This is a genomic window from Bradyrhizobium sp. U87765 SZCCT0048, assembly GCF_018131225.1.
Taxonomy (GTDB): Bacteria; Pseudomonadota; Alphaproteobacteria; order Rhizobiales; family Xanthobacteraceae; genus Bradyrhizobium_A.
In genome coordinates this window covers 2167899-2629271 of the sequence record NZ_JAFCMM010000001.1, presented here as the reverse complement: position 1 = coordinate 2629271, position 461373 = coordinate 2167899, and the positions used below count along the sequence as shown (strand labels likewise).

The 461373-nt window shown below is 66.2% G+C and carries 402 protein-coding genes, 1 other RNA gene, 2 pseudogenes and 1 riboswitch (1 of these 406 cut by a window edge); of the genes and pseudogenes, 235 read left to right on the top strand and 170 right to left on the bottom strand.

The genetic code is table 11. The annotated features are described in order from the left end of the window. The 3 genes in view from JQ639_RS11585 to JQ639_RS11575 are tightly spaced (at most 39 nt apart) and all read right to left on the bottom strand, a layout consistent with a single transcriptional unit that may run on beyond the window. Positions 1-218: the start of a SidA/IucD/PvdA family monooxygenase gene (locus tag JQ639_RS11585; protein ID WP_211966238.1), read on the bottom strand. It extends 1195 nt beyond the left edge of the window; only the first 218 of its 1413 coding nucleotides appear in the window; its start codon is at positions 216-218; the stop codon falls past the left edge of the window. 29 nt (positions 219-247) lie between these two features. Beyond that, on the bottom strand, positions 248-3481 hold the full coding sequence (locus tag JQ639_RS11580) for a non-ribosomal peptide synthetase (RefSeq protein ID WP_211966237.1): 3234 nt from the start codon (positions 3479-3481) through the stop codon (positions 248-250). A 39-nt stretch (positions 3482-3520) separates the two neighbouring features. Beyond that, positions 3521-5164, bottom strand: coding sequence for a methionine--tRNA ligase (locus JQ639_RS11575; RefSeq protein ID WP_211966236.1), 1644 nt, complete (start codon positions 5162-5164; stop codon positions 3521-3523). Between the two features lie 769 nt (positions 5165-5933). Here JQ639_RS11575 and ppc point away from each other — a divergent pair. From ppc to JQ639_RS11520, 11 genes and pseudogenes are all read left to right on the top strand, one after another. Further along, positions 5934-8669, top strand: a pseudogene (gene ppc, locus JQ639_RS11570) (phosphoenolpyruvate carboxylase); the annotation flags it as partial. Between the two features lie 122 nt (positions 8670-8791). Continuing rightward, positions 8792-9676 (top strand): dihydrodipicolinate synthase family protein, encoded by an 885-nt coding sequence (locus JQ639_RS11565; RefSeq protein ID WP_211966234.1) that lies wholly within the window; start codon positions 8792-8794, stop codon positions 9674-9676. Between the two features lie 122 nt (positions 9677-9798). Further along, complete coding sequence (locus JQ639_RS11560; protein ID WP_211966233.1) at positions 9799-10485, top strand: glutathione S-transferase family protein; 687 nt, start codon at positions 9799-9801, stop codon at positions 10483-10485. A 147-nt stretch (positions 10486-10632) separates the two neighbouring features. Beyond that, positions 10633-11898, top strand: coding sequence for a hypothetical protein (locus JQ639_RS11555; protein ID WP_371745057.1), 1266 nt, complete (start codon positions 10633-10635; stop codon positions 11896-11898). Positions 11899-12001: 103 nt separating this feature from the next. Then, entirely contained in the window at positions 12002-12490 is a 489-nt protein-coding gene (locus JQ639_RS11550; protein WP_211966583.1) for a glutathione peroxidase, read from the top strand. Between the two features lie 33 nt (positions 12491-12523). Next, positions 12524-13300, top strand: a complete 777-nt coding sequence (locus JQ639_RS11545) for an SDR family oxidoreductase (protein WP_249123057.1) — start codon at positions 12524-12526, stop codon at positions 13298-13300. A gap of 284 nt (positions 13301-13584) precedes the next feature. After that, positions 13585-14592, top strand: coding sequence for an alpha/beta fold hydrolase (locus JQ639_RS11540; RefSeq protein WP_211966232.1), 1008 nt, complete (start codon positions 13585-13587; stop codon positions 14590-14592). Then, complete coding sequence (locus tag JQ639_RS11535) at positions 14525-15301, top strand: esterase/lipase family protein (protein WP_211966231.1); 777 nt, start codon at positions 14525-14527, stop codon at positions 15299-15301. The genes JQ639_RS11540 and JQ639_RS11535 overlap by 68 nt, the downstream gene beginning before the upstream one ends. Before the next feature lie 153 nt (positions 15302-15454). Then, positions 15455-17005: a wax ester/triacylglycerol synthase family O-acyltransferase gene (locus JQ639_RS11530; protein WP_211966230.1), complete on the top strand. Its 1551-nt coding sequence runs from the start codon at positions 15455-15457 to the stop codon at positions 17003-17005. A gap of 110 nt (positions 17006-17115) precedes the next feature. After that, positions 17116-18105 (top strand): alpha/beta fold hydrolase, encoded by a 990-nt coding sequence (locus JQ639_RS11525; RefSeq protein ID WP_211966581.1) that lies wholly within the window; start codon positions 17116-17118, stop codon positions 18103-18105. Positions 18106-18232: 127 nt separating this feature from the next. Then, positions 18233-21472: a bifunctional cytochrome P450/NADPH--P450 reductase gene (locus tag JQ639_RS11520; RefSeq protein WP_211966229.1), complete on the top strand. Its 3240-nt coding sequence runs from the start codon at positions 18233-18235 to the stop codon at positions 21470-21472. 13 nt (positions 21473-21485) lie between these two features. On the opposite strand, the gene JQ639_RS11515 is transcribed toward JQ639_RS11520, so the two are convergent. Further along, positions 21486-22403, bottom strand: a complete 918-nt coding sequence (locus tag JQ639_RS11515; RefSeq protein WP_349644602.1) for an alpha/beta fold hydrolase — start codon at positions 22401-22403, stop codon at positions 21486-21488. 174 nt (positions 22404-22577) lie between these two features. Here JQ639_RS11515 and JQ639_RS11510 point away from each other — a divergent pair, with 174 nt between their 5' ends. The 8 genes from JQ639_RS11510 (at position 22578) to JQ639_RS11475 (ending at position 28763) form a co-directional block, all read left to right on the top strand. After that, on the top strand, positions 22578-22967 hold the full coding sequence (locus JQ639_RS11510; protein WP_371745069.1) for a hypothetical protein: 390 nt from the start codon (positions 22578-22580) through the stop codon (positions 22965-22967). Further along, the gene (locus tag JQ639_RS11505; protein ID WP_211966226.1) at positions 22964-24046 is read left to right on the top strand and encodes a PHA/PHB synthase family protein; all 1083 of its coding nucleotides are present in this window, start codon (positions 22964-22966) and stop codon (positions 24044-24046) included. The genes JQ639_RS11510 and JQ639_RS11505 overlap by 4 nt, the downstream gene beginning before the upstream one ends. Beyond that, entirely contained in the window at positions 24043-24642 is a 600-nt protein-coding gene (locus JQ639_RS11500; protein ID WP_211966225.1) for a GNAT family N-acetyltransferase, read from the top strand. Before JQ639_RS11505 ends, JQ639_RS11500 begins: the two co-directional genes overlap by 4 nt. 152 nt (positions 24643-24794) lie before the next feature. Next, positions 24795-25277: a phasin family protein gene (locus tag JQ639_RS11495; protein WP_211966224.1), complete on the top strand. Its 483-nt coding sequence runs from the start codon at positions 24795-24797 to the stop codon at positions 25275-25277. 104 nt (positions 25278-25381) lie between these two features. Next, positions 25382-26671, top strand: a complete 1290-nt coding sequence (locus JQ639_RS11490; RefSeq protein WP_211966223.1) for a DUF445 domain-containing protein — start codon at positions 25382-25384, stop codon at positions 26669-26671. A gap of 104 nt (positions 26672-26775) precedes the next feature. Then, positions 26776-27342, top strand: coding sequence for a LemA family protein (locus tag JQ639_RS11485; RefSeq protein ID WP_371745068.1), 567 nt, complete (start codon positions 26776-26778; stop codon positions 27340-27342). 30 nt (positions 27343-27372) lie between these two features. Continuing rightward, positions 27373-28152 (top strand): TPM domain-containing protein, encoded by a 780-nt coding sequence (locus JQ639_RS11480; RefSeq protein ID WP_211966580.1) that lies wholly within the window; start codon positions 27373-27375, stop codon positions 28150-28152. Continuing rightward, positions 28152-28763 (top strand): TPM domain-containing protein, encoded by a 612-nt coding sequence (locus tag JQ639_RS11475; RefSeq protein WP_211966221.1) that lies wholly within the window; start codon positions 28152-28154, stop codon positions 28761-28763. Before JQ639_RS11480 ends, JQ639_RS11475 begins: the two co-directional genes overlap by 1 nt. A gap of 21 nt (positions 28764-28784) precedes the next feature. Here JQ639_RS11475 and JQ639_RS11470 read toward each other — a convergent pair whose 3' ends face one another. From JQ639_RS11470 to JQ639_RS11445, 6 genes are read right to left on the bottom strand one after another with little or no spacing between them, the layout of a single operon-like run. Then, positions 28785-29957 carry a M20 aminoacylase family protein gene (locus tag JQ639_RS11470; RefSeq protein ID WP_211966220.1) on the bottom strand — a complete coding sequence of 391 codons (1173 nt, stop codon included), beginning with the start codon at positions 29955-29957 and terminating at the stop codon, positions 28785-28787. A gap of 10 nt (positions 29958-29967) precedes the next feature. Next, complete coding sequence (locus JQ639_RS11465; RefSeq protein WP_211966219.1) at positions 29968-30981, bottom strand: ABC transporter ATP-binding protein; 1014 nt, start codon at positions 30979-30981, stop codon at positions 29968-29970. Continuing rightward, positions 30978-31967, bottom strand: coding sequence for an ABC transporter ATP-binding protein (locus JQ639_RS11460; protein WP_211966218.1), 990 nt, complete (start codon positions 31965-31967; stop codon positions 30978-30980). The genes JQ639_RS11465 and JQ639_RS11460 overlap by 4 nt, the downstream gene beginning before the upstream one ends. 11 nt (positions 31968-31978) lie before the next feature. Then, positions 31979-32941 (bottom strand): ABC transporter permease, encoded by a 963-nt coding sequence (locus tag JQ639_RS11455; RefSeq protein WP_211966217.1) that lies wholly within the window; start codon positions 32939-32941, stop codon positions 31979-31981. A gap of 9 nt (positions 32942-32950) precedes the next feature. Then, positions 32951-33931 carry an ABC transporter permease gene (locus JQ639_RS11450; protein WP_211966216.1) on the bottom strand — a complete coding sequence of 327 codons (981 nt, stop codon included), beginning with the start codon at positions 33929-33931 and terminating at the stop codon, positions 32951-32953. Between the two features lie 54 nt (positions 33932-33985). Continuing rightward, positions 33986-35587, bottom strand: a complete 1602-nt coding sequence (locus tag JQ639_RS11445; RefSeq protein WP_211966215.1) for an ABC transporter substrate-binding protein — start codon at positions 35585-35587, stop codon at positions 33986-33988. A gap of 257 nt (positions 35588-35844) precedes the next feature. Here JQ639_RS11445 and JQ639_RS11440 point away from each other — a divergent pair, with 257 nt between their 5' ends. Next, positions 35845-37119: a D-2-hydroxyacid dehydrogenase family protein gene (locus tag JQ639_RS11440; RefSeq protein WP_349644604.1), complete on the top strand. Its 1275-nt coding sequence runs from the start codon at positions 35845-35847 to the stop codon at positions 37117-37119. A gap of 148 nt (positions 37120-37267) precedes the next feature. Continuing rightward, a complete protein-coding gene (locus tag JQ639_RS11435) occupies positions 37268-38044 on the top strand; it encodes a lipase family alpha/beta hydrolase (RefSeq protein ID WP_211966214.1) in 777 nt (258 codons plus the stop codon). Between the two features lie 9 nt (positions 38045-38053). Here JQ639_RS11435 and JQ639_RS11430 read toward each other — a convergent pair whose 3' ends face one another. Then, entirely contained in the window at positions 38054-38974 is a 921-nt protein-coding gene (locus JQ639_RS11430) for a LysR family transcriptional regulator (RefSeq protein WP_211966213.1), read from the bottom strand. A 121-nt stretch (positions 38975-39095) separates the two neighbouring features. On the opposite strand from JQ639_RS11430, the gene wrbA reads away from it, so the two are divergent. Beyond that, positions 39096-39707 (top strand): NAD(P)H:quinone oxidoreductase, encoded by a 612-nt coding sequence (wrbA, locus tag JQ639_RS11425; RefSeq protein ID WP_211966212.1) that lies wholly within the window; start codon positions 39096-39098, stop codon positions 39705-39707. 28 nt (positions 39708-39735) lie between these two features. Beyond that, positions 39736-40155 (top strand): DoxX family protein, encoded by a 420-nt coding sequence (locus tag JQ639_RS11420; protein ID WP_211966211.1) that lies wholly within the window; start codon positions 39736-39738, stop codon positions 40153-40155. A 114-nt stretch (positions 40156-40269) separates the two neighbouring features. Here the strand turns inward: JQ639_RS11420 and ppa are convergent, their stop codons facing one another. Further along, complete coding sequence (gene ppa, locus JQ639_RS11415) at positions 40270-40797, bottom strand: inorganic diphosphatase (RefSeq protein ID WP_211966210.1); 528 nt, start codon at positions 40795-40797, stop codon at positions 40270-40272. A 62-nt stretch (positions 40798-40859) separates the two neighbouring features. Further along, positions 40860-41159: a putative quinol monooxygenase gene (locus tag JQ639_RS11410; protein WP_211966209.1), complete on the bottom strand. Its 300-nt coding sequence runs from the start codon at positions 41157-41159 to the stop codon at positions 40860-40862. A 159-nt stretch (positions 41160-41318) separates the two neighbouring features. Between JQ639_RS11410 and JQ639_RS11405 the strand changes: the two genes are divergently transcribed. Next, positions 41319-41549, top strand: coding sequence for a DUF6489 family protein (locus JQ639_RS11405; protein ID WP_211966208.1), 231 nt, complete (start codon positions 41319-41321; stop codon positions 41547-41549). 12 nt (positions 41550-41561) lie between these two features. Here JQ639_RS11405 and JQ639_RS11400 read toward each other — a convergent pair whose 3' ends face one another. The 3 genes from JQ639_RS11400 to JQ639_RS11390 form a co-directional block, all read right to left on the bottom strand. Next, positions 41562-45122, bottom strand: coding sequence for a molybdopterin cofactor-binding domain-containing protein (locus JQ639_RS11400; RefSeq protein WP_211966207.1), 3561 nt, complete (start codon positions 45120-45122; stop codon positions 41562-41564). A 5-nt stretch (positions 45123-45127) separates the two neighbouring features. Then, positions 45128-45601 (bottom strand): (2Fe-2S)-binding protein, encoded by a 474-nt coding sequence (locus JQ639_RS11395; RefSeq protein WP_211966206.1) that lies wholly within the window; start codon positions 45599-45601, stop codon positions 45128-45130. 235 nt (positions 45602-45836) lie between these two features. Beyond that, positions 45837-46604, bottom strand: a complete 768-nt coding sequence (locus tag JQ639_RS11390) for an SDR family oxidoreductase (RefSeq protein ID WP_211966578.1) — start codon at positions 46602-46604, stop codon at positions 45837-45839. Between the two features lie 200 nt (positions 46605-46804). On the opposite strand from JQ639_RS11390, the gene JQ639_RS11385 reads away from it, so the two are divergent. The 11 genes from JQ639_RS11385 (at position 46805) to JQ639_RS11335 (ending at position 58893) form a co-directional block, all read left to right on the top strand. Next, positions 46805-47836 (top strand): L-idonate 5-dehydrogenase, encoded by a 1032-nt coding sequence (locus JQ639_RS11385; protein ID WP_211966205.1) that lies wholly within the window; start codon positions 46805-46807, stop codon positions 47834-47836. A gap of 274 nt (positions 47837-48110) precedes the next feature. Beyond that, the gene (locus tag JQ639_RS11380) at positions 48111-49598 is read left to right on the top strand and encodes a 6-hydroxynicotinate reductase (protein ID WP_211966204.1); all 1488 of its coding nucleotides are present in this window, start codon (positions 48111-48113) and stop codon (positions 49596-49598) included. Continuing rightward, the gene (locus JQ639_RS11375; RefSeq protein ID WP_211966577.1) at positions 49598-50527 is read left to right on the top strand and encodes a UPF0280 family protein; all 930 of its coding nucleotides are present in this window, start codon (positions 49598-49600) and stop codon (positions 50525-50527) included. Before JQ639_RS11380 ends, JQ639_RS11375 begins: the two co-directional genes overlap by 1 nt. Next, positions 50520-51104: an amino acid synthesis family protein gene (locus JQ639_RS11370; protein WP_211966203.1), complete on the top strand. Its 585-nt coding sequence runs from the start codon at positions 50520-50522 to the stop codon at positions 51102-51104. Before JQ639_RS11375 ends, JQ639_RS11370 begins: the two co-directional genes overlap by 8 nt. Then, the gene (locus tag JQ639_RS11365) at positions 51101-51685 is read left to right on the top strand and encodes an amino acid synthesis family protein (protein WP_211966202.1); all 585 of its coding nucleotides are present in this window, start codon (positions 51101-51103) and stop codon (positions 51683-51685) included. Before JQ639_RS11370 ends, JQ639_RS11365 begins: the two co-directional genes overlap by 4 nt. Before the next feature lie 97 nt (positions 51686-51782). Continuing rightward, positions 51783-53015, top strand: coding sequence for an ABC transporter substrate-binding protein (locus JQ639_RS11360; protein ID WP_211966201.1), 1233 nt, complete (start codon positions 51783-51785; stop codon positions 53013-53015). A 93-nt stretch (positions 53016-53108) separates the two neighbouring features. Continuing rightward, entirely contained in the window at positions 53109-55004 is a 1896-nt protein-coding gene (locus JQ639_RS11355) for an ABC transporter permease (protein WP_211966200.1), read from the top strand. Further along, the gene (locus JQ639_RS11350; protein WP_211966199.1) at positions 55001-55780 is read left to right on the top strand and encodes an ABC transporter ATP-binding protein; all 780 of its coding nucleotides are present in this window, start codon (positions 55001-55003) and stop codon (positions 55778-55780) included. The genes JQ639_RS11355 and JQ639_RS11350 overlap by 4 nt, the downstream gene beginning before the upstream one ends. Beyond that, the gene (locus tag JQ639_RS11345; protein ID WP_211966198.1) at positions 55777-56499 is read left to right on the top strand and encodes an ABC transporter ATP-binding protein; all 723 of its coding nucleotides are present in this window, start codon (positions 55777-55779) and stop codon (positions 56497-56499) included. The genes JQ639_RS11350 and JQ639_RS11345 overlap by 4 nt, the downstream gene beginning before the upstream one ends. 91 nt (positions 56500-56590) lie before the next feature. After that, complete coding sequence (locus tag JQ639_RS11340; RefSeq protein ID WP_211966197.1) at positions 56591-57040, top strand: MarR family winged helix-turn-helix transcriptional regulator; 450 nt, start codon at positions 56591-56593, stop codon at positions 57038-57040. A gap of 170 nt (positions 57041-57210) precedes the next feature. Beyond that, complete coding sequence (locus JQ639_RS11335; RefSeq protein ID WP_211966196.1) at positions 57211-58893, top strand: peptidase domain-containing ABC transporter; 1683 nt, start codon at positions 57211-57213, stop codon at positions 58891-58893. Between the two features lie 69 nt (positions 58894-58962). Here the strand turns inward: JQ639_RS11335 and JQ639_RS11330 are convergent, their stop codons facing one another. Further along, the gene (locus tag JQ639_RS11330) at positions 58963-60159 is read right to left on the bottom strand and encodes an amidohydrolase family protein (RefSeq protein ID WP_211966195.1); all 1197 of its coding nucleotides are present in this window, start codon (positions 60157-60159) and stop codon (positions 58963-58965) included. A 311-nt stretch (positions 60160-60470) separates the two neighbouring features. Between JQ639_RS11330 and JQ639_RS11325 the strand changes: the two genes are divergently transcribed. Continuing rightward, positions 60471-61244 (top strand): ferredoxin--NADP reductase, encoded by a 774-nt coding sequence (locus tag JQ639_RS11325; protein WP_211966194.1) that lies wholly within the window; start codon positions 60471-60473, stop codon positions 61242-61244. A 64-nt stretch (positions 61245-61308) separates the two neighbouring features. Here JQ639_RS11325 and JQ639_RS11320 read toward each other — a convergent pair whose 3' ends face one another. Then, positions 61309-62931, bottom strand: a complete 1623-nt coding sequence (locus tag JQ639_RS11320) for a saccharopine dehydrogenase family protein (RefSeq protein WP_211966193.1) — start codon at positions 62929-62931, stop codon at positions 61309-61311. Further along, positions 62928-64565 (bottom strand): DCC1-like thiol-disulfide oxidoreductase family protein, encoded by a 1638-nt coding sequence (locus JQ639_RS35655; protein WP_349644605.1) that lies wholly within the window; start codon positions 64563-64565, stop codon positions 62928-62930. The genes JQ639_RS11320 and JQ639_RS35655 overlap by 4 nt, the downstream gene beginning before the upstream one ends. A 156-nt stretch (positions 64566-64721) precedes the next feature. On the opposite strand from JQ639_RS35655, the gene JQ639_RS11310 reads away from it, so the two are divergent. The 3 genes from JQ639_RS11310 (at position 64722) to JQ639_RS11300 (ending at position 66297) form a co-directional block, all read left to right on the top strand. Continuing rightward, positions 64722-65117 carry a hypothetical protein gene (locus tag JQ639_RS11310; protein ID WP_502748159.1) on the top strand — a complete coding sequence of 132 codons (396 nt, stop codon included), beginning with the start codon at positions 64722-64724 and terminating at the stop codon, positions 65115-65117. A gap of 158 nt (positions 65118-65275) precedes the next feature. Continuing rightward, a complete protein-coding gene (locus JQ639_RS11305) occupies positions 65276-65584 on the top strand; it encodes a hypothetical protein (RefSeq protein ID WP_211966191.1) in 309 nt (102 codons plus the stop codon). A 416-nt stretch (positions 65585-66000) separates the two neighbouring features. Continuing rightward, on the top strand, positions 66001-66297 hold the full coding sequence (locus JQ639_RS11300) for a hypothetical protein (protein WP_211966190.1): 297 nt from the start codon (positions 66001-66003) through the stop codon (positions 66295-66297). Between the two features lie 86 nt (positions 66298-66383). Here JQ639_RS11300 and JQ639_RS11295 read toward each other — a convergent pair whose 3' ends face one another. The 4 genes from JQ639_RS11295 to ettA all read right to left on the bottom strand — a co-directional run bounded on the left by JQ639_RS11295 (position 66384) and on the right by ettA (position 71216). Further along, positions 66384-67658 carry a lytic murein transglycosylase gene (locus JQ639_RS11295; protein WP_211966576.1) on the bottom strand — a complete coding sequence of 425 codons (1275 nt, stop codon included), beginning with the start codon at positions 67656-67658 and terminating at the stop codon, positions 66384-66386. Between the two features lie 10 nt (positions 67659-67668). Then, positions 67669-68262, bottom strand: coding sequence for a TIGR00645 family protein (locus JQ639_RS11290; protein ID WP_211966189.1), 594 nt, complete (start codon positions 68260-68262; stop codon positions 67669-67671). Positions 68263-68504: 242 nt separating this feature from the next. Beyond that, the gene (locus tag JQ639_RS11285) at positions 68505-69443 is read right to left on the bottom strand and encodes a DUF4424 family protein (RefSeq protein ID WP_211966188.1); all 939 of its coding nucleotides are present in this window, start codon (positions 69441-69443) and stop codon (positions 68505-68507) included. Between the two features lie 120 nt (positions 69444-69563). Then, complete coding sequence (ettA, locus tag JQ639_RS11280; protein ID WP_211966187.1) at positions 69564-71216, bottom strand: energy-dependent translational throttle protein EttA; 1653 nt, start codon at positions 71214-71216, stop codon at positions 69564-69566. Between the two features lie 203 nt (positions 71217-71419). Here ettA and JQ639_RS11275 point away from each other — a divergent pair, with 203 nt between their 5' ends. Beyond that, a complete protein-coding gene (locus JQ639_RS11275) occupies positions 71420-71629 on the top strand; it encodes a hypothetical protein (protein ID WP_211966186.1) in 210 nt (69 codons plus the stop codon). A gap of 72 nt (positions 71630-71701) precedes the next feature. Then, a complete protein-coding gene (locus JQ639_RS11270; protein WP_211966185.1) occupies positions 71702-72658 on the top strand; it encodes a D-2-hydroxyacid dehydrogenase family protein in 957 nt (318 codons plus the stop codon). An 83-nt stretch (positions 72659-72741) separates the two neighbouring features. Here the strand turns inward: JQ639_RS11270 and JQ639_RS11265 are convergent, their stop codons facing one another. After that, complete coding sequence (locus JQ639_RS11265) at positions 72742-73893, bottom strand: L,D-transpeptidase (protein WP_211966184.1); 1152 nt, start codon at positions 73891-73893, stop codon at positions 72742-72744. Positions 73894-74262: 369 nt separating this feature from the next. Between JQ639_RS11265 and JQ639_RS11260 the strand changes: the two genes are divergently transcribed. Continuing rightward, the gene (locus JQ639_RS11260) at positions 74263-75042 is read left to right on the top strand and encodes a hypothetical protein (protein WP_211966183.1); all 780 of its coding nucleotides are present in this window, start codon (positions 74263-74265) and stop codon (positions 75040-75042) included. Positions 75043-75058: 16 nt separating this feature from the next. Here the strand turns inward: JQ639_RS11260 and sseA are convergent, their stop codons facing one another. Genes sseA through JQ639_RS11245 form a run of 3 tightly spaced genes read right to left on the bottom strand, consistent with a single transcriptional unit; the run spans position 75059 to position 77600 of the window. Continuing rightward, on the bottom strand, positions 75059-75916 hold the full coding sequence (gene sseA / locus JQ639_RS11255; protein WP_211966182.1) for a 3-mercaptopyruvate sulfurtransferase: 858 nt from the start codon (positions 75914-75916) through the stop codon (positions 75059-75061). A gap of 57 nt (positions 75917-75973) precedes the next feature. Further along, positions 75974-76387 (bottom strand): rhodanese-like domain-containing protein, encoded by a 414-nt coding sequence (locus JQ639_RS11250; protein ID WP_211966181.1) that lies wholly within the window; start codon positions 76385-76387, stop codon positions 75974-75976. 37 nt (positions 76388-76424) lie between these two features. Next, positions 76425-77600 (bottom strand): vWA domain-containing protein, encoded by a 1176-nt coding sequence (locus tag JQ639_RS11245; RefSeq protein WP_211966180.1) that lies wholly within the window; start codon positions 77598-77600, stop codon positions 76425-76427. A 202-nt stretch (positions 77601-77802) separates the two neighbouring features. On the opposite strand from JQ639_RS11245, the gene JQ639_RS11240 reads away from it, so the two are divergent. Both JQ639_RS11240 and JQ639_RS11235 read left to right on the top strand, forming a co-directional pair. Further along, a complete protein-coding gene (locus JQ639_RS11240; RefSeq protein ID WP_211966179.1) occupies positions 77803-78048 on the top strand; it encodes a GlsB/YeaQ/YmgE family stress response membrane protein in 246 nt (81 codons plus the stop codon). A gap of 75 nt (positions 78049-78123) precedes the next feature. Next, a complete protein-coding gene (locus JQ639_RS11235) occupies positions 78124-78966 on the top strand; it encodes an AAA family ATPase (RefSeq protein WP_211966178.1) in 843 nt (280 codons plus the stop codon). A 15-nt stretch (positions 78967-78981) separates the two neighbouring features. Here JQ639_RS11235 and JQ639_RS11230 read toward each other — a convergent pair whose 3' ends face one another. Further along, positions 78982-79152, bottom strand: coding sequence for a hypothetical protein (locus tag JQ639_RS11230; protein ID WP_211966177.1), 171 nt, complete (start codon positions 79150-79152; stop codon positions 78982-78984). Between the two features lie 271 nt (positions 79153-79423). Here JQ639_RS11230 and JQ639_RS11225 point away from each other — a divergent pair, with 271 nt between their 5' ends. From JQ639_RS11225 to JQ639_RS11215, 3 genes are read left to right on the top strand one after another with little or no spacing between them, the layout of a single operon-like run. After that, positions 79424-80467, top strand: coding sequence for an aromatic ring-hydroxylating dioxygenase subunit alpha (locus tag JQ639_RS11225; protein WP_211966176.1), 1044 nt, complete (start codon positions 79424-79426; stop codon positions 80465-80467). 4 nt (positions 80468-80471) lie between these two features. Continuing rightward, positions 80472-81236 carry a GntR family transcriptional regulator gene (locus JQ639_RS11220; RefSeq protein ID WP_211966175.1) on the top strand — a complete coding sequence of 255 codons (765 nt, stop codon included), beginning with the start codon at positions 80472-80474 and terminating at the stop codon, positions 81234-81236. A gap of 12 nt (positions 81237-81248) precedes the next feature. Further along, positions 81249-82226: a PDR/VanB family oxidoreductase gene (locus JQ639_RS11215; protein WP_211966174.1), complete on the top strand. Its 978-nt coding sequence runs from the start codon at positions 81249-81251 to the stop codon at positions 82224-82226. 222 nt (positions 82227-82448) lie between these two features. On the opposite strand, the gene JQ639_RS11210 is transcribed toward JQ639_RS11215, so the two are convergent. Both JQ639_RS11210 and JQ639_RS11205 read right to left on the bottom strand, forming a co-directional pair. After that, positions 82449-83042 (bottom strand): GNAT family N-acetyltransferase, encoded by a 594-nt coding sequence (locus JQ639_RS11210; RefSeq protein WP_211966173.1) that lies wholly within the window; start codon positions 83040-83042, stop codon positions 82449-82451. 11 nt (positions 83043-83053) lie between these two features. After that, positions 83054-83983: an SMP-30/gluconolactonase/LRE family protein gene (locus tag JQ639_RS11205; protein ID WP_211966172.1), complete on the bottom strand. Its 930-nt coding sequence runs from the start codon at positions 83981-83983 to the stop codon at positions 83054-83056. 277 nt (positions 83984-84260) lie between these two features. On the opposite strand from JQ639_RS11205, the gene JQ639_RS11200 reads away from it, so the two are divergent. Next, the gene (locus JQ639_RS11200) at positions 84261-85430 is read left to right on the top strand and encodes an amino acid aminotransferase (protein WP_211966171.1); all 1170 of its coding nucleotides are present in this window, start codon (positions 84261-84263) and stop codon (positions 85428-85430) included. A 9-nt stretch (positions 85431-85439) separates the two neighbouring features. Here the strand turns inward: JQ639_RS11200 and JQ639_RS11195 are convergent, their stop codons facing one another. Both JQ639_RS11195 and JQ639_RS11190 read right to left on the bottom strand, forming a co-directional pair. Next, positions 85440-85745 (bottom strand): GIY-YIG nuclease family protein, encoded by a 306-nt coding sequence (locus tag JQ639_RS11195; RefSeq protein ID WP_211966170.1) that lies wholly within the window; start codon positions 85743-85745, stop codon positions 85440-85442. 156 nt (positions 85746-85901) lie between these two features. Then, positions 85902-86213, bottom strand: coding sequence for a hypothetical protein (locus JQ639_RS11190; RefSeq protein ID WP_349644606.1), 312 nt, complete (start codon positions 86211-86213; stop codon positions 85902-85904). A gap of 315 nt (positions 86214-86528) precedes the next feature. Between JQ639_RS11190 and JQ639_RS11185 the strand changes: the two genes are divergently transcribed. The 3 genes from JQ639_RS11185 to bfr all read left to right on the top strand — a co-directional run bounded on the left by JQ639_RS11185 (position 86529) and on the right by bfr (position 88067). Next, on the top strand, positions 86529-86939 hold the full coding sequence (locus tag JQ639_RS11185; protein WP_211966168.1) for a nuclear transport factor 2 family protein: 411 nt from the start codon (positions 86529-86531) through the stop codon (positions 86937-86939). A gap of 172 nt (positions 86940-87111) precedes the next feature. Then, positions 87112-87435, top strand: a complete 324-nt coding sequence (locus tag JQ639_RS11180) for a (2Fe-2S)-binding protein (RefSeq protein ID WP_211966167.1) — start codon at positions 87112-87114, stop codon at positions 87433-87435. Between the two features lie 149 nt (positions 87436-87584). Continuing rightward, entirely contained in the window at positions 87585-88067 is a 483-nt protein-coding gene (gene bfr, locus JQ639_RS11175) for a bacterioferritin (protein WP_211966166.1), read from the top strand. 68 nt (positions 88068-88135) lie between these two features. Here the strand turns inward: bfr and JQ639_RS11170 are convergent, their stop codons facing one another. The 3 genes from JQ639_RS11170 to JQ639_RS11160 all read right to left on the bottom strand — a co-directional run bounded on the left by JQ639_RS11170 (position 88136) and on the right by JQ639_RS11160 (position 91471). Continuing rightward, positions 88136-88498 carry a hypothetical protein gene (locus JQ639_RS11170; protein ID WP_211966165.1) on the bottom strand — a complete coding sequence of 121 codons (363 nt, stop codon included), beginning with the start codon at positions 88496-88498 and terminating at the stop codon, positions 88136-88138. Positions 88499-88777: 279 nt separating this feature from the next. Then, complete coding sequence (locus JQ639_RS11165) at positions 88778-90877, bottom strand: S9 family peptidase (protein ID WP_211966164.1); 2100 nt, start codon at positions 90875-90877, stop codon at positions 88778-88780. A 105-nt stretch (positions 90878-90982) separates the two neighbouring features. After that, a complete protein-coding gene (locus tag JQ639_RS11160) occupies positions 90983-91471 on the bottom strand; it encodes a CinA family protein (protein ID WP_211966163.1) in 489 nt (162 codons plus the stop codon). 129 nt (positions 91472-91600) lie between these two features. On the opposite strand from JQ639_RS11160, the gene JQ639_RS11155 reads away from it, so the two are divergent. After that, positions 91601-91990 carry a VOC family protein gene (locus JQ639_RS11155; protein WP_211966162.1) on the top strand — a complete coding sequence of 130 codons (390 nt, stop codon included), beginning with the start codon at positions 91601-91603 and terminating at the stop codon, positions 91988-91990. 110 nt (positions 91991-92100) lie between these two features. Here JQ639_RS11155 and JQ639_RS35810 read toward each other — a convergent pair whose 3' ends face one another. The 3 genes from JQ639_RS35810 to JQ639_RS11140 all read right to left on the bottom strand — a co-directional run bounded on the left by JQ639_RS35810 (position 92101) and on the right by JQ639_RS11140 (position 94216). Next, on the bottom strand, positions 92101-92694 hold the full coding sequence (locus JQ639_RS35810; RefSeq protein ID WP_211966161.1) for a collagen-like domain-containing protein: 594 nt from the start codon (positions 92692-92694) through the stop codon (positions 92101-92103). 121 nt (positions 92695-92815) lie between these two features. Next, the gene (locus JQ639_RS11145) at positions 92816-93502 is read right to left on the bottom strand and encodes a YoaK family protein (RefSeq protein WP_211966160.1); all 687 of its coding nucleotides are present in this window, start codon (positions 93500-93502) and stop codon (positions 92816-92818) included. Positions 93503-93610: 108 nt separating this feature from the next. Then, on the bottom strand, positions 93611-94216 hold the full coding sequence (locus JQ639_RS11140) for an MSMEG_1061 family FMN-dependent PPOX-type flavoprotein (RefSeq protein ID WP_211966159.1): 606 nt from the start codon (positions 94214-94216) through the stop codon (positions 93611-93613). Positions 94217-94375: 159 nt separating this feature from the next. On the opposite strand from JQ639_RS11140, the gene JQ639_RS11135 reads away from it, so the two are divergent. Beyond that, entirely contained in the window at positions 94376-94642 is a 267-nt protein-coding gene (locus tag JQ639_RS11135; protein WP_211966158.1) for a DUF2277 domain-containing protein, read from the top strand. A gap of 81 nt (positions 94643-94723) precedes the next feature. Here JQ639_RS11135 and thiC read toward each other — a convergent pair whose 3' ends face one another. The 6 genes from thiC to JQ639_RS35255 all read right to left on the bottom strand — a co-directional run bounded on the left by thiC (position 94724) and on the right by JQ639_RS35255 (position 99928). After that, positions 94724-96622, bottom strand: a complete 1899-nt coding sequence (gene thiC / locus JQ639_RS11130) for a phosphomethylpyrimidine synthase ThiC (RefSeq protein WP_211966157.1) — start codon at positions 96620-96622, stop codon at positions 94724-94726. Between the two features lie 29 nt (positions 96623-96651). Further along, on the bottom strand, positions 96652-97260 hold the full coding sequence (locus tag JQ639_RS11125) for a thiamine phosphate synthase (protein ID WP_211966156.1): 609 nt from the start codon (positions 97258-97260) through the stop codon (positions 96652-96654). Then, positions 97247-98029: a thiazole synthase gene (locus tag JQ639_RS11120; RefSeq protein ID WP_211966155.1), complete on the bottom strand. Its 783-nt coding sequence runs from the start codon at positions 98027-98029 to the stop codon at positions 97247-97249. Before JQ639_RS11120 ends, JQ639_RS11125 begins: the two co-directional genes overlap by 14 nt. A gap of 4 nt (positions 98030-98033) precedes the next feature. Further along, the gene (gene thiS / locus JQ639_RS11115; RefSeq protein WP_211966154.1) at positions 98034-98231 is read right to left on the bottom strand and encodes a sulfur carrier protein ThiS; all 198 of its coding nucleotides are present in this window, start codon (positions 98229-98231) and stop codon (positions 98034-98036) included. Beyond that, a complete protein-coding gene (gene thiO, locus JQ639_RS11110; protein ID WP_211966153.1) occupies positions 98222-99256 on the bottom strand; it encodes a glycine oxidase ThiO in 1035 nt (344 codons plus the stop codon). Before thiO ends, thiS begins: the two co-directional genes overlap by 10 nt. Next, positions 99245-99354, bottom strand: a riboswitch (TPP riboswitch). Its footprint overlaps the gene before it by 12 nt. A 148-nt stretch (positions 99355-99502) precedes the next feature. Then, on the bottom strand, positions 99503-99928 hold the full coding sequence (locus JQ639_RS35255) for a lytic transglycosylase domain-containing protein (protein WP_371745051.1): 426 nt from the start codon (positions 99926-99928) through the stop codon (positions 99503-99505). Positions 99929-100303: 375 nt separating this feature from the next. Here JQ639_RS35255 and JQ639_RS11100 point away from each other — a divergent pair, with 375 nt between their 5' ends. Then, the gene (locus tag JQ639_RS11100) at positions 100304-101758 is read left to right on the top strand and encodes a hypothetical protein (protein WP_211966152.1); all 1455 of its coding nucleotides are present in this window, start codon (positions 100304-100306) and stop codon (positions 101756-101758) included. Positions 101759-101915: 157 nt separating this feature from the next. Next, entirely contained in the window at positions 101916-103391 is a 1476-nt protein-coding gene (locus JQ639_RS11095) for a hypothetical protein (RefSeq protein WP_211966151.1), read from the top strand. A 12-nt stretch (positions 103392-103403) separates the two neighbouring features. Here JQ639_RS11095 and JQ639_RS11090 read toward each other — a convergent pair. The 7 genes and pseudogenes from JQ639_RS11090 to JQ639_RS11060 form a co-directional block, all read right to left on the bottom strand. Beyond that, positions 103404-104987: pseudogene (locus tag JQ639_RS11090) on the bottom strand (PAS domain-containing sensor histidine kinase); the annotation flags it as partial. Between the two features lie 308 nt (positions 104988-105295). After that, positions 105296-106510 carry an ABC transporter substrate-binding protein gene (locus JQ639_RS11085; protein ID WP_211966149.1) on the bottom strand — a complete coding sequence of 405 codons (1215 nt, stop codon included), beginning with the start codon at positions 106508-106510 and terminating at the stop codon, positions 105296-105298. Between the two features lie 177 nt (positions 106511-106687). Then, complete coding sequence (locus tag JQ639_RS11080; RefSeq protein WP_211966574.1) at positions 106688-107950, bottom strand: ATP-binding protein; 1263 nt, start codon at positions 107948-107950, stop codon at positions 106688-106690. A gap of 59 nt (positions 107951-108009) precedes the next feature. Further along, positions 108010-108732, bottom strand: coding sequence for a response regulator (locus tag JQ639_RS11075; RefSeq protein WP_211966148.1), 723 nt, complete (start codon positions 108730-108732; stop codon positions 108010-108012). A 261-nt stretch (positions 108733-108993) separates the two neighbouring features. Continuing rightward, positions 108994-110535 carry a DUF4403 family protein gene (locus JQ639_RS11070; RefSeq protein WP_211966147.1) on the bottom strand — a complete coding sequence of 514 codons (1542 nt, stop codon included), beginning with the start codon at positions 110533-110535 and terminating at the stop codon, positions 108994-108996. A 163-nt stretch (positions 110536-110698) separates the two neighbouring features. Then, positions 110699-111370: a L,D-transpeptidase gene (locus JQ639_RS11065; protein WP_211966573.1), complete on the bottom strand. Its 672-nt coding sequence runs from the start codon at positions 111368-111370 to the stop codon at positions 110699-110701. 228 nt (positions 111371-111598) lie between these two features. Next, entirely contained in the window at positions 111599-111754 is a 156-nt protein-coding gene (locus JQ639_RS11060; RefSeq protein WP_211966146.1) for a hypothetical protein, read from the bottom strand. Positions 111755-111893: 139 nt separating this feature from the next. On the opposite strand from JQ639_RS11060, the gene JQ639_RS11055 reads away from it, so the two are divergent. Further along, entirely contained in the window at positions 111894-113108 is a 1215-nt protein-coding gene (locus JQ639_RS11055) for an extensin family protein (RefSeq protein WP_211966145.1), read from the top strand. Between the two features lie 4 nt (positions 113109-113112). Here JQ639_RS11055 and JQ639_RS11050 read toward each other — a convergent pair whose 3' ends face one another. Further along, complete coding sequence (locus JQ639_RS11050) at positions 113113-113757, bottom strand: TetR/AcrR family transcriptional regulator (RefSeq protein WP_211966144.1); 645 nt, start codon at positions 113755-113757, stop codon at positions 113113-113115. Between the two features lie 266 nt (positions 113758-114023). On the opposite strand from JQ639_RS11050, the gene JQ639_RS11045 reads away from it, so the two are divergent. From JQ639_RS11045 to JQ639_RS11035, 3 genes are all read left to right on the top strand, one after another. Further along, positions 114024-115262 carry an HlyD family secretion protein gene (locus tag JQ639_RS11045; protein WP_211966143.1) on the top strand — a complete coding sequence of 413 codons (1239 nt, stop codon included), beginning with the start codon at positions 114024-114026 and terminating at the stop codon, positions 115260-115262. 89 nt (positions 115263-115351) lie between these two features. Beyond that, positions 115352-116908, top strand: coding sequence for a DHA2 family efflux MFS transporter permease subunit (locus JQ639_RS11040; protein ID WP_249123054.1), 1557 nt, complete (start codon positions 115352-115354; stop codon positions 116906-116908). A 704-nt stretch (positions 116909-117612) separates the two neighbouring features. Continuing rightward, positions 117613-119451: an ABC transporter ATP-binding protein gene (locus JQ639_RS11035; protein WP_211966141.1), complete on the top strand. Its 1839-nt coding sequence runs from the start codon at positions 117613-117615 to the stop codon at positions 119449-119451. Positions 119452-119522: 71 nt separating this feature from the next. On the opposite strand, the gene JQ639_RS11030 is transcribed toward JQ639_RS11035, so the two are convergent. Then, positions 119523-120296 (bottom strand): SDR family oxidoreductase, encoded by a 774-nt coding sequence (locus JQ639_RS11030; RefSeq protein WP_211966140.1) that lies wholly within the window; start codon positions 120294-120296, stop codon positions 119523-119525. Positions 120297-120427: 131 nt separating this feature from the next. Between JQ639_RS11030 and JQ639_RS11025 the strand changes: the two genes are divergently transcribed. From JQ639_RS11025 to JQ639_RS11015, 3 genes are all read left to right on the top strand, one after another. After that, positions 120428-121327 (top strand): LysR family transcriptional regulator, encoded by a 900-nt coding sequence (locus tag JQ639_RS11025; RefSeq protein WP_211966139.1) that lies wholly within the window; start codon positions 120428-120430, stop codon positions 121325-121327. Between the two features lie 109 nt (positions 121328-121436). Further along, positions 121437-122573 (top strand): thiolase family protein, encoded by a 1137-nt coding sequence (locus JQ639_RS11020; RefSeq protein WP_211966138.1) that lies wholly within the window; start codon positions 121437-121439, stop codon positions 122571-122573. Continuing rightward, positions 122570-122944 (top strand): Zn-ribbon domain-containing OB-fold protein, encoded by a 375-nt coding sequence (locus JQ639_RS11015; protein WP_211966137.1) that lies wholly within the window; start codon positions 122570-122572, stop codon positions 122942-122944. The genes JQ639_RS11020 and JQ639_RS11015 overlap by 4 nt, the downstream gene beginning before the upstream one ends. 35 nt (positions 122945-122979) lie before the next feature. Here JQ639_RS11015 and rnpB read toward each other — a convergent pair. Both rnpB and JQ639_RS11005 read right to left on the bottom strand, forming a co-directional pair. Beyond that, positions 122980-123398, bottom strand: an RNA gene (gene rnpB, locus JQ639_RS11010) — RNase P RNA component class A. 3 nt (positions 123399-123401) lie between these two features. Beyond that, positions 123402-124310 (bottom strand): N-acetylmuramoyl-L-alanine amidase, encoded by a 909-nt coding sequence (locus JQ639_RS11005; protein ID WP_211966136.1) that lies wholly within the window; start codon positions 124308-124310, stop codon positions 123402-123404. Between the two features lie 584 nt (positions 124311-124894). Here JQ639_RS11005 and rsmH point away from each other — a divergent pair. The 14 genes from rsmH (at position 124895) to JQ639_RS10935 (ending at position 143378) form a co-directional block, all read left to right on the top strand. Then, the gene (gene rsmH / locus JQ639_RS11000; protein ID WP_211966572.1) at positions 124895-125911 is read left to right on the top strand and encodes a 16S rRNA (cytosine(1402)-N(4))-methyltransferase RsmH; all 1017 of its coding nucleotides are present in this window, start codon (positions 124895-124897) and stop codon (positions 125909-125911) included. A gap of 3 nt (positions 125912-125914) precedes the next feature. Beyond that, positions 125915-126307: a cell division protein FtsL gene (ftsL, locus tag JQ639_RS10995; protein WP_211966135.1), complete on the top strand. Its 393-nt coding sequence runs from the start codon at positions 125915-125917 to the stop codon at positions 126305-126307. Beyond that, on the top strand, positions 126304-128049 hold the full coding sequence (locus tag JQ639_RS10990; protein ID WP_211966134.1) for a peptidoglycan D,D-transpeptidase FtsI family protein: 1746 nt from the start codon (positions 126304-126306) through the stop codon (positions 128047-128049). Before ftsL ends, JQ639_RS10990 begins: the two co-directional genes overlap by 4 nt. A 118-nt stretch (positions 128050-128167) precedes the next feature. Further along, positions 128168-129628 carry a UDP-N-acetylmuramoyl-L-alanyl-D-glutamate--2,6-diaminopimelate ligase gene (locus JQ639_RS10985; RefSeq protein ID WP_211966571.1) on the top strand — a complete coding sequence of 487 codons (1461 nt, stop codon included), beginning with the start codon at positions 128168-128170 and terminating at the stop codon, positions 129626-129628. Continuing rightward, positions 129625-131064: a UDP-N-acetylmuramoylalanyl-D-glutamyl-2,6-diaminopimelate--D-alanyl-D-alanine ligase gene (locus JQ639_RS10980; RefSeq protein WP_211966133.1), complete on the top strand. Its 1440-nt coding sequence runs from the start codon at positions 129625-129627 to the stop codon at positions 131062-131064. Before JQ639_RS10985 ends, JQ639_RS10980 begins: the two co-directional genes overlap by 4 nt. Before the next feature lie 279 nt (positions 131065-131343). Beyond that, complete coding sequence (gene mraY / locus JQ639_RS10975) at positions 131344-132429, top strand: phospho-N-acetylmuramoyl-pentapeptide-transferase (RefSeq protein ID WP_211966132.1); 1086 nt, start codon at positions 131344-131346, stop codon at positions 132427-132429. A 7-nt stretch (positions 132430-132436) separates the two neighbouring features. Then, positions 132437-133837: a UDP-N-acetylmuramoyl-L-alanine--D-glutamate ligase gene (murD, locus tag JQ639_RS10970; protein ID WP_211966131.1), complete on the top strand. Its 1401-nt coding sequence runs from the start codon at positions 132437-132439 to the stop codon at positions 133835-133837. A 159-nt stretch (positions 133838-133996) separates the two neighbouring features. Then, positions 133997-135148 (top strand): putative lipid II flippase FtsW, encoded by a 1152-nt coding sequence (gene ftsW / locus JQ639_RS10965; protein ID WP_211966130.1) that lies wholly within the window; start codon positions 133997-133999, stop codon positions 135146-135148. Between the two features lie 16 nt (positions 135149-135164). Continuing rightward, positions 135165-136295, top strand: coding sequence for an undecaprenyldiphospho-muramoylpentapeptide beta-N-acetylglucosaminyltransferase (gene murG, locus JQ639_RS10960; protein ID WP_211966129.1), 1131 nt, complete (start codon positions 135165-135167; stop codon positions 136293-136295). A 121-nt stretch (positions 136296-136416) separates the two neighbouring features. Then, complete coding sequence (locus tag JQ639_RS10955) at positions 136417-137265, top strand: hypothetical protein (protein ID WP_211966128.1); 849 nt, start codon at positions 136417-136419, stop codon at positions 137263-137265. A 187-nt stretch (positions 137266-137452) separates the two neighbouring features. After that, entirely contained in the window at positions 137453-138742 is a 1290-nt protein-coding gene (locus JQ639_RS10950; RefSeq protein WP_211966127.1) for a hemolysin family protein, read from the top strand. Positions 138743-138839: 97 nt separating this feature from the next. Further along, positions 138840-139760 (top strand): helix-turn-helix transcriptional regulator, encoded by a 921-nt coding sequence (locus tag JQ639_RS10945; RefSeq protein ID WP_211966126.1) that lies wholly within the window; start codon positions 138840-138842, stop codon positions 139758-139760. A 325-nt stretch (positions 139761-140085) separates the two neighbouring features. Beyond that, a complete protein-coding gene (locus tag JQ639_RS10940) occupies positions 140086-142218 on the top strand; it encodes a TonB-dependent siderophore receptor (RefSeq protein WP_249123052.1) in 2133 nt (710 codons plus the stop codon). 11 nt (positions 142219-142229) lie between these two features. Continuing rightward, the gene (locus JQ639_RS10935; protein ID WP_211966125.1) at positions 142230-143378 is read left to right on the top strand and encodes a PepSY-associated TM helix domain-containing protein; all 1149 of its coding nucleotides are present in this window, start codon (positions 142230-142232) and stop codon (positions 143376-143378) included. A gap of 2 nt (positions 143379-143380) precedes the next feature. Here JQ639_RS10935 and JQ639_RS10930 read toward each other — a convergent pair whose 3' ends face one another. Then, the gene (locus tag JQ639_RS10930; RefSeq protein ID WP_211966124.1) at positions 143381-144007 is read right to left on the bottom strand and encodes a TetR/AcrR family transcriptional regulator; all 627 of its coding nucleotides are present in this window, start codon (positions 144005-144007) and stop codon (positions 143381-143383) included. 113 nt (positions 144008-144120) lie between these two features. On the opposite strand from JQ639_RS10930, the gene JQ639_RS10925 reads away from it, so the two are divergent. From JQ639_RS10925 to JQ639_RS10910, 4 genes are all read left to right on the top strand, one after another. Further along, the gene (locus JQ639_RS10925) at positions 144121-144837 is read left to right on the top strand and encodes a PspA/IM30 family protein (RefSeq protein ID WP_211966123.1); all 717 of its coding nucleotides are present in this window, start codon (positions 144121-144123) and stop codon (positions 144835-144837) included. A gap of 34 nt (positions 144838-144871) precedes the next feature. Then, positions 144872-145147, top strand: coding sequence for a YiaA/YiaB family inner membrane protein (locus tag JQ639_RS10920; protein WP_211966122.1), 276 nt, complete (start codon positions 144872-144874; stop codon positions 145145-145147). A 252-nt stretch (positions 145148-145399) separates the two neighbouring features. Beyond that, on the top strand, positions 145400-146386 hold the full coding sequence (locus tag JQ639_RS10915) for a hypothetical protein (RefSeq protein ID WP_211966569.1): 987 nt from the start codon (positions 145400-145402) through the stop codon (positions 146384-146386). Continuing rightward, complete coding sequence (locus tag JQ639_RS10910) at positions 146386-147579, top strand: hypothetical protein (protein ID WP_211966568.1); 1194 nt, start codon at positions 146386-146388, stop codon at positions 147577-147579. Before JQ639_RS10915 ends, JQ639_RS10910 begins: the two co-directional genes overlap by 1 nt. Before the next feature lie 11 nt (positions 147580-147590). Here the strand turns inward: JQ639_RS10910 and JQ639_RS10905 are convergent, their stop codons facing one another. After that, positions 147591-148496 (bottom strand): LysR family transcriptional regulator, encoded by a 906-nt coding sequence (locus JQ639_RS10905; protein WP_211966121.1) that lies wholly within the window; start codon positions 148494-148496, stop codon positions 147591-147593. Between the two features lie 115 nt (positions 148497-148611). Between JQ639_RS10905 and JQ639_RS10900 the strand changes: the two genes are divergently transcribed. Next, entirely contained in the window at positions 148612-149796 is a 1185-nt protein-coding gene (locus JQ639_RS10900; protein ID WP_211966120.1) for an MFS transporter, read from the top strand. Between the two features lie 185 nt (positions 149797-149981). Here the strand turns inward: JQ639_RS10900 and JQ639_RS10895 are convergent, their stop codons facing one another. Both JQ639_RS10895 and JQ639_RS10890 read right to left on the bottom strand, forming a co-directional pair. Continuing rightward, positions 149982-150545 (bottom strand): hypothetical protein, encoded by a 564-nt coding sequence (locus JQ639_RS10895; RefSeq protein WP_211966119.1) that lies wholly within the window; start codon positions 150543-150545, stop codon positions 149982-149984. 472 nt (positions 150546-151017) lie between these two features. Further along, the gene (locus JQ639_RS10890; RefSeq protein WP_211966118.1) at positions 151018-151833 is read right to left on the bottom strand and encodes an AraC family transcriptional regulator; all 816 of its coding nucleotides are present in this window, start codon (positions 151831-151833) and stop codon (positions 151018-151020) included. Between the two features lie 100 nt (positions 151834-151933). On the opposite strand from JQ639_RS10890, the gene JQ639_RS10885 reads away from it, so the two are divergent. The 12 genes from JQ639_RS10885 (at position 151934) to ligA (ending at position 168125) form a co-directional block, all read left to right on the top strand. After that, entirely contained in the window at positions 151934-153187 is a 1254-nt protein-coding gene (locus tag JQ639_RS10885; protein WP_211966117.1) for an FAD-dependent oxidoreductase, read from the top strand. Between the two features lie 2 nt (positions 153188-153189). After that, positions 153190-153594, top strand: a complete 405-nt coding sequence (locus tag JQ639_RS10880) for a hypothetical protein (protein ID WP_211966116.1) — start codon at positions 153190-153192, stop codon at positions 153592-153594. Positions 153595-153746: 152 nt separating this feature from the next. Next, complete coding sequence (murC, locus tag JQ639_RS10875; RefSeq protein WP_211966115.1) at positions 153747-155159, top strand: UDP-N-acetylmuramate--L-alanine ligase; 1413 nt, start codon at positions 153747-153749, stop codon at positions 155157-155159. Continuing rightward, on the top strand, positions 155159-156100 hold the full coding sequence (gene murB, locus JQ639_RS10870; RefSeq protein ID WP_211966114.1) for a UDP-N-acetylmuramate dehydrogenase: 942 nt from the start codon (positions 155159-155161) through the stop codon (positions 156098-156100). Before murC ends, murB begins: the two co-directional genes overlap by 1 nt. Beyond that, positions 156100-157080 carry a D-alanine--D-alanine ligase family protein gene (locus tag JQ639_RS10865; protein WP_211966567.1) on the top strand — a complete coding sequence of 327 codons (981 nt, stop codon included), beginning with the start codon at positions 156100-156102 and terminating at the stop codon, positions 157078-157080. The genes murB and JQ639_RS10865 overlap by 1 nt, the downstream gene beginning before the upstream one ends. Positions 157081-157413: 333 nt before the next feature. Beyond that, positions 157414-158403: a cell division protein FtsQ/DivIB gene (locus JQ639_RS10860; protein WP_211966113.1), complete on the top strand. Its 990-nt coding sequence runs from the start codon at positions 157414-157416 to the stop codon at positions 158401-158403. Beyond that, positions 158400-159728, top strand: coding sequence for a cell division protein FtsA (gene ftsA, locus JQ639_RS10855; RefSeq protein ID WP_211966112.1), 1329 nt, complete (start codon positions 158400-158402; stop codon positions 159726-159728). The genes JQ639_RS10860 and ftsA overlap by 4 nt, the downstream gene beginning before the upstream one ends. A 102-nt stretch (positions 159729-159830) precedes the next feature. Next, complete coding sequence (ftsZ, locus tag JQ639_RS10850; RefSeq protein WP_211966111.1) at positions 159831-161591, top strand: cell division protein FtsZ; 1761 nt, start codon at positions 159831-159833, stop codon at positions 161589-161591. A gap of 338 nt (positions 161592-161929) precedes the next feature. After that, a complete protein-coding gene (lpxC, locus tag JQ639_RS10845; protein ID WP_211966110.1) occupies positions 161930-162889 on the top strand; it encodes a UDP-3-O-acyl-N-acetylglucosamine deacetylase in 960 nt (319 codons plus the stop codon). Positions 162890-163240: 351 nt separating this feature from the next. Beyond that, entirely contained in the window at positions 163241-164107 is an 867-nt protein-coding gene (locus JQ639_RS10840; RefSeq protein ID WP_249123125.1) for an outer membrane protein assembly factor BamD, read from the top strand. A 12-nt stretch (positions 164108-164119) separates the two neighbouring features. Further along, positions 164120-165790, top strand: coding sequence for a DNA repair protein RecN (gene recN, locus JQ639_RS10835; protein WP_211966108.1), 1671 nt, complete (start codon positions 164120-164122; stop codon positions 165788-165790). Between the two features lie 166 nt (positions 165791-165956). Next, complete coding sequence (gene ligA, locus JQ639_RS10830; RefSeq protein ID WP_211966566.1) at positions 165957-168125, top strand: NAD-dependent DNA ligase LigA; 2169 nt, start codon at positions 165957-165959, stop codon at positions 168123-168125. 40 nt (positions 168126-168165) lie between these two features. On the opposite strand, the gene JQ639_RS10825 is transcribed toward ligA, so the two are convergent. Both JQ639_RS10825 and JQ639_RS10820 read right to left on the bottom strand, forming a co-directional pair. After that, positions 168166-169440 carry a multidrug effflux MFS transporter gene (locus tag JQ639_RS10825; RefSeq protein ID WP_211966107.1) on the bottom strand — a complete coding sequence of 425 codons (1275 nt, stop codon included), beginning with the start codon at positions 169438-169440 and terminating at the stop codon, positions 168166-168168. Positions 169441-169513: 73 nt separating this feature from the next. Continuing rightward, complete coding sequence (locus JQ639_RS10820) at positions 169514-171343, bottom strand: aminopeptidase P family protein (RefSeq protein WP_211966106.1); 1830 nt, start codon at positions 171341-171343, stop codon at positions 169514-169516. 220 nt (positions 171344-171563) lie between these two features. Between JQ639_RS10820 and JQ639_RS10815 the strand changes: the two genes are divergently transcribed. After that, positions 171564-171755 (top strand): hypothetical protein, encoded by a 192-nt coding sequence (locus tag JQ639_RS10815; protein WP_211966105.1) that lies wholly within the window; start codon positions 171564-171566, stop codon positions 171753-171755. Positions 171756-171829: 74 nt separating this feature from the next. On the opposite strand, the gene JQ639_RS10810 is transcribed toward JQ639_RS10815, so the two are convergent. Further along, complete coding sequence (locus tag JQ639_RS10810; RefSeq protein WP_211966104.1) at positions 171830-172732, bottom strand: 50S ribosomal protein L11 methyltransferase; 903 nt, start codon at positions 172730-172732, stop codon at positions 171830-171832. A gap of 544 nt (positions 172733-173276) precedes the next feature. Between JQ639_RS10810 and JQ639_RS10805 the strand changes: the two genes are divergently transcribed. The 4 genes from JQ639_RS10805 to JQ639_RS10790 all read left to right on the top strand — a co-directional run bounded on the left by JQ639_RS10805 (position 173277) and on the right by JQ639_RS10790 (position 187962). Next, the gene (locus JQ639_RS10805; protein ID WP_349644641.1) at positions 173277-173885 is read left to right on the top strand and encodes an STN domain-containing protein; all 609 of its coding nucleotides are present in this window, start codon (positions 173277-173279) and stop codon (positions 173883-173885) included. Next, positions 173882-174403, top strand: a complete 522-nt coding sequence (locus JQ639_RS10800) for an RNA polymerase sigma factor (protein ID WP_211966102.1) — start codon at positions 173882-173884, stop codon at positions 174401-174403. The genes JQ639_RS10805 and JQ639_RS10800 overlap by 4 nt, the downstream gene beginning before the upstream one ends. A 96-nt stretch (positions 174404-174499) precedes the next feature. After that, a complete protein-coding gene (locus JQ639_RS10795; protein ID WP_211966101.1) occupies positions 174500-175465 on the top strand; it encodes a FecR family protein in 966 nt (321 codons plus the stop codon). A gap of 230 nt (positions 175466-175695) precedes the next feature. After that, on the top strand, positions 175696-187962 hold the full coding sequence (locus JQ639_RS10790; RefSeq protein ID WP_211966100.1) for a filamentous hemagglutinin family protein: 12267 nt from the start codon (positions 175696-175698) through the stop codon (positions 187960-187962). 29 nt (positions 187963-187991) lie between these two features. On the opposite strand, the gene JQ639_RS10785 is transcribed toward JQ639_RS10790, so the two are convergent. Then, positions 187992-188765, bottom strand: coding sequence for a DeoR/GlpR family DNA-binding transcription regulator (locus JQ639_RS10785; RefSeq protein ID WP_211966099.1), 774 nt, complete (start codon positions 188763-188765; stop codon positions 187992-187994). Positions 188766-189041: 276 nt separating this feature from the next. Between JQ639_RS10785 and JQ639_RS10780 the strand changes: the two genes are divergently transcribed. The 6 genes from JQ639_RS10780 to JQ639_RS10755 all read left to right on the top strand — a co-directional run bounded on the left by JQ639_RS10780 (position 189042) and on the right by JQ639_RS10755 (position 194467). Next, a complete protein-coding gene (locus JQ639_RS10780; protein WP_211966098.1) occupies positions 189042-190049 on the top strand; it encodes an ABC transporter ATP-binding protein in 1008 nt (335 codons plus the stop codon). A 27-nt stretch (positions 190050-190076) separates the two neighbouring features. Further along, on the top strand, positions 190077-191354 hold the full coding sequence (locus JQ639_RS10775; RefSeq protein ID WP_249123051.1) for an ABC transporter substrate-binding protein: 1278 nt from the start codon (positions 190077-190079) through the stop codon (positions 191352-191354). A 47-nt stretch (positions 191355-191401) separates the two neighbouring features. After that, the gene (locus JQ639_RS10770; protein WP_211966097.1) at positions 191402-192322 is read left to right on the top strand and encodes a carbohydrate ABC transporter permease; all 921 of its coding nucleotides are present in this window, start codon (positions 191402-191404) and stop codon (positions 192320-192322) included. Then, entirely contained in the window at positions 192319-193128 is an 810-nt protein-coding gene (locus tag JQ639_RS10765) for a carbohydrate ABC transporter permease (protein ID WP_211966096.1), read from the top strand. Before JQ639_RS10770 ends, JQ639_RS10765 begins: the two co-directional genes overlap by 4 nt. After that, complete coding sequence (locus JQ639_RS10760; RefSeq protein WP_211966095.1) at positions 193128-193964, top strand: endonuclease/exonuclease/phosphatase family protein; 837 nt, start codon at positions 193128-193130, stop codon at positions 193962-193964. Before JQ639_RS10765 ends, JQ639_RS10760 begins: the two co-directional genes overlap by 1 nt. 215 nt (positions 193965-194179) lie before the next feature. Continuing rightward, positions 194180-194467 carry a hypothetical protein gene (locus JQ639_RS10755; RefSeq protein ID WP_211966094.1) on the top strand — a complete coding sequence of 96 codons (288 nt, stop codon included), beginning with the start codon at positions 194180-194182 and terminating at the stop codon, positions 194465-194467. A gap of 10 nt (positions 194468-194477) precedes the next feature. Here JQ639_RS10755 and JQ639_RS10750 read toward each other — a convergent pair whose 3' ends face one another. Further along, positions 194478-196148 carry a phytoene desaturase family protein gene (locus tag JQ639_RS10750; RefSeq protein ID WP_211966564.1) on the bottom strand — a complete coding sequence of 557 codons (1671 nt, stop codon included), beginning with the start codon at positions 196146-196148 and terminating at the stop codon, positions 194478-194480. 237 nt (positions 196149-196385) lie between these two features. On the opposite strand from JQ639_RS10750, the gene JQ639_RS10745 reads away from it, so the two are divergent. The 3 genes from JQ639_RS10745 to JQ639_RS10735 all read left to right on the top strand — a co-directional run bounded on the left by JQ639_RS10745 (position 196386) and on the right by JQ639_RS10735 (position 199562). Beyond that, complete coding sequence (locus JQ639_RS10745; protein ID WP_211966093.1) at positions 196386-196601, top strand: hypothetical protein; 216 nt, start codon at positions 196386-196388, stop codon at positions 196599-196601. A gap of 249 nt (positions 196602-196850) precedes the next feature. Continuing rightward, a complete protein-coding gene (locus JQ639_RS10740) occupies positions 196851-199094 on the top strand; it encodes a spermidine synthase (protein WP_249123123.1) in 2244 nt (747 codons plus the stop codon). A 174-nt stretch (positions 199095-199268) separates the two neighbouring features. Further along, positions 199269-199562, top strand: coding sequence for an antibiotic biosynthesis monooxygenase (locus JQ639_RS10735; RefSeq protein WP_211966091.1), 294 nt, complete (start codon positions 199269-199271; stop codon positions 199560-199562). Between the two features lie 25 nt (positions 199563-199587). Here JQ639_RS10735 and JQ639_RS10730 read toward each other — a convergent pair whose 3' ends face one another. Further along, entirely contained in the window at positions 199588-200256 is a 669-nt protein-coding gene (locus JQ639_RS10730) for a GntR family transcriptional regulator (protein WP_349644609.1), read from the bottom strand. A 242-nt stretch (positions 200257-200498) separates the two neighbouring features. On the opposite strand from JQ639_RS10730, the gene JQ639_RS10725 reads away from it, so the two are divergent. The 3 genes from JQ639_RS10725 to JQ639_RS10715 all read left to right on the top strand — a co-directional run bounded on the left by JQ639_RS10725 (position 200499) and on the right by JQ639_RS10715 (position 203890). Next, positions 200499-201821, top strand: a complete 1323-nt coding sequence (locus tag JQ639_RS10725) for an MFS transporter (RefSeq protein WP_211966089.1) — start codon at positions 200499-200501, stop codon at positions 201819-201821. A gap of 78 nt (positions 201822-201899) precedes the next feature. After that, positions 201900-202580, top strand: a complete 681-nt coding sequence (locus tag JQ639_RS10720; RefSeq protein ID WP_211966088.1) for a DUF2848 domain-containing protein — start codon at positions 201900-201902, stop codon at positions 202578-202580. Positions 202581-202594: 14 nt separating this feature from the next. Next, positions 202595-203890: an amidase gene (locus JQ639_RS10715; protein ID WP_211966087.1), complete on the top strand. Its 1296-nt coding sequence runs from the start codon at positions 202595-202597 to the stop codon at positions 203888-203890. A gap of 104 nt (positions 203891-203994) precedes the next feature. Here JQ639_RS10715 and JQ639_RS10710 read toward each other — a convergent pair whose 3' ends face one another. The 8 genes from JQ639_RS10710 to JQ639_RS10675 form a co-directional block, all read right to left on the bottom strand. Continuing rightward, on the bottom strand, positions 203995-205401 hold the full coding sequence (locus JQ639_RS10710) for an aldehyde dehydrogenase family protein (protein WP_211966086.1): 1407 nt from the start codon (positions 205399-205401) through the stop codon (positions 203995-203997). A gap of 201 nt (positions 205402-205602) precedes the next feature. After that, on the bottom strand, positions 205603-206583 hold the full coding sequence (locus tag JQ639_RS10705; RefSeq protein ID WP_211966085.1) for an ABC transporter ATP-binding protein: 981 nt from the start codon (positions 206581-206583) through the stop codon (positions 205603-205605). Next, complete coding sequence (locus JQ639_RS10700; protein WP_211966084.1) at positions 206580-207992, bottom strand: amidase; 1413 nt, start codon at positions 207990-207992, stop codon at positions 206580-206582. The genes JQ639_RS10705 and JQ639_RS10700 overlap by 4 nt, the downstream gene beginning before the upstream one ends. After that, entirely contained in the window at positions 207989-208198 is a 210-nt protein-coding gene (locus JQ639_RS10695; RefSeq protein ID WP_211966083.1) for a hypothetical protein, read from the bottom strand. The genes JQ639_RS10700 and JQ639_RS10695 overlap by 4 nt, the downstream gene beginning before the upstream one ends. Before the next feature lie 22 nt (positions 208199-208220). Continuing rightward, positions 208221-209291 (bottom strand): ABC transporter ATP-binding protein, encoded by a 1071-nt coding sequence (locus JQ639_RS10690; RefSeq protein WP_211966082.1) that lies wholly within the window; start codon positions 209289-209291, stop codon positions 208221-208223. A 3-nt stretch (positions 209292-209294) separates the two neighbouring features. Continuing rightward, the gene (locus tag JQ639_RS10685; protein WP_211966081.1) at positions 209295-210182 is read right to left on the bottom strand and encodes an ABC transporter permease; all 888 of its coding nucleotides are present in this window, start codon (positions 210180-210182) and stop codon (positions 209295-209297) included. An 8-nt stretch (positions 210183-210190) separates the two neighbouring features. Next, a complete protein-coding gene (locus JQ639_RS10680) occupies positions 210191-211144 on the bottom strand; it encodes an ABC transporter permease (RefSeq protein ID WP_211966080.1) in 954 nt (317 codons plus the stop codon). A gap of 192 nt (positions 211145-211336) precedes the next feature. After that, a complete protein-coding gene (locus JQ639_RS10675; RefSeq protein ID WP_249123049.1) occupies positions 211337-212965 on the bottom strand; it encodes an ABC transporter substrate-binding protein in 1629 nt (542 codons plus the stop codon). Positions 212966-213218: 253 nt separating this feature from the next. On the opposite strand from JQ639_RS10675, the gene clpS reads away from it, so the two are divergent. Beyond that, a complete protein-coding gene (gene clpS, locus JQ639_RS10670; RefSeq protein WP_211966078.1) occupies positions 213219-213524 on the top strand; it encodes an ATP-dependent Clp protease adapter ClpS in 306 nt (101 codons plus the stop codon). A 58-nt stretch (positions 213525-213582) separates the two neighbouring features. Continuing rightward, positions 213583-214329 carry a GntR family transcriptional regulator gene (locus JQ639_RS10665; RefSeq protein WP_371745066.1) on the top strand — a complete coding sequence of 249 codons (747 nt, stop codon included), beginning with the start codon at positions 213583-213585 and terminating at the stop codon, positions 214327-214329. A gap of 13 nt (positions 214330-214342) precedes the next feature. Here JQ639_RS10665 and JQ639_RS10660 read toward each other — a convergent pair whose 3' ends face one another. Beyond that, positions 214343-214759 (bottom strand): nuclear transport factor 2-like protein, encoded by a 417-nt coding sequence (locus tag JQ639_RS10660; protein WP_211966563.1) that lies wholly within the window; start codon positions 214757-214759, stop codon positions 214343-214345. Between the two features lie 226 nt (positions 214760-214985). Between JQ639_RS10660 and JQ639_RS10655 the strand changes: the two genes are divergently transcribed. The 5 genes from JQ639_RS10655 (at position 214986) to JQ639_RS10635 (ending at position 221972) form a co-directional block, all read left to right on the top strand. Further along, positions 214986-216173: an ABC transporter substrate-binding protein gene (locus JQ639_RS10655; protein WP_211966076.1), complete on the top strand. Its 1188-nt coding sequence runs from the start codon at positions 214986-214988 to the stop codon at positions 216171-216173. Between the two features lie 180 nt (positions 216174-216353). Further along, positions 216354-217226, top strand: coding sequence for a branched-chain amino acid ABC transporter permease (locus JQ639_RS10650; protein WP_371745048.1), 873 nt, complete (start codon positions 216354-216356; stop codon positions 217224-217226). A gap of 2 nt (positions 217227-217228) precedes the next feature. Beyond that, complete coding sequence (locus tag JQ639_RS10645) at positions 217229-219736, top strand: branched-chain amino acid ABC transporter ATP-binding protein/permease (RefSeq protein WP_211966075.1); 2508 nt, start codon at positions 217229-217231, stop codon at positions 219734-219736. A 22-nt stretch (positions 219737-219758) separates the two neighbouring features. Then, on the top strand, positions 219759-221009 hold the full coding sequence (locus tag JQ639_RS10640; protein WP_211966074.1) for an amidohydrolase family protein: 1251 nt from the start codon (positions 219759-219761) through the stop codon (positions 221007-221009). Between the two features lie 111 nt (positions 221010-221120). Continuing rightward, a complete protein-coding gene (locus JQ639_RS10635) occupies positions 221121-221972 on the top strand; it encodes an SDR family NAD(P)-dependent oxidoreductase (protein ID WP_211966073.1) in 852 nt (283 codons plus the stop codon). Positions 221973-222037: 65 nt separating this feature from the next. Here JQ639_RS10635 and JQ639_RS10630 read toward each other — a convergent pair whose 3' ends face one another. Further along, positions 222038-222670, bottom strand: coding sequence for an alpha/beta hydrolase (locus JQ639_RS10630; protein WP_211966072.1), 633 nt, complete (start codon positions 222668-222670; stop codon positions 222038-222040). Then, positions 222670-223608, bottom strand: a complete 939-nt coding sequence (locus JQ639_RS10625) for a ring-cleaving dioxygenase (protein ID WP_211966071.1) — start codon at positions 223606-223608, stop codon at positions 222670-222672. The genes JQ639_RS10630 and JQ639_RS10625 overlap by 1 nt, the downstream gene beginning before the upstream one ends. A gap of 131 nt (positions 223609-223739) precedes the next feature. Here JQ639_RS10625 and JQ639_RS10620 point away from each other — a divergent pair, with 131 nt between their 5' ends. Continuing rightward, positions 223740-224630, top strand: coding sequence for a LysR family transcriptional regulator (locus JQ639_RS10620; protein WP_211966070.1), 891 nt, complete (start codon positions 223740-223742; stop codon positions 224628-224630). Between the two features lie 77 nt (positions 224631-224707). Continuing rightward, positions 224708-226513 (top strand): glycoside hydrolase family 15 protein, encoded by a 1806-nt coding sequence (locus tag JQ639_RS10615; RefSeq protein ID WP_211966069.1) that lies wholly within the window; start codon positions 224708-224710, stop codon positions 226511-226513. Positions 226514-226567: 54 nt separating this feature from the next. Here the strand turns inward: JQ639_RS10615 and JQ639_RS10610 are convergent, their stop codons facing one another. The 7 genes from JQ639_RS10610 to JQ639_RS10580 all read right to left on the bottom strand — a co-directional run bounded on the left by JQ639_RS10610 (position 226568) and on the right by JQ639_RS10580 (position 234778). Beyond that, positions 226568-227383: a Cof-type HAD-IIB family hydrolase gene (locus JQ639_RS10610; protein ID WP_211966068.1), complete on the bottom strand. Its 816-nt coding sequence runs from the start codon at positions 227381-227383 to the stop codon at positions 226568-226570. Then, entirely contained in the window at positions 227380-227922 is a 543-nt protein-coding gene (locus JQ639_RS10605; RefSeq protein WP_249123048.1) for a gluconokinase, read from the bottom strand. The genes JQ639_RS10610 and JQ639_RS10605 overlap by 4 nt, the downstream gene beginning before the upstream one ends. 10 nt (positions 227923-227932) lie before the next feature. Beyond that, positions 227933-228682 (bottom strand): 6-phosphogluconolactonase, encoded by a 750-nt coding sequence (pgl, locus tag JQ639_RS10600; protein ID WP_211966067.1) that lies wholly within the window; start codon positions 228680-228682, stop codon positions 227933-227935. Then, positions 228679-230196: a glucose-6-phosphate dehydrogenase gene (gene zwf / locus JQ639_RS10595; RefSeq protein ID WP_211966066.1), complete on the bottom strand. Its 1518-nt coding sequence runs from the start codon at positions 230194-230196 to the stop codon at positions 228679-228681. The genes pgl and zwf overlap by 4 nt, the downstream gene beginning before the upstream one ends. 37 nt (positions 230197-230233) lie before the next feature. Beyond that, a complete protein-coding gene (gene gnd, locus JQ639_RS10590) occupies positions 230234-231220 on the bottom strand; it encodes a phosphogluconate dehydrogenase (NAD(+)-dependent, decarboxylating) (RefSeq protein WP_211966065.1) in 987 nt (328 codons plus the stop codon). A 15-nt stretch (positions 231221-231235) separates the two neighbouring features. Continuing rightward, complete coding sequence (locus tag JQ639_RS10585; protein WP_211966064.1) at positions 231236-234079, bottom strand: bifunctional transaldolase/phosoglucose isomerase; 2844 nt, start codon at positions 234077-234079, stop codon at positions 231236-231238. 213 nt (positions 234080-234292) lie between these two features. Beyond that, positions 234293-234778, bottom strand: coding sequence for a MarR family winged helix-turn-helix transcriptional regulator (locus JQ639_RS10580; protein ID WP_211966063.1), 486 nt, complete (start codon positions 234776-234778; stop codon positions 234293-234295). Positions 234779-235074: 296 nt separating this feature from the next. Between JQ639_RS10580 and JQ639_RS10575 the strand changes: the two genes are divergently transcribed. The 13 genes from JQ639_RS10575 to JQ639_RS10515 all read left to right on the top strand — a co-directional run bounded on the left by JQ639_RS10575 (position 235075) and on the right by JQ639_RS10515 (position 249674). After that, positions 235075-236688, top strand: coding sequence for an FAD-dependent oxidoreductase (locus JQ639_RS10575; protein WP_211966062.1), 1614 nt, complete (start codon positions 235075-235077; stop codon positions 236686-236688). A 10-nt stretch (positions 236689-236698) separates the two neighbouring features. Further along, entirely contained in the window at positions 236699-236914 is a 216-nt protein-coding gene (locus tag JQ639_RS10570) for a DUF2783 domain-containing protein (RefSeq protein ID WP_211966061.1), read from the top strand. 50 nt (positions 236915-236964) lie between these two features. After that, positions 236965-237918, top strand: coding sequence for an MBL fold metallo-hydrolase (locus JQ639_RS10565; protein WP_211966060.1), 954 nt, complete (start codon positions 236965-236967; stop codon positions 237916-237918). A gap of 2 nt (positions 237919-237920) precedes the next feature. Continuing rightward, positions 237921-239267, top strand: coding sequence for a homogentisate 1,2-dioxygenase (hmgA, locus tag JQ639_RS10560; protein WP_211966059.1), 1347 nt, complete (start codon positions 237921-237923; stop codon positions 239265-239267). 64 nt (positions 239268-239331) lie between these two features. After that, positions 239332-239973 (top strand): maleylacetoacetate isomerase, encoded by a 642-nt coding sequence (gene maiA, locus JQ639_RS10555; RefSeq protein WP_211966058.1) that lies wholly within the window; start codon positions 239332-239334, stop codon positions 239971-239973. A gap of 27 nt (positions 239974-240000) precedes the next feature. Continuing rightward, positions 240001-241272, top strand: coding sequence for a fumarylacetoacetase (fahA, locus tag JQ639_RS10550; RefSeq protein WP_211966057.1), 1272 nt, complete (start codon positions 240001-240003; stop codon positions 241270-241272). A 246-nt stretch (positions 241273-241518) separates the two neighbouring features. Then, positions 241519-242787, top strand: a complete 1269-nt coding sequence (locus tag JQ639_RS10545; protein WP_211966056.1) for an MHYT domain-containing protein — start codon at positions 241519-241521, stop codon at positions 242785-242787. 151 nt (positions 242788-242938) lie between these two features. Further along, positions 242939-243802 carry an FAD binding domain-containing protein gene (locus JQ639_RS10540; protein ID WP_211966055.1) on the top strand — a complete coding sequence of 288 codons (864 nt, stop codon included), beginning with the start codon at positions 242939-242941 and terminating at the stop codon, positions 243800-243802. A gap of 11 nt (positions 243803-243813) precedes the next feature. After that, a complete protein-coding gene (locus JQ639_RS10535) occupies positions 243814-244314 on the top strand; it encodes a (2Fe-2S)-binding protein (protein ID WP_211966054.1) in 501 nt (166 codons plus the stop codon). After that, positions 244311-246737, top strand: a complete 2427-nt coding sequence (locus tag JQ639_RS10530) for an aerobic carbon-monoxide dehydrogenase large subunit (RefSeq protein ID WP_211966053.1) — start codon at positions 244311-244313, stop codon at positions 246735-246737. The genes JQ639_RS10535 and JQ639_RS10530 overlap by 4 nt, the downstream gene beginning before the upstream one ends. Further along, positions 246734-247606 carry an AAA family ATPase gene (locus JQ639_RS10525; protein WP_211966052.1) on the top strand — a complete coding sequence of 291 codons (873 nt, stop codon included), beginning with the start codon at positions 246734-246736 and terminating at the stop codon, positions 247604-247606. The genes JQ639_RS10530 and JQ639_RS10525 overlap by 4 nt, the downstream gene beginning before the upstream one ends. Beyond that, the gene (locus tag JQ639_RS10520; protein ID WP_211966051.1) at positions 247603-248811 is read left to right on the top strand and encodes a vWA domain-containing protein; all 1209 of its coding nucleotides are present in this window, start codon (positions 247603-247605) and stop codon (positions 248809-248811) included. The genes JQ639_RS10525 and JQ639_RS10520 overlap by 4 nt, the downstream gene beginning before the upstream one ends. Before the next feature lie 11 nt (positions 248812-248822). Further along, a complete protein-coding gene (locus JQ639_RS10515; protein WP_211966050.1) occupies positions 248823-249674 on the top strand; it encodes an XdhC family protein in 852 nt (283 codons plus the stop codon). Here the strand turns inward: JQ639_RS10515 and JQ639_RS10510 are convergent. Next, a complete protein-coding gene (locus JQ639_RS10510; RefSeq protein WP_349644610.1) occupies positions 249642-251027 on the bottom strand; it encodes an alkaline phosphatase family protein in 1386 nt (461 codons plus the stop codon). The two genes, JQ639_RS10515 and JQ639_RS10510, sit on opposite strands and share 33 nt — an antisense overlap. Before the next feature lie 275 nt (positions 251028-251302). Between JQ639_RS10510 and JQ639_RS10505 the strand changes: the two genes are divergently transcribed. From JQ639_RS10505 to JQ639_RS10470, 8 genes are all read left to right on the top strand, one after another. Continuing rightward, positions 251303-252610, top strand: a complete 1308-nt coding sequence (locus JQ639_RS10505; protein ID WP_249158030.1) for a 3-dehydroquinate synthase — start codon at positions 251303-251305, stop codon at positions 252608-252610. Positions 252611-252616: 6 nt separating this feature from the next. Next, positions 252617-253819: a metabolite traffic protein EboE gene (eboE, locus tag JQ639_RS10500; protein WP_211966048.1), complete on the top strand. Its 1203-nt coding sequence runs from the start codon at positions 252617-252619 to the stop codon at positions 253817-253819. Continuing rightward, positions 253816-254694 carry a UbiA family prenyltransferase gene (locus JQ639_RS10495; protein ID WP_211966047.1) on the top strand — a complete coding sequence of 293 codons (879 nt, stop codon included), beginning with the start codon at positions 253816-253818 and terminating at the stop codon, positions 254692-254694. Before eboE ends, JQ639_RS10495 begins: the two co-directional genes overlap by 4 nt. A gap of 9 nt (positions 254695-254703) precedes the next feature. Further along, on the top strand, positions 254704-255609 hold the full coding sequence (locus JQ639_RS10490; protein ID WP_211966046.1) for an EboA domain-containing protein: 906 nt from the start codon (positions 254704-254706) through the stop codon (positions 255607-255609). Continuing rightward, on the top strand, positions 255606-256004 hold the full coding sequence (locus tag JQ639_RS10485) for a DUF6220 domain-containing protein (protein ID WP_211966045.1): 399 nt from the start codon (positions 255606-255608) through the stop codon (positions 256002-256004). Before JQ639_RS10490 ends, JQ639_RS10485 begins: the two co-directional genes overlap by 4 nt. Positions 256005-256169: 165 nt before the next feature. Further along, positions 256170-257588: a PQQ-dependent sugar dehydrogenase gene (locus JQ639_RS10480; protein WP_211966044.1), complete on the top strand. Its 1419-nt coding sequence runs from the start codon at positions 256170-256172 to the stop codon at positions 257586-257588. Between the two features lie 80 nt (positions 257589-257668). Then, positions 257669-258151 (top strand): c-type cytochrome, encoded by a 483-nt coding sequence (locus JQ639_RS10475; RefSeq protein ID WP_211966043.1) that lies wholly within the window; start codon positions 257669-257671, stop codon positions 258149-258151. Then, on the top strand, positions 258148-259281 hold the full coding sequence (locus JQ639_RS10470) for a TatD family hydrolase (RefSeq protein ID WP_249123047.1): 1134 nt from the start codon (positions 258148-258150) through the stop codon (positions 259279-259281). Before JQ639_RS10475 ends, JQ639_RS10470 begins: the two co-directional genes overlap by 4 nt. Before the next feature lie 71 nt (positions 259282-259352). On the opposite strand, the gene JQ639_RS10465 is transcribed toward JQ639_RS10470, so the two are convergent. Together JQ639_RS10465 and JQ639_RS10460 are read right to left on the bottom strand one after the other, a co-directional pair. Further along, the gene (locus tag JQ639_RS10465; RefSeq protein ID WP_211966042.1) at positions 259353-259949 is read right to left on the bottom strand and encodes a c-type cytochrome; all 597 of its coding nucleotides are present in this window, start codon (positions 259947-259949) and stop codon (positions 259353-259355) included. Between the two features lie 75 nt (positions 259950-260024). Further along, complete coding sequence (locus JQ639_RS10460; RefSeq protein ID WP_249123119.1) at positions 260025-261230, bottom strand: PQQ-dependent sugar dehydrogenase; 1206 nt, start codon at positions 261228-261230, stop codon at positions 260025-260027. Between the two features lie 424 nt (positions 261231-261654). Between JQ639_RS10460 and JQ639_RS10455 the strand changes: the two genes are divergently transcribed. After that, a complete protein-coding gene (locus JQ639_RS10455) occupies positions 261655-262353 on the top strand; it encodes a pirin family protein (RefSeq protein ID WP_211966040.1) in 699 nt (232 codons plus the stop codon). A gap of 40 nt (positions 262354-262393) precedes the next feature. Here JQ639_RS10455 and JQ639_RS10450 read toward each other — a convergent pair whose 3' ends face one another. Next, positions 262394-263311 (bottom strand): LysR family transcriptional regulator, encoded by a 918-nt coding sequence (locus tag JQ639_RS10450; RefSeq protein ID WP_211966039.1) that lies wholly within the window; start codon positions 263309-263311, stop codon positions 262394-262396. Between the two features lie 255 nt (positions 263312-263566). Here JQ639_RS10450 and JQ639_RS10445 point away from each other — a divergent pair, with 255 nt between their 5' ends. The 3 genes from JQ639_RS10445 to JQ639_RS10435 all read left to right on the top strand — a co-directional run bounded on the left by JQ639_RS10445 (position 263567) and on the right by JQ639_RS10435 (position 268933). Beyond that, positions 263567-264406, top strand: a complete 840-nt coding sequence (locus JQ639_RS10445) for an alpha/beta hydrolase (protein ID WP_211966038.1) — start codon at positions 263567-263569, stop codon at positions 264404-264406. A gap of 18 nt (positions 264407-264424) precedes the next feature. Next, entirely contained in the window at positions 264425-265648 is a 1224-nt protein-coding gene (locus JQ639_RS10440) for an efflux RND transporter periplasmic adaptor subunit (protein WP_211966037.1), read from the top strand. 72 nt (positions 265649-265720) lie between these two features. Beyond that, positions 265721-268933 carry an efflux RND transporter permease subunit gene (locus tag JQ639_RS10435; protein ID WP_211966036.1) on the top strand — a complete coding sequence of 1071 codons (3213 nt, stop codon included), beginning with the start codon at positions 265721-265723 and terminating at the stop codon, positions 268931-268933. 248 nt (positions 268934-269181) lie between these two features. On the opposite strand, the gene gudD is transcribed toward JQ639_RS10435, so the two are convergent. From gudD to JQ639_RS10410, 5 genes are all read right to left on the bottom strand, one after another. Continuing rightward, positions 269182-270531 carry a glucarate dehydratase gene (gene gudD, locus JQ639_RS10430; protein ID WP_211966035.1) on the bottom strand — a complete coding sequence of 450 codons (1350 nt, stop codon included), beginning with the start codon at positions 270529-270531 and terminating at the stop codon, positions 269182-269184. 14 nt (positions 270532-270545) lie between these two features. Then, positions 270546-271463, bottom strand: coding sequence for a 5-dehydro-4-deoxyglucarate dehydratase (kdgD, locus tag JQ639_RS10425; RefSeq protein ID WP_211966034.1), 918 nt, complete (start codon positions 271461-271463; stop codon positions 270546-270548). A gap of 34 nt (positions 271464-271497) precedes the next feature. After that, on the bottom strand, positions 271498-272787 hold the full coding sequence (locus tag JQ639_RS10420; RefSeq protein ID WP_211966033.1) for a TRAP transporter large permease: 1290 nt from the start codon (positions 272785-272787) through the stop codon (positions 271498-271500). Between the two features lie 16 nt (positions 272788-272803). Continuing rightward, a complete protein-coding gene (locus JQ639_RS10415; RefSeq protein ID WP_211966032.1) occupies positions 272804-273319 on the bottom strand; it encodes a TRAP transporter small permease in 516 nt (171 codons plus the stop codon). 84 nt (positions 273320-273403) lie between these two features. After that, positions 273404-274405, bottom strand: a complete 1002-nt coding sequence (locus JQ639_RS10410) for a TRAP transporter substrate-binding protein (protein ID WP_211966031.1) — start codon at positions 274403-274405, stop codon at positions 273404-273406. A 135-nt stretch (positions 274406-274540) separates the two neighbouring features. Between JQ639_RS10410 and JQ639_RS10405 the strand changes: the two genes are divergently transcribed. The 5 genes from JQ639_RS10405 (at position 274541) to glsA (ending at position 280145) form a co-directional block, all read left to right on the top strand. Further along, positions 274541-275329 (top strand): FadR/GntR family transcriptional regulator, encoded by a 789-nt coding sequence (locus tag JQ639_RS10405; RefSeq protein ID WP_211966030.1) that lies wholly within the window; start codon positions 274541-274543, stop codon positions 275327-275329. Between the two features lie 45 nt (positions 275330-275374). Then, entirely contained in the window at positions 275375-276184 is an 810-nt protein-coding gene (locus JQ639_RS10400; protein WP_211966029.1) for an NAD-dependent epimerase/dehydratase family protein, read from the top strand. A gap of 20 nt (positions 276185-276204) precedes the next feature. Continuing rightward, positions 276205-277305 (top strand): mandelate racemase/muconate lactonizing enzyme family protein, encoded by a 1101-nt coding sequence (locus JQ639_RS10395; RefSeq protein WP_211966028.1) that lies wholly within the window; start codon positions 276205-276207, stop codon positions 277303-277305. 31 nt (positions 277306-277336) lie between these two features. Then, positions 277337-278176 carry an amidohydrolase family protein gene (locus JQ639_RS10390; protein WP_211966027.1) on the top strand — a complete coding sequence of 280 codons (840 nt, stop codon included), beginning with the start codon at positions 277337-277339 and terminating at the stop codon, positions 278174-278176. 124 nt (positions 278177-278300) lie between these two features. Beyond that, on the top strand, positions 278301-280145 hold the full coding sequence (gene glsA / locus JQ639_RS10385) for a glutaminase A (RefSeq protein WP_211966026.1): 1845 nt from the start codon (positions 278301-278303) through the stop codon (positions 280143-280145). Positions 280146-280222: 77 nt separating this feature from the next. Here the strand turns inward: glsA and JQ639_RS10380 are convergent, their stop codons facing one another. Then, positions 280223-280438, bottom strand: a complete 216-nt coding sequence (locus tag JQ639_RS10380; protein ID WP_211966025.1) for a CsbD family protein — start codon at positions 280436-280438, stop codon at positions 280223-280225. A 154-nt stretch (positions 280439-280592) separates the two neighbouring features. On the opposite strand from JQ639_RS10380, the gene JQ639_RS10375 reads away from it, so the two are divergent. Beyond that, entirely contained in the window at positions 280593-281126 is a 534-nt protein-coding gene (locus tag JQ639_RS10375) for a cupin domain-containing protein (RefSeq protein ID WP_211966558.1), read from the top strand. A gap of 141 nt (positions 281127-281267) precedes the next feature. Here JQ639_RS10375 and puuE read toward each other — a convergent pair whose 3' ends face one another. The 5 genes from puuE to JQ639_RS10350 form a co-directional block, all read right to left on the bottom strand. Further along, positions 281268-282218, bottom strand: a complete 951-nt coding sequence (gene puuE, locus JQ639_RS10370; protein ID WP_211966024.1) for an allantoinase PuuE — start codon at positions 282216-282218, stop codon at positions 281268-281270. Positions 282219-282223: 5 nt separating this feature from the next. Next, positions 282224-283021, bottom strand: coding sequence for a hypothetical protein (locus tag JQ639_RS10365; RefSeq protein WP_211966023.1), 798 nt, complete (start codon positions 283019-283021; stop codon positions 282224-282226). Then, complete coding sequence (locus tag JQ639_RS10360; RefSeq protein WP_249123046.1) at positions 283018-284190, bottom strand: amidohydrolase; 1173 nt, start codon at positions 284188-284190, stop codon at positions 283018-283020. Before JQ639_RS10360 ends, JQ639_RS10365 begins: the two co-directional genes overlap by 4 nt. A gap of 87 nt (positions 284191-284277) precedes the next feature. After that, complete coding sequence (locus JQ639_RS10355) at positions 284278-285291, bottom strand: asparaginase (protein ID WP_211966021.1); 1014 nt, start codon at positions 285289-285291, stop codon at positions 284278-284280. A 39-nt stretch (positions 285292-285330) separates the two neighbouring features. Beyond that, positions 285331-286434 (bottom strand): CapA family protein, encoded by a 1104-nt coding sequence (locus JQ639_RS10350; protein WP_211966020.1) that lies wholly within the window; start codon positions 286432-286434, stop codon positions 285331-285333. A 209-nt stretch (positions 286435-286643) separates the two neighbouring features. Between JQ639_RS10350 and JQ639_RS10345 the strand changes: the two genes are divergently transcribed. Together JQ639_RS10345 and JQ639_RS10340 are read left to right on the top strand one after the other, a co-directional pair. Then, a complete protein-coding gene (locus JQ639_RS10345; protein WP_211966019.1) occupies positions 286644-287966 on the top strand; it encodes an MFS transporter in 1323 nt (440 codons plus the stop codon). Between the two features lie 98 nt (positions 287967-288064). Then, positions 288065-288757, top strand: a complete 693-nt coding sequence (locus JQ639_RS10340) for a GntR family transcriptional regulator (RefSeq protein ID WP_211966018.1) — start codon at positions 288065-288067, stop codon at positions 288755-288757. 102 nt (positions 288758-288859) lie between these two features. Here the strand turns inward: JQ639_RS10340 and JQ639_RS10335 are convergent, their stop codons facing one another. From JQ639_RS10335 to hpaH, 6 genes are read right to left on the bottom strand one after another with little or no spacing between them, the layout of a single operon-like run. Further along, a complete protein-coding gene (locus tag JQ639_RS10335; RefSeq protein ID WP_211966017.1) occupies positions 288860-290497 on the bottom strand; it encodes a thiamine pyrophosphate-dependent enzyme in 1638 nt (545 codons plus the stop codon). 31 nt (positions 290498-290528) lie between these two features. After that, positions 290529-291401 carry a fumarylacetoacetate hydrolase family protein gene (locus JQ639_RS10330; protein WP_211966016.1) on the bottom strand — a complete coding sequence of 291 codons (873 nt, stop codon included), beginning with the start codon at positions 291399-291401 and terminating at the stop codon, positions 290529-290531. 15 nt (positions 291402-291416) lie between these two features. Beyond that, a complete protein-coding gene (gene hpaD / locus JQ639_RS10325) occupies positions 291417-292400 on the bottom strand; it encodes a 3,4-dihydroxyphenylacetate 2,3-dioxygenase (protein ID WP_211966015.1) in 984 nt (327 codons plus the stop codon). A 34-nt stretch (positions 292401-292434) separates the two neighbouring features. Continuing rightward, entirely contained in the window at positions 292435-293967 is a 1533-nt protein-coding gene (hpaE, locus tag JQ639_RS10320) for a 5-carboxymethyl-2-hydroxymuconate semialdehyde dehydrogenase (RefSeq protein WP_211966014.1), read from the bottom strand. Further along, entirely contained in the window at positions 293960-294358 is a 399-nt protein-coding gene (locus tag JQ639_RS10315) for a 5-carboxymethyl-2-hydroxymuconate Delta-isomerase (protein ID WP_211966013.1), read from the bottom strand. The genes hpaE and JQ639_RS10315 overlap by 8 nt, the downstream gene beginning before the upstream one ends. Before the next feature lie 22 nt (positions 294359-294380). After that, positions 294381-295187, bottom strand: a complete 807-nt coding sequence (gene hpaH / locus JQ639_RS10310; protein ID WP_211966012.1) for a 2-oxo-hept-4-ene-1,7-dioate hydratase — start codon at positions 295185-295187, stop codon at positions 294381-294383. A 292-nt stretch (positions 295188-295479) separates the two neighbouring features. Between hpaH and hpaR the strand changes: the two genes are divergently transcribed. From hpaR to JQ639_RS10250, 12 genes are all read left to right on the top strand, one after another. Beyond that, entirely contained in the window at positions 295480-295944 is a 465-nt protein-coding gene (hpaR, locus tag JQ639_RS10305) for a homoprotocatechuate degradation operon regulator HpaR (RefSeq protein ID WP_249123118.1), read from the top strand. A 143-nt stretch (positions 295945-296087) separates the two neighbouring features. Next, a complete protein-coding gene (locus JQ639_RS10300) occupies positions 296088-297158 on the top strand; it encodes a tryptophan 2,3-dioxygenase family protein (protein WP_211966010.1) in 1071 nt (356 codons plus the stop codon). Next, positions 297155-298351, top strand: a complete 1197-nt coding sequence (locus JQ639_RS10295; protein ID WP_249123045.1) for an aminotransferase class V-fold PLP-dependent enzyme — start codon at positions 297155-297157, stop codon at positions 298349-298351. The genes JQ639_RS10300 and JQ639_RS10295 overlap by 4 nt, the downstream gene beginning before the upstream one ends. Positions 298352-298491: 140 nt before the next feature. Then, complete coding sequence (locus tag JQ639_RS10290) at positions 298492-299823, top strand: MFS transporter (RefSeq protein ID WP_211966009.1); 1332 nt, start codon at positions 298492-298494, stop codon at positions 299821-299823. 190 nt (positions 299824-300013) lie between these two features. Beyond that, the gene (locus JQ639_RS10285; protein ID WP_249123044.1) at positions 300014-301087 is read left to right on the top strand and encodes an efflux RND transporter periplasmic adaptor subunit; all 1074 of its coding nucleotides are present in this window, start codon (positions 300014-300016) and stop codon (positions 301085-301087) included. 14 nt (positions 301088-301101) lie between these two features. Continuing rightward, the gene (locus tag JQ639_RS10280) at positions 301102-304257 is read left to right on the top strand and encodes an efflux RND transporter permease subunit (RefSeq protein ID WP_211966007.1); all 3156 of its coding nucleotides are present in this window, start codon (positions 301102-301104) and stop codon (positions 304255-304257) included. Between the two features lie 91 nt (positions 304258-304348). Beyond that, positions 304349-304954, top strand: a complete 606-nt coding sequence (locus JQ639_RS10275; protein WP_211966006.1) for a TetR/AcrR family transcriptional regulator — start codon at positions 304349-304351, stop codon at positions 304952-304954. 95 nt (positions 304955-305049) lie between these two features. Next, positions 305050-305673, top strand: a complete 624-nt coding sequence (locus JQ639_RS10270) for a flavin reductase family protein (protein WP_211966005.1) — start codon at positions 305050-305052, stop codon at positions 305671-305673. Positions 305674-305860: 187 nt separating this feature from the next. Further along, entirely contained in the window at positions 305861-308128 is a 2268-nt protein-coding gene (locus JQ639_RS10265) for an acyl-CoA dehydrogenase (protein WP_211966004.1), read from the top strand. Continuing rightward, a complete protein-coding gene (locus JQ639_RS10260; RefSeq protein ID WP_211966003.1) occupies positions 308128-309411 on the top strand; it encodes an acetyl-CoA C-acetyltransferase in 1284 nt (427 codons plus the stop codon). Before JQ639_RS10265 ends, JQ639_RS10260 begins: the two co-directional genes overlap by 1 nt. Before the next feature lie 8 nt (positions 309412-309419). Next, complete coding sequence (locus JQ639_RS10255; protein WP_211966556.1) at positions 309420-311537, top strand: 3-hydroxyacyl-CoA dehydrogenase NAD-binding domain-containing protein; 2118 nt, start codon at positions 309420-309422, stop codon at positions 311535-311537. Continuing rightward, positions 311534-311977: an acyl-CoA thioesterase gene (locus tag JQ639_RS10250; protein WP_211966002.1), complete on the top strand. Its 444-nt coding sequence runs from the start codon at positions 311534-311536 to the stop codon at positions 311975-311977. Before JQ639_RS10255 ends, JQ639_RS10250 begins: the two co-directional genes overlap by 4 nt. Here the strand turns inward: JQ639_RS10250 and JQ639_RS10245 are convergent. Next, the gene (locus JQ639_RS10245) at positions 311958-312410 is read right to left on the bottom strand and encodes an RrF2 family transcriptional regulator (RefSeq protein WP_211966001.1); all 453 of its coding nucleotides are present in this window, start codon (positions 312408-312410) and stop codon (positions 311958-311960) included. The genes JQ639_RS10250 and JQ639_RS10245 overlap by 20 nt on opposite strands. 336 nt (positions 312411-312746) lie before the next feature. Between JQ639_RS10245 and JQ639_RS10240 the strand changes: the two genes are divergently transcribed. From JQ639_RS10240 to JQ639_RS10170, 15 genes are all read left to right on the top strand, one after another. Further along, complete coding sequence (locus JQ639_RS10240) at positions 312747-313703, top strand: sulfonate ABC transporter substrate-binding protein (RefSeq protein WP_211966000.1); 957 nt, start codon at positions 312747-312749, stop codon at positions 313701-313703. Positions 313704-313735: 32 nt separating this feature from the next. Then, positions 313736-314683: a sulfonate ABC transporter substrate-binding protein gene (locus JQ639_RS10235; protein ID WP_211965999.1), complete on the top strand. Its 948-nt coding sequence runs from the start codon at positions 313736-313738 to the stop codon at positions 314681-314683. Further along, entirely contained in the window at positions 314680-315852 is a 1173-nt protein-coding gene (gene ssuD, locus JQ639_RS10230; RefSeq protein ID WP_211965998.1) for an FMNH2-dependent alkanesulfonate monooxygenase, read from the top strand. The genes JQ639_RS10235 and ssuD overlap by 4 nt, the downstream gene beginning before the upstream one ends. Continuing rightward, complete coding sequence (gene ssuC, locus JQ639_RS10225; protein WP_211965997.1) at positions 315849-316655, top strand: aliphatic sulfonate ABC transporter permease SsuC; 807 nt, start codon at positions 315849-315851, stop codon at positions 316653-316655. Before ssuD ends, ssuC begins: the two co-directional genes overlap by 4 nt. A gap of 8 nt (positions 316656-316663) precedes the next feature. Next, entirely contained in the window at positions 316664-317509 is an 846-nt protein-coding gene (locus tag JQ639_RS10220; protein WP_211965996.1) for an ATP-binding cassette domain-containing protein, read from the top strand. An 11-nt stretch (positions 317510-317520) separates the two neighbouring features. Continuing rightward, positions 317521-318102, top strand: a complete 582-nt coding sequence (locus tag JQ639_RS10215) for a flavin reductase family protein (RefSeq protein ID WP_211965995.1) — start codon at positions 317521-317523, stop codon at positions 318100-318102. A gap of 241 nt (positions 318103-318343) precedes the next feature. Further along, positions 318344-318541, top strand: a complete 198-nt coding sequence (locus JQ639_RS10210) for a hypothetical protein (protein ID WP_211965994.1) — start codon at positions 318344-318346, stop codon at positions 318539-318541. A 121-nt stretch (positions 318542-318662) separates the two neighbouring features. Beyond that, positions 318663-319490, top strand: a complete 828-nt coding sequence (locus JQ639_RS10205) for a DeoR/GlpR family DNA-binding transcription regulator (RefSeq protein ID WP_211965993.1) — start codon at positions 318663-318665, stop codon at positions 319488-319490. Between the two features lie 115 nt (positions 319491-319605). After that, positions 319606-321147 carry a glycerol-3-phosphate dehydrogenase gene (gene glpD / locus JQ639_RS10200; RefSeq protein WP_211965992.1) on the top strand — a complete coding sequence of 514 codons (1542 nt, stop codon included), beginning with the start codon at positions 319606-319608 and terminating at the stop codon, positions 321145-321147. Next, positions 321144-322223 carry an ABC transporter ATP-binding protein gene (locus tag JQ639_RS10195; protein ID WP_211965991.1) on the top strand — a complete coding sequence of 360 codons (1080 nt, stop codon included), beginning with the start codon at positions 321144-321146 and terminating at the stop codon, positions 322221-322223. The genes glpD and JQ639_RS10195 overlap by 4 nt, the downstream gene beginning before the upstream one ends. A gap of 10 nt (positions 322224-322233) precedes the next feature. After that, entirely contained in the window at positions 322234-323319 is a 1086-nt protein-coding gene (locus JQ639_RS10190) for an ABC transporter ATP-binding protein (RefSeq protein WP_211965990.1), read from the top strand. Further along, positions 323319-324221: a carbohydrate ABC transporter permease gene (locus tag JQ639_RS10185; protein WP_211965989.1), complete on the top strand. Its 903-nt coding sequence runs from the start codon at positions 323319-323321 to the stop codon at positions 324219-324221. The genes JQ639_RS10190 and JQ639_RS10185 overlap by 1 nt, the downstream gene beginning before the upstream one ends. Next, the gene (locus JQ639_RS10180) at positions 324221-325027 is read left to right on the top strand and encodes a carbohydrate ABC transporter permease (RefSeq protein WP_211965988.1); all 807 of its coding nucleotides are present in this window, start codon (positions 324221-324223) and stop codon (positions 325025-325027) included. Before JQ639_RS10185 ends, JQ639_RS10180 begins: the two co-directional genes overlap by 1 nt. A gap of 10 nt (positions 325028-325037) precedes the next feature. Further along, the gene (locus JQ639_RS10175; RefSeq protein ID WP_211965987.1) at positions 325038-325364 is read left to right on the top strand and encodes a DUF2160 domain-containing protein; all 327 of its coding nucleotides are present in this window, start codon (positions 325038-325040) and stop codon (positions 325362-325364) included. 209 nt (positions 325365-325573) lie between these two features. Beyond that, positions 325574-327316 carry an ABC transporter substrate-binding protein gene (locus JQ639_RS10170; RefSeq protein WP_211966555.1) on the top strand — a complete coding sequence of 581 codons (1743 nt, stop codon included), beginning with the start codon at positions 325574-325576 and terminating at the stop codon, positions 327314-327316. Between the two features lie 204 nt (positions 327317-327520). On the opposite strand, the gene JQ639_RS10165 is transcribed toward JQ639_RS10170, so the two are convergent. From JQ639_RS10165 to JQ639_RS10135, 7 genes are all read right to left on the bottom strand, one after another. Further along, entirely contained in the window at positions 327521-328609 is a 1089-nt protein-coding gene (locus JQ639_RS10165; protein ID WP_211965986.1) for an alkene reductase, read from the bottom strand. Between the two features lie 207 nt (positions 328610-328816). Then, entirely contained in the window at positions 328817-329650 is an 834-nt protein-coding gene (locus JQ639_RS10160; RefSeq protein WP_211965985.1) for an alpha/beta fold hydrolase, read from the bottom strand. Next, entirely contained in the window at positions 329647-330708 is a 1062-nt protein-coding gene (locus JQ639_RS10155; protein ID WP_211965984.1) for a branched-chain amino acid ABC transporter permease, read from the bottom strand. The genes JQ639_RS10160 and JQ639_RS10155 overlap by 4 nt, the downstream gene beginning before the upstream one ends. Continuing rightward, the gene (locus tag JQ639_RS10150) at positions 330705-331715 is read right to left on the bottom strand and encodes a branched-chain amino acid ABC transporter permease (protein ID WP_211965983.1); all 1011 of its coding nucleotides are present in this window, start codon (positions 331713-331715) and stop codon (positions 330705-330707) included. The genes JQ639_RS10155 and JQ639_RS10150 overlap by 4 nt, the downstream gene beginning before the upstream one ends. Beyond that, a complete protein-coding gene (locus JQ639_RS10145; RefSeq protein ID WP_211965982.1) occupies positions 331715-332437 on the bottom strand; it encodes an ABC transporter ATP-binding protein in 723 nt (240 codons plus the stop codon). Before JQ639_RS10145 ends, JQ639_RS10150 begins: the two co-directional genes overlap by 1 nt. Further along, complete coding sequence (locus tag JQ639_RS10140) at positions 332434-333201, bottom strand: ABC transporter ATP-binding protein (RefSeq protein ID WP_211966554.1); 768 nt, start codon at positions 333199-333201, stop codon at positions 332434-332436. Before JQ639_RS10140 ends, JQ639_RS10145 begins: the two co-directional genes overlap by 4 nt. A 309-nt stretch (positions 333202-333510) precedes the next feature. Next, positions 333511-334698: a substrate-binding domain-containing protein gene (locus JQ639_RS10135; protein ID WP_249123043.1), complete on the bottom strand. Its 1188-nt coding sequence runs from the start codon at positions 334696-334698 to the stop codon at positions 333511-333513. A 178-nt stretch (positions 334699-334876) separates the two neighbouring features. Here JQ639_RS10135 and JQ639_RS10130 point away from each other — a divergent pair, with 178 nt between their 5' ends. Next, the gene (locus tag JQ639_RS10130) at positions 334877-335506 is read left to right on the top strand and encodes a TetR/AcrR family transcriptional regulator (RefSeq protein ID WP_211965981.1); all 630 of its coding nucleotides are present in this window, start codon (positions 334877-334879) and stop codon (positions 335504-335506) included. A 208-nt stretch (positions 335507-335714) separates the two neighbouring features. Here the strand turns inward: JQ639_RS10130 and JQ639_RS10125 are convergent, their stop codons facing one another. Together JQ639_RS10125 and JQ639_RS10120 are read right to left on the bottom strand one after the other, a co-directional pair. After that, positions 335715-336941: a lytic murein transglycosylase gene (locus JQ639_RS10125; protein WP_211965980.1), complete on the bottom strand. Its 1227-nt coding sequence runs from the start codon at positions 336939-336941 to the stop codon at positions 335715-335717. A gap of 56 nt (positions 336942-336997) precedes the next feature. After that, the gene (locus tag JQ639_RS10120; RefSeq protein WP_211965979.1) at positions 336998-337495 is read right to left on the bottom strand and encodes a DUF2059 domain-containing protein; all 498 of its coding nucleotides are present in this window, start codon (positions 337493-337495) and stop codon (positions 336998-337000) included. Positions 337496-337741: 246 nt separating this feature from the next. On the opposite strand from JQ639_RS10120, the gene JQ639_RS10115 reads away from it, so the two are divergent. Continuing rightward, positions 337742-338557, top strand: a complete 816-nt coding sequence (locus JQ639_RS10115) for a MetQ/NlpA family ABC transporter substrate-binding protein (protein ID WP_211965978.1) — start codon at positions 337742-337744, stop codon at positions 338555-338557. Positions 338558-338572: 15 nt separating this feature from the next. Here the strand turns inward: JQ639_RS10115 and JQ639_RS10110 are convergent, their stop codons facing one another. Continuing rightward, complete coding sequence (locus JQ639_RS10110; RefSeq protein WP_211965977.1) at positions 338573-339349, bottom strand: helix-turn-helix domain-containing protein; 777 nt, start codon at positions 339347-339349, stop codon at positions 338573-338575. 188 nt (positions 339350-339537) lie between these two features. Between JQ639_RS10110 and JQ639_RS10105 the strand changes: the two genes are divergently transcribed. Both JQ639_RS10105 and JQ639_RS10100 read left to right on the top strand, forming a co-directional pair. Further along, positions 339538-341796, top strand: a complete 2259-nt coding sequence (locus JQ639_RS10105) for a marine proteobacterial sortase target protein (RefSeq protein WP_256442983.1) — start codon at positions 339538-339540, stop codon at positions 341794-341796. Positions 341797-342076: 280 nt separating this feature from the next. After that, positions 342077-342682, top strand: a complete 606-nt coding sequence (locus tag JQ639_RS10100; protein WP_249123042.1) for a class GN sortase — start codon at positions 342077-342079, stop codon at positions 342680-342682. Between the two features lie 35 nt (positions 342683-342717). Here JQ639_RS10100 and JQ639_RS10095 read toward each other — a convergent pair whose 3' ends face one another. From JQ639_RS10095 to JQ639_RS10085, 3 genes are all read right to left on the bottom strand, one after another. Then, the gene (locus JQ639_RS10095; RefSeq protein ID WP_211965976.1) at positions 342718-344073 is read right to left on the bottom strand and encodes an LLM class flavin-dependent oxidoreductase; all 1356 of its coding nucleotides are present in this window, start codon (positions 344071-344073) and stop codon (positions 342718-342720) included. Positions 344074-344081: 8 nt separating this feature from the next. Beyond that, the gene (locus tag JQ639_RS10090) at positions 344082-344873 is read right to left on the bottom strand and encodes a MetQ/NlpA family ABC transporter substrate-binding protein (protein ID WP_211965975.1); all 792 of its coding nucleotides are present in this window, start codon (positions 344871-344873) and stop codon (positions 344082-344084) included. Between the two features lie 296 nt (positions 344874-345169). After that, positions 345170-346189, bottom strand: a complete 1020-nt coding sequence (locus JQ639_RS10085; RefSeq protein WP_211965974.1) for a substrate-binding domain-containing protein — start codon at positions 346187-346189, stop codon at positions 345170-345172. Positions 346190-346407: 218 nt separating this feature from the next. Between JQ639_RS10085 and JQ639_RS10080 the strand changes: the two genes are divergently transcribed. The 3 genes from JQ639_RS10080 to JQ639_RS10070 are packed head-to-tail and all read left to right on the top strand — an operon-like array spanning position 346408 to position 349888. Next, entirely contained in the window at positions 346408-347757 is a 1350-nt protein-coding gene (locus tag JQ639_RS10080) for a uracil-xanthine permease family protein (protein WP_249123041.1), read from the top strand. A 29-nt stretch (positions 347758-347786) separates the two neighbouring features. After that, positions 347787-349181: an amidohydrolase family protein gene (locus JQ639_RS10075; protein WP_211965972.1), complete on the top strand. Its 1395-nt coding sequence runs from the start codon at positions 347787-347789 to the stop codon at positions 349179-349181. Next, positions 349178-349888, top strand: coding sequence for a sulfite exporter TauE/SafE family protein (locus tag JQ639_RS10070; protein WP_211965971.1), 711 nt, complete (start codon positions 349178-349180; stop codon positions 349886-349888). The genes JQ639_RS10075 and JQ639_RS10070 overlap by 4 nt, the downstream gene beginning before the upstream one ends. Before the next feature lie 106 nt (positions 349889-349994). On the opposite strand, the gene JQ639_RS10065 is transcribed toward JQ639_RS10070, so the two are convergent. After that, positions 349995-351359 (bottom strand): alpha/beta hydrolase family protein, encoded by a 1365-nt coding sequence (locus tag JQ639_RS10065; RefSeq protein WP_211965970.1) that lies wholly within the window; start codon positions 351357-351359, stop codon positions 349995-349997. Between the two features lie 132 nt (positions 351360-351491). Here JQ639_RS10065 and JQ639_RS10060 point away from each other — a divergent pair, with 132 nt between their 5' ends. Further along, positions 351492-352703, top strand: a complete 1212-nt coding sequence (locus JQ639_RS10060) for an ABC transporter substrate-binding protein (protein WP_211965969.1) — start codon at positions 351492-351494, stop codon at positions 352701-352703. A 156-nt stretch (positions 352704-352859) separates the two neighbouring features. Here JQ639_RS10060 and JQ639_RS10055 read toward each other — a convergent pair whose 3' ends face one another. From JQ639_RS10055 to JQ639_RS10025, 7 genes are all read right to left on the bottom strand, one after another. Then, positions 352860-353861 (bottom strand): Bug family tripartite tricarboxylate transporter substrate binding protein, encoded by a 1002-nt coding sequence (locus tag JQ639_RS10055; protein WP_211966550.1) that lies wholly within the window; start codon positions 353859-353861, stop codon positions 352860-352862. 210 nt (positions 353862-354071) lie between these two features. Continuing rightward, positions 354072-355550 carry an amino acid permease gene (locus JQ639_RS10050; protein WP_211965968.1) on the bottom strand — a complete coding sequence of 493 codons (1479 nt, stop codon included), beginning with the start codon at positions 355548-355550 and terminating at the stop codon, positions 354072-354074. Positions 355551-355707: 157 nt separating this feature from the next. Next, positions 355708-356565, bottom strand: coding sequence for a 3-hydroxybutyryl-CoA dehydrogenase (locus tag JQ639_RS10045; protein WP_211965967.1), 858 nt, complete (start codon positions 356563-356565; stop codon positions 355708-355710). 184 nt (positions 356566-356749) lie between these two features. Further along, positions 356750-360163, bottom strand: coding sequence for an autotransporter domain-containing protein (locus JQ639_RS10040; RefSeq protein ID WP_211965966.1), 3414 nt, complete (start codon positions 360161-360163; stop codon positions 356750-356752). Between the two features lie 198 nt (positions 360164-360361). Further along, entirely contained in the window at positions 360362-361054 is a 693-nt protein-coding gene (locus tag JQ639_RS10035; protein WP_211965965.1) for a hypothetical protein, read from the bottom strand. 179 nt (positions 361055-361233) lie between these two features. Then, positions 361234-362124 (bottom strand): ion channel, encoded by an 891-nt coding sequence (locus tag JQ639_RS10030; RefSeq protein WP_211965964.1) that lies wholly within the window; start codon positions 362122-362124, stop codon positions 361234-361236. A 102-nt stretch (positions 362125-362226) separates the two neighbouring features. Next, positions 362227-363672, bottom strand: coding sequence for a helix-turn-helix domain-containing protein (locus JQ639_RS10025; protein ID WP_211965963.1), 1446 nt, complete (start codon positions 363670-363672; stop codon positions 362227-362229). Positions 363673-363865: 193 nt separating this feature from the next. Between JQ639_RS10025 and JQ639_RS10020 the strand changes: the two genes are divergently transcribed. Further along, a complete protein-coding gene (locus tag JQ639_RS10020) occupies positions 363866-364072 on the top strand; it encodes a DUF4170 domain-containing protein (RefSeq protein WP_211965962.1) in 207 nt (68 codons plus the stop codon). Between the two features lie 277 nt (positions 364073-364349). Next, positions 364350-364952 (top strand): hypothetical protein, encoded by a 603-nt coding sequence (locus JQ639_RS10015; RefSeq protein WP_211966549.1) that lies wholly within the window; start codon positions 364350-364352, stop codon positions 364950-364952. Between the two features lie 89 nt (positions 364953-365041). Here JQ639_RS10015 and JQ639_RS10010 read toward each other — a convergent pair whose 3' ends face one another. Then, positions 365042-365929, bottom strand: coding sequence for a metallophosphoesterase family protein (locus JQ639_RS10010; RefSeq protein ID WP_211965961.1), 888 nt, complete (start codon positions 365927-365929; stop codon positions 365042-365044). 133 nt (positions 365930-366062) lie between these two features. Between JQ639_RS10010 and JQ639_RS10005 the strand changes: the two genes are divergently transcribed. Both JQ639_RS10005 and JQ639_RS10000 read left to right on the top strand, forming a co-directional pair. After that, positions 366063-366548 carry an NUDIX domain-containing protein gene (locus tag JQ639_RS10005; RefSeq protein WP_211965960.1) on the top strand — a complete coding sequence of 162 codons (486 nt, stop codon included), beginning with the start codon at positions 366063-366065 and terminating at the stop codon, positions 366546-366548. 68 nt (positions 366549-366616) lie between these two features. Beyond that, positions 366617-367138 (top strand): GNAT family N-acetyltransferase, encoded by a 522-nt coding sequence (locus JQ639_RS10000; protein WP_211965959.1) that lies wholly within the window; start codon positions 366617-366619, stop codon positions 367136-367138. Between the two features lie 126 nt (positions 367139-367264). On the opposite strand, the gene JQ639_RS09995 is transcribed toward JQ639_RS10000, so the two are convergent. The 4 genes from JQ639_RS09995 to JQ639_RS09980 all read right to left on the bottom strand — a co-directional run bounded on the left by JQ639_RS09995 (position 367265) and on the right by JQ639_RS09980 (position 373163). After that, on the bottom strand, positions 367265-369658 hold the full coding sequence (locus JQ639_RS09995) for a TonB-dependent receptor (protein WP_211965958.1): 2394 nt from the start codon (positions 369656-369658) through the stop codon (positions 367265-367267). 130 nt (positions 369659-369788) lie between these two features. After that, positions 369789-370166 carry a DUF2946 family protein gene (locus JQ639_RS09990; protein ID WP_211974967.1) on the bottom strand — a complete coding sequence of 126 codons (378 nt, stop codon included), beginning with the start codon at positions 370164-370166 and terminating at the stop codon, positions 369789-369791. A 160-nt stretch (positions 370167-370326) separates the two neighbouring features. Next, on the bottom strand, positions 370327-372663 hold the full coding sequence (locus tag JQ639_RS09985; RefSeq protein WP_249123040.1) for a TonB-dependent receptor: 2337 nt from the start codon (positions 372661-372663) through the stop codon (positions 370327-370329). Between the two features lie 128 nt (positions 372664-372791). After that, positions 372792-373163: a DUF2946 family protein gene (locus JQ639_RS09980; protein WP_211965956.1), complete on the bottom strand. Its 372-nt coding sequence runs from the start codon at positions 373161-373163 to the stop codon at positions 372792-372794. A gap of 311 nt (positions 373164-373474) precedes the next feature. Here JQ639_RS09980 and JQ639_RS09975 point away from each other — a divergent pair, with 311 nt between their 5' ends. Beyond that, positions 373475-374569, top strand: a complete 1095-nt coding sequence (locus JQ639_RS09975; RefSeq protein ID WP_211965955.1) for a branched-chain amino acid aminotransferase — start codon at positions 373475-373477, stop codon at positions 374567-374569. 124 nt (positions 374570-374693) lie between these two features. On the opposite strand, the gene JQ639_RS09970 is transcribed toward JQ639_RS09975, so the two are convergent. The 4 genes from JQ639_RS09970 to JQ639_RS09955 all read right to left on the bottom strand — a co-directional run bounded on the left by JQ639_RS09970 (position 374694) and on the right by JQ639_RS09955 (position 381774). Then, positions 374694-376757: a hypothetical protein gene (locus tag JQ639_RS09970; RefSeq protein WP_211965954.1), complete on the bottom strand. Its 2064-nt coding sequence runs from the start codon at positions 376755-376757 to the stop codon at positions 374694-374696. Positions 376758-376955: 198 nt separating this feature from the next. Further along, complete coding sequence (locus JQ639_RS09965) at positions 376956-379838, bottom strand: DUF4159 domain-containing protein (RefSeq protein WP_211966547.1); 2883 nt, start codon at positions 379836-379838, stop codon at positions 376956-376958. Beyond that, complete coding sequence (locus JQ639_RS09960) at positions 379838-380776, bottom strand: DUF58 domain-containing protein (RefSeq protein WP_211965953.1); 939 nt, start codon at positions 380774-380776, stop codon at positions 379838-379840. Before JQ639_RS09960 ends, JQ639_RS09965 begins: the two co-directional genes overlap by 1 nt. Beyond that, the gene (locus tag JQ639_RS09955; RefSeq protein ID WP_211965952.1) at positions 380776-381774 is read right to left on the bottom strand and encodes an AAA family ATPase; all 999 of its coding nucleotides are present in this window, start codon (positions 381772-381774) and stop codon (positions 380776-380778) included. Before JQ639_RS09955 ends, JQ639_RS09960 begins: the two co-directional genes overlap by 1 nt. A gap of 377 nt (positions 381775-382151) precedes the next feature. On the opposite strand from JQ639_RS09955, the gene JQ639_RS09950 reads away from it, so the two are divergent. The 4 genes from JQ639_RS09950 to JQ639_RS09935 all read left to right on the top strand — a co-directional run bounded on the left by JQ639_RS09950 (position 382152) and on the right by JQ639_RS09935 (position 385030). Then, positions 382152-382760: a DUF1285 domain-containing protein gene (locus tag JQ639_RS09950; protein ID WP_211965951.1), complete on the top strand. Its 609-nt coding sequence runs from the start codon at positions 382152-382154 to the stop codon at positions 382758-382760. After that, entirely contained in the window at positions 382757-383431 is a 675-nt protein-coding gene (locus JQ639_RS09945) for a CoA pyrophosphatase (RefSeq protein ID WP_211965950.1), read from the top strand. Before JQ639_RS09950 ends, JQ639_RS09945 begins: the two co-directional genes overlap by 4 nt. Before the next feature lie 85 nt (positions 383432-383516). After that, positions 383517-383780, top strand: coding sequence for a DUF6111 family protein (locus tag JQ639_RS09940; RefSeq protein ID WP_211965949.1), 264 nt, complete (start codon positions 383517-383519; stop codon positions 383778-383780). Next, positions 383777-385030: a CCA tRNA nucleotidyltransferase gene (locus tag JQ639_RS09935; RefSeq protein ID WP_211965948.1), complete on the top strand. Its 1254-nt coding sequence runs from the start codon at positions 383777-383779 to the stop codon at positions 385028-385030. The genes JQ639_RS09940 and JQ639_RS09935 overlap by 4 nt, the downstream gene beginning before the upstream one ends. Positions 385031-385098: 68 nt before the next feature. Here JQ639_RS09935 and hemF read toward each other — a convergent pair whose 3' ends face one another. The 4 genes from hemF to JQ639_RS09915 are packed head-to-tail and all read right to left on the bottom strand — an operon-like array spanning position 385099 to position 387484. Continuing rightward, positions 385099-385986 carry an oxygen-dependent coproporphyrinogen oxidase gene (gene hemF / locus JQ639_RS09930; RefSeq protein WP_211965947.1) on the bottom strand — a complete coding sequence of 296 codons (888 nt, stop codon included), beginning with the start codon at positions 385984-385986 and terminating at the stop codon, positions 385099-385101. A 23-nt stretch (positions 385987-386009) separates the two neighbouring features. After that, the gene (locus JQ639_RS09925) at positions 386010-386378 is read right to left on the bottom strand and encodes a 6-pyruvoyl trahydropterin synthase family protein (protein ID WP_211965946.1); all 369 of its coding nucleotides are present in this window, start codon (positions 386376-386378) and stop codon (positions 386010-386012) included. A 15-nt stretch (positions 386379-386393) separates the two neighbouring features. Continuing rightward, positions 386394-387026 carry a 7-carboxy-7-deazaguanine synthase gene (gene queE, locus JQ639_RS09920; RefSeq protein WP_211965945.1) on the bottom strand — a complete coding sequence of 211 codons (633 nt, stop codon included), beginning with the start codon at positions 387024-387026 and terminating at the stop codon, positions 386394-386396. Continuing rightward, entirely contained in the window at positions 387023-387484 is a 462-nt protein-coding gene (locus JQ639_RS09915) for a tRNA (cytidine(34)-2'-O)-methyltransferase (RefSeq protein WP_211965944.1), read from the bottom strand. Before JQ639_RS09915 ends, queE begins: the two co-directional genes overlap by 4 nt. A gap of 274 nt (positions 387485-387758) precedes the next feature. On the opposite strand from JQ639_RS09915, the gene petA reads away from it, so the two are divergent. The 7 genes from petA to JQ639_RS09880 all read left to right on the top strand — a co-directional run bounded on the left by petA (position 387759) and on the right by JQ639_RS09880 (position 395672). Further along, on the top strand, positions 387759-388286 hold the full coding sequence (gene petA / locus JQ639_RS09910; protein ID WP_211965943.1) for a ubiquinol-cytochrome c reductase iron-sulfur subunit: 528 nt from the start codon (positions 387759-387761) through the stop codon (positions 388284-388286). 47 nt (positions 388287-388333) lie between these two features. Then, positions 388334-390403 (top strand): cytochrome c1, encoded by a 2070-nt coding sequence (locus tag JQ639_RS09905; protein WP_211965942.1) that lies wholly within the window; start codon positions 388334-388336, stop codon positions 390401-390403. 209 nt (positions 390404-390612) lie between these two features. Beyond that, positions 390613-391287: a dienelactone hydrolase family protein gene (locus JQ639_RS09900; protein ID WP_211965941.1), complete on the top strand. Its 675-nt coding sequence runs from the start codon at positions 390613-390615 to the stop codon at positions 391285-391287. A 24-nt stretch (positions 391288-391311) separates the two neighbouring features. Then, positions 391312-391788: a GNAT family N-acetyltransferase gene (locus tag JQ639_RS09895; protein ID WP_211965940.1), complete on the top strand. Its 477-nt coding sequence runs from the start codon at positions 391312-391314 to the stop codon at positions 391786-391788. Positions 391789-392070: 282 nt separating this feature from the next. Next, a complete protein-coding gene (locus tag JQ639_RS09890; RefSeq protein ID WP_211965939.1) occupies positions 392071-394230 on the top strand; it encodes an anthranilate synthase component I in 2160 nt (719 codons plus the stop codon). Positions 394231-394279: 49 nt separating this feature from the next. Next, entirely contained in the window at positions 394280-394810 is a 531-nt protein-coding gene (locus tag JQ639_RS09885; protein ID WP_211965938.1) for an adenine phosphoribosyltransferase, read from the top strand. 187 nt (positions 394811-394997) lie between these two features. Further along, positions 394998-395672: a Crp/Fnr family transcriptional regulator gene (locus JQ639_RS09880; RefSeq protein WP_211966546.1), complete on the top strand. Its 675-nt coding sequence runs from the start codon at positions 394998-395000 to the stop codon at positions 395670-395672. Between the two features lie 33 nt (positions 395673-395705). Here the strand turns inward: JQ639_RS09880 and JQ639_RS09875 are convergent, their stop codons facing one another. The 6 genes from JQ639_RS09875 to JQ639_RS09850 form a co-directional block, all read right to left on the bottom strand. After that, positions 395706-396161 (bottom strand): GFA family protein, encoded by a 456-nt coding sequence (locus tag JQ639_RS09875; RefSeq protein WP_211965937.1) that lies wholly within the window; start codon positions 396159-396161, stop codon positions 395706-395708. A 29-nt stretch (positions 396162-396190) separates the two neighbouring features. Further along, a complete protein-coding gene (locus JQ639_RS09870; protein WP_211965936.1) occupies positions 396191-396859 on the bottom strand; it encodes a P-loop NTPase family protein in 669 nt (222 codons plus the stop codon). 158 nt (positions 396860-397017) lie between these two features. Beyond that, complete coding sequence (locus JQ639_RS09865) at positions 397018-397755, bottom strand: P-loop NTPase family protein (protein WP_211965935.1); 738 nt, start codon at positions 397753-397755, stop codon at positions 397018-397020. A gap of 158 nt (positions 397756-397913) precedes the next feature. Then, positions 397914-399107, bottom strand: coding sequence for a M48 family metallopeptidase (locus tag JQ639_RS09860; protein ID WP_211965934.1), 1194 nt, complete (start codon positions 399105-399107; stop codon positions 397914-397916). 25 nt (positions 399108-399132) lie between these two features. Then, the gene (locus JQ639_RS09855; protein WP_211965933.1) at positions 399133-399693 is read right to left on the bottom strand and encodes a LemA family protein; all 561 of its coding nucleotides are present in this window, start codon (positions 399691-399693) and stop codon (positions 399133-399135) included. A gap of 154 nt (positions 399694-399847) precedes the next feature. Further along, positions 399848-400228, bottom strand: coding sequence for a COG4315 family predicted lipoprotein (locus JQ639_RS09850; RefSeq protein WP_211965932.1), 381 nt, complete (start codon positions 400226-400228; stop codon positions 399848-399850). Between the two features lie 180 nt (positions 400229-400408). Here JQ639_RS09850 and JQ639_RS09845 point away from each other — a divergent pair, with 180 nt between their 5' ends. Continuing rightward, positions 400409-401815, top strand: coding sequence for an adenylate/guanylate cyclase domain-containing protein (locus tag JQ639_RS09845; RefSeq protein WP_211965931.1), 1407 nt, complete (start codon positions 400409-400411; stop codon positions 401813-401815). A gap of 41 nt (positions 401816-401856) precedes the next feature. On the opposite strand, the gene JQ639_RS09840 is transcribed toward JQ639_RS09845, so the two are convergent. The 5 genes from JQ639_RS09840 to JQ639_RS09820 all read right to left on the bottom strand — a co-directional run bounded on the left by JQ639_RS09840 (position 401857) and on the right by JQ639_RS09820 (position 408360). Beyond that, positions 401857-402153, bottom strand: a complete 297-nt coding sequence (locus JQ639_RS09840) for a hypothetical protein (RefSeq protein WP_211965930.1) — start codon at positions 402151-402153, stop codon at positions 401857-401859. A 138-nt stretch (positions 402154-402291) separates the two neighbouring features. Then, complete coding sequence (locus tag JQ639_RS09835) at positions 402292-403263, bottom strand: small ribosomal subunit Rsm22 family protein (RefSeq protein WP_211965929.1); 972 nt, start codon at positions 403261-403263, stop codon at positions 402292-402294. Between the two features lie 23 nt (positions 403264-403286). Next, positions 403287-406751 (bottom strand): chromosome segregation protein SMC, encoded by a 3465-nt coding sequence (gene smc / locus JQ639_RS09830; protein ID WP_211965928.1) that lies wholly within the window; start codon positions 406749-406751, stop codon positions 403287-403289. 356 nt (positions 406752-407107) lie between these two features. Then, positions 407108-407770: a DsbA family protein gene (locus tag JQ639_RS09825; protein WP_211965927.1), complete on the bottom strand. Its 663-nt coding sequence runs from the start codon at positions 407768-407770 to the stop codon at positions 407108-407110. A 110-nt stretch (positions 407771-407880) separates the two neighbouring features. After that, complete coding sequence (locus tag JQ639_RS09820) at positions 407881-408360, bottom strand: DUF721 domain-containing protein (protein WP_211965926.1); 480 nt, start codon at positions 408358-408360, stop codon at positions 407881-407883. 27 nt (positions 408361-408387) lie between these two features. Here JQ639_RS09820 and mutY point away from each other — a divergent pair, with 27 nt between their 5' ends. From mutY to JQ639_RS09805, 3 genes are all read left to right on the top strand, one after another. Next, positions 408388-409500: an A/G-specific adenine glycosylase gene (gene mutY / locus JQ639_RS09815; protein WP_211965925.1), complete on the top strand. Its 1113-nt coding sequence runs from the start codon at positions 408388-408390 to the stop codon at positions 409498-409500. Between the two features lie 52 nt (positions 409501-409552). Beyond that, entirely contained in the window at positions 409553-409906 is a 354-nt protein-coding gene (locus tag JQ639_RS09810) for a hypothetical protein (RefSeq protein ID WP_211965924.1), read from the top strand. A 177-nt stretch (positions 409907-410083) separates the two neighbouring features. Further along, positions 410084-411733 (top strand): ankyrin repeat domain-containing protein, encoded by a 1650-nt coding sequence (locus tag JQ639_RS09805; protein ID WP_211965923.1) that lies wholly within the window; start codon positions 410084-410086, stop codon positions 411731-411733. 12 nt (positions 411734-411745) lie between these two features. Here JQ639_RS09805 and JQ639_RS09800 read toward each other — a convergent pair whose 3' ends face one another. Beyond that, positions 411746-412417 carry a helix-turn-helix transcriptional regulator gene (locus tag JQ639_RS09800; protein ID WP_211965922.1) on the bottom strand — a complete coding sequence of 224 codons (672 nt, stop codon included), beginning with the start codon at positions 412415-412417 and terminating at the stop codon, positions 411746-411748. Positions 412418-412514: 97 nt separating this feature from the next. Between JQ639_RS09800 and JQ639_RS09795 the strand changes: the two genes are divergently transcribed. Next, positions 412515-412946 carry a PaaI family thioesterase gene (locus JQ639_RS09795; protein WP_211965921.1) on the top strand — a complete coding sequence of 144 codons (432 nt, stop codon included), beginning with the start codon at positions 412515-412517 and terminating at the stop codon, positions 412944-412946. 32 nt (positions 412947-412978) lie between these two features. Here the strand turns inward: JQ639_RS09795 and JQ639_RS09790 are convergent, their stop codons facing one another. Further along, positions 412979-414250, bottom strand: a complete 1272-nt coding sequence (locus tag JQ639_RS09790; RefSeq protein ID WP_211965920.1) for a flavin-dependent oxidoreductase — start codon at positions 414248-414250, stop codon at positions 412979-412981. Between the two features lie 187 nt (positions 414251-414437). Between JQ639_RS09790 and JQ639_RS09785 the strand changes: the two genes are divergently transcribed. Further along, on the top strand, positions 414438-414833 hold the full coding sequence (locus JQ639_RS09785) for a carboxymuconolactone decarboxylase family protein (protein WP_211965919.1): 396 nt from the start codon (positions 414438-414440) through the stop codon (positions 414831-414833). 3 nt (positions 414834-414836) lie between these two features. Here the strand turns inward: JQ639_RS09785 and JQ639_RS09780 are convergent, their stop codons facing one another. Continuing rightward, complete coding sequence (locus JQ639_RS09780; protein WP_211965918.1) at positions 414837-415775, bottom strand: LysR family transcriptional regulator; 939 nt, start codon at positions 415773-415775, stop codon at positions 414837-414839. 137 nt (positions 415776-415912) lie between these two features. Between JQ639_RS09780 and JQ639_RS09775 the strand changes: the two genes are divergently transcribed. From JQ639_RS09775 to JQ639_RS09765, 3 genes are all read left to right on the top strand, one after another. Continuing rightward, entirely contained in the window at positions 415913-416341 is a 429-nt protein-coding gene (locus JQ639_RS09775; protein WP_211965917.1) for a nuclear transport factor 2 family protein, read from the top strand. Positions 416342-416579: 238 nt separating this feature from the next. Further along, positions 416580-417752: an acyl-CoA desaturase gene (locus tag JQ639_RS09770; protein ID WP_211966545.1), complete on the top strand. Its 1173-nt coding sequence runs from the start codon at positions 416580-416582 to the stop codon at positions 417750-417752. Between the two features lie 207 nt (positions 417753-417959). Continuing rightward, entirely contained in the window at positions 417960-419162 is a 1203-nt protein-coding gene (locus JQ639_RS09765; RefSeq protein ID WP_211965916.1) for an MFS transporter, read from the top strand. Between the two features lie 108 nt (positions 419163-419270). Here the strand turns inward: JQ639_RS09765 and JQ639_RS09760 are convergent, their stop codons facing one another. Then, on the bottom strand, positions 419271-420407 hold the full coding sequence (locus tag JQ639_RS09760) for a site-specific DNA-methyltransferase (protein ID WP_211965915.1): 1137 nt from the start codon (positions 420405-420407) through the stop codon (positions 419271-419273). A 376-nt stretch (positions 420408-420783) separates the two neighbouring features. On the opposite strand from JQ639_RS09760, the gene ypfJ reads away from it, so the two are divergent. After that, positions 420784-421716, top strand: a complete 933-nt coding sequence (gene ypfJ, locus JQ639_RS09755; RefSeq protein ID WP_211965914.1) for a KPN_02809 family neutral zinc metallopeptidase — start codon at positions 420784-420786, stop codon at positions 421714-421716. 12 nt (positions 421717-421728) lie between these two features. Continuing rightward, positions 421729-422280, top strand: a complete 552-nt coding sequence (gene moaB, locus JQ639_RS09750) for a molybdenum cofactor biosynthesis protein B (protein ID WP_211965913.1) — start codon at positions 421729-421731, stop codon at positions 422278-422280. Positions 422281-422407: 127 nt separating this feature from the next. Here moaB and JQ639_RS09745 read toward each other — a convergent pair whose 3' ends face one another. The 4 genes from JQ639_RS09745 to JQ639_RS09730 all read right to left on the bottom strand — a co-directional run bounded on the left by JQ639_RS09745 (position 422408) and on the right by JQ639_RS09730 (position 424503). Further along, entirely contained in the window at positions 422408-422578 is a 171-nt protein-coding gene (locus tag JQ639_RS09745; RefSeq protein WP_211965912.1) for a hypothetical protein, read from the bottom strand. Beyond that, the gene (locus tag JQ639_RS09740; protein ID WP_211965911.1) at positions 422575-423549 is read right to left on the bottom strand and encodes a bifunctional helix-turn-helix transcriptional regulator/GNAT family N-acetyltransferase; all 975 of its coding nucleotides are present in this window, start codon (positions 423547-423549) and stop codon (positions 422575-422577) included. The genes JQ639_RS09745 and JQ639_RS09740 overlap by 4 nt, the downstream gene beginning before the upstream one ends. A gap of 77 nt (positions 423550-423626) precedes the next feature. Then, positions 423627-424202, bottom strand: a complete 576-nt coding sequence (locus tag JQ639_RS09735; RefSeq protein WP_211965910.1) for a glycosyltransferase family protein — start codon at positions 424200-424202, stop codon at positions 423627-423629. Between the two features lie 94 nt (positions 424203-424296). Continuing rightward, positions 424297-424503 (bottom strand): hypothetical protein, encoded by a 207-nt coding sequence (locus JQ639_RS09730; protein ID WP_211965909.1) that lies wholly within the window; start codon positions 424501-424503, stop codon positions 424297-424299. 116 nt (positions 424504-424619) lie between these two features. On the opposite strand from JQ639_RS09730, the gene JQ639_RS09725 reads away from it, so the two are divergent. Further along, complete coding sequence (locus JQ639_RS09725) at positions 424620-425801, top strand: PA0069 family radical SAM protein (RefSeq protein WP_211965908.1); 1182 nt, start codon at positions 424620-424622, stop codon at positions 425799-425801. 27 nt (positions 425802-425828) lie between these two features. Further along, positions 425829-426287 carry a VOC family protein gene (locus JQ639_RS09720; RefSeq protein WP_211965907.1) on the top strand — a complete coding sequence of 153 codons (459 nt, stop codon included), beginning with the start codon at positions 425829-425831 and terminating at the stop codon, positions 426285-426287. A 24-nt stretch (positions 426288-426311) separates the two neighbouring features. Here JQ639_RS09720 and JQ639_RS09715 read toward each other — a convergent pair whose 3' ends face one another. Beyond that, positions 426312-426650 carry a DMT family transporter gene (locus tag JQ639_RS09715; protein WP_211965906.1) on the bottom strand — a complete coding sequence of 113 codons (339 nt, stop codon included), beginning with the start codon at positions 426648-426650 and terminating at the stop codon, positions 426312-426314. Between the two features lie 168 nt (positions 426651-426818). Between JQ639_RS09715 and rnhB the strand changes: the two genes are divergently transcribed. Together rnhB and JQ639_RS09705 are read left to right on the top strand one after the other, a co-directional pair. Then, on the top strand, positions 426819-427628 hold the full coding sequence (rnhB, locus tag JQ639_RS09710; protein WP_211965905.1) for a ribonuclease HII: 810 nt from the start codon (positions 426819-426821) through the stop codon (positions 427626-427628). A gap of 78 nt (positions 427629-427706) precedes the next feature. Beyond that, on the top strand, positions 427707-429215 hold the full coding sequence (locus tag JQ639_RS09705; protein ID WP_211965904.1) for a glycosyltransferase family 39 protein: 1509 nt from the start codon (positions 427707-427709) through the stop codon (positions 429213-429215). Between the two features lie 4 nt (positions 429216-429219). On the opposite strand, the gene JQ639_RS09700 is transcribed toward JQ639_RS09705, so the two are convergent. The 3 genes from JQ639_RS09700 to JQ639_RS09690 all read right to left on the bottom strand — a co-directional run bounded on the left by JQ639_RS09700 (position 429220) and on the right by JQ639_RS09690 (position 432240). Further along, positions 429220-430431: an MFS transporter gene (locus JQ639_RS09700; RefSeq protein WP_211965903.1), complete on the bottom strand. Its 1212-nt coding sequence runs from the start codon at positions 430429-430431 to the stop codon at positions 429220-429222. Between the two features lie 148 nt (positions 430432-430579). Continuing rightward, complete coding sequence (locus tag JQ639_RS09695) at positions 430580-431455, bottom strand: isocitrate lyase/PEP mutase family protein (RefSeq protein WP_211965902.1); 876 nt, start codon at positions 431453-431455, stop codon at positions 430580-430582. A gap of 26 nt (positions 431456-431481) precedes the next feature. Then, positions 431482-432240: an SDR family NAD(P)-dependent oxidoreductase gene (locus tag JQ639_RS09690; RefSeq protein WP_211965901.1), complete on the bottom strand. Its 759-nt coding sequence runs from the start codon at positions 432238-432240 to the stop codon at positions 431482-431484. A gap of 163 nt (positions 432241-432403) precedes the next feature. On the opposite strand from JQ639_RS09690, the gene JQ639_RS09685 reads away from it, so the two are divergent. Next, positions 432404-433714: an MFS transporter gene (locus tag JQ639_RS09685; RefSeq protein WP_211965900.1), complete on the top strand. Its 1311-nt coding sequence runs from the start codon at positions 432404-432406 to the stop codon at positions 433712-433714. Between the two features lie 55 nt (positions 433715-433769). Then, positions 433770-434501 carry a GntR family transcriptional regulator gene (locus tag JQ639_RS09680; protein WP_211965899.1) on the top strand — a complete coding sequence of 244 codons (732 nt, stop codon included), beginning with the start codon at positions 433770-433772 and terminating at the stop codon, positions 434499-434501. Positions 434502-434696: 195 nt separating this feature from the next. Here the strand turns inward: JQ639_RS09680 and JQ639_RS09675 are convergent, their stop codons facing one another. Next, the gene (locus tag JQ639_RS09675) at positions 434697-435521 is read right to left on the bottom strand and encodes a uracil-DNA glycosylase (RefSeq protein ID WP_211965898.1); all 825 of its coding nucleotides are present in this window, start codon (positions 435519-435521) and stop codon (positions 434697-434699) included. 220 nt (positions 435522-435741) lie between these two features. Here JQ639_RS09675 and JQ639_RS09670 point away from each other — a divergent pair, with 220 nt between their 5' ends. The 3 genes from JQ639_RS09670 to JQ639_RS09660 all read left to right on the top strand — a co-directional run bounded on the left by JQ639_RS09670 (position 435742) and on the right by JQ639_RS09660 (position 440590). Continuing rightward, the gene (locus tag JQ639_RS09670; protein WP_211965897.1) at positions 435742-437403 is read left to right on the top strand and encodes an electron transfer flavoprotein-ubiquinone oxidoreductase; all 1662 of its coding nucleotides are present in this window, start codon (positions 435742-435744) and stop codon (positions 437401-437403) included. A 329-nt stretch (positions 437404-437732) separates the two neighbouring features. Beyond that, complete coding sequence (locus JQ639_RS09665) at positions 437733-439550, top strand: tetratricopeptide repeat protein (protein ID WP_211965896.1); 1818 nt, start codon at positions 437733-437735, stop codon at positions 439548-439550. Positions 439551-439711: 161 nt separating this feature from the next. Beyond that, on the top strand, positions 439712-440590 hold the full coding sequence (locus JQ639_RS09660; protein WP_211965895.1) for a 4-(cytidine 5'-diphospho)-2-C-methyl-D-erythritol kinase: 879 nt from the start codon (positions 439712-439714) through the stop codon (positions 440588-440590). Between the two features lie 21 nt (positions 440591-440611). Here JQ639_RS09660 and JQ639_RS09655 read toward each other — a convergent pair whose 3' ends face one another. Both JQ639_RS09655 and JQ639_RS09650 read right to left on the bottom strand, forming a co-directional pair. Beyond that, positions 440612-441778 carry an AAA family ATPase gene (locus JQ639_RS09655; RefSeq protein ID WP_211965894.1) on the bottom strand — a complete coding sequence of 389 codons (1167 nt, stop codon included), beginning with the start codon at positions 441776-441778 and terminating at the stop codon, positions 440612-440614. A gap of 74 nt (positions 441779-441852) precedes the next feature. Further along, the gene (locus tag JQ639_RS09650) at positions 441853-442863 is read right to left on the bottom strand and encodes a polyprenyl synthetase family protein (protein ID WP_211965893.1); all 1011 of its coding nucleotides are present in this window, start codon (positions 442861-442863) and stop codon (positions 441853-441855) included. Between the two features lie 115 nt (positions 442864-442978). Between JQ639_RS09650 and JQ639_RS09645 the strand changes: the two genes are divergently transcribed. The 8 genes from JQ639_RS09645 (at position 442979) to JQ639_RS09610 (ending at position 451416) form a co-directional block, all read left to right on the top strand. Further along, positions 442979-443206 (top strand): putative signal transducing protein, encoded by a 228-nt coding sequence (locus JQ639_RS09645; protein WP_211965892.1) that lies wholly within the window; start codon positions 442979-442981, stop codon positions 443204-443206. Further along, positions 443199-443963, top strand: coding sequence for a tRNA1(Val) (adenine(37)-N6)-methyltransferase (locus tag JQ639_RS09640; protein WP_211965891.1), 765 nt, complete (start codon positions 443199-443201; stop codon positions 443961-443963). Before JQ639_RS09645 ends, JQ639_RS09640 begins: the two co-directional genes overlap by 8 nt. Positions 443964-444331: 368 nt before the next feature. Further along, positions 444332-445252: a S49 family peptidase gene (locus JQ639_RS09635; protein WP_211965890.1), complete on the top strand. Its 921-nt coding sequence runs from the start codon at positions 444332-444334 to the stop codon at positions 445250-445252. A gap of 96 nt (positions 445253-445348) precedes the next feature. After that, positions 445349-445540 (top strand): hypothetical protein, encoded by a 192-nt coding sequence (locus tag JQ639_RS09630; RefSeq protein WP_211965889.1) that lies wholly within the window; start codon positions 445349-445351, stop codon positions 445538-445540. 768 nt (positions 445541-446308) lie between these two features. After that, positions 446309-447238, top strand: a complete 930-nt coding sequence (locus JQ639_RS09625) for a glycine--tRNA ligase subunit alpha (protein ID WP_211965888.1) — start codon at positions 446309-446311, stop codon at positions 447236-447238. 3 nt (positions 447239-447241) lie between these two features. Beyond that, complete coding sequence (gene glyS / locus JQ639_RS09620; RefSeq protein ID WP_211965887.1) at positions 447242-449359, top strand: glycine--tRNA ligase subunit beta; 2118 nt, start codon at positions 447242-447244, stop codon at positions 449357-449359. Positions 449360-449547: 188 nt separating this feature from the next. Then, complete coding sequence (locus JQ639_RS09615) at positions 449548-450138, top strand: class I SAM-dependent methyltransferase (protein WP_211965886.1); 591 nt, start codon at positions 449548-449550, stop codon at positions 450136-450138. A gap of 180 nt (positions 450139-450318) precedes the next feature. Then, positions 450319-451416, top strand: coding sequence for a hypothetical protein (locus JQ639_RS09610; RefSeq protein WP_211965885.1), 1098 nt, complete (start codon positions 450319-450321; stop codon positions 451414-451416). Between the two features lie 205 nt (positions 451417-451621). Here JQ639_RS09610 and JQ639_RS09605 read toward each other — a convergent pair whose 3' ends face one another. Beyond that, positions 451622-451981, bottom strand: a complete 360-nt coding sequence (locus JQ639_RS09605) for a DUF1236 domain-containing protein (RefSeq protein WP_211965884.1) — start codon at positions 451979-451981, stop codon at positions 451622-451624. A gap of 370 nt (positions 451982-452351) precedes the next feature. Here JQ639_RS09605 and JQ639_RS09600 point away from each other — a divergent pair, with 370 nt between their 5' ends. Next, entirely contained in the window at positions 452352-452507 is a 156-nt protein-coding gene (locus JQ639_RS09600) for a DUF3096 domain-containing protein (protein WP_211965883.1), read from the top strand. On the opposite strand, the gene JQ639_RS35645 is transcribed toward JQ639_RS09600, so the two are convergent. Next, positions 452498-452926: a hypothetical protein gene (locus JQ639_RS35645; RefSeq protein ID WP_349644613.1), complete on the bottom strand. Its 429-nt coding sequence runs from the start codon at positions 452924-452926 to the stop codon at positions 452498-452500. The genes JQ639_RS09600 and JQ639_RS35645 overlap by 10 nt on opposite strands. Here JQ639_RS35645 and ppdK point away from each other — a divergent pair. The 3 genes from ppdK to JQ639_RS09585 all read left to right on the top strand — a co-directional run bounded on the left by ppdK (position 452877) and on the right by JQ639_RS09585 (position 457344). Further along, on the top strand, positions 452877-455606 hold the full coding sequence (gene ppdK, locus JQ639_RS09595) for a pyruvate, phosphate dikinase (RefSeq protein WP_349644614.1): 2730 nt from the start codon (positions 452877-452879) through the stop codon (positions 455604-455606). The genes JQ639_RS35645 and ppdK overlap by 50 nt on opposite strands. An 18-nt stretch (positions 455607-455624) precedes the next feature. Continuing rightward, positions 455625-455843 carry a hypothetical protein gene (locus tag JQ639_RS09590; RefSeq protein ID WP_211965881.1) on the top strand — a complete coding sequence of 73 codons (219 nt, stop codon included), beginning with the start codon at positions 455625-455627 and terminating at the stop codon, positions 455841-455843. 91 nt (positions 455844-455934) lie between these two features. Beyond that, entirely contained in the window at positions 455935-457344 is a 1410-nt protein-coding gene (locus JQ639_RS09585) for a cell wall hydrolase (RefSeq protein WP_211965880.1), read from the top strand. Positions 457345-457395: 51 nt separating this feature from the next. On the opposite strand, the gene nadC is transcribed toward JQ639_RS09585, so the two are convergent. From nadC to nadA, 3 genes are all read right to left on the bottom strand, one after another. Then, positions 457396-458274, bottom strand: a complete 879-nt coding sequence (nadC, locus tag JQ639_RS09580) for a carboxylating nicotinate-nucleotide diphosphorylase (RefSeq protein ID WP_211965879.1) — start codon at positions 458272-458274, stop codon at positions 457396-457398. 31 nt (positions 458275-458305) lie between these two features. Continuing rightward, complete coding sequence (locus JQ639_RS09575) at positions 458306-459901, bottom strand: L-aspartate oxidase (protein ID WP_211965878.1); 1596 nt, start codon at positions 459899-459901, stop codon at positions 458306-458308. Positions 459902-459984: 83 nt separating this feature from the next. Beyond that, positions 459985-461088: a quinolinate synthase NadA gene (gene nadA, locus JQ639_RS09570; RefSeq protein WP_211965877.1), complete on the bottom strand. Its 1104-nt coding sequence runs from the start codon at positions 461086-461088 to the stop codon at positions 459985-459987. Positions 461089-461373: the final 285 nt, after the last annotated feature.

Sequence of the window (461373 nt, the reverse complement as noted above, 5' to 3'; positions counted from 1 at the left end):
CAGGCTGGACCGGCGTTGCGTTCCAGGAAGCGAACATGCGGCGCGTGATCGACGCCGCCCGCTTCCTGCCAGTCGGCGAGCGCCGCGGCGAGCGAAATGCCTGCGGGGCCGAAGCCCGCGCATAGCAGGTCGAGGACGTCGCCGCCCCTGCCGTTCGCCGCGCCATTGTTGCCGTTGTGCGACCAATGGCCGTTCTTCGCTCCGCTGATGTCGTCCATGACCGCCCTTTCTGTTCGCAGGCGCCTGACTAGCGCGTGATGGTTCGCGGCCGCGCGACGATCTCGTCGTCGAGCTCCTTGTCTACGGCCTGCCGTGCGGCCTGGATCGCGGCCGCCAGTTCGTCGAGCACCGGGGTCCGGAAGACCTGCCGGATCGAGAGCACCACGCCGATCTCGGCGCGGATGCGCGCAATCAGGCGTGTCACCAGCAGCGAATGGCCGCCAAGCTCGAAGAAGTTGTCGCGGGCGCCGGCCTGCTGGATGCCGAGCAGGTCCTTCCAGATTTCGGCGAGCCGGGCCTCGTCGGGCGTGCGCGGCGCAACGAAGCCGGAGCGCGACGAGGTCGCCGATGGTGCAGGAAGGGCCGCGACATTGACCTTGTTGCTGTCCTTGAGCGGCAGCCGCTCCATCCGCACGAAGGCACTTGGAATCATGTGATCGGGCAGGCGGGGCCCCAGATAATCGACGAGTACCGGTGCGAGGTCGACAATGCCGTCGGCAACGACATAGCTGACGATGCGTCGATCGCCGGGCCGGTCCTCGCGGACGATGGTGACGGCGTCGCTGACCGCGGGGTGCTGCTTGATGGTATGGGAGATCTCACCAAGCTCGATGCGGAAGCCGCGCAGTTTGATCTGCATATCGCGCCGGCCCTGGAACTCGACGTTGCCGTCGGGAAGAAAGCGGCCGATATCGCCGGTCTTGTACATTCGTGCGCCGATGTCGTCGGCGAACGGGTCCTGGACGAACTTCTCCGCCGTCAGCTCCGGGGCCTTGAGATAGCCGCGCCCCACGGCGTCGCCGCCGATGCAGATTTCCCCGGGAGCCCCGATCGGCATCGGATTGAGGTTGCTGTCGAGGATATAGACTTTCGCGCCCGGCATGGCGCGGCCGATCGGAATGACCGGCGGCTGCGGGCCGCGCTGGCAGTGGTAGTAGGTGTTGTGGATGGTGGCCTCCGTCGGCCCGTAGGCGTTGTCGAGGCGGGCGTCCATCTTGTCGAAGAAGCGTGTCACCAGCTCGGCTGACAGCGGTTCGCCGCCGCAGATCACCCAGCGCACCGATTTGTTGAGATCTTCCGCGTTAGGTTCGTCGAGTACCAGCTGCAGCATGGGTGGCAGCAGGCAGACATAGGTAACCCCGGCCTTGACCATTGTGTCGATCAGGTACGCCGCGTCGCTGTGGCTGTCCGGCTTGATCATCGCCACCCGGCCGCCGCTGACCAGTGGCATGAAGAATTCCCAGACCGACACATCGAATGTGTAGGAGTGGGTCTGGAAGAAGCAGTCGGCCGGGCCGAATTCGTACTGGAGCGCCATGCCCCAGAGGTGGTGGATGACCGAGCGATGCTCGATCATCACGCCCTTTGGTCGCCCGGTCGAGCCGGACGTGTAGAGCACATAGGCGAGGGAGCGCGATCCCTGTGTCACGCCGGGATTGCTTTCCTCGGCAGGAGTGTCGAGGTCGGCTGCGGTATCGATCACCAGCGGGGTTGCGCCGGCCGCTGTCAGGGCGTCCACCGAGGATGCGTGGGTGAGCACGACCAGCGGATCAGCGTCACGAACGATATATGACAGGCGCTCCGCGGGAATCCTGGGGTCGATCGCCAGATAGGCGCCGCCGGCCTTGAGCACGGCCAGGATGCCGACAATCATGTCCAGCGATTGTTCGACCATCAGGCCGACGATACGCTCCGGCTTGCAGCCGAGCGCGATCAGGCGATGCGCCAGACGGTTGGCGCGGCGGTTGAGTTCGCCATAGGTGAGGTGGCCGTCGCCGAACAGGATGGCGGCTGCATCCGGCGTCTTCGCGACCTGCTCCTCGATCGCCTGGTGGATCAGCTTGTCCCTGGGATAGTCGAGTTCCCAGCTGTTCCAGTCCTGGACAATGGTCTGGTAGTCACGCTCGTCGAGCAGCTTGAGGTCCCGCAGCCGCGTTGATGGCCGGGCCGTCGCGTCGTCGAGCAGCACGCGATAGTGATGGATCAGGCGATCGATGGTCGCGTCGTCGAACAGGTCGCTGCGATACTCGATGCCGCCGCCGATGGTTCCACCGGCCTCCCACATCGACAGCGACAGATCGAATTTGGCGATCGCCGGCGACGTGACAATGCCGCCGTCCTCGGTGGCCGCACCGCCGACGTTCAGCTCGGCGAACTGATCAGTCACGAAGTTCTGGAATGCGACCATCACCTGGAAAACGGCATTGTGGCTGAGGCTGCGCGGCAGGTTGAGCTGCTCGACCACGAGCTCGAACGGAACATCCTGGTTGGAATAGGCGTCGAGGGTGGTGTCGCGAATACGCTCGACGATGTCCTCGAAGCTGGCCTCCGACTGCAGCTTGTCGCGCAGCACGAGGTTGTTGAGGAAGCACCCGACCATGTTCTCGAGTTCGATCCGGGTACGGTTCGCGACCACGGTAGCGATGACGATGTCATCCTGCCCGGTCATGCGGTACAGCAGCGTCTTGAACGCGGCGACGAGCACCATGAACACGGTCGCATGTTTGTGCCTGGCCAGCGCCGTCACCTCGGTGGTGACGCGGGCCGGAATCGAGAACAGCTTGACCTTGCCGGCGGTGTCCGGGCTGCCGGTGCGCGGCCGATCGAGCGGCAGTTCGATGACCGGAGGCGCATCCTTGAGCTGCTTCAGCCAGTAGGAAATCTGGTTCTTGATCTTCGGGCTGTTGCTGCGCGACCGCTGCCAATCGGAGTAATCGGCATACTGGATCGGCAGCGGCGGCAGGCTCGACTCGCCGCCGGCGAGGCCATCAGTGTAGAGACGGTCGAGATCGTTGGCGAGAACGGTGGTCGACCAGCCGTCGCTGATGATGTGGTGCATCACGATCATGACCGACAGACGGTCTGGGGAGGTCCGAATGGCCTTGCAGCGGATCAGGGGTCCCTGCTGCAGGTCGAACGGAACATGCAGCTCATCGTCTGTCAGCCGCTGCACGGCAGCTGCGCTGTCAGCCTCTTCGAGATCCGAAAAGTCGATCAGAGGGATGTCGATTTCGGTCGGTGGCGCATGAATGACTTGAAACACGACACCGTCACGCTCGATGAAGGTGGTGCGCAGCACCTCATGGCGTTCGAGCAGCCTGAGCATCGCCTGACGCAGGGCGTCGACGTTGGCTGGCTCCGGCAGGCTGTGATTGAACAGGATGTTGTAGGCGCCGCTGCCGGGAGCCAGCTGATGGACGAACCAGATTCGTTCCTGGGGATAGGACGCGCGAACTTCGTTGACGGCTGCTGTGTCTGACATTGCACCGGTCCGCTGAATGACGTGTCAAAAAGGGCGATCTCAGGCCGCGAGCACCTTGTCTTGCGGCAGAGACGACGAGAAATAACCGAGCGTCGAAAGCCGAAGTGATCCGCCGGGCGTCAGCAAGCGCGGCAGGCTTTCCCACTCTGCATGGTCAATCGGAGCGTCATGGCCGAGATCGGCCCAGAGGCGTGCAGAGAAATGTGGCATCACGGGCCGCGCGGCCAGCGCCAGCGCGCGCGCTGCAGCCAGCTCGAGGGCGATATTGGTGCGATGCTCGTGCTGCCGATGCGGGTTGCCGGCGTGATGTGCATGCGCGGCGGCGAACGCAGTCGCCTCGCGCACCAGCTCGCCGAGTTGGCGAACGGCGCGATGGGGCGAGAAGCCATCGAGTTCGTAGGACGCACGGGTCTCGGCCACCAGGGTCGTCAAGCGCTGGTAGAAGCGGGACTGATCCGGCTGCCAGGTCTCGGCATGCGGGACGGGATGGCTCGCGGCCTTCTCGGCGAGGGCTTTCAGCCAGTTGTCCCAGGTGCCAGCCAACTCGCCGCGCAGGGTTTGCAGGAACTCGGCGACGGTAAAGTTGGTCTGTTCGCTCTCGGGCCGCGTCAGGCACAGATGAAAGCGCACGGCGTCGCTGGAATGCTCGTCGAGAAACTCCGATGCCCACAAGGCGTGCTTGCGGCTGGTCGAGAACTTGCGGCCATCGAGCCGGTAGAACTCGTTGACGATGAAGCCTTTCGGCGGACGGATGGCCGGATCGAAGGCGTGGAACAGCGCCGGAAACAGCACGATGTGGAAATAGGCGGAATCAAAACCGAAGCACTGGATGACATCGGCCTGCTGTGTCCAGAACTCGCGCCAGTCGGGTCCGCCCTCCTCATGGAGCATGTCGCAAACCGCGAGATAGTGCGGCCCGAGTTCGAACCAGGCGGAGATGCACTGGGTCTCGAAACCCTCGATCGGCGCAGCAATCCCCCATGCCGCGGGCTGGGTGACGGCCACGTCCGGAAGATCACGCGCGAGCAGTGCATCGCATAGCGCCCGCGCATGGGGATTCATCACCGCCGACTGTGCGTAGTGGCGCAGATAGTCCCGGTAATCGTTGAGCGGGAAGAACAGGCGCGTCGATGGTCGGCTGCCCCTGGGCGGATCGCCGCACGCCGCGCAGCGCGGATTGACCAGGTCCGATCCCTTGTTCGGATGTCCGCAGGCCTCGCAGATGCCGCCATCGGAGCCTGCGCCGCAGTGTGCGCAGGTGCCTTTGATATGCGCCTCGAACAGCATGCGGTCGCAGGTTTCGCAGTAGGGCACATCGCTGGTCCGCGCGAACAGGGCGCCTTTTGCATGCAGCGTGGCAACGAAGTTCCGCAGGAACCGGATATAGCGCGGCGAACGTGACGGCTGGCCGAAAAGGTCCATCGCGACGCCGGCCTTGTCGAGACTGTTCTTGATGACGCGGCCGTACTCATCGGCCACGTCCTGCGGCGTGCGTCCGGTCTGTGTCGCCTTGAGTGCGACATAGCTTTGGTGATCGTCGGCGGCGGAGACATAATGAACGTCTCGCCGCTGCATCCGGAGATATCGTGTGTAGATGTCGCCGGCGGTATAAGGACCTGACAGATGGCCGAGATGCAAATCGCCGTTGGACGTCGGCGGGCCTGCGGTGACGAGTGTACGCACGTGCACCCCCACTCAAAAAATTGATAAAATATGCAAACTTGAAAATATGGACTGAGCGTATCCCACTCACGGTAGCATGACAAGATTACATGTCCGTGAAGTTGTAGGCCTGATCGTCGCGGCCCCGCTCTCGTTGCACTTTGATCTTCGCTGCTGCGCATCGATGCCAAAAAAATGAGCGTCACGAACGCCGTGACGCATTCCGTTCGGCAGCCAGCGACAAGCGGGATCGCGCGAGATGTTGCGCGAGGCAACGCGTGATGTCACGAAGCGTTTGTTGTTGCGGATGCGACCAATCAGAGGCGTGCCGGCAAACCATTGCGGCGCGCTCGTGCACCATCTCATCAGAATTGACGATGCGGAGGTGAAGCGTCGCGAGCAGCTGAGTTGCGCTGTCAGCGTTGCGCGCAGGTGCGGCTGTGAGGTGGCCACGTGTGGTCGCGCGAAGCGGTCCACGTCATGTCGCTCCGGCGTGACCACACCGTTCGAAATTGGAATGCAGGTTTTGCCCGTCGCGGGCGACCTTCGCAACGCCGCTTCGGCGAAGCTGCGTTGCGCGGCGCATATATAGAGTGTCGCGGTCGATGGGGTGGCTGGCGACGGCAGCGGCCATCATTGCCCTGCGGGTCTCTTGCATCCGCCCCCCGTGTTGTAGGACACTCGATTTGTGCGCTGCGGAATCGCTGGCGAGGGAGTAGCTATGTCGTTGAACGTGAAGACGTCGGGCGAGACGCGTGCGTCGGGTGAGGACATTTCCGTCGCAGGGTTCGAGGACGCGCAGCTTCGCAACGATATCCGGCAACTCGGCCGTATCTTGGGCGACACCGTGCGCGACCAGGAAGGCGAAGCGGTGTTCGACCTCGTCGAGCGTATCCGTCAGACTTCAGTGCGCTTTCATCGCGACGAGGACCAGGATGCCCGTCGCGAGCTCGATGACATTCTCAACGGTATGTCGACCAGCGACACCGTGCGCATCATTCGCGCCTTCAGCTATTTTTCCCACCTCGCCAATATCGCCGAGGATCAAAATCACATCCGCCAGCAACGCTCGCGGGTGCTGGCCGGGCAGCCGCCGGAGCCGGCGACCATCGAGGCGGCGGTCGCGCGCGCCCGCAAGGCCGGCAAGAGTGTCGACGAACTCCGTCGTTTCTTCGATGCGGCCCTGGTGAGCCCGGTGCTGACCGCCCATCCGACCGAGGTCCGGCGCAAGAGCACCATCGATCGCGAGATGGAGATCGCCGGGCTGCTCGACCGCAGCGAGCGCACCAAGCTCACCGGCGACGAGCGCAAGGAGGTCGATGAGCAGTTGCGCCGGGCTGTGCTGACGTTGTGGCAGACCAATCTCTTGCGGCGCACCAAGCTCACGGTGCTCGACGAGGTCGCCAACGGGCTGTCGTTCTACGACTATACGTTCCTGCGCGAGCTGCCGCGCCTGCATGGCGCGTTGCAGGACCGCCTGCAGCCGGACGACGGAACCGCCGTCGGCGAGGCCGCCGAGCTCGCCTCGTTCCTGCGTATCGGTAGCTGGATCGGTGGCGACCGGGACGGCAACCCCTTCGTCACCGCGGACGTGCTGCGCGACACCCTGCGGCTACAGAGCAGCCGCATCCTGCACTTCTATCTGGATGAGCTGCATGAACTCGGTGGGGAACTGTCGCTGGCGGCGCAACTCATTGACGTCTCGCCCGATCTCGCGGCGCTGGCGCAGCAATCGCCGGATCCGTCGCCGCATCGCCGCGGCGAGCCCTACCGGCTTGCGATTTCCGGCATCTATGCGCGGCTTGCCGCGACGGCCACCGCGTTCGGCGGGCCCGGCACCGAGCGGCGCCCCGTCGGCAAGGCCGAAGCCTATCCGGACGCGGCTGCGTTCCGCGCCGATCTCGATGTCATTCATCGCTCGCTGATTGCCAACAATTCGGCGGTAATCGCTCGCGGGCGGCTGCGGTTGCTGCGCCGGGCGGTGGATTGTTTCGGCTTCTATCTTGCGACCCTCGATATCCGGCAGAACTCGGCCGTGCACGAACGCACCATTGGCGAGTTGATCGGTGCCGCCAGCGGGCTGCTCTATGCCGATCTCGACGAGGAGGCCCGCATCGCCCTTCTCGCCGGGGAACTGGTCACGGTGCGGCCCCTGGTGTCGCCGTTCGTCGACTATGGTGCAGAGGCGCAAAGCGAACTGGCGGTGCTGCGCGGCGTCGCGGAGGCACACAAGCTGCTCGGCGAAAAGACGGTCAGCCAGTGCATCGTCTCGATGACGGAAGGTGTTTCGGACCTGCTGGAGATCGCGGTGCTGCTCAAGGAGGTCGGCATCATCGATCCCGCGGGCACCAGCCGGATCAATGTCGTGCCGCTGTTCGAGACCATCAAGGACCTGCGTGCCTGCGCCGGCATCATGGACCGGTTGCTGTCGCTGCCGGCCTATCGCCGGCTTGTCGACAGCCGCGGCGGGATTCAGGAAGTGATGCTAGGCTACTCCGACAGCAACAAGGATGGCGGCTTCGTTACCTCGGGCTGGGAGCTCTACAAGGCCGAGATCAGCCTGATCGAAGTGTTCCGCCGCCATGGTGTGCGGCTGCGCCTGTTCCACGGCCGTGGCGGATCGGTCGGCCGCGGCGGTGGGCCGAGCTATGAGGCCATCATTGCCCAGCCCGGCGGCGCGGTGAACGGCCAGATCCGCATCACCGAGCAGGGCGAGATCATCTCCAGCAAGTATTCCAATGCCGAGGTCGGCCGCCGCAATCTCGAGATTCTGGTCGCGGGCACGCTGGAGGCGAGCCTGATCCAGCCACAGCAGGCGGCGCCACGCGAGGAGTACCTGGTCGCGATGGAAGAGTTGTCGGCGCTGGCGTTCGACGCTTACCGCGATCTCGTCTACGAGACCGAGGGTTTCCAGGACTATTTCTGGGAATCGACCGTGATCTCGGAAATCGCCACCCTCAACATCGGCAGCCGGCCGGCCTCGCGCAAGCAGACCCGCCGGATCGAGGACCTGCGCGCCATTCCCTGGGTGTTCAGCTGGGCGCAGTGCCGCCTGATGCTGCCGGGCTGGTTCGGCTTCGGTACCGCCGTCGAGACCTGGCTCGCCCGCCATCCCGACAAGGGCATCGCGCTGTTGCAGGAGCTCTATCGCGAGTGGCCGTTCTTCCGCACGCTGCTGTCCAACATGGACATGGTGCTGTCGAAGAGCAGCATCGCGGTCGCCTCGCGCTATGCCGAACTGGTGACCGACAAGACGCTGCGCGACACCATTTTCCAGCGCATTCGTAGCGAATGGCAGACGTCGATCAGGCGGCTGCTGCAGATCATGGGGCAGGACCGCCTGCTGCAGAGCAACCCGCTGCTCGAGCGTTCGATCCGCAACCGTTTCCCCTACCTCGATCCGCTCAACCACACCCAGGTCGAGCTGCTCAAGGCGCATCGTGCCCACAGCACCGACGAGCAGGTGCTGCGCGGCGTGCAGATCACCATCAACGGGATTTCGGCGGGGCTGCGCAACAGCGGATAAGGGCATCCGTGCACGCCTGCCGGTGTCTTCGTCCAAAGTGCGACGCGCCGCGCCCTTGACGGAATGGCGGGACCGCCCGTTTGATGGGTATCCCGGCATTATCGAGATGGCATTGCGCGACCATGACCTCCACGGCGGACTTCCACGGCGTCTTCCCCTATCTCGTCTCACCCATCGATAGCGGCGGAGAGATCCGTGTCGGCGTGCTGGCGCGCCTGTGCGACGATCTCGTCAAGGCCGGCGTGCATGGCCTGACGCCGCTCGGCTCCACCGGCGAGTTCGCCTATCTGAATGCGACGCAGCGCACGGCAGTGGTGCGCACGACGATCGAGGCCGTGCATGGCCGCGTCCCCGTGATTGCGGGCGTTGCCTCGACATCGACCGCCGATGCGGTGGCGCAGGCGAGGGCTTACCAGACGCTGGGAGCCGACGGCATCCTGGCGATCATGGAAGCCTATTTCCCGATCGGCGAAGCGCAGGTCGAGAGCTATTTTCGCGCCATCGCCGACGCCGTCGACATTCCCGTCGTGATCTACACCAATCCCCAGTTCCAGCGCTCCGACCTGTCGCTCGACGTCATCGAGCGTCTGTCGCGTCATCCGCGCATCGGTTACATCAAGGATGCCTCGACCAACACCGGGCGGCTGCTCTCGATCATGAATCGCTGCGGCGACGATATCCGTGTGTTTGCGGCCTCCGCCCATATTCCGGCGGCGGTGATGCTGATCGGTGGCGTCGGCTGGATGGCGGGGCCGGCCTGCATCGTGCCGCAGCAGAGCGTGGCGTTGTATGATCTCTGCAGGGCTGGCCGCTGGGATCAGGCGCTCGTCCTGCAGCGCAAGCTTTGGCGCATCAACGAGGCTTTCGCGCGCTTCAATCTCGCGGCGTGCATCAAGGCGGGCTTGTCGGTTCAAGGATATGAAATCGGCGATCCGGTGCCGCCGCAGGCGCCGCTGAACGATGCCGAACGAATGATCGTGAAGCATCTGCTCGATCAACTCGCCTGACGTCACGTTGACAAAGAGCAGTCCGACACGACCATGGTCTTCCGCTGCCAGCGCGGCTGGGATAACAACGCGTCGATATGCCGTGACGGCAACGTATCGTTCAACCCCGTGGGAGGCCTGTCGTGCTCAAGTTCTATTTCAATGGTTCCCCCAATCCGACCAAGGTGGCGCTGTTTCTCGAGGAGACCGGCCTGTCCTATGAAGCGATTCCGGTCGACACCCGCAAGGGCGAGCAGTTCAGGCCGGAGTACCTCGCGATCAATCCCAACGGCAAGGTGCCGGCGATCGTCGACGGCGGCGTGACAGTGTTCGACAGCAATGCCATCCTGCTCTATCTCGCGGAGAAGACCGGCCAGTTCCTGCCGGCGAACACGCCGGCGGCGCGTGCGGAACTGCTGTCGTGGCTGATGTTCGCGGCGACCGGCGTCGGCCCCTATTCCGGACAGGCGGTGCACTTCCGGCACTTCGCGCCGGAGCAGCAGTCCTATGCGCTCAACCGCTATCTGTTCGAGGCCCAGCGTCACTTTGCAATTCTCAACGATCGCCTGGCGGAACGCCGCTATATGCTCGGCGACAGCTACACCATTGTCGACATGGACGTGTGGGGCTGGGCGCGGATGATCCCGTTCGTGGCCGGCGACGAGGCATGGGCGAAGCTGCCGCACCTCAAGCGCCTGGTCGACGAGATCGGCGCGCGTCCGGCGGCGGCGCGAGCGGTGGCGCTCAAGGATACGCATGCGTTCAAGACGGTGATGGACGACGAGGCCCGCAGCCACATGTTCCGCCATCTGGCGCAGGCTGCCGGCTGAGGTCTCGTCGGCCGTGACCGCCGGTCCGCACTGCAATGCAGATGAACGGAGCGTCACTTGTACGGTCGGTGTCACCGTGGGGTGGCGCGCCGTTTTGCCTCGCGAAACCCTGCAGGGAACAGCCGGCAAATCAGTTATGCTGGCGGCATGTCGAATCAAACGCCTTCCCGACGCAGCGATACTGCGTGTGACACTGCGTCGATCCATCGGCGGCGCGCGCTGATCCTGTGTGGCGGCGCCGCGCTTGCCGCCGTGTTGCGGCCGGTTCCGCTGCGCGCGCTGCCGCTTGCAGCGGCTTCCGATCACGGAGAGATCGCGCTCGCCCAGTTCTTCACCTCGCCGGCGGTCGCCGAATACAAGCGACGTCTCGCCGAGTACAGGGAGGCCCGCGCGGCCTTCGACGCCGACGCGTCGGCCTACTGGAGCGCGGTGTCCGAGAAGCGCAAGACCCGCAACGCCAAGCGACGCGACGGGGTCGAGGTCACCGGTGATGACTATGTGCTGGAGCAGCCGCCGGTCTACAGCGGGCCCAAGCGGCCGGTGAATCCGGAGCCGGAACCCGAGCCCGAACCGGGCAAGGAGACCCGGCCGCCAAAATATATTCCGGTGGTCGCCGATTTCGTGCGTGCGGCGGGCCAGCATTTCCAGTTCAGTCCGCAGCGGCCTGCGGCCGAGGTCGACTTCAAGCGCGCCTACGTTCGCGCGGCGACGGCCGAAGGGCTGACGCGCGACCAGATTGTCCGCGTCTATGCGTTCGAGACCGGTGGCAACGGCCGCTATGACATGCAGTCGGGCTTCATCTCGGGCAAGCCCGGCGGTCGCGCCATCTCTACGGCGATCGGCTACAACCAGTTGCTCACCACCAACACGGTGGAGCTGCTGGCGGAGCGCGGCGATCATTTCATCAAGGTGCTGAGCGAGCGTGCCCGCACCCTGACCGGACCACCACGCAAGGCGATGGATCACAAGATCGGCGTGCTCAAGCGCATGGTGGCTTTCAGCCAGACCGTGCCGGACAACTGGAGCGACCACGAAAGGCTCGCCAACACCGAGCAGGGCTGGGGCACCCATGCCATGGTGCTCGACATTGATGTCGGGCCCTTGTTGCAAACCCACAAGCTGCTGACGTCGGTGATCTTCGCGCGCAAGAAGGGCGTGGCGCGCCCGCTTGCGGCCGCAGAGCTCGAGATGATGAACCTGACGGGCGACGGTACCGGTCTCGATATGGTGACGATGCCGCAGAGCCTGCGCGAGGTGGTGCCGACTTCGAATTTCTTCCAGCGCGGCGGCTATGAGCGCAATCCCGTGGCGGTGCGCCACAACACGGTCGCGAAGCTGTTCACGGTGATGAATGCCCGCATGGATAGCGCCCAGGGCGCGCCGGGCTCGCGGGAATTCCAGACGTTGTTCTGAGCAGCTAGCCCCGGCGATGATTCTGACGAGCGTTTAAAACACCCGCCAGTGTTGACGCGCCGACCGCTTGCTTTACATGGAAGGTGTGGCGACGGAGCACCCCATGGCCAATGTGTATGACTTTTCAGCGCGCTTGCTCACCGGCGAAGAGACGCCGCTGCAGCGTTTCGCGGGTCAGGTCCTGCTGATCGTCAATACGGCCAGCCAGTGTGGTTTCACACCACAATACGAAGGTCTGGAAGCGCTGCACCAGGCCTACGCGCCACGCGGGTTCTCCGTGCTGGGTTTCCCGTGCAACCAGTTCGGGCGCCAGGAGCCCGGATCGGCGGAAGAGATCGCGAGCTTCTGCACGACCAGCTATCATGTGACCTTTCCGCTGTTCGCCAAGATCGACGTCAACGGCGCCAGCGCGCATCCGCTCTATGACCATCTCAAGGCTGCGCGGCCGGGATTGCTGGGCTCGCAGGCGATCAAGTGGAATTTCACCAAGTTCGTGGTCGACCGGCATGGAGCGGTCGTGGCTCGCCATGCGCCGACGGTGCCGCCCCGGTCGTTGACCACTCAGATCGAAGAGCTGCTGGCGGACAAATAACACGGCCGCGACAGACGGCGGGGGAGAGACGACATGAAGGTGGAAGAATTGTTCTCGGTTCGCGGCAAGGTCGCGCTGGTCACGGGCGGCAGCCGCGGCATTGGCGAGATGATCGCGCGTGCGTATGTCGAGAATGGCGCGCGGGTGCATATCAGCGCGCGCAAGGCCGACGCCTGCGATGCGCTGGCGAAGGAGTTATCGCAGTTCGGCGAATGCATTTCCATTCCGGCTGATATCTCGACCATGGAAGGCATCGCGCATCTCGCGGCCGAATTGGGCAAGCGGGAAACGCGCCTCGACATTCTCGTCAACAATGCCGGCGCCTCCTGGGGCGCGAGCTTCGCCGAATTCCCGGAAAGCGGCTGGGACAAGGTGATGGACCTCAACGTCAAGTCGGTGTTCTTCCTCACCCAGCGGCTGCTGCCGCTGCTGGAGGCGGCGGGTTCGCCGGACTTCAATTCCCGGGTCATCAACATCGGCTCCATCGAAGGCATTCGCACCACGCATCTCGAAGCCTATTCCTATGCGGCTTCCAAGGCGGGCGTGAATCATCTGACACGGTTGATGGCCAAATTCCTGGCGTCGAAACACATCGCGGTGAACGGCATTGCGCCGGGCTACTTCCCCTCCAAGATGACGGCAGGCATTTCCGATGAGGACAATCGTGAGACGCTGGCCGGCACGCCGCTGAAGCGGATGGGACAGCCCGACGACATGGCCGGCATCGCGCTCTACCTCGCCTCGCGCGCGAGCGCATTCGTCTGCGGTGCGGTGATCCCGGTCGACGGCGGTCTCGCCACCACCGCGTGACAGATTTGTGACATTCGATCCGGCGGTGCCGCTCAGGCGCCGTTTATCCCGCGGGTTCCGTCCCGCGGATGATGACATGCGCGTGATCTCGACGCAGGTGGCGGTCTTTATGTACGCGACACTGGCTTCTGCAGACGAACTCTGGCACATTCGGCCTTTATGACAAGTTTTTGACAGCCGCGGTCGCGGCTGTGGACGGACCAGGGCGCACCGGCAAGACGGACCCCGGAGAGGTGGTCCCTTGCGGGTGCTGGCACCCGAAGGTCTGAAGAAGGATCGGAATTGTGACAGACGTCGTGGAGTTTGCGTCCGTCGAAGGCCTTGAGCTGGCCTATGACGAGCGGGGTCCGGTCTCCGGGCCAGCGGTGCTGCTGATCATGGGCCTCGGCACGCAGATGATCGCGTGGCCGGAGAACTTCTGCAATCAGCTCGCGGATGCGGGATATCGCGTCATCCGCTTCGACAACCGCGACATCGGGCTGTCGACCAAGCTGGTCGAAGCGCCGCGGGTTCGTCTCGCCAGCATGCTGTTCAAGACCGTACTCGGCCGCAAGATCGATGCGCCCTATACGCTCGACGACATGGCGGCGGATGCGGTCGGCCTCCTGGATGCGCTCGACATCGAGGACGCCCACATCGTCGGCGCCTCGATGGGCGGCATGATCGCCCAGATCGTCGCAGCCCGTTATCCCGAACGCACGCGCAGCCTGGTCTCGATCATGTCGTCGAGCGGGGATCGCAAGTTGCCGCGGCCCAAGCCGCGCGTGAACGCAGTGATGTTCGGGCGCAGGCCGAACGCGGAGAACCGCGAGCAACTGGTTCGCTACGGCATGAAGCTGTTCCGCACCATCGGCAGCCCGGCCTATCCGACGCCGCCCGAGGTGCTGCGCCAGAAGGTCGAGGCTGCGGTCGATCGCTCGTACTATCCGCTTGGCGCGGTACGCCAGCTTGCGGCCATCATGGCGAGCGGCAGCCGCGTCGATCTGCTGGAGACGATCACGGCGCCGACGCTGGTACTACATGGCGCCGACGATCCGCTGGTGCCGGTCGAGGGCGGCATCGATACCGCCGCGCATGTCCGTGGCGCCCGACTGAAGATCATCCCGGGCATGGGTCATGACTTTCCCGCCGAAGTGACGCCGATGCTGGCCGACGACATCGTCCGGCACTGTCGCGCCGCCGATCGGAGCGTCAAGACCCGGTTCGACGACAGGGAGGCCGCCGATGAGTTCGCCCTCCGAAGCCCGCGCGGGCGTCATCCGACCGCCGTCGCCGCTCAAGCTGGCGCTTGAGGGGCGAGGGCTTTTTGATCTCGCCGGGCTCGCCGCCGCGGCACCGTTCCTGAGCCTCGCGCCGCGGGGCACGCCCCAGCCGGTGCTGGTGTTGCCGGGCCTTGGCGCCAACGACCGGTCGACGTTCGCATTGCGCGGCTTTCTCGCTTCGCTTGGTCACGATGTTCATGGCTGGGGGCGCGGACGCAATGTGCGGCTGCCACAGCTCGAAATTCCGGCCATCGTGCGGCAGGTCGACCGGCTGTTCGCGGTCGCCGGCCAGCCGGTCAGCCTGATTGGCTGGAGCCTTGGCGGCATCCTGGCACGCGAGGTTGCCCGTGAAATTCCCGCGCGCGTGCGGCTCGTGGTGACGCTCGGCAGTCCCTTTGCCGCGCCTGGAGCGAGCAATGTGCGGACGATCTGGAAATTGTTGACCGGCCAGCCGGCGACCGCGGTCGGCGCGACGCGGGTAGCCGAACTGGCACGCCCGCTGCCGGTCCCCGCCACGGCGATCTATACGCGTTCCGACGGTGTTGTCGCCTGGCAAGCCTGCCTTGAGCAGGAGAGCCCGCGCAGCGAGAACATCGAGGTGCGAACCACCCATATCGGCCTCGGTTTTCATGCTCCGGCCTTGTGGGCGACCGCGGACCGTCTGGCGCAGCCCGTCGGCACCTGGGCTCCGTTCAGGCCGGGCGGCCTGATCGCGCCGTTCTTTCCCCGCCACCGCTGACGTCACCGGCTGGCCTTGCTTTTGCGCTGCGGCGGCGCGCGGGCCCGTGACCCGCAGTCCGCCGGGCATTGGCGTGTTTACATCCGCTGCCGTGGTGCCAGAATGGCGGCAAGCAGAACGCCAGCAGGCGTCGGGTGTGGCAGGAGGAAAACCATGGGCGGCATCGGCAGGAAACTGTCGTCTCTCGACGCGTCGTTTCTGTATCTCGAGACCCCGGAGATGCCGATGCATGTCGGCAGCATGGCGATCTTCCGCCTGCCCGACGGCTACCAGGGCAACTTCTTCGAGGATTTCAAGGCGATGATCGCCGAGCGGCTGCATATCGCGCCGATCCTCAAATCGCGCCTTGCCAAGACGCCCCTCGACATCGACCATCCGAGCTGGGTCGAGGACGACCAGTTCGATATCGACCGCCACATCTTCCGCGCCAGCCTGCCGGCGCCGCACGACCGCGCCACGCTCGAGCGCATTGTCGGCTGGATGCATGCCAAGCTGCTCAACCGCGCACGGCCGCTATGGGAGTTCTATGTCTTCGAGGGCATGGCCAATAACGAGGTCGGGCTGTATTCCAAGATGCACCATGCGGCGATCGACGGTGGCGCCGGCGCGGCGCTGACATCGATCATCTATGATGTCACGCCGGTGCCGCGCAAAATCGATCCGGCACCCGAGCCGGCGAAGGCCGAGCGCGAGGCGCGCGATATCGCCGCCGATTTCCTCGATTCCTACCAGCAGGTCTGGGCGCAGCGTTTCGACATGTCCGCCGGGCTCAAGTCGGTCGAATTGCCGCGCACCGGCAAGAGCGATCTCGGCTCGATCCTGTTCGACAACGCCATGATGCAGATCGAGAACGCGGTGCGGTTCGCCGGCAGCATTCCCAGCGTGCTCAAGAGCGTGTCGCAGATGGCCGCGAAGGCGGCCGACCCGAAGTCGCGCGAGAGCCTGTCGAGCATGGTGTCGCCGTCGACGATCCTCAACAAATCGATCTCATCGGAGCGCAGCTATGCGGCCGTGTCGGTGTCGTTGCCTCAGGCCAAGGCCGTGGCGAAGGCGGCAGGTGGCAAGCTCAACGATGTGGTGATGGCGCTGTCGAGCGGCGTGCTGCGTCGCTATCTCGATGCGCGCGGCGCGCTGCCGTCGCGGTCGCTGACAGCGGCCGTGCCGATCTCGCTGCGCGAGGAAGGGAATGCGGACGCCAACAACCAGGTGTTCGGCATGGTCTGTTCGATCGCGACCCACATCGCCGATCCGCGCGAGCGACTGCAGACTATCATCGCCGAATCGACCAAATCCAAGGAGATGTCGCATCCGATGCGGGCGCTGGTGCCGCAGATGTCGAACCTGTCGATGCTCGGCGCCCCGATCATGGTGCAGGTGCTGGCGCTGCTCTACAGCCGCTCCAACCTGCCCGATGTCCTGCCACCGACCGCCAATGTCACCATTTCCAACGTGCCCGGGCCGCGGCAGACGTTGTACGCGGTCGGCGCCGAGCTGCTCAACATCTTTCCGGTCTCGATCTCCACCCACGGACTTGCGCTCAACATCACCGTGCAGAGCTATCGCGACCAGCTGGACTTCGGCTTTATCGCCGGCGCCAATATCATCCCCCACGTCCAGGAGATCGCCGACATGCTGCCGCGCGAGCTCGAACTTCTGGCGCAAGCCTATGCCCAGCCGGCCGCGGCGTCCGGCGCTGCCGGCTAGATCGGCGTGATGGCCGTTCCGGATCCCGATTCCGCGCGCCGCTCGCGTTCGCCGGCGGCCTGTTGTCCCTTTGATGTCCTTCATCGCTGACAGGTTGTTTCATGCCCGCATTGCTGCAGATGCCGCCCCTCCAGTACGCCGACACCAATGGCATCCGCATGGGCTACTACGATGCCGGACCGAAGGACGATCCCGTGCCCGTGGTGCTGTGCCATGGCTGGCCGGAAATCGCGTTCTCGTGGCGGCATCAGATCAAGGCGCTGAGCGAGGCAGGCATTCGTGTCATCGCGCCGGACCAGCGCGGCTATGGCGCGACCGAGCGGCCCGAGCCGGTCGAGGCCTATGACATCGCCCATCTCACGGCCGACCTCGTCGGCTTGCTGGACCATCTGAAGATCGACAAGGCGATCTTTGTCGGGCACGACTGGGGCGGCTTCGTCGTGTGGCAGATGCCGCTGCGCCATCGCGAACGTGTTGCCGGTGTGGTCGGCATCAATACGCCGCATACGCAACGGGCGCCGGCCGACCCGATCGAGCTGCTGCGCCGGCGCTTTGGCGAGCAGATGTATATCATCCAGTTCCAGGATCCCGGGCGGGCGCCGGACGCGATCTTCGGCGGCCGGGTGCGCCAGACCTTCGAGGCGTTCATGCGCAAGCCGCTGCCCCATCCGCCGGTGACGGAGGCGCCGACCGCCGGGGTCGGCGCCTCGCCGAAGACCAATCTCGCGTTTCCGCAGATGGTGGCGGCCTATGACGCCGCCAAGGATCCGCGGACGCCGATCCTGTCGCCGGAGGAGATGCAGGTGTTCGTCGACACCTTCACGCGCACGGGCTTCACCGGCGGGATCAACTGGTACCGCAACATGAGCCGCAACTGGCAGGCCGCTGCGGAGCTCGACCACACGGTGCGGGTGCCGGCGCTGATGATCATGGCCGAGCATGACGCGGTGCTGCCGCCGTCGGCCTGCGACGGCATGGAGGCCATTGTGCCCGATCTCGAAAAGTATCTGGTGCGCGACAGCGGCCACTGGACCCAGCAGGAGCAGCCCGATGAGGTCAGCGGCAGGCTGATCGAATGGCGGCGGCGCCGCTTCGGTTGAGGCGATGGCACGGATTGGCGCCCGACATGTGGCGGACTGCGACGGTGGCGCAATTGCCGCCGCCGGAGTGGTTGATCTATAGGTTGATTCCGGGAATGGCCCGAACGGGCAGGGGGAGCTCGAGCCGATGGCGTCCAACAACAGACTGGATCCGATTCCGCATCCGCCGAAGAAGCCGGTGGTCGGCAACATGCTGTCGATCGATGCGACGGCTCCGGTCCAGCATCTCGTCCGGCTGACCCGGGAGCTCGGCCCGATCTTCTGGCTCGACATGATGGGCGTGCCGATGGTGATCGTGTCGGGTGCGGCGCTGGTCGACGAGCTCAGCGACGAGAAGCGCTTCGATAAGGCAGTGCGCGGCGCGCTGCGTCGCATCCGCGCTATCGCCGGCGATGGCCTGTTCACCGCCGACACCACCGAGCCGAACTGGGGCAAGGCGCACAACATCCTGATGACGCCGTTCGGCAACCGTGCGATGCAGTCCTATCATCCGATGATGGTCGATATCGCCGACCAGTTGGTGAAGAAGTGGGAGCGGCTCAACGTCGACGAAGAGATCGACGTCGTCCACGACATGACCGCGCTGACGCTCGACACCATCGGCCTGTGCGGCTTCGACTACCGCTTCAATTCGTTCTACCGCCGGGACTATCACCCCTATGTGGCGGCGCTCGTGCGTTCGCTGGAGACGGTGATGGCGACCCGCGGCCTGCCGCTGGAGGGCCTGCTGAAACGCGGCCGCGCCCAGCAGATGGCCGAAGACATCGCCTTCATGAATGGCATGGTCGACGACATCGTGCGCGAGCGGCGGCGCAGCGCCGAGGCCGCGGCCGGCAAGAAGGACATGCTGGCGGCGATGGTCAGCGGTGTCGACCGCGCCAGCGGCGAGCACCTCGACGACGTCAACATTCGCTACCAGATCAACACCTTCCTGATCGCCGGACACGAAACCACCAGCGGCATGCTGTCTTGCGCGATCTACGCGATGCTCAAGCATCCGGAGGTGCTGCGGAAGGCCTACGAGGAGGTCGACCGTGTCCTCGGGCCGGATACCTCCGTCAAGCCGACCTACCAGCAGGTCACCCAGCTCACCTACATCACCCAGATCCTGAAGGAGGCGCTGCGGCTGTGGCCGCCGGCGCCGGCATTCGGGCTGTCGCCGCTGCAGGACGAGGTTATCGGCGGGCAGTACAAGCTCAGGAAAGGCACCTTCGTCACCGTGCTGGTGCTGGCGCTGCACCGCGACCCGTCGGTGTGGGGGCCGAACCCCGATGCGTTCGATCCCGAGAACTTCAGCCGTGAGGCGGAGGCGAAACGCCCGGTCAACGCCTGGAAGCCGTTCGGCAACGGCCAGCGCGCCTGCATCGGCCGCGGCTTCGCCATGCACGAGGCCGCGCTGGCGCTCGGCATGATCCTGCAGCGCTTCAAGCTGGTCGACCACACCGGCTATCAGATGGAGCTCAAGGAAACGCTGACCATCAAGCCGGATGGCTTCAAGATCAAGGTGTTGCCGCGCACCGACGCGGATCGCGCGCCAGCGGGGGCGCGGGCCAGCAGCGCAGCGGCTGCGCCGATCGTCGCGGCTCCCGTGGCCGGCGCCCGGCCGCGCCCCGGCCACAACACGCCGCTGACAATTCTCTTCGGCTCGAACCTCGGCACCGCGGAAGATATCGCCCATCGCATCGCCGATCTCGCGGAGGTCAACGGCTTTGCCACGACGCTGGCGCCGCTCGACGATTCCGTCGGCAAGCTGCCGGAGGACGGCGGCACCATCATTGTCTGCGCCTCCTACAACGGCGCGCCACCGGATAACGCCACCGAATTCGTCAAGTGGATCGGCGGCGACCATGCGCCGGATGCCTTCGCCAGGGTGCGCTATGCCGTGTTCGGCTGCGGCAACAGCGACTGGCTCGCCACCTATCAGTCGATTCCGCGGCTGATCGACGAGCGTCTTGCGGCTCATGGCGCCAACCGCGCCTGTCCGCGCGGCGAGGGCGACGCCCGCGACGATCTCGACGGCCAGTTCGAGACCTGGTTCACGCAACTGCGGGCGCTGGCGGCCAAGGAGTTCGGCGTCGAATCCGCGTTCGGGCGTGAGGCTGGCGATGCGCCGCTCTATCGCGTCGAGCCGGTCGCCGCCTCCATTCCCAACACCATCGCAAGCCTCGGCGGCGCAGTGCCGATGAAGGTCCTGGTCAACGACGAGCTGCAGACTCATGGCGAGGCGGATGGCCGTTCCACCCGGCACATCGAGATCGAACTGCCGGCGGGCATGAGCTATCGCGTCGGCGACCATCTCAGTGTGGTGCCGCGTAACGATCCGGCGCTGGTCGACCGCGTCGCCCGGCGGTTCGGTTTCCTGCCGGCGGACCAGATTCGTCTCGACGTCGCCGAAGGGCGCCGCGCGCAGCTGCCGGTCGGCCAGGCGGTGTCGGTCGGGCGGCTGCTCACCGAGTTTGTCGAGCTGCAGCAGGTGGCGACGCGCAAGCAGATCCAGGCGATGGCCGAGCACACCCGCTGCCCGATGACGAAGCCGAAGCTGCAGGCGCTCAGTGGCGATGACGCCGCGTCCAACGAACTGTACCGCGCCGAGGTGCTCGCGCGCCGCAAGTCGGTGTTCGATCTGCTCGAGGAGCATCCGGCCTGCGAGCTGCCGTTTAGCGCCTATCTGGAGATGCTGTCGCTGTTGTCGCCGCGCTACTACTCGATCTCGTCGTCGCCCCAGGTGGCCGGCGCGTCGCGCTGCAGCGTGACCACGGCGGTGGTGGCGGCGCCGTCGCTGTCGGGACGCGGCACCTTCAAGGGCACCTGCTCCAACTATCTCGCGGGTCGCCGAGTCGGTGACGTCATCCAGGCCACGGTGAAGGAAACCAAGGCCGGCTTCCGCCTGCCGGACGATGCGGCGGTGCCGATCATCATGATCGGTCCGGGCACCGGCCTCGCGCCATTCCGCGGCTTCCTGCAGGAGCGCGCGGCGCGCAAGGCGCAGGGGCAGGAGCTCGGCCCGGCGATGCTGTTTTTCGGCTGCCGCCACCCGGATCAGGACTTTCTGTACGGGAAGGAGCTGCAGCAGTTTGCCACCGACGGCGTCGCCGAGCTGCATGTGGCGTTCTCGCGTGGCGAGGGGCCGAAGACCTATGTGCAGCATCTCATCGCCCAGCAGCAGGACAAGGTCTGGAACCTGATCGAGCGCGGCGCGATCGTCTATGTCTGCGGCGACGGCGGCAAGATGGAGCCGGACGTCAAGGCTACGCTGGTTGGCATCCACCGCGCCAAGAATGGCGCCACGGAAGAGCAGGCGACGCGCTGGATCGAGCAGCTCGGCGTGCACAACCGCTATGTGCTCGATGTCTGGGCGGGCAACTGACGTCGTCGTGCGATCACGCCCTGGCGGGCGCGGCCCGGGCGTGATCGACGATCGCGTCGATGATCTGAGGCCATAGCGGAATCGGCAAGGCGTGGCCCATGGCCGGGATCATCACCAGCTTGGCGCCGGGGACCGTGTTCGCGACATCCTGGCCGGCCTGCGGCGGCACCAGCGGATCGATCGCGCCGTGGATCACCAGGGTCGGCACGGTGATGCCCTTGAGGCGCGGCTTGCGGCTGCCGGAGGCGATGATCGCATGCAGCTGCCGCGCGACGCCGGGCGGGTTGAGGCCGCGCGCAAACGTGCGCTCGGCGCGCTGGCGATCCTTGGCCTCGTCCTCGGGAAAATTCGGGCCGCGCAGCACCTTCCAGTTGCGGGCGAAGGCGGCGATGTACTCGTCGCGTGTCTTCGGCGGCGGCGCCATCAGTACCGCCATGGCTTCGGGCGTCGGTGGCGGCAGCGACGGATCGCCGGAGGTCGCCATGATCGATGTCAGCGAGCGCACCCGGTTCGGATGGTTCATCGCCAGTTCCTGGGCGATCGCGCCGCCCATCGAGGCGCCGACGATGTGTGCTGCGCCGATGCCGAAGGCATCCATCAGGCCGACGGTGTCCTGCGCCATGTCGCGCAGCAGGTAGGGCGCCGGAAGCGGCCGGCCTGCGAGCTGCGCCTGGATCACGGCCTGGATACCGACTGGCGGGTGTGCCGTCATTCTGGTCGAGCGGCCGATGTCGCGGTTGTCGAAGCGGATGACGCGGAAGCCGCGATCGGCGAGCTGCTGGCAGAACTCGTCGTCCCAGTGGGTCATCTGCGCGGCGAGGCCCATAATCAGGATCAGCGGCTCGGCGTCGGCGGCGCCGAAACTCTCGCAGCACAGCTCGATGCCGTTGGCCTTGACGAACTGCTCGTGGGTCGCGGTGCTGTCGGTCACGATGCTCTCCGGATGCTGGACGCCCTGTCGCAGCATTAACCAATCCCGCTGCGGCGCGCCAGAGTGTGGCCGCGAACGTGCCGCTTGACCGCGACCGCGCTGTTGCGGGAGACTGACTGCAACAAGATCACGGACGAGGCCTTGCGCCATCGCATCCGGGCGTGGAGGGGAGGCCTGATGTCCAACAGCAATGACCCGGCCGAGATCTGGCGGACCTATCTCGCCGAGCTGGAGAAGGGGTTCAATGCCTTCGCCAACCAGGCGATGGGCTCGCGCGAATTCAGCCGCGCGATGAACCAGGCCGGCGGCGCGACGTTCGGCGCGCAAAAGACCGTCGGCGATCTCATGGAGCGCTATCTCGCCAGCATGAACCTGCCGAGCCGGGCGCAACTCGTCAACATGGGCGAGCGGCTGCAGGCGATCGAGGGGCAGCTCGCGGAGATCAAGTCCCTGCTGCAGCGGGTTCACAGCGACAGTGCCACGCCTGCCTCCGGGCTGGCGGCAACGCCGCGGCCCCCGCGCACACGGCAGCCGCCGTCGGCTTCGGGAGGAGGTTCCGCATGAGTGGCGCCGCGCAAACCGCTTATCCGGACGTCGCCGATCGCATCCAGCAGGAGATCCAGCGCGCGATCCAGCGCAGCATCAAGGGCGTCGAATACTTCAGCTCATCGGCGCCGGTGCTCGGCACCACGCCGAAGGACGTGCTGGCATCGCGCGGTACCATGAATCTCTATCACTACCGGCCGCTCGCGGACGAGATCTATCGTGTGCCGCTGCTGATCGTGATGGCGACCACCAATCGCGGCTACATCCTCGACATGGTCCCGGGCCAGAGTCTGGTCGAGTTCCTGCTCAAGCGCGGCTTCGACGTCTACATGCTGGACTGGAGTGCGCCGCGCCCGGACGAGAAGAACCTGCGGATGGAGGACTACGTCCTCGATTTCATCCCGGACTGCGTGCGTCGGGTGCAGGAGGATTCCGGGGTCGAGGACGTCAATATCGTCGGCTACTGTTTTGGCGGCGTGCTGTCGCTGCTGTATGCCTCGATCTTCGAGAAGGGGCCGCTGAGGAATCTCGTCTGCTTCACGACGCCGATCGATTTCCGGCAGATGACGCTGTTCCAGAATTTTTCGGACAAGCGCTATTTCGATGTCGACCAGCTCGTCGATGGCGTCGGCAACGTGCCGCCGGAGATGATCCTGTCGTCGTTCGAAATGCTGCGGCCGGCGTCCCGCGCGATCAGTCAGGTGCAACTGTGGGAGAACATCTGGAACGACGAGTACGTCAAGTCGTACCGCATGTTCGACCGCTGGGCGACCGATACCCTGCCGCTGGCCGGCGAATACTTCCGCCAGATCACGAAGGACCTGATGTGGGGCAACAAGCTCTACGAGGGCACGATGACCGTCGGTGGCCACCCTGCCGATTTCGCCCGCATCAAGGTGCCGATCCTGCATGCCGTCGCCGAACACGATCACATCGTGCCTTATGACGCCGCGCGTCACCTGATCGAACGGATCGGCTCGTCGGACAAGGAGGAGATCATCCTCAAGGGCGGTCATGTCAGCCTCGTCGCTGGCGCCAATGCGATCAAGCGCCTGTGGCCCAAACTCGATTCCTGGTTGAGCGAGCGATCCGTATGAACAGCACCGAGACGCGATCCTATCCCCGCCATGTCCGCACCGATGGCGGTTCGATCGAATTCCGCCTGATGGGGCCGGCCGACGAAGCGGCCGTCCTGACGTTTGCGCGCGGGCTTCCGGCGCACGACCTGCTATTCCTGCCACGCAACATCACCGAACCGAAGGTGCTCTCGGCGTGGGTCAAGGAGATCGAGCGGGGGTCGATCGTCAGCGTGCTCGCGGTCAGGGACGGCGCGGTGGTCGGCTGCGGCACCATCGTGCGCGATCCGCTGTCGTGGTCTCCCCATGTCGGCGAAATCCGCATGGTGATCTCCACGGACGTGCGCGGCCTCGGCGTCGGTCGGGCGCTGTCCAACGAGACCTTTGCGCTGGCGCTGTCGATCGGGCTCGAGAAGTTGATCGTGCAGATGACCGTCGACCAGACCGGGGCGATCGCCATTTTCGAGGGGCTCGGCTTTCGCGCCGAGGCGCTGTTGCGCAACCATGTGAAGGATCTCGCCGGCCGGACCCACGACATCGTCGTTCTCGGGCACAATGTGGCCGAGGTCCGGGCCCAGCTCGAAGCCTATGGACTGCCGGATGCAGTACGACAATAGGTTTTATAATACCTCTTTCGTCAAAGCTCACTAAAGCGTGATATTGCACCGCAATATTATGTTGCGGCGCACCATGGGGTGTGACATAACGACCTCGCCCCGGGCCATGTGACGGGGTGAGCCCATAGCTCAAACCGAGGATGGAGGATGTCATGACCACTGAAACCAATTCGTACCTGAACGCTTTCAAGGACGCCTTCGCGCCGGTCACCGACGCGCTGAAGAACGTTCAGAACCTGCAAGTTCCCGAGGCTGCCCGCGATTTCGTCAAGCGCTCGACCACCAGCGCCAAGGAGCGCGCGGCCGAGATCCACACCGGTGCCGACAAGCTGACTGGCGCGATCGAGACCGCTGTCGCCGGTTCGGTGACCGAGACCGCCAAGATCAGCCGCAGCATCCAGAAGGCGATCTACGAGGACGCCGAGGCGTTCTTCGCCGGCATCGAGCGTCTGGCTTCGGCCAAGTCGCTGAGCGAGGCCGTGCAGATCCAGGCTGACCTGATCCGCACCCAGGGCGAAGTGACCGTCTCCCGCGCCAAGTCGGCGTCGGAGTATGTCGGCAAGCTGTTCGCCGATGGCGCCAAGTCGGCGCAGGACAACCTCTCCAAGGTCGTCGCCTTCAACAAGGTTGCGTAACCGCGTCCCAGGCGTTGTATCGCGTATCCTGTACAAAGGCCCGCTGACGCGGGCCTTTGCTTTTGCCCGATCTGGTCTATCTGTCTCCGTGGTGAGGTGACGGCATGGCGGCCACGGACAGTCTTTCCCTTGCGATCGATGCGGGCGATGCGGCGCGTGCCGCGCAGCTGCGCCGGATCAAGGCGCTGGCGACCGCTGCGCTTGGCGGCTGCCTGCTGGTGCTGATCGTGGCCCGCACGTTGCGTGATCGCCATCCGGTCTTCGGCTTCGTGGCTGCCTTTGCCGAGGCGGCGACCATCGGCGGACTTGCCGACTGGTATGCGGTGGTCGCGCTGTTCCGCCGTCCGCTGGGCCTTCCGATTCCGCACACCGCGATCATCCAGACCAACCAGCAGCGGATCGCCGACAAGCTCGGCGACTTCATCGAAGTGCATTTCCTGCGCGACGATGCGGTCAGCGCCAAGCTGCAGCAGACCGACTTTGCCCGTTTCGTCGCCCAATGGCTGGACGACCGCAAGCGCAGCGGCGATCTCGCCCGCTTCGTGCTGCATTTGTTGCCCGAGGCCCTGTCGGCGGTGAACAATTCCGGGCTGAAGACCTTCTTCATCCGCCGGATCGTCGGCCAGATTCAGGCGCTCGACCTTGCGCCGCTTGCTGCCGGGACCTTGCGTGGCTTCGTCCGCGACGGCCGGCACCAGGCCCTGCTCGACGACCTGCTGGTGGCGGTGCATGGCGCGCTCAACAATGCCGAGACGCTGGCGGCGATCCGCGACCGCATTCGCGCCGAGTTGCCGACCCTGCTGAAGCTCTACCGCGCCGAGAAGTACGTCCTCAACAAGGTGGTGGCCTCCGCGACCTCGTTCTTCGAGGATGTGCGCACCGACCCGCAGCATCCCTTCCGCAGCGAGTTAGACCGGATGGTGCGCTCCTTCGTCGATCGTCTGGAGACCGATCCCTCCTATGCGGAGCGCATCGAGCAGCTCAAGCGCGACGTGCTGGCGCGACCGGAACTCGGCGAGCTCGCCCAGCATCTGTGGTCCAGCGTGATCGCCATGTTCGACGAGGGGCAGGGGCAGACGGCGTCGCTACTGCATCATCATCTGTCGACGCTGTTCATGGAAGCCGGACGCCAGCTCGCGGGAGATGCGGACATGCGCGCCGAGATCAACCAGGGTCTCGTCGTGGTGCTGCGCAGCTTCATCGCCGCGCAGAAGAGCGGCGTTTCCTCCTTCATCGCCGACCAGGTGAAGTCCTGGGACATGCGCCAGCTGATTGGCGTGATCGAGCTCAATGTCGGTCACGATCTGCAATATATCCGATTCAACGGCATGCTGATCGGCGGTTTGGCCGGCCTCGTTCTCTACACCGCGGAATACCTCATCCGGTTCATGTAAGCCGGTATTTGCGTCACGCGCGCCGGTTGCTCTATGATCCGCGTCAGTCCAAGCGCCCGCCAGGAGCATCCATGACCATCATCACGTCCCGTCTTCGCACCCTCATGGCCGTCGTACTGCTGGGCCTGTCGGTGTCCGCCTGCGGATACAACAATATTCCGACGCTCGAGGAGCAGGCCAAGGCGAAGTGGGCCGACGTCCAGAACAACTATCAGCGCCGCGCCGATTTGATCCCGAACCTGGTGGCGACCGTGCAGGGCTACGCCAAGCAGGAGAAGGACGTTCTGACCTCAGTGGTCGAGGCGCGGGCCAAGGCGACCCAGGTCAAGATCGATGCCTCGCAGCTCACCGATCCGGACAAGCTCAAGCAATTCCAGGACGCCCAGAACCAGCTCTCCGGTGCACTCGGGCGGCTGCTGGCGGTGAGCGAGAACTATCCCGACCTCAAGTCCAACCAGAACTTCCTGGCGCTGCAGTCGCAGCTCGAGGGAACCGAGAATCGAATCGCCGTGGCGCGCCGCGACTACATCGAGGCGGTGCGGGTCTACAACACCGAGCTGCGCACCTTCCCGGGCGTGCTGTGGGCGTCGACCTTCTTCCGCGCCAACAAGCCGATGGCCGAGTTCACGGCCACCGAAGGCGCCCAGACGCCGCCGCAGGTCAAGTTCTGACGCATCGCCGTGCGGCTCAGTACCACCGGGATGAAGACCGTGCCGGCAGCAAGGCACTGGGCGGCGCCGTTCGGCGCCGCCGTTGTGCTGCTGTGGTCGCTGGTCGCGGCGCTGGCGTTGACGTCTCCGCAACTGACCGGGCGCATCGTCGATCAGGCCAACGTCATCCCGGCAGCGACGCGCACCGCGATCGAGCAGAAGCTCGTCGATCTCGAGAACAAGTCGGGTATCCAGCTCGTCGTCGCCACGGTGTCGTCCCTCGAGGGCCAGGAGATCGAGCCCTACGCCAACCAGCTGTTCCGCACCTGGCAGCTCGGCGAGAAGACCAAGAACAATGGCGTGCTGCTGCTGGTGGCGCCCAACGAGCGGCGGGTGCGCATCGAGGTCGGCTATGGCCTCGAGGGCACGCTGACCGACGCGCTGTCCAAGGTGATCATCACCAATGCGATCGCGCCGCGCTTCAAGGCGGGTGATTTCGGCGACGGCGTGGCGCGCGGCGTCGACGACATCATCACGGTGCTGACGACCGATGCCTCCGAGTGGCAGCAGAAGCCGGCGCTGCGCCTCGACAACCAGCAGGATGACGCCTGGAACTGGATGCTGGTGGCGGGCCTGATCGGGCTGGGCATTCTCTTGATTGTTTCGCCGGGGTTCCGCTGGTTCTTCTTCAATGTGTTGCTCAATGCGGTCATCAGCGCCGCTGCGTCGGGACGCGGCGGCTCTTCCGGGGGCGGTGGATTTTCCGATGGGGGCGGATTCTCCGGCGGCGGCGGTTCGTCCGGCGGCGGCGGGGCTTCGGGGAGCTGGTGATGAGTCTGTCGGAGCAGGATCGCGACCGGATCGCGCAGGCCATTCGCGCTGCGGAAGCCAGAACATCCGGCGAGATCGTCTGCGTGCTGGCGCGGGCGTCGGCGGATGCCACCGCGCTGCCGGTGTTCCTCGCGGCGGTGGTCGCGCTGGCCTTGCCCTGGCTGTTGATTGCGGTCACGGCACTCCCGGTGCAGCGCATCCTGGTGCTGCAGGTCGCGCTGTTCGCGGTGCTGATGCTGGTGCTGTGCATTCCGCGCGTCCGGGTGGCGCTGATGCCGCGGCGGGCGCGCCGGGCGGTGGCGCATCGGGTGGCCATGGAGCAGTTCGTGATCCGCGGCATCGCCCGCAAGAAGGACCGCTCGGGCATCCTGATCTTCGTGTCGCTGGCCGAGCACTATGTGCGGATCATCGCCGATGACGGCATTGCGGCGAAGGTCCCGCAGGCCGAATGGCAGGGCGCCGTCGATGCGCTGGTGACGCATCTGCGCGAGGGGCGCGTCGGTGACGGCTTTCTGGCCGCGATCGGGATTTGCGGCACCAGGCTGGCCGAGCATTTTCCGCGCACCGTCGACAGCCGCGACGAACTGCCCGATCGGGTCTATTTGATCTGAGCTCTCGGGGCGGGTGCGGCGTCAGGCCGGCAGCAGCGTCTCCACCAGACGAATCCAGTACGACGTCCCGAATACGATCGCCTCGTCGTTGAAGTCGTAAGCTGGATGGTGCAGCGGCGCGCTGTCACCGTTGCCGACATTGATGAACGCGCCGGGGCGCGCCTGCAGCATGAAGGCGAAATCCTCACCGCCCATCACCGGTGGAACGCCGACCAGGACGTTCGGCTCGCCGACGATGTCGGCGGCGATGCGGGCGGCGGCTGCGACCTCGGTGTCGTGGTTGACCAGCACCGGGGTCTGGCGGCGATAGCTCAGCGCGATCCGTGCGCCGGTCATGCGGGCGACGCCGTCGGCGATCTCATGGATTCGCTGTTCGATCAGATCACGCGTTTCCGCCTTGAGCGTGCGCACGGTACCGCTCAGCTTGACACGCTGCGGGATGACGTTGTGGGCATTTCCGGCATGGAATTCACAGATCGAGACCACGGCGGAGTCGAGAGGGTCGATGGTGCGCGACACGATTGACTGCAACTGGCCGACGAGCTGGGTGCCGATGAGCAAGCTGTCGATGGCGACATGCGGCCGTGCCGCGTGGCCACCCTTGCCCTCGATGGTGATGTCGATCCGATCGGTCGAGGCCATCGAGGCGCCGCTGCGAATCGAAAACTGGCCGAGCGGCAGACCGGGGCGATTGTGCATGCCGTAGACCTCGTCGATGGCGAAGCGCTCGAGCAAGCCGTCATGGATCATACGCTCGGCGCCGTTGCCGCCTTCCTCCGCCGGCTGGAAGATGACGATGGCGATGCCGGCGAAGTTGCGGCTCTCGGCAAGATAGCGTGCCGCGCCCAGCAGCATGGCGGTGTGGCCATCATGGCCGCAGGCATGCATCTTGCCGGTCGTGGTGGACTGGTAAGGCAGGCCGGTTTCCTCCTCGATCGGCAGCGCATCCATGTCGGCGCGCAGGCCGATGGTGCGTGCATCGCCGCCTTCCCGCTGGCGGCCCCGGATGACGCCGACGACGCCGGTGTCGCCGAGGCCGGTCACGACCTCGTCGCAGCCGAACGTCCGCAGTCGATCAGCGACCAGCGCGGCGGTGCGATGGACATCGTAGAGCAGCTCCGGATGGGCGTGGATATCCTGCCGCCAGGCAGCGATTTCCGCATGCAGGTCCGAGACGCGGTTGACGATGGGCATGGCGACGATCCTAGGCTGTGGCGGGTGCGGAGGGGTCTGCGATCCGCTGTTCTTCTACACCGTGACAGGCGACACCGTCGATCAGCTCCGGGATTTCGGTGTGGCAACGGTCGAAGGCGAACGGGCAGCGCGGATGAAATGCGCAGCCGCGCGGTGGATCGATCGGGTTCGGCATCTCGCCCCGGACGGGAACCCGTGGACGGCCGGACAGTGTCAGGTCCGGCACCGCGCCGAGCAGCATCCGGGTGTAGGGCATGCGCGGGGAAGCGAACAGCGCCGCCGCCGGTGCGATTTCGACGAGACGGCCGAGATACATGACGCCGATGCGATGCGCCATGTGGCGCACGACAGCGAGATTGTGGCTGATGAACAGGTAGGTGAGGCCAAGGCGGTCCTGCAGGTCGCTCATCAGGTTGAGGATCTGGGCTTGTACCGAGACGTCGAGCGCCGACGTCGGCTCGTCGCAAACGATCAGCTCGGCCTCGGAGGCGAGCGCGCGCGCGATGGCGATGCGCTGGCGCTGGCCGCCAGAGAATTCGTGAGGAAACCGTTCGGCATCGTCGCGATGCAGGCCGACCAACGCGAGGAGTTCGCCGACACGGCGCTGAATCGCCTGTGAGCCATCGATCAGGCCAAAGGCGCGGATCGGCTCGGCGACGATCGCGCCGACGCGAAAACGCGGGTTGAGGCTGGCATACGGGTCCTGGAAGATCATCTGGATGCGGCGGCGCAGCCGTCGTCGCGTGTCGGCCTGGCGCGGATCGGTCATCGACACGCCATCGATCACCACGTCGCCTGCGGACGCCTTCAGCAGGCCGACGGTCATCCGCGCCACCGTGCTCTTGCCCGAGCCGGATTCGCCGACCAGTGCAAAAGTCTCGCCCTTCCTGATGTCCAGCGAGACACCGTTGACCGCATGGACGAACTCGCGGCGACCGCCTCCCAGTGCGCGGTCGAGCCAGGGGCGCGACACCTCGAACGTGCAGTGCAGGCCGCGCAACCTGACGAAGGCCGGCCCGCTCATGCGCCTGACTCCGCCGCGGCATGGCCATCGTAGAGATGACAGGCGACGGTGCGACCGGCGATCGTCATCGATTCCGGTCGCTCCTGGCGGCAGCGATCGAAGGCAAACGGGCAGCGCGGGTGAAACGCGCAGCCTGCCGGAATGGCGGCAAGGCGCGGCATCGTGCCCGCAATCTGGACGAGGCGGGCGGTGTTGCCCTCGAGGGTCGGGATCGCACCCATCAGGCCGCGGGTGTAGGGATGCAGCGGCTGCTGCACCACCTCGCGGACAGGACCGACTTCGGCAAGGCGGCCTGCGTACATCACCGCGACGCGGTCTGCGATCTCGGCGATCACGCCGATGTCGTGGGTCACCAGCATCACCGCGGTGCCATGTTCGCGCGCCAGTCGCTTCAGGAGGGCGATGATCTGGGCCTGCACGGAAACGTCGAGCGCGGTGGTCGGCTCGTCGGCAATGATCAGTTCGGGCCCGGCGCACAATGCCAGCGCGATCACCACGCGCTGGCGCATGCCGCCGGAGAACTCATGGGGATAGCCATCGATCAGGCGCTCGGCAGCGGGAATGCCGACTTCGGTCAGCAACGCGATGGCCCGGCGGCGCGCGTCGGCGGGCGACAGGCGGGTGTGGGTGCGGATGGTCTCGACCAACTGGTCGCCGATGCGGTACAGCGGATCAAGGCTGGTGAGCGGATCCTGAAAGATCATGCCGATGCGTCCGCCGCGTACGTTACGCATCTCGTCCGGCGAAAGATCGTCGATGCGCTGGCCGCCGAGGTGAATCGTTCCGCCGCTGACGCGTCCGGGCGGGTCGATCAGCCCGATTACGGCAAGGCCGGTCACTGTCTTGCCCGCGCCGGATTCGCCGACGACGCCGAGAATCTCGCCGCCGTCGATATCCAGCGAGATGTCATCGATCGCATGCAGCGTGCCGCGGCGGGTGACGAAATCGACCTTGAGATGACGCAGCGAGAGGGCGGGTGCGGTCATGCGGCGTTCCGCTAGCGCAGCTTGGGATTGAGGGCGTCACGCAGCCAGTCGCCGACCAGGTTGATCGCGAGGATCAGCATGGCGAGCGCAAGGCCCGGGAACGTGACGATCCACCATTCACCGGAGAACAGGTAATTGTTGCCGATCCGGATCAGGGTGCCGAGCGAAGGCATGGTGTCGGGCATGCCAGAGCCGAGGAAGGACAGCGTGGCCTCCGTAATGATGGCGAGCGCGAGATTGATGGTCACCAGCACCAGGATCGGTCCCATGGCGTTCGGCAGCACATGGCGCAGCATGATGGTCCGCGCCGGCAGCCCGACCAGGCGCGCGGCGGCGACGTAATCCTTGCCTTTCTCCACCATCACCGAGCTGCGCACGGTACGGGCATATTGTACCCAGAAGCTCAGGCCGATGGCGATGACGAGCACGGTGAGGGTCTGGGCGGCGTTGAGATGGTTGCCGAGCAGTGACTTGGCGACGCCGTCGATCAGCAGCGCGATCAGGATTGCCGGAAACGTCAGCTGGATGTCGGCGATACGCATGATGACGCTGTCGATCCGGCCGCCGAAATAGCCGGCGATCAGCCCGAGGCCGGTCCCGAGGGTGCCTGCCAGCAGCATGCCGAGCACGCCGACGCTGAGCGAGATGCGCAGGCCATAGAGAATGGCCGAGAATACATCGCGGCCCTGTTCGTCGGTGCCGAGCAGGAACGGCGCCTGCCCCTCGCTGCTCCACAGCGGCGGGATGCGCGAGTTGAGCAGTTCGAGCTGCGCCGGGTCGAACGGGTTCTGCACCGCGATCAGCGGCGCGCAGGTCGCCAGTGCGAAGAAGACCACAGTGACGGTGGCGGCGATCATCGTGAGGCGCGAGCGGCGGAAGGCGTGGAACAGGTCGCTGTCGAGGACGCTGTGCCAGCGCGACTGCCGGTGGCGGGCAGAGGCGTCGGTGATGTCGTCGAACGGCGATGTGCTCATGCCGCAGCCTCAGGCCGGTCCGCCGATGCTCGCCCGCAGGCGCGGGTCGATCACGGCGTAGAGAATGTCGACCGCAAAATTGATGCCGACGAAGATCAGCGACACCAGCAGCAGGTACGCTGCCATGATCGGAATGTCGACGTTCTGGATCGCCTGCACGAACAGCAACCCCATCCCCGGCCACTGGAATACGGTTTCGGTGATGATGGCGAACGCGATAACCGAACCGAACTGAAGGCCCGCGACGGTGATCACCGGCACCAGGGTGTTGCGCAGGGCGTGACCGAAATGGATCGCGCGCGTGGTGAGGCCGCGGGCGCGGGCGAAGCGGATGTAATCGGTGCGCAGCACTTCGAGCATTTCGGCGCGCACCAGCCGCATGATCAGCGTCATCTGGAACAGGCCGAGCGTGATGGCGGGCATGATCAGCGATTTGAGCCCGGAGGTGGTGAGCAGGCCTGTGCTCCACAGGCCGATCCGCACGGTCTGGCCGCGGCCGTAGGATGGCAGCCAGCCGAGGGTCACCGAGAACAGGTAGATCAGCAGAATGCCGATGAGGAAGGTCGGCAGCGAGATGCCGACGAGCGACACCACCTGCAGCAACCGGGCGAAGAGCGAATCGCGGCGCAGCGCCGAATAGACCCCGAACAGGATGCCGAAGGCCAGCGCCAGCACGGTGGCGCAGGTCGCAAGCTCGAGTGTCGCCGGCATCCGATCGATCAGCAGCGACGCCACCGGCTGGCGGAACTGGTAGGAGACGCCGAAGTCGAAGCGCAGGGCATGCCAGATGAAATGCGCGAATTGCAGCAGGACGGGATCGTCGAGGCCGAGCGAATGGCGCATCTCAGCGCGCTGCGCCGCGGATGTGTCCAGCGATACCATCTGGTTGACCGGATCGCCCGCAAAGCGGAACATCGCGAAGGCGATGATGCCGACGGCGAACAGGACGCCGACGGCCTGCAGTGCGCGACGAAGCGTGAAAGCGAGCATCGGGTGGCTTCACCGTGTGGTGTCGGACGACATGGTCGTGGAAAACGCGATGGCCTACTCCCTGGCGTCCTTGGCCGCCCAGTACAGCAGCACCTGATTGTCGGGGCGTTGCGCGAGCTTGACCTGCTTCGACACGCCCCAGGCCAGCGCCTGCTGGTGCAGCGGGATGTAGCCGTAGTCGTCCATCACGAGCTGGAACGCCTGCTTGATCAGCTGGTCGCGCTTGCCGGTGTCGGTCTCGACCTGGATCTGGTCGGTCAGCGCGTCGACCTTCTTGTTGCAGTAGCCGCCGAGATTGGTCTCGCCGCGCGGGCTTTTGACATCGTCGCGGCAGCCGATGATATCGTAGAGCACGTTGTGCGAATCCAGCGTGTTCGGCGTCCAGCCCAGCAGATAGAACGACGTCTGGTAGCCGCCGGGTTTGAGGATCTTGGCGAAGTACAGCGCCTTGGGCTGTGCCAGCAGATTCACCTTGATCCCGACGCGGGCCAGCATGCCGACCACGGCCTGGCAGATCGCCTCGTCATTGACATAGCGGTCGTTGGGACAATCCATGCCGACTTCGAAGCCGTCGGGATAGCCGGCGTCGGCGAGGAGCTTCTTCGACAACGCCGGATCGTAGGCGGGGCGCACGAAATCCTTTGATAGCCTGAACAGTTCGGGTGCGATCATCAGCGCCGATGGCGTCGACAGGTTGCGCATCACCCGCGTCTTGATCAGATTGATATCGATCGCCTTGAAGAATGCTTCGCGGACCCGGACATCCTTGAACGGGTTCTTGCCCTTGACGCTGGAGGAGAGCAGCTCGTCGCGGGTCTGGTCCATGCCGAGGAAGATGGTGCGGACCTCCGGTCCGGTCAGCACCGTGGCGTTGGCGCTGGCCTTGACGCGATCGATGTCCTGGATCGGCACCGGCTCGATGAGGTCGACTTCGCCTGACAGCAGGGCGGCGACGCGGGTGGCGTCGGATTTGATCGGCGTGAACACGATCTCCTTGAGATTGTGTTCGAGCGGCTTGCGCCACCAGTTCGGGTTCGCCTTGAACACGGTTTTGACGCCGGGTTCGTGGCTCTCGATCATGAACGCACCGGTGCCGTTGGCATGGAGTGAGGCATAGCTCGGTGTTGTCGCCGCGACCGGTGTCGGGGCGGTGGCGTTGTTCGCCTCCGCCCACTTCTTGTCCATGATGTACCAGCTGTCCCACTGTGAGGTCAGGATCGGGTTGGGCGAGGGCAGGATGAAGTCGACGGTGTAGTCGTCGATCTTCACGACCCTCGCGCCGGCCGGAACACGGGTCTGGAAGTTCGATCCTGTGGCGCGGACGCGATCGGCGGAAAATACGACATCGTCCGCGGTGAAGTCGTCGCCGTTGTGAAACTTGACGCCCTTGCGCAGGTGGAAGCGCCAGCGCGTCGGCTCCGGCGTCTCCCAGCTTTCCGCGAGCCCCGGGATGATCTGCAGGTTTCTGTCACGCGCGACCAGTCCCTCATAGACGTTGCCGTGATGGGCGATCGTGGTGGATTCCTGCAGCGTATAGGGATCCAGCGACTTCAGGTCGCCCTGGTTGGCATAGCGCAGCGTCTGGGCGGACAGGGGAGCCACGGCGAGGAGCGTCAGCGCGGCGGCAGCGGCGAGCACGAGGGGACGGAACTGCATGAATCGACGCCTCCGTGGATTACACGAAGCTTCGCCGATGCGGCGCTCCCGACAGGACGCCCGCATCTGGCATGCCACCCATGTTGCCAGAGTTTGGAAGCGGAGCAAGCCGGATTTGGCGGCGCGGGTTGATGTCAGCTTGTGCAATGCACGCGCAGGGATGCGTGATTGTCGCTGTGCCGGCATATGCATGACGTCTTGTTTTCGTGCCGCGCGCGTATTGGCCGCGCACCCATGGCGCGTGGTAGCCATGGCTCATGAGCGAGAGACCGAACGCGCTGATTGTCGATCTGTTGCAATGGCTCGCCGCCGGACCGCGTCCCTATGCCGAGGTGCTGGACGCCTGGCGCACGAGCTGTCCGCGTCTGACCATCTGGGAAGACGCGGCCGAGCAGGGTCTCGTGCGACGCCGGCGCGGCGACGACGGCGTGGCGCTAATCGAGTTGACCAAGGCCGGCCTTGACGTACTGCGGGACGAAGCTGCCGCGCCGGCACCGCAATCCCCGGCGAAAGCGCTGACGATCGCCATCCTCGACGACTGGTTCGATACGCTGCCGACACTGCCGTGCTTCGGCAAGCTTGCCGGTCATGACGTAGCGGTATGGACGGATCATACCGACGACATCGATACGCTCGCCGAACGCTTGAAGGATACCGAGGTGCTGGTGCTGATCCGCGAGCGCACCGCGATCCGCGAGGCGTTGCTGCGGCGGTTGCCGAAGCTGCGGCTGATCAGCCAGCGCAGCGTCTATCCGCACATCGACATCGATGCCTGCACACAGCGCGGCATCGTCGTGTCGTCGAGCCAGCATGACGGCACGCCATCCTATGCGGCGGCGGAACTGACCTGGGCGCTGGTGCTGGCGGCGATGCGCGATCTGCCGCGGCAGATGACGGCACTGCAGGCCGGGCACTGGCAGGTCGGTGTCGGTCACACGCTGCGCGGCAAGACGCTCGGCATCTACGGCTACGGCCGCATCGGCCGTACGGTTGCCGGCTACGGCCACGCCTTCGGCATGCGCGTGCTGGTGTGGGCGAGCGAGGCATCGCGCGCGCGAGCGCGCAGCGATGGCTACGAGATCGCGGAGAGCCGGAACGTCTTTCTCGCGACATGCGATGTGGTGTCCCTGCACATGCGTCTCGTCGCGGCAACCCGCGGCATCGTCACGGCTGCGGACCTCGCGCGGATGAAGCCGACGGCGCTGCTGGTCAACACCAGCCGCGCCGGCCTGATCGCGCCGGGTGCCTTGGTTGCGGCCCTGCGTGCCGGCCGTCCCGGCCGCGCCGCGATCGACGTGTTCGACCAGGAGCCGCTGCGCGATCCCGATGATCCGTTGTTGACGATGCCCAACGTCGTGTGCACGCCGCATATCGGCTACGTTACGCACGAGGAATACGAGTTGCAGTTTGCGGATGTGTTCGACCAGGTCCTCGCCTATGCGGCGGGCAATCCGACGAATGTGGTGAATCCGGCGGCGCTCGCGCACACGGCGAGCCGCCCGCACTTTGTGCAGATTGCCCAGGACCTGTGACGTTTTGATCGCAGATGCAGCGCAGTAATCGGTATTATAATGCCGTAATTCCGTGTCGTGGTGACGCAGACTGGTTTAAATCTTCTGGAATCATCGCCACATTTCCTTTGTCGGCCCCGGTTGGGCCTCGTGAACAGAGGAATGCCGGATGGCCTTTGAAGCCCAGACCCTGCGACCGCCCTCCAAGCTGCTGATGATGCTTGAGGGACGGGCGCTGCACGAGCTCGGTGCGTTCTACGCCACGCTGCCGCTGCTCAGCATGACCGCGAAGGGCGACGGGCATCCGGTGCTCGTGCTGCCCGGCCTCGTTACCAGCGACGTGTCGACCCGGCCGCTGCGCAGCTTTCTCAAGAACCACGGTTATGCGGTGAGCGGCTGGGGCCTCGGCCGCAACTTCGGCCTGCGCGATGGCGTGCAGGACGGCATGGTCGATCTCGTCAAGCAGATCACGGAAACCCATGGCCGCAAGCTCAGCCTTGTCGGCTGGAGTCTCGGTGGTCTCTATGCCCGCCAGCTCGCCAAGATGCTGCCTGATCATGTGCGCGGCGTGATCACGCTCGGCAGTCCGTTCGCGGCGCACCCCAAGGCGACCAATGCCTGGCGCGTCTACGAGTTTGTCAGCGGCGAGCGCGCCGACGATGCCGCGGTCGAGACCGGGTTCGGCGGTCCGCTGTCGGAGACGCCGCCGGTGCCGACGACGGCGATCTTCAGCCGCACCGATGGGGTTTGCGCCTGGCAGGGCTGCATGGAGAAGGCGGGCAGCTACTCCGAGAACATTGAGGTCTATGGCAGTCACTGCGGCCTCGGCCATCATCCCGCGGTGGTCTATGCGGTCGCCGATCGTCTGGCGCAGCCGGAAGGCGCGTGGCAGCCGTTCGACCGCGGCGGCTGGCGCAGCCTCGTTTTCCCCGATCCGAACCGGTGACGGCGGCGGTCAGTCGGTCGACAGCACGTCCCTGAGCTGCGACATCAGCCAGCGCGCCGCCGGCCCCGGCGGCTTGTCGGTGCGATGCACGGCCTGCAGCGGATAGGCGCCGTTCTCCCAGTTGTCGAGGTTGAGGCGAACCAGCCGTCCAGCCGCCAGGTCGTCGCGCACCATGGGCTCCGGCATGCTGCCCCAGCCGACGCCGGCGAGCAGCAGCGCATGTTTGGCGCCGAGATCGGCGAGCCGCCATGTGCGTACCGCGACGACGCCGAACTCCTGTCCCTTTGTCAGTTCAGAGCGATCGGTAAGGACGAGCTGCACGCTCTTGCGCGCGGCGCTCGCCAGCGTCGCCCCTTGAGCGCTGAGCGGGTGTGAGGGCGCGGCGACCGGAATGAGGCGGACGGCGCCGATCTGCTGCGTCGCCAGTCCATCGACATTGGCCAGCAGCGGGCCGCCGATACCGACGCTCGCGGTGCCATTGAGCACCAGCTGGGTGATGGCGCCGAGTGCCTCGACATGCAGCCGCAGCGTGACGGTGGGGAAGGCGCTCTGGAAAGCGTCGAGCGCCACGGCCAGCTTGGCCATCGGCAGCATGACGTCGACCACCAGCGCGACCTCCGCCTCCAGTCCCCAGATCAGGCCGCGTGCCCGCGCCAGCAGATCGCCGACGCCGAGCGCGATGGTGCGCGCATCGGCGAGCACGGCGCGGCCGGCTTCCGTCAGTTGCGGCGTTTTGGTCGAGGCGCGGTCGAACAGCGTCAGGCCGAGCTGGGCTTCCAGATTGGTGATGGCATAGCTCACGACCGATGTCGCCCGCCGCAGCCGGCGTGCCGCTCCGGCGAAGCTGCCAGCCTCGACGATGGCCAGGAAGATCTGCAGCTGGTCGAGGGTCGGAGGCTTGGGGTCGAACGGCGGAGGCGACTTCTTCATATCAAGAATCTCGAACGATAAGTTCGATATTATATGACTTTTCAGAATGCGCGGACAGGTCCATTTGAGCGGAGACGGTCAATGCGCCCCCACCGGGGACGCCTCAAACGAGGAACCTGCCATGTCCAAACCCAAAGTCCTGATTGCGTTTTACTCCCGTTCCGGCGTCACCGAGGCGCTGGCGAATGCGATTGCCGATGGCGCCCGCGCCGCCGGCGCCGAAGTGCGCGTGCGCCGCGCCCGTGAGGTCGTCAGCCAGGAGATCATCAACTCGGTGCCCGGCTGGGCCGATCAGGCGGCTGCCCTCAACGCCAAGTACGAAGCGCCGACCGAGGCCGATGCCGAGTGGGCCGATGCCATCGTGTTCGGCACCCCGACCCGCTTCGGCTCGGTGTCGTCCGAACTCAAGGCCTACATCGATAGCCTCGGCGGCCTCTGGTTCCAGGGCAAGCTGAACGGCAAGGCCGGCTCGGTGTTCGGTTCTTCCTCGACGCCCCACGGCGGCAACGAGTCGACCCTGATCTCGCTCTACAACCCGATGGCCCATCTCGGCCTGATCATCGTGCCGCTCGGCTATGCCGACGCCTCGCTGTTCAAGGCGGGCACGCCCTACGGCGCGTCGTCCGTGTCGTTCAACCAGGCGACGCCGCCGACCGCCGACGATCTCGAAGTCGCCCGTTTCCAGGGCAAGCGCGTCGCGACCGTGGCCAAGGCGCTCAAGGCCGCGGCCTGATCCCAACCTGATCGAGAGGAGTTCGACCATGAGTGTCTCGACAATTGACAGCCGTGAGTCCGCGAGCGCACTGACGACCTACGTCCCCGCGCTCGGCCGCCTGCTGCTGGCGGCGATCTTCCTGCTCAGCGGCGTCGGCAAGGTGTTCGCACCGGGGCCGACTCAGGCCTACATCGCGTCGGCAGGGCTTCCCGCGCCGCTGCTTGCCTACATCGTTGCGGTGGTGGTCGAGGTCGGCGGTGGCGCGCTGCTGGTCCTCGGTTATCAGACGCGCGCCGTGGCGCTGGTCCTCGCGGTGTTCACGCTGGCCGCGGCGTTCGGCTTCCACAACAACTTCGCGGAGCAGAACCAGATGATCCACTTCATGAAGAACCTTGCCATCACCGGCGGTCTTCTGCAGGTGGTTGCGTTCGGCGCCGGCGCGTTCAGCCTCGACGGACGCCGTTGATCCGGCGAGCGCCTCTAGCTGAACAGCAGAGGCTGCGCCGATAAGCAAAAACACCCGCGAGGCCAGGCCGCGCGGGTGTTTTGACGTGTGTCGCTTGCTCGCGACCCTGCGGTGTTACTTCTTCGCCCGTTCGATCGCCTCGACGATCAGCCGGCGTGCCTCGTCGGCATCGCCCCAGCCGATCAGCTTGACCCACTTGCCCGGCTCGAGATCCTTGTAGTGCTCGAAGAAGTGCTGGATCTGATCACGGGTGATCGTCGGCAGGTCGGTGTAGTTGTGAACGTTCTCGTAGCGCTTGGTCAGCTTCGGGGTCGGCACCGCGATGATCTTCTCGTCACCGCCGCCATCGTCTTCCATGCGCAGCACGCCGATCGGCCGCACGTTGATCACGGCACCCGGCACGATCGGACGGGTGTTGGCGATCAGCACGTCGATCGGGTCGCCGTCGTCCGACAGGGTGTGCGGCACGAAGCCGTAGTTCCCGGGGTAGCGCATCGGGGTGTGCAGGAAGCGGTCCACCACCAGCGTGCCGGCATCCTTGTCCAGCTCGTACTTGATGGGTTCGCCGCCAATCGGCACTTCCACGATGACATTGACGTCCTCGGGAGGGTTCTTGCCGACGGCGATGGCATTGATATTCATAGCAAAGTGTCTCCTGGGCCGGCCGGTGGGCCGGGGTCGTTTGCGCGACAGGAAGACTATTTTCAGCCCATTTGCAATGGTTCCGCGCGATAAATCTCGATCGCCGCCGGCTCGGCCAGGAGGTCGCGCAAGGCCCGTACGAAGGCCCGCGATTCGGCCTTCTGGAAATGGGCAGCCAGCGCGTCCTGATCTTCCCATTGTTCGACGAACACCAGCCGCAGCGGGTTCTCGCAGTCGATGTGGACCGCATGGGCGAGGCAACCCGGCTCGCCGCGCGAACGTTGAACATGCGCGAGACTGAGCGCCACCACCTCGTCGAACGTCTCCTCCTCCGCCAGCACCGTGCCCGTGACCATGATCATCGCCGCGCCCCTGCCTCAGCCGCCGTTGCTTGAATTCCGTCAGTCAATCAGATTAGCTGGCCACAGCGTCTTGTACAAAGCGGACACCGGTTTGTGATCACAATCGGTGCAGCAGATGCTTCGGGGCGCTTCTTCTCGTCGGGGACAAAGGGTGAGGCCATGAAAGTGACCGTCAATATCGACTGCACGCCGCTCGAGGCGCGGGAGTTCATGGGGCTGCCCAACGTCCAGCCGATGCAGGAGAACGTCATGAAGCAGCTCGAACAGCAGATGCTGGAGAATCTCGGCAAGATGACACCGGATGCCATGCTGCGCAGCTGGATGTCATTCGCGCCCGAGCAGTTTCAGGATATGTTCAAGATGGCGTTCGGAGCCGGCAAGGCCAAATAAGCCGGCTCCCCGTCACGGCGCGCGCCGCAGCCGCGCCACCGCCGCCTCGACGTTTTGCCATTTCGGCTTGTCGGGGGCGAACTGGCGGCGCAGGAAGCCGACGAGTTCGGCGACCTGTGCGTCGTTGAGATGATCGGCGAACGCCGGCATGGTGCCGAGATCGCGGTGTGCCGGCTCGGCGATGCCATGCAGGATCACCTGGATCAGATTGTCCGGCATCGTGCTGTGGACGTTGCTGTTGAGCGCCAGCGATGGCCGGGCGCCGAACAGCGGTGGCCCGCCGACCTGATGGCAGACCGCACAGGCGCCCTGATAGATGCGCGCGCCCGTCGATCCGCCCGACAGCGCCGATGCGGCGGTCGCGGTTTCCAGCGCAGCGGCGCGTGCATTCAGCTCCTGCGATGTCGGCGTCGTGTCGTTGAACGAGGCGAGGTAGACTGCCATCGCGCGGATGTCGGCGTCGGGCAGCACAGCCAGCTCTTTCACCACGGGTGCCATCGGGCCGGCGGCGACGCCGTGGTGGCGCGACGCGCCGGTGCGCAGGTAGGCGTAGAGCTCGTCTTCGCTCCAGGGGATCGGCGCGTGCGACAGCGATGTCAGCGCCGGCGCTTCCCAGCCCTCGGCGACGCCGCCGGCGAGATACGCATGCGTGCGCTCGGCGCCGAGCGCATTGCGCGGCGAGTGGCAGGCGGCGCAGTGTCCGAGACCTTCCACGAGATAGGCGCCGCGATTCCATTGCACGGACCGGTCCGGCTTCGGCATGAACGCGGTGCTATCGTGAAACAGTGCATTCCAGCCGGCGAGCAGGGGACGGACGCTGAACGGGAAGGCGAGCTTGGTCTCCGGCGCCTGCGCCCGGACCGCAGGCTGGGCCATCAGATAGGCGTACAGCGCCTGCAGGTCGGCGTCGCTGGTCCTGGCGAAATGGTTGTAGGGGAACGCGGGATAGAGCCGCCGCCCGTCGCGGTGGATGCCCTCGCGCATCGCGCGGGCGAATGCTGGATAGGACCAGGTGCCGATGCCCGTCTCGACATCGGGAGTGATGTTGGTGCTGTAGACGGTGCCGAACGGCGTTTCCAGCGCATGGCCACCGGCATTGATCGCGCCGCCGGGCCCCGTGTGACACACGGCGCAGGCGCCGAGCGCGGCGAGTTGCTCGCCGCGGGCAATGGTCGCCGCCGAATAAACCGAGGCGTCGGGCCGGGCGATCGGCGCGATCGCCGGCGTCCATGCCAGGAACGCCGTGGCGACGCCGATGGCGGCGGTGCAGGCGGCGGCGATGCTGCCGATGACGCCGCGGCGGCGCGCGAACGGGTTGGCGGGGCCTTTGTCCTTCGGCGCGGCGAGGGCCGCCGGCGGTAGACCTGCGAGCGACGCCGTGGGCTGAGGCGGCGGAGTGTCGCCATAGAGCCCTCTGAGAATCCGCTCCGGCGTGAATGGTGGCTCGCGGAAGCGCACGCCGGTGGCGTCGAAGATCGCGTTGGCGATCGCCGCGGCGCTCGGCACCGAGGCGGATTCGCCGACCCCGAGCGGCGGCTGATCCGGACGCGGCAGCATCAGCACGTCGATCTCGGGCACCTCGGGGAAGGTGATCAGCGGATAGGCGCCCCATTCCTTGCTGGCGACGCCGACGCGGTCGAACGACACCTCTTCCTTGAGCGCACGGCTGGTCGACTGGATGACGTTGCCGTGGATCTGGTGCCGGACGCCGTCCGGATTGATCATCAGTCCGGAGTCCTGGCCGGCGACGACCCGCACCACGCTGACGTCGCCGGTGGTCTTGTTGACGGCGACATCGGCGATCCAGGCCGACCACGCAGCGCCGTAACCGGGAAACTTGCTGTGGACGTAGAGCGCGTAGGCAAAGCCACGGCCCCGCACCACGTCGCCGTCCGGCTCGGGCGGCGTCCATTGCGGCCGCGGCACCCAGTTGGCGCGTTTGGCCACGGCCTTGACAAGGTCGACCGCGCGCGGATCCTTCAAGTAGCGCAGGCGGTATGCGATGGGATCGACGCCCGCCTCGGTCGCGAGTTCGTCGATGTAGGACTCGTGGGCAAAGGTGTTGGGTAGCGCCGAGACGCCGCGCATCCAGGACGCACGCATGATCGGCGGCATGTCGTGCACCGTCACGCGGCTGTTATCGTAGTCGTAGGGCGGGATCGCGGTGCGGTCGCCCATTTCGAACACCGCCGGCTGCGGCGGAATGGTGCCGGTCAGCAGCAGGGCCAGCGTCGGCGCGCCGTTCGACGGATAGCGCGTCGAAAAATCGTACGCGGCGACGCCGCCGTCGGCATCGAGGCCGCCATTGACCTCCATCAGCTGCGCGGTGCCTTTCGGCTCCCACGCATGCTCCTGCGCACGGGTGAGTTGCACCCGCACCGGCCGGCCGACCGCGCGCGACAGCAATACCGCGTCCGCCGCGACATCGTCGGCGCAGTTGCGGCCGTAGCAGCCGGCCGCCTCCATGCGGATGACGTCGATCTCCTGCTCCGGCTGCCCGAGCAGCAGAGCGAGATCGGCGCGCAGGATGTGCGGGTTCTGCGTGCCCGACCACACGCGGGTATTGCCGTTCTGAACATCTGCGACGGCACAGGACGGCCCGATCGAGCCGTGCATGTGGTAGGGCCAGACATACGTGCGGGGCATCGGCCTGGTGGCCGACGCCATCGCAGCTTGCACGTCGCCCTTGTCGAGCAGCGTGCGCGGCGTCGAGGGATTGGCGCGCAGGGCGTTGGGAATATCGTCGAGGTTGGGTGCGGCCGGCAGGGGTTTCCAGCTCACCTCGAGCTGCTCGGCGGCCTTGATCGCGTTTTCCTCGCGCTCGGCGACGACGCCGACAAAGTCGGCGATCCGCACCACGGCCACGATGCCCGGAAGATGCCGGATCGAAGTCTCGTCGACGGCGAGCAGGCTGGTACCGACGAATTCGCCGGCGTCGAGCCCGGCATAGGGCGGGCGCACCACGCGGCCGTGCAGCATGCCGGGCACGCGCACGTCATGGACGTAGACCCATTCGCCCGTCACCTTGGCCGGGATATCGACCCGCGCGACCGGCTGGCCGACGATGCTGTAGGTCTCCACCGCCTTGACGGGGCTATCGTTGTCGAGTTCGAGCCGGATGTGCTCGCCGGCGATCAGTTCGCCATAGCTGATGCTGTTGTTGTGGCCGCGGATCAGGCCGTCTTCGACAGTCAGTTCGCCGGGCGACAGCTCGAAGCGCGCGGCGGCGCGCGTCAACAGTACCTGCCGCGCCTGGGCCGCGGCCCTGCGCAGCGGGATCGCAGTGATCTGGATGGTCTCGCTGGCGATGGTGGCGCCCTGGTTGGGGGTGCGCGAGGTGTCACCGAGCACCATGGTGACGCGCGCGACGGCGACGTCGAGCTCCTCGGCGACGATCTGCGCCAGCGCGGTGCGAATGCCGGTGCCGAGATCGACATGGCCGTTGAAGGCGGTGATCGTGCCATCGGCCGCGAGGGTGATGAAGGTCTCGACCGCGCCGGCGGCGGTGGTGCGGACGATCGACAGCGTACCGTCGAGGAGAGAGGAGGCCTGATCGCCGGTGTGCGTCGCCATGCTGGTCAGGTCCCGCTCTGCAGCTGTCCGGCGCGCAGCACCGCGCGAACGATCTCGACATGGGTGCCGCAGCGGCACAGGTTATAGCGCAGCGCCTCGCGCACTTCCGTCTCGGTCGGGTTCGGCGTGCGGTTGAGCAGCGCGCGCGCCGTCATGATCATGCCGTTGAGGCAGTAGCCACACTGGGCAGCCTGCTCGGCGATGAACGCCTGCTGCACGACGTCGGGGGCGGTGCGCGTCCCCAGCCCTTCGAGGGTGATGATGTCACGGGAGGTGCAATGGCCCGCCGCAACGACGCAGGAGCGGGCGGCAACGCCGTCGATCAGCACCGTGCAGGCGCCGCACTCACCGAGGCCACAGCCGTATTTCGGACTGTTGAGCGCGAGGTCGTTGCGCAGCACATACAGCAACGGCGTATCCGGCGCGGCCGGCACGTCGTGCTCGCAGCCGTTGACCGTCAGGCGGATGGTGTCCTGCATCGTGCCTTGCGCCCCGTGAGCCTCCCGTGTCCGTTGCGCTGCAACGCGACACTCACGACCGTTAGTATACAAACATAAACGCTGCGCGCTAGTGGTGGCGTCTCCTTGATCTCGTGGACGCCCTTATGTCCCCGAATGACCGTACGCGCGCCAGAGCCACGTCAGCACAAGCGTGCGGCATCAATGCCGCGGCCGCAAGCGACGATGATCAGGAGATGTGCGAACGGCGCATGTTTCACAGGCAGGTGGTGATGCCGCCGTCGACATAGAGGGTATGGCCATTGACGAACGACGACGCCGGGCCGGCGAGGAATACCGCGGCGCCGACCAGCTCTTCGACATTGCCCCAGCGTCCGGCCGGCGTGCGCTTGGCAAGCCAGGCGGAGAACTCGGGATTGTCGACCAGCGCCTGATTGAGGGGGGTCTTGAAGTATCCCGGCGCGATGGCGTTGATCTGCAGACCGTGCTGTGCCCAGTCCGCGCACATGCCGCGTGTCAGGTTGCGCACCGCCCCCTTGGTCGCGGTGTACGGCGCGATGCCGGGGCGCGCGAGCTCGCTCTGCACCGAGGCGATGTTGATGATCTTGCCGCGGCCGCGCTTGATCATGTGACGGGCGACCGCCTGCCCGGTGAAGAACACGGACGAGATGTTGGTGCGCAGTAGTTCCTCCCAGCGATCGAGAGGGAAGTCCTCCAGCGGGGTGCGGAACTGCATGCCGGCGTTGTTGACGAGGATGTCGATGGCTCCGATGCGGGCTTCGACCTCGACGACGCCGCGCGTCACATCGTCGGCCTTCGTCACGTCGAATGCCGCGATTTCGACCGTATGTCCGTCGGCGCGCAGCACCTGTGCCGCATGAGTGAGCTTGGCCGCGTCGCGGCCGTTGAGCACGACGGCAGCGCCATGGTCAGCGAGCCCGCGCGCGAGCGCGAGCCCGATGCCCTGGCTCGATCCGGTGACCAGCGCGCGTGATCCACTCAAATCGAACAATGACGTTTTCACACCCACCTTGTTTCTCCCCTGATGGCTGCGCGCCAGGCGCTGGCAGCAAGATGCATCCGCAACTATTGACGATCATGTTATCGGCAACATAATCCGGAGGCAAAGCAGGCGTTGCGCCGAACATCGCGTCCCACAATCTGGTTCGATGGTGTGCGTGTCGTGAGAAATACAACTGATCGCATGAGCGGCCGGAGGAAACCATGAAGACGATCGTCATCCATGCGGCGAAGGATCTGCGGATCGAGACGCGTGATGTGGAGGCGATGGGGCCGGGGCAGGTCGAAGTCGCGATCGAGGCCGGCGGTATTTGCGGATCGGATCTGCACTACTACAATCACGGCGGTTTCGGCACGGTGCGGGTGCGCGAACCGATGATCCTCGGACATGAGGTCGCAGGGCGGATCGTTGCGCTCGGCCGCGATGTGACGGGACTATCGGTTGGCGATCGCGTCGCGGTGTCGCCGAGCCGGCCGTGCGGCCACTGTCAGTATTGTCAGCAGGGGTTGCAAAACCACTGCCTCAACATGCGCTTCTATGGCAGCGCGATGCCGATGCCACACATCCAGGGTGCGTTCCGTCAGCGGCTGGTGGCGGAGAGCTGGCAGTGTCACAGGGTCGCCGAGCATGTCACCGCTAATCAGGCGGCGTTCGCCGAGCCGCTCGCGGTCACGTTGCATGCGGTCAACCGTGCGGGCTCGCTGCTTGGCAAGCGTGTACTGATCACCGGATGCGGTCCGATCGGCGCGCTGTGCATCCTGGCGGCCCGCGCCCATGGCGCCCGCGAGATTGTTGCCACTGACGTGATGGATGCGGTGCTGGACAAGGCGCGCGCGGTCGGCGCCGACCGTACCATCAATGTTGCTGCCGACAGCGCGGCGCTCGCCGCCTACAACGTCAACAAGGGATCGTTCGACGTGGTGTTCGAGGCGTCCGGCAATGAGCGTGCGGTGCGCGGTGCGCTCGACGTCATCAGGCCGCGCGGCGTATTCGTGCAGTTGGGTCTTGGCGGCGACATCGCGATTCCGCAGAACGTCGTGGTGGCGAAGGAGATCGAGATGCGCGGCACCTTCCGCTTCCATGAAGAGTTTGGCCTTGCGGTCGACCTGCTCAACCAGCGCCGGCTCGACGTCGCACCGCTGCTCACCGGCGTCTATCCGCTCGAGGATGCGGTGCAGGCGTTCGAGATCGCAGGCGACCGCAGCCAGTCAATGAAGGTGCAGATCGGATTTTGATCTGCATTTTTCGGCCTGGCAGGAAACCGATCCTGAAACGCAGCGACGTTTCCGGTTGCTGCTTTGCACAAATTAACGACATCGCGATGAGGCAATTGCAGGATTATTTTGCAATCGCCGCCGGGGCGTCGTGCTGGCGCTTGACAGCCTGAAGGACCCCGCGCAAGATCGTTCGTATACGAATGAAGAAGCGTAAGTGGTGCCCTGGATCGGTCGTCGTCATGCGCTCCTGGCACCGGCTGCGTGATTGAACGGTGCGAAGTTGGAAAAGCCCATGCTGAACGATGCACCCACGGAAGCGAGCGCCGGCGCGTCGCCGCAGCCCGCCGACAAGATCCGCTGCGATGCCTGTCCGGTGATGTGTTACATCAAGGATGGTGCGACCGGCGCATGTGACCGTTACGCCAATCATGCCGGCGAGCTGGTGCGGGTCGATCCTCATGTGGTGCTGGAGCGCACCGTATCCCATGGTGGCCAGATCGTGCCGTTCCAGAAGGTCGGCGACTGGGACGGCGATCTCGTCAGCAAGGACAAGGTGTTCGTCACCGCGATCGGCGCCGGCACGACCTATCCCGATTACAAGCCTGCGCCGTTCATCGTGTCGTCGGAGGTCGACGGCGTCGACATGGTGACCGTCGTCACCGAGGGCATCTTCAGCTATTGCGGCGTCAAGGTGAAGATCGATACCGATCGCTATCTCGGCCCGGAGACCGCGCTGGTGCGCGCCGAGGGGGAGGCCGTCGGCCACGTCATGACCAGCGAATATGGCTCGCAGATGCTGTCCCTCGGCGGCGTGCATCATCTCACCGGCGGCTCCAAGAAGGAGGGCCGCGTCACCTGCGATACTCTGATGGACCTGTCGAACGGCAAGGCGGTGGAATTGACCATCGACGGCGGCGCCACGGTGGTGGTGCAGGCCGGGCAGCCGCCGATCGTCAACGGCGTCAAGGAAGAGCGCATGCGGGTCGGCTGCGGCTCGGCGACCATCGGCATGTTCGCCAAGCAGTGGCATGGCAAGGTCGATGAGGTCGTCGTGGTCGACGATCACATCACCGGTGTGCTGTCGGAACATCAGGCCGGCAAGCTGCTGGATATCCCCGACACCGGCATCAAGATGAAGGGGCGTCGCTCGACGCCCGGCCGCTATTTTCAGGTCGCCGAGCCCGGCACCGGCTGGGGCGGTACCAACATCTCCGATCCGCTGTCGATCCTCGGGCCGTTCGATCCGAAGCAGGCGAAGGCGGGCCTGCGCATGCTGATGGTCAGCACCACCGGCGAGCACTACGCCTATTTCGAGCTCGACGAAGCTCTTAAGCCGGTGGCAAAGGACCTGCCGCCGGAGCTGCAGCTCTCGGTCGAGCGCATTCAGGAGAACTGCGAGCCGGCGCTGTGCACGGTGCTGTTCATGGGTGGCGCGGGCGGCTCGCTGCGTGCCGGCGTCACCGACAACCCGGTGCGGCTGACACGCTCGGTCAAGGATGCGCTCACCAACGTCACCAGCGGCGGCGCGCCGGTCTATGTCTGGCCCGGCGGCGGCATCACCTTCATGGTCGACGTCACGCAGATGCCGCAGGGGGCGTTCGGCTATGTGCCGACCCCGGCGCTGGTCGCGCCGATCGAGTTCACCATGCGGCTGTCGGACTATGCGGCGCTCGGCGGCCACATGGATCATGTCCAGCCGCTGTCGGGTCTGAAAGATACCACGGAAGTGCTGCGGCAGGGGCCGCCCGCCGAAGCCTCGACGAAAGAGGTTCGCGGATGATGGCGCGCGTCCCGCAGGTCAGGTTTTTGGCAGATGGCCGGCGCCTTCACCTGCAGGACGGGCCGATCGATCTCGTCATCCAGGCGTTCGGCGCCGATTATCATGTCGAGGCCGCGTACGCGGCGGCGGTGAAGCGCTTCGCGGGCGTGCTCGACGAACTTTGCGTCGAGCTCGCCGACTTGCGCCGGCCGGCGCGCGCCGGCGAGACGGCGCTGAACGGTCATATCGCCCGCCGGATGCATGAGGCCGTGGCGCCGTTTGCGGCTGCTCAGTTCATCACGCCAATGGCGGCGGTCGCTGGTGCCGTGGCCGAGGAGATTCTCACTGCAATGACGCAGGCCGCGCCGCTCGCGCGCGCCTACGTCAACAACGGCGGCGACATCGCGCTGCATCTCGCGCCGGGCCAGCGCTTCACCGTTGGCCTCGTCGATCGTCCGGATGCGCCGGCGTTGATTGGCTCGGCGACCATCGATGCGCAGCAGCCGGTGCGTGGCGTTGCGACTTCCGGCCGGCGCGGCCGCAGCTTCTCGCTGGGCATCGCCGACGCCGTTACCATTCTCGCCGCCACCGCCGCACAGGCCGATGCGGCCGCCACTATCGTGGCCAACGCCGTCGATCTTCCCGGGCATCCGGCCGTGGTGCGTGCGCCGGCATGCGAACTGCAGCCCGACAGCGATCTCGGGGATCGCCTTGTCACCCGCGACGTTGCGTCGCTGGCTTCGTTCGACGTCGATGCGGCGCTTGACGCCGGCGTCGCGATGGCCGAGCGATTGCTCGCGCGCGGCCTGATCCATGGCGTGGCCTTGCGGCTGCAGGGCGCGACACGGCTTGCGGGCATCGCAACGGCGCTGTCCGGTCATTCCGCGCCGGCGCTGGTGGCGTCGGCCCCTACTGATTCTGATCACCAGGAAAGTCTGATCAATGCCTGATGTCGTCATCCGCAAGCGCCTGATCCAGGTCGAGGAGATCTTTCACGAGGGCGGCAAGCCGGTCGCGGTGCCGCTGCGCCGCGGTGCGGCGCTCGCCGTCATCCGCAATCCGTTCGCCGGGCGGTATGTCGAGGACATCTCCGGCTTCATGGACGATCTCAACCCGCTCGGCGTCGACATGGCGGGTGCGCTGCTCAAGGCGCTCGGCGGCGATCCCCAGCTGATTCAGGGCTACGGCAAGGGGGCGATCGTCGGTTCGGCCGGCGAGCTCGAACACGGCGCGCTGTGGCATGTGCCCGGCGGTTACGCCATGCGTCACGCGCTCGGCGAGGCCAAGGCCATCGTTCCTTCGGCCAAGAAGGTGGCGGGGCCGGGCGCGCGACTCGACGTGCCGGTGACCCATATCAACGCCTCCTATGTGCGCTCGCATTTCGACGCCATGGAGGTCGGTATCGCGGATGCGCCGCGGGCCGACGAAATGCTGCTCGCTCTTGTCATGACCACCGGCTCGCGTGTTCACGCCCGGGTCGGGGGGCTCAAGGCCAGCGACATCAAGGGAGAGGATGGATTGCGATGAAGGCCGTCATTCGCAAGATCGTCACCGTCGTCGAGGAAACCCGCCAGGAAGGCGGCCGCGACGTCAATCCGCCGACCCGTCGTGCCGCGGCGATCGCGGTGATCGAGAACCCGTTCGCCGGGCGTTATGTCGAGGATCTGTCGCCGCTGATCGAGATTGGCGAGGAACTGGGCGGCCTGCTCGCGGAGAGGGCGGTCGCGGCGCTCGGCATCGAGGGGCCGCGGGCACAGAGCTATGGCAAGGCCGCTGCGGTCGGCGAGAACGGCGAGCTCGAACATGCCGCCGCGCTGCTGCACCCGAAGATGGGCGCACCGGTGCGCAAGGTCCTCGGCAAGGGCGCAGCGCTGATCCCGTCGTCGAAAAAGCGCGGTGGTCTCGGCGCCGTGCTGGACATTCCGCTCGGCCACAAGGACGCGGCCTTCGTGCGCAGCCACTTCGACGGCATGGAGGTCCAGATCAACGACGCACCGCGTGCCAACGAGATCATGGTCGCGGTCGCGGTGACCGACAGCGGCCGGCCTTTGCCGCGTGTCGGTGGCCTGACAGTTGCAGAGGTCAAGGGAGACGACGGCCTGCGCTGATCTCAGCTGAAAGAAACGGATGACAGCGCCGGACGAAAAAGGGACGATCACAATCGAACGAGGGCCGGTCGAGCCTTCGCAAACACTGGAGGACTACATGCAACGACGCACACGTCTCTTCGCTGCGGGGCCGGTCATGGGGCTCGCGGCCGCAGCGCTCGGTCTGGCGCTATCGGGCCTCTCCACCGCAGCGCGCGCGGATGGCGAGATCAAGATCGGCGAAATCAACAGCTACTCCGCGCTGCCGTCCTTCACCGATCCCTACCGCAAGGGCTGGCAGCTCGCGGTCGAGGAGATCAATGCCGCCGGCGGCATCAAGGGCAAGAAGCTGGTCGTCATCTCCAAGGATGATAATGGCAAGCCGGCCGACGCCGTGACGGCGGCCAACGAGCTGGTCGCCAGCGAAGGCGTCGCCATGATCTCCGGCACGTTCTTCTCCAACATCGGTCTTGCCGTCAGCGACTTCGCCAAGCAGAAGAAGGTATTCTTCCTCGCCGGCGAGCCGTTGACCGACGCCGTCACCATGGCGAGCGGCAACCGCTATACGTTCCGTCTCCGGCCGTCGAACTACATGCAGGCGGCGATGCTGGCGGACGAGGCAGCGAAGCTGCCGGCCAAGCGCTGGGCCACCGTCGCGCCGAATTACGAGTACGGGCAGTCTGCGGTCGCGGTGTTCAAGGCGCTGCTGTCGAAGAAGCGCCCGGACATCCAGTGGGTCAGCGAGCAGTGGCCGCCCCAGGGCAAGATCGACGCCGGCCCGGTGGTGCAGGCGCTCGCCGCCGACAAGCCGGAAGCCATCCTCAACGTCACCTTCGGTCCGGACCTCGTCAAGTTCGTGCGCGAAGGCAACACCCGCGGCCTGTTCAAGGATCGCGCGGTGGTCAGCTTCCTGACCGGCGAGCCCGAGTACCTCGATCCGCTCAAGGACGAGACGCCGGAAGGCTGGATCGTCACCGGCTATCCCTGGTACGACATCAAGACGCCGGAGCATGCCGCGTTCCTCAAGGCCTACCAGGCCAAGTACAACGACTATCCGCGCCTCGGCTCTGTGGTTGGCTATGAGCTGATCAAGTCTGCGGCGGCGATCCTCGCCAAGGCGGACTCCTCCGACGCGGACAAACTGATTGCCGCGGCCGAAGGCATCAAGCTGGCATCGCCGTTCGGCGAGATCACCTACCGCAAGGAAGACCATCAATCGACCCTCGGCGCCTATGTCGGCAAGACCTCGGTCAAGGACGGCAAGGGCGTGATGGTCGGTTCGGTCTACCGCGACGGCGCCGACTTCCTGCCGAGCCTTGAAGAGGTCGCCAAGGTGCGCCCGAAGGACTGACGCTGAAGACAGGGATCGCGGCGGCCTGCCGCCGCGATCGTCCCCAGGCACTCCCGCCTCGGGCGATTCACGACCATTCGACGCGGATGTGAGATGAGCTTTTATGTCGTCCAGTTCCTGACAGGCCTTGCGAGCGCGGCATCGCTGTTTCTCGTCGCCTCCGGCCTGTCGATCATTTTCGGCGTGACGCGCATCGTCAACTTCGCGCACGGCGCGTTCTATATGCTCGGCGCCTACGTCGCGTTTACGCTGACCGAACGGCTGTCGGGGGCTGTCGGCTTCTGGGGCGGCATCGTGCTGGCGGCGCTGATCATCGCCGCGGTCGGCGTCGTCGTCGAGGTCTTGCTGCTGCGCCGGATCTACAAGTCGCCGGAGCTTTTTCAGTTGCTCGCGACCTTCGGCCTGACGCTGATGGTCGAGGATCTCGTGGTCATGATCTGGGGGCCGGACGATCTTCTCGGCCGCCGTGCGCCCGGCCTCAAGGGCGCCATCGACGTATTCGGCCAGGCACTGCCGTCCTACGACGTCTTCCTGATGGTGATCGGCCCGGTGGTGCTCGGCGCGCTGTGGCTGCTGTTCCACCGCACCCGCTGGGGCGTGCTGGTGCGCGCCGCGACGCAGGATCGCGACATGGTCGCAGCGCTCGGCGTCAACCAGAAATGGTTGTTCACCAGCGTGTTCGCGGTCGGCGTCTTTCTCGCCGCGCTCGGCGGCGCGCTGCAGCTGTCGCGCGATGCCGTCAACCACACCATGGACCTGCGCATCATCGTCGACGTATTCGTGGTGGTGGTGATCGGCGGCCTCGGCAGCATCACCGGCGCGTTCGTCGCCGCGGTGCTGGTGTCCGAGCTGAATGCGTTCGGCATCCTGATCTTCCCGAAGATCTCCATCATTCTCGTCTTCCTGGTGATGGCCGCGGTGCTGATCGTGCGGCCGTGGGGCCTGTTCGGCAAGCCGGAGGCGCCGGCGCGGCGCACGCCGGGCCTCGCCGTGCGGCCATGGCAGCCGCTCACCACCCACGAGCGGCTGGCATCGCTCGCGGTGCTGATCGCCGCTGCGGCGCTGCCGCTGGTCGGCGGCACCTATTCGCTGACGGTGGGGGCAGAGATCGTCATCTACATCATCTTCGCTGCCAGCCTGCACTTCCTGATGTCGGTCGGCGGTCTGGCCTCGTTCGGTCACGCCGCATATTTCGGCCTCGGCTCCTATGGTGTTGCGTTTCTTGCCAAACTCGCGGGACTGCCGATGATCGCCTGCCTCATGCTCGGGCCGTTGCTCGGGCTCGCGGGGGCGGTGATCTTCGGCTTCTTTGCCGTGCAGCTCTCAGGCGTGTATTTCGCCATGCTGACTCTCGCCTTCGCGCAGATCGTGTGGTCGATCGCGTTCCAATGGGTCGGGGTCACCGGTGGCGATAACGGTTTGCTGGGCGTCTGGCCCGCGGCCTGGGTCGCGACGCCCGCGCGGTTCTACTGGCTGTCGCTGGCGATCGCGACCTGTGTCGTCGTCGGCCTGCGGGTTCTGGTGTTCTCGCCCTTCGGTTACGCGCTGCGTGCGACGCGCGATTCGATGCTGCGCAGCGAGTCGATCGGCATCGACGGCAAGCGTATCCAGTGGCTCGCCTTTGTCATCGCGGGCACGACCGCTGCGATCGGTGGCGCGCTGTTCGCCTATCTCAAGGGCAGCGTGTTCCCCGACAGCCTCGGTATCTCGCTGTCGGTCGACGCGCTGGTGATGGTGCTGCTCGGCGGCGTCGAGACGATCTCCGGCGCGGTCGTGGGCGCCGTGGTGTTCAAAGCGCTCAACATCTGGCTGGTGAGTCAAAGCGACCAGTCCAAGCTTGTGCTCGGCGGCGTCATCGTGCTGCTGGTGGTGGCCTTCCCCAAGGGTATCGTCGGCATCATGGAGAGCGTGCGCGACCGCTGGCGGTCTCGCACCCTTGGCAAGCCGTCGGCGCTCAGCGCCGCACCGAAGCTGGGGAGCGCCGAATGACCACCATCCTCACGGTCGAAGGCCTGACCAAGTCCTATGGCGGCGTGCATGCGGTCCGCGGTGTTTCTTTCGAAGTCGCCGCGGGCGAGATCCTTGCCCTGATCGGTCCGAACGGTGCCGGCAAGACCACCTGTTTCAACATGCTCAACGGCCAGATCCCGCCGGATGCCGGGCGCATCACGCTGCTTGGCCAGGAGACGACGGGCCGTGCGCCGCGCGCGGTATGGCGGCTCGGGGTCGGGCGGACCTTCCAGATCACCGCGACGTTCCCGACCATGACGGTGCGGGAGAACGTTCAGGTGGCGTTGTCGTCCCATGCCTCGAAGCTGTTCAACATGTGGCTGTCGATGCCGAAGTTCGCGCGCGCCGATGCCGACGCCTTGCTCGACCTTGTCGGCATGGGCGCCTATGGCGATCGCCCCTGCGGCGAGCTGGCCTATGGTGATCTCAAGCGTCTGGAGCTGGCGATCGCGCTCGCCAATTCCCCGAAAATCCTGCTGATGGACGAGCCGACCGCGGGCATGGCGCCCAAGGAGCGGGTCGAACTGATGCGGCTGACCGCGCGCATCGCGCGCGAGAAGCAGATCGGCGTGCTGTTCACCGAACATGACATGGACGTGGTGTTCGAGCATTCCGACCGCGTGCTGGTGCTCAACCGCGGCACGCTGATCGCGGAGGGCTCGCCCGAAGCGGTGCGCAACGATCCGCAGGTGCGCGCGATCTATCTCGGCGAAGGGCTGCTGTACGAAGCCGGCCACGCAGGAGTTCCGGCATGACGACCGCTCAGGGCGCAAAACTTCAGGTTTCCGGGCTCAACAGCTTCTACGGTCCCGCGCACATCCTGTTCGATGTCGGGCTCGAGGTCAGCGGCGGCGAGGTGGTGGCGCTGCTCGGCCGCAATGGCGCAGGCAAGTCGACGACATTTCGCTCGATCGTCGGGCTCGTCAACCAGCGCCGCGGCCAGATCGTGTTCGAGGGCCGTGACGTCTCCGACAAGCCGACCCATGCCATCGTGCGCGGCGGCCTTGGTTATGTTCCGGAGGAACGCCGCATCTTCACCGACCTGACCGTCGAGGAAAATCTTGAGGTCGGCCGCCAGCCGGCGCGTCCCAACGCACCGCGCTGGACGCAGGAGAAATTGTTTTCTCTGTTTCCCAATCTCGGTGAGATGCGCGGCCGTCCGGGTGGGCGCATGAGCGGCGGCGAACAGCAGATGCTGACCATTGCCCGCACGCTGATGGGCAATCCCTCGCTGATCCTGCTGGATGAGCCGTCGGAGGGGCTGTCGCCCAAGATCGTCGAGCAGATGGCGAGCGCGATTCTCACCATGAAGCAGGAGGGCGTCAGCATCCTGGTGTCGGAGCAGAACCTGCACTTTGCGCGCTTGATTTCGGACCGCGCCTACATCATCGAGCGCGGCCGGATCTGCTTCAGCGGCACCATGGCCGAGCTCGATTCACGTCCCGACATTCGCGATGCCTATCTCGCGGTCTGACGGCCGCGTCGATTGGCGAACGAGCGGGCCGGCGCTATAAATACCATAGTCGCTGTGCCCGGCAGCGATCCGTTTTGCGGGGGGAGCCGTCATGAACAAGGCCGCGTCGCCGAAACCTCAGCGCAAGCCGCTGCCCTATGTGCTGGAAGAGCAGATCGGTTTCATTCTCCGCCAGGTGTCGCAGCGCCACTCTACGATCTTCGCTGAGCATATCGGCGGTGGGCTGACCCCAACCCAGTGGGCGGCGCTGGTCAAGCTGCTCGAGGTCGGGCCGATCTCGCAGAACCAGCTGGGGCGCCTCACCGCCATGGATGTCGCCACCATCAAGGGCGTCATCGACCGTCTCACCGCGCGTGGACTTACCGAGACCGGCGCCGACCCGGATGACGGCCGCCGGCTTCTTGTCCGCCTGACCAAGGCCGGACAGCTTGCCGCGGAGAAGGCGCTGCCGAATGCGATCGCCATCAGCGACACGACGCTTGGGCCGCTGTCGCCGCGGGATCGCGAGACGCTGCTGGCGCTGCTGTCGCAGTTGCGCTGATCCCCTTATTTGCTTGGCCGTTCGCGCCGGCCACAATATCGCCGGACCGGGACGCTTAGTGCACCGCCCGCTTCAGGGGAGGGGCAGATATGGCGCAGCGGCCGGCGACTGACGAAACGCGGTTCGGGTGGCACTGGGTCGGCGGTATCTTGATGCTAAGGCGCTGGCAGGTGGCCGCCGTCCTGGCGATGACCTGTGTGATCTACGCGGCGGCGCTGGTGTTTCCCGTCAGCACCCAGAAAGCGGTCGACGCCATCGTCACCGGCCATGCCGAGTGGGCGTTGGCCGGCCTCGGGCTGCTGGCGGGGGCGTCGGTCGTGGTCGAGGCGGCGCTGTCGTCGTGGCGGCAGAAGCTGATGACCGGCCTTGTCGTGTTCCTCGATCAGCGGCTGTCGCGGCGCACCTTCGCGCACCTGATGCGGGCCCGCATCGATGGTGGTGATTTCCGCAGCGGCGACATCCTCAACCACTTTCAGCAGGCGACCAAGATCCGCGACTTCGTGCTGTATCGCGTTCCGCATGTCGTCTTCGACACCGGCGGAGCGATCGTCGCGCTGGTGCTGATGATCGCCTACGATCCACTGATTGGCCTGGTCTTCGTCGCGATCGTGCCAGGGCTGCTGATGCTGATGCGCTCGCAACTCGGCCCGCTGCACCGGGCAGCCGACGAGTTTTACGGCAGCATCGGCACGCGCCAGAACGTGCTGTCGGAAAGCGTCAATGGCATCGCCACCATCAAGGCGCAGGCGCTCGAAGGCGGCCGCATGCGCCGCTGGGACGTCATGACCAGGGCCATGCTGGCCAAGCTGGCGCTGCTGATGGACCTCAACCGCGGCTTTCAACTGCGTTCCCAGGTGGTGTCGCGCGGTCTGACGCTGCTTGTCGTCGGGCTGGGCTGCTGGCGCATGTTCCAGGGGCATCTGACCGTCGGAGAGCTGCTGGCGCTGCAGCTGCTTGCTGGCCGCATCACCGGACCGCTTTTGTCGGCGGGCGATCTCTATCGCAGCTATCAGGAGGCGGCGGTCGCGCTTGAGCGGATCCGCAGCTTCGTGTCCGAGCCGCGCGAGCGCGCCATGATCGATCCGCCGCGCCGCGCGTTCGGCAATGGCGGCATCGTGCTGTCCGGGGTGTCGCTGACCTATCCCGACGCCAGCCGTCCGGCGCTCGACGACATCAATGTGGCGTTGCCGGCGCGCGGCGTGGTGGCGCTGGTCGGCCGCAACGGCTCAGGCAAGTCGACCCTCGTCCGGATTCTGCTGGGATTGCTCGGCGGCTACGACGGACGCGTCGAGGTCTTCGGTCACGACCTGCGCCACTACGATCCGCGCTGGTTGCGCGGCCGCTTCGGTGTAGTCGATCAGGAGACGATGCTGTTCTCTGGCACCATCCGCGAGGCCATCGCCGCATCGGGCAGGCGTCATGATGACGCCGGATTGCACGAAGCGCTGCACTTCGCCGGCGCAGCCGGGTTTGTCGAGGCCTTGCCGAAAGGGATGGACAGCGAGCTCAACGAGGGTGGCCGCTCGCTGTCGGGCGGCCAGCGTCAGCGTCTCGCGATCGCGCGGGCGGTGGTACGGGATCCCGCGCTCGCCCTGCTCGACGAGCCGACTGCGTTCCTCGACGCCGAGGCGGCGGTGGCGCTCGAACAGCGGCTTGCCGCCTGGGGGCGCGAGCGGTTGCTGATCCTGGTGTCGCACCATCTTGCCGCTACCCGCGGCGCCGACCGCATTTTGGTGCTGGACCAAGGCCGATTGGTTGGCGACGGCCGCCATGAGCAACTGCTCGCCCGGACGCCGGAATACGCCTCGCTGTGGGCCGACTATGCACGCTCGGTGGAGGCCGTCTCGGTCTGATCGTCCTGGGGTCGGTCCGCGTTCCGGCTGACTGGGTGGATGGCCGGAACGCACGGGATGTGGATCGTCTCAGGCGTGAACGATCGTCGGCACCTTGGTCGCCGGCGGTGTGTTGCGGCTGCGCTGGGTGCGCACGATGCCGTCGATGATGGTCATGCCGATGCCGGGCAGGTCGCCGAGCTGCACGCTGTCGAGAAGGTTCTTGCCGGCGGAGTGCTGGGCCTTGTCCATGATGACGAAATCAGCGGCGCGGCCGACTTCGATCAGGCCGCAGTCGAGCGTGCGCATCCGTGCGGTGTTGCCGGTGGCGAAGCAGAAGGCGGTTTCCGCGGCGACGTCGCCGAGCGACGACAGCAGCGAAACCATGCGCAGGATGCCGAGCGGCTGCACGCCGGAACCGGCCGGCGCGTCGGTGCCGAGGATGACGCGATGGAGATCGCCCATCTCCTTGGCGACGCGCAGGGTGTAGAGCGCGGCGCGCTCGTTGCCGTTGTGCACGAGCTCGAGGCCGCGCTTGCAGCCCTCGCAGATGCAGCGGATCTCGCCGTCGGGCAGCGCCGTGTGGCCGCCGTTGATGTGGCCGACGACGTCGGTGTCGGCTTCGAGAACGACGTCGGCGCCGATCAGGCCGGAGCCGGGGATCGACGGGCCGCCGGTGTGGATGGTGCTCTGGATGCCGTACTTGCGCGCCCACGCCACCATCTGCCTGGCGGTGGTGCCGTCCTTGACACCGCCGAGGCCGACCTCGCCGAGCAGCTTGACGCCGGCGGCGGCGAGTTCCTTGAAATCCTCTTCGGTCATGCCCGGCTCGATTACCGGGGCGCCGGCGTGCACCTTGACGCCGCCGGGGCGAAAGGCGTCGAACGCGCGCTGGGCGAAGATCGCCATCGCCTTGACGCCGGTGACATCGCGCGGGCGGCCCGGCATGTGGACCTCGCCCGCGGAAATCATGGTGGTGACGCCGCCGTTGAGGAAGCTGTCGATCCAGCCGATCTGGTTCTGGCGCGGCGTCCAGTCACCGGCCACGGGATGCACATGGCTGTCGATCAGACCCGGCGTCACCGCGGTGCCGTTGGCATCGATGACGGTTGTGGCGCCTTCGGTGTCGACATCCTTGGCCCGGCCGACGGCACTGATGCGGCCATTCTCGGCCACGATGGTGTCGGCATCGAGGATCGGCTTGTCGAGATCTCCGCTGAGCAGGAGGCCGATGTTACGGATCACCAGCTTGGTCGGGCCGGTTGCCTGGGGTTCATCGTGGGCCATGGCGGTCGTTCCTTTGTGCCTTTTGTGCTCGTTTTGTACCCCTTGGAGCCACTTTCCCCTTTGGGGCTGTTTTTAGAACCAGAATAACCCTAACGCGTTGAAAAAGAGAATTTTGTTGCGGCGCAGCGCGTTCCTTTTGAGCCCAAAATCTCCTAGATAAATCTTGCCCTCGGACCGTCTTGACGGTCGGGCTGGGCCGGCGTAATCATTAGTACACAAACGAATTGCCGAGACAAGTTCAACCTCCAGCCTCCCCAAACTGAAATTCGCAGAATTTCAGCCACAGTCTGGCGAACGACGGATCACGTGCGATGAGCAACTTCAATCAGGAAAGCGTTCTCAGCGTCCATCACTGGACGGATACCCTGTTCAGTTTCCGGACGACCCGCGATCCTTCGTTCCGCTTTCGCAACGGCGAATTCACGATGATCGGCCTGAAGGTCAACGAGAAGCCGCTGCTGCGCGCCTACAGCGTCGCCAGCGCGAACTACGAGGAAGAGCTCGAGTTCTTCTCGATCAAGGTGCCGGACGGTCCGCTGACCTCGCGCCTGCAGCATCTCAAGGAAGGCGATTCCATCATTGTCAGCCGCAAGGCGACGGGCACGCTGGTGATCGACAACCTGCACAATGGCCGCAACCTCTACCTCGTTGGTACCGGCACTGGCCTCGCGCCGTTCCTCAGCGTGATCAAGGATCCGGAGACCTACGAGCGCTTCGAGAAGGTCGTGCTGCTGCACGGCTGCCGTCACGTCAAGGAACTCGCCTATGGCGAGATGATCACCGAGAAGCTGCCGCAGGACGAACTGCTCGGCGAGATGGTGCGTAACCAGCTGATCTATTACCCGACCGTGACGCGCGACCCGTTCCGCAACCGCGGCCGCATCACCGACCTGATGGAAACCGGCAAGCTGTTCCAGGACATCGGCGTCGCCGATCTCGAGGCGGAGCATGACCGCGTCATGATCTGCGGCAGCCCGGCGCTGCTGGTGGATACCAAGGAACTGCTCGAGCGGCGCGGCTTCGTCGAGGGCAATCATGGCGAGCCCGGCCAGTTCGTGGTCGAGAAGGCGTTCGCCGAGCGCTGATCGCTCCGACATCGATCCTTTCAAAAGCCGCGAGCCTTGTTGCTTGCGGTTTTTTTCTTGGCCGCTACGCCAGCCAGCCGCGATAGTGCACGATGACGCCGACCATCGGCAGTGCGATCGGCACGTCGAACTGGAAGCGGTCGTCGGCCTGCCATTCGCGCGCCTCCGAGCGCGGCGCCAGCGCCAGCGGCAACGGCAGTGGTCCAAACCACCAGCGTCGCATCTGCATGGTCAATCCCCTGTCATCAGCCGGCAGCGCGAAGCCGAAGCGCAGCGGGCCGAATGCCTCCACCAGCAGTGGGCCATGCTGCGACAGCCGGCTGCGGAAGGCCTTGCCGCCGAAGTTGCGCGTCCAGGTCTCGATGCCATCGCGCTCGTCGAAGCTGACATGGAGGTCGTGCTCGCCAGCCGGCGGGAAGCCGAACAGCCGAGCGATCACCCGCGCGATGAGCCCGCGGCCGCGCGTGACAACGGCGCGTCCGCGGGCGCCGTGGTCACGCAGCACGTCGTGCATTGCCCGCACGCGCGGCGGCAGCGCCGCGAACGCATCACCCATCACCCGGGCGTAGAGCGGCGGCGGCAAGTCGTGGGTGGTGATGGCATGGCGCACCGGCATGGCGGCGAACGCAGGCGCGACGTCGGCAATCGTCAGCAGCGTGCCGGCATCGCGGGCACCAGGCGCCAGCGCGCCATCGCGAAGCTGGCGCAGCAGGACCGGCACGGCCAGGCCGGGGATCTCCGGGCCACAGCCGTCATTGGCGATCAGCGTCCAGCGCCGCTCGCAGCGGGCGTCGCCGCGCACGCCGAAGGTCCGCACGATCATCGCGGAGCGATCGCTGCCAAGTTTAGCAGTGAGGCGCTGCACGCGCAGCAGCAGGGGCAGCAGCCGCTCCGGGTGGACGAGCCAGCCCCAGCGTACCAGCCAGCTCAGCGCCCACACCGCAAGGTTTTGCAGCGTCAGCTCCGTCCCGGCGCGAAAGCTCACGGCAGGACGGCCGGGCAGGCGCTCCGGCAGCAACGTGAGGTCGGGCACGTCGGCGAGCGCGATCAGCCGGCCCTTGAGTGAGGGCTCGCCAGCGACATGGAAGTCGGCGCGCCGCAGGTCCTGCCAGCCATGGCCGGTCTCGGTGCGGCGATGGCGCCATAACGGCAACGGGCGGCCGAGATAGGAAAAGATCGCGCGGCTGACAGCGACGCCAGCGGTTGCGCGGTTCGAGGCGCTGATCGCGATGTCGATGGCACGCAGGTCGGTGAGGTCGTGAGTGAGCGCGCGGACGACCGCGCCTGACAAGGCGGGCACGCTCGATGCCCCAGCGATGGCGGCGACGCCGGCCTCGCGCGCCGCGGCATCGAGTGCGCCGATACCGGCGACGAAGGCGCGGCCATCGGCGATGTCGAGATAGTGGCAGCGCTCGGCGATGCAGGCCCGCGCGACGTCGTAGCCTGCGCCCTGAAAGGGGCCGGCGGCGTCGACGACGGCAAACGGCCGGTGCTGCGCCACCACGGCGTGGAGATCTCGGTCGCGATCGAATGCCAGCGGCGCAAGGCCCGGCGTGCCGGCGCAGGCGGCTGTCGCCCTGGCGAGATCGCGGCCCGCGACCAGCACCTGCCAGCCATCGGCGGCGAGACGGCGTGCGATGCGCAGGCCGAAACCACCATAGCCGCCGATCACCAGCACTCGTGTCACAGGATGCGGTCCGTCATGTCGGGTGTCGGCCGCCAGCAGACGTCGTGACGTCCGAACCAGCGATAGCGGTTGCGGGCGATCAGGCGGTAAGCGCGATTGCGCCACGCGCGCGGGATTACCTTCAGCAGTCCGGCGGCGCGCCATGGCCAGCCGAGGCCATGCGCAATGCCGAGGACGGCATCGGAATGCATTTGCGCCTCACCGCCCTCGATCAGCAGCATGGTCTGATAGCTGTCGGTCGGCAGCCCGAGATGCCGATACAACGCCTGTCCGACTGCGCCCTGCGCCGTGGTCAGGCGGAAGCGCCGCGCGCGGTCGTGCCGGAGCACGAACTGGGCCTGGGTCGAGCACAGCACGCATTCGCCATCGAACACGATCAGCGGGGCTGGGCCGGCGATCGTCGTCAGCGGGTCGTCGTGCGGCACCGTGGTGCCGACATTGAGGCCGAGGGGCGCAAATGGCCTGCCGATGAGACCACCGACCATGGCGGCGAGAATGCGCGTTGCCGGCCAGATCTTCGACAGCGGCCCCGCGATGCGGTCGCGCAGCAGCGGCAGCAGGCGACTGTCCGATTGATACACCGGTGTGAACAGCGCGCTCATGCCCTGATAGAGCCGGACATGGCCGCGGCGCAGTGCGATCGCGCGCGCGCCGGCTGCGGTCGCGTTCGTGCCTTCGCGCAGCGTCTTCGCGAGCGCGTAAGCATCGAGGAAGGCCATGTTGGCGCCCTGGCCGAGCTGCGGGCTGGTGGCGTGCCAGGCGTCGCCGATATGCACCAGGGCGGGCTCCGCGGCGGTGGCCGCGGTGCGATGAACGTAGCTCGCGAAGGTGAGGCGCTCGGGCGTTTCGATCTCTGCGAGCAGCGGTGCCGTTGCCGGCCACACCTGCAGCACATCGGCCTTCCATGCGGCAAGGCCACGCTGCCGCCAGTCGTCGAGGCGGTCGCTGCGCAGCGACCAGAAAAACGCGGTCTGCGGTGAGGTGCTTCCCGGCGCGGATCCGATCGGCAGCACGCCCGCCATGGTGCTGGCGCGGACGTAACGCTGCTCCAGTGCGTGGGCGTCGAAGCCGGTGTTCGCGGGCCAGTCGAGGGATGCCCACAGCGCGCCATAGGGCAGTGCGCGGCCACGGGCGGCAAGCAGCGGGCTGCCGATACCCAGCGCGTCCACCACGAGATCGAACGGGCCCGCGGGCGAGGTCTCGTGGAAACACAACGTGCGCCGCCCATCACCGTCGAGCCATGCTGCCGTGACGGTTCGGCCGGTGATGACTGGAATACCGGCGGCGATCACAGCCTGGAACAGAACATCGAACAAGGCGCCGCGGTGAATGCCGAGGCCGAAGGCCTGCGGGCCGCGCGCGGCGAAGCGCACATCCAGCACGGTTCGTCCGGACGGCACGGCCTTGCCGATCAGACGATCGATGCGTGCGCCTGCGGCGAGGACGGTGCCGTCGAGGCCGAGCTCGCGCAGCACGGCGAGGCCGGTCGCCTGCAGCATCAGGCCCGAGCCGAGCGGGCGCGGGGTGTCGAAGCGTTCGAACAGAGTGACGTCGTGGCCATCCCGATGCAGCAGCAGGGCAGTGGTGAGACCGGCGAGGCCACAACCGGCGACGGCGATGGTATGCGCGCGCATGAGGGGATCTTGGTGCGGATACGACTGTTGTCGGAGCGTGACGGCAGGTCGCGCCTTCGAAGAGGGCACGAAAGTGTTAGAACACAGGCGCGCCGCGATTGCGAGGGCGCGGGAGAATCCGAGGCCGGCTGTTCCCGGCCGCAGCCGGGAGAGGTCGTGATGCTGAGAGCAGGCGGTTATGCGCTGACGTTGTCGATGCTGGCGGTCGGTGCCGCGATGGCGCAGGACGTACCGGGGATCGAGATCTGCACCGCCGAGAAGACCATGGAACGGCGGACCAGCTGCCTGCAGAGCAATGTCGATTTCCTGAAAAAGACGATGACGCAAGGTGCTCTCGCACAGCAGCAGAAGATCGACGCCGCGGCCCGCGAGATCGCCGCGTTGAAGGCCCGGGTCGAGGCACTGGGCGGCACGATCATCGTCCTGCAGAGGTCGCTCGAGCAACTGCAGGCCAGGGCTCAGCCGGGTGGCGACAAGAAGGCTGCCGAGCCGGCCAAGGATGCGCCTTCGGCCAAGGATGCCCCTGCGGCCAAGGATGCGCCCGCGAAATAGCGTGGTCGTGCCCGCCACCGTAGGGGGCTGCAAGGAACCCACAAGGAACATGGCGGGAATCCGGCGGCGGCGTTCATGGGCCATTCAAGGCGGATATGAAACCCTGTGCTCGACGATGCGTTAGCTGTGTCGTCTGTGAGAGGGATCAGGAGTGAGCCATGAAACGAGCACTGATGGCATTGGCGGCTGTGGGCCTGGTGGCCGCCACGGCGATTGCCACGCCGGCCCCCGCGGAAGCGCGCGGCGGCGGTGCGGTGGCTGCTGGCATTATCGGCGGACTGGCTGCCGGAGCCATTCTGGGCGGCGCTCTCGCCGGGCCTGGCTACTATGGGCCAGGCTATGGATATTACGGCGGTCCGGCCTATGTCGCCAGCCCGGCCTATTATGGCGGTGGGTGCTACTGGACCCGCCAGCGCGTCTGGGATGGCTACGGCTGGAGCAGCCGTCGTGTCCAGGTGTGCAATTGATCAGGTCTGTAACCGATCAGGCGCGTAGCTGATCAATCTGCCACGACGGGCCTGTAACCGATCCTGCATGGCGGTGCCCCGGGCGCCGCCATGCGGGCGGGAAAGCAGTGGACGGCCGGCCTGGGCGCCCGTTCATGAGGGCGTGATCAAACGGAACGCCAAAATTGGGCCGTAAATGAGCGGCTTTGAATAATCCTGCAGACCTCTGGACGTCCTGCCGGTGTTTGAGACCTGTTTTTTAAGACCCTGGCAGGAAAATCCATTAAGATGGTCGCGGGGACGAGCGTTGCGGTTTCCGCCGAGCCGGCGGGGGCGCTTTCACTGACGGGACGAACAAGCTAAAATGGGCCTGAGATGGGCTCTTGAGTCGGACCAATTCCCAGCGCCGGGCTCGGCGTGATCTGAGGAGAATGAGAATGAAGAAGACCCTTTCTGCGTTTCTCGCGGTTGCTACGATCGCCGGATCGCTTGCTGTCGCCATGCCGGCCGCGCAGGCCGACGGTGGCCGGATCGCTGCCGGTGTCGCTGGCGGGCTGATCGGTGGTGCGCTGCTCGGCAGCGCACTTGCCGGCGCTGCCGCCGCTCCGCCGCCGCCGCCCGCTTACTATGCGCCAGGCCCGGCTTATGTCGTCGAGCCGGAGTGCCGTTGGGTTCGCGAGCGCTTCTGGGATGGTTACGGCTGGCGCTTCCGCCGCGTCCAGGCCTGCGACTGATCCCATCCACGGATGTCCGATTGAAAGACCCGGTCAGCAATGGCCGGGTTTTTTCATGCCGCTGTTGGGGGAGCGTGTCGTGGGCGTCAGCGCGCTGTGTTCAGCGTGCGCAGCACGCCCGCACTCGGCCAGCAGTCGACCTTGAGGCCAGCCTTTTTCTGGTAGGCGCCGAGCGCGGCGCGGGTCTTCATCCCCGCCTTGCCGTCGAGCTTGTCGCTGTAGAGGCCGATCCGGGTCAGTTCGCGCTGCATCGCCTCGACGTCGGTCGTGCGCAACTGTGTGGAGGCGGACCAGGGCGTCGCGAACGGTTGCGGATCGCTTATGCGGTCGCTGAGGTGGCCGACGAACAGCACGTACAGGTCAGAGAAATTGTATTCCTTGATGACGAAGTAGTTCTTCGTGGTCAGGAACGCCGGGCCATAGATGCCTTCGGGCTGGAGCAGCGACGCCGGCTCGGCCTTTTCCGCTGCCGACAGTTGCCGGCCACGCACCGGCACGAAGCCGAGCTTTAGCCACTCGCCAATCGGCCGGGTCACCTCGGGTACGCCCTGCGTGCAGTCGGCGGAGGGCGGCGCCTTCACCTCGTAGGCCCAACGCAGACCCGCCTGCCAGCCCTTGTTCTTGAGCTGCTGCGCTGCGGACGCCAGCGCGTCGGGCACCGAGGTCCAGATGTTGCGATGGCCGTCGCCGTCGAAATCGACGGCATGCTGATAGAACTCGGACGGCAGGAACTGGGTCAGGCCCATGGCGCCGGCCCATGACGCGCGCATGTCCTTGAGCGCGACATGGCCCTCGTCGAGGATCTTCAGCGCCAGGATGAATTCGTTGCGGAACTGGTCCTTGCGGCGGCCGACATAGGCCTGTGTCGCCAGCACCGGCAATGCGTTGTAGGGCAGGGTGTAGCGACCGTAGTCGGTCTCGCGGCCCCAGATCGCGAGGATCACGGTCGCCGGCACGCCGAAGCGCTGCTCGATCGCCGACAGCGTCGGACGGTACTGTTGCTGCAGGCGCTGGCCTTCGGTCGCAAGGCGGGCGATCGTCGCCTCCTTGACGTAGTCGGCGGGCACCTGCACGAACTCCGCCTGCGGCGGCGCCGACGACGGGCTGCGGCCGGGCAGAACGAGATCCGGCAGCTTGTAGTTCGGCTCGAGGCCGCGTGTCGCGCTGTCGAACGTCGCGCGCGACACGCCAGCCGCCTGCGCCTCCGGCCACAGCGAGGCGATGAAGCGGGTGAACGCCGGATCGGGTGCGGCTGCCGCGGGCGGCGGCGCGGCGAGACAGGCGAAAGCAGCGAGCGCGCAGGCCGCGAAGCGGCCTGCAAGCCTCGACCACGATCCGGTGCCGTCGCCACCGCGCCGCATCATGGGAGCCTCAGTGCTCGGCGGCGGCGCTGCGATGCGCCGACTCGATCGCGCTGTTGGTGATCTTGTCGACATAGGCGATGCCGATCGCCGACAGGATGAAGACGACATGGATGATGGTCTGCCACATCACGCCGGTCTCGGTGTAGTTGGTGGTGCGGCCGGCGCCGCCGAGATTGCCTGCCTCGATGAACGTGCGCAGCAGATGGATCGAGGAGATGCCGATGATCGCCATCGCCAGCTTGATCTTGAGCACGCTGGCGTTGACATGGCTGAGCCATTCCGGCTCGTCGGGATGGCCTTCGAGATTGAGCCGCGACACGAAGGTTTCATAGCCGCCGACGATGACCATCACCAGGAGGTTGGAGATCATCACCACGTCGATCAGGCCGAGCACCACCAGCATGATCTGCTGCTCGTTGAAGTCTGCGGCGTGGGTGACAAGATGCCAGAGTTCCTTCAGGAACAGCACCACATAGACGCCCTGCGCCACGATCAGGCCGATGTACAGCGGCAGCTGCAGCCAGCGCGATCCGAAGATCAGCATCGGCAGCGGGCGCAGCGCGGCGCTGCGTGAGATGGGGGACGGGGGCGTCGGCGACATCGGCACTCCTTTGAGCATGGAACGGACGGCACGCAGCGGATGCCAGCGTGCCTGAAAAGGCCGGCTTCAAATAGGTGCAGTGTTTCGGCGCTGTCGAGGCAGCCGGCAGCGGCGATTCACCGCAGCGATCATAACAGGCCTGGCGCGAGCCGGGCAGGGCGCAGAGCGGGGAAGCGGCCGTTCAGTGAATTTCGGCAATTTCATCAAGCCTCCAAGCGAGGAGGCCAGTTCAATCTTCCGGGTCAACGGGGAAGGCCGGGCCAGCTCGGCATGTTGCTTTGGCACGGAGCCTTGTCGCAGGCGCGATACAGGAACAGGAGCTTGATGTCGGTTGTCGGCGTGTACTGCTTCGCCTCGGCGATAAAGGACTGACTTCGCCATTCCAGCTTCAAGCCGGGGATCGGGCACAGCGATACCAGATCTGCGCTGCCCTTGGCGATTTCCAGCCGAAACGTCCCGATGGGGCCAGCCCAGTTGGCGCCGGTCTTGAGGATGTATTCGAGTTGTGTTTCTCCCAGCATGCCGTTGTCGTCGGCGGGGAGTGCCTGTGCGGACCTGGCAAATGTCTTGTCGAAGCAGAATTCCTGGGAGCGGCCATCGTCAGAGGGGATATTGGCTCTGATCCAACTGCCGCCAACGATCGGCTTGTATCGATGAGTGATCGAGATGGATTGCCCTGCGGGAAACGTCTGCTGCCAATGAAAGGTGGTCCTGACCGACCATAGGGGATGGTGATCTTCGTCGTTGTCCACGACGCCGGCCGCGACAAGAGCCTTCATCTCGTCCGTGGTGAGGGTGCTGTAGGTGGGGTCGGGCTTGATGACAGGGACACGATATTTTCTCAGGACCTCGGTGACATCCTTCTCAACGCCTTTTCGGTCTTTGACGAAGGCATAAATGTCGGCCTGTGGCTTGATCAGTTCGCCTGCGGCTTCGACATGAAAATCGAAGATGTCTCCCTCAAGAGACGAACCATGAAATTTATGAGGCCTTTCGCTCATCTCGGCGACAGAGATTTCAGGCATCGGAAAGGCCACCGTGCCGCTGACGTCGTGACCGGTGAGGTTGAGAAAGGTATAGCTGACGCGGACTTCGAGCGGGCTGAGATACAGGTCCTCGCTAGTCATCCGCAGCTCGCTCGTCGGCTGGAATTGCAGCCCGCCGGCGGCAAAAACAGCCATCGAGTCGTTGGCCTGCGACACACAGGGGTGCCCAATTCCCAGGCTGAATGCGAGAGCGCCGGCGAAGACTCTGGCTAGGTACCGCATTTCAAGCCTGGGCTAGGGTGGGAGCGTAGCGCTTCAGCGCGTCAGCTTCTTGTACTTCACGCGATGGGGGATCACCGAGTCCTGGCCGAGCCGGCGCATCTTGTCCTTCTCGTAGTCCTGGAAGTTACCCTCGAACCATTCGACGTGGCTCTCGCCCTCGAAGGCGAGAATGTGGGTCGCGATTCGGTCGAGGAACCAGCGATCGTGGCTGATGATGACGGCGCAGCCGGCAAAATCCTCCAGCGCTTCTTCCAGCGCGCGCAGCGTGTCGACGTCGAGGTCGTTGGTCGGTTCGTCGAGCAGCAGCACGTTGGCGCCGGACTTCAGCATCTTGGCGAGATGCACGCGGTTGCGTTCACCGCCCGACAGCGCACCGACCTTCTTCTGCTGGTCCGCGCCCTTGAAGTTGAATGCCGAGCAGTAGCCGCGCGAATTGACCTCGCGCTTGCCGAGCAGGATCTGGTCGTTTCCGCCGGAGATCTCCTCCCACACGCTCTTGCTGCCGTCGAGCGCGTCGCGCGACTGGTCGACATAGCCGAGCTGCACGCTCTCGCCGACGGTGATCGTGCCCTTATCGGGCTTCTCCTGGCCGGTGATCATGCGGAACAGCGTCGTCTTGCCGGCGCCGTTCGGGCCGATCACGCCGACGATGCCGCCGGGCGGCAGCTTGAAGGTCAGGTCGTCGATCAGCAGGCGGTCACCGAAACCCTTGGTGAGGCCTTCGAAGTCAACGACGTTGTTGCCGAGGCGCTCGGCCACCGGGATGACGATCTGCGCCGTCTGGGTCTGCTTCTCGCTGGCCTTCTTGAGCAGATCTTCATAGCGCTGGTAGCGCGCCTTGGATTTGGCCTGGCGCGCTTTGGGCGACGCCGCGATCCACTCCTGCTCGCGGGCGAGGGTGCGCTGATGCGCGGCCTCCTCGCGGCCTTCCTGCTCCAGCCGCTTCTGCTTCTGCACCAGCCACGACGAGTAGTTGCCCTCGTAGGGGATGCCGCGGCCGCGGTCGAGTTCGAGAATCCAGCCCGTGACGTTGTCGAGGAAGTAGCGGTCGTGGGTGACGATCAGGATCGCGCCGGGATAGTTGCGCAGGTGGCCTTCCAGCCACGACACCGACTCGGCGTCGAGATGGTTGGTCGGTTCGTCCAGCAACAGCAGTTCGGGCTGGTCGAGCAACAGGCGACACAGCGCGACGCGGCGGCGTTCACCGCCCGACAGCTTGCTGACGTCGGCGTCATCCGGCGGGCAGCGCAGCGCGTCCATCGCCTGGTCGACCTTGCTGTCGAGATCCCACAGGCCCTGGGCCTCGATCTCGTCCTGCAGCTTGGTCATCTCGTCGGCGGTCTCGTCGGAATAGTTGACGGCGAGATCGTTGTAGCGGTCGAGGATCGCCTTCTGCTTGGCGACGCCTTCCATGACGTTCTCGCGAACGGTCTTGCTCGGGTCGAGCTGCGGCTCCTGCTCGAGGTAGCCGACACGGGCGCCCTCGGCGACCCAGGCCTCGCCGTTATAGTCCTTGTCGATACCGGCCATGATCCGCAGCAGCGTCGACTTACCCGAGCCGTTGACGCCGAGCACGCCGATCTTGGCGTCCGGGTAGAAGGACAGGTGGACGTTGTCGAGCACCTTGCGGTTGCCGGGATAGGTCTTCGACAGACCCTGCATGAAATAGACGAACTGGCGAGCCATCGTGATCCTTGGGTGAAGCCGTCGCGCGCGGGGAAAATGGGCTGCCGCTGATGTAGCGTTCCGGTCCCCAAAGGGCAACCGCCGCGGTAACCCTTTGGAAAGCCTAATGGCAACCGTTTCCCTCGGGTTAACGATCACAACCGCTTTTTAATCAGTTCCGCGCAAAACTGTTGCTCGTCGCCCCCCAGCAACAGATGTGCGTCATGGCGTTTCTCGATCCCTCCGTCCGGTCCGCCGCGGCCGGGGCCCAGGAGTCCGGGCTGTTCCGTGAAGTCGTCGACTTCCTGCGCCAGTTCGTGGTCGCAGCTTTCGATCCCTATCGTCCCGAACAGCACTACATGCGCGGCCCAGGGCCGGCATGGCACGCCAAGAACGATGCCGATCGCGCACCCCGGCCGAGCGAAATCCAGTAGCACTGGTTCCTTGCATCGTCGCTTTCGGCACGGGATATTCGTCGCCGTCCGCTCCCACTGCGACGGTGACCCATGGCGCTACGCTGCGCAATTCTCGACGACTACCAGAACGTTGCCCTGAAGCTGGCCGACTGGTCGGCGCTTGGCGACAAGGTCGCGCTGACGGTGTTCGATGCGCCGTTTGCCGACGCCGCCACGGCGATCGCGGCCCTGCAGGATTTCGACATCGTCTGCGCCATGCGCGAGCGCACGCCGTTTACGGGCGAGGTCCTGTCGGCGCTGCCGAAGCTGAAGCTGCTGCTGACCTCAGGCATGCGCAATGCCTCGTTTGATCTTGCCACCGCCAGGGCGCGCAACGTCACGGTGTGCGGTACCGGCAATATCGGCAATCCGACCGTCGGCATCGCCATTGGCCTGATGCTGGAGCTGACGCGCCGGATCGGGTTCGAGAACGCGCGCATGAAGGCGGGTGCCCCTTGGCAGATCACCGTCGGCGAGGATGTCGAGGGCAAGACCCTCGGCATCGTCGGCCTCGGCAAGCTCGGTGCCCGCGTCGCCGCCGTCGGCCTCGCACTCGGCATGCAGGTCAAGGCCTGGAGCAGCAACCTGACGCCCGAGGCCTGTGCGGCGGCGGGTGTCGCCTATGCCAGCAAGGAGGAGCTATTCGCGACCTCCGACGTCATCACCATCCATCTCGTGCTGTCGGAGCGCTCCCGCGGCCTTGTCGGCGCCGCCGACCTCGCCCGGATGAAGCCGTCGGCTTACCTCATCAACACCGCGCGCGGGCCGATCGTGGACGAGGCCGCACTGCTCGCGGCGTTGCGTGAGCGGCGCATCGCCGGCGCCGGGCTCGACACGTTCTGGCAGGAGCCGCTGGCGCTCGATCATCCGCTGCGCCGGCTCGACAACGTCGTTCTGACGCCGCATCTCGGTTATGTCACGGCGGAGAACTACCGCCGCTATTACGAGGACATGGTCGAGGACATCGTCGCCTGGCTCGCGGGCGCGCCGGTGCGCCAGCTCGGCTGAGACGACAAGAGGTCTTCGGAGACGACAAGGCCCGCTTCAACGGTGTTGAAGCGGGCCTTGGTGTTGGAAGTGTTGTCCAGGTGTCAGCGCACCGTGACGGGTGCCGGCAGCGGCGGTACGACCGTCGGGCCGGTGCCGGGGATATTTCCGCCGTGGCCGCCGGCCATGCCCTGGGTCGGGGCAGGGGCCATCGGTTGGGCCGAGGCGGTGGTGGCGAGCGCCGGCGGCTTGCCGCCCGGCAGCACGACCACACGGGTGCCGACCTTCACGCGGTCGAACAGGTCCGTTACGTCCTCGTTGAGCATGCCGATGCAGCCCGACGACACGAACTGACCGATGGTCGACGGCTGGTTGGTGCCGTGGATGCGGTACACGGTCGATCCCAGGTACATCGCGCGAGCGCCCAGCGGATTGCCGTCGCCGCCGGCCATGAAGCGCGGCAAGTAGGGCTGGCGCTCGATCATCTCCGGCGGCGGATGCCAATCCGGCCACTCGGCCTTGCGGGTGATCTTCTGCACGCCGGTCCAGGTGAAGCCGTCGCGGCCGACGCGCACGCCGTAGCGGACCGCGCGGTTGTTGCCGAGGACATAATAGAGCTGTGTGTTGGGGGTATCGACGATGATGGTGCCCGCCGGCTCCTTGGTGACGTAATTCACCTCCTGGCGGCGCAGCCGCTCGGGAAGCTCCTTGCGCGGGCCGGTTTCCGGCTGGTCGTCGTCCGGCAGCGCCATCACGGTGTTGGGCCGCCCCTCGGAATCGCGGGCTGGGCCGGGGTTCTGCAGCGAACCGGTCATCTGGCCACCCTGACCACCATCCACGGCGCCCGGCGGTCGCAGCGACGAGGGATCGCCATAGCCGCCAGCGGGCGCCTGGTTGGCGTAGGTCTCTTGCGGCGGGCGGTTGGAATAGACCACCGGGGGCGGACCGGCGGGACGGCCATAACGAGGATCGTCCGGCGACATCACCGGGCCGAGCGGCGCGGGAGCCGGGCCCGGAGCCGACAGCGCAGCCTGGCCGCGCGGGGCCGCATTGCCTTCGTCGTCCATGGCGTCGAAATCGGGCAACGGGCTGTCGGGAGGATAGGCGCCAGGAGCTGCCGAATAGCCGGGCGGCGGCGGGTAGCCGCCAGGCTGGGAATAGCCCTGCGGTTGCGAATAGCCCTGGGCCATCGCCGCCGTGGCACCCGCGAGGCCCGTGGCGGCGACCGCCAAGATCGTCAGAATGCGCTTGTCCATCATGTCCCTATTGTAGCCCGCGACCGACTCCGGATGGTCAACCTGCTGATTGCGCAGGATAGCGGCACATTCAAGACATTGATGCAGAAACCTGGCCTAAAACGGCTGACTTTTTTGCGAGATCGCGTTCATCTTCGCCGGATTGCGATGTGAGCGAACACTCCGGCGGGTTCCGCGCGACGGCCACACTTTTTCATCATCGCGGCGCGGGGGCTTGCGCTATTCTCAAAAGCACCTGATTCGCTGCCGGTTCCGGCTTGAGCCGACCACCCGACCGATCAGGTTCCGCGTTTGTGTCGTGTCCGCGTTGTTCGAGATTCATCCCCGTTCCTTGACGGTTCGCGCATCGCGACCAGCGGCGAGGCGTCCATGCTCCCCGGTTTCCGTTTCCTCATCTCCACGGTGCTTTTGTCGGTCTCGGTGGTGGTGTTCGGCCTCGGCGCATCGGCGCTGCTGCGCGCCGCGCGCGAAGATCTGGTGAGCCGCCCGCTGGCCTGGGAGGCGCCAGAGGCGGTGGTGGCGCGGGAGCGCGACACACGCAAGCTGACGCTGGCGATGCTGCGTGTGGAGACGATCGCCGACCAGGACAGCAACGTCGAGCGGATGATCGCCGCGGCCCGGGCGGCCGAACAGGCCGCAGCCTCCACGACCGACATGGCTGCAGCGTCGGCGGTCCCCGAGGCAGCGGCAACCGCCGAGGTCGCCGCCATGGCCCCGGCAGAAACGTCCCGGCCAGCGCCCGGCCCGGGTACGCCGGTTTCGGTGGCTGCGGTCGATCCTGGGGCTGCAGGCGTTGCGGAGGTGCCGGTGTCGCTTCCGCCCTCATCGCCCCGGACGACGGTTCAGGCGGCGCCGGCCGATGTGACGGTGGTTGCCTTGTCCGATCCCGCAGCGGCCAGTGCCGAGGTGGCGACCACTGCATCGGCGAGGGGCGAGAAAGCGGCCGTGAACAAGCCCGGACGCAAGGCGGAGGCCGGTCCGGCGGCAAAGCCGGCCGCATCGCGGCCCGCGAAGTCGCGTGCCGATGCGGGCAAGCGGGAGCGCGCGCGTCATGCGGCCGCGCTGCGACGCCGGGTGGTGCAGCAGGGCGTGTCGCTGCAGCCACGGATGGCGCAGCCCGGCAATCCGTTCGCCGGTTTCGGCGGTTGAGGAGCTTCGGCCGGCGTCAGGCCGGTCCGGTCGCGACCGGGGGCCCGTCGACGTGGCCCCACTCGGACCACGAGCCGTCATAGAGCGCCGAGCCGCGCACGCCGAGCCGATAGAGCGCAAGGGTCAGCACAGCAGCCGACACGCCGGAGCCGCAGGTGGTAACGATCGGGCGGTCGAGATCGAGGCCCGCCGCGGTGAACCGCGCCTTGAGCTCATCGATCGGCTTCATCGTGCCGGTCGCCGCATCGAACAGCTCGTTGTAGGGCAGGTTGAGGCTGCCCGGGATATGGCCCGAGCGCAGGCCCGGCCGTGGCTCGGCGACCTCGCCGGCGAAACGCGGACGGGCGCGGGCGTCGATCACCTGTTCGCGGTGGTCATCGAGGTTCGCGCGCATCTGCGCGAGGCTGCGCACATAAGTCTCGTCGAGATGCGCGGTGAAGCGCGCCGCGCGGGGCGAGGCGGGGCCCGACTGCAGCGGCCGGCCCTCTGCGCGCCATTTCTGCAGTCCGCCGTCGAGGATGCGGACATTGGCGTGGCCGAAGCTCAGGAACATCCACCATGCCCGCGGCGCGGCGACCCAGCCGCCGGAGTCGTAGACGACGACGAGGCTGTCGCTGGAGACGCCGAGCGCGCCGACGTCCCGCGCGAACTGACGGGCATCGGGATACATGTGCGGCAGCGGCGAGGCGTGATCGGCGATCGCCTCGACGTCGAAGAACGCGGCGCCGGGAATATGCGCCGCGAGGAAATCGTCGACCGGCAGCGGCATCACGCCGGGCATCTTGAAGCTGGCGTCCAGGATGCGGATGGACGGGTCGGCGAGCCGGCTCGCCAGCCAGTCGGTGGAAACCAGCGGATCGTCGGTGTGCGTCATGGGGAAAGTGTCCACGTCGGTGGCGGTGGTGGCGGTCGTCGGGATGGCGTCGGTCGGCTACTTGGCGGCCCGTGCAGGGATCTGCTCGGTCGGGCCGCCGGCGTCGCGCCAGGCGGCATAGCCGCCGGCGATGTGGGCAACCGGGTTGAGGCCCATGTCCTGCGCGGTCTTGGCCGCGAGGGCCGAGCGCAGGCCGCCGGCGCAGTGGAAGATGAAGGTCTTGTCCTGCTGAAAAACCGGCTTGGCGTAGGGGCTGTCCGGATCGATCCAGAATTCCAGCATGCCGCGGGTGCAGGAGAACGCGCCGGGAATGCGGCCTTCGCGCTCGATCTCGCGGGGATCGCGGATGTCGACGATGACGACGTCGTCGCTCTGCGCAGCAGCGATCGCCTCGGCCGCGGTCATGGTCTTCACCTGCGCATTGGCTTCGTCGACGAGCGCCTTGTAGCCGCGGTGGATGGTCTGGGGCATGCGGATGTCCGTATCGATCGACGTGTTGCAGCGCGCTTCAGCGCACCAGTTCCTTCATCGCGCTCTCGAGGCCTTCCAGCGTCAGCGGATACATGCGCTCGGCGAACAGCTTGCGGATGACGGTGGTGGATTCCGAATAGTCCCAGTGCTTGCGCGCCACCGGGTTGAGCCACACGGTATGCGGATAGGTGCGCGTCACGCGCTCGAGCCACACCGCGCCGGCTTCCTCGTTGACATGTTCAACCGAGCCGCCCGGCACGACGATCTCGTAGGGCGACATCGAGGCGTCGCCGACGAACACCACCTTGTAGTCATGCGGGTACTTGTGCAGGACGTCCCAGGTCGGGGTGCGATCGGTGAAGCGGCGCTTGTTGTTCTTCCACACGCCTTCATAGAGGCAGTTATGGAAGTAAAAATATTCCATGTGCTTGAATTCGCTCTTCGCCGCCGAGAACAGCTCCTCGACCTGCTTGATGTGCGAATCCATCGAGCCGCCGATGTCGAAGAAGATCAGCACCTTGACGGCGTTGCGTCGTTCGGGGCGCATGTGGACGTCGAGGTAGCCGTGGTTGGCGGTCTCGCGAATGGTGGTGTCGAGATCGAGTTCGTCGGGCGCCCCCGTGCGGGCGAACTTGCGCAGGCGGCGCAGCGCCACCTTGATATTGCGGATTCCGAGCTCGACATTGCCGTCGAGGTCCTTGAACTCGCGGCGGTCCCAGACTTTCACCGCACGGAAATTGCGGTTCTTCTCCTGGCCGATGCGGACGCCCTCGGGATTGTAGCCATGGGCGCCGAATGGCGATGTGCCGGCGGTGCCGATCCACTTGTTGCCGCCCTGATGGCGGCCTTTCTGCTCTTTCAGCCGCTCGCGCAGGGTTTCCATGAGCTTGTCCCAGCCCATGGCCTCGATCTGCTTCTTCTCTTCGTCGGTGAGATATTTCTCGGCCAGTTTCTTGAGCCATTCGGCCGGAATATCGGCCTTTTCCATCGCGTCGAGCAGGCTCTCCAGCCCCTTGAAGGTGGCGCCGAACACGCGATCGAACTTGTCGAGATTGCGCTCGTCCTTCACCAGCGTGGCGCGTGACAGGTAATAGAAGTTCTCGACCGTCTGCTCAGCGAGATCGGCCTCGAGCGCTTCGATCAGCGTCAGGTACTCACGCAGCGTGACCGGAACCTGGGCTTCGCGCAGCGATGTGAAGAATTGCAGGAACATGGGGCGCAAGGTCGCCCGCCGCCGCCGCGCCGTCAAGCCGGCGCGGCGGCGGCGGAGCAGTCATGTTTTTGCCGCCGGAGCCGGCCGGTGCTCTGGACCGGTCCGGTTTTTCCACTAAAGTTACAGGTCGGGCTCGTGATGCGGGCCTTTCGCAGGAACGGGAAGCGGTCCTGCGACCACGTGCGCGGGAGGGGATTGGCTGATGGGTATCATTGCTTGGATCATCGTCGGCGCCATTGCGGGCTGGCTCGCCGGCCTGATCGTCAAGGGGGCGGGCTTCGGCCTGCTCGGCAATATCGTGGTCGGCATCGTCGGTGCCGTGGTCGCCGGCTACGTCCTGCCGAAGCTCGGCATTCATCTTGGCGTCGGCTGGGTTGCGGAAATCATCAACGCCGCGATCGGCGGCATCATCGTGCTTGTCATTCTGGCGCTGATCCGGCGCGCGTGACGAGTTGAGTTCAACGACGGAGCGACCGCCGTCACGGCGGTCGTTTCATGTTTACAGAGACGAGGCGTTGTTTCGATGAAATTTACCGGCACCAAGGATTACGTGGCGACCGATGACCTCAAGGTCGCCGTCAATGCAGCCATCGTGCTCGAGCGGCCGCTGCTGGTCAAAGGCGAACCGGGCACGGGCAAGACGGTGCTGGCCGAAGAAGTGGCGAAGGCGCTGAACGCGCCGCTGCTGACCTGGCATATCAAGTCCACCACCAAGGCGCAGCAGGGGCTCTACGAATACGACGCGGTGTCGCGTCTGCGCGACAGCCAGCTCGGCGATCCCCGCGTGTCGGACATCGCCAACTACATCAGGCGCGGCAAGCTGTGGGAGGCGTTCACCTCGGAGGCACGGCCGGTGCTGCTGATCGACGAGATCGACAAGGCGGACATCGAATTCCCGAACGACCTGTTGCTCGAGCTCGACCGCATGGAATTCCATGTCTACGAGACCGGCGAGACCATCCGCGCGGCCAAGCGCCCGATCGTGATGATCACGTCGAACAACGAGAAGGAGCTGCCGGACGCGTTCCTGCGCCGCTGTTTCTTCCACTACATCAAGTTCCCCGACGCCGACACCATGTCGCAGATCGTCGACGTGCATTTCCCGGGCATCAAGCAGCGCCTGGTGCAGGAGGCGATGCGCATCTTCTTCGAGGTGCGCGAGGTGCCGGGCTTGAAGAAGAAGCCGTCGACGTCGGAACTGCTGGACTGGCTGAAGCTGCTGCTCAACGAGGACATCACCCCGGAGACCCTGCGCGAGCGCGATCCGCGCAAGTTGATCCCGCCGCTCCATGGTGCGCTGCTCAAGAACGAGCAGGACGTCCACCTGTTCGAGCGTCTGGCCTTTCTCAGCCGCCGCGAGGTCTAGCGGCCGGCCTCCTTCTCAGGCGAGTTTGTCGACGCCTCCCGGCCGTGTCGGGGCGCTGCTGGCTGCCGGTTTGGCGGCCGGCGTGCTTTCGGCTGGCGGAGTGCTGGGGTGGTGCTTCTTGCCGTGATGGGTGGGGGCAGCCACTTGCGGCTGCTGCGCCTGGCCGACGGCTGAAATGCTGCTCATCGATCACCTGCCTTCTGGTCCGCGCGCATTGTCGGCGCTCGGCTTTAAGAAATCATGCCGGTCCAGGCGGAGATTCAGCGCGATTTGGCGCTGCTGGAGATGGCGATCGGTCGGCAATTTCCCGGTCCATCTGACTGGGTGGATGCCATTTTTTTGATTTTATGTATACATAATTAGCCGCAGAATGGAGATTTAAGTGCGATATTGCCAGCTTTGCGCAATTGATGTATACATACTGAATTCATAATAAGCCGCCCGGGAGGAAGCCGCCATGACCCAGCCCTTTCCCATGAACGCCTGGTACGCCGCGGCGTGGGATGTGGACATCAAGCATGCCCTGTTCCCCCGCACGATCTGCGGCAAGCATGTGGTGATGTATCGCAAGGCCGACGGAACGGTTGCCGCTCTGGAGGATGCCTGCTGGCACCGCCTGGTCCCGCTGTCCAAGGGGCGTCTCGAAGGCGACACCGTGGTCTGCGGCTATCACGGCCTGAAATACAACGCGCAGGGCCGCTGCACCTTCATGCCCTCGCAGGAAACCATCAATCCGTCGGCCTGCGTGCGCTCTTATCCAGTGGTCGAGCGGCACCGCTTCATCTGGCTGTGGATGGGCGATCCGGCGCTGGCCGATCCGGCGCTGGTGCCGGACATGCACTGGAACGACGATCCGGCCTGGGCGGGCGACGGCAAGACCATTCACGCCAAGTGCGACTATCGCCTGGTCGTCGACAATCTGATGGATCTCACCCACGAGACCTTCGTGCACGGCGGCAGCATCGGCAACGACGCGGTGGCCGAGTCGCCCTTCGACGTCACCCATGGCGACCGCACCGTGACGGTCACGCGCTGGATGAAGGGCATCGAGGCGCCGCCGTTCTGGGCTGCGCAGTTGCAGAAGCCCGGGCCGGTCGATCGCTGGCAGATCATCAACTTCCAGGCGCCGGCGACCGTCAATATCGACGTCGGCGTCGCACCGGCCGACACGGGGGCGCCGGAAGGCGACCGCTCGCAGGGCGTCAACGGTTTCGTGCTCAACACCATGACCCCGGAGACGGCGACCACCTGCCATTATTTCTGGGCGTTCGTGCGCAACCACCGCCTCACCGAGCAGAAGCTGACGACGCAGATCCGCGAGGGCGTGTCCGGCATCTTCCGTGAAGACGAGATCATCCTCGAGGCGCAGCAGCGCGCCATGGACGAGAACCCCGACCGTGTCTTCTACAATCTCAATATCGATGCGGGGGCGATGTGGGCGCGCCGGGTGATCGACCGCATGGTCGCCGCCGAAACCAAGCGACTGCAGGCCGCGGAGTAGCGCCATGAACGACCGGGACGCCGAACGCTCCGTCTCCCAGACCGTGCGTGCGCAGCTCGCGCTGCGCGATCAGATCCTGTCCGGCAGCTTGCGGCCGGGCGAGCGCATCTCCGAGCTGCAGGCGGTGGAGACCACCGGCGTGTCGCGCACGCCGGTGCGCATGGCGCTGGTGCGATTGGAGGAGGAGGGCCTGCTGGAGGCGATCCCGTCGGGCGGCTTCATGGTGAAGGGTTTTTCGGAGCGCGACATCCTCGATTCCATCGAGCTGCGCGGCACGCTGGAAGGGCTCGCGGCGCGCTTCGCCGCCGAGCGCGGCGTGTCGGCGCGCGATCTCGCGCCGCTCAAGGAAAATCTCGCCGAACTCGAGACGCTGGTGAACCAGGATCAGGTCTCGGTCGAGGCGTTCTCGGTCTATGTCACGCTCAATGCGCGCTTCCATGCCCTGCTGACCGAACTGTCGCGTAGCGCGCCGGTGATCCGCCAGATCGACCGCGCCTCTGCGCTGCCGTTCGCCTCGCCGAGCGGCTTTGTCATGGCGCAGTCGGCGTTGCCCGAAGCGCACCAGATCCTGATGATCGCGCAGGAGCACCACCGCATCGTGGTCGATGCCATCGAGAACCGTGAGGGCGCTCGCGCCGAAGCCATCATGCGCGAGCACGCGCGCCTTGCGGCACGCAACTTGCGCCTCGCGCTGCGCAACCGCACTCATCTCGACCTGCTGCCGGCGCTGGCCCAGGCAGCGGTTCGCGTGCCGCAAGGCGAAAGCTGAAGGAGAGCTGCGATGCGCTTTGCCGAAACCTGGACGTCCTGCACCGTCGCCACCATTCGCGATGTCGCGCCGCAGATCCGCGAGTTCGTGCTGCGGCCGGACGGCGGTGTTGCGGCCTTCGCGGTCGGCAGCCACATCAATGTCAACCTGTTGATCGGCGGCCAGCCGCAGACACGGTCGTATTCGCTGGTCGGCGAGGCCGGCGCGGACGGCTATCGCATTGCCGTGCGGCTCGCGCCGGACAGCCGCGGCGGCTCGCGGGCGATGTGGGCGTTGCAGGCGGGAGCGCGGCTTGAGGTGTCCAACCCCTGCGCTCTGATCGAGCTCGATTGGCGGCGGCCTGCGTACTGTCTCGTCGCAGGCGGCATCGGCATCACCCCGATCGTCGGGATCGCGGCCGCTCTCGTCCGCAGAGGTGCCGATGTCACGCTGCACTATTGCGTGCGCTCGCGCGGCGATGCTGCGTTCCTCGATGAACTGACTGCGTTGCTGGGCGACCGCCTTATCGTTCATGCTGGCGACGACGGGAAGCGGCTCGATCTCGATGCGACATTCGCGGCTCTGCCGGCGGAGGCGCTGGCGGTGTTGTGCGGTCCGATGCGGCTGCTCGAGGCGGCGCGGCGCAGCTGGAATGGCCTTGGACGCCCGGCCTCCGATCTGCGTTACGAGACCTTCGGCTCCAGCGGCCTTCTCCCCACAGAGGCCTTCCGGGTGCGCATCCTTCAATCCGGCGAGGAGATCGTGGTGGCGCAGGGCGAGTCGCTGCTGCATGCACTGAACGCTGCCGGCCATGACGTGATGTCGGATTGCGAGCGCGGCGAATGCGGCGTCTGTGCGCTCGATGTCGTCAGCGTCGATGGACAGCTCGATCACCGTGACGTGTTCTTCAGCGACCACCAGAAGCAGGAAAATCGCAAGATGTGCGCCTGCGTCTCCCGTGCGGTCGGCACGGTCACGGTCGATACGCTCTATCGCCGCGACGCGGCGTGAAATCCTCGCTTCAATAGCAGATCGAGCCCGGACTGGGCCTTTCACCGTCATCCTGAGGCGCGAGCATGCGAGCCTCGAAGGATGAACGGCCCGGACGCCTTGTTCGGGCCATCGCTTTTCGATGGCCATGCTGCGCACCACCAGTCGGGCTCGCCCGACTGGTGGCTTTCGAAGAACGCCCCGGCCGAAGCCAGAGCTGGTGACGAATCAAGTCTTCAATCGCTAGGCGCGCGGCTTCTCCATCTGGAAGCTCAGATGTGCCTTCACTGTTGGCCACTCGGCGGCGATGATGCTGTAGACGACGGTGTCGCGCAGCGTGCCGTTGGGCGCGACCTGGTGGCTGCGCAGGATGCCGTCGAGCTTGGCGCCGAGCCGCTCGATGCCCCGGCGGCTCTGGTGGTTGAAGAAGTGGGTGCGGAATTCGACCGCGATGCAGTCGAGCTGCTCGAAGGCGTGACGCAGCAGCATGAACTTGCATTCGGTATTGAGCGCAGAACGCTGCACGCTGCGGCGATACCAGGTCGAGCCGATCTCGACGCGCCTGTTGGCGGCGTCCACGTTCATGTAGGTTGTCATCCCGGCGATGGTGCCGTCGGGCTGCATGATAGTGAATGGCAGCATGGCACCGGCGGCCTGCAGGCCGAGACGCCGTGCGATTTCCTTCTCCATCGTCTGCGGGCTCGGGATCGACGTATACCACAGGTTCCAGAGTTCGCCGTCGCTGACGGCCTCGACGAGGCCGTCGTGGTGCGCTTGCGACAGTGGTTCGAGGCGTCCATGGTGGCCGGTGAGCGTGAGAGGTTCGAGCCAGGTCATGAGGTGTCCGTTCAGCGGTTGAGGAAATTCAGCGGCAGGCCGCCACGTGGCCAGTCCATGGTGACGAGTTCACCCTTGCCCGAGAGGGTGATGTAGGCGGTCTTCAGCTCGGGGCCGCCGAAGGCGATGTTGGTGGTGACGATATCGCCGGTCGGTACCTGCTCGACGAGCGTGCCGTCGGGCGCGATCACCGAGATGCAGCCCTTGATGAGGGTGGCGACGCAGACATTGCCGCCGGCTTCGACCGCGAGCGAATCGAACATCTGGTAGCCGCCGAGCCCGGCGATCGGCCGGCCGCGCTCGCCGCGGTAGATGACCTCGCTCGGCCTGATCTCGCCGGGCGCGCCGACGTCGAAGGCCCACAGCCGCGCGGTCGGGGTCTCGGCGACATAGACGGTTTTCTCGTCAGGGGAGAGGCCGATGCCGTTGGCCGGCAGCATGCCGAAATGGCCCTCCACAACCTCCTTGCCGCCAGGCTTCATGTAATAGAAGGCGCCGACATCCATGTCGCGGGCCCGGCGTTTGCCGAGATCGGTGAACCACAGGCCGCCATCCCTGTCGAACACCAGGTCGTTCGGTCCCTTGAGTGGATGCTCGCCACATTTGTCGAACAGCGTCTCGACCTTGCCGCTCTGCAGGTCGACGCGCTGGATCGAGCCGCCGATGTATTCGGCCGCGCTCGGCGCGCCGGGCATCATCATGCCGCGCAGCGGCGACCAGCTGAAGCCGCCATTGTTGCAGATGTAGCACTTGCCGTCCGGCCCCATTGCGGCGCCGTTGGGGCCGCCCGGAATCTGGGCAATCACGTCCTTGCGCCCGTCCGGCCAGACGCGCGTCAGGCGCTTGCCGCGGATTTCCACCAGCACGACCGAGCCGTCGGGCAGGACGATCGGTCCTTCCGGAAATTCGAGCCCCGTGGCGATGACGCGCATGTTGGACATGAAGGCCTCCCGTTGTTGCTTTTGTGGTTGTCGGCCTTCAGCGGAGCATGTGGCCGGGACGAGGATGACGGCGGGCGCTGCGCCCGCGTGTGGCTGATCCTAGAGCACGCGTGCGCCAGCTGCCAAGCAGGTTGCGCCTTGCATGCGTTTCGCGCGATGGAAATGGATTGCGCTGAGGGCATGTTGCGATAGGCGGCACGCGCCGGGCTTGCTATCTTGTGCGGACCCTGCTCGGGTTCACCGTTCGCCTCTCCTTGCCATCATCATTGGGTTCTCGATGTTCGACGCTCTCAAGCTTCAGCCTGCTGATCCCCTGCTCGCGCTGATCGGTTTGTTCCGATCGGACCCGCGTCCGAACAAGATCGACCTCGGCGTCGGCGTCTATCGTGACGAGGCGGGAGATACGCCGGTGCTGCGAGCTGTGAAGGCTGCGGAGCGGCAGCTGTGGGAGACGCAGGACACCAAGTCCTATGTCGCGCCGGAAGGCGATCGCGTCTTTCTCGATCGTCTCTGGCAACTGGTCGCTGGAAATGGCCGGTTTGCGGTCGGGGGCGTTCAGACGCCCGGTGGCTCCGGCGCGCTGCGGCTCGCGACTGATCTGCTGAAGGTGTCCGGCGTCAAGCGGATCTGGCTGGGGTTGCCGACGTGGCCGAACCACAACGGCATATTCAATGCGGCAGGCCTGCCGATCGAGAGCTATCGCTTCTTCGATTGCGATACCCAGACGATGCTGTTCGACGAGAGCCTCACGGCGCTGAACCGCGCGGATCCCGGCGACGCGGCGCTGCTCCATGCCTGCTGCCACAACCCGACCGGCGCGCGGCTCAGCCCGGCGCAGTGGGGCGAGATCGCCGACGTGCTGTCCCGCCGTGGAATCGTGCCGCTGATCGATCTCGCCTACCAGGGGCTCGGTGAAGGAATCGAACAGGATGCCGCCGGGTTGCGGCGGGTGATCGCGGCCGTGCCCGAGGCGCTGGTCGCTGTGTCTGGCTCGAAGTCGTTCGGCCTTTATCGCGAGCGAACCGGTGCGATCTTCGCGGTTGGCCGCTCGCAGGCCGAGGCCGATGCGGCACAGTCGAACCTCGTGTCGCTGGCGCGCGCCAGCTACTCGATGCCGCCGGACCATGGCGCGGCGATCGTGAGCACCATTCTCGGGGATGCGGTGCTTCGGCAGCAGTGGAGCGACGAACTCGACGAGATGCGTGTGCGCCTCGCAGGGATCCGTCGCGGCCTCGCCGAAGGCTTGCGCGAAACCTGGCAGCCCGCGGCCGCGATCGCCGACCAGGATGGCCTGTTCTCGCTGCTGCCGCTGAGCGAAGCCCAGGTGCTTGACCTGCGCGAGCGTTACGGCATCTACATGCCCGCGTCGGGGCGCATCAACATCGCCGGCCTGAAGACATCACAGGTGCCGGATGCGGTCGCGGCATTCGCCGCCCTGCGCCGCTGACCGTTCGCGTCAGGACGGTAGCCGGATCGTCTCGCGCAGACGCTGCAGCAGGTGCTTGCGGAAGACGCGATCACGCTTGAGGTGCCATTCCCGGCTCATCGCCTCGTTGCGGGTCGCGAACGTCTCGATGTGCAGCACCACCCAGCTTCGTCCGCGGGTCGAGCGTGCACCTGTGCCGGCGTTGTGCCGGGCGAGGCGGCGCGCAAGGTCGTTGGTCCAGCCGACATAGGTCACGGGCCGCGCGCCGGCGCTGCCGAGCACGTAGACGATGTTGGTCGCGGTCTGTATCGGAGGCGTGTCCGGCGCATCGCCCATGGCGGAATCGTAGACCAGAATCGCGGGCCATGGAATCGGGCCGCGTTCCGCTGCGGCCAAAAACGACTTCGGCCCGCGTCGCCGGTGCGTGCGGGCCGAGCATGGCTAGGGGACTTGCAGCTTCACACGAAAGGCCGCGTGATCGCGGCCCGCGCCTCAGAACAGCGAGGCGTATTGTGCAAGGCCGGCCTTCTGGACGAGGCCCATGGCGACTTGCCGCTGTTGGTCGTCGAGGGTTGCGAGCAGTGGCGAAACCGACGGCGCGACGCGGCGCACGGCGTCCTCGTCGACCTTCGGCAGGCGCGCGAGGGTGCGCAGCGCGCTGGCGACGGCCGGCCAGTACTTCTCCTGTGCTGCGGTCAGCTTCAGCGCCGCGCGATAACGCGCGATGGCGACTTCGCTTGCCGCGACCCGCCAGACCGAAACCTTCGCCGCGGGAGCGGCGACGTCCGCTTCCTGGGCAGCCACAGGGGCCGCCATGGCAACAAGAAATAGCACTGCAATTCGGAATTGCCGCATGAGTCCACCAATGTGTGATTGAGCTGCAGGCCCTGCTATAGCTCATATGTGACGAAAGTGCGGTTTAAAATCGCCAGAGAGCGTTAATCCAAATTGTTCCCGGCCATGCCGGCACAGGTGGGCTATAACTGCAGCCAAGCCATGCATCGGTACTGCGTTCCGGCGTGAAAGCGCGCATGGCTTGTGGTTAAATTGCAGGGGTGAGCACGCCGTCGGACCCCGCGCGATCAGGCGGCGAGAACAATTTGGAATTGGGAGATCGGGATGAACGACCTTGCTGTGGGCGACGATTTTGCCGAAGGCCTGGATACCCGGGCGCTGCTGGAGCGGTACTGGAAAGCGATCGACAGCGGCAATTTCGAACTCGCGCATCGCATCTATCACGAGGATGCACTGCTCGACGTTCCGCAGACCGGCGAGCGCATCAGCGGTCGCGACAACATCAAGGCGAGCCGTGGGGCTGATCCGCAGCGTGCGACCATCACGGTCCGCAGCCTGCTGGGGCAGGGCGACCTCTGGGTCACCGATTACACGACATCATACGACGGCGAGCCGGAGTTCGTGGTGAGCATCATGGAGCTGCGTGACGGCAAGATCGCGCGCGAGACGCTGTATTTCGCCGAGCCGCTGCCGGCGCCGCGGTGGCGGGCGAAATGGGCTGCCAAAATCCCGTGAGAGGGGCCCCGACGGCTCAGGAAATTATTCCGTCGACTACTTAGATTCGTTCCAAATTCCCGGGCTTTTTCAGCAGTTTGGAATAGCTTCAAACAACGGTTTTTCCTTTTGCATCGGCCGCCGGGCTTCAATATCGAAAAGGGCAGCATCACTACCGGATTGCCAGCCTTTCATGATCGTCTGCTCCTGCAATGTTCTGACCGACACCGACGTGCGGTCGGCAGTGACCGCCCCGGTGGGCGACCTGCCGCGCACGGCGCGACAGGTCTACAATTGCCTGGGGTGCAGCGCCCAGTGCGGCCGCTGTGCCCGCACCATCCGCAAGATCATGAGTGATACCCTTGGCGCCTGCGCCAAGGGGTGCTGCAGTGGCTGTCCGCATAGCGAAGCCCATCCAGTGCCCCACAAGCATGGGCTCGCTCCGGCCGAGAGTTCCATTCATTTTCCGGCGGACATTGTCGCGGAACTGGATACCGTCGTGGTGTTGACGGCCTGACGATCGTCCGGTTCGAAAAGACTGCCCTTCCCAAAAGGTTTTGCTGGATCGAGGTGCCGCCACGCTTGCCGCACCTCCGGTTCTCATTTAGAAGCATTCTAAATTCGGAAGGGCGCCACGGTTGGCGCCGAGCGGAAAGGAACGGCTCCATGAAGGGCGAACCGAAGGTCATCGAGTATCTCAACAAGGCACTTCGCCACGAACTGACCGCCGTCAACCAGTACTGGCTGCACTTCCGCCTGCTCGACAACTGGGGCCTGAAGGATCTCGCCAAGAAGTGGCGCGCCGAATCGATCGAAGAGATGCAGCACGCGGACAAGCTAATCGACCGGATCATCTTTCTCGACGGCTTCCCGAACATGCAGGTGCTCGATCCGCTGCATATCGGTCAGAACGTCCAGGAAGTGCTGGAATGCGACCTGAAGGCCGAGTATTCGGCCCGCGCGTTGTACGAGGAGGCGGCGACGCACTGCCACGCGGTGAAGGATTACGTCACCCGCGATATCTTCGAAAAGCTGATGAAGGACGAGGAGAGCCATATCGACTTCCTCGAGACGCAGATCGATCTCGCCAAGCGGATCGGCGTCGAGTTGTACTCGCAGCATCACATCGGCGAGCTCGATCACGACTGAGTTCGGCGTATCGCGCCATCGCAACGAGCCCGGCCCGTCATCCGTGCCGGGCTTTTGCTTGTCTGCCATCAGGCCGCGTCGGCGGGCACGAAGCAATTGATGATGATGCCGCCGCCATGGCGCACGTACCACACCACGGCTTCGCCGACCGGATTGCCGCCGTCGCGCACCACGGCCTTGTCAGGCACCTGCATCCACTCGCCCTCGATCGGCACCCAGTAGGCGCCGCCGCGCACGTCATAGGCCGTGCGGTGGCCATCGGCGATGTCACAGCACGGCACGCCTGTCGGGCTGCGCACCGACTTGAACCATGAGCGGATGTTGTCGGGAACATTCTCGAACTGTCCGCGATCGACGGCGAGCGCCGTCGAGGTGAAGGCGACAACGACAAGGCATAGGGATAGAGACAGTCGGACCAGGCGCAGCGTCATGCACGTTCCTCCACAGAACGTCGAACACACCGGGCGATTGGCCTCGATCTTCACGCACCGTCGTCGGCGCGACGCCGTGTCGGCAGCATTCGCCGGCGCGACGTCCGCGGTGGGCGATGCTTGCGCCCGTGTGGTACGGCGAATCCAAACTGCGACAAATCTAGCGCAGTTTGTCCGTGCGTGAAACGATGCAGCATCCGGCGATGCGGTAGCCCGCATGTCGCCGGTGCTATCATCAGGGTTGAGAAGCGGCGCCGCTGCGCGCCGCGCGCTCCGTGCCTAAGTCTGTGCGAGGCCTGCCGCCCACAGCGCGAATGCGTAGGCGAGAGCCACCTCGTCGAGACGGTTGAAGCGCCCCGACGCGCCGCCATGGCCTGCGCCCATGTTGGTGCGCAGCAGGACAGGGCCGCCGCCGGTCATCGTTGCGCGCAGCCGCGCGATCCATTTCGCCGGCTCCCAGTAGGTCACACGCGGATCGGTCAGTCCGCCCATCGCCAGAATCGCGGGATAGTCCTTCGTGGCGACATTGTCGTAGGGCGAGTACGACAGGATGGTCCGGAATGCCGCCGCGTCCGTGATCGGGTTGCCCCACTCGGGCCATTCCGGCGGCGTCAACGGCAACTGGTCATCGAGCATGGTGTTGAGCACGTCGACGAACGGCACTTCGGCGACGATGCCGGCAAACAATTCGCCGGCACGATTGGCGACCGCGCCCATCAGCATGCCGCCGGCACTGCCGCCGTGGCCGACGATCCGCTTCTCCGAGGTGTAGCCGGCTGCGATTAGGGCGTGCGCCGAGGCTGCGAAATCGTCGAAAGTGTTGGTCTTCTTGTCGCGCTTGCCGTCGAGGTACCACGACCAGCCTTTGTCGGCGCCGCCACGGACGTGGGCGATGGCATAGACGAAGCCGCGATCGACCAGCGACAGGCGGTTGGTGGAGAACGACGCGGGAATGGCGTGGCCGTAAGAGCCATAGCCATAAAGCAGCAGCGGCGCCTTGCCGTCGCGCGCAAGATCACGCCGGTGCAGGATCGACACCGGCACCTGCACGCCGTCGGCAGCGTTCGCCATGATGCGCGTGGTGACATAGTCAGCCGGATCGTGACCCGACGGGATCTCCTGACGCTTGCGCAGCACGCGCGCGCGCGTCGCCATGTCGTAGTCGAAAACTTCCGACGGCGTCGTCATCGACGAATAGCCAAAGCGCAGCACCGTGGTGTCGAACTCGTAGCTGCCCATGGTGTCGAGCGAATAGGCCGCCTCGTCGAAGGCGATTGCGTGCTCGGCGCCATCAGCGAGATCGCGGATGACGATCGACGGCAGCGCGTCCTTGCGCTCCAGCCGCACCAGATAGCCGGCATAGAGCTCGACGTCGAGCACATACACGCCAGGACGATAGGGGATGAGATCGCGCCAGTTGGCGCGCGCGGGATCGGCGAGCGGGGCGGTGACGACCTTGAAGTCGATCGCCTTGTCGGCATTGGTCAGGATGAAGAGTTCGTCGCCGCGGTCGGCGACCGAGTATTGTACGCCGTCCTCGCGGGCCGCGACGAGGCGTGGCGTGGCATAGGGATCGGCGAGATCGAGCAGCCGCTGCTCGGAGGTCTCGTGGTCACCGCCGGCGATGACGCAGAAGCGGCCGCTGGCGCTCTCGTGGAGATGGGTGAACCAGCCCGAATCCGTCTCCTCGTAGATCAGGATATCGTCGGCCTGCGGTGTACCGAGGCGATGGCGATAGACGCGTGTCGGGCGATGGTTGTCGTCGAGCTGGACATAGTAGAACGCGCGGGCGTCTGCGGTCCATACCACGCCGCCGTCGCTGTTCTCGACGGCGTCGTCGAGATCCCGTCCGCTTGTCCAGTCGCGCACGCGGATGGTGTAGTACTCCGAGCCGCGGGTATCTGCGCTCCAGGCGATCAGGGCATGGTCGGGCGAGTGCCGTGTGCCGCCGAACTGGAAGAACTCCGACTGCGTCGCGAGTTCGTCGCCGTCGAGGATGACATGTTCGGTGCCGCCGTCGCGGGGCTGACGCGCGAACAGCGGGTGCTGACCGCCCTCACGGTACTTGCGAAAATAGGCGAACGGACCGTCCGGCGACGGAACGCTGGAATCGTCCTCCTTGATGCGTGCGCGCATCTCGGCGACCAGCGTCTTCTGCAGCGCGGCGGTATGACCGAGCACACTCTCGGCATAGGCGTTCTCGGCTTCGAGATGGCTGCGGATTTCCGGCGCCAGAATGCCCGGGTCCTGCAGCACCTTCTGCCAGTTCGGGTCCTTCAGCCAGGCGTAGTCGTCCTGGACGGTGAGGCCATGGTGCGTCACCGCGTGGGGGCGGCGCTCGGCATTCGGCGGGGGTGCGATGGGGCTGGTGTCGGGCATGAGCTTCCGGAAAGGTTCGAAGATCTGGTGGATATATGGTGAGCGTGGCGCCTGCGCACCGCGGCCGTGCGAATTTGTCCCGGCGGTCGGGAACCGCGGTCCGCCTCAGGGGGCGGCGGCGATGGCGTCCGCGAGCTGCTGCAGCGCCCGCTGCGCGAAAGTGCGCATGTTGGCCTGGCGGTCGGGGCTCGCGGTCTCGAGGGTGCCGACTCGCTCGATCGGGCCTGCGACCGCGAAGCAGCAGTGGCCTGCGGCATCGCCGTAGCGGTTGCCGCTCGGGCCGGTGGCGCCGGTCTCGCCGAGGCCCCAGGTGGCGCCGAGCAGATCCCGGGCGCGATTCGCCAGCAGCAGCGCGTAGGGCTCCGTCGAGGCACGCAGGCCTTCCATCTCCTCCTTGGTGATGTCGACCAGGGCAGCGCGGGCGCGCGGCGTATAGATCACGCCGCCGCCGCGAAAGTAGGCCGAGGCGCCGGGCACCGCGAGCAGCGCGGCCGAGATCAGCCCACCGGTCGAGGATTCGGCGATGCCGACGGTGTCACCACGGGCGATGAGGCGGGCGGCGATGATTTCGGTGAGGGGAATGAGGGTCTGCATGGGCCGTCCGAACGTGGGAGAAGGGCGCAGTATCCGGCGGGCGACGGGCTGATTCAAGGCGGACGGAATTTTGCGTCGTGCGCCGTTTTGGGTCACAACTGCGGCCGAGAACCGTGAAAGGACGACGACATGGCTGGCTTCAAGGTAACCTGGGATCACATCCATCTGCGCACGCCGGATGTGGAGGCGACGGCGCAATGGTTCGAGAGCATGCTCGGCGCGGAGATCATCCGCCTGCCGCAACGCGTCGATCTGGCGCTGGGCGGCGCAAAGGTTTTCCTGATGCCGGTTTCCAGCGGTGACGGCGTCAATCCGCCGCCGGTTTCGCCCCATCAGGGGCTCGATCATTTTGCTCTTTCGGTGAAGGACGTCGACGCGGTGGCCGCCGAGTTGAAAGCCAAGGGCGTCACGTTCACGACGGAGGTGCACACCCCGCGCCCCGGCATCCGCATCTGCTTCATCCAGGGGCCGCAGGGCGTATCGATCGAGCTGCTCGAGCGCGATCCGAAATACACCTGACACCGATCGCCGCAGTCGCTGAAAACACCAATGCCCGGCCATGGCCGGGCATTGTCATGTGTTCCAGGTGATGACGGCCTGCAGCGCGGGCGGCACAGCACGTGCGGACGTTACTTGTCCTTCTTGTGCTTGTGCTTCTTTTTCTTGCCGTGATGGTCGGCCTCGTCATCGTTGTCTTCGGCGTCGTCGTCCTCGCTCGCAGCAGCCTCCGCCTCCGCGCGCGCAGCCTGCTCGCGTGCCTCGCGCTCGTGGATCTCGCGCAGCCGCGCCTCTTCCTTCTCATGGGCGCGCTGCTCGAGATACGCCTCCCATTCCTGGAAGACGAGATGCAGCCAAGGGCGGATCTGGTCCATGGACGGCAGCGTGCCGGCGGGGCCCTGGGGGCCCGCCTCGCCGCGGGGGCCGCGTTCACCCTGCGGCCCCTGAGGTCCGGCCGGGCCTTGCGGGCCAGGCTTGCCGGGAAGTCCGGCTTCGCCGCGAGGGCCTGCAGGGCCAGCTTTGCCTGGCGGGCCGGACGGGCCCGGCTTGCCCTGCGGCCCTTCCTTGCCACGCAACCCGTCGGGACCGCGCTTGCCGATATGGCCCTGCGGTCCCGGCTTACCCGGTGCGCCGGCGTTACCGCGAGGGCCCTGGGGGCCCGGTTTGCCTTGCGGTCCCGGAGGGCCTGCGCGTCCCCGCCGGCCGGTTGCGTCGTCGTCAGCCACGTTTCACCTCCGCACGATGTCGGTCGTTTGTCTCTTAACAGACGGGTTATGACGGATTCAATTCAGCTCCGGCGGGGGGATGGGGACAAGACCGCAAAGTCGCCCCGCAAAACAGGGCAGTTCAGCCGTCGCTGCTGCGGATTGCCGCGGCCGCGGCACCCACGACCACGGCAACGCCGAGGCACCAGAAGCCAAACCGCGCGTAGAGCAGGGCCGCCAGTGCGCAGCCCAGGCCAAAGCTGGCAAGCGTGATTGCGATGCGGCCGAACCGCGAGCGCAGCGCGGCAGCTTGGGCAGGGTCGCCGCCGCCGCCGAGCAGGTCGACGGCATCGAGCGTCGCCTGCACGGTCGAGCCGGTCATCATGGTGGTCGGCGGCAGGGTGCCGAAGTGGACGCGCTGCACGGCATTCTGCACCGCCATGGCGGCGATGCCGCTGAAGCCGGTGAGCAGCGCCGCCGGCGTGTTAGGATCGGGGAAGGGGCCATAGGTCACGGCGAGGGCGAAGAACGCGAGCAGCAGCACCACCTTGGCGGCGAGCAGCACACGCTGCGCCGGTCGCTTGCGCGCCTGTAAGGCGCGGCCGGCGATGTGCGCCAGCGCCACCACGGCGACGAATTCTGGCAGCGCCAGCACCTTGCCGACGACACCATGGCTGCCGTGGACCAGCGCCGCGCCGAGCGTCACGAAGTTGCCGGTGACATGGGCGACGAAAAGGCCCTGCAGGCCGAAGAATCCGGTGGCGTCAACGAAGCCGGCGTTGAACGACAGCAGTGCCACCATGATGGTTTGCGGATTGGGTCGTTTCATGCGTCCCCGGTCGTGCTTCGGTCGTTCTTGCTTCGGTCGTTGTTGCTGCGCCGTGCCGGCCGCGCCGGTGCGATCAGCTCTGCGGTGCGTGCCTCGCCCTGCGATGGCTTACAGCTGCGTCTTGTAGATGGCTTCGATCTCGGCTTGCGGCGTCGGCGCGCCAAGGCTGGTCTGGTCGTGGATGACCTCGGCGATGCTCGGGAAGCTGCTGCGAGCGACCCTCGCCTCCGGCGCCCACAGCTTCGAGCGCATCAGCGCCTTGCCGCAGTGGAAATACGCCTCGCGCACGGCGACGCGCAGCACCGCGCGCGGCGGCTTGCCGAACTCCTCCATTCTTGCCAGCAATTCCGGATCGGCCGACACGGTGGCCTGGCCCCCGACCCGCAGGGTCTCGTCGAGGCCCGGCACGAAGAAGATCAGCTGCACATAGCCGCTGCCGGAGAGGACATTCCTGAAGCTGTCGATCCGGTTGTTGCCGGCGCGGTCGGGTATCAGCAGTTCGTCCTGTCCGTTGACATGGACGAAACCGATCCCGCCGCCGCGCGGGGAGGCGTCGACTGTGCCGTCCGGACCGCCGGTGGCGAGTACGCAGAACGGCGACATGGCGATGAACTTCGCGGAATGGGCGTCGAGCGTCGGCCGCTGCTTGGCGATGACCCGCGGGCTCGGGGCCGGATAGATGGTGGCGAGGTCGTCGGAAACGAGATCAGTCATGGCGGCTCCGCGAAAGGTCGGCGGATGAAAGCTAGCATTGGAACCGGGCGGCGCAAAGACTTGTGCGCGTGAGTGGCTCACCTCGCTGCGCGGCATGTTGCGACGGGTCGTGTTCCCGTCGATCCGGCGCTAGGATATCGTCAGAGCCAGGAGGCTGCCATGTGTCGTAACATCAAGACGCTGTTCAACTTCGAGCCGTCCGCGACCGAAGACGAGATCCATGCTTCGGCGCTGCAGTTCGTGCGCAAGCTATCGGGCTTCAACAAGCCGTCGCAGGCCAATGCCGAGGCGTTCGATCTCGCTGTGCGGGAGGTGAGTGATGTGGCGCGGCGGCTGCTGACGTCGCTGCACACCCATGCCCCGGCGCGTGACCGCGAGATCGAGGCCGAGAAGGCACGGGAGCGGTCGCGGTCGCGTTTCGCCTGACACAGGCCGGAAACGCAAAACCGCGCGGCGAGGCCGCGCGTTTGTCGTTGTCATTGCTCTCCATAGGGGCAGTCCGGGCGCTCACAGCGCCCGGTTGCTCTCCTTGACCTTGTCGGCGTCGAGATAGACCTCACCGCCCATCTTGCGGAACTTGTCGCTCATCTCCGCCATGCCGTCGGCGATGGTGCCGGACACCGACATCCCGACCGAGTTCGGATCGTTCAGCGTGGCGGCGTAGTCGCGCACGTCCTGGGTGATCTTCATCGAGCAGAACTTCGGGCCGCACATCGAGCAGAAGTGCGCCACCTTGTGCGCTTCCTTCGGCAGGGTCTCGTCGTGGAACGCCATCGCGGTGTCCGGATCGAGGCCGAGGTTGAACTGGTCCTGCCAGCGGAAGTCGAAGCGGGCGCGCGACAGCGCGTCGTCGCGCAGCTGCGCCGCCGGATGGCCCTTGCCGAGATCGGCGGCATGGGCCGCGATCTTGTAGGTGATGACGCCGGTCTTGACGTCGTCGCGGTTGGGCAGGCCGAGATGCTCCTTCGGCGTGACGTAGCACAGCATGGCGCAGCCGAACCAGCCGATCATGGCGGCGCCGATGCCCGAGGTGATGTGGTCGTAGCCCGGCGCGATGTCGGTGGTCAGCGGTCCGAGGGTATAGAACGGCGCTTCGCCGCACTCCTTGAGCTGCTTGTCCATGTTGATCTTGATCTTGTGGATCGGCACGTGGCCGGGTCCCTCGATCATCACCTGGCAGCCCTTCTTCCAGGCGATCTGGGTGAGCTCGCCGAGCGTCTCCAGCTCCGCGAACTGGGCGCGGTCGTTGGCGTCGGCGATCGAGCCCGGACGCAGGCCGTCGCCGAGCGAGAACGACACGTCGTACTTGCGCATCAGGTCGCAGATCTCGTCGAAGCGCTCGTACAGGAAGCTCTCCTTGTGATGCGCGAGGCACCACTTGGCCATGATCGAGCCGCCGCGCGACACGATGCCGGTGACGCGGTTCGCGGTCAGCGGCACGTAGGCGAGGCGCACGCCGGCATGGATGGTGAAATAGTCGACGCCCTGCTCGCACTGCTCGATCAGGGTATCCTTGTAGACTTCCCAGTCCAGCTTGACCGGATCGCCGTTGACCTTCTCCAGGGCCTGGTAGATCGGCACGGTGCCGATCGGGATCGGCGCGTTGCGCAGGATCCACTCGCGGGTGGTGTGGATGTTGCGGCCGGTCGAGAGGTCCATCACGGTGTCGGCGCCCCAGCGGATCGCCCACACCATCTTGTCGACCTCTTCCTCGACCGACGAGGTCACGGCCGAGTTGCCGATATTGGCGTTGATCTTGGTGAGGAAGTTGCGGCCGATGATCATCGGCTCGAGCTCGGCATGGTTGATGTTGCAGGGGATGATGGCGCGGCCGCGCGCGATCTCCGAGCGCACGAACTCAGGCGTGATGAAGGCCGGCACTGCGGCGCCAAAGCTCTCGCCGTCGGCGAGAGCAGCTTCCGCGCGCTCGAGCTGCTGCTTGCGGCCGAGGTTTTCGCGCTCGGCGACGTAGATCATCTCCTTGGTGATGATGCCGGCGCGGGCGAATTCGAGCTGGGTGATCATGTGGCCGTCGAGGCCACGCAGCGGCTTGTGATGGGCCTTGAAGGCGGCAGCGGCATGGGCGGCGCCGACGTTGCCGTTGTCCTCGGGCTTGATGATACGGCCGTCATACTCCTCGACGCCGCCGCGCTCCTTGACCCAGGCGGAACGGGTGCGGGAGAGGCCGGCGTTGACGTCGATCAGCACCGACGGGTCGGTGTAGGGGCCGGAAGTATCGTAGACCGGCAGGTTGGGCTCGCCGGCGCCTTCCGACAGGATGATCTCGCGCAGCGGCACGCGCAGGTCGGGCGCCGCCTCCGGCGTGACATGGATCTTCTTCGACGACGACAGCGGGCCGGTGGTGACGGCGGCTCGGGTAGCATCGGGATTGGAGCGAATGTTCATGGCATCCTCCTTGAAATTCTCAAAATCTCTTAAGCGGGCTGGGACTCGTGATCGAGCCAGGCGCGCACCCGCGCGTCCGGATCGGTGTTCTGGGTGACGTCGCTGACGACGGCGATGGAATCGGCGCCGGCGGCAAAGATCTCGGCGGCGTGCTCGAGCTTGATGCCGCCGATCGCGACCAGCGGAATGGCGCCGACGCGCTTCTTCCATTCGGTGATCTTGGGAATGCCCTGCGGCGCGAAGCGCATTGCCTTCAGCGTCGTGAAGAAGATCGGGCCGAGCGCGACATAGTCGGGCTGATGGCGCAGCGCGTTGTCGAGCTCGGCGTCGTCATGGGTCGACAGGCCAAGCGTCAGCCCGGCGGCCTTGATCGCCTTGACGTCGGCGTCGGCAAGATCCTCCTGGCCGAGATGAACATGTTCGGCCCTGGCGTCGATCGCGGCGCGCCAGTAGTCGTTGACCACGAGCTTGAGGCCGGTGCCGCGCGTGGCGGCGAGCGCGTCGCGCACCAGCGTTAGCGCCGCGTCGTCGTCGAGGTCCTTGGCGCGCAACTGCACGGTGCCGACGCCGAGCGCGGCGAGGCGCTTGACCCAGGCAAGGCTGTCGACGACGGGATAGAAGCGGTCAGGATACGGCATGCCAGAACGGAGTCCCGATGACAGGGGTGGAGGGGGAAGCGAAGTCGCGGGCGCCCATCAGGCCGGCCTCGAAGCCGGTGCGACCGGCCTCGATCGCCTTGCGGAACGCACCCGCCATCGCCACGGGATCGGCGGCCTTCGCCACCGCGGTGTTGAGCAGCACGGCGTCGAAGCCGAGTTCAAGCGCCTCGGCGGCATGCGACGGCGCGCCGATGCCGGCGTCGACCACCAGCGTGATGTCGGGCAGGCGCTGGCGCAGCAGCTTCAGCGCGTCGCGGTTGGTGATGCCGCGTGCACTGCCGATCGGCGACGCCCAGGGCATTACCACACGGCAGCCGGCGTCGACGAGGCGCAGCGCGACGCCGAGATCCTCGGTGCAATAGGGGAAGACCTCAAAGCCGTCCTTGATCAGGATGGTCGCGGCTTCGACCAGGCCGACCACGTCAGGCTGCAGCGTCTCGTCGTCGGCGATCACTTCGAGCTTGATACGGTTGGTATCGAACAGCTCGCGAGCGAGCCTGGCAGTGGTCACCGCCTCGCGGACGCTCTTGCAGCCGGCGGTGTTGGGCAGCACCGTCACGCCGAGCTCGCGGATCAGCGACCAGAATGCGTCGCCAGTCTTGCCGCCCGAGCTTTCGCGGCGCACGGAGACGGTGACCATTTCCGAGCCAGACGCGCGGATCGACGCTTGCATGATCGCCGGCGAAGGATACAGCGCCGTGCCGATCAGCAGGCGCGAGGAGAGTTCGGTGTCGTAGAATTTGACCATGGTGTTATCCGCCCTGGCGCGGCGTCAGGATCTCGACCTGGTCGCCATCGTTCAGTGTCGTCTCGGCCCAGCGGCTGCGCGGCACCACGTCGTAGTTCACCGCGACCGCGAGGTGATTGCCCGCGTAGTCGAGTTCGCCCAGCAGCGCGTCGACACGCGTCGCCTGCGTCTCCCTGCGCTCGCCATTGACGATCAGGAACATCGCATCACCTCGTTGTCGATTTCGCCGCGCGCGACATAGGCCGCGGTCAGTTCCGCGAGCGCCGGCGCCAGCAGGAAGCCGTGCCGGTACAGGCCGTTGACCGCGATGGTGTCGTTCCTGACGTCGATGCGCGGCAGGTTGTCGGGAAAGGCCGGGCGCAGGCCGGCATTGACCTCGATGATCCGCGCCTCGCCGAACGCGGGATGCACCGCATAGGCGGCGCTCAGCAGTTCGAGCGCCGAACGCACGCTGACGCCGCGATCCTCGCTCTCGATCGAGGTGGCGCCGATCATGAAGCGGTTGTTGTCGCGCGGAATGACGTAGAGCGGCCAGCGCGGGTGCAGGAAGCGAACCGGTCGCGACAGGTGCACCTCGTCGGTCTCGACCAGGATCATCTCGCCCTTGACGCCGCGCAGGTCCGGCGCAATGTCCCGCGCGGCGAGACCGCGGCAATCGATCGTGAGATCGGCGACGCTGTCCGTGCGTTCGGTCTCGAAGCGGATCGTCACGCCCATGGCCGTGAGGCGGGCATGGAGCTGCGGCAGCACGCGGCGCGGTTCGACATGACCTTCGTCGGGAAAGAACAAGGCTTCGCGGAAGCGGCCGTCGAGTGACGGTTCGAGGTCGTTGACGCCGTCGGCATCGAGCCGGCGGTGATGATCGGTGAGGCGCGCGAAGCGCTCGAAATCGGCGCGGTCGCGCGGATGCGCCACCACAAGCGAACCGTTGAACGGCACGTCGGGCAGTTCTTCGCGCCACAGGTCGAGCGCGCGGACGCCAAGACGCACGATCACCGGCTCGGACGATTCGGCTTCGCACCACGGCGCCAGCATGCCGCCGGCGACATGGCTGGTGGCGGTCGTCAGCGCGGCGGTATCGCGCTCGTAGACGGTGACACGGCAGCCGGCCTTGGCCAGCATCAGCGCCTGCCACGTGCCGGCGACGCCCGCGCCGATGACATCGACGTTGAGGTCGTTGGACGCGCGAATCGGCAATGTACGTAAATCGGTAGCGGTCTGAAGCATCCCTGTCCCTTCGCCGGCATGACCCGGATCAGGTTCAAAGGGTCACCGCGCCATCTGCGGTATCTCAGCTCCTTGCCGGAGCCCCCCTCGGAACTGGCGCAATATTAGTCCGCCGTCACAAAAGGTCAACCGCATGGCGGACGCGCGCTGCGCGCGGGAACAGAATGCGAGGCTGCTTGTGCGGCCCTGCGCGTGCGGGAATGGTTCGGCAACAGCTGCTGTGCGGCGCACAACCGCGAACGCGGCTCAACGTCCGGGCGCGTCGATGACATGCAGCACCAGCGGCATTTTGCGCTGGCGCTTGGCGGCGTAGTAGTAGCCGCCGGCGTAGTAGGACACCGCGCGGTCGTGATTGCCGTTCGCCGTGCGATAGGCGCCGGCGAGATAGCGGATGCCGTAGGTGAGATTGGTCTCGGGATCGCGCAGGCCTTCGGCGGTGCCGGTGTAGCCAAGGCTGCGCGCCGTGCCGAGCTTGATCTGCATCAGGCCGATGGTGCCGCCGTGGCCGATCAGGTTGGGCTGATAGCGGCTCTCGCGCCTGATGACACGATGGATCAGCTCTTCCGGCACGCCATTGCTGACGGCATGGCTGGCGATGATCGCGTCGTAGGGATGCTTCTCGGCCGTGGCGGCCGGCTTTCGTGCGCCGCGCTTCTGCGGGGCCTCCTTCACCTGCGGTGCTTCCTGTGCGAGGGGTGCGTCCTGCGCTTCAACGGCCTCCTGCGTTTGCGGGGCGTCCTGTGCCCTGGCCGGTCCGGTTGCCGCAACAGCGAGGCAGGTGACGAAACCGAGCATTGGCAAAGGGCGCATGGCGAATTCCGGTGTGCAGGCGAGAGAGGCGGCGCAAGGCCGGCGATTTCGCGGCGGATGTGTCAGTCATTCGTGGCAATGATGGGGCTGGCGGCACGCGGATGCGGCAATCGGGCGGATTGGCTGCTTTTTCAGTAGCTTGGCCAAATGAAGCGTTGAATTGCCTGCCGTGATTTACCTGAAATTATGGCTTCGCTGATTGGGTTCCGCGTACCGAGGGCGAGTTTCACAGTTTCGATGACCGTAACCAGCCTGGACACCGTTCCGCAAAGCCGAAGCCTGGCGCGTCCGCCGGCCTTTCTGCTGCTGGCCGCTGGCGCATGTGTGCTGGCGGTGCTGCTCGGCAACCGCCTGCTGCTCGATCCGGACACGCTGTGGCAGATCAAGGTCGGGCAATGGATCATCGCCCATCGCGCGGTGCCCCATGTCGACATCTATTCGCTGACCAGGGCCGGTGAGCCGTGGATGTCGTCGTCGTGGCTGGCGCAGGTGCTGTTCGCAAGCGCCTACGACAACGCCGGCTGGATCGGTGTCGTGGTGCTGACAGCGCTTGCGATCGCCACGACCATCGGCGTTCTGGTACATGCGCTCGAACGGCAGATGTCGCCGATCCTGGCCGGCTTCGTTGCGATGGTGGCGTTCGCGCTGTCGGCGCAGCATTTCCTCGCACGGCCCCATGTGCTGGCGATGCCGATCATGGTGGCGTGGACTGCAGGATTGATCGGGGCGGCCGACCGCGGCGCGCGCCCGTCGTTCTGGCTGCTGCCGCTGCTGGTGTTGTGGACCAATCTCCATGGCGGCTTCGTGCTCGGACTGGCGTTGGTCGCGCCGATCGGCCTCGACGCGGTGTGGAACGCGGCGCCTGCGCGGCGCTGGCCGCTGGCCTTGCAGTGGGCGCTGTTTGTGGCCGCCGCGGCGCTGGCCTGCTGTATCACGCCTTATGGCTGGGATGCGCTGCTCGCGGCGCGAAAGATTCTCGGCCTCGGCGGTGCGCTCGGGGTCATTGCCGAATGGGCGCCGCTCAGTTTCGCGCGGTTCGGACTGTTCGAGGGTTGTTTGCTGATGCTGCTCGCGCTCATGCTGCATCTCGGCATGCGGCTGTCGCCGCCGCGGATCCTGCTCGTCCTCGGCCTGCTCCACATGGCGCTCACGCATGTTCGCAATGTCGAGGTTTTCGCACTGCTGCTGCCGCTGATCGTGCTGGCGCCGATGGGCGCGCGCTTCGGTGCCGCGCTGAAGCCTGAACGCCCCGGGGCGCGCCCGTCATGGTTCGGTGGTGGGCTTGTGCTGGTCGCGGCCGTGGGCCTCATCGGCGTGCTGGCCTCGATCCGCCCGAGTCGCCCGCCGCTCGAGAACGACAGTTCCGCCGCGATCGCGGCACTGCAGGCCACCGGAGCCACGCGTGTCCTCAACGATTACAGCCTCGGCGGGGCGATGATCTGGGCCGGGCTCAGGCCCTTTATCGACAGCCGAGCCGAGTTGTACGGCGAGAGCACGGTCGTCGGGTATTTCAAGGCGATCTCGCTGGAGGAGCCTGACGGCCTGTTCAGGCTGCTTGCGGACAACGCCCTCGGAGCGACGATGCTCGATCCGGCGACGCCGGCGGTCCGGGTCATGGATCGTCTCGCGGGATGGCACCGGGTGTTCGCGAACGATGTTGCGGTCATCCATGTGCGCGAGGCCCCCCGCTGAAGCGATCCGAATGTCGGGCACCGCACATCCGTAAGAATTTCGTCAGAGATATCAGTGGCTTTATCGGCTTTCGCGCCGCCTTGGCCCTCTCGGTTTACGTGAAATTATCGGTTGGCTGATTGGATCGCGCCGTCCGGCCCACACTCCGAGCGTATTCATGAGCGTCACCAGCGTCGACAGCCTGCGTCCGAGCCGCGCCCTCGCGTGGCCGCCGGCCTGGTTCTGTCTCGCCATCGGCGCCGCCGTGATGGTGCTGTTGCTCGGTCCGAAGATGCTGTTCGACACCGATACGCTGTGGCAGATCAAGGTCGGCGAATGGATTCTCGCCAACCGTGCCGTGCCCTATGTCGATATCTACTCTCTCACCAGGACCGGTGAGCCGTGGATGTCGTCGTCGTGGCTGTCGCAGGTGCTGTTTGCGCTGGCTTATGCGGCGGCGGGCTGGACCGGCGTCATCCTGCTGTGCGCGCTCGCGCTCGGCGGTGCGGTGGCGCTGCTCACGCGTTTTCTCGAGCAGCGTCTGTCGCCGATATCAGCCAGCTTCGTCGCGATCATGGCGTTCACGCTGTCATCGTTCCATTTCTTCGCTCGCCCTCATGTGCTGGCAATGCCAGTCATGGTGGCCTGGGCTTGTGGTCTGATCGCAGCCGCCGATCGGTCGACACGGCCCTCGTTCGGTCTCCTCGGCGTGCTCGTGCTGTGGGCCAATCTCCACGGCAGCTTCGTGTTCGGCGTGGTGCTGCTTGGCGGTGTCGCTCTCGATGTGTTGTGGCGCGCTGAGCCCGAACAGCGCCGCTCGTTGTTCGTGCAGTGGGCGTTGTTCGGCCTCGCCGGCGTCGCCGCTTGCTGCCTGACGCCCTATGGCTGGAATGTGCTGCTTGCGGCGCACAGAATTCTCGACCTCGGCGAACTGCTGCAGGTGATCTCCGAGTGGCGTCCGGTCGACTTCTCGGTGTTCGTCATGTTCGAAGGCGCGTTGCTGGCGCTGATCGGATCGGCACTGTATTTCGGTGTTCGCCTGCCGCCGACGCGCATCGTGCTGATGCTCGGCCTGCTGCATATGGCATTGGCGCACATGCGCAATGTCGAGGTGTTCGTGCTGCTGCTGCCGGTGATCGCGCTGACGCCGGTGGCCGATCAGTTCGGGCTGGCCCGGCGCCACGTGCAAGCCGCAGCCGGCCGGTTCGGTCTGTTGCCGGCGATCGCGGTTGCCGCGGGGGCACTGGCCCTGTTCGCCTCGGTGCGCGGCATCCGCATGCCCGAGGAGGATAACTATGCCTCGGCGGTCGCCGCCCTGCGGGAACATCATGCGACACGGGTGTTCAACGACTACGGGTTCGGCGGCTACATGATCTGGGTCGGCATGAAGCCGCTGATTGACGGCCGCGCCGAACTCTATGGCGAGCGTTTTGCGCTCGACCACTGGAATGCGCTGCTGCTCAAGGATCCCGATGCTTTCTTCCGCGCCGTCGAAACCTATGATCTCGACGCCGCCGTGTTTTATGCCGGCACGCCGCTCGCGCTCCTGATGGCGCATATCGATGGCTGGAAGAAGGTCTTCAGCAATGACCTCGCGGTAGTTTACATCCGTACCGGTCCGGTGACGGGCCGCATCCGGGCCAATCCCGCCTGAACGCTGTTCCGCCTACTCGGCCGCCCGGTCGTAGGGCGCGACCCGCGGCAGCACGATCTGGATCTGGGTGCCAAGACCGACGGCTGATTCCAGGCTGATCCGGCCGCCGAGGCGGTTGGTCACGAGATTGTAGACGATATGCAGGCCGAGGCCCGTGCCGCCCTGGTTGCGCCGGGTGGTGAAGAACGGATCGAAAGCATGTCGCCGCACCTCCGGTGCCATGCCACGGCCGTTGTCGACGAACATGATCTCGACGCCGTCGCTGCCGCTGCTGCGCACCTTGACGTCGATCTGGCCGGGCTGGCCTTCCGGGAAGGCGTGAATCACCGCATTGAGAAACAGATTGGTCAGGATCTGGCCATACGAGCCGGGGTAGCTGTTGAGCACCAGTCCCGGCTCGCAATCGACCGTCAGATGGACACTCTGGCGGCGCAGGCCCGGCCGCAGGCTGGTGATGATCTGTTCGGTCAATTCGCGAATGTCGAACTCGCGCCGCTCGCTGAAGTTGCGGTCAGTCGCGACCTGCTTGAAGGATTGGATCAGCTCCGCGGCGCGGTTGAGATTATCCATCAGTTGCGTGGCAGCTTCACCGGTCATCTTCAGGAAATTGGTCAGGCTCGACTTGCGCAGCTCGCCGCGCTCGACCTCCTCGGCGAACAGCCTCGTCTGGCGCTGCAGCGACGAGGCGACCGTGAGGCTGATGCCGACCGGATTGTTGACTTCGTGCGCAACGCCGGCGACGAGGCGGCCGAGCGCGGCCAGCTTCTCCGCTTCCACCAGCGAGTTCTGGGTTTCCCGCAGTTCGCGCAGCGCGGTCTCCGCCGCATCGCGCGCCGTGCGCATCTCCTGCTCGACGCGCTTGCGGTCACCGATGTCGAGCGCCACCGTCACGATGAAGCGGATATTGCCGTCGTCGTCGAAGATCGGCACCTTCTTGGCCATCCACTGCCGGGCATTACCCTGCGAGTCCAGGTACTCCTCTTCGTAGAAGCCGAGCTCGCGCCGGCTGTCGAGCACCCGCCGATCGTTGGTATCGGTTTTCGCCGCGCCGTAGCGCGACATGATCTCGGTCGTTGTGCAGCCGAGCGCATCCGCCGGTTCAATGTTGAAGATGCGCGCCATGTATCGGTTCATCAGCACATAGCGCAGCTCGGCGTTCTTGACATTGATGACTGCGGGGACGGTGTCGATGACTTCCTGCAGCCGCTGGCGGCTTTCGGCGAGGGCAGCCTCTGACGACTTCTGCGCGGTGATGTCACGTACCGTGCCTTCGTAGCGCAGGATGCGGCCGGCGGCATCGCGCACCGCGGCGGCACTGTCGGACAGCCACAGCACCGTGCCGTTGCGTTGACGGACCTGATACTCGAACTCGCGGACGATGCCGTCCCGCTCCATCAGCCGTTGGTATTCGATGCGCATGGCGGGATCGACATAAACCATGGTCGCGATGTCGTCGGCAGCCTCGATCAGGTCGCGCGGCGTCGCATAGCCCATCATGCGGGCGAGCGCCGGATTGGCATTCAGCAACTGGCCGGACGGGGTCGTCACATAGATGCCGTCGACCGAATTCTCGAATAGCCAGCGATAGGTTTCTTCGGTGTGGGGAAGCGTCGGCCGCGCCGGGCCCGGCGCCGTTCCGATGACGGTCCTGACGGTTCGTGCCGCTGACGAGAGCAGCGAAAAAATCCTGGAGGTCATCGAAGAAACCGCGATGCGCAGCACTTGGACAGCAGGGGTCGGCACCGACCGACGCGCGATCATAGCGTGCCTTGCGCCCGCTTGGGTACCGGTTTTCGGAAGGCGGTGAGACCGGCCGCCGCTGCGCTGCAGGCAAGGTTACCGCGGCGGTCATGAAAAAGGGCGCCCCGAGGGGCGCCCTTCGTGGAAACGGAGACTGGCGCGGGTCAGCGGGCCTTGACCAGGGGGCAGCCGCCCTTATCGAGGGGGCGGAAAGCCTGGTCGCCAGGGACGGTCGCCAGCAGCTTGTAGAGATCCCAGTCGCCCTTCGATTCTTCGGGCTTCTTGACCTCGAAAAGGTACATGTCGTGCACCATGCGGCCGTCCTCGCGGATGTGGCCGTCTCGGGCGAAGAAGTCGTGAATCGGCGTTGCCTTCATCTGGGCCATGACCTTGGCGGTGTCGTCGGTGCCGGTGGCGTCGATGGCTTTCAGATAGTGCATGGTTGCCGAGTAGAGGCCAGCCTGGATCATGGTGGGCATGTGGCCGACCTTCTCCAGGAAGCGTTTGGAGAACGCCCGCGTGTCGTCGTCGCGATCCCAGTAGAAGGCGTCGGTCAGGATCAGGCCCTGGCCATCCTTCAGGCCGATGCCGTGCACGTCGGTGATCTCCAGCAGCAGCGCGATCAGCTTCTGGCCGCCCTTCATCAGGCCGAACTCGGCAGCCTGCTTCAGCGCGTTGGTGGTGTCGCCGCCGGCATTGGCGAGGGCGACCACCTTGGCCTTCGAGGCCTGGGCCTGCAGCAGGTAGGACGAGAAGTCCGATGAGTTGAGCGGATGGCGAACGTTGCCGATCACCTTGCCGCCGGTTTCCTTCACGACGTTGGAGGCATCGCGCTCCAGCGCCGCGCCGAACGCGTAGTCGGCGGTGATGAAAAACCAGCTGTCCTCGCCTCGCTGCACCATGGCGCGGCCCGCGACATTTGACAGCGCGTAGGTGTCATAGGTCCAGTGCACGGTTGTGGGCGAGCACGCCGGGCCGGTCAGGTCGGACGTGCCGCCGCCGGAATTGATGAACACCTTGTTCTTGTCGCGGGTGAGCTGCTGGATCGCCAGCGCGACCGAGGAGGTCGGCACGTCGAACACCGCATCGACCTTCTCGTTGTCGAACCAGTTGCGCGCGATTCCGACACCGACGTCGGGCTTGTTCTGATGATCGCCGGATACGACCAGGACGGATTTGCCCTTGACCTTGCCGCCGAAGTCGGCGACCGCCATCTCGACCGCGGCGAGCGATCCCTTGCCGGTTGCATCGGCGTAGAGGCTCGACATGTCGGTGAGCACGCCGATCTTGACGACATCGTCGGAGACCTGCGCCTGGGCGGCAGCAGTGGAAATGAACAGTGCCACGGCGGTGGCGCATGCGGCAGCGAATGATCTCATGGCAGCGATACTCCCTCTTTGGCGCTGCGCTTGGGCATTCCCTGGACGATGACGTCGGAACGCCCTGCGCAGCTTGTTGTGCGGCGATCCTGCCCAGCTTCGCAGCGGGCAGCAAGGGCAAAACTCGGTCATCCTGCCTCGCTCGGCGGATATTCCGTTATGCGGATGGCTGCTGGATTATGCGGCGGATTTGCGCGCAGCCTGATAGGGCAGCGCGATGCGCGCCGTCAGTCCACTGGGGACGCGATTGTGCAACGACAGCGTGCCGTTGTGCGCAGTGATGATCGCGCGGGCGATCGACAGCCCGAGGCCGAAGCCAGTGGATTCGTCCATGTTGCGGGCTTCGTCGCCGCGCACGAATGGCTCCAGCATCGCCGCCTTGCGGGTGTCATCGATTCCGGGGCCATCGTCCTCAACCTCGATGATCGCCTGGCCGCCGGAAATGGTGAGACCGATGGTGATGACGGTGCCGAAGCGCACGGCGTTCTCGACGAGGTTGGTGACGGCGCGATGCAGGTCGGCGGGGCGCGCCACGATGGCGGCCTGCGCCGGGCCACGATAGCCGACCTTGTGGCCGAGATCGGAGAACTGGTCGCAGATCAAATGCAGCATGGCTGCGAGATCGACCAGCGTCGCAGTTTCGCGGGTGTGGTCGTTGCGCAGGAAGGACAGTACCGATTCCAGCATCGAGCGCATCTGATCGAGGTCGATAAGGGTCTGGCGACGGTGCAGCTCGTCCTCGATGAACTCCGAACGCAACCGCAGCCGGGTGATCGGCGTGCGCAAGTCGTGGCTGATCGCGGCCAGCATGCGCGTGCGATCGTTCATCAGCGTGGTGATGCGCTCGCGCATGCGGTTGAGCGCGCGCGCCAGCGCGCGGATCTCTTCGGGGCCACTCTCGGTGAGCGGGGCCGCGGTACTGTTGAGGCTGAAAGTCTCCGCGGCCTTGGCGAATGCGGACAGTGGGGTGCCCAGTGCACGGGCCGCCCACAGGCCGAGCAGGGTAAAGCTGATCAGCACGAACAGCAGCGTCAGGATCCAGGGCATGCCGAGCCAGGGGGACGAACCTTCCCGCTTGACGGTGGCACTGAGCAGCGCTCCGTCCGGCAGGCGAATGCCAATGCGATGATCGGCCGGCGAAATCATGAAGGCATGGAAGCCGGGAGCGAGGCGGAAGGGAGGGCCGGGGGGCGGCTCGACGGGGTCCTTACTGGCGGCAGCCGGATCGGGCTCGGAGATGCCGATGGCGAACTGCGGGAAGGCGCGGCGGATGTCGTCGAGGACGCGCACCCGCTCGGCTGTCGGTGTCGCGTTGACGAGCTGCGCCAGGGTTCCAAGATCGCGCCGCGGCCGCTCCGGATAGGGTGTCGTGGTGCGATGGAAGACGAAGAAGGCGGTGATGATCAGGTGGCTGGTGATCAGCGACATTGCGACCAGCATGGCGATCTGGCCGCTGATACGACGAAGGCTGAAGAACGCCAGGAATTTGCGTAGGGACGTCACGCCGGCTCGACCACCGGCGTGAACAGGTAGCCGCCGGAGCGTACCGTCTTGATGATGTCCGCCTCGTCCGGGCCGCGCTCGAGCTTGCGGCGGATGCGGCTCACCAGGACGTCGATGCTGCGTTCGAACGAGCCGGAGGCTCGGCCCTGTGTAAGATCGAGCAGGCTGTCACGCGACAGCACGCGGCCAGGCCGCTCGCAGAATGCCTGCAGCAGGTCGAATTCGGCGCTGGTGAGCGCGACACGGGCACCTTCTGGGTTGCGCAGCTCACGCAACCGCAGATCGATCCGCCAGCCGAGGAATGTCAGCGTGGTCGCGCCCTTCATCGCGTTGGCGGTCACCGCCGCGGTCTGGCGCCGCAACACGGCGTTGATGCGTGCAAGCAACTCGCGCGGGTTGAACGGCTTGCCGAGATAGTCGTCCGCGCCCATCTCGAGGCCGACGATGCGATCGACGTCCTCGCCTCGTGCTGTCAGCATGATCACGGGAATCTCCGAGGCCGCGCGCAGCCTGCGGCACAGGCTGAGACCGTCTTCCCCCGGCAGCATGAGATCGAGGACCACGAGATCGACACGGCTATCGGCGAGATGGCGGTCCATTTCGTGCCCGTCGGCGGCCACCATCACATTGCAGTTCTGGCTGCGCAGATAGCGCGCGATCAGGGCGCGCGTCTCGCGATCGTCCTCGACAACGAGAATGTGAGGGGAAAGGGGTGCCATTGCCGATGCCCGATCCGTTTTCGCCTGCGCTCCGGATAGCTGCATGATCGTTTGTGTCCAAATGTTTCCGAAAGCCTGTCCGCAACATGCTGCAACATCGCTGAGCGACTCGACAAGTTACAACATATCAACCTGGCGCCTTCCCCGGGCCCCGGAGGGCCCCAAACCGGGCATCCAGCGCAGGCATCCACAGGCGCAACGCCTGGCGGGCGGGAGACGGCTCGCCGTGACTTGGGCATGTCGGCCTTGCCGCGCTGCAACTCAGGGGCCGGGGAGGGCAGACACCGCGACACGCGTGGTTCCCGTGGCTTCGGTGATCACCCGCAGGGTGTCGTTATCGAAGGCGACGTCGACGAGGCGAACGCTGTCGATGGCGGCGTTCACCTTGACGCCGTCGGCGCCGGCGCGGAAGTCGGCCAGTGCGGCCTCGATCTTGTCACGGGCGTTGGCGGCAAAGGGCTTGAGATCGATCGTCGCCTTGTCGGCCAGCATGGTGCGCAAGTAGGGTTCGGCCGCGCGCGCGGCCGGCCCGAGCAGGCCGAATGCCGCCTTCGATTCCACCGCGAGCTCGATGTCGGTCAGCCGCAGGATCTGCTGGGCCTGATCGAGCACCGGCCGTCCCCAGACATGAACCGTAGCCTGGGCCCCGAAGCTGAAGATGCTCCTGGTTTCGGCGGCATCGACGTCGAGGGAGATCAGCAGGCGATTGCCGGAAGGGGAAACCTGGGCGCCACGCACCGTGACGGCCACTGCGCTGTCGCCGTTTTCGGGCAGCGTTCGCCCTTTCAGCTGTGCATTGAGGATCGCGTTCACTTCGGTGAATGGCAGGTCGATCGGCACGCCGATCGCCATGTTGCCGTTGTCGATCGGCGGTACGATGTCCAGCAGTGCCGGGAACGGGCAGTTTGGCGTGGTCCTGGTGGCGAGGATGCGTGTTTCTGCCTCGACGCCGAGCGTCAGGACCAGATTGGCAGCATCGACCCGTGGCTGGGCCGCGATCGCCTTGGTCGGCCGAAGTTCCAGATAGAGATCCGGCATGTTCGGCGCCGCGCGCGGCAGAGGGATGGAGCGGCACATCTTGGCCCATTCGCGCCGCGCGCTCTGCTCCAGGATGGGGTCGTTGCGCACACGCTGCTGCATCGCGCCGACCTGCTCGCCGACCAGCTTGTCGAGAACCGGCTTGACCTGGGCGGGCACGCCGATGCGCATGCCGCCGGCGGTGATGCCGGTATCGCCGACATTGACCTGCGCGGTCAGGTTCGGCTCCACGCGCCAGTGCTCAGTGAGAAGGGGGCGCGATGTCACGATGACATTGCCCCGAATGTCGGCGTTGGCATTGATCGCCTTGATCGAGATGTTGCCGAGTTGCTTGCCGATGTTGCCGCCGATCAGGCCGCCGATGGCATTGGCAGCATTGCCCGACAGCGATCCGGTGACATTGAGCTTGCCACTGAGCGGCGCCGTGACGGTCAGCTGATTGCCGGCGCCTGTTGCGGCGATCGGTCCGCGTTCCGCGGCCCAGTTGATGTCGGCGTTCTGCAGGATCTGCCCGACCGGATTGTCGGCCTTGCCGCTGAAGCTGCGCGGCGCGCCGCGCTCGGCCGCGGCGCGGATCGCATCCAGCGAGATCGCCACCGGAGCGATGATACGCGAGGTCCGCGTCGGCGGTGGCAGCGGCGACAACTTCACCAGCGGTGGCGCGACGCTGCCCGGCGGCGGCGAGATGAAGTTCATCACCTTCAGGCTGACGACGAACGAGATGACGAGCGCCGCCAGTCCGAGCAGAAGTGTCTTGATGCGCATGAGGTCCCCGACCGAGCAACGGACGGAGAGTCTAGCGCGTCTTCTGCGCGGCGACACCCCGTTTTGTCACGGCGGGGTTGGACGCGGACCGCGCGGGATGGCCGGCATGGTTGGTTGCAGCACGGCGCGCATATCGGATCGACCGCGCAGGGGTCTCAGGATTTCAGCCCTGACGCCTCGTGCTGCTGGAGGCATGGCGCTCCGCCGGCAGCACGACGACACGGGTGCCGACGGCGGTGCGGGAATAAAGATCGATGACGTCGTCATTGGTCATGCGGATGCAGCCCGACGAGACATGACCGCCGATCGTCGAGGGATTGTTGGTGCCATGAATGCGGTAGACCGTGCCACCGAGATACATCGCGCGCGCGCCAAGAGGATTCTGCGGGCCGCCAGCGACGAACCGGGGCAGATAAGGCTGGCGCGCGAGCATGTCCGCGGGCGGCGTCCAGTCCGGCCACTCCGCCTTGCGCGTGATCGATTGGGTGCCCGACCAGGTGAAGCCCTGACGGCCGACGCCGATGCCGTAGCGAATGGCGCGGCCATCGCCCAGCACGTAGTAGAGATAGGTGTTGGGCGTATCGATCACGATGGTGCCGGCCGCCTCGCGGGTCTGGTAGGCGACGATCTGGCGCTTGAAGCGTGCCGGCCGTTCCGTGACCACGACGTCGGTGTCGGCATCGACCTGCGGTGCCGCCTGCGGCTGCGCGGGCATCGCATCGAGCGGCGAGGGCATGACCGGCAGCGGCAATGGCAGCAGGGGAAACAGCACCGCAGGCCCGGCGAGCGCGGGGGCCGTGATGCCGGCGACGCCGATGGCGACAAGCGCCGCCATCGTCCGACGGCGCCAGATGTTGTGATTGTTGCGATCGATATGCGGTGATGTCGCTGCGGCGTCCGGCGTACGGACGCGCATGTCCTGTGTCCTGGTCATCGCGCTTTCCCTGCCTTTTGCCTTTTGGTGCGGCTCGCAGGCAGGAGGTTCAATCGGCGACGTGAGTTGGGTTGACGGCTGTGCGGTTGACGCTTGCCGTCGCGTTCCGACGGCAGGCTGGAAAGCGAACTAGATCAGGCCGACCACGATCGCGCCGACGAAAGCAAGCGCAGCATAGGCGGCGATCAGGTTGATCAGACGGCCGGCGAAGGTCATGGCGAGCCTCCCTTGTCCGACATCAAGAACGAAATCCCAGGACGAAATCCCAAGACGAAATCCGGGCACCAGGTTCGGCCCGGCTCAGCGCATTCCGGTGCTCAACAACGCCGTCGCGGGCAAAAGGTTGCAATCTGCGATCATGGTAAAAAATCCATAAAAACAACGCGTTGAAGAGTCCTTAAATAAATTCGTCGAACGTGCGCGCATGACGCGCGGAGTTCGTTTGTATCTTGTCGGCTCCATCGTCCTCGTGTCCCTCGCCGGGTGCGGCCGTGGTTTCTTTCAGACCGCGGAGCGCGAACCCTGGCGGCACGAGGCCGAAGTGGCATGCCTGAAATCAGGAGCTGTGCGCGAGGCTGCAGGCCTCGTGCGCATCGAGCCGATCACAGGGCCGGGTGTTTGCGGCGCCGATTTCCCCCTGAAAGTCGCAGCGCTCGACAGCGGCAGCGCGACGGGGTTTGCGGACGAACTGCGGCCGCCGGGGGGCATCCCCAATGGCCAGCCGCGCTGGCCGATCTCGCGATCGGTATCGCCGCCTTCGACCTATCCTGCGGCTGCGCCCTCGAACGGTTCCTATCAGGCGTCGCCGAATGGCGGCGGGCAGGGGCCGGTGTCGCTGCGCGCGCCCGGCGTTGCTTCGTCAGCCGCCGACGAGATCGAGCTGCCGGCGGATGGTGCGCCCGAGGCGCAGATGCCGGCCGAGGCGGGGCAGCGCTATGCGCAGCCCGGCTATTCGGCCGCCCGCGAGCCGCAACCGGAGGCGCCTCTGCCCCGGCTCGGGCCGGCGCAGGCGCCGCCTGTCGCCGCCATCGGCCCCGTATCGGTCAAGCCGGCTGCGACGCTGGCCTGTCCGATCGTGTCGATGCTCGACCGCTGGATCGCCGACAGCGTGCAGCCTGCGGCGATGCGATGGTTCGGTGCTCCGGTGGTCGAGATCAAGCAGATTTCCGCATATTCATGCCGTGGAATGAACGGCAATCCCAACGCCCATATTTCCGAGCATGCGTTCGGCAACGCGCTCGACGTCGCCGGCTTCACGCTGGCCGATGGCCGGCGCATTTCGGTCAAGGATGGCTGGCGGGGACTGGCGGAGGAGCAGGGCTTCCTGCGCGACGTACAGGGCGGTGCGTGCCAGCTGTTCAACACGGTGCTGGCTCCGGGCTCCAACGTCTATCACTACGACCACATCCATGTGGACCTGATGCGGCGTTCCAGCGGACGCATCATCTGCCAGCCTGCGGCGGTCGGGGGCGAACAGGTCGCCGCCCGCGTCATGCAGCGCAGTGGCTATGCGTCCCGCGATGCCGGCATCACCGGCTCGATCGGCCGGCAGGCGCGCAAGATCTTTTCAGGCAAGCTGTCGAAGGACGACGAGGCGACGATCGAGGATGAATCGCGCGTCCGCGATTCCGAGCGCTGAGTACTCAGCGCTTCGCCTCGCCGCCATAGGCGGCCATGAACATCCGCACCGCGCTGTCGATGACATAGGCGATCCGCTCGCGTGACGGCGAGGGGGTGGTCTGGAACACGAACGGCAGGAACAGCGTGGCCTGGCAGCTTTTCAGGAACTGCTCGGCAGCGAGTTCGTGATCGTCGATGACCACCACGCCCGCCTGGCTCTGCGCGGCGAGGTATTGGGCCAGGCGATTGATGCTGCCGGCAATGATGGTCGAGTAGTAGCGGCGACCGATTTCCGGCATCCGCTCGGCGATCGCCATGATGGTGCGCACCGCCGAGCCGCCTTCCGGCCGGCACAACAATTCCATGTAAGCCATGCCGAACCGGCGCAACGAGCCGGGAACATCATGGTCGTCGAGATCGATGTCGGCGCCAATGCGGCCATGAACCTGGGCGATCTCCTCGACGATGGCCTGGAACAGCGCACACTTATCGGCGAAGTAGACATAGAGCGTGCCCTTGGACACGCCGGCCGTCCTGGCAATTTCGCCCATGCTCGCTGCGTCGAAGCCGAACTCCATGAACATCCGCCGGGCGCCGTCCAGGATCTGGCGGCGTTTGGAGGAGTCTTCATCGACCGGAGCGACCTTGAGCGCGGCAGGGCTGTTCATCGGGGTGGTCGGCCTCTCGTCAGGTGATTGTCGCAACGATTCGGTAGCAGGATGCCGCTAGTGTTTCGGCAGCCTACCGGAGACCTCCCTGTTCCTGGCAACAGGTTTCCTGGAGGTATCCTAAGAAAGCTATGTTGACCGAACCGTTCGGTCAATGGTAAATATGCCGCGGTTGGCGCAGTGCAGCAACCGACGCTGTGGGGGCGTTGGGGCGGCGGCGTTGCGCATGTCGAAGCTTAGAGCAAGCCAATAACAAGGAGGCCGTCATGGCCGCTGGACGTGACCAAACTGCCCGGATCGTGCGTCCGGACTCCGATGCCGCCCCGTTCGATCCCCACGCCGCACCGCGTGCCCAGGCTTCGGCCGCTGCCGACGTGCGCCAGGACACCGCGCCCGAAGGCAAGGCGCCTGCCGTCGCTGAGGCGCCCGTCGGCGGTGCCGCCACGACCGCCCCGGCCGCGCCCGCCGCGCCGAACCGCCGCCGGCTGGTCCTGATCGGCGTCGCCGCCGTGCTCGCGGTCGCCGCCGTTTCCTATGGAAGCTATTACGCGCTGGTGGGACGCTTCATCGTCTCCACCGATGACGCTTATGTCCGTTCCAACAACACCCTGCTCGGCGCCCGCGTCGCCGGCCACATCGCCCGCATTCTGCCCAAGGACAACAGCCGCGTCCGCGCCGGCGACGTCCTGATCAAGATCGACGACGGCGACTACAAGATCGCGGCGGATTCCGCGCGCGCCAAGATCGCGACCCAGGAAGCCACCATCGTCCGCATCGGCCGCCAGGCCGACGCGCAGGTCAGCATGGTCGAGCAGGCGCGTGCCCAGCTCGAATCGTCGCAGGCTGCCGTGAAGCGCGCGCGGTTCGACTATGACCGGCAGCAGCAGCTCAGCGACAAGGGCTTCGCGTCGAAAGCGACCTTCGAGCAGTCCGAGGCGACGCGCGACCAGTCGGTGGCATCGGAGCAGAGTGCGCAGGCCGCTCTCATCGCGGCCGAGCGCAACGTCGACGTCATCAAGGCCCAACAGGTCGAAGCGCAGCGCCAGCTCGGCGAGTTGCAGACCGCGCTCGCCAAGGCCGAGCGCGACCTCGCCTTCACCGAGGTCCGTGCGCCGGTCGACGGCACCTTCTCCAATCGTCTCGTCAACGAGGGCGACTACATTCAGGTCGGACAGCGTCTCGCCAACGTCGTGCCGCTCGACGACGTCTTCATCGACGCCAACTTCAAGGAGACCCAGCTCGGTCGGCTCAAGCCCGGACAGCCGGTGAGCTTCACCGTCGACGGCGTCGGTGGCCGCAAGATCGAGGGTACGGTCGAGAGCCTGTCACCGGCATCCGGTTCGGTGTTCACGCTGCTGCCGCCGGACAACGCCACCGGCAACTTCACCAAGATCGTGCAGCGCGTGCCCGTGCGCATCCGCGTTCCGGCCGACGTGGCGCGGGAGAACCTGCTGCGCGCCGGCATGTCGGTCGTCGTCCACATCGACACCCGCGCAGGCAACTGACGCTCCGGCGCTCGCCGCCATCAAACAGGACGCGACGTCATATGTCCGGACCGAGTGCAGGCAATCCGACCATGGGCGGGGCAGGCGGGATGGCTGCCGCCCCGGTTGCCTCCGAGCAACTGGTGCCCAAGCGCATCTTCGCGTTTCTGATCATGGTGTTCGGGATGTTCATGTCCATCCTGGACATCCAGATCGTGTCGGCATCGCTGTCGGAAATCCAGGCGGGCCTGTCGGCTTCGTCCAACGAGGTCTCGTGGGTGCAGACCGCCTACCTGATCGCGGAAGTGATTGCGATCCCGCTGTCGGGCTTCATGTCGCGGGCGCTCGGCACGCGCTACCTGTTCGCCATCTCCGCCGCCGGCTTCACCGCGGCGAGCCTGATGTGCGGCCTGACGTCGTCGATCGGCCAGATGATCCTGTGGCGTGCTATCCAGGGCTTCCTTGGCGCAGGCATGATCCCGACGGTGTTCGCCTCCGCCTACACCGTGTTCCCGCGCAACAAGCTGCACATCGTCGCGCCGATCATCGGCCTTGTGGCGACGTTGGCACCGACCGTCGGACCGACCGTCGGCGGCTATCTCACCGATGCGCTGTCGTGGCACTGGTTGTTCTTCATCAATGTGCTGCCGGGCATCGGCATCACCCTCGGCGTGCTGGCGCTGGTCGATTTCGACAAGCCGAACCTCGCGCTGCTCGATCACTTCGACTGGGTTGGCCTGTTCTCGATGGCCGGCTTTCTCGGCGCGCTGGAGTATGTGCTGGAAGAAGGCCCGCAGTACGACTGGCTCGATGACGATGCCGTTGCGACCTGCGCCGTGATCTGCGCGGTCTCGGCCATCATCTTCTTCTACCGCGTACTGACGGCGCGCGAGCCGATTGTCGATATCCGCTCGTTCAAGAACCGCAACTTCGCCTTCGGCAGCATGTTCTCGTTCTGTATCGGCATCGGGTTGTACGGTCTGACCTACATCTATCCGCGCTACCTCGCCGAGATCCGTGGCTACAGCGCGCTGATGATCGGCGAGACCATGTTCGTGTCGGGTGTCGCGATGTTCCTGACCGCGCCGATCGTCGGTCGCCTGATGCAGAAGGTCGACCTGCGCATCATGATCGCGCTGGGGCTCGTGATGTTCGCGCTCGGCACCTGGCAGATGACCTGGCTGACCCGCGACTACGATTTCTGGGAGCTTTTCCTGCCGCAGGTGTTCCGTGGCATCGGCATGATGATGGCGATGGTGCCGGTCAATAACATCGCCCTCGGCACGCTGCCGCCGTCGATGGTCAAGAACGCCTCCGGCCTGTTCAACCTGACCCGCAACCTCGGCGGTGCGGTCGGGCTCGCGCTGATCAACACCGCGCTCAATCACCGTACAGACCTGCACATCTCGCGCCTGCAGGATCGTGTGACCTGGGGCAACACCACGGCGACCGAGACGCTCAACATGCTCACCCAAAAGTTCCAGGGTATGGGCGATGCGTCGATGATGGCGCTCAAACAACTGTCGATGATCGTCCATCGCCAGGCGTCGGTGATGAGTTATGCCGACAGCTTCCTGATGCTGACGTTCTTCTATCTGGCGCTTGCGACGCTGGTGTTCTTCGTCGATCGGCCTAACATGGCGGGTCCTCCACCGGACGCGCATTGATCACAGCCGGCGCGTGCAGGCCTGACATTTCCTGCGGGCAGCGCGCCGGGCTTTCATGCGTCGTGGAACCCATCCCTCGCGCATGCGGGATCTGCCCTGTGTGGGCGCCCCGGCTCCGACAGCCGGGAGGTACGATGCCTGGTCCTGGCGTTGGAATCGGACCGGGAATTTCGAACAATCCGAAAGGCACCGTTGGCTTTTGCGCTCAGCCGGGCTGCGGCGACCGCACGAGCTTGGGTCTGCGCCAGCAATTTCACGACCGAGGGCGTGCCGTTGGTCACGGCTCTCAGCGACAAGAGCTGGCTGAGATGGGAGCAACTGGCATCGCTCAGGCTGCGACGCTTTGTCGGAAAGCGACGCCATCTCGTGCGTCAGCAAAATGCTGCCGCAATTGTTGCCCATTGCTGCGGCACTCACGATTGCGGCGACACGCCGCATCACGCACCCGTCACGCCACGCCAACCAGGAGGAGCTGTATGAAGACGAATTTCCTGCTCATCGCTCCCGCGTGCGTCGACCTTCGGATCCTCGGTTGACCTCACGCGGTCCCGGGATCCGTCCGGTTTCGGTCTGACGACCGTCCGGTCGCGTCACCCGACGTTCAAACCCTCGTTTTTGTTTTCGGACGCCGGCTGCGCATGGTTGCGGCTGTCGTGCCCTCTGCCATGGAGCCGGTTCGCGCTGACGCGTGGCCGGATCGATCAATGACCCGTCTTCGTCAAAAGCCGGCGGATGCGTTCCGCACGGTTCTTCCCTTCGTCTTTCGCCACTGGAGCCGTCAGCCATGGCGGCTGACGGCGATCTGCCTCGCGCTGGCTGCGTCGACGCTGGCGGACGTGTTCATGCCGTACTACGCTGGCCGGCTGGTCGACGCCGTCGCGAAAGGCGCGGCCGACCCGTCGCTCGGCCGTGACGCGGCGTTCTTCGCTTTCGCGGCGATCATCGGCCTCGGCCTGATGTCGGTGGTGCTCAGGCACATCGGCTTCCAGGCCATCGTCGCGCTGACCCTGCGGATCATGAGCGACGTCGCGCGCGATGCGTTCTGGCGCGTGCAGCGCTTCGCAACCGACTGGCATGCGAACAGTTTCTCGGGCTCGACGGTGCGCAAGATCACGCGCGGCATGGGCGCGCTGGATCTGCTCGACGACACCCTGCTGATGGCGCTGCTGCCGTCACTGGTGGTGCTGCTCGGCTCGATGCTGCTGCTCGGTCTGCAGTGGCCGCTGCTGGGGCTCGTGATCGCCATCGGCACCATCGCCTATGTCGTGATGGTGGTGGCGTTCTCGACCTACTACATCGCGCCGGCGGCGCGGTCGTCGAACGCCTCCGACACCAGGCTCGGCGGCATGCTGGCGGATTCGCTCGGGTGCAATGCGGTGGTCAAGTCGTTCGGCGCCGAGCATCGCGAGGACGAGCGGCTCGCCGGCGTGCTGCGCAACTGGAAGCACCGCACCGGACGGACGTGGCGGCGCTACACCCGCACCGGCACGGCGCAGCTCGTGCTGTTGCTGGGCATGCGCACCGCGGTGGTCGGCGGCGCCTTGCTGATGTGGCTGTCCGGCCGGGCGTCGGCCGGCGACGTCACTTATGTGATGACGAGCTATTTCGTCATCCATGGCTATCTCCGCGACATCGGCATGCACATCAACCATCTGCAGCGTTCGGTCAACGAGATGGAGGAACTGGTCGCGATCCATGACGAGCCGATCGGCATTGCGGATGCGCCCGATGCACGGCCGATCGACGTCACCGGTGGCGCGATCCGTTTCGACGACGTCACCTTCCACTATGGTGGCCACTCCACGCCGCTCTACAACGGCCTGTCCGTCGATATCCGGGCGGGGGAGAGGATCGGCCTCGTCGGCCGCTCCGGCTCGGGCAAGACCACATTCGTGAAGCTGATCCAGCGGCTGCATGATGTGTCATCCGGGCGGGTGCTGATCGACGGACAGGACGTGCGTCACGCGACGCAGCAGTCGCTGCGCAGCCGGATCGCGATCGTGCAGCAGGAGCCAATCCTGTTTCATCGCTCGCTCGCCGAGAACATCGCCTACGGTCGCCCCGGCGCGTCGCAGGCGGAGATCGAGCACGCGGCGCGTCTGGCCAACGCGCACGACTTCATCGCCCGCCTGCCGGCCGGTTACGGCACGCTGGTCGGCGAGCGCGGCGTGAAGCTGTCCGGCGGCGAGCGGCAGCGCGTGGCGCTGGCGCGGGCGTTCCTGGCGGACGCGCCGATCCTGATCCTGGACGAGGCGACGTCGAGCCTCGATTCGGAATCGGAGGCGCTGATCCAGGAGGCGATGGAGCGGCTGATGCAAGGCCGCACCGCGATCGTGATTGCTCACCGGCTGTCCACGGTGCGCTCGCTCGACCGCATCCTGGTGTTCGAGCGGGGGCGCGTCGCCGAGGAAGGCAACCACGCCTCGCTGGTGCGGCGGCCCGGCGGCATCTACCGCGGCTTGTTCGAACGCCAGGTGCTGGAGTTCGGCGCGTTCGGCAAGACTTCGGGCGGGGATATCGATCAGGTGTCCGCCGCGGAGTAAGGGCTGCAAAAACGACAACGGCCCGGCAGCGATGTCGGGCCGTTTTCCTTTGGGCGTGCGGAGACGCGCTGCTACTTCGTGGTGTAGCCGCCGTTGACCAGAATCGTCTGGCCGGTCATCCACCAGCCGTCCGACACCAGGAAGCGGATATAGGGCACGATGTCCTCGATGTCGGTGAGGCCGGTCTTCGAGAAACCCGACAGTGCGGCTGCGGTCTTGTGGTAGGCGACGGCATCGGTGCCCTCCGCCGGATAGAAGAACGGCGTGTCCATCGGCCCCGGACCGATCGCAGTGACGGAAATGCCGCGTGCGCCGAATTCCTTCGAGGCCGCGCGGGTGAAGTGCTCGACGGGAGCCTTGGTGCCGGCATAGGCGGCATAGAACGGCGTGTAGGCGCCGAGCAGCGACGTCACCAGCGTGACGATCCTGCCGTTGTCGTTGACGTGGCGGCCGGCCTCCTTGAGGAAGAAGAACGCCGTCTTGGCGTTGACCGCGGACATGGTGTCGTACTCGGCCTCGCTGATCTCTGCGATCGGCTTCTTCAGGACCTTGCCGACGGTGTTGACCGCGATGTCGGGCCGGCCGACGGCGGCCACGGTGTCAGCGAACAGCTTTTCCACCGCCGAGGCGCTGGTGAGATCGGCCTGGAATGCGGCGGCTTCTGCGCCGGCGGCCTTGATCGCCGTGACCGTCGCTTCCGCGTCCGCGCGGGTGGCGGCGCTGTTGTAGTGGATCGCCACCGCCTTCGCGCCGTGCGCGGCGAGGTCGCGGGCGAGCAGCCCGCCGAGGTTCTTGGCGCCGCCGGCGATAAGGGCGACTTTGCCTTTGATGCTGTGGTTGGTCACGGCTCTGCTCCGCATGTCAGGAGGCATCGCCCGCTGCGATGCCATGGACGGCAAGCTATCGTCTGTAATCATCCCATAAAGCTGCTATATCTGCCCTGACTTGTCAGAAATAACGAACAATAGGGTGAGGCGTGGATCGGATCGACCTGTTTCGGATCTTCACCCGGGTGGTGGAGTGCGCGAGCTTCACCCGGGCCGCGGACCAGCTGGGCATGCCCCGGTCGTCGGTTTCGGCGGCGGTGGTCGATCTCGAACGCCGGCTCGGCACGCGGCTTCTCCACCGCACGACCCGCAAGGTCGGGGTCACCGAGGATGGTGCGGCGTTCTACCAGCGCTGCCTGCGGCTGATCGCCGATGTCGAGGAGACCGAGCGGCTGTTCGAGCCGTCGGCGCAGCCGAGCGGCAAGCTCCGTATCGACGTGCCCGGCCGCATCGGCCGTCTGATCATCGCGCCTGCGTTGCCTGTGTTCCTGGCGCGCTATCCGGCGATCGACATCCATCTCGGGGCGACGGACCGCATGGTCGATCTCGTCGAGGAGAACGTCGATTGTGTCCTGCGCGTCGGCCCGCTGACGGCTTCCGGCCTGATCGCGCGGTCGATCGGCGAACTCACCCTGATCAATGTCGCAAGCCCCGACTATCTCGCGCGGCGCGGCGTGCCGCGTGTGCCGGCCGATCTTGAAGGCCATGCCGTCGTCCACTACGCATCGCCGTCGAGCGGCCGCATCGAGACATGGGACTATGTCGACGATGGCGAGGTGCAGAGCCTGGCGATGAGCGGGCGCGTCACCGTGAACAATGCGGAGGCCTATATTGCCTGCTGCCTTGCCGGTCTCGGGTTGATCCAGATTCCTGCCTATGATGTCAGGCATCATCTCGAGGCCGGCGAACTCGTCGAGGTGATGCCGGGGCATCGCGCGCCGCCCCTGCCGATGACATTGCTCTATCCGCACCGCCAGCATCTGTCGCGCCGGCTGCAGGTCTTTGCCGACTGGCTCGCGACGTTGCTCAAGGACTGCGTGCGGCAGTGAGAGACGCTGACATGCAGCGGTCGCCTGCGGCCATGCATCCGCTCTTGTGTCGTGATCGCCGAAAGGCGCTAGTGTCCCGGCCCTGACAATCGCATGGACGGGCGGCGCGATGAGTTTCATCACGGGTGTGGGGCTGACGCCGTTCGGGCGGCACGAGGGGCGAGCCACCCTCGATCTCATGAGCGCGGCCGCCGAGGCGGCGCTTGCGGACGCGGGGCTGGCCCGGGCCGACATCGATGGCGTGCTTTGCGGCTATTCCACCACCATGCCGCACCTGATGCTGGCCACTGTGTTTGCCGAGCATTTCGGCCTGCAGCCGCACTATGCCCACGGTATCCAGGTTGGCGGTGCGACGGGTCTCGCGATGGCGATGCTGGCGCATGAACTGGTGGCGGCGGGGCGGCTCCGGCATGTGCTGGTGGTCGCCGGCGAGAACCGCCTGACCGGCGTATCGCGCGACGGGGCCATGCAGACGCTCGCCCAGGTCGGCCATCCGGTCTACGAGGTGCCGCTCGGCCCGACCATTCCGGCGTATTACGGCCTCCTCGCGTCGCGCTACATGCACGACTTCGGCGTCACCGAGGAGGACTTCGCCGCGTTTGCCGTGCTGATGCGCCGCCATGCCCTTGCGCATCCCGGTGCTCAGTTCCGCGAGCCCATCACCGTCGCCGACGTCATGGCGTCACGCGTGATCGCAACGCCGTTGAAACTGCTCGATTGCTGTCCGGTGTCGGACGGCGGAGCTGCCGTCGTCATCAGCGCTGCGCCGACCGCAGCGCATGCCGTGCAGGTGCGCGGCTGCGGGCAGGCGCATCAGCATCAGCACGTCTCGGCGCTCGCGGATATTTCGCAGGTCGGCGCCGCCGCGGCGAGCGCGCGGGCACGCCAGCAGGCCGGCATCGCGGCGTCGGATGTCCGCTATGCCGCGGTCTACGACAGCTTCACCGTCACCCTCGCGCTTCTGCTGGAGGAACTTGGCTTCGCCGGGCGCGGCGAGGCCGCGGCCCGTGCCCGGGCCGGCGATTTCAGCTGCACCGGCCGCCTGCCGCTCAATACCCATGGCGGCCTGCTGAGCTATGGCCATTGCGGCTGTGGCGGCGCCATGGCTCACCTCGTCGAAACCCAGTTGCAGATGACCGGACGGGCGGACGAGCGCCAGGTGCGCGATGCGTCGCTGGCGTTCGTGCATGGCGACGGCGGCGTGATGTCGTCCCATGTCAGCATGGTTCTGGAGCGAACGCGATGAGCGCCGATCTCGGGCACGCCGACTGGACATCCGGGGCCGAGGCGATTGTCTACCAGGAGTGTCCGTCCTGTCGGTCCGTCTGGTCCTTCCGCCGCGGGTTCTGCCCATCCTGCGGATCGGACACGCCGCGGACGCACCGTGCGAGCGGACACGGCGTTGTCTACGCCGTCACCGAGGTCCGCCGCGCGGCGACGCCGGAGGCCAAGGCCCACGTCCCCTACACGCTGGTGCTGGTCGATATGGCGGAAGGCTTTCGCATGATGGCCCATGGCGACGCCGGGCTTGCGATCGGGGATGCGGTGGCGGCGCGGTACGCATTGTTCTCCGGCCGCGTGGTGCCGCACTTCAGCAAGGCCACCACCAAAGGGTGAAGGGCCCGGCGGGATGCGCCGAGCCCTTCGTGACGAAGATCAGCCGGCCTGTAAGCCGGGTTCTGTAGGGCACCGTGCGCTTGCGCGCGCGATACGTGACGGCCATTCCTCTGGGACGGCGCTTGCGCGCCGCCTCGAGCAACCTACCCGAACGGTCGAGCCAGACATGCCCTGTGGAGTTATCGCCCGAAAGCGAACTGTCCACGACGCCGTTCCTATTCGGTTTTGCTCCCGGTGGGGTTTACCATGCCGTCTGCGTTGCCGCAGACGCGGTGCGCTCTTACCGCACCTTTTCACCCTTACCTGCGCCGCAGCGCCGGCGGTTCGTTCTCTGTGGCACTTTCCCTGGGGTCACCCCCGCCGGACGTTATCCGGCACCGTTTGTCCATGGAGCCCGGACTTTCCTCCCCCGCGACCTTTCGATCCTTGCGGCGACGGCCGTCCAGCCGACTGACGGCTACGTCATGGAGTGTGGCGGCAGCGGGGTCAAGTGCGGCCGCTCCGGCGGCTTGGTATCGAGCAGTTGCTGGAGGGTCTCCAGCGTGGAGAGATCGGCGATGCCATCGACCAGTTCGGGCCTGAAATGGCGCTGGAACGCCATGATCACGGCGGTTGTCGGCGCATCGTACTGGCCGGTGCGCGGCACCGCGTAGCCATAGGCGGCAAGACGTTCCTGCAGCGCCAGCACCGTGTCGCCGGACATTCCCGGCCGCAGCGCGGGGCCGCCGGGCACGATGCGCGCCGGGCGCACCCAGTGGCCGACACCGGAACTCGCCAACAGCCGCCAGGGAAATTTCTCGCCCGGATCCTTCTTGCGGTCGGGGGCGATATCGGAATGGCCGAGCACCCGATCGCTCGGGATGTCGCGGCGGATGATGATGCCGCGGCACAGCGCGATCACCGCTGCGACCTGGCGTGAGGGAAAATCCGGATAACCCCAGTCGTGGCCGCCATTGACGATCTCGACGCCGATCGAGCACGAGTTGATGTCGGTCTCGCCGGCCCAGGACGACGTTCCGGCATGCCAGGCGCGATAGGCCTCGGGCACGCACTGCACGATGCGGCCGTCTTCCAGCACGACATAGTGCGCCGACACCTCGGTGCCGGGCTTGCACAGCCGCGCCAGCGCGCTCTCGGCATCCTGCATGCCGGTGTAGTGCAGCACGATCATATCGGGGGCGCGGTTGTTGCGCCGGTCACCATAGTTGGCGGAGGGGACGACGTCGGAAATGACCGACGAGTCCGGCATGAACTTCAGCATGTCAGCGTGGACCCAGGGTGAAGGCAGACGAGATGGCGGCGTGGACGGCAGGATCCGTTGACGCTTCGACGCAGAGCCACCCGACGCAAAAGACCCCTGGATCATGTCACACTCAAACCGGGCGGGAGAGCGGCGGTGCACCGACATTCGAACAGAACCTGGGTTCGAAAGGGAACTTGCGGTTCCACGGTGCGGCCGGCTCACACCGGATTGCTGTTTCTTGATACCGGACACTTCCGCAATGCACATTCAACAGTGCGTTCCGCCAATCTGTTCGGGATCAAGAGCGCCACTATCCTGCCATAAAGCTTGCCGCGCAATCGCCGTGAGCGGGACGAAGCCATGCTGTCCACACCGCCGTGTTCTGCGCGCCGCGCGAAAGGGCAGTTATTCCATCGGCTTACGATGTCGTGTTGGCGCCGCGCCACATCGGCGGAGAAAAAGCCGGGACGTGTTTTGCAAATTCCGCGTGATCATCAACGGTTCCTTAATGTTAACCCTCGCTTACTGGGGTTGAATGCCGGTCCGCTGGAACGGGCTGAAATGTTTCTTGTCGATCGCGGAACCCCATGGTTGGCCATCAGATTCCCTGCGCACGCCAGCAGGCCTCACGGCCCGCGCGGCAGCCTGCGCCGGGCGGGCCGGCACGACGCGCAGGGCGGCGGTGGGACACGCGAGGGCGCATCATGATGGCAAAAGGTCCGGATCATCGGGTTCCATCCGATCAGCGCCACATCCCCGTGCTGGGCGAGGAGGCCGTGGCAGCGCTCGCACCGCGCGCCGGCGGGATTTATATCGACGCGACCTTCGGTGCCGGCGGCTACAGCCGGATGATCCTCAACGTGCCGGGCACGCAGGTCATCGGCATCGACCGTGACCGGACCGCGATCACCGCAGGCTTCGCGCTGGTCGAGGCGGCGGGCGGGCGGCTGACGCTCGTCGAGGACCGCTTTTCCAATATCGCGGACGTTTGCGCCGGACAGGGACACGCGACGGTGGATGGCATCGTGATGGATGTCGGCGTGTCGTCGATGCAACTTGACCAGGCCGAGCGCGGCTTTTCCTTCCGCTTCGACGGTCCGCTCGATATGCGCATGGGTCAGCACGGACCGAGCGCGGCCGATCTCGTCGCCACGGCATCCGAGGCGGCGCTTGCCAACCTCATCTACATCCTCGGTGAGGAGCGCCAGTCGCGCGGCATCGCGCGGGCGATCGTCGCGGCGCGGCGCGAAGAGCCGATCGTTACCACGCGCCGGCTCGCCGACATCGTCTCGCGCGTGGTGCGCTCCAAGCCCAACGAGATCCATCCCGCGACGCGCACCTTCCAGGCGCTGCGCATCGCGGTCAACGAGGAGCTCGACGAGCTGCAGACGGCCTTGCTTGCCGCCGAGCAGGTGCTCAAACCCGGCGGCCGCCTTGCGGTCGTCTCGTTCCACTCGCTCGAGGACCGCATCGTCAAGACCTTCCTCAATGCGCGCGGCAAGAGCGCGGGCGGATCGCGGCATTTGCCGGAGGTGGCGCAGCAGGCGCCGAGCTTCACGATCCTGACGCGCCGCCCGGTCGCGCCCGGAGAAGCGGAGCTGGCGAACAACCCGCGCGCCCGGTCCGCCAAGCTGCGGTCCGCGGAGCGCACTGCGGCTCCCGCGCATCATGCCGAGATGTCTTCGGACTGGCCCTCGCTCCAGTCCGTCATGAGGGGAGGCTGACGCGTGCGGATCGTGCATCTCTTCGTCATCTGCGCGCTGGTATTCGCCGCGGCCTATGTCTACCGAATCAAGATGGAATCCACGGTGCGCACCGAGACCATGCTGAAGCTGCGCGCCGACATCCGTGAGCAGCGCGATGCGATCGCGACATTGCATGCGGAGTGGGCCAAGCTGCAGAATCCGGCCAGGCTGCAGGATCTCGCCCAGCGCTATCTCGGCATGCGCTCGATCGAGGCGACCCAGTACGACCAGTTCAAGAACCTCCCGGAACGGCCACCGAGCTTCGCTCGCGCGGCGACCCCTGATCCGATCGGCGCGATGCTCGACATGATCGGCAAGGATGCGGCGCCAGCCAGGGGTGTGGCGCCCGCCCCATCGGCGGAGGATGCGCAATGACCGATGCCGCGCTCTCCTCAGCCCGTCCGACCGAGCCGCTGCGCCGGCGCCTGATCCGCAGCCTGCTCTATGGGCGCAAGGATCGCGCCGCCAAGGCGCGTGCCCGTGTCGGCTTCATGATGATCGCGTTCGCGGCGATCTACACTGTAATCGCCATGCGCCTCGTTGTTTTCGCGATGGTCGGCGAAGGCCACGGCCTGCGCCGCGGCGGCAGCCAGGATGCGGTGGCCACCGCGCGGCCCGACATCGTCGATCGCAATGGCTCGATCCTCGCGACCGACGTCAAGGCGCCGTCGCTCTATGCCGAGCCGCGCCGCATCATCGACAAGGACGAGGCGGTCGAACTGCTCACCGCGACGCTGCCGGATCTCGACACGGCCGAGGCCCGCCAGCGCATCATGACGCGCAAGGGGTTCGTCTGGCTCAAGCGCGAGATCACCCCGCAGCAGCAGCAGGACATCCATCGGCTCGGCATTCCCGGCATCGGCTTCCTCCGCGAGAACAAGCGCGTCTATCCCAGCGGCCAGGAGGTCGCGCACCTCATCGGCCTCGTCAATATCGACAACCAGGGCATCGCCGGCATCGAGAAGTGGCTGGACACCAACGGTCTCGCCGATCTGCACCGCGCCGGCTTCGCCACCGATCGCCAGCAGCAGCCGGTCGAGCTCGCGGTCGATCTGCGGGTCGAGCATGCGCTGCGCGACGAGCTGATGAAGGCCAAGGACAAGTTCCACGCCAAGGCAGCCTCCGGCCTCGTCAGCAACGTGCGCACCGGCGAGATCGTCGCCATGGTGTCGCTGCCGGATTTCGATCCGAACAATCCGAAGGAAGCCAACGATCCCGACCGCATCAACCGCCTGACCACGGGCGTCTACGAGATGGGCTCGACCTTCAAGGCTTTTACGCTGGCGATGGCGCTGGACTCCGGCAAGATCAGCCTGAACTCGATGTGGGATGCGCGCGGCAACCTGCACTATGGCAAGTTCACCATTCACGACAGCCATCCGCTTGGACGGGCCATCAATACCAAGGAAGTGTTCACCTACTCCTCGAACATCGGTGCCGCCCGGATCGCGCTGAGTCAGGGCGTCGAAGCTCACAAGGCATTCCTCACCAAGATGGGCCAGCTGCAGCGCCTGCGCACCGAGCTGCCGGAGAGCGCGGCGCCGCTGGTGCCGCGGCGCTGGGGTGAGCTGAACACCGTCACCATTGCCTTCGGGCAGGGTCTGTCGGTCGCGCCGCTGCAGGCGGTGATGGGCATCAATGCGCTGGTCAACGGCGGCTATCTCATTCCGCCGACCTTCCTCAAGCGCAGTGAGGAGGAAGCGGCCGCGCTCGCCAAGCGGGTGGTCAAGACCGAGACCAGCGACAAGATGCGCTTCCTGATGCGTCTCAACGCCGAAATCGGCACGGCCAAGAGCGCCGACGTCAAGGGCTACTATGTCGGCGGCAAGACCGGCACCTCGGAAAAGGTCATCAACGGCCGCTACGCCAAGAAGCGGGTGCTGAACTCGTTCACGGCGATCATGCCGGCGGACAACCCGCACTATCAGATCCTGATCATGCTGGATGAGCCGCAGGCGCTGCCGGAAACGCATGGCTTCATCACATCCGGCTGGAACACGGTTCCGACCGGTGGCAAGGTGATCGCACGGATTGCGCCGCTGCTCGGAATGGAGCCGCGGTTCGATCTGCCGCCCGCGGAGCGCCTTATTCTTGCGGCATCGAAGGAAAGCCGCTAAGCGCTGGCTCGGCCGCACCGGCCGGGCTGCGACAGGATGCTGTGACAGACCTCGTGTATCCGTTGCGTGCTGAACCATCACAACTTCGAGATTTCGTGACCCCAGAGCCGTCGTGACGATGAGACTGCGTGATCTTCTCGGCCATGATGCCGCGCTCGATGCCCCGACGGGTGATCTTGCGGTGACCGGGCTCGCCGTCGACAGCCGGGCCGTCCGGGCAGGCGACGTGTTCTTCGCGCTCGCAGGTGCACGTACCGATGGCGGCCGCTTCATTGCCCAGGCGGCGGCGTCCGGCGCTGTCGCGGCGGTCGGAGAACAGCCCGCGCCGGCGGACTGCACCATTCCCTATCTTCAGGTTGCACAGGCGCGACGGATGCTGGCGCTCGCCGCCGCACGGTTCTATCCGCGGCAGCCTGCGACCATCGCCGCGGTGACCGGCACCAGCGGCAAGACATCGGTTGCGGCCTATGCGCGCCAGATCTGGCAGAGCCTTGGTTTTGCGTCCGCCAGCATCGGTACTGTCGGTCTCGTGACGCCGACACGCGCCGTCTACGGATCCCTGACGACGCCTGATCCGATCGCGCTGCACCGTTCGCTCGACGAACTCGTCGGTGAGGGCATCACCCATCTGGCCTTCGAAGCCTCGTCGCACGGTCTCGATCAATTCCGGCTCGATGGTGTGCGCGTCGATGTCGGCGCTTTCACCAACCTGTCGCGCGATCACCTCGACTATCATCCGACCGTCGCGGACTATCTCGCGGCCAAGCTTCGGTTGTTCGAGGCCCTGGTCGTCGATGGCGGTGCGGCGGTCGTCGCCACCGATCACGACCACGCGGCGGCGGTCATCGCCGCGGCGCAGCGTCGCAAGTTGCGGCTGTTCACCGTCGGCCGCAGCGGCCGGGACGATGCCAACGGCATTCGTCTTGTCGATGCGGCAATCGATGGCTTCGGCCAGCGGTTGCGTCTGGTCCATGCCGGGGTCACTCATCAGCTTCGCCTGCCGCTGGTCGGCGAATTTCAGATCGAGAATGCTCTGGTCGCGGCGGGCATTGCCATCACCACCGGCGGCGATGCCGCGCAGGTATTCGCCGCTCTCGCGGCGCTGGAAGGCGCCAAGGGAAGGCTGGAGCTCGTTGGCGCGCGCAACGGCGCACCCGTGTTCGTCGACTACGCCCACAAACCAGATGCCCTCGAGAAGGCGCTTGCGGCGCTGCGTCCCTATGCCAGCGGCCGCCTGATCGTCGTGTTCGGCGCCGGCGGCGACCGCGACACGGGCAAGCGACCGCTGATGGGGGCGATCGCCGCCCGCGGCGCCGATGCGGTGATCGTGACCGACGACAATCCACGCAGCGAGGACCCGGCGTCGATCCGCGCGGCGATCATGGCGGCGGCGACGGGGGCCCGCGAGATCGGCGATCGCGGCGAGGCGATCCGTGCCGGCGTCGCGGCCCTTCAGCCCGGCGATGTGCTGCTGATCGCGGGCAAAGGCCATGAGACGGGACAGATCGTCGGCACGCAGGTGCTGCCGTTCAGCGATCATGATGCGGCCCGCGCCGCACTCGCGGAGGCGACCCCATGACTGTCCAGCCGCTCTGGACCCTCGGAGCCATGGCCGACGCGATGCGCGCCGCACGCAGCGGGCCGCTGCCCGAGACGGTGAGCGGCATTTCGATCGACAGCCGGACCGTCAAGCCCGGCGAGGCGTATTTCGCGATCAAGGGCGACGTCCACGACGGTCACGATTTCGTCGCGGCGGCGCTCAAGAACGGCGCGGCGGTCGCGGTGGTGGCGGATTCGCATCGCAATGCGTTTGCCGGCGATGCGCCGCTGCTGGTGGTGCCCGATGTGCTCGCGGCACTCGGCGAACTCGGGATCGAAGGACGGGCGCGGCTGTCGGGCAAGGTGATCGCAGTGACCGGTTCGGTCGGCAAGACGTCGACCAAGGAAGCGCTGCGCTGGGTGCTCGGCGCGCAGAGCAAGACCCATGCGTCGGTGGCCTCCTTCAACAACCACTGGGGTGTGCCGCTGACACTCGCGCGCTGTCCGGCTGATGCGGCCTACGCGGTGTTCGAGATCGGCATGAACCACGCCGGCGAGATCGAGCCGCTGGTGAAGATGGTGCGCCCGCATGTCGCCGTCATCACCACCGTCGAGCCGGTGCATCTGGAATTCTTCTCCGGCATCGAGGCGATCGCCGATGCCAAGGCCGAGATCTTCACGGGGATCGAGCCGGGCGGGGTTGCGGTGCTGAATCGCGACAATGGCCAGTTCGCGCGGCTGCAGAAGCGGGCGAAGAAATGCGGTGTGTCGCGCATCGTGTCGTTCGGTGCCGACAAGAAGGCGGATGCCCGCCTGCTCGACGTGTCGCTGCATGCCGGCTGTTCGGCGGTGCATGCCGACATCCTCGACCATGACATCACCTACAAGATCGGCATGCCGGGCCGCCACATGGCGATGAACTCGCTGGCGGTGCTGGCGGCGGCAGCGCTCGTCGGCGCCGATCTCGTTGCGGCCGGGCTTGCGCTCGCCGGGCTGCAGCCGCCCGCCGGCCGCGGCGCGCGGGTGACCCTCGGGCTGCCACATGGCTCTGCCACGCTGATCGACGAGAGTTACAACGCCAATCCGGCGTCCATGGCCGCTGCGCTCGACGTGCTGGCGCAGACGCCGGTCGGGCCGCGCGGCCGGCGGATCGCCGTGCTCGGCGACATGCTGGAGCTCGGGCCGAGCAGCGGCGAGCTGCACCGCGGCCTTGCGGATCCCGTCGCGGCGGCGAAGGCGGACCTGGTGTTTTGCTGTGGCCCCCTGATGCGAAACCTGTGGGACGCCCTTCCATCGACGCGCCGGGGCGGCTATGCCGATAGCTCGGCGGCGCTCGAAGCCGCCGTGGCCACGGCACTGCGGGCTGGGGACGCCATCATGGTCAAGGGGTCGCTCGGCTCGAAAATGAAGCTGATCGTCACAGCGCTGGAAAAGCGCTTCCCGGGCCGTGCGGCCTTTGACGATGTCGTTGCGTAAGGGGTTTCAGGCGGGGCTGGTGTCCCGGTTCTGACATTCGCGGCACCTGACGGCGGGCGCCGCAATTGCGAATGTCGAAACCACGGGGATACCGGCAAATCTGAGATACTGGTGTGGTTCTGGATTTGACACTGGCTCGAGGGGCCCGCGGCAAGACCGCAGCAAGTGCCACATCCACCATACCGGTTGCGGGGCGTGTCGATAACACACGTCGGAACAAGAACATGGAGCCGTTTCGTGGCGCGCCCTTGCGCCCGGACCGGCCGTAAGGCGGTTTGAATGTTTTACTGGCTGATCGATCTGTCCAGCTCGGTTCCGGTCTTCAATGTGTTTCGCTACATCACCTTCCGCACCGGCGGTGCGATGGTGACGGCGGCCTTGTTCGTCTTCCTGTTCGGACCCTGGATCATCGACAACCTGCGGCTGCGCCAGGGCAAGGGACAGCCGATCCGCACCGACGGACCGCAGTCGCACCTCGTGAGCAAGAAGGGCACGCCCACCATGGGCGGCCTGATGATCCTGTCCGGACTCGTCGTGTCCACCGTGCTGTGGGCCAACCCGCGCAACCCCTATGTCTGGGTGGTGCTGGCGGTGACGCTCGGCTTCGGCTTCGTCGGCTTCTACGACGATTACCTCAAGGTGACCAAGCAGACCCATGCCGGCTTCTCCGGCCGCACGCGGCTGCTGATCGAATTCCTGATCGCCGGCGCGGCCTGCTTTGCCTTCGTGTGGCTGGGCCGCGAGCCGTTCGCGACGTCGCTGGTCATTCCCTTCTTCAAGGACGTGGCGCTGAACTTCGGCTGGTTCTTCGTGATCTTCGGCGCCTTCATCGTCGTCGGCGCCGGCAATGCGGTCAATCTCACCGATGGCCTCGATGGCCTCGCCATCGTGCCGGTGATGATCGCCTCGCTGTCGTTCGGCATGATCTCCTATCTCGTCGGCAACGCGGTGTTCTCCGATTATCTGCAGATCAATTACGTCGCTGGCACCGGCGAACTGGCGGTGCTGTGCGGCGCGGTGCTCGGCGCCGGCCTCGGCTTCCTGTGGTTCAATGCGCCGCCGGCCTCGATCTTCATGGGCGACACCGGCTCGCTCGCGCTCGGCGGCATGCTCGGCTCGATCGCGGTCGCGGTGAAGCACGAGATCGTGCTGGCTGTAATCGGCGGCCTGTTCGTGCTGGAGGCGGTCTCGGTCATCGTGCAGGTGGCGTCCTTCAAGCTCACCGGCAAACGGGTGTTCAAGATGGCGCCGATCCACCATCATTTCGAGCAACTGGGGTGGACCGAGCCACAAATCGTGATCCGTTTCTGGATCATTTCGGTCATGCTGGCGCTGGCCGGCCTGTCGACACTGAAGCTCAGGTGAGTACGCCGTGATCCCGGTTACCAGTTTTGCAGGACAGACGGTTGCGGTGTTCGGTCTCGGCGGATCGGGCCTCGCGAGCTGTCATGCGCTGAAGGCCGGTGGCGCCGAGGTGATCGCCAGCGACGACGACACCGGCAAGCTTGCCGAGGCCGCTCGCGCCGGCTTCATGACCGCCGATCTGCGCACGGTGTCCTGGGCCGGTTTCGCCGCCCTGGTGCTGACCCCGGGCGTGCCGCTGACCCATCCGGTGCCGCACTGGACCGTGCTCGCTGCGCGCCAGGCCGGCGTGCCCGTGATCGGCGATATCGAACTGTTCTGCCGCGAGCGCCGCCGCCATGCGCCGACCGCACCGTTCGTCGCCATCACCGGCACCAACGGCAAGTCGACGACCACGGCACTGGTGGCCCACCTGATGCGGGTGGCCGGCCATGATGTGCAGATGGGCGGCAACATCGGCACCGCGATCCTGTCGCTGGAGCCGCCGCGGCTCGGCCGCGTCCATGTCGTCGAGATGTCGTCCTACCAGATCGACCTCGCGCCGTCGCTCGATCCGCTGGTCGGCATTCTGCTCAATGTCAGCGAGGATCACCTCGATCGTCACGGCACGATCGATCACTATGCCGCCGTGAAGGAGCGCCTTGTCGCGGGCGTGCAGCGCGGCGGCACCGCCATCGTCGGCGTCGACGACCGGTGGTGCCAGGCCGCAGCCGATCGTGTCGAGCATGCCGGCTCGCGGGTGGTGCGCATTTCCGTCAAGCGGCCGCTGGCCGACGGCGTCTATGCCGACCACGAGACGCTGGTGCGCGCCTCCGGCGGCGCCCGCACCGACATCGCCCGGATCGGCGGCATCGGTTCGCTGCGTGGCCTGCACAATGCCCAGAACGCGGCCTGCGCCGCCGCCGCCGCGCTCGCGCTCGGCGTCAGCTTCGAGGTGCTGCAGGAGGGGCTGCGCAGCTTTCCTGGCCTTGCCCACCGCATGGAGCAGATCGGCCGTAAGGGCAACGTGCTGTTCATCAACGATTCCAAGGGCACCAACGCTGATGCCGCGGCGCGGGCGCTGTCGTCGTTCAACGACATCTTCTGGATCGCCGGCGGCAAGCCCAAGACCGGCGGTATCGAAAGCCTGCGCGCGTATTTCCCACGCGTCCGCAAGGCCTACCTGATTGGCGAGGCGGCCGACGCCTTTGCGCACACGCTCGGTGACGCCGTGCCGCACGAGATCGCGGGAACGCTGGATGTCGCGGTAGCGCATGCGGCGCGGGATGCCGCGGCGTCCGGACTGTCGCATCCGATCGTGCTGCTGTCGCCGGCGTGTGCCTCGTTCGACCAGTTCCGCAATTTCGAGATTCGTGGCCAGTATTTCCGTGAACAGGTGCTGGCGCTGGGTTCGGTCGAGCCGGTCGTGTGAGTTCCGGCCATCTGCGCGCGGGGCAGTTGCCCGGAGCGGATCGGAGGCGCCGCGGGAGACCGCGGTCGTTTTCCCGTCAAATCTTTCGAATGTCTTAAGGGTCTGGAAACCATGTTGGGCGACCAATGGGGTTGAGCTTTTTCGACCGCAGGGCCCGGTATGATTTCACGTGAACAGCGCACCCCGTTGAGCGAGTGGTGGTGGACCGTCGACCGGCTGCTGCTGGCGGCCATGCTGGCGCTGATGCTCGCGGGCATCATCCTGTCGCTGGCGGCGAGCCCGCCGGTCGCGGTGCGCATCGGCCTCGACCCGTTCCACTTCTTCAATCGGCACGTCATCTTCCTGCTGCCGTCGTGTTTCGTGATGATCGCGGTGTCGTTCCTGTCGCCGCGGCAGATCCGGCGCGCCGCGCTGGTCGTGTTCGCGATTAGCGTGCTGCTGATCCTGGTGACGCTGGGCTTCGGTCCGGAGGTCAAGGGCGCCAAGCGCTGGATCACCATTCTCGGCGTCAACATCCAGGCATCGGAGGCGGCCAAGCCGTCGTTCGTCGTGCTGGTGGCGTGGCTGTTCTCGGAATCGGCGCGGCGTCCCGAAATGCCGGCGACGTCGATGGCGCTGGTGCTGCTGCTGTCGCTGGTGACGTTGCTGGTCGCAGAGCCCGACTTCGGTCAAACCATGCTGATCCTGATGGTCTGGGGCGCGCTGTTCTTTATCGCCGGCATGCGCATCATCTGGGTGTTTGGCCTCGCCGGCACGGCCGCGGCCGGTCTGTTTGCCGCCTACATGTTCGTGCCGCACGTCGCCGCCCGCATCAAGCGCTTCATGGATCCGGCCTCCGGCGACACCTTCCAGGTCGACATGGCGACGGAATCGTTCAGCCATGGCGGCTGGTTCGGGCAGGGACCGGGCGAGGGCACCGTCAAGCGCATCCTCCCCGACAGCCACACCGATTTCGTGTTCGCGGTGGCGGCGGAAGAATTCGGCATCATCCTCTGCCTGATGCTGCTGGCGCTGTTCGCCTTCATCGTCATCCGGACCTTGTCGCGCGCCTATGCCAGCGAAGACCTGTTCGCGCGGTTCGCCGCCTCGGGCCTCGCCATCCTGTTCGGCATCCAGGCGTCGATCAACATGGCGGTGAACCTGCACCTGATGCCGGCCAAGGGCATGACGCTGCCGTTCATTTCCTACGGCGGTTCGTCGATGGTGTCGCTGGCCTACGGCGTCGGGATGATGCTGGCGTTGACGCGGCTCCGGCCGAGCATCGAGGTGCAGTCGGTCGGCGACGCCTATGCGTCGCGCCAGTTCGCCTGAGACAGCCGGCCCGCACATGAGCGATGCTCCTCTCATCATGGTTGCCGCCGGCGGCACCGGCGGCCATCTGTTTCCGGCCGAGGCGCTGGCAGCCGAGCTGTTCAGGCGCGGCCTGCGGGTTCGCCTTGTCACCGACGCACGTGCGCTGCGCTACAGCGGCCTGTTCACGCCCGAGCTCACTGATGTGGTGCCGAGCGAGACCGTACGCGGCCGCTCGCCCGTGGCGCTGGCGAAAACCGCATTCAAGCTGACGGCCGGCGGCCTGATGGCGCTGAACCTGATGCGGCGGCAGAAGCCGCGAGCGGTGATCGGCTTCGGCGGCTATCCGACGCTGCCGCCGCTGATCGCGGCGCGGCTGTGCGGCATTCCGACCATCGTGCACGAAGCCAACGCGGTGATGGGACGCGCCAACAAGTTGCTGTCGACCCGGGTCACCGCGATCGCCACCTCGTTGCCCGGCGTTCTCGACACCATGGCTGCACTGGCCGCCAAGGCGACCGTGACCGGCATGCCGATGCGACCGGCGATCCTCGCAGCGGCAGGCGTGCCGTTCGTGTCGCCGCAAGCCGATGGTCCACTGCGTCTTCTGGTGGTCGGCGGCAGCCAGGGCGCGCGCATCATGGCCGACATTGTCCCCGGCGCGATCGAGCGGCTCGAGCCCGCGCTGTGGCGCCGTCTCGTGCTGGTGCAGCAGGTGCGCGACGAAGACATGGCGCGTGTCCGCGCCGTCTACGATCGCCTTAAGGTCGATGCCGAGCTGGCGCCGTTCTTTGGCGATCTTCCGGTACGGCTCGCGGCCAGCCATCTTGTGGTATCGCGCTCGGGCGCAGGGACCGTCGCCGAGCTGGCGGCGATCGGCCGGCCGGCGATCCTGGTGCCGCTGCCGGGTGCGATTGATCAGGACCAGTTCGCCAATGCCGGCGTACTCGAGGGGGCGGGCGGAGCCGTCCGCATCGTGCAGCCGGAGTTCACGCCGGATCGCCTGGCCGCAGAGATCTCCGCGCTCGCCGCCGATCCGTTGCGCCTGACCACCATGGCGACGCGCGCCCGCTCCATCGGCACGCTCGATGCGGCGACACGGCTCGCGGATCTGGTCATGAGGGTCGCTGGCCTCTCCGGTCGGACAAGCCAGGGCCAGGGCGATTGAGCGAGCGAAGACCGGTCTGGCCAGGCGCGGCCAGGCTGCGCGAGCGGTGGACGGCCGCGATGGACGAGGCCACCTGCGATCGCGCGGCGGCGGACGGCTCGCCGATGTGTCGAGGGCCACGATGACGGTCGATTCTCCTGCGGAGCGTCTGCGCCGGCATCCCGAATTTCAGGCGGTGCTCGGCATGTTCTGCGATCGCCTGGTGGCTCCCCTGCGCGGCCAGCGTGTGATGATCAAGCTGTTCGGCCAGCGCGCGCCGACAGAGATCGCCGGCCTGATCGTGATGATGCATTTCACGGCGCAGTCGCGCAGCGGGCGTCCGACCCTGACGCGGATTCAGGCGCGGCTGCCCGGGGCGCGGCGGATCGCAGCCTTTGTCGCGCTTCTGCGTGGGTTTGGCCTGGTTCGCTCCGAGCGCGATCCTGCCGACGCGCGGATCCGATATCTGGTGCCAGGCGATCAGATTGTCGACGGACTGCGGGACTGGCTCGCGGTTCACCTCGACTGCTACGGGCGACTTGCGCCCGGCGACGCGTATCTTTTCGACCGCCTTCGCTCCGACCGCGTATTTTACGAGGAGATGATCCGTCAGTGCGAGCCGTGGCTCGATCGGGCGAACCGCCCATTGACGTGCTTTCCGGATCTCAACTGGCTCGACGAGCATGACAGCGGAATCCATCTCGTGCTGACGCTGGTGGAGGCCTGGAAACGACGTCAGTCGGCGGTCTGGATCGAGGTGTCCTCGATGGATCTCGCACGATCCCTCGGTGTTTCGAAGTCCCATATCCGCAACCTGATGAACCTGATGGAGCTCCGCGGCCTCGTCCGGCACGATGCGAGTCGTCAACGCATCCAGCTTGCAGCGCGCTTGGTTGATGCCGTGGAAGGCTGGTTCTGCCGTCAGGTGATCTGGCTGGCCTCTGCGGCGCGACGAGCCGAGGCTGTCGTCGCCACCCCCGATCAGCGCTAGAGCACGCCATCCTCGCACCAGCCAGCTTGTGGCATATTGCCGGAGGCGGTCCCGGCGAAGGTTTCCGCACACCAGCCGACTGTTACCGAACGACGACAGGCTGCGGCGATTTTTGCCATGCTACGCTCTGCCCAAGGGGCGTTTCCGGCACTATATCTATCGATTGGATTTGGAGCCTTCGGAAGCAATGTTGGGTTTTGAACTCGCAGTCGTCGTCGTCCTTATTCTGGTCAACGGCCTGCTCGCCATGTCGGAACTCGCCATTGTCTCGTCGCGACCGGCCCGTCTCCAGGCGCTGCACAATAGGGGCGTGCGGGGAGCGGAGACGGCGCTGACGTTGGCGTCGGATCCTGGCAAATTCCTGTCCGCGGTGCAGATCTGGATCACCCTGGTCGGCGTGCTGTCGGGCGCGTTCTCGGGTGCTACGCTCGGCCAGCGCCTCAGCCAATGGCTGGTTGAAGCCGGGCTCGGGCAGAACCTGTCGGACGCGGTCGGCGTCGGCGTGGTCGTCACCATCATCACCTATGCTTCGCTGATCGCCGGCGAACTGGTGCCGAAGCAGATCGCGCTGCGCAATCCTGAAGGCGTCGCGGTGCGCGTCGCTCCGGGCATGCGGCTGATCGCGCGGGTTTGCGCGCCGCTGGTGTGGCTGCTCGATGCCTCCGGGGACGCCGTGCTGTGGCTGCTCGGCCAGCGCGGCGAAGCGTCGGGCAAGGTCTCCGAGGACGAGATCCACACCTTGATTGTCGAGGCCGAAAACGCCGGCGTGCTCGAGCCCGGCGAGAAGGAAATGATCGCCGGCGTCATGCGGCTCGGCGATCGCCCCGTCGGCGCGGTGATGACGCCGCGGCGCGATGTTGCCATGGTCGACATTTCCGCCGATCTCGACGCCATTCGTGCGGCGTTCGCTGCGACATCGCATTCGCGCCTCCCGGTGCACGACAATAACCGCGATCATCCCGTCGGCATTCTCTACGCCAAGGATGTGCTCGATGCGGTGCTTGCGGGCGGCAAGATCGACGTCCATGGCCTGGTGAAGGAAGCGCCGGCGATTCCGGAAAGCGTTGATGCGCGCGACGTCGTCGCGGTACTGAAGCAGTCGGCGGTGCACATGGGGCTGGTGTTCGACGAATACGGCACCTTCCAGGGGCTCGTCACCAGCGCCGATATTCTCGAAGCCATCGTCGGCGAATTCAGGAGCAGCGATGGCGCCGATGAGCCGGCGTGGGTGCGTCGCGACGACGGCAGCTACCTGCTGTCCGGCTGGATGCCGGTGGACGAGTTGTCGGAGCTGCTGTCGATCACCTTGCCGGACAGCCGCGACTACCAGACCGCCGCCGGGTTCGCCTTGCAGCATTTCGAGACGCTGCCCGACGTCGGCCAGAGCTTCGTGCACGAGGGTTGGCGGGTCGAGGTCGTGGACATGGACGGGCGCCGGATCGACAAGCTGCTGGCGAGCCGTCTCGTCGACGCGTGACGGCTGAGTATCTCTTTCAAGAGTTTCTAAGCGCGCCGCCTTGAGCGGCAAAGCGCACGGCTGCATAGTCGCGCGGCTCGCGTCACGCGTCAGGGTCATGCTGCAGTTCCACGACCGAATCTTCGCGCAACACCGGATCGTCGATGCGGCGCGTTCGGATCGGGCGCAGCCGGTTCCGGTCGAGTTGCAATGGCTGGAGACGCCGGGTTGCGTCGTCCAGCGCAGTGATGTCGTGCTCGACCAGGGACTGCAGACCGACAGCGTGGTTCGGCCGGGCTTGTTTTTAACGGTGTTGCTGAAGGGGCAGGGGCAGGGCGGTCCCCGTCATGGCCTGCCGCCCGTCCGCTTCACCGACAACATCGTGGTGGCCATGGCGCTGCGGGTGCCGACGGCCTGCGCCGGGCAGGCGCCGCCGGGCACCCACTTGCAAGGTGCGGGACTGGCATTTCCCTGCGAGTCGATCGCGCGTCTCGGGCTTGGTGATGCCTTCGCGGCGCTGTTCACCACTTCCGACATGAGCGCCGTGGTCGCCACATTGACGGCGCCGCCGCGCCTGCTGGCGCTGGCCGCCGACATGCTGGCGCCTGGGCTTGATGGAGCCGAGGAGCAACTGCTGCTATCGGCACATGCGACGGAGATGCTGGTGCGGGTCATCGCGGCAATGCGCCAGCGCAGCCGCTTTCAGCTGTCGGCCGACCCGCGTCAACTGCGGCTGCTTGCGGTTCGGGACATGGTCGATGCGGATTTGCGGCGATCCTGGACGATCGCGGAACTGGCTCACCATGCCGGGGTCAGCCGCCGGTCCTTCAACCTTCTGTTCCATCGCGCCTTCGGCGTGAGCGCGGCGGCCTATCTGCGGACGCGTCGGCTCGAAACGGCGCGCACGGCCATCGTGCAGCACGGCGTGTCGGTGGCGGATGCCGCCTATCTCGCGGGCTACGACAACCCCGCAAATTTCGCCACCGCGTTCCGGCGCCATTTCGGGCATGTCCCGAGCCGCAGCCGCGCGATGCTTTGAGTGTCTCAACGCCTGCTCAAAGGTCTTTTGCGCAACCGCAAAGGCGGCGTCGCAACAAATCTGATGACTCCCGGCTATGGCGGTGATGAGCCGCTGCGACGAGATCGGGGGCATGTCGGTGATGGAACGGGATCGGACGAAGCGCTGTACCGGCGCGGCGATTGCGGGGGCAGTGGTTGCGGGATGGGCGATCGCGGCGGGCGTGACTTCGGCAGTGGCGCAGTCCGCGCAACGTCCGGACGCGGTTCAATCGAGCGCGCTGCCGGCCGTGACGGTCGAAGCTCCTTCGCGTCCCAGGCCTCGCGCGTCGGCTCAACGACGGGCGATGGCTCCCGCAGCCGCCTCGCGGGCGGGCGCGCAGCGCAACCCTGCGCCGGCGGTTGCGCGCACGACGGGCGATGGTCCGGCTGCCGAGCGTGCCAACGGTCCGGTGCAAGGGATGGTGGCCGGGCGCAGCGCCAGCGGCACCAAGACCGACACGCCGATCCTCGAGACGCCACAAGCCATTGCCGTGGTGACGCAGGACCAGATCCGTGCCCAGCAGGCGCAGTCGCTCAATCAGGCCCTGCGCTACACGCCCGGCATTCTCACGGAACTGTACGGCGCGGCCTCCACCACCAACGACGTTAAGGTCCGTGTTTTCCTCGCGCCACGCTATCTCGATGGGCTGAAGCTGCCGGTCGACCCGATCCTGACCTTCGCACAGGCGCACATGGATCCATGGGGACTGGAGCGGATCGAAGTGTTGAAAGGGCCGTCGTCGGGGCTGTACGGTGAAACCTCGCCGGGCGGCCTTCTCAACATGGTCAGCAAGCGGCCGACGGCGTTCGCCCAGAACCAGATTGAGCTTCAGACCGGCAGCTATGGCCGCGCGCAGGCGGCGTTCGATCTCAGCGGGCCGCTCGACAAGAATGGCGAGCTGCTCTACCGCCTGACCGGCCTTGGCCGGCTGTCGGATTCCGTCATCGATTACAATCACGAACAGCACGGTTTCATCGCGCCGAGCTTCACCTGGCGCCCGGACAACGACACGTCGTTCACGTTTCTCTCGAACTTCACGCGTGACCGCAATGATGGCCAGCCGCAGCAGTATGTGCCGGCCTATGGCACGCTCTATCCGAACATCAACGGTCGCATTCCCTACAGCCGCAATTTCGGCGAGCCGAGTTTCGATCGCAGTGCCGCCGATCAGAACCTGGTCGGCTATGTGTTCGAACACCGCTTCAACGAAGTGTTCCAGTTCAGGCAAAACCTGCGCTACTCGGAAGTGACGTCGGATGTCACTTCGTTCCGCAACGAGTTCGCCGCACCCGATATGACCGTGACCGCGCGCTCGGCGAACCAGATCAATGCACGTTCGCGCTCGTTCGCGATCGACAACCAGATGCAGGCGGATTTTGCCACCGGACCGCTGCAGCACAAGCTGCTCGCCGGCGTCGACTATGTCACAGCCGATTCGTTTGCCTACTACGCGTTCGGTGCGGCGCCGCCGCTCAACATCTACGCGCCTGTCTACGGCATCGGCATTCCGTCGCTGTCCTCGTTGACGCCGGTGATCAAACAGAACTCCAACCAGGATCAGCTCGGCTTCTATCTGCAGGACCAGATCAAGGTCGATCGCTTCGTGTTCACCCTTACCGGGCGCCATGACCATTGGCAGGCCGACACCACCAACCAGTTGAACCTGACCGCGCTCAGACAGAGCGCCGATGCGTGGACCGGTCGCGCCGGAGTCTCCTATGTGTTCGATAGCGGCGTCGCGCCGTACGTCAGTTACTCGACATCGTTCGAGCCGGTGGTTGGCCTGTCGCGTACCGACCAGTTCGGTAACGTGTTCAAGCCGACGACGGGGCAGGGCGGCGAGGTCGGCATCAAGTTCCAGCCGCCGGGCACCAAGGCGCTGTTCACCGTGGCGGCGTTCGACATCACCCAGCAGAACGTCGCGACCGCAGACCCCAGCAATCCCTTTTTCAATATCCAGACGGGCGAGGTGCGTGTGAAGGGCTTCGAGCTCGACGCCCGCGCGAGCCTGTCCCGGGAGCTCGACGTGATCGCCGGCTTTACCCATCTGCAGCCGATCGTGACCCAGAGCACCACCGGTAATATCGGACGCGACGTCGTCAATATTCCCCGTGACTACGCCTCGCTGTGGGGGCTCTATACTTTCCGGAGCGGACCGGCCGCTGGTCTCGGACTTGGCGCCGGGGTGCGCTACATCGGCCAGAGCTATGCCGATCCCTTCAACGCGGTCGTGGTGCCGTCCTACGGCCTTGTCGATGCGCTGGTATCCTACGACTTCTCCTACCTGCGCCATGATCTGCGCGGCCTGAAGCTGCAGGTCAATGCCTCCAACCTGTTCAACAAGTATTACGTCTCGACCTGTTTCACGGGACTGGCCTATTGCGCGCTCGGTGCGCCTCGCACGGTGCTTGCGACGCTGTCCTACGCCTGGAATTAGGGGCGCGAACGATGGGCAACCATGCCTCCCTTCGCCGCTGGATCTGGATCCACAAATGGTCCAGCATCGTCTGCACGGCATTCATGCTGCTGCTCTGCATCACCGGCCTGCCGCTGATCTTCCATGACGAGATCGACGATCTGCTGCACACGCAGGTGAAGGCGGCGGAGGTGGCCGAGGGCACACCGCTGGTCAACCTCGACCTGCTGGTCGCCGCAGGCATGGCGACCGTGCCGGGCCAAGTGCTGCACTTTCTGATCTGGGATCCGGACGACCGCAACGCGGTGATGTTGAGTGTCGGCAAGAGCATCGATGTCGACCCCAGCAACAATCGCATCATCCGGATGGACGCGCATACCGGAGCCTATCTCGACGCGCCCGATGTCACCGGGCGCTTCACCTACATCATGCTCAAGCTGCACACCGACATGTTCGCGGGCCTGCCCGGCAAGCTGTTCCTGGGCCTGATGGGACTGCTGTTCTGCGTCGCGATCATCTCGGGGATCGTGGTCTATGCCCCATCGATGCGGAAGTTGCGGTTTGGCGCCTATCGGCGCGAGCGGCCACGAGTGGTGCGCTGGCTCGACGTGCACAATCTCGCCGGCATTCTGCTCGTGCTGTGGGCGCTGGTGGTCGGGGCAACCGGCGTCATCAACACCTGGGCCGATCTGGTCATCAAGATCTGGCAGTTCGGCCAGCTTGCCGAGATGACGGCGCAGTATCGCGACCGGCCGCTGTCGACGGCCGCAGCCTCTGTCGAGACCGCGGTGCGCACGGCGATGCAGGGGGAGCCACAGATGCGGCCGGCCTTCATCGCTTTCCCGGGCACGCTGTTCAGCAGCAAGAGCCACTATGCCGTTTTTCTGCGAGGCAGCACCCCGCTGACGACGAAGCTGCTCAAGCCAGCGCTGATCGATGCGGACACCGGCACGCTGACCGATAGCCGCGACCTGCCGTGGTACGTCGCGACGCTGCTGATCTCGCAGCCGCTGCATTTCGGCGACTATGGCGGCATGCCGATGAAAGTGGTGTGGGCGGTGCTCGACGTGGTTACGATTGTCGTGCTGGCGACGGGGCTCTATCTCTGGCTGCGCCGCCGGCGCGCCGCGCCGGCATTGGTCAGGGGCGGTAGAGTGCAGCCGAGCCCGGCCAATCCCTGACGTCAACGTGCGGGCGGCGCCGGAGATGCATCGGCGAGAAGGCCGCGGATCATGGCGCGCACCATGGTCGCGATCTCCTCACGCAGCGCATCGATCGGCACCGCGATCAGCTTCTGCTCGAGGCCGAGCAGGACCATGCCATGCACCGCGGAGAACAGGCTGCGCGCCGTAACGCCGAGTGCAGCCGGTGCGCGATCCGGAAACAGCGCGACCAGCGGCTGGTGGATGTGGCGGAACAGGTGCATCTGTTCGGCGATGACCCATTCGGGAATGGTGCGCCCAGGCTCCATGCGATGCTCGAACAGTGCGCGCCACAGTTCGAGATTCTCGGCGGCAAAGGCGCAATAGGCCTCGGCGATGTCGACGAGCGTCTCGCCCGGAGCAGGCGCGCGTCGGCCCTCGGCTTCGGTCAGTGCGGCGTCGAGCCTCGCCAGCGTGCGCGAACCGACGCGCAGCACCAGTTCGTCCATGCTCTCGACCAGGTTGAACACCGCGCCGTTGGAGCAGCCGATTTCGCGGGCAAGATCGCGCGACTTCAGGCCGCCGAGCCCCTTGGTCGCGATCACGGTCTCGGCAGCGCCGATCAGCGCCTCCCGCAGCCTGTCACGTCGTTCCATCGTTTTGGACATTGTTAACCTTTGTTAACCTTTTCCATGAGCGCCGCTCAAAATAATACTTGAGCGCCGCTCAAATTCTGGTACAGCTTCGCTCCATGAGCGATGCTCATATCAGGGAGTGACCCATGTTCAAAACGGTTTTGACGTTGTTCCGCGGCAGCGTCGCTGCGGCCGGCGAGGAACTGGAAGACCGCTCGGCGCTGCTCATCCTCGACCAGCAGATGCGCGACGCCGCGGCGGCGGTCGAGCGCGCCAAGCGGGCGCTGGCGCTCGCCATCGCCCAGGACCAGCAGGAAGGACGGCGGCTCGACGCCACCAAAGCCCGCATCGCCGATCTGGATACCCGTGCCGTCGCTGCGCTCGACGGCGGCCGCGAGGATCTCGCCCGCGCGGCGGCGGAAGCCATCGCCGGTCTCGAAGCCGACCGTGACGCGGCGCTCACCGCGCGGGCGCTGTTCGCGACGGAGATCGCGCGGCTACGCCGCCACGTCAGCGGCGCCGAGGTGCGAATCGCGGCGCTTGACCGCGGCCGCCGTATCGCGCGGGCCTCGGAAGCGGTCCGCGCGTTGCGCCGCGGCGGCATCGAGGCGGCGCGCCCCTATGAATCGACCCTGCCGGAGGCCGAGCGGACGCTGGCCCGCCTGCGCGAGCGCCAGCAGGAGGCGCAGGCTGCGGACGATGCGCTGATCGAAATGGACGCCGCCAACGGCCCGCTCGCCACCGCGGAGAAGCTCGCCGAGCAGGGCTTCGGGCCGCGCATGCGCGCGACGGCGGACGATGTCCTCGCCCGCCTCAAGGCCAGGCAGGCGTCGTCGCCTGCTGCGCCGCAGACCCACGACTGATCGTTTTGAACCACCTGTGACAAAGGATATCGCCATGAACCAGACCGCCCAGCCGCACACCTCCGCGTGGGTCACCTTCACCTACGTGTCGTTCGCCGCCTCGCTCCTGATGGTCATCTGCGGCGTCTACTTCCTGCCGCTCGACCTGTGGGTGAAGGGCTACCTGCTCATGGGCATCGTCATGCTGGTGCAGTCCTGCATCACCATGACCAAGACGGTGCGCGACGTCCACGAGAGCAGCCGCCTCGTCAACCGCATCGAGGATGCCCGCGCCGAGCGCATCCTGATGGAAGCATCGAAGGCGGCGTAGGCTGCCTGGAACAGCTGGATACCGCTGCGGGATGGCCGAGCGATCGGCCGTCCCGTGGTGGCATTGCTGCAAGTGTCCATTTACCTTGCCATAGCGGCTCCTTGTCCCGATCATTGCGTCTCGACGGGCCGTCCTGCAGGAAAAAGCAGAGGCGTGCGGACTGGACCGCACGTCTCCGGGAATGCCATGGCGACGTTGCGACAGTTCGATCGCAGGGGAAGGCTTCGATCCGGCTACGACCGGCTGCGCGGCATGGGCGCGTTCTGGTTGCGCGCGTTGTCGCAGCCAGCCATCGATCTCACCTTGCGCACGCACGCGGGGATGCAGACCCGGATCGTCGAGAGCCCGGGCCTGTCGTTGCCACAGGAGGAGCTCGCGCGTCTCGTTGCACAGCTTCGTGCCGTCGCCGCAAAGACGCTGCCGCAGGACGAACTGACCTATGGCGTATTCTCAGGCGAACGCGAGCCGCTCGCGCGCGCCATCGTGACGCTGATCTGCGACGAGACGACTGGACAGCCGATCGCATTCAATGCGCTGGCCGTGATGGACGTCACGCTCGACGGCGCGCCGGCCGAGGTGACGCATCTCGGTCTCGTGATGGTGGATCCGCAGGTGCGCGGGCAGGGACTGTCCTGGGTGCTGTATGGCCTCACGGCTCTGGTGCTGTTCGTGCGCGACGGCTTGCGCCCCAAATGGATGTCCAGCGTCACCCAGGTGCCGGCGGTGGCCGGCATGGTCGGCGAGACCTTCTCCGACGTGTTTCCGTCGCCCGATCCTGCCGCGCGGCGCAGTTTCGCCCACCTGCAACTCGGCCGCGACATCATCCGCCGCCATCGTCAGGTGTTCGGCGTCGGTCCGGAGGCGGGCTTCGACGAGGCGCGCTTCGTCATCACCAATGCCTACACCGGTGGGTCCGATGCACTGAAGAAGACCTTTGCCGACGCGCCGAAGCACCGCGACGAGCGTTACAACGCGTTCTGCGCCCGCGAGCTCGACTACGACCGTGGCGACGATCTCCTGCAGATCGGCCGCATCGATCTCGGCGGAGCGCGGCGCTATCTGCTGAGCGAGGTGCCGCGCAGGTCGCTGCCGGGCCTGCTCGCGGCGGGGGTGGTGCTCGGGCTGCAGCGGCTGCTGCTGCCGTTGATGCACTGGCTCGACGATACGAGGCCATTCGGCGCGCTACGGCCGCGCCAGCCGCCGCGCGAGAGCCCCGCCCCCCATCCGGAGGCGCCATGATGTCGCCGGCAATCGTCGCGGATTCCATCGTCAACCTGTGCGGCGCCATCGGCCTTGGCGTCGCGATGCTGACGCTGCGCCGGCGCGATGCGCACAGCCCGCAGACGCGGCGGCTGCTGTTTGCGCTCGGCCTCGTCGCGGTCCTGTTCTTCGTGCGCAGTGCCGCGTGGTGGAGCGGCAGCGATCTGCTCGACCGCCTGTCGCTGGTTCCGGCGGCATTGATCCCGCTCGGCGCACTAATCGTCACCGAAGGGATGCTGCGACGGCATGCCCCGCGCCAGGTCAAGCTCGCCGCCGTGGCGGGAGGCATCGTGCTTGGCCTCGGTGCCCTCGTCGGCGGTGGATCATACGTCGTGTTCCACGGTGTCGCGCTGATGTTGTTCCAGCTCGCTGGCTTCGCCGTCTGTGCGCTGCTGCTGGCCTGGCGTGACCCGGCCACGCTGATGTCGTCGGAAAACCGCAGCATCGCGCGCCTCGTCGTGGGCGCGCTGGTGGTGATGCCGTTCGCGGTCACCGACTTTCGCGTGGTGTTTCCAGACATTCCCGTGCGTCTCGGCGCGTTGGGAGCGCTGTTGGTGATCTCCGTGCTTCTGATCGCCGGGGGCGGCGCTGAAACGCGGCGTCAGGGGCTGATGCTGATGGCGTTGCGGCTGGTCAGTTCAGGCCTGCTCGGCGTTGCGGCGTCGTTCATGGCGGGCGAGGTTGACGCCGCGCAAGTGGTGCGGTTCTGCGCGGTCGCGATCAGCGGCGTCCTGGCGATCGCATTGATGGTGGATGCGCTGCGCTCGTTGTTCGAATCCCATGCACCGGGATTGCTTAACTCGGTTGCTGCATCTGCCGCGCAGGGCCGCGACAGTCTGATCGCCGAGCTTGCGCGTCATCCGCTGTTCGCGAGCGCGCGGCGGCTGCGCGAAGTGGATCTCGTCGACTACGATCCGCCGCTGCTGCGTGATCTGCTGGCGCGGCGCAGTCTGCTGCGTCGCGCCGATGCGCCATGGGGATTGCCGCCAACCGATCCGGCGGTTGAGCGCATCGTGTCGCTGCTGGCGGCCCATAGCGCGACCCATCTCATCGTGCTGGCGCCCGATCCAGCCGATATCATGGTCCTGGCAGTGCCTGTAGTCTCCGCCGATCCGGCCACGGAGACGGCGTTGGCATTGGTCGGCCGCCTGCTGGTGCTGGCGCCCGACTGAGCGGCGATCTGCTAGAGCTCCACATGCTCCACGAGATAGTCGAGGAACGCGCGCACCCGCGCCGGCAACTGGCCGCCGTGGCCGACGAATACAGCGTGTACCGTTTCAAGATCGCCGGGATTGTGGCTCTCGAGCACCGGCACCAGCCGGCCGGCGTCGATATCCGCCTGGACATGGAAGCGCGTCAGGCGGGCGAGGCCGAGCCCGGCGGCGACCAGCCGCTGCATCGCTTCGCCGTCGCTGACCAACGCGTTGCCGGCCGGGTGGATCGAGACGTGGCCGCCCTTGCTGTCGCGAAACGGCCAGCCCTCGATCTGCTTGGTGAAGCAGAAGCCGAGCATGTTGTGGTGTTCGAGATCCTGCGGGCTCCGCGGCGTGCCATGCCGCGCGAGATAGGACGGCGCGGCGACCACCACCATCGCGCTTTCGCCGAGCTTGCGTGCCAGCAGCCGTGACTCGCGCAGCGGCCCGACCCGGATGGCTACGTCGGCACGCTCCTCCAGCAGGTCGACCACCGTGTCGGTCAGCGCGACGTCGACATGGACATCGGGATAGCGCTGCATGAAGCCGGGCAGGAGCGGCAGCAGCCGGTGCAGGCCGAACGGCACGCTGGTGTTGACCCGCAGCCGGCCGCGCGGCGTCGCGCCGGTGGTCGCTTCGCGTTCGGCCGTGTCGATGTCCTCGAGGATGCGCATCGCCCGGTCGTAGTAGGCGGTGCCCTCGGGGGTGAGCTGCAGCTTGCGGGTCGAGCGGTTGACGAGCCGCACCCCCAGCCGGCTTTCCAGGCGGGCGACGAGCTTGCTGACCGCCGATGGCGTCATCCGGAAGCTGCGGGCCGCGGCCGAGAAGCCGCCGAGATCGACAACCCGGACAAAGACTTCCATTTCGCCGGAGCGGTTGACCTCGATCCGAGACATTGTGATTTCAGTTCACAGATATTTTTCCTTCTGTAGTTCTAATTCACGAATGGCGCGATGTCCATCTGGAAGGGGAACCGGCCCTCCGTTGCGGCCGATCTCCCGGGGTTTTTCCATGCCGCTCGCACTCTACGCGCTCACCGCCGGCGCCTTCGGAATAGGCGTCACCGAATTCGTCATCATGGGCCTGCTGATCCAGGTCGGGGCCGATCTCCATGTCTCAATCCCGGCCGCGGGTCTTCTCATCTCCGGCTATGCGCTCGGCGTCGTGCTCGGCGCACCGATCATGACCATCGCCACCGCGCGCTGGCCGCGCAAGACGGCGCTGCTGGCGCTGATGGCCATCTTTACCGTTGGCAACGCCGCCTGCGCCATCGCGCCGGATTACTGGACGCTGATGGCCGCGCGCGTGCTGACCGCGTTCGCCCATGGCACCTTCTTTGGCGTTGGCTCAGTGGTCGCGACCTCGCTGGTGCCGGCCAATAAGAAGGCGTCGGCGATCGCGGTGATGTTCACCGGTCTCACGGTCGCCAACATCCTCGGCGTGCCGTTCGGCACCTGGCTCGGGCAGGACCTTGGCTGGCGGGCGACCTTCTGGGCGGTGACCCTGGTCGGCGTGGCAGCGCTCGCAGTGATCGCGGCGTTCGTGCCACGCGACACTGCCGCGCCCGCGCCGTCGAAGCTGCGCGACGATCTTGCGGTGCTTGGCCGCCGCGAGGTGCTTGTCGGCCTGCTCACCACGGTGCTGAGCTGGGTCGGCGTGTTCGCCGTGTTCACCTACATCGCCCCGATGCTGACGCGCATCACCGGCTTTTCGGACGCGGCGGTATCGCCGATCCTGCTGGTGTTCGGCGCGGGCCTCGTGGCCGGCAATCTCGCCGGTGGCCGCTTTGCCGACCGTCGCCTGCTGCCGGCGCTGTTCGGCAGCCTGCTGGCGCTCGCGGTGGTGCTCGGCCTGATGACCTTCGCCGTGCACAACCGCGTCGCCATGGTGGCCTTCGTCGGCCTGCTCGGCGCCACCGCGTTCGCCACCGTACCGCCACTGCAGATGTGGGTGCTGGAGAAAGCACACGGCGCGGGTCAGAGTCTGGCGTCCAGCTTCAACATCGCCGCCTTCAACCTCGGCAATGCCATCGGCGCCTGGCTTGGCGGCGTGGTGATCGACCATGGTCTCGGCCTCGGCGCGATTCCCTGGATCGCCGCCCTGGTGCCGTTCGCCGGTCTCGTGCTGGCGTTCGGCAGCGAGCAGATGGCGCGCAGGCGGCGCCAGCCGGACTGCGCCGAACAGGCAGCGGCCTGAGCGCCGAAGCGGACGGTGGGCTGTATCAGGGGGTGGCAGCAGCGCGACGTAGGTGTCGCGCTGCTCTTTGATGAGCCTGGCGGCCGGGGCAAACAAGTCCAGATCAACCTTCGATCAACCCGTTATGGCGTTCGAAGCGTAGAATTTCGGTACTAGCGATCTAGGGGCGCTGGCGGTCGCTGTACTCACCGCTCCGAAATGGTAATGTTTTCGACGCGTCTGTTTTTCAAGTCATATAGGCAGATAACTTTCACGCGTACCGATGCGTTGAAGCCGTTCTTGAATTTAGCGTTTGGTTCTATTGCCACGGCTTTCCCGGTTTTGACGTAGTCCGATCCTTTGAGGAAAGTAGAGAATGCGAGCCATGGCCATTCTGGGTCGCCGTATTTTGCTCGATCATTCGCGGAAAGCTTGCAGTCGGCTTGAACTGTAGACCAGCCAGACCAATTGTTCACTAACTGCTCATTGTCAGAGCAGGAATACCAATTCGTTCCACAAGCCTCTCTTTGTGACTTGTATTTAGCATATTGAGTAGCATTCATACCCTTGTCTGTCGCACGCATGTAGTCATCGTAACTGCCGAAATCCCGCACTCTTGTGTCGTAAACTGTTTCGGATATGCCTTCTGTTTTGAGGATGCGTGACTTCTTGTCTTGGCTACTTTCCTCGGCGGAGCCAGCGGCCAGCAGCAAAAAAATGATAAAAACAAAAGAACTAATGAAAAATCTGCTTCGATCTGATAACGGCAATGAGGCCCCCAAAAAATAAGCCCAAGACGTTGGCGGCTAAATCATTCACATCAAAGCGTCCGGGAATAAAATGTGCGGTTTGGGCCAGCTCAATTCCGACAATTGCGACGCTAGCCATTCCTATAAAACAAATAGCGTTTGGGCTCCTTAGGCGGTCCTGCCAGATAAGAGCGATACAGTACATAAAGGATAGAGCCCAAAGTCCAGTGGGTAGCGAATACAGAATGAAGCCACTTACACTGTTGTTAAGCGGTCTTGAGAGTGTGCGGGCAAGATCTATTGGGCCGCTAAGGCCTAGATCGTCTGTGACTCGGAAAATCAGAAGATGTTTGTCTCGGAATAGAACATAAATTGAGCCACCGATCCCAACTGGGACGGTCGCGACTAGGATATCTATCCAATCGATTGATAGTTTTTTCCACATTTGCTCAAGCTGCAGGTGAAGCATTCTGCCAAAAATTGAGGTGGTTAACTAGTCCATGCGTGATCGGCTTGTGAAATAGCGCGCTGGCGTCTCGCCGAAGCTGCGGCGGAACATGGCGATGAAGTTGCTCGGTGAGGCATATCCGAGTGCGTCGGCGACATCGGCGACGGAATCGCCACGCGCCAGCAATTCGAGCGCGTGGGTGAGGCGGGCCTGCTGCCGCCATTGCGCGAAGCTCGTCCCGGTCTGGGCCAGGAACGTCCGCCGCAGCGTGCGCGCGGACAGCCCGGACCAGCGCGCCCATGCGTCCAGCGTGCGGTTGTCGTCCGGCTTGCTGATCAGTGCGGTGGCGATGCGCGCCAGCCGCTCGTCGGCCGGCATCGGCAGATGCAGCGGCTCCTGCGGTGCGCGCAGGATCTCGTCCATCAGCACGGCGACGACGCGTTCCTGTTCGGGCGACAGCGTGTTTGCATCGGCCCAGGACGCAGCCCGCCGCACCAGGGCGCGCAGCAGGTCCGTCGTGCCGATCACGCAGGGATGGTCCGGCAGGCCGCGGCTCGTTTCGGGCAGGATCAGCACGCTCCAGCCGCTCAGCGCTCCGGATATGCTGACCTTGTGCGGTTCGCCGGGGGGTAGCCAGCCGACACGGTGCGGCGGCAGGAGCCAGGAGCCCTGGCGCGTAGTCGTGCGGATCAGGCCGCTTTCGATGCAGAACAGCTGGCCGCGCAGATGGGCATGCCAGTCGTACTCCCGCGTACCCAGCCGGAATTCTTCCGCAGGGTCTTCGGATCCCCACAGCGCGATCAGGGCGGGACCGTCGGGGCGCTCGGTCAGGTCAGGTAAGATCGTCTCTAGACTGGCCATTTCTCAATATTTATTGGCCGGATACGGTTATCGCAACAGGGGTGAACGCCGCTATCGCTGATGGGCCGGTCTTCCCGGCGCTATCAGTGAATGGTGCCCCATGAACAGCGATCCGCTCCGAATTCCCTCCCGCAGTCCGCTCCGATGGGATGGACGTGTCGCGATCATCGGTGCCGGGCTGGGTGGCTTGTGCCTCGCCCAGGGCCTGCGGCGCGCTGGGATCGCGTGCGATGTCTACGAGCGCGACAGCGCCGCCGACAGTCGCAAGCAGGGCTATCGGGTCCGCATCAACGCCGCCGGCCAGCGCGCGCTCGGCCGCTGCCTGTCGCCGGAGTTGGCCGAGGCCTTCCGTGACACCTGCGCCGTCGCCGACAACGAAGGGCTGTTCTTCGATCCGCAGCTCGCGCCCGTGGCGGGGCGGGCGGCCGACACCTGGCGTCCGTCGGCCGTAGCGGGTGCCGCCGCGGCCGTGGAGCCGGGAGATCTCTCCGCCGATCGCCAGACGCTGCGCGAGGTGCTGCTCGGCGGCCTCGATGGGCATGTGCATTTCGGCAAGTCGTTCCGGCGTTTTGCGACCGACGCCGACGGCTGCACGTCGATCGCCTTCGAGGACGGCACGCAAGCCCGCTGCGAGGTGCTGGTCGCGGCCGATGGCGTGAATTCGCAGGTGCGGGCCCAGTGCTGGCCTCTCGCGCAGCCGGTCGATACCGGCGCCGTCTGCATCTATGGCAAGACGCCGCTGACGCCGGAGATCCAGCCTCGCATCGCGCCGCAACTGCGCCGCGGCACGTCGGTGGTGTTCGCCGACGGCTTTGCGCTCGTGATCGATGCGATGCGGTTTCGCCCGGTGCGGACGGTACGCGGCTGCGCGCTGTCGCCGACCGAGGATTATCTCTACTGGGCGTTCATCGGTCCACGCGGCTGCTTCGGCTTCGATCCGCAGCGCGAGCTGCCGCCCGGCGGGCCGCCGCTCGGCTCGATCGTCTCCTGCCTCACCCATGGCTGGCATCGCGATTTGCGGGCGCTGTTCGACAATGCCGACCGTGCGAGCCTTGCCGTGATGCCGGTCCGCAGTGCGGTGCTGCTGCGACCGTGGACGCCGTCGGCAGTGACCATCCTCGGCCATGCGATCCATGCCATGAGCCCCGCGGGCGGGCTCGGCGCCAACACGGCGCTGGAAGATGCCGCGAGCCTCGCGACCTGTCTGGCGCAGGTGGCTACGGCCGACCTGTCGCCATTGGCGGCCATCGCTGCCTACGAGCAGGACATGCTGGCGCGTGCGGCCACGGCGCTCGCGTCCTCGAGCCGCGGCGCGCAGCGCCTGTTCTCCCCCAACCTCTCCGCAGGAGCATGACCATGATACCCAATCCGCAGTCTTTCCGCGTCCACGATGTTCGCGCCTTTCCGGTGGTGCGGGTGCTGATCGGTGGCCAGGAGACCGGCTACGCGGCGCAGTGGATTTGCGAGATGGATCTTCTGGTGGCGCTGGGACGGCCGTTCGTGCTGCTGTTCGACGGTGACCGGGGCGAGGAGGCCCACGAGGATCGCAAGCTCCGCGGCCAGTGGCTGAAGCGCAACAAGGACGCGCTGCAGGCGGTCTGCCGGGGCATGATCAGCATCGAGCCGGATGCGCAGGCGCGCGCGGTTCTCGCGGCCCGGGCGGAGATCACCGTCAAGGCGTTCGGCATCCCCATGGCGGTGGTGCCCTCCGCCGCAGAGGCCGAAGCGCATGTGCGGGAACAACTCGGGGAACAGGTCTGAGGCCGTCAGGCCGGTTCGGACGCAAAACCGCCGGAATCTCGATTTCTGACGGTCCGGACTTGTCCGGGCCAGTTCAGTCTTGCATGAAGTGGGCTCAGGATTCGGATGGCGCGTCGGCACGGGGCCGGCGCACGACGGAGCGAGAGACCACCATGAGATTGCCGCGCGAGATCGGCCCTATCCACTTCGTCGGGATCGGCGGCATCGGCATGAGCGGCATCGCCGAGGTGCTCGGTAACCTCGGCTACACCGTCCGCGGTTCCGACGTCGCCGAGAGCGCCAACGTCAAGCGGTTGCGCGACAAGGGCATCGCGGTGACGGTCGGCCATGCGGCGGAGAACGTCGATGGCGCCGGCGTGATGGTGGTGTCGTCGGCGATCAAGCGCGACAATCCCGAACTGATGGCCGCGCGCGCCCAGCGCATCCCGGTGGTGCGCCGCGCCGAGATGCTGGCCGAGCTGATGCGCCTCAAGAGCTGCGTCGCGATCGCCGGCACCCATGGCAAGACCACCACCACCTCGATGGTGGCGACGCTGCTCGACGCCGGCAACCTCGATCCTACCGTGATCAACGGCGGCATCATCAATGCATATGGCACCAACGCGCGGCTCGGCGCCGGTGAATGGATGGTGGTCGAGGCCGACGAGAGCGACGGTACGTTCCTCAAGCTGCCCGCCGATGTCGCCATCGTCACCAATGTCGATCCCGAGCATCTCGATCATTTCAAGACCTTCGAAGCGGTCCAGGACGCGTTTCGCAACTTCGTCGAGAGCGTGCCGTTCTACGGCTTCGCGGTGATGTGCATCGATCATCCGGTGGTGCAGACCATCGTCGGCAAGATCGAGGACCGCCGCATCATCACCTACGGCGAGAACCCACAGGCCGACGTGCGGCTGGTCGATCTCACCGCGGCCAATGGCAGCTCACGCTTCAAGGTCTCGTTCCGCAACCGCAAGGACGGCTCGACCCACGAGATCGCCGACCTCGTGCTGCCAATGCCTGGCCGCCACAACGCGTCGAACGCCACCGCTGCGATCGCCGTCGCCCACGAGCTCGGGCTGTCGGACGATACCATCCGCAAGGCGCTCGCCGGCTTCGGCGGCGTCAAGCGCCGCTTCACCCGCACCGGCGAGTGGAACGGCGTCACCGTGATCGACGACTACGGTCATCATCCGGTGGAGATCGCCGCGGTGCTCAAGGCGGCGCGCGAGTCCACCGGCAACAAGGTGATCGCGGTGGTGCAGCCGCATCGCTACTCCCGCCTGCAGTCGCTGTTCGAGGAATTCTGCACCTGCTTCAATGATGCCGACACGGTGATCGTCGCCGACGTCTATGCGGCCGGCGAAGCGCCGATCCCCGGCATCGATCGCGAGCACTTCGTGCTCGGCCTGCGCGCGCATGGTCATCGCGAAGTGATTTCGCTCAAGGATTCGACCGAGCTCGCCGGGGTGGTGCGCGGCATCGCGAAGTCCGGTGACTATGTCGTCTGTCTCGGCGCCGGCAACATCACACAGTGGGCCTACGCGCTGCCCGCCGAACTGAAGGCGCTGGAGAGCGGCACCTGATGTCGCAAGGCACTCCCGGCTTTCCCGACCTCGTGCCGTCGCTGATGGCGGCGATGCCGCAGTTGCGCGGCCGGCTGCTCGCGAACGAGCGCCTGGCGCCGCTGACCTGGTTTCGCGTCGGCGGTCCGGCCCAGGTGCTGTTCACACCGGCCGACGAGGACGATCTCGCCTACTTTCTCGCCCGTCTGCCAGCGGACGTTCCGGTTTATCCAATCGGCGTCGGCTCCAACCTGATCGTGCGCGACGGCGGCGTTGGCGGCGTCGTCATCCGTCTGTCGCCACGGGGCTTCGGCGAGGTCGGCGCCGACGCTGATACGGTAAGCGCCGGCACCGCCGTGCTCGACAAGCGGGTGGCGGAAGCGGCGGCCGCGGCCGGTATCGGCGGCCTCGAATTCTACTTCGGTATTCCCGGCTCGATCGGCGGTGCGCTGCGCATGAACGCCGGCGCCAATGGTGGCGAGACCAGGGACGTGCTGGTCGAGGCGCGCGGCGTCACGCGTGCCGGCGAGGTGCGGACGTTCTCCAACGCCGACATGAAGTTCAGCTATCGACATTGTGGTGTCGAGGACGGCGTGATCTTCACGTCGGCGCTGTTTCGTGGCCGGCCGACCGAAGCGCAAGCGATCCGCGCGCGCATGGCGGAGGTCCAGAACCATCGCGAAACCGCGCAGCCGATCCGCGAGAAGACCGGCGGCTCGACGTTCAAGAACCCGCCCGGCCACAGCGCCTGGAAGCTGGTCGATGCGGCCGGCATGCGCGGTTTCCGTGTCGGTGGCGCACAGGTGTCGGAGATGCACTGCAATTTCCTGATCAACACCGGCGAGGCGACGGGGCACGACATCGAGACTCTGGGCGAGACGGTGCGCGCGCGCGTCAAGGCGACGTCGGGTATCGAACTGCACTGGGAAATCAAGCGGATCGGAATCGACGGGGCGGCATGATGCGGACGACCATTCTCTTCGGTGGCACGAGCAAGGAGCGTCTGGTGTCGGTGGCATCGGCGCAGTCGCTGCATCGCGCGCTGCCTGAGGCCGATCTTTGGTTCTGGGATATCGACGATACAGTGCATGCGGTTCAGTCACAGCAACTGCTGGCGCACGCGCGCCCCTTCGAGGAGCCGTTCGTGCCGGGCGGTCCCGGCGTGCCGCTCGCACAGGCGCTCGATGCTGCGCGTGACGAGGGCCGTGTCCTGCTGTTGGGTCTGCATGGTGGCCGTGCCGAGAACGGCGAGCTGCAGGCGATGTGCGAGGTTCGCGGCGTGCCGTTCACGGGCTCCGGCCCGGCATCGTCACATCTTGCCTTCGACAAGGTCGCGGCCAAGCGCTTCGCCGCTCTGGTCGGCGTCGCTGCGCCGGCGACCGTGGTGCTGGACGATGCGGAGCGCGCGCTGACCGAGCATGGCAGGTTGATTGCAAAGCCCGCACGCGACGGTTCGAGCTATGGCCTGATCTTCGTCAATGCGAGCCAGGACCTCGTCTCGGTCCGTACCGCCGCCAAGGTCGAGGACTATGTCATCGAGCCTTTCATGGGCGGCATCGAGGCGACCTGCGGCGTGCTCGAGCAATCGGACGGATCCGTGCGGGCGCTGCCGCCGATCGAGATCGTTCCAGCCGAGGGCAGCTTCGACTACACCGCCAAGTACCTCGCCAAGTCGACCCAGGAAATTTGCCCGGGGCGGTTCGCGCCGGAGATCTCCGAGCAGATCATGGCGCACGCCATGACCATGCATAAAGCCTTGTCTTGTCGGGGCTATTCTCGTTCGGACTTCATCGTCACGACGCGCGGGCCGATCTACCTGGAGACCAATACGCTGCCGGGGCTGACGGCGGCCTCGCTGTATCCGAAAGCGCTGAAGGCCGCGGGAATCGGATTCTTGGACTTCCTGAACGATCAGATCGCGCTGGCCGTCGGCCGCAGGTAACCGGGGAAGGCGAGCGCCCACCAGGCGGGGTGGTCGTCCGCCGGGGCCCGGTTCCCCTTTTCAATCGCAAAGTGCTCATCTCGCAGCCTAAAACGCACTCTGCGGCCAATCATTTTACTTTTTGTTTACCCAGAAATCCGAAGGTTAACGCTGGCGGCGCATGTAGCGTTCGGCTGCCGGGGCGTATGCCGTGCGGATATCCGTTACGACCGTCGCACCAACGGGAATGGGCCTGATCAGTCACGAGGCCAGCGCCCGGCCCGGCACGACCGAGACGTCACGCGCGCCGGAGCCCGCAGTGCAGGCGGGCGCAACAGTTGACGAGCTCGTACAATGGATGGTGGCGGACGCCTCGTTCGGTCCCAGGGACAGCCGAGGCCCCAATCCGAATCGACGAAGACGACGGCGCGGCGTCCCGCGCCGCGGTCGTCGCGCGCCGCCAGCCGTCCGCCGCGTTCGAGCTATCGCGCGCCGGCGAACAGCGAGAACTTGCCGCGTTTCCTGGCCGCGCTGCAGCAGCGCCTGCCGCGGCGTTTCGGGTGGCTCGCCACCCTGGTGATCCTGCTTGCGAGCCTCGCTTTCGGGGTGGTGAAGGGCAATCACGTCGAGGAGTTCGTCACCGCGCTCAGCGACACCCGCAACGCCGCCGCCAACGCGGTCGGCTTCCGCATCACCAATGTCGCGATCTCCGGCCGCAAGCAACTGACCCAGGACGAGGTGCTGGCCGTCGGCGGCGTCACCGGCCGCTCGTCGCTGCTGTTCCTCGATGCTGCCACTGTGCGTGACCGCCTCAAGGCCAGTCCCTGGATCGCCGACGCCACCGTGCTCAAGCTCTATCCCGGCCAGCTGCAGATCGACATCACCGAGCGCAAGGCCTTCGCGCTGTGGCAGCAGGATGGCGCGCTGTCGGTGATCGCCGACGACGGCCAGATCCTCGAGCCATGGGTCTCGCGCCGCTTCACCTCGCTGCCGCTCGTGGTCGGCAAGGGCGCCGGCCCGCGGGCCAGGGAGTTCCTCGCCTTGCTCGACCAGTATCCGCAGGTGCGCGCCGCCGTGAAGGCGGTGGTGCTGGTTGGCGAGCGGCGCTGGAATCTGCGCCTCGCCGACGGTCTCGACGTCCGCCTGCCAGAGACCAATCTCGAGCAGTCGCTGGCGCTGCTGTCGAAACTCGACAAGGAAGACCACCTGTTCTCGCGTGACATCACCGCGATCGACCTGCGCCTGCCGGACCGTGTCACGGTGCGGCTGTCGGAGGATGCGGCCAAGGCGCGCGAAGAACTGGTCAAGGACAAGAAGAACAAGCGCAAGGGCACCGACGCATGACCAGCCTCGACGGCACCTTGACCCCGAAAACCCGGGCGATTCCCGCCAACCGGACGGCGCTCGTCGCCGCGCTCGACATCGGCACCAGCAAGGTCGCCTGTCTGATCGCGCGGTTGAAGCCATGCCCGCCGAGCGAGGCGCTGCGCGGCCGGACCCATGCCATTGAACTGCTGGGTATCAGTCATATCCAATCGCTCGGCGTCAAAGCCGGCGCGGTGATCGATCTCGGCCAGTGCGAGCATGCGGTGCGCCAGGCGGTGGCCGTGGCGGAACGCATGGCCAAGGTTCGTGTCGAATCCGTCCTGCTGTCGGTCTCGGCGGGCCGCCTGCAGGGCCAGATGATCGAGGCTGCATCCGATATCCGCGGCGGCACCGTTACACCGGCGGACGTCGGTCGCATCACTTCGACGGGCATGCGCCATGCCACCGGCACCGGGCGCACTGCGCTGCACGCGCTGCCGGTCGGCTACGCGCTCGACGGCGTCAAGGGCATTCGCGATCCCCGCGGCATGGTCGCGCGCCAGTTCGGCGTCGAGATGAACGTCGTGACGTCGGACGCCTCCGTCGCCAAGAACCTGATGCTGGTGGTCGAGCGCTGCCATCTCAATGTGGAGGCCATGGCGGCCAGCCCCTATCTCGCGGGTCTCTCGGTGCTGACCGACGATGAGGTCGATACCGGCGCCGCCATCGTCGACATGGGCGCGGGAACGACAACCATCGCGACCTATTCGACCGGACGCTTCGTCCATGCCAGCGGCTTTGCGCTCGGCGGGCAACACATCACCATGGATTTGGCCCGCGGACTCGGCGCCTGCATTGCGGATGCGGAGCGAATCAAGACTTTATACGGGACCGTGCTGACGGGTGGGTCCGACGCGCGTGAGCTGATGAGTGTGCCGGCGGCCGACGATCATGATCGGGATATGCCGCAGGTCGTGTCCCGCGCCACCATCGCCAACATCATTCGTCAGCGCGCCGAGGAGATTTTCGAGATGGTCAGGGACCGGCTGGCGGATTCCCCCTTTGCGGCCGACCCGCGCGCGCGGGTGGTGCTGACCGGCGGTGCCTCGCTGCTGACCGGCATTCCCGAGCTGGCCAGCCAGATCCTCAAGCGGCCGGTGCGCATCGGCCGCCCGCTCGGCTTCGGGCGCCTGCCTGCCGAAGCCAAGAGCGCCTCGTTCGCAGTGCCGACCGGCCTTCTGGTGTACCCGCAGTTCGCTCATCTCGAGCACGTCGAGCCGCGGCACGTCCGCCAGCTCAAGACGGGGACCCATGGCGGCGGTTACTTCGGAAAGGTCGGACAATGGCTTCGCGAGGGGTTCTGATGGTTCGGCACGGCACTGACTTCGTTTCGTTCACCGCTTCGGTCCCGGGCGCCGGCCTGGACGGGCATTCCGCTACAACGCGCGCGTAATCGAGAGGCACACATGACCATCAATCTCAACATCCCCGATATTCGCGAGCTGAAGCCGCGGATCACCGTGTTCGGCGTGGGCGGCGCGGGCGGCAATGCCGTCAATAACATGATCACCGCCGGCCTGGTGGGGGTGGATTTTGTGGTCGCCAACACCGATGCCCAGGCGCTCACGATGTCCAAGGCGGAGCGCATCATCCAGATGGGCACGCAAGTGACCCAGGGCCTCGGCGCCGGTTCGCAGCCGGATGTCGGCGCAGCGGCAGCCCAGGAGGTCATCGACGAGATCCGTGACCACCTGTCGGGCGCCAACATGGTGTTCGTCACCGCCGGCATGGGCGGCGGCACCGGCACCGGTGCAGCTCCCGTGATCGCCAAGACGGCACGCGAGATGGGCATCCTGACGGTCGGCGTCGTCACCAAGCCGTTCCACTTCGAGGGCGGCCGCCGCATGCGTACCGCCGAAAGCGGCATCGCCGAGCTCCACAAGGTCGTCGATACGCTGCTGATCATCCCGAACCAGAACCTGTTTCGGGTCGCCAACGAGAAGACCACCTTCGCCGACGCCTTCGCCATGGCCGACCAGGTGCTGTACTCGGGCGTTGCCTGCATCACCGACCTGATGGTCAAGGAAGGTCTCATCAACCTCGACTTCGCCGACGTCCGCGCCGTGATGCGCGAGATGGGCAAGGCGATGATGGGCACCGGCGAGTCGTCCGGCGAGAAGCGCGCGCTGACCGCGGCCGAGGCCGCCATCGCCAATCCGCTGATCGACGATTCCTCGATGAAGGGCGCCCGTGGCCTGCTGATCTCGATCACCGGCGGCAAGGATCTTACCCTGTTCGAAGTCGACGAAGCGGCGACCCGCATTCGCGAGGAAGTCGATCAGGACGCCAACATCATCGTCGGCGCGACCTTCGACGAGTCGCTCGACGGCGTGATCCGCGTGTCGGTGGTGGCGACCGGTATCGACCAGACGGCGACGGCCCGCCTGACCGGCGCGCAGCCGACGGTGACCAACGCGACGGGTGCGCCGGACAGCCGTCTCAGCGAGCTGACCGCCCGTCTGAAGGCGGACAATCAGCGCATGGCCGAGCGTCTCAAGCAGGAGGGCTCTCGCCCGGTCCAGGCTGCGGCGCCGGCTCCGGCCGCTCCGCGGCCCGCGGCCGACACCATCGATCGTGCCGCCCTCGCGGCGATCGCTGCGGCCGTTGGCCCGGAACAGGCTGAGGCCCCGGTGCAGCCGGCCGCCTATGGCGATGTGACCGTTCGCCCGATCGCGCCGAAACCGACCATGTTCCCGGACACCTCGACCGCGACGGTGCAGATGAACGAGCCGGCGCTGCCGGCGACCTTCATCCCGCCGGCCGCCGAGCGGGCTCCGGTGCGCGCGCCGCGGATGCCGAAGTTCGAGGATCTGCCGATGCCGGCGCAGAACCAGATCCGCCAGGCCAACGAGGTCGAGGACGATCATCCGCAGAAGACCCGCCTGTCGCTGCTGCAGCGTCTCGCCAATGTCGGCCTCGGCCGTCGCGACGAGGACCACGAGCCGCCGGTCGCCGCCCGTTCGGCCGCCCCGCAGATGCCGCCGCTGCCGGAGCGCAAGCCGCAGCGCCCGATCCCGCAGGCCGGCGCCGGCGAGCCGGTGTCCGAGTATGCCCGCCGCCCGGCGCCCCAGGGGCTCGATCCGCATGGTCGTCCGGCGTCGATGTCGCAGGCCCAGGGTGACGATCACCTCGACATCCCGGCTTTCCTCCGCCGGCAGGCCAATTGAGGCCTGTAACAATCGATCACAGCGCAAAAGTCCCGGCCGTGAGGCCGGGACTTTTCTTTACGCGGCGGGGTTTTGGTCAATTATTTGTAAGATTTTGAAATGTATCAGGAAAAATGCATCGCCAAGGCTTGCCGGACGGCTTTGAATTTGGTTAACGGGCGGCGCAAATGCGGCGGAGTTGGGGTAACAATCGGTAAAAAACCGTGACTGGCGCGACTCCGCGCGAAGAGTATGGTGACTTAAGACTTGGGGATCGCCCTGAATCAGATCGCTGACGTTCTTGGGGAAAGTCGGCGGGGGAAGATGGTTCGGGCGGGACAGTAGCGGGCAGTACTTGGATGAAATTCAGCCGGCAAACGACGCTTCGTTCGCACGTCACTGTGACGGGCGTAGGTGTCCACTCGGGCGATGCCGTCAAGCTGTCCCTCGGACCTGCGGACGTTGACGCGGGTTTTGTTTTTGTCCGTACCGATCGTGAAGGTCCCAGCCGCAAGGTCAGCGCCGAGGCCAGTGCCGTCGTTGCCACCGAGCTCGCCACCGTTCTCGGCACCCACGAAGGTCCGCTCGTTTCCACCGCCGAACACGTGCTCGCCGCGCTGCGCGGCATGGGCGTCGACAATGCCATCATCGAGGTCGACGGCCCGGAAGTGCCGATCATGGACGGCAGCGCGGCGCCTTTCGTTGCTGCCATCGATCGCGCCGGCATCCGCGAACAGACTGCGCCGCGCCGCTTCATCGAAGTGCTCAAGCCGGTTCAGGTGTCGCGCGGCCAGTCGTTCGGCGAGCTGCGCCCGTATGTCGGCGGTTTCCGCGCCGAGGTCGAGATCTGCTTCGCCAACCCGATGATCGGCCGGCAGAGCTTCAACTTCGATCTGACGCCCGATGGTTTCCGCCGCGATATTTCCCGGGCCCGGACCTTTGGCTGCATGGATGATGTGGAGCAGCTCCTGAAGGCAGGCTATGTCCGTGGCGCTTCGCTGGACAATTCCGTGGTGTTTTCGGGTGACCGGCTACTCAATCCGGAAGGCCTGCGCTACGCCGACGAGTGTGTCCGCCACAAGGTGCTCGACGTGGTCGGCGATCTCGCGCTGGCGGGTCTGCCGCTGATCGGTCTTTACCGCTCGGTTCGCGGCGGCCACCGCCTGAATCATGCCGTGCTCAGCGCCCTGATGGCCGACCGCAGTGCCTGGCGGGTGGTCGAAGCCGAGCCGGTCGCTCGCCGCGCCCGCGGCCATGCCGAGGTCGTCGGCGGCCTGCTGGGGGGCATGGTTCCGGTCTACGGACCGGACGTGTCCTGAACACACGCCCCTGCTAACCCCCGTCAGATCAAGCGCTTGGCGTCCGCGATGGGAAACCTGCGGCGACCATGGCGCGTGTGCAACGCTTGGCTGGCTTGTCGCGCGGGCAGCCCGTTCGCCTTAATCCCGGCGGAATGTCTGCCTACTCGGTTGGTTCAGGCAGGTTTTTCAACTACATAAGCGTGCGCTCAGGTTGCGACGAAGGCTGGAGGTCGTTAAACGACTGCAGCCTTCGAGGGGATGCGGCAGCCTGCCGTGACAAGCGGGCGCACTCGGGGTCTTCGGTCAGGGGTCAGCAGGTCGGTCACGCGGATGATGGAACAGCGCAACGTGTCGTCTCTTCGCGGTCTGATGGACCGCCGCCCGGGTCGTTATCTCGTCCGGGCCGCAGGTCTCCTGGTGCTGGCTTCCACGCTCGGTGGTTGCGGCACCGGTGCGATCTGGGAAAAGTATTTCGCGAAGGAAGAGACGTTTACCGAAGAGCCGGCAGACAAGCTTTACAACGAGGGCCTGTACCTTCTGAACGAGAAGAAGGACATCAAGGCCGCGAGCAAGAAGTTCGAGGAAGTCGACCGCCAGCACCCGTATTCGACCTGGGCGCGCAAGTCGCTGTTGATGTCGGCCTATGCGGCCTACGAGAACGGCGACTATGACACCGCGATCGGTTCGGCATCGCGCTACATCAGCCTGCATCCGGGCACTCCGGACGCGGCTTACGCCCAGTACCTGATCGCCGCATCGCATTACGATCAGATTCCCGACATCAGCCGTGACCAGGGACGTACCGAGAAGGCGCTCAATGCCCTCGAAGAGGTGGTGCGCAAGTATCCGGATTCGGAGTATGCGACGTCCGCTCGCAAGAAGCTCGAGGGTGCCCGCGACCAGCTCGCCGGCAAGGAAATGGCGATCGGCCGCTACTATCTCGAGAAGCGCGACTACACCGCTGCGATCAATCGTTTCAAGCTGGTCGTGACCCAGTATCAGACCACGCGCCATGTCGAGGAAGCGCTCGCCCGTTTGACCGAGTGCTACATGACGATCGGTGTCGTCGGCGAGGCGCAGACTGCAGCCGCCGTGCTTGGCCACAACTTTCCTGACAGCAAGTGGTACAAAGACTCGTACAATCTAGTAAAGTCCGGCGGACTCGAACCGAACGAGAACAAAGAGTCCTACATCAGCAAGGCCTTCAGGGTCGCGAAGAAGTGGGGCCTCGGATAGGATTTCCCTGCGATGCTGGCGCGCCTGTCGATCCGTGACATCGTCCTGATCGAGCGGCTGGACATCGATTTCGCCCGCGGCCTCGCCGTGCTGACCGGCGAGACCGGTGCCGGCAAGTCCATTCTTCTCGATGCCTTTGCGCTTGCGCTCGGCGGGCGCGGCGATGCCGGCCTTGTTCGGCAGGGCGTCGAGCAGGGCCAGGTGACCGCGGTGTTCGATGTGCCGAAAGGCCATCGCGCGGCAAAAATTCTCAGCGAGAACGGTCTGGACGATACCGGAGAGATGATCCTGCGACGGGTTCAGCTCGCCGATGGCCGCACCCGCGCCTACCTCAACGATCAGGCAATCAGCGTGCAGACGCTCAAGGCCGTCGGTGCCGCGCTGGTCGAAATCCATGGCCAGCACGACGAGCGGGCGCTGGTCGATGCCGCTACACATCGCCGTCTGCTCGATGCCTTTGCCGGCCTCGACAAGGACGTCGCCGCGCTGGAACTGCTGTGGACGGCGCGCCGCACCGCCCGTACCGCGCTCGACGATCATCGCGCCGGCATGGAGCGCGCCGCGCGCGAGGCTGATTTCCTGCGCCACGCATCCGATGAGCTGCGCACCCTGCGTCCTCAGCCCGGCGAGGAAACCTCGCTGGCCGAGCGTCGTACCGCGATGATGCAGGGCGAGAAGATCGCCGAGGATTTGCGCGATGCCCAGGAGGCCGTCGGCGGCAACCAGTCGCCGGTGACGGCTCTCGCGGCGGCTGTGCGCCGGCTGGAACGCCGCGCGGCCAACTCGCCGAAGCTGGTCGAGCCGGCGGTCAGGGCGATCGATGTCGCCATCAATGCCCTGGAGGAGGCCGACCAGCATCTCAACGCCGCGCTGCGGGCGATCGATTTCGACCCCGGCGAACTGGAGCGTATCGAGGAGCGGCTGTTCGCGCTGCGTGCGGCGTCGCGCAAGTATTCGACACCTGTTGATGACCTCGCGGCGCTTGCGGAGCGCTATGCCGCCGACATGGCGCTGATCGACGCCGGCGCAGAGCGGCTCAAGGCGCTGGAGAAGCAGGCAGCCGAAGCCGACAAGGCCTATGACGCTGCGGCGGTGAAGCTGTCGGCGGCGCGGACCAAGGCGTCCGAGAAACTCAACAAGGCGGTGAATGCGGAGCTCGCGCCGCTGAAGCTCGATCGTGCCAGGTTCATGACCGAAGTCGCGAGCGATGCAGCCGCGCCGGGGCCACAGGGCATCGACCGGGTGGAGTTCTGGGTGCAGACGAATCCGGGCACCCGGCCGGGGCCGATGATGAAGGTCGCTTCGGGTGGCGAGCTGTCGCGGTTCCTGCTCGCGCTCAAGGTCGTGCTGTCGGACCGTGGTTCAGCCCCGACGCTGGTGTTCGACGAGATCGACACCGGTGTGGGCGGTGCGGTCGCGGATGCCATCGGCGCGCGGCTGGCGCGCCTTGCCGGCAAGGTGCAGGTGATGGCGGTGACCCACGCGCCGCAGGTTGCCGCCCGTGCCGACCAGCACCTGCTGATTTCCAAGGACGCGCGCGACAAGGGCAAGCGTGTCGCGACCTCCGTGGCCACGCTGATGAACGATCACCGTCGCGAGGAAATCGCCCGGATGCTGGCCGGCGCCGAGATCACCGCCGAAGCCCGCGCCGCCGCGGACCGGTTGTTGAAGGCCGCGACGTAAGTTACTTACTTCGTGAGGCTTGAAACGCACAGAGCACCGCAACCTGTGGGGTTGGGCGCGACGACCGCTTCGCGGGTCGGTCCGAATGAGGTAAATGTCAGTACCTCTGTCGCCGGCCGGACCGTCGTTCCGGCCGTCCATGTTCCCGAACGGCCAGACCATCAGCATGACGTCCAAGCCCAGCAAGACAGTCAAGGCGAAGCCCAAGCGTCGCACCAACAAGGATGTCGCGGTCGAGCATCTGACGCATGCCCAGGCCAAGGCCGAGCTGGTGCGGCTGGCGCTGGAGATTGCCGTCCATGACAGGCGCTACTATCAGGATGATGCACCCAGCATCTCGGACGCGGAGTATGATGCGCTGCGCCGGCGCAGCGATGCGATCGAGGCGCGCTTCCCCGATCTGCTGACCGCGCAGTCGCCGTCGCAGACGGTTGGAGCGCAGCCCTCCGGACGCTTCGCCAAGGTCCGGCACGCCGCGCCGATGCTGTCGCTGGGCAACGCTTTCAGCGACGAGGATGTCGCCGATTTCATCGAACGGGTGCAACGCTTTCTCAAGCTCGACGAAGTTCCGGTGATCGTCGCCGAGCCGAAGATCGACGGCTTGTCGTTGTCGCTGCGCTACGAGCAGGGACAGCTCGTGACGGCGGCAACCCGCGGCGATGGGTTCGAGGGCGAGGACGTCACGGCCAACGTGCGGACCATTGCCGAAATTCCGCAGGCGTTGAAGGGCAAGACTGTGCCTGCGGTCTGCGAGATCCGCGGCGAAGTCTACATGACCACGAAGGATTTCCTGGCGCTCAACAGCAAGCAGGCCGAGATCGGCGATACCGTGTTCGCCAATCCCCGCAACTCGGCCGCGGGGTCGCTGCGGCAGAAGGACCCGTCGATCACCGCATCGCGGCCGCTGAAGTTCTTCGCCTATACGTGGGGCGAGATCAGCGACATGCCGGAGACCACACAGTTCGGCATGGTCAAGTGGATGGGAAAAATCGGCTTTGTCACCAATCCGCGTACAACGCTGTGCCGCAGCATCGACGAGGCGTTGGCATTCTATCGCGGGATCGGAGCCGTGCGCGCCGATCTCGGTTACGATATCGACGGCGTAGTTTACAAGGTTGACCGCCTCGACTGGCAGCAGCGTCTTGGTTTCGTGTCGCGTAGCCCGCGCTGGGCGATAGCCCACAAGTTCGCGGCCGAGCAGGCGACGACCGAGCTCGAGGCCATCGACATCCAGGTCGGACGCACCGGCGCACTCACGCCTGTAGCGCGTCTGAAGCCTGTGACGGTCGGCGGCGTCGTGGTGTCCAACGCCACGCTGCACAACGAAGACTACATCAAGGGCATCGGCAATGACGGCGAGCCGATCCGTGACGGCGTCGACATCCGTGTCGGCGACACCGTGGTGGTGCAGCGCGCCGGCGACGTGATCCCGCAGGTCGTCAGCGTGGTGCTGGACAAGCGGCCTGATGACGCCAGGCCCTACAAGTTTCCGCACACCTGCCCGGTGTGCGGCAGCCATGCCGTGCGCGAGGAAGACGGCGCGGTGCGCCGCTGCACCGGCGTGCTGATCTGCCCGGCGCAGGCGGTCGAGCGACTCAAGCACTTCGTATCCCGCAACGCCTTCGACATCGAGGGCTTCGGCGACAAGCAGGTGCAGGAGTTCTATGCCGACAAGCTCGTGCAATCGGCGGCGGACATCTTCACGCTGGAAAAGCGCGATGCGGCATCGAAGACCAAGCTGACCGACCGCGAGGGCTATGGTGAAGTCTCCGTCCGCAATCTGTTCAACGCCATCAACGAACGCCGGCGGGTTGAGCTTCACCGACTGATCTTCGCGCTCGGCATCCGCCATGTTGGCGAAGGTAACGCCAAACTGCTGGCGCGCCACTACGGCAGCATCGATGCGTTCCGCAGCGCGATGCAGGCGGCGGGGGAGGGGCACGACAGCGAGGCCTACAAGGATCTCAACGATATCGAAGGCGTCGGCGAGGTCGTTGCGGATGCTGTCGTCGAATTCTTTGCCGAACCTCGCAACATGGCGGCACTCGACGACCTGCTGGACGAGATCGAGGTGCTGCCGGCCGAGCAGGCGCGCACCGACACCGCGGTCGCCGGCAAGACGGTCGTGTTCACGGGCACCCTCACCAAGTTCACCCGCGACGAGGCCAAGGCGTCGGCGGAGCGGCTCGGCGCCAAGGTTGCGGGTTCGGTGTCCAAGAAGACGGACTACGTCGTGGCAGGCGAGAGCGCGGGCTCCAAGCTCGACAAGGCCCGGGAGCTTGGCGTCGCCGTGCTCACCGAGGACGAGTGGCTGGCGCTGATCGAAACGCGCTGAGGCATCGCGATCGCCGCACCTGGTCGGCAGGCGCAGCGTTTCAGATGACCGTGGCGTCCTGTTCCTCGGCCTCGATCATGGCGCCGGCGCTGACGAAGACGTTGCGGCGTGGCACCAGCAGGACGATCGCTGCGGCACATGCCGACGACAGCACGAGAATGGCGATGTTGAGCGGCAGCGGCGTCAGGAAGTGGCCGCCGAGATAGGCGCCGGCCTGCGAGCACAGTGCGCCGAAGCCCATCTGCAGGAATCCCATCGCACCGGAAGCGGTGCCCGCGGCCTGCGGCCGCACGCTGATGGCGCCGGCGGAGGCATTCGACATCGCGAACGCGTTGCCGAACATTACGATCATGTGGGTGCCGAACAGCCACGCCGGCTGCGAGTTCCAGCCGATAAGTCCCCAGGCGGCGTTGAGCAGCGAGCCCGTGAGCTGGATGGTCAGACCCAGCCAGATCATGCGGTCGAGGCCGTGACGTGGCGACAGCCGCACCGACACGAGGTTGCCGACCATGTAGGCAAAGCCGGCGGTCGCGAACCACGCGCCATACTCGGTGGCGGAGCGTCCCATGTGGTTGATGACGAGGTACGGGCCGCCGCCGGCGAAGGTGAAGATGATCGACGACGCCAGCATCTGGCACAGCACATAACCCATGAAGGCGCGGCTTGCCGACAATGCGCGGACGTCGCGGAAGAAGCCGCTGTCGGCGGTCGGCGCCTCGAACCTGCGGGTCTCGGGCAAGGCTGCGACCAAGGTGACCACGAACACCGTGGTCACGACCGCCAGAACGATGAAGATCGTGCGCCAGCCAAACCAGGCGTCGAGCACGCCGCCGGCGAGGGGGCTCAGCATCTGGGCGATCATCATCACCGCGATGACGAGGCTGATCATCCCGGCGACGCGGCTGCGGTCATAGATGTCGCGGATGATGGCGCGGCTGATCACCATGCCGGCGGCGCCGCCGACCGCCTGCAGGAAGCGCCCGGCGATGAGCTGCGGCAGGGTCTCGGCGAAGACGCAGCCGATATTGGCAATGATGACGAGGGTGAAACAGCCGACCAGCACGGGCCTGCGGCCGAAGCGGTCGGACAGGGGGCCCATGACCAGCTGCGATAGCGCGAGGCCCACCATGTAGAACGAGACGGTCATTTGCGCGACCGAGATGTCGCGGCCGAAACTGGTGGCGAGCTGCGGCAGCATCGGCACCAGCATATACAGCGAGATCGGGGCGAGGCCGTTCATCGCCACCAGCAGCACGAGCGTCATCGGGGTGGCACGGCGGCCGGAAGACGCCGCCGGCGCGGTATGGCCGGTCATCTCCACCACGTGGGGAATCGCTCGCTCAGGGAGGCCTCTTTTCTTCGCGTCGAGGCGCTTGTTGGTGTTGCGGTCAGCCCTTCAGCGGCAGCGTTGCCGCGTCCAGCCATATACGGGTCGCATCATCGAGAGACCCGCGCAACGTGTCGCGAACGCGGGTGTGGTATGCGTCAATCCACTGGATTTCATCGCCGGTCATCTGCGCCGGATCGATGAGGCGGCGGTCGATCGGCGCGAGTGTCAGCGTCTCAAAGCCGTTCATCGCCTTCTCGGCGCCGGGCCGCTCGGCCGCAACCACCAGTTCCAGGTTTTCGATACGGATGCCGTAAGCCTCGGTCTTGTAGTAGCCGGGCTCATTGGACAGGATCATCCCGCGCTTGAGCGGCGTGGTGCCGAGCTTGGAGATGCGCGCCGGGCCCTCGTGTACCGACAGATAGCTGCCGACGCCGTGGCCGGTGCCATGCTCGAAATCGAGCCCGGCCTGCCACAGGAACTGGCGTGCGAAGGCGTCGATCTGCGCGCCGCTGGTGCCGTCGGGAAACACCGCGCGTGCAATCGCGATGTGGCCGCGCAGCACGCGCGTGAAGCGGTCACGCATCTCGTCCGTCGGCGTGCCGATGGCGATGGTCCGGGTGACGTCCGTGGTGCCGTCCTCGTATTGTGCGCCGGAATCGATCAGCAAGAGGTCGCCGAGTGCGATGCGGCGATTGCTCTTGCGGGTGACGCGGTAATGCACGATGGCGCCGTTCGGCCCGGTGCCGGCGATGGTCGGGAACGAGACGTCCTTCAGCGCACCCGTCTCGCGGCGGAAGGTCTCGAGCGCCTCCACCGTATCGATCTCGGTGAGGGCGCCGGTCGGCGCCTCGCGGTCGATCCAGGCGAGGAAGCGCGCCAGTGCCACGCCGTCGCGTTCATGGGCGGTACGGGTGCCGGCGATCTCGGCCGTATTCTTGGCGGCCTTGAGGAGCGCGGTGGGGTCGGCGCCGCGCATCGGCCTGCCGCCAGCGGCCGTGATGAGGCGGCTCAGCGCGTCGGCTGCGGTCGTCGCATCAAGGCCGATGGTCGCGCCGGTACGCGCGAGGTCGGCGAGCTGCTGCGTCAGCGCCTCCGGGGCCGCGACGTCGGCCGTCTGTTCGAGATGGTCGCGCACGGCATTCGACAGCTTGCGCGCGTCGATGAAGATCACCGGACGACCGTCCTTCGGCAGGATCGCGTAGGACAGCGGCAGCGGCGTATGGGCGACGTCGGCGCCGCGGATGTTGAAGGTCCAGGCGACGGCATGGGAATCCGACAGCACCAGCGCGTCGAGACGGCCGCGCGCGAGTTCGCCGCGGATTCGTCCGAGCTTGTCGTCGGCCGATTCGCCGGCATATTTCGCCGGATGCAGCGTGACCGCACCCAGTGGCGGCGCGGGCCGTTCGGTCCACACCGCGTCGAGCGGATTGCTGTCCACGGCGACAAGCTCCGCGCCGGCGCGGCTGCAGGCGGCGGCGAGACGCTCGGCGGCGGCTGTGGTGTGCAGCCAGGGGTCGAAGCCGAGGCGGGCGCCGGGCGACAGGTGCGTCTCCAGCCATTTCTCCGGCGGCGGATCGATCAGCGATTCGACCGACCAAGCGGATGTATCGACCTGCTTGGCCGCCTGCAGCGTGTAGCGTCCGTCGACGAACACCGCTGCCTTGTCGGGCAGGATGGCGGCGAGACCCGCCGAGCCGGTGAAGCCGGTCAGCCACGCCAGCCGCTCGTCCGACGGGGGGACATATTCGTTCTGCTGCTGATCGGCCCGGGGAACCACGAATCCGGTGAGATGCCGGCGCGCCAGCTCCTCACGGAGCGCTGCGAGCCGGGCCGTCAGGGCGATGCCGCCCTCGGGATCTTCGAACGTCTGGAAGTGAGCTTCAAACATGAGACGACCTTAGGGGAGGGAACCGGATGCGGCAATGCGCCGTCCCGCCGACGACCGTTGCGGAAAACTTTTGCCGCCATGTCCATCTGACATCTTGCAGTCACGCAACTGTGCGTGGCAGACTTTGGCCGTGCTGCAGTGCAATTCGGCTATAACGAGGCGCCGGCACAGGGGAAACGTTTCGGGGGTGTTTCAACCTCAATGAAGAGGGGTCACACCGATGCCTGCCTTTTCTTTCGAGAAAATCTCTCCGCCGGTTCGCCGTGAAGCTGTTCCCGTCAGCGTTCCGGTCGCCTCTCCCAAGCCGGTGCGTGGGTTGATCGTGCAGATGCTGGACCGTCTGACCGAGGCGCGCCTGCGCCGCAGCGGTGTGACCGCAGCCACTCCGACGTCCGACGGCGAGTCGCGCTGACGAGCGGGCATGTTGCGCCCGCCGCGAGAAGCCGCCGTGGCGGCGTCTCGCGCATTTGAATCAAGATTGATGCTTCAGGGTTTGGTCATCAGCAGGCTTGTCCAGCCGTCAAGCTGCAGCTTCCTGACCAGAACGAGGCCGCTGCTGCGATAGGACGACACGACGCTGTTCGCCTGGTGCGGCAAAAGACCGGACAGGATGACATAGGCCCCCGGCGCCAGATGCTGCGACATCGGGGTGGCGAGTCGCCGCAGCGGATTGGCTAGAATATTCGCGAGGACGAGATCGAAGGGCGCCCGACCGCGGATGTCGGGTGACGAAAACCCGGGCGCGTGACGGGCCGTGACCAGATGGCCGACGCCGTTGAGGCGGGCATTTTCCCGCGCCACGATCGCCGAGCGCCAGTCGATGTCGCTGGCGAGAATCGCTTTGTGCTGGGCCTTGGCGGCGGCGATCGCCAGCACGCCGGTGCCGGTGCCGAGGTCGAGCACCCGCCGCGGCCATTTCGAGCGCAGCACCTGGTCGAGCAGCAGCAGGCAGCCGCGTGTGGTGCCGTGATGACCGGTGCCGAACGCCAGCGCCGCCTCGATCTCGATGCCGATGCGGTTGGGCGGCACGCGTGCGCGATCATGCTGGCCGTGAACGATGAAGCGGCCGGCTTCGACCGGAGCGAGGCCTTCGAGGCTGGCCTTGACCCAGTCGCGGGTCTCCACCGTGTCGAATGTGACAGCATCGGCGCTGGCCTTGTCCGCCGCCAGTTCCACCAGGGCCCGCACCGCGGTCTCGTCGGGCTTATCGCCAAAATAGAGGGTGACGTCCCACAGCCCGTCCGGGCGCTCGAACGCGGCGATCGCAGCCTCGTTGTTGTCGAAGCTCTCGGACAGCACGTCGACGACGCGGTTGGCGCTGCGTTCGTCCGCCATGGTGAAACTGGCGCGGGTGGCGGGTGGAGCGTCGGTGGTCTGGAGCGAATTCATCAAAAGTCCGAATTGGTTAGGAGGAGGCAGGGGGCATCTGTCCACAGCTTGCCGACAGCATTGTCCAAAGTCTGTCCCGCGGTTATCCCGAAGTTATCCCAAAGCGTGTTCAGTGGTTTATCCAACGGCCCGCCGGAGATTTTCCAGAGGCTTGTCCCAGCCCTGTCCACAGCTTTTGCACTAGACCGCAGGTCATTTATCCCGGCCTCTTGCACAGCTTATCCACAGAGTTGTCAACAGACCCCGCGCTCGCCGTCAGGCGCCGCGGTCGCCGGCGCTGCGTCGTACAACTGTAATATAGCCTCATTAGCGTCCGCGCGACCATTGCTCCGGCGAAATGCAGCGCGGCGATGTCGGAGCGTGTCGTCGACGATCGCGACGCCCGGCGGCTGTGCATGCGCCCTGTCGCCCGTGGTGTTGGGTGGGCGCGTCGGGAATGTTGTGTGATCAGGATGCGGAAGAAGCTCGGCAGCGGCGTGCCTCCCCGGTGCGCCGGCTGGCACGGACGGTTCCGCTGGTCATCCTGGCGGTTGCCGTGGCGCTGATGCTCACCGGCGCCGGTCGTGCCGCGCCGGGCCGGGAGCCCGAATTTGCCTTCGATATTCCTTCGCAGTCGCTGGAAGCCGCGCTCGACGCCTACGGAACGGCGAGCCGGATGCAGGTGCTGTATGAAACCGCGCTCACCGCAGGTCGCCGCTCGGCCGCGGTGCAAGGGTTGTTCACGCGCGAGGCGGCGCTGCGCCAGCTGTTGGGAGGCACCGGGCTGGTGTTCAGCCTCACCGGCGAACAGGCCTTCACGCTCGTGCCGGCCGCGCCGCCGGCGCCGGCCGTATTGCCGGCCTCGGCCGTGGCCTACCGCTCGTTCCTCGGCTGGGTTCAGGCGGGCGTGATGACGGCGCTCTGCCGTCATGCCGAAACGCGGCCCGGTCCGGCGCGCCTGGCGTTTCAGTTCTGGATCGGGGACGCCGGAGATATTCGTGCACCGCGCCTCCTCGCTTCGACCGGCGAAGCCGGGCGCGATGTCGCCGTGACCGCGGCGCTGGCGGCGTTGGCGCTCGGTCGGTCGCCGCCGTCGGGGATGCCCCAGCCGGTCACCATGGTGCTGAACGCCGATCGGGCCGATGGCGATCCCTGCGGGGCGTCGCGGCCGTGACAGACGCGGGCAAGGAAACCAGCTGGACGGCGTTGCGGCAGCTTCTGGTCGAGCGCTACGACCTGCTGCGCCGGCGGCTGACCCGACGGCTGGGCTCGGCGGACGCCGCGCAGGAGACGCTGCACGAGCTCTATCTGCGAATGGAGCGCACCGATAATGTCGGTGTGCTGCAGAATCCAACCTCCTACCTGCTGACCAGCGCGGTCAATCTCGCGCGCGACCGCTGGCGGACCGAGGATCGCCGGGCCAGCCGTGTCGATGTCGACGCGCTGTACGAATTGATCGACGAGAAGCCCGGGCCGGACCGGGTCGTCGAAGGACAGATGACGTTCGCGGTTCTGCGGCGGGCGCTCGACTTGCTGCCGCCGCGGCAGCGCGACATCCTTCTCGCAGTGCGGTTCGAGGGGCTGACGCAGGATGCAATCGCAATGCGCCTCGGCATCTCGGTGCGGCTGGTCCGCCTCGAGCTGCAGCGCGCGCTCGAGTTCTGTCACGACTATCTTACGAAGAATCTGTGACAAGGTTTGCCGCATGACTTGGCTCGGATCGTCTATGAAACAGAGGGCACGTCGGCGGACCGCCGTGGTCATGGAGCGGGCCGGGTGCGGGAGCCGATGACGCAGAGCGATCCGACGAGCGACGATCTGACGCGCGAGGCGCTCGGCTGGCTGTCGCGCGTCAGCCTCGGCGATGCAACGCACGAGGATCTGGCCGAGCTGCGCCGCTGGCGGGACCGCAGTCCGGAGCATGCGGCGGCGCTGGCCAACGCCGGCCAGCTGTGGCGGTCGCTGCAAATGCCGGCGGCGGCGCTGGTGCGCGAGCGTGCGACGGCACGCCGTGGCGGCGTGCATCTCAGCCGCCGCGCGCTCATCGGTGGCGGCGCGGCGGCTGCGGCAGCGGCCATCGGCGTGATGATGGTGCGCCCCCCGCTCGGACTATGGCCTTCGATCACCGAGCTCGCTGCGGATCATCGCACGGGCACGGGCGAGCAACTGCATTTCAATCTCGGCGAGGCCGTCGCCGTCGATCTCAACACCCGCAGCAGCGTCGCGCTGTCTGGCGCGCCGCCGGGCACGGCAATGGAGCTGATTGCCGGCGAGGCCGCCGTCACCGTTGATGGCCGCGCGCCGCAACAGTTCGTCATGGCCGCGGGCCGCGGGCGCATCAGCGCGGCGCGCGCCACCTTCAATGTGCGCCATACCGGCGCGCAGGTCGCATTGACCTGTGTCGACGGCGAGGTGTCGGTGGCGTGCGAGGGCCGCAGCGCCGTGGTGCGCGCGACTCAGCGCTTGGTGTACGATCGCCGCGGCCTCGGCGATATCGCCGCGGGCGATGCCGCGACTGTGACCGCGTGGCGTGACGGCATGCTGGTGTTCCGCAACACGCCGCTGTCGGACGTGATCGACGAGGTCAATCGCTACCGCTCCGGTCGCATCGTGCTGCTCGACGGCAAGCTCGGTCAGCGGTTGGTCACGGCGCGTTTTGAGATCGCGCGCCTCGATACCGTGATGGGACAGATCGCGACGGTGTTCAAGGCGCCGGTTCGCACGTTGCCCGGCGGTCTCGTCCTGGTGGGATGATCGGTTCGGCCACGGCGGTCGAACATCAGGCGGCGTCACATCGCTGACATATCCGTCCCGTGTCGCAGGCCTGTCGCGACAACATCCGAAAAAAGATTCCGCTTTGCGCGTCGTCATCTCGTCCACCGCATGAGGGGGCGATTGCACGGCGGTGGTGCAGCTCGCGTCCCGGAGAAGAGGCTGGTTCCTCTTCCCATCGGTTCGATGATGCACCGCTTGAAAGGCCGGCCATGCCGCACACTGCTTCCGCCTCGTCCGCTGTTCGCAAGGCCATCGGCCTGTCTGTCGCGCAGCGTCGGGCAGCCCTGCTGCTTGGTGCCAGCGCGATTGCGCTGGTGGCGACGATGGACGTGGCGCGCGCGGCGCAGCTCGGCGGCGGGGTCGGTGTTCCCGCGCCCAGCTACTCATCCGACGCCGCGGCGATGGCTGCCCAGCAGGCGGCCGCGATGGCCCAGCAGGGCCAGAGCGCGATGCGCCGCTCGATCGAGGCCATCCAGGCGATGCAGGGCGCCCAGGCCGCGGCCCGCAATGCGGCAGCTGCCGCGCAACATTCGGCGACGCTGCCCCAGATCGCGGTGCCCAACGGTCTCGGTGCTGGCGGCCTGCAGGTCGCACCGGGTGGAACCTGGAGCGGTGCGAACGCTCCGGTGCAGAGCGCGGGTGCGAACGGCACGACCGTCACCATCAACCAGACCGCGCCGCAGGCGATCCTGAACTGGCAGACCTTCAACGTCGGTGCCCAGACCACAGTCAACTTCAACCAGCAGGCCTCGACCTGGACCGCGCTCAATCGCGTCATCGGCAATGCCGGTCCGAGCCAGATCCTCGGCCAGATCAACGCTCCGGGACAGGTGCTGGTGATCAACCAGAACGGCATCATTTTCGGCGGCGCCAGCCAGATCAATGTCGGCTCGCTGATCGCGTCGACCGCCAACATCACGGACCAGCAGTTCCTCACCAAAGGTATCTATTCGTCACAGAGCGGGGCTGCCTATCTGCCGAGTTTCACGGGCGCGGGCGGCAAGATCATCGTCGAGAACGGCGCGCTGATCACGACGAGCGCGCCGGCGTCCCTCACCGACAATGGAGGCTTCGTCGCGCTGCTCGGAACGGACGTGCGCAACGCCGGCACCATCGCCACCCCGAAGGGGCAGGCCCTGCTCGCCGCCGGCGACGACTTCGTGCTGCGGCCCGGATACGGCACCACCGCCAACCAGTACGCGACCACGCGTGGCAATGAAGTCGCACCGCTGCTCCATATCGGCAGTGCGAGTGGCACGGTGAGCAACAACGGTCTCGTCTTCGCCCAGCAGGGCGACATCACCCTGGCCGGCCATGCGGTGGTTCAGGACGGTGTGCTGATCTCCACGACCTCCGTCAGCCGCCGCGGCACCATCCATCTGCTCAATTCGGCGAGCGATGCGACCGGCAGCATCACCCTCACGGGCAACAGCCTGACGCTGATCTCGCCTGAGCTGGCATCGAGCGAGACGGCGATGAACGCCCAGCGCGATGCGCTGATTGCAGCGTCAGGGCCCAACACGCTGGCGACCGGCCAGTTCGACAATCTGTCGAAGCTTGCGGATCGCAAGGATCAGTCGCGCGTCGAAATCGTCAGCGGCGGTCTCGTCGATTTCCAGAATGGCTCGCTGACTCAGGTCCAGGGCGGCCAGATCGCGGTTTCAGCCGGCAGGCGCGTATTCGCCGAGTCCGGCGCGACCCTCGATGTTTCCGGCGTGCAGGGCGTGCTGCTGCCGATGAGCAGCAACGCTATCAAGGTCAATGTCCAGGGCAACGAGCTGCGCGACTCGCCGAACAACCGGGACGGCAGCGGCCTGATCAACCAGAACGTCTGGATCGACGCCCGCTCGCTCATACTGGTTCCGGCGGGCACCGGCGGCTATGCCACCGACCGCTACTATACCGGGGGCGGCCTGCTCGAGGTTTCGGGCTATCTCAGCAACACGCCGCACACCATCGGTGAGTGGACCGCGGTCGGCGGCACCGTCACGCTGTCGGCACCGGAGGTGGTGGCGCAGCAGGGCTCGATCTTCAACCTGTCCGGCGGGTCGGTCTCCTACCAGGGTGGCTTCCTGCCGCAGACCTTCGTGCTCGGCAGCGATGGCCGCATCTACAACGTCAACGACGCGCCGTCGAACCTCACCTACACGGCGGTCGTGACCGGTTTCGTCGTGCAGCATCGTCAGGGTGGCAGGCTCGATCCGAAGCTGACCGAGATCTATGCCAGCCCGCTCGGCTTTGGCGGCAGCATCTGGCAGGACGGCTATACGATCGGACGCGACGCCGGGCAGCTCGTCCTGTCGACGCCCACGGCGATGTTCGAAGGACAGATCATCGCCGACGTCATCCGCACCCAGCGCCAGGTCGGCGCTCGTCCGGCGGGGGTCACCGACGGCTATAAGCTCGGTCAGGGCCAGACAGCACTGGCCGGGCAGTTGTTCGTTGGCCAGTACGGCGGTCTCGGTCTTGCGGGGGGCTACAACAGCGACATCAGGATCGGCACGGTCGCGTCGTCGACCGCGGGCATGAATGCGGGCGGTGCGTTGTCGCCGGATCGCACCAACACCGTCTGGTTCGATGCCGGCCACATGTCCGACGAGAAGCTTGGCGGCATCAACTTCACCAGCACGAAGTCGGTCTCCATCGATGCACCCGTGACCTTCGACCACGGCGCACAACTCGTCCTCACCGCGCCGAACGTCGCCGTCAATGGCGACGTGACCGCTCACGGCGGAACGCTGACGCTCGGAAACTATATCCTCGTTCGTCCCAACCTGATCCAGACGCCGTTCTGGCAGGCGTTGACCGGCACGGGCGGCAAGGCGCAGGTCACCATCGGCAACGGCAGCACGATCGATCTGACAGGGCTGTGGGTCAATCAGCGCGACGACGCGCCTTCCGCTCCGTCGCTGCTCGGATTCATCAATGGCGGCACGCTGAACGCGGCGACGACCGGTGGCGTCACCTTTGCCGCCGGCAGCACCATCGACGTTTCCTCGGGGGGCGCCGTTCTCGTCAGCGGCAAGACGCAGGGCGGCCAGGGGGGGAGCGTCAGCCTGATCGCCGATGATGATTCCCGTCATGTCGATCTCGGCCCGGTCGTCGATCCCTATGCGCCACTGATCGTTGACGGCAAGATCGCCGCCTATGGTTTTGGCGGCGGCGGAACGCTGACGCTCAAGGCCGGGCAGGCGGTCGTGATCGGCAAGGACGCGACGCTGACCAGCGGTGTTATCGGGCCGAACGCGGCTCTGACCACCAGCGTGCGTCTCGCCGCTGACGTGACCATCCCGGTCGGGGGCAAGATCCCGTTCGACTACAAGGTCATCGTGACCTCGGTGCCGGTCGACACGCTGCTGACAACTCCCTACACGGTGGTCTTCAGCTACGGCATGTCGATCACGACGGGGGCGAACTGGGTCGTTCCGGCGCAGATGTGGGTCGGCATCAACGGCACTGTCATCAACGCGGGCGGGACCGTGCCGATCGGTGCCAAGATCACCAATATCTCCAACGTTCCGGCCGGTGTGGTGATCCCGTCGTCGGTGTTTCCGAACGGGCTTCCGATCACGCCGATCGTCACCGCGTCCTACAGGGCGGGCGATGCGGTCACGGCGCCGGTCAAGCTGGCCGCCGGAACGGTCATTCCGGTCGGTGCGCAGTTCGACCAGCCGATCGCCATTCAGTCCGCGCTCGCTCTCGATCCCGGCATTTTCAAGTCCGGGTTCACGAGCTACGTCGTTAAGAGCAACTCCGGCATGGAGATCACCGGCAACATCGCCGCGACGGTGCCGGTCTATCGCTTCAGCGACGCCAGTTTCACTGCCCCGACTGGAAGCCGCAGCGCCGAGGTGGCGGATCTGTGGTTGCCGCCGGCCTATTTCGAGAATCCCACGACAGGACGGCTGACTCAGCGCGTCGGAGCGAGCCTGACGCTCAGCAGCCTTTATGATTTCGGCATGACCCGTGGCAGCTCGATCATGGTCGACCCGGGCCAGGGCGTGACGATCTATGCCAACCGTCAGACCACCATCGAAGGCGACATCACGGCCCACGGCGGCAATATTCTCGTCGCCAGTGTACCGAACGCCACGGGCGGAACTTCGTATGGCGGCGGCTTCGGCAACCTGACGGCGACCCGTTCGGTATGGATCGGCGAGGACAGCACACTCGATGCGTCCGCTCAGGCCGTCATCGCGACGGATGCGAGCGGCCGTCGCTACGGCGTGATTCCGGATGGTGGTTCGATCTCGCTGGGCGGGATGCCAAACGGGACCATCGGAAGCGACGCGTTCATCATTCTTCGTCCCGGTTCCCTGCTCGATGCGTCCGGCGCGGCCGGTGTGATCGACGTGTTGTCCACGGCTGGAGCGCGGTCCACTTCGGTCGCGAGCAATGGCGGGTCGATCTCACTGTATTCGGCGAGCGGCATGTATCTCGACGGCCTCCTGCGCGCGGCCGGGGGCGGCGCGGGCGCGTCCGGCGGCCTGCTCAGCATCAATGTGCTCAGTCACACCCTGACCGTGACCGATCCGAGCGTCTACTTTCCCTACTCGGTCGGGGCCATTCCCGACGAGATGCAGCGGCTGCGCAACATCACGATTGTCCAGCACGATCAGCCGGCGGCGCTTCCGGCGGATTTCAGGCCTGGTCAGCGCGCGGCCGGGCTGAAGTATGGCGAAGCGACCATCAGTGTCGACAAGATCCAGGCCGGTGGCTTCGATCAGCTTGCCCTCGCCACCCATGATCTGTTCGTGTTCAGCGGCAATGTCGATCTCGCGATGAATCGCAGCATCGTTCTGTCGGGAGGCGTCATCGTCGGTGGCGCGGACAATCCGCATGTCAGCGTCCGTCTGGCCGCGCCCTACGTGAAGCTGGACGGCTGGTACAACGATGCCTCGCTCGCGGCCGCGCCGATCGACCAGTACTACACCGGCCTCAACGCGATCCAGGGAGACAGCCTGTACACCGCCGTGAACAGCAGCTTCCGGGTCGATGCCGATCTGATCGACCTGTCTTCAGCAGTGCGGTTCGGCGTTCATGGCCATCAGGGATCCGGTTCGATCTATCTCCTGGGTGGCATTTCGACACCCGCCCAGTCTCCGAGCCAGGACGACGACACGACTCACATCAGCGGCCCACACATCGTCGATGCGCCGGGCTTCGGCAATGTCGTTCTGCACAGTTCCGGGGACGTCCGGCTGAGCACCGGTTCGATCACCGCCAGGAAGAATCTGACGATCGAAGCCGCTCAGATCTATCCGCTGAGCGGCGCGGTGAACAGCGTCATGGTGGGGCAGGTTCTGACGCGAAGCAACTTTGGCGGCATTGGACCTCTTGTCTTCGATCCGGATGCCAAAATCGTCATTCGCCGCACCGACGACGCGATTCCCGCCGTACCGCCGTCCGTTTTCGGCAGGCTTGCTCTCATCGCGCCGAATATCGATCAGGGCGGCGTCATTCGCGCCCCCCTCGGCATTATCACGTTCAATAGTCTCTTCGGCAACACGGCGTACACGCCTCCGGTCACGGCAGTCACGTTGCGGGATGGCAGCCTGCTGTCGACGAGCGCGAATGGATTAGGCATTCCCTTTGGTGGGACGAGTGACGGCGTGACCTATCAGGGCGCTGACGGAACCACGACAAATCTCGGCTCGGCGTATATCAACGACTCCGGCACCAATCGCGTGACCACGGGCGTGATGATCGGTGGCCAGACGATCGTCGCCGAGCATGGATCGGTCGTCGACGTCTCCGGGGGCGGCAATCTCGCCGGCGCCGGCTTTATCTCGGGACGCGGCGGCTCGGTCAACGCCCTGACCACGGCGCTGGTCAATGCCAACCCGGCCAACGCCGCCTACAGCGCATCCGGCAACAAGGTCTATGCGATCATGCCGGGATATGCGTCGAGCTACGCACCGGTCATCGCCACCAAGGGCGGAGGCGATCCGGTCATCGGTCAGCAGATCACCATCCCTGGCGGTGTCCCTGGTCTGCCGGCAGGTACCTACACGCTTCTGCCGTCCAGTTACGCACTTCTGCCCGGCGCCTATCGGGTGGAGCTTGGCGGGAAATCCTCGATCGCCGCCGCGCCGACCGGCCTGCCGAACGGCTCGATCATCAGCAGCGCCTATCTCGGATTCGCCAATACTGGCATCCGGGACGTGCTGCCGACGCAGGTGATCCTGACGTCCGGCACGACGGTGCGTCACTATTCCCAATACAATGAAATGAGTTACGCGGATTTCGTGCGAACCCAGGCGACCATGTTCGGTGGCGCCCGTCCGCGGCTTCCCAGCGATGGCGGTGTTCTGCAGTTCACTCTCGGCATTCCATCGAGCGGCAAGTCTCTGTCGTTCGGCGGAACGGCGTTGTTCAATGGTGTCGACGGCGGCATGTCCGGCATGCTCGGCATCGTGGTTCTGAACCAGGGAACGAACCCGCCCCTCGATATCATCGCGCCGGGAAGTGCACCGACGCCGGGGCACGTCGCGATTTCAAGCGATGACATCAATGCCTTCAACGCCGCAACGCTCATGATCGGCGGCATGACCTATTACAGCACGACCGACGGCGTGGTTGCCGAACGCATCGTGTTCAGCGGCGGCGGCGACGTCAACATCATGACTGGTGCGACGCTGCGCGCCGGGCAGATCTTCCTTGTGGGATCGACGGTCAATATCGCGAGCGGCGCGACCCTCGACACCCGCGGATTAGGACGTAACGGCATCGATTCGACCTTCGGTTATGTCTACGCGAACACCTCTTCGGAAGTGACCAATCGCTTCGGCTCGGCTGTTCTCGCCGTGGCCAATGGTTGGTTCAATTTCATGCCTTTCGTCGGCAACGGCAACATCAATGTGGCCAGCGGAGCGTCGCTGTTGACCGATGGCAGCATCGTGCTGGGTGCGCCTGGTTCGCTGACGATGGGCGACGTCAATTTCGGCGCGCGATATCTCGCGGTGACGCAGGACACGGTCAACATCGGCACCGATGCATCGCTGGCCGCGGCGCAGGCTTCCGGTCACCTGCCTGCGGGATGGAATTTGACCCAGAGCGTGCTCGACAGGCTGTTGCATCCGTCGTCGACGGCAGGCATTCCCAACCTCGAGCAACTGACCATCGTCGCCGGCGGCTCGGTCAATCTGTTCGGCAATGTGTCGCTCGATGCGCGCAGCCAGTCCTCCAGCGGCAGTGTCGAGTTCGTCATCAACTCGCCGGCGCTCTATGGCCTCGGCAACAACGGCGAGACCGCGAAAATCGCGGCGGATGCATTCGTGTGGAACGGCATTCGCGTCGGCAATGGCCTCGACCCTTCGAACGTCAGCGGTGGCGTTCCCTACAGCAGCAAGGATCCTGCATCGATCCAGCCGGGCGGGCCCGGGACCGGAGCAGGGATGCTCGATATTGCGGCAAGGACAGTGCTGTTCGGCTATGCCAGCCACTCGGCGGTGACCGACGGGATCAGTCTTAATCGCTATGCGATCGGTTTCTCGACGGTCAACATCAGTGCGAGCCAGCAGGTCAACGCCAACAGCAACGGTTCGTTGTTCATCGGCCAGAGCCGCGACAGCAATGGCAATGTCGTCGGGGGAAACCTGAATATTACGACGCCGCTCCTCACCGCCGAGAAAGGTGCGACGCTGGCTTTTGCGGCCGGTGGCGACATCGGCATCCATGCGCCTGCCGGAGCGGGATCTGTCGACACCGCGAGCGTGACCGGTCTCGGCGGCACGGTGTTGTTGACGGCCAACAGCGTCGTCGTGGATACGGCGATCGCGCTGCCGAGCGGCAAGCTGAAGATCGATGCCGTCAATGACATCGTTCTGGGAGATCAGGCTTTCGTCGATCTCTCTGGCCGCGGCCTCCTGTTCTTCGACAAGGTGGCCTACAGCTGGGGCGGCGATCTGGTGCTGCAGAGCGCCCATGGCGATATCGTGCAGGCAGCGGGCTCGATGATCGACGTGTCGGCGCGAAACAACGTGGCCGGCACGGTGACTGCGACGGCGATCGATGCGGCGCATGGCAACGTGCTGTTCAACGGAGATCTCAAAGGGGGCGCCACCGGAGACTACGCGTTCGGCCAGTTCACGATCCAGGCCCAGACGCTGGGTGACTTCGCCGCCCTGAACCGCAAGCTCGGAACGGCCGGCTTCTTCGGAGCGCGGGTATTCGACATCAAGCGCGGCGATTTGACGATCGGCGACGAGGTCAAAGCCAGTTTCGTGTCGATCTCGGTGGATGGCGGCAGCCTGACCGTCAACGGAACGATCGATGCGAGCGGCAGCAAACCCGGCACCATTCGTCTCGCGGCGCGCGACGATCTCACGCTGGCGTCCTCTGCGGTGCTTGATACCCACAGCACCCGTCTGAAGACCGACAGCTATGGCGCGCCGATCGAGGCGGACAACACCGCGCATATCGAGCTGACTTCCGTGGGCGGCTTCGTCAACCTCGGCGGGGGCGCCACGATCGACATGCGCGCGGCCGACAATGTTGCGCGCGGCAGACTGGAGATCAATGCGCCGCGTCTCGGCGGCGTGAACGGCAGCGGCGACGGCGCCAACGACGTTGCGATCAATGCCGGCGCCACGCTCAACATCAGGGGGGCCGCGGGCATTGCTGTCAATGGCTTCCGGACTTATGTGCTCCCGGACGGCAGCACCATCGATCAGGCGTTTCTCGATACGCTTGACGGGGACAGCCGCGGGTTCATCAATGCCGCCGTCGGCAACAGCGCGTTGCAGGCGCGCCTTGCCGGGCTGGCCGCTTATGGTTCGTCTTTCCATCTTCGGCCGGGCGTCGAAATCCGGTCTGACGGAACGCTGTCGACGTCGGGCGATCTCGATTTCGCGGGCTATCGTTATGGGCCCAACGCAGATGCCGCACGTCTCGGCTCAGGCGAGCCCGGCAAGCTGGTCATTCGGGCCGGCGGTGATCTGAAGATCAACGGCAGCATCACCGACGGCTTCGCGCCGCCGCCGGTGACGCCGGACGAGAACGGCTTCCTGACCGCGGTCCCACGAACGATCGCCGAGCAGGACATCTATCCGACCGAGAATATCCGTCTCGCCGAGCCCTGGACCGTTCCGAAAGACTATTTCTACAACTCCATCGTCATGACGGTGATGGATACCTCCGGAAATTTCTACAATCCCGGAGATACCATTCCGGCCGGAACGATGATCGCGGTCATCAATGACTATGGATTGACCTTCGCGTGGGAGGGAGGACTGATGATTCCCTCGCTGGCCGCTCCCGCGGCGCCGCGTCCGGTCTATGCGTTGGCCCAGCCGCTGGCGCCCGGAAGCATGTCGTGGTCGATGCGGCTGGTTGCCGGCGCGGATACGGCGGCGGCAGACAGTCGTGTTTTGCGCAGCACGTCCGCTCTCAATGGCGGCGGCAACATGACGCTGAACGATCTGCACGTCGCAGGATCGGACGGCAAGCCCGTGGCGAGTGTCATCCGCACCGGAACCGGCGATCTCGAACTGCTCGCTGGCGGGAGCTACACCCAGGTGACACCCTATGGCGTGTACACCGCTGGTACCCCCATCGCCGAGACAGGGACGGCGGCGAACGATCCCTACAACCTCGCGCGGGGCCGATGGAGCGGTGACGGGACGATCCTGGGGCAGGCGTTCGGCGACTATGAGAGCACGCTCGGCTCGCAGTACATGTACTACATGGAGCATGGCGGCGACCTGCTGCTGACGGCACAGGGCAACATCAACGGTGCGCTGTCGTCCGACTCCGGTCAGGTCGGTGGCTGGTTGTGGCGGCAGGGTGGCGCGCAACTTGGCCAGCGCACGGCCTGGGGCATCAACTTCGGAAGCTATACGCCGGGTGTGACGGTCGACGGCATCAATCCGATCGTGCACCTGTCGACGTTCTCCGGCATCGGCACGCTCGGTGGCGGCAATGTCAATGTCAGCGCCGGGGGCAATATCGGCGACAGCGGACTGGTCTTTGCCGTCGGCGCCAGCGGCCGTGTGATGGCGGACGGCAGTCTGGTTCAGACAGGCGGCGGCACGCTGTCGGTGAAAGCCGGTGGCAATATCGGCAGCGGCGGCAATCAGTTCGTCGATGTGCGTGGTGATATCGGCATCGAGACCGGTAGCTTCGGCAGCCTCCAGGGCAAGAACTTCGGTTACGATGCATCGACCGACCCGAAGCCGACCGATCCGTTCAAGGGGTATTCGCTCACGCTCAACGCCGGCGGATCATTCGTGCCGGGTGATGGCACCGTCGATATTCGCGCGCGTGGTGACATCACGATGGGCGAGATCATCGACCCGGGTCGGGTCGCGCTGATGCAGCAGACCGATGCCGGCGTGGCGCAGGGCGTTCAGGCCGCGACATGGTTTACATTGTGGAGGCCGGACACGGCCATCGACATGTTTGGCGGCCGAACCGTTTCGCCGTTCTCACCCAGTCAGGGGACGACGGTCTTCCTGCCGCCAATCCTGCGCGCCACGGCCGGTAACGGCGATATCTATGTGATGCCGGCGGACAACGGCGTCAGCCTGATGCTTCCGTCGCCGAACGGCGCGCTCGATCTCCTGGCGCAGGGATCGATCATCCGAACGACCGATACGCGCAATGTCATCGGACCTCTGTCGTCGTCCATGTCCTCGCTCGCGACGCCGTTGCGTCCGGGCTGGGTGATCTCCACGACGGACGGCTATTCATCGAAGGCCGTGCTGTCGAACTACTGGGATGACCCAACGCTTGGCTATGCCAAGGGCGGGAATCCCTTCGTTTTCGGCCCGAACACGGTGAGCGATGCCAGCGCTCTCGCCAGCGGTGTCAAATCGCACATCTATGCGCTTCAGGGCGATGTTCTCAATCTCATCTATGGCCAGGTCGATATCGAGAAGACGTTCGGTGGTTCGGGTTATATCTACACGACCTATTACTGGGCCGGGAAACCGGTCTCGATCCTCGCAGGCGGCGATATCGTCAATTTGCAGGGCATGATCCTGCAGAATGATCCGAGCGATGTGTCCGTGATCGCGGCATCCGGCAATATCGTCTACGCCGGTACCAACGTGCGTAGCGATCAGACCGGGCTGATGAACGCCGGTCTTCAGGTCGCCGGCCCCGGAACCCTCGAGGTGACCGCCGGCAAGAACATCTACCAGGGTTCGATCGCGGCGATCGAGAGCATCGGTCCGAAAGTCATCGGCGATACCCGTCCCGGCGCCAGTGTGGTCATGCAGGCCGGTGTCGGTGCGGGAGCGGCGGGTATCGGGCAGGTGGACTGGACGGGATTTGCGAAACTCTATCTCGATCCGGCCAATCTCGCCGATGCGGCGCGGCCGCTCGCGGACCAGCCCGGCAAGGTCGTCAAGACCTACAACAGCGAACTGGCCGGATGGCTGAAGAGCCGTTTTGGCTATGCCGGGTCGGACAACGATGCGCTGGGCTACTTCCTTGCGCTGCCGGCCGAGCAGCAGCGCGTCTTCTTGCGCACCGTGTACTACGCAGAGCTGACAGCGGGCGGTCGCGAATACAACGAGATCGGCGGTCCGCGGTTCGGGTCGTACCTGCGCGGACGCGAGGCTGTGGCCACGCTGTTTCTGAACGGCGGTGCGTACAGCGGCGACATCACGGCGTTCACGGGTAAGTCCCAGCTTGTTCTGGGCGCCATCGTCAGCGGTTTCGTCCATACCGATGCGGGCGGAGACATCCAGTTCCTGGCGCCGGGCGGACGCGTGGTTGTCGGCACCGAGGGACTGGCCCCCGGAGCGGACGCGGGTCTGATCACCCAGGGCCAGGGCGATATCCAGATCTTTGCGCAGAACAGCGTCCTGCTCGGCCTGTCGCGTATCATGACGACCTATGGCGGCAATATCCTCGTCTGGTCTGCCGCAGGCGACATCAACGCCGGCCGTGGTTCGAAGACCACGGTGGTGTTCACGCCGGAACGTGTCGACTATGACGCCTATGGCCACATCACCATGTCGTCGCAGGTGCCGGCGACCGGCGCCGGCATCGCCACCCTCGCGTCGGTGGCGGGCGTGCAGCCCGGCGACGTCGATCTGATCGCGCCGCTCGGCACGATCGATGCCGGCGAGGCCGGCATCCGCTACTCCGGCAACATCAATCTCGCCGCGCTGCAGATCGTCAACGCGGCCAACATCACCGGTCAGGGCACGGTGTCCGGTCTGCCCACGGTGCAGGGTCCGCCAACCCTGGCGCTGACCGCGGCGTCGAACACGACCGCGGCGACCCAGCAAGCGGCGCCGCCGCCGTCCCGCAGCGATGGCCAGCCGTCCATCATCATGGTCGAGGTGCTGGGTTACGGTGGTGGCAGCGGCGACCAGGACGACGACAGGAAGCGACGCGAGGCGCCCGAGCAGCACAGCTACAATGCTGACAGCCGTCTGCAGGTGGTCGGGCTCGGGCGTCTGACCGACGAGCAGAAGCGCCAGCTTACGGACGAAGAGCAGGGCGGTCTCGCCGGCCGCTGATCCGCGGTCCGACGGCCGCCGGCGCTGCGTCAGGCGCCGGCAACATGCAGGGTGCGGGTCGCGCCGTCGAAGAGATCGACGAACGCGGCAGACACCGGCTGGTCGGTGAAGACATGGGGGTGGTCGCCGAGGTGGCCGCCTCGCACGGTCGCGTTGCGGCCGAACTTACTGTGATCGACCACCAAGAGCGCCGTGCGGCAGTTGGCCGCGATGGCATGGCGCGCCTCGACTTCGCCGGCATGGAAGTCGAGCAGCGAGCCGTCGTCGTCGATGCCGCCGACGCCGAAGATGCCGAAGTCCGCCTTGAAGCGCGAGAAGAAGCTGACGGCGCTGTCGCCGATGACGTCGCGGTCGTGGCGGCGCAGCGTGCCGCCGGCCATGGTGATGTCCACGTCCGCATTGCGGGCGAAAGCCGCGGCGGCGTTCAGGCTGTTGGTGATGACATGCAGGCCCTTGCGATGGCCAAGGGCCAGCGCGACGCATTCCGGGGTGGTACCGAGCCCGATCATCAGCGATGCGCCGTCCGGAATGAAAGCCGCCGCCGCACCGGCGATGCGGCGTTTGGCATCCAGGTTGAGCACCTGCCGGCTCTCATAGGCGAGGTTCTGGTTGGGCGCGGGCAGGCCGACGCCGCCATGGATGCGCCGCAGCAATCCCTGCTCGCACAGCCGGTTCACGATCCGGCGGATGGTCTGCTGGGTAACGTCGAAGCGGGTGGCGAGCTGCTCGATGGAGGCAAAGCCCTGCTCGCGCACGCGTTCGAGAATCCAGGCCTGTCGTTCTTCGGCTGCGGTTTTCAGCATCGGATGTCGCGCTCGGATGGTGGTTCGCCCAGGGCTGGGGATGGTCCACTTTATATTTTCATTCGAACATCGGATATGTTCATATGAATGTTACAGGGAGATGATATCTGGCCGCGGCCGGAGGAGATCGGGGCGCAAACGTCCCCGAACGCCGCCGGCGCAGCGCGCAAACCCTTGCCGTTGCCGACCAACACTTGAACAGGGACGTCGAGGCGACGGACGGGGCGACATCGGCGCGACCGCGCGGATGGGCCAGCGTCCAGGGCCGGGGTGACCATGTCTGCAATTTCGCTCGATCACATCGTCAAAACCTGGGGCGCGATGCGCGCCGTCGACGACGTGTCGCTGACCGCGGAGGAAGGATCGCTGCTGGTGCTGCTGGGGCCGTCCGGCTGCGGCAAGTCGACCACGCTGCGGTTGATCGCCGGGCTCGAACAGCCCGATGGCGGCCGGGTGCTGATCGGCGGCACCGACGTCACCGGCCAGTCGCCGGCCCAGCGCCGCATCTCCATGGTGTTTCAGTCCTACGCGCTGTTTCCTCATCTCACGGTCGCCGAGAACATCGTGTTTGGCCTGCGCGTGCGCGGCGTCGCCCGCGGCGAGCGCGATGCGCGCCTGAAGCGGGTCGCCGACATCGTCGGGCTCGCGCATCTGCTGGAGCGCAAGCCTGCGCAGCTGTCCGGCGGCCAGCGCCAGCGTGTCGCGCTCGGCCGCGCCATCATCGCCGAGGCGCGGGTCTGCCTGATGGACGAGCCGCTGTCCAACCTCGACGCCAAGCTGCGCCACGAGATGCGCACCGAGATTCGCGCGCTGCAGCAGCGTCTCGGCATGACCATGGTTTATGTGACACACGACCAGACCGAAGCGATGACCATGGCGGACCGGGTGGTGCTGATGCGTGACGGGCGGATCGAGCAGAATGGCTCGCCCGAAGAGCTCTATCGCCGGCCGGCAACTGCCTTCACCGCACGCTTCATCGGCACGCCGCCGATGAACCTGATCGCTGCCGGCGATACGCTCACCGGCGTGCGCCCCGAGCATGTCCGGATCGTCGGCGAGAGCGGCCGTCACGCGCGCGTTCGCAGCGTCGAACATCTCGGCGCCGACAGCATCGTGCTGTGCGACGTGGACGACCAGGCGGTCGCTGTGCGGCAGGACGGCTTCAGCAAGGCAGCGCCGGGCGACGAGGTTCGTCTCGCCTGGAGCGCCGCCGACGAACACATCTTCGACAACACCTCCGGCCGGCGGCGTGACGCCGCGGTCGCCCCATCCGCCGCCGGCTGAGGCTGGCAGGATCAACAGGAGCAAGCCATGACACTTTTCCGAACCACCCTGCTGGCGGCTGCGGCCGTCACGGCCCTGGCCTTCGGCCCGCGCCCCGCCGCCGCAGTGGACCTCACCATGTACTATCCGGTGGCGGTCGGTGGCCCGGTGACCAAGATCATCGACGACATGGTCGCCCGGTTCGAGAAAGAGAACGCCGACATCAAGGTGACGGCGGTCTATGCCGGGAACTACACTGACACCATGACCAAGGCGATGACCGCGATGAAGGGCGGCCAGCCGCCGCAGCTCTCGGTGCTGTTGTCGACCGACGTGTTCACGCTGATGGACGAGAACGCCATCGTGCCGATGGACGATCTCGTCGCCGACAAGGCGTGGTTCAAGCAGTTCTATCCGGCGTTCATGGCCAACGGCCAGGTCGGCGGCAAGACCTGGAGCATCCCGTTCCAGCGCTCGACCATCGTGCTGTACTGGAACAAGGACGCGTTCAAGGACGCCGGCCTCGATCCGGAGAAGGCGCCGGCGTCGTGGGACGAGATGGCGCAGATGTCCAAAAAGCTCGTCAAGAAGGACGCGTCGGGCAACGTCACGCGCTGGGGCGTCGAGATCCCGACTACCGGCTATGCCTACTGGATGCTGCAGGCGCTGGCGATCGAGAACGGCCAGAGGCTGATGAACGAGGCCGGCAACGAGCTCTATCTGACCGCGCCGAAGACCGTCGCCGCGCTGAACTACTGGGTCGACCTGTCGCGCAAGGACGCGGTGATGCCGACCGGCAGCATCGACTGGGCGACGCTGCGCACCGACTTCCTCGAAGGCAAGACCGCGATGATGTGGCACACCACCGGCAACCTGACCGCGGTGAAGGATGGCGCCAAGTTCAACTTTGGCGTCGCGATGCTGCCGGCCAAGGAACGGCGGGGCTCGCCGACCGGCGGCGGCAGCTTCTACATCTTCAAGAGCGCCTCGCCCGAGCAGCAGAAGGCTGCGGTCAAGTTCATCCAGTGGATGACCGCGCCGGAGCGCGCCGCCGAATGGAGCATCAAGACCGGCTACGTCGCCGTGTCGCCCGCCGCCTACAAGACCCCGGCAATGGAGGCCTATGTCAAGGACTTCCCGGCAGCGACGGTCGCGCGCGATCAGCTCGAGCATGCCGTGCCTGAACTGTCGGTGCACGAGAATGGCCGTATCTACAAGTTCGTCAACGACGCGGTGCAGGCTGCGGTGACCGGTTCGCAGAGCCCGCAGGATGCGCTGGCGTCGGCACAGCAGCAGTCCGACCGCGTGCTGCGCGCCTACAAGTAAGGAGAGCGAACCGGGCGGCTATCGAGGCCGCCCGGTTCGATCATCACATGACCGAAGCCGCCGCCACCGTCGATTCGACCCGCCGCCCGCCGCGCTCGCAGGCGTGGCGGAATGCGGTCCATGCTTGGCTTTTGCTGCTACCGGCGGCGGTGCTGCTGGTCGCTTTCACGCACTATCCGATCCTGGCGACGATCCGTCACAGCTTCTTCCTGCCCAAGCGCGGCGGTGGCGAAGTGTTCGTCGGGCTGGACAACTACAGCGCCATGGCTGCCGATCCGATCTTCTGGAAGGCGCTGGTCAACAATCTCTGGTTCGCGCTCGGCACCATCCCGACGTCGATCGCGCTGGCGCTGGTGATGGCGTTGTGGGTCAACCGCAACATGCGCGGACGCGGTTTTCTGCGGCTCGCCTATTTCACGCCGACCGTGCTGCCGATGATTGCGGTCGCCAACATCTGGCTGTTCTTCTACACGCCCGACTACGGTCTGCTCGATCAGATCCGCGGCCTGTTCGGCTTCGCCGGCTGGAACTGGCTCGGCGATCCCCGCACCGTGATGGGCTGCCTGATCGTGATGGTGATCTGGAAGGAAGCCGGCTTCTTCATGATCTTCTATCTCGCTGCCCTGCAGCAGCTGCCGCCGGACCTCGAGGAGGCCGCAGCCGTGGAAGGCGCCGGGCGATGGACCATTTTTCGCCGCATCACCTTTCCGCTGCTGATGCCGACGACGCTGTTCGTGGCGATCAACGCGGTGATCAACTCGTTCAAGCTCGTCGATCACCTCGTGATCATGACCAAGGGCGGGCCGAACAACGCCAGCTCGCTGCTGCTCTATTACATCTATGAAGTCGCCTTTACCTTCCAGGACCAGGCCTATGCCGCGACGCTGACCGTGGTGCTGCTGGTGATCCTGTGCACGCTGGCGCTGCTGAAGTTCGGCTATCTCGACCGCAGGATCCATTATCAATGATCGGCCGCACCCATCCGCTCGAGGCGATCGCTGCCTGGCTGCTGGCGCTGCTGTGGCTTGCGCCGCTCGTCTATGCCTGCTGGAGCGCGCTGCATCCGGCGGCTTACGCCACCTCGTTCAGCCTGTCGGCGCCGTGGACGCTGGAGAATTTCGCGCGCGCCTGGCACCAGGCGCCGTTCGGCCGTTACTATCTCAATACCTTGCTGCTGGTGACCATGGTGCTCGCCGGGCAACTGGTGCTGTCGACGCTGGCGGCCTACGCGTTTGCGCGGTTCACCTTCAAGGGCGGCGGCATCGCCTTCGCGCTGGTGCTGCTGCAACTGATGATCATGCCGGACGTGCTGATCGTCGAAAACTACCGTGCCGTCGGCGCGCTCGGGCTGCTCGACACGATCCCGGCGATCGCGTTGCCGTATCTCGCCAGCGCGTTCGCGATCTTCCTGCTGCGCCAGACCTTTAAAGGTGTGCCGCAGGAGCTGGTCGAGGCCGCGCGCGTCGAGGGCGCCGGCGCGCTGCAGATTCTGTGGCGCGTCTATGTGCCATTGGCGCGGCCGACCTACATCGCCTTTGCGCTGGTTTCGGTGAGCTATCACTGGAACAACTTCCTGTGGCCGCTGATCGTCACCAATTCGGTGGAGAGCCGGCCGCTGACGGTGGGGCTGGCGGTATTCGGCGCGCCGGAAACCGGCGTCGACTGGTCGGTCATCAATGCGGCCACGGTGATGACCATGGCGCCGCTGCTCGTGGCGTTCCTGCTGTTCCAGCGGCAGTTCGTGCAATCGTTCATGCGAGCGGGAATTCGTTGATGCGCCTGATCACCTGGAACATCCAGTGGGGGAAAGGCTGCGACGGCGTGGTCGATCTCGACCGCGTCGTCGCGACCGCGCAGGCACTCGGCGACGCCGACGTCTACTGCTTCCAGGAGGTGTCCGACGGTTTCACCAGGCTCGACGGCGGCGTCGACCAGAGCGCGGTACTGGCGGCGCTGCTGCCGCACCATCGGCCGGTGTTTCGGCCGGCAGTCGAGGCCATCGATGCCGACGGCCGCGTGCGGCGGTTCGGCAACATGACGCTGTCGCGGCTGCCGGTACTGCAGGTCGAGAACCATCTGTTGCCCTGGCCGCAAGCCGGCCATGGCCGCAGCATGCGCCGTGAAGCGCTGGCTGTGACGGTGGCGGCCGCGTTCGGTCCACTTCGGGTGGTCAACACCCATCTCGAATTTCATTTCGCAGCGCAACGCGAGGCCCAGATCCTGCGGCTGCTCGACCTGCAGGAGGAAGCCTCGACCAGCCCGCGCGCGGCTTCGTCGCGCCACGACGATCCCTACGCCGGCCAGACACTCGCGGCGTCGAGCCTTCTCTGTGGCGATTTCAATTTCGACGTGTCCGATCCGCAGCATGCGTTGCTGCAGGATGCGCGGCGCCGCGGCCACAACTATCGCGACGCCTGGCTGATCTGTCATCCGCAAGGGCCGCGGCCGCCGACCTGTGGGATTCATGATCGCGAGCTGTGGGATGGTCCTGATTGCCGCGATTTCATCTTCGTCACTGAGGATCTTGCAGCGCGCGTCAGGCGTGTCGCGGTCGATGGGGAGACGGCCGCATCCGATCATCAGCCCCTGCTGATCGAACTCGCTGACTAGGCGCTGCCCGCTATTCCTGGCGCGGGCTGCATGCGGCCGTGCAGATGGCGGTGGACCGGCGGCGTCGCGAGGTTGAGCAGATGCGCCCACAGCGCCTGTGGTGGATCGATCAGGCTGATGATGCCCGTGCCGTTCCGGGCTAGGCTGGGGCGGCCCCGACGGGGGCCGGCCAGCGCCGGCAGGTGGCGCGCCGCCCGAACCACAGGGGGAAAGCCATGCCGACCATCGATCCCATGATTGCCGCAGGCGTGGTGGTCGCGACCGCCGCGACCGACGCGGTCTATGTGATGTTCACTTCCGCCGTGGTGGCGCGGCGGCGTTTGCCGGCGGCGACCTGGAGCAGCATCTGGTATCTGCTGTCGTCGTTCGCGGTGATCAGCTACACCGAAAACTGGGCCTATGTGGCGTTCGCCGCTGCTGGGTCATGGATCGGCGCGTTCCTGTCGCTGACATTCCTGCACCGCCCGACCGGTGGACCGCCGGTTGGTGCTGCGCCGGAGTAGGTCGCGGACTTCAGCGGGTGAACAGGGCGCGGTGATCGCTGAGGATCGCGCGCGCCGCATTGTGTCCCGGCGCGCCGGTGACGCCGCCGCCGGGATGGGCGCCGGCGCCGCAATGATAGAGGCCTCGCAGCGGGCCGCGGTAGTCGGCATGGCCGAGCATCGGTCGGGCGGAGAACAGCTGGTTGAGCGTCAGTGCGCCGTGAAAGATGTCGCCGCCGATCAGGCCAAAGTCGCGTTCGAGGTCGAGTGGCGTCAGTACCTGGCGGGCGATGACGCTGCGCGCGAACCCGGGAGCATGACGGTCCACCGTCGCGATCATCAGGTCGGCGACCTCGTCGCGACGGTCGTCCCAGGATGTGCCGTCTGGCAGCTGCGGCGCGACATGCTGGCAGAACAGGCTGGCGACATGGGCATCTTTGGGGGCGAGACTGTCGTCGAGTGTCGAGGGGATCAGCATCTCGACCACCGGCTCGCGGCTCCAGCCGAGCTGGCGCGCATCGAGATAGGCGCGGTCCATGTAGGCGAGGCTCGGGGCAATAATGATGCCGGCGGTGAGATGATCTCCTGTGCCTGGCAGTGCCTTGAACGACGGCAGGGCGGACAGCGCCACGTTCATGCGGAAGGTGCCCGAGCCACAGCGCCAGGCCTGCATCCGCCGCAGGAAGTCCGCCGGCAGGGCGTCCGCCGGCATGAGGCCTGTATAGAGCAGCTTCGGATTGACGTTGGCAGCGACATAGCGGGCGCGCAACGTTTCGCCGCCTTCCAGGACGACACCGGCGGCACGGCTGTTCTCGACGATCACCTCGCGCACCGGCGCGCCGGTTTCGATCTCGGCGCCGTGGGCGCGGGCGGCGGCTGCGAGCGCGGTGGTGATCGCGCCCATGCCGCCGATGGCATGGCCCCACACGCCCTTGCGGCCGTTCACCTCGCCGAAGGCGTGATGCAGCATCACATAGGCGGAGCCGGCGGCGTAAGGGCTGGCATAGTTGCCGACGATGGCGTCGAAACCGTACAGCGCCTTGACGAGATCGCTCTCGAACCAGTCGTCGAGGACGTCGCCCGCCGAGCGAGTGAACAGGTCGAGCAGAACGCGCTTCATGTCCAGCGACAGCTTGCCGAGAATGCCGGCGGTGCCGAGCGCATTGAGGCCTTCGCGGATGGCGGTCACGCCGAAACCTTCGACGAGGTTCGGCGGCGCACGCAGCACGAACTGCCTGAGCACATCGGCAATTCCTGCGAGCTCGTCGCTGAACGCGTCGATCCGTCCGGCGTCGTGCGCGCTCAGTCGCGCCACCGACTGGTGGGTGCGGCCGTCCCCGGTCAGCAGATAGCTGCCGTCGGAAGCGGGCAGAAAATTCTGGGCGCGTCGTTCGACGATGCGCAGGCCGTGGTAGTGCAGGCGCAGATCGGCAATGACCTTGGGATTGAGCAGGCTGACGGTGTAGGACGCCACCGAGTTGCGAAAGCCGGGGTGGAATTCCTCGGTGACCGCGGCGCCGCCGACCACCCTGCGGCGTTCGACCACCTTCACGCGCAGCCCGTTCATCGCGCAATAGGCGGCGCAGGTCAGGCCGTTGTGTCCCGCACCGATGATGACGACGTCGTAGTCCGGCATGCGTGCGATGTCCTCGGCCGATCGGTCCGTGGCCCGCCACGACCGGCGGCGGTCGGGCGACGGCATCCGCATCAATAGTCCCCCGCCTCACGGCGGGCAATGGTTGCCGGATATTCAGATGAACGGGGTTTGAACGGTGGCTTCAGGACGGCTTCAGTCCGGTCCGGCTACCTCCGGGCGATGGAGGTCGACGGGGCGTCGGCCGGCAGCGGGGGCATGCCATGAGATTGTTGGCTGGATTCATCGGCGTTGCGGCGTCCGTGGAGGCGATCGTCCTTTGCCTGGCTGTGGGGTGAGGCGACGATGGCCCCGGTTGTTGTTTTCCCGGCGAACGGCGAAGGCCGCGCTGGTGCCTCTGCTGCGGCTCCGGCCGAGCGAGAAGTGCCGGAATGCCCGGCGGATTGGCTCGTTGCGGCGCTCCTCACCTGCATGTCGCCGGCGTCTGGTCGCAGCTGCCACGCATCGATCGCCGCGGCCCTGATCGCGGCCTTGCGCCAGTTGCCGCTGGAAACAGGATGAGCGGAAGAGCCGTGGATGGCCAGGCCCTTTATCTGGATCACAGCTTCATGACATGGCGCCCTGCGAAGGCGGGTTGGAAAGGGAACGTCATCGTGATGAGGCCATTGATCACATCCGGATTGGCCAGCGGTGCCGCGTGTTGCCCGGCCGCATCTCCTGTGATCCAATCCCGCCGCCTTTCGATCCCCCTCCGGAGCCTGCATGACCGTGCTCGATACGTCCGCTGACCACGGCTCCGTGCCTGAGGTGATGCCCGCCGGCCGGCGGACGCTCGTCCTGGTCGTTTACACCGTCGCGATTTTCGTCAGTGCGCTGCTGTTGTTCTCGGTGCAGCCGCTGTTCGCCAAGATGGTGTTGCCGCGCCTCGGCGGTTCGCCGGCAGTGTGGTCGGTGGCGATGGTGTTCTTCCAGTCGCTGCTGCTCGCGGGTTATGCCTACGCCCATCTCCTGATGAAGGTGCGCAATCGCATGGTGCCGGTGGTGGTGCATCTGGCGCTGCTGGTGGTTGCGCTGTTGATGCTGCCGTTGTCGATTGCGGCCGGCTGGTCGACGCCGCCGTCGAGCGGCTATGCGCTGTGGCTGCTTGGGCTGTTCATCGTATCGATCGGACTGCCGTTCTTTGCGCTCGCGGCCAACAATCCGATGCTGCAGGCCTGGTTCGTGCGCACCGGTCATCCGGATGGCGCCGATCCCTACTTCCTGTATGCGTCGTCCAACATCGGCAGTTTTCTGGCGCTATTGTCGTATCCGCTGCTGCTGGAGCCGCTGTTTACGCTGCGCACCCAAAATCTCCTGTGGACCTCCGGCTATGGCCTGCTGATCGTCCTGATCGCAGGCTGCGGCGTGCTGCTGTGGCGCTCGCCGGCGCAGGCGACCGCTTTGACGACGGTGGAGAAGGTATCAGCGGTATCCCCGGGATGGCCGGCGCGGCTGCGCTGGATCTTTCTCGCCGCGGTGCCCTCGGGACTCCTGATTGCGGTGACGGCTCATATCTCGACGGACGTTGCAGCCGCGCCATTGTTGTGGGTGCTGCCGCTGTCGCTCTATCTGCTGACCTGGGTGCTGGTCTTCCAGTCGCGGCCGTGGTTGCCGCATCACTGGATGTTGATGCTGCAGCCGCTGGCGATCGCCGGCGTCATCGTCCTGCTGGCGTTCGGCGGCGAGCAGAACCTCCTGCTGACACTCGGCGGCCACCAGCTCTGCTTCTTCATCATCGCGATGGCCTGTCATGGCGAGCTGGCCCGCACCCGTCCGCCAGCCAGCGATCTCACCGGCTTCTATGTGGCGCTGTCGTTCGGCGGCATGGTCGGCGGCCTGTTCGCCGGGCTGATCGCCCCCTACACGTTCTCCTGGATCGCCGAATATCCGATCCTGCTGGTGCTGGCAGTGCTCTGCCGGCCGGTCGAGGAGGAGCGCTGGGCGCGCTGGACCCCCTGGCTATGGATCATGATCGCGCTGCTGGCGGTCGCGCTGATCGCGCCGGCCTATGGCAGAATGCCTCTTGCGAGCTGGCTGGAAGAGAACCGCATCGCGCTCGCCTCGGTGACGGCGGTCATCGGCGTGGTGATGGCGGCGGCATTGCATGCCGATCGCTGGAAGCTCGCCGCAGTGGCGGCGCTCGCGCTGGTCCTGATCCGCGTCTATCCGTCGGATGACGGACGCGTGGAGACGGTGCGCAGCTTCTTCGGGGTGCACAAGATCGTCGAGACGCCCAATGGCCAGTACCATGTGCTGATGCACGGCACCACGATCCATGGCGCGCAGAAAGTTCTCAACGACGACGGCAGCCCGGTGACCGGCCGGCCCGAGCCGATCTCGTACTATCACAAGGATGGCGGCATCGGGCAGGCGATCCAGGCGCTCCGCACCCGAAAGGGCGCGCCGCTGCGCGTCGCCGTGATCGGTCTCGGCGCCGGAACCCTGACATGCGCCGCACTGCCGGGAGAGAGCTGGACGTTCTTCGAGATCGATCAGACCATGGTCGATACCGCGCGGGATCCCTCCAAGTTCTCCTTCATCAAGTCATGCATGCCCGATCTCCAGCCAGTGATGGGCGACGCGCGTCTGACGTTCGCGAAGCAGCCCGACGGGATCTATGACCTGATCATCGTCGATGCCTATTCGTCCGATGCGATTCCGATCCATCTCGCCACCGAGGAAGCGATGGCGATCTACAAGGACAAGCTCGCACCGCAGGGCGCGGTGGTCATGCATGTCTCCAATCGCCACCTCGAACTGGCCAGCGTCGTGGTCGGCATTGCCGACGAAAACGACATGAAAAGCTGGGTTTTCAGCGAGGATTCCGGTCGCGACAACGACTACATCTTCTCTACCAATGTCGTGGTTTCCGCGCGCGAGGAAGCCGATGTCGGCACGCTCGCCGCGAGCAGTTCCTGGGTGCTGACCGAGCCGGCCGATCATCAGCGCGTCTGGACCGACGACTACTCCAACGTCCTCGGCGCCGTCTATCGGCGGCTGCGCGACGGCGAGTAGCCGTGGCGTCGCGACGCGCAATGGCATAGGATCGGCATACGGCGATCAGGCTGTTGCGCTGCGCTTTGCCGGTCTCGCATGCCGATGCGTCTTGTTGATATGTCTGGCCGATCTCGCGACGGCGGCGTGCGCAGCGATGACGATTTCGGGCAGCCTGCCGATCGGGAGGAACCGATGTACGCGGCAATCCGTCAAGCTAAGGCGCGTGCGGGCACAGCCGAGGAACTGGCCCGCCGGATCAAGGAAGGCGCCATTCCCATTGTCAGCGATGTCGAGGGCTTCATGGGCTACTACGTGGTCTATGCGCCGGACGACACCGTGACGGCGATCAGCCTGTTCAACAACCATGCCGGCGCCGAGGAATCCAACCGCCGCGGGCTGGCGTGGGTCGAGCAGAATCTCGCTCCGCTGCTGGCGGGGCCAGCCAGCGCCACGGCGGGCCCGGTGATCGTGCATACGCTGCCCTGACCGCCGGACGGTGGTGCAGGAGCCGTCAGGCGAGCTGACTGAACGTCCGCGCGAAGGAATCGATATGGTCGCGCATCGCCTGCGCCGCGCGATCGGTGTCGCGCTTCCTGAGCGCCGCGACGATGCGTTCGTGCTCCTCGATGGTCTCGGCGCGGTGCGTCTCGTTGCTGAGCGACAGCGCCCAGAATCGCGCTGAGCGATCGTTGAGATTTTTGACGATGCCGGCGAACACGCGATTGCGGGCGCCCGCCGCGATGCCTTCGTGGAAGCGCTGATCGAGGGCGATCAGCGCGCCGAGATCGTCGCGTGGCAGGCGGCGGCTGTCGGAGACGATGGCGGCAAGCGCCCTGATCTCGTCGTCTGTCATGCGTTCGGCGGCGAGGGCGGCGCAGGCCGGCTCGTTGACGCGCCGGGCGCCGACGAGGTCGAGGAAGTCGTCCATCGACAGCGGCGGCACCAGCATGCCCTTGCGCGGGACGATCTGCACGAGGCCTTCGAGTGCGAGACGATGGCATGCCTGATGGACCGGGGTGCGGCCGAGGCGCAGTTCGTCGCAGATCATCGCCTCGTTGAGCGGCGTATTGGGCGCGATCACAAGCGTCACGATCGCGGCCTTGAGGCGTTCATAGGCGATCTCGGCCTGGTTGGGCCGTCGCGCGGCGGCGGAGAGATCGGTCCGTCCGCTGAACGGCACGCGCGGCTTGGTCTTGGTCGCAGGCGCTTTGGCCGCAGACGCTTTGGGCGCAGGCGTCTTGCCGGCCGTTCCGCGGGAACTGCGGGCGGCGGCTTTCGGGGACGATTCGGCTGCTGGCCTTTTGTGCATCGCACCTTGATACATGGCTTTTATTTTCGCTTCAAAAAGATCTCAGATATTGTAGTGATATATCACTGCCGGGATGACGAGGCGGCCCGATGTGGCCCAGCGGAGAGCGCGACATGGCTCAAGTTGTTGATAATCCTGACGTCGCTGGGGGCGGTGCCACGCCGGTGGCCGCCGCGGCCTATGCCAAGGCCGCCGCCCGGTTGATCCCGGCCTTGGTCTTCCTGTTCATCCTGGCGTGGATCGACCGCGTCAATGTCGGCTTCGCCAAGCTGACCATGCTCAGCGATCTCAAACTCAGCGAGGCCGCCTACGGCTTCGGCGCCGGCATCTTCTTTCTCAGCTATTTCCTGTTCGAGGTGCCGAGCAACCTGTTGCTGGAGAAGATCGGCGCCCGCAAGACGCTCGCCCGCATTACCATCCTCTGGGGGCTGAACTGCGCGGCGATGGCCTTCGTCAAGACCGAGTTCTGGTTCTATGTGCTGCGCTTCACGCTCGGCATGTTCGAGGCGGGGTTCTTTCCCGGCGTCGTACTTTACCTGACCTACTGGTTTCCGGCGGCGCGGCGTGCCCGTATCAACGGCCTGTTCATGACCTCGTTCGCCATCGCCGGCATTGTCGGCGGTCCGATCGCCGGCCTGATCATGAGCAGCATGGGCGGCGTCGCCAACCTGTCGAGCTGGCAGTGGCTGTTCATCCTGGAGGGCATTCCGTCTGTGCTTGCTGGTATCGCGGTCATCCTGTGGCTGCCGGACCGCCCGCGCGAGGCGAGCTGGCTCAGTTCGCAGGAGGCACAGGCGATCGAGCGCGATCTTGCGGCGGACGCGGCGGCGGTGGTGACCGAATCCAGCTTCAAGGCCGCGCTCGCCGACTGGCGCGTCTGGCTGTGCGCCCTGATCTATTTCGGCATCGTCAGCGGCAACGCCACGATCGCGTTCTGGACGCCGTCGATCATCAAGGAGACGGGCGTCACCAATGCGCTGCATATCGGCCTGCTGGCGGCGATCCCGTTCATCGCCGGCACGATCGCGATGGTATGGAACGGCGCGCACTCCGATCGAACGGGAGAACGGCGGCTGCATTGTGCGATCGCGGCATTGGTCGCCGCGGTGGGGCTGGCGGCAACCGGCGCATCGATCGGCAGTGGCGGAACCGCCGCGCTGGTCGCGCTGACCGTCGCCGCGATCGGTATCCTGGCCGCGTTCCCGGTGTTCTGGACCATCCCGCAGGCGTTGCTCGCGGGCACGGCCGCGGCCGGTGCGATCGCCCTCATCAATGCGATCGGCAATCTCGCCGGCTTCGTCGCGCCATATGTCATCGGCATTTCCGCCGACGTGACCGGCAGCGCCACCTCGGGTCTCTATGTCGTCGGCGCGATCGAGCTCATCGCCGCCTTCCTCGTCTTTACGTTCTGCCGCTGGCAGGCCGTCAAGCGCTGATCACGTCCGGACGGGACGCAGTCCTGCGTTCCGCCCGCCTTGACTCCACCCCCTCCATGATCGACTGCAGAGGACACCATGCTTGAATTCAACCGCCACACCCGGTCCGGATCGCAAACGACGGCCTTCGCGCCCGACCACCTCGTGATCGCCGGCTGGGCCGCGCGCGACGAGGCGGCGGTGCGGCATCACATCGACGAGCTCGCCGCGATCGGCGTGCCGCCGCCGTCGAGCGTGCCGCTGTTCTATCGTGGCGGCGCCAGCCTGCTGACCCAAAGCGAGCGTGTCGAGTTTCTCGGCCCCGACAGCAGCGGCGAGATCGAGCCGGTCATTGTCGCCATGACCGATGGCCTGTGGCTGACCATCGGCTCCGACCACACCGACCGCAAGGCGGAAGCGCAGGGCGTCGCGCTGTCCAAGCAGCTGTGCGCCAAGCCGGTCGGCAAGGACCTGTGGCGTCTCGACGAGGTCGTCGGCCATTGGGACGAGCTGCAGCTGCGTGCCTATGCGACCATCGATGGCCAGCGCGTGCTCTACCAGGATGGCAAGCTGGCCACGCTGCGGCCGCCGTCCGACCTGATGCCGCGCTATGCCCAGGGCGGTCAGCTTGCCGTCGGCACGGTGATGTTCGGCGGCACCCTCGGTGCTATCGGCGGCGTGCGGCCGTCGAGCCGGTTCGAGATGGAATTGACCGACCCGGTGCTGGGCCGCTCGATCCGCCATGCCTATGACATCGTCGAGCTTCCCGTCGTTTCGTAAACTGGAGAACTGGAATGTCCGCCATTCGCGACAAGGTTGAGAAGGCGCTGGCGCAGATCGACGCCACCGCGAAGACCTCGCACGTCTTCACGGTGGTGTATCACGAGCGCGTTCGCGCCGAGGCTGATGCGGCCGATGCGCGCCGTCGGACCGGCTCCTCGCTGGGGCCGCTCGATGGCGCCATCGTCTCGATCAAGGATCTGTTCGACGTTGCCGGCGAGCCCACCACGGCGGGCTCCGCTCTGCTGCGGACGGCCGAGCCGGCCGCCACGGACGCGCCAGTCATCGCCCGGCTGCGCCGTGCCGGTGCGCTGATCATCGGCAAGACCAATATGTCGGAGTTCGCGTTCTCAGGCCTCGGCCTCAATCCGCACTACGGCACGCCGGGCAATGCGGTCGACCCGACGCGCGTGCCCGGCGGTTCGTCGTCCGGCGCGGGCGTCTCGGTGTCGGAAGGCACCAGCGAGATCTCGATCGGCTCCGACACCGGCGGTTCGGTGCGCATTCCGGCGGCGTTCAATGGCGTCACCGGCTTCAAGCCGACTGCGGGCCGGGTCTCGACGGAGGGGGCATTCCCGCTGTCCTATACGCTCGACACGATCGGGCCGCTGGCAAAGACGGTGCAGCAGTGCGCCGACACCGACGCCATCATGGCAGGATACGCGCCACAGCCCGTCACCGCGTTTCCGCTGGCGGGCCTGCGGGTCGGCGTGCCGCGCGGGCTGATGTTCGAGAATGTCGATTCGGTGGTTGGTGCGGCGTTCGAGGCGCAACTGACGCGGCTGTCGCAGCTCGGCGCCAAGGTGGTCGATTGGCAGGTCGACGATCTGATCCTGGCCATGCGCCAGGCGACCGCGCCGGCGGCGATCGCCGCGGTGGAGGCCGCCGCGGTCCATGCGCCGTGGCTCGATACCCGCGGAGCCGAATACGACCGGCGCGTGCTCAGCCGCATTCTCGGTGGCCGTGCAGTGCCAGCGGCGACGTTCATCAACACCATGCGCCGCCGCAGCGAGCTGATCGCGGCCATGGACGCGCGGCTGACCCCGCTCGACGTGCTGCTGCTGCCGACGGTGCCGACCGTGGCGCCGGAGATCGCAGCGCTCGAAGCCGATGATGACCTGTTCGGCCGCATCAACCTGCAGACCCTGCGCAATCCGATGCTCGGCAATCTGTTCGAGCTGACCGGTACGTCGCTGCCGGTGAAGACGTCGAGCCTGCCGGTCGGCCTGATGCTGATCGGCCGCCGCATGACTGATGCGCGTCTGCTGTCGGTTGCCAAGGGCGTCCAGGATCAGCTGGAACTGCACTGACGCCAGTGCCGGCCGTTGCGGCTGCTCGATGAAGGGTCGGTGATCAAAAAAAGAGCCCGGGATCGCGATGCGGTCCCGGGCTTTTTGCGTGGTCGGAGTGCGGCTTAAGAGTGGATCACCTGGATGTCGGTGTTTTCGAACAGGCCCTCTTCGCCGAACTCGACGCCGACGCCCGAGCCCTTGACGCCACCGAACGGGGCGTTGGGCTGGATCGCGCCATGCTTGTTGATCCACGCCGAGCCGCATTCGAGCTGCAGCGCGATCTCCTTGGCCCTGGCGGTGTCTTTCGACCATACCGAACCGCCGAGGCCGTTCGGATTGTCATTGGCGCGGGCGATCACGTCGTCGATATCGCTGTAGCGGATGATCGGCAGCGCCGGGCCGAACTGCTCCTCGTCGACCAGCGGGTTGCCATTGTCGAGGTCGGAGATCAGCGTCAGCGGGAAGAACAGGCTGTCGTCCTTGTCCGCGGTGCCGCCCAGCAGCACACGGCCGCCGGCCGTCTTTGCCGCCTCGACGAGGCGAGCGACCTTGTCGCGCTGCATACGGTTCTGGATCGGGCCGAGCACGCTCTTCTCGTCGAGGCCATCGCCCACGGGAATGTTCTTCGCATAGGTCGCAAGGCTGTTGCAGATTTCGTCATAGACATTGTCGTGGACATAGAGCCGCTTGAGCGCGGCGCAGGTCTGGCCGTTGTTGATGAAAGCGCCCCAGAACAGCCCCTCGGCGATCTGCTGCGGATCGACATCGGGCAGCACGATGCCGGCGTCGTTGCCGCCGAGCTCGAGGGTGAGGCGCTTGAGGGTATTGGACGCCGACGACATCACCTTCTGGCCGGTCGCGGACGAGCCGGTGAAGGTGATCTTGCCGATGCCTTGGTGGCCGGACATGTGGGCGCCGAGGAAGTCCTCGCCGGCGACGCAGCTGACGACACCCGGCGGCAGCACCTCCTGCATCAGCTCGATCATGCGCAGCGTCGACAGCGGCGTGAACGGCGACGGCTTGTTGACGACGGTATTGCCGGCACGGATCGCGGGGATGATGTGCCAGATCGCGATCATCAGCGGCCAGTTCCACGGCGTGATCGAGCCGACCACACCGACCGGCTTGCGGTGCAGCTCGATGCGCCCCTCGTTGTTGTCCTGCAGCACCTTCACCGGAATGTCGAGGTCAGCGGTGTAGTGCGCCCAGGCTTGTGCGCCACCGAGTTCGAAGCGTGAGCCGAGGCCGTTCAGCGGCTTGCCCTGCTCGATGGTCAGGAGCCGCGCGAGCTCCTCGGCATTGTCCTTGATCTTGTCGGCGACGGCGTGACAGAGCTGCTTGCGCTCGGCGTCCGGGCGCTTCGCCCAGGCCTTCTGTGCCTTCGCGGCGGCTTCGATCGCATCGTCGAGCTGCTCGCGCGACGCCTTGGGCGCAAGGCCGGCGACCGCGCCGGTGGAGGGGTTCAGCACCTCGAAATGATCCGCGGCCTGAACGGTTTTGCCGTCGATGACGAGAGCGTAACGCTCCATCGGTTTCCTCCTGGGAAATCTCTTGGGAATGAGGGACGTCGGTCGCTCATTCGCCGCAATGCGGGAGGGGCTGTCAAGGTCGCGAAGTCAGCCATTCGGCGGATGGCGCTGGGAGGCAATGTCGAGTGCACTCTGTGCAACGCACGCAACTGACATTTTCGTGACCGCGTGGCAGGTGGCCCATTGCGGCTCGCGTTGTTTCTAGACCGCGGGCGTTACCGCAGCTTCGGCGAGCACGCAGCGGGCAAGATGGCCGGGCGCCACCTCGATCGCGGGCGGCAGTGCGTCGAGGCAGCGCGGCTGGGCCTGACGGCAGCGCGGCGCGAATGCGCAATTGACCGGCGCCTGATCGAGCGATGGCGGCGTGCCCGGAATGGTCTCGAGCCGTGCGCCACGAACCGCGCCGTGCACGGTCGCAGTCAGCAGCCCGCGCGGGTAGGGATGGACGGGTGTCCGGACGATCCCGGCGAGTGGCGCCGTCTCGACGATCTGGCCGGCATACATCACGGCGATGCGATCGGAAATCTCGGTCGCGACCCCGATGTCGTGGGTGACGAAGATCACAGACATTCCGAACTCGCGTTGCAACTCGCGCAGCAGCAGCAGGATCTGGATCTGGACCGTGGCGTCGAGAGCGGTGGTCGGCTCGTCGGCGAGCAGCACCTTCGGTTTGCAGGCGAGGGCGAGCGCGATCATCGCGCGCTGGCGCATGCCGCCGGACATTTCGTGAGGATAGGACTTCAGCCGCCGCTGGGCCGAGGGAATGCGCACGACGTCGAGCATCTGCAATGCGCGGGCCATGGCGTCGGCGCGGCTCGCGCCTTCATGGCGCATGACGGTCTCGGCGATCTGGTCGCCGATGGTGTAGACCGGATCGAGGGCAAGCCCGGGCTCCTGGAAGATCATCGACACGGTTCGGCCGCGGAAAGCCGATAGCGCCTCGTCGTCGAGGGCGAGTACGTCCTGTCCGGAGATGCGGATGCGGCCACCGATCGCCGTGCGCCGCTCTGGCAGCAACCGCATCAGTGCGCGCAAGGTCACGCTCTTGCCCGAACCGGATTCTCCGAGCAGGCCGAGCACCTCGCCTTCGGCTAGTGACAGGCTGACGCCGTTGACCGCGTGCACCGTGCGCGCGCCGGAAAAGCGCACGGTGAGATTGTCGACTTCGACAAGGCTGGTCATGGGAGCGCAGGCCTCCGGGCATGAAAGTCGGTCGCGCGCTGGAACGCGGCGCCGATGCGCAGGATCGTCGCCTCGTCGAACGGCCGTCCGATCACCTGCAGGCCGATCGGCAGTCCGGCGGCGCTGAATCCTGCGGGGATCGCCAGCGACGGCAGGCCAAGATAATTGATCGGCCGCGTGAAGCGGGTCAGGTTCTGGATCACCGCCTCGGCGCCGTGCTGGTTGCCGACATCGCTCTCGGCAATGGTCGGGGCGGGGATCGGCGACACCGGCACCAGCAGCGCGTCGGTGCCGGCGATGGCCGCAAGATGTGCGGCGAGCGCGGGGCCACGCCAGCGCAGCGCCTCGAGATAGCTCAAGGCTGGAACGGCAAGGGCGTTCTGCAGCCGCATCAGCACCTGTGGGCCATAGTCCTGTGGCCGTTCGATCATCCACGCCTTGTGGAAGGCGGCGGCCTCGACCGCGAGGACAAGCTGGCACGCCGCGGTCAGTTGGGGTTGCGAGGGCAGCGACACCTGGACAATGGTTGCGCCCTCGCGGCGCAGCGTCGCGAGGGTCTCCTCCAGCACGCGGCCGACGTCGGCATCGAGGTCGTCGACATAGAACGCGGCCGGCACGCCGATGGTCAGGCCCGCCATGGGTTGACGCGTTGCGGCGAGATAGTCGGGCACCGGCGCATTGCGCAACGTCGGGTCGGCGGGGTCGGCGCCGGCCATCAGGCCGGTGAGCAGCGCGCAGTCCTCGGCGGTGCGTGCCAGCGGACCGACGGTGTCGAGCGACTGCGACAGCGGCATCGCGCCCGCGCGGCTGATGAGGCCGACGGTGGTCTTGAGACCGGTGACGCCGCAGTAATGCGCCGGCAGGCGGATCGAGCCGCCGGTGTCGGAGCCCAGAGCCGCGAAGGTCAGCCGTGCGGCGACAGCGGCGCCGGAGCCGGATGATGACCCCCCGGTGACATGCGCCGGATTCCACGGGTTGCGGGCCGGTCCGTAGTGCGCGTTGTGACCGGTCGGACCATAGGCGAACTCCGACATCTGCAGCGTGCCGAGCCGGATGGAGCCTGCGTCCTTGAGGCGCTGCAGTGCGGTCGAGGTCGTGGTCGCCACCCAGTCACGGCGAATCGCCGAGCCGCAGGTCGAGACCTTGCCGGCCTCATAGTACATGTCCTTGTGGGCGAGCGGCACGCCATGCAGGGCACCGCGCGAACGCCCCGCCGCGAGCTCGGCGTCGGCAGCGTCGGCGGCAGCCAGCGCGCCCTCCGGCTCGGTCGCCATGAAGGCGTTGAGTGTCGGTTGCAGCCGGGCGATGCGTGTCAGGCATGCCTGCGTCGCTTCACGCGATGAGAGGGTCCTGGCGGCGATCGCGCCGGCGATCTCCGTCAGCGACAGCAGGGCGGGATCGTTGCTCATCGGGCAGCGGCGGTCTGTACTGCGGTGAAGGACGCGGGCTCGAGGTCGAGCGGCAGCGTGCCGGCGATGGCGGCAAAGCCGTTGAACGCGGGCCCGATCGAGGCGGCGATGCGGGCGGCGACCTCGGGCGCGACCGGAAGGCCGGCAACCTCCGCCATCACGGCGATATCCTCCGGGGACGGAGCAGCTTGATCGGGCGCAGACATGGCAATCTCCTTGTTCTTGTGGTTATGGGGCCGCTGCCTGGCTGCCCTCCGCGGCGCGGCTGTGGCCAGAGCCTGGCACGGCCATGTGGCACGCCACCTCATGGCCCTCACCATCGACTGGCGCGAGGCGCGGCGTGATCGTGCCGCACACAGTCTCGGCGAACGGACAGCGCGGGTGGAAGCGGCACGCCTGCGGTGGATCGATCGGGTTCGGCGGGTCGCCGGTGATCGGCGGCGTCATGGTGCGCCGGTCCGGATCGGTGCTCGGCATCGCGGCCAGAAGGGCGCGGGTATAGGGATGCGCGGGCGCCTGCCACAGGCTGTCGACGGGGCCGATCTCGACGACCTCGCCGAGATACATCACCAGCACGCGGTCGGAGATGTAGCGTACGACGTTGAGGTCGTGGCTGATGAAGATATAGGTCAGTCCGAATTCGCGCTTGAGGTCGGTGAGCAGGTTGAGCACCTGCGCCTCTACCGACTTGTCGAGCGCCGACACCGCCTCGTCGAGAATGACGAGGCGCGGCGACAGGGCGAGCGCGCGCGCGATGTTGACGCGCTGCCGTTGGCCGCCCGAGATCTCGTGGGGGTAACGTCCGGCGAAGGTGTCCGGCTGCAGGCCGACCTTATCGAGCAGGTCGTGCGCGAGGGCCCGTGCCTTGCCCGAGCCCATGCCATGAACGCGCGGGCCGAAGGCGATCGAGTCCGTCAGGGTGAGGCGTGGATTGAGGGAGGCGTAGCTGTCCTGGAACACCATCTGCATGCCGCGCCTGAGGTCGGCCAGCGGCAGGTCGCGACCGATGGTGCGGCCATCGTAGAGGATGTCGCCGCGGTCGCGCGGCATCAGATGCATCAGCAGGCGCGCGGTGGTCGACTTGCCGCAGCCGGACTCGCCGACAATGCCGACCGTCTCACCCTTACCGACGGTGAACGACACGTCGTCGACGGCGCGTACGGTGCGCTGTTGGCTGAACAGCCCGCCGCGCACCGGAAAGTGCTTGGTCAGGCCCTGCACCGTCAGCAGCGGCTGCGCGGCGCCGCCGCGGTCCTCGATTGGCGCGAAGGGAGAGGTCTCGACGCTCGCACGTGACATACGTCAGCTCCGGATGTCCATGGCGGCGCGCAGGCCGTCGCTCAGCATGTTGAAGCAGATCGACACCGCGAAGATCATGGCGCCGGGCAGCGCCGCGACCATCGGGTTGGCGTAGATCGCGGTGCGCAGGGTATTGAGCATCAAGCCCCATTCGGGTTCCGGCGGCCGCGTGCCGAGGCCGAGGAACGACAGGCCGGAGGCGAGGATCATCGACACCGAGATCAGGCCGGTGGCGTACACGAAGATCGGGCCGAGCACGTTGCCGAGCATGTGCACGCGCATGATGGTCAGCGGTCCGGCGCCCGAGGCACGCGCGGCGTCGACGAAGTCGAGGTTGCGCACGCCGGTGGTGACGCTCTCGGCGACGCGGGTGATCTGCGGAATGAAGATGATGGTCAGCGACACGATGGAGTTGACGATGCCCGCGCCCAGCGCGCCGGAGATCGCGATCGCCAGCAGCACGGATGGGAACGCGTAGAACACGTCGACCGTGCGCATGATCATCGTGTTGACGCGGCCGCCGGCATAGCCGGCGATCAGTCCGAGGGCGGTTCCGGCGATGAAGGCGAGCCCGACGGGCAGGATGCCGATCAGCAGCGACAGGCGGCCGCCATAGATCAGGCGCGCCAGCATGTCGCGTCCCAGTTCGTCGGTGCCGAGCGGATAGTGCGGCGTGCCGATCGGCCGCAACCGCCGGATCATCGAGCCCTGGTAGGGATCGGCGAGACCGAGCCATGGCGCGAACACCGCCGACAGCACGATCGCCAGCAGGATGGCGAGGCAGATCATGCTGAGTGGATCGCGCCGCAGCCGGCGGCCGACGGTCGACCAGTAGCCGGTCGGCGCCCTGCTCGGGACGACTTGCGTGGCGGTATCGCTGAGGCTGGTCATGATGGGCCTCAGCGGCGGCTGATACGTGGATCGATCAGGGCTTGCGCCACGTCGACCAGCAGGTTGAGGAAGACGAAGAACAGCGCCAGCACCAGGATCGTCCCCTGCAGCAGCGGCAGGTCACGCTGGAAGATCGCGGAGTTCAGCAAAAGTCCCGTGCCGGGCCAGGAGAATACCGTTTCGATCAGGATCGAGCCGCCGAGCATGTAGCCGAGCTGCAGGCCCATCACCGCCATCGCGGTGGGTGCGGCATTGCGCAGCACATGGCGGAACACAGCCGTCTCGCGCAGGCCCTTGGCGCGCAGCGCCTCGACGAAATCCTGTGACAGGATATCGCCGGTCAGTGCGCGCACGGTGCGGGTGATGATGCCCATGGGAATGGCCGCCATGGTCACGGCGGGCAGCACGAGGTAGCGCAGGTGGGTCCAGTCCCAGCTCCAGGTATCGGAGCCGCCTGGGCCCGCGCCGACCGCGGGCAGCCAGTTCAACTGGACCGAGAAGACGATCACCAGCACGATGCCGAGCCAGTAGTGCGGCACCGACACGCCGGCGACCGCGACGGACGTCGCCAGCTTGTCGATCCAGGTGTTGCGGAAGTAGCCGGCGATGAGGCCGAGCGTCAGGCCGAGGACGAAGCCGATCAGCGCGGCGGCGATCGCCAGCATCACGGTGTTGCCGACCGCGCGGGTGACCTCGCCGAGCACCGGCCGTCCGGTGGCGATCGAGGTGCCGAGGTCGCCGTGCAGTGCCTTCCAGATCCACAGCCCGAACTGCACCGGCAGCGGCCGGTCGAAGCCATAGGCCGCGCGCAGCTGCGCTGCCAGTTCCTGGGAGGCGTCCGCCGGCAGTACGGCGACCAGTGGATCGCCGGGCGCGAGGTGAACCAGCAGGAAGCAGACCAGCGCGACGCTGATGACGATCGGGATCACATAGACGATGCGTCGGGCGATATAGGCCAGCACTCGGTCACCACCAATCTGACATCGACGGATCGGCGCACGGTGCGATCCGCCGTCCGTCCGTAGCGAACATGTTTCCCGGCAAGCCGCGCCCGCGCGGCGCGGCCCCGATCGGGAGCAGGGGCCTCGTGACGAGCGGCGGCAGAGTTGCGTGTCTCGTCACGAGGAGTAGTTGCAGGAGACGCGCCGGTGCCGTCACGGCTCCATGGTGACCGGCGAGAAGTCGACGAACCAGCTCTTGGGCTGGACGAAGTTCTTGATCTTCGGGCTGAGCGCGCGCGGGCCGACGTCATGGGCGACGTAAAGGAAGTCGGCGTCGTCGACGGAGGCGGCGTGCAGCTCGGCCAGCGCCTGGTCGCGCGCGGCGGGATCGAACGTCTGCCGCGCCTTCTTCACCAGCTCGTCGAACCGGGGATTGTTGACGAAGCCCCAGTTGTTGGACACCGGCGGCGCCATGCCGGACTGCAGGAAGCGCACCATGGCGAAGAACGGATCCATCGCCGCGAATGTCACGTTGATGGCATTGGAGCCATTGGCGGACGGATCCTTGGCGCCGCGCCGCCAGTTGGTGAACAGCGTGTTCCACTCGATGACGTCGAGCTGGACGTCGAAGTAGCATTCCGCCAGGGCCTGCTGCAGGTACTCGTTCATCGGCAGCGGCAGCATCTGGCCCGAGCCTGATGCGGAGGTCTGGATCTTGACCGTCAGCTTCTTGTTCGGGCCGTAGCCGGCCTCCTTCATCAGCGCCTGCGCCGCCGGCAGATCGTATTTGATCTGGAAGGTTGGCGAGCCGCGCCAGGGATGGCCGGGTTCGACGGTGCCGGTCGCGGGAACCATCAGGCCGCTGAGCAGACCGTCTTTCATGCCGTCGCGATCGATGCACAGATTGGCCGCCTTGCGCACACGGATGTCGTTCCACGGCGAGCCCTCGACCCGCGAGAACTGCCACGGCCACACATGCGGCTGCTCGTTGGCCTGAATCACGAAGCCGCGCTGCTTGATCTGCGCAAGCGCGTCAGGCGCGGGGGCTTCGATCCAGTCGACCTGGCCCGACAGCAGCGCCGCGGTGCGGGCATTGGCTTCGGGGATCGGGAGCAGCACCATGCGGTCGACATGCGGGACCCGCGCCTTGTCCCAGTAGGCATCGTTCTTGACCACCTCGAGCCGCTCGCGCGGCACGAAGCGCGCCATCTTCCACGGCCCCGTGCCGGAGGCATCGCGCGAGAACGCGTCCCATGCTGCGGCGGCTTTCGCCTTGGCGTCGGCGCCGGACGCGGCATCATAGAGCTTTTGCCACTTGGCGGGGCTCGCCATGAACAGGTTGGTGAGGTTGATCGGCAGGAAGCTATCGGGCTCCTTGGTGGTGAGTTCGACCGTCAGGTCGTCGATCTTGCGCGCCGAGAAGAGCGTCGGCATGCGCGAGGCGGTGACCCCGACCTGGCTGGCGTCGTATTGCGGCGCATCGGTCTTCAGCACCTTGTCGACGTTCCACACCACGGCATCAGCGTTGAAGGGCGAGCCATCGTGAAACGTGACGCCGGGCCGCAGCTTGAAGATCCACTTCTTGTTGTCGTTGGGATCGACGCTCCACTCGGTGGCGAGGCCGGGGATGACGATGCTTGGCTTGGTCGCGGACGACAGGTCCCACATGGTGAGGGCATCGTACATGGTGAGCCCGGTGAAGCGGTTGCCCTCGAAGCCCTGGTCCGGCTGTCCCAGCGTGCGCGGGATATCGGCGGCGGTCATTGCGATCCGCAGCACGGTCTCTGCGTTTGCATCACGATTGCCCAAGCTTGCGGCAGACAGCGCCAACAACGCAACCATGGCGCCCTTGCGAGCGGACCTCTTGAAGTCTCTGAACGTCATCCCAATTCCCCTGCAGAATGTGGTCAAACGGTATGCAACGCCTGTGCCAGTGGCTGGCTGATGTTTTGAAGAATGCCGAGTTCCATCGTCCTCGCCAAGGTCTCAAAAACGCCGCAGTGCAACCATCGCGTTGCATCATGGCTCACCCGCAGTGTGGGATGGCAACGGCGTGGGCCCGCAGATGCCGCGGGGCTCGGGAGCTTCCAATCCGATGAGTGATACTGCCACCACGCCGCGGACGCGAACCCGCGTGACGACCGAACGCCCGCGGCTGTACAAGGTCATCCTGGTCAATGACGACTACACGCCTCGTGAATTCGTCGTGATGGTGCTCAAGGCGGAATTCCGCATGACCGAGGACCAGGCGCATGCGGTGATGATCACCGCGCATCGGCGCGGCTCGTGCGTGGTCGCCGTGTTCGCCAAGGACATTGCCGAGACCAAGGCGACGCGGGCAACCGACGCCGGCCGCGCCAGGGGCTATCCGCTGCTGTTCACCACCGAGCCGGAAACCTGATTGGCACTGCGCTTGCTTTCCGATCCCTGCTGACGCAATGGTTGCGAAAGCCGCCGTGATGCCGCCCATGCCGAGAAAACCCGCCGCCCGCACTGCCGACCGCAGCACCCTGATCTACCGGGCGCTGTGGCACGCCATCTTGGAGCAGGCGTTGAAGCCGGGCACCAAGCTGCCGGAGGACACCATCGGCGAGCGGTTCGGCGCCAGCCGCACCATTGTGCGCGCGGCGCTGGCGCGGCTTGCGGCGGAGGGGCTGGTGGAGTTGCGCCGCAACCGCGGTGCCGCGGTCGCCAAGCCAAGTTGGGACGAGGCCCGCGATATCTTCGACGTGCGCGTTGGACTGGAGCGGCTCGTCGTCGCCCGGCTGACCAGCCGCGGCTTGCGCGGCGAACAGGTCAAGGCACTGCAGGCTCATGTCGATGCCGAGGAGAAAGCCCGCGGCAACAACGAACCGCTGTCGATCCGGCTCGCCACCGAGTTTCACATCCTGCTGGCGGAGATGACCGGCAACACGACGCTTGCGCGCTATCTCAGCGAGGTCGCCTCGCGCTGCGGCCTGATCCTCGCGCTCTACAGCCGGCCGCATTCGTCCGAGTGCGCTGTCAGCGAGCATCGCGCCATCATCGCTGCGCTGGTCGCCGGTGATGCCGCGGGCGCCGCAAGGTTGATGGATGTGCATCTCGATGCGGTCGCGAGCCGCGCGTTGATCACCGCCAGCCCGGATGACGAGCGTGACTTGCGCGATGTGCTTGCGACCTACTCCGCAGATCTTGCGCCCGCGCGCAAGGCCCGTACGGCGAAGTAGGCGGCGTACCGCCTCAAGCCTCTATACCGTGGCGCAGCAGCAGGCGTTCGGCGCTGTCGTTCCAGACATCCATTTGGATGATCAGGCCGCCGCGCACCACGAAGCGGTCGACATAGCGGTTGCCTTCGAATGGCGTGCCGTCCGGCCATTCGCCGTACAGCGTGCCCAGATTGTAGACGATGGTTTCGCCGTCCCCGGGGACGACGTCGGTACGCTGCATGTTCTTCTTTACCCACTTGTAGCGCCGGGCGTTGAATGCTGCGGTCTCGCTGGGGTGGGCGTAGCGACGGCCGCCGGTGAAGGTGATCACGAGTTCGGGCGAGATGTAGCGCGCGGCGGTTGCGGGGTCGGGAATCATCGAGGCTTCGAGGAAGCGCTCGACGATCGCTGCCGCGTGGGTGCTCTGGTCCGTCACGGTCGGCTGCGGCATGGTCATGGGGCGGGCTCCTTCGCGCTCGCGGGCAAAGTTTTCGTATTCAATGTAGCAAAAAATCGTATACGATCCTGCAAAAATAATGGGCGTAGCTGCTCGCTCGCTGCGCAACCGATCGGGTTTAGGCCGGCCTTTGTCGCGATTCCTGCAGTCCAATCAGTGCATACAATCTGGCACGACGTTTGCTTTTTGAAAGTCCTGGTTCTCCTCGGAGGGTAAGACCATGGCACTTCGCATTCGCAAAATTTCCCGAAGGCATCTGCTGGCGGCCGCGGGAGCCGTCCTGTCGCTCGCTGCGCTGTCGCCGGCTTTCGCCGACGACGTCGTCAAGTTTGGCCTGGTGGCGGCGATGTCCGGACAGTCGGCCAAGTCCGGCGAGGCCATCGTGCGCGGCCTGTCGGTCGCCATCGACGAGATCAACGCCAAGGGCGGCCTGCTCGGCAAGAAGGTCGTGCTGGTGGTGCGCGACGACGAGAGCAACCCGGCCAAAGGTGTCGTCGCGGCGCGCGAGCTTGCGCAGCGCGAACAGGTCGCGGCGATCTTCGGCGGGCTGGATACGCCGGTGTCGATGGCGATCGTGCCGTTCGCCAACCAGGCGAGAATTCCCTTTGTCGGCGTGTGGGCAGCGGGCACCCCGATCACCCGCAACGGCGCCGCTGAGAACTATGTGTTTCGCGTGTCGGCTGTCGATGCGCTGGTCGACGTCGCGCTGGTCAACTATGCCGAGAAGAAGTACGGCGCCAAGAAGCCGGGCATGATCCTGATCAACAATTCGTGGGGCGAGTCCAACGAGAAGGGGCTCAAGACCGCGCTCGACGACAGGAAAATCCCGAGTGCGGGTGTCGAGAAATTCGAGACCGCGGATGTCGATGTCGTGCCGCAGCTCACGCGGCTCAAGGAGGCAGGCGCCGACGCGCTGTTCCTCGTCGCGAACGTCGCCCCCTCGGCGCAGGTCGTGAAATCACTCGATCGGATGGGTTGGGACGTGCCGGTGGTGTCGCACTGGGGTCCGTCCGGCGGCCGTTTCACCGAGCTTGCCGGCGCCAGCGCCGAGAAGGTGCATTTCATCCAGACCTTCAGTTTCTCCGGCAATTCCAGCCCGAAAGCGCAGGCGGTGTTCGCGGCGTTGAAGGCGAAGTATCCGGAGATCAAGTCCTATGCCGACGTCACCCCCGCTGTCGGCATCGCCAACGCCTATGACGCGGCGCACCTCACCGCGCTGGCCATCGCCAAGGCCGGATCGACCGAGGGGCCGAAGGTCCGGGACGGCTTCTATGGCATCGACAGTTATGCCGGCCTGATCAAGACCTACGCCCGGCCGTTCTCGCCGCAGAATCAGGATGCGCTGTCGGCGGACGACTACATCTTCACCCACTTCAAGGGTGACGAGATTCTGCCGCTGACCAATTGAGTGACCATCGCGCTTGAAAGTCGATGCGGGCGAAGCCCTGCAAGGAGCGTCATCACCGTGCTTGACACGGCGGCCCATCTCGAAAGCTGAAGGCATGGCTACCGGGATGGATTGCCGCGTCAAGCCCGGCAATGATGCGGCAGGGGTGAGATGCCTGACGAACCAAAAGGGACAGTACGCATGCTGATCACTTCCTCCATCATATCCGGGCTCGGGCTCGGCAGCATGTACGGGCTGATCGCGCTCGGCTTCCACGTGACCTATGTGCTGTCGGGAACGGTCAATTTCGCCCAGGGCTCGTCGATGACGCTCGGCGCCGTGCTCGGCTATCTGTTCGCGCTGCGCATGGGTTGGCCGATGCCGCTGGCGGTCGCGGCGACGCTCGCCGCCTGCGCGCTGTTCGGCCTCGTGGTCGAGCGTTTCCTGGTGCGGCCGTTCGTCAGCCGCCGCTCGGAGGCGTGGCTGATGGCCACCGTCGCCGGCGGCATCGTGCTCGACAACCTGATGCTGTTCACCTTCGGCAAGGAGCCGCGCAGCTTTCCCTCGCCGCTCGCGGTCAAGCCGGTGACGCTGTTCGGCGCCGGGGTCTATCCACTGCAGATGGTCATTCCGGTGGTGGGACTCGGCATTGCGCTGGCGCTGCATCTTACGCTGCGTCACACCTATCGCGGCAAGGCATTGCTCGCGGTGGTGCAGAACCGCGATGCGGCACGGCTGATGGGGATCCACGTCCGCCGCACCGTGGCGGCGTCGTTCGCGCTGTCGACCGTGCTGGCCGGCCTCGCGGGTCTGTTGATCGCGCCGCTGTACAACGTCAATTCGGAGATGGGCACGCTGTTCGGCATCAAGGCGTTCGCGGTCGCCATTCTCGGCGGCATCACGTCGGCCTGGGGCGTCATGCTCGCCGGCCTGCTGTACGGCCTGATCGAGGCGCTGGTCACCGCGTCGCTGGGGTCGAGCTACACCCAGATCGTCGCGTTCAGCGTGGTCATCCTCGCCCTGGTGGCGATGCCGCACGGCCTGCTCGGCCGCGCCGCCGTGAACAAGGTGTGACGATGCGTGGTCCATCCTCCCTGCTGATGCCTGCCGCCATCGTCGCCGTGACGATCGCCGGCTGTGCCATTGCCTTCGCAACGTCTGGCTATGCCCATCTCGTGCTGTCGCTGGTGGCGCTGACCACCATCGTCGGTGTCGGCCTCAACATCCTGCTCGGGCTCGGTGGCCAGATCTCGCTGGGCCATGTCGGCTTCTATGCCATCGGCGCCTACGCGGTGGCGATCCTCACTCTGCACGGCGTCAATTTCTGGCTGGCGCTGGCCGCGGCGACGCTGCTCGCTGGTGCGCTCGGCGGCCTGCTGGCGCTGCCCGCGCTGCGGGTCAAGGGGCCGTATCTGGCGATGGTCACCATCGCCTTCGCCTTCATCGTCCAGCACGCCATCATCGAGTGGAAGGATCTGACCGGCGGTCAGAACGGCCTGATGGGACTGCCGCCGCCGTCGCTCGGCGGGGTGGTGCTCGGCGAGCGCGAGATGGCGTTGCTGTCGGTCGTGCTCGCCGGAGCGGCGCTCGCGATCTTCGCGCGCATCGCCGGCGGCAGCTGGGGCAAGGCGATGGTGGCGGTGCGCGACAGCGAGGTCGCGGCGCGTTCGCTCGGGCTCAATCCGGTCGTGGTCAAGACCATGGCGTTCGCGCTGTCGGCGGCATTCACCGGCCTTGCCGGCGGGCTGTTCGCACCGCTGATGATGTTCATCGCGCCGGACTCGTTCCCGTTCTCGCAGTCGATCCTGTTCCTGCTCGCGGTGATGGTCGGCGGCGCCGGCTGGGTGTTCGGCCCGCTGGTCGGCGCGATCATCACGGTCATGCTGCCCGAATTGCTGTCGGGCCTCGCCGAGTACCGCCTGTTGATGTTCGGAGCGTTGCTGCTGGCGGTGCTGTGGCTCGCGCCGGAAGGGGTGATGGGATCGCTGGCGCGCCTTGGCATGCGCTTCGTCGCGCGGTCCGGGCGGCCGACCACCGGCGATCGTGGGGTTGATCTCGGCGCGTTCCTGCGCGCGTCACGCGAGGCGCCGGGGCTTGTGGTCCGCGACGTCGGGCTGTCGTTCGGCGGCATTCGCGCCGCGTCCGGGGTGACATTCACGGCGCCGCCGCGGGCGGTCACCAGCATCATCGGTCCGAACGGCGCCGGCAAGACCACCGTGCTCAACATCGTCAGCGGTTTCTACCGGCCCGAGACCGGCAGTGTCGCGCTGGGCGCGGCGGAGCTCGCGAGGGCGTCGGCCTGGCGCGTGGCGCGCGCCGGCATCACCCGCACGTATCAGACGACCCAGCTGTTCGAGAGCATGACCGTGATTGAGAACGTGCTGATCGCACTGCGCGGCGGCCGGCTCGGCCATCCGTTCTCCGGGTTTTCGGGCGCGGCGGAGCGCGACGTCGCCGAGACGCTGCTGGCGTTCGTCGGCTATCGTGGTGTGTGCGACGTCCCTGCCGGTGACCTCCCACATGTCGACCGGCGGCTGGTCGAGATTGCGCGGGCGCTGGCGACACGGCCGCGCGTTCTGCTGCTCGACGAGCCCGCAGCCGGACTGATGCGGGCCGACAAGACGGAGCTGAGCGCGCTGCTGCGGCGGATCGCTGATCTCGGCATCGCTGTGATCCTGGTCGAGCATGACATGGCCATGGTGATGGGCATCTCCGACCATGTCGTCGTGCTCGATGCCGGCATGGTCATTGCGGCCGGCACACCCGACGAGGTTCGGCACGAGCCGCGGGTGCTCGCGGCCTATCTTGGCGACGCCGGGTTACGAGCCCGCCCGCGCCTGCGGGAGTGGACAGGGTCGCGCGACGCGGTGCTCGCCTGCGTCGGTCTGTCTGCTGGCTACGGCGCGGCGCCGGTGCTGGATAGCATCGACATCGATATCTGCGAAGGCGAGATGGTCGCGCTGCTCGGCGCCAACGGCGCCGGCAAGTCCACGGCAATGCGAGCGATCAGCGGGTTGCTGCGGCCCGTGGACGGCAACGTCCTGCTCGACGACGCCAGCATCGGTGCGCGCGAGGCGCACAGCATCGCCTATGCCGGTCTCGCGCTGGTGCCCGAGGGACGGCAGGTATTCGCCGAACTCAGCGTCTACGACAATATCCTGCTCGGCGCCTATACCCGCGGACGGATCGACCGGCGTGCCGAGGCCGAGGCGGTGCTGAAGCGCTTTCCGCGCCTGCGCGAACGCATCGACAGCCGCGCCGGCCTGTTGTCCGGCGGCGAGCAGCAGATGCTGGCGATCGCGCGGGCGCTGATGGCGAAGCCGCGCGTGCTCCTGCTCGACGAGCCGTCGCTGGGCTTGTCTCCGGCGATGGTCAATGAGCTGTTCGACATTCTAGCCGAGCTGCGCGACGAGGGCGTGACCATCCTGCTGGTCGACCAGATGGCGGCGCTGGCGCTGACGGTCGCGGACCGCGGCTATGTGCTAGAGGCGGGGCGCGTCGTCCGTACGGGAACAGCACAGGAACTGGCTGGCGATCCTGCCCTCGAGGCGGCCTATCTCGGGCACAGCGAAGCCGCCGAATAGCTGACGACGAGGACTTCAAGACATGCCTTTCGACCTCATCCTGCGCCAGGCGGCGCTTGTCGGACGATCCGCCCCGGTCGATATCGGCGTCCGCGCCGGGATCATCGCCGAGATCGCGCCGCGCATTGCTGCGTCCGCGCGCGAGATCGCGCTCGACGGCCGCCTCGTCACGCCCGGCTTCGTCGACAGCCACATCCACCTCGACAAGGCCTGCCTGACCGGGCGCTGTGTCTGCCAGACGGGTACGCTGGGCGAAGCGATCGCAGCCGTCGCCGCAGCCAAGCGCGATTTTACGGAGGAGGACATTTATCAGCGCGGCGCGCGGACGCTGGAGAAGGCGATCGTGCAAGGCACCAACCGGATGCGGACCCATGTCGAGGTCGATCCGCGCGTCGGGCTCAAGGGCTTTCGCGCCGTCAGCGCGCTGCGGCGCGACTATCGCTGGGCGATCGACCTGCAGATCTGCGTGTTCCCGCAGGAGGGATTGCTCAACGATCCCGGCGCCGAGGATCTGCTTGTCGAAGCCTGCGCCACCGGCGCCGATCTGATCGGCGGATGCCCCTATGCCGACAGCGATCCCGCCGGACAGATCGCGCGCATCTTCGACATTGCAGGCCGCTTCGATATCGACATCGATTTCCATCTCGATTTCGATCTCGACCCGTCGTGGATGCATCTCGACGAGGTCTGCCGGCAGACAGCGCGCCATGGCTTCGGCGGCCGCGTCGCCGCCGGGCATGTCACCAAGCTGTCGGAGCTGGCGCCGGACGACCTCGCGGCCGTCTCGACGCGGCTCGCGGACGTCGGCGTTGCGCTTACGGCGCTGCCGGCGACGGATCTCTTCCTGATGGGAGCGGGACGTAGCCACAGCGTGCCGCGCGGCGTGGCGCCGCTGCATCGGGTGGCCGACAGCGGCGTCACCTGTTCGCTCGCCACCAACAATGTGCTCAATCCGTTTACGCCGTTCGGCGACTGCTCGCTGCTGCGCATGGCCAATCTCTATGCCAACGTGCTGCAGATTGGCACGCCGGACGGGCTCGCGGCCTGCTTCGATATGATCACGGCCGGCCCGGCGCGGCTGATGCGGCTCGGCGGCTATGGCATCGCCGTCGGCGCCCCGGCTAATCTGGTCGCGCTCGATGCTCATGATCCGGCCGAGGCGGTGGCAACGCTGGCATCGCCGCTTTTTGGCCTGCGTCACGGCGAGATGACGTTCTCGCGGCCGGCAGCGCAGTTGCTGCGCCCGCTGGCGCAGGAAGCACTAGCGGGCTAGCTGCGACGGTGATGGCCCCAGGTTGCCATGTTACGGTGACGATTGCGCTGTAAGGCGGTTCGTGATCGGTTGGCCGCCCTGCCGACCTCGCAGCTTCAGGAGATTTGCCGCGTGTCCCATCCCGCTTTGTCGTCCGGGTCCGTCGCCGTCGTCACTGGCGGCGCGTCCGGCATCGGCCTTGCCGCAGCGAAGCGTTTCGCCGCGCTCGGCCTGTCCGTGTGCATCGCCGATCTCGGCGAGGATCGCCTCGCCGCGGCCGCTTCCGCAATTGCATCGGCGTCGCCGCACGGCGCCGACGGTGTGATGGCGGTGGCGACCGACGTCGGCCGTGAGGATGAACTGCACCGTCTGCAGGATGCCGTCGCCACGCGTTTCGGCGGCACCGATGTGCTGATGAACAACGCCGGGGTTCAGCCGGGCAGCGCACTGTTCGGTCCGCTTGCGAACTGGGAGCAGGTCCTCGGCGTCAATCTCTGGGGTGTGATCCATGGCACGCGGGTGTTCGCGCCGGCGATGATCGCACGTGGCCGGCCTGGTCTGATCGTCAACACAGGATCGAAGCAAGGCATCACCACGCCGCCGGGCGATCCGGCCTACAACGTCGCCAAGGCGGGCGTGAAGGCATTCACTGAGGCGCTGCAGCACGAGCTGCGCAACACCGCAGGCCATGGCCTCAGCGCCCATCTGCTCATTCCGGGATTCGTGTTTACGGGCATCACCGCCCGCGGCCGCACGGAAAAGCCCGCAGCGGCGTGGACGCCCGAACAGACGGTCGATTTCATGATCGCGCGTCTGGAGGCGGGGGACTTCTACATCCTGTGCCCGGACAACGACGTGCCGCGTGCGCTCGACGAGCGGCGCATCCTGTGGGCCGCCGGCGACATCGTTGAGAACAGGCCGGCGCTGTCGCGCTGGCATCCGGATTACGCGGAGGCGTTTGCCGCGTTCGTCAGACAGGCCTGATCATTGACGACCACGGCGTGTCCCGCGAAAAGGACACGCCGTTGCCATGTGTGGAGGTCGCCCGGTCAGGCGGCCGACGCCTGCCCCTGGTGTTGCGCCAGCCAGTTGCGCGCCAGCGTCAGGTCGGCTTGCGACAATTCGTGGCCCGACGGCAGCACGCGCCGTTCGACATCTGCGCCGGCAGCGGAGAGCATCGCCGCCAGCCGTTCGCCATTGGCCGCGGGCACGATCGGGTCGCGTGTGCCCGAGGCCACCAGCACCGAGGTGCCGGCAAGGTCGGCCGGTGGCGGCGTTTCGAGCGGCACCATGGCGCGCAGCAGGATGCCGCCGCGCAACACGCCGGGACGCAGCAGCATCACCGCTGCGGCGATGTTGGCGCCATTCGAGTAGCCGAGAGCGATCGGTGCTGCGAGGTCATACTCGGCACGCGCGGCCGCGACGAAGTCGGCGAGCTCGTGCGCCCTCCGGCGCACGTCGTCCTCGTCGAACACGCCTTCCGCCAGACGGCGGAAGAACCGTGGCATGCCGTGCTCCAGCACCTGGCCGCGGACCGCAAGCAGCGTCGATCCCGGCGCCACCATGCGGCCGAGCGGCAGCAGGTCGTTCTCGTCGCCGCCGGTGCCATGCAGCAGCAGCAGGGGAGTGGCGTCGGGCCGGTTGCCCGGCTCGACGCGGTGGGTGAAAGACAATCTGGACATTACGCAGCCTTTGCCTTTTCGATCGCCGGCAGCACGTTCTCGATGTCCTTGCGGTGCGGTTCGAGGAACGCCGGCAGCTTCAGCTCCTGCCCCAGTGTGGCGAGCGGTTCGTCGATCGCAAAGCCGGGGATGTCGGTCGCGATCTCGAACAACACGCCGCCCGGTTCGCGGAAGTAGATCGAGCGGAAGTAGTTGCGGTCCTTCTGCTCGGTCGGGTGCATGCCGTGGTCGTGCACCAGCTTGCGGGCCATCTCGGCCTCCGCGACGTCGTCAGCCGCGCGGAAGGCGATATGATGGACCGAGCCGCGGCCCATCCGTCCCGGCAGGAAGCCCTTGGCCTCGTAGATATCGACAATGCCGCCGGCGGCGTCGGACGCCTGGTAGCGGACCGTCGAAGCTTCGCGGCCGACCTCGGTGAAGCCGAACACGTCCGTGAGGATTGCTCCGGTCTTCGCGGCGCTGTCGAGCAGCAGCGTGACGCCATGGAAGCCGCGGATCGCATGCTCCGCCGGGACATCGCCATCGCTCCAGCCGGCCTCGTTCTCCGCGCCGGGGACGCCGACGAGCGCAAGGCTCATGCCGTCCGGATCGGTGAACGTCAGCACCGTCTCGCCGAAGCGCTTCTCCAGCGGCTCATGGGCGACACCCTTCTCGATGAAGCGGTGGGTCCAGTAGCCGATCGAGCGCGCCGGAACGCGAAAGGAGGTCTGGTGCGTCTGGCCGACGCCGCCGCGACCGGCCGCCGCGTGCTCCCACGGGAAGAAGGTCAGGATGGTGCCGGGGCGGCCGGCCTCGTCGCCATAGTAGAAGTGGTAGGTGCCGGGATCGTCGAAATTGACGGTCTTCTTGACCAGCCGCAGGCCCAGCGTCCGGGTGTAAAAGTCGAGGTTGCGCAGGGCGTTACCGGCGATCGCGGTGACGTGGTGGATGCCAGACATGGTGTCGTCTCCGTTGGTTTGAGGTGTGGTGTTCGTCTGGCGGTGATATTGGCTCGGCCCGATTTAAAGACAATCTGGCAATATATGACATTACTGTCTATAAAACGGAAACAATCGATCGGGGAGAGATCATGGACAAGCTGGAGGGGCTACGGGCCTTCGTGAAGGTGGTCGAGCACGGCAGCTTCTCGGAGGCGGGGCGGGCCCTGCGGCTATCGCGCTCGGCGGTGAGCAAGTACATCGCGGACCTCGAGAATGATCTCGGGGTGCAACTGCTCAATCGCACCACGCGCCATGTCAGCCCGACGGAAAACGGCCAGGCCTATTTCGAACGGGTGCTGGGCGTGCTCGGCGATCTCGACGCTGCTGATCAGGCTGTCGCTGACCTGCAGGCGACGCCGCGCGGCCTGTTGCGGGTCAACGCGCCGATGTCGTTCGGCACGCTGCAGCTCGGGCCGGCGATCGCGGACTTCATGGTGCGCTATCCCGACCTGCGCATCCAGCTCGTGCTCAGCGACCAGCAGGTCGATCCGGTGCAGGACGGTCTCGACGTCACGCTGCGCATCGCCGATCTCGAAGCCTCCAGCCTGATCGCGCGCAAGATCATGCCGATCGACCGCGTGGTCTGCGCTTCGCCGGATTATCTGGCGAAGCATGGCGCACCGCGCCATCCCACCGATCTGCGCGATCACAATTGCCTGACCTACGGCTATCTCTCCACCGGCAACCAGTGGAAGCTCAGCGGCAAGGACGGCGATCACTGGATCCAGCCGTCCTGGACGCTGTGCGTCAACAACGCCGAGGTGCTGCGCGACGCGGCAGTCGGCAGTCGCGGCGTGGCGCTGCTGCCGGTATTCATTGCGGACGCCGCGTTGCGCGGCGGCGAACTGCAGGCGGTGCTGTCGGACTATCGCGCGCCGCCGCTGACGCTGTATGCGATCTATCCGCCGACGCGCCATCTCGCACTCAAGGTGCGATTGTTCATCGATTTCCTGGTGGAACGCTTCGCGGCCGGGAGCTAGGCCCGGCTGGAAGTGGAACTTTTTCGGTGCAGCGGCGTTGCCCGCCGTCCTCTTGGCTGTTCCGGAGTCCTGCCAGGTTGCCCTCCCGCATCGAAGACTACGCCCTGATCGGCGACTGCCTCACCGCCGCGCTTGTCGGCCGTGATGGCTCGATCGACTGGCTTTGCTGGCCGGCATTCGATTCCGAAGCCTGTTTCGCCGCCTTGCTGGGGACGCCCGATCACGGGCGCTGGCTGATCGCGCCGCAGCGGTCGGGCAGCACTGTCACCCGCGCGTATCGTCGTGAAACGCTGATCCTGGAGACGCGCTTCACGTGTGACACGGGTGTTGTCACCCTGGTCGACTTCATGCCGCCGCGTGGGGAAGCTTCCGATATCGTGCGCATCGTTCGCGGCGACAGCGGCCGCGTCGCCATGTCGATGGAGCTGGTGCTGCGTTTCGGCACCGGCGCGAACATTCCCTGGGTGCGGCGGCTCGATGACGGCACGCTGCTGGCGGTCGCCGGGCCGGACATGGTGGTGCTCCGCACTCCCGTCGATGTCCGCGGCGAGAACATGACGACGGTGGCGACCTTCGATGTCGAGGCCGGCGACGTCGTGCCGTTCGTGCTCACCTATCAGGCCTCGCATCGTCCGGTCCCCGCTTCGGTCGACCCGCTGCAGGCGATGGCCGACACCGAAGCCTTCTGGACCGAATGGTCGAGCCGCAGCACCTATCACGGCAAGCGGCGCGAGCTGGTGCAGCGCTCACTGATCACGCTCAAGGCGCTGACCTTTGCGCCGACCGGCGGCATCGTCGCTGCGCCGACCGCCTCGCTGCCTGAAAAGATCGGTGGCGCGCGCAACTGGGACTATCGCTACTGCTGGCTGCGCGATGCGACGTTCACGCTGTTCTCGCTGATGAACAGCGGCTACTACGCCGAGGCCGGCGAATGGCACAACTGGCTATTGCGCTCGGTGGCCGGTTCGCCGGCGGACCTTCAGATCATGTACAGCATCACCGGCCAGCGCCGTCTGCTGGAATGGGAGGCGGGATGGCTGCCGGGGTATGAGGGATCACAGCCGGTGCGGTTCGGCAATGCCGCGCACGCCCAGCTGCAGCTCGATGTCTATGGTGAGCTGCTCGACACCTTTCATCACGCGCGCAAGGCGGAGGTCGAACTCGACGGGGGCACCTGGGCGCTCGAATGCGCCATTCTCGATCACGTCGCCGAAGTCTGGATGCAGCCCGACAGCGGCATCTGGGAAGTGCGCGGAGCCGGACGACACTATGTGTTCTCCAAGGTGATGTGCTGGGTGGCGTTCGATCGCGGGATCAAGAGTGCCGAAGCGTTCGGCTTCGATGCACCGGTCGATCTGTGGAAGCAGCTCCGCGAGCGCATCCATGCCGATATCTGTACCAACGGCATCGATCCCGATACGGGGGGCTTTGTCGTCGCCTATGGTGGCAACACGCTGGATGCGAGCCTGTTGCTGCTGCCGTCGGTGGGCTTCCTGCCGGTCGGCGATCCGCGCATCGCGGCGACCATTGCCGGTATCGAGCGGCATCTGATGCGCGATGGCTTCGTGCTGCGCCACGACCCGCGCGAGCCCCGCCCGGACGAGGTCGAGCCGATCGAAGGCGCATTTCTCGCCTGCACGCTGTGGCTCGCGGATTCCTATGTGATGCGCGGCGATATCGAGAAAGCGCGTGAACTGTTCCTGCGGGTGGCCGGCGTTGCCAACGATGTCGGCCTGATTTCGGAGGAATACGATCCGGTGTCACGGCGACAGACCGGAAATTTTCCTCAGGCGCTCACCCACATCGCGCTGATCAACACCGCGCACAACATCTACGAGGCGGTACATTCGAGCAGGAAGCCGGTCGTGCAGCGACCGGGCTGAACGGCGCTGGAGCAGGCGGTAGCGCAGCGGCGAGGGTGCCGGACGCGGCGCGTCTCAACCGTGGCTGCGCAGCACCTCGTCCATCGCCCTGGCGAAGCCGTCCTCGGTGTTGCTCGCAGTGGTCCGGCTCGCCTTCGCCTTGACCGCGTCGCTGGCGTTGCCCATGGCGAACGACAGCCCGCTGACGCCGAACATCGGCACGTCGTTCGGCATGTCTCCGATGGTGGCGATGCTTGCCATGGGGACGCCGAGCCGGGCGCCCAGCGCAGCGACGAAGGTGCCCTTGTCGTGACCGGGCGGCGTGATATCGAGGTAATAGTTCTGCGAACGGGCGACATGCGCCTGCGCGCCGATCATGGCCTTCAGCTCGGCTTCGCCGTCGGCGAGCCGGGCAAAGTCGCCGCTGACGCCGACGATCTTGCAGCATCGATCGAGATAGGGCGCGTCGTCGGAGATGAAACGCGGCGCGGTGCTGATGGCGTGCTGCTCGCGCGGCACATAGCGGTCGTCGTCGCGATGGGCAAGCCATTCGGTGCCGGTGAACAGCCAGATGTCGAAGTTCTTGCGTGCGAGAAAGGCGACGCTCTGCCGTGCCGCGTCCGGCGGGACCACATGCTCGTCGAGAACGGCGAGATCCGGTGCGACCACGGAGGAGCCGTTGAACGGGCCGATCGGCAGTTGCAGCTCGAGCTCCCTGATCAGGGCCTGCATGCCGTATCCCGGACGGCTGCTGGTCAGCGAGAAGCCGATGCCGCGCTGACGCAGCGCAGTGATCGCGGCCCGCGCGGCCGGTGTGATCTGCTTGTCGGGCGTCACCAGCGTGCCGTCGATATCGGACACGACAAGGGCGATGGGCTGGGCAGCGGTCATGACGGGGCTCGCGCTGGAAGGCCGAGATCGTCGATGATCGCGGCAACGATGGTGTCGACGTTCGCGTCGACGGCGATCGTGATCACCGGCTCGTCCGGACCGGGCTCCTCGAGCGCGGCGAACTGGCTGTCGAGCAGTGACGGCGGCATGAAATGGTCGTGCCGCGCCGCGAGGCGACTGGCGATCAGCTCGCGCGTTCCCTTGAGGTAGACGATCCGCACGTCGGAGCGGCCGTGAACCAGAATATCGCGGTAGGTCCGCTTGAGCGCCGAACAGGCGATGATCAGCGGCGCCGCCGCATGGGATGCATGGCTGTCGATCGCGGCTGCGATGGCCCGCAGCCATGGCCAGCGATCGTCGTCGGTCAGGGGGATGCCGGCGGACATCCTGGCGATGTTGGCCGCAGGATGGAAGCTGTCGGCATCCGCGCAGGTCAGTCCGGTCCGCTGCGCGAGAGCGGCGGCGACGGTGCTTTTGCCCGAGCCCGACACCCCCATCAGGATGATGGCGGCGAGAGGGTCAGGCGTCCGGTCGGTCATCATGCATCGTTCAGGTGGTCACGTTCAGATTCGCGGGTCTTGCCGCCTCGTCGATCAGCCACACCGTCTCGCCATCGCTGGCGCGGGCATGGGCGGCGGGCAGGTCGGCGCCGGCGATCAGCCGCTGCAGGACAGCCTGCTTGTCGTGGCCAGCCACCACAAACAGCATCTCTGACGTCGACGCAAGGCTGGTGAAGGTCAGGCTGACGCGCGGCACGAACGGCGAGACATTGGCGCGTGGCACGCCGACCACCCACTTGCGGCGCTCGGCGAGGGCCGCGGCGTCGTTGGGAAACAGGGAGGCAACGTGGCCGTCCGGGCCGATGCCGAGCAGCACGAGATCGAAGAGCGGTCGCCCGCCGCGCTGGCTGGCGTGGAAAGTCGTCAGCGTACGCGCGTAGCCGTCGGCGGCTTCGTCCGGCGTCGCCGCGCCGGTGGGAATGGCGTGGACGGTGCCGGGCGCAGCGCAGGTGTCGAGAAAGGCGCGGCGCGCCATGCCGATATTGCTGAGGGGGTCGTCCTGCGCGACGAAACGGTCGTCGCCGATGAACCAGTGCACCTGCGACCAGGGAATCCGATCCCGCCAGGGAGGCGTCGCGAGCAGTTCATAGAGCCGCCTGGGCGTCGAGCCGCCGGTCAGGCAGACCGCCGCGGGCACCGCGCTGGTTGCAATCCGGTCGACAAGCCGCTGCGCGGCGACTTCCGCCAGCGCCGCCGGATCCGAGCGCACGATGACATGGCGCGGGTCCGGCGCCGTCATTCGCCGTCGAGCCTGCGCCAGCGGCGGCCGTCGCGTTCGATCAGGCTGTGCGCCTCGCGAGGGCCATCGGTGCCGGCCCGATAGAGTGCAAGGCCGTCGCCTCCGGCACGCTGCCAGGCGTCCAGGAATGGCTGCACGGCCTGCCAGCCGGCTTCGACGCTGTCGGCGCGCTGGAACAGGATGTTGTCGCCGATCATGCAGTCGTAGATCAGCGTCTCGTAGCCGGTGCTCGGCGCCGCCTTGAAGTAGTCCTTGTACTTGAAACGCATCTCGACGCCGTCGATGGCGACGGTGGGGCCTGGCACCTTGGTGTTGAACTGCAGGGTGATGCTCTCGGTCGGCTCGATGCCGATCACGAGGTAGTTCTGCGACAACCGCTCGACCTCGGTGGCGCGGAACATCGAGAACGGCGCCTGCTTGAAGCGGATCGCGACCTCGGTGCGCTTCGAGGTCAGCGCCTTGCCGGTGCGCAGATAGAACGGCACGCCGGCCCAGCGCCAGTTGTCGATGGTCAGCTTCATCGCCGCGTAGGTCTCGGTGACGCTCGCCGGATCGACATCTGGCGTGCTGCGATAGTCGGCGATGGGCTTGTCGCCGCTGCGTCCGGCGACATACTGGCCGCGTACCGAATTGTGCAGGGCCTCTTCCGGCGTCTGGATCTGGATCGCCGACAGCACTTCGCCTTTTTCCGAGCGCACCGAATGGGCGTCGAAGCGCGACGGCGGCTCCATGGTCACCAGCGACAGCAACTGGAACAGATGGTTCGGCACCATGTCGCGCATCGCGCCGGTGGCGTCGTAGAAGCTGCCGCGGCGGCCGACGTCCAGCATCTCCGACACGGTGATCTGGACATGGTCGATATGGTTGCGATTCCAGATCGGCTCGAACATGCCGTTGGCGAAGCGGAACACCAGGATGTTCTGCACCGTCTCCTTGCCGAGATAATGATCGATCCGGTAAATCTGGTGTTCGTCGACGATCCGCAGCAGATCGTGATTGAGCTGTTGCGCCGATGCGAGATCGGTGCCGAACGGCTTCTCGATGACGAGGCGGCGCCAGCCGCCGTTCTCTTCGCGCAGCAGGCCAGTGCGTCCGAGTTCCTCGCTGATCGGTTTGAAGGCGGTCGGCGGCACCGCCATGTAGAACAGCACGTTGTGGATGCCGCGCTTGGCGATATCGTCGAGATGGGCCTTGAGGCGGTCGAACGAGCCGTGGTCGCGGGGATCGGCATGGACGCTGGTGACGCAGTCGAAAAGCTTGCCGGCGATGCCCTTGTCAATGGGGCGGGTCGCGAACTTGTTGAGAGCGCCTAGCAGGTCGTCGCGCAGCGAACTGCTCTGCATCTCGGTGCGGGTGACGCCGACGACGCAGAACTGGTCTGGCAACAGGCCGGCCTCGGCGAGGTTGTAGAGCGCGGGCGTCACCAGACGGTGGGCCAGGTCGCCGGTCACGCCGAAGATGACGAAACAGCAGGGGTCCGGAATTTTCGGCTTCGCGGTCGTGTCTGAGCTCATGGGAATTCTGGTCGGCCTCGCAGGTTGACGGCGGGTGTCAGGTGGCTTTCGGAGGCTCGACATGGCCGCCGAAGCCATGCCGCATTGCCGAAAGGATCTTTTCGGCGAAGGTGTGGTCCTTGCGCGAGCGGAAACGGGCATAGAGCGCTGCGGTGATCGCTTCCGCCGGCACCGCCTCGCTGATCGCCGCTTCGATGGTCCAGCGGCCTTCGCCGGAATCCTCGACGAAGCCGGAGTACGCTTCGAGCGTCGGGTTGCCGGCGAGGGCGGTTGCGGTCAGGTCGAGCAGCCACGAGGTGATCACGCTGCCGCGCCGCCACACCTCCGCGACATCAGCGACGTCGATGTCGAAGCGGTGTTCTTTGGGCAGTGCGTCGATGCCGGCGTTCTTGAGGATGTCGAAGCCCTCGGCATAGGCCTGCATCACGCCGTACTCGATGCCGTTATGGATCATCTTGACGAAGTGGCCGGCACCGCTGGGGCCGGCGTGGACGTAGCCCTGCTCGACGCGCGGGTCGCGGCCATCGCGGCCCGGCGTGCGCGGGATCGCGCCGGCGCCAGGCGCCAGGGTGGCGAAGATCGGGTCGAGGCGATCGACGATGGCCTTCTCGCCACCGATCATCATGCAGTAGCCACGCTCCAGGCCCCACACGCCGCCGCTGGTACCGACGTCGACATAGTGGAGGTCTTTGTCCCTGAGCGTTCGCGCGCGGCGGATGTCGTCCTGCCAGAAGGTGTTGCCGCCATCGATGATGGTGTCGCCGGGAGACAGGAGCGAGGCGAGGGTCGTGATCGTGTTTTCGGTGATCGTGCCCGCGGGCAGCATCACCCATACCACCCGCGGCGCCCGCAGTTTCCTGACGAGGTCTTCGAGCGAGCCGCTGGCCGCGGCGCCGGCGGCGGCGAGGTCGCCGACCGCCTTGGGGTTCTGGTCGTACACCACCACCTGGTGCTGGCCCCTGGTGATGAGGCGACGCGTGATGTTGCCGCCCATGCGTCCGAGGCCGACGAGGCCGATCTGCATCTTGCTCTGTCCTGGTTACGAAAGCGCGCTATCGGCGGCGTCACGGATGGCTGCGAGCCCCTTGGCGAGGTCCCCTTTGATGTGCAGCCGCAACGCCCGGCGGCCGCGTTCGGTCAGGACGTCGAAGTCGCCGCGCGCCTGCGCCGCCTTGATGACACCAAAGCTCGCCTTGTGGCCGGGCACGGCAAGGTCGGCGGTATCGTCGGCCGTGATCTGCAGGAACACGCCGCTGTCGGGGCCGCCCTTGTAGGCCTGGCCGGTGGAGTGCAGGAAGCGCGGACCGAAGCCGACGCAGGTCGCGACATGCCTGCGATCCCTGATCGCCATGCGCAACGCGTGCGCGGCCGCAATGTGGGCATCGTCGCGGTCGACATAGGCGAGCAAGGCGGCATAGTCGCCGGACTTGATCCGGCCGAAATGCGCCTTGAGCCAGGACGCGACGCTGCCATCGGCGCCGGCCTTGCGCAACGCGGCGGCGTTCGCCGCATCGGTGTAGATGGCGATGGTGCCGTCGGTGACGACGGCGGTCTCCGCTGGCAAAGCGCCGGTGCTCTCAAACGCGGCGGTCAATTCGCGCGTCTTGACCTTGGCGGCCTCGACGTCGGGCTGGTCGAACGGGTTGATGCCGATGACGGCGCCGGCGACCGCGGTCGCGATCTCGAAACGGAAGAACTCCTGGCCGATGTGCAGCGGATCGGTCACCGCGATCCGCACCACCGGATGGCCGGCCTTTTCCAGTGCGGCGAGCGTGGCCTCTCGGGCGTGATCGTCCTTGAGGCTGAGATCGACGAAGACACGGTCATGGCCGTATACTTCCGGCGTGCCGAGGGTCTCTCCCTCCAGCGGGATCAGCGCCTTGCCGTTCTTGCCGGTCGATTCGGCGATGAGCTGCTCGACCCAGGCGCCGAAGTCGCCGATCTCTGCCGATGCGGTCAGCGTGACCTTGTCTTTGCCGAGCAGGGCGGCGGCGCCGAGCGCCAAGCCAAGCTGTACGCCGGGATTCTCGTCCGGCGGTACGTCGGGTCCACAGGCTCGCACCATGCTGGCCGCGGCCTCGAGAAAACGGCCGAGATCAAGCCCGGTGGCGGCGGCCGGCACGAGGCCGAACGGCGACAGCACGGAATAGCGACCGCCAATGCTGGGATCGCCATGGAATACGTGGGCGAAGCCGCGGGTCCTGGCGGTCTTTTCCAGCGACGATCCCGGATCGGTGACGGCCACGAAATGCTGGCCGGCCTTGTCGCCCTGGCTTTCGCCGACCCTCGCGAAGAAATAGTCCATCAGCGCGTTGGGCTCGGTGGTGCCGCCGGACTTGCTGGACACGATGAACAGCGTGGTGGCGAGCTTGATCGACGCTTCGGTGCGTCGGATCTGCGCCGGGTCGGTGGAATCCAGAATCGTGAGCCTGGGGAAGCCAGCGACATGGCCGAAGGTCGTGGCGATAACCTCGGGGCCGAGACTGGAGCCACCCATGCCCAGCACCACCGCGTCGGTGAAGCCCTGCAACCGCACCCATTGGGCGAACGCCTGATAGCGCGACAGATCGGCCTGCCCGTGGGTGACCGCATCGAGCCAGCCGAGCCACTTGGCTTCGTCCTGTCCGGTCCATACCGCGGCATCACGCGCCCACAGGCTGCGGATCAGGCCGCCCGCGCGCCATGTGTCGGCGAGCTTCCTGAACGGCGCCTCGACGTCGGGCGCGAGGCGGATCGACTGGCCGTCGATGCGTGCGGACAGCAGTGTCGCACGCTTGTGGGCGACCGCGCCGAGCAGCTTGTCGAAGGCTTCGGCGAAGAGTGTCACGCCTTCCTCGACCAGACGGTCGGTGATTGCCTCCAGCGAAATGCCGGCGCGTGCCAGTTCGGCGAGCACGCGCTCGGCCTCCGGCACGTTTTCTTCGAGACTGTCGCGCAGCTTGCCGTGGTCACGGAAGGCATCGAGCGTCGCCGGCGGGACGGTGTTGACGGTGTCCTGGCCGATCAGTTCCTCGACGTACAGCACGTCGCTGTAGGCCTTGTTCTTGGTGCCGGTCGACGCCCACAGCAGGCGCTGCACCCGCGCGCCCTTCTCGGCAAGCTTCGCCCAGCGCTCGGTGGCGATCACGTTCCTGTAGTGCTGATAGGCGAGCTTGGCGTTGGCGATCGCCACCTTGCCCTTGAGCGCCTCGAGCGCCGCCTTCTTGTCGGCGTCGTTGGCCGCCGCGATCTTGCCGTCGAGGTCCTTGTCGACCGCGCTGTCGATGCGGCTGACGAAGAAACTCGCGACACTCGCGATCCGCTTGGGATCGCCGCCGCCGGCAACCCATTTTTCGAGGCCGGCGATGTAGGCATCGAGCACGCTGGCATAGAGTTGCTGGGAGAACAGCAGCGTCACGTTGACGTTGATGCCCTGAGCGATCAGCGCTTCGATGGCCGGCAGGCCTTCCGGCGTGCCCGGCACCTTGATCATCAGGTTGTCGCGGCGCACGGCGCGCCACAGCCGCTCCGCCTCGGCGATGGTGCCGGCGGTGTCGCGGGCGAGATAGGGCGACACCTCGAGGCTGACATAACCGTCATCGCCATGAAGGGCGTCATAGACCGGCCGCAACACGTCGGCGGCGTTCTGAATGTCTTCGACCGCCAGCGTCTCGTAGAGGTCGCCGACGGAGCGGTCGCGCTCTCCGAGGAGGCGGGCGATCGCCTGATCGTATTCGGTGCTCCCGGCGATGGCTTTTTCGAAGATCGACGGGTTCGAGGTCACGCCCCGGACCCCATCCTGGTCGATCAGGCCTTTGAGATCCCCATGGGCAATGAAGTTCCGGGCCAGGAAGTCGAGCCAGATTGCCTGGCCGTGCTTTTGAAGCGCTTTGATGGGATTCATGGGGCCTGTTCTGTTGAGCTGGCAGGGTGGGGCGCCGACGCCCAGGGAGATTAACGCCGGGAACTTGGAAAGTATCCCGAGTTTGAAACCCTTATCGGCTATTTTATGAACAGGACCGCAACAGTTGCGAGGCGCCGGCCGTGGCATTTCGGCCCGCCCCGGCCGCGGCAGGCGGAATCGGGCGGGCAGGGCGAATTGAAAGGGAAGGCCGGGTCAGGCCCGCTCGAGGTCCCTCGGCGTCGACGGCGGGTCGTCCGCCTGGACGAGGTCCAGGCTTTTTTCAATCTTCGACAGGATCGCCTCGAACTGGCGCAGTTCGGCGGGAGCGAGGGCGGACAGGATCTCCCGCTCCCGGTTCAACAGCCGTGGAATCAGGCCTTCGTAGACGACTCTGCCGTCCGCTGACAGCTGGAGGGCATATTCGCGCCGGTCGACCGGGTTCTCGATCCGCTCGATCAGGCCCTTTTCGAGCAGACTGGTCACCGCCCGGCTGATGGTCGATTTATGGGTGCTGGTGTGCTGGACGACGAACTGGGCCGTGCAGGGCTCTTCGCGAAAGCCCAGTGTCGCGATCACCCGCCATTCCGGCACCTCGATGCCGTAGCGGTCGCGGTATTCACTCGAAAGCGCCGTACTGATCGCGGCGGACAGCCGGTTCATCCGGAACGGCACGAATTTCAGCAGGTCGAGCTTGGTCATGGCCACGATCTCACGGCAGAAGCCCGGCCTTGCCGCAAGGCATGACGGGCAGTTTCCTGGTTCCGCAGCATTCGTCGCACGACAGTTCGGATTCGTCCTCAATCGAAATCAGGGGCGCGCTGAATTCGAAAGTGGTTCCAGCCGTCCTGTCAAGCGATGGTGCATGGGATAGCCTCCGCAGTTGACGGCACCCGAGGCTGAAGCGTATATAGTTGCACGTGAGACTAATTTAGCGTCCGGCGCCCGAAAGCGCCAGCACAATCACACGATAAGAGTGAAGCAAGCGGGAGGGCGTGATGACCGGTGGTGCAGCGACCCAATTCGGCTATCAGCGACATCCGGACCAGGACCGTGCGGCCACGGCGGTCGCCCATCACCCGGTTGTCGTGATCGGCGCCGGTCCCGTCGGGCTGTCCTTCGCCATCGATCTTGCCGAGCGCGGCCATCCGGTGGTGCTGCTCGACGACGCCGACCGTATCGGCGAGGGGTCTCGCGCGATCTGCTTTTCCAAGCGTTCGTTGGAATATTGGGATCGGCTCGGCGTCGGCGGTCGCATGGTCGACAAGGGCGTGGTGTGGAATGTCGGCCGGATTTTCCACGGCGCGTCCCAACTCTACCAGTTCAATCTGCTGCCCGAGGACGGCCACAAGATGCCGGCCTTCATCAATCTGCAGCAGTTCTACGCCGAGGCGTATCTGGTCGACCGTGCCGCGCAGCTTCCCGGCATCAGCCTGCGCTGGCGCAACAAGGTCACCGCGCTCGAACAGCGCAACGACCATGTGGTCGTGACCATCGAGACGCCTGAAGGCGCATATCGTCTGTCCGCATCGCATCTGATCGCCTGCGACGGTGCGCGCTCGTCGCTGCGCAGCATGGTTGGCGCCGAATTCGCCGGTAAGGTGTTCGAGGATCAGTTCCTGATTGCCGACGTCAAGATGACGGCGGATTTCCCCACCGAGCGCTGGTTCTGGTTCGATCCGCCGTTCCACGCCGGTCGCTCCGCGCTTTTGCACCGGCAGCCCGACAACGTCTGGCGCATCGACCTGCAGCTCAGCCCGGATGCCGACCCCGCGGTCGAGAAGCTGCCGGAGAATGTCCGTCCGCGCATCACGCGCATGCTCGGTCATGACAACTTCGATTTCGAATGGATTTCGCTCTATAAATTCCAGTGCCGGCGCATGGATCGCTTCGTCCACGGCCGGGTTGTGTTCGCGGGCGATTCCGCCCATCAGGTGTCGCCGTTCGGCGCGCGTGGCGCCAACTCGGGGCTCGAGGATGCCGAGAACCTCGCCTGGAAGCTGTCGCTGGTGCTGGATGGGCGCGCATCCGCTGCGCTTCTCGACAGCTATCATGTCGAGCGCAGCGCGGCAGCGGACGAGAACATTCGCGAATCCACACGCGCCACCGATTTCATGGCGCCGACCTCACGCGAGGAGGAGCGGTTGCGTCGCGCTGTGCTGGCGCTTGCCCGGGATACCGATTTCGGCAAGCGCATGGTCAATGGCGGACGCCTGTCGGTGCCGTCGGTCTACGACACGCTGTTGTCGACGCCGGATGCCGATCGCTGGAATGGCGGTGTCGTCCCCGGTGCCTCGATGCTGGACGCGCCGCTCGTCGCGCACGACGGCAAGGCGACGTACCTCACCGACGCGTTCATCGCCGCAGGTCGCCGCTTCACCGTGCTGGAATTCGCCAACGGTCAGGCGGCTCCAGTTCCCGAAGGCGTCGGCGTGATCCGGATCGGTGGCGAAGGTCTGACCGACCACGCGGGCCTTGCGAAAAAGCGCTATGATGCGGCGCCCGGAACGGCCTATCTGCTGCGCCCCGACGGCTACGTCGCCGCGCGTTTTCGCCATCCGACCCGTGCGGCGCTCGATGCGGCGCTGGCGCGCGCCGCTGGCGCCAACTAGAGGTTCGAACATGGCAGTGTCGACCACATCCAATTTCGCCAGGCCGGACGATGCGTTCCGCCTGATCGTGGAGGCCCATCGCGGCCTCAACGACGAAGACAGCGCCACGTTCGATGCGGCGCTGGTGCTCGTTCTCGCCAATCATATCGGCGATATCGAAGTGCTGCGCGATGCCATCGCGCTGGCCAGGCACGGCGTTGCCCAACAGGCGGCGCCGCAGTCATAAGACTTCAAGATCTCAAACTTCAAGACGACGCGTCAACAGGAACACAGACGATGAGCAAAGGCTTCGCTTCCACCAACGATCTCTCGGAAAAGAAGATCACCTTCTCCGAGATCGGCACCGATCTCTATGCCTTCACGGCGGAGGGCGACCCCAACACCGCTGTGATCGTCGGCGACGACGGCTGCCTCGTGTTCGATGCCCAGGCGACGCCGGCGATGGCCAGGAGCGTCGTCGAGCGCGTCCGCACCGTGACCGACAAGCCGATCAAGTATGTCGTGCTGTCGCACTATCATGCTGTCCGCGTACTCGGTGCTTCGGCATATAATGCCGACGGGATCGTCGCCTCGCAGGAGACCTATCGCCTGATTCAGGAGCGTGGCCAGCAGGACTGGGACTCCGAGTACGGCCGTTTCCCGCGCCTGTTCCGCGATGCCGAGAGCATCCCGGGCCTGACCTGGCCGACGCTGGCGTTCGAAGGCGAGATGTCGATCTTCCTTGGCAAGCGCGAGGTCAAGCTGATGCAGCTCGGCGCCGGCCACACCTCTGGCGACATCGTCGCCTGGGTGCCGGATGCCGAAGTGATGTTCTCGGGCGATCTGATCGAATACCACTCCGCCTGCTATTGCGGCGATGCGCACCTGCGCGAGTGGCCGATGACCCTGAACGAGATTCGTGAATTCAATCCGAAGGCGATCGCGCCGGGCCGCGGTGACGCGCTGAACGGCACGGCCACCTGCCGCGAGGCCATCGCCATGACCCGCGATTTCGTCACCTCGCTGTACGGCGCGGCCGAGACCTCGGTCGCCAAGGGCCGGACCCTGAAGGAGAGCATGTCGGCGACCCGCGAGGTGATGGATCCGAAGTTCTCCAAGTTCGCCATCTACGAGCACTGTCTGCCGTTCAACGTCTCGCGGGCCTACGACGAGGCGTCGGGTATCGACGATCCGGTGATCTGGACCGCCGAGCGTGACCGCGAAATGTGGGCCGCCCTGCAGGGAGAGTGACCATGAATTACAACGCAGCTCCTGATGTCGTCGCCCGATCGGCGAGCAACATCACGCCGGGCTACATGTCCGGCTTCGGCAACAGCTTCGAGACCGAGGCGTTGCCCGGCGTGCTGCCGATCGGCCGCAACTCGCCGCAGCGTGCGGCTTACGGCCTCTATGCCGAACAGCTCTCGGGATCGCCGTTCACCGCGCCGCGCGGCACCAACGAGCGTTCCTGGCTGTACCGCATCCGTCCGTCGGTGCTGCACTCCGGCCGTTTCAAGAAGGTCGATGGTGGCCTGTGGCGCACCGCGCCGTGCTTCGAGACCGAGATGCCGGTCGGCCAGCTGCGCTGGGATCCGACCCCCATCCCGTCCAAGGAGCTGACCTTCATCGACGGCGTGCAGACCATGACCACCGCGGGCGACGCCAACACCCAGGCGGGCATGGCGGCGCACGTCTACCTGATCACCAAGTCGATGGTCGATCAGCATTTCTACAACGCGGACGGCGAGATGATGTTCGTGTTGCAGCAGGGCAAGCTGCGCTTCGTCACCGAGTTCGGCGTGATCGATGCGGAGCCGGCCGAAATCGTCGTGATCCCGCGCGGCGTCAAGTTCCGCGTCGAGCTCAATGGTGGGCCGGCCCGCGGCTATCTCTGCGAGAACTATGGCGGCGCGTTCACCCTGCCGGAGCGTGGCCCGATCGGCGCCAACTGCCTCGCCAATGCCCGTGACTTCCTTACCCCGGTCGCGGCCTATGAAGAGAAGGACACGCCGACCGAGCTGTTCGTGAAGTGGGGCGGTACATTGTGGGCGACCACGCTGCCGCATTCGCCGATCGACGTCGTCGGCTGGCACGGCAACTATGCGCCCTACAAGTACGACCTGCGCACCTTCTCGCCGGTCGGCGCCATCGCGTTCGACCATCCGGATCCGTCGATCTTCACGGTGCTGACGTCGCCGTCGGAAACCGCCGGCACCGCCAACATCGACTTCGTGATCTTCCCGGAGCGCTGGATGGTGGCGGAGAACACGTTCCGTCCGCCATGGTATCACATGAACATCATGTCGGAGTTCATGGGCCTGATCTACGGCGTCTACGATGCCAAGCCGCAGGGTTTTACCCCCGGTGGCTTGAGCCTGCACAATTGCATGCTGCCGCACGGCCCGGATCGCGATGCCTTCGACCACGCCAGTAATGGCGAGCTCAAGCCGGTCAAGCTCACGGGCACCATGGCATTCATGTTCGAGACGCGTTTCCCGCAACGCGTCACGGCGCATGCCGCGTCGTCGGCTACCCTGCAGGACGATTACGCCGACTGCTGGAAGGGTCTCGAAAAGAAGTTCGACCCGACCAAGCCGTAACCTTCCATCGGGCCCTCGCCACGTCCTGCGTGGCGGGGGCTCTTCGCTTTTCAACCGGTGCCAGATGTCCGATCACGCCACGCTCTATGGCTACTACCGCTCGACCGCGGCCTACCGCGTTCGCATCGCCCTCGGCCTCAAGGGGCTGAGCGCCGACAACAAGTTCATCCATCTGCGCAAGGGCGAGCAGACCGGGCCGGAGTATCTCAAGGTCAATCCGGCCGGCCTCGTGCCGTACTGGATCGACGGCGGCTTCCATCTCGCACAGTCGCTTGCGATCATCGAGTATCTCGACGAGACCCATCCCGAGCCGCCGTTGCTGCCGGGCAATGCCGAGCAGCGTGCCATCGCTCGCGAGATCGCCTTCACGGTCGCCAGCGATATCCATCCGATCGGGAACCTGCGGGTGCTCAACCGCCTGAACCAGATCGGCGTCGACGAGCCGACCCGTAATGCCTGGTCGCAGCACTGGATCAAGCTCGGCTTCGACGCCATCGAGGCCCGGCTCAAGGAACTGCCGGGACCGTTTGCGCTCGGTGAGCGTCCGACGCTGGCCGACATCTGCATCGTGCCGCAGGTGTTCAACGCTCGCCGCTTCGGGCTCGATCTCGCGCCCTATGCGCGCATCCGCGGCATCGATGCCGCAGCGGCCAAGCTCGAAGCCTTTGCCGCCGCCGAACCCGGCCGTCAGGCCGATGCCGAATAACCCATCCGTTCTGTCGAAAGCACTCCGATGAGCCATCCCAACGATCCCAAGCTCCGTTCCTTCGTCGACGTCGATCCGGCGTCCGATTTCCCCATCCAGAACCTGCCGTACGGCGTATTCTCGACCAAGACCGATGCCACGCCCCGTGTCGGCGTCGCGATCGGCGACCAGGTGCTCGACCTCGCGGCGCTGGAAGCCGCCGGCGTCCTGACTGTGGGCAGCGCCAGGGGTGTGTTTGCCCAGCCGTCGATCAACGCTTTCATGGCGCTGGGACCCGCCGTGTGGAGCAAGACCCGCGCCCGCATCAGTGAGCTGCTGCGCCACGACAATGGCGAGCTGCGCGACAACGCCGTGCTGCGCCAGGGCGCGTTGCACGCGCGGCGCGACGTCCAGCTCCATCTGCCGCTTGCGGTCGCCGGCTTCACCGACTTCTATTCGTCGAAGGAGCACGCCACCAATGTCGGCATCATGTTCCGCGACAAGTCGAACCCGCTGCTGCCGAACTGGCTGCACATTCCGATCGGCTACAATGGCCGTGCTTCCACGGTGGTGGTCAGCGGCACGCAGGTGCGCCGCCCGCACGGCCAGCTCAAGCCGCCGACCGCCGAAGTGCCGAGCTTCGGCCCCTGCAAGAGGCTCGACTTCGAACTCGAAATGGGTGTCGTGGTCGGCCAGCCGTCCGAGATGGGCAAGCGCCTGTCGGAGGCCGAGGCCGAGGCGATGATCTTCGGCTTCACGCTGCTCAACGACTGGAGCGCCCGCGACATCCAGCAGTGGGAATATGTGCCGCTCGGCCCATTCCAGGCCAAGGCGTTCGCGACCTCGATCAGCCCGTGGATCGTCACCCGCGAGGCGCTCGAGCCGTTCCGCGTCCAAGGCCCGGCGCAAGATCCCAAGCCGCTGCCTTATCTGCAGCAGGCCGGCGCCAACAACTACGATCTCACCCTCGACGTCACGCTGCGCACCGCGAAGATGACCGCGCCGGAACGCATCTGCCGCACCAACTTCAAGTACATGTACTGGTCGTCGGTGCAGCAGCTTGTCCATCACGCCTCGTCCGGTTGCGCCATGAACGTCGGCGATCTGCTCGGTTCGGGCACGATCAGCGGCGCGGAAAAGGATCAGCGCGGCAGCCTGCTCGAGATCAGCTGGGGTGGCGCCGAGCCGATCGAGCTTGGCGGCGAACGCCGCACCTTCCTGGAGGATGGTGATTCCCTCGCCATCACCGGCTTCTGCCAGGGCGACGGCTATCGCGTCGGCTTCGGTGAAGTCGAGGGCACCATCCTGCCGGCGGCCTGATCGCGACGCCGACGTCCATCATTCAGTGCGGCGGCGACACAATGCCGCCGCATCGTGCCGCGGATGTCGTGGAACGCGCTTCCGCGGCGCCCGGCGTCAACGATTGTCGCGCTCCGCGCGTCCCGCCGTGATGATGCTGCGCTGCGGCCACGGCTGCCGATCCCGACAGATTGTCAATTCTCCCGCCGCGGCTACACTTCGCCGGCGGAGGAGGCGCGCCCGTGGCGACGGGCCGCCGAGGCGATCATGTTCGATGGACACGATCCTTTTCTCGTCGCGCTCTCGGTGGGGATCGCGATCCTGGGTGGGTATACCGGTTTCAGCCTTGCGGCGCGCATTCGTGCCGTTCCGGGCGCGAGCCGTCGCTTGCTGCTGGCCGGCGCAGCCGGCTTTTTCGCCGTCGGTATCTGGACCATGCATTTCATCGGCATCCTGGCGGCGCCGATGCCGGCTGACGCCGTCTATCTCGTCCTGCCGACTGTCGTCTCGTTCCTGATCTGCGCGCTGGTGGTCGGTGTGTCGCTGTTCTTCGTCAGCGTCGGCGAGCCGACGCTGACGCGCCTCGCGTCGTCGGCGGTATTGCTCGGTGCCGGCATCGCCAGCATGCATTATGTCGGCATTCACGGGCTCGCCGGCGGCTTCGCCATCGTTCACCGCGGCGGAATGGTGGCGCTGTCGGTGCTGATCGCGGTGATCGCCGCCTATGGCGGCCTCCGCGCTTTCCTCGCCGGGCATGAAGGGATCCGGCTCGCGGCCAGCGCAGCGGCGTTCGGCATCGCGGTCTCCGGGATGCACTACACCGCGATGGCGGGGATGCGTTTCATGCCGATGGCCGGCGCCGGTCATCATATGAATATGACCGGGCTCGCGGTGTCGCAGCAATGGCTGGCAGTGATCGTGGCGGTGCTGAGTTTCGTGATCGCCGGCGGTTTCCTGCTGTCGCTGGTGCCGGATTCCCGCGGGCGCGTGACCGAGGCGGTCGGGGACGGTGCCGCGATCCCGGCCGAAGTGCAGGCTATGGTCGAACTCGACGGGCACGACGATCGCAGCAGGTCCACCCAGCGCCTCATGCCCGGCCCGCTCGGCGGTCTGGGCCAGCCGCGGGCCGCGCCCGTGGCCCGCGTACCGGTGGAGGGCGCGGAAGGCACGCATCTGGTCGATGTCGGCGACGTCCGCAGCCTGCGCGCCAACGCCCATTACACTCTGGTGCACGATGGCACGCGCGAGCGGATGTGCCTGTGGTCGATTTCCGAGGCAGAGGCCCAGCTCGACCCGTCGCAGTTCATTCGCGTCCATCGCAGCCACATCGTTGCCATCCCCCATGTCACGTTCGTTCGCAAGGAGGGCGATGGTGCCGTGGTGGAGCTCGATGGCCCGGCGCCGCACCGCGTGCCGGTGAGCCGCGCCAGGCTCGCGGAGCTCAAGGCAATGCTCGGGATGGCCGGACGACGTAGTGCCGGTATGATTCCGGCCGTCGGACCTGTCTCCGAAGTTCAGACAGGTCATAAGAGCTGACGCATTTCATGCGCATCGGCCGCCGTTCGTGGGAATTTCGGCGCTTCGTGCCCGGCTGATCGCCGGCGTCTTGCATGCCGCCGGGGCCGGCGGGAGCCTTCCGTCAACGTCTGCGCGCCTCACGCGCCAACAAGACGGATGGAGGACGTCCATGATCCCTGGCCCGTTCAGCTATCACCGGCCGGCGAGTGTTGCCGACGCGGTCAAACTGCTGTCGTCGCTCGGCAGCGAGGCGCGGCCGATCGCCGGCGGTCACAGCCTGATCCCGATGATGAAGCTGCGGCTCGCCACACCGGAGCACCTCATCGATCTTCATGGCATTGCAGCATTGCGAGGCATCCGGCGCGACGGCAACGCCATTGTCATCGGCGCCATGACCACCCAGCACGACCTGCTGGCCTCGGCGCTGATCGGCGAGACCCTGCCGATCCTCCATGAGGCCGCCAACCTGATCGCCGATCCGCAGGTGCGCTATCTCGGGACCGTTGGGGGCAATGTCGCCAACGGTGATCCCGGCAACGACATGCCGGCCCTGATGATAACCCTCGGGGCCAGCTACCGCCTGGAGGGCGGGCAGGGGACACGGGACGTTCCGGCGGCGGACTTCTATCAGGGAGCCTACTTCACAGCGCTCGAGCCCGGCGAGATCCTGACGGCGATCACCGTGCCGGTGCCGCCGGAGGGGCATGGATCCGCCTACGAGAAGCTCAAGCGCAAGGTAGGGGACTACGCCACCGCGGCGGCGGCGGTCGTGCTCACCATGGCCGGCGGCAAGGTCGCGACATGCGCCATCGGGCTGACCAATCTGTCGGAGACGCCGCTGCGCGCGGACGATGCGGCGCATGCGGTGATCGGAACGAGCCTCGACGCCGCCGCCCTCGCCAAGGCCGCCGCCGCGGCGCGGGCGATCATGGCGCCGGCGGCCGACGCGCGCGGCCCAGTCGCGTACCGCAAGCATGTCGGAGGCATCATGGTGATGCGGGCGCTGCAGCGCGCCGCCGCCCGCGCGCGCTGAGGGAGGATACGATGGCGAAGACCCACGTCACGATGAAGGTCAATGGTGCCGAGGTCGAGGGCCTCGTCGAAGCGCGCACCCTGCTGGTGCATTTCATTCGCGAGCAGCTCCAGCTCACCGGCACCCATATCGGCTGCGAAACCACCCACTGTGGCGCCTGCACGGTCGATTTCAACGGCATGTCGGTGAAGAGCTGCACCGTGTTCGCGGTCCAGGCCGACGGTGCCGAGCTCACCACCATCGAAGGCATGGCCAATCCCGATGGTTCGCTGTCGGCGCTGCAGGAGGGTTTTCGCATGATGCACGGCCTGCAGTGCGGCTACTGCACACCGGGCATGATCCTGCGCGCCCATCGCTTGCTGCAGGAAAATCCGGCGCCCACCGAGGCGGAGATCCGCATTGGCATCTCCGGCAACATCTGCCGGTGCACCGGCTACCAGAACATCGTCAAGGCGATCCAGTACGCTGCGGCGAAGATCAACGGCACGGAATTCCGGGAGGCTGCAGAATGAACGACATGACTCCCACGCGGGAAGAACGCGAAGCCCGGCTCGAAGGCATGGGCTGCAAGCGCAAGCGGGTCGAGGATATCCGCTTTACCCAGGGCAAGGGCAACTACGTCGACGACGTCAAGCTGCCGGGCATGCTGCATGGCGATTTCGTGCGCTCGCCCCATGCCCATGCACGTGTCAAGGCGATCCGGACGGAGGAGGCGCTCAAGGTGCCGGGCGTGCTGGCGGTGATCACGGCCGAAACGCTGAAAACGGTCAATCTCGCCTGGATGCCGACGCTCGCCGGCGATGTGCAGATGGTGCTGGCCGATGGCAAGGTGCTGTTCCAGAACCAGGAGGTTGCCTTCGTCGTCGCCACCGACCGCTATGCCGCCGACGACGGCATCGGCAAGGTCGAGGTCGACTACGAGCCGCTGCCGGTACTGGTCGATCCCTTCAAGGCGATGGATGCCGATGCGCCGGTGCTGCGCGAGGATCTCGCCGGCAAGACCTCAGGCGCCCATGGTCCGCGCAAGCATCACAACCATATTTTCGAATGGACGGTCGGCGACAAGGATTTGACCGATGCCGCCTTCCGCAAGGCCGATGTCACCATCAAGGAGCTGATCTCCTATCACCGCACCCATCCGTCGCCGCTGGAAACGTGCCAGTGCGTGTGTTCGTTCGACAAGATCAAGGGCGAGCTGACGATCTGGGGCACCTTCCAGGCGCCACATGTCATCCGCACGGTGGTGTCGCTGATCGCCAAGCTGCCGGAGCAGAAGATTCATGTCATCTCGCCGGACATCGGCGGCGGCTTCGGCAACAAGGTCGGCGCCTATCCCGGCTATATCTGCGCCGCGGTGGCCTCGATCGTCACCGGCAAGCCGGTGAAATGGGTCGAGGACCGCATCGAAAACCTCACGGCGACCTCGTTCGCCCGCGACTACCACATGACAACGGAGATCGCGGCGACGAAGGACGGCAAGGTGACGGGGCTGCGTGTCCATGTCCTCGCCGATCACGGCGCGTTCGACGCCTGTGCCGATCCGTCGAAGTGGCCGGCGGGCTTCTTCAACATCGTTACCGGGTCCTATGATTTTCCGGTCGCGCACCTGACGGTGGACGGCATCTACACCAACAAGGCGCCGGGCGGGGTCGCCTATCGCTGCTCGTTCCGCGTCACCGAGGCCGCCTACTGCATCGAGCGGGGAATGGACATCCTGGCGCAGAAGCTCGGCATCGATCCGGCCGAGCTGCGGCTGAAGAACTTCGTGAAGCCGGAGCAGTTTCCCTATCACTCGGCGCTCGGCTGGGAATATGACTCCGGCGACTACCACACCGCCATGCGCAAGGCGCTGGAGACCACGCACTATGCCGATCTGCGTAAAGAGCAGGCGGAGAAGCGCGCTGCATTTCAGCGCGGCGAGACCCGCGAGATCATGGGCATCGGGGTGTCGTTCTTCACCGAGATCGTCGGAGCGGGGCCGTCGAAGAACTGCGACATTCTCGGGATCGCCATGTTCGACTCCTGCGAGATCCGCCTGCACCCGACGGGCGCGGGCATCGCGCGCATGGGCACCAAGAGCCAGGGGCAGGGCCACGAGACGACATGGGCCCAGATCATCGCCACGGAGATCGGTATTCCCGCCGACAACATCATGGTCGAGGAGGGGAATACCGACACCGCGCCCTACGGGCTCGGGACCTATGGTTCGCGCTCGACGCCGGTCGCCGGCGCAGCCATCGCCATGGCCGCGCGCAAGATCAAGGCCAAGGCGCAGATGATCGCTGCCTACAAGCTCGAGGTTCACGAGGACGATCTGGAGTGGGACATCGACGGCTTTCGCATCAAGGGCTTGCCCGAGAAGTCGATCACCATGAAGGATATTTGCTGGGCGGCGTACAACTCGGTGCCGCCCGGCATGGAGCCGGGCCTCGAGGCGGTGAGCTATTACGATCCGCCCAACATGACCTATCCGTTCGGCGCCTATATCTGCGTCATGGACATCGATGTCGATACGGGAGTCTACAAGGTCCGTCGCTTCTATGCGCTCGACGATTGCGGCACCCGCATCAATCCGATGATCATCGAGGGGCAGGTGCATGGCGGCCTGACGGAGGCGTTCGCCATCGCGATGGGGCAGGAGATCCGCTACGACGATGGCGGCAATGTCGTCACCGGCTCGTTCATGGATTTCTTCATGCCGACTGCGGTGGAGACGCCGCACTGGGAGACGGACTTCACGGTGACGCCGTCGCCGCACCATCCGATCGGCGCCAAGGGGGTCGGAGAAAGTCCCAATGTCGGCGGCGTGCCGGCGTTCTCCAACGCCGTCAACGACGCATTCTCGTTCCTCGGCAGCACCCATATCCAGATGCCGCACGACTATTGGCGCAACTGGCGGGCGGCGGAGCAGCTCGGGGTGTTCGCAACGCCATGAAGAGCCATCAGCAGATCGCGGAGCGCCTGGCCGCCACCGGCTACATTGCCGACGGCGAACTGGCGACCGCGATCGCGCTGATGCAGTTGCTGTCGCGCCCCCTGCTGCTGGAAGGCGAGGCGGGCGTAGGCAAGACCGAGGTCGCCAAAGCGCTGGCGGCGGTGCACGGCACGGAGCTGATCCGCTTGCAGTGCTACGAGGGGCTGGATCAATCGGCCGCCCTCTATGAGTGGAACTATCAGCGCCAGTTGCTGGCGATCGAGGCTCATCGCGGCGCCGGCGGAGCCGGTATCGAGGATGCGATTTTCTCGGAGAAGTATCTGCTGGAGCGTCCCCTGCTTGCGGCCATCCGCCGCGAGCGGCCGGTCGTGTTGCTGATCGACGAGATCGACCGCGCCGACGACGAGTTCGAGGCGTTCCTGCTGGAGCTGCTGTCGGATTTCCAGGTCTCGATCCCGGAACTTGGCACCGTCAAGGCGCGCACGATTCCTCATGTGGTACTGACTTCGAACGCCACGCGCGAACTGTCGGACGCGCTGCGCCGGCGCTGCCTCTATCACTATCTGGATTACCCGGACGTCGACCGCGAGGCGCGCATCATCCTCGCCCGGGTGCCGGGAATCGACACGACGCTGGCCCTGCAAATCGCCCGGATGGTTGATGGCGTGCGCAGGGAGGACCTGCGCAAGGTGCCGGGCGTCGCCGAGACGCTGGACTGGGCGGCAGCGCTGGTCGGGCTCGACGTCCGCGACTTGCGCGACGCGCCTGAAACGGTTCACGAGACGCTGATGTGCCTGTTGAAGACCCGCGAGGACAAGGCCGCCTTCCGGCCTGAAGTCACCGCACGGCTGCTGGGAAAGGTCGCATGAGCTGCTGCGGCACACCCTGTACGGCGGAGGAGATGCGCGACGCCTCGCGTGCGATGGCGCAGACGCTGGCCGCCTTCCTGCGCACGCTGCGGGACAATGCCTTCACTGTCGGCCTGCAGGAAGGGCAGGACGCCGCGGTGCTGGTGGCGGCGGGATATGCCGAACGCCCGGGCCTGCTGCGCTCGGCGTTCAAGCACCTGTTTTCGGCCCGCAAGGCCGACTGGGATCGCTTCGACGGTCTGTTCGACGCGTTCTGGCTCGGGCAGCGCGTGCGATCGCGATCTTTGGCGACCGGGCCGGCGAAGCCTGCGAACAATCCATCGCTCAAGAGCCTTGACTCCGCTGCGCGGATGCAGGCTGGCGGATCGGCACCGGTCGATCAGATGGCCGGAGACGGTGGGACCGCACCGCCGGCGGGCGGGGAAGGGCGCAGCGAGGGCGCGACCCGCAGCGAGACGCTGGCCGATGTCGATTTTCGCCACATGGCCGATCCGGAGCAGATCGAGGCCGCCCACGCAGTAGCGGCGAAGCTGGCGCGTGCGATGCGCACGCGCCTGACGCGCCGGGATCGCGTGCGCCGCCGGGGCCGCCGGCTGGACCTGCGCCGCACCATTCATCACAGCATCGGCCGCGGCGGCGTGCCGATCGAATTGATGCGGCGGCAACGCAAGGTCAAGCCGCTGCGGCTGGTGATCCTGCTCGATGCGTCCGGCTCGATGAGCCTGTACACCGGCGTATTCCTGCGCTTCGTCCATGGCGTGCTCGATGCATTCCGTGAGGCGGAGGCCTTCCTGTTCCACACGCGTCTCGCCCATGTCTCGGATGCGATGAAAGAGCGCGATCCCGCGCGGGCGCTCGATCGTCTGGCGATGATGGCGCAGGGAAGTGGTGGCGGCACCCGCATCGGCGAGTGCCTGCAGACATTCAATCGCAGCCACGCGGCCCGCGTGATCCATGGACGCACGTGTGTGATGATCGTCTCGGACGGCTATGAGACCGGCGATGCGGCGCTGCTCGGCCGCGAAATGGCGGCGCTTGGGCGGCGCTGCCGCCGTATCGTCTGGCTCAATCCGATGCTGGGCTGGAAGGGATACGCGCCGGAGGCCGCAGGCATGAAGGCGGCGTTGCCGCATGTCGATCTGTTTGCGCCAGCCCATACGCTCAAGAGCCTTGCCGATCTCGAACCCTATCTCGCGGCGCTGTGACGGAGGCGGTGATGACCGTCCATGTCGAGGTGATGGATCTGGTGGCCCGCCTGCAGGCGGCCGAGGAGGCATTCGTGCTCGCGACCGTGGTGCGCACGGTCTCGGTGACGGCGGCGAAAGCCGGCGCCAAGGCGGTGATTCGCCCGGACGGGACCATCGTGGCCGGCTGGATCGGCGGCGGCTGTGCCCGTGGCGCCGTGCTGAAGGCGGCGCGCGACGCACTCGCCGACGGCGAGCCGCGCATGGTGTCGGTACAGCCGGAAGACCTGCTCGCGGAGCTTGAGGTGCGCCCCGGCGACAGCCGCGACGGCGTGCGTTTCGCCACCAACATGTGTCCGAGCAAAGGCACCATGGACATCTTCGTCGAGCCGATGCTGCCGCATCCGGCGCTGGTGGTGATCGGCGCAAGCCCGGTCGCCCTGGCGCTCGCCGCGCAGGCGCGCGGTCTCGGCTACCACGTCACGCTGGCGGCTCCGGTGGCGGATCTGCCCGAGCCTCCCGATGCCGACGTGGTGGTCGATGGCTATCGCCCGGAGCACCTGCATGCGGCGCGACGTTTTGTCGTGGTCGCGACCCAGGGCCGGGGCGACGAGGCCGCGTTGCGGGCGGCGCTGTCGATCGACGCGTCCTACCACGCCTTTGTCGGCAGCCGCCGCAAGATGGCGGCGCTGCATGAGAAGCTTGTCGCGGCCGGCATCGCCGCGGCCGTGCTCGAGCGCGTCAAGGCGCCGGCCGGGCTCGACCTCGGCGCCATCACGCCGGAGGAGATCGCCATGTCGATCCTGGCGGAGATCACCGTGACGCGCCGGCGCGGCCAGCGTTCCGCGGCGTCAGCGGCCGAACACGGCGTCGAGCAACAGTGATTTCACGTCGGTCGCGGCGATGGTCTTGCGGTCGCCGAGAAGTTCGGCGCGATCGGCGATGATCAGCGGTCCGTCGCAGGCATCGTCGGTCGGCCGGCCATGGGAGCCGCGCACCAGCGAGGCGTCGAGCGGAATGACGTCCATCAGCGCCCGGAAGCCGAGCTTGCGCTGGACCAGCCGCTTGCCGATGGCCAGCTTCGGCCAGGCGATCGCGGGATCGAGGAACAGTTCGACCGGATCGTAGCCCGGCTTGCGGTGGATCTCGACGGTCCGGGCGAAGTCCGGCGCGCGCGTGTCTTCGTTCCAGTAATAATAGGTGAACCACGACCGGGCGTCGGCGAGCGCGACCAACTCCCCGGAGCGTTCATGGTCGATGCCGGCGGCGCGCTTGCCGGCGTCATCCAGCACCTGCTCGACACCGGGCAGCTCCGCCAGCAGTGCGCGGACCGCCGGTTGCAATGCGGGATCGGCGACATAGACATGGGCGATCTGGTGGTCGGCGAGCGCGAACGCCTTGGAAGCCATCGGATCGAGCAGCTCGCCGCCATCCTCCTCGCGGACGGCGAGCAGGCCAGCATCGCGCAGCGCCCGGTTGATGTGGATGGGGCGGTCGACCGGGGTGATGCCATATTCCGACAGCACGATGACAGAACGCCCCTCGGCGCGGGCGGCATCGGCGAGATCGCCTGCAACGGCGTCGATCGCCTCCAGCGATGCGCGCACGGCGGGATGGCTCTCGTCGGGGCCATGGCGCTGCAGGTCGTAGTCGAGATGCGGCAGGTAGGCGAGGGTCAGCGTGGGGCTGCTGTCGCGCATCACCTGCTTCGTCGCCTCGGCGATCCAGCGCGTCGAGGCGATGGTTGTGGCCGGGCCCCAGAACTGGAAGAGCGGGAACGGGCCGAGCGTTTCGGTCAGGCGGTCGCGCAGGCCAGCGGGAACAGTGTAGCAGTCCGGCAGCTTGCGCCCATCGGCTTTGTAGATCGGACGCGGCGTCGCGCCGATGTCATGCTGCGACGCCATGTTGTACCACCAGAACATGTTGGCGCAGGTGAAGGCGCCGTCGCGGGCCTTGCCGGCCTCCCAGATCTTCTCGCCGCCGACCAGCCGGTTGGATTGCCGCCACAGCAGCACTTCCATCTGGTCGCGGAAGAGCCAGCCATTGGCGACAATTCCGTGATCGCGCGGCGCCAGCCCTGTCATGAAGCTGGCCTGCACGCTGCAGGTGACCGCGGGCGTGACGGTGGTGAGCGGCGCCATCGCCCCCTCGCGCGCCAGCGCGGCCAGCCGGGGCGTGTGGGCGCCGAGATGACGGGGTGTCAGCCCGACGACGATCATGGCGAGCACAGGTCTCACATCCGGTCTCCGGGAGTTGCAGACGACGCGCGCCCGGCGGGCACGGAATGTCATGGGAGATTGTGGCAGAGGCGGCAAATCGACTTGCCAAACCTGCAAGCGAAGTGGCACGCTGTCCAGCGTTATTGATCAATTTGTTCCTGAGCTGCGCCCCGAGCAACGTCCGGAGGAAGCACCGCACCGATATCGACGCGCGTAAAGCGGCCCGGCCCGCGAGCTCAAGCCAAGCAAGACCGGTCCGCGTGAGGAAAGACTTCATGCTCGACAAGACTTCGATGCTTGATAAGACTTCGACGCTCGACAAGACTTCGACGCTCGAAAAGAGCTCGATGCTTGAGAAGACTTCGCCGGACCATTCGACGTCGCCCTCGTCCGCATCCACGTGGTCCGATCACGATCCGTCTCTGTCGCAGGAGCGTGGCGGGACCGATGTCCGGATGCAATCCTTCGCCGTGGCGTACGAATATCCGGTGGTCTTCACCCGTGATGCGTTCGCGCCCGTCAATCGCTGCCTGCTCGATGTCGTCGCACGACGCGAGCCTGCCAAGCGCCATCGCTGCGCGATGTTCGTCGATGCTGGTGTTCTGGCCGCGATGCCGGATCTCGCCGGACGTATCCAGGCCTATGCCGTAGCGCACGCCGGACAGATCGATGTGATCGGCGAGCCGGTCGTCGTGGCAGGCGGCGAGGCCAGCAAGAACGATCCGCAGATCGTGCCGGGGCTGATTGCCGCACTCGCCGAGCGTGCGATCGACCGGCACTCCTATGCGATCGCCATCGGCGGCGGCGCGGTGCTGGACGCCGTCGGCTACGCCTGCGCGACCTTTCATCGCGGCGTCCGCCACATCCGTTTTCCGACCACGGTGCTGGCGCAAGACGACAGCGGCGTCGGCGTCAAGAACGCGGTCAATGCCCGCGGGCTGAAGAATCTCATCGGCACCTTCGCGCCGCCCTGGGCCGTCATCAACGACAGCACCTTCATCGACCTGCTGCCGCCGCGCGAGAAGCGCGCAGGCATGGCCGAGGCGGTCAAGGTGGCGCTGATCCGTGATGCGGCTTTCTTTGCGTGGATCGAGACACATGCCGAGGCGCTGGCGCAGTTCTCGCCGCCTCATCTCGATCATCTGATCCGGCAATCGGCCGAACTGCACATGCGCCAGATCCGGCTCGGCGGCGATCCATTCGAGGCCGGCTCCGCCCGTCCGCTCGATTTCGGCCACTGGTCGGCCCACAAGCTCGAGCATCTCAGCGGTCATGCGATCAACCATGGTGAGGCCGTTGCCATCGGCGTTGCGCTCGACGCCCGCTATTCGGTGGCAACAGGCTTGCTGCGCCCCGGCGAGGACGATCGCGTTCTGCGGCTGCTGCAGCGGCTCGGCTTCACGCTGTGGCACGAGCGGCTGCTGCAGCGCGATGCCGCCGGACGGCTGGCGCTGCTGCAGGGGCTTGTCGACTTCAGGGAGCACCTGGGCGGCGAATTGACCGTGACGCTGCTGGCCGAGATCGGCCGCGGCGTCGAGGTTCATGCGATCGACGGCGAACTCATGAGTTGCTGTCTCGACTGGCTTCACAGCAGGGCATGACAGGCAATGAGGCTTGATGGACCGTCGGGCCGCGTGGACCTGACCTACTGCACCAATATTCATGCCGGCGAAAGCTGGCCTGCGATCTGCGGTAGCCTCGACGAGCATGTGCCGGCGATCAAGGCGGCGGTCGCGCCGGATCGGCCGCTCGGAATCGGATTGCGGCTGTCGGGCGAGGCGGCGGCGCAGGCGCGCCAGCCTGCGGCGCTGGCCGCATTCCGCGATCAGCTCGCGCGCCTCGGCGCCTATGTCTTCACCATCAATGCCTTTCCCTATGGGCCGTTTCATGGCGTGCGGGTGAAGGAAGACGTGTATCTACCGGACTGGCGCAGTGTCGAACGGGTGTCGTTCACCGCCGACAGCGCCGCCGTGCTCGCCGCGCTGTTGCCTGATGACATGGAAGGAAGCATCTCCACCGTGCCGGGGGCGTTCAAGCCGCACGGCCATGCGGACGGTGCGGCGGATCGCATGGCGGCCAGCTTGATCGGCGCAGTCGCAGATCTCGTCGACATCGAGCGTCGCACGGGCCGGCGCATGGCGCTGGCGCTCGAGCCGGAGCCATGCTGTTTCCTCGAGACCGTCGAGGAAACGCTGGCGTTCTTCCAGGACGTCCTGTGGTCGCCCGCGGTGCTGGACAGGCTTGCATCGGCGACGGGGACCAAGCGCAACGAGGCGGAGCAGCTGCTGCGGCATCATCTCGGCGTCTGCTACGACGTCTGCCACGGCTCGGTTGAGTACGAGGATCCGGTCGCGGCGATGGACCAACTGCTGGCTGCGGGGATCAAGATCCCGAAGGTACAGCTGTCGGCGGCGATGCGCGTGCCGGTGATGACACCGGCACTGATCGACGCCGTGATGCGCTATGACGACGGCGTCTACCTGCACCAGACCATCGTGCGTAACGGCGGCGGGTTGACGCGCTACGTCGATCTGCCGGACGCGATCGCGGCCTTTCGCGACGGCCGGGCAGACGGCGAGTGGCGCATCCATTGCCACGTCCCGCTGTTCCTCGCCGATCTCGGCGACATCGGCTCGACGAGGTCCGATCTCGAAGCAGTGCTCGCCGCATTCAGCCGGCGCGCCCGCTCGACGCATCTCGAGGTCGAGACCTACACCTGGGATGTTCTGCCCGCGGCGCTGCGCACGGGATCGAAGGCCGCCGACATCGCGCGGGAAATCCAGTTCTGTCGGGAGGAGTTGACTGCATGACGGCCGTCGCCGTGACACTGCCCCGCCTCTCCACGCTGCTGCGGCTCGGGCGCATCTCCAACCTGCCGACGGTGTGGACCAACGTGATCGCCGGTGTCGTCATCGCGGGCGGAGCGCCGGCAGTCGATATCGTGCTGCTCGCGCTGGCGATGACCGCGTTCTATGTCGGCGGCATGTATCTCAACGACTACTTTGATCGGGCCATCGACGCGCGTGAGCGGCCCGGACGCCCGATCCATGCCGGCGAAATTCGTGCCGTCACGGTGTCCGCCATCGGCTTCGGTCTGCTGATCGGTGGGATCGTACTGATGGTGGTGTTCGGCCGCACCGCGCTGCTCAGCGGCGCGGCGCTTGCGGCCGTGATTGTGCTCTACGACGTCTGGCACAAGGGCAATGTGTTCAGTCCGGTGGTGATGGGCGCCTGCCGCGCTCTCGTCTATATCGGCGCCGGCGTGGCCGTCACGGGCCAGCTCTCGACCGCGACGCTGATCGGCGCGGCGGCGCTGGCGTGCCATGTCGCCGGCCTGACCTACGCTGCGAAGCAGGAAGGCCTCAACCGCATCGGCAATCTCTGGCCGCTGGCGTTGCTGGCCGTGCCGTTGCTCGTTGCCGTGCCGTCGGCGCTGTCCGGACAGGTCGCGGTGATCGCGGCATGGCTGCTGCTGGCCGTTGCCGATGTCGTGGCGGTGCGGCTGCTGGCGCAGCGCCGTGCGCCCAATGCAGTGCCGATGGCGGTGTCCGGCCTGATTGCGGCGATCTGTCTGGTCGATGCGCTGGCGGTCGGCCTGGCCGGCGGCAGCCTCGCCCTGGTCGCGCTGTGCGCGGTCGGCTATCCGCTGACGCGCCTGTTCCAGATGTCCATTCCCGGCACGTGAGGACAGGCGATGACCGGCGGGCAGGATGGCGGCGGCGTTGACCCGGGGGAGGCCAGCGCCCGTCGCTATCTGGCGTTCGCCACGGATCTGGTCGCGCGGGCGTCGCCTGCAGGCGCAGCGTGGTTCGGCCAGACGCTGCAGACTCTATTGGATGCGCCGACCGAACGGGCGCGCGGCGTCGCCATCGGGCTGGCGCCGCGCAAGCTCCGCAAGGCCGATCTCGCGGCCAGCCCTGACGACCTCGCCCGTGCCGCCGCGCTGTGCGACGGCCTCGACATCACGGAGTGGAGCGTCGATCAACTGGCTCGGGTCGCCTTCATGCTCGCGGGGCATCGTGGCGACGATGCCGCGTTTGTCGCGCGGTTCGATGGCTTCTGTCGCAGCGCCGAGATCAACGAACTGATCGCGCTCTGCAAGGGCCTGCCGCTCTACCCGGGTGGCGCGCTGCTGGAGCCGCGGGCGCGCGAGGCGGTGCGCTCCGGCATGCGGCCGGTGTTCGAGGCGGTGGCGCACCGCAATCCCTATCCCGGCACGTTCTTCGACGAGGACGCCTGGAACCACATGGTGGTGAAGGCGATCTTCATCGAAGCGCCACTGTGGCCGATCCAGGGTCTGGATGCCCGCGGCAATCCGCACCTCTCCACCATGCTGGTGGGGCTGGCCCATGAGCGCTGGGCCGCGGGGCGGCCCATCAGCCGCGAAGTCTGGCGCTGTGTTGCGCCGCACGCCGACGCGGAGGGCATTGCCGCGCTGGAGCATGTCTTGCGCAGCGGCAGCGATACGGACAGGCTGGCGGTCGCGCTGGCGTTGCGCGCTGCGCCGCATCTGCGGCTCGATCCAGCGTTCGACCAGCGGCTAATGGCACTGCATGCCGCGCTCGACACGAGCGGTGCCGACTGGCGCATTCTCGCATGACACGCCGCGATATTGTCGTCCCGGCGCGCACGGCATTGACGTGGCTGGCGGTCCTGCTGGTCATCGCTCTGTTCGTGCAGTTCTTCACCGCCGGCATGGCGGCGATGACCAATCCGGAGTGGTGGAGCTATCACCAGGCCTGGGTTGCCGTGTTTCAATGGCTGGTCGTTCCCCTGCCGATCGTAGCCTGGCTGGGCGCGCTGGGGTGGCGGTCGATCGGGCTCGCGGCGATGCCGATCATCCAGATTGCACTGCAGTACGTGCTTGTGCACCGCGCGCTCGAAGGACGTCTTGCGATCGGTGTCGGTCTGCACGCGGTCAACGCGGCGCTCATGCTGGTCGTCGTGACGATCATCGCTGCAGTCTCCTTCCGTGCACGCGGCGCGCCGATGTGACGCACGCGCGATGATGATGTTGCGACACGGCATGCATTCGACAGTCGTGCTGGCCTGTTGCGGTCGATTTCCATTGCAGCTTCACAAGAAGCCGATAGCATTCGCTTCTGGCCTCACACGAAGAAAGAACGCAGGCCGGGGAAACGACAACGGAGTTCAGTCATCATGAGGAAGGCTACGCTCGCTGCCCTTGCGGCCGCGATGTGCGCTGGCATGACTGCAAGCCATGCCCAGCAGATTCCGGCATCGCCGCCGGAAGTCGCACAACCAGGAGGCAAGGTACCGGGCGCCCAGAAATTGGCGCTCGTCAAAGTCGCTGATGGTTTCCATGATCCGGTCGGAGTGACCGCAGCCAACGACGGCTCGGGCCGGATCTTCGTCGTCGAGCGCGCGGGCCGCGTGCGCATCGTCGGCAAGGACGGCAAGGTCCAGGCAGAGCCGTTCCTCGATCTCACCAACTTCAATCCGCTCGGCTCCGACGTGCAGACCGGTTTCGTCGAGCAGGGCCTGTGGTCGATCGCGCTCCATCCGAAGTTCAAGGATAACGGCTACGTTTACGTCCACTATGCGTCGCTGCCGTTCAATGGCGCATCGATTATTGCCCGCATCACCGTCGATCCGAAGAGTCCGAACCAGATCTCGTCGGAACAGCTCACCAAGACCGTCAAGGTCCTGATGAACATTCCGCAGCCGTACTACAACCACTACGGCGGCATGATCACCTTCGGGCCCGACGGCAAGCTCTACATCGGCAAGGGGGACGCAGGCTGGGAAGGCGATCCGCTCAACGCCGGCCAGAGTCTCAGCGTGCTGTGGGGCAAGCTGCTGCGTATCGATGTCGATACCGATGACGATACGCCCTATGCGATCCCCAAGGACAATCCGTTCGCCAAGGCTGACAAGGCCCAGCTGATGTCGCTGTTCGGTATCAACGAGCAGGGCTTCGCCCAGAACAAGATCGGGTCGCGCCCGGAGATCTGGGCTTACGGCCTGCGCAATCCCTACATGTTCCACTTCGACCAGAAGTCGGGCGACCTGTTTATCGCCGATGTCGGCCAGAACCACTGGGAGGAGATCAACTACCAGCCGGCGTCGTCGAAGGGCGGCGAGAACTACGGCTGGAAGTTTAACCAGGGCTCCTACTGTCATCCGGCGCTCTCGGCGGACCAGAAGTGTCCCATCGTGGGTACCCTGCCGGCGGCGGAGTATCCGCATGATCAGCCGTTCGAAACCGGCCCGAAGGCGACGCAGGGCACGGGCTGTTCGGCCCAGGGGCTCGGTGTTGCCAACTATGCCGGCATGACCAAGACCTATCTGGTCGGCGACTGGTGCTCAGGACGGCTGTTCGGCGTGGCCTGGGACGGCGGTGCCAACAAGTGGCAGATGCAGGAGTTCATGCAGACCCAGTTGCAGTTCACCGCCGGCAATGTCGATGCCGACGGCTTCGTGCTGGCGACGAACTGCTACTGCTTCTACACCGACGACAAGGGCCCCAACGCCAATCCGGTCGGTGCCCTGTGGCGCGTGATGCCGGCGGACAAGGTGCCGACCGGGGCCGAGGTTGCCAAGGCAAAGGGCGGCTGAGTCGTCGCACCAGGAAAATCTCATCGCCCGCGCAGTTCGCGGGCGATGACGTTTCAACCGACAGTCGCAGGATGTTGCCGATGCCGTCTGGATACCGTTTGCCGCGTCATGCCGTGCGCCAGTTCCCCGTTCTCTTGCTTGCCCTGACCGTGCTGGCGGGCGTACGCTCGGCCTGCGCCGACGACCGCTCCGACTTCAAGAGCCCGCTGGACAATTCGCCGATGACCTTCGAGCTGCTGCCGGGTGAGGTCGAGACGCCGGCGCTCAAGAGTTTCAAGGACACCGGGGTCAATCCCTACCGCAGCGATGCCGATGCGGTCGCGGCCGGCAAGAAGCTCTACACGTCGAACTGCATCATCTGTCACGGCGCCGATGGCACCGGCAAGATGGGGCCGACGCTGGTCGGCAAGGAGGTCGTCTACAAGCAGGTGCTGACCGACCCCGGCATGTTCTCGGTCATCTATGGCGGCGCTAGCGGCGCGATGCAATCGTTCCATCGACGTGGCATGAAACAGGACGATATGCTGCGCATCATCGCTTACGTCAGGACGCTGGACAAATGACCGACACGCCATCTCCGTTCGCCGCGCTGCCGTGTGATCCGCAGACTCTGAAGGATATGCTCGGCGACACGGAGCTGTCGTGTCCGTGCTGCAATGGCCGGCTGACCTCCGACAAGCTGGCGCGCCTGCTCGACGACGTCCAGCGTCTCGCCGCGCGTGCCGGCAACGGCGCCGGCCGGGCGCCCGTCGATGGCGGCGGAGGTTATGGAGGCATGATCATCGATCCGCACGCCCATATGATCTCGCGCTCGACCGACGATTATGAGGCGATGGCGCGGGCCGGGGTGGTCGCGGTGCTGGAGCCGGCGTTCTGGCTCGGGCAGCCCCGCACCAATGTCGGCAGCTTCATCGACTATTTTGCCCAGATCTCGGGCTTCGAGCGCTTTCGCGCCGGCCAGTTCGGCATCCGCCATTACTGCACCATCGGCCTCAATCCCAAGGAGGCCAACAACCAGGCGTTGGCGGAGGAAGTTCTCGATGCCTTGCCGCGCTTCCTGGTCAAGGAAGGCGTGGTGGCCATGGGCGAGCTCGGTTACGACGAGCAGAGCCCGGCGGAGGACAAGGCGCTGCGCGCGCAGATCGAGTTCGCCAAGGAGTTCGAGCTGCCGATCATGATTCATACGCCCCATCGCGACAAGCGGGCCGGTACGCTGCGGACCATGGACGTGCTCGAGGAACACGGCTTCGATCCGCAACGCTGCGTCATCGATCACAACAACGAGGAGACGGTGCGCGAGGTGCGCGACCGCGGCTATTGGTGCGCGTTCTCGATCTATCCCAACACCAAGATGGGCAGTGAGCGCATGGCGGCGATCGTCGAGAGCTTCGGCCCCGAACGGCTGATCGTCAATTCTGCGTGCGACTGGGGCGTGTCCGATCCGCTGGCGGTGGCCAAGACTGCACGCCTGATGGCGCAGCGTGGTGTCGCCGCGGCGGCGATCCGCCAGGTGGTGTACGACAACGCGCTGGCTGTCTATGGCCTCAACGGCGAGATGCGCGAGGAGCACTGGCTGACGCCGGCGGCGATCGACCAGCGCACGCTCTATGAAGGCAATTCCGTGCTGCGCGGCGGGCAGACGCCGCGGATCGAACAGCCGGGCCGCCCGGCGGACGATCTCGTGATCCGCTGACGCTGGCTCCAGCGGCGCTGTTTGGGGCGTGTCGATGCGTCGAGGGGGCGCTGTCCGCAGACACCGCGTACTCACTTCAGATGCGCAAGCCAGTGCGCCAGTGCCTTGATCTGGTCTTCGTTCAGCGGATAGGCGACCTCGGCCATGGCTGCCATGCCGCCGCCCGAACGCACACCGCTCTTGTAGTCCTTGAGGGCCTTGAGCAGGTAGTCCTCGCGCTGGCCGGCGATCCGGGCGACGGCCTTGGTGCCGGCGAAGGTATCGGTGTGGCAGGATGCGCAGCGGTTCTGCGCCGCGATCTTCGCGCCGGCTTCCGACAATGCCGGATTGTCATCCGCGGGCGGCGCCGACGGGGCGCGCAAGCCTGCGAAATAGCCGGCGAGATTACGGATGTCCTCGTTGCTGAGGTCGGCCGCGACCGGCGACATCTGATCGCTCTTGCGCGTGCCGGCACGGAAGAACACCAGCTGCCATTGCAGATATTGATCGGGCTGGCCAGCGATCGACGGAATCTCCGGCAGCACCGAGATGCCATCCTTGCTGTGGCAGCTTTCGCACAGTTGGAGCTTGTCCTGGATTGCAGCGGTATCGGCGGCGTGCGCGGGCATGCCGGATAGCAGGAGGCATGCGGCAACGCCGGCGAAGGCAAATGAGGAGAGAAAACGCATGGCGATCGGTTCCTGATGACGACGGCAAAGCGCCGCGGCTCCCGGTGAGAGCCGCGGCGTTCGGGTCAGGTCACATCACTTGGTGTAGCTGATGCGATAGATCGCGCCCGCCCAGTCGTCCGCGACCAGGATCGAGCCGTCCTTCGCCAGGATGATGTCGTCGGGGCGACCAAGATAGCTCTGGTCGCCGTTGATCCACCCAGAGGCGAAGATTTCCTGCTTGGCGTTCTTGCCGTTGACGTCGGCGGTGACGACAACGATGCGGCCGCCCTGGTACTTGTGCCGGTTCCACGAACCATGCTCGGCGATGAATATGGCGTTCTTGTACTTCGCCGGGAACTGGCTGCCGGTGTAGAACTTCATGCCCAGCGGCGCGACATGATCGCCGAGATTGAAGGCGGGGGGCGAGAACTCCGAACACTTATGGCCCATGGCAAACTTCGGATCGGGGATGTCGCCCTGGTGGCAATACGGGTAGCCGAAGTGCTCACCGTGCTTGTTGATCACGTTGAGCTTGTCGCTGGGACTGTCGTCGCCGAGCCAGTCGCGGGCGTTCTCGGTGAACCAGTACTTGCCGCTGCGCGGATCGATGTCGCCGCCGACGCTGTTGCGCACGCCGAGTGCGACGATCTCCGCGTTGCCGGTCCTGGGATCGACGCGGCGGATCTGCGACACGCTGGTCGGCGGAATGCCGATGTTGAAGGGCGGTCCGAACGGAACGTAGAACCAGCCGTCCTTGTCGGTGACGAGGTACTTCCAGCCATGGGCGGGATACGACGGCATGTCGTCATACACCACCTTGCCTTCGGGCATCTTGTCGAGATTGGCTTCGGCGTTGTCGTAACGGATCAGCTTGTCTATATCGATGACGTAGAGTGCGCCGTCCTTGAACGCGAGGCCGGTCGGCATCTTGAGGCCCTTGAGGATGGTCTTGACCGTTTTCTTACCGCCCTCGTCGGTGATCGCATAGACGTTGCCAAGGCCGAACGAGCCGACGAACAGGGTGCCCTTGTCGCCCCATGCCATCTGTCGTGCGGCGAGCACGCCACTGGCATAGACGTCGATCTTGAATCCGGGCGGCAGCTTGATCTTGGTGATGAGATCGGCGAGCTCCTTGTCGGAGGCGCCGGTCGGCGGACCGGATGGCGGTGCCAGTCCCTTCTGCCCCTCGGTCTCGTCGCCGAGGAACCAGTCATCCGGCGGATGCGTCCAGAACTCCTTGGTTCCGGATTTGTAGCTCTTGAGTTCTGCAGCGCTGACAGCGCCGCCCATTACGATCATCGAAACAAGTGCGAGAGCCGAAAAGGCACGAGCGGGTCTGAAAACCATCGTTTCACTCCTCAACAGCGCGCGGGCTGCAATTTTTGTTTGATCGAGCGATCTTCTTTGGCCTCGACGAGGCGTTAAACGATACCACGTCCGTCGCGCGATGGGCGCGCCCAAATTTGCTTCATCACTGTCGCCGCGTTGCAGCGCGCTTTGCTGCACTCGCAAAGCAAAGGGCGCGCTGCGGCAAGTGAAGCGCAGCGCTGGCCGAGAAACGACCTGAAATATGGGCCCACTCCGCAAGGGCAGAAAAGGGAAACAATAAGTTTCGCCCGTTTCTATTTCATCGACGGCGTGCTGCATCTACATCGATGACCGACAACGACGTGATCGTGGCCATGCGGCGGAGTGATCACGCCGATGATATGGAGCGATACCAATGATCGAACGCAAACCCTTCGGTGCGCTTGGCGGCGGCGACCACGGCTGGCTCAAGGCGAAGCACCATTTTTCCTTCGGCGATCACTATGACCCGGCCAATCTCGGCATCGGTTCGCTGCGGGTCTGGAACGACGACGAGATTGCGCCAAACTCCGGCTTTCCGCCGCATCCCCACGCTAACATGGAAATCATCACCTATGTCCGTGAAGGGGCCATTACCCATCGCGACAGTCTCGGCAACACCGGACGCACCGAAGCCGGGGACGTCCAGGTGATGAGCGCGGGATCGGGCATCCGCCATGCCGAGTACAACCTCGAACCGGCGACGACCAAGATCTTCCAGATCTGGATCGTTCCGTTGGAACAGGGAGGGCAACCCGCCTGGGGTGCCAAGCCGTTTCCGAAGGCCGACCGTTCCGGGCGCTTCGTGACCCTTGCGAGCGGGTTTGCGGACGACGACGAGGCGCTGCCGATCCGCTCTCAGGCCCGCGTGCTCGGCGCCACCCTCAAGGCCGGCGAGACCGCGACCTATGCGATCGGGACGCAGCGCCACGGCTATCTCGTGCCGTCGTCGGGCGCGGTCGAGGTCAACGGCGTGCGCATCGAAGCGCGCGACGGTGCCGCCATCCGTCAGGAGGACGTGGTGAAGATCACGGCGCTGTCGGACGCGGAGATCGTGCTGGTCGACGCTGCCTGACATCCCGGTGAGGTTCGTTCGCGCAAGCCGCGGGCGGACATCATGCCCGGATCTGCAGCAACTCGTGGTGGGCGAACAGGTCGGCGATCCAGTCGACGAACACCCGCAGCTTGTTGCTGAGGTGCCGGTTCGGCGGATAGACGACATGGATATTGAGTGGCTCCGATGTCCAGTCCTTCAGGATGCGCACCAGCCGTCCTGCTTCGATGTGCTTGTGGAGCATGAACATCGGCGCCTGGATAATGCCGAGGCCCGCGGTCGCGGCCGTAATATAGGCGAGGCTGTCGTTGACCGCGATCCGGTGCGGTCCGGCAGTTTCGAAGGTCTCGCCGTTGGCCGTGAAGTCGAGCGGCGACATCCGCCCGGAACGCGGATGGAAGTAGTTGACGACATGATGGCCCGTCTTGAGCTCCGCGGGATGCCGCGGCTCGCCATGGCGCGCGATGTAGGACGGTGCGGCGCAGGTTGCGAAGGTGATCTCCGAGATGCGCCGGGCGATCAGCGACTGGTCGCTCAGCGTGCCGCCACGGATCACGCAGTCGACGTTCTCGCCGATCAGATCGACCGGGCGGTCGGTGACGCCGAGGTCGATCTGGATGTCGGGATAACGGGCGTAGAAGTCCGGCAGGGCGGGGATGATCACGAGGACGGCGAGCGAGGAGCCGACGTCGACCCGCAGGCGTCCCTTGGCGTGGGCCTGGGACAGCGCCATGCTGCCGTCGAGCTCGTCGAGTTCGCCGAGCAGGCGGACGACGCGCTCATAGTAGGCGGCGCCGTCGGGGGTCACCGTGACCCGCCGGGTGGTGCGGTTGAGCAGCTTGGTGCTGACATGGGTCTCCAGGCCCTGGATCAGCTTGGTGATGGTGGGTTTTGGGATGCGCATGGATTCCGCGGCCTGGCGAAAGGTGCCGGCCTCGACAACCCGGACGAAGGCGCGCATGGCGGCGAGCTGATCCATCAATAAGCCTTTCGAAGGGTGCCACGGCGCGGATGTGCTGCTGCGAGTGACCCCTGCGACATCTGGTTTCTTTTTTGTGCAGCGCAAGGAAATTTTGTTCCGGCTCATCCCGGTGAGCCAGTGATTATTCATATGTAGAAACAATGAAATCACAAGATGCGCACTTATTCGCAGAATGAGGCTCATTAGCTCTGGTCGACCTCCGCATCGATTCCGCGCCGCAATGGCTGCGGGTGCGAAGGGGGCACGCCGACGATGACCACCCAGTGCAAGGACACCGCAATCGAGACGGGAACGGGCGATCTGCCTGTTCGCGTCTATCGTGATTCCGCGCTCCCGCGGTCGGCGCCGCTGGTCTTTCATCTCCATGGGGGCGCTTTCTGCAGCGGGACGCTGCAGACCTGCGACATCGTCCCGGAGCTGCTGGCCGAAGCCGGCGCGGTGGTGGTGTCGGCCGACTATCCGCTGGCGCCCGGGCATCGGTTTCCGGATGCGCTGCGCGCGCTGTTCGGCGGCCTGCGGACGCTGCGGCGGACACGAGCCCACTGGGCCGGCCGGCTGTCGCGGCTGCTCGTGGCCGGCGAGGAGGCGGGCGGCAATCTCGCTGCGTCGCTGGCACTGATGGCGCGCGACCAGCGCGGACCCGAGCTCGCCGGGCAGATCCTGCTGTCGCCAATGCTCGATCCGTGTCTCGGCACAACCTCCATCCGCAGCGCGGATGTCGGCCCGGCCGGCTGCAAGTGGTCGGACGGCTGGCAGAATTATCTGGGGTCGCCGGACAAGGCAGCCCATCCCTATGCAGCGCCGTCGCAGTCGAGCCGCCTCGTCGGCCTGCCGTCGACCCTAATGGTGACCGCCCAGGACGACCCGATGCGCGACGAAAGCCTGAGCTATGCCGGCCGGTTGCGCAAATCGGGTGTTGCTGTGCGCGAGCACGTGCTGTCTGCGCCCACAGCGTGGCCGGGGTCGCTGTGTGGCGATGTTGCCGCGCCACGCGACTGGACCGCCGATCTGCGCGGCCAATTCAAGCAATTCTTTGCGGACATCGCGGCGACGCCGCGCCGGTCCGCGTCTCATCAACTCGTTGAAGTCTGAACTGCAGGGGTGCAAGTCATGTCGTTTTTCTCCCATTTCCGCGCCGTCGCCTTGGGGACCGTGTTCGCCGGCGCGCTGATCGGCGCAGGAGTGCTGTTCGTACTGCAGAACAGCCCTGCGAAGGCCAACAATCCCGGAGCAGCCCCGGTGCCAGCCGTGCCCGTCTCCGTCGCGACCGTCGAGCAGCGCGCCGCGCCGACCTGGGACGAGTTCTCCGGCCGCCTCGAGGCGGTCGAGCGGGTCGAGGTCCGTCCGCGCGTCGCCGGCGTAATCGAGGCCGTGCACTTCCGTGAGGGCGCGCTCGTCAAGCAGGGCGATCTTCTCTTCAGCATCGATCCGGCGCCCTACGCGGCGGAGGTCGAGCGCAACAAGGCTCAGGTGCTCGCCATTCAGGCGCGCATCGCGATGACCAGGAACGACCTCGAGCGCGGCCAGCAACTGTGGGATTCCCGCACGATTTCCCAGCGGGATCTCGATCAGCGTCTCAATGCCCAGCGCGAGGCGGAAGCGAATCTGCGGGCGGCGGAAGCCGCGCTGACCTCCGCCCAGCTCAACCTCGACTACACCAGCGTCAAGGCGCCGGTCGCGGGCCGTGTCGGCAAGATCGAAGTCACGGTCGGCAACCTCGTCGCGGCGGGCCCCGGCTCGCCAGTGCTGACCTCGCTGGTGTCGATCAATCCGATCTACGCAAGCTTCAATGCCGACGAGCGGGCGGTGATGCGGGCGCTGAAGTCGCAGCCCGCCGGCGCCAATGGTCTCGTGGCGCTGGACCGCATTCCGGTGCAGATGGGGACCGTGCTCAGCGACGGCACGCCGTTCGCCGGACACTTGCAACTCATCGACAACCAGGTCGATGCCCGCAGCGGCACCGTGCGGGTGCGGGCCGTGTTCGACAACGCCGATGGCAAGCTGATGCCGGGGCAGTTCGCCCGCGTCCGCATGGGCCACGCCGAATCGCAACAGGCGCTGGTGATCAGCGAGCGGGCGATCGGCACCGACCAGGACAAGAAGTTCGTCATGGTCGTCGGGCCGGATAACAGGGCGAATTACCGCGAGGTCAAGCTGGGCGAAACGTCGGAAGGCCTGCGCATGGTCGCTGGCGGGCTGAAGGCCGGCGAGCGCATCGTGGTCAACGGACTGCAGCGCGTGAAGCCGGGCAGCGTCGTCGAGCCGACCCAGGTATCCATGGATGGATCGGGTGAGCGCTCTGCGGACGCCGCGGCGGGGGTGTCGGCGCGATAAGCGCGCCGGCACTCAATTCAAAAAAGTCGAGCCTGAGATCACGAACCGCAGCACGGCTGCGTGGGGCGAGCCATGAATATTTCCCGATTTTTCATCGACCGGCCGATTTTTGCCGGCGTGTTGTCCATCCTCATCTTCCTTGCCGGCCTGCTGTCGCTGCGGGTGATGCCGATTTCCGAATATCCGGAAGTCGCGCCGCCATCGGTCGTGGTGCGGGCGCAGTATCCCGGCGCCAATCCCAAGGTCATCGCCGAAACGGTGTCGACGCCGATCGAGGAGCAGATCAACGGTGTCGAGGGCATGCTCTACATGAGCAGCCAGGCCACGACCGATGGCCTGATGACCCTGACGGTGACCTTCAAGCTCGGCACCGATCCGGACAAGGCGCAACAACTCGTGCAGAACCGCGTCTCGCAGGCAGAGCCCCGATTGCCGGAGGATGTCCGTCGCCTCGGCATCACCACCATCAAGAGCGCGCCGGATCTGACGATGGTGGTTCATCTGCTGTCGCCGAACGACCGCTACGACATGACGTACTTGCGCAATTACGCCGTGCTGAACGTCAAGGATCGTCTTGCGCGCATCAACGGCGTCGGCCAGGTGCAGCTGTTCGGCTCCGGCGACTATTCCATGCGTATCTGGCTCGATCCGCAGAAGGTCGCCGAGCACGGCCTCTCGGCCAGCGACGTGGTGCGCGAGATCCGCGCCCAGAACGTCCAGGCGGCGGCTGGTGTGGTCGGCGCATCGCCGGGCCTGCCAAGCATCGATTTCCAGTTGCCTGTGAACGCGCAAGGTCGCCTGCAGACCGAGCAGGAGTTCGGTGACATCATCGTCAAGGGCGGCGCCAACGGTGAGGTCACGCGGCTGCGCGACATCGCCCGGATCGAGCTCGGCGCCTCGGAATATGCGCTGCGCTCGCTGCTCGACAACAAGTCGGCGGTCGCGATCCCGATCTTCCAGGCGCCCGGCTCGAACGCCATCCAGATCTCGGACGAGGTCCGCAAGACCATGGCCGAGCTCCAGAAGAACATGCCGGAAGGGGTCGACTACAAGATCGTCTACGATCCGACGCAGTTCGTGCGGGCGTCGATCGAGGCGGTGATCCACACCCTGCTCGAGGCCGTTGCGCTGGTCGTGCTGGTGGTGATCATGTTCCTGCAGACCTGGCGTGCCTCGATCATCCCGCTGCTGGCCGTGCCGGTGTCGATCATCGGCACCTTCGCGGTGATGTACCTCTTCGGCTTCTCAATCAACGCGCTCAGCCTGTTCGGCCTCGTTCTGGCGATCGGCATCGTCGTCGACGACGCCATCGTCGTGGTCGAGAACGTCGAGCGCAACATCGAGGAGGGACTGTCGCCGCGCGAGGCGACCTACCGCGCGATGCGCGAAGTGTCGGGGCCGATCATCGCGATCGCGCTGGTGCTGGTGGCGGTGTTCGTGCCGCTGGCGTTCATCACCGGCCTGACCGGGCAGTTCTACCGCCAGTTCGCGCTGACCATCGCGATCTCGACGGTGATCTCGGCGATCAACTCGCTGACGCTGTCGCCTGCGCTCGCGGCCCAGTTGCTCAAGGGCCATGATGAACCCAAGGACGTGCTGACGCGGCTGATGGACCGTTCCCTCGGCTGGTTCTTCCGCGGCTTCAACGCCGCCTTTGGCTGGCTCGGCAACGCCTACAGCGGTGGCGTCAAGGGCGTGATCTCGCGCAAGGCGGTGATGATGGGCGTCTACCTCGCCCTCGTCGGCGTCACCTGGGGGCTGTTCAAGTCGGTGCCCGGCGGCTTCGTGCCGGGCCAGGACAAGCAGTATCTGGTCGGATTCGCCCAGTTGCCGGATGGCGCGACGCTCGACCGCACTGAGGACGTGATCCGCCGCATGAGCGAGATCGCGCTCAAGGAGCCGGGCGTGGAAAGCGCGATCGCATTCCCGGGCCTGTCGATCAACGGCTTCACCAACTCCTCGAACGCCGGCATCGTGTTCGTGTCGTTGAAGCCGTTTGACGAGCGGCGCAGCCCGGCCCTGAGCGGCGGCGGGATCGCCAAGAGCCTGAACGGTAAGTTCGCCACCATCCAGGAGGCGTTCATCGCCATGTTCCCGCCGCCGCCGGTCCAGGGCCTCGGCACCATCGGCGGCTTCAAGCTGCAGATCGAGGACCGGGCAGGTCTCGGCTACGAGGCGCTCAACGACGCCACCAAGTCGTTTCTCGCCAAGGCGGCGCAGGCGCCGGAGATCGCGGGGCTGTTCTCCAGCTACCAGATCAACACGCCACAGCTGTACGCCGACATCGACCGTACCCGCGCGCGGCAGCTCGGCGTGCCAGTGACGGACGTGTTCGACACCCTGCAGATCTACCTTGGCTCGCTCTACGTGAACGACTTCAACAAGTTCGGGCGAACCTACACGGTGCGCGTGCAGGCCGACGCCAAGTTCCGCTCGCGTGCCGATGATATTGGCGAGCTCAAGGTTCGCTCGGCGTCCGGCGACATGATCCCGCTCGCGACGCTGCTGCGGGTGAAGTCCAGTGCCGGTCCTGAACGCGCCATGCGCTACAACGGCTTCCTCACCGCCGATATCAACGGCGGCGCCGCGCAGGGCTATTCGTCCGGCGAGGCGCAGGCGGCGATCCAGCGCATCGCCGACGAGACCCTGCCCAAGGGCGTCGGCTTTGAGTGGACCGAGCTGACCTACCAGGAGGTGCTGGCGGGCAACTCGGCGGTCATCGTGTTCCCGCTGGCGCTGCTGCTGGTGTTCCTGGTGCTGGCGGCGCAGTACGAAAGCCTGACGCTGCCGCTCTCCATCATCATGATCGTGCCGATGGGACTAATGGCGGCGATGTTCGGTGTCTGGGTATCCGACGGCGACAACAACGTCTTCACCCAGATCGGCCTCATCGTGCTGGTCGGCCTGTCGGCGAAGAACGCGATCCTGATCGTCGAGTTCGCCCGCGAGCTCGAGTTCGCCGGGCGCACGCCGGTGGCTGCCGCCATCGAGGCGAGCCGCATGCGGCTGCGGCCCATCCTGATGACGTCGATGGCGTTTATCATGGGTGTAGTGCCGCTGGTGACGTCGACCGGCGCCGGCGCCGAGATGCGCCATGCGATGGGCGTTGCGGTGTTCTCGGGCATGATCGGCGTCACCGCGTTCGGCATCTTCCTGACGCCGGTGTTCTATGTGCTGCTGCGCCGCGCCACCGGCAACAAGCCGCTCAAGCTTCATGGCGAGATCCCGCACGGCTCGGAGCTCGGCAGCACGCCCCACAACCCGATCGGCCAGGCCGCAGAGTAGCGTATTTGCTGCAGGTCGATCCGATGACGGCCCGTGCCCCCTCACGGGCCGTCATTGTTTTGGGGGCAACGTGTGCGGCGGCTATCGCCCGGCGATGCATGATGCGTTCCTCCTCATGGTGAGGAGGCGCGCCAGCGCCGTCTCGAACCATGAGGCCAGCGCACGGGCTCTCATCCTTCGAGACGCGGGCGAAGCCCGCTCCTCAGGATGAGGAGAGAGCTTCGCTGAAAGTGCCTCAGATTGCTGCGCTACCGCACCATGCACGGCCGCTTGTTGTCGAAGCGCCAGCCAGGGATGAGGAACTGCATGGCGATGGCGTCGTCGCGGGCGCCGAGGCCATGCTGCTTGTAGAGTTCATGCGCTGCTTCGACCTGCGCCATGTCGATCTCAATGCCGAGGCCGGGCCGCTCGGGCACCGCGACCTCGCCGCCGACGATGCGCAGGGGCTCCCTGGTCAGCCGCTGGCCATCCTGCCAGATCCAGTGGGTGTCGATGGCAGTGATCTGACCGGGCGCGGCGGCGGCGGCATGGGTGAACATCGCCAGCGACACGTCGAAGTGGTTGTTGGAGTGCGAGCCCCAGGTCAGGCCATGGTCGCGGCAGGTCTGTGCGACGCGCACCGCGCCCTGCATGGTCCAGAAATGCGGATCGGCGAGCGGGATGTCGACTGACTGCAGCGCCAACGCGTGGGTCATCTGCCGCCAGTCGGTGGCGATCATGTTGGTGGCGGTGGGCAGGCCCGTGGCGCGGCGGAATTCGGCCATGATTTCGCGGCCGGAAAAGCCGGCCTCTGCGCCGCAGGGATCTTCGGCATAGGCGAGCGTACCATGCATGCCCTTGCACAGCCGGATCGCTTCCGCCAGCGACCACGCGCCGTTGGGATCGAGCGTGATCCGGGCCCGGGGAAAAGCCTTCGCCAACGCCTGGATTGCGACGATCTCTTCCTCGCCGGCGAACACGCCGCCCTTGAGCTTGAAGTCCTGAAAGCCATAGCGCGCATACGCGGCCTCGGCGAGGCGGACGACCGCGTCGGGCGTGACGGCTTCCTCGTGGCGCAGCCGCCCCCAGTCGTCGGCCGCGCCGGGCTCCTCGCGATAGGGCAGGTTGGTCTTGCGGCGGTCGCCGACATAGAACAGGTAGCCGAGCATGGCGACCTTGTCGCGCTGCTGGCCTTCGCCGAGCAGCGCTGCAACCGGCACGCCGAGGTGCTGGCCGAGCAGGTCGAGCAGGGCGGCTTCCACCGCGGTGACCGCGTGGATGGCGATCCGCAGGTCGAAGGTCTGCAGCCCGCGGCCGCCGGCATCGCGGTCGGCGAAGCGCTGGCGCATCGTGTTGAGCACGGCGTTGAAACGCCCGATCGGCTGGCCGACGACGATGTCGCGTGCGTCCTCGAGTGTCTGGCGGATCGTTTCGCCGCCGGGCACCTCGCCGACGCCGCTGTGTCCGGCGCTGTCGGTCAGGATCACGAGGTTGCGGGTGAAGAACGGCGCATGGGCGCCGCTCAGGTTCAGCAGCATGCCGTCGTGCCCGGCGACGGGGATGACCTTCATGTCGCGGACGATGGGCGATCCGGTGACGATGGTGGCTGGTGTGGTCATGGCGGCGTTCCGGTTCAACTGGGCAGGCGTTCGACCAGTGCGGTTAACTCGGCCATCTCGCTGGCGTCGAGGTCGGTGAGTGGCGGGCGCACCGGCCCGGAATTACGGCCGATCACCCGCATGCCTGCCTTGATGATCGAGACAGCATAACCCTTCTTGCGGTTGCGGATCGCGACCAACGGCAGGATGAAGTCGCGCAGGCCCGCCTGGATGGTCGCCCGATCGTTGCGGCGCACCGCGGCATAGAAGCGGGTCGCGAAGCCGGGCACGAAGTTAAACACGGCTGACGAGTAGGTCGTCACGCCCATGTCGAGATAGGGCAGCGCAAAGGTCTCCGCAGTCGGCAGCCCGCCGATATAAGTCAGGCGGTCGCCAAGCTTGATCTGGACGCGGGTCATCAGCTCGATATCGCCGATGCCGTCCTTGTAACCGACGAGATTCGGGCAGCGCTCGCACAGCTGTGCCAGCGTGTGCTCATTCACGATCGCGTTGTCGCGATTGTAGACGATGACGCCGAGTTTCGTTGCGGCGCACACTGCCGCGATGTGGGCCGCGAGGCCGTCCTGCTCGGCGTGCGTGAGGTAGGGCGGCAGCAGCAGGATGCCGTCGGCGCCGGCACGCTCGGCAGCAGCCGCCATCTCCGTGGCAATCGCCGTGCCGTAGCCTGCTCCGGCGAGCACCGGCACGCGGCCGCGCGTTTCGTCGACCGCGACCGTGACGACGCGCGCGACTTCCGCCGGCGTCAGCGAGAAGAACTCGCCGGTGCCGCCGGCGGCGAACAGGCCGGCGACTTCATGGCTGCACAGCCAGTCCATGTTGGCACGGTACTGTGCTTCATCGAACGAATGATCCGCGCGGAACGGAGTCACGGGAAAGGACAGCAGTCCGTCGCCGATCCGGTGGGCCATTTCGTTCGGGGTCATCTTGCTCATGCGCGGATCGTCCTTGTCGTCATCGCGATTGTCGTCACTTCAGCACCATTCGCGGTAGCCACAGCGACAGCTCCGGCAGGTAGGTCACCAGCATCAGCACCGCGAACATCACACCGTAAAATGGCCAGATCTTGCGCATCACCTGCTCGATACTGACTTTGCCCACCGCGCAGCCGACGAACAGGATCGAGCCGACCGGTGGGTGGCAAAGGCCGATGCCGAGGTTGAGCATCATGATCATGCCGAAGTGTACGGGGTCGACGCCGAAGTTCACCATCACCGGCAGCAGGATCGGGGTTGCGATCAGGATCGACGGCGCCATGTCGACCAGCGTTCCCAGCACCAGCAGCAGGATGTTGATCAGGAACAGAATGACGTACTTGTTGCTGGAGATCGACAGGAAGAACGCCGTGATCTTCGCCGGCATCTGGTTGAGGGCCATGACGTAGCCGACGCTGGAGGCGCAGGCGATCAGGGTCATCACCATGGCCACCGTGCGCAGCGTCCGGTGCAGCAGCACCGGAAGATCCTTCCAGCAATAGTCGCGGTAGATGAACATCGTGACGAAGAACGCCCACAGACAGGCGACGGCGCCGGCCTCGATGGCGGTGAACACGCCGCCGAGGATACCGCCGAGAATGATCACCAGCGTGATCAGGCCCCACGCCGCGTCGACCGTTACCCTGAAGGCGTCCTTGATCTCGACGACCTCACCCCGCGGATGGTTGTCGCGATAGGCGATCACCAGGCAGAGGATAATCAGCGAGAAGCCGAGCAGCAGGCCAGGGAACACGCCGGCCATGAACAGCGCCGAGATCGAGATGGTGCCACCGGTGGCCAGTGAGTAGAGCACGGCGTTATGGCTCGGCGGTACCAGCAGGGCCTGCACCGAGGAGGTGATGGTGAGGTTGGTGGCGAACACCCGGGGATAGCCGGTCTTCTCCATCTGCGGGATCATCACCGAACCGATCGCCGAGGTGTCGGCGACCGCGGAGCCGGAGATGCCGCTGAGGAAGGTGGTGGCGACCACGTTGACGATGGACAAGCCGCCGCGCAGCCGGGTGTAGCCGACGAGCACGTTGGCGAAGGCGACGAGACGCTTGGCCATGCCGCCTTCCGCCATGATGGCGCCGGCCAGCACGAAGAACGGAATGGTCAGCATTGCGACCTTGCTGACGCCGTCGGAGATCTTGAGCATGACGGCTTCGAGCGGGATGCCGAGCGAGATCGCGCCGACGATCGCCGCAGTGGCGAGCGCGTAGGCGATCGGCATGCCGATCAGGAAGCAGAAGATCATGGTGGCGAGGAGAACGAAGATATCCATGACGGCAAATGTCCTGTCAGTGCGCCGAAACGTGACCGTCATCATGCGCGACGGGATCCGGCGGCGTGCCGATCAGCAGGCGCTCGATGATGAACAGCAGCAGGCAGGCGCCGCCGATCGGGATTGGCAGGTAAGTGACGCCCACGGACAGCGTGGGGAAATCGGGAATGGTGTTGTGCCACGTCACCTCGACGAGGCGGGCGCCCCACACCGTCATGAACACCGCGATGCCGGCCATCAGCAGCTGCACGAGCAGATCGGCGAGCACGCGCAGCCGGGGCGGCAGCATGTCGGCGAAGAACGACAGGTTCATGTGGACGTGAAAGCGGTAACCCGCCGCGGCACCGATAAATGTCAGCACGATGGTCAGCAGCACGGCAGTGGCTTCGGGCCATGAAGCCGCGCTGTTGAGCACGTAGCGGGTGAACACCGCCCAGGGGATCACCGCTGAGATCATCACCATCGCGGTGCAGCCGACCAGCACGCATGCGTAGTAGAGGCAGTCCATCGCCCGTCGAAACAGGTGGGCCATCATGCATCTCCCTGCCGCGCCGGGCAGCTGCCCGGCCGGCTTCGGAATCGGGATCGGTGGTGGAGCGGGCGGCGCCCGCCCGGACTATTCGGCCTGGATGCGCTTGATCATCTCGGCGTATTTCGGACCGTACTTGTCCCACACCGGCTTGACCGCGTCCTGGAACGGCTTCTTGTCGGTGATCTCGATGATCTGACAGCCGGCGGCCTTGGCCTTGTCCATCGCCTGCTGCTCGTACTTGTTCCAGAGCACGCGTTCCTCGGCCTGGGCCTCGCGCGCGAATTTCCTGATCAGGTCCTGGTCGTCCTTCGACAGCGAGGTCCAGACCCGCTTGGAGAACACCAGCATCTCCGGCACGATCAGGTGCTCGGTGAGGGTGTAATACCTGGCGACCGTGTAGTGGTTGTCGAACACGTAGCTCGGCGGGTTGTTTTCCGCGCCATCGATCACACCAGTCTGCAGCGAGTTGAACACCTGGTCGTAGCCCATCGCGACACCGTTGCCGCCGAGGGCGTTGGCCATGTCCACGAACATCGGGTTGCCGATGACGCGGAACTTGAGGCCGTGCATGTCGGCGAGCGTCTTGATCGGGTGCTTGGTATTGTAGAAGCTGCGCGCGCCTGCATCCATCCAGCACAGGCCGACGAGGTTGGCGTTGGCGTTGTTGGTGACCTTGTCGAGCAACTCCTGCCCGATAGCGCCGTCGAGAACCTTCTGCATGTGCGCGGTGTTGCGGCACAGGAACGGAATGTTGAGCACGTTGAGGTCGTCGACCACGGGGCCGAGCGCGCCGACGCTGACACGCACCATCTGGATGGCGCCGAGCTGGGTCTGCTCGATGGTTTCCTTCTCGCCGCCGAGCGTCATCGACGCGAACATCTGCACGGACAGGCGGCCGTTGGTGGCGGCTTCCAGCTTCTTGCCGAGGGCTTCGGTCGCGGCCACCGTCGGATAGCCGGCCGGATGCACGTCGGACGCCTTGAAGGCCATCTTGCTCTGGGCATGTGAGGACGTGAGGCCCGAACCGATGCCGAGGCTGGCGGCGCCAAGGCCTGCACCAAGTTTGATGAAATCGCGGCGTTTCATGGCTTGTTCTCTCCCTTGCGTTGGCGTGCGGTCATGGTCTGACCTGTTCTGTGCGCGTGGCCGTCACGTCGGAGATTGCGCGGGGCGCGCAACGCTGTTGCCCGTGACGTCGGCCTATGTTATCCAACTTGTACGATGACCAGACAAGAACCGTCAAGCCCTCCGTCCTCGACCTCCGCTACGCGCGGCGCCGATACGCTGCTGCGGCCGGTGCAGCCGACGCGCAGCCTCAGTGCCGAGGTTTGCAACCGCCTTGCCGAGGAGATCACCTCCGGCAAGCTCAAGGGCGGCGAGAAGCTGCCGTCCGAGCAGGAGATGATGACGGCGATGGGCGTCAGCCGCACCGTCATTCGCGAGGCGGTTGCTGCGCTGCGCGCGCGCGGTCTGGTGGTGACGCGGCAAGGCGCGGGGGCGTTCGTCAATCCCGACCCCAGCCGCCAGCCCTACGTGATCGATCCCGATGGCCTGGGATCCCTGACCGGGGTGATCGAGGTGCTGGAACTGCGCATGGCGGTGGAGGCGGAAGCCGCTGCGATCGCCAGCGAGCGCGCGACCGCACAGCAGCTCGAGGACATCCGTGCCGCTCATGACGAGCTCGGGCGTGTGATCGCCCGCGGCGACCGCGGCATCCACGAAGACCTTGCCTTTCATCGCGCCATCGCCGTGGCGACGCAGAACAACCGCTTTGTCGAGTTCCTGGAATATCTCGGCCGGCTGATCATTCCGCGCCAGAGCATTCGCTCGTTCGAGGGCGAGCCGGACGACATGCGCAGCTATCTGCGGCGTATCGAGGCCGAGCACGAAGCGATCATCAATGCCATCGAGGCGCGGTCCCCGAAAAAGGCGCGGGATGCCATGCGCAAGCACCTCTTGAATTCGCGCGAGCGGTATCGTCAGCTCGCCTCGGCGAACGAGACGGGCTGACGGCGAGACCCATCATTTCCGGATCAGTCACAAGAGGAAACACCCATGCGTATTCTGTTGACCGGCGCGGCCGGCGGGGTCGGGGCGCGCCTGCGCAAACTGCTGCCGGCGATCTATCCGGATCTCGTGCTCAGCGACCTCAAGCATCCCGACGACCTGTCCGCGAGCGAGACATTCATCGCCGCCGACCTTGCCGATCTCGATCAGGTGAAAAAGGCCGTCGAAGGGATCGACGGCATCATCCATCTCGGCGGGTTTTCGGTCGAGGGGCCATGGGAGACCATCCTCAACGCCAACATCATTGGCACCTACAACCTGTTCGAGGCCGCGCGTCTTGCGGGCGTCAAACGCGTGGTGTTCGCGTCGTCGAACCATGTGATGGGTTTCCATCCGCGCAGCGAGACCATCGACACCGAGGCCATCATCAAGCCTGACACCCGCTATGGCGTCAGCAAGGCGTTCGGTGAGGCGCTCGGTGCGCTGTATGCCTATAAGCACGGCATCGGCGTGCTGTCGATCCGTATCGGCAATGTCGGCGAGGAGCCGCTCGACGAGCGCCGGCTCGCGATCTGGCTGAAGACCGAGGATCTCGTGTCGCTGATCCGCATCGGCCTCGAGCGCGAGGGGCTGGTCTATGAAGTCGTCTACGGCATGTCCGACAACAAGCGGGCTTGGTGGGACAACAGCCGCGCCGTCGCGCTCGGCTACAAGCCGACGGGGCGTTCCGAGGACTATGCCGCCGCCATTCTCGCGGCTGCTGGTCCGAAGACCGATCCTGTCGGCGATGCCTTCCAGGGCGGCCCGTTCTGCACTGGCGAATTCACCGGCGATCTGACGAAGATCACCAGCGCCTGAACGGGCGGACGGGGGCGGCCATGCAGCATGCGCCATTCACCATTGCCCGGCTGGATGCCTATGCACTGCGCATCCCGTTCGGCGACTTCATCAGCGGTCCGCGCGCCACGCCGCAGGGCTGGCGCGATTTCGACATGGTGCTGGTGCGGGCCGAGAGCAGCGACGGCGTCGTCGGCTGGGGCGAATGTTTCGCCTACAGCTGCCTGCGGCCGGTGTGGACGGCGGTGCAGGACATGGTGTTCCCGCTGGTGCAGGGCCGGCAGGTCACCAACATCGCCGATCTCAACGCCGAACTGCAGTTCAAGCTGCATATTTTCGGTCGCTACGGCATCGGTATCTTCGCCATCTCCGGCCTCGACATGGCGCTGTGGGACCTTGCCGCGCGCCAGCAGGGCAAGTCGCTGGCCGACCTGATTGGCGGCCGGCGGCGCGACCGGGTGCCGGCCTATGCCAGCCTGGTGCGTTACGGCGAGGGGCGGCTTGCGCGCGAGATTGCGAGCCGCGCCGTCGCCGAGGGGTATCGCGAGGTCAAGCTGCACGAGATTGCCCATGACCCGATCGCGGCCGCACGTGACGCGGTCGGCCCCGACGTCAAGCTGATGACCGATGTCAACTGCAGCTGGAGCGTGTCGGAGGCCGAGGCCATCCTGCCGCGGCTCAAGGCGCTCGATCTCCACTGGGTCGAGGAGCCGATTTTTCCGCCGGAGGACTTTGCCGCGATCGCCCGCCTGCAGCGCTTTGGCGTGCCGCTCTCGGCGGGCGAGAACGCCTGCACCGCGATCGAGTTCGCGCGGCTGACCGAGGCCGTGACCTATCCGCAGCCGAGCGTCACCAAGGTCGGCGGCGTCACCGAATTCCTGAAGGTGGTGGCGCTGGTGCGTGCGGCGGGCAAGACGCCGATGCCACATTCGCCGTATTTCGGGCCGGGCTATGCGGCGACGCTGCAGCTTGCGGCGCTGCAGGACGATCCCGGCTTGTTCGAGTTCCTCTACGTGACGCCGGAGGCCTGGCTCGATCCGGCGATCGCGCTGCCGCGTGGCGGGCTGCTCGACGTGCCGTCGGGGCCGGGCCTCGGATTTACGCCCGATCCGGCGATTCTTCGCCGCTTCCAGCTTCATTGAACCTGCACCTCGCTTCTCCCGGGAGACTCCCATGCAACGCCCTCTGACCGGACGTCCGCCCAAGCTCCAGTCCAAGGGGCTGTGCGACACCCACATCCATATCTACGACAGCCGCTATCCGACGCTGCCGGGGACGCCGTCGCCGGCGGACGCGAGTGTCTCGGACTACAAGCAATTGATGTCGTGGCTCGGCATCGAGCGCGTCGTCGTGGTGCAGCCCAACGCCTATGGCGACGACAACCGCTGTACCATGGAGGCGGTGAAGCAGATCGGTCCGGCGGCGCGCGCCGTCGTCGTGGTCAAGCCCGGCGTGAGTGACGACGAGATGGCGCGGCTGACCCGCGAGGGCGCCCGCGGCATCCGCTTCATGTCCCTGCTCGGCGGCACGTTGTCGTGGCCCCAGATGGACGAGATGGGGCGCCGCGCCCACGAGCACGGCTGGCATGCGCTGGTGCAACTCAACGGCCGCGACCTGCCGCAATACGAGGCGCAGATCTGCCGCCTGCCGGGCCGTTTCATCATCGATCACATCGGCAAGTTCATCGATCCGGTGACGCCCGACCATGACAGCTTCAAGGCGCTGCTGCGGCTGCTCGATACCGGCCGCTGCTATGTCAAGCTGGCGGCTGCCTATGAGTTTTCCAGAACCGGCGCGCCGCATTTCGAAGATGTCGCCGCACTCGCCCGCGCGCTGATTCGTCATGCACCGGAACGCATGATCTGGGCCAGCAACTGGCCGCATGCCCAGGCGCACATCGTCGGCTATCCCGACGACGTCAACAACCTCGACCTGCTGCTCGACTGGGCGCCGGATGCGGCGGTGCGCGAGCGTATCCTGGTGACGACGCCAGCGGAGCTCTACGGCTTCTAAAGTGAAACCTGCGCCGGTGCGCCGGTCACGGGAATGCCAATTGACCGTGGCAACGACACCGTGACAGCTTGGCGCCAGCCTCCTCGCGGAGGCTGGTCACCAGGCGACAGGAGGATCCCGAGCCATGACGACGCAAGCCCCGCTCGGCGATCCGCCAGCCGTGCGCCCGCCGCTGCAGCAATTCCTGCGCGACAGCCACGCTCGCCTGGCCGGCGATCAGAGTGGGGAGGTCACCTGCTACATTCCGGAGCTGTCCAAGGCCGATCCCGATCATTTTGGCGTCAGTCTCGCCACCATCGATGGCCATCTCTATGAGGTGGGCGACACCGCTGTGCCGTTCACGATCCAGTCGATCTCCAAGGCCTTCGTGTTCGCGCTGGCGCTCGACAGCCTTGGGCCGGCATCCGTCGAATCGGTGATCGGCGTCGAGCCGAGCGGCGACGCTTTCAATTCGATTCGTCTCAACGCCGACAACAAGCCGTTCAACGCCATGGTCAATGCCGGGGCGATCACCTGCTCCGGGCTGATCGCGGCGGCGAAAGGCGCGGACGCTTTCGCGTTTATCCGGCGGGGGCTCGAACGTTTCGCGGGGCGCGAACTCGGTGTCGACGAGGCGGTCTACGCCTCGGAGCGTGCCACGGGCGACCGCAACCGTGCCATCGGCTATCTGCTGCGCAATGCCGCGGTGATCGGTGGCGACGTCGGCGCCGTACTCGATGTCTATTTCCGGCAGTGCTCCATGCTGGTCACCGCGCGGGATCTCGCTGTGATGGCCGCGACGCTGGCCAACCGCGGCCTCAACCCGTTCACGGGCGAGCAGGTGGTCGCCCCCTACGCGGTGGCGCGCACGCTGTCAGTGATGACGACGGCAGGCATGTACGACTATGCCGGCGCATGGATCTATCGTGTCGGGATCCCCGCCAAGAGCGGGGTCGGCGGCGGCATTCTCGCCGCGCTGCCCTCGCAGTTCGGCTTCGGCAGCTTCTCGCCACGCCTCGATGCGCATGGCAACAGCGTGCGCGGCATTGCGATGTGCGAGCTGCTGTCGACCCATTTCGACCTGCACATGCTCAACCGCAACGGCAACTCGCGCACCAGCGTGATGGCCGATTACGACATCGGCCGCGGCGCGTCGCGCCGCAGCCGGCCGGCGGCGCAGCGCCGCATTCTTGAATCTCATCCCGATGCAGTCCGCATCATCGAGCTGGTCGGTTCGCTCTCATTCGTCACCGTGGACTACATTTCGCGCCAGATGATCGGCAAGGGCCTGCCGCAGATCCTGATCGTCGATTTCCGGCGCGTTGCCGATGTCTCCAGCGCGGCGGCGCGGCTGCTGGCCGACGGCCTGCGCGAGCTGGAGAGCCGGCGCGTCACCACGGTGCTGTCGGGCCTGGGGCAGGAGTCGCTGACCTGGGACGCCATCAGCCGCTGGACGGACGGAATGACCAGCGTGCGGACGTTTGCCGAGCTCGACCAGGCGATCGAGTGGGCGGAGGATCAGATCGTCCATCGTTATGGCGGCCGTATCGCGCAAGCGGGGTCGGTGCCGCTGCCGGAGCAGGCGCTGCTGACCGATGTTTCTTCTGACGGCATTGCCGCTCTGACCGAACTCGGTGGCGAGCGCCATTTCCAGCCCGGCGATGTGCTGATGCGCGCAGGCGAGCCCGGCACGTCGCTGTTTCTGCTCCTGAGCGGCGAAGTCAGCGTGCGGCTGCCGAGCGGGGTGCGTCTGGCGGTCCTCACCGGCGGCATGGTGGTCGGCGAGATGGCGCTGCTGGGTGACCGGCGCGCCGCCGATGTCGTTGCCGATAGCGCAGTAGCCTCGATCGAAATTCCGATCGAGGCGTTTCAGCACTTCACCGAGCGCTATCCTGCGGTCGGACGGCAGATCATGCACAACCTCGCGGCTCTCCTTGCCGGTCGGTTGCGTATCGCGAACACCAAGGTCGATCTGCTCAGCGCCAAATAGCTGAAGGCACGCACGGCGGGACCGGCCCGAAGGCCGGCCCCGTCGCATGTGGTGAGCAGGATCAAACGCTGCCGCGGTCAGAGCTTGCGGTTGGCAAAGTCGGCCGCCTTGTTGGCTGCATCCTTGGCCGCCGCCTTGGCGTCGCCGAGCGCCTTCTGGGCATGGCCCTTCGCTTCCTGAATCGCGCCTTCGGCCTGCAGCTTCGGCGAGTCGATCGCCTCGCCGATATGTTGCTTGGCCTTGCCGGCGGCTTCGTTGGCGATGCCCTTGGCCTTGTCCATCGTGCTTCCCATCGTTGATCTCCATGCTGGAATGAATTGGTGCCTTCTCAACCGTCCCGTTGACGAATGGTTCCTGTTCTGTTGACGTGTTTGCGGCGGAACCCGTGTTCCCGTGTCACGCGCCGCCGTCGACCATGTGAAGCAGACCAACGGAACAGGGCAGGCCATGAGCGGTTCGCACGATCACCCCCACTCTCATGATCATCACCATGACCACGGTGATCATGGCCATGGCGATCATGACCGCTGGAAGCATGACGGGGTGCGGGTGATTCCGGGGAATCAGCTCGATTCCAATGTGCCGTCGACGGCTGGAATGGACCGCAAAGCGGCCATCAATTTTGCCCGGGTCGGTGCGCAGAAGCTGTGGGCCGGAACGGTGACAATTCACCCCGACGCCAAGACCGGCGCGCACCATCATGGCCATCTCGAGAGCGTCATCTACGTCGTGCGGGGCAAGGCGCGCATGCGCTGGGGCGAGCAGCTGCAGTTCACGGCGGAGGCCGGCCCGGGGGACTTCATCTTCGTGCCGCCCTATGTGCCGCATCAGGAGATCAATGCTAGCCCCGACGAGGTTCTGGAGTGCGTGCTGGTGCGCAGCGATGGTGAGGCGGTCGCGATCAATCTCGACATCGAGCCGGTGGAGAAGCCGGAAACCGTACTGTGGGTCGATCCGATCCATCCGGCGCCGAAGGCCTGACAGGACACGCTGTCAGCGGGCGGGATCGACGCTCTCACGAACGCTGGTGTCCTGGTCCATCAGGATCAGCGGGTAGGCGGTCAGCACGTCCAGGGTGATCCCACGCTGGTGCGTCAGCGGAGGCCCGGTCGGACGCCGGCTTCAGCCCGTCACGCCCTCGCGAGCATGATGCGCGTGCCAGTGTCTTGCGATGTCGGCGCGGGTTGTGATCCATACGCGCGGCCTTTCCGCGACATGATCGAGAAATCGCGCAAGCGCCGCGGTTCGGCCTGGGCGCCCCGCAATTCGGCAATGCAGTCCGACCGACATCATTTTCGGCTGCCCCTTCCGCCCTTCGTCATACAGGACATCGAATGTGTCCCTCAGATAGGACAGAAACTGGTCTCCCGCATTGAAGCCTTGCGGGGAGACGAAGCGCATGTCGTTCGTGTCGAGGCTGTAGGGAACGATCAGGTGGCGTCTGTCGCGGCGATGCACCCAGTACGGCAGGTCATCGCAGTAGGAATCCGACGAGTAGAGAAGGTCGCCATGATCCATCACGATATCGAGGGTCTGCTCGGAGAGACGACCCGTGTACCATCCGAGCGGGCGTGATCCGGTGGTCTGTTCGTGAAGATCGAGCGCGGCGCGAACATGCGCTTCTTCCTCGGCGGGGTCGAAATCCTTGTAGTCGATCCAGCGCAGGCCGTGCGAAGCGATGTCCCATCCGGCGTCGACCATCGCCTTCACCGCGGTCGGGTTCGCCGCCAAGGCCGTCGCCACGCCGAACACCGTCAGCGGCATGCCGCGTTCCACCATCAATCGCCGAAGTCGCCAGAAGCCGGCCCGCGAGCCGTATTCGTAGAGAGACTCGATATTGAGGTTGCGCTTCCCGACGTACGGCGCGATTCCGACGAGTTCGGACAGATAGGATTCCGACGTCGCATCACCATACAGTGGCGAATTTTCGCCGCCCTCTTCGTAGTTGAGCACGATCTGAAGGGCGAGATAGGCGTCGCCCGGCCATTGCGGATCGGGCGGCGTGTCGCCGTATCCGATCATGTCGCGATGAGCGCCTATCGGCGCCGAAGTTCTCTCCGAAGTCTTCGGCATCGGCGTCAATTCCGCAGCTTCGGAGCACTGCCCGTGAAATCGATCCACGGGTTGGTTCCCAGAATGTCGGCGCCGGCAACGCTGCGGTCATCGTAACGCATGCGAAAATTCTTCGGCCCGATGGCATAGGCCACGGTCAGTCCGTCGGGTGCATTGAGAAATGCGGCGTGCGGGACGAGGCCGGCGTAGCTGACACGCACGGCCTTTCCGCCGGGCCGCAGAGGCCCGACGGTCAGCTTCACGGGGTCGCCGTTCGGCAGCCGGAAGAACCAGATCCAGGGACCGCCGGATACGATGGTCATCAGCTCGTCGAGCCCGAAACCGTCATCCGACGTATTGACGTGGAATTTGCCGTATTTGGCCTGGGCGACGGGCTTCACGTCGGCCGGAATGGCCTTCATGTCGAACAGCTTCGGATATGGCGTATCGCCGACGTCGGATGTCGTCAGGTAGCCGCCGCGATGAGCTTCCTGCTTGCGGCCGGCTTGCGCAATCGCCTGCAGCAGCTGTCCGCGGTGCAGGGCGAACAAAGCCATGACGTGCTGGCCTTCGTCTTCGGTCAGTTGGCGCGTCCTGGAGGCCGCGATGTAAGGCGCCGCGTCCGCCGGAATCGGCGCCAAGCTGATGTGCGTGCCGATCGGGGCCAGAACCTTGTTGATCGCGTCGATGCCCACCGTCGCCGGCCTGCCGTCGAGGTACGACAGTTTCACGAGCTCCTCCTCGTCGTTCGCCCGGGCGACCCCGGGCACGAGCGTGGACGCAATGAACACCATCGCAAATAGATGGGGCAGCGATTTCATCATGATGATGTCCTTTCGTTGGCGGCCGAAGCCGCTGTGGCAAGCTCCGCGAGGCGGCATAGAAAATCGATCCCGAAGGGAATGGCCGCGTCGGCGAAATCGAAGGTCGGTGAGTGAAGCGGGGAGCTCGGTCCGTTGCCAATGAAGACAAAGGCACCAGGTCTCTCGGCCAGGAAATAAGCGAAGTCTTCGGATGCGAGAATTGGTCTCGTGGCGCGGTCGACTGCCTGATCTCCGACCAGGGCGCGGGCGGCGCCGACCGCCAGGGTTACCTTGTCGGCATTGTTGACGGTGACGGGATATTCACGCCGGTAGCTAACGCTGGCCTCGACACCAAACCCCTCCGCAACCTTCGGCACCATCCGGCGTAGCTCGCGTTCGATGCCTTGCCGGGCCGTCTCGTTGAGCGCGCGGACAGTGCCCCTGATCGTCGCTGTGGCCGGCATGACGTTTTCCCGCTCGCCGGCCTGGAAGCAGGTCAGTGACACCACCGCGGGTTCGATCGGGTCGAGCGTGCGGGACGTGATCCGCTGAACCGCCTGCACGATCGCGGCTCCCGCCAGAACCATGTCGTCCGCAAGGTGGGGCGCGCCGGCATGGCCGCCGCGGCCATTCAGCTCGATCGCGATGAGGTCGGAGGAGGCCATCAGGGCTCCCGGCCGCGTCGCGAAATGGCCGATGGGCAGCGCCGGCATCGCATGGAGGCCGTACATCTCCGTGATTCCGAAACGGGCAAGTACGCCATCGTCGATCATCGCCTTGGCTCCGGCACCGCCTTCCTCGGCCGGCTGGAAGACGAGTGCGATCGTGCCGGAAAAAGCGCGCGTCGTCGCGAGGCGTCGCGCTGCGCCGAGCAGCATCGCCGTGTGGCCGTCGTGGCCGCACGCATGCATCCGTCCGGGCGTGCGGGAGGCATAGGGCAGGGCCGTTTGCTCATCGATCGGCAGCGCATCCATGTCCGCGCGCAGGCCCACGACACGGCTGGATGGGGTGCGTCCATGGATCAGTGCGACGATGCCGCAGCGTCCGATCCCCGTTTCGAGAACGTCGACGCCAGCCTCCGCAAGGCGTTTGGCGACGAAGCGCGTCGTGACCGGCAGATCATAGAGAATTTCGGGATGGGCATGAAGATGGCGGCGCCAGCCGATGGCGCGTTCGATGTCGTCATTCATGGGGCGCGCCATCATGTTGCGCCGTCTTTTTCACGATGCTGCGTGCGAGCGAACTCCGCTCGATCCTGACCGACGGGGAGCTGAGCTTCACGACATCGCCTCCCGGCGGACAGGAGCGTTGGCGCGCGCACGGAATTCCGCCTCGATGCGGCTCCGATCGCTGGTGCACATCAGCACGAGGGCGATGAGCAGCCGGGCCTTGAGGCCGCAGAGATCGCCGGCGTGCAGCAGGCCCGCGGAGAGGAGGTCGATTTCGGAGCCAGGGTAGGCATAGGTGTGCCGGAGGACGGGGCCAGTCGAACAGCGGCTGGCGAGCACGACAGGCATCAGCGTGGCCAGCTCGCGAATTGCAGGCATCATCGCCGCGGCAACATGTCCGCCGCCGGCGCCCTCGATGACGAGGCCGCCATAGCCGAGATCGGGCAGGCACCGCAGCCATCGATCATCCTCACCCATGGCGAAGCGGAACAGGGCGACCGGTCGCTCTCGTGCGGGATCAACGGAGAGGAGCGCCGGCGAGCGCGCCGTGCGACCGTGAAACTGCACCTGACCCTCGACCACGGCGCCGACCGCTGCCCGGCCAACCGACTGAAAGGCCGACAGGCTGACCGTGTCGGTCTTGCGGACGAGCCTCGCGGCATGAACGTCTCCACAAAAGACCACGAGTGTCCCGCGTCCGCGGCTTTCATCGTCGACAGCCACACGCAGGGCGTCGGCAATGTTGGTCGGGCCGTCGGCCCCCGTGACATCGCCGCCTCTCATGGCCCCCGTCACCACCACGGGCTGGGCCTCGGGAATCAGGCAGTCGAGAATAAAGGCCGTTTCCTCCAGGGTGTCCGTGCCCTGGACGATGACAGCGCCGTCGCATCCCCTTGCGAACCGCTCGCGCAGCTCCCGCGCCAGATCGATGATCTGGGCAAGGCTTAAGGAGGCGCTGGGCAGCATTGCCGGCGACCACGTCTCGATGTCCGCCAGGGCTGCGATCTCAGGCGATTGACGCAGCAGATCGTCCGCGGAGAGTTTCGGCAGCAGGCCCGACGACGTTGTCCTGACCATGGTAATGGTCCCGCCGAGTGAAACCAGCAGGATGCGTTTTCTCATTGTCGTGGCCGTTCGTGCATGGCGGGAGGTGGAACTGCGTCATGAACCGCGGGGCGCGGCTTCGGCCTCGGCGAAGCGGGCGATCGCGCAATGTCCTTCGATCTCCATGGCGGTGCCCATGTTTGCCGACATGCGGCGAAAGCGTTCAAGGACCGGTCGCGACGCGTCCTTGCTCGTGATGAGATTTGGCATGCCCTCGGCATCGCACTCGGTGGCGCAAAACTCGATCGACCGCACGCCGCCCTGGCTGAATTCGATGCGACACACCAGCGACCATGGATCGATCTGCGAGAAGATCTCCTTCTGAACCGGCGTGGCGTTGGCCCAGTCCTGCTGCGCGACATGATTGCCGAGGCTGTAGAGGATCGGCCGTCCGCGATAGGTCTCGAGGCCTGCGGGACTGTGGGGGTGGTTGCCCAGGACCAGGTCGGCGCCGGCATCGATGATCGCGTGGCCGAGCGGGCGCTGATATTCCGCCTGCGTATCGCCGCGCCCGTAGCCCCAATGAACGCTGACGACCAGATAGTCGACGTCTGGCCGCAGCTTGCGGATCGCGTTCACGAGGGTTTCGAGATCCTCGGTCTGGATGCGGCTGCGCATCTTCAGCGGGGCTCCGGGCTCGGTGGCGAGCATGACCGGATGAAACTCCGCCCATTGATCGACCCTCAGCGGCGCGATGCCCGGACGCTGGTCCGTCGCGGCGTAGTCGGGCGGCAGCAGGCACGAGACCGCCAGAAAGCCGATGCGGCGCCCAGCGACGTCGCGAACGACCGGTGCCATGGCCTCATTGACGGTGCGGCCGCCTCCGACCGGCGTGATGCCGGCGTCGCGCAGGTGCTCGAGCGTCTCCAGGAACGCCTCGGGGCCGAAGTCGCAGGTGTGGTTCGTGGCAACCGTCATGATCTCGAAGCCAGCCCGGCCGAGATCCCCGGCGATTGCAGGATCGGAGAGATAGGCGATCGGGGCGTCCGTTCTGTAGCCCTTGCGCGCGAACTGCACTTCGCACGATCCCCACACCAGATCGGAGCGTCGGAGGTACCCCAGTGTGCTTTCGTAGCCGGGGTAGGCAATGGCCCCCTCGCTGAACAGCCTGTGTCTGATGACGATGTCGCCAGCCGCAGCCAGCACCGGGTAACGATCCATATCTGCTATCCATATTTTTTTGATGTTTTAATAGGTGAGCGCATTCCAGATGTTAATCAAGCAAAATTATTAGCTAATGCGCTCTCCTTGGGTTCCATGCGCAGGCAGCTTGATTGATTCTTGACTACATAAAATTTTTTTGATGTTTTATTGTCGGGCGCACGCGTTGTGCCCCAAGACCGATGTGGCAAAGGGAAGGAAGCCCGGGGATGAGCAGTGTTGCCGAGTGTGCCGCCGTCACGGGCGCAGCTGATGACGTCGGTCCGATTTATCGGAAGATCGCCCTTCGGCTGATCCCGGTCCTGATGCTGTTGTGGGTCCTGGCATGGATCGATCGCGTCAATGTCAGTTTCGCTAAGCTCCAGATGATGGACGACCTCGGCTTCAGCGATGCCGTCTACGGGTTGGGCGCGGGAATCTTCTACATCGGCTACCTGTTCTTCGAAGTTCCGAGCAATCTCCTGCTGCAGAAGATCGGCGCGCGCGGCACGATCGCGCGGATTGCGATCGGGTGGGGTATCACTTGTACGCTGATGGCGCTGGTCTCGACGCCGACGGCGTTCTACGCGCTGCGATTTGCACTTGGTGCCTTCGAGGCGGGCTTTTTTCCCGGCGTCATCCTCTATCTGACGCTCTGGTTCCCGAGCGATCGGCGGGCCAAAGTGTTCGGCATCTTCATGTCCTCGGTGGCGCTGTCGGGCGTCTTCGGTGGCCCGCTCGCTGGCCTGATCATGAGCACGCTCCACACCCATCTCACGCTGTCGGGCTGGCAGTGGCTCTTCATCATCGAGGGCGGGCCGACGATCCTGATCGGCGTCTTCTGTCTTTTCTATCTCACGAACAGGCTCGATGAGGCGCACTGGCTGTCGCCGGAGGAGCGTGCGGCCATAGCCGCGGACCTGAAGCGCGATCGCGAACTCCTGGGAAGCCGCGAGAGCGATTTCGGCTCGGTGCTCCGTGACCGGCGCCTGTGGGTCTTCACATCGATCTACTTCTGCGTGATCATCGCCAACGCCACCGTTGCCTTCTGGGGCCCGACCATCATCCGCGGCGCGGGCGTTGCCGATATTTCGGCCATCGGGTGGATCGTGTCCGGGGCATCCCTGCTCGGATCGGCTTGCATGATCCTGAACGGATTTGTCGCCGATCGAACCGGGCGCCCGCTGGCCCTGTGCGTGCTGTCCCTCGTGGTGGCGAGCGTTGCGCTGAGCGTGGTCGCGATTTTCCTTCACAGTTCGGCGGAGATCACCATCGCCGCTTTCGCGTTTGCGCTGGCGGGCGCCTACGGCGCGATACCCGTCTTCTGGCAGATGCCCAACCGCCTGTTCGCGGGGGCGGCGGCGGCAGGCGGGATCGCCGTGATCAACTCGTTCGGCAACCTCGGCGGCTTCCTCGCGCCGTACGGCCTGGGGATAACGGCGAGCCGGACCGGCGATGTTTCCGGAGGCTTGATGGCTGTCAGCCTCGTCACCTTGATCGCCGCCATCGGGATTGCGCTGACCCGGCGATTTTTCGCGCCTGGCACCGTATGATGGCGCCGAATCCGGGCCCGGCTTTCGCTCCGGATGCGCCGGGGTCGCCAGCGGGCTGGCGGTCGCGCCTGGCAGAGGGAAACGGGTCGGACCATTCGATGAACAACGGCAAGGCAGGCGCCAAACTCTCTCTGGGGGAGCGTGTCTACGAGGATTTGCGCATCGCCATCACTCTCGGCGAGATCCCGCAGGGCCAGGTCTTCAATGAGGCGGATCTGATCGCGCGATACAAGGTCAGTACCTCGCCGTTGCGCGAGGCGTTGACCAGGCTTCGTCAGGATGGGCTGGTCAAGGTCATCCCGAGGCGGGGCTACGCGGTTGTCGAACTGACTCTTCGCGACTTCCACGAACTCGTGCAGATGCGCATGATCAATGAGGGGGCCGCGGCGGAGCTTGCGGCCCCGCGCATCACCGACCAGCACATCCGTGAGATGCAGCGCCTGTCGTCCGTCTCCCTCGCGATCGGGGACCCCCAAAGCTATCGGAATTTCATGCAGGCCAACCAGGCGTTCCATGAACTGATCGCGTCGATTTCCGAAAATGCGCGCCTCGTGAAGGCGACGAAGCAGACCTTCGATGAAATTCAGCGGGTGCTGTTTGCCGGCCTGAGCGAGATCGACGATGGCGATCTCAAGCACGATCACGACGATATCATCGCCGCCCTGGCCAGGCGGGACGGGCCGGCGGCGCGGAAAGCCGTCATCGCCCACGTCAAGCAATCCCGCGATCGTGTCGTGCAACGCATGTTGCGTCACGACCGGCAGTTGGAGAACCTCAGCCTGACGGACTAGGTCGGGCGTTTTCGACGGGGCCACGCAGGGTGTGGCCCCGGTCGCGGGCGGCCGCGTGAGGTTCGAGGCATGGCCCTCGCGTTCAGGTGCGCGCCGTCGCTCTCAAACGCCGTCCGGCTTCGGCGGATGGATGAAGCGCCAGGGGCTGGTTTCGGAATCGCGGGGCACGTCGACCGAGATCAGGGTGGGGCCGCCATCGGCCAGCGCCTTTTCCAGAGCCGGACGGAAGGCTTCCGGCGAATTGACATGCGCTGCACCGACGCCGAAAGACTCGGCAAGCTTGACGAAATCTGGGTTGACGAGGTCGGCGGCCACAACGCGGCCGTCGAACACCGTCTTCTGGTCGCGGCGGACGTTGCCATAGGCGCTGTTGTTGAACACCAGCGTGACCACGCCGATCTTGTACTGCACGGCGGTGGCAAGCTCCTGCACGCCGAACATGAAGCCGCCGTCACCGGTGATCGCGACGACCGGCTTGTCCGGGTTGGCGACCTTGGCGCCGAGCGCGGTCGGGAAGCCGGAGCCGAGCGTGCCCTGGTAGCCCGAGGAGATGAAGGTGCGCGGCTTGTAGATCGGCAGGCCGTACCAGGAGGCGAAGCCGACCTGGGACAGCTCGTCGGTGACGATGCCATCGTGCGGCAGCACGTCGCGCAGCACATTGAGGTAGCCCATCTGCGGCTGCACCGACTGGATCTGCTGCTGCGCGCCGAGGGTCGCCTCGCGGATGATGTCGCGGCGGCCGCCCTGTCTGGCGTAGCCCTGCTTGCGCACCGCGGCGAGCAGCGCCGTGGTGCCGTCGCGGGCGTCCGAGACGATGCCGACGTCGGCGGTGAAGCGGCGCATCTCGACGGCGTCGATATCGATGCGAACGGACTTCTGGCCGGCCGGACGATACGGCCAGCGCCATGACGGCAGTTCGAGGCGCGTGCCGATGCCGACGATCAGGTCGGTCTGCGGCCACAGCCGGTAGGCCGCCGCCATGGTGAGGCCGAGGTCATGGGCATTGCTGACGATGCCACGGCCGCTCCGGAAGGCGACCACCGGTGCGTCGATCAGCTCGGCGAGCTCGAGAATCTCGTCCGCGGCATGGATTGCGCCAGCGCCGACGAAGATCATCGGTGCCTTGCTGCCGGCGATCAGCTTTGCTGCCGCCTGGATCTGGTCGGCGTCCGGCTCGGGCGACGGCAGCGGGGCCAGCGGCGCGAGCGGCGAGGTTGCTGCACGCTGGGTGAACACGTCCCACGGCATCTCGACCGACACCGGGCCGCGCCGGCCCGAGGTCATTTCCTGGAAGGCGCGGGCGATGGTCGCGGGGGCCGCACCGGGATGCTCGACGCGTTCCGCCCATTTCAGGATGCTGCGCAACGTTGCGAGCTGGTCCGGCATCTCGTGGAGATGGCCACGGCCCTTGCCGAGGAACTGGGTCGGCACCTGGCCGGTGAGGCACAGCACGGGTTCATTGCAGCCAAATGCGGTGAGCATCGCCGCCGAGGCGTTGAGCACGCCCGGGCCGGGCACGACGCTGAATACGCCGGGCTTGCCGCTGGCGCGGGCATAGCCGAACGCCATGTAGCCGCACGCCTGCTCGTGGCGGGCGCCGATCACCTTCAGTTGCGGCTCGGCGCGCTTGAAGGCGTCGAACAGCCCGTAGATCTGGGCGCCGGGCAGGCCGAAGACGGTATCGACATCATGAGCGAGGAGACCATCAACAATCGCTTCGCCACCTGTCCTTACCGTCATCGCCTGCTCCTTTGTCGTTTCTTGTCTGGTTCTACTGCTCGTCGACGACGCCGTTGCGAAGCACGCCGATATTGTCGACCTCGACCTCGATCACGTCACCCGGCTTGAGGTAACGCGGCGGGTCGAACCGTGCGCCGGCCCCGGTGGGGGTTCCGGTGACGATGACGTCCCCGGGCACCAGGGTGGTGAATGTCGAGATGTAGTTGATGAGGTAGCGGAAGCCGAAAATCAAGCGGCTGGTGCGGTCGTCCTGGCGCAGCTCGCCATTGACCCTGGTCGTCAGCCGCACGTCGGCGATCTGGGCTTCGCCGCTGAACGGCACGATCCACGGGCCGAGGCTGCCGGTGGAATCGAAGTTCTTGCCCTGCGTCACGTTGAACTTGGCGTGCCGCACCCAGTCGCGAATGGTGCCCTCGTTGCACAGCGTGACCGCTGCGACATGATCGAGGGCATCCTTCTCGGCGATATGGCGGCCGGCCTTGCCGATGACGAGCACGAGTTCGCCCTCGTAGTCGAGCTGCGGCGACGCCTTCGGGCGCACCAGCGGCGCACCGTGGCCGACGAACGACCGCGGCGTGCGCATGAACATGCTCGGGTACTTCGGCGCGTCCTGGCCGTCCTTGTATTCGGCGTTGCGGTCCGGGTAGTTGACGCCGATGCAGATGATCTTCTCCGGCGCCGGGATCGGCGGCCGCAGCACGGCGTCGGAGAGCTTGAGGTCGGCGCTGGCGCCGGCGGCGGCGTCAGCGAGGCGGGGCAGCGCGCCTGCCGCGATCACCTCGCGCAGGGTGGGATAGTCGCGTCCGAAACGCGACGAGAGATCGACGATGGCATCGTCGATCACTGCGCCGTAGCGTTCCGAACCGTCCTTCAGGTAGGTGGCAAAGCGGACGGGCTGGGTCATGGGGGCGACGTCCTGTCAGCTCGCGACGATGACGTCGGCGACGAAAAGCGGATCGTGCACGGCCTGGCCGGTGAACGCCGAGCCTTCCTCGAACCAGGAGCGCGGCGCCGGCGCGCCCCACAGGGTCTGGCGGCGCGGATCGCGCAGCGACCAGCGCAGCGGTTCATGGTCGTGGTCCATGGTCTGGTAGTCGCTGGTGTAGAGTTCGAGGCGATGGCCGGCGGGATCGCGCACGTAGAGGAAGAACGCATTGGCGATGCCGTGCCGGCCTGGGCCGCGCTCGAGATTCTCGAGATAGCCGCTGGTCGCCATCACGTCGCACAGGTGCAGGATGTTCATCGCCGTCGGCACCCAGTAGGCGAAGTGGTGCAGGCGCGGGCCGCGGCCGTTGGTGATGGCGAAGTCGTGGACGTTGCCCTTGCGGTGCATCCAGGCGGCGGCGATGCGGCCATCCGGGCCGTCTTCCTCGGCGTATTCGGTGAGGCGGAAGCCGAGGCGGGCGTAGAAGTCCACGGTGCCCTGGACGTTGTGCGAGAACACGTTGAAGTGGTCGAAGCGCTGCGGATGGCAGCCCTTGTAGAGGTCGTAGCGGCGCAGCAGGTGCGGGCGCTTTTCCATCGTAACGTAGAGCTCGATCGGATAGCCGAGCGGATCGGTGAAGTGCAGCGTACGGCCCTGGAACGGCCGCTCGACGAAGGTCGGGGTGATGCCGTTCTCCTTGAGGAATTCAGCGGCCTTGTCGAGATCCTGCTCGTTGCCGACCTTGAACGCCATGCGGTTGCAGGCCGAGGTCTTCGCCTTGCGCAGCACCAGCGAGTGGTGCTGATGCTCTTCGCTGCCGCGCAGGTAGACGGTTTCGCTGTCGGCGTCCTCGACATGCAGGCCGATGGCGTTCTCGTAGAACGCGCGGGTGGCCGCGAGATCGGGCACGTCCAGCACGACGTGGCTGCAGCGCAGCACGTTGAATGGCGGTTGGAACGTATGCTGGGGAACGGGCATGGTTGTGTTTCCTCTTGTCTGAAAGGGTGTCAGTCTATTGAACGCCGAGCCGCTGGATCTTGTGCGTGCCCCGCGCAAGGCTGACGTGCTTGGTTTCCATGTAGAACTCGAAAGAGTAGTCGCCGCCGTCCCGGCCGATGCCGGAGGCCTTCATGCCGCCGAACGGCGTCGGCAGGTGCCGCACGTTCTCGGAGTTCAGCCAGATCATGCCGGCCTCGAGCTCATCGGCGACGCGCAGCGCACGGCCCATGTCGCGGGTCCAGACATAGCCGGTCAGGCCATACTGCACGCTGTTGGCGATGGCGATGGCATCGGCCTCGTCCTTGAACGGGATCACCGTCAGGAATGGTCCGAACACTTCCTCCTGGGCGACGCGCATGGAGCTGGTCGCGCCGGTGACCAGCGTCGGCAGCACATAGTGTCCGCCGCCGGGGCCGTCGTGGGGCTTGCCGCCGACGGCGATGGTGGCGCCATCCTTGCGGGCGATGTCGAAGTACGAGCAGACCTTGCTGAAGTGACGCTCGTGGATCAACGGACCGACCTCGGACGCCGGATCGAGCGGGTGACCGACCTTCAGCGCCCGCACGCGCGCGGCGAGCTTGTCGTTGAAGGCATCGGCGATGCTCTCGTGCACCAGCAGGCGGCTCGACGACGTGCAGCGTTCGCCGTTCAGCGAGTAGATCATGAACACCACGGCGTCGAGCGCACGCTCGAGATCGGCGTCGTCGAACACGATCACCGGGTTCTTGCCGCCGAGTTCGAAATGCACGCGTTTCAGCGTCGGGGCGCCCTGCGCCATGATCGCGGAACCGGTCGCGCTTTCGCCGACGAACGAGATCGCCTTGATGGACGGATGCTGGGTCAGCGACTTGCCGGCGTCCTCGCCGAAGCCGTGCACGGTGTTGAACACACCGTCGGGGATGCCGGCCTCATGGGCGAGGCGCACCAGCAGGTCCGCGGTGATCGGCGACCATTCCGCCGGCTTGTGCACCACGGTGCAGCCGGCGGCGAGCGCCGGTGCGATCTTCCAGGTCGACAGCATGAACGGCGTGTTCCACGGCGTGATCACGCCGACGGGGCCGATCGGCACGCGGGTCGAGATGTTCCAGTGCTCTTCGCCCGGCATGTTCTTGCCATCGCGGGCTTCCGGGGCACGGTCGGCGAAGAAGCGGAAGTTCTCCGCGCCGCGCAACGCGGCCTTGGCCATGAAGCGATGCGCCTGGCCGGTATCGATGCACTCCAGCGCGGCGATGTCGTCGGCGCGCGCCTCGATGGCATCGGCAAGCTTGTGCAGCAGCTTCTTGCGCTTCTCCGGTGCCATGCTGCGCCAGGAGCGGAATGCCTTCTCGGCCGCCTTGGCGGCGGCGGCGATATCGGCGGCGTCGCCGCGGGCGACGGTCGCGAGCGTTGTGTTGTCGATCGGCGACTGGGTCTCGAAGGTACGCCCCGAAGCCGCGGGAACGGACTTGCCGTCGATGAAGTGGGAGATGCCGTCGGCGCGGAGTTTCTCCAGCAGCGGCTTGGCGCGCTCGACGTTGGCGGCGAAGGTGGTTTCGGATTTAGCCATGACTTGCCTCGGCCTTGAGATAGTCGTGGAGGTTATTCCGCTTCCAGCTGGTCTCGTTCTGGATCTCGACGATCTCGAACGACAGCGCGAAACGGCTCGATGTGAAGACAGGATCGAGGTGCGCCGACAGTGCCTCGAAGATATGGGCGCCGGCCTGCTTGCGGGTCGGCAGGTCGCGGCCCTGGCCCATGCGCAGCGTCATGGCCAGAAAGCCATGGCGCGGATCGCCGTCGGCGATGGCGTAGTCGTCGCAGCGGATCGCACGGACGCGGATGCCGCCGAGCGGGAACACGCCGGTCTCGATCGCCGCGCGGCGGACGAGATCGACGACCGCCGGCATATCGACCCGATCGGAGAGATTGGCGGAATATTCGATGATGAAATGCGGCATGCGATGCGCTCCATCGGGCATTTCAAGCGAAGTAGCAGCTCACCGATCCATAGGCGCCGAAATCGGCCTGGATGGTATCGCCCTTGCGCGTCTCGATCGGACGGATGAACGATCCGGCGAGCACCACCTGGCCGGGTTCCAGCGCAAGACCGAGCGGAGCGAGGCGCTTGACCAGCCAGACGATGCCGTTGGCCGGATGGTTCAGCACGCCGGCGGCGAGGCCGGTTTCCTCGAGCTGGCCGTTACGGTAGCACAGGGCGCCAATCCAGCGCAGGTCGGTGTCGAGTGGCCGCAGCGGCCGGCCGCCGAGCACGATGCCGGCATTGGCGGCGTTGTCGGCGATGGTGTCATAGATCTTGCGGGTCGCCTTGGTCTGCGGGTCGACGCGCTCGATACGGGTGTCGAGGATTTCAAGCGCCGGCACGACAAAGTCGGTGGCGTTGAGGACGTCGAAGATGGTGCAGTTGGGACCGGCGAGGCGGTGCTTCATCACGAAGGCGAGTTCCGCCTCGACACGGGTGGCGATGAAGCGGTCGGTCGGAACCAGGCCGCCGTCATTGAAGAACATGTCGTCGAACAGCACGCCGGAGTCCGGCTCGTCGATGTTGAGCGCGCTCTGCATCGCCTTGGAGGTCAGGCCGATCTTGTGACCGCGGACCTTGGCGCCGGCGGCGACCTTGAGCGCGACCAGGGCGGTCTGCACCGCGTAGGCGTCGGCGATGGTCATGTCCGGATGCTCGATCGAGACCTGGCGGATCTGCTTGCGGTCCCTCTCGGCCTCGAACAGGCGCTTGGCCGCATCCTTGATGGCATTCTCGGTCAAACTCATTGGAAAACGCTGCCTCCCGGGATCATTTGACAAAGTATTTAACATGTTAAGTTGATGGGATCAACGCAGTTCTTGCCGATTTCCGCCGCGCACCAGTGGCCGGAATGTCACGCCGCATGATAGATGGTTGAGAATGACAGAGAATCTGCGGACACTGACGCGCGGCAAAACCCGCCCCCCGCGGCCGGATGGCGAGAGCGCCAAGGCGGTCGGGGCCCGGTCGGCCGGGACGAGGCCAGTCGGCGGCAAGAAGCCCGCTGCCGCGGCCGGAAAGGCCCCCCGCAAGTTGCCGATGCGCGACTTCTCGCGCTCGCTGCCGATGGCGCTGCTGCGCTCCCGCGAAGCGGTGATGCGTCAGTTCCGCCCTTCGCTCCGCGATCATGGCCTGACCGAGCAGCAGTGGCGCATCCTGCGTGCGCTCACCTCGATCGAGCAGATGGAGGTCAGCGAGCTGGCGCGGGCGACCTACCTGTTGGGGCCGAGCCTGTCGCGCATCCTGCGCGATCTCGAAGGACGGCAGTTGATTCAGCGCCGATCGCCGGAGAGCGACCTGCGGCGCGGCATCGTGTCCCTGACCCCGGCGGGGGTTGCGCTGATCGATGTGGTCGCGCCGATCTCCGAGGCGATCTACGCCGAGATCACCCGCCGCTACGGCGCGAGGAAGCTCGAGGCCCTGCACGAGATGCTGCGCGAGCTGGAGGGCGAGCTGCTGGCGATTCCGGTCAAGAATGGCGCCGACATCGACCTCGATGAGTGATGCCGCCGCCGCCGCGCCTGGCGGCAGCCTGCGGATGTTTTAGGCATAAAATATCTATTGACCTTGCTTGCCTCCGGGCCAAATCTGGCGGCTGGTGCTGCGGCCTCTTGCGATCGGCAGCCCGGCTCAATGGAGACGCATGCATGGCCCGCGCCCCGGTATATTACGGCGACTATCTCAAGCTCGACCGGTTGCTGTCGGCGCAGGAGCCGGAAAGCGTCAAGGCCGGCGTCGACGCCCATGACGAGATGCTGTTCATCATCGTCCACCAGGCCTATGAGCTGTGGTTCAAGCAGATCCTGCATGAGCTCGATCGCATCGAGGCCGACTTCGGCACGATTCCTGTCACCGACGATGCCATGGGGCGCGTGGTGCATGGCCTCAACCGCATCCACGAGATCCTCAAGCTCGTGGTCGGCCAGCTCGACGTGCTGGAGACCATGACGCCGTTCGACTTCCTCGATTTCCGCGACCTGTTGATGCCGGCGTCGGGCTTCCAGTCGCTCCAGTTCCGCCTGATCGAGACGCGGCTCGGGCTGGCGCCGGCGACGCGCGTGCCGTTCGACGACAAGGCGATCGACGAACGGCTGTCCGAGCGTGATCGCGCGGCCTTCCGCGCAGCCGGCGAGAAGCCGTCGCTGTTCGACCTGCTCGACCAGTGGCTGGCCCGCACGCCGTTCCTCGACTGGGGCGGCGCCACTTTCCGCGACGCCTACCGTGCGGCGGTCGAAAAGCACCTCGCCCGCGACGCCGAAATGGTGCGCAGCGACCCGGCGATTCCGCAGGAGAAGCGCGAGCGGGATCTCAGAAACATCGAGCGTGCGATCGCATCGTTCTCGGCGATCTTCTCCGCCACAGACGACAATGGCGGCTGGCGGCTGTCAGGATCAGCGGTGCAGGCCGCGCTGTTCATCACGCTGTACCGCGACAAGCCGGCCGCGCAGCAGCCGTTCCGCCTGCTCGCGGCGCTGATGGACATCGACGAGACCATGACGCTGTGGCGTTATCGCCATGCGCTGATGGTCGAGCGCATGATCGGGGTCAAGATCGGCACCGGCGGCTCGTCGGGCCACGCCTACCTGCGCACCACGGCGGAGCGCCATCGCATCTTCGGCGATCTCTTCCGCCTGTCGAGCTTCCTCATTCCGCGCTCGGCGGTGCCGGAGTTGCCGGCCCAGGTCCAGGCGCGCATGGGCTTCGTGACCGCGTCATGACCGCGCGCGGACCGCTGCTTGATCTCGCCGCGCATTTCTCGCGCTTCCGGGCGGCTGCGCCGGAGCGCATCAATCTCGCCTGCCACAGCCATCACGACTGGCCCGACGTTACCCTGGCAGCGCAGGAGCGCTGCTGGATGGATGCGGCGCGGCTTGCCGGCGACAAGTGGCGGCTGGTGTTCGGCGAACTGATGCCACAGGTCCAGGCGCATCTCGCGCGCCATCTCCGCCTGCCGGATCCCGCGACGATTGCCTTCGCGCCCAACACCCACGAGTTCCTGCGCCGGCTGCTGTCGTGCTTTCCCGCCGATCGCCCGGTCCGCATCCTGACCAGTGATGGCGAATTCCACACGGCACGACGCCAGCTCGATCGCCTCGGCGAGGATGGTGTCGTCACGCTCACCCGTGTGCCCGCCGAGCCGTTGGCGACTTTTGCCGAGCGTTTCCAGGCGACGTGCGCGGGCGGCGGCCACGACCTCGTTTTCGTCAGCCAGGTGTTCTTCAATTCGGGCGGCACCTGCGGCGATCTCGCTTCGCTCGCCGCGGCGCTGCCGTCGCCGGACACTTATCTGGTCATCGACGGCTATCATGGCTTCATGGCGCGGCCGACCGATCTGTCGGGGGTGGCAAGCCGCGCGTTCTATCTCGCCGGCGGCTACAAGTATGCCATGGCGGGCGAGGGGGCCTGCTTCCTGCATTGTCCGCCGGGCCATGGCGTGCGGCCGCGCGACACCGGCTGGTTCGCCGACTTCGGCGCCCTTGCGGCGCCGGCCGGCAAAACGGTGGGCTATCCTGTGGATGCCGGCCGCTTCCTCGGTGCCACCTTCGATCCGTCCGGCCTCTACCGCATGGCCGCGGTGTTCGACTGGCTCGCCGCGGAAGGCATCACAGCCTGCGATGCCCATGGCCACGCGCAGGCGTTGATGGCACGCTTTCTCGACCGCATCGCGCCGCGGGCGATCGCGGGCCTGGGCCGCGCCGACCTGATCACGCCGTTCGGCGGCGATGCCGCGCACGGCAACTTCCTGACCTTCCGCACCGCGCGGGCCGGGGAGATCGAGAGCTGCCTCGCCGCCGTCGGCGTGCACTGCGACCATCGCGGTGATCGCCTGCGCTTCGGCTTCGGATTGTGCACCACCGCCGACGATGTCGACCGGGCATTGGTGCGAATCGGCGATGCGCTCGCTGCCTGAGGCGCAGCACCTGGTGGACGCCGCGCCACTCACCTGAAATCAACGGTTGAAATCCCTGCGATGTTTCGCCACGGTCGGTGGCAAGAGCGCCCGCCGCAGTGACCGGCGCCGAAGACCGTTCGGGGTTTGGGGAGGAGTTGATGAGCGAAGCACCAGCACATCTGCGCGCCGACGCGCGTAGCGCGATCGAGACGTCGACCATGTCGGCGATCTCCTGGCGGGTCGTGCCGTTCCTGATTCTGGCCTACTTCTTTTCTTACCTCGACCGCGTCAATCTCGGCTTCGCCGCGCTGACCATGAACGAGGAGTTGAAGTTCTCCCCGGTGGTGTTCAGCCTCGGCGCCGGCATCTTCTTCTTCGGTTATTTCCTGTTCGAGGTGCCCAGCAACATCATCCTGCACAAGGTCGGCGCCAGCCGCTGGATCGCCCGCATCATGGTGACCTGGGGCATCATTTCAGCCCTGATGGCCCTCGTCAGCGGTACGACCAGCTTCTATGTGCTGCGATTCCTGCTCGGTGTCGCCGAGGCCGGTTTCTTCCCGGGCATCATCCTCTATCTGACCTACTGGTATCCGGCGCAATACCGTGCCCGCATCCTCGCGGGCTTCGCCATCGCGGTTCCGGTGTCGACGGTGATCGGCGCGCCGATCTCCGGCCTGCTGCTCGGCCTCGACGGCGCCGGTGGCCTCAAGGGCTGGCAGTGGCTGTTCATCCTGGAGGGCATCCCCTCGATTCTGCTCGGTATCGTCAGCTGGTTCTACCTGACCGATCGTCCGGCGGCCGCCACCTGGCTGTCGGCGGAGCAGAAGCAGTGGCTGGCCGGACGCCTCGCCAGCGAAGAGGCGGCGAAGGGCGGCGCCGACCACATGACCATCGGGGAGGCGCTGACCTCGCCGCGGGTGCTGGTGCTCAGCCTCGTCTATTTCGGCTTCGTCGCCGCACTCTACGGCATGCAGTTCTGGCTGCCGCAGATCGTCAAGGCGTTCGGTCTCACCAACGTGCAGACCGGCTTCGTCACCGCGATCCCGTATCTGTTCGGTGCCATTGCCATGGTGCTGTGGGGCGCGCATTCCGACCGCACCCGCGAGCGCGTCTGGCATGTCGCGCTGCCGCTGTTTCTGACCGCTGCGGCTCTGGCCGCCTCGAGCTATCTCAGCAGCCCGATGTTGACCATGATTGTCCTCACCATCGCGGCCATCGGCGTGTTCTGCACGTTTGCCCTGTTCTGGACGCTGCCGACCGCCTTCCTCAGCGGCACCGCTGCTGCCGGCGCCATCGCCCTGATCAACTCGATCGGCAACCTCGCTGGCTTCGGCGGGCCGTACCTGATCGGCTATATCAAGGAGAGCACCGGGAGCACGTCATGGGGCCTGTTCGTGCTGGCGGTGCTGCCGCTGATCGCGGGCATCCTCGTCCTGACCCTCAAGCACGACACCCGGACCGAGTTCGCGGCCGAGCCGCAGGCCCGCTAGGGTCTTCCGGGCGCCCGATCTGAAAACCCGCGCGGCCAGCCCGCGCGGGTTTTTCTGCGACTGAAGCATAATGAATAATGATTATTCACTGACGAATATTGACATTCGTCAGTAGTCATCTAACCTCCGAGACGGCCAGTCTCGGGAGCGACAGATGATCGGCGAAGCTATTTCTTCACGTCCTTTCAGGATGTTAACTGCAATTTCGTTGACCGCTGCGGTGCTGGCGCTGGCCGGCTGCAACGACAAGCCGGCCGAGCAGGCTGCGGCCGGACGGCCGGTGCTGGTCGCAGGGGTGCGCTATGAGGCCGAGGTGCCCGAGCGCAGCTTCGTCGGCACCATCCGTCCGCGGATCGAAAGCGATCTCGGCTTCCGTGTCGCCGGCAAGGTCGCCAAGCGCCTTGTCGAGGTCGGCCAGCAGGTCGAGCCGGGGCAGTCGCTTGCGGTGCTGGACGAAGTCGACCTGCGCCTGCAGGCCGAGCAGGCCGATGCCGAGTACCGCGCCGCCACCGGGGTGGTGGGCCAGGCGATCGCGGCGGAGAACCGCGCCAAGGAGCTGCGGGTGAAGGGCTGGTCCACGGATGCACAGCTCGACCAGTCCAAGGCGGCGGCCGACGAGGCCCGTGCGCGTCTGGTTCGGGCCGAGCGGTCGGTCGAGCTGACCCGTAATGCGCTGTCGTACACGACGCTCACGGCCGACGCCCGCGGCGTCGTCACCGCCACCCTGATCGAGCCGGGTCAGGTGGTCGCATCCGGACAGGCGGCCATCCGCGTCGCCCGCTCCGCCGAGAAGGAGGCCGTCGTCGCCATTCCCGAGACGCTGGTGGCGCGCGCCCGTGATGGTGTCGCCCATGTGTCGCTGTGGTCCGAGCCCGGCAAGCAATATGTCGCGAAGCTCCGCGAACTGGCACCGATGGCCGACGCGGCGACGCGCACCTATCTCGCCAAATTCTCGCTGCCGGACGCCGGTGATCGCGTCGAACTCGGCATGACCGCGACGCTGACGCTGTCGGACGCCGACCGCGAACGGGTCGCGCGCGTGCCGCTCTCCGCATTGTTCAACCAGGGCGGTGGCCCGGCGCTTTACGTCGTCGACCGTGCCACCGGCGCGGTGACACTGCAGCCGGTGACGGTAAAGGCCTATGAGACCAATGATGTCGTGATCACCGGCGGTGTCCCCGATGGGGCGCGGGTGGTTGCCATGGGTGTCCAGAAGCTCGATCCGGCGCAGAAGGTCCGGGTCGTGGCGTCGCTGTCGTTCTGAGCGGGGAGGGGACCATGCGGCGTTTCAATCTGTCCTCCTGGGCTGTCGCCCATCCGGCCCTGATCCTGTTCTTCATCGTGGCGCTCGGCTTCGCGGGGTTCTTTTCCTACGAGCGGCTGGGGCGCGCCGAGGATCCGTCCTTCACCATCAAGCTCGCGGTGGTCACCGCGATCTGGCCCGGCGCGACCGCGCAGGAGATGCAGGCCCAGGTCGCCGACACCATCGAGAAGAAGCTGCAGGAGCTGCCGTACTTCGACAAGGTGACGACCTACACCAAGCCGTCGTTCACGGCGATGCAGGTGGCGTTCAAGGACAATACGCCGGCGAAAGAAGTGCCGCAGCTGTTCTATCAGTTGCGCAAGAAGCTGGTCGACATCCAGGGCGACCTGCCGGCCGGCCTGATCGGGCCGAACGTCAACGACGAGTATGGTGACGTCGATTCGATCCTCTACATGATGACCGGCGACGGCGCGAGCTATGCGCAGCTCAAGACCATCGCCGAGGGCATGCGCCAGCGCCTGCTCAAGGTGCCGAACGTCACCAAGGTCAATCTCTACGGCGTGCAGGATCAGAAGATCTACGTCGAGTTCTCCCATGCCAAGCTCGCGACCCTCGGCCTCACGCCGCAGGCGATCTTCGATTCGCTGGCGCGGCAGAACGCGGTCAGCCCGGGCGGCGTGGTCGAAACGTCGTCGCAGCGCGTGCCGCTGCGTGTGACCGGCGCGCTCGACGGCGCCAAGGCGGTGGCCGAGACCCCGGTGGAGAGCAACGGCCGGGTCTTCCGGCTCGGCGACATCGCCACCGTGACCCGCGGCTATGAGGATCCGTCGGACTACAAGGTTCGTCAGAAGGGCAAGCCGGCCCTCGGTATCGGCGTGGTGATGGCGAAGGGCGCCAACATCCTTCAGCTCGGCGAGGACGTCAAGGCGGCGACCGCGGAGTTCATGGCGGCGGTGCCCCAGGGCGTCGACATCGAGCAGATCGCCGACCAGCCTGAAGTCGTCGACCACGCCGTCAGCGAATTCGTGCATTCGTTCATCGAGGCGCTGGCCATCGTGCTGTTCGTCAGCTTCCTGGCGCTCGGCTGGCGCACCGGCATCGTGGTCGCGCTGTCGGTGCCGCTGGTGCTGTCGATCGTGTTCGTCATCATGAATGCGATGGGGCTGGACCTGCACCGCATCACGCTCGGTGCGCTGATCATCGCGCTCGGCCTCCTCGTCGACGACGCCATCATCGCGGTCGAGATGATGGTGGTGAAGATGGAGCAGGGCTGGGACCGCGTCAAAGCGGCGTCGTTTGCCTGGGAGTCGACCGCATTCCCGATGCTGACCGGCACGCTGGTGACTGCGGCGGGCTTCCTGCCGATCGGCTTCGCCAATTCGTCGGTCGGCGAGTATGCCGGCGGCATCTTTTGGATCGTCGCCATCGCGCTGGTCGCGTCGTGGTTCGTCGCGGTGATCTTCACGCCCTATATCGGCGTCAGGCTGCTGCCCGATTTCGCCAAGGCGGCGAAGGGCGGGGCGCATCACGCCGATCCCCATGCCATCTATGAAACGCGGATGTACCGCGGCCTGCGCCGCGTCATCGAATGGTGCGTGCGCTGGCGCGGCACGGTGGTGCTGTCGACCATCGGCATCTTCGTGCTGTCCATCGTCGGCTTCGGCGCCGTGCAGCAGCAGTTCTTCCCGCTGTCCGAGCGGCCGGAGCTGTTCTTCCAGCTGCGTCTGCCCGAGGGTACGGCATTCGGCGTCACCGAGAAGACGGTCGAGAAGGCCGAGGGCCTGCTCAAGGGCGATTCCGATATCGCGACCTACACCGCCTATATCGGGCAGGGCTCGCCGCGGTTCTGGCTCGGCCTCAATCCCCAATTGCCCAACGAGTCCTTCGCCGAGATCGTCGTCGTGTCGAAGGACGTGAAAGCGCGTGAGCGCATCAAGGCGCGGCTGGAGAAGGCGGTCGCCGAGGGCGCGCTGTCGGAAGCGCGGGTGCGTGTCGACCGCTTCAACTTCGGTCCGCCGGTCGGCTTTCCCGTTCAGTTCCGGGTCGTAGGCCCCGACGCCGGCGTGGTGCGTGACGTCGCCTATCAGGTGCGTGACGTGATGCGCAGCAACGACAAGGTCGTCGACCCGCATCTCGACTGGAACGAGAAGACGCCCTACCTCAAGCTCGTGGTCGATCAGGATCGCGCGCGGGCGCTCGGCCTGACGCCTCAGGACATCTCGCAGGCGACGCAGATGCTGCTGTCGGGGGCGCCGGTTACGACCGTGCGCGACGGCGTCGAGAAGGTTGGCGTCGTGGCGCGGGCGGTGAAATCGGAGCGGCTCGACCTCGGCCACATCGCCGACCTGTCGATCACCTCGCGCAACGGCGTCGCGGTGCCGCTGTCGCAGATCGCGAAGATCGAGTACGCCCACGAGGAGCCGATCCTGTGGCGGCGCAACCGCGACATGGCGATTACCGTGCGCTCCGACATCGTCGACGGCGTGCAGGCGCCGGACGTCACCAACGCGATCTGGCCGAAGCTCGCCAAGATCCGCGCCAGTCTGCCGTCGGCCTACCGCATCGAGATGGGCGGCGCGATCGAGGAATCGGCCAAGGGCAACGCGTCGATCTTCGTGCTCTTCCCCCTGATGGTGATCGTGATGCTGACGCTGCTGATGATCCAGCTGCAGAGCTTCTCGCGCCTCGCGCTGGTGTTCCTGACGGCGCCGCTTGGCATCGTCGGCGCGGCGCTCGGCCTGCTGGTGGCGAACCAGCCGTTCGGCTTCGTGGCGCTGCTGGGCCTGATCGCGCTTGCGGGTATGATCATGCGAAACACGGTGATTCTGGTCGATCAGATCGAGAGCGACGTGGCTCATGGCATGACCCGCAGGGAGGCCATCGTGGAAGCAACCGTCCGGCGCGCCCGGCCGGTGGTGCTGACGGCGCTTGCCGCCATCCTGGCGATGGTCCCGCTGTCCCGCTCCGCGTTCTGGGGGCCGATGGCGATCACCATCATGGGGGGCCTGTTCGTCGCCACCTTCCTGACGCTGTTGTTCCTGCCGGGGCTGTACGCGCTCTGGTTCCGCAAGAGCCTGGAGCAGAGCGGCCCGGTGCAGCCGGCCGCGGAGGCTCCGCCGCTGGCGGGGGACGCCCATGCGCCGCCGGTCTATCCTGTTGCGGCAGAATGATAAGTGCCCCATGTTAACGGACAGCCGCTAGGCTGAATCACCGAGCCGCCCCGGGTCGGGGCGGCGATCTCAAGGAGCGCGAAACACACCGATGGTCATGGTCGCCGACAGCAGTGAAGCCGATACTCCCGCGCGCATTCTCATTGCCGCGGAACGGCTGTTTCGCGAGATCGGCTACCAGAAGACCACGGTCGCCGACATCGCCAAGGTTCTGCGCATGAGCCCGGCGAACGTCTATCGCTTCTTTGATTCCAAGCGCAGCATCCATGAGGCGGTTGCCCGCCGGCTGATGGGGGAGGTCGAGACCGCCGCCACCGCGATCGCGTTCGAGGACCTCGAACCTGTCGCCCGGCTCCGGCGGCTGCTCGCCTCGATCCACCATCTCAATGCCGAGCGCTACACCGGCGACGAGAAAATCCATCAGATGGTCGCCATGGCCATGGAGGAGAACTGGCAGGTCTGCAACGCGCACTTCGAGCGGTTGACCGGGATCATCGGCAAGGTCATCGACGATGGCGCCAGGGCCGGCGTGTTCGATGCACCCGACCTGGCGCTGGCCGCCATGTCGACCGCGACCGCCATGAGCCGCTTCTTCCACCCACAGATGATCGCCCAGTGCGCCGACAAGCCGGGCCCCTCGCTCGAGCAGATGATCGATTTCGTGATCGCGGCCCTGACGCCGCGACACTCCGCCTGATAGGCTGCCCGTCCGCCGCCATGTGCTGACCGCAAAGTTCGTGCAATCGGGGCACGAACCGGTTACGGCACGGCTTTGAGCGGGACAGGACAGCGATGAGCGAGCGGGAATTTCACGTCTACGAGCCGGCGCGCGGCCACGGTCTGCGGCACGATCCGTTCAACGCCATCATCGGTCCGCGGCCGATCGGCTGGATTTCGTCACGCGACAAGGACGGCCACGTCAATCTCGCGCCCTACAGCTTCTTCAACGCCTTCAACTACAAGCCGCCGATCATCGGTTTCTCCAGCACCGGCGCCAAGGATTCGGTGCGCAACGTCACCGACACCGGCGAGTTCGTGTGGAATCTGGCGACGAAGGAGCTCGCGACCCAGATGAACGCGACGTCCGCCCATGTGCCGCGCGACGTCGACGAATTTGCACTCGCCGGCTTGACCCCGGTCCCCGGCCGGTTCGTCAACGTGCCCCGCGTCGGCGAAAGCCGTGCTGCGATGGAATGCAAGGTGCTGCAGGTCATCCAACTGCAGGACAAGGAAGGTAACAAGGTCCCGACCTGGCTGACCCTTGGGGAGGTGGTGGCGGTCTATATCGACCGCACGCTGATCCGGGACGGCGTGTACCAGACCGCCGAGGCGCACCCGATCCTGCGCGCCGGGCGGATGGGGGATTACGCCGAAATCCGCCCGGACATCATGTTCGAGATGCTGCGGCCGGACTGATCAGGGTGGAACCGGCCCCGGCGTTCGATCGTTAACGACGGACGGGCAGGTTCATGTCATTTTGTTCAATTATCACCGCGAGTTGTAAGGACGGCACCGATATTTTCCGTTCGAGTCGAGCGGCAGTCGGCGCAGGCCTGCACCAGCCCTGTCTCTCGTCCTGCAACTTCATCCAGAGGACATCTCCATGACGTCGTCCAGCTTCCGCCGCGACTGGCTCACCAGGCCGATCTTCTCCTGGGCCCGCAAGGTGATGCCGGAGATGTCGGACACCGAGCGTGAGGCGCTCGAGGCCGGCGACGTCTGGTGGGATGCTGATCTGTTTACGGGCTCACCCGACTGGTCGAAGCTGCTGGCCTACCCTCAGGCCAGGCTCACCGCCGAGGAGGAGGCTTTCCTCAACGGCCCGGTCGACGAACTCTGCGCCATGCTCGACGACTGGACCATCACCTGGGACCTGCGCGACCTGCCGCCGCAGGTGTGGGATTTCGTCAAGCGCCACAAGTTCTTCGGCATGATCATCCCGAAGGAGTACGGGGGTCTCGGCTTCTCGCCCTATGCCCACTCCGAGGTGGTACGCAAGATCTCGACTCGCTCGTGCGCCGCTGCGGTGACGGTGATGGTGCCGAACTCGCTCGGGCCTGGCGAACTCCTGATGCGCTTCGGTACCGCCGAGCAGCGCGAGCGCTGGCTGCCGCGTCTCGCCGACGGCCGTGACATTCCCTGCTTCGGCCTCACCAGTCCCGAGGCCGGCTCCGACGCGGCGTCGATGATCGATCGCGGCGTCGTCTGCAAGGGCGTGTTCGAAGGTCGCGAGGTGCTCGGCCTGCGGCTCAACTGGCACAAGCGCTACATCACGCTGGGCCCGGTGGCGACGCTGCTTGGCCTTGCTTTCAAGGCCTACGATCCTGATCACCTGCTGGGACCGACCGAGGAGCTCGGCATCACCGTCGCCCTGATCCCGACCGACCTGCCCGGCGTCGAGATCGGTCATCGTCACCTGCCGTCGATGCAGGTGTTCCAGAACGGTCCGAACTGGGGCCGCGACGTGTTCGTGCCGCTCGACTATGTCATCGGCGGCCGCGAGCGCATCGGCGAAGGCTGGAAGATGCTGATGACCGCGCTCGCCGCCGGACGCGGCATCTCGCTGCCATCGTTGTCGGCGGCGGCTGCCGCCTATTCTGCCCGCACCAGTGGCGCCTACGCCCGCATCCGCGAGCAGTTCAATGTGCCGATTGGCAAGTTCGAGGGCATTGAAGAGCCCCTCGCCCGCATCGCCGGCATCGCCTATCAGCTCGATGGTGCGCGCCGCCTGACCTGTGCGGCGCTCAACGAAGGGCATCACCCGGCGGTGATCTCGGGCATCATGAAGCTGCACGCCACCGAGCGCATGCGCATCGCCATCGACGACGCCATGGACATTCACGGCGGCAAGGCGGTGATCGACGGACCGCAGAACTACATGGGCAACCTCTATCGCGCCGTGCCGGTCGGCATCACCGTCGAAGGCGCCAATATCCTCACCCGCAACCTCATCGTGTTCGGGCAGGGCGCGATCCGCGCCCATCCGTACCTGCTCGCCGAGATGACCGCGCTCGCCGACGACAATGCGGCGCGCGGCCTCGACGCCTTCGACAAGGCCTTCTGGGGCCATGTCGGGCATGCCTTCGCCAACACCTTCCGCGCGCTGGGACGCAGCTGGACCGGCGGCGCGTTTGCGCCGGCGCCCGATGCGGGGCCGGCGACGCCGTTCTATCGCCAGCTGTCGCGCCACGCGGCGGCGTTCGCGCTGTGCGCGGACATGGCGCTGCTGACCCTCGGCGGCGCGCTCAAGCGCAGGGAAATGCTGTCGGCGCGGTTCGGCGACATCCTGTCGGAGCTGTACCTGCTGTCCGCCGCGCTCAAGCGCTGGGAGGACGAAGGCCGCCAGGAAGCAGATTTCGCCGCGCTGGAATGGTGCATGGCGACCGGGCTGAAGACCATCGAGACCCGTTTCGCCGAGATCCTCGCCAACCTGCCCAATCGCTTTGTCGCCTTCGCGCTCAAGCTGATCGTGCAGCCTTTCGGCGCGCGCGCGGTGGGTCCGACTGACGGTGTGGTGCATCGTCTCGCCCAGCTCATCCTCGAACCTTCGGCTGCGCGAGAGAGGCTGACGCCGAACATCTCCCACATCGAGGACGATCGCGGCCTTGCGCGGCTGGAGAAGGCGTTCGCCCTGGTCACCGCCAACGAGGACATCGTCAAGAAGATGCGCTCGGCGCGCATCCGCGATCCCCGCGAGGCGCTGCGCAACGGCATCATCAGCCAGACCGAGGCCGACCGGCTCGCCGCCGCTCACGAGGCGGTTGCCAAGGTCGTCGAGGTCGACGATTTTGCGCCGGAGGTCTTGTCACCGATGAGTGTCAGGCTGCACGATCACCGTACCACGGACTTCAACGCGCGAGCCGCCAGCTGATGACACGCCCAGTCTATATCGTCGACGGAAGCCGGACCCCATTCCTGAAAGCCCGCAGCGGGCCGGGGCCGTTCACCCCGGTCGATCTTGCGGTGCAGTGTGGCCGGCCGCTGCTGGCCCGCCAGCTATTCGCGCCCGATGCTTTCGACCAGGTCATCCTCGGCTGCGTCAACGTCATCGCCGACGAGATGAACCCCGCCCGCGTCGCCGCGCTGCGGCTCGGCATGGGTGAAAAGATGGTCGCCTTCACGGTGCAGATCAACTGTGGCTCGGGCATGCAGTCGATCGATACCGCCTATCGTTATATCCAGCAAGGCAAGGGCGATCTCATCCTCGCGGGCGGCGCCGAGGCGCTCAGCCATGCGCCGCTGGTGTGGTCGCAGGCCGGCGTGCGCTGGTTTGCCGGGCTGGCAACAGCCAAGGGCGCGCTCGCCAAGCTCGCTGCGGCAGCGAAGGCGCGCCCCGCCACCTTCAAGCCGATCATCGGTCTCGAACGCGGCCTCACCGATCCCGTGACCGACCTCAACATGGGTCAGACCGCCGAGGTGGTCGGCCATTTGTTCGGCATCACCCGCGCCGACGCCGATGCCTATGCGGTGGAGAGCCACAAACGTCTTGCGCGCGCCCAGGAGCAGGGCTGGCTGAAGGGCGAGGTCGAGACCATGTTCGATCGCCAGGGCCGGTTCTACGACCACGACGACGGTGTGCGTCCCGACTCCAGCGCCGACAAGCTCGCCACCCTCAAGCCGGCGTTCGAGCGGCCCTGGGGGCAGGTGACCCCCGGCAACTCGTCGCAGATCACCGACGGTGCGTGCTGGACCATCCTCGCCTCCGAGGATGCGGTGCGCAAGTATGGGCTGACGCCGAAGGCGGTGATCGTCGACAGCGCCTGGGCCGGGCTCGATCCGTCGATCATGGGGCTCGGGCCGGTGCTGTCGGCCACCGCGCTGCTTAGGCGCAACAATCTCACCCTGCAGGATGTGGAGACCTGGGAATTGAACGAAGCCTTCGCCACCCAGGTGCTGGGCTGCCTCGCCGCCTGGCAGGATGACAAGTTTTGCCGCGAGGTGCTCGGCCTCGATGGCGCCGCCGGCGCGATCGATCGCGAGCGGCTCAATGTCGATGGCGGCGCCATCAGCCTCGGCCATCCGGTCGGAACGTCGGGCAACCGCATCGTGCTCCATCTCGTCAACGCCATGAAGCGGCTCGGCACCAAACGCGGGGTCGCCACGGAATGCATCGGCGGCGGCCTCGGCGGCGCCATGCTGATCGAGGCGGTGTGAGCATGAGCATGGACAGCCGCATCCTCGACATTCTTTCCGACCGCGTGCTCGAACTCGGGCCGAAGCCCTCGGCCGACGGCACCTACCGCCATTTCCATCTTACCCGCGACAATGATGGCATCGCCTGGTTGTTGTTCGATCGCGCCGGCGCCAGCGCCAACTCGCTGTCTGCCGAGGTGATGGAGGAGCTCGACAAGGTGCTCGCCGCACTCGAAGCCGAGCGGCCGACCGGCCTCGTCATTCGTTCCGCCAAGCCATCCGGCTTCATCGCCGGCGCCGACATCAACGAATTCCGCGGCGCAAGCGACCCGCGCCAGGTCGAGCTCGAGATGGTCCGCGCCCATGCAGTGGTCTATCGCCTCGAGGCGCTGAAGCTGCCGACGGTCGCCGTAATTCACGGCTTCTGCCTCGGCGGCGGCCTCGAGATCGCGCTCGCCTGCAACATGCGCATCGCCATCGACAACGCACGCTTCGGCTTCCCCGAGGTGATGCTCGGCCTGCATCCCGGGCTCGGCGGCCCGGCGCGGCTGACCGAGCTGATCAACCCGGCCGAAGCGATGACGCTGATGCTGACCGGCAAGACCATCGACGCCCGCCGGGCGAAGTCGCTGGGCCTTGTGGATGCGGTGACGCAGGAGCGCCACGTTCGCAATGCGGTCAAGGATGCGGTGTTCGGCCGCCTCAAGCGCGCCAGGCCTGGCGCACTCAATGCGGGGATGAATTTCGCGCCGGTGCGCGGCGTGCTCGCGAGCCGCATGCGGTCGGAAGCGGCGAAGGCGGCCCCGCGCGAGCACTATCCCGCGCCCTACGCCCTGATCGATCTCTGGGAGAAACATGGCGGCGACAAGGTCGCGATGCTTGCCCATGAGCGCACGTCGTTCGCCAGGCTGATGGTGACGCCGACGGCGCAGAACCTGATCCGGGTGTTTTTCCTGCGCGAGCGCATGAAGAAGCTGGCAGGCGGGGCCAGCGAGATCAAGCATGTCCATGTCATCGGCGCCGGCGCCATGGGCGGCGATATCGCGGCCTGGTGCGCCAACCAGGGCCTGCGGGTGACGCTCGCCGACATGAAGGCCGAGCCGATCGCCGGCGCGGTCAAGCGCGCCGCCGAGCTGTTCGGAAAGATCATCCGCAAGCCCGTCGATGTGCGCGATGCGCTCGACCGACTGATCCCGGACATGGCGGGCGAAGGCGTGCGCGCCGCCGACCTCGTCATCGAGGCGGTGCCGGAGCGGCTCGATCTCAAGCAGAAGGTCTATGCGGCGCTCGAGCCGCGGATGAAGTCGACCGCCATTCTCGCCACCAACACCTCCAGCATTCCGCTGCAGGATCTGCGTACCACGCTGGCTGCGCCGCAGCGGCTGGTGGGGCTGCACTTCTTCAACCCGGTGTCGCGGCTGCAACTAGTCGAGGTCGTCAGCCACGATGCGGTCGATCCGCAGGTGCTGGCGGCGGCGACCGCTTTTGTCGGCGCCATCGATCGTCTGCCGCTTCCGGTCAAGAGTTCGCCGGGCTTCCTGGTCAACCGCGCGCTGACGCCGTACATGCTCGAAGCCATGGTGATGCTCGACGAAAAGATCGACATGGCGACCATCGATGCGGCGGCTGAAAAGTTCGGCATGCCGATGGGGCCGATCGAGCTTGCCGACCAGGTCGGCCTCGATATCTGTCTCGCGGTCGGTGATATGCTGCGCACCCGCATGGGCGATAGCCTGCCGGCCGCGCCGGACTGGCTGCGCGAGAAGGTGGCCAAAGGTGAACTCGGCCGCAAGACCGGCCGCGGCTTCTACGCCTGGAAGGACGGCAAGGCGCAGAAGACCCCGGCGACGACCCAGCCGACGGCCGAGATGACCGATCGCCTGATCCTGCCGATGTCGAATGTCTGCGTCGCCTGCCTGCGCGAAGGCATCGTCGCCGACGCCGAGGTGGTCGACGGCGCCATGATCTTCGGTACGGGCTACGCGCCGTTCCGCGGCGGTCCGCTCAATTACGCCCGCACCCGCGGGGTTGCGGACGTTGTGGCGGCGCTGCAAGGCCTCGCCAATCGCTTCGGCGACCGTTTCAAGCCGGATGCCGGCTGGGACGATTTCAGGACCACGACCGCAGAGACCGGCCCTCGCCCATGACCGACACGACGACCTCCGCCCATGCTGCGCCGCCACCATCCGTACCGAGCGGCGAGCTCTGCATCCGCACCCTGGCGATGCCGGCCGATACCAACCAGAACGGCGATATCTTCGGCGGTTGGCTGCTCAGCCAGATGGACGTCGCCGGCGGCATCATGGCGTCGAAGCTCGCGAAGCAGCGCACGGTCACGGTGTCGATCGACGCCATGACCTTCCGCAAGCCGGTCTATGTCGGCGATGTCGTGTCGGTGCACTGCGCGATGATCCGGATCGGGCGGACGTCGATCACGATCCATGTCGCGGCATGGGTGACACGGCGCAAGGAGAGCAGCACCATTCTGGTGACCGACGGCAACTTCACCTATGTGGCCATTGACGAGAATGGCCACCCACAGGTGATCGCGCGCGACGACGCGAGCGTCAGCCCCGCAGCGCCTTGAGTGCGCCTCGCGCAGCCTTGGGGCTCGCCAGCATGTCGGCGATCGTCAGTGAATCGAGAATCTCCGACATGGCGTCGCGCACCTTGGTCATGGTCAGGCGCACGGCGCAGGCCTTGACGTCCTTGCAGTCACGGCAGGGCTGATAGGCGGTGCGGCTGGCACAGGCGATCGGCGCCAGCGGCCCGTCGAGCGCGCGGATGACATTGCCGACCTTGATCGCCGAGGCCTTGCGCGCCAGCGCATAGCCGCCCCCGGGGCCCTTCTTGCTCTGGACCACGCCGGCATTGCGCAGGTCGCCGAGAATGGCGTCCAGGAACTTTTTGGGAATGTTGTTGCTCTCGGCGATGTCGCTGGCCTGGGCGGTCTCGCCAGGATCGAGGGCCGCAAGGTGGACCAGGGCCTTGAGGCCGTATTTTCCCTTCGCCGTCAGCATGCCGCGCGATCTCGTCCCTTGGAAAAATCTGTCGTCACGGAGTGATCGACTAAAATAATCGACCTTCCTTAGCGGGCTGGAGGAAATATTTCCAGCGCCATATTGTGGATTCGACGACTTTCCGCAGCAATCTGATCGGCTTAGCCGTTCGGCCGAATTGCCCCATAAGACCCCGCGCAACGGTGGGCAAATCGTCTTCCACATCCGTTTGCCAGCTTGGAAAAATCATGCGCGGCATGCGGCATCGACAGCACGGGCGTCGTTTTCTTCGCCAAATACTTGATCAGGTTGATGGATTACTCACATCCTCACTCTGGTCTGGCTCTGGAGTCCGTGATGAAACGCCGCCGTCTGCTGCAATTGCTGGTCGCATCCGCCGCGTTCGCGGCGTCGCTTGCGCCGGCGAGCCTGTTCGCTGCGCCGGCACCGAAGGAGATCCGGATCGGCTATCAGAAGAACGGTGTTCTGGTGATCGCGCGCCAGCGTGCGACGCTGGAGGCGCATTTCGCCGCGCAGGGCATCCAGATCAAGTGGGTAGAATTCACGTCGGGCCCGCCGATGCTCGAGGCGATGAGTGCCGGCAGCGTCGATTTCGGTGCGGTTGGCGATGCGCCGCCGATCTTCGCTCAGGCTGCTGGCGCCAACATCGTCTATGCGGCCGGACAGTCGGTGACCAACGGCCAGGGCATTCTGGTGCCGAAAGGATCGACGATCCACAGCCTTGCCGACCTCAAGGGCAAGCGTATCGGTTTTACCAAGGGATCGAGCGCCCATAACGTCGTCGTTCAGGCGCTGGAGACGGCCGGGCTGACCTACGGCGATATCACGCCGGTCTACCTGTCGCCGCCGGACGCTGGCGCTGCCTTCGCAAACGGCAGCATCGATGCCTGGTCGATCTGGGATCCGTACCTGGCGATCGGCGAGGTCAAGCAAGGCGGCCGCATCCTGGTGCGTTCCAACGATCTTGGCGCAAGCAACACGTTCTTCATCGCCAATCGGGACTTCGCGGCCGTTCAGTCTCAGGCGTTGCGCGAGGTGATTGGCGTTCTCGCAGATACGGCGAAGTGGGCCGAAGGCCATCGCGGCGACGTTGCAAAGTCGCTCAGCGACGTCACCGGAGTGCCGCTGGACATCCAGACGGTCGCAGCCGAGCGCTCGTCCTATGCCATCGGTGCCATCACCGACGACATCGTCCGCACCCAGCAGGCGGTGGCCGATCGCTTCCACAAGCTCGGCCTCATCCCCAAGCCGATCGCTGTACGCGACATCGTCTGGAAGCCGGCCCAGACCTGACCGGCGCGCCAGCGTTTTCCGAAGGATTTCCCATGAAGCCATTGCAGAGACTTGCCGCCGCCGCAGCCATTGTGCTCGGTATCGCCGCATTCGCTGGCCCGGCCGCCGCGCAGGACAAGGTGGTGCGGATCGGCTTCCAGAAATATGGCAAGCTGGTGCTGCTCAAGAGCAAGGGCGCACTCGAGCCGAAGCTCAAGGCCCTCGGCTATAGCGTTGCCTGGACGGAATTCCCGTCCGGACCGCCGCTGCTGGAAGCCATCAATGTCGGTGCCATCGATTTCGGCAACACCGGCGAGGCGCCGCCGGTTTTCGCCCAGGCCGCGGGCGTGCCGCTGCGCTATGTCGCGTATGAGCCGCCGGCGCCGAAGGGCGAGGCGATCCTCGTGCCGAAGGCCAGCCCGCTGAAAGGCGTCGCAGAACTCAAGGGCAAGCGCGTCGCTCTCAACAAGGGCTCGAATGTCCACTTCCTGTTGGTGAAGGCTCTTGAAAAAGCCGGCGTCAACTATGCCGACATCACCCCGGTATTTCTTGCGCCGGCCGACGCACGTGCGGCGTTCGAGCGCGGCTCGGTCGATGCCTGGGCGATCTGGGACCCCTATCAGGCGGCGGCGGAGGCGGCTCTCGAAGCCCGCGTCCTCGCCGATGGTACCGACACAGTGCCGAATACCCAGTTCTATCTGGCGTCGCAGAAATTCCTCGACAGCGATCCCAAGGTGCTGGACGCGCTACTCGACAGCCTGCGTGAAGTCGACGCTTGGGCGAAGTCGGACATCCATGCGGTTGCCGAGCAGCTCAGCCCGTCGGTCGGGCTCCCGGTCCCGGTGCTCGAGGTCGCACTGAAGCGCCAGGGCTATGGCATCAAGCCGATCGACAGCCAGGTGCTGGTCGAGCAGCAGAAGCTCGCCGACAGCTTTCATCAGCTTGGGTTGATTCCCAAGCCCATCACCGTTTCCGACATCGCACGAAAGCCCGGCTCATGACCATCGCTCCGTCTCCAACCGCCAACGTTCTCTGGTTCCTGCCGACCCATGGTGACGGTCGGTACCTCGGCACGACCGTCGGCGGTCGCCACGTCAGTCTGTCGTATCTGCGCCAGATCGCCCAGGCCGCCGATGAGCTCGGCTACTATGGCGTGCTGCTGCCGACCGGGCGCTCCTGCGAAGATTCCTGGATCGTCGCCTCGGCGCTGGTGCCGCTGACGCGGCGCCTGCGCTATCTGGTGGCGGTGCGGCCGGGCCTGCAGTCGCCGAGCGTCGCGGCGCGCATGACCGCGACGCTCGATCGTATCTCCGAGGGACGGCTGCTGATCAACGTGGTCACCGGCGGCGATCCCGTCGAGAACAAGGGCGACGGCATTTTCCTCAACCACGACGAGCGCTACGAAGTCACCCGCGAGTTCCTTTCGGTCTACCGTGACCTGCTGGCTGAGAAGACCGTCGAATTCAAGGGCAAGCACATCTCGATCGAGGATGGACGCCTGCTGTTCCCGCCGCACCAGGCCGGCGGCCCGCCGCTGTATTTCGGCGGTTCCTCGGACGCCGGTATCGATGTCGCCGTCGACACCGTGGACAAGTATCTGACCTGGGGCGAGCCGCCGGCGCAGGTCGCCGACAAGATCAACCGCGTCAATGCGGTGGCGCAGGCGCGCGGCCGCAAGGTGTCGTTCGGCATTCGCCTGCACGTCATCGTGCGTGAAACGAGCGAGGAGGCCTGGAAGGCCGCTGACGAGCTCATTGCCCATGTCAGCGACGAGACCATCGCCTCGGCGCAGAAGATTTTTTCACGGATGGATTCGGTCGGCCAGCAGCGGATGGCGCAGCTTCATGGCGGTCGGCGCGATAAGCTCGAGATCAGCCCGAACCTGTGGGCGGGGGTCGGCCTTGTGCGCGGCGGCGCGGGTACGGCTCTGGTCGGTGATCCGCAGACGGTCGCGGCGCGGATCAAGGAATACCAGGATATCGGCATCGATACCTTCATTATGTCGGGCTATCCGCACCTCGAGGAGGCGTACCGCTTCGCCGAACTGGTATTCCCGTTGCTGTCGCTGAACAACGCCGGCAACGTCACGCCGTTGCGCGTCAATACCGGGCCTTTTGGCGAAACAATCGCCAACGAGCATCGTCCACTCAAGCAGGCGTCGCAGTCATGAGTTTGATCGATTCCCTGCCGCGCGGGCAGCGCCTCACGCTTCCCCGCATCGACGGCCTCACGCAATGGCTGGTGCCGCTGCTGATCATCGTGGTCTGGCAGGCCGCGAGCGTCGCGGGATGGATCTCGACGCGGGTGCTGCCGGCGCCGACGGATGTGGCCCTGGCCGGCTGGAAGCTGCTGCTGTCGGGCGAGCTCGTGCGCAACATCTGGGTGAGCTTCTGGCGCGCCTCGGTCGGCTTCCTGATCGGTGGCGGGATCGGTTTCGCCTTCGGGCTTGCCAATGGCCTGTCGCGGCTCAGCAACCGCCTGACCGACACCACCCTGCAAATGGTGCGTAACGTTCCGCACCTGGCGCTGATCCCGCTGGTGATCCTGTGGTTCGGCATCGACGAGGCGGCCAAGATCTTTCTCGTCGCCCTCGGGGTGTTCTTCCCGATCTACCTCAATACCCTGCACGGCATCAAAACCGTCGATCCGCAGTTGATCGAGATGGGGCGCAGCTACGGCATGACCGACGGCGAACTGTTCCGCCGGGTGATCTTCCCGGGCGCGCTGCCGTCGATTTTCGTCGGCCTGCGCTTTGCGCTCGGCATCATGTGGCTGACGTTGATCGTCGCCGAGACCATCGCGGCGTCATCGGGGCTCGGCTACATGGCGATGCAGGCCCGCGAGTTCATGCTGATTGACGTCGTGGTGCTGAGCATCCTGATCTACGCGCTGCTCGGCAAGCTTGCCGACAGCGCTTCGCGGCTGCTCGAGCGGTTGACGCTGTCGTGGCATCCGGCGTTCCAGAAACAGTGAGAATGATGATGCAGCAACCGCTTCGCTTTGCTCCGGCTTCCGTGCGCACGATCGACGGCGCAGAGCTTTTGCGCGACGCCGAGGTCGCGCGTACCGCCACGCCGGTGTCGTCCCGCGGACTGCCGATCACGCTGCGTGGCGTGCGCAAGTCCTTCGGCGACAACGAGGTGCTGCGTGGCATCGACCTGCACATCCCGGCCGGCCAGTTCGTCGCCATCGTCGGCCGCAGCGGTTGCGGCAAGAGCACACTGCTGCGGCTGATCGCCGGTCTTGATGCGCCGGACAGCGGCACGATCGCGTTCGGCGATCACGATGACGCCAGGGCGCAGGTGCGGATGATGTTCCAGGAGCCTCGGCTGCTGCCCTGGGCGCGGGTGCTTGCCAATGTCGAGGTCGGTCTCGGGGCCGCTCGCCGGTCGCCGGATGCGCGCCAGCACGCCGAATGGGCGTTGCATGAAGTGGAGCTCGACGCCAAGCGCGACCAGTGGCCGACCGTGCTGTCGGGCGGCCAGAAGCAGCGCGTCGCGCTGGCGCGGGCACTGGTCAGCAGGCCGCGTGTGCTGGCGTTCGACGAGCCGCTCGGCGCGCTGGATGCGCTGACCCGTATCACCATGCAGCGTCTGCTGGAGCGCGTATGGTCCGACCAGGGCTTCACTGGCATCCTCGTCACCCATGACGTGGCGGAGGCGGTGACCGTCGCCGATCGCGTCCTGGTGCTCGAGGAAGGCCGGATTGCCAACGATATCCAGATCGACCTGAAGCGGCCGCGCAGCCGCGGGGCCGCGGCGGTCGCCGCACTCGAGGAAGCCATCCTGCGCGACTTGCTGCGGGATGCAGCCGACGACAAGGAATGACAGGTGCCGCAATGAACTCGCTCGTTCGTATCGTTCAGACCGATCTCGATGTCTCGCCCGTGAGCTTTCGCAATGCCATGCGCCAGCTCGCCGGCGGCGTCAGCGTCATCACCGTGGGACGCGACCAGGACATCTCCGGCATGACCGTGACCTCGGTGACGTCGTTGTCGGCCGAACCGCCGAGCCTTCTGGTCAGCATCAACCGGTCGTCGTCGTCGTGGCCGTTGTTCGAGAAATACGGCGCCTTCGCCGTCAACATCCTGCATGCCGACCAGCAGCACATCGCCGAGCGCTTCACCGGGCGGGGCGGTGAGTCCGGCGCTGCGCGTTTCGAAGGCGCACAGTGGTCGACGCTCGCGACCGGCGTGCCGGTGCTGGCCGACGGCTTGGCCGCGCTCGACTGCCGCATCGAGGAGGTCATCAACCGCCACTCCCATGCCATCGTGATCGGCCGTGTCGAAGCGGCGCGAGTTGCTGGCAAGACTGCGGCGCTGGCCTACTGGCAGGGCGAATATGTGGCGATCGATCGCGACGAGGACGCCGTGCGCCTCGCTGAGGTCAGTCTGCCGGTTGGAACTTACGCGAAACCTTGATGAGGACGTCATCGCGTTGTCGCGCAACGCGACTAGAGGGGCGGCGCGGAACATGATCCGGATTCGGAAGCGTGAAAACAGCCGGTGGCGTCGCCTGGATTCGACATGTCTCGTGCCGCGGTTCTCGCCGCGGCATCTCTCGGCTGCGACTGGCTGTTGTCGCCGCCCGCACTGAACTTTTTCGTCTCTTCAGTGTTAGTGCGACCAGGAGCGCTGGTGTCATGCCGGCGGCGGGAGTGTCATGTCTGACAGCTACATCATCGAAGTGAGTTCCGAAACAGCTGGTATCGTCGTTCGCGACAAGGCCGGTTACCGGTTCTTTGCAGCCACCCACGACTTCAATTCCCTCGAAGGCCGTTACTTCCGCAGCGCGCGGGAGGCGGAACGCGCCGCCACGCGGTTCAAGCAGGATCGGGGTGAGGTGTCGGTGCGGGCATGACAACCGCCTGATGCCCTGTTTCGGCGTCGCCCGGGGACGCGGCAGCATCGAAATCGCGAGTTGACCCCATTGGGGAACATGGATCACCATGTGACGCATTTTGCGTCATGTGGTGATCGCTGTGGCTGGACTGACCCATCGCCAATCTGAAATTCTCAATATTGCCCGCTCCGTCGGCCGCGTGACGGTCGAGGACCTCGCGCGGCGGTTCGAGGTTTCGGCCCAGACGATTCGCAAGGATCTCAACGATCTCTGCGATCGCCGCTCAATGACGCGAGTCCACGGCGGCGCCATCATCGCCTCCGGGGTGGAGAATCTCGCCTACGAGGCGCGAAGATTCGTCGCGGCCGACGAGAAGAAGGCCATCGGGGTCGCCGCCGCGGCGCAGATCCCGAACGGCTGCTCGCTGTTCATCAATATTGGAACCACGACCGAGGAGGTGGCGAGCGCGCTGGTGTCCCATGAGGACCTGCTCGTGATCACCAACAACCTCAATGTCGCGATGCTGCTCTATCGCCATCCGCGGATCGAGGTGATTGTCGCCGGCGGCAATGTGCGCCGTGCGGACGGGGCGGTGATCGGTTCGGCGGCGATCGACCTGATCGGCCAGTTCAAGGTCGATTACGCCATCATCGGCGCCTCGGCGATCGACGAGGAGGGAGCGTTGCTCGACTTCGACTACCGGGAGGTGCAGGCGGCGCAGGCGATCATCGCCAATGCCCGCAGCGTTATGCTGGTGTCGGATTCCACCAAATTCGAGCGCAGCGCTCCGGTCCGCATTGCCCATATCAGCCAGATCCAGACTTTCGTCACCGACACCGGCATCCCGCCGCGCTTCCGTGCGCTGTGCCAGGAGCGCGGCATCGAGGTGATCGAAACCGGCCCCAAGGGGGGAGAGGATGCCGACGGTGCCCTTGGAGCGCCGGAACGGGAGCCCACAGCCAACTGACTATTCGCAGTCGCTTTCGATAATCTTTCACTTGCTTTCGTTTTTGGGAATGGTTTAATCCGAACCCGAAAGCGAAATCGCCCCGTGGAGGGGCGAGCGCCGGGGGAAGCGTCTCGTGGATCAGGTCTTCGACCTCGCTATCATTGGCGGTGGGATCAACGGCTGCGGCATCGCACGGGATGCGGCGGGGCGCGGAAATTCTGTTTTCCTCTGTGAAATGAATGACTTGGCTAGTGGGACGTCGTCCTGGTCGACCAAGCTGATCCACGGTGGCCTGCGCTACCTCGAGTATTACGAATTCCGCCTGGTGCGCGAAGCGCTGATGGAGCGCGAAGTGCTCTGGCAGATCGCGCCGCATATCATTCGACCGCTGCGTTTCGTTTTGCCCCATCACCGCGGCTTGCGGCCGGCATGGCTGCTGCGGCTGGGTCTGTTCCTCTACGATCATCTCGGCGGCCGCAAGCTCCTGCCGCCGGCGCGCTCGGTTGACCTGCAGCGCGACGAGGTCGGCATGCCGCTGGCCCCCGGCCGCTTCCGGCGCGGGTTCGAATATTCCGACTGTTTCGTCGACGACGCCCGCCTCGTGCTGCTCAATGCGCTCGACGCGGCCGAGCGCGGTGCGGTGATCCGCACCCGCACCCGCGCGACCGCGGCGCGGCGGACGGCCGATGGCTGGGAAGTCACTGTGCAGGACCTCGGCACGGGGACGCAGGACACCATCCGCGCGCGGGTGCTGATCAATGCCGCAGGTCCGTGGGTCGACGAGGTGCTGTCGCAGCGCGCCGGCGTCAACGCCAAGGCCAAGGTGCGGCTCGTGCAGGGCTCGCACATCGTCGTGCGCCGCCTCTATGCCCACGACCGCGCCTATATCTTCCAGAACGAGGACGGCCGCATCGTCTTCGCCATTCCCTACCAGAACGACTTCACGCTGATCGGCACCACGGATCGCGACTATGATGGGGATCCGGCCAAGGTGAAGATCACCGATGAGGAGGTTCGCTATCTGTGCGAAGCTGTCAGCGAGTATTTCGCCAAGCCGGTGACGCCGGAGGACGTGGTGTGGACCTATTCCGGCGTGCGGCCGCTGTATGACGACGGCGCCAGCGACGCCAAGGCGGCGACGCGGGACTACGTTTTCGAACTGGACACGCCGGGCGGCGTGCCGATGCTGTCGATCTTTGGCGGCAAGATCACCACCTACCGCCGCCTTGCCGAGGAAGCGCTGGAGCATGTCGCGGCCTATTTGCGCGGCACCGCGCAGAAGGAGGGCTGGACCGGCCATGCGCCGCTGCCCGGCGGCGATCTCGATGTCTCTGCGATTCCCGCACTCACCAACGAATTGCTGCGCGAGTTCACGTTTCTCAGCCGCATCCATGCCGAGCGTCTCGCCCATGCCTATGGCAGCCGTGCCAGGCTGGTGCTGGACCGGGCGAAGTCGGCCGCCGATCTCGGCCGCTCGTTCGGCGCGACGCTCACCGAAAGCGAGGTACGCTATTTGATGACCGTGGAATGGGCGCGCACCGCCGAGGATGTGGTGTGGCGGCGCTCCAAGCTCGGCCTGCGCCTGTCGGCGGAGGAAGTGGCGGAGCTCGACCGCTGGATGACGGCGCAGCGTGCTGCCGAGCCGTCGCTGCGTGAAGCGGGAGTGCGGCCGTGAGCGTCACTCTCGACCATGTCTCCCGTGAGGTGAACGGTGTTCCCTACATTCGCGATGTCTCGCTGACTCTGGAACGTGGCACGCTGAGCGTGCTGCTTGGTCCGACACTCGCCGGCAAGACCTCGCTGATGCGTCTGCTCGCTGGCCTCGACAAACCGAGCCGCGGGCGGGTTTTGGTCGACGGCAAGGACGTCACCGGCTTCGATGTGCGCAAACGCTCGGTTGCGATGGTCTACCAGCAGTTCATCAACTATCCGTCGTTGACGGTGTACGAGAACATTGCCTCGCCGCTGCGGGTGCAGGGCCGGCCGCGCGACGAGATCGAGACGCGGGTGCGCGAGGCGTCGCGACTTCTGAAGCTCGATCCCTATCTGTCGCGCACGCCGCTGCAGCTGTCGGGTGGCCAGCAGCAGCGCACGGCGATCGCGCGTGCGCTGGTCAAGGGCGCCGATCTCGTGCTGCTCGACGAGCCGCTCGCCAATCTTGACTACAAGCTGCGCGAGGAGCTGCGTACTGAGCTGCCGCGGATTTTCGAGGCGTCCGGTGCGATCTTCGTCTACGCCACTACGGAGCCGTCGGAAGCGCTGCTGCTCGGCGGCAATACCGTCTGCATGTGGGAGGGCGAGGCGTTGCAGATGGGCGCGACGCCGACGGTCTATCGCCGTCCCGATACGCTGCGCGTGGCGCAGGTCTTCTCCGATCCGCCGCTCAACACGATCGGCATCGAGAAGAGCGGCAGCCGCGTCATCTATGACGGGCGGGTCGAGGCGCCGGCGAGCGGACTCTATGCGTCGTTGCAGGACGGCGCCTATCAGGTCGGCTTCCGGGCTCACCAGCTCGCTGTGGCGAACGATGCCGCCAGCGGACATGTTTTCGCGACCGAGGTCATTCTCACGGAGATCACCGGTTCGGAGAGCTTCGTGCATCTGCGTCAGCCCGGAATCGACTGGGTTGCGGTGCTGTCCGGTGTGCACGAATTCCAGCCGGGCGATCATCTCAAGGCGGCGATCGATCCCGACGACGTGTTTGTGTTCGATAGCTCCGGGCGGCTGGTGGCCGCGCCGGCCACGATGTGAGGTTCTGATCATGGCTCGCATCGATCTGGTCGATCTGGCGAAATCCTACGGCGGCGATGCCGCCGCAGAGGATTCCTATGCGCTGAAGCCGCTGTCGATGACCTGGCGGCAGGGCGGCGCCTATGCTCTGCTCGGGCCATCAGGCTGCGGCAAGACCACGCTGCTCAACATCATCTCCGGCATCGTTGCGCCATCGCGCGGCAAGGTGCTGTTCGACGGTGCCGACATGACGGCGCTGCCGACCCAGAAACGCAACATCGCGCAGGTGTTCCAGTTTCCGGTGATCTACGACACCATGACCGTCGGCGAGAACCTTGCCTTCCCACTGAAGAATCGCGGCGTGCCGCGCGCTCAGATCGATGCCCGGGTCGCCGAGATCGCGCGGCTCCTCGACCTTACCCCGGATCTCAGCCGCAAGGCTCAGCGGCTGACCGCGGATGCCAAGCAGAAGATCTCGCTGGGACGCGGCCTCGTGCGCTCCGACGTCGCTGCGGTGCTGTTCGACGAGCCGCTGACCGTGATCGATCCTCATCTGAAGTGGGAGCTGCGCTCAAAGCTCAAGGCGCTGCACAATGCGCTCGATCTCACCATGATCTATGTCACCCACGACCAGACCGAAGCACTGACCTTCGCCGACACGGTGGTGGTGATGCATGACGGCCGCGTGGTGCAGAGCGGCACGCCTCAGGAGCTGTTTGACAAGCCGGCCCACACTTTCGTCGGCTATTTCATCGGCTCGCCAGGCATGAACATCCTGCCGGCGGAGGTCGATGGCCGCACCGCGCGGATCAGTGGCCATCCTATCATGCTGGCGCGCGGTTATCCGTCGCTGCCGGCTGGCGGCCGGATCGAGATTGGCGTGCGGCCGGAATTCGTCACCGCTGCCCAGCCGTCATCTGATCTTCTGAGTGCACAGATCGAGCGGATCGACGATCTCGGCCGCGCGCGGTTCGCCCGGGTGCGGGTCGGGGATCAGAAGCTGGCGGCGCGGGTGCCGAACAGCCTTGTGATCCAGGGTGACACCGTCGGCCTCGTGTTCGATCCGACGCGGGTTCACGTCTATGCCGATAGCCAGCTGGTCGAGGGAGTGGCGTGATGGAGAAGACCGTCAACCAGAAAGCCTGGCTGCTGGTGCTGCCCGTCTTCCTCATCGTGGCGTTCTCCGCCGTGCTGCCGCTGATGACGGTGGTCAACTATTCGCTACAGGATACCTTCGGCAACAACCAGTTCTTCTGGAACGGCATCGGCTGGTTCAAGGAGTTGCTCGATCCTTCCACCGATCTCGGCGGCCGTTTTCTGGCCTCACTGTGGCGTAACCTCATCTTCTCGGCGATCATCCTGGCGATCGAGATCCCGCTGGGTATCATCGTCGCGCTGTCGATGCCGCGAGACGGCTGGCGTGTCGCCGCATGCCTCGTCATCCTGGCGCTGCCGCTGCTGATCCCGTGGAACGTGGTCGGCACGATCTGGCAGGTGTTCGGACGCCCCGACATTGGCCTGATGGGCTATGCGCTGAACAAGGCCGGTATCGACTACAATTATGTCTCTAACGAACTCGACGCCTGGGCGACCGTCATTGTCATGGACGTCTGGCACTGGACCAGCCTGGTGGCGCTGCTGTGCTATGCCGGCCTCAAGTCGATCCCCGATGCCTATTACCAGGCGGCGCAGATCGACGGTGCGTCGCGCTGGGCGGTGTTCACCGCGATCCAGCTGCCGAAGATGCGCCGCGTGCTGCTGATCGCGGTGCTGTTGCGCTTCATGGACAGCTTCATGATTTATACCGAGCCGTTCGTGGTGACTGGCGGCGGTCCGGGCAATTCGACGACCTTCGTGTCCATCGAGCTCGTCAAGATCGCACTGGGGCAGTTCGACCTCGGCAAGGCCGCGGCCCTGTCGCTGGTCTACAACCTCATCGTTTTGATCGTGTGCTGGGTGTTCTACACCGTGATGACCAACGCCGGTGTCGAACACCAGGCGAAGACGGGAGAGGCGTGATGCAGACCATTCCCGGGCGCCGCTTCATCATGGTCGCCTTCCTGGTGTTCCTGTTGCTGCCGATCTACTGGCTGGTCAACATGAGCTTCAAGACCAATGGCGAGATTGTCTCGACCATGACGCTGTGGCCGCACCAGCCGACGATCGAGAACTACATGCGGATCTTCACCGACGAGAGCTGGTACTCCGGCTACATCAACTCGCTGAAGTACGTGGTGATCAATACCGTCATCTCGATCTCGTTTGCGCTGCCGGCAGCCTACGCGTTTTCGCGCTACCGCTTCCTCGGCGACAAGCACCTGTTCTTCTGGCTGCTGTCGAACCGCATGGCGCCGCCGGCGGTGTTCGCACTGCCGTTCTTCAACCTGTACTCGGCGATCAACCTGTTCGATACGCCGTGGGCCGTCGCACTGGCGCACTGCCTGTTCAACGTGCCGCTGGCGGTTTGGATCCTCGAGGGTTTCGTCTCCAGCGTGCCGCGCGAGATCGACGAGACTGCGTTCCTCGATGGCTATTCGTTCCCGCGCTTCTTTCTCAAGATCCTGGTGCCGCTGATCGCCAGCGGCATCGGCGTCGCCGCGTTCTTCTGCTTCATGTTCTCATGGGTCGAATTGCTGCTGGCGCGTACGCTGACATCGGTCAATGCCAAGCCGATCGCCGCCACCATGACCCGTACCGTGTCGGCTGCCGGCATGGACTGGGGACTGTTGGCGGCGGCGGGCGTGCTGACCATCATCCCCGGTGCGCTCGTCATCTGGTTCGTCCGCAACTACATCGCGCGCGGCTTCGCGCTGGGACGGGTGTGAGGAGGCGGCGATGGAGAATTTCGCATGGATGGCCTGGACGTGGCCGACCGCCATCTTCTTCATGCTGCTGGCTGCGACGCTCGGCGTGATGACCTGGCTTGGCGCCGCCTATCCCGAAGCCGAGCGGATCGGAGTGCTGCGCATTCCCACGACCCGCGGCGATCGCCTGTTCATTTCGCTGATCGTCGCGGCAGTCATCCATTTGCTGTGGATCGGGCTCGTCGGCACCAATCCGTTGCTGACGCTGCCGATCGACGAAGGAATAGAGGTGTCGAGCCTGTGGCTCGCCACCGTCATTTCGCTGCTCTCCGCCGTCGCCATTTTTCGCACGGTCTGAGTGGTGAAACGTTGCGCATGATCCGGACCCGAGGCGGTGCATCAGCGCCGGGGAGGGAACCAATCCGGATGATGCCTGAGAGGAGAAGGGGGCCGCCTGCTTGGTTGGGGGCTGCTCCACAAGTCCGGGACTGAAAGCCGGGATAAAACGTCAGTCGCTTGAAGGAGGAAACCAAAATGCGAAGTTTGACGAAGACTCGTCTGATGACGATGACCAGCGCGGCGGCGCTGCTTGTCGCATCCGCCGCGCTGCTGTCGCCCGCGCACGCGGACGATGCTGCGGCTCAGAAGTGGATCGATGGCGAATTCCAGCCGTCGACCCTGTCCAAGGCCGACCAGCTCAAGGAACTGCAGTGGTTCGCCAAGGCGGCCACGCCGTTCAAGGGCATGGAAATCAACGTCGTGTCCGAGACCCTGACCACGCACGAGTACGAGTCCAAGGTGCTGGCCAAGGCGTTCGAAGAGATCACCGGCATCAAGGTCAAGCACGACATCATCCAGGAAGGTGACGTCGTCGAGAAGATTCAGACCCAGATGCAGTCGGGCAAGAACGTCTATGACGGCTGGATCAACGACTCCGACTTCATCGGCACCCACTTCCGCTATGGCCAGGCGGTCGACCTGACGGACTGGATGGCCAAGGAAGCCAAGGACGTCACCAACCCGAATCTCGATGTCGACGATTTCATCGGCAAGTCGTTCACCACGGCGCCCAACGGTCACCTCTATCAGCTGCCCGACCAGCAGTTCGCGAACCTCTACTGGTTCCGCTACGACTGGTTCACCAACCCGGACTACAAGGCCAAGTTCAAGGCCAAGTACGGCTATGAACTCGGCGTTCCCGTGAACTGGTCGGCCTATGAGGATATCGCCGAGTTCTTCACCAACGACATCAAGGAGATCAACGGCGTCAAGGTCTATGGCCATATGGACTATGGCAAGAAGGACCCCTCGCTCGGCTGGCGCTTCACCGACGCCTGGCTGTCGATGGCCGGCAACGGCGACAAGGGCCTGCCGAACGGCCTGCCGGTCGACGAATGGGGCATCCGCATGGAAGGCTGCCGTCCGGTCGGCTCATCGGTCGAGCGTGGCGGCGACGTCAACGGCCCGGCTGCGGTCTACTCGATCGTCAAGTATCTCGACTGGATGAAGAAGTACGCTCCGCCGCAGGCGCAGGGCATGACCTTCTCCGAGTCGGGTCCGGTGCCGTCGCAGGGCAACATCGCCCAGCAGATCTTCTGGTACACCGCGTTCACCGCCGACATGGTCAAGCCCGGCCTGCCGGTCATGAACGCCGACGGCACGCCGAAGTGGCGCATGGCGCCGTCGCCGCACGGCTCGTACTGGAAGGATGGCATGAAGCTTGGCTATCAGGACGTGGGTTCGCTCACGCTTCTGAAGTCGACCCCGGTCGACCGTCGCAAGGCGGCCTGGCTCTATCAGCAGTTCATCGTCTCCAAGACGGTCAGCCTCAAGAAGAGCCATGTCGGTCTCACCTTCATCCGTGAATCCGACATCTGGGACAAGAGCTTCACCGAACGTGCGCCGAAGCTCGGTGGCCTGATCGAATTCTACCGCTCGCCGGCGCGCGTGCAGTGGACCCCGACCGGCAACAACGTGCCGGACTATCCGAAGCTCGCCCAGCTGTGGTGGCAGAACATCGGTGATGCGGCGTCGGGTGCGAAGACCCCGCAGCAGGCGATGGACTCGCTGGCCGCGGCCCAGGACTCGGTCATGGAGCGCCTCGAGAAGTCGGGCGTGCAGGGCGCCTGCGGTCCGAAGCTCAATCCGAAGCAGACGGCTGAGTACTGGTTCGCCAAGTCGGAGAAGGACGGCAACATCGCTCCGCAGCGCAAGCTCGCGAACGAGAAGCCGAAGGGCGAAACCGTCGATTACGACACGCTGATCAAGTCGTGGCCGGCCTCGCCGCCGAAGCGCGCCGAAGCCAAGTAAGCGGACGCGATCCGAACTCGTTCCTCCATCGGACGAGGACCACACTGAAAGGCCGGGAGTGATCCCGGCCTTTTTTTTGCTTCATCGTTGCGAAGCAGTGCAGAGCCTCAAGGCGATGCCACAAGCAAGTTGGCCGGGCCCGCTGGGCCCGGCCTTGTTCCTGAGACGTTTGGTGCGACGTTTGGAGTGTCTCGGCGAGCCGGCTTACTCTGCGGCTTCGAGCGTCGGATAGTCGGTGTAACCCTTGGCGCCGCCGCCGTAGAACGTCGCCTTGTCCGGCTCGTTGAGTGGTGCGCCCTTCTTGAGGCGGGCGACGAGGTCCGGATTGGAGATGAACGGCTTGCCGAAGGCGATGAGATCGGCTTCGTCGGCGGCGAGCACCTTCTGGGCGAGCTCCAGCGTGTAGCCGTTGTTCGCGATGTAGGTGCCCTTGAAGCGCTTGCGCAGCGACTGGTAGTCGAATGGCGCGTTGTCACGCGGGCCACCGGTCGCGCCCTCGACCACGTGGATGTAGACGAGGTTGAGCGCACTGAGACGATCGACGATGTGGTCGAACAGCGGCTGTGGATTGCTGTCGGAGACGTCGTTGGCGGGGGTCACCGGCGAGATGCGGATGCCGGTGCGGTCGGCGCCGATCTCAGTGGCCACGGCATGGGACACTTCCAGCATAAGCCGCGCGCGATTCTGGATCGATCCGCCATAGGCGTCGGTGCGCTTGTTGGTGCCGTCCTTGGCGAACTGGTCGAGCAGGTAGCCATTGGCGCCATGGATCTCGACGCCGTCGAAGCCGGCGGCGATGGCATTGGCAGCACCCTTGCGGAAGCTGTCGACGATACCCGGAATTTCTTCGGGCGCGAGCGCGCGCGGTTCGGAAACGTCAGCAAAGGCGCCGCCGACGAAAGTCTTGGTCTTGGCACGCAGTGCCGACGGCGCGACCGGTGCACCGCCCTCGGGCTGCAGCGACACGTGGGAGACGCGGCCAACATGCCAGAGCTGAAGGAAGATGTGGCCGCCCCGGGCGTGGACCTCATCGGTGACCTTGCGCCAGCCGGCGATCTGCTCGGGAGAATAGATCCCTGGGGTGTCCTGATAGCCCTGGCCCTGCTGCGAGATCTGGCTCGCTTCGGTGATCAGCAGTCCTGCGGACGCGCGCTGGCCGTAGTAAGCGACGGCGAGCGGATTGGGCACGAAGCCGTCGACCGCCCGGTTGCGCGTCAGCGGCGCCATCACCGTGCGGTTCGACAGGGTGATGCGGCCGAGCTTGTAAGGTTCAAACAGTTTCGAGGTGCTCATCGCGGGCGGGTTCCTGGTTGGCGATGCCCGCAAAGTTGTGCATTGCGAGAGCAAAACACAAGCGCTGAAATGCGCGGCAGCAATGTCCGGGGCGGGATGGGGCGGCCGTCCACCCCGATTTGGGTGGAACGTACTGCGAATGAGGGGGCGCAGAGGTCAATTTCCGCCCGTGGTCGGATCGCGGGAAAGGTTTTTCTCGTTCTCGGGTCAGATGCCGGTATTGATGAAATCGACCACGAGGTCGATCTGCTCGGGTACGTTGAGCGCCGGCGCATGACCGCAGCCGGCGATGGTGACGACGCGGCAGCGCGGGTTGCGTTCAGACATCTTCCGGGCGTCTTCAGGCAGCAGCAGGTCGGAGGTCTCACCGCGCAGGCACAGCATGTCGCAGGTCAGGCGGTCCCAGTTGTCCCACTGCTCCTCGTTGGTGTCGAAGTGCCGCTTGATCCGGGGATCGAAGTGGGTGGTGACGGCGCCATCGGGCAGGCGGCGCACCGAGGTCTCCGTCATGCGGCGCCATCCCTCGTCGCTGATGAAGCCATAAGGCTTGTAGATCTGGCGCAGGTAGGTCTCGAGCTCGCTGACCCGCTCGAAGCGCGGCGGTGCACCGGCATAGGAGCGGATGCGGTCGAGCGCAGCCTGCGCGACGATCGGCCCCATGTCGTTGAGCACGAAGCGGCGAATGCGCCCCTGCAGCGCGCCGGAAGCCGCCCGAATGCCGATGATTGCCCCCATCGAGGTGCCGATCCAGTCGACGGTGTCGAAGCCGAGCTTGTCGACGAGTTCGGTCGCCTGACGGGCGTAGAACGGCGTCGCATATTCGGTCTCGTCCGGCGTCCACTGGCTCAAGCCCCGGCCGATGGTGTCGGGCACGATGATGTGTCTGTCGTCGGCGAGTGCGATGGCGAGGTCGTCGAAGTCACGCCCGGTGCGCGCGACGCCATGCCACAGGATCAGCGGCGGTTTGCCCGGCGTGCCCCATTCCACATAGTGCACTTCGCGGCCGCAGAGCGTGATGTAGTGCGAACGGGGCGTGGTCATTTGGACGATGCTCCTCGAAGCCGGCCGACAATACCCGTCGGGAAGAAGTAGACGCTGGCGATGAACAGCAGTCCCAGCCACAGCAGCCAGCGGTCGGGATGCAGGAGGCCTGGCAGCAGCGGCAGGCCGGCGTCGGAGGCGGCGGACGACGCCGCGCCCATCAGCGCCTGCAGGTAGTTCTGCGCCAGGATGAAGATCACGGCGCCGATCAGCGCGCCGTAGATCGTGCCCATGCCGCCGATCACCACCATCAGCAGGATGTCCAGCATGATGGCGAACGACAGCGAGGTGTCGGGTCCGGCGTAGCGCAGCCACAGCGCGTTGAGTGCGCCGGCGCCGGCGGCGACGAGGGCGGCGATGCAGTTGGCCCAGGTCAGGTGGAAGACGGTGCGATACCCCAGCGCCTCGGCGCGGAAGCGGTTTTCGCGGATCGCCTGGAGCACGCGGCCGAATGGTGAATTCACGATGCGCAGCAGGCTGAGGATCATGGCGGCTGCGCCGACGAACACGATGTAGTAGGTCAGCGTGCGGCCGTTCACCGTGATGCCGAACAGGTCCTTGATGAACACCGTGCCGGGGCGCAGCTGCTCGGGCAGCTGGAAGCTGCGGCCGTCCTCGCCGCCGGTCAGCCAGGACAGCTGGGACGCCAGCACCAGGAAGGCGGAGGCGACCGCGAGCGTGATCATGGCGAAGAAGATCGCCTGCACCCGCAGCGAGAACAGGCCGATGCCAAGCGCGAGCAGCGCGGCGAGCGGCAAGCCGATCGCAAGGCCGGCGCCGACTGCGGCCCAGTTCGGGCCCATCGCATAGAGCGCGATGGCGATGGCGTAGCTGCCGATGCCATAGAACATGGTGTGGGCAAACGACACCGAGCCGGTGTAGCCGAGCAGCAGGTCGTAGGACGCGACCAGTGCGGCGAACACGCAGATCTTGGTGGCGACGTTGAGCGCTTTGGCACCCGGGAAGATGAAGGGCGCCAGCGCCAGCAACACGACGATGGCGAGAAGCAGGACGCTGAGAATGCGGCTGCGGGGTGGATCGCCGGACAGGATCATCATCGGGTGGTCACCGGATAGAGGCCGCGCGGCCGCCACATCAGGATGGCGACCATGAGCAGGATATTGGAGACGAGCGCGAGCTTGGGAACCAGGAAGCCGCCATAGTTGGCGACCATTGCCACCAGGATCGCGCCGATGAAGCAGCCGCCGACCGAGCCGAGGCCGCCGATGATCACCACGATGAAGATCAGCACCATCAGGTCGGCGCCCATCGAAGCGTGGATCTGCTCGCGGTAGAGCCCCCACATCACGCCGCCGAGGCCGGCAAGCGCCGAGCCGACCATGAACACGCCGAGGAACAAGCGCTTGATGCGATAGCCCAGCGCCTCCACCATCTCGCGGTTCTCGACGCCGGCGCGGATCAGCAGGCCGATCTTGCTGCGGTTGAGCACGAGCTGCATGCCGACAAACACGATCAGCCCCACCACCATCGCCAGCACGCGGTACTTGGCAATGGCGATGTCGCCGACGATGAACGAGCCGCGCAGCGCAGTCGGCAGCGGCAGCGGGATCTGCGCCGGGCCGGCGATCGCATAGAGCGCCTGTTCGGCGACGATGAGGCCGCCCATGGTGATCAGGATCTGCTTGAGGTGGTTGCCATACACCGGCAGGATCAGCACGCGCTCGAATGCCAGGCCGAGCGCGCCAGACACTCCCATCGCCAGTACGGCGGCCGGCAGCAGCGCAGCGAGGTTGCTCCACACTGAATCCGCCTGCAGCCAGGGCGCCAGCGGCCCGAGGACCAGCACCGCAACATAGGCTCCGACCGCGATGAATGCGCCATGGCCGAAGTTGAGGACGTCCATCAGGCCGAACACCAGCGTCAGGCCGGAAGCCATGATGAAAATCATCATGCCCATGGCGAGGCTGGCGACGGTGAGCGTGACCCAGGACGAGGTCGAGCCGATCAGCGGCAGCATGGCGGCGGCAAGGGCGATCGGCAGCAGCACCGGGATGAAATCGCGCGGCGGCTTCGGCAGGGCGTCGTCGGCAGTTGTGTCGGTCATTATTGATGTGCCTCCAGGCTGAGGCCGAGGAAACGTTCCTGCAGCGCGGTGTCGGCAGCGAGCGCGGCCATGTCGCCGCGGTGGACGATGCGGCCGTTGTCCATGACGGCGACGTCGTCGCCGAGCTGCTGTGCGACGCGGAAATTCTGTTCCACCAGCAGGATGGTGGCGCCGCGGCGCTTGATCTCGGCGAGGCAGTCGATCAGCGCCACGACGATGGCGGGCGCAAGGCCCTTGGTCGGCTCGTCGATCAGCAGCAGCTTGCGCGGCTCGATGATGGCGCGGGCGATCGACAGCATCTGCTTCTGCCCGCCGGACAGCGTGCCGGCGCGCGACAGCCAGAATTTCTTGAGCGCCGGGAAGAACTGGAAGATCCAGGTGAGCTGGGCCTCGTCCATCGGGCCGTTGCGGGCGGCAAGGATCAGGTTCTCCTTGACCGTGAGGTCGGAGAACACCGCCATGGTTTCGGGCACATAGCCGACGCCGCTGCTGGCGATCTCAGGCGTCGACCGGGTCTCGATGCGTGTGCTGTCGAGGGTGATGCTGCCGCTGGAAGCTGGCCATAGCCCCATGATGGTGCGCAGCGTCGTGGTCTTGCCGGCGCCGTTGCGGCCGAGCAGCATGGTGACGCGGCCGCTGGCGACGGCGAGGTCGACGCCCTGCAGGATGTGATAGCGGCCGATGTGGGTGTGGATGCCGGCGAGGGTGAGAAGATCGGTCATGCCGCGCTCTTTCCGGGCGCGATGCCCAAATAGGCCTCCTGCACGATCGGCGAGGCGATCACCTCGGCCGGCGGGCCGTCGGCGACGAGGCGTCCGTTGTGCAAGACGATGATGCGGTCGGCGAGCGAGCGCACCACGTCCATCTTGTGTTCGACCAGAAGAATGATCTTGCTCGGGTCCTGCTTGAGCCTGGCGATCAGGTCGAGGACCACGGGGACCTCGTCGACGCTCATGCCGGCAGTCGGCTCGTCGAACATGAAGACCTTCGGTTCCAGCGCCATCATCAGCGCGACCTCGAGCTTGCGCTGGTCGCCGTGGGAGAGGGCGGTGGCGGCGACGCCGCGGCGGGTGCCGAGCGCGACGCCGTCGAGAATGGCGTCGGCGCGGGCGATCAGGTCCGCGCGTTTCATCCAGGGTCGCAGCATGTCGTAATGCACGCCGCTCGCGGCCTGCACGGCGAGGCGGACATTTTCCTCGACGGTCAAATTCGGAAAGAGATTGGTGAGCTGGAAGGCGCGGCCGAGGCCGGCGCGGGTGCGCAGCGGCGCGGAATATTTGGTGATGTCGGTGCCGCCGAGCAGCACCTGCCCCTCGCTCGCCGGCAATTGCCCGGAGATCAGGTTGAAGTAGGTGGTCTTGCCGGCGCCGTTCGGCCCGACGATGGCGGTCAGTTCGCCCGGGCGGAAGGTGCAGCTGACATGATCGACCGCGACATGGCCGCCGAAGCGGATGGTGAGGTCGCGCGTTTCGAGGGTGAGGGTCATGGCCGATTTGTTGCCGTGTAATCGTGTGTTGTCCTGGCTCCTCATGGTGAGGAGGCGCGACGCGCCGTCTCGAACCATGAGGCCACTGAAGCTCCCGGCCTCATCCTTCGAGACGCCCGCTGCGCGGGCTCCTCAGGATGAGGGGAGAAGGCGGAGCTTCTGCAAATTCAGCGTCATGCGCGGGATTGACCCGCAATCCAGCTTTCTTCGGCGAATCCCTGAAGCGGGACGCATGGCCGGGAGACCTTTGGTCCTGGCGATCCGTCGAAGACGGATCGCGCTGCCCGGCCATGACGGGGCGATGTGTGCTTACCGCTTGTTCTTGATCGGGATGGTCATGTCCTCGATCTTGAGTTCACGCACCGGCTCGTTGACCGCCCAGGCGAGATTCGGATCGACCTTGACCTTGAAGTGATACATGCTCTGCAGCGCCTGATGGTCTTCCTTGCGGAACACCATCTTGCCCTTGGGCGTGTCGAACTCCAGGCCTTCCATCGCCGTGATCAGCTTCTCGGTGTCGGTGGACTTGGCTTTCTCGACGGCGGTGACCACAGCCATCGCCGCGGCAAAGCCGCCCGCGGTGAAGAAGTCCGGCGGCGCGTTGAAGCGCTTCTGGTGCTCGGCGACGAACCAGTCGTTGATCCGGTTCTTGGGGATCGCATAGTAGTAATAGGTCGCGCCTTCCATGTCCGGCAGGCGCTTGTAGGCAGCGAGCGCGGGCAGGATGTTGCCGCCGGTCGACAGCTCGATGCCGTAGCGCTTCGGGTCCATGTCCTGCAGCTTGGTCAAGGGATCGCCGGCGCCGGCCCAGATCACCCAGATGATCTTGCGACCTGGCTTGTCCTTCAGCGCGTCGAACAGGCGCTGGGCGGCGGCGGTGAAGTCAGTGGTGTTGGTCGGGACGTACTCTTCGGTCGCGAGCGTCGCGCCGGTCTTGGCCAGCGCGTCCTTGAAAGCGGCGACGCCATCACGGCCGAACGCGTAGTCCTGCGCCAGCGTCGCGATGGTGACGCCGGGCTTGCCGATCGCCACCGCGTTGGCGATGGCGTCCTGCGAGGAGTTGCGCGCGGTGCGGAAGATATACTTGTTCCACTTCTCGCCGGTGATCTGGTCGGCGACCGCCGGCTCGACGATCAGGATCTTCTTGTTCTCTTCCGCCACGGGGAGGTCGGCGAGCGCCGCGGCCGAGGAGGTGGTGCCGATGGCGATATCGGCCTTGTCGTCCTGGTAGGCCTCGGCGAGAGCGGCCTTGGAGAGGTCCGGCTTGCCCTGGTCGTCCTTGGTGATGATGACGATCTTCCGGCCGTCCACCGTCATGGTGTTCTTGGTGGCGTATTCGAAGCCCATGCGCAGGCCGATCTCGGTCTGCTTGGCGTAGGCCTCGAGCGGGCCGGTCTTGCCGTAGATCAGCGCGACCTTGAGGTCATCGGCGTGGGCGGCGCCGGCCGCAGCGCCGATCAGGGTGCCGGTCAGAAATATCGTCCTCAGGATGGTCATGCTCTCCCTCCAGTCACTCTTGATTGTCCTTAACTTGACACTTGATTCATGTTTCATGTTTCGGCTATGCGTATCGAGTCAAGGGAACGCCGTCAAGCGAACGGAATCGCGAGATGGAAAAAATCAACATCGACGGGGCAACAGCGTCCCGCGCATTGTGGACGAGTCATAAAACCCGATGGTGACGACGAGCGATGCGTCCCCGGAGTCCGATCCGGCACCCAATCCGGTGCCGAAGACCAGCCGCGGTGAGCGCACGCGCCAGCGCATCTTGGCTGCCGCCGAGCGCCAGATCGGCGAGCGCGGTTTCGCCGACACATCGGTGGTGTCGATCACTCAGGAAGCCGAGGTCGCGCAGGGCACCTTCTATGTGTACTTCCGCACCAAGGAGGACGTGCTGCGTGAACTGGTGCTGCGCATGGGGCGTCGCCTGCGCCGCTCGCTGACCCTCGCCACGTCCGGCATCGACGACCGCCTCGAGGTCGAGCGGCGCGGCGTCCATGCCTTCTTCGATTTCGTCCGCAAGAACCCGAACCTCTATCGTGTGGTGGCGGAATCGCAGTTCGTCGACGAAGCTGCCTACCGCCGCTACTACAACGACTTCGCCGCAGCCTACCGGACGGCGATGGAAGGGGCCGCGGCACGTGGCCAGATCTCGCCGGGCGACGCCGAGGTGCGGGCCTGGGCTCTGATGGGTGTGTGCGACCTTGCCGGCCGCCGCTATGCGCTGTGGGAGACCAAGGCCTCGTTCGAGGAAGCGGCCGAGGCGACGTACGATTTCATCGCCCATGGGCTCGCGCCGCGGTAGCGGTGATCGCGGTCATGATCGCGGGATCGGCGCCCTTTCATGTGGTTCGGGACTCGCCGTCCCCAATGGGGCACTGCCGCGCTTGATCCGGCAATCCAGTTGGCTCGCAGAACAACAAAGATTCCGAGCTGGATCATCGGGTCCCGGCGCTGCGCACGCCGGCCCGGTGATGACGCTGAAAACAAAGCGCGGCACCGAGCCGTATTCGTCACCGCATCGCGCTGCCGCCACGCAGCCGCGCCAGCAGCTCCGCCGTTGGACAGGAGTCCGCCGGCAGGCCGAACTTGATCTGCGTCGCCTTCACTGCGCTGCGGCTCTGTTGGCCCAGCACGCCGTCGACCTTGCCGACATTGAAGCCCTGCCGCGTGAGGATCTGCTGCATCTCGCGGATCTCGGCGAACGGCAACTGGGCGACCGGCGCAGCCGGCTTGCGCATCGGCGCCGCGCCGGCGATGCGGGTGGCGAGGTAGGCGGCGGTGGTCGAATAGATCAGCGAGTTGTTCCACTCGGTGTAGGCGGCGAAGTTGGCGTAGGCGAGAAACGCAGGTCCCGACCGCCCCATCGGCAGCAGCAGCGACGCCGGCAGCGCGTCGTTCGGCAGCGGACGGCCGTCGGCATAGGTCACGCCCCATTGCGCCCACTGCGACCGCGGATGCTTGACGGTGAGGTCGGCTTGATCCCAAGGCACGTTGGCGGAAACCCGCACCTCCTGCAGCCAGGGTTCGCCGCGCCGCCACTTCAGTCCGGTGGCGATGTAGTTGGCCGTCGAGCCGATGACGTCGGCCGCACTGTGCAACAGGTCGCGCCGGCCGTCGCCATCGTAGTCCACCGCGTAGTTGACATAGTGCGACGGCAGGAACTGGGTCTGCCCGAGCTCGCCGGCCCATGACCCGATCATCTCCGAAGGTGTGAGGTCGCCGCGGTCGATGATCTTGAGCGCCGAGATGGTTTCGTCGTGGAACATCTGCGCCCGGCGGCAGTCGTAAGCCAGCGACACCAGCGAGCGCAGCGTCGGCAGGTTGCCCATGTTGACGCCGAAATCACTCTCCAGGCCCCAGAACGCCGCGATCACCGCCGGCGGCACGCCATATTCCTTCTCCGCGCGGGCGAACGCCTGCGCATGGCTACGGATCATCGCCTGCCCCTGCTGCATGCGGTAGGTCGCTGCCATACGGCCGGCGAATTCGGTGAAGATCTGGCCGAACACGCGCTGGCCGCGGTCGCGATTGACGATGCCCTGGTCGTAGACGAGGCTTGGCGCGGCTGCCGCGATGGCACGCTGCGATACGCCGGCTTGGGCGGCGTCCTGCTTGAGCTGTTCGACAAAGCGGCCAAAGCTCATGCCGCCATGGCAGCTGGCGCCGTTCTGTGCCGCGGCCGGCCGTGCTCCCAGTACGATGACCGAAAGCGTGAGGATGAGGAGAGAACGGATCATGTCAGCAGTCACACCGTCGGAGTGTTGAGGGGCGGAGAGCGTGGCGGCGGCGTGCACTATATCGCGTGGCCCTTCTTGCGCAATTCGTCGATCATCTTCTGTCGGATGTCGGCTCCGATCGACTGGCCGATCTTCTGGCCGAGCACCATCGTCTGCTGCATCACCAGCGGGTTCTTCGCCAGGAACTTCTGCCCGGCCGACGTGCGATAGAACGCAATAGCGGCACGCAGTTCTTCGGCGGTGAAATTGCTGACATAGACCGCGACAACAGCGTTCGCGAACTCGTCCAGATGGGCCGCCATGCCCTGCATCAGGGTCGGGGTGATGGCGTCGAAATCGCGATCGACATCGGGGCGGTTCTGCACGATGGCCGGCTTCATGGTCTTGATGAGGGCCGGCATCACCGCCATGAACTGATCGGTGAGCTTCATGGTGGTGACCAGCTCGCGCGCCGCAGCCTCGGTATCCGTCGTCGGCGTCTGGCCATGCGCCGATGACAGCGAGACGACAAGGCTGGTGAGCAGGGCCAGCATGGCGGCAAAGGATCTCGGCATCGAATGCTTCCCTGGTGTTTCGAATGCTGCCGCCATTCGGCAGGTCCTGAAATATCCTGATGTGACTGAATGTGACCGCCGGAGCAGCAAGGAGATCAACATTTTCCGTCACTCCAACATAAGCGCGCGAATTTATCTACCCTGCGTGACAAATTTAGATTTCCATTTGGTCGACTTGCACGTGCGTTGCCCTACACTTTTGTGAACTTCATCGCCTGCAATCATCCCTTCATTCGAGTGTCGATCATGCCGAAGACGGCGCGTCTGCTGTTGTTATTCCTGTTTGCTGTTCTGAATGCGTCCAGTCCCGTGGCCGCGCGCGATGCGGCCAAGGCCGAGATCAAGGTCGGCTTCGTGCCCGGGCCCTATGTCGACGGCTTCAAGGCCGGCATCGAGCCGGAACTGAAGAAGAAGGGCTATACGGTGCGTTACTACGAGTTCTCGACCGGGCTCGAGGCGAATACCGCGGTCTTCCGCAACGATATCGACGCCAATATCATGCAGCATACCGTGTTCCTCAACGCTTACAACGCGCGCAACGGTACCGATCTCGCCGGCATCGTCCAGGTGCCAACGCCGCCGATGGGACTGTATTCGAAGAAACATCCGCGCGATGCGGCCGTAAAGCCGGGCATGACGGTTGCGGTGCCGAACGATCCGGTCAACCTGCAGCGCGCACTGTGGATCCTGCGCGACCTCAAGTGGATCGAGATCAAGGACAACAATCCGGTCGATGTCACCGAACTCGACGTCATCAAGAACCCCAGCGGCATCAAGATCGTGCCGCTCGAGAACGCCCAGGCGCCGCGCGCTCTCGACGACGTCGACTATGCCGCGGTGCAGGGAAATTTCGCCATCTACAGCGGCCTGAAGCTGACCGAGGCAATTGCCCTCGAGAAGATGGGCGCGCCCTACATCAATGTCGTCGCCGTTCGTCGTGGCAACACCGATGCCGAATGGGCGCGCGATATCGTTGCGGCCTATCACTCCGACGGCTTCAAGCAGGCGATCCGGTCCGATCGCTTCCACGATGGCTTCACCCTGCCGGACTATTTCCGGTGATGTAGCAACCGAAGGCTATCGTCCGACGAACAGCGCGAACGGCTCTTCGACCGTGCGGTGCAGATGGCTGCGGTAGAGGGCGTAGTGGGGGTCCGCTGAGGTGATGCGCCCAAAGCTCGGATCGGGAACGCGCTGGAGCGGCAGCAGTGCGATGGGCGCGGCGATCGGTGTCAGCAAGGAGCCCCGCCCGGCGAGCAGCGTCGTGATGATGCCGTACATTTCGCCGACGATGGTCGGGCGCGACACCGTGATCAGGCGGTGCTGGCCGTGGCGGTTGGTGACGAGATAGACATGGCCCGACTGGTTCGGCACCGCGACCTCGCCGAACTGGGTGTAGGCCGCGTCGGTGCGCTCGCCTTCACGAAACACGAGGCAGGACGCCGCGGCATCCCAGGTGATGTCGGTGAGGTAAGCGTAGATCAGCTCGGCGTCACCGCCGAATGATGGCCGCACCGTGACATACTGTCCCTCGATCCAGTCGACGGAACGCCGGGAATAAGCGCCGAGATGGTCCGGCGCGACGTCGCCGTTGGCGGTCGGCGGCGGCGCGGTCCTGGCCTCGTCGCTCATCGTCTGGCGCAGCGACAGGCCGAGCGCCTGTTCGAGCCGTATGGTGGTCGCGAGGGTGAATGGGCGCTGACCGCCGAGCGCTTTCTCCAGGGTCGAGAGGCTGATTTTAGCAAGCTCTGCGAGTTGCTGGCGTGACAGGCGGCGGCGCGCGAGCTCCTCGCGCACCAGCGCCGCGACGGTGCGGCTCTGCTGCGCTGACAGTTCGTTGTCAGAGATCGCCATGCCCAGGTCCTCGAATCCGGCAGCGATCCTACCAGACGCACAAATCATCACAAACCCGCACAAATCCGCCGGCGGTCCGCCCGGCCCCGCACCAGGCCATGGCGGAACTATCCGGATCATCACGCTCGCGGCGCGGCGTCGGTCATGGACAACTGCAGGTGACCACATCGATCCGGGAATGGACGCCCATGAACGCCAAGACTCTCTGCAACGATGCCGACATCCTTCGTCTCCCGGCCGCTGGCGCCGCGACGGGCCCGCGCGGGCACATCCCGCGAATGGGCGCCGCTATCCTGGCGGGGCTTGCGGCATTCTTTCTCGGCTTTCAGCCTGGCCGCTCGGCGGAAAGCACGATGCCCGTGGCGATGAAGCCCGGCGATGTCCGCGCAGGCTCGCTGCTGCTCAGGCGCGGCGACGACAGCTATGCCGAAGCCGTACGGCTTGGCCTCGACGTCGAGCTCGTGGTTTCCGGCCCGACGGTGCGCGCCCGCGTCACCCAGGCCTTCCGCAATCCGACAAGGGACTGGGTCGAGGCGGTGTATGCCTATCCGCTGCCGAACGCCGGCGCAGTTGATACCCTGAAGATGGTGGTCGGCGACCGTGTCATCGTCGGCAATGTCAAGGAACGGGCGCAGGCGCGCGCGGTGTACGAGCAGGCGAAGCGCGAGGGCCGCAAGGCCGCACTGGTCGAGCAGGAGCGCCCCAACATCTTCACCAATGCGGTCGCCAATGTCGGCCCCGGCGAAACCGTGCTGGTGCAGATCGAGTATCAGGAGCCGGTGCGCCAGTCCGGCAGCGAATTCTCGCTGCGCGTGCCGCTGGTGATCGGCCCGCGCTACAATCCGGCGCCGGTGGTGCAGAGCGTCGACTTCAGCACCGACGGCGGCGGTTGGGGCACGGCGACGAATTCCGTCGCCGATCATGCCCCGCCGTCACCGCAGGTGCACGATCCGGCGGCCGGGGCGCCGCTCAACCCCACCACCATCAGCGTGCGGCTGCAGGCCGGCTTCCCCCTCGGCGCGGTGAAGAGCGCCCATCACGAGGTGACAATGCAGGCCCCTGACGACGGGACCCGCATCATCAAGCTCAAGGAGAGCGCCGTGCCCGCAGATCGCGACTTCGAACTGAGCTGGGCGCCGGCGGCAGGCCGTACCCCCGCGGTGGGACTGTTCCGCGAGCAGGTTGGGAGCGCTGACTATCTGCTGGCGTTCGTCACGCCGCCGGCGCTGACCCAGGCCGAGCAGCGTCCGCTGCCGCGTGAGGTGATCTTCGTCATCGACAATTCCGGCTCGATGGGCGGCACCTCGATCGTACAGGCCAAGGCGAGCCTGCTCTATGCGTTGGGCCGCCTGCAGCCGAACGACCGCTTCAACGTGATCCGCTTCGACAACACGATGGATCAGCTGTTCCCCGACGCAGTGCGGGCCGATGCTGCCCATCTCGGCCACGCCAAGGCGTTCGTCGAGGCGCTGCAGGCCGCTGGTGGCACCGAGATGGTGCCGGCCATGCGCGCGGCGCTGACCGATCGCGCCGCGGAGGAGGCTGATCATGTCCGGCAGGTCGTGTTTCTCACCGATGGTGCGATCGGCAACGAGCAGCAGTTGTTCGACACCATCGGTCAGATGCGGGGCCGCTCGCGGATCTTCATGGTCGGCATCGGCTCCGCGCCCAACAGCTACCTGATGACGCGGGCAGCGGAGCTCGGCCGCGGCACCTTCACGCACATCGGATCGGTCGCTGACGTCGAGGAGCGCATGCGTGGCCTCTTTGCCAAGCTGGAGAACCCGGCTGTCACCGGGCTCACGGTGACTTTCTCCGATGCAGTCGCCGACATGACGCCGGTCGCCATTCCTGACCTCTATCGCGGCGAGCCGCTGGTGCTGGCAGCGCGAGTCGATCGTCTCGCCGGCAGCCTCCAGGTCAAGGGGCGCGTGGGTGACCGGCCCTGGAGCGTGACGCTGCCGCTTGCTGGCGCCGCGGAGGGCAAGGGCCTGTCGAAGGTGTGGGCGCGGCGCAAGATCTCCGATGCGGAGATCGCCCGCACGCTGCGTCAGATCAAGCCGGAGGATGCGGATATGGCGATCCTGTCGCTGGCGCTCGAGCACCAGTTGGTGTCACGCCTCACCAGTCTGGTTGCGGTGGACCAGACGCCGAGCCGTCCTGATGGCGCGCCGCTGACCCTCGCCGAGCTGCCGATCAATCTGCCGGCGGGCTGGGACTTCGCCAGCGTGTTCGGCGAGCGCGCGCCGCGCCAGGCGCCGGCCGAGCGCCGCGCAGATGCCGATACGGTACGGTTGGCCGAGGCCCGCCCGGTGCTTCCGGCCGCGCCTGGATCGGTGAAGCTGCCGCAGACCGCGACGTCCGCGGAGCTCGAGTTGATCGCCGGCAGCGTGCTGTTGATGCTCAGCCTGTGCCTTGTCGTCCGCCGGCAGCGTTTCGCCCGCTGACGCGGAACCACTGGAAAGAGGATCGTCCCCGTCTCCTTCCACGGCGCGCGTGGCACCCTCGGCCGCGCGCGTCTGCTTGGCCACCGGTCGCGGGAGACCGACGCGAACCCCGACGGGGAATCTTCATGCTGTTCGGAACTGTGGTTTTCAGCGCCGCGTCCTTCATTACGTCCGGGGCGTCGCGCAGCGACGAACCCGGAATCTCGAATCTTCGAGGTGCCGCAATGTTGAGATTCCGGATCGCCGCTGCGCGGCGTCCGGAACGACAGCGGGCAATGCCATGATGGCAATATCCCTGCGCTGCCGGCAGACAATCAATCGTCGCCGCATCGCTACGGCTCTTGCTCTCGCTGGCCTTGTCTCCATCGGCGACGGTCTCTGGATCTACGCCAAGGCGCGGCTCGCCCAGGTGCTGCTGGAGCGTGCATTCGCGGCGACCGTCGCGACGGGGCAGGCGATCAGGCCGTGGCCCTGGGCCGATACCTGGCCGGTGGCGCGGTTGACCGTGCCGCGCATCGGCGCCCGCGCGATCGTACTGGCAGGCACCAGCGGCCAGGCGCTGGCGTTCGGTCCGGGGCATGTCGAGTATACGCCGGATGCGGGCGAGCGCGGCGTCGCCGTCTACGCCGCGCACCGCGACACCCACTTCGCATTCCTCAAGGACGTGGTGCCCGGGGATCTCATCGTGGTGACGCGCGCCGACGGGCGGACCTTGCACTATCGCGCCGACCACGCGACGGTGGTGCGCTTCGACGCCGCCGGCATTGATCCACAGGCAGCAGGCCATGGGCTGGCGCTGTCGACCTGTTGGCCGTTCGATGCGGTCACCCCCGGCCCGCTGCGCTTTGTGCTGTACGCCATGCTGGAAGGATCGAAGCCGCCCTGAACGCGCGTCGATTGCACGCGCGTCCGCGCAGATGCTCAGGCCGCCGTGCCGGGATGGCGGGCATCGAGGCGGGAGGTCCGGCCAAAGAGCTTTTCGCGGAATGTACCGGGAGCGTAGGCCGTTTTGAAGGCACCACGCCGCTGCAACTCCGGCACCAGCAGTTCGGCCGCATCCGTGAACGTCTCCGGGATGACCACGGCGCCGAGGTTGAAGCCGTCGACGCCGGTGGCTTCGGCCCATGCCTGCAGATCGTCGGCGACGGTCGACGGCGAGCCGACGCTGACCGGCCCGCGCGCGCCGATGCTGACCCACTCGGCCAACTCCCGGATGGTCCATGATCGCGCCGGATCGGATGAACTGAACACCTCGACGGCCGATTGGCCGGCATTGGTGGTGACATGGCGCAGGGGCTCATCCGGGCGGTATTTGCCAAGATCAATGCCGGTCCAGCCCGACAGCAATGTCAGCGCACCGTCCTGCCGGACGTGGCGGCGGTAGTCGTCATATTTGCGATGCGCATCAGCATCGGTCTCGCCGACAATCGCGGTATGCATGGAAAAGACCACGATATCGTCGGGGTGGCGGCCCTGCGCTGCCGCGCTGGCACGGACGGCGTCGACCTGGCTTTTGAGGATCGCCTGGGTCGGTGCGCTGACGAACACCGCTTCCGCGTGCCGACCGGCGAACTGGCGCCCCCGGCGCGATGCACCGGCCTGAAAGATCACCGGAGTGCGTTGCGGCGAGGGTTCGCTCAGGTGAATGCCGTCGACATGAAAATGCCGGCCGTGGTGGTGGACGGCATGTACCTTCGCCGGATCGGCGAACACGCCGCGCGTGGTGTCCGCGATTACCGCATCGTCGTCCCAGCTCCGTTCCCATAGCTTGTAGCAGACATCGAGATATTCCTCGGCAACGTCGTAGCGATCGTCGTGCACCGCGAGGTGTGGCAGGCCGATCGCGCGGGCGCCGCTGTCGAGATAGGATGTCACCACGTTCCACGCGGCGCGGCCGCCGGTGAGGTGGTCGAGTGTCGACATCCGTCGGGCGAACGGATAGGGGTGCTCATAGGTTACCGAGCTGGTGACGCCGAAGCCGAGATGCTCGGTCACCAGCGCCATTGCGGGAATCAGCTGCAGCGGATCGTTGATCGGCAGCTGGATGGCGTTGCGCACCGCGCCATCAAGGTTGCCGTGATACGTATCGTAGACGCCGATGACATCCGCGATGAATATAGCATCGAACAGTCCCCGCTCCAGTGTGCGCGCCAGCTCCGCCCAATGCCGAATGCTCTTGTAGTCGCGCGAACGATCGCGCGGGTGGGTCCACAGGCCGGGCGCCAGATGCCCGACTGTGTTCATGGTGAAGGCATTGAGGCGCAGTTGTTTGGTCATCGCGTGCCTCAGAACGCCGGAATGAAGGCAGGCAGTTTTGCGGCGATGAAGGCGCGGACGTCGTCCGTCCTGAATTCGGCGAGGAGTGCCTTCAGCCGCGGATCGTCCTTCTTTTCCGGGCGAGTGATGAAGCGGATGATGAATTGCTCGTCCGGGGTCTTGTCCAGCAGCAGAGCGGACTTCGGGTCACCGCCCGCGGGGATCAGGTAGGTCAGGTTGACCATGGCGATACTGACATCATCGAGAGAGCGGTAGGTTTGCGCGGCGTCGAGCTCGACGATCTGAAGTTTCTTCGGATTGTCGATGATGTCGCGTTGAGTGATCTTGAAGCCCGCGGTGGTGTCGAGCCTGATCAGGCCCGCGCGCTGCAGCAATTGCAGGCCGCGCACGCTGTTGATCGGGTCATTGGGGATGGCGACCTTGGCGCCGACGGACAGCTCGTCGAGGTTCTTAATGCGCTTGGAGAACAGTCCAACGGGCACGATCACGCCGGCAGGGTCCGCCGCGACCAGATTGTAGCCGCGCGCCGCGTTCTGGATCGCGAGGTTGGCGGAATGCTGGAAGAAGTTGGCATCGATGTCGCCGGAGAACACCGCTTCGTTGGGAGTCACCCAGTCCGTCGTTTCGATGATCTTGATGTCGAGGCCTTTGCTTTTTGCGCGAGTGGCCACGAACTCCACGAGCTGCGCCAGCGGTCCGGCGCTGACGGCGAGGCGGAGCGGCTGGTCAGCGTGAGCGGCGGTGGCGGTGAGCGCGATCGCAACGGCAGTGGCGGCGCGGATGGCAAGGGAGCGAAGCATGATAGCTCTCGGGTTGGCTGCAGCCACGCGCTAGCGTTCCGCCGGCACGGGCTGTACCGAAGGCTGTCATGACAATTGCGGCGTCGCAGTTTTGCGGCGAGGAAAATCGTGTTCTTTTTTTGAAGGCAGGTGGTTCGAAGTCAAGGGAACGGATTTTCAAACGCGAAAAGGCGCAAAGCACGTTCGTTCTGAAAAGTGGATTTTTCTCACGATGTGAGCGGAAATGTCGGCATCGCACGCGCCCCCTCTCATGCAAGGTCCGGATGCGTGATGGGTTCCGGTCGATGAGAGCGACCTTAAGCGTGAAGCAATAGCGACGACTCCCGGGCGATCAGCGTGGGGGCGGGGCCCACACGCGACAGGTCCGTGGTCGTCCCGGCCATGACATCGATTAGCAGGTGCACCGCGGCGGCGGCGACGGCGTCGAGGTGGAGGTTCACCGCCGAGAGCTGCGGCCGGCTCTCCCGCGCGCGCAGGCCATCGTAGCGGGTGATGATCCGCAGGTCGTCCGGCACCTTGCGGCCGAGTTCGTGCGCCGCCTGCAGGGCGCCGGTGGCGAAGGCGTCGACCGGCGCGCACAGCGCGTCGATCTCCGGATCTTCCATGAGCAGCCGCAGGCAGGCCGCGTGCGCAGCAGCCATGCCAGCGCTCTCGTCGAGTTGCAGCAGACGTTTCGGCATGCGGTGGCGGCGAATGAACGTCTCGTAGACTGCTTCGGTTTCGCGGTAGGAGTTGCGTGGCTGTGCGCCGATAACAAGCGCCGTGCGGCGGCTGCCGCACTCGCGCAGGTGATCGAGCATGAGCTGCGCCGTCAGCGTCGATTGCAGATCGACGAACGGCTGCCCGGGGGCGTCGGGCTGGCGGCCGATGCTGACCACGGGAATGCCGCGAGCCCGCAGCCGGGCGACCTCCGGATCATCCGCCAGCGGCTCGACCACGAGCACGCCGCTGACATCGAGCTGTTCGATCGGGGCGCGGTCGGCTTCCACCGGCGGCACCAGCACCAGCGCGACGCCGCGCTCCAGCGCGACGGTCGCGGCGGCGGCGGCGACCTCCATCAGGAAGCCGAGCCGCGACGGGCCCGCGGCGACGGCGAACGGCATGGAGGACAGGATGGCGATGGTGGCGGCACGGCCGGTGCGCAGCCGCTGCGCGCGCACGTCCGGCGTGTAGCCGAGCCGGGCCACAGCTCCCAGCACCTTCTCCCGCGTTGCATCATCGACATGCCGGCTCCGGTTCAACACGTTGGAGACGGTGGCGGGCGACACGCCCGCCGCCTTGGCGACGTCGACGATTCGGGGGCGGCGCTTCAGCATGAGAGATCCTAAGCTTCGGATTCGCAGTCCTATAATGCCATTTCGGCCGGCAAAAGCTTGTTCGATCGGCAGCCGCAGCCGGCAGATTGTGCACCATGGCAGTTGACATCCGGGATCATTCCAGCTCAATTTTGTCGTATTAAATCGATTTACTGAGTTTCATCGGCCGATCGTCCGCCGTGGAATGCGGGCGACGTCCATTCCTCGGAGGAATGATGATGGCTGCAAAGACCCTTCCTGTGGATGAAGTGCTCCCGTTGCGCCGGCTCGTGCCGCTCGGTCTGCAGCATGTACTGGTGATGGCGGCGTCGCCGATCACCTCGGTGTTCCTGGTGGCGCGGGCGCTCAATTTCTCTCCGGCGCTGACGCTGAACCTGATCAGCGCCACCTTCCTGGTCTGCGGCATCGGCACGCTGCTGCAGAGTTTCGGCCCGCTCAAGATCGGCGCGCGGCTGCCGTTCATCATGGTGCCCGGCGGCGCGCCGGTGGTGATTTTCCTGACCATCGCGCAGCAGACTGACTTGCAGACCGCGGTCGGTGCGGTGCTGCTGACAGGGCTGTTCTACTTCCTGGTCCTGCCAGTGTTCGCGCGCTGCCTGCGCTTCTTCCCGAAAATCGTGATCGGCACCATGCTGCTGCTGGTCGCCATCAACCTCGTCAAGGTCTATGGCGGCATCGTCACCGGCGCGCCCAACTCGCCGAACTTCGCGGCGCCGTCGAATGTGCTGCTGGCGCTGGCGACGGTGGCCTTCACGCTGCTGTTTGCGCGTCTGTTTCACGGCCTGCTCGGCCAGCTTGCCGTGCTGTTCGGCCTGCTTGCGGGCGCCGCGGTCGCGGCATTCGCCGGGCTGATGTCGTTCGATTCGGTGTGGTCGGGCGACGTGCTCAGCGTGCCCTCGCTGTTTCCGTTCGGTGTGCCGAAGTTCGATCTTGTCGCGGCCATTCCGCTGCTGGTGTTCAGCGTCATCTCCATGGCGGAGGCGACGGGGCAGACGGTGGCGATCGCGGAGGCGGTGGACAAGGATATCGACGTGCGCGTCGAGGTGCCCAAGACGATCCGCGGCGATGCTCTGGTGTCGCTGCTCGGCGCCTGCCTCGGCACTTCGCTGATCATCACCTCCGGCGAGAACATCGGGGTCGTCCGCGCCACCGGCGTGCGCTCGCGTTACGTCACCGCCGCGAGCGGCGTCATCCTGATCGCGCTGGCGCTATTCGCGCCGCTCGGTCGGCTGATCAACGCCATCCCCGGCGCGGTCGTCGGCGGCACGGCGGTGATCGTGTTCTGCATCATCGCGGTGATGGGCATCGACCAGCTGCGCAAAGTCGACCTGCGCGACCATGGCAACCTGTTCACGCTCGCCGCCGGCCTCGCCATGGGTCTGCTGCCGATCCTGGTCAACGGCATCTACAGCAAGTTTCCGTTCTACGTGCAGATGGTGCTCGGCAACGGCCTCGCCGCCGGAACCGTGACCGCGGTGCTGCTCAATATCGCCTTCAACATGTCGCGGACGTCGCAGCCGACGCCGATGGCCGCTGATGCGGCGCCAGCCGACGTCTCGCCGGCATGACAGGCCGACAGCCTGGAAAGACCCTGACCATGACCGATCTCGCTCCTCATCTGCTGCAGGCCGACGAACTGTTGCTGGCGCCCGGACAGCTGATGCTGCCCGATGGGCCCGTCGCAGGCCACGCCGTGGTGATCGCCGGCGGCGTATTCCAGGACGTCGGCGCTGCCGACGCGCTGGCCGCGCGGCACCCGCATCTGAAAGCCATCGAGCTGCCGGGTATGTTGCTGATGCCGGGCTTTGTCGATGCCCACCACCATCTCACCCAGACATTCGGCAAGGCGCTGGCGTTCGGCGAGCCGTCGGAGATCTTCCGTCGCATCTGGGTGCCGATGGAGGGCGTACTGGACGAGGAGATGGTCTACCTCTCCAGCAAGGCGGCAGCGCTGGAATCCCTGCGCGGCGGCTTCACCACGGTGGTGGACGCCGGCACCCGCGCGGAAGGCGATGTATCGGCGGTCGCCCGGGCGACGACCGAGGCGGGGCTGCGCTGCGTGCTCGGCTTCATCTGCAACGATATCGGCCGCAACGCCGCTGCGGTGATGAAGCAGGCGCGCGCGCATCTGGTGCGATGGCAGGGCCATGCCCAGGTGCATCCCTCGCTCGCGGTATCGATCCCGGAGGTCGCGACCGACGAGACGCTCCGCGAGGTGTCGGCGTTGTCGGCGGAAGCGAAGGTCGTGTTCCAGACTCATGTCAATGAGCATCTGGTGGCGGTGGAGCGCTCGCTGGTCGACCGCGGCCTGCGGCCGATCGAACACCTGCATCACATCGGTGCACTCGGCCCGCAGGTATTGCTCGCCCATGCGACGCTGATCACGCCGGCCGAACTCGCCATGCTGCGCGCCACCGATACGGCGGTTGCCTACAATCCCGTGGCGTCGGCCTGGAAGGGCAATGCCGTCGCGCCGGCCGCGCTGATGGACGCCATGGGCATTCGCTTCGGTCTCGGCACCGACGGCACCCGCAGCGACGGGTTCCGCCTGCTCGATGCTGCGGAAGCCGCTCAACGCTATGCTTTCGGGCTATCGATCGGTGATTCCTCCTGCGGCGGCGGCTGGACCTGGATCGACCATGCCTGCGCCGCGGGCGCAGGGGCGGTCGGTCTCGGTGCCGTGACCGGGCGGATCGCCCCGGGGCTCGCCGCGGACTGCCTGCTTGTCGACATCGAAACGCCGGAGTTCGCGCCGTCGTGGGATCTGACCTGGGAGCTGGTACGGCTTGGCAACCGTGACCAGATCGTCGCGGTGATGGTCGGTGGCCAGTTGCGGCTGTGGGAAGGCTGGCCGGTAGACTGGGACGGCCGCGCCCTGATGCGTGAGGTCGCTGCCGCCGCGCAACGCACCGTCGCGCGAGCGCCGATCAAGCGCGTGCATCCGACGTCGCAGCAGCACCGGGCAACCGCGATGGTGCGGAGCGGCGCGTGAGCATTTCCTTGTTCGTGGCGATCGCGGTGGTCGTGACCGCTGCCGGCTTTATCCAGGCGACGATCGGTGTCGGCTTCGCCCTCATCATCGCGCCGATGCTGGCGCTGCTCGCGCCTGACCTGCTGCCGGGCGGGCTGCTGCTGCTGATGTTGCCGCTCAATGCTTTCGTCGCCTGGCGCGAGCGCAGCGCGGTCGACTGGTTCGGCACCGGCTGGATCACTGCCGGTCGCACCGCCGGCACCTTCGTCGGCTACTGGATCCTGGTTGCGGTGTCCTCGGCGATGCTCAACATTCTGGTCGGCGTTGCGACGCTGCTCGCCGCCATGGCTTCGCTGCTAGCGCCGAAGTTCGATCCGTCACGCCACGCCTTCGTTGCGGCGGGACTGGTCACAGGGGTTACCGAGACCGCGACCGGCATCGGCGGGCCGCCACTGGCGCTGGTCTATCAGCATCACAGTGCAGCGCAGCTGCGCGCCAACGTCGCGCTGTGCTTCCTGATCGGCGAGGTGTTCTCTCTGCTGCTGCTCGCCGCCACCGGCCGTCTGACCTGGTGGCAGGCGCAGGCGTCGGTCCTGCTGCTGCCGGTGCTGTTGGTCGGTATCGCCCTGAGCCGCCTGGCCTATGCCCGGCTGGACCAGCGTCGGCTGCGCCTGTTCGTGCTCGGCTTTGCCGTCGTGTCCGGGCTCGTTCTCATCGTGCACCGTTAGAGCATTTCGGGCGAAGCGGGCACCGGTTCGCGAGAAGACAGCGCGTGAAATCAGCGATCTGCAGCGCGTTCGCGATTCCATCAATGGAGAATGTGCTCCCTGCGCGCTATTTTCCGGCACGATCGTTGACATTGACGACGGCGCAGTCGCTCGCGTTGGCGTTGCAGAATTCGAGTGCATCCTCGCGCGCCTGGTCCGGCGAGCGGCGGCCACTGGCCCAGCCGAAATGCGAACCGCTGACGGCGAAGGCCTTGTTGGGGCCGCTGTCGAGATAGGTGTTAAACGCGGCGCGGCCGCCGGCGCCGAGGCTTGCGGGCGGAGCGACATTCGGGCGGGTCACGGCAATCGGCGTGCTGCGCAGCTCGAGGCTGTTGGCGCGCAGGAAGGTCTCGACGATCGGTGTCCAGATCCTGGGTCCGTCGGCAGCGCCGAACAGCTCATGGCCGTCGGCGCCGATCGGCGGCGTGCGGACAAGGGTGGCATGGCCGCCGGCGCCGTTGAACGCCTCGGAGAGTTGTGTCGTCAGGCGCGGTCCGAAGAAGTGGTCGTTTTCGGCGGACACCCACAGCAGCGGCACGCGTGACGTCTTGCCGTACTGGGCGAACGCGGCGACCAGTTGCGGCTCGCCACACACGGCATCCGGGCCGGACGAGCCGCGGCCAGGCGCGAAGCTGATCGCGGCGACGAGGCCGGGCGGCTGCTGCGAGGTCAACGCCACGGTGGCAAAGCCGCCGGCGGATACGCCGACACTGATCCAGCGCCCCTTGCTGACGAAAGGCTGTGCTTCCAGGGCGCGGGCGACCGCGGCGATGTCGTTGGCGCCGGCGAGTCCGGCGGTCGCGTAGTCGGGGCGGGAGCACGGGCCATAGGTCTCGGCCCAGCCTCCTGGCGACTGGCCATAGCCCCGCCGCAGGAACGCGACCGCGGTCCAGCCTCGGCGCGCAAACCAGCTGGCCTGCGTCCACATCCGGAACGGCGACATGTTCGGCCGGTCGTTGCCGTCGCGCGGCGAGCCATGGTTGATGATCGCCAGCGGGTGGGGGGCGCCGTCGTCGGGGCGCACCACGATGCCCTCAAGCCGCACTGTGCCGCTGCCGGCCCCGGCGATCACCGCCGGAATGGTGAGCTGATCGGTGCGCACCCCTTCCGCGCGGGCTGGTGCTGCGACCGCCAGCGCGGCGGCGATCGTCCAGCCCAGCCCTGCAAAGCGGCGAAACGGCGAAAGCGATGGACGACCGCAAACGCGCAGCATGATGGCTTCCCCTCGGCGGTCGTCGTTGCGACGCCGCTTCCCTTCTTCGTCTCTATACCATTCCCGCCGGATTCGGCATGTCCGGATGTGTCCGGCGGGGCCGCGGATGGCAGGGCAGCGCTCGGTGGCCTTCATGCGACATCTCCGTTCGCTCGCCGGCTGTCGGCCGGTGCGACGCGTTGGCTCGCCATGCACGTCGCCGTCGCTGAATTCCACCATGCAAAATTCGTTCGGCACACCCAGGCATGCGGCGACATGAACCGCATCGGCTCCCTTGCATGGCTGCGGGAGGCCCGCCATGCTGCACGCAGATCGGCGGAACAGCCGACTCGAAAATCGCAGGGAGGCTTCATGAGGATGGTGGGTCGCGCCGCGTCGCTGGCGCTCGTCACGTCGCTTGCGCTTGGCTGTGCCGCGCAGGCGCAGCAGTCGGCGGCGCCGGTCAAGATCGGCGTGCTGACGGATTTCAATTCGGTCTATTCCGATATCGGCGGCGCCGGCAATGTCGAAGGCGCCCGGATGGCGATCGAGGATTTCAACGGCAAGGTGCTGGGCCGGCCGATCGAGATGATCAGCGCGGATGCCCAGAACAAGGCCGATGTCGCCGCGGCGATCACCCGCAAGTGGTACGAGAGCGAAGGCGTCGACATGATCATCGACATGCCCACCTCGGCGACCGCGCTCGCCGGCATGGAGATGTCCAGGCAGTTTCAGAAGATCATGATCGTCACCGATGCCGCGAGCTCGGACATCACCGGCAAGTCGTGCTCGCCCTATACCGCGCACTGGACCTACGATACCTATTCCAACGCGCATACCGTCGGCAGCGCCATCGTCAAGCAGGGCGGCGACAGCTGGTTCTTCGTCACCGCTGATTATCTGTTCGGTCATTCGATCGAGCGCGACGTCAGCGAGGTCGTCAAGGCGGCCGGCGGCAAGGTGCTCGGCAGCGCCCGTGCGCCGCTCAACACGCCGGACTTCTCCTCGTTCCTGCTGCAGGCGCAGGCGTCCAAGGCCAAGATCATCGGCCTTGCCAACGCCGGCGGCGACACGATCAACACCATCAAGCAAGCCTCCGAGTTCGGCATCGTCGCCGGCGGCCAGAACCTCGCCGGCATCGTGATGTTCATCTCCGACATCCACAGCCTCGGGCTCAAGCTCGCCCAGGGACTGATCGTCACCGAGGCATATTACTGGGACCAGAACGAACGCACCCGCGCTTTCGGCAAGCGCTTTTTCGAGCGCATGAAGCGGATGCCGACCATGAACCAGGCGGCGACCTACAGCGGCACGCTGCACTATCTCAAGGCCGTGCAGGCCGCCGGCACCACGGAGACCAGGGCGGTGCTCGCCAAGATGCGCGAGATGCCGGTGCGCGACGCCTTCACCGACAATGGCTACCTGCGCGAGGACGGGCGCATGGTGCACAGCATGCTGCTGCTGCAGGTCAAGAAGCCGGAGGAGTCGAAGGGACCGTGGGACTATTACAAGATCCTCGCCGAGGTGCCCGGTGATCAGGCGTTCCGGCCGCTCAAGGACGGCGGCTGCCCGCTGGTGAAGTGAGGCGAAGGAAGCGGCAAGCGCTTCCGCGTATACCGCGTCATCACCGGGCTTGACCCGGTGATCCAGCTTCAAGCGAACTTGGCACTGCAACCAAGCCGGATTGCCGGATAAGTCCGGCAATGACGCTGTGGATCTGGTGAGCGCCAGCCCTCGGCCCTAATCCACCCGCGCGCCGGCGAACTTGACGACCTCTGCCCACTTCTCGGTCTCGGCGGCGATGATGGCGTCGAAGTCCGCGGGCGTTCCGATCAGTGGCTCGCCGCCGAGTTCGGTGATGCGCGTCTTCATGCCAGGCTCGGCGAGGATGGTGTTGACCTCCCTGTTGAGCCGCTCCACCACGGCTTTCGGCGTCTTGCGGGGCATGCCGATGCCGAACCACGCGCTGGCCTCATAGCCGGGCACGGTTTCGGCAACGGTCGGCACGTCGGGCAGCTCCGGCGTTCGGGCCGCGCTGGTGACCGCGAGCGCGCGCAGGCTGCCGGCGCGCACATGGGAGATCGCCGAAGGCATGTTGTCGAACATCACGTGGACGCGGCCGCCGAGCATGTCGGTGATCGCCGGCGCGGAGCCGCGATAGGGCACATGCTGCATCTCGGCGCCGGCCATTGCCTTGAACAGTTCGCCGGAGAGATGGACCGAGGTGCCATTGCCGGATGAGGCCATGTTGATCTTGCCGGGATTCGCCTTGGCATAGGCGATGAAGTCGCTGACTGTTTTGGCGGGAAAATCGTTCGGCACGATCATCACGTTCGGCACGCGGGCGATTCCGGCGACGCCGGCGATGTCGCGAACGAAGTTGAAGTTCAGCTTCGGGTAGAGCGAAGTGTTGATGGCATTGGCGGGGTTGATCAGCAGCAGCGTGTAGCCGTCGGGCTCGGCGTTCACCACCGCCTCGGTGCCGATGTTATTGCCGCCTCCGGGTTTGTTCTCGATCACGAACTGCTGGCTCAGCCGCTCCGACAGCCGCTGACCGACAAGGCGGGCGAGAATGTCGGTGGAGCCACCGGCCGGATAGCTGACGATCCAGCGAACCGGCCGCGATGGATAGTCCTGCGCGGCAGCCGGTCTCGCCACCACGCCGACAGCGATCAGGCCTAGCGCCATGCGGCGCGTGATGACGGACGATGACAGGGTGAGGGCAGCTGTGCGGCGCGGCATGGCGCCGGTCGAATCCATGTCTTGACGCGAAGCCATCGTTCCTCCCCGCTGCCGCGACTTGTCGCGCGGTCAGCATCTGCAACGTGACACCGGGAGATTTTGTAGCAAGCAAACCGCACGCCGACCAGCGCGACCCTGACAGCGCCGGGTGCGGCGCGGCCGCGCAGCCGCGCAGCCGCAGTGCGCTGCAATGCGGCGTCGGCTCTGAACCTATGACTGTTGCCGCAGCCTGCTGTGCCGGCGGCCGTAGGCGGCGTAGATGAACAGGCCGAGAGCGAGCCATACGCCGAGCCGGACCCAGGTGTCGAGCGGCAGGCCGATCATCAGGAACAGCGATGTCAGCGCGCCTGCGGGTGCAACCAGCCAGATCGCAGCCGCACGGAACGGGCGCGGCAGCTCCGGCTCGGTCAGCCGCAGCACGAGAACGCCGATCGAGACGACCACGAAGGCGAACAGTGTGCCGATGCTGACGAGCTCGCCGACAAGGCCGATCGGCAGCACGCCGGCGAGGAGCGCAGAGACGGCGCCGGTCACGATGGTCGCGATGTAGGGTGTGTGCAGGGTCGGGTGAACTTTCGCCGCCGCCTTGGGCAGCAGGCCGTCATGGGCCATGGCGCGGAAGATGCGCGGCTGCGCCAGCAGCATCAGCAGGATCACCGAGGTCAAGCCGAAGATGATGCCGAGCTTGATGAACGGTGCGAGCCACCCGATACCGGCGGCGTCGATGCCGACCGCGATCGGGTCGGGTACATTGAGGCGGTCGAATGGCACGATGCCGGTCAGCACATAGCCGACCGCCATGTAGAGCGCGGTGCAGACGACGAGCGAGCCGAGAATGCCGATCGGCACGTCTCGCGTCGGCGTCTTCGCCTCCTGTGCGGCGGTCGAGAGCGCGTCGAAGCCGATATAGGCGAAGAACACCACGGCGGCGCCGCGCACCACGCCCGACCAGCCGAATACGCCAAAACCCTGTGCAGGAGGAATATAGGCGCCGGCCGGATTGCTCGCCGTCACCCAGTTGGCGGTGCTGACCGCTGGCGCGGCGCAGGCGAGGAACAGCGCGATCACCGCGAGCTTCAGCACCACCATCACGCCGCCGAACTGCGCCGACTGCCGGATGCCGGCGACCAGCAGCGCGCTGATGCCGGCGATGACGATCATCGCCGGGATGTTGGCGATGGCGCCGGTCGCTGACCAGGTGTGGGTCGCGGCGTCATAGGCGAACGGCGCCGAGGCGAAACGGTCGGGGATGGCGATGCCGAGATCGCGGGCGAAGCTGACGACATAACCGGACCAGCCGATCGCGACCGCGATCGCTCCCACGGCATATTCGAGAATGAGGTCCCAGCCGATGATCCAGGCGACGAGTTCGCCGAGCGTGGCGTAGGCATAGGTGTAGGCGCTGCCGCTCACCGGCACCGCTGCGGCCATCTCGGCGTAACAAAGTCCGGCGAAGGCGCAGGCCACCGCGCCGCACAGGAATGACAGCGTCACCGCCGGTCCGGCGTTGGTGGCTGCGGCGTGCCCGGTCAGCACGAAGATGCCGGCGCCGATGATGCCGCCGACGCCGAGGGCGATGAGGTTCGTCGCGGTGAGCGTGCGGCGCAGCGGCCGTGCCGAGGCTTCCGTGCCGCCTTGCGCTTCGCGGCGCAGATCGGCAGTGGATTTGCAGGTCCAGATCGTGGTCATGGCGCAACCGCGTGATCCCCGATGCGAGGATAACGCGGTCGCGCGGTTTTGGTTGACGCAATTTTGGCGCTGCGCTGCCGTATCGGCAGGCGCCGTTGCCGGTGCGGGATGCGCCGGGTTCGGCCCAGGCCTTGTCGTGATCAGGTCTTGGCGGCGCTCAGGCCTTGGCGGTGTAGTCGTAAAAGCCCTTGCCGGTCTTGCGGCCGAGATGGCCGGCGTCGACCATTTCCTTCAGCAGCGGGGCGGGGCGGTACTTCGGATCGTTGAAGCCCTTGTAGAACACGTCCATCACCGACAGCATGGTGTCGAGGCCGATCATGTCGGCGAGCGCCAGCGGGCCGATCGGGTGGTTGCAGCCGAGCTTCATGCCCTCGTCGATATCGGCGGCGGTCGCAAGGCCCTCCTGCAGGGCGAAGATCGCCTCGTTGATCATCGGGCAGAGGATGCGGTTGACGGCGAAGCCGGGGCTGTTCTTGGCGGTGATCGAGACCTTGCCGATGCGCTTGGCGAACGCCTCGGCCTTCGCATGGGTGGCGTCGGAGGTCTGCAGGCCGCGGATCAGCTCGAGCAGCGCCATCATCGGCACCGGATTGAAGAAGTGCAGGCCGATGAAGCGGTCGGGACGGTCGGTCGCCGCAGCGAGCTTGGTGATCGAGATCGACGAGGTGTTGGTGGCGATCAGCGCGTCGGGCTTCAGCGTCGCGCAGACGTCCTTGAGGATCTTGACCTTGAGCTCCTCGTTCTCGGTCGCGGCCTCGATGACGAGGTCGCAGTTCGCGAGCTTGCCGCGGTCGGTGGTGCCGGTGATGCGCGCCAGCGCGGCCTCGCGGTCGGCGACGGTCAGCTTGTCCTTCTTGATCAGGCGCACGAGGCTGGCGTCCACGGTGGACAGGCCGCGCTGCACGGCGGCGTCGGAGATGTCGACCATCACCACGTTCAGGCCGGCCACCGCGCACACCTGGGCGATGCCGTTGCCCATGGTGCCGGCGCCGATGATGCCGATGGTGTCTGTCATGGTGATCTCCTTCTGGTCGTGTCCGATAGGGATGGCCGGCAGGTCGGGCCTGACCCTGCATCGCCGGATGCCGCACGTTTTGCAAGCCCCCGCCTGCGGCGGGGCGCGCAGCGGCGCGGGCGGAACCGGGCGGCGGTGCGGGCCGGAACCGAGGGGGCGCCGGGCGCGATGGCCGGCCCGCCACTCACCACTGGTAGCGCAGCGTGCCCCTGCCGCCATAGGAGCGGCTGACGTCGGAAAACTCGCCCTCGAACGTGGCGGTCGCCGACAGGCCATTGGCCCAGGAGACTTCGGCGCCGGCGCTGGTGAGCGCCGCATTTTGCGCCTGCGTCGCGCCGCCGACCACGAACGAGGCGCCCGGGAGGGCCTGGAAGGTCGCGGCGATCGTCCGGTCGGGGTTGAAGTCGTGGACCCAGGCGGCGCGGCCGCGCAGGGTCAGCAGGGCACTGGAAAGGGCGAACGAGCGGTCGAGGCGGATGCCGAGCTCGGTGCGGGTGTCGGTCACGCTCCTGGCGCCATACGCGATGGCAAAGGCGTTGCTGCCGACCAAGGCCCGTTCGGCATAGGCCGGCAGGTCGTAGGCGGTGGCCTGGATGGCGGCGTAGGGCGTCAGGCCGAACCACGGCGTCGTGATGCGGCGGCCGCCTTCGATGCGGCCGGAGAACGCACTGGCGTTGAACCGCGCCTGCAACTGATCGACCCCGGCGAGGGTTACCCTGCGGTTGGTGGTGACGTCCTGCCAGCCATAGGCGAGGGCAGCCGAGAGATAGCTTGTCCCGATGGACTGGCGGACGAACGCACCCGCCTGGAACAGATCCGAACGGCCGCTGCCGCTGCCGGCGACATCGAAGGTCGTGCCGCCACCGGCCAGCGCGAAGCCGGCCACGGTGGTCGGTGACAGCCGGACGTCGGCGCCGACCATGCCGCCGGCGATTCGGCTGGTGGTCGCGCCACTGCCGAGCGCGGCATTGCCGTCGGTGCTCTGGCTGCCGCCGAAGCCGCCCGCCCACACACTCCAGCGCGCGGCGAAAGGATCGGCCGCCTGACCTGCCTTGGTGACCATGGCGTAGGCGTCGCGCGGGGCGCGCGCGACAGTGCTGTCATCGGCGAAGGCCGTGGGAGCCGCCGGCGATCCGTCGAGACTGGCGCCGCCGTGGTCGAGCAGGCTGCCGAGGAACGCATTCATCGCCGTGAAGGTCGTTTGCTGCGAGCCGGTCGCGGCCTCGCCGGTGACCTGTGAGAAGGAGGCGGCCGGGGCGCCAAACAGGCTGCCGAAGCCGCCGCTTGCGCCTCCGGCGTTGAGGGCGGCGTCGATCGCGCCGGCCACCGCCTGCTGATTGCGGTTGAGGCCCGGCGTCGTGGCGAGGTGCGAGGTCAGCGTCAGCAGCACGTCGGTATCGGTATAGCTCAGCCGGCCGCTCATGCCGGAAAACGGCAGAACGAGCGATGCGAACGTGGTGTCGTTGAGCCCACCCGGCGCGGTCAGGATGGTGTAGGGCGTCCCGAAGCGGTAGCTCGCGGTCGGCGAAGTCACCTTCACCGTGCCGTCGAGGAAGGCATCGCCGTTGCCGATGTTGCCCGGCGTCAGGCGGATGAGGTCGCCGCCGGTCGCGGACACCTTCACCGCGTAGGTGCTGCAGCTGCAGAAGACGACACGGTCGGTGATGGTCAGCGTGCCGGTCGTGGTGCCGACGCCGGGCGCCAGCGTGCCGGCTTCGACGAGGGTGATCGGCAGGACGCCGGTGCCGCCGAGGAGACCGCTGTTCACCAGCACGATGCCGGACGACGAGATGTCACCGGTGACGATCAGCCGGCCGCCGTTGACCTCGGTGACGCCGGTGTAGCCCTGCGTGGTCGAGAACACCGTGGTGCCGGCCTCGACGTCGACATTGCCGCTGCCGCTCAGCGGCGTCGCGAAGACGTAGTTCGAAGCAGTGTGGTTGAAGACGATGGTGCCGTTGCCAAAGCCGAAGTCGATGCCGGGCGCCGCGATGGTGCCGGCGCCGGTCGGCGCTGCGCCAACAGCCGCACCGATGTTGATGGTGCTGGCCGAGCCGACGGAGATGGCGTTGGTGGTGGTGACATTGCCGCCGTTCGATACGGTCAGCGTCGCCGCGCCGCTGCCGCCCAGGATCAGGGTATCGGCCTTGAACTGCGATCCCGCGCCATCGACCGTGACCGCGCTGTTGTTGCCGCCGCCGGCAATGGTCGCCGTGCCGACGGTTGCTGTGCCGCCGGCGGTGATGGAAAGGGCCCCGGAGCCGCCGTTGCGTCCGAGCTGCAATTCCGAGCCAGCGGCATTGAGCGCGGAGCCGACGCCGTCGATCGCGAGCGTGCCCTGGCCGTTGACGCCGACGTCCAGAATGGTTGCCGTCGACAGCGCCCTGACCTCGCCGCCATGGCTGATGGAGATGGTGCCTGAGCCCAGGTACCCCGCCGCCAGGCTGTTGCCGACCGCCACGATCGATCCGGCGCCGTCGATGCTCAGCGTGCCGGTCGACCCGGGGAACGCGCCGACATACAGGCTGCCGATCGCGGCCCGGCCGCCACTCGCGACGCTCATCGTGCCGGAGGAGTTCATGCCGACATAGACCACGCCGGCGCTGATCTGGCCGCCGCTGCGGATGTTCACGGTGCCGCCGGAGCCTGCGCTGGCGCCGATATACATGGCGCTGGCCGTGGCCTGGCCGCCGTTGCTGACGTTGAGCGTGCCGGTGCCGGCATTGCCGATGGTGAGCGTTGAGGAGGTTGCGAAGGTCGATCCCGCGCCGCTGACATTGACCGTGCCGACGCCGCCGCTCTGGTCGCCGATCGAGACGCCGTAGATGTTGCCGCCGGACACGCTGCCGCCGCCGGTGATGTTCAGCGTTCCGGTGCCGCTGGCCCCGACGATGATGTAGGCCACGGGGTTGATCGCGGAGCCTGCGCCGTCGACCGTCACCGTGCCGCTCGCGCCCGTGTTGGTGCCGATGGTGAGCTGCGAGGAATTGATCGTGCCGCCGTTGGTGACGGCCAGCGTGCCGGTGCCGGACACACCGACGTGAAGATCGTTGTTCAAGGCGATGGACGAATTGGTCCCACTCACGGTCAACATGCCTGTCGACCCGGTATTGAAGCCGACGAACATGTAATAGCCCGACAGGCTGGCGCCATTGCTGAAGTCCAGCGTGCCGTTGCCGTCATATCCGACATAGACGTTGTTGGTGATGTCGAGGCCGGATCCTGCGCCGCTGAACGTCAGAGTGCCGGTCGATCCGGCGCCACGGCCGATATACGTGAAGCCGCCGAGGTACAGCCCCGATCCGTTGGTCAGCGAGAGGCTGCCGGTGGCGTTGTTGCCGACCGTGATATCCTGTGCGTACCCTGTCGTGCCCGAGTTGATCGTCGCTGCGTTCGGCGTCGTGGTGTCGATGATGACGTTATCACTGCCGGTCGGCGCGGCGTTGCCGCTCCAGTTGGAGCCAGTGAACCAGTCGCCGGAGGTGGTGCCGACCCAGCTCTGGTCGGCGGTGGCCGGCGAGGCGAAAGCGAAGCCCATCAGGGCGGTGCCGCCGAGCAGCAGGGGCTGCCAGCGGCGGCGCCCTGATTTCGGCTTCACTCTTTGTCCGCCCCCAATGCCCATCGTACCCCCGCGCAAACCGACGCATGTCCTTGAGCGCGTTCTGCAAAATTCCGATGCGGCTGTCGTCTCATCCAGCGCAAAGCGGAAAGTTTTCCCGGCGGAGTCGCCTGAAAGCCACGATAGTCGGGCGTGTCGGTGGGCAGTGAAAATTGTGTGCGTCGGCTGTGTATGCGATCAGGCAGCGCCAAAACGTTCGTCCGCTATGTCGTTAACGCTCGCTATCCATCTATGATTTTTGAATTTTGGCTGATTTGGATATCCTCGGGGATCGCAGATAATTGCCCATGCAGTGGCAAGAGGATCGTGCGGTGATAGGCTATCGAGATAGCGGGGGTCGACTTTTCCGACCAGCTTAAGCTCTAACAGGCGAAGTTCGCTATATCCGGAGAATACCTTCGTTGGGGAGGCTGGGATGTCATTGAGCAAAAGCAGATCACGAGCGCCTTCCAATGCATCGCATAGAACGTGCAATGAGAAGTTCGAGACAAGACGTCTCCTATAACTGTGCTTCATTGCGCGGAGATGCCGCAGGGCTGCTAGTCTTGTTGGCGTTGTGCTATTTTCCCTTTCAAGGTGCTCTATTAAATCAAGGTAGCCAAATATGAATGTACCTTGTTCGGCAAGGCGACAGATTCCGATATTGCGAATTGCGGTGTAGGCTATGTCCGCTGAACATAGCATCGGCCAATAATCTAGACGTTCTCGGGAGAGGCTAAGCAGCAGCCGTAGGCTGTCAGACAGTTCTTGCTGGTAGTTTCTTTTGGGCCGGTATTGGGCCAACAGAGAGGAAAAGAAGCTGCTGTCGTCTCGAATAATAATCGCTTCCTGCTTTAGATGTTGCAGAAATAGCGAGCCGCGATCTGCCATTCCCGAAATTTGTTCATGCGTGAAGGTTGAGACAGACCAGCCATTGGTGGACCAAGCGCGCGATGCATCGGTTAGTTCTTGTTTTGACGTTCCTATTACTAGGAAATCTCGGTCACTATAAGCGTCAAGACAATTCCGCGCGGTCGAGCCAAAAATGCACTTAGATAGCATTTTTCCCCCTAAGGCAAAATCTTTCGGTAGATCATTGATGCAAGGGTTGCGAAGAGGACAAATCCAATAATTCCCTCTCCGGCGACAAGAACTCGTCCAAGGGGGCTTGTTGGCGTGATATCTCCGTATCCAATTGTCGTTAGAGTAATGATCGTAAAGTAAAAGGCATCAATCGGTGACGAGAGGGGTTCTCCATTGATTTTTAGGCCGAGTTGCGCCGAGAAATAATGATTGAAGATCGTGAGTGCTGAAGCAGCCGCCGTTGCTGTGAGGATATAGTTTCTCAAGCGAACTCCGAAGCCGATAAATTTCTGAAATGCCCAGCTTGTTGCTATCCTGAGAGCGAGTTTGACTTGCGTGCGGCTTATTCTCATTTGTTTATGATTTTTTCGGAATTGATAGCACTGCTCAAGTCGTAACCATCGGCGAAACTCGAACAGGGCATAATGTGCGAAATCTGGCTGTGATTGTCTTCGACTGTTGTTTAGAAGCTCTTGGTACAGGTGCACCCCTATATTCTGGTGTCGCTCTTCATCTAGGCATTTAGAAAACGATCTTGGGTCCAAGTATACGTCAGCAAACTCGACGCGGTAAGTATTGCAGCTAATAAATGTGCATTCAGAGAAGCGGCAGTTTTTGAATACGCTGCCGATGAATAAGCAATCGATAAATGTGCATTTATTAAATTCAATTTCTTCAATCAAGGTTTTGGAGAAGCTGAACTCAATAAATTGGCGGTCCCGAACGATCCACCGTTGCGGAGTTTGGGGGCTTTTAAGGTGCGAGGGGCGATATAACTTACTTTGAATTCGCTTCTCTTCTCCAGCTAGTTTGAAGAAGGCGTCCTGGTCTCCAATTTCTGTTGGTATGCCTGGTAACTGAAAAAAATTGCTGAGCATAACAAGCCACTTTCGAAAGCTTCGCTGCGACAACCTTTGTTGTTTAACGGGTCTGATTGTTGTCCTTACTTTCTGCAGTGTGCAAGGTTTTGTGAAGGGACGTCACAACTCCCGCGCATTGCTGAACGCAAAGCTCGACATCCGTCGTGTGCTCTCGTCGAGAATGAGCGTGCGGGTTAGCGGCGGTTCGGCGCGCTGGGCGCAGTTCTCGCGTTCGCACAGGCGGCAGTTGACACCGATGGGCGTGCCCTCCGCTTTCTCGAGGTCCATGCCGACCGCATAGACCAGCTTTGAGGCTGATCGGATGTCGCAGCCGAGGCCGATGGCGAAGCGCGGTTGCAGGTGAGGGTGAGGCGCGACGGGGCGGCGCAGCGTCTGGGCGATCGAGAAGTAGCGGCTGCCGTCGGGCATCTCGACGATCTGGCGCAGCAGGCGGTCGGGCGTGTCGAAGGTCGAGTGCACATTCCATAGCGGACATGTCCCGCCGAACTTCGAGAACGGGAAGGTGCCCGACGAGAAGCGCTTGGAGACATTGCCGGCATTGTCGACGCGCAGCAGGAAGAACGGCACGCCGCGCGCGTTCGGCCGCTGCAGCGTGGTCAGGCGGTGGCACACCTGCTCGAAGCTCGCGCCGAAACGCTGGGCGATGACATGGACGTCGTAGCCGAGCGTCTCGGCGGCGCTGTGGATGTCCTGATAGGGCATCATCGTTGCGGCGGCGAAGTAGTTGGCGAGCGTGATGCGGTAGAGCCGCCGCGCGGTGTCGTGGAGCGGACCGGCGCGGTTGACGATGGCCTCGACGACCGGGCCGAATTCCGACAGCGCGGTCTGGAAGGCGAGGTGGAATGAGCGGCTCGGCAGGTCGACCAGTTCGGACAGCAGCAGTTGCCGGCGATGGCGGTCGAAGCGGCGCAGCGTTTCGCGCATCACGTCCACCGGCATGATGCGCACGGTGATCGAGTGCTTCTCGCGTAGCCGCGTGCCGATGGCGGCGAACAGGTCCTGCGCCGTGGCGCCGAGCGTGTCGCGCAGGCCCTCGGCAGCCTGCTCGAGTTCGGGGAAGTAATTGCGGTTGGCCTCGATCAGGTCGCGCACCCGCTCGATCGGATTGGCCTCGAAGCGCGCGCCCTCGTCGCGGTCGGCGACCTGCGCCGCTGCCAGGGTCTCGCCGCGGCGGGCCTCCGTGTAGGCTGCATAGAGGCGCTGCAGCGCGTGGGTGACGCCGGGGCAGAGCTCGGCGAGGTCGCGCAGCTCCTGCTTGGGCAGATCGATCTGGCGGAACAGCGGGTCGGAGAAGATCTCGTTGAGCTCGGCGAAGAAGCGGTCCTCGTCGGCGGCGGCGAGGTCGCGCAGGTCGAGGTCATAGGTCTCGGCGAGGCGCAGCAGGATCTGCGCCGTCACCGGCCGCTGGTTGCGCTCGATCAGGTTGACGTAGCTCGGGGAGATGCCGAGCCCTTCGGCGATCTGGGTCTGCGACAGGTTCAACTGCTGGCGGATCCGCCGGAAGCGGGGGCCGACGAACAGCTTCTTTCCGGATTCCGCCGCCATGTCGTCTCCTGGCCTTTGTCAAAGGCTGTAAAATTTACAATTTTTACAAAGTGACATTTATTACAAGTGTGGATGTTACATCGCATCACTGTTCGATATCAAGCCATCTGGCGCTTCTCGCGGATTCGGCGTTATCTCCACACCAGATGTCGCGACGCACTTGTCACGAATGTCGCAAACAGGAGTGAGGACCATGCACGGTACGCATTTTTGGGTGGTGGGCGGTGAGTTCCGGTCGCTGAACTTCCATACGCTGGTCCACGGCACCTCCCAGGTCGAGGGTCCGTTCCCGTCGCGCCGTGAGGCCGAGGACGCCTGGCGCACCCTGTCGGAGAAGAACCGGCATCGCTGCAACGTTCGCTTCTCGATCGTGGAAGAGCCGCGCCGCGCGATGGCCTGATCGGATTTTGCCGCTGCGCCGGCGCGTCCGGCGGGCGGCCGCCTTCCAAGAAACGACCAAGGAGGCACGGCCTCGCCCCGTCCCGGGCGGGGCCGTTGTCGTTTGCGACCGGCCGTCGATGACAGCGCTGTAGGCACTGTCATCTCATTTTAGGACAGGGATTTCAGGCGATTGGCAGGTTCCGGGCCCTTTGCCCGGCCGATGGTTACTGGTAGGTTAAGCACGCAGGGCGAATGCAACTCAAAGGATCGCGGGCGTGCCAAACCTCGAAACCGACATGACCGGCGACGCACGGCCGACGCGGCTGCGCGATGCGCTGCGCAAGGCCCGGATCGAAGCCGCCGACCGCACCGCGGTGGTGGTCGACCTGCGCGACGCCGAGGTTGCCCGCCTGGAGATCCTCAACGAGGCGCTGGATCCGCTGTTTTCCGAGATTCCCGACACGGTCGATCTGTTCGACCGTGGCATCAGCCGGGGCGACACCCCGCGGCTGTGGATCGATGTCGTCGCCCATGTCGTGATGGGGCGCGACAAGCGCATCTACCGTTTCGTCCAGGACACCCGCTTCGGCCGCATCGTGCTGGCCGAATCGCATGAGGTGAAGGCGATCGTCGATGCCGTCACCGACTATGTCGCCCGCCGCATGATCGAGCGCGAGCATGCTCTCGTCACCATGCCGCTGCCCGCCGAGGGCGCGGCTGCTGCCGCGGTTGCCGCGCCGGTGGTGTCCACTGCCGCCGCGACGTCTGCGCCGGTGGCTGCCGCCACCGCCGTGACCGCGCCGAACCGCAAGGCCTGGTGGGTGTTCGCCGGCGGTTTCGTTGCCGGCATGGCGGTGCTGTTCGGCATCGCGCTGATCGCCGCGCTGCGCAGCATGTAACGGCGTCCGTCCGGACGCCATCCTTCATTCGCCTCCGGATCATCCTTGCGGGACAGTCGGGAGCTGGCGCGCCAGCGAGCGCGTCGCGCCTACAGCAGCATGTCCTTGCGCAACTCGGCCACGGCGCCGTGCCGCAAGCCGCGCGTCGTCATCTCCACGTGCCAGCCGTTGTCGCCGCGCTGGATCGCCAGCAGGTTGTAGGCCGCCGGCTCGCGGTGGCCGCCGCCGGCGACGGACGCCGACGGCACGCCGATCACCGGAATGCGCGTCGCCGGGCCGTCGACATAGGCCACGGCGTGGCGGTGGTCGTGGCCGTGCAACACGAGGTCGACACCATGGCGCTGCAGCAGCGCGCGCAGCGCCGCCGAATCGGTCAATCGCGCGTGGTGGCGATGCGGCGCCGATTGCAGCGGATGATGCAGCAGCAGCACGCGGAAGCTGTTGTCGTCGCGCAGGCTGGCGAGCAGCGTGTCGAGAGCTGCGACCTGCGCCGGGCCGAGTTCGCCGGTGGCGCGGAATGGCGGTGTCGGCACCGCGGTGGTCACGCCGATCAGCGTCAGCGGTCCGCGCCGCCGCATGAACGGAAACCGCGCCGCATCGGCGTCGTCGCCGCGCATGTAGTCGCCCCACGCCCGCGCCACATGGACGGCCGCGCCGGCGACATAGGCATCATGATTGCCCGGCACCAGCGTGACGTCGGCAGCCGGGCCGACGCCGTGCAGCCAGTCGGCCGCATGGCTGATTTCGGCGGGCAGCGCGATGTTGACGAGGTCGCCGGTGACGGCGATGTGGTCGGGGCGGTGCGCCTTGAGGTCGGCGACGAGCGTGTCGATCACCTCGCGGCGGTGAACCTTGTGGCGGTTGCGCGTCCAGTTGACGTAGCCGATCATCCGCTTGCCTGCGAGCTCCCGCAGCCGTGGCCGCGGCATCGGCGCCAGATGCGGGTCGGAAAGATGGGCGAGGGTAAAACTGGTCATCGGCGCGCGATCCCTTGCCGGCGTGTCGGCGGCGGTGACACGCGAGCAGGGTTTTGACAACGCGGGCCGGACGATGCAAGCCCTGTGGTGCGTCCTGCGACCAGCGGGCGCGGAGGGCTGGGATCGCGACGCCATGAACCTGCAACCGCTGCGCACCGCGCTCGAACCCGCGCTTCGCCGGGTGTTCCACCTCTACTGGCGGTTCGCGCGCGGCATGACGCTCGGCGTGCGTGGCCTCGTGGTCGACGCCGAGGGGCGCGTGTTCCTGGTGAAGCACTCCTATGTTTCCGGCTGGCACCTGCCCGGCGGTGGCGTCGAGGTCGGCGAGACCTGCCATGAGGCCTTGACGCGCGAGCTGTGGGAGGAAGGCCAGATCGAGCTTGCTGCGCCGGCGGTGCTGCACGGCATGTTCTTCAACCGTCGGGTGTCGCGCCGCGACCATGTCGCCGTCTATGTTGTGCGCACGTTCCGCCAGGCCGGCGTGCCGGCGCCGAACCGCGAGATCATCGCCACCGGCTTCTATGCCCTCGACGCGCTGCCCGAGGACACCACGCGGGGCACCCGGCGGCGCATCGCCGAGGTGCTGCAGGGAGCGCCGCTGTCGCCGGACTGGAGCTGACCGCGTTCCCGCGCGCCGGGCATCTCCGCCATGGACCGCCCCGGCGCCAGATGCTATGCGGCGCAGCCATGAGCGACCTGTCCCTGACCATCCTGCCGGAAACCGCCAACGATGCCCAGGCGATCGAGCGGCTGCTCGAGCGCACGTTCGGTCCCGGCCGGTTCGTGCTCAGCGCCTATCGGCTGCGTGAGCATGTCGGCCACCGCCTCAGCCTGTCCTTTACTGCCCATATCGGCACGCTGCTGGTCGGTTCGGTGCGCCAGCTGCCGGTATGCATCGGCGACACCCCGGCGCTGCTGCTGGGGCCGCTGACCGTCGAGCCGCCGTTCCGTGATCGCGGTGTCGGCAAAGCCTTGCTGGCGCGCGCGCTGCAGGACGCCAGGGCTGCCGGCCATCGCCTTGTCGTGCTGGTCGGGGATGCCGCGTATTACACCAAGGCTGGCTTCAAGCCGATCCCGAAGGGACGGGCCACCATGCCGGGCCCGGTCGACACCCGCCGTCTGCTGGTCGCGGAGCTGGTCGAGGGCGCCTTCGAAGGCGTCAGCGGCGCGATCCGCCCCGACTGGAGCGCGCCCGAAGCGGTGCGCTGATGGCTGTCTCTACTTCAAACTCCAGGTTCTAAGTTCTATCGTGGCCGGGCCTGTCCCGGCCACCTCGCTTTGAAGGATGCAGAGCATGCCGCGCTCCTCATCATGAGGAGCGCGGACCTGACCGCGTCACCACTTCGTGCTGGCGAACAGCCGCACGTTCAGGCCGGGCAGCAGCACCTCGTCCTTGGTGTAGGACACGCTGTCGCGGATCGCGGCGTTGAGCAGGTTGTCGCCGACGATGCCGACAGCCACCTCCGAGATGCCGTAGCCAGGATGCGGGATCCTGGTGCGGTAGCTCAGCTCGGCGCGCAGGCGGTTGTAGCCGGGCGTCGAGGTCTCGCTGTCGCTGACGTCGTTCTGGGCGAAGGCGTGCAGCAGGTTGACCTTGGCGAGCCAGTTGGCGTCGCGCCAGTAGGCGCCGCCGCCGAGCCGCTGCGGCGGAATGCGCGGCACGTTGCTGCCATCGGTGAAGGTCGCACGCACGATGTCGTACTGGCCCTCGACGCCGAACAGGCCGCCGGCGATCGGCAGCACGTCGTACTGCACCTGGATCTCGCCGCCGCGGAAGGTGGCGTCACGCTGCGCGTACACCGCGAGACGGCCCTCGTTGTTCGGATTGCCGTCGCCGCAGGAGTTGAAGTCCTCGCCGCATAAGGCGCCGGTCAGGTTGCGGTAGATGAAGCCGCTGTAGCGCGTGTAGTACGCGGTCGCCTCGAAGCGCAGCGGGCCGGTGGCGCGCCGCAGCCCGACCTCGATCGACTTCGCCGCCTCGATCGTCAGGTTGGGGTTGCCGATGTCGAATGTCGCGGTGGCGTCGTGCGCGCCGCGCGAGAATAGCTCAGCCGCCTTCGGCGCGCGCTCGGTGTACTGCGCGGTGACGCTGGCGACGAGATCCCACGGCAGGTTCTGGATCAGGCCGACGCTGACGCTCTTCGGCGTGAAGTGCGGGCTGCGCTGCACGTTCGGGCGGTCGAGGCCGTCCGGCATATAATCCGCCGGGAAGTCCGGCGTGGTGCCGTTGAAGCTGACATGCTCGATCCGGCCGGCTACCTGCGCCCTCGTCGTCTCGCTGAACCTGAACTCGTTGAACAGGTAGCCGGCGACGCGGGTGTTGCGGTTGGGGTCCCACAGGCCGTTGAACTGGGCCGTCGGATCGTCGGGGCTGCCGGCCGTCAGTTCCTGGTGCGACGCCTGGACGCCGATGGCAGTGGTGAGGCTGGCGAAGCGCAGGTTGAAGGGCGCGAGCTGCACCTCGACGCGGCCTTCCTGCTCCTTGTTGGTGAAGGTCTGGCGCACGCCGTCCGAGCCGAGGTTGTTGGGATCGGCGAGGCCAAGCTCGTTGTGGCGATAGTCGGTGGCGCCGACCCAGAAGCGGATGGCGTCGACGAACGGCGTGTCCGGCCGGTACTCGCCCTTCGACATGATCTTGGTCTGGTGGGCGTCGATGCGCGTGCGGTGCTGCTCGCCGTCGATGCCAGGAATGCCATAGAGGCTGTTGTTCTGCACCACCGCGAGGCCGAGGAAGCCGCCGTCGAAGATGTAGGAACCACCGACCGAGCCGCCTTCCGAACGCGTCGCCGAGTTCGCCTGCCGTCCGTTCCAGGGACGGTCGGGATCGAAGCGGTAGGGGCTGGTCGGCACGCGGTAGTCGCCGGTGGTGCGCAGGTAGCCGTCGGCATGGATGGCAACGTTGTTGCCGGCGGCGTCGAGCAGCACCGCGCCGTCACGGCCGTCGTCGACGCTGGACAGGCCACCACGCGTTTCCATGCTGACGCACGGACCGCTCGAGGCTGATAACGGCGTCTTCACCGGCATCAGGCCGTAGCCCTGGAACGGCTGCGCGCAGGGCAGAGTCTCGGGAATGCGGTTGTTGCTGGCGCTGACCACGCCGCCGATCGACTGCGAGCCGTAGCGCAGCGTTGCCGGGCCGCGGATGACCTCGACCTGGTTGGTGGTGAGCGGGTCGATCGGTACGAAATGATCCTCGCCGAGATCGGACACGCCGCCGCCGCCGATGCCGTTCTCGACAATGCCGACACGGTTGACGTCGAGACCTCTGATGATCGGGCGGCTCGAGCCGCCCGGCGCGAATGACGATCCGGTGATGCCCGGCTTGTTGAGCAGGAGATCGCCGAGCGTTGCGGCGCCGCTGGCGCGGATCTCTTCGTTCGGCACCACGGTGACCGTTGCGAACTGGTCGGTGACGATCGGCAGCGTGCCGCGTGGCGGCTCCTGCTGCGGTGGCGGGACTGCCGGCGTCGCCGCCTGTCGCGCGGCGGGCGCGGCTTGCGCTCGGCGGACGCCGCTGCCGGCTGCCGTGGCGGTGCGGGCCGGCGCGCGGCGCACGATCGGCGAGGGAGCACTGACGACGATACCGGGCAGCGGGGTCGCGCTGGTCGGCGTGGCCGTCGACGCGGCGGCGGTGCCTGCCTCCTGGGCCGTGGCGCCGGCGCCGACGGCGAGCCAGGCGGCGAGGGCGGTGCTGCCGAGAAGAATGTGACGGGGACGAAGACGGGACATGGACAAAAATCCTGATCGGAGACGGCTGCGCGGCGGCGCGCAGGGACGAGCCTTCCGCTCGCGGGGGCGCAGCGATGGCGTGAGGACGCGGTGCGCGGACAGGCGTCCGGCCGCGGCGACGTCGTCGGGATCAGGCGTGAGGCGGTGCGCGGGGCTGGAAAGCGATGCGGCCGGCATCGAGGTCGGCCTGCGCGACGGCGACCGTTTGGCTGCGCAATGTGAAAACGGCCGGCAGCGGCAGCGCCGGTGGGATTGCGGCAAGCCACAGCCCTGCGAACGCGAGGCCACTGCACGCCGTGCAGTGGCCGCCGTTCGTCTGATGGTCATGATGCTGCAGCGGACCGTGCCGCGCGCCATGGCTGTTGCCGGTGACGTGCGCGGTGATCAGTGGCGCGGTGTGGGCGACGCCCTCGATGTGGACATGCCCCAACGACAGCACGAGCTGCATCGCCAGCGCCATCAGCGCCAGCCACGCTCCGTGCCTGCCTCGTGATCTCAGCCAGTCCATTGCCGCCCCGCATCGACGCGGCGGTCGGTCAATGGCCGATCGGGCGTGATGTTATAATATAACATCACAGATGGAGCCGGGGCTGTCAACCGACGCAGGTGTCGCAATCCCCTGCCGGGCAGGCGCGTCTCCGGCGCAGGCGGCCGGAAACGCATCCGGCCTAGAGTTTCTGCGACAGGCCGACAAAGAAGCCGCGGCGCGGCCCGTACTGCGGCGCGAACACGCCGATGCCTGAGCCGTTGCGGATCTCGTAGACGCTGTCGAACAGGTTGACGACGTCGAAGCGCACGGTCATCGGCTTGGGGAAGGCCGGCGTCATGAACTCCCGCGACACGCCGAGATTGACCTGCGAGTAGAAAGGCAGCGAGCCTGTGTTGGCGAAGCCGCTGCGCAGGCCGCTGCCGTAGATCAGGTCGGCACTAAAGCGCGTGCCGTTCCACAGGTAGGACGCTCCCGCCGAACCGGAAATGATCTGGCTGTGGTCGGTGTAGACGTAGTGCCCGGCGATGTAGGCGAGTTCCTCCGGGTCGAACAGGTACTGGTTCGATACGACGTTGGTCGCCATCTGCCGCGCCGCTGCGAAGTTGGCGTAGGCGGTGAAATTGCCGTCGGTATACCTCGCCTTGAGCTCGACGCCGATGTTGTTGCCCTTGGCGTAGTTGAATGCCGTCAGCACGTAGGCGGCGCCGAACTGGCCGTCGTCCAGCAGGTCGGTGGCGATCTTGTAATAGGCGTCGATGCCAACCTCGAGATGCTTGCCGAACTGCTGGGTGACGCCGACGTCGAAGACGTGCGAGCGCTCCGGCAGTACGGGATCATTTTGGCCAACTCCGGGCTGTTGCGTCGTGCCGTTGACCAGCGCGAGGTTGGTCGGCGCCGCCAGCACCTGCGACGGTGGCGTGAAGTTGCGGGCGTAGCCGGCGTGGAAGGTGGTGCCGTCGAAGGGCTTGTAGGTCAGGCTGATGCGCGGGCTAAGCTGGTTGGCGTCGGTGTAGGAGTACATCTGGTCGAAGCGCAGGCCGGCATTGAGCGTCAGCTGGTTGGTGATCTTCCACTCGTCCTGCAGATAGGTGCTCACCAGCCAGCCAAGCTTGGCGCTGGCATCGTTGATGGTGAAGGGATTGTCGGTGGTGGTGTTGCCGTCGGCGTCGACCGGCAGCACCGCCGAGGTGTTGCTGACCAGCGTCTTCTCGCCGCTGACCTGGGCGCCGAAGCGCAGGGTGTGGCTGTCGGTGAGCTTGTAGGAGGCATCGGCCTGCAGGCCGTTGACATAGCTGCGGCGGTAGACGTCGGAGGCGACGCCGTTGAAGGCGAGATCGCCGGCGACATCCGGCATGAAGTGCACGGTGCTGTAGCGCGTGAAGTAGGCGAGCTGCAGGTCGAGGCCGTTGATCGACTTCTGGTAGGCGAGCACGCCGAACTGGTTGTTCTCGAACTGCCGCTCGTTGAGCTGGGCGGAATTGAAGGGATAGGTGACGAACGGGTTGCCGCCGCTGGAGGTGCCGACTGGCTGTCCCGGATTGTTCGGAATCTGGTAGCTCGACGTCGAGGTGCCGCCGATGAACACCAGTCGCGACGTATCGTCGATCAGCGTCGACAGGTAGACGAAGCCCTTGCCCTGATCGGTGTGGTCGTGGATGGCGCTGCGGTTCGGCGTCGGGTTTTCGAGGCCGAGGTCGCTGCCGAAATAGCGCCCGGACACGAAGTACTGCGTGTTGCCGGCCGTGCCGCCGTATTCGAAGCTCGGCGTGATCGTGCCGTGGCTGCCGCCGTAGATGCTGGCGACGCCGGAATTGTTGAACGCGTCGGTCTTGGTCTGGATGTCGACGACGCCGGCCGTGCGCAGGCCGTACTGTGCCGGCAGCGCGCCGGTGATCAGCGCGAGACTGCCGACGATGCCGGTGTCGATGATCTGGCCGAACGCGCCGACGCCGTCGGGCAGCATGATGCCATTGATGCGGTACTGCACGTTGGCGTGCTCGTTGCGGATGTGGAGCGAGCCGCTGGCGGCGGAGTCCTGTGTCACGCCGGGGGTCTGCAACAGCACCTTGTCGAGCGGCGCGTTGCTGGCCTGCGGCATCGCCTGAATCGCGGCCTGATCGAGCACCGTCGGCGCGGTGCCGATCGGCGTCAGTATCTGTGTTCGCGCACCGTCCAGCGTCGTGATCTGGCGGCCGACGATCTCCGCTTCGGTCGGCGGCTTGCCGACGGTGGTGGCCGCGGCGCGGATATGCGGCCGGCGCGGCTGGAGCGGGCGGCGTGGCGCGTTCACCTGCACCGCCGGCAACTGGGTGCTGCCGGGCACGGCGGCGATTGTCGGCACGCGCGGCGCGGGTGCGGCCGGTGCGGTCACAGCTGGCGGCGTGGCTGGCGCTGCCGGGGCGGCTGGAGCCGGTGTCGCGTCGGGAGCGGGGGCCTGCGCGCGGGCGGCGCCCGCGAACACCAGCATTGCCGTGGTGCCGAGCAGAATCGAACGAATGGATACGGGAGAGAACATGCCTGAAAATCCTGATGGAGATCGCGCCGCGCCTCACGGATGAGGCTTGCGGTTACGGCGGAACGCTCCGCATGCGGAGCGGGGCCGTCAGGGCTGCAGCCGGATGGTCGCGGCTTGGGCCGGGACGGTCAGACGATCGCGGTCACGACAGGAGGGGCGCGGGAGCGGAAGGCCGTGCGTGTCGGCTGGACGACGACGGCATGGGAGGTGATGCGCGTCCGCGTCACCACGAAGGCGAGCGGCGGCGACAACGTCGGCGGCGCCGACAGCAGCAGTGTGTCGGCGAGCGCGATGGTGGCGCAGATGGCGCAGGCATCGGCGCTGCCGCCATCCGGATCCTGATCAGGCGTCGTCGGCGCCGAGGCGGTGGTCTGGCCGGGGTTGGTGAGCTGGCCGAAGCTGCCGGCATGGACATGGCCGAATGACAGCACGAGCTGCAGCGCCAGCGCGACCAGCGCCAGCACCGCCCCCCGCCTGATCCTCGGCCTCAGCCAGCCCATCCCCTGCGCCTTGCGAATGTTACAATGTAACATCGCTCGGGGTGCGGCAGACTGTCAACGTCGGACCGCCTGGCCGCGGCGATGCAGTGGCAGGCGGCGTGCGAGTGATGGATTTGGGCAACACCGGCGGGGCCGCCTCGTGCGGGCGGTGCCATCCGGTCCGGTGGGCCGCCATGAAGTTGTCCCCGCCCCGATCGATGTCCTGCGGGGGTCAACGGGCGGCTATTCCGGGTGCGCGCTTGACTTGGTCAACACAGGGCTTATCGAAACAAACCCAAGCGAAGACATGCGCTTTACAGGGATTCTTTCCGATGAACGACCTTTCGAAAACGACCTTCACGCGCCACCCCACTGACCGGCCGGTGCCGGCGGATGTCCGGGCGGGCCTGCTGAAGGACCCGGGTTTCGGCAAGGTGTTCTCCGATCACATGGTCACGATCCGCTGGACCAAGGACGGCGGCTGGCATGACGCCCAGGTGCGGGCGCGTGCGCCGATCTCGCTCGATCCGGCGGCCGCGGTGCTGCATTACGGCCAGGAGATCTTCGAAGGTCTCAAGGCCTACAACCTCGGCGACGGCTCCATCGCCCTGTTCCGCCCCGACCAGAACGCCCGCCGCTTCCAGTCGTCGGCCGCGCGCATGGCCATGCCGGAGCTGCCGGAAGCAATGTTCCTGCAGGCGGTCGACGAACTCGTGAAGATCGATTCCGCCTGGATCCCGAAGGGCGACGGCAGTCTCTATCTGCGCCCCTTCATGTTTGCCACCGAGGCCTTCCTCGGCGTGCGCCCGTCCTACGAATATCTCTTCATCCTGATCGCCAGCTCCGTCGGCTCCTACTTCAAGGGTGGCGAGAAGCCGGTGACCGTGTGGCTGACCGATCGCTACACCCGCGCCGCCGAGGGCGGCACCGGCGCTGCCAAGTGCGGCGGCAACTATGCCTCGAGCCTGCTCGCCCAGGCCGAAGCGATGGAAAATGGCTGCGACCAGGTCGTGTTCCTCGATGCGGCCGAGCACCGCTGGGTCGAGGAGCTCGGCGGCATGAACGTCTTCCTGGTGATGGACGACGGCTCGCTGGTGACGCCGCCGCTCTCCGGCACCATCCTGCCGGGCATCACCCGCGATGCCATCATCACCCTGGCGCGCAAGGAAGGCCGCACCGTTCGCGAGGAGCGTTACTCCATCGACCAGTGGCGCGCCGACGCCGCCAGCGGCAAGCTCAAGGAAGCCTTTGCCTGCGGCACCGCCGCGGTCGTCGCCTCGATCGGCAAGATCAAGAGCAGCAAGGGCGACATCGTGGTCGCCGACGGCACCACCGGGCCCGTCACCGCTGCCATCAAGGCGAAGCTGGTCGGCATCCAGCGCGGCGACGTCGCTGACGAGTTCGGCTGGGTGCACCGCATCCGCTGATTGGTTTCCCGATCCCGATCGGGACGCCATCCCGACCGATGACGAAAGAGCCCGCGGCGATGACGCCGCGGGCTCTTTCGTTTGAAAGGGCTGCGCCGGGCGTCCGGGCGCAGGCCGCGGTGACCTAGCGTCCCTCGCGCACCCAGGTGACGGCGAGCGCGCCGATCAGCAGCAGCAGGCCGACGAGGCCGGCGAACACCGGCAGCACGCCGATGCCGCGCACCACGCTGGCGTCGCGCATGCGCACACCGAGCCAGCCGTCGCCCTGGAACGAGGTCGCCGAATGCACCGGAACGATGCGCGGCACCGTGATGCCGGAGGCGTCGGCGATGCGGCGGGTGTCGCCGCCGGTCGCGCGGGTCAGCGGCGCCAGCGTGTCGGTGGTCGAGGTGACCTCGGAGAATTCCTTGGGGTTGACCGGGCCGACATTGATCAGCGCCTTGAGCGTGCCGTCGGTCGCCTGCCACAGGCCAAGCTCGTTGGCGTCGGTGATGGCGCGCCACTGGCCGGGATCGCCCGCGGTCATGTTCAGTGTGCGGGTCGCGCCGGACGGCGAGGTGACGGTCACCGGCGCGGCGGTATCGGCCATGGTCTGGCGCGTCACCTGCAGTTCATGGCCGTGGACGGCGAGGCGCAGCGCCTCCTCGTCGAGCTCGGGCTGCTTCATCAGCCAGTGCGACACGCGGCGCAGCAGGTCGAGGTGCGGGCCGCCGCCCTCATAGCCGCGCGCCCACAGCCAGATGTGGTCGGACAGGATCAGCGCGACGCGGCCTTCGCCCTGGCGTGACAGCACCAGCAGCGGCTTGTTGTCGGCGCCTTCCATCAGCGCCGGCGAAGTGATGTTGCGGGTGTCGACGAGGCGGAAGAAGCGGCTCCAGTGCGGTGGATCGCTCGCCGAGCCATCGAGGCCGCGCGTTACCGGGTGGCGCTTGCCGACATCGGTGAGCCGCGCCACAAATGCCTTCTCGGTGACGCCGACCGGTTCGGCCGGCAGCACGCTGTCGAGCGGCGTGCGCCAGATGCTGGTGGTCGAGGCGTAGTCCGGCCCCGCAGACACCAGCACGGCGCCGCCGTTGCGGACATAGCGCGCGATGTTGTCGAAATAGGAGATCGGCAGCACGCCCTGGCGGGCATAGCGGTCGAAGATGATCAGCTGGAATTCGTTGATCTTCTGCTGGAACAGCTCGCGCGTCGGAAACGCGATCAGCGACAACTCGTTGATCGGCGTGCCGTCCTGCTTTTCCGGCGGCCGCAGGATGGTGAAGTGCACGAGGTCGACGCTGGCGTCCGACTTCAGCAGGTTGCGCCAGGTGCGTTCGCCGGAGTGCGGCTCGCCGGATACCAGCAGCACGCGCAGCTTGTCGCGCACGCCGTCGATCGACACCACGGCGCGGTTGTTGACCGGCGTCAGCTCGTCGGGCAGCGGCGTCGCCTCGATCTCGATGATGTTGGGACCGGCGTGGGGAATGTCGATGCCGATGCTGACGGTCTGGCCACTCAGCACCTGGCGCTCGTTCAGCACCTCGCCGTCGCGCCGCACGGTGACGCGGGCCTGCTGGCCGGTGACGCCCTGGTCGTCGAGGCGATAGGTGATGGTCTGCTGCTGGCCGACAATGCCGAAGCGCGGCGCGGCGACGATGGCGATGCGGCGGTCGCGCTCGTCCTTGCGGCCGGTGATCAGCGCATGCAGCGGCGCGGAGAAGCCGATCGCCGCTGCGTTGGCGGGAATGTCGTGAACGCGGCCGTCGGTGATCAGGAACGCGCCGGCGACGCGGTCGGTGGGCACGTCGGACAGCGCCGAGCTGAGCGCGCCGAACAGCCTGGTGCCGTCGGTCTCGCCGTCGACCTGACCGGCATCGACCACGCGCACCTCGAGGCCCTTGATCTGCTTGAGACGGTCGACCAGCGCGGTGCGTGCCGCCTCGCTCTCCCTGGCGCGGTCGCCGAAATTCTGGCTCGGGCTGCGGTCGACGACAACGGCGGCGACCGACGACAATGGTTCGCGCTCCTCGCGCGTGAACGAGGGATTGGCCAGCGCGAGCAGGATCAGCGCCAGCGCCGCGACGCGGATCGCCGCGCCGCGGGCGCGTCCCACCAGCAGCAGCGCCGCGATCACGACAATGGCGCCGAGCCCGATCCAGAGCACGGTCGTCGGAACCAGCGGTGCGAAGGCGATGCCGTACTCCATGTTGCTCCTGTGGCGTCATGCGCCGACGCAGATTTATTTCCGGCTCATCCGTCCTCCTCCTGGTGAGGAGGCGCGAAGCGCCGTCTCGAACCATGAGGCCTGAACGTCGCGTTCGGCCTCACGGGTCTCATCCTTCGAGACGCCCGCTGTGCGGGCTCCTCAGGATGAGGAGATAGTCCGCCGCGAAGCCGCGGCGCATTACTGTCCCAGCCGCTCGATCAGCGCCGGCACGTGCACCTGGTCGGCCTTGTAGTTGCCGGTCAGCGTGTACATCACGATGTTGACGCCGGCGCGGAACGCGAACTCGCGCTGGCGCGGCTCGCCCGGTGTCAGCGGCAGCATCGGCTGGCCGTCGGGCCGCATGGCCCAGGCGCCGGCGAGGTCGTTCGAGGTGATGATGATCGGCGACACGCCGTCGCCGCCGCGCGCCGGGCGCACGTTGGCGTCGTCGTCGTCCTCGCGCGGCAACGCCTCGACCCAGGTCTGGCCGGTGTTGAAGCGGCCGGGGAAGTCGCGCAGCAGATAGAACGTCTTGGTCAGCACATGTTCGCGCGGCACCGGCTCCAGCTCGGGGATGTCGAGCGAGGACAGGATGCTGCGCAGCGTCTGCATGCCCGGCGTCTGGGCATCGCCGCCGGCACCGGGAGGCGCCTCGACGGCGTCGCGGGTGTCGAACAGCACCGTCCCGCCCTGCTTCATGTAGGCGTCGAGCTTGTTCAACGCTTCCTGCGACGGTTTCGGCGCGCCCGGCAGCACCGGCCAGTACACCAGTGGATAGAACGCAAGTTCGTCCTTCGCCGGATCGACCGCGACCGGATCGCCGGCCTCGAGCGCGGTGCGCTGCGCGAGGAACAGGGTGAGGCCCGACATGCCGGCCTTGACGATGCCATCGACATCGTCGTTGCCGGTGACGACATAGGCGAGGCGGGTCTGCGACACCGCGCGGATCGCGGCTTCGTCACTCGTGCTGGCCGCGGCAGGCGGCGGCGCAGCCGGCCTGGTCTGGGTTTGCTTCGTCTGCGCCTGGGTCCTGTCCTGCGCCGCGGCAGGATCCTGCCCCGCGAGCGTCAGTATCACGGCGAGTGCGGCGAGGCTGGCGGCTGCCGCGGGACGGCGGCGCAGCAGCGCGGCGATGCCGCCGCCGAGCAGGGCGACGATGATCGCATCGATCAGGAACAGCGCCAGCGCAGTCGACAGCATCAGGCCGCGCAGGTCGCGCGGTTCGGTGTTGGTGTAGGCGGCATGCCGCGCCCTGAGCGACGATGTGTCGAGCGCGGCGAGGCGGTCGGCGGCAGCCAGCGCGTTGACGGCGACCGGGCCGTCGGGTGGGCCGTAAAAGCCGGGCGGATGGTCGAAGGTGGCGCGATCGCGGAAATCGACCGGGATCGGCTTGGCGGTCGCCGGCGGCGGGCCGAATGCGCCGAAGCCGTCGAGCACGCGGCTCGGGGCGACGGCATCCTTGGCGGTTGCTTCGGTCGCGACACCCGGGCCGGGATTGCCGGTATAGCCGGACAGGTCGACGATCCGCCGCAGCATTTCGACAAAGGCGCCAGACAGCGGCAGGTCGGACCAGCGGATGTCCGCGCTGACATGGAACAGCACCACCATGCCCTTGCCGCGGCGCTCGCCGGTGACGAGCGGCGTGCCGTCGGCGAGCGAGGCCCAGCTGCGGGTCGCGAGCGACGGATCGGGTTCGGCGAGCACCTGGCGATTGACGGTGACGTCGGCCGGTACGGCGACGCCCGCGAACGGCCCGTCCGCGGCGAATGCGGCGAGGTGCTGCGGCTTTTCCCAGGTCAGGCTGCCGCCCAGCGTGCGGCCGCCACGGCGCAGCTTGACCGGCACGAGGTCGTCGTCGCCGGCAGCGAGGCGCGGGCCGGCGAAGCGCACCAGCACGCCGCCCTGGTCGATCCAGGCGCTCAGCCGGTCGCGGATGTCCGGCGACAGCGTGCCGACATCGGCGAGGATCATCATCGGCAGCTTCTGGTCGAGGAACTGGCCGATGCCCTGCGCCGGGGCGCCGCGCTCGCCGAGGCGGACATCGGCGAACGGCGCCAGCGCTCGCGTCAGGTAGAAGGTCGAGGCCAGCAGCGGCTGCGCGGTGTCACTGGTCGCGCCGCTGATGACGCCGACGGCGCGCCGGCGCCAGCGCTTGTCCAGCAGCTGTACGGCGCCGGCCGAGCGTTCGCCGGCGATCTCGAGGCGTGAAATGTCGTTGCGCAGCTCGACCGGCAGGTCGAACGAGGCCTCGGTCTCCAGATCCTGCGCCGACAGCACGAAGCGCGTCTCGCTGATCGGCGCGCCCTTCTGGTCGAGCGCGCGCACGAGGCCGGCATCGGCGCCGCCGCCCCGCGCGCGCAGCACCTTCACGGTCATCTTCGCGGCGGCATTCTCCGCGGCGGCCAGCGCATGCGCGGGCGGCACGCCGCCCTCGAGAATGGTCAGGCTGCGGTCGCCGATCGTCTTGCCGAGGCCAGCGACGAAGTCACTGCCGCGGCCGGTGTCGACGCCGTCCGACAGCCAGACGATGTCGGCGTCGCCGGTGGCGGCGAGGAAGCGCTGGAGGGCCGGCAGGGTCTCGATGCGCTCCACCGCGTAGGGTTTGGGGGCGAGTTGGCGCAACGCCACCCGCGCGGTGCCGGCGGGCATTAGCGTGATGTCGCGCGCCGGCTCCGACAGCGGCACCAGCGTCACCGCGCGGCGATCGCCGTCTGCGTTGGCGATCAGCTCGTCGGCGGCGCGCACCCGCGCGTCCCAGCTTGCGGCCGCGCTCCAGCCGTCATCGATCAGCAGGATCAGCGGTCCGCTGCTGCGCCCCGCCGCGCTCTGCGGATTCCAGACGGGCCCTGCGGCGGCAAGGATGACCAGCGCGGCGGCGGCGAGGCGCAGCAGCGTCAGCCACCATGGCGTGCGGGACGGCGTCTCTTCCTTCGGCGAGATGTCGAACAGCAGGCGGGTCGGCGGAAAGTCGATGCGCCGCGGCCGCGGTGGCATCACCCGCAGCAGCCACCACAGCACCGGCAGGCTGACCAGTCCAACGAGCAGCAGCGGTTCGGCGAACGACAGAGGCAGGCCGCCGATCATGCGCGCTGTCCCGCGTTGAGGGGCGTGCCGGCTCTGCCGGCGCTCAGGCTGCCGTGCAGCACCAGGAGGAGGTCGGCGGCGGAGCGGCTGGTGGTGTGGATGGAGAACAGCCAGCCGAGGCGATTGGTCTCGGCGCGGATCTCGGCGCGATGCCGCGCGACGCGGGCGACGTAATCGCTCGCCCAGGTCTCGGCGCGGCCGGCGGTGATCTCGCCGCCGCCCTCCGGATCGACGAATTGCACGCGGCCGGAATAGGGGAAGCTTTCCTCGGCGGGATCGACGACCTGCAGCAGCATGCCGTGCGCGCCGGAGGCGGAGAGGCCCGCCAGCATGGTGCGGATCTCGCCGATCGGCGTCCAGAAGTCCGACAGCACGAGGATTTCCGACAGCGGCGAGGGGACGAACGACGGCGGCAGGCTCAGGCGATCGCTGCGGTCGTGCAGGACGGCCTGGGCCATCTTGTCGATGATATTGCGGCTCGCGCTCGGCGGCATCAGGCCGGGAATGCCGACGCGCTCGCCGCCGGCGACCAGCAGCTCGGCGAGGGCGAAGCTAACGATCAGGCCGCGTTCGAGCTTGCTGTCGCGCGCGGTCTTCGAGGCGAACGCCATCGAGGCGGAGCGGTCGGGCCACAGCCACACGGTATGCGCCGCCTCCCACTCATGCTCGCGGACGTAGAGATGGTCGTCGCGCGCGGAACGGCGCCAGTCGACGTTCTGCGCCGGTTCGCCGGTGGCGAAGCGGCGGTATTGCCAGAAGCTTTCGCCCGGGCCGGCGCGCCGGCGGCCGTGCAGGCCATGGATGACGTTGGCCGCGATGCGGCGTGCCTCCAGCACGAGACGCGGCAGCGATGCCGCGAGCGTCCGGCTTTCGCCGTCGGCGCGGCGGACCGCAAGCGTCTCTCGTTGCGTCTGCTGGGGCGCGCGCTCCGCCATCAGCCGATCCGCGCCTTCAATTGACCGATGACGTCGGATATGGTCTGGCCTTCGGCGCGGGCGGCGAAGGTCAGCGCCATGCGGTGCTTGAGCACCGGTTCGGCAAGGTCGGCGACGTCGTCGATCGAAGGGGCGAGGCGGCCGTCGAGCAACGCGCGGGCGCGCACCGCGAGCATCAGGGCCTGGCTCGCGCGTGGGCCCGGGCCCCATGCGATCAGCTTGCCGGTGGCCCCGCTGTCGGGACCGGGACGTGCCGAGCGCACCAGCGACAGGATCGCCTCGACCACCGAATCGCCGACCGGCAGGCGGCGTACCAGCCGCTGCGCGGCGATCAGCGCTTCCGGGGTCATCGCGGCCTTGGCCTGGGTTTCCTCGGCGCCGGTGGTCTCGAACAGGATGCGGCGTTCGGCATCGCGGTCGGGATAGTCGACGTCGATTTCCATCAGGAAGCGGTCGAGCTGCGCCTCAGGCAGCGGGTAGGTGCCTTCCTGCTCCAGCGGGTTTTGCGTCGCCAGCACATGGAAGGGCTTGGGCAGGTCATGGCGCGCACCGGCAACGGTGACATGCTGCTCCTGCATGGCCTGCAACAGCGCCGACTGGGTGCGCGGGCTGGCGCGGTTGATCTCGTCGGCCATCAGCAACTGGGCGAAGACGGGGCCCGCGATGAAGCGGAACGAGCGCCTGCCGGTGGTGCTTTCGTCCAGCACTTCGGAGCCGAGGATGTCGGAGGGCATCAGGTCGGGGGTGAACTGGATGCGCTTGGCATCGAGCCCGAGCGTGATGCCGAGCGTTTCGACCAGCTTGGTCTTGGCAAGGCCTGGAACACCGATCAGGAGGGCGTGGCCGCCGGACAGGATGGTCACCAGCGTGTTCTCGACGACACGGTCCTGACCGAAGATGACGGTTGCGATCGCCTCCTTCGCGGCGCGAATCTGCCCGGCCACCTGTTCCGCGGAACGGACGATCACGTCCTCCAGTTTCTCAACGCTGTCTGCCATCGATCTCTCCTGTGGATCGCCCAGTCCGGTGCTCGCCGCTGCCTCCGGGGAGCGCCGCTCTGCCGGGCGTAAAACCCGTGCGCGATGGCCCGCGGCTGGACTGTCCCATTCCGTCTTCCATGCTAGACTTCCCGCAAGACCATGTATGTCCTTGAATTAAGCTTTCCCCACCTTATCCGTAGAGGTCGGGCGGGCCGATCACGAGTTGGAGACCGTGCCGTTGCGTCAGGGCCGCGCCGTTCAGGTTGCATCGTTCCGACCTGTCTCAATTCGGTCCGCATCAGCCCGGTTTACATCCGTTCGTTTTGCATCGATCTTGGTCGCATCGTGATTGCATCAATCGTGCCAAACTGAGTGGGCGAGCGTCGGGGCAAACCATGGCGAAGCAAGGGCAGACGGCGAGGCCGCAGACCGGCAATGCGCTGGACGATATTGCCGGTGCGGCCCGCAACGCCGGCGCGCGCGGGCTGCCGCCGGTCCACCTGTGGAATCCGCCGTTCTGTGGCGATCTCGACATACGGATCGCACGTGACGGCACCTGGTTCTATCTCGGCACGCCGATCGGGCGGCCGGCCCTGGTGAGGCTGTTTTCGACCGTGCTCAAGCGCGAGGGCGACAGCTATTTCCTGGTCACGCCGGTCGAGAAGGTCGGTATCCGCGTCGACGATACGCCGTTTCTGGCGGTCGAGATGCGGGGCGAGGACGGCGCGGCGGGGACGGAGTTGCACTTCCGCACCAATGTCGACGACTGGGTGCGGTGTGATGCCGAGCACGGATTGCGTTTCGAAAGCGCTGCCGACGGCGGCCTGACGCCCTATCTGCATGTCCGCGCCGGTCTGTGGGCACGGCTGACGCGGGCGATATACTACGATCTGGTAGAGCTCGGCGAGGAGCGAATCGCCGACGGTCATGCCAAGTTCGGCGTGGCGTCGGCGGGCGCGTTTTTTGCGATGGCCGACGCGGAGCAGGCAAGAGGCGTGACTTGACCGAGCCGTTACTGAAGCGGGACGCGACCGCCGATCTCACCTCGGCGGAATTCTTCGGGCGCGCACAGGCGCGCCTGACGTTCGATGTGCCGCCAGGGCTGACCGACGCAAGCATCATTCCGCGGAGCGGCGACGAGGGCACGGATCAGATGCTGCGTGTGGTCGCGCAGGAGCGGCCGATCCGCCCGGCCGCGGTGCTGATCGGCATCGTCGAGCGCGACAGGCCGACGGTGCTGCTGACCCAGCGCTCTGCACACCTCAACGATCATGCCGGGCAGATCTCGTTTCCCGGCGGCAAGATTGATCCCATCGACGCGACGCCGCTGGATGCGGCGCTGCGCGAGGCCGAGGAGGAGATCGGGCTCGACCGAGCGTTTGTCTCTCCGGTCGGCTATCTCGACCTCTATGCCACGGGCTTCGGGTTCCGCATCCTGCCGACAGTGGCGCGGGTGCGCCCGGGCTTCGACCTGCATGTCAATGCCGACGAGGTCGACGAGGTGTTTGAGGTGCCGCTGGCGTTTCTGATGGATCCCATCAATCATCAGGTGCACAGCAAGGAATGGCGCGGCATGATGCGGTCCTACTACGCCATGCCGTTCGCCGAACGTTACATCTGGGGCGCCACCGCGGGAATCCTGCGGGTGCTGTATGAACGGATCATCGTCGCGTGATGAACCGTGATCCCAGTATGGTCGCCTGCGGCGCGGCACCGGAGCGCATCGTCCGGGCCGTCGCGGCCTGTTCGGGAAGGCAGCCATGATCCGGCCGTTGCTGACCGAGATCGGTATCTTCCTGATTCCGTTCGCGGCTTATGCCGTCTTTCTGATCGCGACGCGCGCCGGGCTGTTGGCGCCGACATCGTGGCCTGCCGTGGTCGTGGTCAGGCTGTTGATCGGAGCGCTGCTCCTGACCATCGTCAGTCTCGCCCTGCTCACGACGTATTCGGGAGCGCCGCCAAACGCGACCTATGTGCCCGCGCACATGGAGAACGGGCAGCTGGTGCCGGGGGCATACAAATGAGCGAGCCCTTGCTGAGCGCCGCGCCATGGCTGCGCGAGGGGCCGGCAGGCCGCGTGCTCGCGCTGCTGGGGTGCGATGGCGAGGAGGCACGTGTCGTCGGCGGCGCGGTGCGCAACGCATTGATCGGCTGCCCGATCGGCGACATCGACATCGCGACCACGGCGCTGCCGCAGGAAGTCGTCCGTCGCGCCGGCGCGGCCGGCTTCAAGTCGGTGCCGACCGGCATCGAGCACGGCACGGTGACGGTGATCGTCGACGGTCAGCCGTTCGAAATCACGACGCTGCGTGAGGACGTCGAGACCTATGGCCGCAAGGCGAAGGTGGTGTTCGGGCGCGACTGGGCGCGCGACGCGGAACGCCGCGACTTCACCATCAATGCGCTGTCGGCGTCGGCCGACGGCGTCGTGCACGATTATGTCGGCGGTCTCGCCGACATTCCGGCGCGGCGGGTGCGTTTCATCGGCGAGCCCGATGCCCGCATCGCCGAGGACTATCTCCGCGTGCTGCGCTTCTTTCGCATCTCCGCGGCCTATGGCCCCGGCGTGCTCGATGGCGACGGTGTCGCGGCCTGCACGCGCGCACGCGGTGGGCTCGCCACGTTGTCGGCGGAGCGGGTGCGGATGGAGATGCTCAAGCTCGTGGTGGCGCCGCATGCGGCGCAGGCACTGACGACAATGGGCGATGGCGGGCTGCTGCTGGCGCTGCTCGGCGGCGTCACTTATCACGGCGCGTTCGCGGCGATGGTGGCTGCCGAAGCTGTGCTGCAGCGCGCGCCCGATCCAATGCTGCGGCTCGGCGCGCTCGCGGTCGCGGTCACCGAGGACGCGCGGCGGCTGGCGCAGCGCCTGCGGCTGTCGAACGCCGAGGCCAAGCAGCTCGACTCCATGGGCCATCGCTGGTGGCGGCTGAAAGGCATGGACGACGCGCTTGCCCGCCGGCGGCTGTACCGCCTTGGCGTGCGCAACTATCGCGACCGTATCCTGCTGGCCTGGGCGCGTGCCGGCCGGGACCACGACGACCCGCGCTGGATCGAACTCGCCACGCTGCCCGACCGTTGGACCGCACCGAAGTTTCCGATCAAGGCTGCGGACATGATCGCGCGTGGCATCGGCGAGGGGCCCGCGCTCGGCCATATTCTCACGCTTGCCGAGGACGCCTGGCTCGCGAGCGATTTCGCGTCCGATCCGGACAGCCTGACGCGGATCGCCGACCAGACTGTCGCACGGTTCCGCCGCGAGCACCGCCTGTAACGAGTTGTTCGAGGTGCACAAGCTCCTCTAGATGACGGGCGAGGGCGCGGCGTGGTCACGTTTTCAGGTTACGGCCACTTCACCTCCGGCGGCATCGAAGACAGGATCGAATCGACATTACCGCCAGTCTTCAGGCCGAAGATCGTGCCGCGATCGTACAGCAGGTTGAACTCGACATAGCGGCCGCGGCGCACCAGTTGCTCCTGGCGGTCGGCGTCGGTCCAGGCGGTCGCCCAGTTGCGCCGCACGAGTTGCGGATAGATCGCGAGGAAGGCGCGGCCGACATCCTTGGTGAAAGCGAGATCGGCGTCCCAGCTGCCGCTGTCGAGCCAATCGTAGAAAATGCCGCCGATGCCGCGCGCCTCCTTGCGGTGAGGCAGGTAGAAGTACTCGTCGCACCAGGCCCTGAACTTGTCGTAGGGGGCGACGGCGGGATGGGCATGGCAGGCGTCGCGCAACGCGCCGTGGAACGCGACGGTGTCGGCGTCGTCCTGGGTGCGGCGCCGGTCGAGCACCGGCGTGAGGTCGGCGCCGCCGCCGAACCAGGCCTTGGTGGTCACCACGAAGCGCGTGTTCATGTGCACGGCCGGCACATGCGGACTGCGCAGGTGCGCGATCAGCGAAATGCCGGATGCCCAGAACCGCGGATCCTCCGCGGCGCCGGGAATCTGGGCGCGAAATTCGGGCGCGAACTCGCCGTGCACGGTGGAGCAGTGCACGCCGACTTTTTCGAACAGGCGGCCGCGCATCATCGACATCACGCCGCCGCCGCCCGCCGCGCCGCTGTGGTCGGTGCGTTGCCAGGGTGTGCGCACGAAGCGGGCCGGGGCATCCGGAAACAGCTCGGGCGGCGCTTCGTCCTCAAGCTTTTCGAACGCCGCGCAGATCTGGTCGCGCAGGCTCTCGAACCAGCTTCGCGCCGTCTGCTTGCGTGTCTCGATCTCCGTCATGTCCATATCCGTCTTGCCTTCCGAAAATGTCAGCGGCCCTGCGGGCCGAAATAGCTGCAGCTCTCGCCGCAGCTGTCACGGTGGACACTGACCCGCACCACCGGGCCGGCGCTCTGCACCCGCTCCCAGATGAAACGTGTCAGGTTCTCCAGCGTCGGCACGCCGAGCGTCGCGATGCGGTTGAGGAGCTTGTGGTCGAGGCTCGCCCGCACCTCCGCGATGCGGCGCTCGAGCAGACCGAGATCCATCACCATGCCGGTCGCCGGGTCCGGCGTGCCGCGCACCGTGACCTCGGCTCGGAACGAATGGCCGTGGATCTCCTCGGCGATGGCCTCGAGTGTCGTGCCGGACAGCGCATGCGCCGCCTCGAAATGGAACGACTTGGTCAGTTCCCACATCGGTTCGATCAATCCCTATCTGATGCCGAGCGTCTTGTGCGTCTGCACGCTGAGCCGCCACTGCGGGTGGGCGAGACAATAGGCGACGGCCAGCTCGGTATTGCGCGCGGCGTCGGGCCCGTCCATGGGCTGCAGCGAAAAGCGCTGGAAGGCGAGGTCGGCGAATGCCTCTGGCGGCGCGCCCTCCTGCGGGTAGACCAGTTTCAGCTCGTGGCCGGCCCGGATCTCGAGCGGCGCACCGGCCTTCGGGCTGACGCACAGCCAGTCGAGGCCCGGCGGGGGGGCGATGGTTCCGTTGGTCTCGACCGCAATGGTGAAGTGCCGCGCGTGCAGTGCAGCAATCAAGGCCGGGTCGATCTGCAGCATGGGTTCGCCGCCGGTCAGGACGACGTAGCGGTGGGCCTCTGGCCCGCTCCAGGTTGCCGCGATGACGTCGGCGAGAGCCTCGGCCGTGGCGTAGCGGCCCCCCAGCGTGCCGTCCATGCCGACGAAATCTGTGTCGCAGAACCGGCAGACCGCCTCGCCGCGGTCCTGCTCCCGGCCGGTCCACAGGTTGCAGCCGCTGAAGCGGCAGAACACCGAGGCCCGGCCGGCCTGGGCGCCCTCACCCTGCAGGGTCAGGAAGATCTCCTTGACGGCGTAACTCATGTCAGGCTGCCTTTGCTGGTCTGGCGCAGCGCTTCGCCGAGGGCCATTGCCACCGTCATGGCGACGTTGATCGAACGCAGGGCTGGCGCCATCGGGATCCGCAGCCGGGCGTCTGCCGCCGCAGCCACCTCGTCCGGCACCCCGGCGGACTCCCGCCCGAACAGCAAGATGTCGTCCGGCGAAAAGCGGTAGCTGAGGTAGGGCTGGGCGCCCTTGGTGGTGAACAGCACCAGGCGGGCCCCGGCCTCTGTCCGCCAGGCGGCAAATTCGCTCCAGGAGACATGGCGGTGGATGGCCACCTCGTCGAGATAGTCCATGCCCGAGCGGCGGAAATGATAGTCGCTGACCGGGAAGCCAGCCGGCTCGATGATGTGGGCCTCGACCGACAGGCAGGCACACAGGCGCAGAATCGTTCCGGTGTTCTGCGGGATGTCGGGCTGAAACAATGCGATCCGCATCGGAAAGTGGCCTCGGGCGGATGACAGAACCGCAACAGAAATCGGGATTTCGTGCATCGCACGGGAGTCTGCCGATAGCGGGCTTGCGCTCTCCCGGCAAGGGTGCCAATAGAACGATTCTGGATTGCATGTTCCGTCCGGTCTATGGCCGGCTTGGGGGGCTGTGGTCCTGCTGCCGCGGGGTGACCCGCGGACCGGCGACCTCCCGGATCGCTCGCTTGTATGCGTCCCGGGGGCGGTTCCGCCGGCTGCAGACCAGAAAGGGTTTGGGATCGTGACGACCTCGACTTCGGCGGAGCCGACCCGCCGCGATTTTCTCTATGTCGCAACCGGAGCCGTGGCGGCCGTCGGTGCCGTTGCAACGGCCTGGCCTCTCATCTCCCAGATGAATCCGGACGCCTCGACCATCGCGGCCGGCGCGCCGATCGATGTCGATCTGACGCCGATCGCCGAAGGGCAGGCGATCAAGGTGTTCTGGCGCGGCAAGCCGATCTACATCATGAACCGCACCAAGAAGCAGGTCGAAGAGGCCCGCTCGGTGCCGGTTGCAAGCCTGCCGGATCCGCAGACCGACCAGGCGCGGGTCAAGGAAGGCCACGAGCAGTGGCTGGTCGTGATCGGCATCTGCACCCATCTCGGCTGCATCCCGATCGCGCACGAAGGCAATTACGACGGCTTCTTCTGTCCGTGCCACGGTTCGCAGTACGATTCCTCGGGCCGCATCCGCCAGGGACCGGCGCCGGCGAACCTGCCGCTGCCGCCGTATGCCTTCCTTTCGGATAGCAAAATCAAGATCGGCTGAGCCCTCAAGCTGCCGACGCCTCGCATCACCTTTCTCAGGAACGCACCATGAGCGGACCCTCCAGCTACAACCCGCAGAACGCAGTCTTGAAGTGGGTCGAACGGCGCCTGCCGATCGGCGGCCTGATCCACTCCTCGTTCGTCTCCTATCCGACGCCGCGCAACCTCAACTACTGGTGGACGTTCGGCGCCATCCTGTCGATGATGCTGGGCATTCAGATCATCACCGGGATCATCCTGGCGATGCACTACACGCCGCATGCCGACCTCGCCTTCAAGTCGGTCGAGGCCATCATGCGCGACGTCAATTACGGTTGGCTGCTGCGCTACCTGCACTCCAACGGCGCGTCGATGTTCTTCATTGCCGTGTACGTGCACATGTTCCGTGGTCTCTATTACGGGTCGTACAAGGAGCCGCGCGAGATCCTCTGGATCCTCGGCGTCATCATCTACCTGCTGATGATGGCCACCGGCTTCATGGGCTACGTGCTGCCGTGGGGCCAGATGAGCTTCTGGGGCGCCACCGTCATCACCAATCTGTTCTCGGCCATCCCCTATGTCGGCGAAAGCATCGTCACCCTGCTGTGGGGCGGCTATTCGGTCGGCAACCCGACGCTGAACCGCTTCTTCTCGCTGCACTATCTGCTGCCGTTCGTGATCGCGGGCGTGGTCGTGCTGCACATCTGGGCGCTGCATGTCGTCGGCCAGAACAACCCGGCCGGCGTTGAGCCGCAGACCGAGAAGGACACCGTGCCGTTCACGCCGTATGCGACCATCAAGGACGCGTTCGGCATGTGCTGCTTCCTGCTGTTCTTCGCCTGGTTCCTGTTCTACACGCCGAACTTCCTCGGCGATCCCGACAACTACATCGTCGCGAATCCGGGCGTGACCCCGGCCCACATCGTGCCGGAATGGTATTACCTGCCGTTCTACGCCATCCTGCGCTCGATCCCGAGCAAGCTCGGCGGCGTCGTCGCGATGTTCAGCGCCATCCTGGTGCTGGCGTTCCTGCCCTGGCTCGATGGCGCCAAGGCGCGCTCGTCGCGCTATCGGCCGATGGCGAAGCAGTTCTTCTGGATCTTCGTGGTGGTCTGCCTGGTGCTGGGCTGGCTCGGCGCGCAGCCGCCGGAAGGCATCTATGTGATCGCGGGCCGCATCTTCACCGCTTACTACTTCTTCCACTTCCTGGTGCTGCTGCCGATCCTCAGCCGCGTCGAGACGGCACGTCCGCTGCCGAACTCGATCGCCGATGACGTGCTCGGCAAGGGCAAGTTGAAGACGGTCGCCTCGGTGCTTGCGGTGTTCGGTCTTGCGGGCCTGCTGCTGGCCGGCACCTCCGGCACATCGCGTGCCGAGGACGCCCACAGCCAGCCGACCCCGCCGTCGATCAAGTGGTCGTTCGCCGGTCCTCTCGGCAAGTTCGATCAGGGGCAGCTGCAGCGCGGCCTCAAGGTCTACAAGGAAGTCTGCTCAAACTGCCATTCGCTGAACTACATCGCGTTCCGCAACATAGCGGATCCCGGTGGCCCGGGCTATTCCGAAGCCCAGGCGGCGAGCCTTGCGTCCGAGTACAAGATCAAGGACGGTCCGAACGACCAGGGCGAGATGTTCGAGCGTCCCGGCCGTCCGGCGGACTACTTCCCGGCACCGTTCCCGAACGACCAGGCAGCCCGCGCCGCCAATGGCGGGGCGCTGCCGCCTGACCTGTCGCTGATGGCCAAGGCGCGCGGTTATGAGCGCGGCTTCCCGCAGTTCCTGATCGACCTGGTGATGCAGTTCCAGGAGAAGGGCCCGAACTACATTGCCGCCCTGCTGCAGGGCTACGAGGACGCGCCCAAGGGCTTCGCCCTGCCGGCCGGCTCGAACTACAACAAGTACTTCCCGGGTCATGCGCTCGGCATGCCGAAGCCGCTCAGCGATGGTCAGGTGACCTACGACGACGGCTCGCCGCAGACCGTTCAGCAGTACGCGACCGACGTCGCAGCGTTCCTGATGTGGACCGCCGAGCCGAAGCTCGAGGCCCGCAAGAAGCTCGGCCTGCAGGTCTTCATCTTCCTGATCGTGCTGTCGTTCATGCTGTACTTCACCAAGCGTAAGGTCTGGGCCAACGCCCACTGATCGCTTCGGCGCTTGATTGATCGCGAAAAGGGCTCCCCTCGGGGAGCCCTTTTTTCATGGTGGCTGTGTGCTGCGTTGCGCCGCGCGCCGTGCACGTCCACGCCGCGTGCGGCCATTCGGCGATTGCGTGGCGCTGCGGCCGGCGGCATGCTGCGCCCGCCGCGGTACGCCCTCACGTGCCGCTCAAGTTCAAGTCCCTGGAGGAAGTCATGGGAACCAGCATCACGTTCAAGCGTCCGGATGGCAAAGAGGCCAAGGGCTATCTCGCCAACGCCTCGCGCGGCAACGCGCCCGGCGTGATCGTCATCCAGGAGTGGTGGGGCCTGTCCGAGAACATCAAGGGCCTGACCGATCGCTTCGCGCTGGCCGGCTTCGATGCGCTGGCGCCGGATCTCTACGACGGCGTGGTCGTGCCCTATCACGACTCCGATGCCGCCAATAAGGAGATGACCTCGCTGGATTTCCTCGACGCCACCGAACAGACGGTGCGCGGCGCGGTGCAGTATCTCAAGCGCAACGGCGCCAAGGTCGGTCTCACCGGTTTTTGCATGGGCGGCGCCGTCACCATCATCGGTGCGGCACGCATTCCCGAACTCAGCGCTGGCGTGTGCTTCTATGGCATTCCGCCTGAGCAGGCTGCCAAGCCGTCCGATGTCAAGGTGCCGCTCCAGGGCCATTTCGCCAACAAGGACGACTGGTGCACGCCCCAGGCGGTCGACGCCTTCGAGAAAGGCCTGAAGGCGGCGGGCAAGGCCGCCGAATTCTTCCGCTATGATGCCGACCATGCGTTCGTAAACGAGCAGCGCGCTGCCGTGCATGACCGGCAGGCCGCCGAGCTTGCCTGGGATCGCGCCGTCGCGTTCTTCAGCAAGCATCTCGGGTAAGCCCGGCAGACGGAGGCCGCTGGATTGCACTATTCGATTTCGGATCTGCGCCAGCGGCCGGACTTCTTCGATACGGTCGCGGATCGCATCTGGTCGGCATGGTGGCAGCGCCATGGCGTGGCGCGGGGCTACATCGTCGGCCGGCTGCAGGAAAACCTGGGGGCGGCCGCGATCCCGTTCGCGCTGGTGGCGCATCGCGACGATGTCTTCATGGGCATGGCCTCGGTGATCGCGTCCGATCTCGACGAGCGCCCGCAATATACGCCCTGGGTCGCCGCGGTGTGGGTCGAGCCGCAATTCCGTACGCAGCGGCTCGGTGGGGCGCTGGTCGACGCGGCGACCGAGGCGGCCTTCCGCCTTGGCGAGCCTTGCCTCTATCTCTGCGCGGCGGCGCCCCGCCGCGCCTTCTATGAGCGGCTGGGCTGGCAGCCGATCGAGGAGCAGGTCGGCGAGCTCCGCCTGACCGTTTTCCGCAAGGATCGGCCTGTCGCGGAGGAATGACCGACGCGGTGGCCGGGCGGGGAAGGGGCTTTCCTGGATGTGACGGCGCCTGACGGGCGGATTCTGCCGCCCGCGCCCCTTGACGCCCCCGCCGTGGCGTGGTGTTTTGCGCTCCATGAACACCGTCGCTCGCCCATCCCGTCTTTGGTGGCCCACCTTCTAAAGGTGGCCGGTGCGATTTTTTTCCCCGTTTTCGCAATCGTTCAGGCCGTCATCGCAGTGCGACGGCCTTTTGTTCGTGTGTTCTGCATGGCGCGCCTTCCAAGACCCTGAGAGGACCCCATGAATAGAACCATCTTCTCGCTTCCCGCCCACAGCACCTACCGGACCGCCGGCGGCCTCGAGGTCACGCGGGTCGCCGCGCACTTCACCGGGGGCGCCGCGCTCGACCGCCTGATCGAGAAGCTCGATCACCGCCGCGGTGTCGTGCTGTCGTCGGGCACCACCGTGCCTGGCCGCTATGAGAGCTTCGACCTCGGCTTTGCCGATCCACCGCTGCGGCTCGAGACCACCGGCTTCAACTTCCTGCTCCATGCGCTCAATGCGCGCGGCAAGGTGCTGATCGGGTTCCTCGCCGATACGCTCAATGAACCCTGCGTGGTGGTCACCGAGCGCAGCGCGACGCGGCTCGCCGGTCACATCCTGCGCGGCGAAGCGCCAGTCGAGGAGGAGCAGCGCACCCGCCGCGCCAGCGTCATGTCGCTGGTGCGCGCCATCGTCGGTGCGATGGGCGAGACCGCCGATCCGCTGCATGGCCTGTTCGGCGCTTTCGCCTATGATCTCGTGTTTCAGATCGAAGACCTCGAGCAGAAGCGTGCGCGCGAAGCCGATCAGCGCGATATCGTGCTCTACATTCCCGACGAGCTGCTGGTGTACGACCGCGCCACCGGCCGCGGCGTGACGCTGACCTACGATTTCGCCTGGAAGGACAAGGCCACCGCCGGGCTCGATCGCGAGACGCCGGACAGCGTGTATCTCAAGACGCCGCGCCAGGGTTTTGCGGATCACGCCCCCGGCGTTTACCAGGCCACGGTGCAGAAGGCGCGCGAGGCGTTTGCCCGCGGCGATCTGTTCGAGGCGGTGCCGGGCCAGCTTTTCGGCGAGCCGTGCGAGCGCTCGCCGGCGGAAGTGTTCCAGCGCCTGTGCAAGATCAATCCGTCGCCCTATGGCGCGCTGATGAATCTCGGCGATGGCGAGTTCCTGGTGGCGGCGTCGCCGGAGATGTTCGTGCGCTCCGACGGCCGGCGTGTCGAGACCTGTCCGATCTCGGGCACTATCGCGCGCGGTGTCGATGCGATCGGCGATGCCGAGCAGATCCGCCAGCTCCTGAACTCGGAGAAGGACGAGTTCGAGCTCAACATGTGCACCGACGTCGATCGCAACGACAAGGCGCGTGTGTGTGTGCCCGGCACCATCAAGGTGCTGGCGCGGCGGCAGATCGAGACATATTCGAAGCTGTTTCACACCGTCGACCATGTCGAGGGCATCCTGCGTCCGGGCTTCGATGCGCTCGATGCGTTTCTCACCCACGCCTGGGCCGTGACCGTGACCGGCGCGCCGAAGCTGTGGGCGATGCAGTTCGTGGAAGACAATGAGCGCTCGCCCCGCCGCTGGTACGCCGGCGCGATCGGCGGTGTCGGTTTCGACGGCGGTATCAACACCGGCATCACCATCCGCACCATCCGCATGAAGGACGGCATCGCCGAGGTTCGCGTCGGCGCGACCCTGCTGTTCGATTCCGATCCCGTGGCCGAAGAGAAGGAATGCCAGACCAAGGCCGCGGCGCTGTTCCAGGCGCTGCGCGGCGACGCGCCAAAGCCGCTGTCGGCGTCGGCGCCCGACGCGGCTGGCTCTGGCAAGAAGGTGCTGCTGGTCGACCACGAGGATTCGTTCGTGCACATGCTGGCGGACTATTTCCGTCAGGTCGGTGCGACCGTCAGCGTCGTGCGCCACACCCATGCCCTGGAGATGCTGGAGCGTCACGCCTACGATCTCCTCGTGCTGTCGCCGGGCCCCGGCCGCCCGGAGGACTTCAAGATCGCGCGGACGCTCGACGCCGCGCTTGGCAGGAAGCTGCCGGTGTTCGGCGTCTGTCTCGGCGTGCAGGCGATCGGCGAGTATTTCGGTGGCGTGCTCGGCCAGCTCACCCAGCCGGCGCACGGCCGTCCCTCGCGCATCCAGGTTCGTGGCGGCACCTTGATGCGCAACCTGCCGAACGAGGTTGTGGTCGGGCGCTACCACTCGCTCTATGTCGAGCGGGACAGCATGCCGGAGGTGCTGCAGGTAACGGCTGCGACCGACGACGGCGTGGCGATGGCGATCGAGCACAAGACGCTGCCGGTCGGCGGCGTCCAGTTCCACCCGGAATCATTGATGTCGCTGGGCGGCGAGGTCGGACTTCGCATCGTGGAAAACGCATTCCGGCTCGGCGCCGCGCGTTAGCGCAGGCCGGGAGCGGACCACTGGATCAACTGAGAGGCGATGGATTCGCATGAGCGATTTGAAATCGGTGGTTCGCACCATCCCGGACTATCCCAAGCCGGGTGTGATGTTCCGGGATATCACCACGCTGCTCGGCGACGCGCGCTCGTTCCGCCGCGCCGTCGATGAGCTGGTGCAGCCCTGGGCAGGCGCCAAGATCGACAAGATCGCGGGCATCGAGGCGCGCGGCTTCATCATCGGTGGCGCGGTGGCGCACCAGCTGTCCGCCGGGTTCGTGCCGATCCGCAAGAAGGGCAAGCTGCCGCACACCACGGTGCGCATCGCCTATTCGCTGGAATATGGCGTCGACGAGATGGAAGTGCATGCCGATGCCATCCATCCCGGCGAGCGCGTCATCCTGATCGATGATCTCATCGCCACGGGCGGCACCGCCGAGGGCGCCGTGAAGCTGATGCGCCAGATCGGCGCCGAGGTCGTGGCGGCCTGCTTCATCGTCGATCTGCCGGAGCTCGGTGGCGCCGACAAGCTCCGCGCCATGGACGTGCCGGTACGCACGCTGATGGCCTTCGAGGGCCACTGAGCCGCTGGCGCATGCCGGCCGCCTGATCCGCGTCGAGCGATAATTGGCCGCAGCCGTTCCCGGCACGGACGGGGGCCGGATGGCTTCCGCAGGCCTGTCGTGTGCTAAGCTGCCCAAATGGGCCGGCGAGGGTGCCGCGGTGATCCGCGCCGACCGGCGTGGTGCGGCGCGACGGGTGGCGATGACCATGATTTCTGCGGACTATCTCAAGCGGATCGCGGCCTGGTCGCGCGCACTGAGCGAAGCCGAGCTCGAGCGCGCTCGCGCCGGCATCACTGAGAAATCTTACAAGGCCAACGAATTCATCTGCCTGCGCGGCGATCGCTTCGATTACTGGACGGGCGTTGTGTCCGGCCTCGTCAAGATGGGCACCGTCTCGCGTGAGGGCAAGGCCATTGGCTTCACCGGTGTCACCGCGGGAGCCTGGATCGGCGAAGGCACCATGCTCAAGGACGAGCTGCGGCGCTATGATCTCGTGGCGCTGCGCGACACGCGTCTGGCGATGATGGACCGCGCGACCTTCCTGTGGCTGTTCGAGAACAGCGTCGCGTTCAACCGCTTCCTGGTCGGCCAGCTCAACGAGCGTCTCGGTCAGTTTATCGGCCTGCTCGAATACGACCGCATGCTCGACGCCACCGCGCGCCTTGCCCGTTGCATCGCCTCGCTGTTCAATCCGATCCTGTACCCCGACGTGACGCGCCATCTCGAGATCACGCAGGAAGAAGTCGGATCGCTGTCCGGCATGTCGCGCCAGAACGCTAACCAGAGTCTCAAGGTGCTGGAGAAGGAGGGGCTGTTGCGGCTCGAATATGGCGGGATCACCATTCTCGATCTCGACGGCCTGCGCGGCTACGGCGAGTAGCGCGGGCGCCGCAGGCGAGGATGGACCGGTCGCCTATCGGGACTGTTCGCGATATTCAGCGAGCAGAGACGGAAATTGCTCCATCTCCGGGAACTTGTCGAAGCTGTGGAGCGCGGACGTGGTCGCCCAGGGCAGTTTCTCGCAGGTATAGGTTTCGATGAACGGCCGATACCCGCGGGCATCATCCAGCATCGTTGCGCGCACGTTGACGAAATCTTCCATGCCCTCGGGGCGGGTGAAGACCCAGCTCATGCAGTAATCGCAGAAGAAATGACGGGTTGCGCCATGCAGGCCGCCAATCACCGGTTCGCCCGATGTGACCGTGAAGGCTGCGCTCGGGTGGAGCGCGCTGAGCGAGAACGCGCTGGCCGTCATGCGCTGGCAACCGGTGCAATGGCAGGCCATCGTGATCAGCGGCGCGCCTTTCACCGTGAAACGAAGTCGTCCGCAGCGGCAGCCGCCGTCATGGGAAGCGTTCGGGTCGGTCATCATTCGTCTCCGTCGCGCGTTGGGATCGATCACATCCGGTAGCGGTTGAGGTGCAGCTCGATATCGCGAAATGCGATGTAGTTGCGCCGGATCCACTGGTTGAGCTCGGAGGAACTGTCCGTGTCCTGGCGCAGGAAGCCGGTGAACGAGAAGTTGCGGCGCTCGATATAGGTCTTGAGGAACGGCGGCAGCGCACGGATGTGCAGGGTCGCGAGGCCGTCATAGGAGGCAGGCGGCTCGCCATGCAGCACCTGCTCGTTGTCCACGGGCACGAGGGCGGCGTCCGGAAATGTCCGTCGCAGGCGAGCAAAATACGCGCCGGACTGGCGGTCGGAATCGGCGACGAACATCAGGATCGGATCGACGCCGCGGCGGCTCGCTTCCTTGATGAAGCCGATCTCCTCGATCATCTTGAAGAACTCGTCGTAAGCGTGGAAGCCGAGATCGAGCACCTTGCCGATGTCGTCGTTGACGATCAGCCGTTCCATCAGCTGGATCTTGCCGAAGGTGTCCATCACGTCGGCCGTCTCGGTGATGGTCGGCAGGAAGTCGACCAGCGACGGTTCCTTGTCGTTGACGTCGAACGCCACCACCTCACGGCGCTGGAGCAGCAGAAATTCAGCCAGCAGGCGCGCCAGCAGCGTCTTGCCGACGAACGGGCGGGTCGAGCAGACGATATAGACGGGCGTGCGGCTCATCAGTGCGGCGGATCAAATACAGTCACGACGTCCCGCAACCGCGGGACGTGAAAAGCCCTTCGAGCGCCGACCATCGCAGCCGCAACCGTGCTGCGCAAGGCCCGCTGCATGAAGGCCTGCCGCATGCGCGGCCGCGGCGAGACGGCCGCCGCGGGCGGCTAGTCCGGCTTGCGCGTGCCGACGAGGTCGGTCAGCTTGATACGGTCGAACTCGCTCCAGACATTGCCCAGCCAGTGGCGGACATAGCCGCGCAGCACGAACGAGTAGTTCGCCGCTTCGTCGTTGTGGCCCTTGTTGGCGACGAAGTTCAGGAACGGCACCGACGACACTTCGACCTGCTCGTAGGCCATCTCGTTGAGCTTGGGGATGGCGATCTCGGTGGCGTCCTTGATGCGGTGGAAATACGAATTGTACGTCGCCTGGTCCCACTCGAAGAAGCTGGTGTTGTTGATGAAATTCTTCACCAGGAAGTACTTTGCGCCGTTCATGAAGGTCGCGGTCTCGGCGATCTCCTCGAGCGAGGCGATCGACGGGCCGAGGATATGGAACACGGCAAAGGTGATCTGCCCGGACTTCGCCGCATCGAGGAAGCCGATGTCGCGCAGCGACGCGAGGGCGGGCGACAGCAGGCCTGCGCGCACGTCGATCACGGTGACCGACGCGCCGGCGGTGTTGAGGGTATCGAAGATCTTCATCTGGTCCGAGGTGGTCGTCATGTCGACGATCTCGGTAATGCCCGGGTGGAAGCGCTTCAGGGTGCCGCGGGGCGACTCGGTGTCGAACGCCCGGGTCGGAATGTTGTTGGCGCTGAAATAGTCGAGCACTGCGCGCGACACCGTGGTCTTGCCGACCCCGCCCTTGTCCGCACCTACCACGATCACTGCCGGCTTTGCCATGAGATCCCCTTGCCCCAACCGTGCTGATCCGCGGGAAGGCGGATCGTCCCTGTCTGCATTGGGGCGGAACATGGCAGAAACAAGGGAGAATTCAATTCCTCAACGTCAGCGGGGGCCGAATAGCCCCCAGTTCGTTGACCGTGCGGGAAAGCGCTCCATCAGGCGGTGCCCCAGGGGCCCGCAGGCTTGTTCCAGGGCCCCGTGGGCGCATTCGACGGCGGCCCGGGATTGTGCCAGGGGCCTGGTGCCGGCCCGCCGGCACCGCTGGTCGCAGGATCTGGCGCCGGGGAGCCGGGGGGCAACTGCTGCGGGCTGTCCGGCGTCTCCGCGGGTGGCAGCGCGAGCGGGCCAGGGTCATGGCCGCCGGCAAACTGCACCAGCTTTCGGACGCGCGATTCGACCGACGGATGGGTTGCAAACAGGTCGGCGAAGCCCTGGCGGGGGTTGTCGACACACATTTCCATGACCGCGGAGGTCGCCCCCGGCAATTCGCCCCGGTTCTCGATCTTGCGCAGCGCCGAGATCATGGCGTCCGGGTTTTTGGTCAGTTCGACCGAGCCGGCGTCCGCGAGGTACTCGCGCGAGCGGGACAGGGCAAACCGCACCACCAGCGACAGGAACCAGGCGAGCGCGATCAGCGCGACCGCCAGAATGATGACGATGATCGCGCCACCGCCGCCGCTTTTGCGGTCGCCGTCGGACGACGAGGACGATGACGAGGAACCGCGCCCGCCGCCGATCCGGAAACCCGAGTTGAAGAACAGGCGGAAGAACAGTTCGGCGAAGAAGCCGACCACGCCGGCAATGACCACGGCGATCACCATCAACTGCACGTCGCCGTTACGGATGTGGGTCAGTTCGTGGCCGAGCACGGCCTCGACCTCCTGGTCGTCGAGCGCACGCAGCAGTCCTGAGGTCACCGTCACCGAATACTGCCTGCGGTTGAGGCCGGTGGCGTAGGCATTGAGCGCGTCGGCATCCACGATCTTCAGTTTCGGCATCGGGATGCCGCGCGAGATGCACAGGTTTTCGAGGAGGTTATAGAGGCGCGGCTGCTCCTGCCGCGTGACGTCGCGGCCGCCGGTAACCGCATCGATGATCGACTGGTGGAAGAAATAGGCGATCACGATCCATGCTGCGGACCCCAGCGTCGCCAACGGCAATGCCTTGACCAGATCACGCGTCGCGACCGCGAGATAATAGTCCACCGTGCCGCCGCCGTAGCCGATCACCTCGGCGATCAACGCTCCGGCGAACACCATAACGTAGATCAGCAGGAACAGGCCGCCGAGCAGCAGCATCGAACGAAACTTGTTCGACGCAATGTGCGTGTAGAGACCGTAGGCGGCCATGGGATGCGGCCCTGCGGGGACGGCGTCAGAACTTCACGGACGGCGCCTGGTCCATCTGGGTGCGGCTCTCGCCGAGATCGAAGAAGTCCTTGCGGGTGAAGCCCAGCATGCCGGCAAACAGCACGGCCGGCATCTGCTGGATGCCGGTGTTGTACTCCTGCACCGCGTTGTTGAAGAAGCGGCGGCTGGCGGCGAGCTTGTTCTCGATATCAGAGAGTTCGCCCTGCAGTTGCTGGAAGTTGGCGTTGGCCTTGAGGTCCGGATAGGCCTCCGACAAGGCGATGAGACGGCCGAGCGCGCCGGAGAGCTGCCCCTCCGCGGCCGACACCTGCGCCGGGCCCTGGGCCGACAGCGCGGCGTTGCGTGCCTTGACGACGTCGTCGAGCGTGCCGCGTTCATGGGCGGCGTAGCCCTTCACGGTTTCCACCAGGTTCGGGATCAGGTCGTGGCGCTGCTTGAGCTGGACGTCGATGTCGGCGAACGCCTGTCCCACCCGCTGACTGAGCGCGACCAGCCGGTTGTAGGCGCCGAATGCGAGAAAGGCGAGAACGACGAGGACGATGAGAACGATCCAGCCGGTCGACATGGGGGGAGGGCTCCTGGGTGAACTGCAGAGGTCGCGTGGCGGGCAACCTAGACGAAAACGGCGCCGCGGGGCAGGGGCGCCCCGCAGATCATGCCAGCTTTAGTCGTCGCAACGCCTGGAATCGTTCACCCCACGCACAACGGACGGCCGCTATTCAGGGCCTGGCGATGTGCCATACCCCGTTCACGCCGTCGCCGCTGGTATCTCCCGGCGCCTTGTCGTTCTTCCAGGTGTAGAGCGGGTGACCCTTGTAGGCCCACATCCGGCTGCCATCCTCGCGGGCGATGGCGCTCCAGTCGCCCGAGGGCCTGGCGTCCGAGGCGGCGGCCAGCGGGGGCCAGTTCTGGGTGCAGGCGCCGTTGCAGTTCGACTTGCTGGTCGCGTCCTTGTCGAACACGTAGAGGGTCATGCCTTTGGCGTCGACGAGGGCTTTGCCCTTGGCGGTGTCGGCGGTCGTTGCCGGGGCGGTCTGGGCAAGCGCGGCGCCGGTGGCGAGCAGCAGCAGCGCCGCGGCGAGGATCGGAGGTCTCGGCATGATGATAAGGGCTCCTGTCATGAACGGGCGCCAGGTGTCGGCTCCCGCCTTACAAACGCGTGCGTCGGGCCGATATTCCAGATGGTTGTCGCGGATTTTTCGAGTTTGTGACAAATGCCGGCAGGCGAATTCTGCCATATTGCGCTTCCCTGATGTGTCGTTTTGCGCGAGGGTGCGTTCATGACCGAAACAAAGGCCCTGTTCGACGTGCTGCGGCAGACTGCGGATGCCGACGCGGTCGATGCTATCGAGCGCGAGGTTCGCGACGGCTCCGACCGCGCCCTCTGCCGGATCAATGCAATCGAGTTCGCGCGGAAGCAGAACCTCGATGTCGAGCGTGTCATCGCGGCGTTCCTGCACGCCTCGCGCATCGGGCTGTTCGATCTGTCCTGGAACATGCTCTGTCCGGGCTGCGGCGGCGTGCTCGATGCCGGCACAACGCTCAAGACTTTCGATCACGACCGCTACAACTGCGCGCTGTGCGCGGCGGCCTATGAACCGACCCTCGACGAGATGGTCGAGGTCACCTTCACGGTCAATCCGCGCACGCGCCGGATCGCGGCTCACGATCCGGACTCGCTCCCCTATATCGAATACTGCCGGCAGGTGTTCTGGAGCTCCGGCATCGACCTGCCCGACGACCTCGAAAGCCATTTCGACGAGTTTGCGGTGGAGGTGCTGGAGCTGCCGGCGGGCCAGAAGGCGCTGCTGTCATTGCAACTGCCGAGCGAATTCATCATCGTGTTCGACCCGGTGACCCACGCCACCCAGTTCATCGACGTCAAGGGCGAGCCGACACGCGAGCGGCAGTCGCTGACGCTGGTGTTCAACCAGGTGCAGGCGCCCACCGGCACCGTGGAGATGCGGCCGGGGCCGCTGCGGCTCAGCCTGGAGAACCGCACCAATCGCCGTGTCCTGCCCGGCGTATGGGTCGCCAACCAAGTGATGCACGACATGATCGGGCACCGCAAGCCGTTCCTGACGGCGAAGCGGTTGTTGACCAATCAGACCTTCCGCGACATCTACCGCACCGATACGCTCGACGTCGACCAGCGCCTCAAGATCACCAGTCTCACGTTCCTGTTCACCGATCTCAAGGGCTCGACGGAGCTCTACGAGCGCGTTGGTGACCTCGTCGCCTACGATCTCGTGCGCCAGCATTTCAGCGTGCTCTATCGCATCGTTGCCTCCGAGGCGGGGGCGGTCGTGAAGACGATCGGTGACGCGGTGATGGCGACGTTTCCGACGCCGGATCGGGCACTAGCCGCGGCGCTGCGGATGCGCGAGGCGATGCAGGAGATCAACGACCAGCGCGGCGGTGAGGACTTGCTGCTGAAGATCGGCATTCACGAAGGGCCGTGCCTTGCGGTGACCTTCAACGACCGCCAGGACTATTTCGGTCAGACGGTCAACATGGCGGCACGGGTCCAGGGCCTGGCGAAGTCGCGTTCGATTTTCGCCACTAGGTCGATCGTCACCGACAACGATGCGCTGAAGATCCTGGAAAAGTTCGGCCTGCGTCCGGTCGAGCAGCGCGCTGCGCTGCGCGGTATCACTGACGATGCGCTGGTCTACGAGATTCCGTAGGGCGCATCGCCGGTTTTGTCTTTCTCAAGGCTTCGAACGGATCAGGCCCGTGCGCCCTTGAACGGGAAGCTGCCCATCGGGCCGATGCCCATTTCGCCGCTGATCGCGTCGCCATCGACCTTGCCGGAGAACGCCAGTGTCAGCGGCATCGGGTTGGTGATGTCGATCTTCCAGGACACGTCGTTGCCGTTCACGGCGCCGTCGAAAATTTCGGCGGTATTGCCTTCGGCAGATTGCGTGCCGGAGAGGGCTCCGCCCGCACTCGTCAGGGTGAGCGTGGCATGACGCTCGCCCATCGGCGTCGTCATGGTGATATTCCAGTTTCCGTCGACGGACATATGGCTTTCCCCTCGGAGGCTGTGTCGTTGGTGGCTGGCCGCGATGCGCGTCGGCCCTGACCATCGGCGTGCAGCATAGGTGTTCGGCCGTTCTTGGCAATGTGCCAAAACCGCCGGTCGCGGGATTTTTGATCGAGATCAGGTCTCGTTGTCGAGCGCGTCGCCCCATCTCCAGCGTTTTGCAGCGGCGTAGGCGGGTTTGTCGCGACGGGCGATCCTGACCGTGGTTGCCAGGCCGTCGGCCTGGCACAGCTTTGCGGTCACATCGACCTTGCCTACGAGCGGTTGGGCCAGCACGCGCGCGGCCGGGCGGGAGGCTGCCGTGCGGGCAAGCGCGACATAGCTGAACTTTTCGTCCTCGAACGGCAGCTCGACGCCCTTGACCTGCATGTGGCCGCGGGTGCGGGCGAGGCGCTGGACGAAATGGCACCAGTCCGGCGGCGTCAACGGACACGGCGCATCATGTGGGCAGGGCGCGACGACATGGCCACCCGCGGCAACGAGGCGCTGGCGCAGTGCGACGATCCGGGCGTGGCCAGCGGGTGTGCCCGGCTCGACCACCACCAGCAGGTCACGCGTGCGCGACCATAACGCATCGGCGAAGCCGGCATGGTCTCGGTCCGGCAGCTCGCCAATGACATAGCTCGCGACGACGAGATCGGCCTCGGGCGCATCCGCGAGCGTCTTTGCCGCGTCGCCTGCCTGGTAGTGCAATCCCGACAGGGCCGGAATATCCCGGGCGAGCGCAAGCGCAAGGCTGCGCAGCGACGGGTTGGCGTCGATCAAGGTGAAGTCGGTGAGGCTCGGAAAGGTATCGACTGCGGCGAAGGTCGCGGTGCCCGGGCCGGCGCCGACGTCGAGCAGGCGAACCGGCCGCCGTCCAGAATCACGGGCGGCCGCTTGTTGCAGGCAGGCCGCGACCGCGGCGTAGGTCGCGGGCATGCGCGCGAACGCATATGCCAGAGCGTCATCGGTGTCCCGAATGAGGGCCGAGCTGCCGCCGCTGCGGTAAGCACTGGAAATCGCGCCGGCGCGCGCCGCAATGATATTGCGCGGGCGCCCATGGGCAAGCCGGTCGAGAGCGGCCGTGAGTGCGGGAGGCAGCGCCATGCCGCGTCGCCTCCCGCGTGGCGTTACGCCACGTTCTTGTCGAGGATCTCCACCGCGCCTTCGAGGTCGACGGAGACGAGCTGCGACACGCCGCGCTCGGCCATGGTGACGCCGAACAGCCGGTTCATGCGCGCCATGGTGATCGGGTTGTGCGTGATGATGATGAAGCGCGTCTCGGTGGTGCTCACCATCTCCTGCAGCAGGGTGCAGAACCGCTCGACGTTGTGGTCGTCGAGCGGCGCGTCGACTTCGTCCAGCACGCAGATCGGCGAGGGGTTGGTGAGGAACACGGCGAAGATCAGCGCCATCGCGGTCAGTGCCTGCTCGCCGCCCGACAGCAGCGACAGCGACTGCGGCTTCTTGCCTGGCGGCTTGGCGATGATCTCGAGGCCGGCTTCCAGAGGATCGTCGCTCTCGATCAGGTGCAACGCGGCCTCGCCGCCGCCGAACAGCTCGGTGAACAGGCGCTTGAAATGGCCGTTGACGATTTCGAACGAGCCGAGCAGTCGCTCGCGCGCTTCCTTGTTGAGGCTCTGGATGCCCTGACGCAGGCGCTTGATCGCCTCGACGAGGTCGTCGCGCTCGGTGGTCAGCGCGCCGTGCTGGGTCTCGACGTCGCGCAGCTCTTCCTCGGCGCGCAGGTTGACGGCGCCGAGGCGTTCGCGGTCGCGCCGCAGGCGCTCCAGGTCGCCTTCGATCTCGGCGACCGGCGGCAAGTCGGTCTCCGGGGTGATCTCGGCCATCGCCGCGACGCCCTGAGGCTCGATCTCCAGCACGTCGCGGATTTCGCGCTCGGTGTCATCGAGGCGGCGGCGGGCGCCTTCCATGCGTTCCTCGGCGCGGGCGGTGTTCTCGCGCGAGCTCGACAGGGCCTCTAGCGACAGGCGCGCCGCGCGGTCGGTCTCGGCCATCATGTTCTCGGCCTCGGCCAGCGCGTCGGCGGCGGTGCGACGCGCCGCTTCGGCGAGTTCGATTTCGCTGATCAGCGCGCGGCGCTTCTGCTCGAACACCTCGGGGGCGTTCTCGAGCTCGACACGCTCGGCGCTGACTTCGGCGATGCGGGTCTCGATGGTCTCGATCTGAGAGCCGGCACCTTCCTTGCGGCTCTGCCACTCCGTGCGCTCGGCGATGATGGCCTGCACGCGGCGGTCGGCGAGCTCGGCCTCGCGGGCCAGCGCCTGCGCTTCGGCGCGCACCTGGGCGGCAAGCCGGCGATGGCCTTCCATGTCGTCGCGAACCGCGGCGAGTCGCGCCTCGGCTTCGCCGCTGGCGGGCATTTCCTCCAGCGAGATCGTTGCGGACTCGAGCGACGCGAAGGCCTCTTCACGGTCCGAATGCAGGCGCGTGCGGGCTTCGTCGAGCGCGGATTTGCGCGCGGCGTGGCGGTTGATTTCGCGTTCCGCGGCGGCATGGCGCTCGCGGGTGGCGTCGGCCTCTCGCTGTGCGGCGCGCCAGGCGTCGCGGGCGGCGGTTTCGGCAAACGCGGCTGCCTTGAGCTCCTGCTCGGCGTTCTCCAGTGCCTCGCGCTTGGCGGCGGCGTCGAAGCGCGCCTCCTCGAGCTCGGTTTCGATCTCGGTCAGGCGGGCGCGCTGGGCGAGACGCCGGGCGGCGCCGGTCGGCGCGTGCGCTGCAGTGACGAAACCATCCCAGCGCCAGACGTCGCCTTCCAGCGACACGAGACGCTGGCCGGCCTTGAGCCGGCCGGCGAGTTCGGCACCCCGCTCCTTGGCGACAATGCCGATCTGGGCGAGGCGACGTGCAAGTTCTGCGGGCGCGCTGACATGGGCAGCGAGCGGTTCTGCGCCTTCGGGCAGCGCAGGGTCGCCCTCGAGTACGCCAATATCGGTCCAGCGAATCGGCGAGGACGGGTCGACCGGGGCGTCGAGATCGTCGCCGAGCACGGCGCCGAGCGCCTTCTCATAGCCCTTGGTGACGGTGACGCCGTCGATGATCGGCGGCCACAGGTTCTTGGTCTCGCCATCGAGCAGCTTGGAGATGGTGCGCGCCTCGGTCTCCAGGCGCTGCACCCGCTTGTCGGCTTCGACCAGCGGCGAGCGCGACGCTTCCAGCGTCTGGCGCGCGACCACGTGGGCGGTCTCGCTCTCGCGGCTGGCCATCTCGGCCGCGGCGAGCGACTGCTGTGCGGTTTCGATCGCCGCGGCCAGCGCATCGACGTCACCGAATGCGCCGGTCTCCTGGGCGAGCCGCGCGATCTCGGCCTCGACGCTGGCGACCTCCTGATCGAGCCGGGCGACGCGGGTCTGGTGGGTTCGGACGTTGGCCTCGAGCTGGTTGCGCTTGGCGCTGAGGTCCGCAAGCGCGGTGGTCAGCTCGGCGAAGGTGCGCTCGGCGGCGGCCAGCGTCGCGTCGGCCTCGGCGACGCGCTCGTCCGCGCCGCTGCGCTTCTCGACGCGCGCCTTGATCTCTTCCTTGAGCACCGCGTCTTCGGCGTCGAGGCGCTCGAGCGCCACGTCGGCGTCGGACGACTGGCGCTGCTCGCGGGCAATGTCGGCGGTCAACTGGGCGACGCGGCGGTCGAGCTCGGTGATGCGCTCCTTGGCGCGCTCTTCCTCGCGGTCAAGCAGCTCGCGGGCGTTGGTCAGGCGCTGAAGGCCGGCGGCGGCGCGGGCTTCGCCCTCGCGCAGGTGCGGCATTTCCGAAGCGCGGATCGCCTGGATGCGGGCGGCTTCCGCCTGATGGCGGGTGCGCTCCGCCATCTCGCGTACCGCGAGATCATGGACCTGAACCGATTCGTTGACGTCGGCGTGCGCCTGCATCCAGCGCAGGTGGAACAGCATGGCCTCGGCCTTGCGCACCCGTGCGGCGACCTCGCGGTAGCGGATCGCCTGGCGCGCCTGGCGCTTGAGGCCGTCGATCTGGCCCGTGAGCTGGCCGACCACGTCCTCGACGCGTGTGAGGTTGGTTTCCGCGGCCTTCAGGCGCAGTTCGGCCTCGTGGCGGCGGGCGTGCAGGCCGGCGACGCCTGCAGCGTCTTCCAGCACGCGGCGGCGCTGCTCCGGCTTGGCCTGAATGATTTCGCCGATCTTGCCCTGGTGGACGAGGGCAGGAGAGCGCGCGCCGGTCGCTGCGTCGGCGAACAGGATCTGCACGTCGCGGGCACGGACGTCGCGGCCGTTGATGCGGTAGTTGGAGCCGGCCTCGCGCTCGATACGGCGCGTGATCTCGAGGACGTCCTGATCGTTCATCGCCGCCGGCGCGGTGCGCTGGGCGTTGTCGATGGTCATCGACACTTCAGCGTGGTTGCGCGACGGACGGTTACCCGAGCCGGAGAAAATCACCGAATCCATGTCGGTGGCTCGCAGCGATTTATGCGAGGTCTCGCCCATCACCCAGCGCAGTGCTTCGACAAGGTTGGACTTGCCGCAGCCGTTGGGGCCGACCACGCCGGTGAGGCCTGGCTCGATGTGGAAATCCGTCGGCTCGACGAACGACTTGAATCCGTGAAGGCGAAGGCGAGTGAGTTTCATGGACACTGTGCTCTGTTGGCAGGTCGGTCAAATGTCCTGCCGGGTCAAGGCGATAGCGTGCCTGGGCCGTAGCTTAGCTGAGTCGGGGACCGCCGCTTGTATCGGCCGACAATGGCGAGGCCGCGGGGCAAGAGCAACCGGCGGCCGTGGATTCACGAGGCTTTTCCCAAGCCTTTTATCCACAATTTTTCAGCTATTTAGAGCAGCTTTTGCGTGACCGCGAGCATTTTCGGCGCATGGGGCCTGCGCGCTCCACACCCGGCCCTCTGGTTCCGTTGTCGGAACCCTGCGTTATCAAATGAAACGCGGCCCGACGGGCCGCGCCTGGATCCTGGTGGTGACGATCGGGCTCTCGGTCACGCCTTGAGCAGCGGATCAATCATCTTCTGGAAGCTCTCGAACGACGTTTCGCCCTTCACCAGCGTCCCGTTGACAAAGAAGCTCGGGGTGGAATTGACCTTGAGCTTGTCGGCGGCGTGTTCCTGTGTCGCCTTGATGCCGTCGAGGATTTTCTGGTCCTTCAGGCAGGCGTTGAAGGCCTCGTCGCTGAGGCCGGCCTGCTTGCCGATCCGCTTCAGCGGCTCGATCGGCGCCTTCACCACCCAGTCGGTCTGCTGCTTGAACAGCACGTCGACCACGGCGAAGTACTTCTGCGCGTCGTCCTTGGCGATGCAGCGAGCCATCATCGAGCCGGCGGCCGCGACGAGGTCGAGCGGGAATTCACGGAAGATGAATCGCACCTTGCCGGTGTCGATGTAGGCGGCCTTGATCTTGGGGAACACCTCGGCAGTGAACGCCGCACAATGCGGGCAGGTCATCGAGGCGTACTCGACGATGGTCACGGAGGCATTCTCCGGGCCGAGCGCCATGTCGCCGAGCGGGCTTGGCTTGGCGACGTCGGCTGCCGACTGGCTCTGGGCGAAGGCGGAGCCGATCAGTCGCAGCGGCGACAGGCCGGCCAGCGCGACAAGGCCGGTCATGGACAGGAGGGCGGAGAAGGTGCGGCGCGTGAGGATCAAGGGACGTCTCCTGGAGCGGCGGTCAGTCGGATCGGCGGTTCGCGGTGTTCGCTAGCTTGAAACCGCAATTGTGGCAATGGCGCGCCCGGATGCTGAACGGTCGCCGCGCCTCACTTCCACTTGATCGCTGCGCCGAGACGGGCCAGCGCGGTGCGCAGGTCGTCGTCCTCGACCGCGTCGAGCGTGGCGGCGACGCGCGCCACATCCTTCGGGTCGGGCGGCGGGGGCCGCTTGGGCCGTGACGGCCTGGACAACGGCGCCTGGCGCAGTGCCAGCCGGCCGATCGCATTCCAGCCGAAGAAGCGGTTGACCCTTTGCAGGATGACGTCCGAGGTGTGCTGGATCTCGAGCGCCATCGGTCCTTCCACCCGCAGCACCAGCGTCGCCGGCTCGGCCGGGCGGCCCTCGACCTGGCGAGGCCACTGGATCTTGAGCGGCTGGGAATGGCGTGCGATCTCGGCGCCGGCGATTTCGCCCCAGCGGGTCACGAGTTCGCGCGACGCGAAGCCCTGCTTGGCGAAGACGTCGTTGATGGCCCGGCCGGCGAGGACGGACAGCGGTTTGGCGGTGATGGGGCCGGGCTTGTTCATCGTGGGGGCAGCCGGATAGATAACGGCATGAGCATATCAGGTGCCGCGGCGCGGCGAAAGAAATCGCAAGCGGCTGCGGACGCCCCCGACCGGGCGGCGGCGGTGCTCGCCTGGTACGACCGCCATCGCCGCCGGCTGCCCTGGCGGGCGCTGCCGGGGGAGACGGCCGATCCCTACCGGGTCTGGCTTTCCGAGATCATGCTCCAGCAGACGACGGTCCGGGCGGTCGGCCCTTATTTCGAGAAGTTCACCGCGCGCTGGCCGACGGTGAGTGACCTCGGCGCGGCCAGCCTCGACGATGTGCTGCGGCTGTGGGCGGGGCTCGGCTACTATTCGCGGGCCCGCAACCTGCACGCCTGCGCGGTCGCGGTGCTGCGTGATCATGGCGGCATGTTCCCCGACAGCGAGGAGGGGTTGCGGTCGCTGCCCGGCATCGGCCCTTATACCGCCGCGGCGATCGCGGCGATCGCGTTCGACCGGCGCACCATGCCGGTCGACGGCAATATCGAACGTGTCGTGTCGCGTCTGTACGCGGTGGAGGAGGCGCTGCCGAAATCCAAGCCGCAGATCCAGCAGCTCGCTGCGACGCTGCTCGGCCCGGCCCGCGCCGGTGACAGCGCCCAGGCGCTGATGGATCTCGGCGCTACCATCTGCACGCCCAAAAAGCCGGCCTGTGCCCTCTGTCCGCTCAATGGTGGCTGCGCGGCACTGGCGCGCGGCGATCAGGATACCTTCCCGCGCAAGGCCCCGAAGAAAAGTGGCGTGCTGCGCAGTGGCGCTGCCTTTGTTGTCCGGCGCGGCGACGAACTGCTGGTGCGCACGCGGCCACCGAAGGGGTTGCTGGGCGGCATGACCGAAGTTCCGACGTCGGAGTGGCGCGCCGGTCTCGCGGACAGCGAGGCGCTGGGCGAAGCGCCGGAACTCAAGGGCGTGACGCGCTGGCATCGCCGGCTGGGGACCGTAACGCATGTGTTCACGCATTTCCCGCTGGAGCTTGCCGTCTACACCGCCGATGTGCCGCCGCGCACCCGTGCGCCGGACGGTATGCGTTGGGTGCCGATCGCTACCCTCGCAGACGAGGCGTTGCCCAATGTGATGCGCAAGGTGGTGGCGCACGGGCTCGGTGACGACGCACCGTAACGCGGTTGCGACCGTTCTTCTTCACGTCATGAACGACAGGGCAGGACACAACATGATTGTCGAACTGGTGACCTTCACGCTTCCCGAGGGCTGGACGCGAGCGCAGGAGCTCGATGCGGTGCGCGCAATCGTGCCGAAATGGACGGCCAACACCGAACTCGTGCGCAAGCACTTCCTGTGGGGGCTCGGCGACGATACCGGCACAGGCGCGGGCTTCTATATCTGGCCCTCGATCGAGGCGGCGCAGCGCGCCCACAACGCCGAATGGCGCGCGGCCGTCAAGCATCGCACTGGCCATGAGCCGACGCTGCGGTATTTCGATCTGATGAGCGTTGTCGATAACGAGCACGGCGCCGTGACCGAATGGTCGGAGGACGGCACGGCGCATCGCCTGCCGAAGGCTTGAGGCACGGTGCCGTCGGTTGACCGGCACCGAAGGCAGCCATAAGGTTGGGGCGCGGTGCAGGCCGCGCCCGGGCCCGCGGGAAGGGTTGAACCCACCTGTCATCGTTCTGATCGCAGCTTCCAGCCTTTGTGCAGCCGGTCTTGCGGGTCGTCGGCGTGTCATGCACGGAGGTTTCCGATGAGCCGATCGACCGATCGCCTGAATCTCGAACATCTCAAGAAACAAGCCAAGGATCTGATCCGCGACTATCGCCGCGGGGATGCCGACGCGATGGCGCGCTTGCGCCGCGCGCTTCCGGCGGCCGCCGGTCGCGGCGATGACGATCTTGCCGCCCTCGGCCTGAAGCTGCACGATGCACAATCCTGCATCGCGCGCGACAACGGCTTCCTGTCATGGGCTGACCTGAAACGCTACGTCGAGGCACAGTCGACGTCTCGCGACGATCGCGCTGATCTCGTCAGGCGCTGGCTCGGGCTGGTCTACGCGGGCGACCTTCATGGGACCGAGGATCGCGCCAACCCTCGCGTCGCGGTGCGGATGCTGGCGGAGCATGCCGGGCTCGTCGGCGATGATCCCTATCTCGCCTGCGCGGTCGGTGACGCGGCGGTGCTGCAACGGGCGACGCAGGACGATCCTGCGTGGCTGCATCGGCCGGGTGGCCCGCTGGCGTTGCCGCCATTGGTCGCCGTCGCCCATTCCAGCCTTCTCCAGGTCCCCGAGTTTCGCGATCGCCTCCATCGCTGCGCGCAGCAACTGCTGGCGGCCGGCGCGGACGTCAACCAGCGTGTCAGCAGCCGCCTGCCGCCGGCCTCGCTGAACGCGCCGGATGATCGCTACCCGTTGTCGGCGCTCTATGGCGCCGCCGGCCAGAACCACGATGTCGCGCTTACAGCAATGCTGCTCGATGCGGGAGCGGATCCAAACGATGGCGAGTCGCTCTATCATTCACTGGAAAACCCGGCCTGTACCCGCCTGTTGCTGGAGCATGGCGCGCGGGTCACAGGCAGCAATGCACTCTACCGCGCGCTCGACCTGCCGGGCAGCGATGCGATCGAGCTCCTGCTGCAGCATGGCGGCGATGCCAACGAGCCGGCGGGCAATGCGCCGCTGACCGACTGGGGCACGCCGTTGCTGTGGGCGATCCGCCGCCGGCAATCGGTGCGCCATGTCGCGGCGCTGTTGAAGGCCGGCGCCGATCCGACCGCGCGCTCGGCGTCGGGCATCGGTGCCTACAGCCTGGCGCTGCAGTTCGGACTGGAGGATGTCGCGCAGTTGCTGCGTGCCGCAGGCGCGGCGGAGGCGACGTCCGAGGACGAGCTGTTCGTCGCGGCCTGCGCGCGCGGCGATGCGAATGAAGCGCGCCGTCTTCAGGCGCGGCGGCCCGACCTGCCGGCGGCGCTGTCGGCGGCCCAGCTGCGGCTGTTGCCCGACATGGCCGCAGGCGGGGGCGACGCAGGCGCGCGGCTAATGGTCGAGCTGGGATGGCCGATCACCATTCGTGGCGGGGATTGGGACGCATCGGCACTCAATCTCGCCGTCTTCCGTGGCAACGCCGAGTTGACGCGCTTTCTGCTGGCGCATGGCGCGACATGGACCGAGGAGCATGGTTTTGGCGACAACGCCTCCGGAACCCTGAGCTGGGCATCGTGCAACGAGCCGGTCGAGGGCGGCGACTGGGTCGGCTGTGCCAGGGCGTTGCTCGATGCCGGCATGCCGTCGGCGACACCCGATCCCGAGGATGCGGACGCGGTGCTGATTGCGGGACGCAGCAAGCGCTTTTCCGACGCCGTCACCGAGGTGCTGCTGGCGCCGCGCGACCAGGCGTGAGGATCGCTGCGTTCAGTGCCGTTGCCGAAGGTAAGTGGCGAGATCCTGCCCCGGTGTTTCCGTGAAGGTGTCGGCGCGGACCGCGACCTCGGTCATGCGGTCGAGGCGAAACACGCGGAAATCGCTGCGCTGCGGACACCATGCGATCAGAAGCCAGCCATGGGCATAGGTGGTCAGCGCCAGCGGGTGCACGTCGCGCGCCGACCGGCGTTGCTGAGCGTCGTGATACGCAAAGCCGAGACGTTTACGCCCGCGGATCGCGGCGCGGATCTGCGCGGCGCAATCCGGCGCTCGCTGCTCGAACAGCTGGCGCGCCCGCAACCGCCGCTGCGAGGGCGGCGGGGTCGGGCCATTGCCCCAAGCGGCGTCGATCTTGGCACGGGCTGCCCTGGCCGCGGCGACGAGGTCGGGGTCACCGACCTGCTCGACAAACGCAAGGCCGAGGGCGACCGCGTCGATTTGATCGTGGTCGAATGCGAGCGGCGGCAGGTCAACGTCGCCGCGCAGCACATAGCCGACGCCGGCGGCGCCTTCGATCGGAAAGCCCTGGGCCTGCAGCGTGGCGATATCGCGGTAGATGGTGCGCACGGATGTCTCCATCGCCGCAGCGAGGTCGTCGGCGCGGTTGACGGGCCTTGCCTTGAGGCGGGCCACGAGGTCGATCAGGCGGTCGGCGCGGCGCACGGTGCTGGTCCGGATGATTGGGTGCGGAGCATGCGGTCTCCTGACACCACGCTGTCAGGAGCACTGCGGTAAGGCAAGGCCTTCACTGGAGAGAGCCATGATCCGCACTGCGCTCGACGATATCGCCATTCCGCCGTGTTCGCGCCTGCTCGGCTGGCGCGGCCTCGAAGCGCACCCCGACGATGGCTTCATCCGCATCGGCTTCGCGGCGGGGGCTGAATTCTGCAACCCGGCCGGCTTCATCCAGGGCGGCATCCTCGCTGCCATGCTCGATGACACCATGGGGCCGGCGGTGTTCATCCGCACCGGCGGCCGCCTCTATACCGCGACCATCGGCCTGTCGGTGAATTATCTCGCGCCGGCACGGGTTGGCACGATCATCGGCGAAGGGCGCGTTGTACAGCTCGGCAAATCTGTGGCGTTCACCGAGGCGAAGCTGCTCGATGAGGCGGGCATGCTGCTGGTGACAGCCACGTCGGCCGCGCGCCTCATCGAGAGTGACAGGCTGCTCGGCAGAAATGCCGCCTGACGACATGCCGCATCGTTGAACGGCTGGCCCGATCAGGTCGTGCCGTCCCGCGGCACGATCGGCGGTTTGGCGTTGAGCGCCTCGACCTGGAAACCGGCGACGCGCTTGTAGGTGTTGGCGATGTCTTCCAGCTCCTGCTGCGTCAGGACGTCGGTGACGACCTCGTAGCCCTGGGGCGCGCGCTCTTCGACGAGTTGCATCACCTGTTCCGGGCCGTTGCGCCGATTGAGTTTGACAAGCTCGGTCGTGGCCGGGCGGCGCTCGGCCTCGTAAGCTTCAAGGGCGGCGGTGGTTTCGCCGTGAGCCCTGATTTCGCGGGTCAGCGTGCGGGCGTCGAGAATTGCCTGCGACGCGCCGTTGGAGCCGATCGGGTACATCGGGTGGGCGGCGTCGCCAAGCAGGGTGACGCGGCCGAAGGTCCAGCGGTCGAGCGGATCGCGATCGACCAGCGGATATTCATAGGCGTGCGGACAGTTGCGGATCAGGCCGGGGACATCGAGCCAGTCGAACCGCCAGTCCTCGAACCACGGCAGGAACTCATCGAGCCGGGCGGCACGGTTGTAATCCTCGCGGCGCCACTGGTAGTTCGGGTCGAGCAGGCGTTCGGCGACCCAGTTGATCTGGTACTTGCCGTTGCGGTCCGGCGCCTTCGAGATCGGGTAGCACACGAATTTGAGCACCTCGTGGCCGGCCATGATCATGGTGCGGCCGGTGAGGAAGGCGTCGGAAGTGGTGATGCCGCGCCACAGGATGCGGCCGTTCCACAGCGGAGCGCCTTCGCCCGGATAAAGTTTTTCTCGTATCGCGGAATGGATGCCGTCGGCGGCGATCAGGACTGCGCCGTGATGGGTTCCGGCGTCGCGGCCGGTCGCACGATCGATGAAGCGAGCCTCGATGCCGTCCGAGGTTTCGGCGAAATCCTTCAGGTGATGGCTGGTGAGCAGGCTGTCGGGGCCGAGCCGCTCGATCACGGCGTCCAGCAGGATCTGCTGCAGGATGCCGCGATGGATCGAGAACTGCGGCCAGCGGTAGCCGGCCTCGATGCCGCGCGGCTCCGACCAGATCGGCTGGCCGCGCTTGGAGAAATAGGCGAGCTCGCAGGTGCGCACCCCGTAGACATCCAGCCGTTCCTCGAGGCCGAGTTCGATCAGCTCGCGCACCGCATGCGGCAGCACATTGATGCCGACGCCGAGCGGGCGCAGCTCGGCTACGCTCTCGAACACCCTCGCCTTGATGCCGATCTGATGCAGGCTGAGCGCAAGCGTCAGTCCGCCGATGCCGCCGCCTGCGATGAGAACCGTCATGGGAATGTCACTCCTGATGGGATCGCTGCCTCATGACACGCCCAGGGCGGACGGGCAACGGCCAAAGGCTGTGGCGCAACGCAGCATAGGCGGGCGGCCGGCATTGCAGTGATCCGCGCCGCGCCATTGACCGTTGTGGTTCGCGCCTGCGATCTTCGAGGCTCCCTTCCGAAGATGGATGACCACCATGAGCAAGCCGCAGCCGATCGAATATGCCGATGCCTCGCCGCAGGTCCGCGCCGTGTTCGACGACATCATGACCGCGCGCAACGTCAAGGACGTCAATAATTTCTGGAAATACCTCGCGAACGATCCGGTGACGCTGAAGCGCACGTGGGAGAGCCTGAAGGAGGTGATGGCGCCGGGCGCGCTCGACCCGCTGGTCAAGGAAATGATCTATGTCGCCGTCAGCGTCACCAATGGCTGCGGTTACTGCATCGCCAGCCACAGCGCCTCCGCGGCGAAGGCGGGGCTGACGCAGGCGCAGTTCGGCGAGTTGATGGCCGTCGTCGGCATGGCCAACGAGACCAACCGCCTGGTGAACGGTTATCGCGTGCCGATCGATCCGGCATTCGAGAAGTAGCGCCTAGCGTTTACCGCTACGGTGCGCGCCATGGGCTGAGGTCTCCATGGCGTGTCCGATCGCGAGGATCTGACGGCGCAGCCAGATCGATCCGGGATCGACCTGGGCGCGTGTCGGATAGAACATGAACTGCTCGTCGATGCCGGGGTCGAGTGGCGGGGCAATGGCGACGAGCCCGAGCGGCTGCGCCAGGGCCGCGATCAGGCGGCGCGGCACGAAGGCGACGAGGTCGGTGCGCGCCGCCATGTGCAGCGCTTCGATATAGCTCGGCACCACCAGGGCGATCGTGCGTTCGACACCCTTGTCGCGCAGCCACTCGTCGATCAGGTCCTCGCGCTGGCCGCGCCCGACCACGGCAACATGCCGCGCGGCGAGGAACGCGTCGAGACGCTTGAGCCGTCCGCGCAACGGATGATCCCGCCGCACGGCGAGGGCGTCCGAGTCGGTGTAGAGCTTCTGGCGATGGAAGCCCTTGAAAGCGTCGCCGATGCAGATCACGAGGTCGATGGTGCGGGCGAACTCCGGCGTCATGATCGCAGGGCCGCGCCATGGCGCGACGTCGAGCCGCACGCCTGGCGCGTCGGCGGCGAGACGCGTCAGCAGGGGCGGCAGCAGCAGCTCGACCGCGATGTCCGGCATCATGACGCGGAAGCGTCGTTCGCTGTGCTTGGCATCGAAATCCTCGGCGACGAACAGTCCGCGCACCTGGTCGAGCGCTTGCGATAGCGGCGCCCGCAGCGCCTGTGCGCGCGGTGTCAGCTCCATGCGTGCGCCGACCCGCACCAGCAGGGGATCGCCGACGAGGTCGCGCAGCCGCTGCAGCGCGTGGCTGGTCGCCGGCTGCGACAGGCCGATCCGCAAGGCGGCGCGGCTGACGCTTGTCTCCGACAGCAGCGCGTCGAGGGCCACCAGCAGGTTGAGGTCCAGCGATGCCAAATTCATCCGCCGAATATAGATCATATAAAGCATCGATTGGAAGAATGGTGTCGCCTTCCTCACTGTGGTGTGGATCGAAGCCGCTGCGGCGCCGTCAGGACGGTCCGGCCTTGCGTCGGGCGGCATGTCCGAAGGAGACTTCCATGAGCACGACCGATATCAGGCTATCGCTGCAGGCGATCTTCGATGGCCTCGCCAACCGTGATGGCTCGCGGTTCATCGATTCACTGGCCGACGACGTGAACTGGACCATCATCGGCCACAATTCATGGTCGGGGACTTTTCGCGGCAAGGAAGCGGTGCTGCGCGATCTGTTGACGCCACTGCGGGAGCTGCTCGTGGAGCGGTCGCGGACCGTGGCATCGCGGATCATCGTCGACGGTGACGTCGCCGCGGTCGAGGCGCGGGGGCACAACGTGACGAGGTCCGGAGCGCGCTACGACAACGAGTACTGCTTCGTCTTCCGTTTCGCCGGCGGCAAGATCGCGGAAGTGACCGAGTATTCCGATACGGAGCTGATTGTCAGCGCCCTGGGCGATCGCGCGGCCGTACTGGCGGCCAGGGGCGACTGAGCCCGAGGGCCGCGCGCCGGGTCGATGCTGGTGAAAAATCCGGCATTGGCGCGTTTGGGATGCTGCTCATTTCCGTGATTCGTTGCCATCAAGCGCCAGTGCCGGACGATTCTTCAAAATCGGCCGGTTCCGTGCTACGACATGTCGCGGGGTGGATGCCGACGCGTTGGCCGGCGGGGGATATATGGTCTCCCGTGAAAATGTCCCCGTGATTTCGAGCGGTAGAAACAAGACCCGAATGCCTGACAAGTTCCCTGAGACGTCCGCGGCCGACGAGCACGATGACATCATCTATCCGTCCGCCATTCCCTTCGTCCTCGTCCACCTGGCCTGCTTCGCTGCGATCTGGACCGGCGTGACATGGCAGTCCATCGCCATCTGCGTCGGGCTCTACTGGTTGCGCATCTTTGCGATCGGGGCAGGCTATCATCGCTATTTTTCGCACCGATCCTATGCGACCAGCCGGGTCTTCCAGTTCATCCTGGCGTTTCTTGCCCAGACCACAACCCAGAAGAGCGTGCTGTGGTGGGCGGCCAAGCACCGGCATCACCATCTGTTCTCGGATACCGAGCGCGACGTGCACTCCCCCCGCCAGAAGGGCTTTTTCTATAGCCATGTCGGCTGGATCTTCGCGCGCCGGCATGACACCACGGACCTGATCAAGGTCGATGATCTGGCGCGTTATCCGGAACTGATGTGGCTGCACCGGCTGGAGCAACTGCCGGCGATTGTCCTGGGAACGCTGTGCTTCCTCATTGGCGGATGGTCGGGTCTTGTGGTCGGCTTCTTCTGGAGCACGGTGCTGGTCTACCATGCGACGTTCTGCATCAATTCGCTGGCCCATGTGCATGGCAGGAAGCGCTACGTGACGGGCGACGATTCCCGTAACAACTGGCTGCTGGCGCTGTTCACCATGGGCGAGGGCTGGCACAACAATCACCATGCCTATCAGAGCAGCGTCCGGCAGGGCTTCAAGTGGTGGGAGGTCGATCCGACCTACTACATCCTCCGCGCGCTCTCCTGGGTTGGCGTGGTCTGGGACCTGAAGGCGCCGCCGGAACAGGTGCTGCGCAACGAGCAGCAACTGGGCTCCCGGGTCATCAACCGCGCAGCCGAGCAGTTGGCGGCGCGGTTCAATTCGGAGCGGCTCGCCGCCACCATCGCTGCGGGGCTGCACGGTCCCGATCTGACCGCGTTGCAGGATGCGTTGTCCCGCGCCCGCGATCGCACGACCCAGGTGCTGGCGACGTGGCATCTGCCGCATATGCCGAGCCGCGAGGAATTCATGGCGGAAGCGAAGGTGATGTTCGCCAAGACCCGGTCGCTGGACGACATCATCAATCGTGCCTACGAGATCGTCCTTGCCTCGGTCGGCACCCACCTCGCGGCCGCGACGCAAGCGAGGTCGTAGCCGCATCGCGATCGCGCGGGCACGAGGGGCTTTCCCTCGCGCGCCGAGAACGGTCTGACAGGAAACCTGGCGTCCCAATCGGGGGCCAGGTTTTTTTGCGCCTTGAGCCTCGGCAAGGGAGTCTGAAAATAAGGGATCTTGGTCATTTCGGACATCCGCGAGATCAGCGATACTGGGGATCAAATCACGAAGCAAGGTCTCGTCCGAATGACATCCAGCGCGCGCAACGCCTTCGTCCTCGCCGTTTGCCAGGGGTTGTTCACGGCGGCGCTGTCGATCGATCTCACGCTCACCGGGCTGACGGGCTACCAGTTGGCCCCGGACAAGTCGCTGGCGACGCTGCCGTTCGCCCTCATCACGGTTGCCGGGGCGATCGCGACATGGTTCGCGTCGCAGTTGATGCAGCGTATCGGGCGCAGATGGGGTTTCATTGTGGGCGCCCTGACGTGCGCGGCTGGCGGGCTGTTGTCGGTGTGGTCGATTGTCCATGCCGACTTCTGGATGTTTTGCCTTGGCACCGCCGCGGTCGGCGTCTTCCAGGCCTTCGCGCAATACTATCGCCTCGCGGCCGCGGATGCCGTCGGCACGGAGTTCAAGGCACGGGCGATCTCGACCGTTCTGGTCGGCGGCGTCATCGCCGCGGTTCTGGGGCCGGCGCTCGCCGCATGGAGCAAGAGTCTCCTTCCGGTGCTGTTCGCGGGGGCCTATTTGATGGTCTTCGGCCTTGGACTTCTCTCCGCCGTCGTTCTGCTGGTCGGGTATCGCGATGCGGAGCCTGTGCACGCTGATGTCGTCACATCCGATCTCCCGGCTCGTCCGGTGGCGACCGTGATGATGCAGCCGATTTCGCTGGCGGCGATCGCCAACAACGTGGTCGGCGGGGCCGTGATGATGCTGGTGATGACGGCCGCGCCGCTGGCGGCAGTCGCATGCCATCACAGCATCGATGACGGCGCCAACATCATTCAATGGCATCTCGTCGGCATGTATGCCCCGTCACTGTTCGCGGGCTACCTGATCCGGAAGTTCGGCCTGCCTTCCATCCTGTTCGCCGGAATGGTGCTCAGCGCGGCGTGCAGTGTGGTGGCTGTCGCCTCGGTGACGCTGGTCGCGTTCTACGTCGCGCTGTTCTGCCTCGGCGTTGGCTGGAACTTCATGTTCGTCGGCGGGACGACGCTGTTGGCACAGTCCTATCGGCCGGCCGAGCGGGCGCGCGTGCAGGGAACGGCCGAGATGATTCGCTTCGTGGTGACGGCCATCGCGTCGCTGTGCTCCGGACCGCTGCTGGAACGCTACGGCTGGGCTGATCTCAACATCGTCGTTTTGCCGATGATTGTGGTCGCGGCCGCGATGACATGGGTGTGGGTTCGCGCGGAGCGGCGCGAACGCGCCTCGTTCGCTGCCGCGTAACGTCCAAATCCATTGCTGTCGTTCTCGGCAGCGCTCACCCCAAAAAAGAATGCCCGCGACGGGCGCGGGCATCGGGAACATGGCATCGGGATGGCTGGGGCGGCGGTGTCAGCCCGCCGCCGCCGTCTCGCCGCGGATCTCGGCGCGCAGTTCGTCGATCAGGCGCAGGCCCTTCTTGGTCTCGATGTGCCAGAACGTCCAGCCGTTGCAGGCTTGTGCGCCTTGCGCCAGGGCGCCGATGCGATGGATCGAGCCGACTTTGCCGTCGAACATGATGGCGCCGTCGGCGCGAACCAGTGCGCCATACTTTTTCTTAGCATCGACGAGCTTGGTGCCCGGCGAGATCATGCCACGCTCGATCAGCTCGGAGAACGCCACGCGCGGCGCTTCGCGCGCGGTCATGAACGGGGCGAGCGTCGCCTCGGGCAGCGGCTCGATGGCGGCGATGCGCTTTTCCGCCGCAGCGGCATAAGTGCGTTCGCGCTCGAAGCCGATGTAGTTGCGGCCGAAGCGCTTGGCCACCGCGCCGGTGGTGCCGGTGCCGTTGAACGGATCGATGACGAGGTCGCCGGGCTTGGACGACGACAGCAGCACGCGGGCGAGCAGGCCTTCGGGCTTCTGGGTCGGGTGGATCTTCTTGCCGTCGGCGCCCTTGAGACGCTCCTCGCCGGTGCACAGCGGGATCAACCAGTCGGAGCGTACCTGCACGTCCTCGTTGGCCGACTTCAGCGCTTCGTAGTTGAAGGTGTAACCCTTGGCGTTCTCGTCGCGCGCGGCCCAGATCATGGTCTCGTGCGCGTTGGTGAAACGCCGGCCGCGGAAGTTCGGCATCGGGTTGCTCTTGCGCCAGACGATGTCGTTCAGGAGCCAGAAGCCCAGATCCTGCATGATCGCGCCGACGCGGAAGATGTTATGATAGGAGCCGATCACCCACAGCGTCGCCGACGGCTTCATGATGCGGCGGCAGGCGAGCAGCCAGGCACGCGTGAAGTCGTCGTAGGCGCTGAACGAGGCGAACTTGTCCCACTCGTCGGTGACGGCGTCGACATGGGAGTCGTCGGGACGCCGCAGATCACCTCGAAGCTGGAGGTTGTACGGCGGGTCGGCGAACACCAGGTCGACCGAACCGGCCGGGAGCTTTGACATTTCGGCGACGCAATCGCCGACAATGATGCGGGACGACGGTGAAGATTCAAAATGAGTGCGGGGCGCCTTTGCAGACGCCCCGCGACGCGACACACCCATGACTCAAAACTCTGACTCAGGCGACGCAGCCGGCGACGCGGGACCAACAAACCAGCTATCCACACCATGGCGGCCCAAGGTAAAAATCGACTTAACCGTAGGCAGCTTCTTCCGTGTGCAACGCACGTCGCGCATATTTTTTATGACGCGATGCGCGCGACATGACTTGCGAACGCACGATCGCTGTTGGAACCGGGGCGAATCGCGAGATGAACAGGCAATGCGCAGGCGGGGGCGAGCCTGCGACAAGACGTGTCGCGGCCACTAGGCAATTTTTGCCGGGCGCGCTAATTGTTAAGCTATCGGAAGTGGTGCGGTCCCGGCCGCGTCGTCTCGCGGCGGTTCGCTGCAGGACCAGCAATGAAGGAGATGCCTGATGCGCTACGATGACTTTCGTCGCAGCGACAACATCGACGACCGCCGTGACGACGGGGGCGGCGGTGGTGGTGGGGGCGGCTTCGGCCTTCCGGTCGGCGGCGGTGGCCTCGGCATCGGCACGGTCATTGTGCTCGGCCTGATCGGCTGGGCCGTCGGTATCGATCCGCGCGTCCTGATTGGCGGCGCCGAAATTCTCACCGGTGGTGGCGGCCAGGCGCCGAGCTACCAGACCGACCGCAGGTCGGGTCCGGCCAAGACCGGCGCGCCCAAGGACGAGATGGGCAGCATGATCGCCGGCGTGCTCGGCGAGATCGACGATCGCTGGACCGAGATTTTCCAGGCCAGCGGCCAGACCTACACCGGTCCGCGCGTCGTGCTGTTCCGCAATGCCACCAATGGCGGGCGCTGCGGCATGGCGCAGTCGGCGATGGGGCCATTCTATTGCCCGCCGGACCGGCAGATCTTCCTCGACACCGCCTTCTTCCGCGAGGTCGAGACGCGCTTCCGCGGCTGCTCGGGCAGCGCCTGCAAGTTCACGGCGGCCTACATCATCGCTCACGAGGCCGGACATCACATCCAGAACCTGCTCGGCATCCTGCCGCGCGTCACGCGCCTGCAGCAGCAGGCCGGCAGCAAGGCAGAAGCTAACGCGCTGCAGGTCAAGGTTGAGCTGCAGGCCGACTGCCTCTCCGGCGTATGGGTCAACCGCGAGCAGAAGAAGCGCAACTTCCTCGATCCCGGCGACATCGACGCCGCCCTGACCACCGCGTCGGCGATCGGCGACGACACCCTGCAGCGCCAAGCCACCGGCCGCGTGGTGCCTGACTCGTTCACCCACGGCAGCGCCGAGCAGCGCAAGCGCTGGTTCATGACCGGCTACCAGCAGGGCACGGTGCAGGCCTGCAACACCTTCGCCGCCAGCAACCTCTGACGGCGGTGCGGCATGGCGATCGATGACACAAGGACGTTCGTGCCGCTGAATATCGCGGTGCTGACGGTGTCCGACACCCGTTCGTTGGATGACGACAAGTCCGGTGCGACGCTGCAGGAGCGCCTCACGGCGGCGGGCCATCGTCTGGCGGCCCGCGACATCGTGCCGGACGATGTCGCTGGTATCCGCGGCAAGGTCCAGGGATGGATCGCCGATCCGGGGGTGGATGTGATCATCACCACCGGCGGGACCGGGTTCACAGGTCGTGACGTAACGCCGGAGGCGGTCGAGCCGCTGTTCGAGAAGCGGATGGATGGCTTCTCCATCGCCTTCCATATGCTCAGCCACGCCAAGATCGGCGCGTCGACCATCCAGAGCCGCGCCACTGCCGGGGTAGCCGGGGCGACCTATATCTTCTGCCTGCCGGGCTCGCCCGGCGCGTGCCGCGACGGCTGGGATGGCATTCTCGCCGCGCAGCTCGATTACCGCACGCGTCCCTGCAACTTCGTCGAGATCATGCCCCGCCTCGATGAGCATCTGAAACGCGGCAAGGCGAAGGGCTGATAAAAGGCTGAAAGCCTGAGTCTCGTCGTGCATTGACGCGACGAAAGCGCGTAGCCCGGATGAGCGTCGCGATATTCGGGATTGACGTCCGAGGGCGTAGCGCCGGGTGTCGCTACGCTTGTCCCGGCTACAGCTTCAGTTTTGTGAACCCGAGCCCTGTGACCCACGCGAGAATGTCGCGCAGCCTGCGCCCCGCCTGCCGATAGGCGACGACACGCAGCGCCTGCGCGCGCGTTCTCTGGGCGGCGATCAGCTCGTGCGTCACGCGCGGTTGTCGCCCGCGACGCATCGGCGTCATGGCTCGCGTCCGGACAGCGCGAGCTCCCAGGTCTCGCCAACGAGATCATGGCCGAAGCTGTGGTGCGGTTCGACGCCGACCCGCACGAAGCCCGCGTCGCTGTAGATCCGCCGGGCTGCCAGAAGGATATCCTGCGTCCACAGTGTCATCTTGCGATAGCCGCGTGCACGGGCGAAGCCGATGCATTCCTCCACCAGCCGCTTGCCGAGGCCGAGGCCGCGCGCGGCGGGGTCGACCAGCAGCAGCCGCAGCTTCGCCACCTCGTCCGACTGCCGCACCACGAACACCGCGCCCAGTCGTTCGCCGTCAAGCTCGGCGATCCAGCAATGCTCGTGCGCGGGATCGAAGTTTTTCACGAAGCTCGCGACGATCTCGGCGCACAGCGCCTCGTAGGAAATGTCCCAGCCATATTCGCGGGCATAGGATTCGCCGTTGAGTTGCACTACCCAGCCCATGTCCCCGGGCCGGTGGGGGCGGAGCACGACATTGCCGGCGTCGGGCTTCTCGTTGTTGAGAATGCGGTCGACATGTCCCATCGCCGCGACCAGTCGTGCACGGGCTGCGGGTGGAAGCGGTTCGAGCAGGGCACTGACCGCCGCGCGGGAGCGGCCGTCCAGCACGTCATAGGCAGCACGCCCCCTGGCCGTCAGGACCATGCCGTGCTGGCGGCGGTCCGAGGCAAGTGGCGTGCGGGTGATCAGATCCTCGTCGGCGAAGCGCTGTACGATGCGGCTGAGATAGCCAGCATCGATCGCAAGTTCGGCACCGAGCGTCTTAGCCGTGAGATTGTCGCGATGGGCGAGTTCGAACAGCACGCGGGCTTCGGTCAGCGAGTACGGGCTGGCCAGCAGATGCTGGTCGAGCACGCCGATGGTCCTGGTGTAGCGGCGGTTGAAGTGCCTGACGGCAGCGACCTCTGAGGCGAGTGCGTCGGAGGCAGGCGGGGTGTCGGGCGAGGCGGGATGCGACATGACTTCCTGTCCGTTGATGGCGAACAGTGTCGGGCATTATTTTGACTTGGTCAAATAATAATTTGACCAAGTCAAATTTATCCAGCCGGTACGAAGATCCGGGTGCGCAGCAGCGCCCGGCCGGAGCGGCCGAGATGCGACAGCAGGCGGGCCTCGGAGCGGCGGGCCGTCGTCGAATGGCCGCCCAGCCGGTCGTAGTGGCTGCGGGCAATCAGGAGGCCCTGATCGGCCACCGGGCCGGACATGCGCAGGGCGAACTGCCGCAGCCGTGCGCCCAACGACAGCTCCGCGTAGGGGGAGCGAGCGTAGCGGAAGATGCCGGCGCGCGCCTTGCCGCTCAGTGCGATGGTCTGGATGAACTGGGAAGTTTCGTCGATCCAGCCATGATCGAGAACCGCTCCGGGATGGAGGAACATCAGCCATTCCGAGCGCGCCTGCCGGGCGCCGGCGGCGAGCGCCTGCGCCCGTGATCCCGTCACCGCGACGAAGCCGCAGCCGGCGACATCGGCCACCCGGGCGATGGTGTCGGTGCCCGAACGGTCGACGAGCAGGACTTCGCGAATGACGCCTGCTGCGGCCCCCGGCACCAGTGCGGCAAGGGTGGCGACGACCGGTGGCTCCTCGCCCTCGGTCGGAATAATGACACTCAACATGGACATTGCGATCCTGAGTTCCTGCCTCAGGTTCGCAGCCTTATCATCTCGCTGTCATGAAAGCAGCCGGTCGTCGCCGGGCGTCGCTGATCAATTAGTAGTCACCCGGCGACACGATGGAGCCCGGTGCCGGCACCACAACGGTGTAGCCGATCGCAAGGCTCTCTGCGGGCGCCATGGCATAGTCGTCGTCGACCGCTGGCCCGTAGGCGCGGCCGGCGCGCGCCGCTGCGGTGGGCGCGGTCGATAGCGTTGCACAGCCCAACAGTGTTGCGGCGACCGCCAGATACAGTACTCGCATGACGTCATTCCCTGAATCGTTGATGCAGGGCCAGCGCCGCGCATCGGCAAGGGCTCCGGCGGGACAACTGAATTTTTGTTCTTGTTTTGTTCAATTTGCCTGCCTACATTGAGCACATGAGCCAGGTGTCCCGCGCCAAGACCTCTCGTACCGCGTCTCTCCCGCCGGTGTCGGTGTCCTCCCCGCCGCCGGTGGGAGCTGTGGCCCCGTTCGGCGAGCCCGCGGCGCTTGTCGACGAGGAGCGCCGCCGCGGCCGCGGCGCACAGTCCAACGCCAGCGGCCGCTATGAGGCGGAGGCGCGTGTCGCCTTCGACGACGGCTGGCAGAGCCTCGACGATCTTCCCGCGTTCAAGACCACTGTTGGCGTGGACACCGCGCGCAAGGTGATCACCCGCAACGACTCGCCGGACATCGGTTTCGATCGCTCGATCAATCCCTATCGCGGCTGCGAGCATGGCTGCGTCTACTGTTTTGCGCGGCCGACCCATGCCTACATGGGGTTGTCGCCCGGGCTCGACTTCGAGACGAAGCTGTTCGCCAAGCCGGACGCGCCGGCGCTGCTCGAAAAGGAGCTGGCGTCCGCCGACTACGAGCCGCGAATGATCGCGATCGGCACCAACACCGACCCGTACCAGCCGATCGAGCGCGAGCAGCAGATCATGCGCGGCCTGCTTGAGGTGCTGGACCGTGCCGGCCATCCCGTCGGGATCGTCACCAAGTCGGCGCTGGTGACCCGCGACATCGATATCCTGTCGCGGATGGCGAAGCGCAACCTCGTCAAGGTCGCGCTGTCCGTCACCAGCATGGACCCCAAGCTCGCGCGCACCATGGAGCCGCGCGCCGCGTCGCCGGCGCGGCGGCTCGAGGCGCTGCGGCAGTTGTCGGAGGCCGGCATCCCCACGACGGTGATGGTTGCGCCGATCATCCCGGCGCTCAACGACAGCGAGATCGAGCGCATCCTCGATGCCGCGGCCCATGCCGGCGTCAAGGAGGCGAGCTACGTGCTGCTGCGGCTGCCGCTGGAGGTCCGCGACCTGTTCCGCGAGTGGCTGATCGCCAACTACCCCGACCGGTATCGCCACATCTTCACGCTGATCCGCGACATGCGCGGCGGTCGCGACTACGACTCGCAATGGGGGACGCGGATGAAGGGCACCGGGCCGCTCGCCTGGATGATCGGGCGCCGTTTCGAGATCGCCTGCGGCAAGGCCGGCATGAACAAGCGCCGCGCCAAGCTGACCACGGAGCATTTCGTGAGGCCCAAGCGTGGTGGACAGCAGCTCGGTCTGTTCGACTGACCCGCAAACAAGTGAAAGAGTGTTGCAATGAGTAAAACGGATCTTCCGCCGCCGCCGGCGCGTTTCACGGTGGTGACTTTGGGGGTGGCGGACGTTGGCCGGAGCGCTGCATTCTACGCGGCGCTGGGATTCGCCCGCAAGCTCGCGGTGGCCGGTGACAATGTCGCGTTCTTCGAGACCGGCGGCTCAGTGCTCGCGCTCTATCCCTGGGACAGCCTGGCGCGCGACGCGGCGCTGCCCGAAGCGCCGCGGCCCGCGGCATTCCGTGGCGTCACACTGGCATGGAATTGCCGCAGCGAGGCGGAAGTGGATGCCGTGTTGGCGTTCGCGCTGTCACAGGGCGCGACGTCGCTGAAAGCGGCGCATCACACCGACTATGGCGGCTATTCCGGTTACTTCAGCGATCCCGACGGCCATCCCTGGGAAGTGGTGACTGCGCCGGGGATCGAGGTCGGCGACGATCGTCGCGTGCATCTCGCCGACTGACGTCCGCCGCCAGCAGGCGCGGCGTCAGGTCTTGGTGGACAGGTTGAGCCCGGCCGCACCGGCGACGATGAGAGCGATAAACATCAGTTGCATGGTGGTGAGTGGCTGGCGCAGGAACAGCCAGCCGGTCATCGAGATCAGCAGGATGCCGACCCCGGACCAGACGGCGTAGGCGACGCCGACCGGAATGCGGGTCAGCACATGGGACATTGTCCAGAAGCAGCCGGCGAAGATCACGATTGCGATCAGGCCGTAGAGTGGCCGGCTGAAGCCCGCTGATTTGGTCAGCAGCGTCGTCGCCGCCACCTCGGCGACGATGCACAGGCCAAGCAGCACCCACGGGCTCGAGAAGGCATTCAACATGACGATCCCTTCGGAGTGAGGCGCGGAGCAGTTCGCGCCGGGCACGGGAACATGTCGGCGCAGGTACCATCGCTCCGCGACCGCAGGATGATGGGGCGCGGTTGAATAGCGGGCATGGCACGGATTTGCGTCTTGCGCGGCTGATCCGGCCGCCGCAGCATCGCCGCCATGATTCGGGATCGGGCGCCTCGCAAGCCGACCAGGAAAGCTGCCGCGGGCCCTGCGGACGCGCCGTCGCCGCGTGGCCGTGCGAAGGTCGCAGCTCCGGCCAGGAGCGCCGCGACGACGCCGCCGAACTTTCGACGCGAGCGCGCTCTGCTCAAGCGCGGCGTCTGGCCTGTCGCCGGTTGCGATGAGGTTGGCCGCGGCCCGCTGGCCGGTCCGGTGGTCGCCGCCGCGGTCATTCTCGACCCCGACCGTGTTCCGAAGGGCCTCGACGATTCCAAACGCCTGACCCGCGAGCGGCGCGAAGCGCTGTTCGAGGAGATCTGCGCCACCGCCTCGTTCGCGGTCGCGGTCGCGCCGCCGTCTCGGATCGAGCGTGACAATATCCTGCGGGCATCGCTCTGGGCGCTGGCACGCGCGGTCGACGCGCTCCCACAGGCGCCCCAGCATGTGTTCGTCGATGGCCGCGACCGGATCGACGTGCCCTGTGGCTGCGACGCGGTAATCGGCGGCGATGGTCTCGTGGTCTCGATCGCCGCAGCCTCCATCGTCGCCAAGGTGGTCCGCGACCGCCTGATGGGCAAACTCGCCGAGGAGCATCCCGGCTACGGCTTCGAACAGCACATGGGCTACGGCGTGCCGCTGCATCTGGCTGCGCTCGACACGCTTGGCCCGACCGCGCACCATCGCCGGCTGTTCGCGCCCGTCGCGGCGGCGTGGCGCAAGCATGGCGGCGATCTGCCGGAGGAGCCGGCTGCCCCGGAGCCTGACACCCAGGCCGATCTGTTCGAAGCGCTCGCCGCACCGGTCTGACAGGCCGGAACGTTGCCTGACCGGCCGTTGCGGCTTATCACAGGCGACTGCCTTTGCCCTCGCCAGCGGTTCTTTCTCATGCGCTTCACGTCCCTGATCGTCGAACTCGTCCGCGCGCGGCCCAGGCTGATCTTCTGGATCGTGGTGCTGGCGCAGGCGGCGCTGTGGCTGGTGCTGCCGACGCTGCTCTACCGCAGCCCGCCGGGCGACATGGCGACGCTGCTGGTGTTCGGCCGCGAGTACCAGGTCGGCACGGATATCGGGCCGCCGCTGGCGTTCTGGCTCGCCGACATCGCCTTCCGGGCCGCGGGACATCATGTGGTCGGCGTCTACCTGCTGTCGCAGGCGTGCTTCGTCGTGACCATGTGGGCGATGTTCGAGCTCGGCGCCGCGGTGATCGGACGCCAGCAGGCGGTGCTGGCAGTGATGCTGACCGCGACCTTCCTGGTGTTCAGCTTTCCCGGCGTCGAGTTCGATTCCCAGGTGCTGGCGCGGCCGCTGTGGGCGCTGGTGCTGCTCCATGGCTTTCGCGTCGTCGGTCAGGGGCGGGGCAATGCCTGGTTCGCACTGTCCATCGAGGCTGGCTTGCTGCTGTTGACCACGCACGCCGCCGTCGTGCTGCTGGTGCTGCTGCTCGGCTTCATGCTCGCGACGGCGCGGGGGCGGCGCGCGCTCGCTTCGCTCGATCCGTGGTTCGCGCTGATCGTGATCGTGGTGCTGGTATTGCCCTATCTGATGTGGCTGGTGCGCGCCAATTCGCTGCATCTGCCGCCGCTTCCGCCGGCTACCGAGCTTGGTGCGCGCGCCACGCGGTGGGGCGAGCTCGTCGCCACACTGGCGCTGGCGATGGCGGGCGTCGCGATCCTCGCAATCGCCAACGCGCCGCGCTGGTCGCGCCGCCCGGAGGATGCGCCCTCCATTTTTCGTCCGCCGGTCGATCCGTTCGCGCGGCGCTATGTGCTGTTTTTCGCCAGCGTTCCTGCACTGGTCCTGACATTGCTCACGGCGCTGTTCGGGTTTTCGCAGATTGCCGGCGGCGCCGGCACCGTGCTGCTGCCCGCCGGCATCGCGGCGATGCTGTTCGCGGGCGATCTCATTCCGCTGCGCCGGCAGGAGGTGCTGCGCACGGTGTGGGCGGCGATCATCGCCGCGCCCGCCGCGGCGACGCTGCTGATCACGCTGGTGCAGCCCTGGGCTGGTGTCGAAGTGAAGACGTCGCTGCCGGCTGCGCAGATCGGGCACTTCTTCGGCGACAGTTTCGAGCGGCGCACGGGCCTGCCGTTGCGCGCGGTCGCGGGCGATCCGCAACTCGCCTCTCTGATCGCACTCGGTGCGCCGCGCCAGCCGCACCTGTTCCTCGATGCCGCGCCGGAGCGCACGCCATGGCTGAACGCCACGAAGTTTGCCGAGAACGGCGGCATCGTGGTGTGGCGGGCCGCCGATACCGCCGGCACGCCACCCGAGGACATCGCCAGGCGTTTTCCGGGTCTCGCGCCGGAGGTGCCGCGTGCGTTCGAGCGCACGGTCAACGGCCGTCTGCCGCCGTTGCGGATCGGCTGGGGGATCGTCCGCCCGAAGTCGTCCTGAGCGATCAGGCCGCGGCCGCTTCGCGGCGCGCCCGCGCGGTCAGCACCAGGACGATGAGCGCCAGCGCGACCGGCGGGAACACGATGGCCGTGACCATCGGCCAGCCATAGCTGGTGAGAATCTGGCCCGACGAGAACGACCCGATCGCCATCATCCCGAACACCAGGAAGTCATTGAACGCCTGGACCTTGTTGCGCTCCTGCGGCCGGTGGGTTTCGAGCACCAGCGCAGACGCGCCGACGAACGAGAAATTCCATCCCAGCCCGACCACGATCAGCGTGACCCAGAAGTGCATCGCGGTGATGCCGCTATGGCCGATCGCCGCGGCGAGCGCTTCCAGCAGCAGCCCGCAGGCGACGACGCGCGCCGCGCCGAAGCGCGCGATCAGCGTGCCGGTGACGAAGCTCGGCGCATACATCGCCACGACATGCCACTGGATGCCGAAGTTGGAATCGCTGACGGTCAGCCCGCAGAACTTCATCGCGAGAGGCGCCGACGTCATCAGCAGATTCATCATGGCATACGCCACCGTGCCGCACAGTGCCGCGGCGACGAAGCGCGGCTGGCGGGCAATGGCGAACAGCGGGCGTCCGTCCGCATGGCTGGTGGCCGGTGGCGGCGGCGCATCGACGCCGGCCAGCACCGCCATGGCGACGAGTGCGACCACCGTCTGGGCGATGAAGCTCGCCGCGAACACGAATGGCGGCCAGATATCCATGGTCCACTGTACGAGTTGCGGACCTAGCACGCCCGCGAAGACGCCGCCCGCCATCACCCAGGACAGCGCCTTCGGGCGGTACGCCGCGCTGGCGCCGTCGGCGGCGGCGAAACGGTAGGACTGGGCGACGGCGGCATAGAGCCCGCCGAGGAAGGTCGCGCAGCAGAACAGGGCGAAAGAGCCGCGCAGGATGGCGATCGCGGCGATCAATCCGCACAGCGCACCACAACCCGCACCGATCATGAACGCCGTGCGCCGGCCGAAGGCCCGGGAGATCGCGCCGGTCGGCAGCGTGCCGCAGGCGATGCCGACGACATAGATCGAGATCGGCAAGGTCGCGAGGGAGGTGTCGGGCGCGAGCGTTGCGCCAACGATGGAGCCGGTGGCGAAGATCACCGCGGCATTGGCGCCGGTCAGGGACTGCGCGACAGCAAGCCGCAGGACGTTGGCGCGCGCCCGGACGTCGTCACAAGCCTCGTCGGCAGGGATTGCAGTCATTTGTTCTTCTGTCCCGGCGAACAAAGGGAAGTTGTTTCCCTTTATCGCCGAAATCATAGGCGATTTCTATCGCTTTCGCCGCCAGAGATAGCAACCATGTTCCGCCGACGGGTTCGAAGCGGCGTGACGATCCTGTGGATAACCTGTCTCAGGTGCCGGCCGACCAGCCATAGTGCTCGTCGAGGTCCTCGTACGCGGGCAGTCCGACCAGGTCGCTGTAGGCCTGGTAGGTCACCATATCGGCAGCACGGGCGCGCGGGGTGCCGTCGCGCTTGAGCACCGCCAGGGTGTCCGCGATCGCCTTGACCGCCGAGAACAGCGTCGAGAGCGCATAGAACGCGAGCTGAAAGCCCATCTGCTCAAGGTCGCGGGCGGTCAGCGCGGTTGTCTCGTTGCCGTCGACGATGCTGACCACCTTGGGGCCGTCGACCGCCTTCGCCACCGCCTCGACGTCGGCGATGGTCTTGATGCCGTCGACGAACACGAGGTCGACGCCCGTGTCCTGATACAGCTTCGCCCGCCGGATCGCCTCCGCGGCGCCGGCACCGGGCAGGGCGTCGGTACGCGCGATGATCAGCATCTCGCTCGCGCCCCGGGCGGCGATCGCGCAGCGCAGCCGCCGCACGTTTTCCTCCGCCGAGATCACCCGCACGCCGGCGAGCTGGCCGCAGCGCTTGGGCAGCTGCTGGTCCTCGAGATGGATCGCGGCGACGCCGGCCTGAAGATACTCCTCGACGGTACGGACGATGTTGGCAGGCCCGCCATAGCCGGTGTCGGCGTCGGCGATCACCGGGATCGACACCGCGCGCGTCATGTCGCGGGCATGGGTCGTCATCTCGGTCTGGCTCATGAGGCCGAGATCGGGCTGGCCGAGCCGGCTCGCGGTGGCGCCGAAGCCGGTCATGTAGATCGCAGGAAAGCCGGCCTGCTGCACGAGGCGCGCGGTGAGCGCATCGGGTGCCCCCGGAGCCTGGATGATCCGTCCCTGGCCGAGCAGGGTTTTCAGTGCGCGTGCCTGTGTCATGTCATGGCCTCTTGTCTGGTTGCTGTTTATCGGCCGCCGGAGACGTCGAGCACGACGCCGGTGATATAGGCGGATGCCGGCGACAGCAGCCACACCACGGCCTCGGCGACCTCCGCGGCCGTGCCGAGCCGCTTCAGCGGAATGACGTCGGCCATCGCGGCAATCTGCCCGGGATCGGCGAACACGTCGTTCTGGATCTCGGTGTCGATCACACCGGGCGCGAGCGCGTTGACGCGCACGGCCGGCGCCAGCTCCTTGGCGAGCGCCACCGTGAAGCTCGCCACCGCGCCCTTGGTGGTCGCGTAGGCGATGCTGCCGACCATGCCGCCGGTGCGTGCGGCGATCGACGACAGGCCGACGATCGAGCGCTGCGGCCGATCGCTGCCGTGGCGGCAGAACGCGTGCGAGACGTAGAACGCGCTCTTGAGATTGACCGCGAGCACGCGTTCGAGCTCGCCGGCGTCGAGCTCGCGCACCGTCATGCGGCGGCCGATGATGCCGGCATTGTTCACGAGATGGTCGATCGGTCCGAGCGTGGCCGCGACTTCGGCGGCGGCAGCATCCACGGCAGTTTTGTCGGAAACGTCGACACGGCGCGTCAGCACCTGGGCGCCGTAGGTTCGCGCAAGCTCTGCGAGGCGGTCATCGCGCAGATCCCACACCGCGAGCTTCGCGCCCGCCGCGAGCAGCTTCTCGGTCACCGCACGGCCGATGCCGGAGGCGCCGCCGGTGACCAGCACGACGCGGTCGCGAAAAAAGGTGGTGTCGGCGGCGGGGGCGGTCATGGCGTCCTCTTGTCGTGGCGAGCCGGGCAACGGCGCTGGAACCGTCACAAGGCTAACTAGGGTTCTAGTTTATGTATGCTACTTGCGTGGGGGGATGTCCATGGCTATAGGGGCGTGGCAAGCTCCGCATCGGTGACGGGGCCGGGACAAACGGGGGGAATCCATGGCGGATGTCATCGGCGCACAGGTTGCGCACAGCGGCGCGGACGTGCGCGACCGCACCATCGGCAAGTTGAACACGCGGATCGTGCTGTTCTGCTTCATCTGTTTCATTGTCAATTATCTCGACCGCGTGAACATCGGCTTCGCGGCGCTGCATATGAACAAGGACGTCGGCCTGACGCCTTACATGTTCGGTCTCGGCGCCGGCATCTTCTTCATCGGCTACATGGCGTTCGAGATTCCCAGCAACATGATGCTGCATCGGCTCGGTTCGCGGGTGTGGATCGCGCGCATCATGGTGACCTGGGGCATCGTGTCCTGCGCCATGGCCTATGTGCAGGGCGCGACCTCGTTCTATGTGTTGCGCTTCCTGCTCGGCGTCGCCGAAGCCGGCTTTGCGCCGGGCGTGCTGCTGTATCTCACCTTCTGGTTTCCGGCGAAGGAGCGTGGACGCGCGACCGCGTCGTTCATGGCCGCGACCGTGCTGTCGATCGTGTTCGGCGCACCGTTGTCGGCCTGGCTGATCGACGCCGGCGAGGGCCTGTTCGGCTTCCGCGGCTGGCAGGTGATGTTCCTGCTCGAAGGCTTGCCGGCCATTCTGCTCGGCGTCTTCACCTTCTTCTATCTGGTCGACCGGCCGGAGACCGACACGCGCTGGCTGAAGGAGGACGAGCGGCGGTGGCTGCTGGCGCAGCTCGAGGCGGAGCGGGCCACGGCGGCCGGCGATACCCGCCATCGGCTTGGTGAGATCTTCAGCGACTACCGTGTCTGGCTGCTGACGCTGGTCTACATGTTCAACGGCATCGCCGTGTACGGCGTCATCATGTGGCTGCCGCAGATCGTCAAGAGCCTCGGCAACCTGACGACGCTGCAGACCGGCGTGGTCTCGGCGATCCCGTTCGTGTTCGCGGCGATCGGCCTCGTGGTGATCGCCCGCAGTTCCGACCGCAGCGGCGAGCGCAAGATCCACACCGCGATCGCCGGCCTGTTCGGCGGCCTGTTCCTGGCGGCGAGCACGTTCGCGCCGAGCCCGCTGGTCGGGCTGATGCTGCTGTGCGCCTGCGCGTTCTTCCTGTGGTCGTATCTCGGCGTGTTCTGGACGCTGCCGACCCAGTTCCTGTCGGGCGCCGCTGCCGCTGGCGGCCTTGCCGCGATCAACGGCTTCGCGCAGCTCGGCGGCTTCACCGGGCCTTATCTCGTGGGCTGGGTGAAGACGGCGACCGACAGCTTCCAGCTCGCGCTGCTGGTGCTCGCGATCTTCCCGATCCTCGGCTTCTTCCTGTGCATGAGCCTGAAGGCGCGCCGGGACTAAAGGAAACGGCCCATGGCGCTATGGATCAGCCAGCGAGGTGAGATAGCATAGCGCCATGGGGACGAAGCCACGCAACACCGCCGCGCCGACACTGGCGCAGACCATTGCCGAGCGCATCCGCGCCGCGATCGTCGATGCCGAGTTCGAGTTCGGCGAGGGGTTGTCGGAGGACACGCTGGCGGCGGCGTTCGAGGTCAGCCGCACGCCGGTGCGCGAGGCGCTCAATATCCTGCAGATGCAGGATCTCGTGCATATCGTGCCGAAGTCCGGCACCTATGTGTTTACGCCGAAACCCGAGGACATCGCCGAGCTGTGCGACCATCGCGCCGGCCTGGAGGTGCAGGCCATGCGGCTCGCGCTCGCGGGGGGCCGGACGGCCGAGCTGACGCGGGCGCTGCGGGCGGCGCAGGAACGCATGGCTGCGGCCATCCGCGGCAAGGACCTGCAGGCGTACGGCCGCGCCGATACCGATTTTCATCTCGCGTTCTTCGCCGCCTGCCGCAACCGCTACCTCGAGCGTGCCTATGGCCAGATCCTTGGCCGCGTCGCCGCGCTGCGCACCCATCTGGCGATCAAAGCGGAGGGAGAGCCGGCGCGCTCTTTCAAGGATCATCAGGCCATGATCCGCCTGATCGGCGCCGGCGATACCGCACGGCTGTCGCGCCTGCTGATCGCCCACATCCTGCGCACCAAGGCGAACTATCTCAACGCCTTCGCCACCATGGCGCCGGGCGGTCCGTCCGGCCGCGCGCTGCGCCTGCGCAAGCGGCTGTTCGAGCAGGGGTGAGGCGTCATACGACGTGTGCCAAACGTTGCCGTGATGTGGTTGCGGACGGCGGCCCTCCACACTCGGCGTCATGGCCGGACTTGATCCGGCCATCCAGCTTCAAGCCGACACCCTGACAAGATGGATCTCCGGGCAAGCCGGTGATGACGCCGAATATGCGGAGATGCCGTGTCTGCGGCCAGCGCTTCTTGCGCTTCACGCCGGCGTCAATGCCTTGCGGATGGCGCGCAGGTCCTGCCAGGCGAGGCGCTTGTAGGCGGGCGAGCGCAACAGGTACGCGGGATGGAACGTCGGCATGGCGCGGATGGTGCGCCGGCCGGTGTCATAGTCGATCCACTTGCCGCGGGTGCGCATGATGCCCTCGCGGGTGCGCAGCAGCGACTGGGTCGACGGGTTGCCCATGGTCACCAGAATATCGGGATCGACCAGTTCGATCTGGCGCTGGATGAACGGCAGGCAGATCTGGGTCTCCTGCGGTGTCGGGGTGCGGTTACCCGGCGGACGCCACGGAATGACGTTGGCGATATAGACCTTGGTGCGGTCGAGCCCGATGGCGCCGATCATCAGGTCGAGCAGCTTGCCCGAACGGCCGACGAACGGCAGGCCCTCGATATCCTCGTCGCGCCCGGGAGCCTCGCCGACGAACATGATGCGCGCCTGCGGGGTGCCGTCGGCGAAGACCAGCCGGGTTGCCGTGGACTTGAGCGCGCAGCCGTCGAAATTGTCGAGCAGCGCCCGCAGTTCCTCGAGCGTGGTGGCGGTGCGGGCGGCCTCGCGCGCGGAGGTGATGGCGATGTCGGGCGGCGGCGCGGCGTCGTTGCGCGATGATGGCACGACCGCAGGGGCTGCTGCGGTGAGAGGCGCTGATGTCCGCAGCGCCGGGCGCTGGGCGGGCGCGAGGTCCTCGACCGTCTCCTCCGCAAGGCGGTCGACCGGCTCGTCCGACAGCGCGCAGTCCACCCCGGCCTCGAGGTAGAAGGCAAGCAACTGGTGAACGGACGGTGCGGGTTCGTGCAGCATGCGGCGTGGATCGATGGACCTGCGGGCCGGTCGGGCCGGCGACCAAGTTTAAAGCGGATGGTGGAGCGTTGATACGCCTCCATGTGGCATACAAGCGGGCTGATCGTCCATGCCCGGAGCGCCGCGGAGGCGGCTGTGCCGGGCGGGGGTTGTCGACGGCCCAAAAATCGGAAACAACAGGATTGGAAACGTTCTTATTCAGGGTATTTGAGACCTCAGCATGAGCACCGAGCCGCTGCCGCCGCGCGAATCCATGGAATTCGACGTCGTGATCGTCGGGGCGGGGCCGTCCGGCCTCACCACGGCCATCCGCCTCAAGCAGCTCAACCCCGAACTCAGCGTCGTGGTGGTCGAGAAGGGCTCGGAAGTCGGCGCCCATATCCTGTCCGGCGCGGTGATCGATCCGGCGGGGCTCGACAAGCTGGTTCCGGACTGGCGCGAGGACCCTGATTGCCCGCTCAAGACCCAGGTCACGGACGATCACTTCTACTGGACGACCTCCAGCCTCAAGATTCGCCTGCCGAATTTCCTGATGCCGCCGCTGATGGACAACCATCACTGCTACATCGGCTCGCTCGGCAACGTGTGCCGCTGGCTCGCCACCAGGGCCGAGGCGCTCGGGGTGGAGATCTACCCCGGCTTCGCCGCGACCGAAGTGATCTATGGCGAGCATGGCGAGGTGCGCGGCATCGCCACCGGCGACATGGGCATCGGCCGTGATGGCGAGCCCAAGGCGTCCTTTACCCGTGGCATGGAATTGCTCGGCAAGTACACGCTGTTCGCCGAAGGCGCGCGGGGCTCGCTGTCCAAGCAGCTGATCGCGAAGTTTGCCCTCGACGCCAAGAGCGAGCCGCCGAAGTTCGGCATCGGTCTCAAGGAGGTCTGGCAGATCGATCCGGCCAAGCACAAGAAGGGCCTGATCCAGCACTCGTTCGGCTGGCCGCTGAACAATTCCACCGGCGGTGGCTCGTTCCTGTACCACTACGACGACGATCTCGTCGCCGTCGGCTTCGTCGTCCACCTCAACTATGCCGATCCCTATCTGTCGCCGTTCGACGAGTTCCAGCGCTTCAAGACCCATCCGCTGGTGCGCGACGTGTTCGAGGGCGGCAAGCGCCTTGCCTACGGCGCGCGCGCCATCACCGAGGGTGGCTACCAGTCGGTGCCGCGGCTGTCGTTCGCCGGCGGCGCGCTGATCGGCTGCGCCGCAGGCTTCGTCAACGTGCCGCGCATCAAGGGCGTCCACAACGCCATGGGTTCGGGTCTCCTCGCGGCTGAGCATGTCGCTGCGGCGCTGGCCGCCGGCCGCGCCAACGACGAATTGTCCGAGTACGAAAACGCCTGGCGGTCCTCGCCGGTCGGCCAGGATCTTTACAAGGTCCGCAACGTCAAGCCGCTGTGGTCGAAGTTCGGCACCCTGCTGGGCGCGCCGCTCGGCGCCATCGACATGTGGACCAACACGCTGTTCGGCTTCTCGCTGTTCGGCACTGTGGGGCACGGCAAGCCGGATCGCGCCGCGCTCGACCCGGCCAAGGCGCACAGCCCCGTGCCGGCGGCCAAGGCGGACGGCAAGCTGACATTCGACAAGCTGTCGTCGGTGTTCCTGTCCAACACCAACCATGAGGAGGATCAGCCGATCCACCTCAAGGTCAAGGATATGACCCTGCAGAAGACGTCCGAGCACGACGTGTTCGCCGGCCCGTCCAACCGCTATTGCCCCGCGGGGGTCTACGAGTGGGTGGAAGAGGGTAGCGATCCGCGATTTGTGATCAACGCCCAGAACTGCGTCCACTGCAAAACCTGCGACATCAAGGATCCCAACGGCAACATCACCTGGGTTCCGCCAGAGGGCGGCGGCGGCCCGAACTATCAGGCGATGTAAAGGGAACGGCCGGCGCCGCCTGCGTGGCCGCGGGTGCGCGCCGTCTGCCGGCTTGGGTAGAGCCATCCACTCACGGGCATTTGGCCGCGGCGGCCGCGCCGCTGCCGCATTCGGCCACGATCCCGCCACAGTGCGCAGGCCAAACGCCTGTCGCATGTTCTTGCGGTCGTGCAGCAAAAGCGCCATTGTCGCGAACCGGTGCGCCGCATGGTGCCCTGCAATTCAATCGGGCCGTCGCAAGCGGTCGGTGAGGCCGTCGTCCCATTCCGCTGATGCCCGAATCCGTCCATCAAAATCCGGGACTTAATCTTGGAGCCAGGCGAGTCGTGATGAAGTTCATTCGTTTCAATCGTCTGGCGGTCGCCGCCGTCACCATCGCCGCATTGGCCGCCGGCGCGCCCGCGCTGGCGCAGGACGGTGCCAAGGGCGAGGCGGCCAAAACCGAGGGCGCCAGGGGCGAGGGTGCCAAGAGCACCGCGTTTCCCACCAGCCGCGACCTGATGTCCATGACGACCGCCGGCAGTTATCTTGCCGCGCGCCATGCCAGTGTCGAGCGCGACGCCGCGTCCGCGGCCGCGTTCTATCGCTCCGCGCTGCGCTCCGATCCCAAGAACAACGAGCTGCTCGACCGTGCCTTCATCTCCTCGCTGGCCGAGGGTGACATCGACGAGGCGGTCAAGCTCGGTGAGCGCATCCTGACCATCGACAAGAACAACCGCGTCGCGCGTCTTGTGGTCGGCGTGCGTGACCTCAAGCTGAAGCGCTATGGCGCCGCCCAGCAGAACATCAATCAGTCGGTCCGCGGCCCGATTACCGATCTCGTCGCGGCGCTGCTGTCGGGCTGGGCGCAGTACGGCGCCGGCAATACCCAGGCGGCGGTCGCCAGCATCGACAAGTTGCAGGGGCCGGAATGGTACCCGCTGTTCAAGGACTTCCATACGGGCATGCTGCTCGACCTCGCGGGCAAGTCGAAGGACGCCGGCGTGCGTCTGGAGCGCGCCTACAAGCTCGACGATTCGGCGCTGCGGGTTGCCGAGGCCTATGCGCACTGGCTGTCGCGGTCGAAGGACCCTGCAGCGGCTGCGGCGATCTATGAGGCCTTCGACAAGAAGCTCGCCCGCCACCCGGTGGTGGTCGACGGCCTGCGCGAGACCAAGGCCGGCAAGAAGCTGCCGCCGCTCGCCGATTCGCCGCAGGCCGGCGCCGCCGAAGCGCTCTATGGCATCGGCGCCTCGCTGACCCGTCGCGGCGGCGAGGATCTCGCACTGGTCTATCTCCAGCTCGCGCTCTATCTCGAGCCGCGCCATGCGCTGGCGCTGCTGTCGCTCGCCGATCTCTATGAATCGGTGAAGAAGCCGCAGATGGCGATCAAGGTCTATGAGCGCGTGCCGGCGAACTCGCCGCTCAAGCGCAACGCCCAGATCCAGCTGGCCACCGATCTCGATGCCGCCGATCGCGGCGACGAGGCGATCAAGATCCTCAAGGAGACCATCGCGCAGGACCCGAAGGACGTCGAGGCCGTGATGGCGCTCGGCAACATCGAGCGCTCGCGCAAGAAGTTCGAGGACTGCTCCACCACCTACTCGCAGGGCATCGATCTCACCTCCGACAAGCCGAACTGGGTGCTGTACTACTTCCGCGGCATCTGCGAGGAGCGCTCCAAGCAGTGGCCGAAGGCCGAGGCCGATCTGAAGAAGGCGCTGGAGATGCAGCCTGATCAGGCGCATGTCCTCAACTATCTCGGTTATTCCTGGATCGATCAGGGCATCAATCTCGACGAGGCGATGAAAATGATCCGCCGCGCCGTCGAGCAGCGCCCGGATGACGGCTACATCGTCGACTCGCTGGGCTGGGCCTATTTCCGCATCGGCAACTACGAGGATGCGGTGAAGACGCTGGAGCGCGCCGTCGACCTCAAGCCCGAGGACCCGACCATCAATGACCATCTTGGCGACGCCTACTGGCGTGTCGGCCGCAAGCTGGAGGCCGGCTTCCAGTGGGCGCACGCCCGCGACCTCAAGCCCGATCCCGAAGAGCTTCCGAAGATCGAGGCCAAAATCAAGAACGGCCTGCCCGACGATGCGTCGCCGGCCGCGGCCTCCGCCGACAAGGACAAGAAGGACGACAAAGGCGACAAGGGCGGCTAGTTCGCGGGTCGGCCCACGCTTGACGTTTCGCATGCAGGGCGGTGGCGGCGAGCCACCGCCCTGTCCTGTTCCCGATACCTTTCCCTTGTTCCCCTCCGGCACAAAATGCTCTAGGGCATGGCCAGCGAGCCGCCTTTGGCTCGATGAGGAACCGCTTCGTCATGCTGACCGAGAGCGCGCGCGCGAAAGTCAATCTCACGCTCAGGGTGCTCGGACGCCGTCCCGACGGCTACCATGAGCTGGAGAGCGTGGTGGCGTTCGCCGGTGTTGCCGATGGCCTCACGCTTGCGCCCGCCTCCGAGACCGCGCTGGCCGTGACTGGTCCGCGCGCCGCCGAATGCGGTGCGCTCGGCGACAATCTCGTGTTCCGGGCCGCTCATGCGCTCGGCGAGCGCATCGCCGGCTTGAAGTCAGGCCATTTTACCCTCGACAAGCACCTGCCGGCGGCGGCAGGTATCGGTGGCGGTTCGGCCGATGCCGCCGCGGCGCTGCGGCTGCTCGCCGCCAGCAACAACCTGCCCTTCGACGACACCCGGATCATGGAGGTGGCGCGTGCCACCGGCGCCGACATTCCGGTGTGCGTCGCCTCGCGCGCCTGCATCATGACCGGCGTCGGCGAAACCATCACGCCCATCGACCTGCCGCCGCTGCCATGCGTGCTGGTCAATCCGCGGGTGCCCGTGGCGACGAAGGACGTGTTCACCGCACTCGGCCTCAAGCCGGGCCAACTGCGCACCGGCCTTTCGGAGGTGCTGGAGGCGATCGCCTGGCCGCCGGCCAAGGCCGGCTTCGACGTCTGGCTCGATGCGCTGATCGGCGGCATCAACGATCTCGAGGCGCCGGCGATCCGCATTCAGCCGATCATCGCCGATGTCCTGGCGGCGCTGCGCGCGACCGGCGGCGTGCGGCTCGCCCGCATGTCGGGGTCGGGCGCGACCTGCTTCGGGGTCTATTCCACGGGCGGCGAGGCGAGCGCAGCCGCAGCAGCGATCCGCAGCGAGCATCCGGAGTGGTGGGTCGAGGCCAGCGTGCTGAGCTGAACGAGCGATCGCGCGTCAGCGCTACGGCCACGTCCAGCGGGCGTGGCCGTTGAGCAGGGCGGGACGATCCGGATCGTCGCTGGCGAGACCGGTCTCGCCGAAATCCTTGCGCAGCTCGATCAGCGCGGCGGTTTCCTCGCGCAGCAGTTCGACGAGCCTGCCGTTGTGCGACACCACGATCATCTGCGAGCGTTCGGCCGCCGCGGCGATCAGCCGTGCGAGCGGCGGGATCAGGTCGGGATGCAGGCTGGTTTCCGGTTCGTTGAGCACCATCAGCTCCGGCGGGCGCGGCGTCAGCAGCGCCGCAACCAGCAACAGGTAGCGCAGCGTGCCGTCGGACAGTTCGGCCGCCTTGAGCGGGCGCAGCAGCCCGTGCTGGCTCATTTCCACCTCGAACCAGCCGTCGCGTGATGGAATCTGCAACGTCGAGCCCGGAAAGGCATCGTCGATGGCGCCGTCGAGGCCGGCGCGGTCGCCGATCATCTGGATGGTACACAGCGCCGCGGCGAGATCGGCGCCATCGTCGGCGAGCACCGGCGTATACGTTCCGACCTGCGGCAGGCGGCACGGCGATTGCCGGTCGGTCCTGAAATGATCGTAGAAGCGCCACGCCCGCAGGCGTTCGCGCACGGCGATCATTTCAGGCGCGGTGCGTGGATCGGCGAAAGCCTGCATCATGCTTTCGAAGTCGGACATCTCGCCAGGGATCTGGGACCAGTCACCGTCATTGGTGATGGCCAGCAGCGCCTTGCCGCGGCGATCGACCAGCAGAGAGCCGCGGCGGAACACCGGGCCTGACCAGATGCATTCGCGCTTGATCTGCGGATCGAGGCCAAACACGCCGTTCGGCGGATAGCCGATGTCGATGGCGTAGCTGAGGTCCTCGGCGCCGAAGCCGAGGCGCAGTTGCATCGGCTTCTTGCGCACCGTGCCCTGCACCGGATGCTTGCGGGTGCGGACGTCGCGCGAGATGGTTTCAGGCCCGGCCCAGAACGTCGACTGCACGCCGCCTTCGCGCGCCAGCGAGCCGACGAGCTGCCCCTGCGCGGTCTCCGCCAGCAGCCGCAGGCCGCGATAGAGGCTCGACTTGCCGCTGCCGTTCGGCCCGGTCACGACGTTGAGGCGGTCGAGCGGAATGGCGAGTTCGCGGATCGAGCGGTAGTTCGAGATCGCGAGGGTCTGCAGCATGTCTCGCTCCCGGGACTGGGGCGCGCACCGCCGCCGGTGTCCGGCGACAGGTGGTCGGAGCAGCGGTCAGGAGATCAGTGCGAGCGCGCGAGGCAGAACGCGACGACCTGCTCCAGCGCCGTCTTCATCGGGGACGACGGGAACAGCGCCAGCGCATCCACCGCCATGGCGCCATAGTGATGGGCGCGGGTCAGGGTGTCTTCCAGCGTGCGGTGCTTGGCCATCAGCCCGATCGCATGGTCGAGATCGGTGTCGCCGATCTCGCCGCGCTCGAGTGTGCGAATCCAGAACGCGCGCTCGACGTCGCTGCCGCGGCGGAACGCGAGCACGACGGGCAGGGTGATCTTGCCCTCGCGGAAGTCGTCGCCGACGTTCTTGCCGAGCTTGGCGGCCTTGCCGCCGTAGTCGAGCACGTCGTCGACGAGCTGGAAGGCGATGCCGAGATTCATGCCGACCGAACGGCACGCGGTCTGCTCGGCCTTCGGACGGTTGGCGATCACCGGTCCAACCTCGCAGGCGGCGGCGAAGAGCTCGGCGGTCTTGCCGCGGATCACGGCGAGGTACTCATCCTCGGTCGTGGCGGTGTTCTTGGCGGCGGCGAGCTGGGCGACCTCGCCCTCGGCGATGGTGGCGGCGGCGGCGGACAGGATGTCGAGCGCGCGCAGCGAGCCGACCTCGACCATCATCCGGAACGCCTGCCCCAGCAGGAAGTCGCCGACCAGCACGCTGGCCTCGTTGCCCCACACCATGCGGGCGGACAGCTTGCCGCGCCGCAGCTCGCTCTCGTCGACGACGTCGTCGTGCAGCAGGGTCGCGGTGTGCATGAACTCGACGGCGGCGGCGAGCTTGATATGGCCGTCGCCGGTGTAGCCGGCGAGCTGGGCCATGGCCAGCGTCAGCATCGGCCGCAGCCGCTTGCCGCCCGAGGAGATCAGGTGGTTGGCGACCTCCGGGATCATGGTGACTTCGGAGCCTGTCCGCGACAGGATGGTGCTGTTGACCCGCTCCATGTCGGAGGCGACAAGAGCCACCAGTTCGTCGATCGACCCGGACGAGGGACTCTCGAAAGGAACAACCACCGCCACGCCGGATCTCCAGAAGTTCTTGAGGCTTGATAACGGACCGGAATCTGCCGCATTGCGGCGAGGGCGTCAAATCCCATGGCCCCTCAATATCATATGGACCACCTTGGGGGGCAGCGTGCGTGAATTGTTGCGGACCAACGACATGGTGCTGGTTTCGGCGGTCGAGGCCCTGCTCGACGGGGCCGGGATCGGCCATCTGGTGCTGGACCAGAACATGAGCATTATCGAAGGCTCGCTCGGGGTGCTGCCCCGGCGGCTGCTGGTGACCGAGGACGACCTGCGCGCGGCGCGCCAGCTCCTGACCGAGGCCGGGCTCGCCCATGAGCTGCGGGCCGATGACTGAGGCCGAATCCTTCACCGAAGATGGATTTCTCGGCGGCCGGCTTGTGTTGCGCCAGCGCCGCCGCGGCCACCGGGCCGGTCACGACGCCATCCTGTTGGCGGCGGCCACCGTCGGGACGGCCGGGAACCGGGTGGTCGATTTTGGAACCGGGGTGGGCGCCGCGGGGCTGGCGCTGGCCCGCCGGGTCGGCGGGCTCGACCTCGTCCTGGTTGAGATCGATCCGGGCCTTGCGGACTTGGCGCGGCACAATGCCGCCGCCAATGCCCTGCCCGCCGAGGTGCTGGAACTCGACGTCACGGCCGGGGCGGCGGCGTTTGCTGCGGCAGGGCTCCCCGGCGACAGCGTCGATGCCGTGCTGATGAACCCGCCGTTCAACGATCCCGGCCGCCACCGGGCGTCTCCCGATCCCGGGCGGAGCCTTGCCCATCAGGCCGATGCGACGACCCTCGACGGCTGGGTCCATGCAGCCCGCCGTGTGCTGCGTCCGGGCGGTGCACTGACGCTGATCTGGCGAGCGGAGACCCTGGCGGAGGTGATGGCGGCACTGGCCCGCGGCTTCGGCAGCCTGAGCATCTTGCCGGTGCATCCGGATCCGGCGTCGCCGGCGATCCGCGTGCTGGTGCAGGCGGTGAAGGGCGGGCGTGCGCCGATGCGGCTGCTCAGAGGAATCGCGCTCAACGACGCGGCGGGGCAACCGCATCCGGCCCTGCAGGGCGTGATGCGTGGCGAGCAGCCGCTGACGCTCGCCGGGACGTGAGGCTGCTTACTGCGGCAGCGTTTCTGATCGCGAATCGGGCAGCGACGTCATGCGGATTGCGGTCAGGAGCACGCCCATCATCAGCAGGAGAAGATAGATCTTCATCGCGGCACCATCACTCGCCCGTTACAACCTAGAGCCGGACATCAACGGTCTGCGATCAAGTCTCGTGATCGCCAGATCACGAACGCGGTATCGCGACGTCGATAGCCAATTCATCTAAGCAAGAAGCGTTCCAGTGGTTAACGCGCGGTTACGCAATCGTGTCATTTCCACGATATTCATGTGCGGTCTGCCACAGCCGTTTCGTCCGGCTGCAATGCAGCCTGACGGATGACAATTGTGCTCGCCATCGCTATCTCAGGGAGATGAGCCAGCCAGACCCTTCCCATCCCCAACCCGGACTCACAGGTTTCGCGCGCCATGTGCTGGCGCGCAGCCGCAAGCTGTTGCCCGCGCGCCTGCGCGGCGACCGACCCGTGGTTCCTGTCGTGCGCCTTGGTGGCGTCATCGGCGCCGTGACCCCGCTGCGGCAGGGCCTGACGCTATCCGGCATCGCCCGGACGCTCGAGCGTGCCTTCGCCACCAAGAATGCAAAAGCGGTTGCGCTGGTGATCAATTCGCCGGGCGGCTCGCCGGTGCAGTCGCGCCAGATCTATCTGCGCATCCGCCAGCTCGCGGCCGAGAAGAAGCTGCCGGTGCTCGCGTTCGTCGAGGATGTCGCCGCATCGGGCGGCTACATGATCGCCTGCGCCGCGGACGAGATCCTGGTCGATCCGTCCTCCATCCTCGGCTCGATCGGCGTGGTCGGCGGCTCGTTTGGTTTCGAGCAGTTGATCAAGAAGATCGGTGTCGAGCGGCGCCTCTATACGGCCGGCGAGCACAAGGCGACGCTCGATCCGTTCCTGCCGGAAAATCCGGAGGATGTGGCCCGCCTCAAGGCGATCCAGCGCGAGATCCATGCGGTATTCATCGCGCTCGTGAAGGACAGCCGCGGGAGCCGCCTGAGCGGCGCCGACGACTATCTGTTCACCGGCGAGTACTGGGCGGGCGGCCGTGCGGTCGAGCTCGGCCTTGCGGATGCCATCGGCGACTTGCGGACGACGCTCCGGGCCCGCTTCGGCGACAAGGTGCAGACACCGGTCATCGCTCCGGCCAGCGGCCCGTTCGCTGGCCTGCTGGGACGCCGTGCCCCGGGCGCCACGGCGCTGTTCGGCGGCACCGAGCTGCCGGACGAGCTGATTTCGGCGCTGGAGACCCGGGCAATCTGGGCGCGCTACGGATTTTAATCCTGTGCTGCAAGGTGTCAGGGGACGTCTGGCCCTGGCGCCACAATCGCGACACGCCGGTGCGAAACAACGGCGGGGATGAGCGAGGACAGATCGATGCCGCCGCTGCTGCTGGTTCTTGTCGGTGCCTTGGGTGGGACTGCGCTGGTCCGCTGGGGCTTGCGGGAAGCCCGCCGGATCAATGACGAGCTTGAACGCGTTCGCACGGCGCATATGGCTGAAGCCCGCGTCGAGCCCGTCCGCCGCTTGCGGAGAGACCCCAAGACGGGCGTTTACTGGGCAGAGTGAGAAACGGCGCGTCGCCTGATTCGGCGCGCGCCTTCGTTCCTGCGACAATCATTGTAGACATGCGGGCACCGGCTGGCAGGTGGGGCATCACCTTGCACGAGCCGGGGCGCATTTTTTTGGGGCGGTTTCCGCGGGGGCCGGACGTGCTCTGGAGGAGAGCGTCGCGGTGAGGATTCAGCGCCGCTGCCGGCGGCGCACGGGGACGCGGACGCGGGTGTCGTGCATGCCGGTCCAGGCCATGGCGACGAGCGACAACACGATCACGCTGGCAACGACCATTTCAAGTCCTGGCATCGGCAAGCTCCATTCCGTGGCTGCGTCCGATTGGTCGCGACAATGCAGGTCGCGGTTCAAGCAGACGATCGTCTCGCGCGATCGAGGCTAGCGCTGCGAGTCCTAACAAAGTCCAAGGCCCGGTTGGATGGTCGGCGCCGCGGTTAGGGGGCGCTTGCACGCCTCGTTCAATTTTTCCGGATCGCACGCAGCCGCCGCCGCTGCTGTCGCTCGGCATGCAGGAACGGCGAGGCCGCGACCAGGGTCGCGGCCACGACGAGAAAGACCGTCGCAGCGGCAAGAAGCATGATGATGTCCCCCCAGAGGCGGCATGGAGAGGCCGTCGGTTCGCGAATCGAAGGGTCGTCCCGCGCTGCCCCGACGTATACGCCGTCCCGGGGGGAGGAGTTTCTGGCCGGGCCGCCTTGATTCCAGTTATCCACGTCGATACGGTCCGCCGCGTTCCGACACGGTGAGCCAAACCTTAAGACGATCATGGAAAATCTGCCCGACCACATGCGGCCCGAGCGCTCGTTCCAGGGCCTGATCCTGACCCTGCAGCGGTTCTGGGCCGACTATGGCTGCGTGATCCTGCAGCCCTACGACATGGAAGTCGGGGCCGGCACGTTCCATCCAGCGACCACCCTGCGCGCGCTGGGTCCGAAGTCGTGGAATGCAGCCTATGTGCAGCCCTCGCGGCGCCCCAAGGACGGCCGCTACGGCGAGAACCCGAACCGGCTGCAGCACTATTATCAGTTCCAGGCGATCCTTAAGCCGTCGCCGCCGGACATCCAGGACCTCTACCTCAAGTCGCTGGCGGCGATCGGCGTCGATTCCGCCCTGCACGACATCCGCTTTGTCGAGGACGACTGGGAGAGCCCGACGCTCGGCGCATGGGGACTCGGCTGGGAGTGCTGGTGCGACGGCATGGAGGTGTCGCAGTTCACGTACTTCCAGCAGGTCGCGGGCGTCGAGTGCTCGCCGGTCGCCGGCGAGCTGACCTACGGCCTCGAGCGCCTCGCGATGTATGTCCAGGGCGTCGACCGTGTCTACGACCTCAACTTCAACGGCCGCGAGGGCGCCGACAAGGTGACCTATGGCGATATCTTCCTGCAGGCGGAGCGCGAGTACTCGCGCCACAACTTCGAGCACTCCGACACCGCGATGCTGTTCGAACAGTTCAGGATGGCGGAGAGCGCCTGCCGTAAATATCTCGACGCCGGCTGGCAGGACGGCAAGCGGGAGCGCCACCTGATGGCGCTGCCGGCATATGACCAGTGCATCAAGGCAAGCCACGTGTTCAATCTTCTCGACGCCCGCGGCGTGATCTCGGTCACCGAGCGGCAGAGCTACATCCTGCGCGTCCGCGAGCTGGCCAAGGCCTGCGGCGAAGCCTGGATCGCCACCGAAGCCGGTGGAGCATAAGCGATGCCCGATCTTCTGCTCGAACTGTTCTCCGAAGAGATTCCCGCACGCATGCAGGCGAAGGCGGCGGAGGATCTGCGCCGCATGGTCACCGACAAGCTGGTGGCCGAGGGCCTCGTCTATGAGGGCGCGAAAGCCTTCGTGACGCCGCGCCGTCTCGCGCTCACCGTGCACGGCGTGCCGGCACGCCAGCCCGACCTCAAGGAAGAGCGCAAGGGCCCGCGCGTCGGCGTGCCCGATGCCGCGATCCAGGGCTTTCTGAAGAGCGCGGGCCTCGCCTCGCTCGACGAGGCGAAGATCGAGAAGGATCCCAAGAAGGGCGAATTTTACGTGGCGCTGATTGAGAAGCCGGGCCGTCCGGCGATCGAGGTGCTGGCGGAATTCCTCCCCGTGATCGTGCGCACCTTCCCGTGGCCGAAGTCGATGCGTTGGGGCGTGCGTTCGGCGAAGCCGGGTGCGCTGTCATGGGTGCGGCCGTTGCATTCGATCATCGCGACCTTCGGCCCGGAGACCGAGGACCCCGACGTCGTCGCGTTCTCCGTCGACGGCATCGAGGCCGGCCAGGTCACCCGCGGCCATCGTTTCATGGCGCCGGCCGACTTCAGCGTGCGCCGCTTCGCCGATTACGAGGCCAAGCTGCACGACGCCAAGGTGATGCTCGATCCGCAGCGCCGCAAGGACACCATTCTGGAGGACGCCAAGGAGCTGGCGTTCGCGCAGGGCTTCGAGCTCGTCGAGGATCAGGTGCTGCTGGACGAGGTCGCCGGTCTCGTCGAGTGGCCGGTGGTGCTGATGGGCGCGTTCGATCCCGCGTTCCTGGCGATTCCGGACGAAGTGATCCGCGCCACCATTCGCAACAACCAGAAGTGTTTTGTGGTGCGCGACCCGAGTACCGGCAAGCTCGCGCCGAAGTTCATCCTGATCGCGAACATCGAGGCGACCGACGGCGGCAATGCCATCGTCGCCGGCAATGAGCGCGTCATCCGCGCGCGGCTGTCGGATGCCAAGTTCTTCTACGAGACCGATCTCAAGACGAAGCTCGACGCCCGCCTGCCGAAATTCGATCAGATCGTGTTCCACGAGAAGCTCGGCACCCAGGCGGCGCGCATCGCCCGCATCGAGAAGCTCGCGGCTGAGCTCGCGCCGTTGGTCGGAGCCGACATCGAGAAGACAAGGCGCGCCGCACAGCTCGCCAAGGCCGACCTGCTGACCGAAGTCGTCGGCGAATTCCCGGAAGTACAGGGCCTGATGGGCCGCTACTACGCGTTGGCGCAGGGCGAGGACGCCTCCGTCGCCGCCGCGATCGAGGATCACTACAAGCCGCAAGGCCCGAACGATCGCGTGCCGACCGATCCGGTCGCCGTCGCGGTGGCGCTCGCCGACAAGCTCGACACGCTGGTCGGCTTCTGGGCGATCGATGAGAAGCCGACCGGCAGCAAGGACCCCTACGCGCTGCGCCGCGCGGCGCTCGGCGTCATTCGTCTGGCGCTCGACAACACGTTGCGGTTGCCGGTGCGCAAGGCTGCTGCGGCGGCGATCGCCGGCCTCAAGCAGGCCGATGCCCGTCACGCAACCGTCGACGACATGGCGCTGCCGGATGATCTCCTGGCGTTCTTCGCCGATCGTCTCAAGGTGCAGTTGCGCGATCAGGGCGCGCGCCACGATCTCGTCGACGCGGTGTTCGCGCTCGGCGGCCAGGACGACCTCCTGATGGTGGTGCGCCGCGTCGAGGCGCTTGGCAAATTCCTCGACACCGACGACGGCAAGAATCTGCTCGCCGGCGTCAAGCGCGCGGCCAACATCCTGCGTATCGAGGAGAAGAAGGACGGCAAGGCGCATGATGGTGCGCCCGATGCCTCGCTCTATCGCCTCGACGAGGAGAAGGCGCTTGCCGCCGCCATCGGCACCGCGACGGCGGACGCTAGTGCTGCCGTTGCGAAGGAAGACTTCGCCGCGGCGATGACCGCGATGGCGAAGCTGCGGCCGGCAGTCGATGCGTTCTTCGACAAGGTCAAGGTCAACGACGACGACGCCAGGGTCCGCGAGAACCGTCTCAAGCTACTCAACCAGATCCGCGCGGCGACCCGCGCGGTGGCGGACTTCTCCAAGATCCAGGACTAATCGAATAGACTGATCGAATAGATCGGATGGACGGATCGATCTGCCGCCTCGTGGCGATGCGGCGGATCATCCCTGACGGAGTGCCTCGCGCGATCCATGCGGGCCTCGCACATCAGGGCTGCCGCCTCCGCGCTGCGGAAAGACGCCCGCCTGTGGCATGAAAGCCGCCGTTCGAGGAGGCTTCGCCGATGGATCGCGCCACGCTCACCGCCTACGACAGCGCTGCCGCGGCGTTTGCACAAGACTGGCACGAGCAGCCACCGCCGACCGACCTTCACGATCTGATCCGTCGCTTCTTCGTTCCGGGGCGCACGGTCGATATCGGTTGCGGCTCCGGCCGCGAGGTTGCCTGGCTTTCCAGCAACGGCTTTCCCGCCGAAGGCTTTGACGCGTCCGAGGGCTTGCTCGCGGAGGCGCGGCGACGCTATCCCGCGCTGGCGTTCGGCCATGCCGAGCTGCCCGATCTCGTCGGGATCGGGCCTGAAAGCTTCGACAACGTGCTGTGCGAGACTGTGATCATGCATCTGCCGCACGAGGCCGTCGCGCCGGCGGTGCGACGGCTGTTCGAGATCGTCAGGCCGGGCGGGGTGCTCTACCTGAGCTGGCGCGTCACGGCGAACGACGACCTGCGGGATAGCCAGGGCCGGCTGTACGCGGCCTTCGACGCGGCGCTGGTGCGCGATGAACTGGCGGCGGCCGAGCGCACGCTCGACGAGGAGGTGGTCAGCGCATCCTCTGGCAAGGTCATCCACCGCATCGTTGCCCGTAGAAGGCGCTGACGGGGCGGGGCCGGCACCTCCACCCGCACCTGGTACCGCCCTGCAGGAAGCGGGAAGGAATTTTCTGGAAACGTCCGGAAATATTTACGTCCTGTTAACCATGCGGGCCGATGGTCGGCGCGGGGCAACGGTTTGTTAAGAAATAGCCGTTCGCCGCCTTCGCCATGCAAGGACGTGCCGATGACCTCGGTCAACACCGGCCTCAACCCCTACGCCCAGTACGGTTCGGCTTATGCGCGCGCGGCCGCGACGCCATCGCTCGCCAACGCGCTCAACAACGATCCCGCCGATGGCACGCCGCCGCTCGGCGGCAGCGCCGCGACGACCCTGACGCTGTCGGAGGAGGCGCGCGCCAAGCTCGCGGACGCGTCGAAGCTGCCCGATTTCGCCTCGGTGGCGGCCACGGCGCGCACGACGCTCGATCAGCTCTATGCCGCGGCCAAGGTCAAGGGGCCCATCGTCGATGGCAAGACCACCATCAGCCTGTCGACGCTCGACCGCCGGGCGCTGTTCGCAATCGCGACCAACAATGGCGGCAAGTTCACGCCGGACGAACAGGCGGTTGCCTCCGCAGAGCTCAAGACACGCTTCAACGCAGCGATGGCGCCGGCGGCCGCGACCACGCGCCTCACCGGCGACTACAGCGTCAGCTACAAGGCCGCGCTCGACTATCTCGAGGCCGCGAGCCCTGAGGAGAAGGCGACCGCGACCTGGGCGGCACAGCACGATGCGGTTTTGAAGGGGATCAAGGCGACCCAGCACGCGCCGACCAAGGCGCCGGGCGGCATCGCCAACGATCCCGTCGCTGACTATCTGGCGCAAAAACCGGGGACGGGCACCAGCCCGGCGCGCGACTTTGCCAGTGTCGCCCGCGACGCCCGCGCGCTTCTCGATGCGCAGAAGGCCGAAGCGGCGAAGAACCACAAGGATCTGGTGTTCAGCAGCGGCCGCAGGACTGGCCAGCTCGCCGATCTGTCGTCTCTCGACAACCGGGCGCTCTCGGCGATCACGCTCAACCAGGGCAAGCAGTTCTCCGGTGAGGAGATGCAGGCGGCCAAGAAAGAACTGGATGCGCGCACGCGTACCTCAGTGTTGAGTGCGCTGAAGCAAAGCCAGTCCAGCGGTGATCCGCGCCAGCTCAGCCTCGGCATTCTCAAGAGCTATTCTGCGATGAGCACCGAGGAGCGCCAGGCCACCAACTGGACTCCGGAATTTCAGGACCTCGCGCTGAAGAACTACAAGTCCACGGCGTCGCTGCTGTCGATCCTGCACGGCTAGGGACGCTGGTCGGCGTCAGGAGGGCCTGACGCGCCCCGAACAGTTGCATCCGAAACGGGCAGTCCCGCCCCGAGGGGCGGGGGCGGGACTCCCGGCGCGGGCAGGCGAGCGGCAGGCGGGGGGACAGGCCGCGCACTCTGCACTGCACGCCGAACCAATCTGGTCGCGGACCGATCTGGCTGCAGCGATCGATGTCGTCACGCAGCTATTCGATCACCTGCATTACCCGACGGCTGCGCGGGTCGACCAGAATGCTGTGATCGTTCACGACCGTGTAGCGAAAGGTTGTCGGGCCGAACTGTTGCGGCACGTCGTAGTAGGTCACGCCGCTGTCGGGCAGCACCGTCCCGACCGACACTGGCCCGTCGATGGCGTAAGACGGCACCTGCTCCTCGACGATATAGCGGCGGAAGCGCGGACGCTGCACGTCGCTGATAACACCGCCCACAAGAGGTGCGCCGGCGTAGCCCGTGGTGACATGTTCTTCCACCACCACGCCTTGCGCGTGCGCGGCAATCGGTGCGGCGATCGCGACCATCGCCGCCAGGACAAACATTTTTCGCATCGCTCGTCTCCTCATCAGTGGCGGCAATGGATCGCCGCGGCCCCCCATCAATTCAGCGTCGCACGGGATGTTCCTGATGTTTCCGTGGATTCATTGCGTCAATTTCGCGGGCGTGGGAACCGGATGAGGTGTCCGAGCGTCTCCCTGCGCAGCTGACGATGAGGCTGGCGCAAGGCGATGCGCGCGGCATGCGCGCAGGGCTTCGCTGCTGGAGGCGTCTTCGGCGCGCCGCTAATATCCGCCGCGATTCGACGGTTCTCGCATGCGGCAGCCGAATTCGTTCGACAGCCGAATGCGAGAGCCCCGGATCTTCCCTGCCTCTTCCCTGGATCTTGACAGCCCTGGACACAGTGTCCGCCGGAGACCTCCGATGACCATTACGAGCGCCCACATTCCTGCCATCGTCGCCCTCATTGCGGGCGTCCTCATCCTGGTGATGCCGCGGCTGCTGAACTTTATCGTTGCGATCTACCTGATCTTCATCGGCCTGGTGGGCCTTGGCGTTCTGCGCGCGCTTCACCTCTGAAACGCGCCGGAAACGGCCGAAAGTCGCATCCCGATCAGGTGGTTGCCGTCTGCCGGCATGGCTTGCACGCCAGGGGGTATCCGTGGTGTAAGGCGCGTGCTGTTGTCCCTCTCATGCTGACGTTTGGAAGCCATGGCCAAAGCTGCATCAAAGACCAAAACCGCCCCTGCAAAATCAAGGACATCCGCCGCATCCACGGCGCGGGGTGCCAAGCCCAAGGCGGCCAAGCCCCAGTCGCGGCCGGCCGCGAAGCCGGCCGGAAAGGCAGCGGCAAAGTCCGCGGTTGCCAAATCGGTGGCCAGGCCCGCAGCGAAGTCCACAGCTAAAACGGTGGCAAAACCGGTTGCCAAGGCGACGAAATCGAAGGTTGTGAAGCCGGTCGCGAGCAAGCCCGCGGCGGCGAAGCCGATCGCGGTCAAGGCCGGCAAGTGGGTCTACACCTTCGGCAACGGCAAGGCCGAAGGCCAGGCCGGCCTCAAGGAGCTGCTCGGCGGCAAGGGCGCAAACCTTGCCGAAATGGCCAATCTCGGCCTGCCGGTGCCTCCCGGCTTCACCATTCCGACGTCGGTCTGCACCTACTTCTACGCCAACGACAAGACATATCCGAGGGAATTGAAGGCGCAGGTCGAAGCGGCACTCGCGCATATCAGCAAGATCACGGGCAAGGGTTTCGGTGACATCCGCAATCCGCTGCTGGTCTCGGTGCGCTCGGGCGCTCGCGCCTCGATGCCGGGCATGATGGACACCGTGCTCAACCTCGGCCTCAACGACGACACCGTCGAGGCGCTGGCCGAGAAGTCGGGCGACCGTCGCTTCGCCTACGACAGCTATCGCCGCTTCATCACGATGTATTCGGACGTGGTGCTCGGCTTCGAGCACCACCACTTCGAAGACATCCTCGACAGCTACAAGGACAGCAAGGGCTACAGCCTCGATACCGACCTTACGGCTGACGACTGGATCAGCCTTGTCGGCAAGTACAAGGACGCGGTCGCACGCGAGACCGGGCACGACTTCCCGCAGGATCCGCACGCCCAGCTGTGGGGCGCGATCGGCGCGGTGTTCTCGTCCTGGATGAATGCGCGCGCGGTGACCTATCGCCGCCTGCACGACATCCCGGAATCGTGGGGCACCGCGGTGAACGTCCAGGCCATGGTGTTCGGCAACATGGGTGACACCTCGGCCACCGGCGTTGCTTTCACCCGCAACCCGTCGACCGGCGAGAGCAAGCTCTACGGCGAATTCCTGATCAACGCGCAGGGCGAGGACGTCGTCGCCGGCATCCGCACCCCGCAGGACATCACCGAGGAAGCGAAGCAGGAATCGGGTTCGGACAAGCCGTCGATGGAGACGGCGATGCCGGAAGCCTACACCGAGCTTACCCGCATCTGCAGCCAGCTCGAGAAGCACTACCGTGACATGCAGGACATGGAATTCACGGTCGAGCAGGGCAAGCTGTGGATGCTGCAGACCCGTAACGGCAAGCGTACTGCCAAGGCGGCACTGCGCATCGCCGTCGAGCTGGCGAGCGAGGGGCTGATCAGCAAGAAGGAAGCGGTGCTGCGTGTCGACCCGGCGTCGCTCGACCAGTTGCTGCATCCGACTATCGATCCAGGTGCCGAGCGGGACATCATCGCGACCGGCCTGCCGGCGTCGCCCGGCGCAGCCGCCGGAGAAATCGTGTTCTCGTCGGACGAAGCCGCCAAGCTCCAGGCCGATGGCCGCAAGGTCATTCTGGTGCGCATCGAAACCAGCCCCGAGGACATCCACGGCATGCATGCCGCGGAAGGCATCCTCACCACCCGCGGTGGCATGACCTCGCACGCCGCGGTGGTCGCGCGCGGCATGGGCAAGCCCTGCGTCTCCGGTTGCGGTTCGATCCGCATCGACTACGGCCGCGGCACCATGACCATCGGCAACCGCACCTTCAAGGCGGGCGACGTCATCACCATCGATGGCGCCATGGGCCAGGTGCTCGCCGGCCGCATGCCGATGATCGAGCCGGAGCTGTCCGGCGAGTTCGGCACGCTGATGGGCTGGGCCGATGAGGTACGCAAGCTCAAGGTCCGCGCCAACGCCGATACGCCGGTGGATGCGCGCACCGCAGTGCGCTTCGGCACTGAAGGCATCGGCCTGTGCCGTACCGAGCATATGTTCTTCGAGGAGACGCGCATCCGCACGGTGCGCGAGATGATCCTCGCCGAAGACGAGCAGGCGCGCCGCGCCGCGCTTGCCAAGCTGCTGCCGATGCAGCGGGCCGACTTCGTCGACCTGTTCGAGATCATGAAGGGGCTGCCGGTCACCATCCGTCTGCTCGATCCGCCGCTGCACGAGTTCCTGCCGCATACCCAGGCGGAGATCGAGGAAGTGGCGCGGGCGATGAACGCCGATCCGCGCCGTCTCGCCGACCGTGTGCGCGAGCTGTCGGAGTTCAACCCGATGCTCGGCTTCCGCGGCTGCCGTCTCGCGATCGCCTATCCGGAGATCGCCGAGATGCAGGCGCGCGCCATCTTCGAGGCGGCTGATGTCGCCGCCAAGCGCACCGGCAAGCCGGTGGGCATCGAGGTGATGGTGCCGCTGATCGCCACCAAGGCGGAGTTCGACCTGATCAAGGGCCGGATCGACGCCACGGCCGAGGCCGTGACGCGCGAGACCGGTGCCAAGCTGGTCTATCAGACCGGAACCATGATCGAGCTGCCGCGCGCCTGCCTGATGGCCGGCGAGGTTGCGCAGACCGCCGAGTTCTTCTCGTTCGGCACCAACGACCTGACGCAGACCACTTTCGGCATCAGCCGCGACGACGCCGCGGGCTTCCTCGGCACTTATCTTGCGCGTGGCATCGTCGACATCGACCCGTTCATCTCGATCGATCAGTCGGGCGTCGGTGAGCTGGTCAAGATCGGCGTGCAGCGCGGCCGCAAGACCCGCGCAGGACTGAAGATGGGCATCTGCGGCGAGCATGGCGGCGATCCCGCGTCGATCGCGTTCTGCCATCAGGTCGGCCTCGACTACGTGTCGTGTTCGCCGTATCGCGTGCCGATCGCGCGGCTCGCCGCGGCGCAGGCGGCTCTCGGCAAGACTGCGGCGAGCCAGGCGTAAGCTTCGCCGTCATCCCGGATGTTGCAGCGCGCCGGCGTTTTGCCGGCGCGTTTTTTTTGCTGCAGCCTGATGCTCCTCGCCGAGCTCGACCGCGCGCAGAGCGTTAAGACGCCGTCAACCATCGGTGTTGACCGGATCTTTACCACTCCTGCCGACGTCCGATTCACCAACTTCAGCGATCGCGCCACGCAAAATATTGACCTGCCTTGCGTGTTGCGCGGATGCATCGCCGATTAACCCGCTCGCAACTTTAATTCGTTACCAACGATATGGGTCGAATTGCACGGAAATGCGCATGACGGCCGTGTGAGTTGCGTAGAGCGTACCGATGTCTGTGTTGCGTAATGGGCCGAAGGGCGCACGCGGTGTGCCCTTCGGTCTCAGCCTCTGCCTCTTCGCTCTGCTGCCGAGCGAAATCGGCTATCAGGATCTCGCAGCGCTGCTTGCGCGCCAGCCGGGCGTCGCCGAGCGCTCGCAGCGTCATATCGCCTCGACCGTCGCGCCGATCCAGGTGGCGACCTTCAGTTTTCCGCGGCCGATCGGAACTTCACTTCCACGTATCGCCCCCGTTCGCCTCGCCAGTCTCGACAGCGAGAGCAGCGACATCACCGCGGCGATCGCCCGCAGCCCGCTCGGCCAGGATATGCACTGGCCGCGCTCGTCCGATTTTCCGGTCGTCGACCGCTCGCTGAAGGGCGATCGTCTGGCGCGGCTCGCGCCCGAGGCCGAACCTGACGGCAGGCTGGAGACGCCCGAGACGCCGTCGAACGCCAACGTGCTGGGGGCCAAGACCGCCGAAGCCGCGCCGTCCGGTGCGGCCGAGCCTGCGCCGCTCGACGAGGAGTTGCAGGCCGCACTCAAGGCGCCGCCGCTTCCGCAGTACGACGCCACGCAATCGCCGGATGGCCGCAGCGCGGCCGGCGCCGAGATGCCGGAAGCCGCCGAACTGCCGCCGTCGACCGACGGCTTCTCGGTCAAGACGGCCTCGCTGTTCTTTGGCAACGGCGCCATGGGCGTGCCCAGCGGCGCGCTCGAGCGCTGGCAGCCGGGCGAGGAGCCGGTGGTGGTGCTGCCGCAGACCGATCCCGATCTGAAGAGCGCGATTGCGCCGGCCCAACCCGGTGCGACGAGTCCGTTGGACGGCAAGCCGGCCGGTCAACCGGCCGCCGACGGCAAGGGCGGCACGACGGAGGTGGGCAAGGGTGTCGCCGCCGCCGAGCCGAAGCGGCAGAAGACGCCGGCCGAGCGTCTCAATCTCAGCGAGAAGGCCCGCAACAAGGCCGAGAAGTGCCTCGCCGAGGCGGTGTATTTCGAAGCGCGCGGCGAGCAGGTGCGCGGCCAGATCGCTGTCGCCCAGGTGGTGATGAACCGCGTGTTCTCCGGCTTCTATCCGACCACGGTGTGCGGCGTCGTCTACCAGAACGCCCATCGTCATCTCGCCTGCCAGTTCACCTTCGCCTGCGACGATGTCGCCGACGTGGTGCGCGAGCCGGACATGTGGATCCGCGCCAAGAAGATCGCCAAGGCCACGATGGACGGCCAGCTCTGGCTGCCGGAAGTCGGCAAGTCGACCCACTATCACGCCTACTGGGTGCGGCCGTCCTGGGTGCACGAGATGAAGAAGATGTACAAATACGGCGTACACACCTTCTATCGTCCGCGCGCATGGGGCGATGGCAGCGATGCCCCGACCTGGGGCAATGCCAGGGAAACCGCCGCGATCTCCGCCAAACTGTAGCGGCGCGGGACCTGTGCCGGCGCGGATGCCATGCGGCTGCGATGTGCCGGATCAGGTTGCGATGTCGATGGCAACGTCGAAGTTTGGCGCCGAATGGGTCAGCGCGCCGCTGGAGATATAGTCGACGCCGGTTGCCGCGATCGCTGCGATCGTCTGCGCGGTGACGCCGCCTGAGACCTCCAGTGCGACTCGCCCGGCGGTCAGCGTCACTGCTTCGTGCAGGGTCGGTACGTCCATATTGTCGAGCAGCACGGCGTCGGCCAGACCACAGTCCAGCACCTCACGCAACTGTGTCAGCGTATCGACCTCGATCTCGATCTTGACGAGATGTCCGACCTGGTCGTGCGCGCGGGTCAGCGCTGCACGAATGCCGCCGGCGACGGCGATGTGGTTGTCCTTGATCAGCACGGCGTCGTCGAGGCCGAAGCGGTGGTTGGAGCCGCCGCCGCAACGCACGGCGTATTTCTCCAGCGCGCGCAGGCCGGGCGTGGTCTTGCGCGTGCAGCAGATCCGCGCCCGCGTGCCCGTGGTGTGGCCGACCGAAGCGGCTGTCAGGGTTGCGACGCCGGACAGCCGGCCGACGAAGTTCAGCGCGGTTCGCTCGCCGGTCAGGAGGGAGCGCGCAGGACCGGTCAGGGTCAGCAAGGTCGTGCCGGCGGCAACGGTCGCGCCGTCACGGACATGGGCTGTGATCTCGATGCGATCCGACAGCGTGCGGAACACGGCGATGGCGAGCGGCAGCCCTGCGATGACGCCGGCCTGCCGCGCCACCAGCAGCGCACGCGCCGTGGTTGCCTCGGGAATGGTGGCGATGGAGGTGATGTCGCCGGCGCGGCCGAGATCTTCGTCGAGCGCGCGATGGACGGCGGCGTCGATGGCGAGGGGAGACAGGAAGGCGTCCGGGGCGAGCAGGGAGGCGGGCGTGATCATGGGGTGATCCTTGCGATCGGTGATGAGGACATCAGGCGGTGAGGGCGAGCGCGGCATGGCGCGTTTCGGTCTGCAGCGAGGCGGCGATCTCGCGTGCCGCGGAGAGGGTGGTCATGGTGCGGCGGGCGGGTGCCGGCGCGGCGGCCGGATAGTCCGAGCGGCAATGCGCGCCGCGGCTTTCGCGGCGGCTGAAGGCCGCGGTCGCGACCAGCAGCGCCGCGGCGGCCATGTTGCGCAGCGCCGCGGTCGGCGCGCCGGCCTCGATGTCGGCGAGCGAACGCACGGCGGCGGCCAGGCCGTCATGTTCACGGATGACGCCGACCTGGGTGGCCATGACTCGCCGCAGCCGGCCCTTGCCGAGATCGACCAAGGGTGAGCGCGGCTCGTCCGCCACGAGGCGCGGCAGCCTGGCACGCGGCAGCGTCCGGCCGGCGATGTCGTCGGCGATGCGGCCGCCATAGACCACGGCTTCCAGCAGCGAGTTCGATGCCAGGCGGTTGGCGCCATGGGCACCGGTCGACGACACCTCGCCGCCGGCCCATAGGTTGGTCAGCGACGTGCGGCCGTGGCTGTCCACGGCGATGCCCCCCATGTGATAGTGCACGGCCGGTGCGATCGGGATCGGCATGGTCGCGGGATCGAGGCCTGCGGCGACGCAGCTCGCGTGTACCGTGGGAAAGCGATCGGCGAAGCGCGCGCCGAGCGCGGTGCGGGCATCGAGGAATGCGCCGCGGCCGGCGCCGATCTCGGCGTATACGCCGCGCGCGACAATGTCGCGCGGCGCCAGCTCGGCGAGCGGATGCAAGGCGGTCATGAAGCGTTCGCCGCGATTGTTGATCAGTACGGCGCCTTCGCCGCGCAGCGCCTCGGTCGCGAGCGGCGCCGGATCGCGCCCGATCATGATCGCGGTGGGGTGGTACTGGACGAACTCGGGATCGGCGATGACCGCGCCGGCGCGCGCGGCGATGGCAAGGCCCTGGCCTCGTGCCTCCGCGGGATTGGTAGTGACCTCGTAGAGATGGCCGATGCCGCCGGTCGCGAGCACCACCGCGCTCGCCGCGATGGTGGCCGGCGCGTATTGATCGTCGGATTCGTGCAGCACCAGCCCGGCAACCGCGCCGTCCTCGGTCAGGAGGTGCTCGGCCGTGAAGCCTTCGAGCACGCGGATCGATGGCGTGGCGCGCACGGCGGCGACCAGTGCCGCCATGATCGCGGCGCCCGCCATATCGCCGCGGACATGCACGATGCGTCGCGCCGAATGCGCCGCCTCCTGGCCGACCGCGAGGCGGCCGTCGGAGTCGCGGTCGAACGGCACGCCATAGCGCAGCAGTTCCTCGATGCGTGCCGGCGCTTCGCGGGCGATGCCGAGCGCGATGTCGGCGTCGACGAGGCCGCCGCCTACCGCCACCGTGTCGGCCGCGTGCGCTTCTGCGCTGTCACCGCTCGCGATGGCGGCTGCGATGCCGCCCTGGGCCCAGGCGGTCGAGGCGCCCTGGCCGAGCGGTGCGGCGGTGATCACGGTCACCGGCCGTGGCGCGAGCTTGAGCGCGCAGAACAGCCCGGCGAGGCCGCCGCCGACAATGACGATGTCGTCGAGATGGGGGTGATCGGTGGTGGTAGCGGTCATGGACATCGGTCCTTGGGAGGGATGAGGCGGGACATCGGACGTCGGCCCCGATGTCCCGGGGGAGTGTCGTGCGGGGACCGCCGTCAGCTCTTGAGGTGGATCATGCGCTCCACCGAACGCCGCGCGCGTGCCGCGATCGCCGGATCGACCGTGACCTCCTCGGTGAGGTTGAGAAGGCTGTCGAGGATCTTCGGCAGCGTGATCCGCTTCATGTGCGGGCACAGGTTGCACGGGCGCACGAAGTCGACCTCGGGCAGCTCCGCCTTGACGTTGTCGGCCATCGAGCACTCGGTGACCATGATGATGCGCTTGGGCTTGCGCGTGCGCACCCAGTCGATCATGTGCGCGGTCGAGCCGGTGAAGTCAGCTTCCGCAATCACATCCGGCGGGCATTCCGGATGGGCGATGATCTGCACGGAGGGATCGATGGTGCGATAGCTGCGCAATTCGTCGCCGGTGAAACGCTCGTGCACCTCGCAGGCGCCCTTCCAGGCGATGATCTGCACCTTCGACTGCGAGGCGACGTAGCGCGCGAGGTACTGGTCGGGCAGGAAGATCACGCGCTCGGCGTTCAGGCTCTCGACCACGGCGAGGGCGTTGGACGAGGTGCAGCAGATGTCGACTTCCGCCTTCACCTCGGCCGAGGTGTTGACATAGGCGACCACCGGCACGCCGGGGAATTTGTCGCGCAGCAGCCGCACGTCCTCGGCGGTGACCGCCTCGGCGAGCGAGCAGCCGGCGCGTGAATCCGGAATCAGTACGGTCTTGCCGGGATTGAGGATCTTTGAGGTCTCGGCCATGAAGTGCACGCCGCACTGGACGATGATGTCCGCATCCACTTTCGTCGCATCGCGCGCCAGCTGCAGCGAGTCGCCGACGACATCGGCGACGCAGTGGAAGATTTCCGGCGCCTGGTAGTTGTGGGCGAGGATCACAGCGTTGCGTGCGCGCTTGAGCTCGTTGATGGCGTGAATGGTCGGCGCCATGGTCGGCCACTCCACCGGCGGGATCACCGCCCGCACCCGTTCATAGAGATGCGCGGTCGCGCGTTCGACCTCGGGCGTCCAGGCAAGCGCGGGTGGAGGCAGCGGGCTGCCACCGGCCGCAGCATGGCTGCGGCGGGGCCGGGCGATGAGGGGGATCGTGGCTCCGATGTCGTCGGGACCGAGAAGGGCGGTGATCGGCATGAGTCGTCTCCGGATGCAACCTCTTTTTGCTCTTCTTGAGCATAATTGAGGTCCAAGAAATCCGGCCACAGAGGCCGGTGATCAGGGCGTTGCGGGTGAAGCCAGCCGCGGAAGCTGGCTACTTATTCTCCAAATGAGCAAAAGAAACATATCACGCGTCCGTCACTTTCGCCAGCCCCACGGCTTGCCAAAATCCGCACGGCTGTTGGAATGAATTTGCATCGCTGCGATGCGACAGGGCGATTCGATCTCCCGTCGCGATCGCTTTATCTTCATGCAGCCGCA

Coding starts and splice junctions, on each gene's coding strand:
- JQ639_RS10690 (WP_211966082.1), bottom strand. CDS start 209,291: ATGTCACGTGCGAGCGTCGAGACCTCTCCCTTCGCGCCAATCGAGGAC.
- glyS (WP_211965887.1), top strand. CDS start 447,242: ATGCCCGATCTTCTGCTCGAACTGTTCTCCGAAGAGATTCCCGCACGC.
- JQ639_RS09655 (WP_211965894.1), bottom strand. CDS start 441,778: ATGCTGCAGACCCTCGCGATCTCGAACTACCGCTCGATCCGCGAACTC.
- JQ639_RS11580 (WP_211966237.1), bottom strand. CDS start 3,481: ATGTCAGACACAGCAGCCGTCAACGAAGTTCGCGCGTCCTATCCCCAG.
- queE (WP_211965945.1), bottom strand. CDS start 387,026: ATGAGTTACGCCGTCAAGGAGATCTTCCTGACCCTGCAGGGTGAGGGC.
- JQ639_RS10695 (WP_211966083.1), bottom strand. CDS start 208,198: ATGTCTGCGCCCGATCAAGCTGCTCCGTCCCCGGAGGATATCGCCGTG.
- JQ639_RS10170 (WP_211966555.1), top strand. CDS start 325,574: ATGACCAGCGCGGCGGCGCTGCTTGTCGCATCCGCCGCGCTGCTGTCG.
- JQ639_RS10580 (WP_211966063.1), bottom strand. CDS start 234,778: ATGACCAAGCTCGACCTGCTGAAATTCGTGCCGTTCCGGATGAACCGG.
- JQ639_RS11235 (WP_211966178.1), top strand. CDS start 78,124: ATGAAATTTACCGGCACCAAGGATTACGTGGCGACCGATGACCTCAAG.
- JQ639_RS10020 (WP_211965962.1), top strand. CDS start 363,866: ATGCACGGTACGCATTTTTGGGTGGTGGGCGGTGAGTTCCGGTCGCTG.
- JQ639_RS09840 (WP_211965930.1), bottom strand. CDS start 402,153: ATGTCCGTCGACGGAAACTGGAATATCACCATGACGACGCCGATGGGC.
- JQ639_RS11200 (WP_211966171.1), top strand. CDS start 84,261: ATGTTCGACGCTCTCAAGCTTCAGCCTGCTGATCCCCTGCTCGCGCTG.
- nadC (WP_211965879.1), bottom strand. CDS start 458,274: ATGATCACGCCCGCCTCCCTGCTCGCCCCGGACGCCTTCCTGTCTCCC.
- hpaD (WP_211966015.1), bottom strand. CDS start 292,400: ATGCCCGTTCCCCAGCATACGTTCCAACCGCCATTCAACGTGCTGCGC.
- JQ639_RS10605 (WP_249123048.1), bottom strand. CDS start 227,922: ATGACCGACCGGACGCCTGACCCTCTCGCCGCCATCATCCTGATGGGG.
- JQ639_RS11080 (WP_211966574.1), bottom strand. CDS start 107,950: ATGCTGGTCGCAATGTCGCTGATCACCAGCCACCTGATCATCACCGCC.
- JQ639_RS09635 (WP_211965890.1), top strand. CDS start 444,332: ATGAGCCAGCCAGACCCTTCCCATCCCCAACCCGGACTCACAGGTTTC.
- JQ639_RS09740 (WP_211965911.1), bottom strand. CDS start 423,549: ATGTCGCATCCCGCCTCGCCCGACACCCCGCCTGCCTCCGACGCACTC.
- JQ639_RS11125 (WP_211966156.1), bottom strand. CDS start 97,260: ATGCCGTATCCTGACCGCTTCTATCCCGTCGTCGACAGCCTTGCCTGG.
- JQ639_RS10175 (WP_211965987.1), top strand. CDS start 325,038: ATGGAGAATTTCGCATGGATGGCCTGGACGTGGCCGACCGCCATCTTC.
- JQ639_RS10140 (WP_211966554.1), bottom strand. CDS start 333,201: ATGACCCTCACCCTCGAAACGCGCGACCTCACCATCCGCTTCGGCGGC.
- JQ639_RS11035 (WP_211966141.1), top strand. CDS start 117,613: ATGACCCGTCTTCGTCAAAAGCCGGCGGATGCGTTCCGCACGGTTCTT.
- JQ639_RS09890 (WP_211965939.1), top strand. CDS start 392,071: ATGAATAGAACCATCTTCTCGCTTCCCGCCCACAGCACCTACCGGACC.
- JQ639_RS11550 (WP_211966583.1), top strand. CDS start 12,002: ATGGCCAATGTGTATGACTTTTCAGCGCGCTTGCTCACCGGCGAAGAG.
- JQ639_RS11490 (WP_211966223.1), top strand. CDS start 25,382: ATGGCGGCCACGGACAGTCTTTCCCTTGCGATCGATGCGGGCGATGCG.
- JQ639_RS10725 (WP_211966089.1), top strand. CDS start 200,499: ATGGCTCAAGTTGTTGATAATCCTGACGTCGCTGGGGGCGGTGCCACG.
- JQ639_RS10735 (WP_211966091.1), top strand. CDS start 199,269: ATGTACGCGGCAATCCGTCAAGCTAAGGCGCGTGCGGGCACAGCCGAG.
- clpS (WP_211966078.1), top strand. CDS start 213,219: ATGAGTGATACTGCCACCACGCCGCGGACGCGAACCCGCGTGACGACC.
- mutY (WP_211965925.1), top strand. CDS start 408,388: ATGAGCATATCAGGTGCCGCGGCGCGGCGAAAGAAATCGCAAGCGGCT.
- rsmH (WP_211966572.1), top strand. CDS start 124,895: ATGGCAAAAGGTCCGGATCATCGGGTTCCATCCGATCAGCGCCACATC.
- JQ639_RS09625 (WP_211965888.1), top strand. CDS start 446,309: ATGGAAAATCTGCCCGACCACATGCGGCCCGAGCGCTCGTTCCAGGGC.
- JQ639_RS09610 (WP_211965885.1), top strand. CDS start 450,319: ATGACCTCGGTCAACACCGGCCTCAACCCCTACGCCCAGTACGGTTCG.
- JQ639_RS09805 (WP_211965923.1), top strand. CDS start 410,084: ATGAGCCGATCGACCGATCGCCTGAATCTCGAACATCTCAAGAAACAA.
- JQ639_RS11095 (WP_211966151.1), top strand. CDS start 101,916: ATGAGCGTCACCAGCGTCGACAGCCTGCGTCCGAGCCGCGCCCTCGCG.
- JQ639_RS11480 (WP_211966580.1), top strand. CDS start 27,373: ATGAAGACCGTGCCGGCAGCAAGGCACTGGGCGGCGCCGTTCGGCGCC.
- JQ639_RS10035 (WP_211965965.1), bottom strand. CDS start 361,054: ATGGCAGATCGCGGCTCGCTATTTCTGCAACATCTAAAGCAGGAAGCG.
- JQ639_RS10515 (WP_211966050.1), top strand. CDS start 248,823: ATGACCGTCCATGTCGAGGTGATGGATCTGGTGGCCCGCCTGCAGGCG.
- JQ639_RS11495 (WP_211966224.1), top strand. CDS start 24,795: ATGACCACTGAAACCAATTCGTACCTGAACGCTTTCAAGGACGCCTTC.
- JQ639_RS11245 (WP_211966180.1), bottom strand. CDS start 77,600: ATGTTCCTGCAATTCTTCACATCGCTGCGCGAAGCCCAGGTTCCGGTC.
- JQ639_RS09690 (WP_211965901.1), bottom strand. CDS start 432,240: ATGACCGCCCCCGCCGCCGACACCACCTTTTTTCGCGACCGCGTCGTG.
- JQ639_RS09775 (WP_211965917.1), top strand. CDS start 415,913: ATGAGCACGACCGATATCAGGCTATCGCTGCAGGCGATCTTCGATGGC.
- JQ639_RS10120 (WP_211965979.1), bottom strand. CDS start 337,495: ATGCCGAGATCCTTTGCCGCCATGCTGGCCCTGCTCACCAGCCTTGTC.
- JQ639_RS10275 (WP_211966006.1), top strand. CDS start 304,349: ATGGTCATGGTCGCCGACAGCAGTGAAGCCGATACTCCCGCGCGCATT.
- JQ639_RS11085 (WP_211966149.1), bottom strand. CDS start 106,510: ATGAGATCATTCGCTGCCGCATGCGCCACCGCCGTGGCACTGTTCATT.
- JQ639_RS11360 (WP_211966201.1), top strand. CDS start 51,783: ATGCAACGACGCACACGTCTCTTCGCTGCGGGGCCGGTCATGGGGCTC.
- thiC (WP_211966157.1), bottom strand. CDS start 96,622: ATGAACATTCGCTCCAATCCCGATGCTACCCGAGCCGCCGTCACCACC.
- murB (WP_211966114.1), top strand. CDS start 155,159: ATGTCGCAAGGCACTCCCGGCTTTCCCGACCTCGTGCCGTCGCTGATG.
- JQ639_RS09770 (WP_211966545.1), top strand. CDS start 416,580: ATGCCTGACAAGTTCCCTGAGACGTCCGCGGCCGACGAGCACGATGAC.
- JQ639_RS09870 (WP_211965936.1), bottom strand. CDS start 396,859: ATGAGCCGCACGCCCGTCTATATCGTCTGCTCGACCCGCCCGTTCGTC.
- JQ639_RS10480 (WP_211966044.1), top strand. CDS start 256,170: ATGAGGAAGGCTACGCTCGCTGCCCTTGCGGCCGCGATGTGCGCTGGC.
- JQ639_RS10705 (WP_211966085.1), bottom strand. CDS start 206,583: ATGACCAGCCTTGTCGAAGTCGACAATCTCACCGTGCGCTTTTCCGGC.
- zwf (WP_211966066.1), bottom strand. CDS start 230,196: ATGAGCTCAGACACGACCGCGAAGCCGAAAATTCCGGACCCCTGCTGT.
- JQ639_RS10890 (WP_211966118.1), bottom strand. CDS start 151,833: ATGGCCAGTCTAGAGACGATCTTACCTGACCTGACCGAGCGCCCCGAC.
- JQ639_RS10135 (WP_249123043.1), bottom strand. CDS start 334,698: ATGACCATCCTGAGGACGATATTTCTGACCGGCACCCTGATCGGCGCT.
- ettA (WP_211966187.1), bottom strand. CDS start 71,216: ATGGCTCGCCAGTTCGTCTATTTCATGCAGGGTCTGTCGAAGACCTAT.
- JQ639_RS11400 (WP_211966207.1), bottom strand. CDS start 45,122: ATGGCGACGCACACCGGCGATCAGGCCTCCTCTCTCCTCGACGGTACG.
- JQ639_RS11330 (WP_211966195.1), bottom strand. CDS start 60,159: ATGGCCCACGATGAACCCCAGGCAACCGGCCCGACCAAGCTGGTGATC.
- JQ639_RS11345 (WP_211966198.1), top strand. CDS start 55,777: ATGACGACCGCTCAGGGCGCAAAACTTCAGGTTTCCGGGCTCAACAGC.
- JQ639_RS10755 (WP_211966094.1), top strand. CDS start 194,180: ATGCCGACCATCGATCCCATGATTGCCGCAGGCGTGGTGGTCGCGACC.
- JQ639_RS11500 (WP_211966225.1), top strand. CDS start 24,043: ATGAACAGCACCGAGACGCGATCCTATCCCCGCCATGTCCGCACCGAT.
- JQ639_RS11520 (WP_211966229.1), top strand. CDS start 18,233: ATGGCGTCCAACAACAGACTGGATCCGATTCCGCATCCGCCGAAGAAG.
- JQ639_RS09730 (WP_211965909.1), bottom strand. CDS start 424,503: ATGCGAGTACTGTATCTGGCGGTCGCCGCAACACTGTTGGGCTGTGCA.
- JQ639_RS09810 (WP_211965924.1), top strand. CDS start 409,553: ATGATTGTCGAACTGGTGACCTTCACGCTTCCCGAGGGCTGGACGCGA.
- JQ639_RS09820 (WP_211965926.1), bottom strand. CDS start 408,360: ATGAACAAGCCCGGCCCCATCACCGCCAAACCGCTGTCCGTCCTCGCC.
- JQ639_RS10475 (WP_211966043.1), top strand. CDS start 257,669: ATGCCGTCTGGATACCGTTTGCCGCGTCATGCCGTGCGCCAGTTCCCC.
- JQ639_RS11285 (WP_211966188.1), bottom strand. CDS start 69,443: ATGGCTGTTTTTGCCGCCGGCGGGCTGCAATTCCAGCCGACGAGCGAG.
- JQ639_RS10380 (WP_211966025.1), bottom strand. CDS start 280,438: ATGGGAAGCACGATGGACAAGGCCAAGGGCATCGCCAACGAAGCCGCC.
- JQ639_RS11040 (WP_249123054.1), top strand. CDS start 115,352: ATGGCTGCCGCCCCGGTTGCCTCCGAGCAACTGGTGCCCAAGCGCATC.
- JQ639_RS10335 (WP_211966017.1), bottom strand. CDS start 290,497: ATGACGGTAAGGACAGGTGGCGAAGCGATTGTTGATGGTCTCCTCGCT.
- fahA (WP_211966057.1), top strand. CDS start 240,001: ATGAGCCATCCCAACGATCCCAAGCTCCGTTCCTTCGTCGACGTCGAT.
- lpxC (WP_211966110.1), top strand. CDS start 161,930: ATGAAATTCAGCCGGCAAACGACGCTTCGTTCGCACGTCACTGTGACG.
- JQ639_RS11395 (WP_211966206.1), bottom strand. CDS start 45,601: ATGCAGGACACCATCCGCCTGACGGTCAACGGCTGCGAGCACGACGTG.
- JQ639_RS10900 (WP_211966120.1), top strand. CDS start 148,612: ATGCCGCTCGCACTCTACGCGCTCACCGCCGGCGCCTTCGGAATAGGC.
- JQ639_RS09915 (WP_211965944.1), bottom strand. CDS start 387,484: ATGCGGATCGCATTGTTTCAGCCCGACATCCCGCAGAACACCGGAACG.
- JQ639_RS10790 (WP_211966100.1), top strand. CDS start 175,696: ATGCCGCACACTGCTTCCGCCTCGTCCGCTGTTCGCAAGGCCATCGGC.
- JQ639_RS11305 (WP_211966191.1), top strand. CDS start 65,276: ATGAAACGAGCACTGATGGCATTGGCGGCTGTGGGCCTGGTGGCCGCC.
- JQ639_RS09885 (WP_211965938.1), top strand. CDS start 394,280: ATGAGCGATTTGAAATCGGTGGTTCGCACCATCCCGGACTATCCCAAG.
- JQ639_RS11465 (WP_211966219.1), bottom strand. CDS start 30,981: ATGAGCGGGCCGGCCTTCGTCAGGTTGCGCGGCCTGCACTGCACGTTC.
- JQ639_RS10565 (WP_211966060.1), top strand. CDS start 236,965: ATGAGCAAAGGCTTCGCTTCCACCAACGATCTCTCGGAAAAGAAGATC.
- JQ639_RS10130 (WP_211965981.1), top strand. CDS start 334,877: ATGGTGACGACGAGCGATGCGTCCCCGGAGTCCGATCCGGCACCCAAT.
- JQ639_RS10775 (WP_249123051.1), top strand. CDS start 190,077: ATGACACTTTTCCGAACCACCCTGCTGGCGGCTGCGGCCGTCACGGCC.
- JQ639_RS10000 (WP_211965959.1), top strand. CDS start 366,617: ATGAGCGACCTGTCCCTGACCATCCTGCCGGAAACCGCCAACGATGCC.
- JQ639_RS09950 (WP_211965951.1), top strand. CDS start 382,152: ATGGCGAAGCAAGGGCAGACGGCGAGGCCGCAGACCGGCAATGCGCTG.
- JQ639_RS10270 (WP_211966005.1), top strand. CDS start 305,050: ATGAGCGAGCGGGAATTTCACGTCTACGAGCCGGCGCGCGGCCACGGT.
- JQ639_RS10410 (WP_211966031.1), bottom strand. CDS start 274,405: ATGAAACGCCGCGATTTCATCAAACTTGGTGCAGGCCTTGGCGCCGCC.
- JQ639_RS11050 (WP_211966144.1), bottom strand. CDS start 113,757: ATGAACAGCCCTGCCGCGCTCAAGGTCGCTCCGGTCGATGAAGACTCC.
- JQ639_RS10505 (WP_249158030.1), top strand. CDS start 251,303: ATGCTTGATAAGACTTCGACGCTCGACAAGACTTCGACGCTCGAAAAG.
- JQ639_RS09925 (WP_211965946.1), bottom strand. CDS start 386,378: ATGTGGGAACTGACCAAGTCGTTCCATTTCGAGGCGGCGCATGCGCTG.
- JQ639_RS10740 (WP_249123123.1), top strand. CDS start 196,851: ATGCCCGCCGGCCGGCGGACGCTCGTCCTGGTCGTTTACACCGTCGCG.
- JQ639_RS10720 (WP_211966088.1), top strand. CDS start 201,900: ATGCTTGAATTCAACCGCCACACCCGGTCCGGATCGCAAACGACGGCC.
- JQ639_RS10100 (WP_249123042.1), top strand. CDS start 342,077: ATGATGGCAATATCCCTGCGCTGCCGGCAGACAATCAATCGTCGCCGC.
- JQ639_RS11205 (WP_211966172.1), bottom strand. CDS start 83,983: ATGTCCAACATGCGCGTCATCGCCACGGGGCTCGAATTTCCGGAAGGA.
- JQ639_RS11555 (WP_371745057.1), top strand. CDS start 10,633: ATGTCGAATCAAACGCCTTCCCGACGCAGCGATACTGCGTGTGACACT.
- JQ639_RS10860 (WP_211966113.1), top strand. CDS start 157,414: ATGGATGGTGGCGGACGCCTCGTTCGGTCCCAGGGACAGCCGAGGCCC.
- JQ639_RS10660 (WP_211966563.1), bottom strand. CDS start 214,759: ATGCCGCAGCCGACCGTGACGGACCAGAGCACCCACGCGGCAGCGATC.
- JQ639_RS10780 (WP_211966098.1), top strand. CDS start 189,042: ATGTCTGCAATTTCGCTCGATCACATCGTCAAAACCTGGGGCGCGATG.
- JQ639_RS10060 (WP_211965969.1), top strand. CDS start 351,492: ATGAGGATGGTGGGTCGCGCCGCGTCGCTGGCGCTCGTCACGTCGCTT.
- JQ639_RS09970 (WP_211965954.1), bottom strand. CDS start 376,757: ATGGAGTACGGCATCGCCTTCGCACCGCTGGTTCCGACGACCGTGCTC.
- JQ639_RS10585 (WP_211966064.1), bottom strand. CDS start 234,079: ATGAATCCCATCAAAGCGCTTCAAAAGCACGGCCAGGCAATCTGGCTC.
- wrbA (WP_211966212.1), top strand. CDS start 39,096: ATGTCCAAACCCAAAGTCCTGATTGCGTTTTACTCCCGTTCCGGCGTC.
- JQ639_RS09990 (WP_211974967.1), bottom strand. CDS start 370,166: ATGGACTGGCTGAGATCACGAGGCAGGCACGGAGCGTGGCTGGCGCTG.
- JQ639_RS10710 (WP_211966086.1), bottom strand. CDS start 205,401: ATGGAGCGTTACGCTCTCGTCATCGACGGCAAAACCGTTCAGGCCGCG.
- bfr (WP_211966166.1), top strand. CDS start 87,585: ATGAAGGGCGAACCGAAGGTCATCGAGTATCTCAACAAGGCACTTCGC.
- JQ639_RS10620 (WP_211966070.1), top strand. CDS start 223,740: ATGGACAAGCTGGAGGGGCTACGGGCCTTCGTGAAGGTGGTCGAGCAC.
- JQ639_RS10010 (WP_211965961.1), bottom strand. CDS start 365,929: ATGACCAGTTTTACCCTCGCCCATCTTTCCGACCCGCATCTGGCGCCG.
- JQ639_RS10155 (WP_211965984.1), bottom strand. CDS start 330,708: ATGATGATCCTGTCCGGCGATCCACCCCGCAGCCGCATTCTCAGCGTC.
- JQ639_RS10375 (WP_211966558.1), top strand. CDS start 280,593: ATGAGCGGTTCGCACGATCACCCCCACTCTCATGATCATCACCATGAC.
- JQ639_RS10435 (WP_211966036.1), top strand. CDS start 265,721: ATGAATATTTCCCGATTTTTCATCGACCGGCCGATTTTTGCCGGCGTG.
- JQ639_RS10930 (WP_211966124.1), bottom strand. CDS start 144,007: ATGTCCAAAACGATGGAACGACGTGACAGGCTGCGGGAGGCGCTGATC.
- JQ639_RS10210 (WP_211965994.1), top strand. CDS start 318,344: ATGTCTGACAGCTACATCATCGAAGTGAGTTCCGAAACAGCTGGTATC.
- JQ639_RS11230 (WP_211966177.1), bottom strand. CDS start 79,152: ATGAGCAGCATTTCAGCCGTCGGCCAGGCGCAGCAGCCGCAAGTGGCT.
- rnhB (WP_211965905.1), top strand. CDS start 426,819: ATGATTCGGGATCGGGCGCCTCGCAAGCCGACCAGGAAAGCTGCCGCG.
- JQ639_RS09880 (WP_211966546.1), top strand. CDS start 394,998: ATGATTTCTGCGGACTATCTCAAGCGGATCGCGGCCTGGTCGCGCGCA.
- JQ639_RS10080 (WP_249123041.1), top strand. CDS start 346,408: ATGGCTGCAAAGACCCTTCCTGTGGATGAAGTGCTCCCGTTGCGCCGG.
- JQ639_RS10250 (WP_211966002.1), top strand. CDS start 311,534: ATGACCGACACGACGACCTCCGCCCATGCTGCGCCGCCACCATCCGTA.
- JQ639_RS09605 (WP_211965884.1), bottom strand. CDS start 451,981: ATGCGAAAAATGTTTGTCCTGGCGGCGATGGTCGCGATCGCCGCACCG.
- JQ639_RS11100 (WP_211966152.1), top strand. CDS start 100,304: ATGACCGTAACCAGCCTGGACACCGTTCCGCAAAGCCGAAGCCTGGCG.
- puuE (WP_211966024.1), bottom strand. CDS start 282,218: ATGCCGAAGACTTCGGAGAGAACTTCGGCGCCGATAGGCGCTCATCGC.
- JQ639_RS10650 (WP_371745048.1), top strand. CDS start 216,354: ATGCTGATCACTTCCTCCATCATATCCGGGCTCGGGCTCGGCAGCATG.
- JQ639_RS11020 (WP_211966138.1), top strand. CDS start 121,437: ATGAGTTTCATCACGGGTGTGGGGCTGACGCCGTTCGGGCGGCACGAG.
- JQ639_RS09695 (WP_211965902.1), bottom strand. CDS start 431,455: ATGACACAGGCACGCGCACTGAAAACCCTGCTCGGCCAGGGACGGATC.
- murC (WP_211966115.1), top strand. CDS start 153,747: ATGAGATTGCCGCGCGAGATCGGCCCTATCCACTTCGTCGGGATCGGC.
- JQ639_RS10700 (WP_211966084.1), bottom strand. CDS start 207,992: ATGAGCAACGATCCCGCCCTGCTGTCGCTGACGGAGATCGCCGGCGCG.
- JQ639_RS11300 (WP_211966190.1), top strand. CDS start 66,001: ATGAAGAAGACCCTTTCTGCGTTTCTCGCGGTTGCTACGATCGCCGGA.
- JQ639_RS11405 (WP_211966208.1), top strand. CDS start 41,319: ATGAAAGTGACCGTCAATATCGACTGCACGCCGCTCGAGGCGCGGGAG.
- JQ639_RS10455 (WP_211966040.1), top strand. CDS start 261,655: ATGATCGAACGCAAACCCTTCGGTGCGCTTGGCGGCGGCGACCACGGC.
- JQ639_RS10640 (WP_211966074.1), top strand. CDS start 219,759: ATGCCTTTCGACCTCATCCTGCGCCAGGCGGCGCTTGTCGGACGATCC.
- mraY (WP_211966132.1), top strand. CDS start 131,344: ATGTTTTACTGGCTGATCGATCTGTCCAGCTCGGTTCCGGTCTTCAAT.
- ssuC (WP_211965997.1), top strand. CDS start 315,849: ATGAGTTTGATCGATTCCCTGCCGCGCGGGCAGCGCCTCACGCTTCCC.
- JQ639_RS10495 (WP_211966047.1), top strand. CDS start 253,816: ATGACGGCCGTCGCCGTGACACTGCCCCGCCTCTCCACGCTGCTGCGG.
- JQ639_RS10520 (WP_211966051.1), top strand. CDS start 247,603: ATGAGCTGCTGCGGCACACCCTGTACGGCGGAGGAGATGCGCGACGCC.
- JQ639_RS11160 (WP_211966163.1), bottom strand. CDS start 91,471: ATGCAGACCCTCATTCCCCTCACCGAAATCATCGCCGCCCGCCTCATC.
- JQ639_RS10450 (WP_211966039.1), bottom strand. CDS start 263,311: ATGGATCAGCTCGCCGCCATGCGCGCCTTCGTCCGGGTTGTCGAGGCC.
- JQ639_RS10400 (WP_211966029.1), top strand. CDS start 275,375: ATGCGTATTCTGTTGACCGGCGCGGCCGGCGGGGTCGGGGCGCGCCTG.
- JQ639_RS09590 (WP_211965881.1), top strand. CDS start 455,625: ATGTTGCAGCGCGCCGGCGTTTTGCCGGCGCGTTTTTTTTGCTGCAGC.
- JQ639_RS10525 (WP_211966052.1), top strand. CDS start 246,734: ATGAAGAGCCATCAGCAGATCGCGGAGCGCCTGGCCGCCACCGGCTAC.
- JQ639_RS10190 (WP_211965990.1), top strand. CDS start 322,234: ATGGCTCGCATCGATCTGGTCGATCTGGCGAAATCCTACGGCGGCGAT.
- JQ639_RS11410 (WP_211966209.1), bottom strand. CDS start 41,159: ATGATCATGGTCACGGGCACGGTGCTGGCGGAGGAGGAGACGTTCGAC.
- JQ639_RS10465 (WP_211966042.1), bottom strand. CDS start 259,949: ATGCGTTTTCTCTCCTCATTTGCCTTCGCCGGCGTTGCCGCATGCCTC.
- JQ639_RS09995 (WP_211965958.1), bottom strand. CDS start 369,658: ATGTCCCGTCTTCGTCCCCGTCACATTCTTCTCGGCAGCACCGCCCTC.
- JQ639_RS11350 (WP_211966199.1), top strand. CDS start 55,001: ATGACCACCATCCTCACGGTCGAAGGCCTGACCAAGTCCTATGGCGGC.
- JQ639_RS10470 (WP_249123047.1), top strand. CDS start 258,148: ATGACCGACACGCCATCTCCGTTCGCCGCGCTGCCGTGTGATCCGCAG.
- JQ639_RS11475 (WP_211966221.1), top strand. CDS start 28,152: ATGAGTCTGTCGGAGCAGGATCGCGACCGGATCGCGCAGGCCATTCGC.
- JQ639_RS11340 (WP_211966197.1), top strand. CDS start 56,591: ATGAACAAGGCCGCGTCGCCGAAACCTCAGCGCAAGCCGCTGCCCTAT.
- JQ639_RS11295 (WP_211966576.1), bottom strand. CDS start 67,658: ATGCGGCGCGGTGGCGACGGCACCGGATCGTGGTCGAGGCTTGCAGGC.
- JQ639_RS11450 (WP_211966216.1), bottom strand. CDS start 33,931: ATGCTCGCTTTCACGCTTCGTCGCGCACTGCAGGCCGTCGGCGTCCTG.
- JQ639_RS11170 (WP_211966165.1), bottom strand. CDS start 88,498: ATGACGCTGCGCCTGGTCCGACTGTCTCTATCCCTATGCCTTGTCGTT.
- JQ639_RS10530 (WP_211966053.1), top strand. CDS start 244,311: ATGAACGACATGACTCCCACGCGGGAAGAACGCGAAGCCCGGCTCGAA.
- JQ639_RS11435 (WP_211966214.1), top strand. CDS start 37,268: ATGGCCTTTGAAGCCCAGACCCTGCGACCGCCCTCCAAGCTGCTGATG.
- JQ639_RS11005 (WP_211966136.1), bottom strand. CDS start 124,310: ATGATCCAGGGGTCTTTTGCGTCGGGTGGCTCTGCGTCGAAGCGTCAA.
- ftsA (WP_211966112.1), top strand. CDS start 158,400: ATGACCAGCCTCGACGGCACCTTGACCCCGAAAACCCGGGCGATTCCC.
- JQ639_RS10290 (WP_211966009.1), top strand. CDS start 298,492: ATGAGCGAAGCACCAGCACATCTGCGCGCCGACGCGCGTAGCGCGATC.
- JQ639_RS09835 (WP_211965929.1), bottom strand. CDS start 403,263: ATGGCGCTGCCTCCCGCACTCACGGCCGCTCTCGACCGGCTTGCCCAT.
- JQ639_RS10545 (WP_211966056.1), top strand. CDS start 241,519: ATGTTCGATGGACACGATCCTTTTCTCGTCGCGCTCTCGGTGGGGATC.
- JQ639_RS09975 (WP_211965955.1), top strand. CDS start 373,475: ATGAACGACCTTTCGAAAACGACCTTCACGCGCCACCCCACTGACCGG.
- JQ639_RS10260 (WP_211966003.1), top strand. CDS start 308,128: ATGACACGCCCAGTCTATATCGTCGACGGAAGCCGGACCCCATTCCTG.
- JQ639_RS11370 (WP_211966203.1), top strand. CDS start 50,520: ATGCCTGATGTCGTCATCCGCAAGCGCCTGATCCAGGTCGAGGAGATC.
- JQ639_RS10950 (WP_211966127.1), top strand. CDS start 137,453: ATGTTGGGTTTTGAACTCGCAGTCGTCGTCGTCCTTATTCTGGTCAAC.
- ssuD (WP_211965998.1), top strand. CDS start 314,680: ATGACCATCGCTCCGTCTCCAACCGCCAACGTTCTCTGGTTCCTGCCG.
- maiA (WP_211966058.1), top strand. CDS start 239,332: ATGTCCGATCACGCCACGCTCTATGGCTACTACCGCTCGACCGCGGCC.
- JQ639_RS10220 (WP_211965996.1), top strand. CDS start 316,664: ATGCAGCAACCGCTTCGCTTTGCTCCGGCTTCCGTGCGCACGATCGAC.
- JQ639_RS10810 (WP_211966104.1), bottom strand. CDS start 172,732: ATGAATTCGCTCCAGACCACCGACGCTCCACCCGCCACCCGCGCCAGT.
- JQ639_RS09780 (WP_211965918.1), bottom strand. CDS start 415,775: ATGAATTTGGCATCGCTGGACCTCAACCTGCTGGTGGCCCTCGACGCG.
- JQ639_RS10360 (WP_249123046.1), bottom strand. CDS start 284,190: ATGAATGACGACATCGAACGCGCCATCGGCTGGCGCCGCCATCTTCAT.
- JQ639_RS11385 (WP_211966205.1), top strand. CDS start 46,805: ATGAAGACGATCGTCATCCATGCGGCGAAGGATCTGCGGATCGAGACG.
- JQ639_RS11210 (WP_211966173.1), bottom strand. CDS start 83,042: ATGACCTGGCTCGAACCTCTCACGCTCACCGGCCACCATGGACGCCTC.
- JQ639_RS09855 (WP_211965933.1), bottom strand. CDS start 399,693: ATGTCGACCGGCTGGATCGTTCTCATCGTCCTCGTCGTTCTCGCCTTT.
- JQ639_RS10235 (WP_211965999.1), top strand. CDS start 313,736: ATGAAGCCATTGCAGAGACTTGCCGCCGCCGCAGCCATTGTGCTCGGT.
- JQ639_RS09790 (WP_211965920.1), bottom strand. CDS start 414,250: ATGACGGTTCTCATCGCAGGCGGCGGCATCGGCGGACTGACGCTTGCG.
- JQ639_RS11380 (WP_211966204.1), top strand. CDS start 48,111: ATGCTGAACGATGCACCCACGGAAGCGAGCGCCGGCGCGTCGCCGCAG.
- JQ639_RS10645 (WP_211966075.1), top strand. CDS start 217,229: ATGCGTGGTCCATCCTCCCTGCTGATGCCTGCCGCCATCGTCGCCGTG.
- JQ639_RS11275 (WP_211966186.1), top strand. CDS start 71,420: ATGGCGTTTCTCGATCCCTCCGTCCGGTCCGCCGCGGCCGGGGCCCAG.
- JQ639_RS11135 (WP_211966158.1), top strand. CDS start 94,376: ATGTGTCGTAACATCAAGACGCTGTTCAACTTCGAGCCGTCCGCGACC.
- JQ639_RS11240 (WP_211966179.1), top strand. CDS start 77,803: ATGGGTATCATTGCTTGGATCATCGTCGGCGCCATTGCGGGCTGGCTC.
- JQ639_RS10575 (WP_211966062.1), top strand. CDS start 235,075: ATGACCGGTGGTGCAGCGACCCAATTCGGCTATCAGCGACATCCGGAC.
- JQ639_RS10330 (WP_211966016.1), bottom strand. CDS start 291,401: ATGACCCAGCCCGTCCGCTTTGCCACCTACCTGAAGGACGGTTCGGAA.
- JQ639_RS11195 (WP_211966170.1), bottom strand. CDS start 85,745: ATGGGCGATGCGCCGGACACGCCTCCGATACAGACCGCGACCAACATC.
- JQ639_RS10840 (WP_249123125.1), top strand. CDS start 163,241: ATGGACCGCCGCCCGGGTCGTTATCTCGTCCGGGCCGCAGGTCTCCTG.
- JQ639_RS09935 (WP_211965948.1), top strand. CDS start 383,777: ATGAGCGAGCCCTTGCTGAGCGCCGCGCCATGGCTGCGCGAGGGGCCG.
- hpaR (WP_249123118.1), top strand. CDS start 295,480: ATGCGCGACTTCTCGCGCTCGCTGCCGATGGCGCTGCTGCGCTCCCGC.
- JQ639_RS10980 (WP_211966133.1), top strand. CDS start 129,625: ATGACTGTCCAGCCGCTCTGGACCCTCGGAGCCATGGCCGACGCGATG.
- JQ639_RS10945 (WP_211966126.1), top strand. CDS start 138,840: ATGCTGCAGTTCCACGACCGAATCTTCGCGCAACACCGGATCGTCGAT.
- JQ639_RS09940 (WP_211965949.1), top strand. CDS start 383,517: ATGATCCGGCCGTTGCTGACCGAGATCGGTATCTTCCTGATTCCGTTC.
- recN (WP_211966108.1), top strand. CDS start 164,120: ATGCTGGCGCGCCTGTCGATCCGTGACATCGTCCTGATCGAGCGGCTG.
- JQ639_RS10630 (WP_211966072.1), bottom strand. CDS start 222,670: ATGTCCAGATTGTCTTTCACCCACCGCGTCGAGCCGGGCAACCGGCCC.
- JQ639_RS09700 (WP_211965903.1), bottom strand. CDS start 430,431: ATGACTGCAATCCCTGCCGACGAGGCTTGTGACGACGTCCGGGCGCGC.
- JQ639_RS10255 (WP_211966556.1), top strand. CDS start 309,420: ATGGACAGCCGCATCCTCGACATTCTTTCCGACCGCGTGCTCGAACTC.
- JQ639_RS11070 (WP_211966147.1), bottom strand. CDS start 110,535: ATGCGCATCAAGACACTTCTGCTCGGACTGGCGGCGCTCGTCATCTCG.
- JQ639_RS11505 (WP_211966226.1), top strand. CDS start 22,964: ATGAGTGGCGCCGCGCAAACCGCTTATCCGGACGTCGCCGATCGCATC.
- JQ639_RS11185 (WP_211966168.1), top strand. CDS start 86,529: ATGAACGACCTTGCTGTGGGCGACGATTTTGCCGAAGGCCTGGATACC.
- JQ639_RS10880 (WP_211966116.1), top strand. CDS start 153,190: ATGATACCCAATCCGCAGTCTTTCCGCGTCCACGATGTTCGCGCCTTT.
- JQ639_RS10750 (WP_211966564.1), bottom strand. CDS start 196,148: ATGCCGTCGCCCGACCGCCGCCGGTCGTGGCGGGCCACGGACCGATCG.
- JQ639_RS11270 (WP_211966185.1), top strand. CDS start 71,702: ATGGCGCTACGCTGCGCAATTCTCGACGACTACCAGAACGTTGCCCTG.
- JQ639_RS10015 (WP_211966549.1), top strand. CDS start 364,350: ATGACCGGCGACGCACGGCCGACGCGGCTGCGCGATGCGCTGCGCAAG.
- JQ639_RS11530 (WP_211966230.1), top strand. CDS start 15,455: ATGGGCGGCATCGGCAGGAAACTGTCGTCTCTCGACGCGTCGTTTCTG.
- JQ639_RS10095 (WP_211965976.1), bottom strand. CDS start 344,073: ATGACCAAACAACTGCGCCTCAATGCCTTCACCATGAACACAGTCGGG.
- JQ639_RS10240 (WP_211966000.1), top strand. CDS start 312,747: ATGAAACGCCGCCGTCTGCTGCAATTGCTGGTCGCATCCGCCGCGTTC.
- JQ639_RS10675 (WP_249123049.1), bottom strand. CDS start 212,965: ATGGTTGCGTTGTTGGCGCTGTCTGCCGCAAGCTTGGGCAATCGTGAT.
- JQ639_RS10085 (WP_211965974.1), bottom strand. CDS start 346,189: ATGCTGAAGCGCCGCCCCCGAATCGTCGACGTCGCCAAGGCGGCGGGC.
- JQ639_RS10090 (WP_211965975.1), bottom strand. CDS start 344,873: ATGCTTCGCTCCCTTGCCATCCGCGCCGCCACTGCCGTTGCGATCGCG.
- JQ639_RS09660 (WP_211965895.1), top strand. CDS start 439,712: ATGCTGACCGAGAGCGCGCGCGCGAAAGTCAATCTCACGCTCAGGGTG.
- JQ639_RS10805 (WP_349644641.1), top strand. CDS start 173,277: ATGCTCACCGGCGCCGGTCGTGCCGCGCCGGGCCGGGAGCCCGAATTT.
- JQ639_RS11440 (WP_349644604.1), top strand. CDS start 35,845: ATGAGCGAGAGACCGAACGCGCTGATTGTCGATCTGTTGCAATGGCTC.
- JQ639_RS11225 (WP_211966176.1), top strand. CDS start 79,424: ATGACCCAGCCCTTTCCCATGAACGCCTGGTACGCCGCGGCGTGGGAT.
- JQ639_RS09670 (WP_211965897.1), top strand. CDS start 435,742: ATGAGCACCGAGCCGCTGCCGCCGCGCGAATCCATGGAATTCGACGTC.
- kdgD (WP_211966034.1), bottom strand. CDS start 271,463: ATGAGCAAGATGACCCCGAACGAAATGGCCCACCGGATCGGCGACGGA.
- JQ639_RS10760 (WP_211966095.1), top strand. CDS start 193,128: ATGCGCCTGATCACCTGGAACATCCAGTGGGGGAAAGGCTGCGACGGC.
- JQ639_RS10610 (WP_211966068.1), bottom strand. CDS start 227,383: ATGACCGCTGCCCAGCCCATCGCCCTTGTCGTGTCCGATATCGACGGC.
- JQ639_RS09985 (WP_249123040.1), bottom strand. CDS start 372,663: ATGTTCTCTCCCGTATCCATTCGTTCGATTCTGCTCGGCACCACGGCA.
- JQ639_RS10820 (WP_211966106.1), bottom strand. CDS start 171,343: ATGTTTGAAGCTCACTTCCAGACGTTCGAAGATCCCGAGGGCGGCATC.
- JQ639_RS11565 (WP_211966234.1), top strand. CDS start 8,792: ATGACCTCCACGGCGGACTTCCACGGCGTCTTCCCCTATCTCGTCTCA.
- JQ639_RS10340 (WP_211966018.1), top strand. CDS start 288,065: ATGAACAACGGCAAGGCAGGCGCCAAACTCTCTCTGGGGGAGCGTGTC.
- JQ639_RS10215 (WP_211965995.1), top strand. CDS start 317,521: ATGAACTCGCTCGTTCGTATCGTTCAGACCGATCTCGATGTCTCGCCC.
- JQ639_RS10390 (WP_211966027.1), top strand. CDS start 277,337: ATGCAACGCCCTCTGACCGGACGTCCGCCCAAGCTCCAGTCCAAGGGG.
- ftsW (WP_211966130.1), top strand. CDS start 133,997: ATGATTTCACGTGAACAGCGCACCCCGTTGAGCGAGTGGTGGTGGACC.
- gudD (WP_211966035.1), bottom strand. CDS start 270,531: ATGACCACACCAGCCACCATCGTCACCGGATCGCCCATCGTCCGCGAC.
- JQ639_RS10300 (WP_211966010.1), top strand. CDS start 296,088: ATGGCCCGCGCCCCGGTATATTACGGCGACTATCTCAAGCTCGACCGG.
- hmgA (WP_211966059.1), top strand. CDS start 237,921: ATGAATTACAACGCAGCTCCTGATGTCGTCGCCCGATCGGCGAGCAAC.
- JQ639_RS09720 (WP_211965907.1), top strand. CDS start 425,829: ATGAGTAAAACGGATCTTCCGCCGCCGCCGGCGCGTTTCACGGTGGTG.
- JQ639_RS10405 (WP_211966030.1), top strand. CDS start 274,541: ATGACCAGACAAGAACCGTCAAGCCCTCCGTCCTCGACCTCCGCTACG.
- JQ639_RS10460 (WP_249123119.1), bottom strand. CDS start 261,230: ATGATCGTAATGGGCGGCGCTGTCAGCGCTGCAGAACTCAAGAGCTAC.
- JQ639_RS10915 (WP_211966569.1), top strand. CDS start 145,400: ATGGGCGCGTTCTGGTTGCGCGCGTTGTCGCAGCCAGCCATCGATCTC.
- JQ639_RS11250 (WP_211966181.1), bottom strand. CDS start 76,387: ATGCCCCAGACCATCCACCGCGGCTACAAGGCGCTCGTCGACGAAGCC.
- JQ639_RS10765 (WP_211966096.1), top strand. CDS start 192,319: ATGATCGGCCGCACCCATCCGCTCGAGGCGATCGCTGCCTGGCTGCTG.
- JQ639_RS10030 (WP_211965964.1), bottom strand. CDS start 362,124: ATGCTCAGCAATTTTTTTCAGTTACCAGGCATACCAACAGAAATTGGA.
- JQ639_RS10145 (WP_211965982.1), bottom strand. CDS start 332,437: ATGACCGATCTTCTCACCCTCGCCGGCATCCACACCCACATCGGCCGC.
- JQ639_RS09960 (WP_211965953.1), bottom strand. CDS start 380,776: ATGGCGGAGCGCGCGCCCCAGCAGACGCAACGAGAGACGCTTGCGGTC.
- JQ639_RS11445 (WP_211966215.1), bottom strand. CDS start 35,587: ATGCAGTTCCGTCCCCTCGTGCTCGCCGCTGCCGCCGCGCTGACGCTC.
- JQ639_RS10045 (WP_211965967.1), bottom strand. CDS start 356,565: ATGACAGACACCATCGGCATCATCGGCGCCGGCACCATGGGCAACGGC.
- JQ639_RS10440 (WP_211966037.1), top strand. CDS start 264,425: ATGTCGTTTTTCTCCCATTTCCGCGCCGTCGCCTTGGGGACCGTGTTC.
- JQ639_RS10985 (WP_211966571.1), top strand. CDS start 128,168: ATGAGACTGCGTGATCTTCTCGGCCATGATGCCGCGCTCGATGCCCCG.
- JQ639_RS11535 (WP_211966231.1), top strand. CDS start 14,525: ATGAGTTCGCCCTCCGAAGCCCGCGCGGGCGTCATCCGACCGCCGTCG.
- JQ639_RS10910 (WP_211966568.1), top strand. CDS start 146,386: ATGTCGCCGGCAATCGTCGCGGATTCCATCGTCAACCTGTGCGGCGCC.
- JQ639_RS09955 (WP_211965952.1), bottom strand. CDS start 381,774: ATGGCAGACAGCGTTGAGAAACTGGAGGACGTGATCGTCCGTTCCGCG.
- JQ639_RS11155 (WP_211966162.1), top strand. CDS start 91,601: ATGGCTGGCTTCAAGGTAACCTGGGATCACATCCATCTGCGCACGCCG.
- pgl (WP_211966067.1), bottom strand. CDS start 228,682: ATGACGGCGCCGGACCCGCGCCATGTCATCGTGCGCTCGGATCCGGCG.
- JQ639_RS11140 (WP_211966159.1), bottom strand. CDS start 94,216: ATGACTGATCTCGTTTCCGACGACCTCGCCACCATCTATCCGGCCCCG.
- JQ639_RS09640 (WP_211965891.1), top strand. CDS start 443,199: ATGACTGAGGCCGAATCCTTCACCGAAGATGGATTTCTCGGCGGCCGG.
- JQ639_RS10415 (WP_211966032.1), bottom strand. CDS start 273,319: ATGGCCCACCTGTTTCGACGGGCGATGGACTGCCTCTACTACGCATGC.
- JQ639_RS10715 (WP_211966087.1), top strand. CDS start 202,595: ATGTCCGCCATTCGCGACAAGGTTGAGAAGGCGCTGGCGCAGATCGAC.
- glsA (WP_211966026.1), top strand. CDS start 278,301: ATGACGACGCAAGCCCCGCTCGGCGATCCGCCAGCCGTGCGCCCGCCG.
- JQ639_RS10025 (WP_211965963.1), bottom strand. CDS start 363,672: ATGGCGGCGGAATCCGGAAAGAAGCTGTTCGTCGGCCCCCGCTTCCGG.
- JQ639_RS10445 (WP_211966038.1), top strand. CDS start 263,567: ATGACCACCCAGTGCAAGGACACCGCAATCGAGACGGGAACGGGCGAT.
- JQ639_RS09905 (WP_211965942.1), top strand. CDS start 388,334: ATGAGCGGACCCTCCAGCTACAACCCGCAGAACGCAGTCTTGAAGTGG.
- JQ639_RS10655 (WP_211966076.1), top strand. CDS start 214,986: ATGGCACTTCGCATTCGCAAAATTTCCCGAAGGCATCTGCTGGCGGCC.
- JQ639_RS11075 (WP_211966148.1), bottom strand. CDS start 108,732: ATGGCACCCCTTTCCCCTCACATTCTCGTTGTCGAGGACGATCGCGAG.
- JQ639_RS09685 (WP_211965900.1), top strand. CDS start 432,404: ATGGCGGATGTCATCGGCGCACAGGTTGCGCACAGCGGCGCGGACGTG.
- JQ639_RS09765 (WP_211965916.1), top strand. CDS start 417,960: ATGACATCCAGCGCGCGCAACGCCTTCGTCCTCGCCGTTTGCCAGGGG.
- JQ639_RS11015 (WP_211966137.1), top strand. CDS start 122,570: ATGAGCGCCGATCTCGGGCACGCCGACTGGACATCCGGGGCCGAGGCG.
- JQ639_RS10770 (WP_211966097.1), top strand. CDS start 191,402: ATGACCGAAGCCGCCGCCACCGTCGATTCGACCCGCCGCCCGCCGCGC.
- JQ639_RS10055 (WP_211966550.1), bottom strand. CDS start 353,861: ATGCCGCGCCGCACAGCTGCCCTCACCCTGTCATCGTCCGTCATCACG.
- JQ639_RS11045 (WP_211966143.1), top strand. CDS start 114,024: ATGGCCGCTGGACGTGACCAAACTGCCCGGATCGTGCGTCCGGACTCC.
- JQ639_RS09785 (WP_211965919.1), top strand. CDS start 414,438: ATGAGCAAGCCGCAGCCGATCGAATATGCCGATGCCTCGCCGCAGGTC.
- JQ639_RS10625 (WP_211966071.1), bottom strand. CDS start 223,608: ATGTCTGGCATCCACCACGTCACCGCGATCGCCGGTAACGCCCTGCGC.
- JQ639_RS10685 (WP_211966081.1), bottom strand. CDS start 210,182: ATGACCAGCCTCAGCGATACCGCCACGCAAGTCGTCCCGAGCAGGGCG.
- JQ639_RS11120 (WP_211966155.1), bottom strand. CDS start 98,029: ATGGTCAAATTCTACGACACCGAACTCTCCTCGCGCCTGCTGATCGGC.
- JQ639_RS10920 (WP_211966122.1), top strand. CDS start 144,872: ATGAACCAGACCGCCCAGCCGCACACCTCCGCGTGGGTCACCTTCACC.
- JQ639_RS10125 (WP_211965980.1), bottom strand. CDS start 336,941: ATGATCCGTTCTCTCCTCATCCTCACGCTTTCGGTCATCGTACTGGGA.
- JQ639_RS10865 (WP_211966567.1), top strand. CDS start 156,100: ATGCGGACGACCATTCTCTTCGGTGGCACGAGCAAGGAGCGTCTGGTG.
- JQ639_RS10245 (WP_211966001.1), bottom strand. CDS start 312,410: ATGCTGACGGCGAAGGGAAAATACGGCCTCAAGGCCCTGGTCCACCTT.
- JQ639_RS09725 (WP_211965908.1), top strand. CDS start 424,620: ATGAGCCAGGTGTCCCGCGCCAAGACCTCTCGTACCGCGTCTCTCCCG.
- JQ639_RS10885 (WP_211966117.1), top strand. CDS start 151,934: ATGAACAGCGATCCGCTCCGAATTCCCTCCCGCAGTCCGCTCCGATGG.
- JQ639_RS11420 (WP_211966211.1), top strand. CDS start 39,736: ATGAGTGTCTCGACAATTGACAGCCGTGAGTCCGCGAGCGCACTGACG.
- JQ639_RS11215 (WP_211966174.1), top strand. CDS start 81,249: ATGCGCTTTGCCGAAACCTGGACGTCCTGCACCGTCGCCACCATTCGC.
- JQ639_RS10005 (WP_211965960.1), top strand. CDS start 366,063: ATGAACCTGCAACCGCTGCGCACCGCGCTCGAACCCGCGCTTCGCCGG.
- JQ639_RS09705 (WP_211965904.1), top strand. CDS start 427,707: ATGCGCTTCACGTCCCTGATCGTCGAACTCGTCCGCGCGCGGCCCAGG.
- JQ639_RS10050 (WP_211965968.1), bottom strand. CDS start 355,550: ATGACCACGATCTGGACCTGCAAATCCACTGCCGATCTGCGCCGCGAA.
- JQ639_RS09980 (WP_211965956.1), bottom strand. CDS start 373,163: ATGGGCTGGCTGAGGCCGAGGATCAGGCGGGGGGCGGTGCTGGCGCTG.
- hemF (WP_211965947.1), bottom strand. CDS start 385,986: ATGGACATGACGGAGATCGAGACACGCAAGCAGACGGCGCGAAGCTGG.
- JQ639_RS11265 (WP_211966184.1), bottom strand. CDS start 73,893: ATGGACAAGCGCATTCTGACGATCTTGGCGGTCGCCGCCACGGGCCTC.
- JQ639_RS10185 (WP_211965989.1), top strand. CDS start 323,319: ATGGAGAAGACCGTCAACCAGAAAGCCTGGCTGCTGGTGCTGCCCGTC.
- JQ639_RS10795 (WP_211966101.1), top strand. CDS start 174,500: ATGACGCAGAGCGATCCGACGAGCGACGATCTGACGCGCGAGGCGCTC.
- JQ639_RS09760 (WP_211965915.1), bottom strand. CDS start 420,407: ATGGGTGTGTCGCGTCGCGGGGCGTCTGCAAAGGCGCCCCGCACTCAT.
- JQ639_RS09615 (WP_211965886.1), top strand. CDS start 449,548: ATGGATCGCGCCACGCTCACCGCCTACGACAGCGCTGCCGCGGCGTTT.
- JQ639_RS10285 (WP_249123044.1), top strand. CDS start 300,014: ATGTTAACTGCAATTTCGTTGACCGCTGCGGTGCTGGCGCTGGCCGGC.
- JQ639_RS10420 (WP_211966033.1), bottom strand. CDS start 272,787: ATGGATATCTTCGTTCTCCTCGCCACCATGATCTTCTGCTTCCTGATC.
- JQ639_RS11260 (WP_211966183.1), top strand. CDS start 74,263: ATGCTCCCCGGTTTCCGTTTCCTCATCTCCACGGTGCTTTTGTCGGTC.
- thiS (WP_211966154.1), bottom strand. CDS start 98,231: ATGTTCCTGATCGTCAATGGCGAGCGCAGGGAGACGCAGGCGACGCGT.
- JQ639_RS10535 (WP_211966054.1), top strand. CDS start 243,814: ATGGCGAAGACCCACGTCACGATGAAGGTCAATGGTGCCGAGGTCGAG.
- JQ639_RS10955 (WP_211966128.1), top strand. CDS start 136,417: ATGACGGTCGATTCTCCTGCGGAGCGTCTGCGCCGGCATCCCGAATTT.
- gnd (WP_211966065.1), bottom strand. CDS start 231,220: ATGCAGATCGGCCTCGTCGGCCTCGGACGCATGGGCGGCAACATCACG.
- JQ639_RS10745 (WP_211966093.1), top strand. CDS start 196,386: ATGGCCCCGGTTGTTGTTTTCCCGGCGAACGGCGAAGGCCGCGCTGGT.
- ftsZ (WP_211966111.1), top strand. CDS start 159,831: ATGACCATCAATCTCAACATCCCCGATATTCGCGAGCTGAAGCCGCGG.
- ppa (WP_211966210.1), bottom strand. CDS start 40,797: ATGAATATCAATGCCATCGCCGTCGGCAAGAACCCTCCCGAGGACGTC.
- hpaE (WP_211966014.1), bottom strand. CDS start 293,967: ATGGCTAAATCCGAAACCACCTTCGCCGCCAACGTCGAGCGCGCCAAG.
- JQ639_RS10180 (WP_211965988.1), top strand. CDS start 324,221: ATGCAGACCATTCCCGGGCGCCGCTTCATCATGGTCGCCTTCCTGGTG.
- JQ639_RS11365 (WP_211966202.1), top strand. CDS start 51,101: ATGAAGGCCGTCATTCGCAAGATCGTCACCGTCGTCGAGGAAACCCGC.
- JQ639_RS11470 (WP_211966220.1), bottom strand. CDS start 29,957: ATGCCCATCGTCAACCGCGTCTCGGACCTGCATGCGGAAATCGCTGCC.
- thiO (WP_211966153.1), bottom strand. CDS start 99,256: ATGCTTCAGACCGCTACCGATTTACGTACATTGCCGATTCGCGCGTCC.
- JQ639_RS11355 (WP_211966200.1), top strand. CDS start 53,109: ATGAGCTTTTATGTCGTCCAGTTCCTGACAGGCCTTGCGAGCGCGGCA.
- JQ639_RS10295 (WP_249123045.1), top strand. CDS start 297,155: ATGACCGCGCGCGGACCGCTGCTTGATCTCGCCGCGCATTTCTCGCGC.
- hpaH (WP_211966012.1), bottom strand. CDS start 295,187: ATGAGTTTGACCGAGAATGCCATCAAGGATGCGGCCAAGCGCCTGTTC.
- JQ639_RS10105 (WP_256442983.1), top strand. CDS start 339,538: ATGAACGCCAAGACTCTCTGCAACGATGCCGACATCCTTCGTCTCCCG.
- JQ639_RS10825 (WP_211966107.1), bottom strand. CDS start 169,440: ATGACCGGCCATACCGCGCCGGCGGCGTCTTCCGGCCGCCGTGCCACC.
- JQ639_RS09795 (WP_211965921.1), top strand. CDS start 412,515: ATGATCCGCACTGCGCTCGACGATATCGCCATTCCGCCGTGTTCGCGC.
- JQ639_RS10485 (WP_211966045.1), top strand. CDS start 255,606: ATGACACGCCGCGATATTGTCGTCCCGGCGCGCACGGCATTGACGTGG.
- JQ639_RS10150 (WP_211965983.1), bottom strand. CDS start 331,715: ATGACCGACACAACTGCCGACGACGCCCTGCCGAAGCCGCCGCGCGAT.
- JQ639_RS09850 (WP_211965932.1), bottom strand. CDS start 400,228: ATGCCGAGACCTCCGATCCTCGCCGCGGCGCTGCTGCTGCTCGCCACC.
- ligA (WP_211966566.1), top strand. CDS start 165,957: ATGACGTCCAAGCCCAGCAAGACAGTCAAGGCGAAGCCCAAGCGTCGC.
- JQ639_RS10115 (WP_211965978.1), top strand. CDS start 337,742: ATGCCGAAGACGGCGCGTCTGCTGTTGTTATTCCTGTTTGCTGTTCTG.
- JQ639_RS10065 (WP_211965970.1), bottom strand. CDS start 351,359: ATGGTGGAATTCAGCGACGGCGACGTGCATGGCGAGCCAACGCGTCGC.
- JQ639_RS10570 (WP_211966061.1), top strand. CDS start 236,699: ATGGCAGTGTCGACCACATCCAATTTCGCCAGGCCGGACGATGCGTTC.
- JQ639_RS10925 (WP_211966123.1), top strand. CDS start 144,121: ATGTTCAAAACGGTTTTGACGTTGTTCCGCGGCAGCGTCGCTGCGGCC.
- JQ639_RS10785 (WP_211966099.1), bottom strand. CDS start 188,765: ATGCTGAAAACCGCAGCCGAAGAACGACAGGCCTGGATTCTCGAACGC.
- JQ639_RS10365 (WP_211966023.1), bottom strand. CDS start 283,021: ATGATGAAATCGCTGCCCCATCTATTTGCGATGGTGTTCATTGCGTCC.
- JQ639_RS11165 (WP_211966164.1), bottom strand. CDS start 90,877: ATGCCCGACACCAGCCCCATCGCACCCCCGCCGAATGCCGAGCGCCGC.
- JQ639_RS11180 (WP_211966167.1), top strand. CDS start 87,112: ATGATCGTCTGCTCCTGCAATGTTCTGACCGACACCGACGTGCGGTCG.
- JQ639_RS10160 (WP_211965985.1), bottom strand. CDS start 329,650: ATGACCACGCCCCGTTCGCACTACATCACGCTCTGCGGCCGCGAAGTG.
- JQ639_RS10165 (WP_211965986.1), bottom strand. CDS start 328,609: ATGAGCACCTCGAAACTGTTTGAACCTTACAAGCTCGGCCGCATCACC.
- JQ639_RS10355 (WP_211966021.1), bottom strand. CDS start 285,291: ATGAGAAAACGCATCCTGCTGGTTTCACTCGGCGGGACCATTACCATG.
- JQ639_RS11460 (WP_211966218.1), bottom strand. CDS start 31,967: ATGACCGCACCCGCCCTCTCGCTGCGTCATCTCAAGGTCGATTTCGTC.
- JQ639_RS09630 (WP_211965889.1), top strand. CDS start 445,349: ATGCCGCCGCTGCTGCTGGTTCTTGTCGGTGCCTTGGGTGGGACTGCG.
- JQ639_RS09745 (WP_211965912.1), bottom strand. CDS start 422,578: ATGACGCCGATGCGTCGCGGGCGACAACCGCGCGTGACGCACGAGCTG.
- JQ639_RS09675 (WP_211965898.1), bottom strand. CDS start 435,521: ATGCTGCACGAACCCGCACCGTCCGTTCACCAGTTGCTTGCCTTCTAC.
- JQ639_RS10265 (WP_211966004.1), top strand. CDS start 305,861: ATGACGTCGTCCAGCTTCCGCCGCGACTGGCTCACCAGGCCGATCTTC.
- JQ639_RS10990 (WP_211966134.1), top strand. CDS start 126,304: ATGACCGATGCCGCGCTCTCCTCAGCCCGTCCGACCGAGCCGCTGCGC.
- JQ639_RS09680 (WP_211965899.1), top strand. CDS start 433,770: ATGGGGACGAAGCCACGCAACACCGCCGCGCCGACACTGGCGCAGACC.
- JQ639_RS11055 (WP_211966145.1), top strand. CDS start 111,894: ATGACGCGCGGAGTTCGTTTGTATCTTGTCGGCTCCATCGTCCTCGTG.
- JQ639_RS09900 (WP_211965941.1), top strand. CDS start 390,613: ATGGGAACCAGCATCACGTTCAAGCGTCCGGATGGCAAAGAGGCCAAG.
- JQ639_RS11375 (WP_211966577.1), top strand. CDS start 49,598: ATGGCGCGCGTCCCGCAGGTCAGGTTTTTGGCAGATGGCCGGCGCCTT.
- JQ639_RS10110 (WP_211965977.1), bottom strand. CDS start 339,349: ATGGCGATCTCTGACAACGAACTGTCAGCGCAGCAGAGCCGCACCGTC.
- eboE (WP_211966048.1), top strand. CDS start 252,617: ATGAGGCTTGATGGACCGTCGGGCCGCGTGGACCTGACCTACTGCACC.
- JQ639_RS10815 (WP_211966105.1), top strand. CDS start 171,564: ATGCCTGCCTTTTCTTTCGAGAAAATCTCTCCGCCGGTTCGCCGTGAA.
- JQ639_RS11455 (WP_211966217.1), bottom strand. CDS start 32,941: ATGAGCACATCGCCGTTCGACGACATCACCGACGCCTCTGCCCGCCAC.
- JQ639_RS11545 (WP_249123057.1), top strand. CDS start 12,524: ATGAAGGTGGAAGAATTGTTCTCGGTTCGCGGCAAGGTCGCGCTGGTC.
- JQ639_RS10665 (WP_371745066.1), top strand. CDS start 213,583: ATGCCGCCCATGCCGAGAAAACCCGCCGCCCGCACTGCCGACCGCAGC.
- moaB (WP_211965913.1), top strand. CDS start 421,729: ATGGCGATCGATGACACAAGGACGTTCGTGCCGCTGAATATCGCGGTG.
- JQ639_RS10315 (WP_211966013.1), bottom strand. CDS start 294,358: ATGCCGCATTTCATCATCGAATATTCCGCCAATCTCTCCGATCGGGTC.
- JQ639_RS10075 (WP_211965972.1), top strand. CDS start 347,787: ATGACCGATCTCGCTCCTCATCTGCTGCAGGCCGACGAACTGTTGCTG.
- JQ639_RS09875 (WP_211965937.1), bottom strand. CDS start 396,161: ATGACCGACCCGAACGCTTCCCATGACGGCGGCTGCCGCTGCGGACGA.
- JQ639_RS11220 (WP_211966175.1), top strand. CDS start 80,472: ATGAACGACCGGGACGCCGAACGCTCCGTCTCCCAGACCGTGCGTGCG.
- JQ639_RS10280 (WP_211966007.1), top strand. CDS start 301,102: ATGCGGCGTTTCAATCTGTCCTCCTGGGCTGTCGCCCATCCGGCCCTG.
- sseA (WP_211966182.1), bottom strand. CDS start 75,916: ATGACGCACACCGACGATCCGCTGGTTTCCACCGACTGGCTGGCGAGC.
- nadA (WP_211965877.1), bottom strand. CDS start 461,088: ATGCCGATCACCGCCCTTCTCGGTCCCGACGACATCGGAGCCACGATC.
- JQ639_RS11065 (WP_211966573.1), bottom strand. CDS start 111,370: ATGGCGGCGCTTGTCGCCATCGGCGTCGCCGGCATCACGGCCCCCGCG.
- JQ639_RS35655 (WP_349644605.1), bottom strand. CDS start 64,565: ATGCGCGCGCATACCATCGCCGTCGCCGGTTGTGGCCTCGCCGGTCTC.
- JQ639_RS11325 (WP_211966194.1), top strand. CDS start 60,471: ATGAGCAACTTCAATCAGGAAAGCGTTCTCAGCGTCCATCACTGGACG.
- JQ639_RS10540 (WP_211966055.1), top strand. CDS start 242,939: ATGATCCCTGGCCCGTTCAGCTATCACCGGCCGGCGAGTGTTGCCGAC.
- JQ639_RS09600 (WP_211965883.1), top strand. CDS start 452,352: ATGACCATTACGAGCGCCCACATTCCTGCCATCGTCGCCCTCATTGCG.
- JQ639_RS09715 (WP_211965906.1), bottom strand. CDS start 426,650: ATGTTGAATGCCTTCTCGAGCCCGTGGGTGCTGCTTGGCCTGTGCATC.
- JQ639_RS10905 (WP_211966121.1), bottom strand. CDS start 148,496: ATGTCTCGGATCGAGGTCAACCGCTCCGGCGAAATGGAAGTCTTTGTC.
- JQ639_RS10345 (WP_211966019.1), top strand. CDS start 286,644: ATGAGCAGTGTTGCCGAGTGTGCCGCCGTCACGGGCGCAGCTGATGAC.
- JQ639_RS11485 (WP_371745068.1), top strand. CDS start 26,776: ATGGCCGTCGTACTGCTGGGCCTGTCGGTGTCCGCCTGCGGATACAAC.
- JQ639_RS10350 (WP_211966020.1), bottom strand. CDS start 286,434: ATGGATCGTTACCCGGTGCTGGCTGCGGCTGGCGACATCGTCATCAGA.
- JQ639_RS11145 (WP_211966160.1), bottom strand. CDS start 93,502: ATGAAACGACCCAATCCGCAAACCATCATGGTGGCACTGCTGTCGTTC.
- JQ639_RS10395 (WP_211966028.1), top strand. CDS start 276,205: ATGCAGCATGCGCCATTCACCATTGCCCGGCTGGATGCCTATGCACTG.
- JQ639_RS10935 (WP_211966125.1), top strand. CDS start 142,230: ATGGGCAACCATGCCTCCCTTCGCCGCTGGATCTGGATCCACAAATGG.
- smc (WP_211965928.1), bottom strand. CDS start 406,751: ATGAAACTCACTCGCCTTCGCCTTCACGGATTCAAGTCGTTCGTCGAG.
- JQ639_RS09860 (WP_211965934.1), bottom strand. CDS start 399,107: ATGGCCGCCTACGGTCTCTACACGCACATTGCGTCGAACAAGTTTCGT.
- JQ639_RS10490 (WP_211966046.1), top strand. CDS start 254,704: ATGACCGGCGGGCAGGATGGCGGCGGCGTTGACCCGGGGGAGGCCAGC.
- JQ639_RS11290 (WP_211966189.1), bottom strand. CDS start 68,262: ATGTCGCCGACGCCCCCGTCCCCCATCTCACGCAGCGCCGCGCTGCGC.
- JQ639_RS09665 (WP_211965896.1), top strand. CDS start 437,733: ATGAAGTTCATTCGTTTCAATCGTCTGGCGGTCGCCGCCGTCACCATC.
- JQ639_RS10940 (WP_249123052.1), top strand. CDS start 140,086: ATGGCTCCCGCAGCCGCCTCGCGGGCGGGCGCGCAGCGCAACCCTGCG.
- murG (WP_211966129.1), top strand. CDS start 135,165: ATGAGCGATGCTCCTCTCATCATGGTTGCCGCCGGCGGCACCGGCGGC.
- ypfJ (WP_211965914.1), top strand. CDS start 420,784: ATGCGCTACGATGACTTTCGTCGCAGCGACAACATCGACGACCGCCGT.
- JQ639_RS09585 (WP_211965880.1), top strand. CDS start 455,935: ATGTCTGTGTTGCGTAATGGGCCGAAGGGCGCACGCGGTGTGCCCTTC.
- JQ639_RS09845 (WP_211965931.1), top strand. CDS start 400,409: ATGACCGAAACAAAGGCCCTGTTCGACGTGCTGCGGCAGACTGCGGAT.
- JQ639_RS09735 (WP_211965910.1), bottom strand. CDS start 424,202: ATGTTGAGTGTCATTATTCCGACCGAGGGCGAGGAGCCACCGGTCGTC.
- JQ639_RS09865 (WP_211965935.1), bottom strand. CDS start 397,755: ATGGCAAAGCCGGCAGTGATCGTGGTAGGTGCGGACAAGGGCGGGGTC.
- JQ639_RS09575 (WP_211965878.1), bottom strand. CDS start 459,901: ATGACCGCTACCACCACCGATCACCCCCATCTCGACGACATCGTCATT.
- JQ639_RS11430 (WP_211966213.1), bottom strand. CDS start 38,974: ATGAAGAAGTCGCCTCCGCCGTTCGACCCCAAGCCTCCGACCCTCGAC.